Source organism: Pseudomonas sp. p50(2008), assembly GCF_015351605.1.
Taxonomy (GTDB): Bacteria; Pseudomonadota; Gammaproteobacteria; order Pseudomonadales; family Pseudomonadaceae; genus Aquipseudomonas.
Window position 1 is genome coordinate 169660 of record NZ_JACMYF010000006.1, and the last position, 387193, is coordinate 556852.

The window sequence follows — 387193 nt, forward strand, 5'->3', positions numbered from 1 at the left end:
GCGGTTACTACCACGCCAATGCCGACTTGATCAGCAAGGCCATGCGTCCAAGCAACACCTTCAACACCGCGATCGCTGCACTGGTGTAAGGTTGTAAAGATGCAAAAAAGCCCCGGCCCAGTGCCGGGGTCTTTGTTTGCTGGCTTCGCAATTTCCTGTAGGAGTGAGCCTGCTCGCGATAGCGGTATACCATTCAACATCTTTGGTGACTGACATTGCGCTATCGCGAGCAGGCTCACTCCTACATTTGATCGTGTTTCAACATTGGAATCCGAGGAAGCTTTATGGACTGGAAACCCCACATCACCGTCGCCACCATCGTTGAAGACAACGGCCGCTTCCTGATGGTCGAAGAGCACAAGCACGGGCGCAACGTGCTCAACCAGCCCGCCGGCCACCTCGACCCGAACGAAACCCTGATCGAAGCCGCCGTACGCGAAACGCTGGAAGAAACCGGCTGGGACGTCGAAGCCACCGGCGTGGTCGGAATTTACCTGTATACCGCACCCAGCAACGGCGTGACCTATCAACGGGTTTGCTTCACTGCAAAACCGCTTAAACACCACCCCGATTATCAACTGGACGACGGCATCGTCGGCGCCAAGTGGCTGACGCGGGACGAATTACTGGCGCAGCGCGAAAACTGGCGCAGCGAGCTGATCATCCGTTGCATCGATGATTATCTGGACGGCCAGCACTTCGGCCTCGGATTGATCCGCCCTTCTCTTTAGCCTTGTGGCCTTGAGCCTGCTAGAATCGCGTCCTTTTTCAAGACACTCATTGAATCCCTATGCGTGATCCAGCCCCTTCTGATACACAAAAGAAGCGCGTCATTGTCGGCATGTCCGGCGGCGTGGACTCTTCCGTTTCCGCCCTTCTGTTGATCGAGCAGGGTTATGAGGTGGAAGGCCTGTTCATGAAGAACTGGGAAGAAGACGATGGAACGGAATACTGCACCGCCATGGACGACCTGGCGGACGCCCAGGCCGTGTGCGACAAGATTGGCATCAAGCTGCACACCGCCAACTTTGCCGCCGAGTACTGGGACAACGTGTTCGAGCACTTCCTGGCCGAATACAAGGCCGGTCGCACCCCGAACCCGGACATCCTCTGCAACCGCGAAATCAAGTTCAAGGCGTTCCTCGACTACGCCATGATGCTGGGCGCCGACCTGATCGCCACCGGTCACTATGTGCGCCGACGTGACGTTGACGGCCGCACCGAGCTGCTCAAGGGCCTGGACCCTAACAAGGACCAGAGCTACTTCCTGCACGCCGTGGGCGGTGAACAGATCGCCAAGACCCTGTTCCCGGTCGGCGAGCTGGAAAAACCTGAAGTGCGCGCGATTGCCGAGAAACATGATTTGGCTACCGCGAAGAAAAAGGATTCCACCGGGATCTGCTTTATCGGCGAACGCCGCTTCAGTGATTTCCTCAAGCAATACCTGCCCGCCCAGCCGGGTGAGATCAAGACCACCGAAGGTGAAGTCATCGGTCGTCACCATGGCCTGATGTACCACACCATCGGCCAGCGTCAGGGCCTGGGCATCGGCGGCTTGAAAGACGCCAGTGACGAACCGTGGTACGTGCTGATCAAGGACCTGGAAAACAACGAGCTGATCGTTGGCCAGGGCAATGACCATCCGTACCTGTTCTCCCGCGCCCTGCTCGCTTCGGACATTTATTGGGTCAACCCGATCGACCTGTCCGGGCCGCGCAAACTGACCGCCAAGGTCCGTTATCGCCAGAGCGACCAGCCCTGCACCCTGGAAAAGACCGAAACCGGTTACCGTGCGACCTTCGATGACCCGCAACGCGCGGTCACCCCAGGCCAGTCCGTGGTGTTCTACGACGGTGAAATCTGCCTCGGCGGCGGCGTGATCGAAGTGGCCGAGCCGTGGACGAGCAAAGGCCAGGCTCAATGAACCCGACCCAGGAACAACTGACGGCGTTGGGCGGCGTGTTTCTCGCCGCCGTATTGGTCGACAAGATCGCCAAGACGGGGCAAACCAGCGAAGCAGGCCTGACCTGCATGCTCGGCAGCCTGTTGATTCGCGACCCGAAGGACACGCTGGAAGTGTACGGCGGCGACGACCTCAATCTGCGCGAGGGCTACCGCGCATTGATCGGCGCGCTGGAACGCGATCCGAGCACCCTGCAACGCGAGCCACTGCGTTACGCCCTGGCGATGCTCGGCCTCGAGCGTCAGCTGGCCAAGCGCGAAGACATGCTCGAAGCGATTGGCAAGCGATTGCCGCAGATCCAGTCACAGGTCGAGCACTTCGGCCCGGCGCACGAAAATGTCATCGCCGCCTGTGGCGCGCTCTACCAGGACACCCTGAGCACTCTGCGCCAGCGGATCCAGGTGCATGGCGACATGCGCAACCTGCAGCAACCGAGCAACGCTTCGAAGATCCGCGCCCTGTTGCTGGCCGGCATTCGTTCTGCGCGGCTGTGGCGGCAGTTGGGCGGCCATCGCTGGCAGCTGGTGATCAGTCGTCGCAAATTGCTTAAAGAGCTTTACCCGCTGATGCGCAGCAGCTGAACCGCGCCCGCAACATCGCTTTTTGTCTGTAACGCGTAATACGCCGGTCAGTTGGCAACGGACCGGCGGACTTTTTCATGTATGATACGCGCCCCATTTCGTTGCCCGACTGTCCGAGAACACCCCATGCAGCTTTCTTCGCTCACTGCGGTTTCCCCTGTTGACGGCCGCTACGCCGGCAAAACCCAGGCCCTGCGCCCAATTTTCAGCGAATACGGCCTGATCCGTGCTCGCGTTCTGGTGGAAGTGCGCTGGCTCCAGCGCCTGGCCGCTCACCCCGCCATCAGCGAAGTGCCGGCGTTTTCCGCCGAAGCCAACGCTGTACTGAACACCCTGGCGGAAAACTTCGCGCTCGAGCACGCCGAGCGCGTCAAAGAGATCGAACGCACCACCAACCACGACGTTAAAGCCATCGAGTACTTGCTCAAAGAGCAAGCCGCCAAGCTGCCTGAGCTCGCCGCTGTCAGCGAATTCATCCACTTTGCCTGCACCAGCGAGGACATCAACAACCTGTCCCACGCCCTGATGCTGCGCGAAGGCCGTGATGATGTAATGCTGCCACTGATGCGCCAGACCGCCGAAGCGATCCGCGAACTGGCCATCCGCTTCGCTGACGTACCGATGCTGTCGCGCACCCACGGTCAACCGGCCTCGCCGACCACACTGGGTAAAGAGTTGGCGAACGTGGTTTACCGTCTGGAGCGTCAAATCGCTCAGGTCGCTGCCGTTCCGCTGCTGGGCAAGATCAACGGCGCAGTGGGCAACTACAACGCTCACCTGTCGGCTTACCCTGAAATCGACTGGGAAGAAAATGCTCGCGCCTTCATCGAAGACGAGCTGGGCCTGGGCTTCAACCCGTACACCACCCAGATCGAGCCGCACGACTACATTGCCGAGCTGTTCGACGCGATCGCCCGCTTCAACACCATCCTGATCGATTTCGACCGCGACATCTGGGGCTACATCTCCCTCGGGTATTTCAAACAGCGCACCATCGCTGGCGAAATCGGTTCGTCGACCATGCCGCACAAGGTCAACCCGATCGACTTCGAAAACTCCGAAGGCAACCTGGGTATCGCCAACGCACTGTTCCAGCACCTGGCGAGCAAACTGCCGATTTCCCGCTGGCAGCGCGATCTGACCGACTCCACCGTGCTGCGCAACCTCGGTGTCGGCTTCGCCCACAGCGTGATCGCCTACGAAGCCAGCCTCAAAGGCATCAGCAAACTCGAGCTCAACGCGCAGAAGATTGCTGCCGACCTCGATGCCTGCTGGGAAGTGCTGGCCGAGCCGATCCAGACCGTGATGCGTCGCTACAACATCGAAAACCCGTACGAAAAGCTGAAAGAATTGACCCGTGGCAAGGGCATCAGCCCTGAAGCACTGCAAACTTTCATCGATGGCCTGGACATGCCTGCCGCCGCCAAGGCCGAGCTGAAATTGCTCACCCCGGCGAACTACATTGGCAACGCTGTAGACCAAGCCAAACGCATCTGATCGACCGCTGTACCCGTTTGAGACGCCCGGCAGCGCCGGGCGTTTTTATTCCCGTCTGAAAAGTGCTTTTTTTCAATAGGTTACACATGAATCCTGACATTCCTCTTCAACTTCTGGGCGGCATCACGGCGCGCGAATTCCTGCGTGACTACTGGCAGAAAAAACCGCTGCTGATCCGTCAGGCGATCCCTGATTTCGAAAGCCCGATCGACGCCGACGAACTGGCCGGCCTGGCGCTGGAAGAAGAAGTTGAATCGCGCCTGATCATCGAGAACGGCGAGCGCCCTTGGGAAATGCGTCGCGGCCCGTTCGCCGAAGACGAATTCAGCAAGTTGCCGGAAACCGAGTGGACTCTGCTGGTTCAAGCCGTTGACCAATTCGTGCCAGAAGTCAGCGAACTGCTGGAAAACTTCCGCTTTCTGCCAAGCTGGCGCGTCGACGACGTGATGATCAGCTTCGCCGCCCCCGGCGGCAGCGTGGGTCCGCACTTCGATAACTACGACGTGTTCCTGCTGCAAGGTCACGGCAAGCGCAACTGGAAAATCGGCCAGATGTGCGATTCCGAAAGTCCGCTGCTGCCACACGCCGACCTGCGCATCCTCGCTGACTTCGAAGCCACCGATGAGTGGGTACTGGAGCCAGGCGACATGCTTTACCTGCCACCGCGCCTGGCCCATTGCGGCGTTGCGGTTGACGATTGCATGACCTACTCGGTCGGCTTCCGCGCCCCAAGCGCCTCTGAAGTGCTGACTCACTTCACCGACTTCCTCAGCCAGTTCCTGACCGACGAAGAGCGCTACACCGATGCCGACGCGCTGCCGGCGGTCGATCCGCACCAGATTCAGCACGACGCCCTTGATCGCCTGAAAGCCTTGCTGGCCGAGCACATGAGCGATGAACGCCTGCTGCTGACCTGGTTCGGCCAGTACATGACCGAGCCGCGCTACCCGGAACTGGTGGTGGGCCCGGAAGAAATCGAAGAAGACGACCTGCTCGCCAGTCTCGAAGAAGGCGCGATCCTGATCCGCAATCCGAGCGCGCGCCTGGCCTGGTCCGAAGTAGATGACGACCTTCTGCTGTTCGCCAGCGGCCAGAGCCGTTACCTGCCGGGCAAGCTGCGCGAGTTGCTGAAGATGATTTGCGCCGCCGATGCGCTGCACGCCGAAAACCTCGGCGAGTGGCTGAGCGATGAAGACGGTCGCGGCCTGTTGTGCGAACTGATCAAGCAAGGAAGCCTGGGGTTTGCTGATGAATAAAATCCACGTTCGTGTCGCAGACTGGCAAAAGGACAACGCCGAGATCCGGCGCATTCGTGAGACGGTGTTCATTGCCGAGCAAACCGTTCCACCTGAGCTGGAATGGGACGCCGATGATGCGACTGCGGTGCATTTTCTGGCCTTCGAAGGCGACTTTCCAATTGGCACCGCCCGCCTGCTGCCCGATGGACACATCGGCCGGGTTTCGGTTCTCAAGGACTGGCGTGGTTTGAAAGTCGGCGATGCGCTGATGCAAGCAGTGATCGGTGAAGCTGAAAAGCGCGGCCTGAAGCAGCAGATGCTCAGCGCCCAGGTGCAGGCCACAGCGTTCTACGAGCGCCTGGGGTTCAGCCTGGTCAGTGAGGAGTTCCTGGAAGCAGGGATTCCGCATGTGGACATGGTGCGTCACTCGGCATAACACCTGGTGTTAGGGGATTAATCTGTGGCGAGGGGATTCATCCCCGTTCGGCTGCGCAGCAGTCGCTAAACCATTGCATGCGGTAATCCTGATGTACCGTGGTTGGAGTTTTTGGGGCCGCTTCGCGACCCAACGGGGATAAATCCCCTCGCCACAGGAACACCACAAAACGCCCCGCCATCTCCGGATGCCGGGGCGTTTTGCTGTCTGCGATTCAACTAGCGCCACTGAGGGCCGACAAACTGGCAATATCAAAGCATTCACAGTCGGAGATAACGGACATGTCCCTACGCACCCTGCTCGCCACATTGCTGGTGACTTGCAGCTTTTCAGTCATCGCCGCCACCGAGGTCGTGCCGCTGAACTACCACACCAGCGCTGACATGCTGCCAATGGCACAAGATTTTATCGGCAAGGATGGTCAGGTCAGCGCCTACGGCAACCAACTCATCGTCAATGCCGATCAGCGCAAGATCGACGAACTTAAAGCACTTATCGCTCAACTCGACACCCAGCCCAAGCGCCTGCTGATCACCGTCGACACCAGCGAAAACAACTTCCAGGGCGACCAGGGTTACTCGGTCAATGGCAACAATGCCGGCCAGACGCGAATCATCAATCGCAGCACCGACAGTCGTGACGGTGGCATCCAGCAGATCCAGGCCAGCGAAGGCGCACCGGCACTGATCCAGGTCGGCCAGAGCGTACCGCTGACCAGCACCCAGTCCGATTCCTATGGCGATCTGCGCAGCCAGACCGAGTACCGCAACGTCACCCAGGGTTTCTACGTCACCGCCAGCATCACCGGCGATATCGTGCACCTGGACATCAGCACCAACCGCGACCGCATGAGCCAGGAACGGCCCGATGTAGTGAATGTGCAAAGCACCGACACAACCGTCACGGGCCGCCTTGGCGAATGGATTACCCTCGCCGGCGTAAACCGCCAAAGCCAGGCCGACAAACAGGGCCTCACCCGCAGCTACTCGACTCAAGGCCGGGATGACATGACCCTGCGAGTGAAAGTCGAGACTTTGGACTAAACCACCGATAACTGACTGATTAGTCGTATTAGACCAAAGATGTAGTGCTTGAAAAAAAGCACTACAAAACGTTTGACGATCTAAAAAAGCAAAGGCATGATGGCCTCGCTCCCGCTAATCAGGGGCCCTGGCAAGGGCCTTCGAGGCGATGTTCGCACCTACCCCGCGAACCGCTTCGTGTCTGTACCGCCCACAAGGTGTGTTTGACGAGATTGCCGACTGGAACGAAGTTGTCCCGAGGGACGGAAGCGTAATTAGGTAACCCGGCTCCACACTGAAGTTTGCACCACGGCCCACGATGCCCGAATGCGTTCGCCAGTTCGCCCTTACCTGCTCACTTCCCCTCGAGCCCATCGTTCATCCCGTCGCCAATCCCGCCGAATCCGACTTGACCTCCTAAGCTTCTGGTCAGCGAGCGCATGAGTTTTCCACCGCAGAACAACTTTCCGTAAAAGACGCGACGAGGTTTATCTCCATGGCACTGACACGCGAACAGCAAATTGCAGCCCTCGAAAAAGATTGGGCTGAAAACCCACGCTGGAAAGGCGTGACACGCGCTTACTCCGCTGCTGACGTCGTCCGCCTGCGTGGCTCGGTTCAACCTGAGCACACCTTTGCAAAACTGGGCGCCGAGAAGCTCTGGAACCTGGTGACCCAGGGTGCCAAGCCGTCCTTCCGTCCCGAGAAAGATTTCGTCAACTGCATGGGCGCCCTGACCGGCGGCCAGGCTGTGCAACAAGTCAAAGCCGGTATCCAGGCGATCTATCTGTCTGGCTGGCAAGTCGCTGCGGACAACAACTCCGCAGAATCGATGTACCCGGACCAGTCGCTGTACCCGGTGGATTCGGTTCCAACCGTGGTCAAGCGCATCAACAACTCGTTCCGTCGTGCTGACCAGATCCAGTGGAAAGCCGGTAAAGGCCCGGGCGACGAAGGCTACATCGACTACTTCGCGCCAATCGTAGCTGACGCTGAAGCCGGTTTCGGCGGCGTACTGAACGCTTACGAGCTGATGAAGAGCATGATCGAAGCAGGCGCCGCCGGCGTTCACTTCGAAGACCAGCTGGCTTCCGTGAAAAAATGCGGCCACATGGGCGGCAAGGTACTGGTTCCTACCCAGGAAGCGGTACAGAAGCTGACCGCTGCTCGTCTGGCGGCTGACGTTGCCGGTACTCCGACCATCATCCTGGCTCGTACCGACGCTAACGCTGCTGACCTGCTGACGTCCGACTGCGACCCGTACGACCAGCCATTCGTAACTGGCGAACGTACCCAGGAAGGTTTCTACAAAGTACGCGCCGGTCTGGACCAGGCTATCGCTCGCGGCCTGGCTTACGCTCCGTACGCCGACCTGATCTGGTGCGAAACCGCCAAGCCGGACCTGGACGAGGCTCGTCGCTTCGCCGAAGCGATCAAAAAGGAATACCCGGACCAACTGCTGTCGTACAACTGCTCGCCTTCCTTCAACTGGAAGAAAAACCTGGACGACGCGACCATCGCCAAGTTCCAGCGCGAACTGTCCGCCATGGGCTACAAGCACCAGTTCATCACCCTGGCCGGCATTCACAACATGTGGCACAGCATGTTCAACCTGGCGCACGACTACGCCCGCAACGACATGACTGCCTACGTGAAACTGCAAGAGCAAGAGTTCGCTGACGCTGCCAAGGGTTACACCTTCGTGGCTCACCAGCAGGAAGTGGGCACCGGCTACTTCGACGACATGACCACCGTGATCCAGGGTGGCTCGTCTTCGGTTACCGCGCTGACCGGCTCGACTGAAGAAGAACAGTTCCACTGATACCGAGTAAACGGCCGTTGCGGACCGAGTAAGAGCTAACCGCAACGTCGCACCTCTAGACGCCCCGACTGGTTCGGGGCGTTTTTTTGCCTGTGATTTGCAGGCAATCACAGCCGTGTAGCGGCTGCCGAAGGCTGCGTTCGAGGACGAAGTCCTTGCGAAATCAACCACCGTGTTGTGCCTGTTTCACCTTGCACTCGGGTTTTACGACTGCTGCGCAGCCGGACGCAGCCTTCGGCAGCTGCTAAAGGGTTCGCGCACGCCGGCTTTTGTGCGGAAAATCATTGATCCAGAGCCGTTTTCAGATCAGAAAGCAGGTTAAAACGACCTCGCTCGCTACTTGCAGTAACCGCTATATAAGACAACTTCCTGCCCGTTCACCCGATAAACAGTTTAAAAACCACCAGCAACGATATTGATTATCATTTAGCTCAAACTATGTTCGTTACATTCCCAACAAAACAATATTGATGAAATAACCCGTAATGCCCGCAACGCATGGGCCGCCGGGGTTTTGAGGTGGGCCATGTCCTTATTCCATTCAATAATTTCGCTATCTGAATTTTACTTGCACCGTGTTGTGCCATAAAATCAGCGGGATTGATTGCTGCGACATATCGTCACTGCGTTGTTTCTTTTTCAAGCTCAGAGACCTTTGCTCTCTGTTAAGGATTTCCAGCATGCCCGAAGCGACAGGACTCATGGCCCACAACTGGGGCTTTGCCATTTTCCTTCTGGGCGTCGTCGGCCTCTGTGCCTTCATGCTTGGCGTCTCCAGCCTCCTTGGGTCAAAAGCCTGGGGCCGCAGCAAAAACGAACCGTTCGAGTCCGGCATGCTACCTACAGGTGGCGCCCGCTTGCGGCTCTCAGCCAAATTCTATCTGGTCGCGATGCTCTTCGTGATCTTCGATATCGAAGCCCTCTTTCTCTTTGCCTGGTCTGTGTCCGTCCGCGAAAGCGGCTGGACCGGATTCGTCGAAGCTCTCGTTTTCATAGCAATTCTGTTGGCAGGTCTTGTCTACCTGTTCCGAGTGGGCGCCCTTGACTGGGCTCCGGAAGCGCGGCGCAAGCGGCAGGCGAAGCTGAAACAATGAGGCTTTGGCAATGCAATACAATCTCACCAGGATCGACCCCGATGCTCCTAACGAGCAGTATCCGATCGGCGAGCGGGAAACCGTTTCCGATCCGTTAGAAGATCAAGTCCACAAAAACATCTTCATGGGCAAGCTCGAAGACGTGCTTAACGGCACGATCAACTGGGGGCGCAAGAACTCCCTGTGGCCGTATAACTTCGGTCTTTCGTGCTGCTACGTGGAAATGACCACCGCCTTCACGGCGCCCCACGACATCGCGCGCTTTGGCGCCGAGGTTATCCGGGCATCGCCGCGTCAGGCGGATTTCATGGTTATCGCCGGTACCTGCTTCATCAAGATGGCGCCGATCATTCAGCGTCTCTACGAGCAAATGCTCGAACCTAAATGGGTTATCTCCATGGGTTCGTGCGCCAACTCCGGTGGCATGTACGACATCTACTCCGTCGTTCAAGGGGTGGACAAGTTCCTGCCCGTGGACGTCTACGTGCCTGGCTGCCCGCCCCGTCCTGAAGCTTTTCTGCAAGGCTTGATGCTGTTGCAGGAATCGATTGGACAGGAGCGTCGTCCGCTTTCCTGGGTCGTCGGCGATCAAGGCGTGTATCGCGCCGAGATGCCTTCGCAAAAGGAACAGCGCCGCGAACAGCGAATCGCAGTCACCAACCTGCGCAGCCCCGACGAAGTCTGATCCAGATCTGCTTCTTTAATAGAACGAGACACTGGCTTCATTCTTTACGTTGACCGAAAGCGATAAATAACCATGACTACAGGCAGTGCTCTGTACATCCCGCCTTATAAGGCAGACGACCAGGATGTGGTCGTCGAACTGAACAACCGTTTTGGCCCCGAGGCGTTCACCGCCCAGCCTACCCGCACCGGCATGCCGGTGCTTTGGGTTGCCCGCGCCAAACTGGTCGAAGTCCTCAGCTTCCTGCGTAACCTGCCCAAGCCGTACGTCATGCTCTATGACCTGCACGGCGTGGACGAGCGTCTGCGCACCAAGCGTCAAGGGCTGCCAAGCGGCGCCGACTTCACCGTGTTCTATCACCTGATGTCGATCGAACGTAATAGTGACGTGATGATCAAGGTCGCCTTGTCCGAGAGCGACCTCAGCGTACCGACCGTCACCAGCATCTGGCCGAACGCCAACTGGTACGAGCGTGAAGTCTGGGACATGTACGGCATCGACTTCAAAGGTCATCCGCACCTGACCCGCATCATGATGCCGCCGACCTGGGAAGGTCACCCGCTGCGCAAGGACTTCCCGGCCCGTGCCACCGAATTTGACCCGTTCACCCTGACCCTGGCCAAGCAACAGCTTGAGGAAGAAGCTGCACGCTTCAAGCCTGAAGACTGGGGCATGAAGCGTTCAGGCGCGAACGAGGACTACATGTTCCTCAACCTCGGTCCGAACCACCCTTCTGCTCACGGTGCCTTCCGCATCATCCTGCAGCTGGACGGCGAAGAGATCGTCGACTGCGTGCCTGACGTCGGTTACCACCACCGTGGTGCCGAGAAAATGGCCGAGCGTCAGTCCTGGCACAGCTTCATCCCGTACACCGACCGTATCGACTACCTCGGCGGCGTGATGAACAACCTGCCGTACGTGCTCTCGGTCGAGAAGCTGGCCGGCATCAAGGTGCCCGAGAAGGTCGACGTCATCCGCATCATGATGGCCGAGTTCTTCCGTATCACCAGCCACCTGCTGTTCCTGGGGACGTATATCCAGGACGTCGGCGCCATGACCCCGGTGTTCTTCACGTTCACCGACCGTCAGAAGGCGTACACGGTGATCGAAGCCATTACCGGTTTCCGTCTGCACCCGGCCTGGTATCGCATCGGTGGCGTCGCTCACGACCTGCCACGCGGCTGGGAAAAACTGGTGAAAGACTTCGTCGAGTGGATGCCAAAGCGTCTGGACGAATACCAGAAAGCCGCCCTGGATAACAGCATCCTCAAAGGCCGGACCATCGGCGTCGCCGCCTACAACACCAAGGAAGCCTTCGAATGGGGCGTCACCGGTGCAGGCTTGCGTTCGACCGGTTGCGACTTCGACCTGCGTAAGGCTCGCCCGTACTCCGGTTACGAAAACTTCGAATTCGAAGTGCCGCTGGCCGTCAATGGCGATGCCTACGACCGCTGCATCGTGCGCGTCGAAGAAATGCGCCAGAGCATCAAGATCATCGAGCAGTGCATGCGCAACATGCCGGAAGGCCCGTACAAGGCGGATCACCCGCTGACTACGCCGCCACCGAAAGAGCGCACCCTGCAGCACATCGAGACCCTGATCACGCACTTCCTGCAAGTTTCGTGGGGCCCGGTCATGCCGGCCAACGAATCCTTCCAGATGATCGAAGCGACCAAGGGCATCAACAGTTATTACCTGACGAGCGATGGCGGCACCATGAGCTACCGCACCCGGATTCGCACCCCAAGCTTCCCGCACCTGCAGCAGATCCCTTCGGTGATCAAAGGCAGCATGGTCGCGGACTTGATTGCGTACCTGGGTAGTATCGATTTCGTTATGGCCGACGTGGACCGCTAAGCATGAACAGCACGCTTATCCAGACAGACCGTTTCGCCCTGAGCGAAACCGAGCGCTCGGCCATCGAGCACGAGTTGCATCACTACGAAGATCCGCGCGCGGCGTCGATCGAAGCACTGAAGATCGTCCAGAAGGAACGTGGCTGGGTGCCTGATGGCGCGCTCTACGCCATCGGCGAGATGCTCGGCATTCCGGCCAGCGACGTTGAAGGTGTGGCGACGTTCTATAGCCAGATCTTCCGCCAGCCCGTAGGCCGTCACATCATTCGCGTTTGCGACAGCATGGTCTGCTACATCGGCGGCCACGAGTCTGTGGTCAGCGAAATCCAGAGCAATCTGGGCATCGGCCTGGGTCAGACCACCGCCGACGGTCGTTTCACCCTGCTGCCGGTCTGCTGCCTCGGCAACTGTGACAAGGCGCCGGCGTTGATGATCGACGACGACACGTTCGGTGATGTGCAGCCAGCAGGCGTTGCCAAATTGCTCGAGGGCTACGTATGACCCTGACTTCTTTCGGCCCGGCCAACCGCATCAAGCGTTCGGCCGAGACTCACCCGCTCACCTGGCGTCTGCGTGACGACGGCGAAGCTGTCTGGCTCGACGAGTACCAGGCCAAGAACGGTTACGCCGCTGCGCGCAAAGCCTTCGCCGACATGGCCCAGGACGACATCGTCCAGACCGTGAAAGACGCCGGCCTGAAAGGTCGCGGCGGTGCAGGTTTCCCCACTGGCGTTAAGTGGGGCCTGATGCCCAAAGACGAATCCATCAACATCCGCTACCTGCTGTGCAACGCGGACGAGATGGAACCGAACACCTGGAAAGACCGCATGCTGATGGAGCAACTGCCCCATCTGCTGATCGAAGGCATGCTGATCAGTGCTCGCGCGCTGAAAACCTACCGTGGCTACATCTTCCTGCGTGGCGAATACACCACCGCCGCCAAGCACCTGAACCGTGCCGTGGAAGAAGCCAAGGCAGCGGGCCTTCTGGGCAAGAACATTCTGGGCAGCGGCTTCGATTTCGAGCTGTTTGTTCACACCGGCGCCGGGCGTTACATCTGCGGTGAAGAAACCGCACTGATCAACTCCCTCGAAGGCCGCCGCGCCAACCCGCGCTCCAAGCCACCCTTCCCTGCCGCCGTTGGCGTGTGGGGCAAGCCGACCTGCGTGAACAACGTTGAAACCCTGTGCAACGTGCCGGCGATCATTGCCGACGGCGTGGACTGGTACAAATCGTTGGCCCGTGAAGGCAGTGAAGACATGGGCACCAAGCTCATGGGCTTCTCCGGCAAGGTCAAGAACCCGGGCCTCTGGGAATTGCCATTCGGCGTCACCGGTCGCGAGTTGTTCGAAGACTACGCCGGCGGCATGCGCGATGGCTTCAAGCTCAAGGCCTGGCAGCCAGGCGGCGCCGGTACCGGTTTCCTGTTGCCGGAACACCTCGACGCACAAATGTACGCCGGCGGCATCGCCAAAGTGGGCACCCGTATGGGTACCGGCCTGGCCATGGCGGTGGACGACAGCGTCAACATGGTGTCCCTGCTGCGCAACATGGAAGAGTTTTTCTCCCGCGAGTCCTGCGGCTTCTGCACCCCGTGCCGTGACGGTCTGCCGTGGAGCGTCAAGCTGCTGCGTGCGATCGAGAACGGTGAAGGGCAAGCCGGCGACATCGAAACCCTGCTGGGTCTGGTCGGTTTCCTCGGCCCTGGCAAGACCTTTTGTGCTCACGCACCGGGCGCCGTGGAGCCGTTGGGCAGCGCAATCAAATACTTCCGCTCGGAGTTCGAAGCCGGCATCGCGCCCACCAGCGCCGCCGTCCCGCCTCTGGCAAGGCCGATCGTAGTCGGCGCATAAACGCTTAAAAAAGCGAAGGGTCCGTACCCTTCGCTTTCTCGTGTGATGACGCCTTTAACGGCTGTGTTGATTCACGCGAACAACAAGATTCCATTAGCCACGCCCGCTGACACCGGGCCAACGAAGAACTTTGAACCATGGCCACTATCCACGTAGACGGCAAAGAGCTCGAAGTCGATGGGGCAGACAACCTGTTACAGGCATGTCTGTCGCTAGGCCTCGATATCCCGTATTTCTGCTGGCACCCTGCCCTGGGCAGCGTTGGCGCTTGCCGCCAGTGCGCGGTCAAGCAGTACACCGACGAGAACGACACCCGTGGTCGCATCGTCATGTCGTGCATGACACCCGCTACCGACGGTAGCTGGATCTCCATCGAAGACGAAGAAGCGAAAGTGTTTCGCGCCAGCGTCGTCGAATGGCTCATGACCAACCACCCACACGACTGCCCGGTCTGTGAAGAAGGCGGTCATTGCCACCTGCAAGACATGACCGTGATGACCGGTCACAACGAACGCCGCTATCGCTTCACCAAGCGCACCCACCAGAACCAGCAACTGGGCCCGTTCATTTCCCACGAAATGAACCGCTGCATCGCCTGCTACCGCTGTGTGCGCTTCTATAAAGACTACGCCGGCGGCACTGACCTGGGTGTGTTCGGCGCCCACGACAACGTGTACTTCGGTCGCGTTGAAGACGGCACCCTGGAAAGCGAGTTCTCCGGCAACCTCACCGAGGTCTGCCCGACCGGTGTGTTCACCGACAAGACTCACTCCGAGCGCTACAACCGCAAGTGGGACATGCAGTTCTCGCCGAGCATCTGCCATGGCTGCTCCAGCGGTTGCAACATCTCCCCGGGTGAGCGTTACGGTGAACTGCGTCGCATCGAAAACCGTTTCAACGGTTCGGTGAACCAGTACTTCCTGTGCGACCGCGGCCGTTTCGGCTACGGCTACGTCAACCGCGAAGACCGCCCACGTCAGCCATTGCTGGCCAACGGCGCCAAGCTGAGCCTCGACGAAGCGCTGGATAAAGCCGCTGACCTGCTGCGCGGTCGCAACATCGTCGGTATCGGGTCGCCCCGCGCCAGCCTCGAAAGCAACTATGCGTTGCGCGAACTGGTGGGCGCCGAGCACTTCTACTCCGGTATCGAAGCCGCCGAGCTGGAACGCATTCGCCTGGTGATGCAGGTGTTGAAAGACAGCCCGCTGCCAATCCCGAACATGCGCGACATCGAAGACCACGATGCAATCTTCGTCCTCGGTGAAGACCTGACCCAGACCGCCGCCCGTATGGCGCTGTCCCTGCGTCAATCGGTCAAGGGCAAGGCCGAAGACATGGCCGACGCCATGCGCGTTCAGCCTTGGCTCGACGCCGCCGTGAAGAACATCGGCCAGCACGCGCTGAACCCGCTGTTCATCGCCAGCCTGGCTGAAACCAAGCTCGACGACATCGCTGAAGAATGCGTTCACGCCGCACCTGACGACCTGGCCCGCATCGGTTTCGCCGTGGCTCACGCCCTCGACGCCAGCGCGCCTGCCGTTGAAGGCCTGGACACCGAAGCACTGGACCTGGCCAAGCGCATTGCCGACGCCCTGCTCGCAGCCAAGCGTCCGCTGATCATTGCCGGTACCTCCTTGGGTTCCAAGTCGCTGATCGAAGCCGCCGCCAACATCGCCAAAGCCTTGAAGCTGCGTGAGAAGAACGGTTCCATCAGCCTGATCGTGCCAGAGGCCAACAGCCTCGGCCTGGCCATGCTCGGTGGCAACTCGGTCGACGAAGCGCTGCAAGCGGTGATCGATGGCAAAGCCGACGCCATCGTCGTGCTGGAAAACGATCTGTACACCCGTACCGACAAAGCCCGTGTCGATGCCGCCCTGAACGCCGCGAAAGTGGTGATCGTGGCAGACCATCAGAAGACCGCTACCAGCGATCGCGCGCACCTGGTTCTGCCAGCGGCCAGCTTCGCTGAAGGCGACGGTACGCTGGTCAGCCAGGAAGGCCGCGCCCAGCGCTTCTTCCAGGTGTTCGACCCGAAATATATGGACGCGAGCATCCTGGTTCACGAAGGCTGGCGCTGGCTGCACGCCCTGCGCGCAACCCTGCTGAACCAGCCGATCGACTGGACCCAACTGGACCACGTCACCGCTGCCGTAGCTTCGAGTACGCCGCAACTGGCGCGCATCGTTGACGCAGCGCCGTCCGCCGCGTTCCGCATCAAGGGCATGAAACTGGCTCGCGAACCGCTGCGTTATTCCGGTCGTACCGCCATGCGCGCTGACATCAGCGTGCACGAACCGCGTACCCCGCAAGACAACGACACAGCGTTCAACTTCTCGATGGAAGGTTACTCGGGCTCGGTAGAACCGCGTCAGCAAGTGCCATTCGCCTGGTCTCCGGGCTGGAACTCGCCGCAAGCCTGGAACAAGTTCCAGGACGAAGTCGGTGGTCACATCCGCGCTGGCGACCCGGGCACCCGCCTGATCGAAAGCACCGGTGATTCGCTGAACTGGTTCGCCTCCGTTCCACGGGCATTCAACCCGGCTCAGGGCACCTGGCAAGTCGTGCCGTTCTTCCACCTGTTCGGCAGCGAAGAGAACTCTTCGAAAGCCGCGCCGGTTCAGGAACGCATTCCAGCCGCATACGTCGCTTTGGCCAAATCCGAAGCCGACCGCCTGGGTGTCAATGAAGGCGCCTTGCTCAGCTTGAACGTGGCTGGCCAGACCCTGCGTCTGCCACTGCGTATCAACGAAGAACTGGGTGCCGGTCTGGTTGCATTGCCAGCGGGTATCGCCGGCATTCCACCGGCGATTTTCGGCAAATCCGTTGACGGTCTGCAGGAGGCAGCTCAATGACCTGGTTCACGCCTGAAGTGATTGACGTGATCATCGCGGTCCTCAAGGCCATCGTGATTCTGCTCGCCGTGGTGGTGTGCGGCGCGCTGCTGAGCTGGGTCGAGCGTCGTTTGCTCGCCCTCTGGCAGGACCGTTACGGTCCGAACCGCGTCGGCCCGTTCGGCGCGTTCCAGATCGCGGCCGACATGATCAAGATGTTCTTCAAGGAAGACTGGACGCCGCCGTTCGCCGACAAGATGATCTTCACCCTGGCACCGGTCGTGGCCATGAGCGCCCTGCTGATTGCCTTCGCGATCATCCCGATCACCCCGACCTGGGGCGTGGCGGACATCAACATCGGCATCCTGTTCTTCTTCGCCATGGCGGGCCTGTCGGTGTATGCCGTGTTGTTCGCCGGCTGGTCGAGCAACAACAAGTTCGCCCTGCTGGGCAGCTTGCGGGCCTCCGCGCAAACCGTGTCGTACGAAGTGTTCATGGGCCTGTCGTTGATGGGCATCGTGATCCAGGTCGGCTCGTTCAACATGCGCGACATCGTCGAATATCAAGCCCAGAACCTGTGGTTCATCATTCCGCAGATCTTCGGTTTCCTGACCTTCTTCATCGCTGGCGTCGCCGTGACTCACCGTCACCCGTTCGACCAGCCGGAAGCGGAACAGGAGCTGGCCGACGGTTACCACATTGAATACGCCGGCATGAAGTGGGGCATGTTCTTCGTGGGCGAGTACATCGGCATCGTGCTGATTTCGGCGCTGCTGGTGACCTTGTTCTTCGGTGGCTGGCACGGTCCGTTCGGCATTCTGCCGCAGATCCCGTTCATCTGGTTTGCACTGAAAACCGCGTTCTTCATCATGATCTTCATCCTGCTGCGCGCTTCCATTCCGCGCCCACGGTATGACCAAGTGATGGACTTCAGCTGGAAGTTCTGCCTGCCGCTGACCCTCGTCAACATGCTGGTGACCGCTGCGATCGTGTTGCTTAACACGCCCGCCGTCGCGGCTCAGTGAGGATAGAGAATCATGAAGTACATTTTTGACATCGTGCATGGCTTCTTCACCCAGCTTCGCAGCCTGGTGATGATCTTCGGCCATGCCTTCCGCAAGCGTGACACGCTGCAGTACCCGGAAGAGCAGGTCTACCTGCCGCCGCGCTACCGTGGCCGTATCGTGCTGACCCGTGACCCTGATGGCGAAGAGCGTTGCGTTGCCTGCAACCTGTGCGCTGTGGCTTGCCCAGTGGGTTGCATCTCGCTGCAGAAAGCTGAAACCGATGACGGTCGCTGGTACCCGGAGTTCTTCCGCATCAACTTCTCGCGCTGCATTTTCTGCGGCCTCTGCGAGGAAGCCTGCCCGACCACCGCGATCCAGCTGACACCGGATTTCGAGATGGCCGAGTTCAAACGTCAGGACCTGGTTTACGAGAAAGAAGATCTGCTGATCTCCGGCCCCGGCAAAAACCCTGATTACAACTTCTATCGTGTTGCAGGTATGGCGATTGCCGGTAAGCCAAAAGGCGCCGCGCAAAATGAAGCCGAACCGATCAACGTGAAGAGCTTGCTGCCTTAAGGAAGAAAGATGGAATTCGCTTTCTATTTCGCATCGGGTATCGCAGTGGTGTCCACGCTTCGCGTGATCACCCACACTAACCCTGTGCACGCCCTGCTCTACCTGATCATTTCGCTGATCGCCGTGGCCATGACGTTCTTCGCCCTCGGCGCACCGTTTGCCGGTGTCCTGGAAGTGATCGCCTACGCTGGCGCCATCATGGTGCTGTTCGTGTTCGTGGTGATGATGCTGAACCTGGGCCCGGCCTCGGTTCAGCAAGAGCGCGTCTGGCTCAAGCCCGGCATCTGGATCGGACCGGTCATTCTCGGCACCCTCCTGCTGATCGAACTGCTGTATGTGCTGTTCGCCCACCAGAGCGGCCAGGCCATCGGCCATACCACCGTAGACGCCAAGGCCGTGGGCATCAGCCTGTTCGGTCCTTATCTGCTGGTGGTCGAACTCGCCTCGATGCTGCTGCTCGCTGCAGCCGTGACGGCGTTCCACTTGGGCCGTAACGAAGCCAAGGAGCAATGACGATGCCTGCTATCCCTCTGGAGCATGGTCTGGCGGTCGCCGGCATCCTGTTCTGCCTCGGTCTGGTCGGCCTGATGGTCCGCCGCAACATACTCTTCGTGCTGATGAGCCTGGAGGTCATGATGAATGCCTCCGCGTTGGCCTTCATCGTCGCCGGTAGCCGCTGGGGTCAGCCGGATGGACAGATCATGTTCATCCTGGTGATCAGCCTGGCAGCCGCCGAGGCCAGTATTGGCCTGGCGATTCTGTTGCAGCTGTATCGCCGCTTCCACACTCTCGATATCGACGCTGCCAGCGAGATGCGCGGATGAATCTTCTCTATCTGACTTTCGTATTCCCTCTCATCGGTTTCCTGCTGCTGTCGTTCTCTCGGGGACGCTTTTCGGAAAACCTGTCGGCGCTGATCGGCGTCGGTTCCATCGGCCTGTCTGCCATCGTCACCGCTTACGTGATCTGGCAATTCAACGTCGCGCCCCCTGAAGGCGGTCACTACACCCAGGTGTTGTGGCAGTGGATGGCGGTAGAAGGCTTCACGCCGAACTTCGCGCTGTACCTGGATGGTCTGTCCGTGACCATGCTAGGTGTGGTGGTTGGCGTCGGCTTCCTGATTCACCTGTTCGCGTCCTGGTACATGCGCGGTGAAGACGGTTACTCGCGCTTCTTCGCGTACACCAACCTGTTTATTGCCAGCATGCTGTTCCTCATCCTGGGCGATAACCTGTTGTTCCTGTACTTCGGCTGGGAAGGCGTTGGCCTGTGCTCGTACCTGTTGATCGGTTTCTACTACAGCAACCGCAACAACGGTAACGCAGCACTCAAAGCCTTCATCGTGACCCGCATCGGTGACGTGTTCATGGCCATCGGCCTGTTCATCCTGTTCCAGCAACTGGGCACGCTGAACGTCCAGGAACTGCTGGTACTGGCACCGCAGAAGTTCCAGGTCGGCGACTTCTGGATCGTCCTGGCGACCCTGATGCTGTTGGGTGGTGCTGTCGGTAAGTCCGCGCAACTGCCGCTGCAAACCTGGCTGGCGGATGCGATGGCCGGTCCTACCCCGGTTTCGGCACTGATCCACGCCGCGACCATGGTGACCGCAGGTGTCTACCTGATTGCCCGTACCCATGGCCTGTTTGCGTTGGCGCCGGACGTCCTGCAACTGGTCGGCATCGTTGGTGGTGTGACCCTGGTGCTGGCCGGTTTTGCCGCACTGGTGCAGACCGACATCAAACGTATCCTCGCCTACTCGACCATGAGCCAGATCGGCTACATGTTCCTGGCGCTGGGCGTTGGCGCATGGGATGGCGCAATCTTCCACCTGATGACCCACGCCTTCTTCAAGGCGCTGCTGTTCCTTGCTTCCGGTGCGGTAATCGTTGCCTGCCACCACGAGCAGAACATCTTCAAGATGGGCGGCCTGTGGAAGAAACTGCCACTGGCCTACGCCAGCTTCATCGTCGGCGGCGCGGCCTTGTCTGCCCTGCCTCTGGTGACCGCAGGCTTCTACTCCAAGGACGAGATCCTCTGGGAAGCGTTCGCCAGCGGCAACCATGGCCTGCTGTACGCCGGTCTGGTGGGTGCGTTCATGACCTCGCTGTACACCTTCCGCCTGATCTTCATCGCGTTCCACGGTGAAGCGAAGACCGAAGCACACGCCGGTCACGGCATCGCTCACTGGCTGCCTCTGTCGGTGCTGATCGTATTGTCCACCGCCATTGGCGCGATGATCGTTCCGCCACTGCACGGTGTGCTGCCGCAAAGCGTTGGCCATGCCGGCGGCGAAGCCAAGCACAGTCTGGAAATCGCGTCGGGCGCCATTGCCCTGGCCGGTATCCTGCTGGCCGCGCTGCTGTTCCTCGGCAAGCGTCGTCTCGTTACTGCAATCGCCAACAGCGGCATCGGCCGCTTCCTTTCGGCCTGGTGGTTCGCTGCCTGGGGCTTCGACTGGATCTACGACAAACTGTTCGTCAAGCCATACCTTGCGATCAGCCACGTACTGCGCAAAGACCCGCTGGACCAGACCATCGGCCTGATCCCGCGTATGGCCAAAGGCGGCCACACCGCCCTGAGCCGTACCGAAACCGGTCAACTGCGTTGGTACGCGGCATCGATGGCAGCCGGCTCCGTGCTGGTCATCGGCGCCATCGTGCTGGTAGCGGTCTGAATATGAACCTTGCGAACTTGCGAAAGGAATTGAGCCCGTCATGATTCTGCCTTGGCTAATCCTGATCCCCTTCATCGGCGGCCTGCTGTGCTGGATGGGTGAGCGCTTCGGCGCTACCCTCCCCCGCTGGATTGCGCTGTTGACCATGACCCTGGAACTCGCTCTCGGCCTCTGGCTGTGGGCCCACGGTGATTATTCATTTGCACCGGCGCCTGGCGCCGATCCGACCTGGGCGCTTGAGTTCAAGCACACCTGGATCCAGCGCTTCGGCATCAGTGTGCACCTGGCCCTCGACGGCCTGTCGCTGCTGATGATCCTGCTGACCGGTCTGCTGGGTATCCTCTCGGTACTGTGCTCGTGGAAAGAGATCCAGCGTCACGTTGGCTTCTTCCACCTGAACCTGATGTGGATCCTGGGCGGTGTCGTCGGCGTGTTCCTCGCCCTCGACCTGTTCATGTTCTTCTTCTTCTGGGAAATGATGCTGGTGCCGATGTATTTCCTCATCGCGCTCTGGGGTCACAGTTCTTCGGACGGCAAGAAGACCCGGATCTACGCAGCGACCAAGTTCTTCATCTTCACTCAGGCTTCCGGCCTGATCATGCTGGTGGCGATCCTGGGCCTGGTACTGGTCAACTTCAACAGCACCGGCGTGATCACGTTCAACTACGCCGACCTGTTGAAAACCAAGATGTCGCTCACCACCGAGTACATCCTGATGCTCGGCTTCTTCATCGCCTTCGCGGTGAAGCTGCCGGTCGTACCGTTCCACTCCTGGTTGCCTGATGCTCACGCCCAGGCGCCGACCGCAGGTTCTGTGGACCTGGCCGGTATCCTGTTGAAGACGGCTGCTTACGGCCTGCTGCGTTTCGCCCTGCCGCTGTTCCCGAATGCCTCGGCCGAGTTCGCGCCGATTGCCATGACCCTGGGTCTGATCGGGATCTTCTACGGTGCGTTCCTCGCCTTCGCTCAAACCGACATCAAGCGTCTGATCGCCTTCTCTTCCGTTTCCCACATGGGTTTCGTGTTGATCGGCATCTACTCCGGCAGCCAACTGGCGCTGCAGGGCGCAGTGATGCAGATGCTGGCGCACGGTGTTTCGGCGGCCGCACTCTTTATCCTGAGTGGTCAACTGTACGAGCGCACCCACACCCGTGACATGCGTCAGATGGGTGGCCTGTGGTCGAAGATCGCTTACCTGCCGGCCATCAGCCTGTTCTTCGCGGCGGCGTCGCTGGGCTTGCCGGGTACCGGTAACTTTGTGGGTGAGTTCCTGATCCTGATCGGCACGTTCGCGGCCGCTCCTTGGATCACGGCGATTGCGACGTCCGGCCTGGTGTTCGGTTCGGTCTACTCGCTGATCATGATTCACCGTGCCTACTTCGGCCCGTCCAAGTCGGACGCGGTACTGCACGGCATGGATGCTCGCGAACTGATCATGGTGGTCGGTCTGGCGGTGCTGCTGATTTACCTCGGCGTGTACCCGCAACCGTTCCTCGATACCTCTGCCGCTACGATGCATGGCGTGCAGCAATGGCTCGGCACCGCCTTCACTCAACTCGCTTCGGCCCGGTAAGAGCGCTATGGAATTCACGACTCAACACTTTATCGCGCTAGCGCCGATATTGATCACCACCATCACGATCATCGTGGTGATGTTGGCCATCGCCTGGCGTCGCAACCACTCGCAGACCTTCCTGATTTCCGTGGCGGGCCTGAACCTGGCGTTGCTGTCGATCCTGCCAGCCTTGAAAGTCGCGCCTCTGGCCGTGACCCCTCTGCTGCAAATCGATAGCTTCGCGTGCCTGTACATGGCGCTGATCCTGGTCGCCACCCTTGCTTGTGTAACCCTCGCCCACGCCTACCTCGGCGATGGCGGCTCGGGCTACCCCGGCAACCGTGAAGAACTGTACCTGCTGATCCTGATGTCCGCCCTCGGCGGGCTGGTGCTGGTCAGCGCGCAGCACCTGGCCGGCTTGTTCATCGGTCTGGAACTGCTCTCGGTACCGGTCTACGGTCTGGTGGCGTATGCCTTCTTCAACAAGCGTTCGCTGGAAGCCGGCATCAAGTACATGGTGCTGTCGGCCGCCGGTTCCGCGTTCCTGTTGTTCGGTATGGCCCTGCTCTACGCCGACTCCGGCAGCCTGAGCTTCGTCGGTATCGGCCAGGCCCTCGCGGCCACCGGCCTGCCGAGCTCGCTGGCGCAACTGGGTCTGGGCATGATGCTGGTCGGTCTGGCCTTCAAGCTGTCGCTGGTACCGTTCCACCTCTGGACCCCGGACGTTTACGAAGGTGCTCCGGCACCGGTGGCCGCGTTCCTGGCCACCGCGTCGAAAGTCGCTGTGTTTGCGGTGATGGTGCGTCTGTTCCAGATCTCGCCAGCCGCCAGCAGCGGTGTGCTGAGTGATGTGCTGACCATCATCGCCATTGCGTCGATCCTGTTCGGCAACCTGCTGGCACTGACCCAGAACAACCTCAAGCGTCTACTGGGTTACTCGTCCATCGCCCACTTCGGCTACCTGCTGATCGCCCTCGTGGCGAGCAAAGGCCTGGCGGTGGAAGCCATCGGCGTGTACCTGGTCACCTACGTCATCACCAGCCTCGGCGCGTTCGGCGTGATCACGCTGATGTCCTCGCCGTACAACGGCCGTGACGCGGATGCCCTGTACGAATACCGTGGCCTGTTCTGGCGCCGTCCGTACCTGACTGCCGTCCTGACCGTAATGATGTTGTCCCTGGCCGGTATTCCGCTGACCGCGGGCTTCATCGGCAAGTTCTACATCATCGCGACCGGCGTCGAGTCGCACCAATGGTGGCTGGTCGGTTCCCTGGTACTGGGCAGCGCCATCGGCGTTTTCTACTACCTGCGTGTGATGGTTACTTTGTACCTGATCGAACCGAACCTGCGTCGTCACGATGCACAACTGCACTGGGAACAACGCGCAGGCGGCGTGATGCTGCTGGCCATCGCAGTGGTTGCGTTCTTCCTCGGCGTTTACCCACAACCATTGCTGACACTGGTTCAGCAGGCTGTGCTGGCGGGTTGATCGCTTGAGCGGTAATCGGTAGAAAACAGAAACGGCACCTTCGGGTGCCGTTTTTGCGTTTGAGTGATCGTCCGACGTGAAGGTGATCGCGGCCTGTCTGCCAACCTGATCCTACGAATGCCCCCGATGCTGTGGGAGCTGAGCTTGCTCGCGATGACGGCCGGACAGCCAACCCATATCTCCCTGATGCACCCGGATCAAACTGCAGGAGCGAGCCTGCTCGCGATAGCGCCCTGACAGCCGATGAGTATTTCCCTGATGCCCCCGGATCAAACTGTAGGAGCCGAGCTTGCTCGCGATGGCGGACTGATTGGCGGTGAGATTGTTGCTGGTGTACATATCCATTCCTGCGGTAACGGCTTCTATTGGTTTCGCCCTTACGGCGAGTCACTTGGAAAAGCGCCAAGTAACCAAACGCTCTTGCCCCTTTCGTCCGGTGCCTCGCTGGGGCTCGGCATACCCTCGCTCCGGTCCTCCTCCGTGGGCCCGCCGCGATCGGCCATCCATGGCCGTGCGCGGCTAACCCGGCATCCATGCCGGGTTGCCCACTGCGCAGAACCTGCGCTCGGCCTTACGAGGGGGCAAGAAGATCAAAAGCCAAAGCAAAGCAAAGCAAAGCAACAACGCGTTTTTTTCAATTCGACACTTCGCGCCATCGCAAACAGCTACCCTTCTTAGCGCCATCCAAGACGCTTCATACAGCTACCGGTATTGCACTTGTAGGATTTTTTACCTCCCATCTCCACTTCTCCCACCATCTCCGAAAGCTCTCCCTGTGTTACCGGCTCTGTCCTACATCCAGTCATTATCGATTGGCATATCTTGAACAATAACTGAAGGACGTCTTCGAGAAGGGAGCAGCAATGAACCGTGAGATTTTTTCCGAACTAATGGAAAGCTTTGACAAACGGGCTATCGAACGCCGAACCATCGCTTTAATTAACCAGAACCTGAGGTTCGCCGAACCAGCGCCTGGAGCCTTTCAGGAACCGAGTGGTTTTGCCGCGCACACATATTTTGGCTATATTTGTCCAGAATATGGAGGAGACATGATGATCGTCGTCCCTTTGGCCGAAGCAAAAAACAACCTGTCCAAGCTCGTCGATGATGCCGCAGCGGGGCAAATCATCACGATTGCCAAGCACGGTCGTGCCCTTGCGCGCCTCGTTCCCGTAGGCAAAGCCTGCGGTAAACGTATCGGGGCAATGAAAGGCAAACTAGTTCTACCCGACGACTTCGACGCACCACTTCCAGACGAGATGCTCGATGCCTTCGAAGGCGCTAAAGAATGAGGCTCCTGCTCGATACACATATTTTGCTATGGACGCTCACCGATGACCCAAAGCTGTCCGCAAAAGCCAGAAAGCACATTGAGAGTGCTGCGGATGTATACATTAGCGCAGCAACTTTCTGGGAGATGGCGATCAAGGTGGGTCTTGGAAAGCTGGAGGTTGATCTGGAGGAGATCCGCCATTATTGCCTCGAAAGCGGTTTCATCGAACTGCCTGTGACATCAGAACACGCCATTGCAGTAAAGGATCTCGAACATCATCACCGGGTCCCGTTCGACCGCCTCATTGTCGCTACCGCCATGACGGAGCCAATGAAACTTTTAACTGTTGATCCAATAGTTGCCAAATACACCGACCTGGCTATTTTGGTTTAGTCAGCACCCTCCTTCAGTCTCGTTTTTTCCATCGTTTTAGTGCCGCAAGTCACTAACGATCCACCTTTGCACGTCTTCTCCAGTTCGACTCGTCTTCCTATCGCAAACAAAGATCTGTCCTAACGTCATCCAAGACGCTTCCTACAGCCACGATTTGCCACGTTCGTTAACGTCGCGCAGCCCTTAACGGGGCCGTCGATGGACGTACTCACAAGGACAATCAGTGGCTGGCAAACCGGGCATTCCCCAGATTCAGAACCCGTCGTCCGGCGACGGGCATCACATTTCTTATCGCGACATGACCGCTGCCGAATTGGCAGCGCGGGACGCCAGGCAAAAAGCTTATGACGACATGCTCGCGAGGCAAAGAGCGTATGAGGACAGGCTTCCCGTTCCCATGGAAAAGCAGGAAGTCATTCGCACTGGCTGCGTCTTCGCCAAGTCCTGCAATTTGCCGGACGCCATCATCGACTACTCGTATCCATCGGGCATGGTGCCGGTCGATAGCCTCAAGGATTATGGAGAAATCGCCTGGCTTGGGGGTCGCGAAGCGGACGATGCCGGCCTGCTGGATCTGCAAACAATCAGCGGCAACGTCACAGCACTCGGCATCGGCCGACTTGCACTTCGTGCGCCGACGATCGCCCCTTCTACCCTAAGCGTCGGGGCCGCACTCGGTGCAGCTGGCGCGGCCGCGCTGGCCGGCGTAGTGGCCGTGTTCTGGACGCCAAGCCTCGGCGACAGCGCGCTCTATTCCGAAGAACAGCTACGCGCCCTCAAACACGCCCGTACGCGCGTTCGGCTGAACATCGAACAGCAGGCCGACGGCAGTCTCAAGGGTTACGGTTTTTACACGGGCAAGAACCGCGATTGGGAAATGGTCGATGTCGTGCAGTTCACCTTGCGCGGCACCCAGCAAGTGGCGGAACTGGGGGATGGTGTCGAGCTAATCTGGACTCCGGCTGAGGACGGGTCCGACATTCTTGGTATTCCGGCACTGCAAGCTGCGCCGCAAGCACCGCACATATGGGTTTATCCACCGACGAAACTGGCTGACAGCATCATCGTCAACCCGATTCACCCGCCTGAGTACAAGGATTTCATTCTTGTGTTTCCGGTGGGGTCGGGTGTTAGGCCGGTTTATGTTGTTGTTAGCATGCCCGGGGATCATAAGTACTACGATGTTCCGGAAACACTTCCCGCCTATCCAGACACGTATAGTGTTAAATCAAAGGCTTCGGTTCAGGGTGGTGGGAAAAAGCGCGCGCGATGGTTAGATCGCAAGGGCCGGATTTATGAGTGGGACTCGAAGAGCAACGCTGTAGAGCGATATGACAAATTAGGGAAACATCTGGGAGAGTTCAATCACATTACAGGCGAACAAACAAAACCGGCAAAGCCGGGTAGAACTACTCCAAGATGACTGAAGAGAGAAAAACATGCGCTATCTGTCCATCACCGGTTTCCATCCAGACGACAAAAATGACGACTCATTACAGTTTGAATTGACAATAAAAGATCTCGAATTAAATCAAGCACTTGCTCAACTGACGGAGTCAAAATCTTTAGAAGAAATAGAACCTGGCGAGCTTGAGCTGACTAACAGCCAAGTGGCGCAAATTTCAATGCTCCTCAAAGTGGAGTTCCCCGAAGGACTGGAGTACTTCATCGGGGCTCGCGCGCCAACCTGAATACCCCAAGACACAAATAGGCATAGGGCGCAGCTTATGGGCCGTCCCCTGCCATACACACCTTCATGCGAGGCCGCGACGGATCATCACCGAAGCCCTCATGCGCCCTTGTAACACTTTCGCGAATATTCTTCGCACCGAAGCAACAGCCCCGGCCAAGAAGAATCGCAGCATTAAAAAATACTTGTGAGAGCGATATGGGATTAAGAATCAGATTGGAATGGTACGACAAAGAATCCGAGCTGGGCGTTGGGGAGGAGATGTCAAAAGATTTTGGCCAGGACCCCGTTGTGTTGGATGCGCTAGGCATCCCCATTGAGAACAACATAAACAATGGCGGTTTCAACGTGCTAGAAAGTTGGGTCGCTCATCTTCAACCTCATTTTCAGCATGCTATCGATCTGTCCGCCTACGACTATCAGGTGGCGTTTGACTATCGCGATGTCTGGTAACTCGAGATGGGAATAAAAGTCAGATTGAACTGGTACGACAAAGAAACGGAAATAGGAGTTGGCAAGGAATACTCCGTGGACCTCGGCGATGATGGTTCGGTAATCGAAGCATTGGGGCTCATGGCGGAACCTGAGATATACGACGGAGGGTTTGACGTCTTAGCCGCGTGGATTCCTGATCTTCAATCTTTGTTTAAGCACCAAATTGAACCTGCCGTTTTTGATTACCAAGTTTCATTTAGGTATCGGCACGTATGGTAGTAAACCGTAGTGCTATGTAGATCAAAAGATCGCAGCCTGCGGCAGCTCCTACAGGGGCCACACCGAATATCCGGGTCAATTGTCTGACAGCGTTGGCTGACGGCATGAGTGAGAGATAAAGAAGAAAATGCGCTATCTATCCATCACCGGTTTTTACCCGGACGAAAAGCTGGATGATTCATTGCAGTTTGAGCTGACGATAAAGGAGCAGGCGTTAAACCAGGCGCTTGCTCAGCTGACTGAATCAAAATCTCTGGAAGAAATAGAGCCTGGCGAGCTAGAGCTGACGGGCAGCCAGGTGGCTCAAATTTCAAGACTTCTCAAAGTGGATTTCCCCGAAGGCCTGGAATACTTCATCGGTGCTTGCGCGCCATACTGAATGCCTCAGCTTCAAATCGCCTTATCCCCGGTTAGTCAACCTGAAGACCTTGTTTGGCTGATGAAATTTGGCGACTGAACTGGCCTCATCGCGAGCAGGCTCGCTCCTACAGTGGATCTGCAGTGCACACAAACTCTGCGCATGACATAGCCCCCCGTGTGGGAGCTGGCTTGCCAGCGATTGCGGTGGAACAGACACCAACAAAAAACGGCACCTCTCGGTGCCGTTCGCCTTTCAACAAACAATCAACCTACTTACGCGCATCCGCCCAGGATTTCAGCAGTTCGGTGTAGCTCACGGTTTCGCCTTTAGGCTTTTCGTTCGCCAGTTTCGGTTTCGGTGCGCCTGGCTGATCGAACCAGTATTGCGCATCCCGTTCCGGGTTCATTTTCGGTCCGCACACCGTTTGCACCTTGGAGCGTTCAAGCCGCGTCATGATGGCGTCCTGGTCCTTGGCCAGGCCGTCGAGCGCCTGTTGTGGGGTTTTTTCGCCGCTGGCCGCTTCGGCGATGTGGCTCCACCACAGTTGGGCCAAGCGCGGATAGTCCGGCACGTTGGTCCCGGTCGGGGTCCATTGCACGCGGGCGGGGCTGCGGTAGAACTCCACCAGGCCACCGAGTTTCGGCGCCAGGTCGGTCATGGCTTGGGAGTTGATGTCGGACTCACGAATCGGCGTCAGGCCGACGATGGTTTTCTTCAGCGAGACGGTTTTCGAGGTCACGAACTGCGCGTACAGCCACGCGGCGAGTTTCTGTTTCTCCGGTGTGGATTTGAGGAAGGTCCAGGAGCCTACGTCCTGATACCCCAGCTTCATCCCCTCTTCCCAGTACGGACCGCGTGGCGAAGGGGCCATCCGCCATTTCGGTGTGCCGTCGGCGTTCATCACCGGCAGCCCTGGCTTGGTCATGTCGGCAGTAAAGGCGGTGTACCAGAAGATCTGCTGGGCGATGTTGCCTTGGGACGGTACCGGGCCGGATTCGGAGAAAGTCATGCCCGCCGCTTCCGGTGGCGCGTAGGCCTTGAGCCAGTCGACGTATTTCTGCGTCGCGAAGACCGCAGCCGGGCCGTTGGTGTCGCCGCCTCGGGTCACGCTGGAGCCGACCGGATGGCAGTCCTCGACGCGGATGCCCCACTCGTCCACCGGTAAACCGTTGGGAATGCCTTTGTCGCCGCCACCGGCCATGGAGAACCAGGCATCGGTGAAACGCCAGCCCAGGGACGGGTCTTTCTTGCCGTAGTCCATGTGCCCGTAGATACGCTTGCCGTCGATTTCCTTGACGTCTTCGCTGAAGAATTTGGCGATGTCTTCATAGGCTGACCAGTTAACCGGCACACCCAGTTCGTACCCGTACTTTTCCTTGAATTTGGCTTTCAGGTCAGGCCGCTCGAACCAGTCGGCGCGAAACCAGTAAAGGTTGGCGAATTGCTGGTCGGGCAGTTGATAGATCTTGCCGTCCGGCGCGGTGGTGAAGGAAATGCCGATGAAGTCTTTGATGTCCAGGGTTGGCGAGGTGAAATCCTTGCCTTCGTTGGCCATCAGGTCGGTGATCGATTCGGTCTTGCCGTAGCGGAAGTGTGTACCGATCAGGTCGGAGTCGTTGACCCAACCGTCATAGATGCTCTTGTCCGACTGCATCACGGTCTGCAGCTTTTCCACCACGTCGCCTTCTTGCAGCAGGTCGTGGGTCAGCTTGATCCCGGTGATCTCGGTAAAGGCCTTGGCCAGCACCTTGGACTCATATTCGTGAGTGGTCAGGGTCTCAGAAACAACCTTGATGTTCATCCCGCGAAACGGTTCGGCCGCCTTGATGAACCACTTCAGTTCCTCGAGCTGCTGCTCTGGCGTGAGGGTGGACGGTTTGAATTCGCTGCCTATCCATTTTTTCGCGGCATCTTCATAAGCATCGGCCCAAGCCGCAGCGCTCAACCCGCTGAGTGCCAGCATGGCTGCCAATGAAACGCTATGTCGCAGCTTATTGTTTTTGTCGAACATAGAGACCTCCTGTTTGATTTTCGGAGCAACATTGCCGATCGATTCGACTAGCCCCAGCGCATCACAGCCAACAGCCACACCAGGGACAACGCGGACGCCACCCAGATGCTCCAGTCGGTGACGCCGATTACCAGCAGATGCAGGTAGGCGCTGCCGAGAAGACCGATAAACAGCCGATCGCCACGGGTGGTGGCAATCGGTAGAAAACCTCGCCGCAGAACGCTCGGCGAACGCAATTCCCAGGTCGTCATGCCTACCAGAATCAGGCCAATGACGATGAAGAACGCCGCGGTGGGGACCGTCCAACTCATCCATTCCATCATCAGTTCCTCATACCCGGCCCAAGGCAAAGCCCTTGGCCACGTGGTTGCGAACAAACCAGATCACCAGCATGCCGGGCAGGATGGTCAGCACCCCCGCCGCTGCCAGCACGCCCCAGTCAATTCCGGACGCCGAGACCGTTCGGGTCATCACCGCCGCAATGGGTTTGGCATTCACCGACGTCAGCGTGCGCGCCAGCAGCAGTTCGACCCAGGAAAACATGAAGCAGAAAAACGCTGTCACCCCGATGCCGGAACCAATCAGCGGGATGAAAATCTTCACGAAGAACTTGGGAAAACTATAGCCATCGATGTAGGCCGTTTCGTCGATCTCCTTCGGAACACCGGACATGAACCCTTCAAGAATCCACACCGCCAACGGCACGTTAAACAGGCAGTGAGCCAAGGCCACCGCAATGTGGGTGTCAAACAGGCCAATCGACGAATACAGCTGGAAAAACGGCAGCAGGAACACCGCAGGCGGCGCCATGCGATTGGTCAGCAGCCAGAAAAACAGGTGCTTGTCGCCGAGAAAACGATAGCGCGAGAACGCATAAGCTGCCGGCAACGCGACGCTCAGGGAAATCACCGTGTTGAGGCTGACGTAATACAGCGAATTGAGGTAACCGGTGTACCAGGCCGGATCGGTAAAGATCACCTTGTAATTGGCAAGGGTGAATTCCTGCGGAAACAGCGTCAGGCCGCCGAGGATTTCGGTATTGCTCTTGAACGACATGTTCAGCAGCCAGTAGATCGGTACCAGCAGGAACAGGATGTAGATGAGCAGCGGGATCAGCTTTCTTTTGCTCATGGCAGACCTCAGCGGTTGGCGTCAGAGTGAGTCATGGCGGTGTAGAACAGCCAGGACACCAACAGGATGATCAGGAAATACACCAGCGAGAAAGCCGCGGCCGGACCGAGGTCGAACTGCCCGATGGCCATTTGGGTCAGGGTCTGGCTGAGGAAGGTCGTGGCATTCCCCGGGCCGCCACCGGTCAGCACGAACGGCTCGGTGTAGATCATGAAACTGTCCATGAACCGCAGCATCACCGCGATCAACAACACGCTCTTGAGCTTGGGCAACTGGATGTGCCGGAAGACCGCCCACGCCGACGCCCGATCAATCCGCGCCGCCTGGTAATACACATCCGGAATGGCGCGCAGGCCGGAGAAGCACAACAGCGCCACCAGGGACGTCCAGTGCCAGACGTCCATCACCAGCACCGTGACCCAGGCGTCCATGGTGTTCGCCGCATAGTTGTAGTTGATGCCCATGGCGTTGAGGCTGGAGCCCAGCAAGCCAATGTCGGCGCGGCCGAAGATCTGCCAGATGGTGCCGACCACGTTCCACGGAATCAGCAGCGGAATCGCCAGGATGATCAGCACCAGCGAGGACCAGCGGCCCTTGGTCGGCATGGTCAGGGCAATGGCAATGCCCAGCGGGATTTCGATCAGCAGCACGCAACCGGAATAGATGAACTGGCGCAGCAGCGAGTCATGCAGACGCGGATCGAGCAGTACCTGCTTGTACCAGTCGGCGCCAACGAAGTAGCGGCTGGACTGGTCAAATATGTCCTGCACCGAATAGTTGACCACGGTCATCATCGGGATCACCGCGCTAAAGGCCACCAGCAAAAACACCGGCAAGACCAGCCACCACGCCTTGTTGTTCTGCACCTTGTTCATGGCTGCTCCCTGTTGTTGGCTTGCGCTGGCAACAAATAATCATCGGCATAAACCATCAACCATTGCGCCGGAAAACTGATGTACGCCGTACCTTCCGGCACCGGTTTGTCTTCGGCGAGGCGTACTTTCAACGGGGCACCGTCGAGGTTGAGCGTCATGATCTTGTAGGTGCCGAGGTCTTCGACGTGTACGACGTCGGCCCGCATGGCGTCATCAAAGGGCTCCTCCCACACATGGATAAACTCCGGGCGGATGCCGACTTTCAAAGTGTGCCATTCGGACTCGGCGATGCGCTGCAGTTGAGCGTCGGACAACGGTAGATGGGTCGACGCGAAACCCACGCCCCCCGGCTGCGGCTGCACTTCAATCAGGTTCATCCCGGGGCTGCCAATGAAGTAACCGACAAAGGTGTGGCTCGGCCGCTCGAACAATTCCCGTGGCGTACCGAACTGCACGATCTGCCCGCCATACATCACCGCGATCTTGTCGGCGAAGGTCGAGGCCTCCAGTTGATCGTGGGTGACGTAGACCATGGTGATGTTGAACTGCTCGTGGATCTGCTTGAGCTTGCGCCGCAGCTTCCATTTAAGGTGCGGGTCGATCACCGTCAGCGGCTCATCGAAGAGGATCGCGGAGACGTCATCGCGCACCAGTCCGCGCCCCATGGAGACTTTCTGTTTTTCGTCAGCGGTGAGGTTGCGCGCCTTCTTGTTCAGCAGCGCCTGCAGGTCGAGAACCTCGGCGATTTCCTGAACCTTGCTGTGGACTTTCGCCTCGCCCATGCCCTGATTACGCAGCGGGAAGGCGAGATTGTCGAACACGGTCATGGTGTCGTAGACCACAGGAAACTGGAAAACCTGGGCGATGTTGCGCTTCTCAGGCGTCAGGTCGTTGACCACTTTGTTGTCGAACAGCACCTGGCCCTGGGAAGGACTCAGCAGACCGGAAATGATGTTGAGCAAGGTCGATTTGCCGCAGCCCGAAGGTCCAAGCAGTGCGTAGGCGCCACCCTGTTCCCAGATGTGGTCCATTTCGCGAATCGCGTAATCCTCCGGACCGGTCGGCGTGCGGGTGTAACTGTGGGCGAGGTTCTGCAAACGGATTTCGGCCATCAGGCAACCCTCGCGATACGGCGACCGGGCGCCTGGACCAGCCGCCCCTGCGCATCGAACACGAACAATTTATGGGTCGGGATATAGATGCGAATCGGCGCATCCACGTCGTATTCATGAACGCCGGGCAGGTGCAGCACCAACAGGAAATGTTCGTTGCGCACGTGCAGGAAGGTTTCCGAACCACTGATCTCGGCCACCTCGACGGTCACCGCCAGTTCCAGGTCATCGTCGTTGCTCGGCACCAGCGAGATATGGCTGGGCCGCACGCCAAAGCGGAACTCGCCCTCGCCCACCGGGCGCAGGTCGACGTTCAGCGGAAAGTGCACAAAGTTGGCGAAGCTGACTTCGTTGCCAGCGATGCGCCCCGGCATCAGGTTGATTGGGGGCTCGGAGAACAGCTCCGCCGCCAACACGGTTTGTGGCTGGTGATAGACCTCGGAAGACTTGCCGCTCTGGATCACCCGCCCCTCGTGAAGAATGGTCGTGGTGCCGCCCAGGGCCAGGGCTTCGTTAGGTTCGGTGGTGGCGTAGATGGCAATGGTGTGCCGCGCCTTGAACAGCTCGCGCATTTCCTGGCGCAGCTCTTCGCGAAGCTTGTAGTCGAGGTTGACCAGCGGCTCGTCGAACAGGATCAGCTCCGCATCCTTCACCAGTGCGCGTGCCATGGCGGTGCGCTGTTGTTGGCCGCCGGAAAGTTCGAGGGGATGGCGCTGGAGGAATTTCTCGATGCGCAGCATCTTCGCGGTTTCGAGCACTTTGCTCTGGATCATTTCGTTGGAAACACCGCCCTGGCGCAACGGCGAGGCGATGTTCTCGAACACGGTCATGGTCGGGTAGTTGATGAACTGCTGATAGACCATCGACACGTTGCGCAGGCGCACCGGGCGCTGGGTGACGTCGACACCATTCATCAGGATGCGGCCACTGTCGGGCTTGTCCAGACCGGCCATCAGGCGCATGAGGCTGGTTTTGCCGGAAAGGGTGCGACCGAGCAAAACGTTGAAGGAACCAGGTTCGAAACTCAAGCTGGCGTCGTCGATCCAGAGTTGGCCCTCGACGGTGCGGCTGACGTGTTCCAGGGTTAATGACATGGCTCGGCCTTTTTATTATTGGAGTCAAGCGACCGGAGCTACAGAGCGACATTCGTGCCAGAAATTGCAAGTGATTGATCCGCTTCAGAATCCTCTGAGACGGTGTTGATATTGCTTTCGATGCTGAACAGAAATGAACAATCGCACCTGAACAATTGAACACTTCGACCGTTGACAATGAACAATAGTGAACAACACTCTACACACCGTTTTACTGCGAAGAATGTCGAGATACACACCCTGTGCAGCAGCTGCCGAAGGCTGCGTCCGGCGGCGAAGCCGTCGCGAAATCAGGCGGCGCGGAGTGTCAGGAAAATCGCATAAACCGTTTTACGACGACTGCGTCGCCGGACGCAGCCTTCGGCAGCTGCTACATGAATCGCGTTACTTACAACAAAAATAATAATGCTCAGAGATCGACTGCCATGGCCGCACCTGTCCAGCCGCTGTCCCACGACGCCATCATTCAGGATTCATGGTCCCGATGCCGCGCGTTTGGTCTCAATCATCAAAGCGCCCCGAAATTCGACCAACTGCCCGCCGAGGGCATTGCGCAGTTGCTCGAGAGCCAGCACTCGCTGGTGCAGACCACTCACCAGGAAGTGCTGCCGTATTACGAGAACATCCTCAGCAATTCCAACTGCCTGATCATGCTCGCCGACAATCAGGGCCAGGTGCTCACGTCCTGGGGAACTCAGCGGTTTATCGAACCGAAGCTGACCCATGGCTTCAGTGCCGGCGCGAGCTGGATGGAGCGTAGCAGCGGCACCAATGCCATCGGCACCGCACTGGCGTGTGAGCAGGCAGTGCACATCGAGCACGATGAACATTTCCTCAAGGCCAACCGTTTCATGACCGGTTCCGCCGCGCCTATTTTCGATGCCGAGCGCAAGGTCATCGCAGTGCTGGACGTATCCAGCGACAGCTACCTGCCGCCCTCCCACACCCTGGGTATGGTCAAGATGATGAGCCAGACCGTGGAGAACCGGTTGATCCTTAACCTGTTCCATGGCCAGCATTTTCAACTGACCTTCAACACCGGGTTGAACAATCTGGACAGCCAATGGGCCGGGCTGTTGATTTTCGATGAGACCGGTCAGGTGCTGTCAGCCAATCGACGCGCCGACAATTTGCTGGGCATCAGCCTGTCGCGGGTCAGCGTTGAAAGCCTGTTCAAGGTCTCGCTGCTGGAGCTGCTGAATCAGCCGGACGGTCTGCCGTTCGCCCTGCAGACGTCGGGGCGCAACCGCTTTCAGTGCCTGTTGAAACGACCTAAACAAGTGCCGATCCAGGCACGGCTTTTTTCCGAAGCGAAAAGCGCTGAACCCGCCGTGGCCGCACCGGCAGCGATCAGCCTGAACACCCTGCACTTCGGTGACAGCCGCGTGGAAAAGGCCGTGCGGCAGGCCGAGCGCTTGCTGGAAAAAGACATTCCACTGCTCATCCACGGTGAAACCGGGGTCGGCAAGGAAGTGTTCGTCAAAGCCCTGCACCAGGCCAGCTCTCGCAGCAAACAGGCGTTTATTGCCGTGAACTGTGCAGCGATCCCCGCCGAACTGGTGGAATCGGAGTTGTTTGGCTATGAGAAAGGAGCGTTTACGGGTGCCAACCAGAAAGGCAGCATCGGGCTAATCCGCAAGGCCGACAAGGGCACCCTCTTCCTTGATGAAATCGGCGACATGCCGTTGCCGACACAGGCTCGTTTGTTAAGGGTTTTGCAGGAACGTTGCGTGCAACCAGTGGGCAGCAGCGAGCTGTTCCCGGTGGATATACGGATTATTTCGGCGACCAACCGTTCGTTGCGCGAGCAGGTGCAATTGGGGCGGTTTCGTGAAGATCTGTATTACCGCATTGGCGGTTTGACCCTGGAATTGCCGCCACTGCGCGAACGCAGCGACAAGCAGGCGCTGTTCACGCGGCTGTGGGAACAGCATCGCGAGACGTCGCAATGGGCAGGATTGAGTCGTGAGGTGATGGAGTTGTTCAGTCGTCATCCGTGGCCTGGGAATTTGCGCCAAGTCAGCAGCGTGATGCAGGTGGCGCTGGCCATGGCCGAGGAACAACCGGTGCGGCCGGAGCATTTGCCGGATGATTTTTTTGTGGACCTGGAGATGGAGCCGGTGGATTTGCCGGAGTCGCTGACGGTGGATTTGAATGATGCCGAGGATTTGAATCGGCAGTTGGCGGCGGCTGGGGGGAATATTTCGTACCTGGCGCGAAGACTTGGGGTTAGTCGTAATACCCTTTACAAGCGGTTGCGCCAGTCGGAATGACAATTTAGCCGCACTGGCAGTGGCAGCCTTGAGACCATCGCGAGCAGGCTCGCTCCCACAAGGGATCTGCGTCGAACCCAAGATTCAAACATGACGAAAATTAAATGTGGGAGCTAGCCTGCTGGCGATGGCGTCAGGCCTGCCAACCAAGAATCCCTGGATAACCCAAAAAACAAAAACCCGCACAAGGCGGGTTTTGTTTTGCAGCGGATAACGCTATCAGTCAGCCAGACGCCAGGTCGTGCCGCCCTTGCCGTCTTCCAGCACGACGCCCATGGCGGTGAGCTGGTCGCGGATGCGGTCGGATTCGGCCCAGTCTTTGCCGGCACGCGCCGCCAGACGCGCGGCGATCAGTGCATCGACCTCAGCCGCATCAACCCGCCCTTCAGCACCTGCCTGAAGGAAGTCGTCCGCTTCAAGCTGCAACACACCCAGCACGCTGGCCAGCTCTTTCAAGCGAGCCGCCAGACCTGCCGCTGCATCGATATCGCTCTCGCGCAGGCGGTTGATCTCGCGCACCATCTCGAACAGCACCGCGCAGGCTTCCGGCGTACCGAAGTCGTCGTTCATCACCTGGGTGAATCGCTCCACGAAGGCTTCACCGCCAGCCGGCGCCACGCTCGGCAGGCCTTTCAGCGCGTGGTAGAAACGCTCGAGTGCGCCCTTGGCGTCCTTGAGGTTGTCTTCCGAATAGTTGATCGCGCTGCGGTAATGGCTCGACACCAACAGGTAACGCACGACTTCCGGGTGGTACTTTTCCAGCACATCGCGAATGGTGAAGAAGTTGTTCAAGGACTTGGACATCTTCTCGCCATTGATGCGAATCATGCCGCAATGCATCCACGCGTTGGCGTAGGTCTTGCCAGTGGCCGCTTCGCTCTGGGCGATTTCGTTTTCGTGGTGCGGAAATTCAAGGTCGCTACCGCCGCCATGAATGTCGAAGGTCTCGCCCAGGCAGCACGTCGACATCACCGAGCACTCGATGTGCCAGCCCGGACGGCCGTCGCCCCACGGCGAAGGCCAGCTTGGCTCGCCCGGTTTAGTGGCTTTCCACAGCACGAAGTCCAGTGGGTCCTGCTTGGACTCGTCGACTTCGATACGCGCGCCGATGCGCAGGTCTTCGATCTTCTTGCGCGACAGCTTGCCGTAGCCCATGAACTTGGCGACACGGTAATACACGTCGCCATTGCCCGGTGCGTAGGCATAACCCTTTTCGATCAGGGTCTGGATCATGCTCAGCATGCCCGGAATATGATCCGTGGCGCGCGGCTCCATGTCCGGCTTGAGGATGTTGAGGCGCGCTTCATCCTCGTGCATCGCAGTGATCATGCGCTCGGTCAACGCGTCGAACGGCTCGCCATTCTCCTTCGCCCGATTGATGATCTTGTCTTCGATGTCGGTGATGTTGCGCACGTAGGTCAGGTTGTAACCGCTGAACCGCAACCAGCGGGCAACCAGGTCGAACGCGACCATGCTGCGGCCATGGCCAATGTGGCAGTAGTCGTACACGGTCATCCCGCAGACGTACATGCGCACATTGTTGCCATCCAGCGGCTTGAAGACTTCTTTGCTCTTGGTGAGCGTGTTGTAGATCGATAGCACTTTAGTCGTTTCCTAGAATCACTGGCCCCACGAATCACGCAAGGTCACGGTACGGTTGAATACCGGATGACCTGGTTTCGAGTCCTTGATATCCGCGCAGAAGTAACCTTCGCGCTCGAACTGGAAACGGTCTTCCGGCTGTGCATTGCCCAGCGAGGGTTCAGCACGACAACCGGTGAGCACTTGCAGCGATTCAGGGTTGATGTTGTCCAGGAAACTGGCGCTGTCTTCGGCCTTTTCAGGGTTCGGCGAGCGGAACAGGCGATCGTACAGACGCACTTCGCACTCGACGCTGGCAGCGGCCGGCACCCAGTGCACCACGCCTTTGACCTTGCGGCCTTCAGGGTTCTTGCCCAGTGTTTCCGGATCGTAGGAGCAACGCAGTTCGACGATGTTGCCATCGGCGTCCTTGATCGCTTCGTCGGCGCGAATTACGTAGCTGCCGCGCAGGCGCACTTCGCCGTTCGGTTCCAGGCGCTTGTAGCCTTTTGGCGGCTCTTCCATGAAATCTTCACGGTCGATGTAGATTTCACGGGCGAATGGCAGCTTGCGCACGCCCAGTTCTTCTTTCTGCGGATGACGCGGCAGTTCGAGGTTCTCGACCTGGTCTTCCGGGTAGTTGGTGATCACGACCTTCAACGGATGCAGCACGCACATGGCGCGCGGCGCGTTCTGGTCGAGGTCCTGACGGATGCTGAATTCCAGCATGCCGAAATCGACCACGCCGTCGGAACGGTTGGTGCCGACCATGTCGCAGAAATTGCGGATCGACGCCGGCGTGTAGCCGCGACGGCGGAAGCCCGACAGCGTGGACATGCGCGGATCGTCCCAACCGTGAACGTGCTTCTCATCGACCAGCTGCTTGAGCTTGCGCTTGCTGGTAATGGTGTAGTTCAGGTTCAGGCGGCTGAATTCGTACTGGCGCGGGTGCGCCGGTACTGGCAGAGCATCGAGGAACCAGTCGTACAGCGGACGATGACTTTCGAACTCCAGGGTGCAGATCGAGTGGGTGATGCCTTCGATGGCGTCCGACTGACCGTGGGTGAAGTCGTAGTTCGGGTAAATGCACCACTTGTCACCCGTCTGGTGGTGGTGCGCATGGCGGATGCGATACATGATCGGGTCGCGCAGGTTCATGTTCGGCGAGGCCATGTCGATCTTCGCCCGCAGCACGCGTGCGCCGTCCTGGAATTCGCCGGCCTTCATGCGGGCGAACCAGTCGAGGTTTTCTTCGACGCTGCGATCACGGAACGGGCTGTTCTTGCCCGGCTCGGTCAGGGTGCCACGGTATTCCTTGGCCTGTTCCGGGCTCAGGTCATCGACGTAGGCCTTGCCGGCTTTGATCAGCTCGACGGCCCAGTCGTGCAACTGGTCGAAATACTGCGACGCGTAACGCACTTCACCGGACCATTCGAAGCCCAGCCATTTGATGTCGCTTTCGATCGCGTCGATGTATTCCTGGTCTTCCTTGGCCGGGTTGGTGTCGTCGAAACGCAGGTGCGTGACGCCGCCAAACTCCTGGGCCAATCCGAAGTTCACGCAAATCGACTTGGCGTGGCCGATGTGCAGGTAACCGTTGGGCTCAGGCGGGAAACGAGTAACGATCTGCGTGTGCTTACCCGAGTCCAGGTCCGCCTGGATAATCGGGCGCAGGAAATTGACCGGCACGGCAGGGCCAGTCTTGGAATTCGAAACAGGTTCGACAGTGGGCTTGCTCATAGGATCCTTGAACGTACAAGTGCGCGGCCGCAGACGGGGCCTGACAAAACAAAGCCGCTATCATAGCCGAAGCTGTCAAGTGGCTGACAGAGCAGGCCCGAAAACGGCTGCATTTAATCGGATGCAAATGAAAAACAGCCTCGAAATTCACGCCTGTCGCGCTAAACTGCGCTACTTGGCCATTGCTGGCCAAACCGGTTGGGGGCTTCAAAGCCCCAAAAACCACGAATTCCCAGAAAACGCATTCTCAAAAAGAGTCTCCGATCATGACCCAAGTCAAACTGACCACCAACCATGGCGACATCGTCCTGGAACTGAACGCTGAAAAGGCACCGCTGACCGTTGCCAACTTCATCGAATACGTCAAGGCCGGCCACTACGAGAACACCGTGTTCCACCGCGTCATCGGTAACTTCATGATCCAGGGCGGCGGTTTCGAGCCAGGCATGAAAGAAAAGAAAGACAAGCGCCCAAGCATCCAGAACGAAGCCGACAACGGTCTGCCAAACGTGAAGTACAGCGTTGCCATGGCCCGCACCATGGAGCCGCATTCGGCTTCCGCCCAGTTCTTCATCAACGTGGCTGACAACAGCTTCCTGAACCACAGCGCCAAGACCACTCAGGGCTGGGGTTACGCCGTATTCGCCAAAGTTGTTGCCGGCGAAGAAGTGGTCGACAAGATCAAAGGTGTGTCCACCACCATGAAATCCGGCCATCAGGATGTACCGGCAGACGACGTGATCATCGAGAAAGCCGAGATCATTGAGTGATACTGCTGATTTCAGACTTACATCTGGAAGAGGAGCGCCCGGACATTACCCGGGCGTTTCTGGATTTGCTCGCCGGACGCGCCCGCTCGGCGAGTGCGTTGTACATTCTGGGCGACTTTTTCGAAGCGTGGATTGGCGACGATGCCATGACCCCGTTCCAGCGCTCCATCTGCCAGGCCCTGCGCGATCTCAGCGACAGCGGCACGGCCATTTTTCTGATGCACGGTAATCGCGACTTCATGCTGGGCCAGGCCTTTTGCAAACAGGCCGGCTGCACGTTGTTAAAAGACCCGAGCGTCGTGCAGTTTTACGGCGAGCCGGTGCTGTTGATGCACGGCGACAGCCTCTGCACCCGCGACGTCGGCTATATGAAGCTGCGTCGTTACCTGCGCAACCCCATCACCCTGTTTATCCTGCGGCACTTGCCCCTGAGCACTCGCCATAAGCTCGCGCGCAAGCTGCGCAGTGAAAGCACGGCCCAGGTGCGGATGAAGGCCAATGACATCGTTGATGTCACGCCTGAAGAAGTACCGCGGGTGATGCAGGCGTTTGGAGTGAAGACCTTGATTCACGGGCATACCCATCGCCCTGCCCTTCACAAGTTGCAGATTGGCGAGCAGGCGGCCAGGCGCATTGTGCTGGGGGACTGGGACCGTCAGGGCTGGGCGTTGCAGGTGGATGAGAACGGAATGGCGCTGGCGCCGTTCGACTTCGCCCCCCCGCCGCAATTGGCAGGCCCTTCTGCCTGATCATTCCCACGCTCTGCGTGGGAATGCAGCCCGGGGCGCTCCGTGTTCCTTCCAAAGCCGAACGCTGAGCGTCCGTTGAGGCGTTCCCACGCAGAGCATGGGAACGATCATCGGCGGCGGGCTAGTGACCGCTGGCAGCAGGCCCCGCCTTCGCTGCGAAGGGTGGTTTCGCCAGCCACACCAGCAGTATCAATCCCATGAACCCCCACCCCAGCAATGTGAAGTAATCCACGGTCGAGAGCATGTACGCCTGACTGGTCAGCACATGATCGAGTTGCGCATAGGCCGGATTACCTGCCCCGCCCAGTGCGCTCAACGCATCCCGGGTCGCCGGCTCATAGGTGGAAATGCTTTCGCTCAGGTATGCATGATGCTGGTCGGCCCGGCGAATCCAGATCCAGGTGGTCAGCGACGCCGCAAAACTACCGCCCAGGGTCCGCAGGAATGTCGCCAAACCGGCGCCATCGGCGATCTGGCTCGGCGGCAGGTCCGACATCAAAATGCTCAAGGTCGGCATGAAGAACAGCGCCACCCCGATCCCCATGAACAGTTGCACCAGCGCGATGTGCTGGAAGTCCACTTCGTTGGTGAACCCGGCACGCATGAAGCAACTCAGACCGATCGCCAGGAACGCCAGTCCTGCCAACAGCCGCAGGTCGAATTTGTGCGCATATTTGCCGACAAACGGCGACATCAGCACCGGCAGAATGCCGATTGGCGCTACCGCCAGACCGGCCCAGGTGGCGGTGTAGCCCATCTGGGTCTGCAGCCATTGCGGCAGGATCAGGTTGATCCCGAAAAACCCGGCGTACCCCAGCACCAGCACAATGGTGCCGATACGGAAATTGCGATGGGCGAACAGCCGCAGGTTGACCACCGGGTGCTTGTCCGTCATTTCCCAGATGATGAACACCGCCAGCGCAATCACCGAGATCGCGGCGCCGATGATGATGAAGTTCGATTCGAACCAATCCAGGTCATTGCCCTTGTCGAGGATCACCTGCAAGGCGCCCACACCAATGATCAACGTGATCAAACCGACGTAATCCATCGGTTGACGACTGGTTTCCACCGGGCGCGCCTTGAGCTGCTGGCGCACGACCATCACCGCGAAAATCCCGATCGGCACGTTGATGAAGAAGATCCACGGCCAGCTATAGCTGTCGGTAATCCAGCCGCCGAGGATCGGGCCGGCAATCGGCGCTACCACCGTGACCATCGCCAGTAACGCCAGGGCCATGCCTCGCCTCGCGGGGGGATAGACCGCAATCAACAGCGTCTGCGTCATGGGATACAGCGGTCCGGCGACCAGCCCCTGAACGACCCGGAACAGAATCAGTTCCGGCATCGAGGTGGAGATGCCGCACAGGAACGAGGCGATGACGAAGAGAATGGTCGCCCAGAGAAACAGCTTCACTTCGCCGAAACGCCGACTGAGCCAGCCGGTCAACGGCAGCGCGATGGCGTTGCTCACCGCGAAGGAGGTGATAACCCAGGTGCCCTGCTCCGAACTCACGCCCAGGTTGCCGGAAATCGTCGGCAACGCCACGTTGGCGATGGTCGTATCGAGCACCTGCATGAAGGTCGCCAGCGACAGGCCGATGGTGCTGAGCAGCAGGCTGGGTGGCGTGAAAGACGCTTTATTGCTCATCGCAGATCCTTTGAAACATGGCGGGCGCTGCGCCTGTTACAGACGCAGCTGACCTTATGGGAGCCGGCTTTGGTGGTGAGGGGATTTACTGTGGTGAGGGGATTATTGTGGTGAGGGGATTTATCCCCGTTGGACTGCGCAGCAGGCCCGTCTTTTCTGCATCAAAAGAGGGGCCGCTTCGCGACCCAACGGGGCGGTGCGACGTTTCGCTAAATCCCCTCGCCACATGGGGAGTTGAAATCCCCTCAAACCAACACTCCCTCCCACAGGGTCTTCGTGATGGCAACTCAGCGCTGCGCGGTTTTGCTGACCGCAGCGCTGTTGTCGTGGATCAGTTGAGCGATCATCGCGTCGGCTTCGGCCAATTGACGGTCGTACACATTGGTGCTGAACGAGGCCTTCTGCGGCGGCTGTTGCGCCAATACCGGACCGCTCTGGTCACGCAGGTTCACATCGACCTGAGTCGACAGACCCACACGCAATGGATGCTTGGCCAGTTCTTCGGCATTGATGTGAATACGCACCGGCACACGCTGGACAATCTTGATCCAGTTACCGGTGGCGTTCTGTGCCGGCAACAGGGCAAACGCGCTGCCGGTACCGGCGCCGAGGCTGTCGATGGTGCCGCTGTATTTGACGTCGCTGCCGTACAGGTCGGCTTCGATGTCCACCGGCTGGCCGATGCGCATGTCACGCAGCTGGGTCTCCTTGAAGTTGGCGTCGATCCACAGTTGGTCCAGTGGAATGACCGCCATCAGCGCCGTGCCCGGCTGCACCCGTTGACCCAACTGCACGGTGCGTTTGGCCACGTACCCGGTGACCGGCGCGATCAAGGTGCTGCGTGCATTGGTCAGGTAGGCCTGACGCAGTTGGGCGGCGGCGGACATCACGTCCGGGTGCGACGACACCACGGTGTCATCCACCAGCGCGCTAGTGGTCTTGAGTTGTTGCCGGGCGTTGGCCAAGGCGTTTTGCGCCGAGGTCAGGTCGTCGCGAGCATGGGACAGTTCCTCTTGGGAAATCGCCCCGCCAGCCGCCAGATTCTTCCGGCGATTGAAGTTGTCCTGCGCTTTTTGCACTTCGGCCTGTTGCGCGTTGACCTGGGCTTTCATGCCGTCGACGTTGCTGTACAGACCGCGCACCTGGCGCACGGTACGCGCCAGATTGGCCTGGGCGCTTTGCAGGCCGACTTCGGCGTCGTTCGGGTCGAAGTTGATGAGCACCTGGCCTTCATGCACCAGGTCGCCATCGTCCGCGCCGATGCTGACCACGGTGCCTGTGACCAGCGGGGTGATTTCCACCACGTTGCCGTTCACATAGGCATCGTCGGTGCTTTCGTTCCAGCGTCCGTAGAATTCGTGATAGCCCCACACGCCGAGTCCGCCGAGGATGACCACAATCGCCAGCACCACCAGCATGATTTTGCGTTTGCGTGGATTGCTGGTGTCCTGAGCGTTGTCGGGTGCTTTATCAGTGGGAGTCGCGGTGTTTTCGGCAGTGGCCATGACAAATACCTTGAATTAGTTGTTCTGCGTGGCGGGGGCCGGATTGGCTGCGGTCAGGGTTTCACCCTGGAAGCCGCCGCCCAGCGCCTGCATCAGTTGGATCGACAGGTCGATTTGCTCGGCATTCAGGTTGGCCAGCTGACGCTGGGCCTGGAGCAGTTGCTGCTCGATGCTGAGCACGTCCAGGTAGTTGCCGATGCCGGAACCGTACCGCTGGACCACGGTGTTGTAAGAATCCTGGGCAATGTCGGTGGCGTGTTGCTGCGCCCCGATCTGCCGCCCGATGTCGTGCAGCTGGTTGATGGTGTCGCTGACATCACCGAGCGCTTTCACCAGGCTTTTGTTGTACTGCGCCACGGCGAGGTCGTAGTCGGCATCGCGTGAATCGAGGTCGGCACGCAGGCGCCCGCCGTCGAAAATCGGCACCGAAATCGTTGGCCCGACATTGAAGAAACGACTGGCCGAACCGAACATCGCATCGCCCAGCAACGACTCGACACCCGCCGCAGCACTCAGGTTGAGGTTGGGGTAGAACCGGGTCTTGCCGGCGTCGATGTTCTTGCTTGCCGCTTCGACGCGCCAGCGCGCCGCGACCAGGTCCGGACGGCGGCCGAGCAATTCAGCGGGCAGAACGGACGGCAAGGCCACAGCGCTGGCCTGGAGGATTTTCGGCCGGGCGATTTCATTGCCGCGATCCGGCCCTTTGCCGAGCAAGACCGCCAAGGCGATTTTGGCGCTTTTCAGGCGTTTCTCGGCGTCGATCAGGCTGGCCTGAGAACTGGCTTCTAGGCTTTCGGTTTGCTGGAACTGGTATTGGCTGTCGATGCCCGAGCTCAGACGACGCTGACTCAGGTCGAGCATTTGCCGGGTGCGTTTGAGGTCTTCGCTGGCCAGGTCATAAACGATGTGCGCCTGACCCAGGTCGCTGTAGGCGCGGGCGACTTCGGCGGACAAGGTCAACTGCGCGGCTTGTTGATCGACCTCGGCGGCACGGGCTTCGCCGAGCGCGGCTTCCCAGGCGTCACGCTGACCGCCCCAGAGGTCGAAGTTGTAATTGAACGTGGCACCGAGATTACGCAGGGTCGAGTACGTGCCGCCCTGCCCGCTCGGGTCCTGATCCCGGGCCAGACGCGAACGGCTGACGCCGGCACTGGCATCCAGGGTCGGCATACGCTCGGCGTCGGCGGCATAAGCGGCGGCGCTGGCCTGGTGGGCGCGGGCGTCGGCGATCTGCATGTCGGGGCTGTCCTGCAACGCTTCACGGATCAGGCCGTCGAGCTGAGGATCACCCAGGCTTTTCCACCAGTCGCTTTTCGGCCAGGCCGCCGGTGTCAGGGTAACGCCGCTCAGGGATTGGCCAGCCTTGAGGGTTTTCGCATCAAGGCTTTTGCCCTCGGTGGTCAGGCCGCTGTAGCTGGCGCAACCGGCCAGAGTCATGGCGGCGAGCACTAAACCCAGATGCAGGCCCAGACCGGTACGCAAGGTTTTGCTGCTCATTTGTCACCAACCCGCAGCAAGGTGATCGAGTCACCAGCTGCCACCAGGATTTTCTTCAGGATCTGCTCCAGGGTGGCCAGCTCGTCCGGCGTAATAGCGCCGGCCAGCTCGTTCATGGCTTCAGCGCCGATATGTGGCAGGCGGTCGGCAAGGTGCTGGCCTTCTTCGGTCAACACCAATTGCACCTGGCGGCGATCCGCTTCTGAACGATGGCGAGCGAGGAAACCTTTCTGTTCCAGACGATCGAGCATGCGCGTCATCGAACCGCTGTCCAGGGACAGGTGGCGGCACAGCTCGGCCGGGGTATCGACGCCGAACTGGGCCATGATGATCAGTACCTTGAACTGCGCGGCAGTGATGCCGTGAGGTTCCATGTGGGTGTCGATAATCCGGTCCTTGAGCAGCGCGGCGCGCCCGAGCAGGAGCCCGAGGTGGCAATTCTTGAAGTCGTCCGGGGTGAAATGTTTCATCTGTCCACCAATTAGCTGCCTAGGCAGAGAATGTATGTCGAGATGTTACTGCCTAGGCAGCGAATGTCAACGTAATAGTTAGGATGCTTGGTATTAGGTTGATAAACGGTGCCTGATTTTGCGCTGAGCGGCCTGACGCCATCGCGGGCAAGCCCGCTCCCACAGGAATTACCTTGGCCTGTGGGAGCGGGCTTGCCCGCGATGGGGACGACGCGATTTTCGAATGGAAAGCAGGCCTAGAAATCCCGCTTGTAGAAGATATCCAGCGAACTGGCAACGCCGCCCGCGGCTTCCAGATACACCTTCTTGCTCAGCTTGTAGCGCAGCGCAATGGTGTTGGCCGGCTCGAACACCCCCACCCCATAACGCAAGCTGAGTTTTTCCGAGATGTTGCCGCTGGCCACCACGGAGGTTTCATTGCCGCTGCCCTCGGTGTCGAGCTGGAAATCCTGGATGCCCAGATTCTTCGCCAACCCGCTGGTCACACCCGAACTACCCATCAACCCCAAACCGAGGGCGGCCTGGGCGAGCATGTTGTTGTCTTCGCCGTTGGTGCTCAACGGACGGCCCAGCACCAGATAGGACAACGCCTGTTCCTGGCTCATGGCCGGTTCGGAGAAGATTTGCGTGGTCGGCTGCTCGGCGCTGCCGCTCAGGCGAATCCCGGCGATGATGTCATCGGTCTGGCGAATCGCTTCGATGTCCAGGTACGGTTGATCGATAGGACCGGCAAACAGCAAGCGCGCCCGGCGCACCGTCAAACGCTGACCGTAGGCACGGTAACGGCCGTCGTTGAGCCAGAGTTCGCCACGGGTGTCCATGTTGTCGCCGATGTGCACATGGCCTTGCAGGTTGGCGGTCAGTCCAAATCCGGCAAAACTCAGTTTGTCCTCACCCACGACTACGTCGATGTCCATTTTCATGGCAATCGGCGGTTTCCCTTCTTCGGTTTGCTGCCCGACGATGACCGTGTCGTTGGAGACCTTGACCGTCGATGGCGGCAGTTCGCGCACGGTGATGTCGCCTTTGGGCACCAGTACCTTGCCGGCAATCGCCAGTTCATCGTCCTTCATCGAGATCTTCAGGTCCGGCGCCACTTCCAGCTTGGCGTAGGGTTCAACGGTCACCGGCAGTTGAGAGCCTTTGAGTGCCAGGTCCACCACCAGCGCCTGGCCCCACGCGATGTTGCCGTTCAGGCTGCCCTGCCCGGCCTTGCCGCTTTTCCAGCCACCGTTCACTTGCACGGTTTCGCCGGCGATGACGGCTTGCAGCTGCAACGCCTGAATCTCCATCGGCAGTTCCGGCCCGGACACTTCGCCATTGCTCAGCAGCAGATTGCCGTTGACCAGTGGCGCCATCAGCGTGCCTGCGATGGTCCCGCTACCATTCAGACGCCCCGTGAGTTTCTCGACCATGGGCAAAAACGGTCGAGCCACGGACAAATCCAGACCATTAAGGCGGAAGTTGCCACTGAGCGGTTTGTTCGCCGGAATTGGATTGATCTGCGCCTGTACCCGCAATTCACCCAGCTTCTGACCGACGAAGTTGAGGTCGGTGTCGATGCGTTTTGGCGTGAGTTTGCTGGTGAGCAGCAAGGTCTGGTACGGGAAGTCCAGCCACTGGTCCTTCTCGCGCACACGCAGCGTGCCGCCGCTGGCATCAAGGGTGATCTGACCGTTCGGGCCGCTGGCAGGCAGGTCCAGTTGCAGGTCGGCGTTGAGCCGGCCTTTCCACGCAAAATCTTTCGGCAACCATTGAGCCAGGCTGTCGATCGGGAATTGCTTGAGGTGGTATCGCAGCTTCGGTTCCGGCATCAAGCGCTGGTCTTCACCGCACAAGCTGGCTTGGCCTGACATCCAGCAATGGGCGCCGAAATTGATTTTGCCATCGGCCAATCGCTCAAGCTTTGCCGGACCTTGCAGCTTCCAGTCCTGTCCGCCGGCCTGAATGTCCCCCCTCGCCAGGCGTCCACGCCAATTGCCTTTGCCCAGCGCCCCGTCGAGGCCGAGCGCGAGTTTGAGCTGCGGCCCTTGCAAATCGAGGCTGAGCTTCTGGTTTTTGATATCGCCCTGGCCGCTGGCAGTCAACGTGCCCAACGAGGTATCGCCGGCTTGTATGCCACTGCCCTTCAGGTCGATTTTCGCCCGCTGTGCGCTGTCCAGCGTTGCGTCCAGATTGAGGCTTTGCAGGCGATTGTCCTGGAATGCCAGTTGGGTGCCTTGCAATCCGAGCTTGCCCTGGGGCGCCTTGAGCGTGCCGGCAACGTCGACCCGGCCATTGAGCTGGCCACGCAGTTGCGGCCACAGCTGGGCAAGACGCGGCATCTTGATATCGATCTGGCCGGCGAGTTTCTGATGCAGGCTGCCCTTGCCGTTGATGCTGTTGTCACCCAGGCGCACTTGCAGCGCGTTGAGGTTCCATTGCTCACCGCCGCCATCGGCCTTGGCCTGGATCACCGCCGGTTGCCCACGCAGTTTGCCCTTGAGGTCGAGATCCGCGTTCAGGCTGAGCTTTTCATTTTTCATTTCACCGGTGCTGCGCAACGGGCCGGCCAGGGTGCCTGGCAACTCCGCGACCCAATACGCCGGGTTGATCGCCGACAGGTCCAGCGCCGTGTCCCAGGCGATGCCATCGGCGAATTGCAGGTTCAGGTGACCTTCGGCCTTGCCCTGCCCGGCTTCGAGTTGAATCTGCTGCAGGTAGATTTTCGTCAGGTCGCCTGCGAACGGACTGCTCAGGCTGAATGCGCCTGCCGGACCATCCAGTGCGGCCTTGAAGTGGCCCAGGTATTTACCGTCGGTATAGGACACTTCGCCAGTGAAGCTGCGCAATGCGACTTCCGGCTCATCGATCAGCGGATAGAGACGATGCCAGGGGAAATCCACCCAGTCGACGGTCGCTTCGGCGCTCAGGCCTTTGCTCCAGTCGAGGTTGCCGGTGAGCTTGAGGCTTTGCTTGTCATTGGCGGTCAGATCCAGGCCAGCGATCTGCGCGCCATTCGCGTCGACCTTGCCCTGGAGCAACAACGCGACCGGGCCTTTCTCGGCCGGCAGGTTGGCTTTACCGAGCAACTGGTAACCGTTTTTCAAGTCGCCGGTGCCCGTGAGCTCCAATTGATTGAGTTGCAGGGTATCCGGCAGATCGGCACTGGGTTTGAAGCCGTCCGCGGTGATCCGAACCTTCGCGGGCAGGTTTTCCACCAACGGCTGCAACTCGCCGGTCAACTGCCCGTTGAGGTAACCGCTGCTGTCGGCCTTGAGGTTCAGGGTCTTCAGCAAATCGCCGTCGACGTTCAGGGCCAGCGCCCAAGGCCCGGTGCCGGGTGCTGGCAGTGTCAGCGTGCCTTCGGCCTTGAGCGGCCAGTTGCCCGTCGGTTGCAGCAGGCCGGACAGGTTCAGGCTGAGCTCGTCGCGCTGCAACTTCACCGAATCGATCTGCAGCCCTTGCGCGGTCCAGTGCGCCGCCAGTTGCAAGCCCTTGAGCTCTTCGCTGCCATTGAACAGCAGGCTGCCGACCTTTACGTCACCCAGTTCGATGGCCAACGGCAGGCTCAAATCCGGAAGACTGATCGGCCCGTTGCTGGCTTCATCGGTGCCGGGTGGAAATTGCAGGCTGACCTGATCGGCTTGCAACTGGTCAATGCACAGGGTTCGGCGCAACAGGCATGAGGGCGACCAGGCGAAAATCGCTTTGCTCAACTCGACCCGACTGGTGTCCTGCTGCCAAACGAGATGGTCGGCGCTCCACTGCCCGCCCAGGCGACCCTGGAAATTGTCCACGGTCAGGCCCGGTACGAAACCCAGCGCCCAACGACTGCCCGCCGCCGTACCGAGCACCGTGGCCAGCGCCAGAACGACCAGCATCAGCAGGGTCAGAATGGCGAGCAGCGTTATTTTCAAACCACGATTCAAAGCTCAGGCCCCATGGAAAAGTGCAGTCGGATGCCGCCGGGGTTGTCCAGCGCGTGGGCCAGGTCGAGGCGGATCGGCCCTACCGGCGAGACCCAGCGCACGCCGATACCGACGCCGGTCTTGAGGCTCGGCAGTTCAAGGTTGTTGAAAGAGTTGCCCTGGTCGACGAAGGTCGCGACCCGCCATTTTTCGGCGACGGAATATTGGTATTCGGCGCTGGCACTGACCATGTAACGGCCACCGATGCGATCGCCTTCGGAGTTTTCCGGGGACAGACTCTGATAGTCGTAACCGCGCACGCTCTGATCGCCACCGGCGAAAAAGCGCAGTGACGGCGGAATCGATTTATAGCCATTGGTGGCGCTGCCGCCGACTTGCACCCGGCCGAGGAACCGGTGTTTGTCGAATACGGTGGTCAGGCCTTTGACCAGCGCGGTGCCATACAGCAGGTTGTTGTCGGACCCCAACCCTTCCTTGGCCACTTTGCTCTCGAACTGCAGGCGATAACCATTGTGCGGATCGATGCGGTTGTCGCTTTTCAGGTACGAGTAACTGATGCCGGGCATGAGCAAGGTGCTGAGTCCCGAGTCATCGCCCAGACGGTATTCCTCGCGTTGCCACTTGAGCGACACCACCCGCTGCCAACCGCTGGGCAACTTGCTGTGCCACTCAGGACCAATTGTCAGGAGTTTGCTCAGGGAGTCCTTGTCGGCAATTTCTTCGCTCTGGTAGCCACCGGCGAAGCGCAGTTTGTCGGTGAGCGGAGGGTCCAGGGGAATGTCGTAGAAGATCCCGACGTTCTGCCGGGGCGCCGAGATTTCGGTCTCCCAGCCATAGCTATGCCCTTGGGGATTGACCCAGTGGCGGGTCCAGTTGGCCTTGACCCGTGGACCGACGTCAGTGGAGTAGCCGAGGCCCAGGCCCATGGTCCGCGGCTTGCGAGTGTCGAGTTTGACGTCCACCGGGATCACATTGTTCTTGGATGCGGTCGGTGCCGCATCGACCCGGACGCTTTCGAAATAGCCGCTCGACTGCATGGCCTGGTTGAGTTCGGCGATCAGCTCGGAGTCGTAAGGCGCGCCTTCCTTGAACGGCACCATGCGCTTGAGCAGGTCTTCATCGAACGGCGTGTCGCCCTCGAAACTGACCTTGCCCAGCGAATAACGCGGGCCGCTTTCGTAGACCAGATCGATGTCTGCCACCCCGGCTCGCGGGTCGACCGATAACGTCTGGTGCGAGAAGTGACCACTGAAAAAACCGTAGCGCGAAGCTTGGTTCTGAATCAGTCGTTTGGCGTCTTCGTAGTGCCCATGATTGAGCACCGCGCCGGTTTTCAGCGCAGCACTCTTGGGCACCCGAAAGGATTTGAGCGAAGCGGCAGGCCCCTCGACACGCACCGTGACGTTGCGCAGATGGATCGGCTCGCCGGGGTCGATCGTGAGAATCAGGCGCGGCGACTTGCCGCCCTGCACGTCCGATTCGATCTGGGGCTGGTAATAACCCAAGGCCTGGGCAGCCTTGCGCGCCTGTTCCTCGGCACCGCGACTGAAGCGCAGCAAGGCTTCCTCGTCGCGATCGCCGAGGCTGCCGATATAGCCCTCTATATTGGCCTTCAGTTCATCGTTGGACGGTTTGATCCGCACATCCAATTCACTTTGCGCCAGCGCCGCGCAGCTGGATAACAGCATCAGCACGCCGCTGGTAATTCTTCCTGGAAACTTCATAGGCGCGGATGCTATCACGAGCTTGGGAGCGTGATAGAGCCTTGGGTGCGCGGAAAGTTCGACCTTTATGCGGTGGCGGTTTGCAGCACCTGCGGATTGGCGTGAAAAAACACGTGTTCGCGTACCGGCCCTACGGCCACTTCGCCGATTTCTTCATAACCCTGGCGCTTGTAGAACTCAAGGTAACGAGGATTGCCGGTGTCGAGGACCACACCCTGGGAATGCTCATCGACCGCGCACCAGTTGTGCACCGCTTGCAACAGCTGTTCGCCGAAGTGCTTGCCTTGAAACTGCGGATGAATCCCCAGCAACGGCAGCAGGTGAACCGAGTCGGACGGCACGCAGGCCATGACCGCATCGTGGTATTCCAGATAACGACGGGTACAGCGGAAACCGGTGCTGAGCACCATGCGCAGACGCCAGGCCCAGCTCTCCGTGATGCCCAGGCGACGTTGCGGCGGCGCGATCAGGGCAATGCCGATCAACCGGTCATTGACCAACAGGCCGATGGCCGGCAGGTCCTGAAGGAAATGCTGCTTGACCAGCTCACGCACCGTGGCGCGCACGCGCTGCTCATAGCCGGGACGCTCCGCTTCGAACAGATAGCTGAACGTTGGCTCATGTCGATAGGCCTGGTACAGCAACGAACGGGCTTCACGGGAATAGCCACTGTCGAGCATGTGGATATCGGCAATGGCGGTCGAGGTTTCGGGCATAACGGTCAATCTCCCCAGGGCGCCGCTCAAAATGGTGGCGCTCTTGTTCTTACGAGCCTACATGGGTTGGCACAGTTCCTTGCTGACTGAAATCAGTGTCGACACGGGGCTGACATCGCTAGTAGTTATAGTCCAGGTTCTGGCGCGGTACTCAGAACCTGTAGACCTCTGTAGGAGCAAAGCTTGTTTCGGGCAGCGTTCCGACGATAGCGCTGGGTCAGCGGCATCAACGGGATCTGACACACCGCGATCGTCGGAACGCCGCCCGGAACAAGCTTTGCTCCTACGGGCGGAAGTCGGCTAGCATCGCCCTTTTTGCCAGGACTGCCGACCATGAAGATCGTCTCCTTCAACATCAACGGGCTGCGTGCTCGCCCGCATCAGCTGGCGGCGCTGATAGAAAAGCATCAGCCCGATGTGATCGGACTGCAGGAAACCAAGGTGCACGACGACCAGTTCCCGCTGGCCGAGGTTCAAGCGCTGGGCTACCACGTGTATTTCCACGGTCAAAAAGGTCATTACGGCGTTGCCCTGCTCTCGCGCAAGGAACCCCTGGAACTGCACAAAGGTTTCACGACCGATGACGAAGACGCACAGCGTCGCTTCATCTGGGGCAAGTTCGCCGACGAAAATGGCGTACCGGTGACCATCATGAACGGTTACTTTCCACAGGGCGAAAGCCGCGATCACCCGACCAAATTCCCGGCCAAGGAACGCTTCTACAGCGACTTGCAGCAATTGCTGGAAAGCCAGTTCAGCAACGACCAGCCAGTCGTGGTGATGGGCGACGTCAATATTTCTCCGGAAGATTGCGACATCGGCATCGGCCCGGACAACATGAAGCGCTGGCTGAAAACCGGCAAATGCAGCTTCCTGCCCGAAGAGCGCGAGTGGATGGCGCGCCTGAAGAACTGGGGTCTGGTGGACAGCTTCCGGCACCTGAACCCGGACGTGGCTGACCGTTTCAGCTGGTTCGACTACCGCAGTCGCGGGTTTGAAGACGAGCCCAAGCGCGGGCTGCGTATCGACTTGATCATGGCGTCCCATGGTTTGCTGCCACGGGTCAAGGATGCGGGCGTGGATTACGAACTGCGCGGGATGGAGAAACCCTCGGACCATGCGCCGATCTGGCTTGAATTGAGCTGATTGCTGTTTGAAGTCGACGAAAGAAATCAAGTGCGGCAGTCTGTGTTGGGGGATTCTGTGGCGAGGGGATTTATCCCCGTTGGACTGCGCAGCAGGCCTGTCTTTTCTGAATCAAAAGAGGGGCCGCTTCGCGCCCCAGTGAGCCGGTGCGACGTTTCGCTAAATCCCCTCGCCACAGAGGGTCGCTCCCTCAAGGGGTTGTTGTCATCTTTGTGAAACCCTACTGACTTAATCTCCCGGCACCTCCTTTGGCTTATTAGGGTGCCGGCATGATGCTGCGCGTTTTGTACCTGTGGATACTGGGCGCCCTGGCGCCTGCGTCGGTGTTCGCCGCAGCGTTGCCGACACCTGAACACGGCCCGGCTTTGCGCATTCAGGGTTCCAACACCATTGGCGCAGCGCTGGGCCCGGCGCTGGTCGAAGGGCTCATGCGCGAACAGGGCCTGATCAAGGTTCATCGCGAAATACCTGGCACCACCAATGAACTGCGCATCGCGGGCGAGACGGCCCAGGGGCGCCGGGTCGTGGTGGACATCGCCGCCCACGGTTCCAGCACCGGCTTCACCGCCTTGCAAGCCGGGACTGCCGACCTCGCCGCGTCCTCCCGTCCGATCAAGGACGGCGAGGTGTCCAACCTCCGCTCCCTGGGCGATTTGAAAAGCCCCGTCGCCGAGCAGGTCATTGCCATCGACGGCCTGGCGATCATCCTTCATCCGCACAACCCCCTGACCCAACTCAATACCGATCAACTGGCGCGGATCTTCAGCGGTGAAGCAAAAAGCTGGGAAGACGTCGGCGGTGTAGGCGGCACCATTCATCTTTATGCGCGGGATGATCAGTCGGGCACTTACGACACGTTCAAGGAGCTGGTCCTCAGTGGCCGTGGGAAAGCCCTTAGCGCCACCGCGAAACGCTTTGAATCCAGCGAACAGTTGTCCGACGCCGTCAGTCAGGACCCGCAAGCCATCGGTTTCATCGGCCTGCCCTACGTCCGAGAAGCGAAAGCCGTAGCCATTGCCGACGGCCCCTCCCAGGCCATGTTGCCGCTCAACAGCCTGATCGCCACCGAAGACTATCCGCTGTCTCGTCGATTGTTCTTTTACCTGCCACCCAACGGTAAAAATCCCTGGGCCGATGCACTGGTGGCCTACGCCCAAAGCAGCCAGGGTCAGGCAATTGTCGCTGCCAACGGTTTTATCGCCCAGACCGTCCAGGCGATGGCCGTCACGCCCAACGCGCTGATGCCCGAGGGTTACCAGGCGCTGAGCCGGCATGCTCAGCGCCTGACGGTGAATTTCCGTTTTGAAGAAGGCAGCGCAACGCTGGATAACAAGGCTCGGCAGGACCTGTCACGGGTGCTCGACTATATAAAGCAACGGGACAAAACCAATCGGCAGGTCACGCTGGTGGGGTTTGGCGATGCCAAGACTGATCCGGCACGTGCCGATCTGTTGTCGAAACTGCGGGCCATGGCGGTACGGCGGGAGTTGGTGAAGCGTGGCGTGGTGTTTCGCGAGATTCGCGGTTTTGGCGCCGAAATGCCGGTGGCGGCGAACAGCGCGGATGAGGGACGGATCAAGAATCGGCGGGTTGAGGTCTGGGTGTATTAACCACCAATAGCCGCTGCCGAACGTGCTTGGCAACTGCTACTGCTGGCCAATCACAGATATCACGACGGCTTCGCCGTCGAACGCAGCCTCGCAGGCTCGGCAGCTGCTACATACAGCGGGGCATATGCAGCTGCTACAGGCCTGCGGGTCAGCCCAACAACTTCTCAAGCTGTGCGGTGGTGTCGACTGCGCCCATGGTCCTGGCAGCGTCCAGCGCGCAAACGCCATTGGCATCCTTGGCTTTCGGATCGGCACCTTTGCTGATCAGGTAGTCGACGATTTCCACGCGGTTGAACATCGCAGCCATCATCAGTGCCGTACGACCGTCGAAGGACGACCCTTCGACCTGTGCACCACTTTCTACCAACGCCTTGACCACCGGCAGGTCGCCCTTGAACGCAGCACCAGCGATCGGGCTCTGGCCGTTGTCGTTGCGGATTTCCGGGTCAGCCTTGTGCTCGAGCAACACTTTTACCGTCTCCAGATGACCGTGGTACGCCGCCAGCATCAGCAAGGTATCGCCCTTGTGATTGCGCAGGTTCGGTGGCAGGCCTTTGGACAGCAGCGCAGCCATCATGGCCGCATCACCCTCACGTGCCTTGTTGAATACCTGCTCGGCAAATTCAGCGGCTTCTTCCGGGGTCATCTGACGGCTTTGGTCTGTCATGGGAAACTCCACTTCTGTGTCATCGCAAAAGGGCGACAGTTTCCGGAGCAGGCTGGAAACTGTCACTTCTTTTTTCTCATCAAGGGTCATAGCCACATTCAATAACGGTATTTACCGTCATGAATCTCGGCCAGCACCTCTTCAGTCACTTGCACGTAGGTGTGAGTTCCCGGCAACCAGGCATAAATGGGATCGTCGCCGGTTTTGCCAGGATCAAATCCTTCGTCCTTGAGTCGCGTCTTCTGGTACTTGAAGGTGCCGGTGGTCTCCATCTTCACTTTCACTCGCAGAAACAACGGCACCGCGTACGCCGGCATTTGCTCGCGGGCAAAGGTCAGCAGTTCGCTGAAATCCAGGGTGGCCAACGACTCGGCCGGGGTAATCGCCGCCATACCGGCGCGACCGTTGGTGTTGCGCACTTCCACTCCGTAGGCCACGGCCTCAGAAATATTCGGGTGCTGTAGCAGGATGTTTTCGACTTCAGTGGTCGAGACGTTTTCGCCCTTCCAGCGGTACGTGTCGCCCAACCGATCGACAAACTGCGCATGACCAAAGCCGATGTTGCGCAGCAAGTCACCGGTATTGAAGTAACGGTCACCCTTCTCGAACACGTCGTGCAACACGACCTTCTCGGTTTTCTGCGGATCGGTGTAGCCGTCCAGTGGTGCTTTTTCATCAATCTTCGCCAACAGCAACCCCTGCTCACCTTTGCCAACTTTGCGCATGAACCCCTTGGCATCGCGAATCGGTTGTCCGCTGTCATGGTCGTACGCCGCCAACTCCCACGACATCAGGGAAAAACCGACGGTGTTGTCGAAGTTGAGAATATTGGTGAAGCCGATGTTGCCGTCGCTGGCGGCATATAGCTCGCAGATGTGATCCACCGCAAAGCGGGTTTTGAAGGCGGCCCACGCGCCAGGTCGCAGGCCGTTGCCGATCATCTTCGTAACCCGGTGCTGGTTGTCCTCGGCACTCGGTGGCTGGTCCACAAGGTAGCGGCACAGCTCGCCGACATATCCGAGCGTGGTTGCGCGGTACTTGCGCACATCGTTCCAGAACTGACTGGCGCTGAACTTGCGGCGGATGGCGAACCCCGAGGCGCCGCTGATGGCCGAACCCCAGCACACGCACAGCCCCGTGGCGTGATACAGCGGCAGGGTGCAATAGACGACATCCTCCGGCCCCATGTTCAGGGCGATCATGCCGAAGCTGGCCGAACTGCGCATCCAGCGCCCGTGCTTGAACACCCCGGCCTTGGGCAATCCCGTGGTGCCTGAGGTGTAGATGTAGAAACAAGGGTCGTCGAAAAATATCTGCTGACTGCTGGCGGGATTGCCATCCGGGCTGTCGGCTGTGGCGGTCATCAAGTTGATGAAACCCTCGGGGGCATCGCCGGGATGGCCGATGGCGTCTCGTTCGGCAACGAACCAGGTGCGGCTCGCCTCTATCGCCACACGCTCGCGAACAGCGGAGAACGCCGGGACCAACTCTTGACCGACAATGATTGCCGCCGGCGAAACCAGGTTCAGGCTGTGGGCCAGGGTGTCGCGGGTTTGCGAGGTGTTGAGCAATGCACTGATGGCACCGGTCTTGGCCACCGCCAGGATGGTGACCAGCAGTTCCGGGCGGTTTTCGATGAACACCGCCACCACGTCGCCCTTGCGGATGCCTTGTGCCGTCAGGTGATGGGCGATTCGATTGGCCCACTGGTTGACTTGCGCGTAGCTCAACACCACATCGTCCTGCAACAATGCCGGGCCGTCGGGGTTACGCAGGGTTGCCTGTTCAAAACTCCAGCCCAGACCGCACGATTGGGTCGGGTCCGTGACGTTGGCAGCTTTCATGCCCTTGACCACGCGAGGAATGGCTCTGGCGATGGAGGGCAGCTTGCGGAGCATCATGCTCCAGGTAATCGTGTCGTTCTGCGTGCGGCTCATAGTTGCTCCCGTTCGATCTTTTTATTGTCGGGTGGCGATGTCTGAGGCCGAAAGTACGTCAGCCGTTCCTGAGCTGTACACGCGGTTTTTGAAATGTTTTGTATCCGCGAAAACCAGGGGTGGAAACGAGAGCACGGGTTTCGCGAATGGTTCCGTAGAAACCTCGCCAACCACGCAAAATGCAGGATGCACGATGGCCATTCATGCACATTGCACGAAAGCAAAAAACGCTTAAAAATGTATGCTGTTGATTTATATAGTTTTTTTATTTTTGAAATGCTGGCACAAAGGCTGCAACTACCTCTCCATGCTTGCCAACCAAGTGCTAACGGAGCTGATAGACATGAGCCTGATCCAAGAAAAATTTACCTCCCTGTTCTCCAACTTCGAAGTCAACACCCAGCCTCGTCCTGACGGTGGCATCCTGCTGACGCTGCGCAGTCAGGAAGGCAAAGTCTTCAAGCGTTCGATTTCCTACCAGCAGTTGCACGCTGGCGATCAGTTGTCGTGGGTAATCAGTGCCATTCGCCGCGACCTGGCTGAACAAGCCAGCGAGCTGCCACAGATTTCCATGCTGCAAAGCCAACAACGGTTCGCTCTGCCGACTTATCACTCGGCGTAAATCGCTGCAGGGCTACAAACAAACAGGCCGTGAGAGCTTTCGCTTCACGGCCTGAATTGTTTCTGGGGTGGGTCCTCGATCGCCCGATCCCCTGCCTATCTTGTGTGGGGCCGAGCTTGCTCGCGATAGCGGTCTGTCAGTCAATACTGATTTGTCTGCCAGGCCGCATCGGCTCAGTCATCAAGACCCGGGAATCGGCTGGCGATGTCTTCGCCAGTAAACTTCGCGGGCGAGCCGTCAGAACGACTGATCATTCGGATCGTTATGAAATGCGGATGCTCGCCCATGTCGAACCAGTGCCGGGTGCCGGCGGGCACTGTGATCAGATCGTTCTTTTCGCAGAGCACTGCATAGACGTAATCGTCGATATGCAGGTTGAACAAGCCGCGTCCCGCCACGAATAACCGGACTTGCTCCTCGTCGTTACAGCGCTCGTCGAGCAGTTCTGCGCGCAGCTCGGCTTTTTGCGGGTGGTCGCCGTTCAAGCTGATGACATCGACGGTGACGTACCCGCGTTCGGTCATTAACTGGTCGATCTGTTCCTGGTAGGCGCCGACCAGGTCTTCCTGACTGGCACCGGGCTGGATTTTTGCCGCTGCGTGCCAGCGGTCAAATCGCACGCCCTGTTCGGCCAGGGTCGAGGCAATGTCTTCTAAATGGGTCAGCACCTTGTTGGGAATGTCAGGGCTTGAGACGTGGTAGACGGACAGGCTGCTCATCAGGCAACTCCTTAACGGTTCATTCTTTACAGGTTCGAGCGCGAGCGCGGCGTCATCTCGCATTCGAACAAAAATTCAGCGGCGTCGGACTGCGCTCATGGCCGGTCCTCTTGCATGCGAACGGCAATGATAACGGCAGCCGCGAGGGCCGCGATGCTTGCAATACTAAAGGTCAACTGTGATCCAAGGGCGTTCCAGCTGTAGCCAGAATACAGGGCGCCCAATGCGCCACCCGTGCCGGCCAACGCGGCGTACAACGCCTGGCCCTGCCCTTGCTGGCGTGCACCGAAGCTACGTTGTACGAACTGGATGGCCGCCGCGTGAAAGCTGCCGAAAGTGGCCGCGTGCAGTACCTGGGCAAACAGCAGCACCCAGAGGTATTCGGCAAAGATGCCGAGCAACAACCAGCGCAGCGCGGCCAGGAGGAAACTCGCCATCAGTACCCGGCGCACCGAGAACCGCGCAAGAATCCTGCTCATGGCCAGGAACATCAAAACTTCGGCGACGACGCCCACGGCCCAGAGCATACCGATCAGGCCACGGGTGTAGCCGAGGCGTTCCAGGTGCAGTGTCAGAAAGGTGTAATACGGGCCGTGGCTCATCTGCATCAGCGCCACGCAACCGTAGAAAGCCAGCACGCCTGGACTGCGAAGTTGCCTCAGAAAGCCGTCCCCGGCGATCCGCTCAGTCTGCACCGGCTGGGCGTTTGGCACCCACAGGCTGCTGACGACGATGCCGGCCATGATCAGAACCAGCGCCGCCGGGTAGATGTCCAGGCTCAGCCATTCAAACAGCCGGCCCAGCGCGACGACTGTAATGATGAAACCGATGGAGCCCCACAAGCGGATCTGACTGTAGCGCGACGTCTGCCCTTTCAAATGCGCCAGGGTAATGACTTCGAACTGCGGCAACACGGCGTGCCAGAAGAACGCATGCAAGGCCATGACCATCGCCAGCCAGGCGTAGGTCTTGCTGACGAAAATCAGCGAAAAGGTGAGCAGCGTGCAGACCGCTCCGAAACGCACGATGGCCAGCCGGCGGCCGGTGTAATCACCGAGCCAGCCCCAGATATTCGGCGCCACGCAGCGCATCAGCATCGGTATCGCTACCAGTTCACCGATGCGCGCGCTGGAAAAACCCAGGTGATCGAAGTACAGCGCCAGAAACGGCGCCGTCGAACCGAGCAAGGCGAAATAGAACAGATAGAAACTGGAGAGCCGCCAGTACGGGAGCGTCGCCACGGTCGTCAGACCGCAGCGACCGAGAGGTCAGCCATTAAAGCTGACCCAGCACCGGCGTGCTCACGCGCACATCGGCATTCTGCCCACGATGACGCAGCAGGTGATCCATCAGCACGATGGCCATCATCGCTTCGGCGATGGGCGTGGCGCGGATGCCGACACACGGGTCGTGGCGGCCCTTGGTGATGACGTCAACCGGATTGCCATGCACGTCGATCGAACGGCCCGGCGTGGTGATACTGGATGTAGGTTTGAGCGCCAGGTGCGCGATGATTGGCTGACCGGACGAGATGCCGCCCAGAATGCCGCCCGCGTTGTTGCTGAGGAAGCCTTGCGGGGTCATCTCATCGCGGTGTTCGGTGCCGCGTTGAGCGACGCTGGCGAAACCGGCGCCGATTTCCACGCCTTTGACCGCGTTGATGCTCATCAGCGCATGGGCCAGCTCGGCGTCGAGACGGTCGAAGATCGGCTCGCCAAGACCCGGCATGACGCCTTCAGCAACCACGGTGATCTTCGCACCGACCGAATCCTGATCCCGGCGCAACTGGTCCATGTACGCCTCGAGCTCCGGGACCTTGTCCGGATCGGGGCTGAAGAACGCGTTCTCTTCCACGCAATCCCAGGTCTTGAACGGGATTTCAATCGGGCCGAGCTGGCTCATGTAGCCACGAATGACAATGCCCTGGGTGGCCAGGTACTTCTTGGCAATCGCGCCGGCCGCAACACGCATGGCGGTTTCCCGCGCCGAACTGCGACCGCCGCCGCGGTAATCGCGCTCGCCGTATTTGTGGTGGTAGGTGTAATCAGCGTGAGCCGGGCGGAACAGGTCCTTGATCGCCGAGTAGTCCTTGGACTTCTGGTCGGTGTTGCGGATCAACAGGCCAATGGCGCACCCGGTGGTGCGACCCTCGAACACGCCGGAGAGGATTTCGACTTCGTCGGCTTCCTGGCGCTGGGTGGTGTGGCGGCTGGTGCCGGGTTTGCGGCGATCGAGGTCGCGCTGCAAATCCTCGAGGGAAATCTCCAGACCCGGCGGGCAGCCGTCGACAATGGCGACCAACGCCGGACCATGGCTTTCGCCAGCGGTGGTGACAGTGAACAGCTTGCCGTAGGTATTGCCGGACATGCAGGACGCTCCGTGAAATGAACCTGAATACGTAATGCGCGCCAGTATACGCAGGCTACCCAAGTAGTTCATCCTCGAACCTTATGGGTGCCCGCGAGTCCAACCGGCATCTTCGTGAATGATGGCGTGATGATGCTGCGAGTTCTAGCCTTGAGTCTTACCTTGTTTACCGGCTTTGCCCAGGCCACTGTCCTGCAACGCCCGATCACTCTCGACACCGGCCACGGCGAGCTTTTCGGCTCGCTGCTGCTGCCCAAATCCGACACGCCCGTGCCCGTCGTCCTGATTATTTCCGGCTCCGGTCCGACGGATCGCGACGGCAATAATCCCGACGGTGGGCGCAACGACAGCCTCAAACGCCTGGCCTGGGTGCTTGCCAAGCACAACATTGCCAGCGTGCGTTACGACAAGCGCGGCGTGGCAGCGAGCCTGGCCGCTGCCCCGGACGAGCGTAATCTGTCGGTGGAAGGCTATGTGTCCGACGCACAAGCGTGGGGCCAGAAACTTAAAGCCGATCCTCGATTCGGCCAGTTGATCCTGCTGGGGCACAGCGAAGGTGCGTTGATCGCCACCCTCGCCGCGCCGAGCGTTGATGCGGCAGCGGTAATTTCCATGTCCGGCAGCGCTCGCCCGATTGACCAGGTATTGCGCCAGCAACTGAGCAATCGCCTGCCGCCACCGTTGATGCTGCGCGCCAATGAATTGCTCGACAGCCTCAAGGCCGGCCAGACCGACGACAACGTGCCGCCGCAACTGCAGGTGATTTTCCGCCCGAGCGTCCAGCCGTATCTGATTTCGCTGTTCCGCCAGGACCCGGCAGCGGCTTTCGCCAAACTCAAAATGCCGGCGTTGATCATTCAGGGCAGCAACGACATTCAAGTGGGTGTCGGCGACGCCAGGCTGCTCAAGGCGGCCAAACCGGACGCTGAACTGGCGTTGATTGAAGGCATGAACCACGTGATGCGCATCGTGCCCAACGATGTAAAACGGCAGTTGGCCTCTTACAAAGACCCGCAGTTGCCGTTGGCCGCCGAACTGGGCGCACGAATCCTCGGGTTTATTGACGGACTTCGCACCAGTTAAGCTCTTTTTGTCCTCCAGTCCTGACAAAAACGGCCGATAAGCCTTTGTCGCCAGCGCCAAGACTGGCGACAAGCAGAGCTTGGACAGGATCTCGCCGTTATGACCGACAACCCGACTTTACCCGACACCCCTGCTGAACAAGAGGCACCGCCGGCGGTTGAGCTGCCGTGGGCGGATGTGCACGTCGAGCACCAGAAAATGCTCCGCCTGGCGCCGTTGCAGACCGATCGCAACACCGGTGGACGCCCGCTGCGCTTTGTCGAATTCGGTTACGCCGAACGCCACGACAAGGAGCGCAGCCTGATGCGCATGACCATCACCCTGCCCGGTCAGCGCGTGCGCAAGGAACAGAATCATCTGGATGTGTGGGTCGATCACGTCGACAAAACCGTGGGTTTCGGGCCGGACAGCGGCTTGCAGATTGAACCGATGAACCGTGGCATCGGCCGTTTCATGGCCGCCCACGCAATTAACTGGGCCAAAAAACGCTGGTCTGGCTACACCGTCGAAGGCTCGGACCTGAACAACAAGGACGCGCTGAACGAAGACACTCGCTTGCGTCGCGACCACTTTCTGAAGAGCCACGGTTTTGAAGTGGTGTACGCCGATGCCCAGCATCTAAAGGGCAGCGTCAAAGACGTGCGGGTCGGTGACCTGAAAGCAGACTGGAACCGCGAAAAGCTTCAGGTGGTGGAAATTATCGAAGCGGCGCACATGCTTCAGCAAGCCGAGCACAACCTGGCCGAGCAGGAAGTGAAACTCAAGAAACACGAAGAAAAAGTCAGCAAGTACATGCGTGAAGACGCGGCGCTGCGGTTCACCATTACGTGTTTGGTGGCATTTGCGATGTTTCAGGCAGGGTTGTTGATCTGGATTGCTACGCAGCGGTGATGAATTTTTTGGCGTGCAGGTTTTTTGTGGCACGTGGGTTCTGTGGCAAGTGGATTTCGTGGCGAGGGGATTTCGTGGCGAGGGGATTTATCCCCGTTGGGTCGCGTAGCGGCCCCCTTATCCCTGAAGGGACTGCTTCGCAGTCCAACGGGGATAAATCCCCTCGCCACGAAACCTACTCGCCACAAAACCTACTCGCCACGAAACCTGCTCACCACAAAACCTGCTCACCCATTAATCAAAGTCAGACGCGGGAGGCGAACACTGCCTGATGATTGCGGCACTGCTCTGCCGTCAGCATGAACACCCCATGCCCACCGCGCTCGAAATCAAGCCAGGCAAAATCGACTTCCGGGTACAACGCCTCGACGTGAACCTGGCTGTTACCCACCTCGACAATCAGCAAACCCTTCTCGGTCAGATGATCCGCGGCTTCGGCGAGCATGCGGCGTACCAGGTTCAAACCATCATCACCGCAGGCCAGGCCCAGTTCCGGTTCGTGCTGGTACTCGTCCGGCATGTCGGCAAAATCCTCCGCATCGACGTAAGGCGGGTTTGACACGATCAGGTCGAAACGCTGACCCGGCAACCCGTCAAAGCCATCGCCCTGCACGGTGTACACACGTTCATCGACGCCATGGCGCTCGATGTTTTGGTTAGCCACTTCAAGCGCTTCGAAAGACAGATCGGCCAACACCACTTCGGCGTTCTGGAATTCATACGCACAGGCGATGCCAATGCAGCCAGAACCGGTGCACAGGTCCAGAATGCGCGCGGGCTCGGCGGCCAGCCAGGGTTCGAAACGTTTTTCGATCAGCTCGCCAATCGGCGAACGGGGGATCAACACGCGTTCGTCGACGATGAACGACATGCCGCAGAACCAGGCCTCGCCCAGCAGGTAGGCGGTCGGTATGCGCTCTTCGATACGACGCTTGAGTAAACGCTGCAGGTTGACCAACTCATCGTCTTCCAGCGCGCAATCAAGGTAGCTATCAGCCATTTCCCACGGCAAGTGCAAGGCACCCAACACCAGTTGACGGGCTTCGTCCCAGGCGTTGTCGGTCCCATGGCCGAAAAAAAGATCCTCCCCATGGAAGCGGCTGACGGCCCAACGAATATGGTCTCGCAGGGTACGAAGTCGGGAAGTGATCACGGGGGCAAACTCCAGAAAAAACGACTGGCGATTCTACCAGCCAAAACGCATCACGACGACGCCGTAAAAATACAGGGGCAGTTGTAGGATATTTCTGTTTTTCTGGTCTGCTATTGAACAATACGAGCCACTTGACAAGGCTGCGAGCCAATAACGACGGCCTCTACGATGGTAGCGATTCACAGAAGCGCTCAGCCAGAGGACAATGTCGCAAAAGCCCCACCCGAAGGAGCCCCAGAATGTCCGTTCCAAAAACGATGTTTCAACTCAGCGGCCGCGGTTATGCAGCAGCCAATCTGAGTCATGCGACGCTTGTGATCATCGATGCCCAGAAAGAATACCTCAGCGGCCCGTTGGCCCTGGTCGGCATGGATGCTGCCGTCGCGAACATCAAGCAACTGGTCGCCGCTGCCCGTGCAGCCGGTCGGCCGATCGTGCATGTCCGCCATCTCGGCACTGTCGGTGGGTTGTTCGACCCGCAGGGCGAGCGCGGCGAGTTCATCCCCGGGCTGGAGCCACAGGCCGACGAAACGATCATCGGCAAATTGCTGCCAAGTGCCTTCCATGGTACGGAACTGCTGGATCGCCTGCAGAACCTGGGGTCGCTGGACCTGATCGTCTGCGGCTTCATGAGTCACTCGAGTGTGAGCACTACCGTACGTGCGGCGAAAAACCTGGGCTTTCGTTGTACCCTCGTTGAAGACGCCTGCGCCACCCGTGATCTACCCTACAAGGGAGGAGTGCTCAGCGCCGAACATGTGCAGCAGACCGAGATGGCGATCATGGCGGACAACTTCGCCACCCTCGCGCTGACGCACGAACTGATTTGATCCACGCTCGATGAGCGGCCAACATCGCCGCTCATCCGCAAAAGCCTCTCATTACCTGTAATTGTCTTAGCCTCAGGAACATCCCGGACAACTCCCGGTCGAAGGGCCGATACCCATTGAGGAAGGTCGGAATGAAGTTATCCGATGGTTTTGACGCTCGCCGCTTGCGGCCCAAAGGCCAAAGCAACTGGCGTTTTCGATTCGGCGCAGCGTTTGCGGCGTTGCTTGCCATGTGCGGCGTGCTACTCGCCATGGCCGGTGCAGCGAGCCTGCTCGGCCGTCCGCCGGCACTCGGCGAACTGAATGCAAGTCCGCTGGGGTCGGCAATCATCCTGGCGGTTGGCCTGTTCGTGCTGTACATCGGTGTCTGGCTGTGGCGCCGATGCCGGCGTCGTTCTCGGCAATCCCGTGAACTCAACATGTCTCCGCACTTGATGAAAAAACACGATTGAATTGAAGGCCCGACCTTGCGGCGGGCCTTCATTTGTATGGCTGAAGCCTGGACTTGGGTAAACTGGCCGCCCTTCGCGGAGGCTGACATGCAAGACGACGATTTTTCCCTGTTCAAAAGTGCGATCCAAGGCGTCAAGCCGATCAAGCACGATCGCGCCGAAACCGGCAAACCCAAAGCCGACCGCGCGCAAATTGCCAAACTGCGTCAGGCCGCCACCGTGCGCACCGATGCCACTACCGTTGACGGGCTCTCTGATCAGTTCGTGATCGACGTCGGACCTGAAGACGAGCTGATGTGGGCACGCGACGGCGTGCAGGAAAGCCAGATGCGCAAGCTCAAGATCGGACAGATTCCGTTCGAAGGCAGCCTCGACCTGCACGGCATGAACGTGGAAAAAGCCCGGGAAACGCTCTGGGCCTTTCTGGCAGAAGCCACCAAATTCGAAATCCGCTGCGTGCGCGTCACCCATGGCAAAGCCGTGCGTCTGGACGGCAAGCGCCCGATGATCAAAAGTCACGTCAACACATGGCTGCGTCAGCATTCACAGGTCCTCGGCTTCACCTCGTGCCAGGCCAGACATGGCGGCGCCGGGGCGGTTTACGTGATGCTTAAACGAACCATGATGGAAGGTCGCGACGAGTAGCGCTGTCGCTTCACGCGCGTTTCTGGCTGTTGTTGTCTTTCGTCAACGTGATGAGTAGGCTTTGAAACCTCAATATTGCTTGAGCTCAACAGCCATGAAGGAAAAAGTCACCGACCATCAAAATCTAAGCGTGGGCCAAGTCGCAAAACGCAGTGGCTTGTCTGTTTCCACGCTGCATTTTTATGAGTCCAAAGGCTTGTTAGGGTCTAAGCGCACAGCCGGCAATCATCGGGTCTACGCTCGCGGCACGCTTCGTCGGATCGCAATTATTCGAATAGCGCAAGCCAGCGGGATTTCACTGGCGGAGATCAAGACAGCGCTTGAACCCATTCCCCATGATCGCAAAGCTTCAGCCAAGGAATGGGAAACGGTATCGAAAGCGTGGGCTTCCTCTCTGAAACGACGGATCGAGCAACTGACCAGGCTGTCCACCAGCCTTGAAGGTTGCATCGGTTGCGGCTGCCTGACCATGGGCGCATGCCCGTTGCTCAATCCACAGGATTTGCTGGGCGAAACCGACTCGGGCCCGGTGATTTTTGACCAGGCACTTGAGAAAACACTGGAAACTTGATCAGCGCCCCTCCCCGTCATGAGGCCAGCACACCTGCAAACCCTTCATGACGGCAGTGCTCGCTCTGAACATCAGAGCCAGACGGCAATACAACTGCCGGCACACTTACGCTACCATGTGCCCAATGACAGGCATGAACCTCGGGTTCATTGCGAATCAGCTCGGCCACGGCGTGCAAATGCTGCTGACGACTTATAACCGGCGGTCGACTCCAGACAAGACTGAAGCGGAGCCGGGAAGCTGGAGCAACGCCTGATTGGTACAAAATTGGTACAGACAGAAACCGTACCCCTCTAGAACCTATACGGAATAAAGCTCTGTGACATTGGAACAGAATTACACCGCGATTCTCGGCCAATTGGGCGAGGACGTCTCCCGCGAGGGCCTGCTCGACACGCCAAAGCGTGCCGCCAAAGCCATGCAGTACCTCTGCCGCGGCTATGAACAAACGCTGGAAGAAGTCACCAACGGTGCCTTGTTCAGCTCCGATAACAGCGAAATGGTGCTGGTGAAGGACATCGAGCTCTACTCGTTGTGCGAACACCACCTGCTGCCGTTTATCGGCAAGGCCCACGTCGCCTACATCCCGAGCGGCAAAGTACTGGGGCTCTCGAAAGTCGCGCGGATTGTTGATATGTACGCCCGTCGCCTGCAGATCCAGGAAAACCTCAGCCGTCAGATCGCTGATGCCGTGCAGGAAGTCACCGGCGCCCTGGGCGTTGCCGTGGTGATCGAAGCCAAGCACATGTGCATGATGATGCGCGGTGTGGAGAAACAGAATTCGTCGATGATCACTTCGGTGATGTTGGGTGAGTTCCGCGAAAACGCGGCGACCCGCAGCGAGTTTCTCAGCTTGATCAAGTAATTCGCGGCACGAAAAAAACCGGCATTTATCGCCGGTTTTTTTTCGCCTGTGAAAAATCAGGTAAGCTGCGCGCCTTCCGCTTGCCCCTGTGAGGCTTATACCGTGTTCGTAAAAGCGCTTCGTGTCGGCCTAGGCCAACTGATCATCTTCATCGACTTCATCACTCGCCCCGGCAAAAAACAGCGCCCGGCCGAAGTTCAGGCTCAGGTCAACACCGCAGCCAAGGGCCTGACCCTGTATCAATTCCACGCGTGCCCGTTCTGCGTAAAAACCCGCCGCACCTTGCGCCGCCTGAATGTTCCGGTCGCATTGCGCGATGCAAAGAACAACGAACAGGATCGCCAGACGCTGCTGGAACAGGGCGGCAAGGTCAAAGTGCCGTGCCTGCGCATTGAAGAGAATGGCCAGACCACCTGGATGTATGAGTCCAAAGTGATCATTGATTATCTGGATAAGCGGTTTGCGGCGGCTTGATGGTTTTGCAGGGTGATTGATGGCCTCATCGCGGGCAAGCCCGCTCCCACAGGTTATGTGAGCGCCTCAGATCACTGTGGAAGCGGGCTTGCCCGCGATGAGGCAGGCAAAAACACCACAAATCCCGAACAAACAAACCGGCCCATCTGGCCGGTTTTTTTTCATCTACGCTCAAGCCGCTTCTTGCGCTAGCGCGTCCCTTATTACCCCCGCCAAACGCTTGAGCCCTTCATCGAGCCGTGCCGGATCTATATGGCTGAAGTTCAGCCGCAAATGCCCCGGATGATTATCCGGTTCAGGGAAAAACGGCTCCCCCGGCATGAACGCCACATCAGCCGCCAGCGCGTTCTTGAGCAACGTGCGGGTGTCCAGCGGTTGCTTGAGCGTCAGCCAGAAAAACAACCCGCCCTGCGGCACATTCCAGTCTGCCAGATCGGAAAAATGGGTTTCCAGAGCCAACTGAAAAGCATCCCTTCGAACCCGATAGAAGTCCCGCAGCTCGTTCAAATGGTGCTGGAATTTCTCGGTGCCGATCCATTGCAATGCCTGCCACTGCCCTACCCGATTGGTGTGCAGGTCAGCCGATTGCTTGAGTTTCAACAAGTGCGGGAACAGATCCTGGCTGGCAATCAGGTAACCGACACGCAACCCCGGCAGAAGGGTTTTCGACACGGTACCGGTATAGATCCAGCTGCTTTTCTTCAAACGACTGACAATCGGTGTGGCGCTACCACCATCGAAAGTCAGCTCACGGTACGGCTCGTCTTCAATTAGCGTGACGGCGAATTCATCGAGCAACGCCGCCACGGCATCACGCTTGGCTTCGCTGTAGCGAACCGCTGAAGGATTCTGGAACGTCGGGATCAGGTAGATGAAAGCCGGACGGTGTTTTTCCAGACGGCTGCGCAATGTCGCCAGGTTGGGACCATCGGCTTCCAGCGGAACCGTGATGCAGTCTGCCCCGAACAGCTGAAAGATCTGCAGTGCGGCCAGGTAGGTCGGCGCTTCTAGCAGGATTTCAGTGCCTTGGTCGATATACAGCTTGGCTGCGAGGTCCAGGGTCTGTTGCGAACCGCTGACCACTAATACCTGACTCGCTTCACACGGTACGCCCAAGGCGCGTGCTTGCGCAGCCAATACTTCACGCAATGCTGGCTCACCCTCGCTCATGCCGTACTGCCCTATGGCCACCGGCATGTCGGCCCAATCGACTTTCGGCAGCATCGCCTCGGCCGGCAAGCCGCCCGCGAACGACATCACTTCGGGGCGCTGGGCAGCAGCAAGGATTTCACGGATCAAAGAACTTTTAAGGCGCGAGACACGTTCGGAAAAAGCCATGGGGATCACCGGTAGCGAGGCCTGAGGAAAATAAGTCAAACTGGTTGACCGAAATTACGACACCCCGAACGGATACGTCAATATGCTTGACCTTAAAAATCCATCGACTCAGCAACAGGCCATGGAAGCGTTTTTCTTCGGCTATCAGGCATTCACCGCCAAGGCTGACGAAATGCTTGAGCGGCGCGGCTTGAGTCGAGTCCATCAACGCATCGTATTTTTCATCGCCCGTTATCCGAACCTGAGCGTCAAGGAACTGCTGGAACTGTTGGGTGTAACCAAACAAGCGTTGAACATGCCGCTGCGTCAATTGGTGGAAATGCACCTGGTCGACAGCGTCGCGTCCGAGACAGACAAGCGTAAGCGGTTGCTGGAATTGACCGAGGATGGCGCGCGTTTCGAGCAGTCACTGCGGCGTGAGCAAGTGAAGTTGCTGGAGCGGGTGTTCGCCGAGGCTGGAGAGGCGGCGGTGGATGGGTGGTTGGCGGTGAATCTGGCGCTTGGGAAAAGTCAGACGGTTGATTGACTGTTCTGGCCCCATCGCCAGCCTGCTGGCGATGGGCCCTCGAAGGCCATATATCCCTATCACCAAACTTTTCGTCTACAAAATCAAAAACAATATTTGCTTTATTTGTACACAAAAGCATAATCCACTTCGTGCGAGTTCCTGACCAAGCGGTCAACAAATTCGCAAGTGCCTCAAAGGACCGCTGCCGCCCTCATGGGTCCGGTCCTGGAAATAACAATAAAACTCTTGAGGAGTACTCGCTGTGGAAAGCCGCAAATCCGAAGCATCGACGCTGGATCTCTCGCCGCCTGTACCTAACGGCTGGCTGGAGCGCATCTTTAAACTCACCTTGCATGGCACCACGGTGAAGACCGAACTGATTGCCGGTCTGACAACCTTCATCACCATGGCTTACATCATCTTCGTCAACCCCAACATCATGGCCGATGCGGGGATTGATCACGGCGCCGCGTTCGTGGCCACCTGCATCGCTGCTGCGCTGGGCTGCCTGCTGATGGGCCTTTACGCCAACTGGCCAGTGGGCCTGGCACCGGGCATGGGCCTGAACGCTTTCTTCACCTACACCGTGGTCGGCACCATGGGCTACAACTGGGAAACCGCACTGGGCGCGGTGTTCGTGTCCGGTGTGCTGTTCATGATCCTGACCTTTTCCCGAATCCGCGAATGGCTGCTCAACAGCATCCCCGTGAGTTTGCGCTACGCCATGGGCGCCGGCGTGGGCTTGTTTCTTGGGCTGATCGGTCTGAAAACCGCCGGCATCGTCGTCGATAGCCCAGCTACATTGATCAAACTCGGCTCCCTGCGCGAGCCTGGTCCACTGCTCGCCGCCATCTGCTTCCTGATGATCGCCGTGCTCAGCTATCACAAAGTGTTCGGCGCGATCCTCATCAGCATCATTACCGTGACCCTGGCCGGTTGGGGCCTGGGCCTGGTGCACTACGAGGGCATCATGTCGGCCCCGCCGAGCCTGGCACCGACCTGGATGGCGATGAACGTCGCCGGCGTCTTCAACATCAGCATGATCAGCGTGGTACTGGCTTTCCTCTTCGTGCACATGTTCGACACCGCCGGCACCCTGATGGGCGTTGCCCAGCGCGCCAATCTGGTGAACGCGGACGGGCGGATTGAAAACCTCTCGCGCGCAATGAAAGCCGACAGTGCTTCCAGCGTGTTCGGCGCGGTAGTCGGTGTGCCCCCGGTCACCAGTTATGTGGAAAGCGCCGCGGGGGTTGCCGCAGGTGGTCGGACTGGTCTTACCGCGGTGACGGTAGGTGTGCTATTTATTGCCGCGATGTTCTTCGCACCGCTGGCCGGCATGATCCCCGCCTACGCCACTGCGGGCGCGCTGATTTATGTCGCGATGCTGATGATGGGCGGCATGAAGCACATCGAATGGGACGAAGCCACTGACAGCATCCCGGCAATCGTCACCGCGATCATGATGCCCCTGACCTTCTCGGTCGCTGATGGCATCGCGCTCGGCTTTATCACTTACGTGGTACTGAAGGCTTTCACTGGCAAGCACAAGGAAATCTCCGTCAGCCTGTGGGTGCTCTGCGCGATCTTCATCGCCAAGTTTGTTTTCTTGTAAACGTTACGCATAACGCGTTTCGAATCAGCCTCACCCCGTCGGGTGGGGCTTTTGCACAAATGGAGGAAAGTGATGAGTCTGGAAACCTGGCTGCTGTTCAGCGGCGCTGCGCTGGTAGTGATCCTGATCCCGGGGCCACTGTCTTTGCTGATGATCAGCAACAGTCTGAATTACGGTTTGCGTCGTTCGTACCCGGCGTTCCTGGGCGGCGTGATTGCGTCGATTTGTTTGTTGAGTGCTTCGGCATTGGGGTTGGGCGCGTTGTTGCTGGCCTCGGAACAGCTGTTCAGCGCGCTGAAGATTGTCGGCGCGCTGTACCTGTTCTACCTCGCCTGGCAGAGCTGGCAGCAATCGCGTCAGCCTTCGGTGGGCGCTGAAGTGCCCCAGGCGGCGGCTGTTCCGCGCTTTCGCGCATTGTTCGGGCGCGCGTTTGTGTTGGGAGCCAGCAACCCGAAAGATATTCTGTTCTTCGCCGCGTTCCTGCCGCAGTTTCTGAGTGCCGAGCAACCGTTCCTGCCGCAGTTGCTGGTGATGATCGCGACGTGGACGGTGCTGGATCTGCTGTGCAAGCTGGCTTATGGGCTGGGAGCCCACGGTGCCGCGCGTTATCTGCGCAGCGGCAAGGGGCAGAGTTGGTTTAACCGGGTGAGTGCCGGCCTGTTCAGTGGGGCGGGTGCGGCGTCGCTGTTGAGCCGTTAAAAGGCATCGCGGGCAAGCCCTCCCCCACAAGGTTCTGTGAGCGCCATCACCTTGTGGGAGCGGGCTTGCCCGCGATGGCGTCGGCGCTGACAACCCATTTCTCGAAGCAAAAAAAAGCCCGCAGTGTGAGCGGGCGAAAGACCAAAGAAGCTATATGCGCAGTCGCTTCCAGGTTGAGGCAGCTGCTTGGGGGATCAGCTGCCGCGGTACGTGGAATAGCTGTACGGCGAAATCAGCAGCGGTACGTGGTAGTGATCCTGCTCCGCAGAGATGCCAAACCGCAGCACCACCACATCCAGAAAAGCCGGCTCCGGCAACTGAACACCACGGGCGCGATAGTAATCGCCCGCATGGAACTGAACCTGATAAACCCCGGTACGGTAATCATCACCTTGCAGCAGCGGTGCATCGACACGGCCGTCGCTGTTGGTTATCGCGCTGGCGACCAATTCCAGCTGCGAGCCTTCAACGCGGTACAACTCGACTTTGATCGAGCTGCCCGGGCAACCGTGTGCAGCGTCCAAAACGTGTGTAGTCAAACGTCCCATTGATTCTGCGCGCCTGCCTGCCAAGAGCAGTCAGGCCTCGCGCCTCCCGAAGTCAGTTGTAAAGGAGACCGCACCGATTCGGAGCACGAAACGCTGCGGCGAGCGATTGATTAAGACACTTTTCAAAAAAATTGTACACAATAAAAACGACATTTTTCCATCCGACAACGCCATTGCAAATTTTGTGGTGCATAGACAGCCAAACCATAGGATCAGCGGACCTTCCATCCATTAGCTGACCGGTCAGGCAGGTTTCTTGCAGTACCATCCTTTCATGACAGTCAATGAAAAATGCGAAAATTCAGGCTTACAAAGTGGATATAAAGTTGTATACAATCAGCCCATCGCTGTGACGCCAGCCTGTAATTCGTTATCAGGCACGCCACACTTACCTGACATTGATATGCCACGAACAAGAAGGAAGACTGCAGTGAGCGCTGACTACCCACGCGACCTGGTCGGTTACGGCAGTAACCCTCCGCACCCACACTGGCCGGGCAATGCCCGCATCGCCTTGTCCTTCGTACTCAATTACGAAGAAGGTGGCGAGCGCAACATTCTGCACGGCGATAAAGAATCTGAAGCCTTCCTGTCGGAAATGGTCTCGGCGCAGCCTTTGCAGGGCGAGCGCAACATGAGCATGGAATCGCTCTACGAGTATGGCAGCCGTGTCGGCGTCTGGCGGATCCTGAAACTGTTCAAGGAATTCGACATTCCGCTGACCGTCTTTGCCGTGGCCATGGCCGCACAACGCCACCCGGACGTGATCCGCGCAATGGTCGATGCCGGCCACGAGATCTGCAGCCACGGCTATCGCTGGATCGACTACCAGTACATGGACGAGGCCCAGGAACGCGAGCACATGCTCGAAGCGATCCGCATCCTCACCGAAATCACCGGCGAACGCCCGCTGGGCTGGTACACCGGCCGCACCGGCCCGAACACCCGTCGCCTGGTGATGGAAGAAGGTGGTTTCCTCTACGACTGCGACACCTACGACGATGACCTGCCCTACTGGGAACCCAACAACCCGACTGGCAAGCCGCACCTGGTGATTCCGTACACGCTGGACACCAACGACATGCGCTTCACCCAGGTCCAGGGTTTCAACAAGGGCGACGATTTCTTCGAATACCTCAAGGACGCGTTCGACGTGCTGTACGCCGAAGGCGCAGAAGCCCCAAAGATGCTGTCGATCGGTCTGCACTGCCGCCTGATCGGCCGTCCGGCGCGCCTGGCCTCGCTCAAGCGCTTTATCGAATACGCTAAAAGTCATGAACAGGTGTGGTTCAGCCGCCGCGTCGACATTGCGCGCCACTGGCAAGAAACCCACCCGTACCAAGGGGCTGCCAAATGAGCACCTTCAAACCCCTGAAGCCATCGACCCTGAGCCGCGACGCGTTCGTCGCTGCCTTCGCCGACATCTACGAACATTCGCCATGGGTGGCCGAAAAGGCTTTCGACCTGGGTCAGGACCCTTCGATCGACGAGATCGAAACCCTGCACCAGCGCATGAGCGACATCCTGTTGAGTGCTGATCACGAAAGCCAGCTGGCCCTGATCAACGCTCACCCGGACCTGGCCGGCAAAGCTGCGGTCCAGGGGCAACTGACCGAAGCCAGCACCAATGAACAAGCTGGCGCCGGTATTCACCAATGCACGGCCGAAGAGTTTCAGCGCTTCACCGAGCTGAACGACGCCTACAAGGCCAAGTTCAAGTTTCCCTTCATCATGGCGGTAAAAGGCAGCAACCGGCATCAGATCCTCGCGGCGTTCGAAACGCGCATTCACAACTCGGCAGACACCGAATTCAAATGCGCGCTGGCGGAGATCAACAAGATCGCCCTGTTCCGATTACTGACCCTATAGCGAGCCTTGCCCTGGTGTTCCAAACGCGAAAACACTCAGGGCACTGCAAGCATCCCAAGCCAACTTATTAAAGGCAGACAAGAAGAATGAAAGCTTACGCCGTACCTTTCGAGAAGTTCGTCAACCTGGCCGACGCCCGCCTGGGCACCAAAATCATCTCGGTCACCGATGACTGGTTTGCAGACGCCAACCGTCTGTTTCAGCCGACCCCGGCCGTATGGAAGGAGGGCGTGTTCGATGACAACGGCAAGTGGATGGACGGCTGGGAGTCGCGCCGCAAGCGCTTTGAAGGCTACGACAGCGCGGTGATCCGCCTGGGCGTTCCGGGCTCGATCAAAGGCGTGGACATCGACACTTCATTCTTCACCGGCAACTTCCCGCCATCGGCCTCCCTGGAAGCCTGCTTCCTGGCCTCGGGCGAGCCGGACGAAAACACCCAGTGGACTGAAGTGCTGTCGGCCGTCGAGCTGCAGGGCAACAGCCACCACTACCACGAGATCAACAACGACCAGTCGTTCAGCCACCTGCGCTTCAACATCTACCCGGATGGTGGCGTGGCTCGTCTGCGCGTTTACGGCATTCCGTTCCGCGACTGGTCGGCCGTCGGCGACAACGAGCAAGTGGACCTGGCTGCAGCCCTCAACGGTGGCCGCGCCCTCGCCTGCTCCGACGAACACTTCGGTCGCATGAGCAACATCCTTAACCCGGGTCGTGGCATCAACATGGGCGATGGCTGGGAAACCGCACGTCGTCGCACACCTGGCAATGACTGGGTGATCGTCGCACTGGGTCATGCCGGCGAGATCGAGAAAGTCGTCGTCGACACCCTGCACTTCAAAGGCAACTACCCGGACACCTGCTCGATCCAGGGCGCGTTCGTGAAGGGCGGTACCGACAGCCAGATCGAAACCCAATCGCTGTTCTGGCGTGAGCTGTTGCCCGCACAGAAACTGGAAATGCACGCCGAACACACCTTCGCCGAGCAGATCAAGGCCCTGGGCCCGATCACCCACATCCGCCTGAACGTGTTCCCGGATGGTGGTGTAAGCCGTCTGCGCGTACTGGGCAAGGTCGCTAAATAAGGTTGAACCCAATCGCTGGCAAGCCAGCTCCCACAGGTTTTGTAAACGCCACAGTCCATTGTGGGAGCGGGCTTGCCCGCGATGGCGATAGTTCTAACAACACAGAATTCGGAAAAGAACAGCATGCGCACATTGACGATTGAACCGCTGACTAAAGAAGCCTTCGCCCCTTTCGGTGACGTGATCGAAACCGATGGCAGCGATCACTTCATGATCAACAACGGTTCGACCATGCGCTTCCATAAACTGGCGACGGTGGAAACCGCCAAGCCAGAAGACAACGCGATCATCAGCATCTTCCGCGCCGACGCGCAGGACATGCCGCTGACCGTTTGCATGCTGGAGCGTCACCCGTTGGGCAGCCAGGCTTTCATTCCGCTGCTCGGCAACCCCTTTCTGATCGTGGTCGCGCCAGTTGGCGATGAACCTGTATCAGGCTTGGTCCGCGCCTTCGTCACCAACGGCAGGCAGGGCATTAATTACCATCGCGGCGTTTGGCACCATCCGGTGCTGACGATCGAAAAGCGGGATGACTTCCTGGTGGTTGATCGCAGTGGCACAGGCAATAACTGCGATGAGCATTTTTTCAAAGAGGATGAGCGTTTGATCCTCGCCCCCCACCAATAAGAGAAGGTCTGATCACTCGACGACAGAGTGACAGGCGAGAGGTAAAGACTGTGGAAGCACATCTGTTTGAATGGCTGAACCTGAGCGTGCGCTGGGTTCATATGATTACTGGCGTGGCCTGGATCGGCGCGTCGTTCTATTTCGTCTGGCTGGAAAACAACCTCAATCGGGTCAACCCGAAAAGTGGTCTGGCGGGCGATTTGTGGGCGATCCACGGCGGCGGTATCTACCACCTGGAAAAATACAAACTGGCCCCACCGACCATGCCGGACAACTTGCACTGGTTCAAATGGGAAGCCTACTTCACCTGGCTGTCGGGGATCGCGCTGCTGTGCGTGGTGTTCTACTCCAACCCGACGCTCTACCTGCTGGCTCCGGGCAGCACCCTGAGCGGTCCTGAAGGCGTGGCCATCGGTATCGGCTCGCTGTTCATCGGCTGGTTCATCTACTCCTTCCTCTGCGACTCGGCCTTGGGCAAACGCCCTGCCCTGCTCGGTTTCATCCTGTTCGTCCTGATCATCGGCGCGGCTTACGGCTTCAGCAAAGTGTTCAGCGGTCGTGGTGCGTACCTGCACGTCGGCGCGATCATCGGCACCATCATGGTCGGCAACGTGTTCCGCATCATCATGCCGGCGCAACGTGCACTGGTGGCGGCGATTGCCGAGAACCGCACGCCCGATCCGGCACTGCCGGCCAAAGGCTTGCTGCGTTCGCGTCACAACAACTACTTCACCTTGCCGGTGCTGTTCATCATGATCAGCAACCACTTCCCGAGCACCTACGGCAGCCAATACAACTGGCTGATCCTGGCCGGGATCGCGGTGTTGGCGGTGTTGGTCCGTCACTACTTCAACACCCGTCACGACAGCCACAAGTTCGCCTGGACCCTCCCGGTTGCCGCCGTCGGCATGATCAGCCTGGCCTACGTAACGGGTCCTGCGCAGATGCCGAGTGCACCTGAAGTCGCCAAGGCTGCTGGCACCATCGAGTACCAGCCATTGCCGGAAACAGCAGTGGGCGGTGGTTTGAAACCGGCTGAAGCAAAACCTGCCGAGGCCCCTGCTACCGCACCGGCCCAAGCGTCCAATGCGGGCCCTGGTTTCGACAAGGTGCACAGCGTGATTCAGGAACGTTGCGCGGTGTGCCACTCGGCCAAACCAACCAGCCCGCTGTTCAGTGCAGCACCCGGTGGCGTGATGTTCGATACCCCCGAACAGATCCGCCAGAACGCCCCGCGCATTCAGGCACAAGCCGTCACCAGCCAGATCATGCCACTGGGCAACATCACGCAGATGACCCAGCAGGAACGTGACCTGATCGGTGCCTGGATTGTGCAGGGAGCGTCGACCAACTAAGCAACACAAAAGCCTGCGCCGAGCGGGCTTTTGAGGTGAATGGATTTACCTGGTTTGAGGATTTACCTGTGGTGAGGGGATTTAGCGAAACGTCGCACCGCCCCGATCGGCGGCGCAGCCGTCGCAAAGCCTGCAATTGCCATCTGCCTGATGGACGCGGTTGCAGGATTTGGGGCTACTACGTAGCCCATCGGGGATAAATCCCCTCGCCACAAAACACCTCTAGCCACACATATCAATGATGCAAAGAAACAGCTGTGAGCAACCCGGCAGCTGTTCAATCACAAGAATAAAAAAGATCCGAGGTGTTGCATGTCCGAGCTATCCCAAGCGCGCATCCCCGACGCACCCGCTATTCAGCGTTTGCCCCTTTTGCAATTGATTCTGGTCGGGCTGCAACACGTTCTGCTGATGTACGGCGGAGCCATTGCGGTGCCGCTGATCATCGGACAGGCCGCTGGCCTGAGTCGTGAAGAAATCGCCTTCCTGATCAACGCCGACCTGCTGGTCGCCGGGATCGCCACCATCGTGCAATCCATGGGCATCGGCCCCGTGGGAATAAGAATGCCGGTGATGATGGGCGCCAGTTTCGCCGCCGTCGGCAGCATGGTCGCCATGGCCGGCATGCCCGGTATCGGTCTGCAAGGGATCTTCGGCGCGACCATCGCCGCCGGGTTCTTCGGCATGATCATCGCGCCGTTCATGTCCAAAGTCGTTCGCTTCTTCCCGCCTCTGGTGACCGGCACGGTCATCACCTCGATCGGTTTATCGCTGTTCCCCGTGGCCGTTAACTGGGCCGGCGGCGGTGCTGGCGCCACTCAATTCGGTTCCCCCATCTACCTGACCATCGCCGCACTGGTGCTGGGCACGATTCTGTTGGTGCATCGCTTCATGCGCGGTTTCTGGGTGAACATTTCCGTGCTGATCGGCATGTGCCTGGGCTACGTGCTCTGTGGCGTGCTGGGCATGGTCGACCTCAGCGGCATGGCCCAGGCGCCCTGGTTGCAGTTCGTCACCCCGCTGCATTTCGGCATGCCGAAATTCGAACTCGCGCCGATCCTCTCCATGTGCCTGGTGGTGGTGATCATCTTCGTCGAGTCCACCGGGATGTTCCTTGCACTGGGCAAGATTACCGACCAGGAAGTCTGCCCGCGCATGCTGCGTCGCGGCTTGCTCTGCGATGCCGGAGCCTCGTTCTTTGCCGGTTTCTTCAACACCTTCACCCACTCCTCTTTCGCCCAGAACATCGGCCTGGTGCAGATGACCGGCGTGCGCTGCCGCTCGGTCACCATCGTCGCCGGCGGTTTGCTGATCGTCTTGAGCCTGCTGCCGAAGGCCGCGTTTCTGGTGGCCTCGATTCCGCCTGCGGTACTGGGCGGCGCCGCGATCGCGATGTTCGGCATGGTCGCCGCGACCGGGATCAAGATTCTCCAGGAAGCCGATATCGGTGATCGCCGCAACCAGTTGCTGGTGGCGGTGAGCATCGGGATGGGACTGATCCCGGTGGTGCGTCCGGAGTTTTTCGCCCACCTGCCGATGTGGATGAGCCCGATCACCCACAGCGGGATCGCCATGGCGACCCTCAGTGCGCTGACGCTGAACCTGCTGTTCAACATCCTTGGCGGCGCGGAACGCGCGGCCATCAATGACTGCCACGCACACCAGCAATAACAGAGACGCCATGAACCTTGCAGGAGCGAGCCTGCTCGCGATGACGGTATGACATTCAACACCTGAGTTGACTGATTCAACGCTATCGCGAGCAGGCTCGCTCCTACAGGGTCAAGGGCTGTCTGCGCCTCAAACAATAAAAACAAGAGGGAGCAACAGATGATTCGGACACAGACACACATGCTGTTGGGCGGCGGTCTTCTGGCCGCCAGTCAGGCCATGGCCGGCGATTTATTGCTGTGGCAGACCAACAGCTTGAGCTACCTGTACGGCAAGGATTTTGCGGTCAACCCGTCGATCCAGCAGACAGTGACCTTCGAGCATGCCGACAAATGGAAGTACGGCGACAATTTCCTGTTCGTCGACAGCACGTATTACAACGGCGAAAAAGACCGCAACAAAGGCTCTCACGCCTATTACGGCGAGTTCAGCCCACGCCTCTCCTTCGGCAAAATCCTCGACCGCCGTCTAGAGTTCGGCCCGATCAAGGACGTGCTGCTGGCCATGACCTACGAGAACGGCGAAGACGACACCGAGGCCTACCTTATCGGCCCAGGTTTCGACCTCGCCGTACCGGGCTTCAACTACTTCACCTTGAACTTCTATCGTCGCCAGACCGAAGGCAGCCGCCCCGGCGATGACGTCTGGCAAATCACACCAGCCTGGTCCTACACCCTTCCATTGGGTAACTCGACCGTGTTGATCGACGGTTACATCGACTGGGTCGTGGATAACGACCAGAACGCACGCGGTACCTATCACGCCAACGTGCACGTCAACCCGCAGGTGAAATACGACCTGGGCAAAGCCATGGGCTGGCGTGAGAAACAGGTGTATGTCGGCGCCGAGTACAGCTACTGGAAAGACAAATACGGCATCGAGAACACGTCCAGCTTCGACACCAATGAAAACACCACCAGCCTGCTGGTGAAGGTGCATTTCTAAGATGACCCGCAACCGTGCGCCAAACCTGTCGTCGGTGCTCTGTTGCGGGGCACTTGAGACCTGGTCAAGGAGTCAGTATTCTCCGCGGCCGCCTGAATCCGCTTTAAAAAAAAGTCCGGATTTAAATCCTGACCAGAAAGCCAACTTATCCCGGCCCCGGTCAGCATCAAGGCATTCCAAAACCCCTCTCAATCGACCGCTTTCGAGCAGCCGAGCGGGAGTTTTTGTGCTTTTTGAAAGCCTTGGCTCAGCTCTTGCTAACAGCACTAAAGCTGACCGAATGGATGACTTTTGCAGCGATGGAAAAGGCGCCACACCAGAGCGCCAATCTTAGAAAAAAAACGTGGAACACCAACTTTTTGGGAGCAACCGAATGAAACGTACGTGCACTAGCCTGATGCTTGCCACGACCTTGCTGGCGGGGGGCCAAGCGATGGCCGGCGACTTGTTGCAATGGCAGAACAACAGCCTGAGCTACCTGTATGGCAAGGACTTCAAGGTCAATCCGGCCATTCAGCAAACCGTCACCTTCGAACACGCCGACGGGTGGAAATACGGGGATAACTTCTTCTTCCTCGACAAGATCTTCTACAACGGTGGCAAAGACTTCAACAACGGTCCGAACACCTATTACGGCGAATTCCAGCCGCGCATTTCCCTGGGCAAGGTGCTGGACCAGAAGATCGAGTTCGGCCCGATCAAGGACGTGCTGCTGGCGATGACCTACGAGTTCGGCGAGGGTGATACCGAGTCCTACCTGATCGGTCCGGGTTTCGACCTGGCGATCCCTGGTTTCGACTACTTCCAGCTGAACTTCTACCAGCGCCACACCGAAGGTTCGCGTGCGGGTGACAACGTCTGGCAGGTCACGCCTGTGTGGTCCTACACCATTCCGGTCGGCGACTCGAACATCCTGATCGATGGTTACATGGATTGGGTGATGGACAACGACTCGAACTCCAAAGGCGACTACCACGCCAACCTGCACTTCAACCCACAGGTCAAATACGACCTGGGCAAGGCGCTGAATTTCGGCGAGAAGCAGTTGTATGTGGGTGTGGAGTACGACTACTGGAAGGACAAGTACGGGATCGACGACACCCGTGCGTTTACGACCAATCAGAACGTGACGAGCTTCCTGGTGAAGTTCCACTTCTGACCGTAAAAAGCATCGCTGGCAAGCCAGGCTCCGACAGGGTTGTGTGTCGTTCACGTCATCAGCGAACGACACAATCTCTGTGAGAACCTGGCTTGCCAGCGATGGCCGCACCGCCAATCTCAGGCCGGGATAACAGAATCCGCCAACCCCAAAAACCGGCAAAGCTCCCCCCGCTTGGCCAACGCATCCCGCCGTCCCAGATCAATCAATTCGCTGCAATACCCCGCCTCGAACAGCAGATAGCTCAGCACCCCTGCCCCGCTGGTTTTCGTGGCTCCCGGCCCGCGCAGGAACAGCCGCAGCGCCGCCGGTAATTCCTGGCGATGCCGCGCCGCAATTTCATCAATTGGCTGACTCGGTGAAATCACCAGCACTTCCACCGGAGCCACGCCCAACGCACGGGTCGGCGTGCCATCGGGCATCAGGTGGCTGAACTGGTTCAGACGCTGCAGCAGCTCGATGTCGCTTTCCAGGCTGTCGATGAACGTACTGTTGAGCATGTGCCCACCGATCTGCGCCAGGGTCGGCTGCTGGCCTGTGTAGGCGCGTTGCAGCGGCTGCTCCGGGTCGACCCCTCGCGGATTGCCACTGACACCCACCACCAGCACACGGCTCGCGCCCAGGTGCAGGGCCGGGCTGATCGGTGCGGATTGGCGGACAGCGCCGTCGCCGAAATACTCCTCGCCGATTTTTACCGGTGCAAACAGCAGCGGAATGGCGGAGCTGGCGAGCAAGTGTTCAACCGACAATTGAGTCGGCACGCCGATACGCCGATGGCGCAACCAGGCGTCAATGGTGCCGCCGCCCTGATAGAACGTGACGGCCTGGCCGGATTCGTAGCCGAAGGCGGTCACCGCCACGGCCTGCAATTGTTTTTGCGCGATGGCCTCAGCGATGCCGTTCATTTGCAGTTTGTCGTTGAGCAATCCGCGCAGCGGCGAACTGTTGAGCAAGGCCACCGGTACCTGCGCACCGATGCCCAGCAAGCTGTGACCGACAAAGCGGCTGGCCTGATGGATCACCCCCGGCCAATCGCTGCGCAGCACCAGATGGCTGCGAAAGCCCTGCCAGAAGGTCGTCAGACGTTCGATAGCGCCACGAAAGTCCATCGCCCCGCTGGCGAGGCTCACCGCATTGATTGCTCCGGCCGAGGTGCCGACGATCACCGGGAACGGATTGTCCGCACCCTCGGGCAGCAACTCGGCAATCGCCGCCAGCACCCCCACCTGATAGGCCGCCCGAGCCCCGCCGCCGGATAGAATCAAACCTGTAACCGGTTCAGCAGGACTCATCGCAACACTCCCTGGTGCTTGTGGGTTTTAACCGCGTTTGGCGTAAAGCTTGGGCTCGCCGGGTGGACGGCTCTTGAAGCGGCGATGGGCCCAGAGGTATTGCTCGGGGCATTCGCGCAAGACGCCTTCGACCCATTGATTGATGCGAATGCAATCGGCCTCTTCGCTTTCGCCCGGGAAACCATCGAGCGGGGCATGAATCACCAGTCGGTACCCGCTGCCGTCTGCCAGACGCTCCTGGGTGAACGGCACCACCAGCGCCTTGCCCAGGCGCGCAAACTTGCTGGTGGCAGTGACCGTGGCCGCCTGGATACCGAACAACGGCACGAAGATACTTTGCTTGGCGCCGTAGTCCTGATCCGGCGCATACCAGATCGCCCGGCCGGCACGCAGCAGTTTGAGCATGCCACGCACGTCGTCACGCTCCACGGCCAGCGAGTCGAGGTTGTGCCGCTCGCGGCCACGGCGCTGGATGTAATCGAACAGCGGATTTTTGTGCTCGCGGTACATGCCATCGATGGTGTGCTGCTGGCCGAGCAATGCCGCGCCAATTTCCAGCGTGGTGAAATGCACCGCCATCAGGATCACGCCTTTGCCTTCGCGCTGGGCTTTTTGCAAATGCTCCAGGCCTTCGACATGGGCCAGTTTCGCCAGACGCTCGCGCGACCACCACCAGCTCATGGCCATTTCAAAGAAGGCAATGCCGGTAGACGCGAAGTTTTCCTTGAGCAGGCGTTTGCGCTCGGCGGCGGTTTTTTCAGGAAAACACAGTTCGAGATTGCGCTTGGCGATGCGCCGTCTGTCGCCGGCCAGCCGATACATCAATGCACCGAGCAAGCGACCGATAAACAGCAACGCGCGATAAGGCAGCTGAACAATCAGCCACAACAGCCCCAAGCCACACCACAGCGGCCAGAAACGCGGAGAAAGAAAGGCTGTTCGAAAACGCGGGCGATCCATTAAAGCTTCCGTCAAGACAATGGCCGCGCATTCTACATCGTTCGACCCGGCTTGCGGCTCGCGGGCGTTCTCGTTATAAGTCTCGGCACTTTTAGTGACAAGTCGTTGTATGCCGACCATGAGCCAAACCGAACCGCTAGACAAAGATCCCGTGTTCCAGTTGAAGGGCAGCATGCTCGCCATTACGGTGCTGGAACTGGCCCGTAACGACCTCGAGAACCTCGATCGACAACTGGCCGCCAAGGTCGCCCAGGCGCCCAACTTCTTCAGCAACGCCCCGCTGGTGCTGGCCCTGGACAAACTTCCACCCAGCGAAGGCGCCGTGGATTTGCCCGGCCTGATGCGCGTGTGTCGCCAACATGGCCTGCGCACGCTGGCGATCCGTGCCAGCCGCATCGAAGACATCGCTGCCGCCATTGCCGTGGATTTGCCGGTGCTCCCGCCGTCCGGTGCCAGGGAACGTCCACTGGACCCGAATGAAGGCGTCGTGGTGAAAAAACCGGAAAAACCACCGGAGCCGACGATCAAGCCAACGAAAATCATCACCTCACCGGTACGCGGCGGTCAGCAGATTTATGCCCAGGGCTGTGATCTGGTGGTGATCTCCTCGGTGAGCCCGGGGGCGGAACTTCTGGCCGATGGCAACATCCATGTATACGGCCCGATGCGTGGTCGCGTTCTGGCCGGGGTCAAGGGCGACACGAAAGCCAGGATTTTCTGTCAGCAAATGAGCGCTGAACTGGTCTCCATCGCGGGCCATTACAAGGTTTCGGAGGATCTGCGCCGCGACCCTTTATGGGGTTCGGGCGTACAGGTCAGCCTGTCGGGCGATGTGTTGAACATCATTCGGCTTTAACGGATACTGCCGCATTTTCCAAGCATCTCTAAAACGTAGCGAAAACGGCTTGAACGAAGTCGGAAAATGGCCAAAAGCAGTGTTTACCGAAGGTAATCGCCGTTCAGGGCCGGATTCCAGCCAAGGCTGTCCGACTGCAGTAGTTTTCTAGAGATGTTTTTCAGGGGCTAAATGTCCTTTTTCCTTAGGGGTGAAACACCTTGGCCAAGATTCTCGTGGTTACATCCGGCAAGGGTGGTGTGGGTAAGACCACCACCAGTGCCGCTATCGGTACCGGCCTCGCACTGCGCGGTCACAAAACAGTTATCGTCGACTTCGACGTGGGCCTGCGTAACCTCGACCTGATCATGGGTTGCGAACGTCGCGTGGTGTATGACTTCGTCAACGTCGTCAACGGCGAAGCGAACCTGCAACAGGCCCTGATCAAAGACAAGCGCCTGGAAAACCTTTACGTCCTCGCTGCCAGCCAGACCCGCGACAAAGACGCGCTGACCGTCGAAGGCGTGGAAAAAGTCCTGATGGCGTTGAAAGAAGACTTCGAATTCGTGGTCTGCGACTCCCCGGCGGGCATCGAGAAAGGCGCCCACCTGGCCATGTACTTCGCTGATGAAGCGATCATCGTGACCAACCCGGAAGTGTCCTCGGTACGTGACTCGGACCGTATGCTCGGCCTGCTGGCCAGCAAATCCCGCCGCGCTGAAAAGGGCGAGGATCCGATCAAGGAACACTTGCTGCTGACCCGCTACAACCCGCAACGCGTGAATGACGGTGAAATGCTCGGCGTCGAAGACGTCAAGGAAATCCTGTCCGTCACCCTGCTGGGTGTCATTCCCGAATCCCAGGCAGTGCTCAAGGCTTCCAACTCGGGTGTACCGGTGATTCTCGACGACCAGAGCGATGCCGGCCAGGCATACAGCGATGCCGTTGATCGTCTGCTGGGCAAAACCGTAGAGCATCGTTTTCTCGATGTCACGAAGAAGGGATTCTTCGAGCGCCTGTTTGGAGGTAGGTAATGAACCTTTTTGACTTCTTTCGTGCCAACAAGAAGACAAGCACAGCCTCGGTAGCGAAAGAGCGTCTACAGATCATCGTGGCGCATGAACGCGGCCAACGCAGTACACCGGACTACCTGCCAGCCTTGCAGAAGGAACTGGTCGAGGTGATTCGCAAATACGTCAATATCGGGTCCGATGACGTGCATGTCGCTCTGGAAAACCAGGGCAGCTGCTCGATTCTGGAACTCAATATCACCCTGCCTGACCGCTAGTCGATCAGACAGGAGCCACGGCGGCTCAGGCTTACGCCCCTGTGGGAGCAAAGCTTGCTCACGATAGCATCCATCCGGTTCGGACCGGGTTGCCTGCATCGCGAGCAAGCTTTGCTCCCACGGATTTGCGAAAGCCTGAGCCGCCGTTGGCATTTGTTACGAGGCTGTTTTAATGCCGCTGTCCAACGTCCACATCATTTATCAGGACGCCGCCGTATTGGTGGTGAACAAGCCTACGTTGCTGCTTTCCGTCCCTGGCCGGGCTGATGACAACAAGGACTGCCTGATTACCCGCCTGCAAGAAAACGGCTACCCGGAAGCGCGAATCGTCCACCGACTGGACTGGGAAACCTCCGGCATCATTCTGTTGGCGCGTGACCCGGATACTCATCGCGAGCTGTCCCGGCAATTTCACGACCGCGAAACCGAAAAAGCCTACACCGCACTGTGCTGGGGTCAGCCTGAACTCGATAGCGGCAGCATCGATTTGCCGTTGCGCTACGATCCGCCGACCAAACCACGTCATGTGGTTGACCATGAATTCGGTAAGCACGCCCTGACCTTCTGGCGCGTGCTGGAGCGATGCGGCGACTGGTGCCGGGTCGAACTGACGCCAATCACTGGCCGCTCCCATCAACTGCGCGTGCACATGCTGTCCATTGGTCATCCACTGCTGGGTGACGGGCTGTACGCCCACGAACAGGCGCTGGCTGCCTGGCCACGACTGTGTCTGCACGCGAGCATGCTGAGCTTCACCCATCCGCAAACCGGTGAACGCCTGCGCTTCGAGTGTCCGGCACCGTTCTAAAGCAAAAGCAAAACCCTGTAGGAGCGAGCCTGCTCGCGAAAAACCCAAGGACGCCGCAGCGCATTTGGTTTTCCGCGTAATCGCTCACGACCTTCGCGAGCAAGCTCGCTCCTATAGGGATCTCCTGCGGACCCGATACCGTGGACCGCCTAACCAGCACTCCCCCGCCAATTCTTTGATCAATACGTTAAACTGGCGCCATTGCTGTCTGGAGCTACTTATGCGCGAAGAGTTGAACCAAGGCCTGATCGACTTCCTCAAGGCCTCCCCTACCCCGTTTCATGCCACTGCCAGCCTTGTACAGCGCCTGGAAGCGGCGGGCTTTCAGCGCCTTGATGAGCGCGAGCCCTGGACCACCGAAGCCAACGGCCGATACTACGTCACCCGTAACGACTCCTCGATCGTCGCCATCAAGATGGGCCGTCACTCACCGCTGCATGGCGGTATTCGCCTGGTGGGCGCCCATACCGACAGCCCGTGCCTGCGCGTCAAGCCGCAACCTGAACTGCAACGCCAGGGTTTCTGGCAGCTGGGTGTCGAAGTGTACGGTGGTGCGCTGCTGGCACCCTGGTTTGACCGAGATCTGTCCCTGGCTGGCCGTGTCACCTTTCGTCGTGACGGCAAGGTCGAGAGCCAGCTGATCGATTTCAAGGCGCCCATCGCGACCATTCCCAACCTGGCGATTCACCTCAATCGTGAAGCCAACATGGGCTGGGCGATCAATGCGCAGACTGAACTTCCACCGATCCTCGCGCAATTTGCCGGCGACGAGCGCGTCGACTTCCGCGCAGTGCTCACCAATCAACTGGCACTGGAACATGGTCTGAACGCCGACGTGGTGCTCGACTACGAGCTGAGCTTCTACGACACCCAAAGCGCGGCGGTTATTGGCCTGCACGGCGACTTCATCGCGGGCGCGCGCCTGGACAACCTGCTGTCGTGCTACGCCGGCCTGCAAGCATTGCTGACGGCCGAGACCGACGAAACTTGCGTGCTGGTGGCCAACGACCACGAAGAAGTCGGCTCCTGCTCGGCGTGCGGCGCCGATGGCCCGATGCTTGAGCAAACCTTGCGCCGCCTGCTGCCCGAGGGTGACGAGTTCGTACGGACCATCCAGAAGTCCCTGCTGGTGTCGGCCGACAACGCCCATGGCGTGCATCCCAACTACGCCGACAAGCACGACGCCAACCACGGCCCGAAACTCAACGCCGGTCCGGTCATCAAGGTCAACAGCAACCAGCGCTACGCCACCAACAGCGAAACCGCCGGGTTCTTCCGTCATCTGTGCATGGCCGAAGAAGTACCGGTGCAGAGCTTCGTGGTGCGCAGCGACATGGGTTGCGGCTCGACCATCGGCCCGATTACCGCCAGTCATCTGGGCGTGCGCACCGTGGACATCGGCCTGCCGACATTCGCCATGCATTCGATCCGTGAACTGTGCGGCAGCCATGACCTGGCCCACCTGGTGAAAGTGCTGAGCGCTTTTTACGCCTGCCAGGAATTGCCTTAATCGTCAAAAAGCTTCGCGAGCAAGCCCGCCACCCACAAGGGAACCCATTTCACGATGTGGGAGCGGGCTTTCTCGCGAAAGCGTCGTTAGGGACGACACTTTCATGCGGCGGATGCCTCATTTTTGATACGCCTCAACACCGCGCGGCTAAAAGCCACCTAAACTTAAATCATCCCAAGACAAGGCAGTCGCTCCATGATCTCCATGCAGTCCTTCCACGCCATGCTGATTCCGATCCTGTCCGGGATGATCCTGCTCGCCATCGGCTTCAATTTCCGTGACAAGAATGCCGGCGTGTTCGCCATGTGGATCGGCATGCTGACGATCCTCGCCACCGTGGTGTTCAAGATCCTCGCCAAACTTAACGAATAAATCCGCTCCCCGGCTCGCATTGATTTTAGCGGGCTCGTACACTCGGTCGATCTGCTCATTCCAAGGTTGACCGCCTAGTGTTCGCTCGTCTTTTCGCCCTGCCGTATCTCCTCCTCGTCTGCCTCATGACGCTCTTGCCAATGGCGCCAGCCCAGGCCGTCGGCCTGCCGAGCCTGCTCAACGGTTCGGCGAAAGCCCAGCCAGAAGCCCAGGAACCGCTGGGGCAATCCCTTGACGAAGTCATCAAGTCGCTGGAGAACGATCAGCAGCGGACCAAATTGCTCGCCGACTTGAAGAAGTTGCGCGATGCCACCAAAAAGGCCCAGCCCGCCGCCGAACAGGGCGTACTCGGATTGATCGGCGGGACACTGGCAAGTCTCGAGAAGCAGTTTTCCGGCGCCGACAGTCCACTCACGCGCTGGTCCGAAGAGTACGAACTGACCAAGGAAGAATTGAAAGCCTTGATCGTTCCGGCCAATGAATGGCTGCCGATCATCTTTGCCTTTGCCATGATCCTGATGGTCTGGAGTTTGCTCGCCGCCGTGCTGATCTGGCTCAGTCACCGGGTGCGCATGCGCTTCGGCCTGACCGAAGAATTGCCGCAACATCCCAGCGCCCTGGACATGTTGCGTTTCGCCTTGCGCAAGCTCGGGCCGTGGCTGATTGCACTGGTGATGACGGTCTACATGACCTACGCCCTGCCCTCGTCATTGGGCAAAAGCCTGGCCATGGTGTTGGCGTATGCGCTGGTGGTGGGCACCTGCTTTTCGGCGATCTGCGTCATCGCCTTCTCCCTGCTTGACGGCCCACACCGTCACCGTGCCCTGTACATCCTGCGGCATCAGGCCTTTCGGCCGTTGTGGCTGATCGGCAGCTTCGCCGCATTCGGCGAAGCCTTGAGTGATCCGCGGCTGGTTGAAAGCCTCGGCACCCACCTGGCGCACACCGCCGCAACGATCGCCAATGTCCTGGCCGCACTGTCCACCGGACTGTTTATCCTGCGCTTCCGCCGTCCAATTGCGCACTTGATCCGCAACCAGCCACTCTCACGGCGCCTGACCCGCCGCGCACTCAGCGACACCATCGATATCCTCGGAACCTTCTGGTACATACCCGCCCTGGTACTGGTGGGCATTTCGTTGTTTGCCACTTTCGTGTCAGCTGGCGACACCAGCACTGCGTTGCGTCAGTCGCTTATCTGCACGGTGCTGTTGGTGCTGTGCATGGTTATCAATGGACTGGTGCGCCGCCACTCGCTCAAACCACAGCGAGGCGTGAAGCGGCATGCGTTGTATTCGGATCGACTGAAAAACTTTTTCTACACCCTCGCCCACCTGCTGGTGTGGCTGGCGTTCATTGAACTTGGCCTGCGCGTCTGGGGCATGTCACTGATTACCTTCACCGAAGGCGAAGGTCATGAAGTCAGCGTCAAACTGTTCAGCCTGGCGGGAACGCTTATTTTTGCCTGGCTGATCTGGATTCTCAGTGACACCGCAGTGCACCATGCCCTCACCCGCTCGCGCAAAGGCCTGGCAAATGCCCGCGCGCAGACGATGATGCCGCTGATCCGCAACGTGTTGTTCGTGGCGATTTTCATCGTTGCGCTGATCGTTGCGCTGGCGAACATGGGCATGAACGTCACGCCACTGCTGGCCGGTGCCGGCGTGATCGGTCTGGCCATTGGTTTCGGTGCCCAGTCGCTGGTTGCCGACCTGATTACAGGGCTGTTCATCATCATTGAGGATTCCCTGGCCATCGACGATTACGTGGACGTTGGCGGCCACCTGGGCACGGTTGAAGGCCTGACGATTCGCACCGTGCGCCTGCGAGATATCGACGGCATCGTCCACACCATCCCGTTCAGCGAAATCAAAAGCATCAAGAACTATTCCAGGGAATTCGGTTACGCGATTTTCAGGGTGGCCATCCCTTCCGCCATGAACATCGATGACGCGATCAAGTTGATGCGCGATGTGGGGCAGAAGATGCGGACGGACCCACTGCAACGGCGCAACATCTGGTCGCCACTGGAGATTCAGGGCGTCGAGAGTTTCGAGTCGGGCAACGCAATACTTCGCGCCCGATTCAAGACCGCTCCGATCAAGCAGTGGGAAGTCTCCCGTGCGTTCAACCTGTTACTCAAGCGGCAACTGGATGAAGCAGGGCTCGATCTGGCGACACCGCGCATGAGTGTGCAAGTGATCACGGCGGGTGGCGGACCGGCAACGGACTAACCTTGTAGCCGCTTTGTGGCATTTGGAACAGCTGCAATGTGGCGAGGGGATTTATCCCCGTTCGGCTGCGAAGCAGTCGTGAATTCGGGCAGCGCGGTGCATCAGATAGATCTTGCGTTCAGGTTTTACGACTGCTGCGCAGCCGAACGGGGATAAATCCCCTCGCCACAACGCAGGCATAAAAAAATCCCCGAACCAGTCGGGGATTTTTTATGTTTGATCAATCAGCTCGAGAGCGGATCAATCTTCGCGGTAGCGACGCAGCTTCAACTGCTTACCGGCAACGCGAGTGTCCTTCAGCTTGGTCAGCAAACGCTCCAGACCATCTTCCGGCAGCTCAACGAGGCTGAAGCTGTCACGCACCTGGATGCGACCGATCGCTTCACGAGCCAGGCCGCCTTCGTTCAGGATGGCGCCCAGCAGGTTCTTGGCGGCGATACCATCACGCGCGCCCAGCGCGGTACGGCAACGAGCACGGCCTTCAGCCAATGGAACCGGAGCACGACGCTCGCGATCACCACGGTCCGGACGATCACCGGTACGCTCAGGACGATCGCCACGCGGTGCATTGTTCGGCACCAGTGGACGTTCTTTCTCGATCGCAGCCAGGGTCAGTGCTTGACCGTTTGTAGCCTTGCGCAGCAGGGCCGCGGCCAGGGCACGCGGGCTGCAACCGATGTCGGCAGTCAGACGATCCAGCAGATCACCGTGAGTCGATTCAGCATCAGCAACCAGCGGCGACAGGCTGTTGGTCAGTTTCTTGATGCGGGCATCGAGAACGGCCTGAGCATCCGGCAGGCGGACTTCAGCCACTTTCTGACCGGTTACACGCTCGATCACTTGCAGCATGCGGCGCTCCCGCGGAGTCACCAGCAACAGCGCACGACCTTCGCGACCAGCACGGCCAGTACGGCCGATACGGTGAACGTAGGACTCTGGATCGTACGGCATATCAACGTTGAACACGTGAGTGATGCGCGGAACGTCCAGGCCACGAGCAGCAACGTCGGTCGCCACAACGATGTCCAGACGGCCATCCTTGAGGGAGTCGATCACGCGCTCACGCTGATTCTGGGCAATGTCACCGTTCAGCGCAGCGGCTTTGTAGCCTTTGGCTTCCAGGGCACTGGCCAGGTCCAGGGTCGCTTGCTTGGTGCGCACGAACATGATCAGGGCGTCGAAGTCTTCGACTTCCAGCAGGCTCAATACAGCCGAGGTCTTCTGGTCAGCGTGAACCAACAGGTGAGCCTGTTCGATCGCGGTAACGGTCTGGGTCTTGGTCTGGATCTTCACGTGCTGCGGGTCACGCAGGTGACGTTCGGCAATGGCACGGATCGACTGTGGCAGGGTCGCCGAGAACAGTACGGTCTGACGGGTCGCTGGCAGAGCCTTGAAGATGACTTCCAGGTCGTCCATGAAGCCCAGCTTGAGCATTTCGTCAGCTTCGTCGAGAACCAGGTGGTTCACGGTCGACAGGACTTTCTCGTCGCGACGCAGGTGGTCGCACAGGCGGCCCGGGGTAGCGACAACGATCTGTGCGCCGTTACGGATTGCTTTCAGTTGTGGGCCCATAGGCGCGCCGCCGTAAACGGCCACAACGGTAACGCCCGGCATTTGCTTGGCGTAGGTTTCGAAAGCGGTTGCTACTTGCAGCGCCAACTCACGGGTTGGCGCCAGGATCAGGGCTTGCGGCTCGCGCTTGGCAGGATCGATACAATGCAGGATCGGCAGGGCGAAAGCGGCGGTTTTACCCGTACCGGTTTGCGCTTGGCCAATCATGTCGTGGCCGGCCATGATGATCGGGATCGATTGCTGCTGAATAGCCGAAGGCTCTTCGTAGCCAGTCGCAATGACGGCTGCAAGAATATTCGGATTAAGATTAAAAGCGGCGAAGCCGCCGGTTTCCTGGGTCATGGGTCTGCCTCTAAGTGCATCCGCAAAGACCCATGCTCCAAAGCTGCGCATGCCGTGTAAGACTCAAGAGTCGCCCTGGCTGCTTTGTCGGCGGGGATTTGCGAAAACGAATGAATGAAAAAGATTCGTCAAGGGAGAGTCCGGTGTGCGGACGTGCAGCCGAAGCTGACTTCGGGGAATTGCGCTACCTAAACGCGGCCCGGTTAAAGGCCGGCGCGCACTATACCGGAATTCGCCCGAAAAGGGAGCATTATTTGTCGGAAAACTGACGGATACACCGTTATGTCACAGGCTTTGCGCATAATCGCGCAACGGTCTATTTTTCAAAGGCCCAGCCCTGCTGGGGATGGCGCTAAAACGGTTCACCCTGACGACAAAAACTTGCGGTCTCACTGACGCCTTCCCACCTCTTCCCGCCCGAGGAAATGTTCCATGGATCAGCCCAGCTGCAGTCGAGTCAGCCGCGAACGGCGCGGTCATGTCCTGTTAATCGGTCTGGACCGGGTGGCCAAGCGCAACGCCTTCGATCTGCAACTGCTCAACGAACTCAGCCTGGCCTATGGCGAGCTCGAAGCGGACAGCGACGCGCGGGTGGCCGTGGTGTTCGGCCATGGGGAGCATTTTACCGCCGGGCTCGACCTGGTCAGTGCCAGTGCGTCCCTGGCTGAAGGTTGGCAGGCGCCTCCGGGCGGCTGCGATCCCTGGGGTGTATTTGCCGGGCCAAGGGTGAGTAAACCGGTGATTGTCGCTGCACAAGGTTACTGCCTGACCATCGGCATCGAGCTGATGCTGGCCGCTGACATCAACCTGTGCGCCAGCAACACCCGTTTTGCCCAGAAAGAAGTGCAACGGGGGATATTCCCGTTTGGCGGGGCCACGCTGCGCCTGCATCAGGTCGCGGGCTGGGGCAATGCCATGCGCTGGTTGCTGACCGGCGATGAATTCGATGCCCACGAGGCGTTGCACCTGGGGTTGGTGCAGGAAGTCATGGCCAGCGAGGATTTGTTGCCACGGGCGATTGAGCTGGCCGAACGGATTGCCCGGCAGGCGCCGCTTGGGGTTCAGGCGACATTGATGTCGGCTCGCCAGGCACGGTATGAAGGGGAAACTGCAGCGGCGCAGGCGTTGCCGCCGCTGGTGAAGAAGTTGATGGCGAGTGAGGATGCCAAGGAAGGGGTGCGGTCGATGGTCGAGAAGCGGCCAGGGGTTTTCAAAGGCTGCTGAAGGCAGCACCACAGCTCCCCTGCAGGAGCCTCAACAACCTCAAGTAGCCGGGCGAATCGCCTTGATCAACGGCTGCAACGAATACCCCAGCTGCGGCGCCAGTCCTGCAGCCCGCGCGATCAGCCCATCCATGTCCAGTTCCTGATCCAGCTCCGAAGGCACGATCAAAATCACGTTGCCCTCCTTCACCGGCAACTCCCAGTAATGGCGGTGGTACAAACCGCGTAGCAGCGCCGCGCCCAAGGGTTTTCCATCATCGGTGGCCCATTGGTTGATCACCAGCCAGCCGCCTGGATTCAGGCGCTTCTGACAATTTTCCAAAAAGCTCCAGGCCAGATGCCCGACACCCGGACCGACATCGGTATAGAGGTCGACGAAAATCAGGTCGGCAGGCTCGGCGGTGTCGAGCAGTTCCAGCGCATCGCCCACACGGATATACAGCCGCGGGTCATCATCCAGCCCAAGGAACTCAATGGCGAGGCGCGGTACATCGGGACGCAGCTCGATAGCCTCGACGTCTTCCAGCGGCAGAAACTTCAGGCATGCCTGGGTCAAGGTGCCTGCCCCGAGCCCCAGAAACAGCGCACTCTCCGGCTGATCGTGGCACAACGCGCCGATCAACATCGCGCGGGTGTAGTCGTATTCGAGCCAGCTGGGATCGGCAGTAAATACGCAACTCTGTTCGATGGCATCACCGAATTCCAGAAAACGGTAATCGGCCACTTCCAGCACGCGTATCACGCCGAACTCATCCTGTACCTCGGCGAGCAGATGCTCGACGCGCTCCTCAGTCATTTCGTCTCCAGATCATTACCGGGCCTGCCGCAGCTTGAAGCGGCAAAGGCGCGATTGTCCGCGAAGCAACGGGAACAGGTCACGCATTAATTGCTGATAACATGACGGTCCGAGCGTAAACCAACCGAGACCATGATGAGCCAACCCTGGAGTCCTGACAGCTGGCGCGCCTTGCCGATCCAGCAACAACCCCACTACCCCGACGCGGCGCATTTGCTGCACGTCGAGCAAACGCTGGCCAGCTATCCGCCGCTGGTGTTTGCCGGTGAAGCCCGGGAGTTGCGCCGTCAGTTTGCCGAGGTGACCCAGGGCCGCGCGTTTCTGTTGCAGGGCGGCGACTGCGCCGAGAGCTTCGCCGAGTTCTCCGCCGCGAAGATTCGCGACACGTTCAAAGTGCTGCTGCAAATGGCGATCGTCATGACGTTTGCTGCCGGATGCCCGGTGGTCAAAGTTGGACGCATGGCCGGGCAATTCGCCAAGCCACGATCAGCCAACGACGAAACCATCGACGGCGTGACCTTGCCGGCGTACCGCGGTGACATCGTCAACGGCATCGGTTTCGACGAGAAAAGCCGTGTGCCGGACCCGGAGCGCTTGCTCCAGTCCTATCACCAGTCCACGGCGACCTTGAACCTGCTTCGGGCCTTTGCCCAAGGCGGTTTTGCCGACCTGCACCAGGTGCATAAGTGGAACCTGGATTTCATCGCCAACTCGGCACTGGCTGAAAAATACAGCCACCTGGCCGATCGCATCGATGAAACACTGGCCTTCATGCGGGCCTGTGGCATGGACAGTTCGCCACAGCTGCGCGAAACCAGTTTTTTCACCGCTCACGAAGCGCTGCTGCTGAACTACGAAGAAGCCTTCGTGCGTCGCGACAGCCTGACCAACGATTACTACGACTGCTCGGCGCACATGTTGTGGATCGGCGACCGCACCCGTCAGCTCGACGGCGCTCATGTCGAGTTCCTGCGGGGCGTGAACAACCCGATCGGCGTCAAGGTCGGGCCAAGCATGAACCCCGACGATCTGATTCGTCTGATCGACGTGCTAAACCCGGACAACGACCCAGGTCGTCTGAACCTGATTGCCCGGATGGGCGCGAACAAGGTGGGTGATCATCTGCCCGCGTTGATCCGCGCCGTGCAGCGCGAGGGCAAGCAGGTGCTCTGGAGCTCCGATCCGATGCATGGCAATACCATCAAGGCCAGCAGCGGCTACAAGACTCGCGACTTTGCTCAGATTCTTGGAGAAGTGAAGCAGTTCTTTCAGGTTCACGAAGCGGAAGGCACTTACGCCGGTGGCATCCACATCGAGATGACCGGGCAGAACGTGACCGAGTGCATCGGTGGCGCGCGACCTATTACCGAAGATGGATTGTCGGACCGGTATCACACCCATTGCGATCCGCGGATGAATGCCGATCAGTCGCTGGAATTGGCGTTTCTGATTGCCGAGACGTTGAAACAAGTCCGGCGGTGAGTCAATGAGGCGTTAATCGCCTGAGCCGACGCCATCGCGGGCAAGCCCGCTCCCACAGGTTTTTCGGGTGTACGCAAGGTTTGTGTTTAACCCAAAACTCTGTGGGAGCGGGCTCGCCCGCGATGGCGTCAGCTCAGTCATCGCCAATACCAGCCAATGCTACCCGCAACCTGGCCGCACTCACCCGCTGACAATTCAACTGCACCCGCGTCAGCCCCAGCCAATCCGCCATCCGCCGCAAATTCATCGCCAACGCCAGCATTCCCTCGTCATCCAGCCCCGGCTCTTCCTCGTGTACCGCATGCACCGCCAACCTCCCCTGGGCCCTTTCCGCACGCAGGTCCACCCGTGCCGCGATTCTTTCATGGTGCAAGAACGGCAGCACGTAATAGCCGAACACCCGCTTGTCCTGCGGGGTGTAAATCTCCAGCCGATAACGAAAATCGAACAATCGCTCGGTGCGGCTACGCTCCCAGATCAGTGAATCGAAGGGTGAAAGCAACGCACTGGCCTCGACCTTGCGCGGCACTTTGGGCTCGGGCAGACAATAGGCCGGTTGCCGCCAACCCTGCACATCGCAGGTCAGTAATGCCCCCTCCTCAACCAGCTCGGGAAGACGCGGGCGAGCATCACCCGGGTTAAGCCGGAAGTAATCGCGCAGATCCTTTTCCGTCGCCACGCCCAAGGCAGTCGCGGCATGCAGCAACAGCCCCCGCTGGGCCGCCGCCTCATCAAGGACAGGTTGCTGGAGAATCGCCGAAGGGATCACTCTTTCCGGCAGATCATAAAGCCGCTCGAATCCACGCCGCCCCGCCACGGTCACTTCACCTGCAGCGAACAACCATTCCAGCGCGTGCTTTTCAGCGCTCCAGTCCCACCAGGGCCCGGCCCTTTCTTCGCGAGTCGACAGGCTGCCGGCCCCCAGCGCCCCGAGCTCCTCAACCGAAGCCAGCACCCGGCGAATCGTGTCCTGTTGCTCACGACCAAACCGCGCCAGTTGTTGATAGATGTCCTCGCCACGGGTCGCGCGCAGCATTCGCCAACGCATCAACGGATACATCGACAAGGGCAACAGCGAGGCTTCATGGCCCCAGTATTCGAACAGCGTGCGTCGCCGGCCCTGACTCCAGGCAGCCTGGTCGAGCAAGTCGGAGGAGTAGTTGCCGAGGCGGGAAAACAACGGAAGGTAGTGCGAACGCACCAGCGCATTGACCGAATCGATTTGCAGAATGCCCAGACGTTCGATCAGGCGATTGAGCTGCGCCGCCTTGATCGTCGCTGACGGCTGGCGCCCGTTGAATCCCTGGGCAGCCAGCGCCAGACGCCGAGCCTGTTTGATGGAGAAGGACAGTGTTGCGGGCATGAGCATCTCCTTGTCTGCTCGCAACCTACCTCACCGGAAGAGGTTTTGTGTAGGTGTGAATGACTCATTTGTGCATCGGGTCATCCCAGAATGGACGGACCACTTCGTGCTCGACATCTGCACGACTCAGGCCGATGTCCTTCAACGCCTCGTCGCTCATACCGGCCAACAGTTCGCGTTCACGGTGCAATTCGTACCAGCGAGTCAACTTGTGCAGCAAATCAGATACGACATGGATGGAATGTTTTTCTGCGGCTAAGACTTCGTTTTGACCTTTCATCTTGTTGCCCTCCGTTTGGGATGGCTCAAGTGTCGCGCTGGCGCTAAGATCAATCCAACGAATGTTTCTTATGCAACACATCTCGGAGATTGATGTATGTCAGCCTTCCCAAGTATCGACACCGAAGTTCTGCGCACCTTCGTCGCCATTGCCGACCAAGGTGGTTTTACCCGTGCAGGGGAGCTGGTCAACCGCACGCAATCTGCCGTGAGCATGCAGATGAAGCGGCTTGAAGAGGATGTGTTGCAGCGCCAGCTGTTTCAGCGCGACGGTCGCCAGGTGCGGCTGACGGCTGAAGGCCAGGTATTGCTGGGTTATGCCAGGCGCATCCTCAAGTTGCACAGCGAGGTGTTCAACACGCTGCGTGAACCGCACATGGTCGGCATGGTGCGTATCGGCACGCCCGACGATTATGTGATGCGGTTTCTGCCGGGGATTCTGCGGCGGTTTGCACAGTCTTACCCGCTGATCCAGATCGAGGTCCATTGCGAATCATCAAAACAATTGCTGCTGCGCCAAGACCTTGACTTGTCCATCGTCACCCGCGAGCCGGGCAACGAGATCGGCCAGTTGTTGCGCAAGGAGCGTTTCGTCTGGGCCGAAGCGCAATGTTTCAGCGCCCATGAGCAAACGCCGTTGCCCTTGGCGATGTTCAACAGTGATTGCTTCTGCCGGTTGTGGGCCTGCAATGCGCTGGACGCCATGGGCCGGGATTATCGGGTGGCGTACAACAGTTCCAGCCTGTCGGCGATCATGGCGGTGGTCAGCGCCGGCCTGGCCGTCACCGCACAACTGGAAAGCCTGATCACGCCGGACATGCGCATTCTGGGTGAAGCCGAGGGCCTGCCGGAGTTGCCCGAGGCGAGCATCATGCTGGTGCGCAACCTGCACAATCCGTCGCCGATCACCGAGTGCCTGGCCGAACACATCGTCGAAGGCTTCAAACTTTAAAGGCGAGCATCACCGCGCACAGCACCAGAAAGGCGCAAAACAGCCCGCGTAGCAGCCGCTCCGGCATGGCGTGGGCGATCTTCACGCCCCAGCTGATGCTCATCAGGCCACCGACGGCCAGCGGCACGCCGATCATCCAGTCGACTTGATGGTGCACGGCGTACGTGACCAACGTGACGCCAGTACTTGGCAACGCCAGTGCCAGCGATAAACCCTGGGCAACCACCTGACTTGTACCAAACAGACTGGTCAACACCGGAGTTGCCACGACCGCCCCGCCGACGCCAAACAACCCACCCATGGAACCGGACGCAGCGCCAAGGACACCCAGCCACGGCCAGGAATAACGCATCTGCGACGACGCGGGTGCGTTAGCGGTGAACATGCGCACCAGGTTGTACGCCGACAGGGCAATCAGGAAGGCGACGAAGCCGACGCGCATGGTTTGCGCATCAATGCCCACTGCCCAGATCGAACCGAGCCAGGCGAAGCAGAATCCCATCGACGCCAGCGGCAACGCGTGGCGCAGTTCGATCCGGTTGCGCTGGTGATAACGCCACAGTGCCAGCATCACGTTCGGCACGACCATGACCAGCGCGGTGCCCTGAGCAATCTGCTGATCGAGACCGAACAGCACGCCCAGCAGGGGAATCGCGATCAAGCCGCCGCCAATACCGAACAAACCACCCAGCGTACCGAGGGCAGCGCCAAACACCAGGTACATCAAAAACTCGATCACGGCCAATTTCCCTTCCTGTCAGAAGGCTCATCCTACGCAGTCACTGCTGGCAGTGAAACGCACAGCAACGCACAATGGCTGTGCCCACTTCGCATAAGCAACGCTCATGAACCCCAATCAATTGACCGAACAGCTCGGGTTGTTTCTTGATGTGCTGGAAACCGGCAGCTTTTCCGCCGCCTCCCGCCGTTATCCGCTGACGCCCTCCGCAGTGGCAAGGCGCATCGACAGCCTGGAACACGCCGTCGGCAGCCAATTGTTCATCCGCAGCACCCACGCTGTGCGTGCAACACCGGCCGGCCTGGCTTTTGCCGAACGTGCACGGCGGATCGTGGCGGAGTTACGCCTCGCCAGGGCGGAAGCGGTTTCCCTGAGCAGTGCGCCGGAAGGATTGATCCGGATTGATGCGCCCGCCGCGTTCGGGCGTCGGCACCTTGCACCGGTGATTGCCGACTTTCTGATGCTCTACCCCGGCCTCGATGTGCAATTGCACCTGATCGACAGCTTTGTGGACATGCAGGGGTTGAACCTGGGCAAAGTCGACCTGGTACTGCGCGCAGGGCAAATGGCCGATACGCGTTTGGTGGCCACGCCATTGGCGAGCATGGTACGCATCGCCTGCGCCAGCCCCGATTACCTGAAGCGCCGGGGTGTACCGAGCGAGCCGGCGCAACTGGTTGAACATGACGGTCTCGACTGGGAAGGTCTGGCGCCGCTGTTCGCCTGGCGATTTGAACGCAACGGCCAGCTGCAAGTGCATCGCCCCGCGCGTATCCGTATGAGCGCAAACAATGCCGAAGCATTGGTCTGCGGCGCACTGGCCGGGCTCGGCGTTGCGCACTTGCCTACCTGGCTGGCCAGCGAATACCTCGTGCGCGGCGAGTTGCTGCCCTTGTTCTGCGACAACGGTTTGCCCGAGCCGGAAAGCACCGGGATTTATGCGTTACGCCTGGAGCAACAACCCAATCCACGCAGCCGACTGCTGCTGGAATATCTCAAGAGCCGGTTCAGTCCAATCCCGCCATGGGATCTGGCGCTTCAGAAAAACCTGGAACGGCACTAGCCGAGAATTATCTGGCGCATCAAAGATTAGCCCGCTAGATTCATGACGATCATTGATCAAGGCTTCGACATGACCAAAAAGCACACCTCTCCCGATAACTGTGACCACCTGCTGCTGGATAATCAGGTCTGCTTCGCCCTGCATTCCACGTCGTTGATGATGACCAAGGTCTACAAGCCGCTGCTGCAAGCCTTGGGGCTGACCTATCCGCAGTACCTGGCGATGATGGTGTTGTGGGAACGTGACGGGCTGACTGTCGGTGAAATCAGCACGCGCCTGCTGACCGATCCTGGCTCGTTGACGCCTCTGCTCAAACGCCTGGAAGTCGAGGGTTTACTGAGTCGTACGCGCAGTCGTGAGGATGAACGGGTGGTGATTGTCGAACTGACGGAGCAAGGTCGTGCATTGCGGGACAAGGCACGTGATATTCCGCAATGCATCCTCGGTGCCAGTGGGCAGACGCTGGAGCAATTGCAGAAGCTGCAGGCGGATTTGCAGGCATTGCGTCGGCATTTGCAGGACAGTCTCTAAACCTCGCCCCACCTTGTCCCCTGGGGGGCGAGCCTGCTCGCGATAGCGGTGAGTCAGTCAACACATCATGTGCCTGTCATACCGCCATCGCGAGCAGGCTCTCTCCCACATTTTTTTGCGCTGCTCTTGGCATTTAAACCGCTCTATTCCGCTGCTCTGCGTCACACGGCTTCATCGAAGGGAAATTTTTTCAAAAATTTATCTTGCGCGCTAAATATTAGCGAGATACATTTATCTCGCACTTACTTAGCGCGCAAACATTTAGCGCAGACAGTCAATCCAGATCGAGGCTCTCACCATGCAAACTCTCTACACTGCAATTGCTACCTCCACTGGCGGCCGTGACGGTCGTGCGGTGTCCAGCGACAACATTCTCGATGTCAAACTGGCCACCCCGAAAGAACTCGGCGGTGCGGGCGGCGCGGCGACCAACCCTGAGCAACTGTTTGCTGCCGGGTACTCCGCCTGCTTCATCGGCGCACTGAAGTTTGTGGCCAGCCAGACCAAACGCACCATTCCAAACGACGCCTCGATCACCGCCCATGTGGGCATCGGCCAGATTCCTGGTGGTTTCGGTCTGGACATCGACTTGCACATCAGCCTGCCAGGCCTGGAACAAGCCGATGCGCAATCGCTGGTTGAAGCGGCGCACCAAGTCTGCCCTTACTCCAATGCGACCCGTGGCAACGTCGACGTGCGTTTGCATGTAACGGTTTAAGCGCGATCTGTTGATCTTGCAGGCACAAAAAAGCCCGACTCAATGGTCGGGCTTTTTCATTCCTGAAGCTGTGCTTATTTAGCACGGCCTTTGTAGGAACCGCCATCGCGGGTATCGATTTCGATCTTGTCACCGATTTCGATGAAGTCAGCAACTTGCAGCTCAGTACCGTTGCTCAGCTTGGCAGGCTTCATCACCTTGCCGGAAGTGTCGCCACGAGCCGAACCTTCGGTGTAGTCAACGACGCGCACGATAGTGGTCGGCAGCTCTACGGATACCAGACGCTCTTCGAAGAAGATCGCTTCGCAAACATCGGTCATGCCTTCTTCAACGAAAGGCAGAACGGCTTCGATGTCTTCAGCGTTCAGCTCGTACATGGTGTAGTCAGTGGTGTCCATGAACGTGTAGGTGTCGCCGCTGATGAAGGACAGGGTCGCTTCTTTGCGGTCGAGGATCACGTCGTCCAGCTTGTCGTCAGCGCTGTAAACGATCTCGGTCTTGTAACCGGTCAGCAGGTTTTTCAGCTTGGTCTTCATGATCGCGCTGTTACGACCAGACTTGGTGAATTCAGCTTTCTGAACCAACCATGGATCGTTTTCGAGACGGATCACGGTACCGGGTTTCAGTTCTTTACCAGTTTTCATTGCGAATATCCGAATTTGGATGGGATTTACAAAAATCTAGGCCGCGTATCATATCCAATTTACATAAAACTGTACCAGCGCTGCGGCAAGATCATCCTGCAAGGCCTGTTCCAGACACCACGCTTGCGCATGTTTTTCCAGCTCCGGCCCGTGTTTACGGGTGGATTGCCAGTGGTCGGTCATTTTTTCACCGGCATTCCAGGCGCGCCAAAGGCCGCTGATCGCGTCGCTGGCAGGTGCCGACAGGCCCTTTGTGTACAACGTGAGGAACGCTTCGAGCTTGTCGAGGTGAATATCCTCGTCTTGCCGGTAGATGTGCCAGAGCAATGGCCGCCCCGCCCACTGGGCGCGGACGAACGAATCCTCGCCCCGCACGGCATTGAAGTCGCAGCACCACAGCAACAGGTCGTATTGATCCTGCCGGACGAATGGCAGCACTTGCACCGTCAACGCATCGCGCACGTGCACGGCACCGGCCATCAACCCCTCGACACCGAGCCAGCGCTCCACATCACCGAGAATCCGCCCTTCAGGTACCAGCAGATGCGTGGGCATCGGATCGGTCGCCATGGCGTCGAGCCAACTTGCGAGCCCGGTATTTTCGTAGGCGAACAACGAGATCAACTGCGCTCCCGGCAAGCGATCAATCCCCAAGCCCTGCAGAAAGGTTCGCTGTGCTTCAGCATTCTGTTGAAACTGCTGACGCCGCTCCAGCAAACCGCTTTCACGCAGCAAACCGCCGGTCCCCTTGCGGAACCCCGGAAAGAAAAAGAACTTCTGCACGTTCTTGTATTTGACCGACGGCAAGCCGTGACAACCAACGACCCAGTCTTCAGCACTCAGATAATCAAGGTTCAACCACAGCGGCGGTTGTCCCCGAGCGGCCATGGCATCCATGTAAGGGCTCGGCAATTGGCAGGCAAAAGCGGCAATGACCACATCGGCGGATTCGGCAGGTTGCCAGTCGACGGGCCAATGTCTGACCTCGACACCTTGTTGCCATTGTTGCGAACGCGTGATGTCGATGTCAGGACACAGGCGTTCGAAGGCGCGCAGATCATCAACCCATAAACGCACAGCCACATCGTGCTCGGCCACCAGCTGTCGAGCCAGGCGCCAGGTCACACCGATGTCGCCAAAGTTATCGACCACGGTGCAAAAAATATCCCAGCGGGTTTTCATTTCAGGCATTCCAGGCTCCCGTTGGCAAAGGCGGCGATTGTCCGCATAAATGACTCCGTGCAGAAGAGCCGACGCCGATTAATCTTCATGCGACAATCGCCGCTCGCCCGCCATCATCGCCAGGAGGCAGCCATGCCCTACCGTCCCGCCACCCGCCGCCCGATTTCGATACAGCTCAACATGCTGAAACTGAGCGGCAGTATCGCCCTGGGATTATGGTTGGGATTTATCGCCATAGCGCTGACCTGCTGGCTTGCCTCGCGCCTGTTTTTTCCGGAGCAACTGACGCCTGTCACCTCCGCTGTCGAGCACTGGGTCAAACCGCCCGTGCCAGAGCATGTGGAACTGCAGCCACGGCCGGACATTCCTCCACAGAGCCCACTGTTCGAACAGTACGAAGAAAACCTGCGCAAAAACGAGCAGCAGCAACGGCTCGATCAGGCGCGTGGCAGCAGCCGTAACCTGGCCAATCCGAAATGCCAGTTCTGGCTGCAACAAGATCAGAACGCGCCCAGCGAAAAAAGCCGCGCCAACGTCCAGCAATTTTGCGATTGAACATGAACAAGAAGATCGTCCACCAACTGATTCTCGACAAGCTGCGCGTCGACCTCGACATCGCCGAGCGTGCCGCGCAAACCGCCTACGAAACTGCGACTCACGAAGAAAACATTGCTGAAAACAAGTACGACACGCTGGGCCTGGAAGCGTCTTATCTTGCTGCGGGCCAAGCGAAGCGCGTTGAGGAAATCAGGCATTCACTGACGCTGTGCCAGAACCTGGCGTTGCGCCCCTATGACGATCAACGGGGCATTGAAGTCGGTGCGCTGCTGGGACTGGAAGACGAGAAAGGTCGTGAGCAGTGGTTGTTTCTGGCGCCCGACGCAGCTGGATTGAAAGTCGATCTTGTGGGGCAACTGATCACGGTTATCACCCCTCGCTCGCCCTTGGGCAAAAGCCTGCTGGGCAAGTTCGAAGGCGATGATGTGGAGATTCTGGTGGCGGGTGCTCGGCAACAGTTTTCTGTTACCGAGGTGGTGTAGGCAGCAAAACCCTATTAATGAACCGGCAGTTCGACGCCGTCGAACAGCTCTTCCAGTTCCTGCTTGTTGTGGCACTGAATGGCTTTGGCCATGACTTCGCGCGTCAGGTGCGGGGCGAATTTCTCGATGAAGTCGCACATGAAGCCGCGCAGGAACGTGCCACGACGGAAACCGATCTTGGTAATGCTGGATTCGAAAAGGTCGCTGGCATCAAGCATCACCAGATCGCTGTCGAGTTTGGCGTCGACCGCCATTTTCGCCACGATGCCGACACCCAGGCCCAAGCGCACGTAAGTCTTGATGACGTCGGCGTCAGCGGCGGTGAACACCACTTTTGGCGTCAGGCCACGATGGCTGAAGGCTTCATCGAGCTTCGAGCGGCCGGTGAAACCGAACACGTAGGTGACGATCGGGTACTCGGCCAACGCTTCAAGCGTAAGTTTCGATACTTTGGTCAGCGGATGCCCCTGAGGCACGACGACGCAGCGATTCCAGCGGTAACACGGCATCATCACCAAATCACCGAACAACTCCAGGGCCTCGGTGGCGATGGCGAAATCCACGGTACCGTCAGCGGCCATTTCGGCGATCTGCATCGGCGAACCCTGGTGCATGTGCAGGGCCACATCTGGGTATTGTTTGATGAAATTGCTGATCACCGGCGGCAGTGCATAACGCGCCTGGGTGTGAGTGGTGGCGATCGACAGGGTGCCTTTCTTCTCGTTGGAGAATTCCTGGGCAATCTGCTTGATGCTTTCAACTTTGCGAAGGATCTCGCCAGCGGTGGTGATAATGCGTTCGCCGGCCGGGGTGACGCGGGTCAGGTGCTTGCCACTGCGGGCGAAAACTTCGACGCCCAGTTCATCTTCCAGCAGTCGGATCTGTTTACTGATGCCCGGTTGCGAGGTGTAAAGGCTTTGGGCTGTAGCGGAAACGTTGAGGTCGTGGTGCGCCACTTCCCAGATGTAGCGCAGTTGTTGAAGCTTCATATGTATCCCTCAAAGCAGGTAGACGCCACGGGCATCAGCGACGGTATATAACTATATTAATGGTTTGAAGAATAAATCTAGAACTTTTTCATCAAAATGCCAGTATTCCTGTACTAGCGATCCCCGTGACGACGACGCTCAACCAGCGGCACCAGATAGACGGGTACCCTCGCCAGCTGTAATACGCGTGCAGCGGTCCTGCCCAGAGGTGTCTCCGCGCCGGCGCCATGGCTATGGCTACCTACGATCAGCAAATCCACAGAGAGTTTCTGTGCCTGGTCGAGAATCACTTGGGAAGGATCCCCCTGTATCACCCGTACCGCTTTGATTCGCGCCAGGTCCTGATCCCCCTCATCCCCCAATTCTTCGCGAAAGCTGTCCAGCACCCGCTGCTCGATATTGGCGATCACCGTGTTCAGGCCCTGACTGTGAAAATCGCTTAATGCCTGTTCATCAAGGTAGCTTTGCAGCACCGACTCGGCGAACAATCCCATCGGCTCTACCGCATGCACCACATACAGGTCAGCATCGAATGTGCGCGCCATCGCCAAGGCATGGTGCATCACCAACGGTGCGTACAGGCCGAGGTCAGTGGCATACAGCATCGACCGAATCATATGACCTCCTCGAGTGCCAACATGGCGGAGATTGATTCAGCTTAGCAGTGCCTTGGCGAGTACGACGTCCGGTGTAACGCGTTGAACCGTGGGCTTAAACCTTTTGCTCGTTGCTTATGCCGTGAGGCACGTGACCGGTGGCGACCACTTCACGGGCCAACTTGCAGTGGCCGGCCTGATCGTCGAAAAACACGTCAGCGGCAAACGCTTCGAGAAACGCCGACTTGGTCAGCCCACCGAGGAACAGTGATTCGTCGAGACGGATATCCCACTCACGCAGCGTGCGGATCACCCTTTCATGGGCCGGAGCCGAGCGCGCCGTGACCAGCGCCGTGCGGATCGGGCAAGCATCGTCCGGGAACTCGCGCTGTAACAGGTTCAGGGCCGCCAGGAAGCCTTTGAACGGCCCACCGCGCAAGGGCTCGCGGGCCGATTCGCGCTCGCTGGCCTGAAAGGCTTCAAGGCCACCGGATTGATAGACACGTTCCGATTCATCGGAAAACAGCACCGCATCACCGTCGAAGGCGATGCGCAGTTCGTCGCTGGCCGCTCGGCTGGCACCGCCCGACAGAATCGTCGCCGCCGCAAAACCGGCGTCCAGCGCACTGCGCACATCTTCGGCATGGGTCGACAGAAACAGGTCACACCCAAAGGCTTTGAGATACGGATAGGGACTGCGCCCGCCGACAAACGCCGCACGGGAAATCGCCAGGCCGTAGTGGTGGATCGAGTTGAACACTCTTAATCCGGTATCGGCACTGTTGCGCGACACCAGAATCACTTCGACCCGGGCGCGACCAAGATGGGTGTTGAGGTTGAGGAGTTTTTGCACCAGCGGGAATGCATCACCGGGCTCGAGAATCTCGTCTTCGTGCTCGATCTGATATTGCCGGTAGGCTTCGACGCCGCTGGACAGATAGACCTTGTGGCTTTCGCTCAGGTCGAACAGCGCCCGCGAAGAAATCGCCAGCACCAGTTTATCGTCGATAGTTTTCGCCATGCCCTTCCCCTCTGGTAGATCGACTCAACGGTTACGTCTATCGATGAAGCTCAAACTCTGGAACAAGGCTTCGATGCGTGGCATCTCGCAACCGGCCGCCTTCGCTGCCGCCAAGGGCCGGGCATAGATTGCGGCCAACTCCAGCGGTCGTTTATGCACAAAGTCGTGGTACATGCTCGGCCAGTAGTCGGGCATCTTTTCGGTCATCATGAACAGGTGTTCGGCATAGCCTTGCGGTACCTGGTGGCCACAGGCGATAGCGCCCTGAACCACTTCGGCCATCAGCGCCTTGATCAGCTCGCGGCTATCGGTATCGGCCATCAGAGGCGTCGTGCCTGCCCCGAGCAGGACCGACAGACCGTTATAGGGAATGTTCCAGACGAGCTTCTGCCAACGGGCCTGGTGCAGATTCGGCATTGGCTGGGAGGCGATGCCGGCGGCGCGGAACAGGTCGGCGCCCTCCTCCGAGATCGCCGAACGCGACTGCTCCGAGGTGGCAGGGCCACTGTGATAGCCAATGTGCACGGCGCCAAGCGCCTGATGAGTGATTACACCTGGGCTCTCACGATGGACGCAGATGTAACACAGCCCGCCGAGTACGTGCAGCGAGTCGGGGAGGCATTCGCGCAGGCTGTCTTCCACATCAAGGCCGTTTTGCAACACCAGCACCTTGGCATTCGGCGCTGCGGCCTGAATGATTGCTGGCGCCAGATCGGCGTTGCTGGTGGTTTTGGCGCCCACCAGTAACCAGTCGCAGGGTGGCAGATCGGCGGCTGAGGAGTAGGCCTGAACCGGATTGAGCGTCAGCGCGCCATGTTGCGCGCTGTTGACCTGCAACCCGCGTTCCGTCACGGCGGAAAACTCACTGCGTAACAGAAAGTGCACATCGAAACCGGCACGGGCCAGCATCACTCCGTAAAACCCGCCGATCGCACCGGTACCGATAATGCCGATTGTCGGTTTGGCAACTGCCCCCATCATGGCAACTCCTCTGCTGTTCTCGTCAGCGCCTGAGCCACGGCGTCGTTCAGCTCAGTGGTCGTCAGGCGCGATTGCAATGCACCGAAAAACTCACCGTCGCGCACCACAAACAGCGACGGTAAATGAAAGACCTGATAACGCTCCACCAAGCCGCCATTGTTGCCGGCATCAATCCAGCACAGTCGATCGACCGCCAGATCCAGTTTCGGCAATTGCGCTCGGGCGAAACGACAGCTGGCGCAGCCCACACTGGTAAAAATCACCAGCGAAACTCCGCTCATCGCCAGCAGCCGTTGGTCAGCATCGAAATCGGTCAGTTCCGATTCGACCACTATACTGGGGGAAACAATGTCAGCTGGCCGACACATGGAGTCCGTGTTCATGGGACGTTTTCTTCCTCACCCTGACGATGTGCCCGTCGAATTAACGTTGCTCAAGCATGAATGTATATCGCGGCAACGGCTGCACACTATCAGCCTCGGGGGCATGGCTTGCAATTACCACCGTGCATGGCGCCACGGCACGGCGCTCGAGGTGCGCATGCCGACCCTGAACCCCGACCTGCGCTATCTGGGTTACGTCGCCTGGTGCCTGCGACGCAAGCGCGGCTATCTGGTGGGGATTGCCTTTGTCGATGAGCAGATGCTGTTCAGCGCCCGGATGGGTGAGCAGGTGTGTCAGATCGAGCGATATTGCCGCCTGCATGACGCCCAAAGTGGCCTGCAGGAATCGCAAGCCCTGGCCCTCGAATGGGTCCAGCAGCACGCTGACGAGTTTTCCCACGACACCGTTCGCAAGGCATTCGCCCAGGCTGTAGTGGATTAGCGGACATTATCAATTAGTGGAGAATGCCCCTAAAACCGGCGTATGCCCATTGTCGAGCCACGGTGTAACGCGCTAAGGTTCCGCTCCCCGACGCGCTTAATTTGCTGTGCTCCGCCGCGCGGGTTCGCTGGCGGCCGGCACCCGTGACCTGACGAGTAAACGATGGCTGATTTACCGATCAACGACCTAAACGTCGCTTCCAACGAGACGCTGATCACTCCTGATCAGCTCAAGCGTGATATCCCCCTGAGCGACGCTGCCCTGCGCACCGTCACCAAGGGTCGCGAAGTCATTCGCAACATTCTTGACGGCACCGATCACCGCCTGTTTGTTGTCATCGGGCCTTGCTCGATCCACGACATCAAGGCTGCCCACGAATACGCCGAGCGCCTGAAGGTCCTCGCCGCTGAAGTGTCGGATACCTTGTATCTGGTCATGCGCGTGTATTTCGAGAAGCCACGCACCACCGTCGGCTGGAAAGGTTTGATCAACGACCCGTACCTCGACGACTCTTTCAAGATCCAGGATGGCCTGCACATCGGCCGTCAGCTGTTACTGGACCTGGCGGAAATGGGCCTGCCTACCGCGACTGAAGCCCTCGACCCGATTTCCCCGCAGTACTTGCAGGACCTGATCAGCTGGTCGGCCATCGGCGCGCGCACCACCGAATCCCAGACTCACCGTGAAATGGCTTCCGGCCTGTCCTCGGCGGTCGGCTTCAAGAATGGTACCGATGGCGGCCTGACCGTAGCGATCAACGCGCTGCAGTCGGTTTCCAGCCCGCACCGTTTCCTGGGTATCAACCAGGAAGGTGGCGTATCGATCGTGACCACCAAGGGCAATGCCTACGGCCACGTCGTGCTGCGCGGTGGCAATGGCAAGCCGAACTACGATTCGGTCAGCGTCGCGCTCTGCGAGCAAGCGCTGAACAAAGCGAAGATCAAGCCGAACATCATGGTCGATTGCAGCCACGCCAACTCCAACAAGGACCCGGCCCTGCAACCGCTGGTGATGGAAAACGTCGCCAACCAGATCCTCGAAGGCAACCAGTCGATCATCGGTCTGATGGTTGAAAGTCATCTGAACTGGGGTTGCCAGGCGATTCCCAAAGACCTCGCCGACCTGCAATACGGTGTGTCGATCACCGATGCCTGCATCGACTGGTCCGCCACCGAAACCACCTTGCGCAGCATGCATGCCAAGCTCAAGGATGTACTGCCGAAACGCGATCGCGGTTGATCGCCACTTCTGCACGCAAAAAACGCAGACAAAAAAACGCCGGGCTAAACCCGGCGTTTTTTTATGCGTTCGATTCTTGAAACGTCATTGACTCAGCTTGGCCGCATGCCGCTGGTGACGCTCCATGTAGCGCTCCACGTAGGAGCACGACGGAATGACGGTGTAGCCCATTTCCTCGGCGTACTGCAGCGCCTGCTCGGTCAATGCCGCAGCAATGCCACGACCCCGTAGCGCGTTCGGCACAAAGGTACGATAAATATCCAGGGTCTGTTTTCCCAGATCCATATAGGTCAGGTAGGCACGATGACCGTCCACAGTGGTCTCGAACTGATGACCAGCCTGGTCATGGTGGATGGACAACGCCTCGCTCATCACTACTCCTCGCGGGTCTTTAATTCTGACCCCTACCTTACCGATGTTTTTCCGGCGAAGGAACATCTACGCCACCCCGTGCCGAATGGACACCGAGAAGAGCTGCACCAATCTCGCGCAACCGGGCACGTCTAAATAGTAGGCACCAATGGCAAAAATGCTCAAGGTGCGCTCGTCATCACGCAGGTTGGCGGGTGCGGCTCCGGGTGGTGCAGCGACTTCTCGAAACCACAGATTTTGCAGGATCGATGGCCTGAACATTGCCGGATGTTGAGACTTAAGACGAGCGCCCCTTCTTAAAGTCACCTGAACTAGCAGAAAGAGTTGAGAAGCGCTGCTCAATTCGCGAACAAAAGTGTAGACGAAATGATATAGACAGACTTTACCCAAGACCGAAAACAGGTTTCGCGAACGGGAACTTTTTTTGGGCGGATCGCTCAGATCGGGGCTTGCAGCTGGATATTTTTTAAACAGCGCAGTTAAAAGTTGCTCGAAAAAGAATCAACGCCTACAATTTTTCTGCTTCTTGCTTCACGTCAGTTTACTTACTACAAGTAATGGGTAGTATGTACGCCGGCTATTTCCTCACTCTGAGGAGACAGCTACTTAATAGAAAGTCCTTGAAGGGGAACACGATGAACAACGTTCTGAAATTCTCTGCTCTGGCCTTGGCCGCAGTTCTGGCTACCGGTTGCAGCAGCGCATCGAAAGAAACCGAAGCACGTCTGACTGCAACTGAAGACGCAGCAGCTCGCTCCCAGGCTCGTGCAGACGAAGCTTACCGTAAAGCTGATGAAGCTCTGGCTGCTGCTCAAAAAGCACAACAGACTGCTGACGAAGCTAACGAGCGCGCTCTGCGCATGCTCGACAAAGCTAGCCGCAAGTAATAGTCCTTCGGGATTGTTATCAAGCCGACCCATTTATGGGTCGGCTTTTTTATTGCCCGCAGTTTTCTACGGGCAATAAAAAACCCGCCAACGTGGCTAACGTCGGCGGGTCCTTTTAGCCGTTACTGCTGCAAATCAACCGGTGTACTTGTCACCATTGGCGCAGCACCATTGGGCACAGCGATTTCCACTGGCAAGCCATCTTCAGCGGCGACCACATCACGTACCACATCCCAGTTCATGCGCAGGTTGTTGGTGATGTCCTCACGCTTGAGCATCGCGTTGATCACGGCCGTGTGCTTGTCGACGACCGACGGGTTGCCGTTATCGTCCAGCGGCGTGTGCGCCTCAAGGTAGACCTTGCCGCCGCTTACACCGAACTTGTACGGATCATTGATGATGCGTACCGACGTACCCACCGGCACCATGCCCGCCATTTCCAGCACATTGTTGTTAAACATGCGGAAGCAACCGTGACTGGTACGCATGCCGATACCAAACTTCTTGTTCGAACCATGGATCAGGTAACCAGGCGTGCCCAGATTGAATTTGAACGGCCCCAGGGGGTTGTCCGGGCCTGCCGGCACCACGTTAGGCAACGGATCACCGTCTGCCAGGTGTTCGGCCTTGATCGACGCTGGAGGGGTCCATGTCGGGTTAGGCGTCTTGGCGGTGATGGTCGTGTGAGCGATAGGCGAGCCCCAGCCCTCACGACCGATCCCCAGCGGGAAGGTGTAAACCACGTCCCGGCCTTTCGGGTAGTAGTAAAGACGGTATTCAGCCAGGTTGATCACGATGCCCTCACGAGGTCCTGGTGGCAGGATGAAACGTGTTGGCAAAATGATTTCGGTACCGGCACCCGGCAACCAGGCGTCGACACCCGGGTTGGCCGCGACCATTTCCGAATAGCCCAGATCGTAGGTGGTACCAAGGTCGGCGAAGGTGTCTTCGTACTTGGCCTTGATCACTTGCACCTGGCCGATGATGTCTTCACCAGGTGGTGGGAGAGGCAACTCCAATGCTGCAACGGGACCCGCCGCACACAGAGCGGCTAGAGTCAGGCAGCGGGTGACGGCGGGAAAGCGCGGCAACATCCGGAAAATCCTTCGCATGATCGACATGGGTATAAAAACGGGATTGTACACCGGCGTTTCGGTATTCGGGGAGACGCGCCGATAGAGCGCGTCAATGCTGGAAACTTTATGGATTGCAGGACGTTTCGAACGTGTACCGCTTTCAGCGGGAGTCTGCCTTCCCCTGCAAGGAAACTGATCGACGGCTGGCTGGAGATTAAAGCTCGAACCGCAATTCCGGCCAGATCGGCGAGGTACCGCGTTTTTGCGACTCAAGAATGGCGCGACACAGCGAGCACAGGCGCTGATCCTGAAACACCCGGCGGTCAACACTCGACCAGCGAGGCTGGGCCGGCAACAGACTGCCGCATAACGTTCGGTCTGCGGAACCGCCCAACTCCAGCTGCCGGGTCACCAGATGTACGCGTACTTCCTGGCAGGCGAACAGATCCAGCTGTTCGTCAGGCTCGATCAGTTGATAGGCGAAAAGTGACCAGGCGGGACGCGGCATCGGGGGCTCCAAATAGGGGGCGCCACCTTAGCCGAAACATCGCGACTAGAAAAGCGTCAAAGCAGCGGTTTCAGTGCCGGCCAGACATTTTCCAGTAACTTGTCCTGCGCCCCTGCCGCCGGGTGCAGACCATCGGCTTGCATCAGGTCCGGATGACCGCCTACGCCATCAAGAAAAAACGGTACCAAGGGGATTTTTTTCTCGGTGGCCACATTGCCGTAGACCTCGGCAAATGCCTTGGTGTAACGAGCACCATAATTGGGCGGCAACTGCATGCCGAGCAGCAACACTTTCGCTCCACTGGCGCGGGAGCTGTCGATCATCGACGCAAGATTTTGTTGCAATTGCGTTGGCAGCATCCCGCGCAAGCCGTCATTGCCCCCCAACTCGAGGATCACCAGTTCGGGTTTATGCTCTGCAAGCAGCGCTGGCAGGCGTGCCTGGCCTCCGGCACTGGTGTCGCCACTGATGGACGCATTGACCACCTTATCGTCGAAACCTTCGCGCTTGAGCCGCTGCTCAAGCAACGACACCCACCCCAACCGGGTATCCAGGCCGAAACCGGCGCTGATACTATCGCCAACGATCAGGACTGTACCCGCCGCTGCGTTCTGGGCCATGCACATCAAGGCCAGGCCAGCACTCAAAAACCACACTCGCATCGGATTCTCCATGGGCGCAAGCATTCTCACCGCGAAGAACCTCAGCAAAGTGGTACCCAGCGCGGAAGGTGAACTGACTATCCTGCACGAACTCAGCCTGGAACTGAACAAGGGCGATAGCCTGGCTATCGTCGGCGCCTCGGGTTCCGGCAAATCCACCCTCCTCGGCTTGCTCGCGGGCCTCGATCTGCCGAGCAGCGGCGAAGTCACGCTCGCGGGCCAGGCCCTGAGCGATCTCGATGAAGACCAGCGCGCACGTATCCGCGCCGAACATGTGGGCTTTGTCTTTCAATCATTCCAGCTGCTCGATAGCCTCAACGCCCTGGAAAACGTCATGCTGCCGCTGGAGCTCGACGGCCGTAAAGACGCCCGCGAGCGTGCCACGGAACTGCTGCAACGGGTCGGCCTGGGCCAACGTTTGACCCATTCCCCAAGACAACTCTCCGGAGGCGAGCAGCAGAGAGTGGCCATTGCCCGCGCGTTTGCCGCCGAACCCGATGTGTTGTTCGCCGACGAACCCACGGGCAACCTCGACAGCCATACGGGCGAGCGGATCAGCGATCTGTTGTTCGAACTCAACAAGGAACGCGGCACGACCCTGGTGCTGGTGACGCACGACGAACGCCTGGCACATCGCTGCCGGCGCCTGATCCGACTTGAAGCCGGCCTGCTGGTCGCCCCTCTGGAGCCTTGATGGCACGCCTGCCGTTTTTGCGTTTGTTCAGCCTCGCCATTCGCCAACTGCTGCGCGACGCCCGCGCCGGTGAGTTGCGCGTGTTGTTCTTTGCCTTGCTGGTGGCAGTGGCGGCGAGTACCGCCATCGGTTACTTCGGTGCCCGTCTCAACGGCGCCATGATGCTGCGCGCCACGGAATTCCTCGGTGCCGACCTGCTGCTCGAAGGCAGTTCACCGGCAAGACCCGAACAAATCAAAAGCGGTAAGGAGCTGGGGCTCGAACACGCTCAGGTCGTCGAGTTCTCCAGCGTCATTGCCACTGACAACGGCATTCAACTGTCGAGCATCAAAGCCGCCGATGACGCCTACCCCCTGCGCGGAGAACTGAAAAGCGCCCCTGCGCCTTTCGCCCTGGAAGAATCCGGTGGCGGGCCTGAATCCGGGGAAGCCTGGGTCGAAGCACGGCTGTTGACGGCGCTGGACCTCAAGATCGGTGACAGCATCGACGTCGGCATGAAAACCCTGAAACTGGCGCGAGTACTGACTTACGAGCCCGATCGGGCCGGCAACTTCTATAGCCTCACGCCACGGGTGATGATCAACCTCAGCGACCTCGCGGCGACCGGGGTGGTGCAACCCGGTAGCCGGGTCAGCTACCGGGAACTCTGGCGTGGCAAAGCCGAAGCGCTGGAAACCTATCGTCAACTGATCAAACCCGGGTTGGCCGCAAACCAGCGACTGCAGGATGCCCGCGATGGCAACCGGCAGATCGGCGGCGCGCTGGGCAAGGCCGAGCGTTACCTGAACATGGCCAGTCTCGTGGCGGTGCTGCTATCCGGTGTGGCGGTCGCCTTGTCGGCGACTCGTTTTGCTACTCGCCGTTTCGACGCCAGTGCGTTGCTGCGCTGCCTCGGTCTGTCTCGCCGGGAAACCATGGTGCTGTTCAGTTTGCAGCTGACGGTGCTGGGACTGCTCGCGAGCATCAGCGGTGCCGTTATCGGCTGGCTGGCGCAACTCGGACTCTTTGCGCTGTTGCATGATCTGTTGCCGAGCGATGTGCCACCGGGCGGCCTGTTTCCAGCCATCGCCGGTATCGGCACCGGGCTGGTGGCACTGGCCGGTTTTGCCCTGCCACCCTTGGCCGCCCTCGGCCGTGTCCCGCCATTGCGGGTCCTGCGTCGGGACATGCTGCCCATTCCGTCCAGCACCTGGATGGTTTACGGCGCAGCCCTGGGTGCACTGGGATTGATCATGTGGCGACTGAGCCTGGATCTGGTGCTGACCTTTGCCCTCCTCGGTGGCGGCGTCATTGCCGCCGTGGTCCTGGGCGGATTGCTGTTACTGCTGCTCAAAAGCCTGCGCCGCATGCTTGCCCGCGCGTCGTTGCCGTGGCGCCTGGGGTTGGGGCAATTGCTGCGCCATCCACTCGCGGCTGCGGGACAATCCCTGGCCTTCGGCCTGATCCTGCTGTCCATGGCATTGATCGCATTGCTGCGCGGTGAACTGCTCGACACCTGGCAGAACCAGCTGCCCAAAAACGCTCCCAACTATTTTGCGCTGAACATCCTGCCGGCGGACAAGCAGGCATTTACGGATCGCCTGATCGAACTGTCCGCGCAAGCGGCGCCGCTATACCCCGTGGTGCCGGGGCGACTGATCAGCATCAATGGCGAGCCGGTCCAGGAAATCGTCAGCAAGGACTCTGCCGGTGACCGGGCGATCCAGCGGGATCTGAGCCTGACGTGGGCAGCGGATCTGCCCCCAGGCAACACACTCACGGCGGGCAATTGGTGGACAGAACAGGCTCCCGACGAAATCCCCGGCGTGTCTGTTGAAGGCAAGGTTGCCGAAAGTCTGAAGCTCAAGCTGGGCGATCATCTGGTCTTTACCGTCGGCGGGGTCAATCGCGAAGCGAAAGTCACCAGTTTGCGGGACATCAACTGGGACAATTTCCAGCCCAACTTCTTCATGATCTTCCAGCCCGGCACATTGAAAGATTTACCGGCGACCTACCTGACCAGCTTCTATCTGGCAGCCGGTCATGATCAGCAAATCGTGGACCTCTCCCGCAGCTTTCCCGCGGTGACCATCCTGCAAGTCGAAGCCCTGCTGGAACAACTGCGCAGCATCCTCGCCCAGGTCACCCTGGCGGTGGAGTATGTCCTGTTGTTCGTATTGGCGGCGGGCATGGCGGTGCTGTTTTCCGGGTTGCAAGCCACTCTGGATGAACGTATTCGCCAAGGCGCCTTGTTGCGCGCGCTGGGGGCGGAGCGCAAATTGCTGGTCAAGGCCCGAAGGATCGAGTTCGGTCTGCTGGGTGCCGTCAGTGGATTACTGGCGGCGCTGGGATCGGAACTCGTTAGCCTGGTGCTGTACCGCTACGCATTCGACCTGCCTTGGCATCCGCACCCGTGGTTGCTGATCCTGCCATTGATCGGTGCCGTGCTGATCGGCGGTGCCGGGGTTTTCGGCACACGTCGAGCCTTGAACGCGAGCCCACTGACCGTACTGCGCGAGGGATGATGTAATTCACCTCGCGTCACCTCATGAACCCTGACACCGCGCGATCACTTCTGGAAAGTGAAGCGCGACCAGGTTTGGTGATTAACTGCGGCTACTGCGGATAAGAAACCTGGTTGATCCACCACAACATTTCACCGTTCGGCGTCTGCACAACGGCCTCATCGCCCACTTCCTTCTTCAATAACGCACGCGCCATCGGAGAGTCGATCGAGATGTAATCGTTGCGACCGTAGATTTCGTCATAGCCGACGACCCGAAATTTCTTGATGTCCCCCGCTTCGTTTTCAATCTCGACCCAAGCCCCGAAAAAAACTCTTCCTTCCTGCTCAGGCGAGTACTCGACCACCCGCACATCTTCAAGCCGCTTGCGAAGGTATCTGACCCTGCGATCAATTTCCCGCAGCAGCTTCTTGTTGTACTGATAGTCGGCATTTTCACTGCGATCACCCAGTGACGCTGCCCAGGTCACCTTGCGAGTGGTGTCCGGACGCTTTTCTCGCCAAAGAAAATCGAGCTCCTTTTTCAGGGCCTCATGACCTTCCTTTGTGATGATGTTGGTACTCAAGTCGGACGTCTCCTGGGGCGATCACGAACTGGCGGAGAGTAGCGCCAGGCTTTCCACTAACCTCAAAGGTAGCGGGCACTGAAACATTCTAACTTCCGTGCAGCAGGCCAAGAAGGAATCGTTTACGACTCAACCAGATAGCTCAGGAAACTCAATCGATTCTATTTTTTGGTACAAAGTATCGGTGGTTTTATGACGCTTTTCCGAGCAAACAAAATTTAACTAGCTAACATCTTGTTACAAAGGACAAAAAATTGGCATTTGATCGTCATACATATTGCCTTTTCCATCCGGATATTTTTTGTGGAGGACGCCATGATCGTGCAGCAGCTGCTTCAGAAAAGCCAAACGAAGATTCGTAAGAACGGGTTATCCAGCGCGATTCACCAGCTGTTGTTGAAGACGGTCAACGCCTTCATGCTGTTCAAGATACTGCGCGGCGTGACGCTGCAAAAAGTCGACAGTAAATTCCTCGACTACCCCTCGAACTTCAAGCCGATGTTTCTCAGTGAACAGATGATGCGCCACTACGCGCGCGATCCAGTAAACGAGATGCCCGAGAGCTTCATTGAAGAGTCCATAGCCAAGGGCGATCAGTGCTTTGGCATCTTCGATGGCGCGGTACTGGCCTCCTACGGCTGGTACTCGCGGCAACCCACGCATATCGATCCGCCAGAGCTGTTCCTGCACTTCGACTCGTCCTTCGTGTACATGTACAAGGGCTTCACCCATCATGACTATCGCGGTCAGCGCCTGCATGCGATCGGTATGAATCTTGCGCTCAAGCACTACCTTGAGGAAGGTCACAAGGGCCTGGTCTCCTATGTCGAGTCGAGCAATTTCGATTCGTTGAAGTCCATCTACCGCTTGGGCTACATGAACGTTGGCTCGATCTATCTGATCCGCCTGTTCGGCCGTTACCGGAGCTTCACCAGCAAAGGCTGCGAGCCCTACGATCTGGCCTTGAAAGGGCTTGTCTGATCAGTCGAGCGAACGAAACCTGTCTACGATGCCGGCGCCAGCCGGCACGCTCGCTATCGGTCTGCGCTGAGATTCAGCGACGGGTGATGAGCCCCTGGCGAGCCACACGGGTCAGCTGCTTGATAACTTCCACTGCATCCTCAAGGCTTGGCGACTGAATCACCGCCAGGTCGAAGCTGTCAGTGGCGAATCGAGCAAGTGATTCACCGTCTTCGACAAACTGGATCAGGAAAGCAGCTGGACCGCCGGTGCGGCGAGGCCATCCATCGAGATAACGCAAAAGCGTCGGTTGATGTTTTCCGCCAAGCAGGATTTTTGGATTGCGCTGGGTGAGATGTGCCGTGATCGGCGCGGGACGTATAACGGGGTTTAGTGCATTCATCTGTCGTGTCTCTGCCTCAAAAGTCTGCATGGCAGGTGAGAGGCAACACCGAACCAGCGCTTTAGCGGTATTTCGAAGCCTGTTTCAAGCTTCTATCGGCAACTGAATGAGTCACCTGGCGCCCCGCAAGTAGCTGTTTAAATCGGCGCATGAGCAGCATCCTAGAGAAGCCGACGCAGGAGTGTCAAGAATATCGAGCAACAAAAAGGCCTGCGCAATGCAGGCCTTTTCATTGAACCAGAGCGGTCAGCCCGCGATGGCGCGGTCCACCGACAGCTTGCCGGCACCTTCGATCAGTACCGCGATGCTGCCACCCAACAAGGCCAGGGCAAATTCATAACCGTTATTGGCCATGAACAGACCGTGGCTGATATGCACGGTAAAGATTGCCACCAGCGAAAGAAACGCCAACCCCAGTGCCGCAGGGCGAACCAACAGCCCGATGATCAGGGCAAGACCGGCGAAAAACTCGGTACCGCCGGCCAGTGTCGCCATCACGTAGCCCGGAGTCAGGCCGAGGCTTTCCATGTATTGCGCAGTGCCGGCCAACCCGTACCCACCAAACGCGCCGAACAGTTTCTGGGAGCCGTGTGCGGCAAAGATAATGCCGACGAAGATCCGCAGGACCGTCAGGCCGTAGCCGGCGCGGGTAAACAGTACCTTGTTGATCAGTGTGCTCATGCTGTGTCATCCATTTTTTGGTTTGTGTGTTGGTTGGCCGTTATCTTAATCGGAAAAATTAATGTTAAAAGCGCAAATACTCCACCATAACAATCAGTTTAGTCGATCATTTACGTGAGGCAACTTTTTGCCCCGGAGGCTCCAACGATTCCCGCTCCCGATCGAACGCCAGGTAATACTTGTTCACGCTATTAACATAGCTGACAGGGCCCATTCCCACCTGCTCCATGGCAATGCGCTCAACCTGGAAGAACCACTGATTGGGGTTCAAGCCGCGTCGTCGTGCTTCAGCGCGCATGCCTTGAACCCGTTCCGGTCCAATGTTGTAAGCCGCCAGCACGAACGCCATGCGCTCACGCTCATTGAGTTTGGGACTGGAGAAGAACTTGCGACGAATCATCGCCAGGTACTTCGCCCCAGCCTGCACGTTGGCGTCGAGCTCCTGGATATTATTGACGCCCACCCGCTGGGCTGCGGAGGGTGTGATCTGCATCAGACCGGTAGGGCCGCTGCCACTGCGAGCGTTGGGTTGCAACGCGGATTCCTTGAACGCCAGCGCCGCCAGATTGAGCCAGTCCATGCCTTGGGCATCGGCATGTTTCTGCAGCACCGGTCGTAGCTTCTCCAGCCGATGGCGATTGGCCTTGGCGAGCGGATAGTGCACCTGATAGAGGCGTCGATAGATACGCAGGAAAGCCACATCCTGATCCGAAGGTTTCCTGTAGGTCAGCAGAAAGCGATCAATGCTCGCCCGCAACATCGACGCATCGCGGCGCACGAACCAGAACTCCTCGCCCGGGTCGCTGATCAGAACCTGCCGGTCAAATCGCAGTTTCGGCAAGATCTTGCCCCACCGCTCAGCGATAGGTTGCTCGACGATGGTCAGGTGAAAAATTCCGCCCTGAACCATTTCCAGCACGTCCTCGACCGCCAGGCTGGGATCGACCCACTCGATCTTCACCGGTGGCAGTTTGTGCAGGGCGAGTTTCTGGTTGATCTGACTGACCGCGTCCCCGGCAGCGCTGCCTGTGGGCAGCGCCAGGGTTTTACCGGACAGTTGCTCAAGGCGGGTGTAACGGCGCTCACCTTTGATACCGACCAACACCAGCGGAACATTGCTGGCAATCGGCTCACTGGTACTGACGGCATGACCGGGTTGCAGATCAAGGAGCTCACCTGGCGCCACCAGATCACCCTCTCCGCGCTGTAAGGCACCGATCAGTTGATCTTTGCCTTTGGGGATAATCTTGAAAGTGATTTCCTGGCCGTCACGGGCGTGACCGTTGAGGTATTGCTCGAAGGCGCGCAGGCGATGGTATTCGACACCGATGGGCTGGCCCTGGACTTCGCCGGAGCTGTTACGGCTTTGATTGACCAGCACCCGAAGTACGCGACTGCTGCGAATTTCCGCCAAATCACGCACTTTGGCCGACGGCACCACTTGCGAAGGTCCGGCCAGACGCGCATCCGCCGGCATCGGCAGCAGCAAAGCACCACACAGCAGTAACAAAACCGAGGGACGTATCATCCACTCTCCGAAAAGAATACTGGCCGATTTCAAGATTTCGCGAAATCGAACGACAGAAACAGAGCTGACAAGCGCGTGAAACTGGCGTCGCGGTGGCAACCTCACCAGCCCGACGTGCCGCGCGGCATCAAAAGACAGCTTCAACTCGTTGTAGTTCTTGGCTTTTCTTATAAATCTACAGCTCTGATATGCTTTCCGGCCTTTGGTCCGAGGTAGCACCATGCAACTCATCGATATCGGCGTCAACCTGACCAACCCCAGTTTTGCCGGCAAACACCAGGCGGTACTCGACCGCGCGTACGCCGCTGGCGTGTGCCAACTGGTACTGACCGGGACCAGCGTAGAAGGTAGCGAACAGGCGCTGGAGCTGTGCCAGCAACTGGATGAGAGCACTCAACGGCTGTTTGCCACCGCCGGCATTCACCCTCACTCCGCCAGCGACTGGAACGCCGACAGCGCCCAGCGTCTGCGCAGTCTGCTCAGGGAACCCAACGTTGTGGCCGTGGGCGAATGCGGGCTGGATTTCAATCGCGATTTCTCCCCCCGCCCACAACAGGAAAAAGTCCTGGAAGAACATCTGGCGATGGCGGTCGAGCTGCAATTACCGGTGTTCCTCCACGAACGTGATGCGAGTCAGCGCTTGCTGGAAATCCTGCGTGACTACCGCGATCAGTTGCCTGCCGCCGTTGTGCATTGCTTCACCGGAGAAAAGAAAGCGCTGTTCAGTTACCTCGACCTGGATTTGCACATCGGCATTACGGGATGGATTTGCGACGAGCGCCGTGGCACTCACCTTCATCCGCTGGTCAAGGAGATCAAACGCGGGCGGCTGATGCTGGAAAGTGATGCACCGTATCTGTTGCCGCGCACTTTGCGACCCAAGCCAAAAAATGGCCGAAACGAACCGGCTTACCTGACCGAAGTGTTGCGCGAAGTGGCATTGCATCGAGGGGAAAGTGAGGAAGACCTGGCGGCCCACAGCACCGCATGCGCGCGTGCCTTCTATGGACTTCCGACGGTCGACTGACAATATACAAACCTGTGGGAGCATAGCTTGTTCGCGAAAGCTGTCATGGCGAATGACACGGCCGCATCGCGAGCAAGCTTTGCTCCCACAGCGAAGATCCAGTGTGAGAGCCTGCTCCCACTCTGATCCTCATTGCGCTAAAACAGAAATCAGTGACTGCTACGCATCATTTCTTTCGGTACGTATTTACCGATCTCGAACTTGCCGATCGCGGCACGGTGCACTTCGTCCGGGCCATCAGCCAGTCGCAAGGTGCGCTGCATCGCATACATGTAGGCCAGCGGGAAATCGTTGGACACCCCTGCCCCGCCATGAATCTGGATCGCCCGGTCGATCACCCGCAACGCTACGTTGGGGGCGACAACCTTGATTTGCGCAATCTCGCTCTTCGCCACCTTGTTACCGACGGTGTCCATCATGTACGCCGCTTTCAACGTCAGTAGGCGCGCCATGTCGATTTCCATCCGCGAGTCGGCAATCTTGTCGATGTTGCCACCCAGACGCGCCAGTGGTTTGCCGAACGCGGTACGGCTCACCGAGCGTTTGCACATCAGTTCCAGCGCCCGCTCTGCCATGCCGATCGAACGCATGCAGTGGTGAATTCGGCCAGGGCCGAGACGGCCTTGTGCGATTTCGAAACCCCGACCTTCGCCCAGCAGGACGTTCTCGTAAGGCACCCGGACATTCTCGAACAGGACTTCTGCGTGACCATGCGGTGCATCGTCATAGCCGAATACCGGCAGCGGACGCACAATCTTCACGCCGGGAGCGTCCACCGGCACGAGAATCATCGAGTGCTGGGCATGACGCGGCGCATCGGGATTGCTCAAGCCCATGAAGATCAGGATTTTGCAGCGTGGATCGCAGGCACCTGAGGTCCACCATTTCTTGCCATTGATGACCCACTCGTCTCCATCACGCACAGCACGAGCGGCCATGTTGGTGGCGTCAGAGGAAGCCACGTCCGGTTCGGTCATGGCGAACGCCGAGCGGATTTCACCGCGTAGCAGGGGTTCGAGCCAGCGTTGTTTCTGCTCTTCGTTGGCGTAACGCACCAGCACTTCCATGTTTCCCGTGTCGGGTGCCGAGCAGTTGAAGGGCTCAGGGCCGAGCAGCGAGCGACCCATGATTTCTGCCAGTGGTGCGTATTCCAGGTTGGTCAGGCCGGCGCCGAGCTCGGACTCAGGCAGAAACAAATTCCACAGGCCTTCGGCCTTGGCCTTGAGTTTGAGTTCTTCCATGATCGCCGTCGGCTGCCAGCGATCGCCCTCGGCGACCTGGCGTTCGAACACAGCTTCAGCAGGATAAACGTAGGTATCCATGAACGCGGTCACGCGCTCACGCAGTTCTTGCACCTTGGGCGAATAAGCGAAATCCATGGGCAGCTCTACCTTTTAACGGGGGTTTCGAGGAGTTGTTCAGGTCATGCAATCGATGCTAGAACAGCTACGAATATTTACCTAGCCTATTCTCGGCGTGTATTAACATTCATCACCGATATATGATCGACTGATCGAGCCACCCTTTCTATAACAAGAGCAGAGAGCCCAGCGCCATGAATTTGAGCAAGGTCGACCTCAACCTTTTCATCGTCTTCGACGCGATCTACACCGAAGCTAACCTGACCCGCGCGGGGCAAATCGTCGGCATTACTCAACCTGCTGTTTCCAACGCCCTCGCCCGCCTGCGCGAAACCTTCAACGATCCGTTGTTCGTGCGCACCGCCCAGGGCATGGTGCCGACCCCCATGGCACAGAACATCATCGGCCCCGTGCGCAATGCGCTTTCCCTGCTGAGGGTCTCGGTGCAGGAAAGCCGCATTTTCAACCCGCTGCAGGCGGCCAAGACCTATCGAATCAGCATGACCGACCTCACCGAGGCGGTGATTCTGCCTCCGCTTTTCCAGCGCCTGCGTCGCCTGGCCCCGACGGTAATCATCGAGAGCTTTTTGTCCAAGCGTCGCGAGACCACCAAGGAGCTGGCGGCCGGTCGTCTGGACTTCGCCGTCGACGCTCCGCTCAATACCGACCCGCAGGTACGTCACGTCAAGCTGATGGAAGACCGGTACGTGTGCGCCATGCGCAAGGGCCATCCCTTGGTGGGGAAGGAAAAATTCACCCTGGATGATTACCTGTCCCAGACCCACATCCATATTTCCAGCCGCCGCAGTGGACTGGGGCATGTCGACCTGGCGCTGGGCAAAATGGGGATCCAGCGCAAGATCGCCCTGCGCTCCCAGCATTACCTGATGGCTTCACAAGTCTTGCAACAGACTGACATGGTGATGACCGTGCCGGAGCGCTTCGCCCGCCGCAATGACTTGCACGCCTTCACGTTGCCGGTGAACGACGTACCCCCGGTGGAAACCCATCTGTACTGGCATGAAAGCACCGACCAGGATCCAGCCAACCGCTGGATGCGCGAGCAGATGATCGAGTTGTGCCAGCAGGTGACGGCGCATGAGAAGAAGCTGGACAAGGCATAGGCCGTTGTACCGTAGCAGCCTCATTGCTGAAATACGGAAAGTGCGTTCGCCATAGAGACGGACGCGCCTGCTCGCGATGAGGCCTGCAAGGTCATCCAGAATTCACGCCCCTTGACGTAAACGTCAACCTGACATTAGCTTAGCGCAATGACCTTTTTTCGAGCGCGCCCATGAGCAGCCAGACCTACAGCATTTCCGACCTTGCCCGCGAACTGGACATCACCACCCGGGCCATTCGCTTTTATGAAGAGCAAGGCTTGCTGAGCCCCGAGCGGCGCGGGCAGGAACGTATTTATTCGCCCCGGGACAAAGTCAGCCTGAAGCTGATCCTGCGGGGCAAGCGCATTGGCTTTTCGTTGGCAGAATGCCGCGAGTTGATCGAACTTTACGACCCCACCGGCGGCAATCAGAAGCAGCTGCAAACCATGTTGAACAAGATTGCCGAACGCCGCGACCAGCTGGAACAGCAGATGCTCGACATTGAGCAGATGAAGCTGGAGCTGGATACAGCGCAAGAGCGTTGTGTGCAGGCGCTGGAGCAGACGATGAAGAGCCAGGAAGCGGTCCAATAACCACACCCATCCACACCGTGGGAGCAAAGCTTGCTCGCGATGAGGGTATGACCTTCAACCTTGATGTCGACTGACAGGCCGCCATCGCGAGCAAGCGTTGCTCCCACGGGGTCATTCGAAAATTCAGACACCACAGGTCGATTCCCATGTCCCTTCCCACCCATGTACGCCTGGTCGAAGTCGGCCCTCGCGATGGTCTGCAAAACGAAGCCCGACCGATCAGCGTCGCCGACAAGGTGCAACTGGTCGATGCACTGACCGCCGCAGGTCTGGGCTATATAGAAGTCGGCAGCTTCGTGTCGCCCAAATGGGTGCCGCAGATGGCCGGTTCCGCTGACGTGTTCGCGCAAATCCAGCGCAAGCCCGGTGTTACCTACGGTGCATTGGCCCCCAACCTCAGAGGGTTTGAAGACGCGATTGCCGCCGGGGTAAAGGAAGTGGCTGTATTCGCAGCAGCGTCCGAGGCGTTTTCCCAGCGCAACATCAACTGCTCGATCAGTGAAAGCCTGGAGCGCTTTGTGCCGATCATGGACGCCGCCCGGCAACACGGCGTGAGCGTGCGAGGTTACGTTTCTTGCGTGTTGGGCTGCCCATACGAAGGCAACGTTGAACCGGCACAAGTGGCCCGTGTAGCCAGGGAGCTCTACGCCATGGGCTGCTACGAAGTGTCCCTGGGCGACACCATCGGTACCGGAACCGCTGGCGCGACCCGCAAGATGTTCGAGGTGGTGTCGGCTGACGTGCCACGAGAAAAACTCGCTGGGCATTTCCACGACACTTATGGCCAGGCCATGGCCAATATCTACGCCAGCCTGCTGGAAGGCATCGCGGTGTTCGACAGTTCCATCGCAGGGCTCGGTGGCTGTCCATATGCCAAAGGCGCCAGCGGTAACGTGGCGACTGAAGATGTGGTTTACCTGCTCAATGGCCTTGGCATCGAGACGGGCATCGCCCTGGACGCATTGATTCTGGCTGGGCAACAGATCAGTGCGGTGCTTGGGCGTCCATCCGGCTCACGCGTGGCAAAGGCTCGTAGCGCGCAGTGAGTCCTGGGTGTGTCCGGGTGTTACCGGTGCTTCGAAAATGTGGGCGGAAACGAGTAACACGGAAACAAAATGTCTGGCTTGAGCTAAGTTAAAAATTCGGCAAATCTTCAAGACTTTGATTTTAAAGGATTTTTAAAAGTTGGCACGCCTCCTGCTATCTCTATGGCATAACAAGAATAAAAAGCGGCAAACCAATAAAAATAAGATGAAACGTATCTGACATAACAAGAACAACACGGCAGAAACGTAGCTAACAGATTTTTTTGGAGAAGGTGTGCTTTTCAGGGTGCTTTTCGGAGTAACCCGCAACCGGGCAGAGAACAATAAAACTACCTTCAGGTAGCTCCCGAACTGGTTGGATTGCTTGGCGAAAAAGCAGATCAGCGCTCAAAAAAATACGTTTGCTCTTGATCCCGGATGGGGATCGAAAAAAACAGCGGTAAAGGGTCACGGTTTCCAAAAACAATAAATGACCGCCCCTCAATAATAAAAAAAGAGCACACGCAACGACAAATTAAAGGGGAGCTTAGGCTCCCCTTTGTGCTTTCTGGCATTTGGATTTCTGCTCAACATCGCCCTCTGACACAACACAAATTCCCCGTAGGAGCTGGCGCAGCCTGCGATCTTTTGATCTTCAAAAAAGCAAGACCAAAAGATCGCAGGCTGCGCCAGCTCCTACGGTAGCGCTTTGAGCTCCTCGATACTGATCTCACGCATCCGAAACTTCTGGATTTTCCCGGTCACCGTCATCGGAAACTCTTCCACGAACTTGAAGTACCGCGGTGTCTTGAAGTGCGCGATGCGCTCCTTGCACCACACTTGCAGCTCCTGCTCGGTAGCGCTGTGGCCCGGATGAAATTTGATCCAGGCAACAATCTCCTCACCGTACCGCGAGCATGGAATCCCGATCACTTGCACATCGGCCACCGCCGGATGGGTGAAGAAGAACTCCTCCAGCTCGCGCGGGTAAACATTCTCGCCCCCACGGATGATCATGTCCTTGTTACGCCCGGCAATGCAGACGTAGCCCTCCTCGTTCATGCTCGCCAGGTCCCCGGTATGCATCCAGCCAGCCTGATCAATGGCCTCGGCGGTGCCTTGCGGATTGTTCCAATAGCCGAGCATCACGCTGTAACCGCGAGTGCATAGCTCGCCAATGGTGCCTCGCGGGACCAGGTTACCGGCCTCGTCGATAATTTTGCTTTCCAGTTGCGGCTGGGTACGGCCGACTGTGGTGACGCGCAATTCGAGTTCGTCCGACGGACCGGTCTGCAAGGACACCGGACTTGTTTCCGTCATGCCATAGGCAATCTGCACTTCGCTCATGTGCATTTCGCTGATGACCCGGCGCATCACCTCAATGGGGCAGGTCGCCCCGGCCATGATCCCGGTACGCAGACTCGACAGATCGAATTCGGCGCGCTGCGGCTGATCAAGCATGGCAATGAACATGGTGGGCACGCCATACAGCGCGGTGGCTTTTTCTTCGGCGACCGTACTCAGCGTCAACAGCGGATCAAATGCATCGCTGGGGTAGATCATGGTGCTGCCGTGAGTGATGCAACCGAGGTTGCCCATCACCATGCCAAAGCAATGGTAGAGCGGCACCGGAATCACCAGTCGATCATCAGCGGTCAGGCCAAGGCTTTCACCGACCATGTAGCCGTTGTTGAGAATGTTGTAATGACTGAGGGTCGCGCCCTTGGGGAAGCCCGTGGTGCCGGAGGTGTACTGGATGTTGACGGCCTGGTCGAAATGCAGGCTTTCCTGGCGTTCGTGCAGCTGCTGCACCAATACGCTTGCGGCCAGATCCGCCAGTTGCGACCAAGGCAGAAAGCCGGAAGGCGGCTGTGCATCGAGGCTGATGACGCCGCGTAATTCAGGGAGGCGTTCGCTCTGCAATTTCCCGATGGATTGCTCTGCCAGTTCAGGCACCAGGCCCTGAAGCATGGCGTGGTAATCAGAGGTTTTGAACGCACCCGCGCAGACCAGCCACTGGCAACCCGACTGCTTGAGCACGTACTCGAGTTCAGAGCTGCGATACGCGGGATTGATATTCACCAGGATCACACCAATTTTCGCGCTGGCAAACTGGCTGATGCACCACTGCGCACAGTTCGGCGCCCAGATGCCGAGACGGTCACCTGCCTGCAATCCTAGCGCCAGAAGCGCCCTGGCGTGCAGGTCGACGGCTTCGGACAATTGCTGCCATGTGTAGCGCAACTTCTGATGGCGCACGACCAACGCTTCCCCATTCGGGTACTTCGCGACGGTGCTGTCAAACGCCTGACCTATGGTCATCGCCAGCAAGGCTTTGTCCTGAGAACCGCAGGTATAGCTGCGCTGCGGGCTTGCACTGGGTTGATCCATGACGACCCCTATTGTCTTTATTAATGGGCGTTACGGCGGCCACGATGAGAGGTCCGCTGTTCTATCTTGAACTGGCTCTACTCTCGCTCAAGTTGACGTTAACGTAAAGGGTGATTGACAGCCATTCGTCACAGGCTTACGTTAACGTAAAGGTGAGAGCTGATTCGGCGCCCTCCCAGCCCTACAAAAAAGCCAAAAGGTGACCCATGAGCTACCCATCCCTGAACTTTGCCCTCGGTGAGACCATCGACATGCTGCGCGATCAGGTCCAGTCCTTCGTCGCCAAAGAGATCGCCCCGCGCGCTGCTCAGATCGACATCGACAACCTGTTCCCTGCCGACCTGTGGCGCAAATTTGGCGACATGGGCCTGCTCGGCGTGACTGTGCCGGAAGAGTACGGCGGTGCTGGCCTGGGTTACCTGGCTCATGTGGTGATCATGGAAGAAATCAGCCGGGGTTCGGCTTCGGTGGCGCTCTCCTACGGCGCGCACTCCAACCTCTGCGTCAACCAGATCAACCGCAACGGCACTCACGAACAGAAAACCAAATACCTGCCGAAGCTGATCAGCGGCGAGCACATCGGCGCCCTGGCCATGAGCGAACCGAATGCCGGTTCCGACGTGGTCTCTATGAAACTGCGTGCCGACAAACGCGGTGATCACTACGTGCTCAATGGCAGCAAAACCTGGATCACCAACGGCCCAGACGCCAACACTTACGTGATCTACGCCAAGACCGACCTGGAAAAAGGCCCTCACGGCATTACCGCATTCATCGTCGAACGCGACTCGAAAGGCTTCAGCCGCAGCAACAAATTCGACAAGCTCGGCATGCGCGGCTCGAACACCTGCGAGCTGTTCTTCGATGACGTCGAAGTGCCGGAAGAAAACATCCTCGGCGTGCTCAACGGCGGCGTGAAAGTGCTGATGAGTGGCCTCGACTACGAACGCGTTGTGCTCTCCGGTGGCCCGACCGGGATCATGCAATCCTGCATGGACCTGATCGTTCCTTATATCCACGACCGTAAACAGTTTGGCCAGAGCATCGGCGAATTCCAGCTGATCCAGGGCAAAGTCGCCGACATGTACACCCAACTCAACGCTAGCCGCGCCTACCTGTACGCCGTGGCCCAGGCCTGCGAGCGCGGGGAAACCACCCGTAAAGACGCCGCGGGCGTGATCCTCTACAGCGCCGAACGCGCCACGCAAATGGCCCTCGACGCGATCCAGATTCTCGGTGGCAACGGTTACATCAACGAATTCCCGGCCGGTCGCCTGTTGCGTGACGCCAAGCTGTACGAAATCGGCGCCGGTACCAGTGAGATCCGTCGCATGTTGATCGGTCGTGAACTGTTTAACGAAACCCGCTAACCGGAGCTGCCCATGGCTATCCTGCATACCCAGCTCAACCCCCGTTCAGCGGAGTTCGCGGCCAACAGCGCGGCGATGCTCAAACAGGTCGACGCCTTGCACACCCTGCTCGCTCAAGTGCAGCAAGGGGGCGGCACCAAGGCTCAAGAACGCCACACCTCGCGGGGCAAATTGCTGCCCCGTGAACGCATCAACCGGCTGCTCGATCCGGGCTCACCATTTCTCGAAATCAGCCAACTGGCGGCCTACGAGGTTTACGGCGAAGACGTTCCCGCCGCTGGCGTGATTGCCGGGATCGGCCGGGTGGAAGGCGTCGAATGCATGATTGTCGCGAACGACGCCACCGTTAAAGGTGGCTCGTATTACCCGCTGACCGTGAAAAAACACCTGCGCGCCCAGACCATTGCCCAGCAGAATCGCCTGCCGTGCATCTACCTGGTGGACTCGGGCGGCGCGAACTTGCCGCGTCAGGATGAAGTGTTTCCCGATCGCGAACACTTCGGTCGCATCTTCTTCAACCAGGCCAACATGAGCGCCATGGGCATTCCGCAGATCGCGGTGGTCATGGGTTCCTGCACTGCAGGCGGCGCTTATGTGCCGGCGATGGCCGATGAAGCAATCATGGTGCGCAACCAGGCCACTATCTTCCTCGCCGGCCCGCCGCTGGTGAAGGCGGCGACGGGTGAAGTGGTCAGCGCCGAGGATCTGGGTGGCGCCGATGTGCACTGCAAGATTTCCGGGGTGGCCGACCACTATGCCGAGAGCGATGAACACGCCCTGGCCATTGCCCGGCGCAGCATCGCCAACCTCAACTGGCGCAAGCTGGGCGAAGTGCAACAACGTACCCCGATCGCCCCGCTCTACAACAGTGACGAGCTGTACGGTGTGGTCTCGGCGGATGCCAAACAGCCCTTCGATGTGCGCGAGGTGATCGCACGGTTGGTGGACGGTTCGGTGTTCGACGAATTCAAGGCGTTGTTCGGGACGACCCTGGTGTGCGGTTTTGCCTACCTGCACGGTTATCCGATCGCCATTCTCGCCAACAACGGCATCCTCTTCGCCGAGGCCGCACAGAAAGGCGCGCACTTTATCGAACTGGCCTGCCAGCGCGGCATTCCACTGTTGTTCCTGCAGAACATCACCGGTTTCATGGTCGGTCAGAAATACGAGGCCGGCGGCATCGCCAAGCACGGCGCCAAACTGGTGACCGCCGTGGCCTGCGCCAAAGTGCCGAAATTCACCGTGATCATCGGCGGCAGCTTTGGCGCCGGTAACTACGGCATGTGCGGACGCGCCTACGACCCACGCTTCCTGTGGATGTGGCCGAATGCGCGCATTGGCGTAATGGGTGCCGAACAGGCCGCGGGTGTGCTGGTGCAGGTCAAGCGCGAGCAGGCTGAACGCAGCGGCCAGGCGTTCAGCGCCGAGCAGGAAGCCGAGATCAAGCAACCCATCCTTGATCAGTACGAAGAACAGGGGCACCCCTATTACTCCAGCGCCCGGCTGTGGGACGACGGTGTCATCGACCCGGCCCAGACCCGTAACGTATTGGCCCTGGCCTTGTCCGCATCGTTGAACGCACCCATCGAACCGAGCCGCTTCGGCGTGTTCCGGATGTGATTTTCTGTGGGAGCGGGTTTGTGTGGCGAGGGGATTTAACCCCGTTCGATTGCGCAGCAATCGTAGACCGCAGACAAATCCGCTCCCGCAAGGACCGTGGAGACGGACCCCTATGAACGACTTCAATACCCTGGAACTGCAAACCGATCCTCGGGGTTTCGCCACCTTGTGGCTCAACCGTGAAGAAAAGAACAACGCGTTCAATGCCGAGATGATCCGCGAATTGATCCTCGCGCTGGACACCGTGTCGAGCGATACCAGCCTGCGATTTTTACTGCTGCGCGGACGCGGCAAGCATTTCAGCGCCGGTGCTGATCTGGCGTGGATGCAGCAATCGGCCGAACTCGACTACCACACCAACCTCGACGACGCCCGGGAACTGGCAGAGTTGATGTACAACCTCGGCAAACTGAAAATCCCGACACTGGCAGTGGTGCAAGGCGCTGCATTCGGCGGCGCCCTGGGCCTGATCAGTTGCTGCGACATGGCGATTGGCGCCGATGACGCGCAATTCTGCCTGTCGGAAGTACGCATCGGCCTGGCACCAGCCGTGATCAGTCCGTTCGTGGTGCAAGCCATCGGCGAACGGGCGGCACGTCGCTATGCCCTGACCGCCGAACGTTTTGGCGGCCAACGGGCACGGGAAATCGGTTTGTTGTCGGAGAGTTATCCGCTGGCAGACCTGGAGCAGAAAGTCGAACAGTGGATCGACAACATGCTCCTCAATAGCCCGGCCGCCATGCGCGTCAGCAAAGACTTGCTGCGTGAAGTCGGCAACGGTGCACTGACCCCGGCGCTGCGTCGCTATACAGAAAACGCCATCGCCCGCATCCGCGTCAGCCCCGAAGGCCAGGAAGGTCTGCGGGCTTTCTTGCAAAAACGTCCGCCGAGCTGGCAAGCCGCAATCACCCCCAAGGAGCCACGCTGATGAGCACACCTGTTATCACCACCGTGCTGGTCGCCAACCGCGGTGAAATCGCCTGCCGGGTGATGCGTACTGCCAAGGCGCTGGGCCTGACCACCGTGGCTGTGCACAGCGCTATCGACCGCGAAGCCCGACACAGCCGCGAAGCGGACATCCGCATCGACCTGGGTGGGAGCAAAGCCGCCGACAGCTACCTGCAAATCGACAAGCTGATCGCAGCCGCCAAGGCCAGCGGCGCCCAGGCGATTCACCCCGGTTATGGCTTTCTCTCGGAAAATGCCGGCTTCGCTCGCGCTATCGAAAGCGCCGGTCTGGTCTTCCTCGGCCCACCCGCCTCGGCGATTGACGCCATGGGGAGCAAGTCCGCTGCCAAAGCCCTGATGGAAACCGCTGGCGTTCCACTGGTGCCCGGTTATCACGGCGAAGCACAGGACCTGGATACTTTTCGCGATGCCTGTGAGCGAATCGGCTACCCGGTGTTGCTCAAGGCGACGGCGGGTGGTGGCGGCAAAGGCATGAAAGTGGTCGAGGACGTCAGCCAACTGGCGGAAGCCCTCGCCTCGGCCCAACGTGAAGCCCAATCCTCGTTTGGCGACTCGCGCATGCTGGTCGAAAAGTACCTGCTCAAACCGCGCCATGTGGAAATCCAGGTCTTCGCCGACCAGCACGGCAACTGCCTGTACCTCAACGAGCGCGACTGCTCGATTCAGCGTCGGCATCAAAAAGTCGTTGAAGAAGCACCCGCTCCCGGCCTGAGCCCGGAACTGCGTCGCGCCATGGGCGAAGCGGCTGTGCGTTCCGCCCAGGCAATCGGATACGTCGGCGCCGGTACCGTGGAATTCCTGCTGGATGCGCGCGGTGAGTTCTTCTTCATGGAGATGAACACGCGCCTGCAAGTGGAACACCCGGTGACCGAGGCCATCACCGGCCTCGACCTGGTGGCCTGGCAGATTCGAGTGGCGCGGGGTGAAGCGCTGCCGATGACTCAAGAGCAGGTTCCACTGATCGGCCACGCGATTGAGGTGCGGCTGTACGCAGAAGACCCGGGCAATGATTTTCTACCCGCCACCGGGCGTCTGGAGTTGTATCGCGAATCTGCCGAAGGTCCCGGTCGTCGTGTCGACAGTGGCGTGGAAGAAGGCGACGAGATCTCGCCCTTCTACGATCCGATGCTCGGCAAATTGATTGCCTGGGGTGAAGACCGGGAGCAGGCGCGGTTGCGCTTGCTGAGCATGCTCGATGAGTTTGCGATCGGTGGTCTCAAGACCAACATCAATTTTCTGCGCCGCATCATCGGCCATCCCGCCTTTGCAGCGGCAGAACTGGATACCGGGTTTATCCCGCGCTATCAGGAACAGCTGCTGCCGGCACCCGCCAGTCTCAGTGATGAGTTCTGGCAAGCGGCCGGGCAAGCATTTGCCCAAAGCCTGAGACCTTCTACGCGCACTGATGACCCGAGTTCGCCATGGAGCAGCAGCACAGGCCTGCGTTGCGGATTGCCGAAAGAGATTACTTTGCACCTGAGCTGTGAAGGACAGGACCGGGCGCTGACGTTAGGCGATACGCGCTCGGCGCAGCTTCGGGGCGAGCACCTGCTGACCGAGCACGACGGCATGCGCCTGCAGCATCGGGCGATCCGCCGGGACGGCATCGTCTACTTGCAATGGGAGGGTGAATTGCGTCGCATCGAGTCCTACGACCCGATCAGTGCCGTCGAGGCCAGCCACAGCCATCAGGGCGGGCTCACCGCGCCCATGAACGGCAGCATCGTGCGGGTCCTGGTGGAAGCCGGGCAAACGGTGGAAGCCGGCGCGCAACTGGTGGTGCTTGAAGCCATGAAGATGGAACACAGCATCCGTGCCCCCCACGCGGGCGTGATCAAGGCGCTTTATTGCCAGGAAGGCGAGATGGTCAGCGAAGGCAGTGCATTGGTCGAGCTGGAAGACGCGTGAAATGAAGATCGGTCCTACGCAATGCCAGGACCGATCCGATTAGAATTTGAAAGTTGCCTGTACGACCACGCCGATCATTCGGCAGTCATCGGTAAACAGCATTTTCGGGTACGTGGGATTGAGCGGGACCAGGTAACGCTGACCGCCCTCTTCAACCAGCTTGCGAAAGGTCGCGCTGGCGCTGCTCGGCCACCGGGCGATCACCAGTTTGCCGGGGATCGCTTCGACGTTAGGGTCCACCAGAATCAACATGTCCTCGCCGATACTGAGACCGCTGGGTGCTGTCATGGCGTCGCCCTCGACCCTCAGCCAGAACGCCCCCTCTCGAGCATGGTAATCGGACAGCTCGAAACGCCTCTCGCCGTACACCGGCAACTCACCATCACGCACGTGTCCCGTTTCCCGCCAGTCACTGACCGGGTAGCGGAAGTAAGGGTTATATTTCTGCGTCAGAGACAGCTCGTCATCTTCTGAAGCCTCGGTTTCTCTGATGACCATCGCCACCTCGAGAAACTCCAACCCCAGTGCCTGCAAGACCCGATTCATGTCTTCAATGCTGGGCTGGCGGCGTTTTTTCAGCCAGTGCCCCACTCCACCCTGGGACATCCCGAGACGTTCAGCGAGTATCTCTTGAGTGATGTTGAGGTCACTCATCTTGGCCTTGACCAATTCAATCCATTTATCCATGTTCGGCACGATACGGCGGCTCCTGCCTGGCTGCAAAACACAACTTGTATTATTTCAGTTCTTGTAACAAATACATAACGTATTAGGATTTATTCAGGGATCTGAACCTACTACGGAGTCTACAAACACCATGACCTTACCCGGCATCGAAGCCCCCGGCATGCTCGACACAACCCTGAACTCTCCGCAAGGCAGCGCCGCTGCGCAGCGGGCACTGGACTATTACTTGAAACCCGCTGTTCTGGATGAGGTGACTGAAGAACGCTTTTTCGATGTAAACCGCAGCATCAGCGGCGAAGAAGCGCTGGTCCACGCTTCGGACTTGATGCGGTGTGCGGCTGCGATTGCCTACGAATCCGCCAGCAATCTGCAAGGCGCCAGCCGCGATCTTGCGTTCTCGACGGTCCACATGATCGACATGGCAAGGGCCATGGTTGACCGTGCACTCAAGTCTGATCAGATCAAATAAAAAGGAAAGACACGGACGACGACGGGAAAGAATATTCCCATCGGGCAGGTAAAATCATTTGACTTGCAAACGAGAATGATTATTATTGCATCAGCTGATCGCGAGATCAGTCGATGGACCAAGAGGCCTTAGGTCGGTCTCCTGGACTATCTCCTCATCAGGCTAATCACGGTTTTTGACCCGGCTTTTTGCCGGGTCTTTTTTTTGCCGGTTAAACCGGCTTATGGCTTCAGGCTAATGAAGTCTTTACGTGTTACAAATTCGATGGCGCGGATGATATCAAAAGAATATCCGTTGGCAAGAGAAGCCCGGCTACATTGGCCCAAACTAATGAAAATTAGCACTTGAGAATCAATCGCACAGTCTCTAAGCTGCGTCGGCGTCAAGGAAGACGCCCCCCGTTTCACCCCTCTCCAGCAGCAACAAAACCGCTTACGTTCACAGGCTCATAAGCCGCTGTTTTACCTGCGATTCCCACGCGCACCTCAAAATACCTCATCAAAAACTGTTTCTATTGGCCCAACAACCGATAGACAGTTTGACGCGTGCGGCCAATGATGAAAGCGACAGGCCTCTTATAAAAACAAAGGAGTGTCGTGAACCGCCTATGAACATCCTCTACGACGAACGCGTCGACGGTGTCCTGCCCGACGTTGATAAAAGCGCGCTGTTGCACGCACTGCAAACGCGACTGCCGAATCTGGAGATCCTGCATCAGCAGGAAGAACTCAAACCTTACGAGTGCGACGGGCTGTCAGCCTATCGCACCACGCCTTTACTGGTCGTTCTGCCGCGTCACCTGGACGAAGTACAAGCTGTACTTCAGGTCTGCCATGAACGACGCGTGTCGGTCGTCGCCCGTGGCGCCGGAACCGGTTTGTCCGGAGGTGCATTGCCCCTGGAAAAAGGCGTATTGCTGGTGATGGCGCGCTTCAACAACATTCTGCAGATCGACCCTGCCGCCCGCACCGCACGGGTTCAACCGGGTGTGCGCAATCTGGCCATCTCCCAGGCCGCTGCCCCTTATGGACTTTATTACGCGCCGGACCCGTCCTCACAGATCGCCTGTTCCATCGGCGGCAACGTTGCGGAAAACGCCGGTGGCGTGCATTGCCTGAAGTACGGTTTAACTGTGCACAACGTGCTCAAGGTCGAGATCCTGACGGTCGACGGTGAACACCTGACGCTGGGCTCGAATGCACTCGACTCCCCGGGTTTCGATCTGCTGGCGTTATTCACCGGTTCCGAAGGCATGCTCGGGGTCATCACCGAAGTCACGGTCAAATTGCTGCCCAAGCCGCAGACGGCCAAAGTGCTGCTGGCGGCGTTCGACTCCGTCGAGAAAGCCGGTCGCGCGGTCGCAGACATCATCGCCGCGGGCATCATTCCCGGCGGACTGGAGATGATGGATAACCTGGCGATTCGTGCCGCCGAAGATTTCATTCACGCCGGTTATCCAGTCGATGCCCAGGCCATTCTTCTGTGTGAACTCGACGGCGTTGAAGCGGACGTGCACGAGGATTGCGACCGCGTGCGCCAGGTGCTGGAACAGGCCGGGGCCACCGAAGTGAGGCTCGCCAAAGACGAGGCCGAACGGGTGCGCTTCTGGGCCGGACGCAAGAATGCGTTCCCGGCGGTGGGTCGACTGTCTCCGGACTACTACTGCATGGACGGCACCATTCCCCGCCGTGAGTTGCCGGGCGTGCTGCAGGCGATTGCAGCGTTATCGGCCGAATACGATCTGCGCGTGGCCAACGTGTTCCATGCCGGTGACGGCAACATGCACCCGCTGATCCTGTTCGATGCCAATCAACCGGGCGAGCTTGATCGCGCCGAAGCCCTGGGCGGCAAGATCCTGGAGTTGTGCGTGAAAGTCGGTGGGAGCATTACCGGCGAGCATGGCGTGGGTCGGGAGAAAATCAATCAGATGTGCGCGCAGTTCAACAGCGATGAATTGACCGTGTTCCATGCCGTCAAGGCCGCGTTCGATCCGAGCGGTTTGCTCAATCCTGGCAAGAACATTCCAACCCTGCACCGCTGCGCCGAGTTCGGCGCCATGCACGTTCACATGGGGCAGTTGCCCTTCCCCGAACTGGAGCGATTCTGATGCGCAGCGAACAGGATTTCGATGACAGCCGCGCGCTGCTGGAACAGGTCAATCAGGCGCTGCAGAACGCCACACCATTGCGCATTCAAGGCTCAAACAGCAAAGCGTTCCTGGGGCGCATCGTCGCCGGTGAAGTCCTCGACACGCGCACCCACCGGGGCATTGTCAGCTATGACCCGACTGAACTGGTCATCACCGCACGGTGCGGCACGCCTTTGTCGCAGCTCACTGAAGCATTGGACGCCGCGCAACAGATGCTGCCCTGCGAACCGCCTTCCTTTGGCGAAGGCGCGACGGTGGGCGGCATGATCGCCAGCGGGTTGTCGGGACCAAGGCGGCCATGGTCAGGCTCGGTCAGGGATTTTGTCCTGGGCACTCGCGTCATCACCGGCCATGGCAAGCATTTGCGCTTTGGTGGCGAGGTGATGAAGAACGTGGCCGGTTACGACCTGTCGCGGCTGATGGCCGGCAGCTTTGGCGCCCTTGGGGTGATCAGCGAAGTCTCGCTCAAAGTCCTGCCGAAACCGCGCCAATGCTTGAGCATCAGCCTGGAAATGGACAGCGACCGCGCCTTGCTGCGCCTGGCGGAATGGGGCCAACAACCCTTGCCGATCAGCGCCGCGTGCCACGACGGTCAGCGTCTGCACTTGCGCCTGGAGGGCGGCGAAGGTTCGGTGACGGCGGCGCATGACCGCTTGGGCGGTGAGCCGCTGGATTCTTCCTATTGGGCGGATCTCAATGAACAGCGCTTGAGCTTTTTCGATGAAGTCCAGCCGCTCTGGCGACTGTCCGTCCCCCACAACACGCCCCGGCTTTCCCTGCCGGGCACGCAAATCATCGACTGGGGCGGTGCGCAACGCTGGCTCAAATCCGACGGCGACGCGGCGTTCATTCGCCAGGTTGTCGAGGAAGTCGGCGGGCATGTGACCTGCTACAGCCATGGCCTGATCGACAGCCCGTTCCAACCGTTGACGGCGTCATTGATGCGTTACCACCGGAATCTCAAGCAACAACTCGACCCTCGGGGAATCTTCAACCCCGCACGCCTGTATGCGGAGCTTTGAGCCATGCAGACCACCTTGAGCGAACACGCCCGCCAGCTACCCCGTGCCGAAGAAGCAGAAAGTATCCTGCGCTCATGCGTGCACTGCGGTTTCTGCAATGCCACCTGCCCGACGTATCAATTGCTCGGCGATGAACTGGATGGACCCCGGGGCCGCATCTACCTGATCAAGCAAGTGCTGGAAGGTAACGAGGTCACGCAGAAAACCCAACAGCACCTTGATCGCTGCCTGTCCTGCCGCAACTGCGAAACCACCTGCCCGTCCGGCGTCGACTATCACAACCTGCTGGATATCGGCCGTGCGGTGGTCGATGCAGCGGTGCCGCGCCCACTCGGCCAACGGCTGCTGCGCGAGGGACTGCGTGGTGTCGTGCCCAATCCGGGTCTGTTCAAGGGGCTGGTCAACAGTGGTCAGGTGTTCCGCGCCCTGCTGCCCGACAGCCTGCGAGTCAAATTGCCGCGCAACATGGCACCCGCCAAACCACGTCCGACTACGCGCCACGCTCGGCAGGTTCTGATACTCGAAGGCTGCGTTCAGCCCGGCCTGTCGCCCAATACCAATGCGGCGACATCGCGGGTCCTGGATCGATTGGGCATCAGCATCACGCCAGCGCGGGAGGCCGGATGCTGCGGTGCGGTGGACTATCACCTGGATGCTCAGTCCGCGGGGCTGGACCGCGCCCGACGAAACATCGATGCCTGGTGGCCGAGCATCGAAAACGGCGCCGAAGCCATCGTGCAAACCGCCAGCGGTTGTGGTGCCTTCATCAAGGACTACGGGCATTTGCTCGAAAACGATCCGGCGTATGCCGACAAGGCGAAAAAAGTCAGTGCCCTGGCCAAGGATCTGGTTGAAGTACTACGCGATGAGCCGCTGGAAAAACTCGCTGTACACAGTGAACAACGCCTGGCTTTCCATTGCCCCTGCACGTTGCAGCACGCACAAAAACTCGGCGGCGCCGTTGAAGCGGTCCTGCTTCGACTAGGCTTCAACCTTACCGCCGTGCCCGACAGCCATTTGTGCTGCGGTTCGGCGGGCACGTATTCGATCACCCAACCTGAACTGTCCAGACAATTGCGCGATAACAAACTCAATGCCCTGGAGAGCGGCCACCCTGACGTCATCGTCACGGCCAATATCGGCTGTCAGTCCCACCTGGATGGTGCAGGTCGAACCCCCGTTCGGCACTGGATCGAACTGGTCGAAGCCGCGTTGCCTTGACCGACCACTGGAGATTCACATGAAAAGCAAAGCCGTGTTGAGCCAGACCGAAGTCAGCCAGATCCTCACCGCCGCCCGCACTGAAGCCCAGAACAATCAATGGGCCGTGACCATTGTCGTCGTCGACGACGGCGGTCATCCCCTGGCGCTCGAACGCCTCGACGGGTGCGCCCCGATAGGCGCCTACATCGCCACCCAAAAGGCTCGCACCTCCGCTCTGGGCCGACGCGAATCAACCGACTATGAGGAGATGGTCAACGGTGGGCGCTTTGCGTTTTTGTCCGCCCCCCTGCTCACTTCACTGGAGGGCGGCGTGCCGATCATTGTCGATGGCCAGGTCATCGGCGCGGTGGGGGTGTCCGGCGTGAAAGCCGAACATGATGCACAAGTGGCCAGAGCGGGCGCCCACTGCATCAGATGATCGGGGGGATTTTTTCTACCCGCCTGAGCGCTTCCCAGCGTGTAAAGTACCTGCCATAAAAATCATATTCAGGAATCGACGATGGCCGTGGCTAAATCCTCTTTTGACATCAGCGCAAACTTCGACAGCGGCAACATTGAAGTGCTGGATATCAGCAATCCGCTTCACGCGCTCCTGGCCATCAGGCCCGACACGCGCAGCCCGCATTTCCAGTGGTTCCACTTCAAGGCCAGTGGCCTGCACGTCGGTCAGGAGCACTGGTTTCGCCTGAGCAATGCCAGCAAATCTTCCTACAACAAAGCCTGGGATGGTTACCAGGCCGTCGCCTCCTACGACCACGTCAACTGGTTCCGGGTGCCGACCATTTTCGAAGGCGACTGCCTGCGCTTCAGCCTCGAAACCACCGCCACCCATGCCTGGTTCGCTTACTTCGAACCCTACAGCCGTGGCCGCCATGACTGGTTGATAGAGCAGGCGCTGAGCAAGGCCGGCACCGAACTGCTGGCCACCGGCAAGAGCGTCGAAGGCCGGGACATTCAGCTGCTGCGCAAAGGCACCGGTGCCGAGGGCCGGCGCAAGGTCTGGATGATTGCCCAGCAACACCCGGGCGAGCACATGGCCGAATGGTTCATGGAAGGCGTGATCGAGCGTCTGGAGCATCACGACGATCCCGTGTTGAACAAACTGCTGGCCAGCGCCGACCTTTATCTGGTCCCGAACATGAACCCGGACGGCGCCTTCCATGGCCACCTGCGCACCAATGCAATGGGCCAGGACCTGAACCGCGCGTGGCAGAGCGCCAGTCAGGAGATGAGCCCGGAAGTGCTGTTCGTTCAGCAGCAGATGGAAAAACATGGCGTCGACCTGTTCCTCGACATCCATGGTGATGAAGAAATCCCTTACGTGTTCACCGCCGGTTGCGAAGGCAATCCCGGTTATACGCCAAGGATCGAGCAGCTCGAAACCCGCTTCCGCGATCATCTGAAGCATTTGACCAAAGACTTCCAGACCAAACACGGCTACACCCGGGACAAGCCGGGCGAGGCCAACATGACCCTGGCGTGCAACAGCGTCGGCGAAAAATTCGACTGCCTGTCGCTGACCCTGGAAATGCCCTTCAAGGACAACAATGATGCGCCTAACCCGATTACGGGTTGGTCGGGGAAACGTTCGAAGCAGTTGGGCAAGGATGTGTTGACCACCGTGGCGGACATGGTCGATACCCTGCGCTGATCCTGTTTACACATTGAAAGATCAAAAGATCGCAGGCTGCGATCTTTTGCCGTTCAATCGGCAGCGATTCGCACACAATCCTCCGGCCCCAGCAACCGCCCATCCTCGGCACGCAGCTCCAGAGGCCGCAGCGGCAGACCGTGTTCGCGGTCAACCAGCCGCGAATGCGCCTCCCCTTCCTCAAAGAAAAACGCCTCCCCCCACTGCCGCAATCCGATGATCAGCGGGAATAAGCCCTTGCCCTTCTCAGTCAGCACATATTCCTGATAAGCGCTGCCATCCGAGGCCGGCACCAGATCGAAAATTCCGTGGGCCACCAGTGCGCGCAAGCGCACCGACAGAATGTTCTTGGCCATGCCCAAACTGCGCTGGAACTCACCGAACCGGCAAATGCCGTCAAAGGCATCGCGCACGATCAGCAACGACCAGCCATCGCCGATGGCTTCCACGGATCGTGCGACCGGGCATTCGGCGTCTTCCTCGCTTATACGTCTAACCATGTCCGAATCCACTGAAACAAATGTGGTTGCAATATAAAACCAGATTCCCTACCGTACAACTGGTTTTAAATTGAAACCACATTGGGAGTTCGGCATGAAGCCTGATCATCATGTACTCAGCAGCGCCGTGGTGCTGCTGTTCGCTGTCGCCTGCGGACTGGCAGTCGGTAACGTTTACTTCGCACAACCCCTGCTCGATGCCATGGCCGCCGCGTTTGCGATGGACCCGGCAACCATCGGCATCGTCGTCACACTGACCCAGGTCGGGTACGGCGCGGGTCTGTTGCTGTTGGTACCACTCGGGGATCTGCTCAATCGCAGACGGCTGATCCTCACGCAAACACTGCTGTCGGCCCTGGCCTTGTTGATGATTGCGTGCGCGTCGAACAGCACCTGGCTGTTGATCGGGATGACGTTGACCGGGTTACTGGCGGTGGTGACGCAGGTCCTGGTGGCTTACGCCGCGACATTGGCACTCCCGGCGCAGCGAGGGCGCGTGGTGGGCGTGGTCACCAGCGGCATCGTCGTCGGCATCTTGCTGGCCCGTACAGTGGCCGGCGGCATGGCGGATCTGGCGGGGTGGCGCTCGGTGTATCTGTTGTCGGCAGGCTTGACCCTGGCCATGGCGCTGCTGTTGTTTCGCGTGCTGCCCAAGCACGAGGACAGGCAGCCCGACAGTTCTTACGGCGCGCTGCTCGGCTCGGTTTTCACCTTGTTCAAGGAAGAGCCCGTACTTCGTCAACGGGCGATTCTAGCGCTGCTGACCTTCGCCAGCGCCATGGTGTTATGGACGCCGATGGTGCTACCGCTAAGCGCCCCGCCGCTGTCGCTGTCCCATACTCATATCGGATTGTTTGGCCTGGCGGGTGCCGCCGGTGCGCTGGCAGCCGCTCGCGCCGGGCACCTGGCTGATCGGGGTTGGGGCCAATGGACCAGCGGCTGTTCCCTGTTGTTGATGTTGGCTTCCTGGCTGCCGATTGCCTTTACTCAATCTTCGTTATGGGCTTTGTTGCTGGGCGTAATCACGCTGGACCTGGGTTTACAGGCCGTGCACGTCACCAGCCAGAGCATGATCTACAGCGTGCGCCCCGAAGCCCAAAGCCGACTCACCGCCGCTTACATGCTGTTCTATTCGATAGGCAGCGCCTTGGGCTCGATCGGCTCGACGGCGATGTATGCCTGGGGTGGCTGGCTCGGAGTGTGTTTGCTGGGTGCAGGGATCAACGCTGTGGCGTTGATCTATTGGTGGAGCACGCTCGCCCCCAGAAGCAAACGTGCAGAAGTGGCGTTACCCTAACCATGCAGGAGCTGCCGCAGGCTGCGATCTTTTGATTTTGATCTCATAACAAGATCAAAAGATCGCAGCCTGCGGCAGCTCCTGCAAAAGTGTGTATCTCCTCAGATTCGACGTGGCTAAGAAATCAAACGCGATCCTTGCCCCGCAGCATGCTGTCCAGCACATCGTCGCGGCGCACCCAACCGTGGAACAACGCTGCCGCCAAATGCAGCAGTACGGTCAGAAACAGCAGGTACGCCAGGTAACCGTGTGCCTTGCGCAAGATCGCAAACACCTGGGCGTTGGCCGGCACGATCGACGGCAATTGCAACGAGCTGCTGAGCATCACCGGGTCACCCGCCGCCGAGATCATGGCCCAGCCCAGCAACGGCAAGATCAGCATCAAGGCGTACAGCAACACATGAGATGCCTTGGCCGCCAACACCTGCCATCCCGGCAAATCCGCGGGCAATGGCGGCTGCCGGGTGGAAAACCGCACCACCAGGCGCACGATGACCAGCAGCAGAATGGCGATGCCCAGGGGTTTGTGCAGATGGATCAGCCACTCATGACGCTCTGACACCGAGGCGACCATGCCCGCGCCAATAAACAGCATGGCGATGACCATCAGTGCCATCAGCCAATGCAGCAGCCGCGCCAACGGTGCGAAATGGTTCGGTTGAGTGCTCATTGTTGAGCCTCCTGTTTGGCGGCGGGCAACTGGCTGACTTCGCTGGTGCGTCGCAGATAGGAACTGGCGTACCCGGCGGAACGAGCGGCGAGCAATGGATCGTCCGAACCTTCGATGCCGGCAGGCAATACGAGCGGGTCATAGTTGATGTCGCGGCATTCGCCATTGAGCTGCGGCTGGGTGCTTTCGAGCACCAGCGTGCCCGCGTTCAGCACTTTGCGCCCGTCAGGCCAGGGCTTGCTGGCATCGTTCACCGGGTCACCCGGGTCAGCCAGCGTGATGTTCAGCTGCCAGCGCAACGGTCCTGCGGCGATTCGCTGGACCAGGTCTTTCTCCAGGAAATCCCCACCCGCCGGTGCCGTCGCACCCGCTGCATCCTGCGCCAACGGCACCATGCTCCAGCGCACGGCCTGACGTTGCCCGGCGGCATTGACCAGGTAGAACGCATTGACGCTGTTATAGGTTTCCGTCACGTAGCTGGCGGAAGGCTTGGCCGTTTTAACCCATGTCAGGAAAGGTATGGCTTCCGGGTGTGAAGCGAAAAACGCCGGGACTGCCGCCGGGTCCGGTTTGCCGGTGGCCGGGACGGGAGACTGGGCTTGTTGAAATTGGTAGAACGCTTCAGGGGTGCCCACCGGGAACACCGGCATGCTGTTCATCCCGGTGCGCCACTGCTGGCCGTTGGCCTGGGTGAAGCGCAGGGCCATGCTGCGGATCGGCACGCTGTTGTCCGGGGCATACGGGTTGCCGGCCGGCAAGGCAAAACGACCCACCACAGGTGTGCGCTCTTCATTGAACACCTGCGCAGTGGAGTAATTGCGCGCCTCGCTGCTGCTCTCGAAATGGCCGATCACACACACGCCTTTGGAATGGTTTCGCCGGAACCCCGGATGCACGCCGTTGTTGGTTTCCAGAACATTGATCAACTTTTTCGGCGTCAGCCGTTGTGGGTCAAACGTGCCGTTGACGTAGGCAAAAGCCCCGGCCACGACCGCGACGACCACGGCGATACCGGCCAGACGAAACACCAGGCTTGCAGCACTCAGCGGTGGTCGAGTGGGCGGTGTTGAGCGATCTACCATGAATGACTCCAGGGCCATCGGCCACAAGTGAGAAGAATCAAGCAGACGAACGCCCAGGCGGTTTATTCCATTGCCCGGTATTTATTTGTTCAGGCGTGGAATAACCTCCAATGCCGGACGTCTCCCATTCACAGAGCGTAGTGACTGGTTAGAAATTCATGAGCGATATCGACGAACAACTGAGTGAAATCATTCCCAGACTGCGGCGGTTTGCGCTTTCGCTCACGCGCAACCCCAGCAGCGCCGATGACCTGGTGCAGGCCAGCCTGGAGCGGGCGTTGTCGCGCTGGAACGACAAACGCCCCGAAGGTGATCTGCGCGCCTGGTTGTTTTCGATTCTGTATCGACAGTTTCTCGATGCGCATCGGCGCACCCGGCGATACGCGCGAATGCTCGAATTCTTTACCGGTCGTGATGACTCGCAGCCATCGGCGGAACGCACCGTGATCGCCCAATCCACCCTCCAGGCCTTCGACCAACTCGCCACTGAACAGCGCGCGCTGCTGCTTTGGGTGTCGGTAGAAGGCCTGAGCTATAAAGAGGTCGCCGAAATTCTCGGCGTGCCCATTGGCACCGTGATGTCCCGTCTGTCCCGCGCCCGCCAAGCGTTGCGCCACCTCAGCGAGGGTGAAATCATCCGCCCTGCTTTGCGGAGACTTAAATGATTAGCATGCCCCCAAGCGAGCGTGACCTGCACGCTTACATCGACCACCAGCTCAGCGACGATGACCGTCGTCTGGTGGAGACTTTTCTGGCAAGCAATGCCGAAGTGGCAGCCACTGTGCGTGCCTGGCAGCGGGACGCTCAGCAACTGCGGGCAGGTTTGAGCGGCTTGTTGCAGCAACCGGTCAATCCGCAACTCACACCCTCAATGATTCGCCAGCGAGTCAAACGACAATCGCGCCGTCATCTGGCGAGCGCCGCTGTGCTGCTGATTGCCGTCAGTGTCGGCGGGTTCAGTGGCTGGCAGGCCCGCGAGATGACCCTAGTCAGTGCCCAGGCACCCATGACCGATGCCCTGCAGGCGTACCGTCTGTTTGCGCAGCAAGGCATTTTGCCGGCGGATTTCAAGGTCAGCGACGATGGCGATGTACAAGGTTGGCTTGACCGCTATTTCACCCGGGCCAACCGCCTGCCGAACCTTGCGAGCGCAGGGTTCAAACCGGTCAGCGGACGGTTGCTCAGCACCGAACAGGGACCCGCGGCGATGGTGGTCTACGAAAACCCCGAGGGGCAGAAAATCAGCTTTTACGTACGCCCACCTGGCCCCAAAAACCTCTTCCTGCCCAGGGGCAGTCGCCACGACGGCGAGCTGCAGGCCGAGTACTGGTCGGGCGCCGGTTACAACTATGCAATGGTCAGCCCGAGCGACACCTCGGCGGCGCAAATGCTCAAGCAGACTGTACAGTTCTGAACCCGCCCCAACCGACAGGGTCGCGAGCGTGGTGTGCATCCGCATATTTCTGTCCAATGGCTCGCGGCAAGGCTCGGAGTGACTGGAAGGAAAAATCTCTATTTGGTTAAACTGTGCCGCCGCCGCTTGGGACGACGGCCTGACCATCACAGAGTGCTATCACAGTGGCCGTTCGACCACCTAACCGTCCGCGACTCACATCACGCTGGCCTGTGCTGCGCCGCTTGCTGGGCAAAGCCTCGAATGCTTCCACCAGCAACGCCAGCGGTCGGCTTGTTCATGACTACTTCCGCCACAAGGCGCACGCCCAGGGTTACACCCTCAGCCACAGTCAGCAGCGCGTGATCGACTGCATGGCACAGCACGCCGCGGCGTTGCTGGGCGCCTTGGCGAAACCCCTTCCCGGACTTTACCTGCATGGCGCTGTGGGACGAGGCAAAAGCTGGCTACTCGACGGATTTTTCCAGGCCATCCCGATCGCGGAAAAACGCCGGCTGCACTTCCATGAGTTCTTCGCTCAGTTGCATCAGGGCCTGTTCAGTCATCGTGATCGGCCCGACGCCCTGGAACTCACCCTCGATGAACTGCTGAGCGATTGCCGGATGCTGTGTTTCGACGAATTTCACGTCCATGACATCGGCGATGCGATGCTCATCACGCGACTGTTCAAAGCGCTTTTCCAGCGGGGCATCCTGCTGCTGGTCACCTCCAATTACCCTCCGGAAGGTTTGCTGCCGAACCCGCTTTACCACGCGCGGTTCAAACCGGTGATCGACCTGATCAACGCGCGCATGCAGGTCATGGAAGTCGGTGGGCCGCACGATTACCGCAGCCAGGCAAGAACCCACGCTCAACAGCTTTTCACTCAAGGTCAGTACCTTTGGCCAGACACGACACGGCAGCGTCAGGCACTGAACCTGCCCGATAGTGATACGCCGCCGATCAAGCTGCCCGTCGGAACCCGACACCTTCAAGCCCGATACTGCGAAGGGCGCACGGTCGGTTTTACCTTTGCCGATCTGTGTGACCAGCCTACGGCGGTGATGGACTATCTGGAGCTGTGCCGACGGTTTGATCACTGGATCATCGTCGCGCTGCCCAGCCTGGCCGATGCGTCCATTGCGGCGCAGCAGCGGTTCATCAATCTGGTTGACGTTTTGTACGATCAGGACAAGCACCTGACCTTGCTTGGCCAGCGGTCGTTGCGTGAAAGCCTGGACGGAGAGGCGATTGATCTGGCACGGACGCGTAGTCGGTTGGGGCAGTTGGTGGAGATAAAGGGTATGGTTTGATCTGTATTCTTTGGTGTCGCTAATGGCCTCATCGCGGGCAAGCCCGCTCCCACAGTTGATCGAGTTATCTGAAAGGACACGGTCAACTGTCGGAGCGGGCTTGCCCGCGATGACGGCCTGACAGGCGCCACATCTTTCCCGCTATCATGTCGCCCATCTTCAGGCCTCTACGCCCTACCCTCGATCAATAGCGAACCCCGTTCATGGACACCCTTGCCCAACTGCGCGCCGGAACACTGGCAGGCGCTACCCGACTGGACCTCGCCTGCGGCCTGACGGAGTTCCCCCGGGAAATCTTCGACCTGGCGGATACCCTGGAGGTGCTCAACCTCAGCGGCAATGCCCTGAGCCAACTGCCGGATGATCTGCACCGCCTGACACGTTTGCGCGTGCTGTTCTGCTCGGACAATGCGTTCACGGAACTGCCCGCCTGCGTGGGCCGTTGCGACGCGCTGACCATGGTCGGTTTCAAGGCCAACCACATTGAACAGGTGCCGGGCGCCGCATTGCCACCGTTGTTGCGCTGGCTGATCCTGACCGACAACTGCATCAGCGAATTACCGACCGAGCTGGGTGAACGCCCATACCTGCAAAAACTCATGCTGGCGGGTAACCGCTTGCAGCACTTGCCCGAAAGCCTGCGCCAGTGCCGTCGACTCGAACTGATCCGCATCGCTGCCAACCAGCTCGAGGTGCTTCCCGACTGGCTGCTCACGCTGCCCCGCCTGACGTGGCTGGCCTTCGCCGGCAACCCGCTGGAGACCGAAGCCGACGCGGCGGCCCTTGAAGCAACCCCGAGCATCCCCTGGTCATCGCTGCGCCTGGAGCAGCAGCTTGGCGAAGGGGCTTCGGGGGTGATTCACCGAGCCACGCTGCAGCCTGCGAACACATCTGCCACCCAGGTCGCGGTCAAGCTCTACAAGGGCGAGATGACCAGCGATGGCTCGCCCTTGCACGAAATGAATGCCTGCATCACCGCTGGAGTTCATCCGAACCTGATCCGGGTCGAAGGACGAATCACCGGGCATCCACAGGCGCAAGCCGGGTTGGTGATGGAGCTGATCGAGCCGAGTTTCCGCAATCTCGCCGGGCTGCCGAGCCTTGAGTCCTGCACCCGTGATGTGTATGCCGACGATGCCCGTTTCAGCGCGGACGTTGCCTTGCGTATCGCCAAGGGCGTTGCGTCGGTGGCCGAACACCTGCATCGACACGGCATCACCCACGGCGACCTCTATGGCCACAATATTCTTTGCAATGATCAAGGTGATTGTCTGCTGGGAGACTTTGGTGCAGCGTCTTTTCACGCGACCACGGACAGTCCCGATAGCCGGGCATTGCAACGGATTGAAGTGCGCGCGTTCGGGGTTCTGCTAGGGGAGTTGCTGGAGCGGATCGACTCAGGATTGAGCGATGAAAGCCGTGGGCAGCTGGAGGATTTACAGCAGCGTTGCTGTCAGCCGGACGTGCTGGCTCGACCTGGGTTCAGTGACGTTGTACGGGAGTTAAGGTGACCCCATAACCTGTGGCGAGGGAGCAAGTTCCCCCGCCACATTTGTCATTGCATACAGCTCAAATCAACCCGCCAACCCGACAAACATGTCCTGCACGTCATCATGGTTATCCAGGCCTTCGAGGAAGGCTTCGACTTCGGCCATTTGCTCGTCGCTCAAACCGCTGACCGGGTTCTTCGGCTGATAGCCCAGTTTTGCCGACAACACCGTGAAGCCCTGCTCCGGCAACGCTTTCTGCACCGCATCAAGGTCCGCCGGCTCGGTCAGGAACAAGGTGGTCCCCTCTTCTTCGCCTGGCTCGAAATCCTGGGCACCCGCTTCAATAGCGGCCATTTCCGGATCGGCGTCAGGGCTGTCCGGGGACGCCTCGATCATGCCGACATGGTTGAAGTCCCAGGACACCGAACCCGAAGCGCCCAGTTGGCCCTTGCGGAACGCAACGCGGATTTCAGCGACCGTGCGGTTGATGTTATCGGTCACGCATTCAACGATCAGGGGCACTTGATGCGGCGCGAACCCTTCATACGTTACGCGATGGTACTGCACCGTCTCGCCGAGCTGGCCCGAACCTTTCTTGATCGCCCGCTCCAGGGTTTCACGGGGCATCGAAGCTTTTTTGGCCTGTTCAACCACCAGGCGCAAGTGCGCGTTGGTTGTCACATCGGCACCGTTACGCGCAGCGATGGTGATTTCTTTCACCAGTTTGCCGAAGATCTTCCCTTTGGCGTTAGATGCCGCTTCTTTGTGTTTAACCTTCCACTGTGCGCCCATTACTCACTCTCTTATCTGTGGCGCCGAGACATCTATTGGCCGACGCTTTGCGCAAGTTTATACGGCCTAAAGTTGGCAATCGACCAAAAATTCCACCTTCACCGACAGACAGATCGGCTTCTTCACCGAGGGTTGTAGGGCGATTCTGAAAAGTCGATTGCCGCATCCCTAATCTGCTGCGGTTTCGTACCCTCTGCATCCGTACTCACAGCAGAAGCGCGCCCTATGCATAACGACAAGGAAAGCCCCTTCACGCTCACTCTCCTGGAGGGCGATCTGACGCTTCAGGCAGTGCGGTTCAGGGGTTCTGAAGGACTCAACCAGCTCTATCGTTTCGAGATTGAGGTGATTGCCATGGCACCGGCCATGGACTTCGGCAGGCTGCTGCGAAAGCCGGTTTTTCTCGATCTGGGGAACGGCGACGGGATTCATGGCAGTGTCCACAGCGCCACACGCGAGCATCATGGATCGCTTCAGATCGGCTACACGCTGACAGTAGTTCCCTACCTTCAAAGGCTGGAATCAGACACCTGCCGCCGGGTGTTTCATCACCTCGACGTGCCGACCATCCTGCGTCAACTACTGGAGCAAAATGAACTGCCCGAAGAGAGCTATCGCATCGAGCTGAACGGCCTGTACCCACCCCGACCTTTTTGCATTCAGTACGAGGAAAGTGATCTGGCCCTGTTGAAGCGACTGTGCGAAGAAGAAGGCATCCACTTTCACTTCGAACATCACCGGAAAGGTCACGTGCTGGTGCTGGCCGATGACAGCCTGAGCTTCCCTCAGGACCCGCGACTGGCGCCTTTCCAACAGGAGGGAGATGACTTCAACAGGACGTCGGCGATTACGCGGTTGTATCAGCGCCACGATGCCCTGCACACGCACGCACAACGGCAGGCGAAAAATCGCGGTATACCCGACACGCTCGGCGATGCCGCCAACCACGCCTTCGCCAAGGCATCGCGAACTGCCGTTCTGTCCACTCCCGAGCAGGTTCATCACCAGCAATGCAGCCAACGGAAACTGGAGCGCCTGCGCTGCACACCGCAGCAAATCCATGGTGAAAGCACACAGCCTGCATTGCGCAGCGCACGGATTGTCCAGGTCTCAGAGCATCCCATCATGAGCTTCAACGATCAGTGGCTGCTCACCGAGGTCCGGCACCACGGGCAGCATCCCTCGATTCTGGCCCAGGACAGCATTGCCGCGAGTTACCACAATCAATTCACCGCCATTCCCTGGTCAACGGTTTTCCGGCCGCCAGTCACGCGCACTAAAACCCGCATTCCCGGGTATCAGCCCGCGCGCGTACTTGGCTGTCCAGGACAACCCGCCACACGGGATGATCAAGGTCGCGTTCAGGTCAGGTTGTGGCCAACGTCCGAACCCGACCCGGAAGAGCCCGACGGCATGTGGGTGCCCATCGTCTGCGCGACACCGGACGCTCACTCGAACCTTGTCGGACTGCCGAAAGCCGGTACTGACGTATTCGTCAGTTTTCTCGACAGCGACCCGGATCGCCCGGTGATGTGGGCTGGCAGCAGACAATCCCGACAGAGCAAGCCCGAGCCGCAACACGGCGGCAATACCGGCCTGTTGTTTGATTGGTTGATCAATCGTTGAGTCAAACATTGCATCTGGATGGTACAGGGATGGCGGTCAACTCATCCCGGGCGCCAACTCGAAAAACGCCTGTATCAACCGCAAATTGCGACGCCGCTCCATGCACCCGATCAGGTGCCGGTTAGCCAGCCCGTCACCGATAATCGTGACCGCCACCACCCTCGGGTCGTGGCTTACCTCTACCGAAGACACCACGCCAACCCCCAACTCCGCAGCCACCGCTTCCGTTACCGCCTCACGGCTGTCCAGCTCCAGCAGTACGCGCGGATTAACCTTCGCTTGAGCACAGGCGTCATCAAACGTGCTCCGGGTCACCGAGCCCGGCTCACGCAACACCATGATCACCTGATCCAATTCCTTGATGTGCACGGCCTTGGAACGCTGCGCCCATGGATGCCCCGCCGGCACCAGCGCGCAGATTCGCGATTCGCTCAACGCCTGCAAGTGCAGCCCCTTGCGCGGCTCAACCTCGGTCAGCACGGCCACGTCGGCATGCTCTGACAACAGCGCCGTCAGCGTTTCCTGAGCATTACCCAAGCGCAGGTTCACCGTGACGCCCGGATACCTCGCACGCAAGCTGGCCAGCATCGGCATGACCAGGTGCGGCCCGTCCGCGGCCACCTCCAGACGCCCGGTCAGCAGTTGTCGATTTGCCTCCAGCATCACCTGCGCCTCTTCAGCAAGACCAAACATCGCCCGGGTGATGGCGGCGAGCTTTATCCCCTCCTCCGTCAGCTCCACCCGTCGCGCCGTGCGCCGCAACAAAGTGATCTGGTAATGCTCTTCCAGCGCCTTGATGTGCCCGGTGACCGCAGGCTGGCTGATGAACAACCGCGCAGCAGCCCGGGTAAAACTGCCTTCGCGGGCCACGGCATCGAACGCGCGGAGCTGGAACAAGTTCATGAATAACTCTCACTGATGGTTGGCATAACAATAAACAATTTGATTGATAGCACGGCAAATTGCAATTTAAGCCCCGTAGCTTTACCCCATTGATTACGAGGACACGAGATTGAGTACTGCCGAACCCATCCTGCTCACCCCTGGCCCACTGACCACGTCGGCCCGCACTCGCCAGGCCATGATGGTCGATTGGGGTTCATGGGATGACCGGTTCAATCAACTAACCGCCAGCGTGTGCGAGCAACTGCTCACCATCATCAATGGCGCCGAAAGCCATCACTGTGTGCCTCTGCAAGGCAGCGGGACCTTCGCGGTCGAAGCGGCGATCGGCACCCTGGTGCCCCGTGACGGCAAGGTCCTGGTGCTGATCAACGGTGCCTACGGCAAACGCCTGGCGAAAATCTGTGAAGTGCTGGGTCGCTCGTTCAGCACCTTCGAAACCGCCGAAGACGAACCGACCACCGCCGCCGACGTGGATCGCCTGCTTCACGCCGATTCCAGCATTACTCACATCGCGCTGATCCACTGCGAAACCAGCACCGGCATCCTCAACCCGCTGCCAGACATCGCCCAGGTCGTTGCGCAGCACGGCAAACGCCTGATCATCGACGCCATGAGCTCCTTCGCAGGCCTGCCGATCGATGCGCAGCAGGTGCCGTTTGACGCGTTGATCGCCGCCTCGGGCAAATGCCTCGAGGGCGTACCGGGTATGGGGTTCGTGTTCGCTCGCAAAGAATCCCTGGCAAATGCCGCCGGTAATTCCCACTCCCTGGCGATGGACCTGTACGACCAGCACGCCTACATGGCCAAGACCGGCCAATGGCGCTTCACTCCGCCGACTCACGTGGTCGCCGCGCTGCACGAAGCCCTCTTGCAATACAACGAAGAAGGCGGCTTGCCGGCCCGGCATCAACGCTATGCGAACAATTGCCAGGTGCTGCTGGATGACATGGCCCGTCTGGGCTTGCGCAGCTTCCTGCCTGCCGCGATCCAGGCGCCGATCATCGTGACGTTCCACGCGCCAAACGATCCGCGCTACCAGTTCAAGGAGTTCTACGAGCGCGTGAAAGCCAAGGGTTTCATTCTTTATCCCGGAAAGCTGACCCAGGTTGAAACGTTCCGCGTCGGTTGCATTGGCCACGTTAATCAGGCCGAGATGCACGCGGCCGTGGCGGCGGTCGGTGAAGTGTTGCGTGAGATGGAAGTTTTAGAAATTTGACTCCCGACCCTCTGTAGCAGTTGCCGAGCCTGCGAGGCTGCCGCTACAGGGATTATCATTTTTCCAACGACAGGATTTGATTACCATGAACTACGCAAACCCAACCAAACTCCAGGCCGCGATCCTCGACTGGGCCGGCACCGTGGTCGATTTCGGTTCCTTCGCGCCGACGCAGATTTTTGTCGAGGCCTTCGCCGAGTTCGACGTCCAGGTGTCGATCGAAGAAGCCCGCGGTCCGATGGGCATGGGCAAGTGGGATCACATCCGCACCCTGTGCAACCAGCCGCAAGTGGCAGAGCGTTATCGCGCGGTGTTCGGCCGCACGCCAACCGACGATGACGTCACCGCCATCTACAAACGCTTCATGCCTTTGCAGATTGAAAAGATCGCGGAGCACTCGGCATTGATTCCGGGCGCGCTGGACACCATCGCCCTCCTGCGCCAACAAGGGATCAAGATCGGTTCCTGCTCCGGTTACCCGAAACAGGTCATGGACAAAGTGGTCGAACTGGCGGCCACCAACGGCTACATCGCCGACCACGTGGTGGCCACCGATGAAGTTCCGAACGGTCGTCCATGGCCGGCACAGGCACTGGCCAATGTCATCGCCCTGGGGATCGACGATGTCGCGGCCTGCGTGAAAATCGATGACACGGTGCCGGGCATTCTCGAAGGTCGTCGCGCCGGCATGTGGACCGTGGCACTGATCTGCTCGGGCAACGCATTGGGCCTGGATTATGAAGGTTTTCGCGCCCTCGGCAGCGACCAGCTGGACAGCGAGCGCACGCGTATCCACGGGATGTTCGAAGGCTCTCGCCCTCACTACATGATCGATACCATTGCCGATTTGCCGGAGGTGATCGCCGATATCAACAAGCGCCTGGCGAACGGTGAAATGCCACAAAGCAGCTGATCAACTCGAACGGGGGATTTCAAAGCGCCAGTTCTTTAGCGGAACTGGCGCTTTTTTGTGGTCAATCTGTTGAGCCAGAGCATTGAAAGGTCAATAGCCTCAGGCAAACCTGATGAAACAGGCTTACAGTTAAAGCACGCCGTCGGATGAGAACGGTGACGCTGGAACCGACCTGTGAGGAACACCCGTATGCCCTGGACGAACTCCGAATCACGCTACAGCACCGTATCGATCACGTTGCATTGGTTGATGCTGGTGTTGTTGGCACTGGTGTATGCCTGCATTGAATTTCGCGGGATCTTTCCCAAGGGCAGTGGCGGCCGGACGCTGATCACTGAATCGCATTTCCTGCTTGGCCTGACGGTATTTGTGTTGGTCTGGCTACGCCTGTTCGCGCGCAGCCTCGGCCCGGCGCCAAAAATCTTCCCGGCATCGCCTCAGTGGCAGACGGTATTGGCCAGACTGATGCACTGGGCGCTGTATATTTTCATGATTGCCATGCCGATTCTGGGATGGCTGGTGACCAGCGCCAAAGGCCATCAGGTGATGTTTTATGGCGTCGACCTGCCAATGCTGTTGTCGGAAGACAAGGCGCTGGCGAAACAGATCGAAGGCTGGCACGTGCTGGGCGGAACGATCGGCTACTGGCTGATCGGCCTGCATGCGTTGGCGGGGATTTATCACCATTACGTGGTGCGCGATAACACCCTTCTGCGGATGATGCCCAAACGGGTGAGCCGCGATATCTGACACCAGCAAGAACCGGCCCCCTGTGGGAGTGAGCCTGCTCGCGATGGCGGAGTGTCAGATAACATTGATGCCGATTGACACTCCGCTATCGCGAGCAGGCTCACTCCTGCAATGGTTTGCAGCGCCATCAGAATTGCGAGATGAATCCTCGGCGCCCCTGCAAGCCGCCGGTGTGGACGAAGATCAAGCGCGTACCTTTCTTGAACCGTCCGGCTGCCACCTGCTGCTTGAGCGCCAGCAGTGCCTTGCCGGTGTACAGCGGTTCGAGGGGAACACCGCAGGCCTGTTCAGCCTGTCCGATGAATTCGAGCAACAGCGGATCGACTTTGGCAAAGCCGCCACGGCTCGCATCGAGCAGTTCGTACAGGGGCTGTCGCAAGCCCGCTTCTTGCACAATTGATTGGACCTGCTGCGCCACGCCATGATCATCAGGCACCGCCAGTGCGCCATACACCGGATGCTCTCCCGCTTCCGCCAATACCAATCCGGCCAAGGTGGTTCCGGTACCGCAGGCCAGCCACCAACCGTCGTAATCACGCCATCCCACACTGCGCAATTGATCGTGGACGGCAGCCTTGAGCTGCATGCAACCTCGCGCGCCCAGAAGCCCACCGCCGCCTTCGGGAACCGCTTGAAAATCCGCATACTGCGCCTGCCAGGGCAACCAGAAACCCGGCGTGTTCCGCGCTCGATAACCGCCATAACCCAGCCAATGCAATTGCATGCCGAACGCGTGAAGGTCTTCGACCGTAGGAGTTTCCTGAGGGTGACCGCGCAACAGGCCGACAGTGGGAAACCCAAAGCGCTTACCAGCGGCGGCGAGCGCGTGCAGGTGGTTGGAATGCGCACCACCGAGACTGATGATGCCTTTGGCTGCGCACTGGTCGGCCGCCTTCAGATGCTCGATAAGCTTGAACCACTTGTTGCCGCTGATCAGCGGATCTATCTGGTCAAGACGCAGAATCGCCAATTCGATACCGGCGTGGGTAAGCCAGTCGAAATTCACGAGTTCAAGGGGAATCGGGGGAAGCCAGCTGGACGAGGGAAAAAGCATTGGCTGTGCGCGATCTGGAAAAGAATCGAGTCTAACAGTCACCGCAGGCCTTGTAGCAGCTGGCGCAGGCTGCGCCAGCTGCTACAAGGATTTTCGAAAGTTACAACTCGGCAGCCAACCGCGAACCCTGATTGATCGCGCGCTTGGCATCGAGCTCTGCCGCCACGTCCGCACCACCGATCAAATGCACATTCTGACCCGCGGCAGTCAAGCCGTCCTGCAACTCGCGCAATGGATCCTGACCGGCACAGATCACGATATTGTCCACGGCCAGCACCTGCGGCTCACCGGTTTCACCAATGCGGATATGCAAGCCTTCATCGTCGATCTTCAGGTATTCGACGCTGTTGAGCATTTGCACCTGTTTGTTTTTAAGACCTGTACGGTGAATCCAGCCAGTGGTTTTACCCAGGCCGTCGCCCACCTTGGATTTCTTGCGTTGCAGCAGGAACACTTCGCGGGCCGGAGCATGTGGCTCGGCCTTGATGCCGGCGACGCCGCCGCGTGCTTCCAGATGGGTGTCGATGCCCCATTCTTTCCAGAATGCTTCACGATCAAGGCTGGTGGACACGCCCTGATGCACGAGGAATTCCGACACGTCAAAACCAATACCACCCGCGCCGATGACGGCGACACGTTTGCCCACCGGTTTGCGCTCCAGGATCACGTCCAGGTAGCTCAACACCTTGGCATTCTCGACACCGGGAATGGCCGGCGTTCTTGGGGCGATACCCGTGGCGAGGATGATCTCGTCGTAACCGCCTGCCACCAGTGTGGCCACATCGACACGTGTGTTCAGGCACACCTCGACGTGGGTGGTCTGCAATTTGCGGCCGAAATAACGCAAGGTTTCGAAAAACTCTTCCTTACCCGGTACGCGCTTGGCGATGTTGAACTGACCACCGATTTCGCTGGCCGAATCGAACAACGTCACCTGATGGCCACGCTCAGCCGCCACGGTCGCTGCCGACAAACCTGCAGGACCGGCACCGACTACCGCGATTTTCTTGATCTGCTTCACTGGCAGGTAGTTGAGCTCGGTTTCATGACAGGCCCGAGGGTTCACCAGGCAACTGGTCAACTTGCCACCGAACGTGTGGTCCAGGCAGGCCTGGTTGCAACCGATGCACGTGTTGATTTCATCGCCACGGCCGGCGGCGGCCTTGTTGACGAAATCCGGGTCGGCGAGGAACGGCCGTGCCATGGACACCATGTCGGCGTCACCTTCGGCCAGAATCTGCTCGGCGACTTCCGGCGTGTTGATACGGTTGGTGGTGATCAATGGAATGCTCACCGAACCCCGCAGCTTGGCCGTGACTTTGCTGAATGCCGCGCGTGGAACCTTGGTGGCAATGGTCGGAATCCGCGCTTCGTGCCAGCCGATGCCAGTGTTGATGATCGTTGCCCCGGCCTGTTCGATGGCCTTGGCCAGGGTCACGATTTCTTCCCAGGTGCTGCCGCCTTCCACCAGGTCGAGCATCGACAGGCGGAAAATAATGATGAAATTCGGGCCAACGGCTTCGCGCACCCGGCGCACGATCTCTACTGGCAGGCGCATGCGGTTTTCGTAGCTGCCACCCCAACGGTCGGTGCGGTGGTTGGTGTGAGCGGCGAGGAACTGGTTAATGAAATAACCTTCCGAGCCCATGATTTCGACACCGTCGTACTCGGCTTTTTGCGCCAGGGTCGAGCAGGTCACGAAATCGCTGATCTGTTTCTCGATACCTTCCTCGTCCAGCTCTTTAGGCTTGAACGGGTTGATCGGCGCCTGAATCGCACTCGGCGCGACTTGTTTCGGGCTGTAGGCATAGCGCCCGGCGTGGAGGATCTGCATGCAGATCTTGCCGCCCGCCTCGTGCACCGCACGGGTGACGATCTGGTGCTTGAGCGCTTCTTCCTCGGTGGTGAGCTTGGCCGCACCGGAGTACACGCCACCCTCGTCGTTCGGGCCAATGCCGCCGGTCACCATCAAGCCAACGCCGCCAAGGGCACGTTCGGCAAAGTACGCCGCCATGCGCTCGAAACCACCCGGTTTCTCTTCGAGCCCCGTGTGCATCGAGCCCATCAGGGTGCGGTTACGCAACGTGGTAAAACCCAGGTCCAGCGGGGCCAACAGGTGCGGGTAATGAGCGGCGGCCATCGGTAACTCCACAACGAGCGATCACGGAAAAAATGCGGGAGCTCTGCGGCCCCCATCAGTCATGTTCGACAGACTAAGAGCCGCGACGCTGTCGCTCAATGACCGTAACTGACAACTTATTGATCCAAATGCGCAGCGCCCCTTGGCAAGCGGCGACATGGGCCCTACCCTAGTCGCGAATCCTGCACACGGCCGTTGACTGTTTTCCCATGCGCAAACTTCTGTACCTGACCTTTTCCATGGCATTGATTGCCGCCCTGACGACCTACGCAATGTGGGCCGCGGACAGACCGGTGGGGCATTACCTGTCAGACCTGCGTATCGATCTCGCTGTCGACCAGGGGACGCCCGCGGATCATGGCAACCTGCTGGGCATCCAGCCCGAGCTGTTTCCCACCGACTACCAAAGCTCCGAGCGCTTGCACCGCAAGCTCGCCGCGTATCTGCAGAAGGCTCAGGAGCAAGGCCTGCTCAACGAAAAAACCATCGTCGTACTGCCTGAACACATCGGCACCTGGCTGATGGTCAGTGGCGAGAAGGATGAGCTGTACCAGGCCAACACCTTGAAAGACGCCATGAACTGGCTGGCGGTGAGCAATCCATTGAAGTTCGCCCGCGCGCTGATCGCCGCCAAAGGTGAGAACCGCGTGGATGATGCGCACTTGCGTATGAAAGCCAAAGGCATGGCAAAGGATTACCAGGCGTTGTTTGGTGGCCTGGCGAAAGAATTCCGCGTGACCCTGGTCGCGGGTTCCATCGTGCTGCCCGAGCCGAGCGTCATCGACGGTACGCTGAAAATCGGTCGTGGCGCGCTGTTCAACAGCTCCGTCGTGTTCGATCGCGACGGACTGCCCATTGGTCAGCCGCAACGTCAAATGCACCCGATCTTCGATCAAAGTGATGTCATCGCGGCGAACGGTGAGCATGACCTGAATGTCGTTGACACCCCTGCCGGACGTCTGGGTGTGTTGATCGGCAGCGACAGCTGGTATCCGGACAACTACCGCAAGCTCGACAGTCAGGGCGCCCAACTGATCGCCGTGCCGGCGTATGTCGCCGGTCGCGGAGCCTGGGACAAGCCGTGGCGCGGTTACAAAGGGTTGACGACACCGAGCTCAATCAGCCTCAAGGCCGGCGAGCTCAGTGAAGGCCAGGCCTGGCAACGCCTGACACTGACGGCCCAGCCGCCCAGCAGCCAGGCCATCGCCGGCATGAGCGTGTTCCTGCGTGGCCAGTTCTGGGATAAAGGCAGTGCCGGTCAAAGTTTTCTCAGCAGCAACGGGCAGCATTTCGCCGACGGCAACGCCCATGGTGCACGTTTGCTGAACCTGTGGTTGTAAGTCATGAAACCACTGCCGATGCGCCTTGGGGATCTGTCGGTAGGCTTCGTTCATAGCCTGGCGGACGCCGTGCGCAGTTACGCTCTGGACCCGCAGCCGTTGCTGGAGCAATACGGCCTCGATGCTGCGCGCTTGAGCGAAGCAGGCGCCCGACTCTCGATTCCGCGCTATATGCGCCTGGGTCACAGCGCCATTCAGCTGACCGGCGACCCGGCACTGGGTTTACGCATGGGCCAACTCAGTCGCCTGAGTCAGGCAGGCCTGGCCGGGGTGACCGCCGCCCAGGCACCGACGGTGCGCGAGGCGGCGCGGTGCCTGATTCGCTTCGAAGCACTGTACGGTTCCAACTATCGTGGTCAATCGAGCTTCCATGAAGATGCCCAAGGCGCGTGGCTGCGGTTCTATTCCATCAGCCCTTACAACGCCTATAACCGCTTTGTGGTGGACTCGATCATCTCCGGCTGGCAGCAGCAATTGTCCAGCATCAGCCCTGCCCCACTGCGTGTCGAACGCATCGAAATCGAGTTCGAGGCACCCACTTATATCAATGCGTATGCAGTGCTGGGTGAGTGCCCGATCCTGTTTGGCTGCGAACATAATCAGCTGCGTTTGAGCCTGGCCAGCCTCGCCCTGCGCAACCCGGAACACTGCCCGAGTACCTGGCGACACCTGCTGCAGTTATGTGAACGGGAATTGGAACAATTGACCCGCACGCGCAGCTTGCGTGAACGCATCACTCAGCTGCTTGGGCCGTTGCTCAATGGTGGCCAGGAACCTGACCTGGAAGAAGTGGCGGCACGTTTGAAGCTGCCCACCTGGACCTTGCGCCGCAAACTTGCCGAAGAAGGTACGCAATTTCGCGCGATTCTCAACGACACTCGCCGCGACCTGGCGATGACCTACATCCGTGATACCGAACTGGCGTTCGGTGAAATCGCCTACCTGCTGGGCTTTGCATCAGCCGAGGCGTTTCAACGGGCTTTCAAACGCTGGAACGGTCAGACGCCCGGCGAATTTCGCCGAAGTCATCGCCAATCCGCCTGATGTTTACAGTTCTGTAGCGTCCTCTGCTGGTTCCAGCGGATCCAGTTCGAATGCCTGATACTCGAGCAGCTCTTCTTGATAATCGTCCATTTTGACTCCCCCACCACTCGTTTAAAAAATGCCTGAATAAATGACCCACGCCTTGAGCATAAAGTGCCCACGTGAAAGAAAAATGACGCACTTACGTACGACGTTCAGCAGCTACTAATAAAACGTAGCAGGCGTCCAAGGATTTATCACAGGATTTTTTCGAACAGGCCGTATGACTACGGCCTGGGTTGACGACGGTCAATTTAAACGGGGTTTACTGGCCTGAAGGAATGGGCTCGCTCGGTGGCGGCAGGCTCGATTCCTGAGGTGGGGTTACCGTTTCCGTTGATGGTGCGGGCTCAACGGTATCGACCGGAGTGATCGGCGCCGATTCAGCCGGTGGCGCTACGGGCTCGGAGGCTGCGGGTGCGGCTTCAACGGGTGCTGGCGCAGGTTCGGCTGCCGGAGCCGGCGCGGGGGCCGCTGGGACAGGAGCTGGCGTGGCAGGGGCTGGCGTGGGTGCCAACGGCGCCGGTGCAGCCTTCACTTCAGGTACACCCAGATCGGTTTTCGGCTTCTCGACGATGTGCGCAGCCTTTTTCGCTTCAGGCGGCAGGAAGAGTTCGACCAAGGCGAAGAATCGCTCGTAGAACTTGGCGGACGACACGGTCTCGCTCGCGACCTTGACCATCGAGTCATCGGACGAACCAATCGGCATCGACACCGAACCCAGCACACCCACACCGAGACTGGCGGAGTTATTGGTCTTCTTCAGCGCATAGCGGTCCTGCAAGGCGTTGGCGAACATGGTGGCGTGATGCCCTTCGCTACCATCATCGGCACAGACCACGCTGAAGCTGATCTCCATGTGGGTCTCGCCGGTTTGCTGGAAGCTCTTGTGCCCGCTCACCAGTTTCGGATCGCTGCTGGTGATGATGTAGCCCTGACTGAGCAAGGCCCTGCGAGCGGCTTCGCACGTTTGCGCATCTGTCACCGGGTAATTGCGAGAAAACGTTCCGGAATCATCGAAATTCTCATGCTCATAGATCGCGGATTTTTTTGACGAACAGCCGGCAGCAGCCGCCAGTACCAACGCCAGTCCAACAACCCGCATGGGAAATGATTTAAACATTGAACATCCTGAGGAAAACGATTCGGGGCGTATTGTGCAACAGATCGATGATTAGCGTGACATCGATTGTGTCTTGAATCAGTTACAGAGGTACTGACCATCGATTATTTTATTTGTGCCCATAAAAAACCCCAGCTGGTCGGCTGGGGTCTTTTTATTACGCGGATAACTCAGTCAGGCATCAGAAACGCTTGATGTCTGCGGAGCTCTCCAGCTGCTTGCGATAGGCCGCAAAGTCTTGCTGGCCGATGCGCGAGGCGAGGAAGCGACGGTATTGGGCCTTCTCTTCTTCGGTCGGTGCAGCGGCTTCGTTGACGCCGTTCAAGCGCACGATCACCAGGCTACCATCCGCCAGGGTCACGCTATTGAAAGTCGGCTTGTCCTTGGCAGCGGGCTTCGGCATACGGAACAGCGCTTGCAGCACGGTAGGGTCGATCCCTTCCTGACCGCGAGTCGCCGCCTCGGTGACTTTCCAGTTTTGGCCCTCAACAGCCTTGTCCAGAGGAGTCTTGCCATCACGCAGGCTGGCGATCAGCTCATCAGCCTTGGTTTTCGCAGCAGCGCTGGCGTGTTCCATGGCCAATTGCTGGCGAATGCTGGCATTCACGCTTTCCAGCGGCAATTGTGCAGGCTTCAAGTGTTCCTTGGCACGCAGCACGATCACAGTTTCAGGATCCAGTTCGATGGCAGTGCTGTTGGCACCTTCATCCAGAACTTCCGGGCTGAACGCTGCAGCGATCACGGCACGGTTGGCTGCAACACCCTCGCCACCTTCACGGCCAAATGGCTTGGAGGTGTGAACGGTCAACTTCAGGTCTTGAGCCGGCTGAGCCAGATCGGAAGCTTCAAACGACGAATCTTCCAATTGCTTGGTCGCCTCGACGAAACGCTGTTCAACCTGCTGGGTTTTCGCCTCGCGGGTCAGCTTGTCTTTCAGGCTGGCAAACGTCGGCACTTCAGGCGCTTCAACACCCAACAGCTTGATCAGGTGAAAACCGAAGTCCGTACGAACCGGTGCGGAAACCTGGTCCTTGTTCAGCGCATACAACGCTGTCTCGAACGCCGGATCGTAAACACCTGGACCTGCGTAGCCGAGGTCACCACCGTTGTTGGCCGAACCCGGATCCTGGGAGAATTCCTTGGCCAACGCCTCGAATTTCTCGCCTTTGGCCAGACGGGCCTGGATGTCTTCGATCTTGGCCTTGGCTTGCGCCTCGGTCATTTTATCGTTCACTTCGATCAGAATGTGCGCAGCCCGGCGTTGCTCGGCCAGGTTCGCGATTTCTTTCTGATACGCCGCTTGCAGGTCTTCGTCATTCACGCTGACCTGATCAAAGAAGGAGGACTTCTTCAATTCGAGGTAGTCAATGACCACCTGATCCGGCGTCATGAATTCCTTGGCGTGTTCGTCGTAGTAAGCCTTGACCTCATCGTCGGTCAGCTTCACCGCAGCAGGGTCGGCCTTGACGTTCAAGGTGGCGAAATCGCGGGTCTGTTTTTCCAGACGGGCGAATGCCAGTACCTGAGCATCGGTGACAAAGCCGCTGCCCGCCAAACCGGCGCGCAACTGACCAATCAGCATTTCCTGAGCCAGCATCTGGCGGAACTGCATCCGGCTGTAGCCCAGTTGACGAATAACCTGATCGAAACGCTCGGCACTGAACTTGCCATCCACCTGGAATTCAGGCGTTTGCAGGATCACCTGGTCCAAAGCGGCTTCGGAAAAAGCGAATTTCGAGTCTTCTGCGCCTTGCAGCAGCAGCTTGCGATCGATCAGGCCCTTGAGAGCCGATTCGCGCAGCATTTTTTCGTCGAGCAAGGAAGCGTCGAAATCTTTACCCAGCTGTTGCATGAGTTGACGGCGTTGCATATCAACCGCCTGGCTCAGCTCGTTCTGGCTGATTTCTTCACCGTTGACCTTGGCCGCGTCCTGGCTGTTGCTCGTTGCCTGAAATATGGCTTCGACACCGGTGAACGCCATCAGTACAACGATGATCCCGATAATGGTTTTGGCAATCCAGCCTTGTGAATTGTCCCTGATATTCTGCAGCATGCGTCCCCCAGAAACGGTTGAACTTCAAATTTAGGCAACCGTGGAGCGTGGGTAGAATCCGGATAGAAGAAAGGCGCATCCGAGGATGCGCCTTCTCGTAACTGGCGGAGCGGACCGATGGGTTCGAACATGCGACCCTCGGTGTCTCGGACCGGCAATGTGCCGACTGGACTACCGCTCCGCTGCCAGGTCAGGTATGACCCCGACCCGGATAGGCAAAAACCTGAATCGTACTTAGTTGACAGCTTCTTTCAGCGCTTTACCGGCTTTGAAACCTGGCTTTTTAGCGGCTGCGATTTCCAGCGTCTTACCGGTCTGTGGGTTACGACCGATGCGAGCTGGACGATCAGTCACGGAGAAAGTACCGAAACCAACCAGAACAACAGAGTCGCCAGCCTTGAGAGCGCCAGTGACGGATTCGATTACAGCGTCCAGCGCACGGCCAGCAGCAGCTTTCGGGATATCAGCGGATGCAGCGATAGCATCAATCAGTTCCGACTTGTTCACTCTAAGTCCCCTTATATCTATTTGAGTATGATTCTAAGTTTTTTGGTGAAAGCAAAAACGAGTGCTGAATGGCCTACAGACACTATAAGAGCCGCTTTATAACAAGGGCTCTAAAAAGCTGTCAAGGAAGCCCCCCAGGCAAATGCGTACTAATGCGTGCTAATTCTTTCCTTAGAGTCAGACTCGCGTTTTTCATCCTTCGCAACTATCTCGGGAGCCACATCAGGCAAGGGCTCCGGCGCGTATTGCAGCGCAATTTGCAGGACCTCGTCAATCCATTTAACTGGTTTAATCTGCAGATCTTGCTTGATATTGTCAGGAATTTCCTTCAGATCGCGTACGTTCTCTTCAGGAATGATCACCGTCTTGATCCCACCGCGGTGAGCCGCGAGCAGTTTTTCTTTCAAGCCACCAATCGCCAGCACCTGCCCACGCAGGGTGATTTCACCCGTCATGGCGACATCAGCGCGAACCGGAATCCCGGTCAATGCCGACACCAGGGCCGTGCACATGCCCACACCAGCGCTAGGACCGTCTTTCGGGGTCGCCCCCTCTGGCATGTGGATATGCGTATCGCGCTTCTCGTGGAAGTCCAGGGGAATCCCCAGGCTCTTCGCACGACTGCGCACTACGGTAAGAGCTGCAGTGATCGATTCGACCATCACATCACCCAACGAACCGGTCTTGATCAACTGGCCTTTGCCAGGCACAACAGCTGCTTCAATGGTCAGCAGTTCGCCGCCCACTTGAGTCCAGGCCAGCCCGGTCACCTGACCGATTTGATCCTGCGATTCAGCCAGGCCGTAGCGGAATTTACGCACGCCGAGGAAGTGCTCCAGCATGTCCGCCGTGACGGTCACCGAGAAGCGTTTTTCCAGGGCATGCTCTTTGACCGTTTTGCGGCAAACCTTGGCAATCTGACGCTCAAGCCCGCGTACGCCGGCCTCGCGGGTGTAGTAGCGAATGATGTCGCGGATCGCTTCGGATTCGAATTCCAGCTCGCCTTTCTTCAAGCCGTTAGCCGTAATCTGCTTGGGCGTGAGGTACTTGACGGCAATGTTGATCTTTTCGTCTTCGGTGTAGCCCGGCAGACGAATCACTTCCATCCGGTCCAGCAGCGCCGGCGGAATGTTCATGGAGTTGGAGGTGCAAAGGAACATCACATCGGACAGGTCGTAGTCGACTTCGAGGTAATGATCGTTGAAGTTGTGGTTCTGCTCGGGATCGAGCACTTCCAGCAACGCCGACGCCGGATCGCCCCGCATATCGCTGCCCATTTTGTCGATTTCATCGAGCAGGAACAGCGGGTTGCGAACGCCCACTTTTGTCATCTTTTGAATCAATCTTCCTGGCATCGAACCGATGTAAGTACGGCGATGACCACGAATTTCCGCTTCATCACGTACGCCGCCGAGTGCCATGCGCACGAATTTACGGTTGGTGGCGTGAGCGATCGACTCGGCCAGGGAAGTTTTACCCACACCCGGAGGTCCGACCAGGCACAACACCGGTCCGCGAATTTTCTTCACGCGTTTTTGCACGGCGAGGTATTCGAGGATGCGTTCTTTGACTTCTTCCAGACCGTAGTGGTCGGCGTCGAGAATGTCTTCGGCACGAGCAAGATCCAGGCGGACTTTGCTCTGAGCCTTCCACGGCACCTGGACCAGCCAGTCGATGTACGACCGCACCACGGTGGCTTCCGCGGACATCGGCGACATTTGCTTGAGCTTGTTCAGTTCACCCTGGGCTTTGGCCAGGGCATCTTTTGGCAGGCCAGCGGCATCGATGCGCTTTTTCAGCTCTTCGATTTCGTTGTGGCCCTCGTCGCTGTCGCCGAGTTCTTTCTGAATGGCCTTCATCTGCTCATTCAGGTAGTACTCGCGCTGACTGCGCTCCATTTGCTTTTTGACGCGACCGCGAATGCGCTTCTCGACTTGCAGCAAGTCGATCTCGGCGTCCAGCAACGCCAGCACGTGCTCAACACGAGCTGACAAATCGATAATTTCGAGAATTTCCTGCTTCTGCTCGATTTTCAGGGCCATGTGCGCGGCCATGGTGTCGACCAGACGCCCTGGCTCGTCGATGCTGTTCAGCGACGACAGGACTTCCGCAGGGACCTTCTTGCCCAGCTGAACATACTGCTCAAACTGCGCCAGCAAGCTACGAACGAATACTTCGGACTCGCGCTCGGGTGCGTCGACTTCGTCGATCAGGGAGACTTCGGCACGGCAGTGGCCGTCCACTTCGCTGAAGCGCTCCACAGCGCCCCGCTGCTCACCTTCGACCAGAACCTTGACCGTGCCATCAGGCAGCTTGAGCAGCTGCAGAACGGTCGCAATGGTACCTACGCGATAAAGTGCTTCTTCACCGGGATCGTCGTCAGCAGGGTTTCTCTGAGCCAGCAGAAGGATCTGCTTGTCGCCCGTCATCGCTGCCTCGAGGGCTTCGATGGATTTCTCGCGCCCCACGAACAGCGGGATAACCATGTGCGGATAAACCACAACATCACGCAATGGCAGGAGAGGCAATTCGATGGTTGTCTTCATGATTTCGCCTCTACGGCGGCCATATGGCCGTAAACAGATGGAAGTAAGCTTGAAACCAAGATGGGGGCTGCCCTTGAAAAAAACAAGCACAAAGACAGCGTTAAAACGCGCAAAAAGAAAAGGGGCCCGAAGGCCCCTTCTTTATTCCAGCTGCGTGACGCTTAGGCGTCTGGCGCGGCCTTGGCAGCCGGCTCACTGTTTTCGTAGATATACAGTGGCTTGGACTTGCCTTCTATAACGCTTTCATCGATCACTACTTTACTCACCTCGGACTGCGAGGGGATTTCGTACATAGTGTCGAGCAATACACCTTCGAGAATCGATCGCAGGCCACGGGCACCGGTCTTGCGTTCCAGTGCACGTTTGGCGACGGATTTCAGCGCATCGGCCCGGAATTCCAGGTCCACACCTTCCATCTCGAACAGCTTGGCATACTGCTTGGTCAGAGCATTTTTCGGCTCGGTGAGAATCTGCATCAACGCAGCCTCATCAAGCTCGTCCAGCGTGGCAAGAACTGGCAGACGGCCGACGAATTCCGGGATCAGACCGAACTTGACCAGATCGTCAGGTTCGACTTCACGCAGGGACTCGCCTACTTTCTTGCCTTCTTCCTTGCTGCGCACTTCGGCGTTGAAACCGATGCCGCCTTTGGTGGAACGGTTCTGGATAACTTTTTCCAGACCGGAGAATGCACCACCGCAGATGAACAGGATGTTACGGGTATCAACCTGAAGGAATTCCTGCTGCGGATGCTTGCGACCACCTTGTGGTGGAACGGAAGCGACCGTGCCTTCGATCAATTTAAGCAAGGCCTGCTGCACGCCTTCACCGGAAACGTCCCGGGTGATCGACGGGTTGTCAGACTTGCGCGAAATCTTGTCGATTTCATCGATGTAGACGATGCCCATCTGAGCCTTTTCTACGTCGTAATCGCACTTCTGAAGCAGCTTCTGAATAATGTTCTCGACATCTTCACCTACGTAGCCAGCCTCGGTGAGGGTGGTCGCGTCGGCGATGGTGAACGGAACGTTCAGCAAACGAGCCAGTGTTTCGGCAAGCAGGGTTTTACCCGAGCCTGTCGGGCCGATCAGCAAGATGTTGCTCTTGCCGAGTTCGACGTCGTCATTCTTTTTGTCACGCTGGTTCAGACGTTTGTAGTGGTTGTACACCGCTACGGCCAAAACCTTTTTTGCACGCTCCTGACCAATCACATACTGATCAAGGATGCCGCTGATTTCTTTAGGCGAAGGCAATTTATGCGCGCTGCTTTCGGCCTGGGCTTCCTGCACCTCCTCTCGGATGATGTCATTGCACAGGTCGACGCACTCGTCGCAGATAAAGACCGAGGGGCCGGCAATCAACTTGCGTACTTCATGCTGGCTTTTGCCACAGAAGGAGCAATAGAGCAGCTTGCCGTTGTCCTCGCCGTTGCGGGTGTCAGTCATTCGTTCGATCCAAATCCGATAGGCTTGCAACACAAGATGAAGGCTATTGCGGGCTTTTTCAAGCCCGCCGATGATCAGACCAGCCGACCAACCCTAAATTGAGCTGCTTATTTTTACGCTGGGCGCTGGGCGATCACTTCGTCGATCAACCCGTAGTCACGCGCGGCCTCTGCGCTCATGAAGTTATCGCGGTTGGTATCACGCTCGATTTCTTCAAGAGTGTGCCCGCTGTGCTTGGCCATCAGCGTGTTGAGCCGCTCACGAATGAAGAGGATTTCCTTGGCATGGATTTCGATATCCGATGCCTGGCCCTGGAAACCGCCCAGTGGCTGGTGAATCATCACACGCGAGTTCGGCAGGCAGTAGCGCTTGCCAGGAGCACCGGCCGTCAGCAGGAAAGCACCCATGCTGCATGCTTGACCGATACAGGTGGTCGATACGTTGGGTTTGATGAACTGCATGGTGTCGTAGATCGACATGCCCGCCGTCACCGAACCGCCCGGGGAGTTGATATAGAGATGGATGTCCTTGTCCGGGTTTTCCGCTTCAAGGAACAGCAGTTGCGCACAGATCAGGTTGGCCATGTAGTCCTCTACCGGACCCACCAGAAAGATCACTCGCTCTTTGAGAAGACGCGAGTAAATGTCGTAGGCGCGCTCGCCACGAGCGGACTGCTCGACAACCATCGGGACCAGGCCGCCAGCGGCCTGGATATCAGAGTTCTGCTGAATATACGAATTACGGAACATGCTCTGCAGTCACTCCCAAATAGTTATGTCTTGAATACGCATAAGCCAGCACGAAGGCTGGCTTATGGTGTGTACTTCTTAGCGCAAAAACGATCAGTCGGCTTGTGGAGCTTCTACCGGCTTGACTGCTTCTTCGTAAGAGACCGATTTGTCGGTCACGTTAGCCTTCTGCAGAACAGTATCCACAACTTGTTCTTCAAGCACAACCGAACGAACTTCGTTCAGCTGCTGGTCGTTCTTGTAGTACCAAGACACAACTTGCTCAGGCTCTTGGTAGGCCGAAGCCATTTCCTGAATCATTTCGCGAACGCGGGTTTCGTCAGGCTTGAGGTCGAATTGCTTGACCACTTCAGCCACGATCAGACCCAGTACAACGCGGCGCTTGGCTTGTTCTTCGAACAGCTCGGCCGGCAGTTGGTCAGGCTTGATGTTGCCGCCGAATTGCTGAACAGCCTGCACGCGCAGACGGTCAACTTCGTTGGACAGCAGAGCCTTAGGCACTTCGATCGGGTTGGTGGCCAGCAGACCGTCCATTACCTGATTCTTGACCTTGGATTTGATCGCCTGACGCAGCTCGCGCTCCATGTTCTTGCGAACTTCGGTGCGGAAGCCTTCCAGACCGGTTTCCTTGATGCCGAATTGAGCGAAGAATTCTTCGTTCAGCTCTGGCAGTTTTGGCTCGGAAACAGTGTTCACGGTAACGGTGAACTCAGCGGTTTTGCCAGCCAGGTCGAGGTTCTGATAGTCCTCTGGGAAGGTTAGGTTCAGAACGCGCTCTTCGCCGGCTTTAGCGCCAACCAGACCGTCTTCGAAACCAGGGATCATGCGGCCGGAACCCAGAACCAGCTGAGTACCTTTGGCGGAACCACCCGCGAACACTTCACCGTCAACCTTGCCAACGAAATCGATGTTCAGCTGGTCTTCGTTCTGGGCAGCGCGATCGGCCACTTCAAAACGGGTGTTCTGCTTGCGCAGCACGTCCAGCATCTTGTCCAGATCGGCGTCGGTCACTTCAGCGCTCAGGCGCTCAACAGCGATACCGTCGAAACCAGCTACGGTGAACTCAGGGAACACTTCGAAAATGGCTACGTATTCCAGATCTTTGCCCGCTTCAAGCGATTTCGGCTCGATCGAAGGCGCGCCAGCCGGGTTCAGCTTCTGCTCAACAACAGCTTCGTAGAAAGAGGACTGGATAACGTCGCCAACAGCTTCCTGACGCGCATCAGCACCAAAACGGCGCTTGATTTCGCTCATCGGCACTTTGCCTGGACGGAAGCCAGCAATCTTGGCCTTTTGGGCAGTCTGCTGCAGACGCTTGTTGACCTGAGTCTCGATGCGCTCAGCCGGCACGGTGATGCTCATGCGGCGCTCAAGAGCAGAAGTATTTTCAACAGAAACTTGCATGGATATTCCTCGTTGCACAGACGTTGGCCGGCCGTTTCCGACCCCAGAATCAAGGGCATGCATTCTAGTAGGTCAAACTCAAGAAGTCACCCTACTGAAAACGGGTAAAAACGCAGCAGGCAATTTATAGGTGCGAATGCACGAATGCATCTCGCCCTGGTAGCAAATAAAGCCAATCACGCCGAGGCTCTGCGCCAACCCTTCTATATATAGAAGCAGTTGCCAGTCATTGCCCTGGCAGCCGACCGTGCGAGCATGGTCGGCGGGCAGTGCGGCATCATCGAGAAACATAAATACGACGAAACGCCCTGCTCATACGACCCAGAACCTGCGGCCGGTGAATACTCAGAAACAAAAAAGGCGCCAGACTGTTAAATCTGGCGCCTTTCGAAATATGGGGTGGACGAAGGGGATCGAACCCTCGACAACGGGAGTCACAATCCCGTGCTCTACCAACTGAGCTACGCCCACCATCTTGCATAACAAAGAAGCCAAACAACTTCTTCGTTGAACTCCCACCAGGCCAATCGGCATGAGAGAAGTTTTAATTGGTGCGGATGAAGAGACTCGAACTCTTACGCCTCGCGGCGCTGGAACCTAAATCCAGTGTGTCTACCAATTCCACCACATCCGCGGATTGAAGCTGTTAAAGCAAAGGCGCCAGACTGTTAATCTGGCGCCTTTCGAAATATGGGGTGGACGAAGGGGATCGAACCCTCGACAACGGGAGTCACAATCCCGTGCTCTACCAACTGAGCTACGCCCACCATATCGCGTTACTTGTGCCAAAGCTGCCTAAATGGCGCACCCGGCAGGACTCGAACCTGCGACCATCCGCTTAGAAGGCGGATGCTCTATCCAGCTGAGCTACGGGCGCCTTGTTAATCTGTACTCTTGGACGACTACAAACTAAGTGCTTTCCAGCCTTGCAGAACCGTAACTCTGCTAGACCTTCTTAACCAGTGCTAGGCTGTGCCCGACAAGTGCGACGAATAGTATAGACCCCCCTAGGGGTCGTCAAATCCTTTTTAAAAAAAATTCATTTAATTAAAGGGGTTAGGGGAATTTGCAGACCAAGCGCCTTTGCCCTCACCTCATGACATGCGAGAATGCGTTCTCTTTTTTTCCCCTCTCGATGGTTAATCACGCGCAATGACTGCACAACTAATCGACGGCAAATCGATCGCCGCCAGCCTGCGCCAGCAGATCGCCAAACGCGTTACCGAGCGTCGCCAGCAAGGCCTGCGCACGCCCGGTCTCGCGGTGATCCTGGTCGGCAGCGATCCTGCCTCTCAGGTTTATGTCTCGCACAAGCGTAAAGACTGTGAAGAGGTCGGCTTCCTTTCCCAAGCCTACGACCTGCCTTCCGAAACCACTCAGGAAGCACTCACCGATCTGATCGATCGACTGAACGAAGACCCGGCAATCGATGGTGTTCTGCTTCAGCTTCCCCTGCCGGAACACCTGGACGCCTCGAAATTGCTCGAGCGCATTCGCCCGGACAAAGACGTTGACGGCTTCCACCCATACAACGTCGGCCGTCTGGCCCAGCGTATTCCGCTGCTGCGTCCGTGCACACCTAAAGGCATCATGACCTTGCTGGAAAGCACCGGTGTCGACCTGTACGGCATGGATGCAGTCGTTGTCGGAGCTTCCAATATTGTTGGACGCCCGATGGCGATGGAGTTGCTGTTGGCGGGTTGCACCGTCACCGTCACCCACCGCTTCACCAAGGACCTCGCCGGCCATGTCGGCCGTGCCGATCTGGTGGTGGTTGCCGCCGGCAAGCCGGGCCTGGTCAAGGGGGAATGGATCAAGGAAGGCGCGATCGTGATCGACGTCGGCATCAACCGCCAGGACGACGGCAAGCTGGTTGGTGACGTCATCTACGAAACCGCCCTGCCCCGTGCTGGCTGGATCACTCCGGTTCCTGGCGGCGTCGGCCCGATGACCCGAGCCTGCCTGCTGGAAAACACGCTGTATGCGGCGGAAACGCTGCACAGCTGAGTTCACGTAGCGACATGAACGTGAAAAAAGGACCCCGCCAATGGCGGGGTTCTTTTTGCCCGCAGAAAAAAGCCTACCGCTCGCCGGAAACCTGCTGTTTTGTACGGCTTTTCAAGGACTTTCACCCGTTATTTCATCAACCATCGACAGTTCTTCAGCCATACTCCTAAAATGCGTCGGTTTTAAGAAACAGCCCGTTACAAAACGGCTTATCCACCTCTTATGAGTTTGCCAGCGTGAAAATCCGTCTTTCCATCCTGAGCCTAGTGTTTGCAGTTACAGGGACTCTCATCACGCCAGCGGTCAACGCCGCAGAAACAACCGCGGCGCCTCGGGACACATCGCAGCTGAAGATCGCCTCAGGCAGCGCACTGCTGATGGACATGCAGACGAACAAAGTCATCTACGCCAGCAACCCGGACGTGGTGGTACCGATCGCCTCTGTCAGCAAATTGATGACCGGCCTGGTCATTGTTGAAGCCCGGCAGAACATGGATGAGTACATCAACATCAACATCAGCGACACGCCTGAAATGAAAGGCGTCTTCTCCCGGGTCAAGCTCAATAGCGAAATGCCTCGCCGGGAGATGCTGCTGATTGCCTTGATGTCCTCGGAAAACCGCGCTGCCGCCAGCCTCGCCCACCACTACCCGGGCGGCTACGTCGCATTCATTGCCGCGATGAACGCCAAGGCAAAGGCACTGGGCATGACCAGCACCCACTTCGTCGAACCTACCGGCCTGTCCCCGCGCAACGTCTCCACGGCCCGCGACCTGAGTAAATTGCTGGTAGCCGCGCACAAGTACCCGCTGCTCACTGAACTGAGCACCACCAAGGAAAAAACCGTTTCGTTTCGCAAGCCCAACTACAGCTTGGGTTTCCGCAACACCGATCACCTGGTCAACAAACCGAACTGGGACATTCGCTTGACCAAGACGGGCTTCACCAATCAGGCCGGCCACTGCCTGGTGCTCGTGACGACCATGGGAAATCGCCAGGTGGCGTTAGTGATCCTTGATGCTTTCGGCAAGTACACACACTTTGCCGATGCCAGTCGTATTCGCAGCTGGGTTGAAACCGGCAAGGGCGCGAACGTACCGTCGGTGGCACTTCAATACAAATCAGAGAAGAACCTCAAGAACCGCCAGAGCGGCGTGGTCGAAGCGTCGAAGTAAGCCGCCTCCAACCAAAAGTAAGCCCCGATTCTTCGGTAATGATGTTCACTTAAGTGATGGACATACATTCGTGGCGAGGGGATTTATCCCCGTCCGGCTGCGAAGCAGCCGTAAAACCCGCCTACGCGGTATACCTGATACACCTCAAATTGCGGCTTTTGGGGCTGCTTCGCAGCCCTACGGGGATAAATCCCCTCGCCACAATATTCCGATCGCCTGAAACTTTTCTTAAGTAAACAGCATTACGATTCTTCGGGGCTTTTTTCATCCTGCTGAGTCAATCGTTGGGCAACGGCATCTGATCGTCATCGGGAATGCCGTCTCCGGCACTGGGATCTTTGGTGTGCTCGGTTGGCACCACCAGCGGCCTCGCCATGGGGTCCCTCATGGGGCTGTCCGGGTCCATGACCGGGTCGATCTCATCTGCGGGCGTGGTTGGAACACTGTCCGGGCGTTTGTCGTTGAAACTCGAATCGGTAGACATAGGCACCTCACGAGACATCAGGGTTTGAGATCAGCAAGCGGGTCGTAGGGCTTCGCCGGAGCCTTGTCATCGTCACCCGGCTTCACATCCCGGGGGGCTTTGGCGGGCCCGATAGGATCCACCTGAGGGTCAGCGACGTCAGGCGAATCGGGGTCGAAACCCAGCTCATCGCCGGATGAGTGTTCCGACGAATGCGGGCCTGCGGGAGTATTGGACTGTGCCATGGGGCGCCTCCTTGGTCTGGCCCGGAAAATCCGGGCCTTATCCGTTAAGAGGTCAACGTCGCGCGTCGGTGCCCGGCAGATGACGAACGGACTTACTGTGCGCCAAGTGCCTTCTTCGCACGGGCGGCGGCTTGCTCCTGACCCGCCTGAGCCAGCTCGTTAGCGGCTTTCAACCAGCGAGATTGATCGACATTGGCCGGAATCTGATTCGGCTTTTGAATCAAAACCGCCCAGCCACCCGCGTCCTTGAACGACGACTCGAATGAGCTGAAGCTCATTAGTGCCCGGCGATTCATCCCCGCACGCAGCAGCACGGTCTGCTTCTGAGTGTTGTAGCCGGCGAGGATGGCGTAGCGCGGTTCAGCCCAGAAAGCCGAGCCTTCGGTGAACCGCACCATGACCGGGTACCCCGCCGCCACTTGCGCCAGCAACGCCGGTAGATTGCTGTCCAGCGGATAGACAACCATGCCGTATTCCCGGGCAAGGTTCAGCATGTTCTGCTGCAACCGGGCTTCGTCCCCCGGCAAGTGCAGCGGCTTCTCGAGCAAGCCCGGTGTGATGACCACACCCTGTTGCGACAGCAGGCTGGCCAGCACCTGAGGGCCACTTTGATTGTCCTGCCCACGATAGAACGTACCGCTGAGTTCGACCCGCTGCGGCAGACGCTTGATCTCGGGCGAAACGCTCCCCGCACAACCCGTCAGGCCAGCAACAACGCCTGCCAGCAGCACCATAGAAACAATTCGAGAAAATACCCGCACCATCATCACTCTCTGTTCAGACGCCGGGCCATCGCGTTCCCGGCTTGGCCGTCGATCATAGGACGCGGCGCGGCAGCGGTATAGCCTTATAGGTCAGACGTGCGCATTCGATAGAGCGAACTGGTTGGTGACAGGCGACCTTTGGTCAATAGCCTGAAACATGGCAGCGACTAGACTGTCACTTGGAAAGAGTGTGTGCCCGATGCAGGGCAAAGAGGAGGCACTGATGAGCCTGGCAATGACCATAGTAATGCTGATTTCGGGCTGGCTGGCTGTCGCCGCCGCCATGTTGTGGGGTGTGCTGCGTATTGCTCGCCGGCACCATCATCCACCTGTTCAATCGGCACCCGCACCAAAAAACGCAAAGGTCGCGACCGCTCACTGACCGTCGCGTTTAAACCGTTCAAACGAAAACGGCCGCCTGCGCTCTTTCGAGTACAGGCGGCCGTTTTGTTTAACGCGGCTTAAGCTTCAGCGGCGATACGCTTCTGCCTGGCCTTGCGCGACATCATGTTCAAGCATTCGATCGTTGCCGAGAACGCCATGGCTGCATACACATAGCCTTTCGGTACATGGGCGCCGAAGCCTTCGGCGATCAGCGTCATGCCAATCATGATCAGGAAGCCCAGCGCCAACATCACCACCGTCGGGTTGTCGTTGATGAACTTGGCCAATGGATCAGCTGCCAGCAACATCACCAACACCGACACCACCACCGCGATGATCATGATCGGCAAATGCTCGGTCATGCCGACGGCAGTAATGATGCTGTCGATGGAAAACACCATGTCCAGCATCAGGATCTGACCGATCGCGGCGGCAAAGCCCAGGGTCACAGTCGAGGTGGCGGACTTCGGATCTTCAGGCGCAGGGTCCATGCTGTGATGGATCTCGGTGGTCGCCTTCCACAACAGGAACAGACCACCGGCGATCAGAATCATGTCCTTCCAGGAGAACGCGTGACCGAGAATCTCGATCACCGGCGCCGTCAACTGGACGATGAACGCGATGGTGCTCAGCAGCGCCAGACGCAGAATCAACGCCATGCCGATACCAATGCGCCGCGCTTTCTGCCGGTGTTCCATTGGCAGCTTGTTGGTCAGGATCGAAATAAAGATCAGGTTATCGATGCCGAGCACGATTTCCATCACCACCAACGTGGCCAAGGCGACCCAGGCGGTGGGGCTTGCAGCAAGTTCTAAAAGGTATTCCATGGGTCAGTCCTGACTCGTTTAAGGCGGTTTAGATTTCCTGGGACGAAGATTCTTTTTTCTCGTTATCTTCGTCCGATGATTCTTTCTGGCTGATCAACCCGCCCGTGGCGTCGCTAATCGCCTGTTCGGCAGCTTTGTGAGTATCGTCGATAGCCTGCTTGGCCGTTTCGGCAGCCTTGCCCATCAGTTGCTGAGCGCTTTTCTCAGCCTGATCGCAGCCGGCCAATAGCAGTAAAGACGCGATCAACACTGCTGTGGTTTTAAGCTTCATGTCGCTTTCCTCGATAGAACAAACAGAGCCAATACAGTGGCCCGTTGATAGCGACGCATTCTAGGGAGACAAACACTTCAGTAAAATTCGTATTTTTAGCGGTTATACTTCGGTTTTTACGAACTGTAGAACGACATGCTCAACTACCGTCAACTGCACTACTTCTGGGTCGTCGCCAAAACCGGCAGCATCGTGCGTGCCTGCGAGCAATTGAATCTGACGCCGCAAACCATCAGCGGGCAGATCTCCTTGCTTGAACAAACCTATGGCATTGAATTGTTTCGGCGAGTAGGTCGACAGCTGGAACTCACCGAAGCCGGGCGGCAGACCCTCACCTACGCCGAGCAAATGTTTCAGTTGGGGGGAGAGCTGGAGTTGATGCTGCGGGCGCAACCCAATGAGCAACAGATTCTGTTTCGGGTGGGCGTCGCGGACGTGGTGCCCAAATCCATCGTCTATCGCCTGATCGCGCCCACCATGGAATTGAGCGAGCCGCTGCGCATTACCTGTCGCGAGGACAAGCTCGAACGTCTGCTGGCCGACCTGGCGATCCAGCGCCTGGACCTGGTGATTTCCGACAGCCCGATGCCCTCTCATCTCGACATCAAAGGCTACAGCCAGAAACTCGGCGAATGCGGTATCAGCTTTTTCGCCACCGCCACCCTGGCCGCGCAATATGGCCAGGATTTTCCTCGCAGCCTCAACGGTGCGCCGTTGCTGATTCCCGGGCCGGAAACCGTCGTTCGCAGTCGCTTGCAACGCTGGTTCGCCGAGCAGCAGATCCAGCCGCGCATCGTTGGCGAGTTCGATGACAGCGCCCTGATGCAAGCGTTTGGCCAGTCCGGCAGCGGGATTTTCATCGGGCCAAGCGTGATCGCCGATGAAGTGAAACGCCAATATGGCGTGGAGCTGATTGGCCAGACCGACGCCGTGACCGAGTCGTTCTACGCCATTTCAGTAGAGCGTAAGGTCAAGCACCCCGGCATCGTTGCGATTACCGAAGGTGCCCGACGCGAGCTGTTTACGGCGGTTTAGACACTCAGGCGCAGAGTTCACGCGGTTTGAAGGTCATCAAGGCGATCGACAGCAAAATCGACGCCAGGATAAACGCCGCTGCCGCAAAACCGAGGCCTTGCAAACCGACGCTGTCGATCACCCGCCCGCCGACCATAGCCCCCAGGCCGATGCCAAGGTTGGCGCCGGCAATGTTCAGCGAGGCGGCAAAGGCTGGCGCCTCCGGGGCGGCTTTCATCAGCCGTACATGGCTGACCAGGAACAACGCAGCCTGCGTCACGCCCCAGATGCCCATCGCGGCTGCCAGTCCAACCGGCGAATGAATGTTCGGCACCAACGCCACCATGCCGGCGATCATGAACGCGCAGAACATCATCGAAGCGATCAGTGGGTGACGGTCCACCGCTCGGCCCCCCAGCGAGTTGCCAATCAGCCCTACCGCGCCGAAGCCCATCAGGCACCAGCCAACCACGGTGCCGTTGAAACCGGCCAGTCGTTCGAGGATGTCCGCCAGATAGGTATAAGCGGTGAACATGCCGCTGAACACCAGGACCGACAGCACCACGTGGCCGATCATCAACGGGCTGCGAAGGATCTTGAACTGCGAACGGAAACTCACCTGATGCTGATGCAAATCGGTTTGAGGCAGGTAGATGAACAGCAGCAGCGCCTTGGCAAACGCAATCACCGCCAAAATACCGAAGGCACTGCGCCAGCCAAACGCATCGGAAATCAACGTACCGACCGGAATGCCGAACACGGTGGCGCAGACGATGCCGAAACCGATCTTGGCAATGGCCCGTCCGGCGTAATCCGGCCCGACAATGTCCACTGCCGTCTCACTGGCCAACGCCCAGAACACCGGCAGCCCGAGCGCCGGAATCAGCCGCGCAACGGCCATCACCCAAATGTTCGGCGCGAAGGCGGCCAGCGTGTTGGCGAGACCGAACATGATCAGCACCGAAATAAACAACTTGCGGCGCTCGAACCGGGCGAAGTACGCCGTGAGGAACGGCCCGAATGCGGCGACGGTGAAGGCGAACAGCGTCACCAGCAACCCCGCTTGCGGGATGCTGACCTCCAGATCACGGGCGATGGCCGGCAACAGGCCGACGATGACGAATTCCGTGGTCAGCACCGTGAAACCGGCGGCCGACAACAGAAGGATGGGCAACAGCATGCAGAACTCCAGAAAACGACGACACCAGCGATAGCCCGAGGGCCCACTGGCAGAACATGAAAATGAGGATGCGCAATCTTAACAGAGTGTTTCCAGACGCGGTTGCACAAACCTGCCTATTGCGTTGAATGCCCCGGCGGCAGTTCGTCACAGGTCTGAAAGATACGGCCTACGCTGTGATAAAGTCCGCGCCCTGAAAAACGTATGCCCTGTGTTCATCGACCGTCATAGCGTCGATGTCGCGACACTTTTCGGTTTCCTGCCTGTGGCCTGCCTGATTGTTGCCACAGGAATGGCGAAGCCTCGCACTTATAAAAAATCAGAGATGCCGTTTTATGACTGCTTCATCCCCTTCTCTATTGCAACGCCTGACACGCTTGAGCCTGGTTACGCAAATCGTGATCGGCCTGCTTGCCGGTATCGCCCTGGCCCTGCTTGCACCTGACGTGGCGAAGTCCACGGCGTTCATCGGCAAAGTGTTCGTCTCCGCGCTAAAAGCCGTCGCACCGATTCTGGTGTTTGTGCTGGTGATGGCATCGATTGCCAACCACAAGCACGGCCAGGAAACCCATATCCGGCCGATTCTGTTTTTGTACCTGCTGGGCACCTTCGCCGCCGCTGTGGTCGCGGTCGTCGCCAGCATGATGTTTCCATCGAACCTGGTGCTGTCGACCCAGGATGTTGCGGTGACTGCGCCGGGCGGCATTGGTGAAGTCCTGCAAAGCCTGCTGCTGAGCGTGGTCGACAACCCGGTCAGCGCCCTGATGAACGCCAACTTCATCGGCATCCTGGCCTGGGCAATCGGCATGGGCATTGCCATTCGCCATGCCGGCGACACCACCCGTGAAGTGCTGGGCGACCTGTCTAACGGCGTAACCGTGATTGTGCGCCTGGTGATCCGCTTTGCGCCCTTGGGCATCTTCGGCCTGGTGGCCTCGACCCTGGCCACCTCCGGTTTCGGCGCCCTGATCGGCTACGCGCATCTGCTGGCCGTGTTGCTGGGCTGCATGCTCTTCGTGGCACTGGTGATGAACCCGCTCATCGTGTTCTGGAAGCTGCGTCGCAATCCTTATCCACTGGTGCTGACGTGCCTGCGCGAGAGCGGCATTACAGCCTTCTTCACCCGCAGCTCGGCGGCGAACATTCCGGTCAACCTGGAATTGAGCAAACGCCTGGGCCTGCACGAAGACACCTACTCGGTCTCGATCCCGCTGGGTGCGACCATCAACATGGCCGGCGCGGCGATCACCATCACCGTGCTGACGCTGGCTGCCGTGCATACGCTGGGTATCGCCGTGGACATCCCGACGGCCATCCTGCTGAGCGTCGTGGCAGCGATCTGTGCCTGCGGCGCCTCGGGTGTGGCCGGCGGCTCGTTGCTGCTGATTCCACTTGCGTGCAGCCTGTTCGGCATCCCGAGCGAAATCGCCATGCAAGTGGTCGCGGTCGGCTTCATCATCGGCGTGTTGCAGGACTCGGCAGAGACGGCGCTGAATTCGTCGACCGATGTGCTGTTCACCGCGGCGGCTTGCCTGGGTGAAGAAGAGAAAGCCCAACGAATGGCGTAAACATAAGCCGGGCTCCCACAGAAAAACAAAAAAGCCCGCCAAGGCTTACACCTGGGCGGGCTTTTTTGTGGCTGGGCGGTTTAGAACGCGCCCATGTAATCACGCTTGCCCACTTCCACACCGTTGTGACGCAGCAAGGCGTAGGTGGTGGTGACGTGGAAGAAGAACTGCGGCAGGCCGTAGCTCAGCAGGTAAGCCTGGCCACTGAAGCGCTTCTCTTTTGGCGTGCCAGGACGGGTAACGATCTCGATGCCTTCCTTGCCATTGATCTGCTCGGGCTTGATCTCGCCGATGTAGGCCAGGACCTTGGTGATCAGCGCTTGCAGCTCGGCGAAGGTGGTTTCGGTGTCTTCGTACTTCGGCACTTCAACTTCAGCCAGACGCGAGGAAACGCCCTTGGCGAAATCAACGGCGATCTGCACCTGGCGTACCAACGGGAACATGTCCGGGTACAGGCGAGCCTGCAGGAAGGCATTTGGATCGATGTTCTTGGCAGTGGCGTGGGCTTCAGCCTTGTTCAGCACATCGCTCAGGGCGTTGAGCATTTGCTTGAAAACAGGAACGGAAGCGTCATACAGGGAAATGGTCATGGCAGTCTCATGGGGTGACAGGAGGAAAAACGTGGAGGCGATTATAGCCTTGGAAACGGATGGCACGTTGGTGTCGATGCGCTGCAATCAGTTACCGATGAACACGCCAGTCCATTCGCCACAGTGAGGAATTAGGGATAATCTCTGATCAAATTCCTTTCCGTCCCAGGCAAAATGACCCACGCAGATTTCACTCCCGACGTTGAAGCCATCCGCAGCATCGATGCGGTGCCGGTGATTCTGAGCATGGTCAAGCACCTCACCGGGATGCGCTTCGCTGCCGTGGCACGAGTGACCGAGCAAAAGTGGGTCGCCTGCGCGGTCGATGACTCCATTGATTTCGGGCTCAAACCCGGCGGAGAACTGGTCCTGGAGTCGACCATCTGCCACGAGATCCGCCAGCACCGCACGCCGGTGATTTTCGGTCATGCCAGCCATCATCCGATCTTCTCGCAGCATCACACCCCCAGGACTTATGGCCTGGAGAGTTACATCTCGATTCCCATCGTCAAGGCCAATGGCGACTTCTTCGGCACCCTGTGTGCCATCGACTCGGTACCGGCGAACCTTGACGAGCCTGCCATCGTCAAGACCCTCACCCTCTTTGCGCAACTGATCGCAATGAATCTCGACAGCCAAAACCACCTGGAAGCCACGAAAGAGGCACTGGTCGTTGCCAATGAACATGGCCGGCTGCGCGAGCAGTTCGTCGCGGTGCTCGGGCATGACCTGCGAACGCCGTTGAGCGCCATTCGCATGAGCGCTGATCTGCTGGATATCAAGACCGAGGACAAACGCTCCCTGAGCCTGATTTCAGCCATCCGCAACAGCTCGACACGCATGGGTGTGCTGATCGAAAACGTCCTGGATTTCGCCCGAGGGCGCATGGGTGGCGGGATCCCGGTCAAGCGCCAGCTGGTCGATGACTTGCGTCATACGCTCAAGCAGACCCTGGACGAAGTACAGGCATCGCACCCAAAGGCGCAGTTGATTCACTCGCTGGATGTACCAAGCGGTGTCCATTGTGATGCGCTGCGTATCAGCCAGTTGTTATCGAACCTCCTCGGAAACGCCGTCACTCACGGCTCGACCGCAGCGCCCATCAGCGTGCAGGCCTTTGCCGAGGGGGATGAGGTTGTGATCACCGTGACCAATCAGGGCTCACCGATCCCTCCCGCCTTGATGCCCTTGCTGTTCGAGCCCTTTACCCGCTCGGAAGCCGGGCAACGGGGCGAAGGCCTGGGGTTGGGGCTTTACATCGCCTCGCAAATTGCCACCGCACACAACGGAACGTTGAGCGTCACCTCGACGCTGGAATCGGGAACCTGCTTTAGCGCAAGATTCCCGGCTCGATTCAAATGGGTATGAGTTGAGGTTTGCCAGACCCGACTGCCAATTAGGGATAGAAAAAATGAGCACCGAGCAAGAAACCACCTTCGACGAGCCACGGCTCAACAGCACGGAAATCCGCATCCTTGGCTCGCTGATCGAAAAGCAGGCCACCAGCCCGGAAACCTACCCGCTGACCCTCAATGCACTGGTGATTGCCTGCAATCAGAAAACCAGCCGTGAACCGGTGATGAACCTCACCCAGGGTCAGGTCGGTCAAAGCCTGCGTGCCCTTGAAGGACGCGGGTTTACCAAACTGGTAATGGGCAGCCGCGCCGACCGCTGGGAGCATAAAGTCGACAAGGCCCTGGAATTGGTGCCGGCGCAGGTCATCCTGGCCGGTTTGTTGTTTCTGCGCGGTCCGCAAACGGTCAATGAACTGCTGACCCGCAGCGGCCGCATGCATGACTTCGAAGATGCAGAACAGGTGGTGCATCAACTGGAGCGCCTGATTGCTCGCGGTCTTGCACTGTTGATCCCGCGTCAGGCGGGCCAGCGTGAGGACCGTTACATGCACGCCCTGGGTGATCCGGCGGACATCGAGGTGATCCTCGCCGCTCGGCAGAACCCTGCGGAAAGAGGCTCGGGGAGCGGTGTTTCGCTGGAGCGCATCGAAGAGCTGGAAGCGCGGATTGCCGCGCTGGAAGAGCGCCTTTCCCGCCTGGAATAAACCCGGGAAATGCGTTTCGCGATGACGTCCCCCCGGCGCGGAGACGTCAGCTGCGTGCAAACTCTACGGCCTTGCGAAACTGCTCATCCGACGGGCGCACGCCGGTGTACAACACAAATTGCTCCAGCGCCTGGATGGCGATGACTTCAAGCCCGGTGATCACCCGCTTGCCTTCCGCACGACCTCGCACGATCAGTGGCGTTTCCGAAGGGATCGCCACCACATCGAACACAGTCTCGGCCTGTTCGATCGCTTCAGCATCAAACGCGAGTTGATCCGCTTCCGGTCCGCCAGACATTCCGACAGGGGTGACATTGATCAGCATTTGCGGGCGCAAGTCCGCCAGTTCAGCTCGCCATTCATAGCCCAGTGACTCTGCCAAGGCGCGACCGGTGCGCTCATTGCGCGCGACGATCTGGCCGTTTTTGTACCCGCCATCGCGCAAGGCACTTGCCACAGCTTTAGCCATGCCACCGCTGCCGCGCAGGGCAAACGTCGATTCCTTGGGGACTTGATGGGTTTCCAGCAATTGGGCAATCGCAATGTAGTCGGTGTTGTAAGCCTTCAAATGGCCATTCGTGTTGACGATGGTGTTGATCGACTGGATGGCCGCAGCGGAAGGGTCCAGCTCATCAACCAGGGCAATACACGCCTCCTTGAACGGCATCGAAACGCCACAACCGCGTATGCCCAAGGCACGAATGCCACCCACTGCGCCGGGCAAGTCCTGGCTGCTGAAGGCCTTGTAGTAGAAATTCAGCCCCAACTGCTCGTAAAGGTGGTTGTGGAAGCGCAGGCCAAAGTTCCCGGGGCGCGCGGAAAGCGACATGCACAATTGGGTATCGCGGTTGGGGTTCATCTGCATGAAACTTCTCCTTCAAATGCACTTTCAGATGGACGGGATTAGCCAGTCCATCGTGTTCTGTTCGATCATAAAGGCCTGTGTTCACTGGGGAACGCGACCGTAAGGAAGCCGGTACAGACCTTACACAAAATTTACCTTGAGGCCGTGCTGAATTTCGAAAAAGCGCTGTCTTAGAAGTATCCCCGCGACAATCCTTGGGTCTATTGCAGACACAAGCGCCGGGTCGAAGAACCGAGGAATTATCATGATCCGTAAACTCCCCACAGTTGCCTTGCTGATTGGCGCCCTCGCTATCGCAGGACAGGCTCAAGCCCATGGCGGTGGCGGTAACCACTGGCAAGGCCCAGCGGTGTTTGGTGCGATTGTCGGCTCGGCCATTGTCGGTTCGGCCCTGATTAACGCCAACCGGCCGGTGTATGTACAACAACCGGTCTATGCGCAACCGCAGCCCGTGTATGTTCAACAACCGCCGCCACCGGTCTACTACCAGCCGGCACCGGTCTATGTGCAACAACCGGTTTATTATCAACCGGCGCCCGTGTATTACGGACCACCCCGCGGCTACTACGGTCCTCCCCGTTATTACGGCCCGCCTCGCGGCTACTACGGTGGCCGGCACTACTGACAGCGTTGCAGCCACTCACGCGGCACATTATCCATCAGGCCCCGCCTCATCAGCGGGGCCTTTTTTGTGCCCGCGCATCGGTACAGTGTCTGGATAACTTCCATCAAGGTCGCTGTCGGGACAGTCTCGATGCCCAAAAAAGGCAAGATTAAGCTGAACAGCCTTACCTCGCCTTGGGGAAAACGGTCATATTTATGTCATGACGGGTCCGCACAGTTGGCTCTGTCCGCTCCCTAACAGGTCAATAACAACAAGGACGACCTCATGCCCACGCAGAACCCGCACCGAAATGTCGGCTTGTGCACCTCCAGCAAGGTGTACAACACGCTCACCGAACTCAAGCACCTGGAAGGCCATCGCAGCGCCAAGTTTCTTTCGCTGCTGGCGGAAAACCTGGTGCGCAAGGGCCTGCTCAACGAGCAGGAAGTGGTGCACATGCTGGACCTGGTTGTCGACTGATCCAACACTCACTGGCGTCAATGACCACTATCGAAAGCGTTGATTGTCCGTCTTGACGCCAGATCCGTAAGGTAACTCCATCAAGCGATGGAGGTATGTATGTCCCAGGTCCAGATCATGTCCGTAATCGGTAGCGCCGTTCCCGCCCCTTTGAGAGAGCTGGGATTACTCGCCTGCTGGTATCTGATGCAGGACGGCGAGCCCATCAGTGGCCCGCTTACCTCGCTGCCAGCGGCAAAAGCGCTGTCACAACGCATCGACTCGGGTCGACTCAGCGCCTAAGGCAGCTGCACCCGCGGTTTGGTTTCGCTGAAGATCGCCCAGCTCGACATGAAGAGCGCGGCGATCAGCGGCCCGATCACAAAGCCGTTGAGTCCAAACACTGCCATGCCACCCAGGGTTGAAATCAGAATCATGTAATCCGGCATTTTGGTGTCCTTGCCCACCAGAATCGGGCGCAGCACGTTATCCACCAGCCCGATCACGAACACCCCAAACGATGCCAGCACCACGCCTTGCCAGATCGCACCGGTCAGCAGGAAGTAAGCCGCCACCGGCCCCCAGACAATCCCCGCCCCCACCGCTGGCAACAGCGACAGAAACGCCATCAGCACGGCCCACAGCAACGCGCTGGGGATATCCAGAAACCAGAAAATGAAACCGCCCAAGGCACCTTGCGTGACCGCCACCAGCAGGTTGCCTTTCACGGTGGCGCGCACCACACGATTGAATTTGAGCTGCAAGCGACGCTTCTGGTGTTCCTGCAACGGCACCGCCGCCCGGACCTTGCGCGCCAGCTCGGGACCGTCGCGCAAAAAGAAAAACAGCAGGTACAGCATGATGAAAAAACTGACGATGAACTCAAAGGTCCCCTGGCCGAAACTGAACGCCTGGGACGCCAGGACCTGGCCACCGGTCATGGCGCTCTTGACCAGCTTCTCGCGCAACCCGTTCAACTCGCCCATGCCGAACCGGTCGAGCAAGTGCTGGAAGTACATCGGCAAGCTGTGTTTGAACTGCGCGACATAGGCCGCGATATCCAGCTCGCCGCTTTCCACGCTCTTGTAGAACACGGCTCCCTCTTGAACCAGCAAGGCGCTGATGATGATCACCGGCAAAATAGCGATCACCAGGCACACGCCCAAGGTGCACAGCGATGTGACGTTACGCTGCCAGGCAAACTTCATTTGCAGGCGTCTTTGCAACGGCGCAAAGACGATTCCGAGAATCACCGCCCAGAACACGGCCCCGTAAAAGGGCAGCAAGATCCAGATAAAGGCGGCGGTGACCACAAACAGCAGTATCACCAGTGATTTGTTCTGTAATGTCTTTTCGTTCATGTCCGATCCATGTCAGTCCGCAGGGGGCACGCTCTTGTCGTTAAGAGCGGTCCTGATGCTTAGTCCGCCACGGTTCGCGCGAGTGCCATCCGTCTGTTCATCAAGCATAGATCCAGATCAATAAACCCTCGGCTCAAGCCGCTTACTCTGCGCGGCTTTTGCGACCACCTACCCATGACCCTTTCATCCCCAGAGCTGCTCGCCCCTGCCGGCACCTTGAAAAACATGCGTTATGCCTTCGCCTACGGCGCCGATGCGGTTTATGCCGGACAGCCGCGTTACAGCTTGCGAGTGCGCAATAACGAGTTCGATCACGCCCATCTCGCGGTCGGCATTCGCGAAGCCCAGGACCTGGGCAAGCGCTTCTATGTCGTGGTGAACATTGCCCCGCACAACGCCAAGCTGAAAACCTTTCTCAAGGACCTCGAACCGATCATTGCCATGGGCCCGGACGCGCTGATCATGTCCGATCCGGGACTGATCATGCTGGTGCGCCGGCACTTCCCGCTGATGCCGATCCACCTGTCGGTGCAGGCCAACACAGTGAACTGGGCGAGCGTGGAGTTCTGGCAACAGCAAGGCCTGAGCCGGATCATCCTGTCGCGGGAACTGTCCCTGGAGGAAATTGCCGAAATCCGCCAGCAAGTGCCGGGCATGGAGCTTGAGGTGTTTGTCCACGGCGCGCTGTGCATGGCTTATTCCGGCCGCTGTTTGCTGTCGGGGTACATGAACAAGCGCGATGCCAATCAGGGCAGTTGCACCAACGCCTGCCGCTGGAAGTATTCGGCCCAGGAAGCCACGCAAAATCAGCTTGGCGACATCGTCCAGAGCTTCCAGCCAGAGCCGACCCTGGGTATCGGCGCGCCGACCGACCGGGTGTTCCTGTTGCAGGAAGCCAATCGCCCAGGCGAACTGATGCCGGCGTTCGAGGATGAACACGGCACCTACATCATGAACGCCAAGGACCTGCGCGCCGTGCAACACGTCGAGCGTTTGACGCAGATGGGCGTGCACTCACTGAAAATCGAAGGTCGTACCAAATCCCACTTCTATTGCGCGCGAACCACTCAGGTGTATCGCCAGGCCATCGACGACGCAGTGGCCGGACGTGATTTCGACCGCAGCCTGATGACCGACCTGGAATCATTGGCCCAGCGCGGTTACACAGAGGGATTCCTGCGCCGTCACGTGCACGACGAATACCAGAACTACCAGAACGGCAGCTCGGTCTCGGAGCGCCAGCAGTTCGTCGGCGAACTGACCGGCGAGCGTCTGGGCCGACTGGCCGAGGTCAAGGTCAAGAACCGCTTCGGTGTGGGCGATCACATGGAATTGATGACGCCCAAGGGCAACTTTCATTTCGATCTGCATCAACTGCAAAACGCCAAAGGCGAAGCTATTGCAGTGGCACCGGGGGATGGGCACACGGTGTACCTGCCGATACCGGAGGCGGTGGAATTGAAGTTTGGGTTGTTGATGCGCGATGTCGGCGCAGACTAAGTCACCTGGTCAATCCAATTCACCTGATGCACCCGACACCTGATCCGCCTGACTTGCTTGATTGACTGTATGAGCTGTCGAGTGAAACGAGGCTGCGATCTTTTGATCTGGCCTTGAAAACAAAGATCAAAAGATCGCAGCCTCGTTTCACTCGATAGCTCCTACGGTCCTACGGGTCCTTCTGAAACTCCTCCCGCAACATCCCCACAAAAGCCTCTCGCGCCGGGTGAACGCCGGCGTTTTCATGCCAGTAAAACAGGTTTTCGATCGCCGTCAGTTCAGCAAACTCATACCCCACACAGCCCGCGCCCTTGGCGTATTGATCGAACACCCCTTTGGGCACCAGTGCCACCCCTGCCCCTGCGCTGACACAGCCGACAATGGCACCGTAACTGGCCAGGCTGACAATCGGCAGCGCCTGCCCCTGGCGCAGCAACCAGTGCTCAAGCGCCGCCCGATAAGGACAACCCTGAGGCCACATGAACACCGTCTTGTCGTGCAGATCCGAGATATCACGCACAGGCCCCAGAGACGTCGAGGCAATCAGCAACAGATCTTCGCGATACATCGGCGTGCGCTTGAGTTGCGCGCGCTCGACATCTACCGCGACGATCGCACCGTCGAGCCGGTGATTGAGCGTGTCATCCAGCAGCTGGCTCCAGGTCCCGGTGGTCAATTCCAGCGCAACAGCGGGATAGCGCTTGTGGAACCGGGCCAACAAACGTGGCAATCGCCCCGTCGCTGAGGACTCGATGGCCCCTATGCGCAATGGCCCGGACGGCTCGGCAGAAGGATCCACCGCACGCTTCGCTTCCACGGTCAGCGCCAGGATTTTCGACGCATACACCAGAAACGTCTGCCCCGCAGGACTGATTCTCAGCCCGCGCCCCTCGCGCAGAAACAGCGCCACCCCCAATTCCGCCTCCAGTGCCTTGATCCGCGCCGTGATGTTCGACGGCACGCAATGCAAAAGCTCGGCCGCCCGGGCGATGCTACCGACGTCGGCAACGGTTTTGAACATGCGAATCTGCGCCAGCTCCATACATCACCAAAAATGAACATTTCACGCAGTATAAGTCAGTTGTGGAGAGTGATCAGGATTCCGATACTCATTGCATTCCCCCACCGGTCAACGCCCATGAAACCCCCGCGCCCCCTGCAAATCGTGCTGTCGATGGCTTTTGTTGTCGCCTGCTGGGCTTACTCCCCCACGGGCATTCACATCGGCTTGCAAGCCTATGACCCGGGCCACCTCGCGTTAGTGCGCTTCTTGGTGGCTTCGGCATTCATGGCCGTCGTCGCAGCGTTCAAAGGCATCCACCTGCCGCGCATCCGCGACGTGCCCCTGCTGTTCGGGCTCGGCTTTTTCGCTGTAAGCCTGCATCACGTCGCGATCAATTTTGGCCAGCAAGGTGTCAGCGCCGGCGCCTCCAGTGTGCTGGCGCAGACCACTCCGCTGTTCAGCACGCTGCTGGCGCGTTTTGTTTTCAAGGACCGGGTGAGTGTGTGGCGCTGGGGGTGTGTTTTCCTGGGATTGATCGGCGTCGTCACGGTGGTGGCTGGGGATCGCGGCTTCGGCAGCATCGACGCTCACGGCCTGTTGATCCTCCTGTCGGCGGTGTCCTGGAGTTTCTACTTTGCGCTGCAAAAGCATCACACCGGACGCTACGACGGCCTGACCCTCGTTTGCTACACCGTGTGGGCGGGGACGGCCTTGCTGTTGGTTTATCTGCCTGGCCTGGCCGCGCAGGTGGTCAGCGCACCGGTTAATGTGCAGTTGGCAGTAATGGCGCTGGGCGTGTTTCCGAGCGCACTCGCCTACCTGGCATGGGCGTATGTGCTGGCTCACGTTGATCTGAGCCGGGCGACCATGACGCTGTACCTGGTGCCGCCAACGGCCATGGCGATCGCTTCGTTTGCACTGGGGGAACGTCCGACGATGATGATTGTTGTAGGCGCAGTAGTGGTGTTGGTCAGTGTGCTGGCATTGAATCTGGAGCGCAGGCCGGTAGCGATTTCCGCCAGTGTCTGATTCCTGTGGGAGCATGGCTTGCCCGCGATGACGGTGGCACAGCCGACAATTGTGTTGCCTGAGCGTCCGCTATCGCCAGCAGGCTGGCTCCCACAATGGATCTCCAGTGCTCATGCGATCAGTGTGGGAGCTAGCCTGCTGGCGATGAACGATGACGCGGTCAACCGGGCGCACACAAAAAACCCGGCACACAGGCCGGGTTCTGTTTATCGCCTGTCATCGGACAGCGGGGTAGGTTCATCCGCAGGCGGCATGTCTTCATCTGCCGTCGGATCCTTCCAGTCTTCGGGTCGATCCGCATCGGCTTCCGCCGGATCCCGGGAAGGGTCCATGCCTGGAGGTGCGTCGTGATCCATCGTCGGCTCGTCGGTGCCGGGGATGGGCTTGGTTGGGTCGGTGTTGGGTGTTCCACCCTGGAACGTTGATTCGTTAGCCATGACGCACCTCATTGATGAGGTCCAGCAAATCTGGGCCGTACTCGTTTGAAACGAACGCGCAGAGGGCGTGCTATCGAGTTGACGAACGGCGGCGGCGCGCAACTTCAAGCAACCACTCCTTGAACGCGCCATCGAAACAGCGGGCAGTCCAGACGCCAAAACGAATGGCATAATCGAGCCATCGACCGCCAGATCGACCCGGATGTTATGGGTCGGCAGGCGCAAACGGCACTCCTGGACAATCGCCCGGAGAGCAGCGATTCATGTTCACCAGACTTATGGAACGTCCCTTCGATATGGCTATAAAGATCAAATCCTGCAGCACTTTCGCACTTCTACTCGTCGCCGGTCACTGCATGGCGGACGAACGTCTGGACAACGCTGTGCAGGCGGCTGTCACGCCGATCATGCAGCAACAGCAGATTCCCGGCATGGCGATCGCAATCACCGTCAACGGCCAGCCCCATTACTTCAATTACGGCCTCGCCTCGAAGGAAACCGGCCAGTCGGTCACTCAGGACACCTTGTTCGAGATCGGCTCAGTCAGCAAGACCTTCACCGCCACCCTCGCGGCCTATGCCAACGCGACCGGCAAATTCTCCCTCTCGGAGAACGCCAGCCAAGTGCTCCCGGCATTGCGAGGCAGCGCATTAGACAACATCACCGTGCTGCAACTGGGCACTTACACCGCCGGTGGCCTGCCGTTGCAATTCCCCGCGGAATTCGACACGCCGGACACAATGCTCGGCTACTTCAAGCAGTGGAAGCCGACCTATGGTGCTGGCACCCACCGCCAGTATTCCAACCCGAGCATCGGGCTGTTCGGCTACCTGGCGGCCCAACGCATGGGAGCGCCGTTTGATGAAGTGATGGAAAAAACCTTACTGCCAAAATTAGGGTTGTCGCACACCTGGCTCAAGGTTCCGCAGGCCGAAATGGGCGTGTATGCCCAGGGTTACGATAAGGAAAACAAACCGGTCAGGGTCGGCCCGGGAGCGCTGGACTCAGAAGCCTACGGCGTGAAAACCAGCGCCACGGACATGCTTCGGTTCGTTGAGGCGAACCTGAAACCGTCGAACCTTGAACAGCCATTGCAACAGGCCATCGCCACGACTCACACCGGTTACTACACCGTCGGCGGCATGACCCAAGGGCTGGGTTGGGAGCGCTACACCTACCCCATCACCCTGGAAAAACTGCTGGCAGGCAATTCCACGGAAATGGCCATGCAAGCGCACAAGGTCGAATGGTTGACCCCACCTGAGCCTCAACCCGACAACGTGCTGATCAACAAAACCGGCTCCACCGGTGGCTTTGGCACCTACGTGCTTTTCGTGCCATCCAAAGACATCGGCATCGTGATCCTGGCCAACAAAAACTTCCCGATCCCGGAGCGGGTCAAAATTGCTCACACGATACTGAGCGTCCTGACCGAATGACGCACTACCTGCAGCAATTGCCGCAGGATCGTAATAGCAAGTAACACACAGCAAAAGATCGCAGCCTCGTTTCACTCGACAGCTCCTACAGGTGTACGCAAAACCCTTGTAGGAGCTGTCGAGTGAAACGAGGCTGCGATCTTTTGGTCTTTTGGTCTTTTGATTTAAAACGACGAAATTTCAATCATCCGGCATTTCCGGCGGCTTCGTCGGTTTCGCAGGCTTCACCGGTTTTGCACCCTTCGCGCCTTTAGCCGCCGGCTCTGCTTCAGCCGCCGGCGCTACCGTCGGTGCCGCGGCTTCTTTCTCAGCCATTGGCATTGCGTCAATGGCCGCGAAAATCTCCTTCAGCTCGACTTTCCCCGTCTGCTCAAGCTTCTTCTCGCCATCCTTGCCCACCAGAATGACCTTGGTTTGCGCACCAGCGCCCAGTTTGAGCGCCCGGATCAGCGCCATCGTGGTTTGCGGATCGAGGTCCTTGCCCTCACGCTGGCCCATCGTATTGATCACCGAATACAGCACCATGTTTCGCTCGGTGAAACCCTGTTTGTTGGCTGGCTCTTCCAGGGACTTTTTCAGGCCGACCCACGTCGGATCCACCGAGCTGGGAGCGATGACAATCAGCGGACGGGACCTGCCCTTGTCCATGTCCAGCGGTGAGTCGCCATCAGCGGCGAACAAAGGGCCGGCAAGAACCAGCAAGGTAGTCAGGGTCAATGACCTGATGAGCATGCGCATCTCCTTTTGATATCCACGCTCTAATGATTGCGCATCGCGGCGATTGTTCCGGGTGACGCACCACGATTGTGTTTCGCCTTGCCCAAAGCTTAGGTCAGGGCGGTCATTGCGCAACCGGTCAAACCGGTTGCAGCGCGGAATTTGATTACCCGTGGTGATCGTTTTATTGTCCCTTTCACGAATGACGAACGACTCGTCATCCCCAGGAAAAGGAGTTCGACTGCCATGCAAATCGTCTATCTCTGCGACCATCCGGCGCTGATTCCGGAACTGGCCGAGCTGAACTTCAAGGAATGGGGTCACTTCAAGCCCCACGACACCCTCGAAGCCAGAACCGAACGCATGCGGCAAGCCTGCGGTAAAGGCGCTGTGCCCACCGTAGTGGTCGCCATTGAAGATTCACAGCTGCTCGGCGGCGCCCTGCTGATCGACAGCGACCTGGCGTCGCGACCTGACCTCACACCCTGGCTGGCGGGGGTTTACGTGAAGGCCGAACACCGTGGTCGGGGCGTTGCATCGGCGCTGGTCACGCGAATCGTCGAGGAAGCCGCAGTACTCGGCATTCCCGAACTTTACCTTTACACCGATACATCCCAGTCGCTCTACGGCAGGCTGGGCTGGGAAGTCGTCGAAGACACGCTGGATGATGAGGGCCTGGCGATCACCGTCATGAAGCGCGATACCTCGAAGGCCTGACGCAATCCTGCTTAACTCATGGGAGTGAACCCTGGAGGCTTATCCCATGAGCGCTCAGTTAAATCACACCATCGTCTGGTGCCGAAACAAGCAGGTCTCGGCGACGTTCCTCGTCGAAATCCTTGGTTTGTCGGCCGCAGAGCCTTTCGGCCCGATGCTGATCGTCAAGTTGGACAACGGCGTGTCGCTGGACTTCTACGACAACGATCCGCCGATTGCCTCTCAACACTATGCCTTCCTGATCGGCGACGACGATTTCGATGCCGCCTTTGCGCGCCTGCAGGCACGCCAGCTGCGGTGGTGGGCCGATCCCGGCAAACTACAGCCCGGCGAGATCAATGACTATGGCGGTGGACGGCGGGTGTACTTCGATGACCCGGATGGCCATCTGCTGGAAATCATGACGCGCGTTTAAGGGACTGTCAGAACGCCAGTTTGTAACCGATCAAAACCAGCATGGTGGCCAGGCACGGACGCAAGACTTCATCGGAGATGCGCCCGGTCAAATGACTGCCCAGCCAGATGCCAGGCAACGAACCGATCAGCAGGTAGCCCAGCACGTGCCAGTCCATGTTGCCCATGCTGGCGTGACCGAGACCTGCAACCAGGGTCAACGGCACAGCGTGAGCGATTTCGGTACCGACGAGACGGCGGGTTGGAAGCAGCGGATAGAGGATGAACAGCGCCACCGTACCGAGTGCGCCGGCACCGATAGAGGTCAAGGCGACCATGGTGCCGAGGACCAGGCCAGTGATCACGGTCATGACATTCAGGCGCGGGCCGCTGGGGTTGTAGTTGCCGCCCGCGCGTTTGTGGGCGAAATCCAGCAAACGCTTCTTGAAGAAAATCGCCAGGGCGGTAGCAAACAGTACAAAGCCCAGGGCCTGCTTGATGACGGCGTTCATGGCATCGGGCGACGTGTGCAGCGTGCTCAGGAACCAGAGCGTCATCGCCACTGCCGGCACACTGCCAAGGGTCAGCCAACCGGTGATGGCCCAGTCGATGTTCTTGTTCTTTCGGTGAACCAGCACGCCACTGGATTTGGTGATGGCCGCGTACAGCAGGTCGGTGCCGACTGCCGTGGCCGGGTTGATACCGAACCACAGCAGGATCGGCGTCATCAACGAACCACCGCCGACGCCAGTCATGCCAACGATAAAACCCACCACCAGTCCGGCGACGATTAACCCGAAGTTCACAAATTCCATTAAACCGTCCACAGACCGCAGGAAAAACTGGACCGCAGCATAGCGATTTTTCTTATAACCACTTATATCGTTGCGGACTATCGTTATATCCAACTTATTTTCAGATGCCCCCGAGTTCAGCTGTAGAAGCTGTCGAGTGAAACGAGGTTGCGATCTTTTGACCTTGCCGCTGCGTGACCTGACGCTTGAGCCTACGCATTTCCCTGTGGGAGCCGAGCTTGCTCGCGATGACAGGCTCACAGCCGACCCTTTTCTTCGGATGTACCCGGATCAAACGGTGGGAGCTGGCTTGCCGGCGATGGCGGCCTGACGGCCGATGAGTATTTCCCTGATGCACCCGGATCTAACTGTAGGAGCGAGCCTGCTCGCGATAGCGGTCTGATCGGCGGGGAGTATCTTGCTGATGTACATATCCATTCCTGTGGTTACGGCTTCTATTGGTTTCGCCCTTACGGCGAGTCACTTGGAAGAGCGCCAAGTAACCAAACGCTCTTGCCCCTTTCGTCCGGTGCCTCGCCAGGGCTCGGCATACCCTCACTCCGGTCCTGCTCCGTGGGCCCGCCGCGATCGGCCATCCATGGCCGTGCGCGGCTAACCCGGCATCCATGCCGGGTTGCCCACTGCGCAGAACCTCCACTCGGCCTTCCGAGGGGGCAAGAAGATCAAGATCAAGATCAACGGCAACTGCAACTGCAACTGCAACAGCAAAACCGCGGCAACCTTCAAGGCGACCTGAGGCTCGAAGCCTGCGCATTTCCCTGTGGGAGCTGAGCTTGCTTGCGATGGACGTTAACGATGACGCCATGTCATTGGAAAAACACAGCGCCTGTGCGTCCATCGTCAGAAGGTTGTTTAAGAACGGTATCCGCGCGAGACCAGTTGCCGGTACAACAGCAGGATCAAAAGATCGCAGCCTCGTTTCACTCGACAGCTCCAGTCGTAACGTTGAGCGGGACACGCCCGCAAAGTCAGGTCGGCTGTCAGGCCGCCTCGCTTTGCTTCTGATCTGCTTTTGATTTTGATCTTCTTGCCTCTTGGGAAGGCCGAACGCAGGTGCTGCGCAGTGGGCAACCCGGCATGGATGCCGGGTTAGCCGCGCACGGCCATGGATGGCCGATCGCGGCGGGCCCACGGAGCGGGACCGGAGTGAGGGTATGCCGAGCCTAGGCGAGGCACCGGACGAAAGGGCAAGAGCGTTTGGTTACTTTGCGCTTTTCAAAGTGACTCGCTGTAAGAGCGAAACCAATTGCAGCCATGACCGTAGAAATGGATATGTACACCCGCAGGAATCTCACCGCCGATCAGACCGCTATCGCGAGCAGGCTCGCTCCTACAGTTTGATCTGGGGGCATCCGAGAGAAAGTTGTCGGCTGGCAGGCCGCCATCGCCGGCAAGCCAGCTCCCACATTTTGATCCGGGTACTTCAGAGGAATACCCATCGTCTATCAGGCCGTCATCGTCGGAACGCCGCCCGGACCAAGCTCGGCTCCCACAGGTGAACGCGTGAACTTCGAAAGTCAGGTCGGCTGTCAGGCCGCCTCGCTTTGGCTTCTGATCTGCTTTTGATTTTGATCTTCTTGCCCCTTGGGAAGGCCGAGCGCAGGTTCTGCGCAGCGGGCAACCCGGCATGGATGCCGGGTTAGCCGCGCACGGCCATGGATGGCCGATCGCGGCGGGCCCACGGAGCAGGACCGGAGCGAGGGTATGCCGAGCCCCGGCGAGGCACCGTACGAAAGGGGCAAGAGCGTTTGGTTACTTGGCGCTTTTCAAAGTGACTCGCTGTCAAAGCGAAACCAATAGCCGCCGTGACCGAAGAAACGGATATGTACACCCGCAAGAATCTCACCGCCGATCAGACCGCTATCGCGAGCAGGCTCACTCCTACAGTTTGATCTGGGGGCATCCGAAAGAAAGTTGTCGGCTGTCAGGCCGCCATCGCCGGCAAGCCAACTCCCACATTTGATCCGGGTACATCCGGGAGAAACGAGGTTGGCTGACAGGTAACCCTATCGCGAGCAAACTGTGCGTCTACACATGAACCCGCCGCCCCGGCCTGAAGCTGTAATGCCGATTGATCCACACCGTAGCAAACGCAATCAGCGACAAAATCAACAACGCCCACGGAAACGACATCGCCCCCGCCCGGTCCAGCAGCAAACCACCCAACAACCCACCGCCCGCAATCGCCACATTCCAGGACGTGGTGAGCATCGCTTGCACAACATCCACATTGTCACCCGCCGAATCAGCCGCTGCCGTCAGCACCAATGTGGCCGAGCCCCCGAATGAAAGCCCCCACACCGCCATGCAGCCATAAATCACCCAAGGCGACGAATTTGCCATCGCCAGCACCAGTGCCGTCAACGCAAACACGGCCAGGCTGATCAACGTCAAACGGCGCAGCCAGCGGTCGACCAGCAGGCCGATAATCCAGATCCCCACCAAGGAGCTGATGCCGAAGACCAGGAGCACCAGGTCCACCCGCTCACCCAACCCGGCTTGCTTCAGAAAGGGCGCGATATAGGTGTAAAGGATGTTGTGCCCAAGCATCCACGTCAGGACCACAAACAGCACCGGTCGTACGCCAGGCGTGCGAAATACCTTTGCCAGCGGCAGGCGTTGGGTGTCGGCCTGTCCCGGCCGGTCCGGTACCGAAATCATGATCCATGCCGCCAACACCAGCGCCAGTGCCGACATGATGCCGAACGAGGCGCGCCAACCGATCATGTTTCCCAGCCACGTACCCGCTGGCGTACCCAACGACAGCGCAACCGGTGTGCCGAGCATGGCGATCGCCAATGCCCGACCCTGCAGGTGCACCGGCACAAGGCCCCGCGCGTAACCGGCCATGATGCCCCAGGACAATCCCGCCGCCATGCCCGCCAGAAACCGCGAGACCAGGGTCAGGCCGTAATGAGTGGAAAACGTGGTGACGGTGTGGAACAGCAGAAATCCGCAGACCGTCATCATCAACACCCGACGCCTGCGCCAGCCGCGAGTGGCGACGGTCAGGGGGATAGCCGCCACGATTGACCCCAGTGCATAGAGTGTCACCAGTTGCCCGGCCCATACCTCGCTCACGTTCAGCCCCGCGCCGATCTGTGTCAGCAACCCGGCGGGCAGGGTTTCGGTGAGGATGGCGATGAAACCTGTCATGGCGAATGCCAATAACGCGGCGTAAGGCAGTTTCTCGGTTCGGGTCGAGTGATCGATCAGCCCGCGTTCGACAGTGGCATGGTCAGTCATGACGTGTGCAGCTCCCTTTCAATCAATGCAGGCGAAGATTGTATACAACTTTGCACTCTACCTGACTCAATTCACTGCACCGGCAAAAAATTCAAAAACAGCAGACTTTGCGCGTAATTCAGGCCGATTCGGCGATACCGTTCGTCGAGCATCTGAGTGAGCAAGTCCAGCCGCGCGACGATCTTGCCGAATTCCACGGCGAAACTCAGGTTGCTGCCCTCCTCCGAGATTTCGTTGGAAAACAGCAACGGCCCGCCCTGAGGGTTCTGCCGCTGACTGAGGATCCAGGTGGCTTTCTCGATGTTGCGCGCGGCGTTGCTGACGAACGTCGGGTTGATCGCGTCCGTCATGTAGAACTCCATGCGATTGCCGTGCGCGGTCACCAGCATGCTGCCGATGGCGTAAATGAACGCGCCGACCCGGTCACCCAGAAACTCCGGGCTCATGGCGTAGCTCAACGCGGCCAGGTCTTTTTTACCGCCCAGGGTCGGCAGCGGCTGCTGCTGTTCGATGGCCATGCGCACCTGCTTTTCCGCGGTGCGCGCGTCAAGGAAGCCGGACTTTTTCAACTCGTCCGGGTTGCGCAGGTAGAGCTTGGTCATCAGCAAGTAAAGGCTGTCGAGGTTGTCACGCATGGCCAAGGTGGCCATGCGGTCGACGCTGGTCTGGAGGAATTCCTGGGGTTTGCCTTCGCGGAACTGGTCGACGATGTCCTGCCCCTGCTGCCGGCTGCAACCACTGACGAAGAGCATCGCCAGCGCGCTGAACAGCAGGCAATAACATCGGATTTGCAGAGTAATGAGGGGGAACACTCGAGCCATGGATTCGGAGACTTGGGCATTGGCCGGCGGTGGGGATCGCCGCGGGCTGGCCAAGGATAGAGCCGCGAATACTGAAAAAGTGCAGTGCCGACGGTCTGTAAACGTCCGTCGGTACATCGACTCCCGGTTCTGTGTACCCTAGCCGCCGACAAGGAACGTCATCCGGCGAGCTGTTTGAAAAGAAGGGAATTCATGGGTAGCGATCATTCAGGTTTCAGGCTGATCCCCGGCATCAACCGGCAACTGCTGAAGGTGCAGTTCAGTTTTTTCCTCATGGTGCTGGGAGGTCGGTGCAACCAGTTGGCCGTGGCCTGGTGGACGTTGCAGGAAACCGGCTCGGCCGTGTATTTCGCCAACATGATCGCCTGTTCGATTGCGGCAGAAGTGCTCGCCAGGCCTTTGTTTGGATGGCTCGGCGACCGGTACAACAAGATCCTCATCCTCAAAATCGTATCGATGCTGAGCGCCCTGACCGCGCTGGTGATGGTGCTGCTGTCCGTCACAGGCGCCTTCAATCCCTGGACACTGGGCGCGCTGATGATGATTGGCAGCGCGGTGGTCGGCGTGCGCGATCCGCTCCAGGCGTCGATCATTCCGCTGTTCGCAGACGACGATAAAGTCTCCCTGGCGTTCCGCAGTAAAAGCGTCATGTACTCGTTTTCGACCCTGCTGGGGCCCGTGCTGGCCAGCGGGCTGATTTATGGGTTCGGCATTGCGTTCGCGTTGGCCGCCGATTTCTTCGCGATCCTTGTTGCCGGGGCCTTGATCGCCACGGTGCCGACGCACACAGGTGCCACGGATACGGACGCAAAAACGCGGGTAACCAGCGGTTTCAGGATGATCTGTTCAGGCTTCAAAGTCGTTTACGGCGTGAAGGTCGAGTTTTTCCTGGCGATGATTGCCATGCTGGTCAACTTTGCCCTTTTCCCCTTTTTTACTATTCTGATTCCCCTGTACGTCAAAGACGTCATCCAGTACCCCGTTACTTACATCGGCCTACTGGACTCGTGTTTCGGGCTGGGTATTCTGGCCGGCAGCTACAAGGTCATCGGCTGGCTCGGCGAGCGCCTACCGCGTGACCTGTGTGTGTCGGCGGGCTTTGCATTATTGGGGGGTAATTTGTTGGTCGTTGGCACCGTGTCCTCGTCGGTCATCGTTCCCCTCGCATTTTTCTGCGGCGGCATCGGCCTGATGCTGATCAACATTCCGACCTCGGCGGTGAGGTTGCTGGCGACGCCCAAGGATCACCGCAACCGGATTTTCGCCACCGTGTCGTTTCTATCTGCGGCGGCCAGCCCTTTGGGCAGTTTCGCGATGAACGGCATGATCACCACAATGGGCGTCGCGCTGACGATCACGTTGCTGGGTGCCATGGTGCTGCTGTTGTCATTGCTGGTCTTTCTGGTGCCTGATTTCAAGACGTTCATGCGCACACACGACACGCAACTCGCTGATGCGTATAGGGTCCGGTACCCCAGCGCCTTCGCTCACTGAACCTCACGACGTTAATGCTGCCGAAGAGAAATACCCCACAGTGTCAGGAGGTTTGAATGCGCACTTTGCAATTGGCCGGCGTGGATGTACCGGTCATCGGCCAGGGTACCTGGCGCATGGGCGAGGACCGATCGCAGCACGCCCAGGAAGTCGCGGCCCTGCGCCTGGGCATTGAGCTGGGCATGACCCTGATCGATACCGCAGAAATGTATGCCGAAGGGGGCGCCGAAGAAGTCGTAGGCGAGGCCATCGCCGGGCTGCGCGACAAGGTGTTTCTGGTCAGCAAAGTGTATCCGCACAACGCTGGCCGCAAAGGCATTCCCCAGGCGTGCGAGCGCAGTCTGAAGCGGCTGGGCACTGATTACATTGATCTGTATTTGCTGCACTGGCGCGGTCAATACCCCCTTGAAGAAACGATAGAAGCGTTCGAACGCCTGCGCGAAGCGGGCAAGATCGGTCGTTGGGGTGTGTCCAACTTCGATGTGGACGACCTGCAGGAGCTGAATTCACCTGCCTGCGCCACCAATCAGGTGCTTTACAACCTGGAAGAACGGGGCATCGAATTTGACCTGTTGCCGTGGTGCCAGGCACACCAGCTGCCAATAATGGCGTACTGTCCCATTGGTCAGGGTGGGCAAATGCTGACCCATACGACGTTAAAGCAGGTGGCTGCCCATCACGGCGTGACACCATCACAGGTTGCGTTAGCATGGATTCTGCGTCAGAAAACCGTGATCGCCATCCCCAAAGCGGTCCGGCCCGAACACGTGAAACTCAATGCTCAAGCCGCCGATCTGCAGCTTGAAACCGGGGATCTGGAAGCGCTGGACCAAGCGTTTCTCGTGCCACACCGTAAACAGCGATTGGCCATGGTCTAGGCCTTCGCTGTTTCATCAGAGGGCTTCTATATGAGAAGCACTGATCCGCTGGATTCTTTCAACCTGCAACGCTTCATCCAGGCGCAAGCGCCGGTGTTCGACCACGTCCAGGAGGAACTCATCGCCGGGCGCAAACGCCGGCACTGGATGTGGTTCATCTTTCCGCAGATCGCCGGGCTTGGCGGCAGTGAGATGTCCCGGTATTTCGCCATTCAGTCCGCCGCCGAGTCAGCGGCCTACCTGAATGATCCTCTGCTGGGCTCACGCCTGCGCACCTGTACCCAATTGGTTCTGAACATCAGACAACGCTCGATTGCCGAGATTTTCGGACACCCTGACGACCTGAAGTTTCACTCATCCATGACCCTGTTTGCGCAGATCGGCCCCCCTGACAATCTGTTCAATCAGGCACTGGATCAGTATTTCCATGGCATTCCCGATGACTGGACGCTGTCGCTGCTGGACTCAAAACAAGCCCAATTGCCCACCAATCAGGGTTGAAAAGTCATCGTCAACGAACGGCAGGATCGCGTCCGCGATCGGTTGCAGTTGGCGCGTGACGTAATGGTCGTAGTCGATGGGCGCGCTACGGATTTCCAGCGGTTCGGGGCCGGCAACAGTGATCACATAACTGATCCAGCCGCCATTCTGATACTGCCGCGGGCGGCCTTGCTGGTCGTTGTAGTCATCGGCAGTGCGCGCTGCCCGCACGTGGGGCGGCACGTTGCGTTGATAGTCGTCGAGGGTGCGGCGCAGGCGTTTACGGTAGACCAGGCGATCGTCGAACTCACCGGCCAGGGTCTTGCTGACGTAATCGCGCACATAATCCTGATAAGGCTTGCGGTGGAAAATCAGCGAATACAGCTCCTGCTGGAACTGTCGCGCCAGCAACGACCAGTCGGTGCGTACCGCTTCCAACCCCTTGTAGACCATTTCGTCGGTGCCATCAGCCCGCGCCACCAACCCGGCATAACGCTTTTTGCTGCCCTCCTCGGCCCCCCGAATGGTGGGCATCAGGAAGCGCTTGTAGTGGGTTTCGTATTGCAGCTCCAGCACGCTGTGCAAGCCATATTCCTGCTGGACATGTTCACGCCACCATTGATTGACGTGGTCCACGAGGGAGCGGCCGATCTGCGCGGCTTGTTCCTGGCCGTGGGCTCGGCGTAACCAGACAAACGTCGAATCGGTGTCACCGTAAATCACCGTGTGCCCCTGCGCTTCGATCAACTGGCGGGTGCGCAGCATGATCTCGTGGCCGCGCAAGGTGATGGACGACGCCAGCCGCGTGTCGAAAAAACGGCAGCCACTGGACCCGAGCACCCCGTAGAACGCGTTCATGATGATCTTCAGTGCCTGGGACAGCGGCGCGTTGTGTTCACGCTTGGCGGTCTCGCGACCTTCGGCAACCCGAGACACGATGGCGGGCAGGCAATGCCGGGTTCTGGAAAACCGCGCTCCACGGAATCCCGGCACCGAGTCCTGGTCGTCCGGATGCTTGAGGCCTTCGATCAGCCCCACGGGGTCGATCAGGAAGGTGCGGATGATCGAGGGGTAAAGGCTTTTGTAGTCCAATACCAGCACCGACTCGTAAAGCCCCGGTTGCGAGTCCATCACGAAACCACCAGGGCTGGCCTCTGGCGGCCGGCCTCCGAGGTTCGGCGCGACGAAGCCCTGACGGTGCATCAACGGCATGTAGAGATGGGTGAACGCCGCCACCGAGCCACCGCTGCGGTCCGCCGGCAACCCGGTGACGCTGGCGCGCTCCAGCAGGAAGGTCAGCAGCTGGGTCTTGGCGAAAATCCTCGTGACCAGTTCGCAGTCCTTGAGGTTGTACTTGGCCAGGGCTGGCTTGTCCTCGGCGAACATGCGGTTGATTTCGTCCATGCGCTGGTACGGCGTGCTGATCGCCTTGCCTTCACCGAGCAGGGTTTGCGCGACGTTTTCCAGGCTGAACGACGGAAAACTCCAGGTCGCCGAACGCAGGGATTCGATGCCATCGATGATCAGCCGACCGGCCGCTGCGGCGAAATAGTGGTTGCGGCTGCCATGCTCGCGCCACTGCATTTCTTCACCGCCACGCCCCAATTTCAACGGCACCCCCAGGCGCCGGGCATGCTCGTGGAGTACGCGTAAATCAAACTGCACGACGTTCCAGCCGATGATGGCGTCCGGGTCAAAGCGCTCGAACCATTCGTTGAGCTTCTTCAACAGCAGGGTTCGGCTGTCACAGTATTCGAGCCGGAAATCCACCTCGCTGTCGTCCCCGTTGGGAGGACCGAGCATGTACACCTGACGCTCGCCGCAGCCCTCCAGGGCAATGGAATACAACTCGCCTTGCGCGGTGGTTTCGATGTCCAGGGACACCAGCCTGAGTGCGGGCCGGTAGTCGGAATGGGGTTTCATCTGCGCATCAAGCAACAGGCCGTCGGCAGTTGCGGTGCCGCCGAAGATGACCGGCGCAGTGATGAAGCGTTCCATCATGTAGCGTTCCGGCGGGCGGACATCGGCTTCGAACATCTCGACACCGGCCTTGCGCAGCGCGGTTTCCAGGCGCATCAACTGCCCGTGCTGCTGGCAATACACACCAAGCACCGGCCGATGTTCGAAGTCCAGCAATGCCAATGGCCGCAGTTCGACGTTTTTCTCGTCCAAAAGCACCCGTTCAGCCTGCTCGCGCTGCTGCTCTGGAATGAACGCCACCGACGGTTGATAAGGCAGGCGAATGCGCCGGGGACCGTTGTCGGTCGCCAGCCAGAACTCGACTTCCGTGCCGGCCGGAGTATCGCGCCAATGCCGGGTCAGGACGAAGCCCTGCTGTAAATCCACCTGTGCAACCTCGATATTGATTCAGGGCGGTGATTCTACGCGTCATCGACGGGGTAGAGCTTGTGCATCGCGCATGAAGAGAGCATTGGAAAATCAGGTTACGCACCACAAATCGATAGAGCTGCGCCGTCCTTTGTAGCAGCTGCCGAGCCTGCGAGGCTGCGTCCGGCTGCGCAGCAGTCGTAAACCAGATACTTCGGTGGGTCAGATGACACTCGTGCAAGGATTTGCGACTGCTGCGCAGCCGGACGCAGCCTCGCAGGCTCGGCAGCTGCTACAGGGATCGGGGGTGAGGTGTGAAAACGCGTTGCGTGTCCGAGAGTTGTATAGGGGGAATTTCCGTAAAAAACCGGCCCAATGACGTTTTTTGCACGTTATCTGCCGCTTTCGGTCTTGCCCTCGACGTCCGGGTCTATGATTCTTCTAGAACAACGACAACACCAGAGTAACCACCATGAAAACCGTCGCCCAACTGCTCAAGTTGAAAGATCAGAAGAATCAGGAAGTGCACCAGATCAAACCCGACCATATGGTGCTCGAAGCGCTGATGAAGATGGCCGAGAAGAACGTCGGCGCTTTGCTGGTGGTGGAGAATGACGAGGTGCTGGGCATCATCAGTGAACGGGACTACGCGCGCAAACTGGTGCTGCATGGTCGTTCTTCGGTCGGCACACCGGTTCGCGACATCATGGTGTCGCCGGTCATTACGGTGGACACCCATCAAACCGTCGACACCTGCCTGGGCATCATGTCGGACAAGCGTCTGCGGCACTTGCCGGTGGTCGAGAACGGCAAATTGATCGGTTTGCTGTCGATCGGCGACCTGGTCAAGGAAGCCATTGCCGAACAGGCTGAGTTGATTCGGCAGCTGGAGCAATACATTCGCGGCGAGTAATCAAACAAGCCAGATCAAAAGATCGCAGCCTGCGGCAGCTCCTACAGGGTGTACCCATTCCCCCGTAGGAGCTGCCGCAGGCTGCGATCTTTTGATCTTCAGTTCGGCCAATGCCGGGCAAACACTGGCGCCAGTGTCGGGTGCCGGTCGATGCGTTCAAGCCACGCATAAAACCCGGGTCGGGCACTACGCAGATGCTCGCGACTGCCGGCCCAACGCGTCACTACCGCTGCCAGCACGTCCAGCGCCCCCGGTGTTTCATCGCCCAGGTACAGCTCGCCGGAGAACTGGTCCGCGAACACCTCCCAACTCCAGTGCAATCGCCGCCGCGCACCGGCCATCAGGTTCTGCCGGGACGTCTCATCCGCCTCCACCAGCCAGCGCTCGGGGTAATCGATGATGCCAATAGCCGCGTAGCAATTGCTGACGATGTAGGCCAATCCGCGAATGACCTGATCCCGCTCGGCGACATTGCCGGGCAGCAAATCCGAGGAAGGGAACGTCAGCCCCAGATGAATGAGGATCGCAGCACTCTCGGTGAGAATGCTGCCGTCGGGCAGTTGCAGCGTGGGGATCTGCTTGAGCGGGTTGAGTTTCTCCAGGGCCTTGGCCGCCTCCGGAGTGGCTTCGACGTCGATGAAGCGATAAGGAATCTCACACAATTCCAGCGCCGCTTCTATCGCCGCAGCGCCGGAGTTCTTGTGTCCGTAGAGCTGATACATACACACCTCCTTTGCGGTTATCTCTTTGTAGCAGCTGACTCTGGTGGCGCGGGAAAATTTCTTTTTTCAGCGCTGCATCCAAATCGCTGCGTGGCGGGTAGTACCTGTAGCAGCCGTAGATGCTGCCCAGCGGATTACTCATTTTCGGAGAGATACTGATGAACGCCAAACAGCTGATTTGCCTTGCCGGTTTGTTCGCCGCCGTTCCTGCAGCCTTCGCCCAGACGGCCCTGCCCGACAGCATCAAGGTTCCTGACGGCCACAAGGTCGCCATGGAAACCACCGGGGTCGGCGAGATCACTTACGAATGCCGCGACAAGGCGGGTGCGGCCGGGATGACGGAATGGGTGTTTGTCGGGCCCAAGGCCGTGCTCAATGACCGCAGCGGCAAACAGGTCGGCACCTACTTCGGGCCGCCGGCGACCTGGCAGGCCAAAGATGGCTCGAAAGTCACCGGCACCCAGCTCGCCGTTGCTCCGTCGAGCCCGGGTAACCTGCCCTATCAGTTGGTCAAGGCCAATCCTGCCGAGGGCAAAGGCGCGATGAGCGGCGTCAGTTACATCCAGCGCGTGGCCCTCAAGGGCGGCGTGGCACCCGGCACCGAATGCACCACCGCCAACAAGGGCAAGCAGGAAGTGGTGAAGTACCAGGCAGACTATATTTTCTGGGCCGCCCTGTAGGCAGTCAGGCAATGCATCTGCTCGCGATAACGGACCGTCAGTCGTCCACTGTCGGATCTTGATCCGCTATCGCGAGCAGGCTCGCTCCCACAGGTATCCGTTTTGTTTGCTAGATTGCATTCACGACCCGCTAACGGCTGAGCACAGTGTCCTTGCCCGAACCTCTTTTTGATTACGAAGCCCACCTGGCCGCCTGCGGTCGCGGCGAGCGTCAGGCCTTGCGGGATTTGTACGTGCAGGAGAGTCCGCGCCTGCTCGGCGTTGCCAAGCGTCTGGTGCGCGACACGGCACTGGCGGAGGACATCGTTCACGATGCGTTCCTCAAGATATGGACCGGCGCCGCCCGCTTCGATCCGGCACGAGGGTCGGCGCGGGGCTGGATGTACAGCGTGACCCGGCACCTGGCGCTCAATTTCATTCGTGATCACAGCCGCGAAACCCAAGGTGAACCGGACGTGCCGATCATTACCGAAGCCTTTGATGCGCATCTGCACTCGGGGCGCATTCATCATTGCCTGGAGCAACTGGACCCGGACCGGCGCAGTTGCATCGTACATGCCTACGTTGACGGGTACTCCCACGCACAGATATCACACAAACTCGGCACCCCTCTGGGTACCGTCAAAGCCTGGATCAGGCGGAGCCTGACGGCATTGCGCGAGTGCATGGGATGATCACCGGACCTGCTGACGAAACCCCGGAAGAACGCGACGAGCTGGCCAGCGAGTATGTGCTGGGCACGTTGTCGGCCGAGCGGCGAAGCGAGGTTCAACAACGCCTGCGCGACGATGCCGAGCTGCGCACGGCGGTCGACACTTGGGAGCGCCGCTTGCTGGGGTTGACCGATCTTGTCGAACCCACGACACCGACGGCTCACCTGTGGCCGCGTATCGAGCGCAGCGTGGCAGCCCTGCAGCCGCGCCCTCCGCTGCCAGTGGCGCAATCCCCCTCCTGGTGGAACCTGCTGCCCTTGTGGCGCGCACTGGCCGGCGTCGGGCTGACGGCCACGTTACTGCTCGGGGCGTTGCTGCTGACGCAGACCACCGTCAAACCCACGTATCTGGTGGTGCTGGTGGGCCCTCAGGACAAGGCACCTGGCTGGGTGATCCAGGCCAGCAACCCGAGGGAAATCCAGCTGATCCCGCTGGGCGTAGTGGAAGTTCCGGCCGACAAGGCGCTGGAGTTCTGGACCAAGGCCGAGGGCTGGCAAGGGCCGGTGTCGCTGGGGCTGGTCAAGCCGGGGCAGACGTTGTCGGTGCCGCTGGACAAACTGCCGCCGCTGGTTCCCGACCAGCTGTTCGAACTGACACTGGAAAACCCCACTGGCTCGCCGATCGGCAAACCCACCGGGCCGATCCAATTCATCGGGCGAGCAGTGAAGGTGATCTGACCGCGATCGAATCATCACGACCGAATGAGGTACGGCGCGCGACCTATCATTGCCATTGATATCCACCATCATGGCAATGAAGTTCTCATAAAAAATCCACGGCGTAACATCAGCTCCATACCAACCAATAACACCCCGGAGCACACTCTCATGAAACGCCAACTCTTCCTCAGCATCGCTTTCTCGGTTTTCGCAGTTAACGCTTTCGCCGCTACTTCTGCTCACCAGACTGTCGCTGAAGGCGGCTCGGATCGCCTGATTGAAAGTCGTGTGGCTGAAGGTGGTTCCGATCGTCTGATCGAACGCCGCGTCGCTGAAGGTGGTGCCGATCGTCTGATCGAACGCCGCGTCGCTGAAGGTGGTGCCGATCGTCTGATCGAACGCCGCGTCGCTGAAGGTGGTTCCGACCGTCTGATCGATCGCCGCGTCGCTGAAGGTGGTGCCGATCGTCTGATCGAACGCCGCGTCGCCGAAGGTGGTTCAGATCGTTTACTGGAACGTCGCGTTGCCGAAGGTGGTTCCGATCGCCTGATCCAGAATCGCACCGTATGATCGAAGCATTACTCAGCACTCTTCGACGAAGAACCCGGCCTCAACAACCGGGTTTTTTTATGCCGGTATTTTGTGTGTCTATTCAACGCGCCCGCGCCATGCACCGCTGATAACGCTCATCGACTCGCTTGGCGAACCACGCCGTGGTGAGTTTGCGGGTGATCTTCGGACTCTGCAGCACGATCCCCGGCAACACCGCACGGGGCAGCGACCGGCCTTCGGCTTGCTCGGCCAACTCGAACACCTGCTCATAGAGTGTTGTTTCCTCGAATTCGAGGCTCTTTCCCTTTTCCAATTGATCCCTGATCGTCGGGTTGCGCATATCCAGTCGCTTCCCGAGGGTGCGCACCGCCAATTCAGTGGTGCCAGGCATGATCGAGTCATAGCGGACCAGATCCCCATCCAGCGCCAGGGGAATACCCGAAGCACGGCTCACCGCGTTCTGGAACGCCGCATTGCGGCTGGCGTACCAACCGGCATTGAAGTCGGCAAAACGATACAGCGGCTGCTGATAGCTCACCGGATAGCCAAGCAAGTGGGCAATCCCGAAATACATTCCCCCACGTCGGCTGAACACTTCACGCCGAATCGAGCCCTCCACCGGGTACGGATAATTGCGCGCCTGCTGCTCGGCGAATTCGATGCTGACTTGCATCGGTCCACCGGTGTGCACCGGGTTGAAACCACCGAACAGCGTCCGCCCCATAGGCACCATGCCGATGAAATCATCGAAAATCGCACTGAGCTCCTTCTCGCTGCGCGCAGCATTGAGACGGTCGCTGTAGCTTTTGCCGTTGGGTGAGCGCACCTGCAGCGCGCCGCTGATCAAAAGGCCGGGAATATGGGCTTTGGCCGCACGACGGTCGATCTCGTCACGGGCAATCTTGCCCAAGCCGGGGACCGGTGGGTCGACCTGGAAGGTAGATTCCTGCTCGGTGACGGCGAGCACCGAACATAGGTTTTGCGTGGTCGCAGGGATGGCCTGGGCTGCAAACGCCGCATAAATATCCGTGGCCCAGCCCTGGCGATCAACCGTCTTGGCCGGCAGCAAGCGCATCAGTTCCGCCTTGACCTCATTGGGTGTTCGCGCAGGCGGTTCCTGGGTGCGCTGGGTGCCGCATCCGGCCAGTACCAGCAGCGCCGCGACGCTCGTGATCAATCGATTGGCTTGCATGGAGCTCCATCAAATCCTTAGAGACGGGTTAACCATACGACCAATGGCATGGCGCAGGCTATGACCCTCACCAACCTCCACTGTTCCCTGTAGCAGCCGTCGAGCCTGCTACGCATGTCTGTAGCAGCTGCCGAGCCTGCGAGGCTGCGTTCGGCTGCGAAGCAGTCGTGAAATCAGACACTGCGGTGTGTCAGATACACAGCACCGCTCACTGGCGACTGCTTCGCAGCCGAACGCAGCCTCGCAAGCTCGGCAGCTGCTACACAGATGCGTTACATCCTCACGGGCTCCATCGCTACAGAAAGCTCACAACCCCGCAGAAGATTATCTACACACCGTAATAACAAACCCATTGCAAGACGTTACTGAGAAAATCTATCATTCGCGCCTGGAGTCGCATTTGCGCAAGGAGTTCCCGCGCCGTCAATTTTTACCTCATCGGCGACGCACCGCCAGGAACGAACCATGACCTCTCCAACCCGACTCGGCGCGCCTTTGCGACCGACGCTTATTGCTCTGTTTTGCTCCCTTTCCATCACCGCCTACGCCGCTGAACCCGCCGAAAACAACGGCAAGGCGTTGGTGCTGGACGACGTCAACGTCAACGCTCAAGCGCCTTCGCCTTCCGCCCTGCCCCCGGTATTTGCCGGTGGTCAGGTGGCGCGTGGTGGACAACTCGGTGTGTTGGGTAATCAGGACATCATGGACGTACCGTTCAGTGTGTCGTCGTACACCGAACAACTGATCCAGGATCAGCAGGCCGAAGACGTGGCCGACGTGTTGTTGAACGACGCCTCGGTGCGCCAGGCCAGCGGATTTTCCAACCAGTCGCAGATTTTCATGATCCGTGGCTTACCACTTACCGGTGACGACATTTCCTACAACGGCCTGTACGGCGTGCTGCCCCGGCAGATCATCTCCACCGATGCACTGGAACGTGTGGAGGTCTTCAAAGGCCCGAACGCGTTCATCAACGGCGTGACGCCGACGGGTTCGGGCATCGGCGGGGGTGTCAACTTGCAACCCAAACGCGCCAGCGATGTGCCGTTGCGTCGATTCACCACCGACATCAATGACGAAGGCCGGATCGGCCAGCATCTGGACCTCGGCCAACGGTTCGGCGAGGACAACCGTTTCGGCGCACGGGTCAACCTGGCTCAGCGCGAAGGTGACACCGGCATCGATCACGAAAACCAGCGCTCCAAGCTGTTCGCGATCGGCCTGGACTACCGCGGTGACGCCCTGCGTGTTTCTGGCGACTTCGCCTACCAGAAACAAAGGGTCAATGGTGGCCGCAACTCGGTGAACCTCGGCAACACCACACACATTCCGGACGCGCCTTCTGCCGACACCAACTACGCGCAGAAGTGGGGTTTCACCGAAATCGAAGACACCTTCGGCATGCTGCGCGCCGAATACGACCTGAACGACAACTGGACCGCCTATGCCGCTGGTGGTGCCAAGCACACCCGCGAAGTCGGACGCTACAACTCCACCACCCTGGTCGGCAACGACGGCAGCGCCTTTACCACCGGCTCGTTCATCCCGCACGACGAGGACAACAAAAGCGTCATGGGCGGCCTTAATGGCCGATTTGACACGGGCCCGGTCAGCCACAAGCTCAACTTCGGCCTCGCTGGCATCTGGACCGAGCAGCGCAGTGCCTATGATTTCGACCTGCGCCGAAACCCCAACAACATCTATCACCCGGTCGAAACGCCGTCGCCGGTTGGCAATTTTTCCGCTGGCGACCTCAACGATCCGGGCATCACCGGCAAAACCTTCGTGCGCAGCGGCGCCGCCTCCGACACCCTGGGCTTCTTCGATGATCGCCTGCTGGTGACCGTCGGCGTGCGTCGTCAGCAGTTGGTGGTCCAGGGCTTCGCCTACGGCAGCGGCACGCGAACCTCCAAGTACGACGAGTCGATCACCACGCCGGTCTACGGCATCGTGTTCAAACCGTGGGAACACGTGTCCTTCTACGCCAACCGAATCGAAGGCCTGGCCGAAGGTCCGACCTCTCCCGTTACCTCCGGCAACCTGATCGTCACCAATGGCAATCAGGCGTTCGCGCCGGCTCGCTCGAAACAGATCGAAGCCGGGGTCAAAGTCGACATGGGCACCTACGGCGCCAGCCTCGGTGTGTACCGCATCGAACAACCGGGAGACGGCTATTCCGTTGCGACCAGCGCGACCACGGCGGAATTTATTCGTGAAGGCAAACAGATCAACAAAGGCGTCGAGCTGAACGTCTTCGGCGAGCCTATCGAAGGCCTGCGCCTGATCAGCGGGCTGACCTTGATGGACACCGAGCTGAAAGACACCCAGAACGGCGCAAACGACGGTAATCGCGCTATCGGCGTGCCGAACTTTCAGTTCAATGCCGGTGTGGATTGGGACGTGCCGGGCCTGCAAGGTGTAGCGCTGAATGCGCGGATGTTGCGCACTGGCGGCCAATACGCCGATGCGGCGAACAACCTCAGCCTGCCGACCTGGAACCGCTTCGATGCCGGTGCGCGGTATGGCTTCAAAGTGGAGCAGAAAGACGTGACCCTGCGTTTCGGAATCGAAAACCTGGCAAACGAGAAATACTGGGAATCGGCTCAGGGCGGCTACCTGACCCAGGGCGAGCCACGGGTCGCGAAGTTGTCGGGCACCATCGACTTCTGATCCCCCGACGCCTCAAAAAAAGGCCCCGCAGCGTCACCGTTGCGGGGCCTTTTTCCGTCTGGCGGCGCGTCTGGACTCACCCTCGAACTGGACCATACTAGAGCTCACACTCTAAAGAGGACGGGCGCATGAACCGAAGCGACGTGCTGATCGTCGGCGCTGGACCGACCGGTTTGGTCCTGGCGCTGTGGTTGAGCAAACTGGACGTGCGCGTGCGGATCATCGACAGAACGTCGGCACCCGGCACGACCTCCCGAGCGCTGGCGGTGCAGGCTCGTACGCTGGAGCTGTACCGCCAACTCGATCTCGCCGACGCCGTGGTGCAGAACGGCCATCGTGTCGCGGCGGCTAATTTCTGGGTCAAGGGCGGACCGGTCGCGCGCCTGCCCCTGACCCGTATTGGCGAAGGCCTGACGCCCTACTCGTTCCTGAAAATATTTCCTCAGGATCAACACGAGCGCCTGCTTATCGACCGCCTGCAAACGTTCGGTATTGAAGTCGAGCGCGATACCGAACTGGAAAGCTTCGAGGAAACCGGTGACGGCATCAGCGCCAGGTTGCGCAGGCCCGACGGCCAGCAGGAAACCTGTCAGGCCTGTTACCTGGCCGGTTGCGACGGGGCCAAATCGATCGTGCGCAAGACCCTGGACACCGGTTTTCCAGGGGGGACCTACCAGCAGATTTTCTACGTCGCGGATGTGCAGGCCAGTGGCGAGGCCATCAACGGCGAGCTGCACGTGGACCTGGATGAAGCGGACTTCCTCGCCGTGTTTCCCATGGCGGCAGAAGGCCGCGCCCGGTTGATCGGCACGGTTCGAGATGAGCGTGCCGAGCATCCGGAGAACCTGCGGTTCGAGGACGTCAGCAGTCACGCGATCAATAATATGAAGGTGCAAATCGATCAGGTGAACTGGTTTTCCACCTACCGCGTGCATCACCGCGTGGCGGACCACTTCCGCACCGGGCGTGCGTTCCTGCTGGGGGACGCGGCCCACGTCCACAGCCCCGCAGGCGGTCAGGGCATGAACACCGGGATCGGCGACGCCATCAACCTGGCCTGGAAACTCGCTGCAGTCTTGAGCGGCGCCGCCGAGGCCCGGCTGCTCGACAGCTACGAACCCGAACGTATCGCGTTTGCCCGCAAACTGGTGGCCACCACGGACCGGGTGTTCAGCTTCGCCACCGCCCAAGGCCCCTTGGCCGATCTGTTGCGTACGCGTCTGGCCCCGTTCGTGATCCCGAAAATGGCCTCGTTCGAGACCTCCCGCGAGTTTTTGTTTCGCACGGTCTCGCAGATCACCGTCAATTATCGCGGGATGCCACTCAGCACCGGCGTTGCCGGGCACGTGCATGGTGGGGATCGATTGCCCTGGGCTCACGATGGCGAAGGCGACAACTTCGAATCGCTCAAGCAACCGGTCTGGCAGGTGCATGTGTATGGCGACACCAGCGACGAAATGATCGCCTGGTGCACGGAACACCATCTGCCGCTGCAGGTATTTGACTGGCGCCCGGCGTTCGAAACCGCGGGCCTGGGGCGTAACGGGTTTTACCTGTTACGGCCGGACACCTACGTGGCGATTGCCGAAACGTGCTCCGATCCGAAAGTGATCGAACGGTACTTCCAGGAACACGGGATCCGGCCTTTCTTTGGTGTTGCCTGATTCGATGCAAGCCAAAAAAGTGGGATAACTTGCCCGCGATGGTCGGTGGAAATCACCCATTCTGTGCCAGACGAAGAGTTATTGTGGGAGCCGAGCTTGCTCGCGATGGCGGCGGCACATCCAGCATCTCTGCCGCCTGACACGGCCCCATCGCGAGCAGGCTCGCTCCTACATTTTATCGGCGGCGTACTCGAGTTCTGGACCTGACAAAATCCCACTGTAGGAGCAAGCCCGCTCCCACAGGGATCATGCGGTGGGCTTTAGATCCCGGCCAGCGCCAGGTCCATCGCAAAGTAGGTGAAGATCAGATCCGCGCCCGCGCGTTTGATCGCCCCAAGGCTTTCGCGGACCACCCGATCCTCATCGATCGCACCGGCCTGAGCGCCGAATTTGATCATCGCGTATTCACCACTGACCTGATACGCCGCCAACGGCAGACGGGACACTTCTCGAATGTCGCGGATGATGTCCAGGTAGGCGCCCGCCGGTTTGACCATCAGCGCGTCGGCGCCTTCCTGCTCGTCCATCAATGATTCACGTACCGCTTCGCGGCGGTTCATCGGGTTCATCTGGTAGCTTTTGCGGTCGCCCTTGAGCGCGCTGCCGCCAGCTTCACGGAACGGACCGTAGAGCGCGGAAGCGAATTTGGTCGAGTAAGCCATGATAGGAATCTGGGTGAAACCAGCCTCATCCAGCGCCCGGCGAATCGCCCGGACCTGGCCGTCCATTGCCGCCGACGGGGCAATGACATCGGCTCCGGCGTGGGCTGCTGCCACGGCCTGGCGACCCAGGTTGATCAAGGTCTGATCGTTGTCGACTTCATGGTGGTGCATCACACCGCAGTGGCCATGATCGGTGTATTCGCAGAAGCAGGTGTCCGACATCACGATCATGTCCGGCACAGCATCCTTGGCAATGCGCGACATGCGCGAGACCAGGCCATCCTCTCTCCAGGTGTCACTGCCGGTGCTGTCCAGGTGGTGGGACACGCCGAAGGTCATCACCGACTTGATACCGGCACGGGCGTAACGCTCGATCTCGCCAGCCAGTTTCGACTCGGGGATACGCATCACGCCGGGCATGCTCTTGATCGGCACAAAGTCGTCAATTTCTTCTTCGACGAAGATCGGCAGCACCAGATCGCTCAAGCTGAATTCGGTTTCCTGGAACAGGCTGCGCAGGCTCGCATTGCGGCGCAGACGGCGTGGACGTGCTTCGGGGAACTGGCTGGACATGGGGGTTCCTGAAAATCGATGAACAAGACGAAAGTCGCAGGGGGCGAAAGCTTATGCCTTCTGCGGCACCCTGCACAAACGCCGGATGACGAAGAGTCCGTTACCGGACTGACAATAATCGCGGCCTGCCCAACCAGACCAAGGGGTGCAGCGAGTGGTCGCGACCAAAGCGCGCAGGTTCGATTTGCACCGTCATTAGCGGCTTCACCCTATTGCAGGCGCGGTCAGTGTTCACTCAACCGCGCCCGTCAGCGTTACAGGTTCAGGGTGCCGCTGATGCAGGTCACCACCGCGCCGCCGATCCAGATCTCGTCGCCCAATTGTTCGACCTGGATGCGACCGGCGCGGCCCATGGTCAACCCTTGGCTCACCACGTAGGACGACGGCGCCAACCCTTCCTTGAGCAACCATTGGGCAACACCGGCGTTCAGGCTGCCGGTGGCTGGATCTTCGGGCATGCCGTCGCCGCTGATGAACGCCCGCACCTCGAAGTGCGCATCATCGCCATCCCGCTCAGGGTTCCAGGGCGCAATCACACCGACCGCCAGGCCAGGCATTTGCCCATGATCCGGCTTCAGGTCAAGCACCTGCTGGCGATTGTCGAGCATCACCGCCAGCCAACCGGCCCCGTTATCGACCCACTGGGCCCGAACAATCGCGCCCTGCTCAAGTCCCAGCCCCAGTCGCACCCGCTCCACCAGGTCGGCCTCCACCGGCCCGGTCCGGAGCAGGGGCGGTGCAAGAAAAGCCAGCTCCGCGCCCTGACGACGGACCCGCACCAACCCGACGCCACACTCCTGAATAATCTCCTCTCCCTTGGGCACGCCACCCGCTTCGAGCCAGGCGTGACACGTCCCCAAGGTCGGATGACCGGCAAACGGCAACTCCTTTGCGGTGGTGAAAATCCTGACCCGGTAATCGGCCCGAGGGTCTTGTGGTTCGAGGATGAACGTCGTTTCACTGAGGTTGGTCCAGGTCGCAAACGCCGCCATACGCTCATCACTGAGTTCATCGGCCGCGAACACCACGGCCAATGGATTGCCCTTGAGCGCGACGCGGCTGAATACGTCTACCTGTTTGAAATCGAATGAATGCATGGGTCTTCCCTGAGGGTGAGATGGATGGACTTAAATCGCCGACTTCGGAATTTCCAGCCCGCGCATCACCGCCGGGCGTGCCAGAAAACGCTCCAGGACCCGCGTGATGTTCTTGAAGTCGTTGATGCCCACCAGATCGCCCGCTTCATAGAAGCCGATCAGATTGCGTATCCAGGGGAACGTGGCGATGTCGGCGATGGTGTAGCGCTCGCCCATGATCCAGTCCCGCCCTTCAAGCCGACCATCGAGCACGTTCAGCAGGCGCTTGCTTTCTTCGACGTAGCGTCCCAGTGGACGTTTGTCCTCGTAGTCCTTGCCGCCAAATTTATTGAAAAAGCCGACCTGGCCAAACATCGGACCGATGCCGCCCATCTGAAACATCAACCACTGGATCGTCTCGTAGCGAGCGGCCGATTCCTGGGCCAGCAACTGCCCGCTTTTGTCAGCGAGGTAGATCAGAATCGCCCCGGACTCGAACAGCGCCAACGGTTGATCCCCCGGACCGTGAGGATCAAGGATCGCCGGAATCTTGTTGTTGGGGTTCAGCGACAAAAACTCGGGGGACAACTGGTCGTTCGTGTCGAAGCCCACACGATGGGGTTCATAGGGCAGCCCGATCTCTTCGAGCATGATCGACACCTTGACGCCGTTGGGGGTGGGCAAGGAGTACAGCTGGAGCCACTCCGGGTACTGGGCAGGCCACTTTTGCGTGATGGGGAACGCGGACAGATCGGTCATGAGGGTATCCACCGGGAAATGTACGCCGATCATAATCCACGGGATCCAAAGGCGTTATCAATGTCGCTGATTATCAAGATCGAACAATTGACGCTTTCGACATCGCCATAACCTGTAGGGTGGCCATAATTTCGCAACATCCTGTCGATAACCTTCGCTGCAACCCATGAAAGGTTATCGATACATTGCTGCGCCCCCGGCCGGTATCGAACCAAATGGGCCTCAGAGGACTCTGAGGATTGCCCTTTCGGAAACGGACCGGCTTATCGACATGGAAATCACCCGACGCTGGACGCTCGCGGTGTAAAGGTTTGTCAGCCTTAACCGAATGCGCTGAAGAACCCTTTATTCGATGAAGAACCTTTCGAAATTTGCCACTCGTTTCAAGCATCGCGCCTACCTGTTCCTGCCCGCATTGCTGGCCACCAGCGCGGTGTTCCTGTCGCTGGAATCCAGCGAGAGCCGTGCCCAGCCGGCTGACGGCACCCAGACCCTGGTATTCCTGCGCCACGCGGAAAAACCTGAAGGCGGTCTCGGCCAGCTGAACTGCCAGGGCTTGAACCGCGCCATCGACCTGGCCACCTTGCTGCCGGAAAAATTCGGCAAGGCCAACTACGTGTTTGCCGCCAACCCGACGCGCAATGTCGAAGAAGGCGAGCTGGATAACTCCTACAGTTATATTCGTCCGCTGATGACCATCAGCCCCAGCGCGATCAAGCTCGGGTTGCCGGTGAACATCAACTTTTCGGCCAATGACACCAGCGACCTGGCCGATGAACTGCTTCACGACAAGTACCACAACTCGGTCATCTATACCGCCTGGTCCCACGGCTACCTGCCGGAGCTGATCAACACGGTCGCGGGCGAAGCCGTTGGCAAGAAACAGACGATCACAGAAGACTGGGAGTCCAGCGATTACGATTCGCTGTTCGTCCTGACGCTGACCTGGCACAACGGCAAGGCGAGCGTCGCGAGCCACAGTTACAAGCAAGGTCTGGATAACGGTGCCGAGACCTGCCCGACATAAACAGGGTTTTCTGGGGCCGCTGCGCGGCCCGGCGCGAGCAGGCTCGCTCGCCGCAGAAGCTCACTGAACCCGACTGATCATCATTGGCCACACTCCGCGAAAGGCAAGGTCTGGGCTATCATCCGTCCATCGTCCTCTCGTCCGGAACCTCACCATGTCACTGTCTTCTGTTGCCGCCCCCACTCGGGGCTGGTCGTTCTGGTGGAAACCAGCCCTCTTCGTCCTCGTCGCCTGCATCGGTCTCTATTACGTCAAATGGTCGCCCTACTACGCCAAAGCCTTCCTGGCCGCTGACAACCACAGCATCGGCGCGTCTATTCTCAACGACGCACAAACCTCCCCGCTCATCGCCGCGCTGACCTATGCCAAGGTGTATTTCCTGGCGATCTGGAAGGCCGCCGTGCTGGCCGTCATCCTCGGCTCGCTCCTGCAGGTGCTGATCCCGCGAGACTGGCTGCTGCGCCTGTTTGGCCGCGCCGGTTTTGCCTCGACCGTGCGCGGTGGCTTGTTTGCGTTGCCGGGGATGATGTGCTCGTGCTGCGCCGCTCCAGTGGCGGCGAGCATGCGGCGGTCGAATGTCTCGGTCGGCGCGGCGCTGGCCTTCTGGATCGGCAACCCGGTGCTGAACCCGGCCACGCTGGTGTTCATGGGATTCGTGCTGGGCTGGGGATTCACGGCGCTGAGACTGGTGGCGGGTATTGTGCTGGTGTTCGGTGTGTCGCTGGTTGCACAGCGGATTTCCGGCCCGGAAGTACTGCCCGAAGCGGCTGTCGAAGCGGTGTCGGCGGCCAGTGAACCGGACTCGCAACCGTTCCTGGTTCGCTGGGGCCGCACCATCTGGCAGTTGTTCTGGAGCACGATTCCGATCTACATCCTGGCGGTGTTGGTCCTGGGGGCCGTGCGGGTCTGGGTGTTCCCTCACATTGACGGCGCCATGGCCAACGGTTTGCTGTGGCTGATACCCCTGGCGATCATCGGCACCCTGTTCGTGATCCCCACGGCGGCGGAAATCCCGATCGTGCAAACCATGATGACCCTGGGGATGGGCACCGCTCCGGCGGTCGCTTTGTTGATGACCTTGCCGAGCATCAGCCTGCCGTCGCTGCTGATGCTGCGTAAGGATTTCGACGCACGGGTACTGGTGAGCGTGGCGCTGATGACCATGGGGATCGGAGTGATCACCGGGTTGATCGGCGCGGCTGTCCTTTAAAACAGGTAGCGCCTGACACGACCCCATCGCGAGCAAGCTTTGCTTCTACAGATCAGGCACCGTCCACGCGGTAACGGTCAGGCGCAAATCCTGTGGGAGCAAAACTTGCTCGCGATGAGGCCGGCAAAAACACCCTCAATCCTGTTGTTTTTGCCGCGCTTTCAAATACTCCAGAACCGCCGCTTGCTCCCCCGCAAACTCGATCCGCCCACCCTTCTTCTCCCGCTGGAACGCATACATCGGGTCGTAATACTCGCTCAACAACCCTTCGATCCAGTCCCGGTGCAGATCCACCGCGCCACTGCGCGCCTGCTCCGCCAATGCCGCTTCCATCAATATCAACATCCGCCGATGGCGTTCTCCGCCCAGGCGTTTCTGCACATTGTTCAGGCTTTCCAGCAACCGCTCGGAAAACAGCGCAAACCCTTCATCGCCATGCACGCGGATGAACTCGGCGCATAAATCCACCACGTAATCGCGCAGGATTCGCTCGACCCGCCCTGACAGGCTGTCTTCCAGCCAGACCATCGAAAACTGCTGCATGCCCTGGAACAACGGCAACGGCAACGCACAACTGCCGACCATGCGGCTCTCGTCTTCCAGCACGAATTGCTCGATGCCAGCGGCGCGCTTTTTCAACACGTCCACCGCCAGGCGATTTTCGAAGTCGATGTTGGACGGCTGGCCAGTGGCACGTTTGCCGAAACTGGAACCGCGATGGTTGGCGTGACCTTCGAGGTCCAGCCCGTTACGCAACTGCGTCAGCACCTCGGTCTTGCCGGTGCCGGTCATGCCGCCCAGCAGGACGAAATCACACTGGGCAATCGCCTGGTCGACCGTCTCCAGCAAGAAGGTACGCATGGCCTTGTAACCGCCACCGACGCGCGGATAGTCGATGCCCGCCTCGTCCTTGAGCCATTGCTGGACGATCTGCGAACGCAACCCGCCGCGAAAACAGTAAAGGTAGCCATCAGGATGCGCCCGGGCGAAATCGGCCCAGGCCTGGATGCGTTCGGCCTTGATGTCACCCGACACCAGTTGATGCCCCAGGATGATCGCCGATTGCTGCCCCTGCTGCTTGTAGCAAGTGCCGATGCGTTGGCGCTCGTGGTCGTTCATCAGCGGCAGATTGATTACGCCGGGGAATGAACCCTTGGCGTACTCGACCGGCGCGCGGGTGTCCATCATTGGCCGGTCGTTGAGAAAGATGTCGCGGTAATCGGTGAAGTCGGTCGACATCAGAACACCTCAACCGCGTGTGTCTGTCGCTCAACCAGCTCACCGATGGGCTCAAGGTTCAGGCCCAGTTCGGCGGCCACAGCGAGGAAGCCGGTGTTGCCTTGCGGGGTGACGGCGACCAGCAGGCCACCGCTGGTTTGCGGGTCGCACAGAACGAGTTTATGCAGCTCCTGAAGGCGACCGAGCTTGCTGGCATAGCTGTCGAAATTGCGCAGTGTGCCGCCGGGCACGCAGCCCTGTTCGAGGTAATACTCAACACCGGGCAGACGTGGAACGCGGTCATATTGAATGCGCGCGGTGAGTTGGCTGCCGTCGGCCATTTCCACCAGATGCCCCAACAGGCCAAACCCGGTGACGTCCGTCATCGCGGTCACGCCGTCGAGTTTGCCGAAGCGGCTGCCGGGTTTGTTCAGGGTGCACATCCAGTCGCGGGCCAGCCCAATGTCGGCGTTGCGCAGCTTGCCCTTCTTCTCGGCGGTGGTGAGGATGCCAATGCCCAGCGGCTTGGTGAGGTACAGCAGGCAACCGGCGGTGGCGGTGTCGTTGCGCTTCATGTGGCGCTTTTCCACGAGCCCGGTGACTGCCAGGCCGAAGATCGGTTCGGGCGCATCAATGGAGTGACCGCCGGCCAGTGGAATGCCCGCTTCGTCGCAGACCGAGCGCCCGCCACGGATCACTTCACGGGCGATCTCCGGCGCCAGCACGTTGACCGGCCAGCCGAGAATCGCGATCGCCATCAACGGGTCGCCGCCCATGGCATAGATATCGCTGATGGCATTGGTGGCAGCGATACGACCGAAATCGTACGGATCATCGACAATCGGCATGAAGAAATCCGTGGTCGAGACCACCCCGCGTTCTTCATCGATGGCGTATACCGCCGCATCATCGCGCGAGGCATTGCCCACCCACAGCTTGGGATCTAGGTTCTGCGCCCCGCTGCCGGCCAGAATCACCTCCAGCACCTGGGGGGAAATCTTGCAGCCACACCCTGCACCGTGGCTGTACTGGGTTAGACGAATCGGCTCGCTCATAGGGGTGTACCTCGTGAAGTCAGGCCAATAATCCTACAGCAACATACCGTTTGATTCGTGGCCGCCAGATCAAAAGATCGCAGCCTGCGGCAGCTACAAGGGGCGAGTAATCGGCATGAATTTGATCTTCTTGAAACAATTGGTATGGCTTGTGCAAACGTTTGCGAACCGCTGATAGGCGCGGTTTCGATACATAACGGCTCAAGCCCGAAGAAACGGGCCCCGCTCCAAACGAAAAGGGACTTTTAATGCTTTGCACTTCCCGTCGCGTGACACGTTCGCGCACATTGGCTGTTTCCCTGCTGCTCGCCAGCGTTACAGGACTACTCAGCTGCAACACCTTGGCGCAACCCGCCACGCCCGACGAATCCGCCCAGGGCGAAGCCCTCAGCCCCGAAGCCAGCCCGCCGAAAAAAGGCGCGTACCTCTCGGACTGGTTCAACCAGGACCTGACAGTCATTGGCAGCAAAGACATCAGCTTCGGCCCGCAACCGGCGGATGATATCTATCTGGAATACGAGTATTTCGGGCGCAAGGGGCCGTTCGAGTTGTACGGTTACATCGACATCCCGAAGATTTTCAACATCGGCAACAGCCACGACAAAGGCGTCTGGGACCATGGCTCGCCGGTGTTCATGGAGCACGAACCGCGGATCTCGATCGACTACCTGGCGGGCCGCAGCCTGGCCATCGGTCCGTTCAAGGAATGGTATGTGGCGTTTGACTGGATCTACGATCACGGCAGCAATAGCGCCAACCGCGCGAATACGCTGTACAGCGGGTTGGGCACGGACATCGACACGCACTCGCGGGTCAATCTGTCGGCCAACTTCTACGGTCGTTATCAGTGGGAAAACTACGGGGCCAGCAACGAGTATTCCTGGGACGGCTATCGTGCCCAACTCAAGTACATCGTTCCGATCAGCAGCTTCAGCAATGGCGCGTCGCTGACGTATATCGGCTTCACCAATTTCGACTTTGGTTCGGACCTGCACAAGGACAACCCGGCGCGCACGGCTAACGCGACGGTGGCGACCAATGTGTTGCTGTACGCCTTTACGCATCTGCGTTTTACGTTGGTGGGTCGGTACTTTCACAACGGGGGTAACTGGGAGGATGGCAGTGAGTTGAATTTCGGCGACGGCGACTTCCGTGCCCGGTCGGATGGTTGGGGGTATTACGCGGGGGTTGGGTATCAGTTCTGACTGCGGGAGCTGGCTTGCCGGCGATGGCGGCTTGCCAGCCGACAACGTTCTCTCGGATGCCCCCAGATCAGACTGTAGGAGTGAGCCTGCTCGCGATGGCGGCGTGACAGCCGACGCATCTTTCCCTGTTGCCCCCGGATCAAACTGTGGGAGCTGGCTTGCCGGCGATGGCGGCTTGCCAGCCGACAACTTTCTCTCGGATGCCCCCAGATCAAGCTGTAGGAGTGAGCCTGCTCGCGATAGCGGTCTGATCGGCGGTGAGATTCTTGCGGGTGTACATATCCGTTTCTTCGGTCACGGCTGCTATTGGTTTCGCCCTTACGGCGAGTCACTTGGAAGAGCGCCAAGTAACCAAACGCTCTTGCCCCTTTCGTACGGTGCCTCGCCTGGCTCGGCATTCCCTCGCTCCGGTCCTGCTCCGTGGGCCCGCCGCGATCGGCCATCCATGGCCGTGCGCGGCTAACCCGGCATCCATGCCGGGTTGCCCACTGCGCAGAACCTGCGCTCGGCCTTCCGAGGGGACAAGAAGATCAAAAGCAGATCAAAAGCAGATCAAAAGCAGATCAAAAGCAGATCAAAAGCCATCGCCAGCAAGCTTTGTTCCTGCAGATACATCTCTAGCTCACGGCACAAAAATCACTTTATCCGCACTTCCACGATCCACTTCCGCATACCGCTCCACACCTTCCGACAACGGCGATTCGAACAACCCTTGCGGCAACGGCAGCAAGTCCTGATCGAAGAACTGGCCGAACTGGTCAAGCATGGCGGCGCAGGCCTGGACGCCGTAAAGCAGGGAGTTGATGCCTACCACCGAGCCACCTTTGCGGTACAAGCCCAACGCTGGCAACTGGACCAGCCCATCCACCGGCGCAGCGATGATTGCGATTCGTCCGAAGGTTGCCAATGCTGTCACCGAAGCCGGTAGCCAGAAGCCTGTGGTGTCGAAGATCACGTCCGCACCACCGGCATACACGGCATTCACTTGCTCGCCCAACATTTCGGGCTTGTCCAGCTGCAGCGTCGGATAACCCTGCGCCTGCAATGCCTTGACCTGTTCGGGCCGACGCGCCGCCGCCAGTACCTGGGCGCCGCGTACTTTGGCCAGCGCCAACGCCGCACTGCCCACCGCGCCGCCGCCGATCACCAACAATCGCGAATCGGCCGTCACCAGACTGCGCTCCAGCGCATCCCACGCCGTGGTGTACGGCACGCCGAGGCTGGCGGCCTGGGCGAAGGACAGGTGGGTCGGTTTGCGTGCGACGCCATTGGCCGGCAGTTTCACGAATTGCGCATGAGAGCCATCGGCGAAAAAACCCAACTCACGCCCCGTGCCCCAGACCTCCTGGCCTATCAGTGCCTGCGGACCTTGCACAACGATGCCGGCGAAGTCGCGGCCGGGAATGCGCGGCAGCGTGGTGTAGGGAAAACGCCCCAGCACATTCTTCACATCGCTGGGGTTCAGGCCGGCGGCTTTGATTTCGACCAGCACCTCATCAGCGCCGGCAACAGGGGCGGGAATCTCAACATAGCGAAGGGCCGAAAGGTCGCCCGTTTTGTCGAACTGCAGTGCATTCATGGAAGGTGTCCAATTTTGAAGGAACAGAATTCAAGAGATCCAGCCAGCGATCAGTTGCCGCCCCAGCGGCCACAACTGCTCTCCGGCGAGCATGCCGAGCAGGCCTAACAGCGCAATCGCGGGCGGTGCTGGCGAACGAAAATCCAGCGCGCCGTACAGCAGGCCGACGCCCAGACCGATCACAATCGAGATGAGGTAATTCATGGCAGCATCCAGGCGTTTAGATAAGCCTGAAGTCTATAAGCGGGTCACGTGGCGTATCGGCCAAGCGCTTCTGAATCTCGGCCAAACGATCAATCCGGACGCTGGCTTGCGCAAAACTGTGAGGGGGCGACACCCAGCTCCCGACGGAACATGTCGCTGAAGCTGCTCGGCGAATAGCCCAGCTCCCGTGCAATCGCGCTGACCGGTACACCCTGAATCAATTCCGCCACCGCCGTCGCCAGTTGGACCTGCCGCCGCCACTCGGCGAAGCCCATGCCCAGGCCGTCCTTGAATAATCGCGCCAGAGTGCGCACGCTGGCACCGACGTTTTCCGCGTACTGTTCGAAGGGAACGTCCAGCGAGGGATTGGCCATGACGGCCTGGCACAAGCTCATCAGGCGCCGGTCGGAATCGTCCGGCAGCGGTATTTTCAGCAGGGATCGCCCGGCTCGCCTAAGCTCCAACAACGCCAGGTTCACCAGCGCCTCGTAATACTCGGGGGCGCCGTCCTCACCCTGCTCCACCAGCCTGACAATCAACTCACGCAGCAACCCACCCACTTCGATCACCTGGACCGTGTCGTCCAGCGTCGCCGCCAATGAAGGGCGCAGGTAGATATTGCGCATCTGCAAGTCCGAGACCACACGAATGCCATGGGGCACGCCCGGCGGCAGCCAGACCGCGCGCTGCGGCGGAACCACCAGCGCCTCATGCGGCGTTTCGACCCACATGACCCCACTCATCGCATACAACAACTGGCCCCAGACATGGTCGTGGGGCTCGATGAATAGCTCGCGCGGATAGGTGCGCGCGAGCGGTTGCACGGGCACATCGGTATCACTCAGATCTGGGGGCGCGGCGAGGGCCATGGGCAATGATCATTGGGGTTTTCAGGAGATGCATGTTAACGAGCGAACAGTCATGCCGCCACTGGTCACAGCCGTCTGACAATCCGACTGAATTTTCCGCGACGCCCACGATCCTTTTAATACCACAGGGAGGAATACGGGCTTTATGAACAACGCAAAACTATTCGTCATTGAATACACCCTTCATGGCGCCCCCAAGTCTTTCATTATCCGTCTGGACAAGATGGACAACGCAGAGGCTTGGCATTGGGCAAGCTGTGACGCCGGCGTGGGTCGGATCCCGCGCTTTGGCCGAGAGAAGGTGCAGAAAACCAGCAAACCGATGGCGGAGAAATTCGGGGTCGAGAATGTGACCTGGCGACCCGCAGGCTAAGTATCAACAGGGGGGAAAATTCAAACGACAGTGGAGCCAGGAAGGCTCCACTTTCTTTGGGCGACTGATCAGCTTTTGGCGCACTTGCAGCCTTTGGACGAGCATTCTTCGCCATGCTCATGATGCTTGGCACAGGCCTCGCAGCAGTAGTGCTTGCCGTGTCGCGCGATCGGATGTTCACCCAGCTTGCACTCGCATTTCGGGCAGTCGCAGGTATCGGTTTTGGTCACTGTCATGGTTTGACTCCATTGTTATGGTCGTCCGGATGCGGCGGATGCGCACTCGTCACTGACAGTGTAGGAGCTGTGAACATCCCTGTAGCAGCTGCCGAGCCTGCGAGGCTGCGTTCGAGGACGAAGTCCTCGCAGGACTTCCGAAACAAACGCAGCCTCGCAGGCTCGGCAGCAGCTACAGGAATAGTGGTGACCGGTATCAGGCGCTGCGGGTATTGCTGCGGTACATGAACAGCAACGCCAAGGCGAGGCACACCATCGCCAGGATACGGCTGCTGGACAACTCGATCGCCGGATTACCCAGCCAGCCGAAATTGTCGATCAACATGCCCATGCCCAGTTGCCCCACGATCACTGCCACCGTCGCCACTGCCGTACCCACCCGTGGCACCGCGCCGACCATGACCATCATGTAGACCACGCCGAACAACGCGCCACTGAGCTGCCATTTCGGCACGTCCAGCAGGCTCACCGCATGGGCCGGTTCGAAAAACAGAATCAGCAATCCTGTCACCACCGCACCCACCACGAAGGTCAACAGGCTGCTGCGCAACACACCGACCGTTTCACCCAGACGCCCGTTGATCGCCGCCTGCACGCTCAACACCGCACCGGCAGCCACGACCACCGCCAACAAAATAATCAGACTCATCATTAACCCCTTGCGATCAGAACAAGTGCCGCAACAATCAGCAGCAAGGCCAGCCAACGTTCACCGTTGACCTTTTTACGCGCGGCGCCGAACCAGCCAAAATGGTCGATCAACACACTCTTGCCGACCTGCCCGGAAAGGATCGCGATCATGGTCATGGCAATGCCGATATGGGGTGTGGCCAGGGTCAGCACGATGACGTACATCGGCCCCAGAAAACCCCCGATCAATTGCCAGCGCGGCAAGGTGTTCAAGGCCGGTCCTTGTTGCGGGCCGCTGAACAACAGCAGCAAAAACAGAATCGCCGAACCGACACCGAAGATGCTCAAGGTTGCCCACAGGTGCCCGACCTGAACCCCCAGCGGCCCGAGCAACCCGGCCTCCACGGAAAGGCCCATTCCGGCCAGAATCACCAGCGGCAACAGCAGCAGCCGAAGTCCTGGTTTGGTTGCAGGCGCTGGAACAACGCCGGCTTGTTCGATTGAAGAAGATTGCATAAGCAGTACCCGTGATCAGTTGGCCCAACCCGTGAGTGCGAGTCTGCTCGCTCCCACTGGGTGGAATAGGCGCGCATTATCGTCTGGCGATCCTTTGCGATAAATGGGAGCATCCGGACAACACTTTTGCGCAAACCGCACAGCAGGACATTCCCATGCAGGGCCTCAACGAGTTTGGTTTCAAGGCACTTCGACTTTTTGTCGCGGTGCTCGACCACGGCAGTTTTTCCGAAGTCGCCCGTCGCGAAGGCCTGGCGCCCTCTTCGATCTCCCGGCAAATCCAGCTAATGGAGCAGGCCCTGAACCAGCAATTGCTCTATCGCCACACCCGCGCCGTCACGCCGACCGAAGCCGGGCGCATGCTCGGGCATCACGCGCGGCTGGTGCTGGTGCAACTGGAAGAAGCCGAACAGGCGTTGCAGGAACAGCAAAGCGAGCCCAGCGGACTGGTGCGGATCAATGCGCCGGTGGTGTTCGGGCAGCGTCACCTGACGCCGTGGCTGGGGCAGTTATGCGAGCGCTATCCGAAGCTGCAACTGGATATCCAGCAGACCGACACTTACGTCGACCCGCTGCAGGAAGGCGCAGACCTGTTGTTTCGCATCGGCCCGCTGCACGATTCCAGCATGCAGGCGCGCATCCTGGCGCCCCATCGCTTTCAGGTGGCGGCAAGCCCGGCGTACCTGAAACGCCATGGCTCGCCGAAACACCCCAATGAGCTGGCTGCGCATCAGTGCCTTGCCTACAAAGGGGTCACGGGCCAGCAGCGCTGGTTCTTTCGCAAGGATCAACAGGACTGGACGCCCTACCCGGTCACCGGCCCCATCACAGGCAATCACGCCGACACCCTCACCCAGGCTGCCGAACAGGGACTGGGGCTGGTGATGTTTCCGTCGTGGCTGATTGGCGAAGCCGTGCGCAACGGCACGCTGGTGCCAGTGCTGGGGGACTATCAGGTGTCCAACAGCCTCGAGCCCCAACAGATCGCGGTGCTATGGCCTGGCAGCCGACGGTTGTCGGTGAAGGTCAGGACGGTGATTGATTTTTACGTGGAGTGTTTTGGCGTGGTGCCGTATTGGGACAGGCCGTAACAGTTGCCTCCAGCCTCCGGCCCCCCGGAAGACCTGTAGCAGCTGGCGAAGCCTGCGTTGGGTCGCGAAGCGCCCCCCCCCCCGATTTTCAAGCGGACATCATAGGGTCCGGACAGCGCCCGTTTCGGTCGAGCGCGACCCCGGGTCAACGCAGCCTTCGGCAGCTGCTACAGGTGTGTGTCTGTGTGTCTGTGTGTGTGTGTTCCAAGGACATCCTTGGGTCAGATACGAAACTGTCCGACCAGCTTGCCCAACCGCTGTCCCAGGTCCGCAAGGCTGCGGGTGGTCTGCGCGCCGAGCTGGGTTTCGTCGGCGACGCTGTCCACGGCCACCGCGATCTGATGCACGCTGCGGTTGATCTCTTCGGCCACAGCCGTTTGCTCCTCGGCGGCGCTGGCGATCTGCGCGTTCATCGCGTTGATGGTGGCGATCAGTTGCGCCATGGTGTCCAGCGACGCACCCGCTTCATTGGCCTGAGCGCTGGTGCCGTCGCCGGCTTCGCTGGAGCGGCGCATGGCGTCCACGGCTGACTGGGTTCCGGCCTGCAAGCGGTCGATCATGCTCTGGATTTCCTGAGTGCTGATTTGCGTGCGACTGGCCAACGCCCGCACCTCGTCCGCCACCACTGCAAACCCTCGGCCCGCTTCGCCAGCGCGAGCCGCTTCGATGGCAGCGTTCAGCGCCAGCAAGTTGGTCTGATCGGCAATCGAACGGATCACACCGAGCACACTGACAATCGATGACACGTCTTTCTGCAAGCTATCGAGGGACACGCCGCTGCTGCGAATATCGTCCACCAACGCATGAATCTTGACGATGCTGCCAGCCACCACGCGCTTGGCCGCCTGGCCTTCTTCGTCGGTCTGCTGGGCTGCCACCGCCGCGTTCTGCGCGCTTTTCGCCACTTCCTGGGCCGCCGCCGACATCTCGTTGATCGCCGTGGCCACCTGGTCCGTCTCGTGGCGCTGACGTTCCATGGCCTTGTCCGAACGCTGGGCCTGATCGGACACCTGATTCACCAACCCGGTCAGTTGCGAAGTCATTTCGGTGATCTGCCGCACCAGCCCATGGATCTTGTCGACGAAGCGGTTGAACGAGCCGGCCAGTTCACCGAGTTCATCTTTGCTGGTGACGGTCAGACGGCGGGTCAGGTCGCCCTCGCCCGCCGCAATGTCGTCCAGGTTGGCTTTCATCAGGGTCAGCGGACGCAAGATGGTGTTGGCCAGCAACAGACCGGCGACGGCGATCACCAGCAACACCAGCAGCGCAATGCCGACAATGCTCAGCACTACGCCTTCCATCCGCTCGTGCACCTTGGCTTCGACCAGTGCAACTTGCGCTTCGATGCCATCGAGATTGACCGACGTGCCGACCGCCATGTCCCACTTCGGCAGGAATTCGGTATAGCCGAGTTTGGGCACCAGCACCTGACTGTTACCCGGCAATGGCGAGCTGTATTGCAGATAGTGGGTGCCATCCTTCGCGACCTTCACCAGGTCGCGGTTGACGTAGACGCCATTCGGATCGCGGTTGTCCTTGAAGCTCTGGCCGACGCCTTCCGGGCTGTTGGCCTTGAACAGGCGCACGGTGTTGGAGTCGTAGCCGAAGAAGTAGCCATCCTTGCCGTAGCTGATGCTCGACAGCAGCTTGACCGCCTGGGCCCGTGCCGCGTCATCGCCAGGGGCAGCAGCGTCGTAAAGCGGTTTGATCGCGGTCATGGCCACGGCGACGTAGCTTTGCAGGGTCGTCTTGGCGTCGCTGAGCAGACGCTGACGCGTTTCCTCGACTTCGTTGCGGGCCTGTTGCTGGAGAATGAACAAGGTGGTCAGGCTGATGACCAGCGCAAAGAGCAATACCGGGAGGACGGCAAGGGACAGGACTTTAGCCTTCAAGCTCATGCGCATGACGTTCACTCTTTTGATGTTATTGGCGTGGTTAAAGCTTTAACGGCACGCCAGGTCAAAAGTTGAATGCGGTCATTGTGGGAGTGTGGCTGTGTGGCTGTGTGGCGAGGGGATTTAGCGAGACGTCGCACCGCCCCGTTGGACTGCGCAGCTGTCCCATTTTGGGGCCGCTGCGCAGCCCAACGGGGATAAATCCCCTCGCCACACAGCCCCTGCATTGTAAGTCAGAGCACCATCGCCGCCACCCAGCCAAACGCCAGTAACGGCAGGTTGTAGTGCAGGAACGTTGGCACCACGGTGTCCCAGATATGGTGATGCTGGCCGTCGATGTTCAAACCGGAGGTCGGGCCCAGGGTCGAGTCCGAAGCAGGCGAGCCCGCGTCACCCAAGGCACCGGCCGTACCGACGATGCTGATGATCGCCAGCGGACTGAACCCCAGCTGCACGCACAACGGCACGAAAATCACCGCCAGGATCGGCACGGTGGAAAACGATGAGCCGATGCCCATGGTCACCAACAGGCCGACCAGCAACATCAGCAAGGCGCCAATGGCTTTGCTGTGGCCGATCCATGACGCCGAGGTTTCGACCAGCGATTGCACGTCCCCGGTAGCTTTGATCACTTCGCCAAAGCCGGACGCGGCGATCATGATGAAGCCGATCATGGCCATCATCTTCATGCCTTCGGTGAACAGGTCATCGGTGTCACGCCACTTGACGATGCCCGACACCGAGAAGATCAGAAACCCAGCCAGCGCACCGATGATCATCGAATCCAGCAGCAGCTGAATGACGAACGCGGCAACGATGGCCAGTCCCGCCACCATCAGGCTCAGCGGGTTGTATTGCACGGCCACCTGCTCGACCTGCTCGATCTTCCCCAGGTCGTAGACGCGTTTCTTGCGGTAGCTGAAGAACGCTACGGCGAGCCCGAACACCATGCCCAGCGCCGGAATACCCATGGCATGGGTAACGTTGATGCCGCTGATGTCCACACCACTGCGGGCGACGTTGGCCAGCAGGATTTCATTGAGAAAGATGTTGCCGAAGCCCACCGGCAGGAACATGTACGGCGTGATCAGGCCGAATGTCATGACACAGGCGATCAGCCGCCGGTCCAGTTGCAGCTTGGTCAGCACGTATAAAAGCGGCGGAACCAGCAAGGGAATGAAGGCGATATGTATCGGCAAAATGTTCTGCGAGGCAATGGCCACCACCCACAGCAAGCCGATCAGCAGCCACTTGACCCGGCCGCCCCCACTGGCGTGCTGGCGATCGACCATCGCCAGGGCCTTGTCAGCCAGCGCATGGGCCATGCCGGATTTGGCGATCGCCACGGCAAAAGCCCCCAGCAACGCATAGGACAACGCCACCGTCGCCCCGCCGCCGAGGCCGCTATTGAAGGCTTTCAGGGTGGCGTCGATGCCAAGGCCACCGGTCAAACCACCGACCAGGGCACCCACGATCAGTGCGATCACGACATGCACGCGGGACAGGCTGAGTATCAGCATGACGCCGACCGCGGCAATTACAGCATTAATCATCGTTACCTCAAGACAAGCGCAATGAGTTCAGCCGGCAGTCTGCAAAGAGCCGCCAGCGGATCATGAAATGGGTTTTATTAGAGGGCGCGCACTGTGCCGGACCGATGCCACCTTGTCAAAGCCAACACGACCGGCCTGGTCGCTGTAATGCCTGCCCGCCCTTTGTAGCAGGCTAAACGTGTACGTCTCTTGTAGCAGCTGGCGAAGCCTGCGTTCGGCTGCGAAGCAGTCGTAAATCCGGCTTGCATGGACTTCCTGATACACCGTGAGTTCTGATTTTACGACTGCTGCGCAGCCGAACGGTGCGGTGCGACGTTTCGATAAATCCCCTCACCACAGGCTTCGCCAGCTGCTACAGGGTTTGGTGTCGCTTCTTATTTATCTGAATGGATCAAGAATCCAAAATCACTGCCGTTATAGAGCAATGCCGCAGATATTTATCGAATAAGGACGTCTCCATGTCACTCAGACAACTTTCCATTCAATGGAAAATCACCCTGTTGGCCGGGCTTTGCCTGGCGGGCATCGTGACCCTGCTGGTGGGTCTTTCGCTGTATCGCATGGAGCACAGCTCCGCGTTGGTGAAAGCCTCGAGCATGGAGATGCTCAACGAAAGCGCCCAGGCACGGATCGAATCCCAGGGCGAAAACCAGGCGCTGGAGATTCGCCAGCAGTTCATGGACGCCTATCAATACGGTCACGGCTTTTCGCGTCAGGTGCTGTTTCTGCGCGACCAGGCCGAAAAACGCTTCCTCGACGCGTTCGATTTGCGTGAAGACCTGACCCGACAGGTCAAGTCGGCGCTGCAGGCCAACCCGGAGCTGCTCGGTCTGTCGCTGGTGTTCGAAGCCAACGCACTGGACGGCAAGGACGAACTCTTCGCCGGTCAGGCCGAATTGGGCAGCAACGACAAGGGCCGGTTCGCCCTGTACTGGTCGCAACCGACACCGGGCAAGGTCACGTCCATGGCGCTGCCGGAAAGCGACATGGCCGACACCAGTGCCGGCCCCAGCGGCGAGCCGGCCAACGCCTGGTTCACCTGCCCGCGCACCTCGCTCAATCCCTGCGTGATCGAACCGTATTTCTACAAGATCGACGGCCAGAACGTGCTGATGACCAGCATCGTTTTCCCTCTGATGGTCAACGGCAAGGTCATCGCCTCGCTGTCGGTGGACATCAACCTCAACAGCCTGCAAGCGATCAGTCAGGCCGCGAGCAAGAAGCTCTATGACGGCCAGACGAACGTCAGCATCATCAGCCCGGTCGGTTTGCTGGCCGGTTACAGCCCGGACGCCAGCAAACTCAGCCAGCGCCTGGACACGGTGGATACAACCAGCGGCGCAGAGCTGATCCGCAGGCTGGCCGGCAGCAGCAAGACCGAAAGCCTGCACAGCAACCAGCAATTGAAGGTTCTGGCACCGTTCCAGCCGATTCCCGGTGGAAAATCCTGGGGCGTACTGCTGCAAGTACCGGAAAAAGTCCTGGTCGGCCCGGCTGAAGCTTTGGAAAAACAACTCGACGACAGCAACACCACCGGCACACTGCTGGAGCTTGGCCTGGGTGTTGTCGCCGCGTTGATCGGCCTGTTGCTGGTGTGGCTGATGGCGCGCAGCGTGACCAAACCGATTCTGGGTGTGGCGCGCATGCTCGAAGACATCGCCAGCGGCGAAGGCGACCTGACCCGCCGCCTGGCCTACGACAAGCAGGACGAGCTGGGCCAGTTGGCCGGTTGGTTCAACCGCTTCCTCGACAAGCTGCAACCGATCATTGCCGAGGTCAAACGCTCGGTGCAGGACGCGCGCAGCACGGCCGACCAGTCATCCGCGATTGCGACACAAACCAGCGCCGGCATGGAGCAGCAGTACCGTCAGGTGGATCAAGTTGCCACCGCATCTCACGAAATGAGCGCCACGGCTCAGGACGTCGCCCGCAGCGCAGCGCAAGCCGCTCAGGCCGCGCGGGACGCCGATCATGCCACCCGCCGCGGCCTGACCGTGATCGACCAGACCACCACCAGCATCGACAACCTCGCGGCCGATATGAGCGCAGCGATGGTGCAAGTCGAAGGCCTGGCGGCCAACAGCGAGAAAATCGGATCGGTATTGGAAGTGATCCGTGCCATCGCCGAACAGACCAACCTGCTGGCGCTCAACGCCGCGATCGAAGCCGCCCGTGCCGGTGAAGCCGGACGCGGGTTTGCCGTGGTGGCCGATGAAGTGCGCAACCTGGCACGTCGCACCCAGGAGTCGGTGGAAGAAACCCGCCTGGTGATCGAACAGCTGCAAAGCGGCACACAGGATGTGGTGGGCTCGATGAACAACAGCCATCGCCAGGCTCAGGGCAGCGTCGAGCAAGTCGGCCAGGCCGTGACCGCATTGCGCCAGATTGGCGACGCGGTCACGGTGATCAGCGACATGAACCTGCAGATCGCCAGCGCGGCCGAAGAGCAAAGCGCCGTGGCGGAAGAGATCAACAACAACGTGGCGACAATCAGGGACGTGACGGAGTCGCTGTCGGGGCAGGCCAATGAATCAGCGCGGGTGAGCCAGTCCCTCAACAGCCTGGCGAATCAGCAGCAGGCCTTGATGGACCAGTTCCGGGTGTAACGCTCATTCCGGACTCACTGCAGTTCCCCATGTGGGAGTGAGCCTGCTCGCGATAGCGGAGTGTCAGATGGCAGAATTGTTACCTGACACTCCGCTATCGCGAGCAGGCTCACTCCTACAGGTTCTTCATCTCCTCGCAGATCAATGTCAGCGCTTGGGCAACTGAATCACCACCTTCAACCCGCCCCACTCGCTCTCCTCCAACCGCATCACCCCACCCCACGTATCCACGATGTCTCGCACGATCCCCAATCCCAGCCCATGCCCATCGGTCTGTTCGTCCAGTCGCGTGCCGCGGCTGAACACTTGAGCCCGCTGATCCTCGGGAATGCCCGGACCATCGTCTTCAACGCTCAACACAAATTCTGCCGCCGTCTCGACCACACTCAACCGCACCTCGGCATCTGCCCACTTACAGGCGTTATCCAGCAGATTACCCAGCAGCTCCAGCAGGTCTTCCCGATCCCAGGGCAACTGCAGCCCCTTGGGCGCGACATAGCTCAGGTCCAGGTGTTCACCGTGAATCATGTTGAGCGTGGCCAGCAATCCCGGCAATTCGGCATCGCAATCGAACAACGCCCCCGGCAGCGCGTCGCCGGACAATCGGGCGCGATTGAGTTCGCGGTTGAGACGTAGACGGACTTGTTCCAGTTGCTCCTGGAGTACTTTGCGCAATTGCGGGTGCGCATCGAGCTTTTCGCTCGATGCCAGGCTCAACAACACCGCCAACGGCGTTTTCAACGCATGGCCAAGGTTGCCCAGGGCATTGCGCGAACGCTTGAGGCTGTCTTCGGTATGAGCGAGCAAATGGTTGATCTGCGCCACCAGCGGCTCCAGTTCAACCGGCACCTGATCGTCCAGTTGCGAACGCTGACCCTGTTGCAACTGAGCGATCTGCTCGCGGGCTTTTTCCAGCGGGCGCAAGGCGCGGCGCACGGTGACCCGTTGCAACAGCAGAATCAGCAACAACCCCGCCAGACCGAGGCCCAAGCCCACTTGCTGCATGCGCAAAAAGCTGTCGCGCACCGGGGTGTAATCCTGGGCCACGCTGATGGAAATCGACTGCCCGAGCCGGCGATAGTCCGAGCGCAACACCAGCAACTGCTGCCCCTCCGGCCCCAATTGCAAATTGCTTTGCAGACCGGGCTGCTCAAGCCGCGGAAACTCCTGATCCCACAGCGAACGGGAGCGCCAATGGTTGTCGGCGAAGTCGATGCGAAAGTAATGCCCGGAATACGGCCGCTGATAAGCCGGCGACAAGTGTCGCTCATCCAGCTGCAAACCCTGAGGGCCACGCACCAGCGCTACCAGCAGGCTCTCGCTGTCGTTGCGCAGCCCGGCTTCGAGGTAGCGCTGCAAACCCATTTCGAACAGCCACAAACTGGTCTGCGCCAGCACCAGGCCGACGATCACCATCACGCTGATCAGTCCCAGGCTCAAGCGGCGCTGGATCGACCTCACTTGGCTTGCCCGCCGAACAGGTAACCCTGGCCACGGCGGGTTTCGATCACCGTGCGCCCGAGCTTGCGGCGCAGGTGGTTGACGTGGACTTCCAGCACGTTGGAGTCACGCTCGGTTTCACCGTCGTAGAGGTGTTCGGCGAGGTGGCTTTTGGAGAGGATCTGTTCGGGGTGCAGCATGAAATAACGCAACAGGCGAAATTCCGCAGCGGTGAGCTGGATGTCTGCACCGTCACGGGTCACGCATTGGCGACCTTCATCCAGATGCAGGCCTGCCGCCTTGAGCGTCGGCTGGTTGGCCTGGCCGTGGGACCGACGCAGCAGCGCCTGAATCCGCAAGTGCAGTTCTTCTGGATGAAACGGTTTGGTCAGGTAATCGTCGGCGCCGGCCTTCAGGCCTTCGATGCGTTCGGACCAGGACCCGCGCGCTGTCAGGATCAGCACGGGCGTCGCCAAACCGCCTGCGCGCCATTGCGCGAGCACGTCCAGCCCCGGCAAACCCGGCAGGCCGAGGTCGAGGATAATCAAGTCATAGGGTTCGCTGCTGCCCTGATACACCGCATCGCGACCGTCCGCCAGCCAGTCCACGGCATAGCCCTGGCGATTCAGTCCGGCCATCAGTTCATCGGCCAGGGGCACGTGGTCTTCCACGAGGAGCAAACGCATCGATCAATCTTCCTTGTCTTTCAGTAACTGGCCAGTACGGGCATCGAGGTCCAGTTCACGCACCACGCCTTCGGTGGTCAACAGTTCGACTTCATAAATGTAGACGTCGTGTTTTTCTTCAAGCTCCGCTTCCAGCAGTTTGGCGCCCGGATAGCGGTCCAGCGCCTGCTGCAAGAGCTGCTCAAGCGGCAGGATCACGCCTTGCTGGCGCAGGCGCAGGGCTTCGTCCTGATCCAGGTCGCGAGCCATGACCACCGAACACAAAACCAGAAGCGCCAGGCCTGCCCGGCTGGCGCTTCGACTGGAAAACAAATGCACCTTCATTACGTATCCTGATGATCCTTGAGAACCTGCCCGCTGACAGCGTCCAATTCCAGGTCCCAATCGAGACCTTGCGGGTCGCGCAGCTCAACCTGGTAGATGTACTTGCCGTACTCTTCTTCCAGCTCGGTCTCGGTGATGCTGGAGCCTGGGTGTTTGGTCAGCGCGGTGGCATTGAGCTTCTCGAAAGACACAATGGTACCAGCGTCACGCAGCCGCAGGGCTTCGTCGGGCCCCAGGTCGCGAGCGTGGGCGATGCTGGCCGTCATGCCGATAATGGATGCGGTGATCAGGGCCGTCAGGTTTTTCATGGGTGTCTCCGTGTTTTTTCGTGTATTGCCAACAGGGAGCCACCTTAGCGAGGTGAACTTAATTGAAACTGAATGGCCATCATCTCCTTCAGGGGAGCCCAACGAAATCTTCTATAATCCCGCCCGCCTGCCACGCACCGAGACCCGTATGACCGCCATCCACATCAAGTTCCCCTCCCTGACCCTCAAAGCCGGCCCGCGAGCCTTTGCGCGCATCCGGGAAAACGGTCTGAACGCCGCCGACGTGGGGACGCTGCCCGGTGCCGCCGGTGGCCCGAAGGCGTTGGGGATTCAAGGTCTGGACCTGGCGTTGTTCGGTGAATGGCTGCCCGTTGCGCCACGGGAGCGCTCGCTGATCGGCGCTTCGGTGGGTTCCTGGCGCTTCGCCAGCGCCTGCCTGCCAGACGCGGCCGAAGGCATCCGCCGCCTCGGCCATCTGTACACCGAGCAGAATTTCGACAAGGGCGTCACGTTGGCGCAGATCAGCCAGAGCTCGCGGCGCATGCTCGATGAACTGCTCGACGGCCGCGACGCTTCGATACTCGACAACGCGCACTACCGGCTGAACATCATGGTAGTCAAAAGCCATGGCCGACTGGCCGATGATCATCGCGGGCGACTGGGACTGGGCCTGTCGTCTGTGATTGCCGACAACCTGCGAGGTCGTTCGCGGCTTGCGCGACACTTCGAACGCCTGATCCTCCATGACCCGCGCCTGGCGCCTCCCGTGAATGCGCTGAACGATTTCCCCTCACGCTTTATCGCCCTGAATGCCGGCAATTTGCGCCAGGCCTTGCTCGCCTCAGGATCGATTCCGATGGTGATGGAAGGTGTGCGTGATCTGCCAGGCGCCGGCGCCGGAACCTTTCGTGACGGCGGGCTGCTCGACTATCACCTTGACCTGCCCTACAGCGGCAACGACATCGTGCTTTACCCGCATTTCACCGACCGCATCATTCCCGGCTGGTTCGACAAGACCCTGCCCTGGCGCCGGGCCTGCCCCAAGCGCCTGCAGGATGTGCTGCTGCTGGCGCCCTCGAAGGAGTACCTGGCACGCCTGCCTTACGGCAAACTGCCCGACCGCAACGACTTCAAGCGCTTCATGGGCGATGCCCCGAGCCGGCAGAAGTACTGGCGCGCGGCGATGGATGAAAGCCGGCGACTGGGTGACGAATTCCTCGAACTGACCGCCAACGGTCGCCTCGGCGAGCGCTTGCTGACCCTTTAGTCAGGACAAACTGATAAACTCGCCGCCTGCCCACATCGCCGCGGCGATCGCCACCTGACAGAGCTCAAAACACTGTGGAAATTTTCAAGGAATTTACGTTCGAATCCGCCCACCGCCTGCCCCACGTGCCGGAAGGCCACAAGTGCGGTCGCCTGCACGGTCACTCGTTCAAAGTGGCCATTCATTTGAGTGGCGATCTGGATCCGCACACCGGCTGGATTCGCGATTTCTCGGAGATCAAGGCGATCTTCAAGCCGCTGTACGAGCGTCTGGACCATAACTACCTGAACGATATCCCTGGCCTGGAAAACCCGACCAGTGAAGTACTGGCGAAGTGGATCTGGAACGAGTTGAAGCCATTGCTGCCGGAACTCAGCGCGATCCGCATCCACGAAACCTGCACCAGTGGCTGCATTTATCACGGCGAGTAAGCGTTCGAAAAAAAAGCGACCTGAATGCCAACACGTTAACTACGAAGATGCTGCAAGCATCTAAAAAAAACGCCCCGACTGTTCGGGGCGTTTTTGTCTGGATCTGTCGCGGTTATTTTGCCGCGATGCACTCCAGCTCCAGTCGTGCACCATAAACAAGCTGGGTGCCACCGAACGCACTGCGAGCGGGATAAGGTTTACTGAAGTAAGTTTTGTACACCTCGTTGAAGGCGGGCCATTCTGCTATATCGGCCAGCATCACTGTGCACTTGACCACGTCCGTCATTTCATAACCGTTGGATTCCAGAGCCGTTTTAATATTGTCCAATGCCTGACGTGACTCCGGTTCAATGCCACCTTTTACCAACTGGTCAGATCCTGGCTCGGCACCGATTGTGCCCGACATGAATAACAACTTCGTAGCGCTCACCTGGACGGCATCAGAGAATGGCAAGTTATACCGACCGGAATCGATAAACTCGACAGGCTTTGCGTCCTTGGCGCCATTGGGCCGATCGCCAACGTTCGCACATCCCGCCAGCAAGATGCTCATTGTTAAAATACTGCCAGTCATCCATGAAATCTTTTTCAAAGTTACGTGCTCCTAAACTCATTGGTGTCGGCGGAGTATGCCGACCGCTTCAATGAGAAATCAGGCCCTGGCAACACGTTGTGAAAGAAGTCCCCTGCAATCCTGAATATAGGAAAAAACGCCTCGCAAACCTGGACCTTTCCTACACCTTTGCCGACTTGAATTTCACGGGATAAAAAACGTCCGAAGCAGGCGGTTTTTTGCCTATGCTTTTGCTTCTCCCCCGCCAAGAGGACACGCGTATGGCTGACTGGCCGCTGCCTCAAACCTATCGCTTCAACGGACATTCCATCCGCTTCGCCGTGCGCGGCGACGGACCGCCCCTGGTGTTCGTGCATGGCACGCCGTTCTCTTCTTACGTCTGGCACCGTATCGCGCCGCACTTCATCGCTTCCCATCGGGTGCATTACTTCGACCTGCTGGGTTACGGGCAATCCGAGAAAATCGACGGCGATGTTTCCCTGGGTGTGCAGAACGACCTGTTGGCCCAACTGCTCGACCACTGGGGCCTGGCGTGCCCGGATGTGGTGGCCCACGATTTCGGCGGTGCCACTGCGTTGCGGGCGCATCTGCTCAATGGCAAGGATTACCGCAGCCTGACCCTTATCGATCCGGTAGCGCTGACGCCCTGGGGTTCGCCGTTCGTGCAGCATGTGCGCCAGCATGAAGCGGCGTTCAGCGGTGTGCCGGACTACATTCAGCGCGCCATCGTGCCGGCCTACATTCGCGGGGCGATCAAGCGCGAGATCACGGACGACGAACTCGCCCCCTACGTAAAGCCCTGGCTGGGGGATGAAGGGCAAGCGGCGTTCTATCGGCAGATCGCCCAGATGGACACGCGCTATACCCGCGAAGCTGAAACGCTCTACCCAACGATCCGCTGTCCGGTGCAGATCCTGTGGGGTGAAGACGATGAGTGGATTCCCATCGAGCGTGGGCGAGCGCTGCAACAGATGATTCCCGGTGCCCAGTTGCATGCCATCCCCAATGCCGGGCACCTGGTGCAAGAGGACGCGCCGGAGGCCATTGTTGCGGCGCTGCTCAGATTCCTGCCACTCCAGACTTCCCCCTGAACAAACTCAATCCTTTGTAGGAGCAAAGCTTGCTCCTACAAAGGATACGGAGTGTTCGAGTGCACCGCTTTTGTGCCCTCTGCCGCGCCAAATGACCAGCCTCGGCTATACATAACCAGACCAACGCCATTGGCACGACCACTGCAACACCCTCCGCGTCTTCCCCTCCAGCAAGGAACGCCCCATGACGCAGAACGCACCCGGCAACGACTATCCCCTCAGCGAAGTCCCGATGCATGCCCGTAAAGGCCTGGCCTCAACGGCCATGGTGTTGCTCGGCTTCACGTTTTTCACCGCCACCATGTTTGCCGGCGGCAAGCTCGGTGTGGCGTTCAGTTTCGGCGAAATGATGATGGTGATCATCGTCGGCAATCTGCTGCTGGGACTGTATGCCGCGGGACTGGGCTACATCGCCTTCAAAAGCGGGCTCAATTCGGTGTTGATGGGCCGGTTCTGCTTCGGCGAGGTGGGCAGCAAGCTCAGCGATCTGATCCTCGGTTTTACCCAGATCGGCTGGTACGCCTGGGGCACGGCCACGGCGGCCGTCGTACTGGGCAAGTATTTCGAGTTGAGCGACGGGACCGTGCTGGGTCTGATGGTGCTGTTCGGCCTGGGCTTCTGCGCCACCGCTTATGTCGGGTATCGCGGTCTGGAAATCCTGTCCTGGATCGCCGTGCCCGCGATGATGTTGCTGCTGATGCTGTCCATGTGGGTCGCCACGGTAAAAGTCGGCGGGCTCGACGGTTTGCTGGCCGTGGTGCCGACAGGCACGCTGGATTGGTCGACCGCGATTACCCTGGTGTTCGGCACCTTCGTCAGCGGCGCCACGCAAGCCACCAACTGGACGCGTTTTTCGCGCTCGGCCAGGGTTGCGGTACTGGCGAGTCTGATCGGTTTCTTCATCGGCAACGGCCTGATGGTGTTGATCGGCGCCTACGGGGCGATCGTCTATCAGCAACCGGACGTGGTTGAAGTGCTGTTGCTGCAAGGTTTTGCCATGGCAGCGATGGCCATGCTGCTGCTCAACATCTGGAGCACCCAGGACAACACCATCTACAACTTCGCCGTCGCCGGTTGCAACCTGCTGCGCACCGACCGACGCAAGACCGTGACCCTGGTCGGCGCGGTGATTGGCACCGCATTGGCGCTGCTGGGTATGTACGACCTGCTGGTGCCGTATCTGATTCTGCTGGGCACGGTGATTCCGCCGATAGGCGGCGTGATCATGGCGGATTTCTTCTTCCGCTACCGTGGTCAATATCCACGTCTGGCCGACACGCGTTTACCGGCGTTCAACTGGCCCGGCTTGAGCGCTTATGCGGTCGGCACGGTGGCCGCTTTCAGTTCGCCGTGGGTCGCACCGCTGGTAGGGATTGCCGCTGCCGCGCTAACGTATGTGCTACTGACCGGCGTTTTTGGTGCTCGAGTCGCCAACGCACCCTTACAAGATCTCTGAAAAAGGATTCGCCTGATGCACATCATCAACGCCCGCCTGCGCAACCAAGAAGGCCTGCATGAATTGCACCTGGAGAACGGCCTGATCAGCAGCATCGCGCGTCAGACCGAGGCGCCCACCCTGGGCCCCGACGATCTGGATGCCGGCGGCAATCTGGTGATTCCACCGTTCGTTGAGCCGCACATCCACCTCGACGCGACGCTCACCGCCGGTGAGCCGCGCTGGAACATGAGTGGCACGCTGTTCGAAGGCATCGAGTGCTGGAGCGAGCGCAAGGTCACGATCACCGAGGAAGACACCAAGACCCGCACGCGCAAAACCCTCCAGGCCCTGGCCGCCCACGGCATCCAGCACGTGCGCACCCACGTCGACGTCACCGACCCGCAACTCACGGCACTTAAGGCGATGCTCGAAGTGCGCGAGGAAAGCCGCCACCTGGTCGACATGCAGATCGTGGCGTTCCCGCAAGAAGGCATCGAGTCTTACCGCAATGGTCGCGAGCTGATGGAAGAAGCGATTCGCATGGGCGCCGATGTGGTAGGCGGGATTCCGCATTTCGAGTACACCCGCGATCAGGGCGTCAGTTCAGTGAAGTTCCTGATGGACCTGGCCGAACGCACCGGTTGCCTGGTGGACGTGCACTGCGACGAAACCGACGACCCGCACTCGCGCTTCCTGGAAGTGTTGGCCGAAGAGGCCCGCAGCCGCGACATGGGCTCGCGGGTCACCGCCAGCCACACCACGGCGATGGGTTCCTACGACAACGCGTACTGCGCAAAGCTGTTTCGTCTGCTCGGGCACTCGGGGATCAGTTTTGTCTCCTGCCCGACCGAAAGCATTCACCTGCAAGGGCGTTACGACAACTTCCCGAAACGCCGCGGCGTGACCCGGGTCAACGAGCTGCTCGAAGCGGGCATGAACGTGTGCTTCGGCCAGGATTCGATCGTCGACCCGTGGTACCCGCTGGGCAACGGCAACATCCTGCGGGTGCTCGAAGCCGGCCTGCACATCTGCCACATGCTCGGGTACCGCAACCTGCAAAGCGCGCTGGACCTGGTCACCGACAACAGCGCCAGGGCCATGGCATTGGGTGATCGTTACGGCCTGGAGCGCGGGCGGCCGGCGAATTTGCTGATCCTGTCGGCGGACAGTGATTACGAGGTCATTCGCAGCCAGGGGTTGCCGCTGTATTCGATTCGGGACGGGAAGGTGTTGGTGAAGCGGACAATGCCGGAGGTGGAATTTTTTGGTGGTCAGCTCTGAGATTTCCGTTGACCCGGCTGGCCCCATCGCGAGCAGGCTCACCCCCACACTGGATCTTCAGTGGACACAGGATTTGTGTACGCAAGCGATCCACTGTGGGAGTGAGCCTGCTCGCGATGGCAATCTCACCGTCAACCCATCAACTTCGCCGTACCAAACAACCTGACCCCGCTCAGCTCCCCACCAGACTCTTCAAGCAAAATCGGCGCCGTACCGCCCGGCATCACCACCTTCACTTCGCCAGCTGCCACCCAGCCCACCCGCCAGGCCGCACAGGCCACCGCACTGGCGCTGGTGCCCGACGACGCCGTCGGCCCTTCCCCACGCTCAAACACCCGCGCAACGATCCGCCCTTCGGCCTCCCGCATTGCCCATTGCAGATTGATCCCCGCCGGACAAGGCTCACCGGCACCGGTTGGCATGCCATAGGCGATGCGGGTCAGGCCATCGGACAACGGCGTTTCACGCATCTGCTCATTGCTCGGCAGAGCCCTAGCATCGTCAACGAGGGTCACGCAATGCGGATTGCCCACTCGCACGAACTGGCTGCGGGACCATGCCGGATCAAGCGCCGACAGCGGTTGCACATGATTGAGTTCACGGCCGTTGAACATCACCTCGCCTGCCCCGTGAGCACTCACCGCCCCCGGCCCGAAGGACGGTTTGCCCAGGTCCAGCCAGAAGCCCTGAACGCCGGCGACCTGTGCGATGCTCACCGACGTTTCACCCGGCGAAACCGTATCGGCCTTGTCGTGATGAACCCTGAGTAAACACGCCTCGTGTGCTGGAAAAAGCCCTTGATCGCTCAACGCCTGGGAAAAAATCGTCAACCCATTGCCACTGCGCTCGGCCAGCGTGCCGTCGGTGTTGACGATCAGCACATCGAAGGGTGGAACCGATTGAAACGGGCCGACCAGCAACCCGTCACAACGATGGTCCTTGCTGCCGGGCGGTTGCGTGCCCGGGGCCCAACCGCAGAATGCCTCGATGGCCGACAACGCCCAGTCCTCGCGACCGTGCGCGGCCTGCCCCGCATCGGCTGGCAAGTCGATGCCCTGCAGCCGAACGGCTTGCGGTGCCACCACCCCGTAGATATTGCCTCGTGCGTCGTAAAACGGCGTCATTGCGCTCCCCTGTATCCATCGTCGATGACCTCAACATATCGCGAAACAGGTGCGGGCTGTGCAAGGATGTCGTCCTGCCTGATCACACCCCTGGCGGACGCTCGCCGAACCCAACGGTCGAGTGACTGTCCCTTGGGGACGCAATGTTTTTTCCAAGGATTGATATGAGCAACCTCAACACCCCAGCCACCTTCGTTCCCGGACGCCTGGAACAAATGTCCACGCGCGTCGCTTTCTTCATCGCAGGTTTCGGCATCGCCGCCTGGGCGCCGTTGGTGCCGTACGCCAAGGCTCGCGCCGGGCTGGATGAAGGCACGCTCGGCCTGCTGCTGTTATGCCTGGGCGTGGGCTCGATTCTGGCGATGCCGCTGGCCGGGGTTCTGGCTTCGCGCTTCGGCTGTCGGCGAGTGACCATCGGCGGGACATTGTTGATCTGTGCGGCCCTGCCACTGCTGGCGACCGTGTCGTCGATACCGGGGCTGATCGCGGTGCTGTTCATGTTCGGTGCGGGCCTGGGCACGGTGGATTCGACCGTCAACCTGCAAGCGGTGATCGTCGAGCGGGCCAGTGGCAAAACCATGATGTCGGGTTTCCACGGGATGTTCAGCCTCGGCGGAATCGTCGGTGCGGCGGGTGTCAGCGCCTTGCTCGGCTTCGGGTTTTCGCCATTGACGGCGATGCTGGTGGTGGCTGTATTACTGCTGGTCGCGCTGTGCAAGGCCGCGCCGCACATGCTGTCTTACGGCAGTGAACGCTCGGGGCCGGCGTTCGCCATTCCCCACGGTATCGTGCTGTTCATCGGCGGGATGTGCTTCATCGTGTTCCTCGCCGAAGGCGCGGCGCTGGACTGGAGCGCGGTGTTCCTGGTGCAGGAACGCGGCATCGATACGGCGTATGCGGGGTTGGGTTACGCCGCATTTGCATTGACCATGACCGTGGGGCGTCTGACAGGCGACCGGATTGTCCGTCGTCTCGGCGCGACACGGGTGATGGTATTGGGAGGGCTGACGGCCGCCGCGGGCCTGTTTTTGGCCACGTTTGCGCCGAACTGGGAATTTGCTCTGGTGGGCTATGTGCTGCTGGGGGCCGGCTGTTCGAACATCGTGCCGGTGCTGTTTACCGCGGTGGGCAAACAGACGGTCATGCCCGAAAGCGTCGCCATACCCGCCATTACCACCCTGGGTTACGCGGGAATTCTCGCGGGACCTGCGGTCATCGGCTTCATCGCCCATGCCAGCAGCTTGAGTTTTGCCTTTGGTTTGATGGCGGTGCTGCTGGTGGCGGTGGCCATTGGTGGCAAGGTGTTGAAGGTTTAAAAGCATCGCGAGCAGGCTCACTCCTACAAGGAGTCTTCAGTGATCACAACATGTGTGAATAACAAAGATCCCCTGTGGGAGTGAGCCTGCTCGCGATAGCGGTGTGTCGAACACCACGATAGATCAGAACCCCACACTGGCCTGCAAAAAGAACGTCCGCGGCGCCCCCACATACATCCCCGCATTGTTATCGCTGGAGCGAGTGAAGTACTGCTTGTCGAAGATGTTCTTCACCCCGGCACCGACTTTCAGGTTCGACAGCGTCGCCCCAAAGTCATAACCGCCGCGCACGTTCCAGGTGACGTAGCCCGGAATGTCACCGTACTGACCGTCCGCCGTGCCTTCGGTGATGTAGTTGCCGCTGAAGCTGCCATCCGCGTTCACCGCAGTGCCCGGTGAGCGCTGTTTGGATTGGGCGAAGGCATCGACGTTCCAGGTCCAGCGATCGACGTCATAGCGCAGGCCGGCGGTCGCCACCTGGCGCGAATAGAACGGCAAGTCACGGCCCTTGAAGCCCGGGATTTCCCCTTCGTACACGGCGCGGGTATAGGTGAATCCGGCGTTGGCGCTCAGGCCTTCGAGCCGGGGATCCAGGGCAGCCATGTCGTAGTGCACCGAGGCCTCGAGGCCCTGGTGGGTCGTCGCCCCCAGGTTGGTCCAGCCCGCGTCATTGCTGATGTACTGCAGTTCCTTATCGAAGTCGATGTAGAACAGCGTCACCTCCCCGCCCCACACATCATCGTTGTAACGCGTGCCCACCTCGTAGGTCTTGGCCTTTTCCGGGTTCAGGCCGTTGGCCGTGTCGTCACCCGAACCGCCCTGGCCGAGCTGGAAATATTGCAGGCTGCCAAACGAGGTTTCGTAGTTGGCGAACAGCTTCCAGGCGTCGGACAGGTGATACATCACGCTCAAGGCTGGCAGAGGCTCGTTGCTTTCGATGCTGCGATTCTTCTCGGTCACCGGTCTGCCTGCGGTATCGAGCACCGGCCGATCATGCCAGTCAGTGCTGATGTGCTCGAAGCGAATGCCCGGCGTCACGGTCCAGTTGCCGACGTCGATCTTGTTATCGACGTACACGGAGTTGGCTTCAGTGCCGCCCGTACGGTCCTGATAGACGTGCCCGTCGGCACCCGGACGCACCACCGGCTCATTGCTGCCGTTAAGCCCCAGACGACTCGCCGTCTCGTGCATGCCTTCCTTCAGGTAGCGATAACCGACACTGACTTCCTGAGTGGTCGGGCCGACGTCAAACACGCGGGACACGCGCGGCTCGATGCCGAAGGTGTAGTACGTGCGCGGGAACGAGCCGAGGGTCTGCTGATCGCGAGCGGCAATGTTGCTGCCCCGGAAGCTGTCGGAGTAATAGGTCAGCACTTCGGCCTGGGTGCGGTCGTCGATCTGCCGGGCCCATTTGAACGAGACGTCCTTGCGGCGCCCGCTGAAGTTGTCGTTGTTGCGGTCGGACTGAAACGGATCGGCGTCGTACTGCGCCTGGGTCAAGCCACCGGGCATGTCGGCGCTGGCGTCGTAGTAGTGAAAGTTGAGGCTGAAATCATCGACATCGGTGGGCGCCCAATGGGTCTTGAGGATCACGTCGTCGATGTCGTTACCGTTGTTGCGCTCGCGGTACCCGTTACCGTTGACGCCCGAATACAACAGCGCCACGCCGATGCCGTTGTCTGCCGTGCCGCCGACAAACGCCGTATCGATGTGCTTCCAGCCACCGTGCCGGGAGGTTTCCAGGGTGGTGCCGATTTCAGCGGAGGCTTTTTCCGGGATGGCGCGGGTCACGAAGTTGATCACGCCGCCCACGTTCTGCGGTCCATAACGCACGGAGCCCGCACCGCGCACCACATCGATGCTGTCGAGGTTACCGGAGGAAATAGGGGCCATGGACAATTGCGGCTGACCGTAGGGCGCAAACGCGGCAGGCACGCCATCAATCAGCACGGTGGAGCGAGGCGACAGCCGCGATGTCAGGCCGCGCACGCCGACGTTCAGGGAAATATCGCTGCCGCCCGTGCCATTGGCGTCTTGCACTTGCACACCCGGCACACGCTTCAACACGTCGCCGACGGTCATCGCACCTTGCTCGACCATCGCTTCGCGGCGAATCACCGTCCGCGCACCCGGGTGGTTTTGCACCACGGCGGCATCGGCGTCACCGAGCCAGTCACCGACCACCTTGATGTCGGTTACGCCCAGCTCCAGCGGACCGTTGGCGGCGGAAGTCGGTGCCGGCGTCAGGGTCACCGAACCTTCATCGATCTGATACTCAAGGCCACTGCCCTGCAGCAACTGACGCAAGGCCTGCTCCGGCGAGAAGTTACCGTCCACGGCCGGCGCCTGTTTGCCGGCCACCAGTTCAGGACTGAAAAAAACCTGCAGCGACGTTTGCTGACCCAACTGACTCAAGGCCTGGCCCAAAGGCTGCGCCTGGATGTGAATAGCGTCGGCGGCGAATGCCTGGGGCAACGCCGAGCTGATGGCCAACGCGAGCGCAAGCCGCAGCCAGGAAGTTTTGTTGTTGTTAGCGATGGTTTTTTTCACGTCGAACGTTGTCCTGTGGATCGCAAGAGTGTGCGTTTGTTAATGCAAACCAGTTGCAGTTGGACAAGAAGACGAAGAACTCAAAAAAAACCTGAATCTATTTTGAAATTATTTCCTGACTGCCGTCATCGAGGGTGCGCACAGCCACCGGCAAAATGTTCGGCAAGGCTTTTAGCAAGGCGTCGGTGTTGTCGGATTTGAACACGCTGGTCAGGCGCAGATTGCCGACTTTTTCATTGCCGACCCTGAGGGGTTTCTCCCGGTAACGGGACACTTCGGCAGCGACTTCGCTCAGGCTCGCGTTGTTGAACACCAGCTTGCCGCTGCGCCAGGCAGTAAGCTCCGCGGGATTGACCGCATACGCCGCTGTGACAAAACCCTTGGCATTCACACGCGTCCCGGTCCCGGCAGTGAGGCTGACAAATTCGTTGTCGGCTGCATCCCGCCCCTGGACCTTGACCGTGCCCTGCTCTACCACGACCCGGGTTTCAGCAGGGTCACGACGCACATCGAAACGGGTTCCGGTGACGGTGATTTTTCCGCTTCCAGACGCCACGACAAAAGGTCGGCGGGTGTCGTGTTCAACACTGAACATCGCCTCGCCCTCGCTCAGTTCGATGTGACGAAGGTCCTGTTCATAACGCACCTGAACCCGGCTGCGGCTGTTCAAGTCGATTACCGAGCCATCGGGCAATGCCACCTGCCGACGCTCACCCAGCGCCGTGGAGAACTCGGCGGTGTAGGGGCCCGGGGATTTCAAGCCACTGAACAAACCAAGCCCCAGCGCCACGGCCAACACACTGGCGGCCACGGCATAGCGCATCAAAGGACGACGCTTGCTGCGCGCTGGCGGGGCTTCGCACAAGGCCTGCAATCGCGCCGCCGGCACCAGGTCAGCGGCAGACCACAATCCCTGAAGCACCTGAAACTCGTCGCGATGCTGCGGATGTTCCCCTAGCCAGACTTCAAAACGCTGACGCTCTGCCACGTCCACGACCGGTTCCTGCAAACGCACAAACCACCGCGCCGCCTCATCGCGAACAGCTGTTTGCCCGCACGCGCAATCACGAGTATCCATCATGGAAGTTCCTGTCTGGCCGGGAATGGAAAGAGGCGACCGATCATGATTGCAACCCGTCCAGCCGATCGCGCAGATGCCGCAGGGTGCGGATCATATACTTTTCCACCATGTTCTTGGACAGGCCCAGGCGTTCGGCGATTTCGGCCTGGGTCAGGCCCTCGATCTTCTGCCAGACGAACACCTTGCGGCAATTGACTGGCAGTTCGGCGAGCGCCCGCTCGATGGAGTCAGCCAACTGGATCGCCTGCATGAAATGCTCCGGGTCGCCGGACGACGACACACTGTGATCGATCGCCTCCGACTCCATGGCGCACCGCCGATCCTCACGCCGATATCCATCCACCGCGATGTTGCGCGCGGTCTGGTGCAAGTACGCCCGAGGCTGCTCCACCGCCGCCGAATCGGACTCAAGCACCCGCACAAAGGTGTCGTGGGCAAGGTCCTCGGCCTGCTGACGATTTCTCAGGCGACGGGTCCAGGTGCCAACCAACTCTTCGTAATGCTCGAAAAAGCCATGTTTGCGAGGCAGCTTGGGGGTCATTGCGGCGCGCTGTGGAGAGGGGCGCGAATAGTAATGCTTCCTATTAAGACGAAGCAATGGATTCCAGACCGGCGCTACCGAGCCTGCCTCAGCTCGATCCATACGTGAAAAGTTGATTTAGGCACGCAGCCAAAGGATTCTGGCAGGCATCCCAAACAAGCTCTGCACGGGCTGTAGCAAAGTGCACGTGTGCCTGTCACTTGGCTTGCCCATAGGAACCCCGCAAATGTTCACCACCGTCGCAGCACCCAACAGAAAACCGCGCACCCGGCTCGCGCTGGCCATTGCCTTGAGCCTGCTCGGCCTGCCCGGCTGGAACACTCAGGCCAATGCTCACGGCGGTCATGCCGAAATGGTGCCGCTGCAAGCAGGCCTTGAGGCATTCGGCGCGACGGTCAAATGGGATGATTACGCCAACCTGTTCGTGATCGCCAAGGACGGCGTCTACCTCAAGGTCAAGCCGGACAGCAAAGTGGCGATGCTCAACGGCAAGCGCATGGAATTGACCGTGCCGGTGGTGTTCAAGGACCAGACCGCCTACATGTCCAAGGACTTCATCAACCAGGTGTTCCAGTCCGGCCTGGACAAGACATTTGTGGTCGAGACCCGGCCTAACCCGCTCAACCCGTTAAGCGCCGACGAAATCAACCGTGCGGTGGACATCGTCAAACGCTCCGATCATTACAAAACCGGGTTTCGCTTCACCGAAGTGTCGATCCATGAGCCGCCCAAGGATCAGGTGTGGACGTTTGCCCTCACCGGCCAAACCGTCGCCCAGCCCCGTCAGGCCAACATCGTGGTGCTCGACGGCAAGCACGTGATCGAAGCGCTGATCGATCTCGACAGTCAGTCCATCCTGTCCTGGAAGCCGATCGAAGGCGCCCACGGCATGGTCTTGCTGGACGACTTCGGCACTGTGCAATCGGCCATCGAGGCCAGCCCGGAGTACGCCCAGGCGCTGGCCAAGCGCGGTATATCCGATGTGAAAAAGGTCGTGGCAACGCCCTTGACGGTCGGGTATTTCGACGGCAAGGACGGCTTGGCGCAGGACAAACGGTTGCTGAAAATCGTCAGCTACCTGAACACCGGTGATGGCAACTATTGGGCCCATCCGATCGAAGGGCTGGTGGCCATAGTCGACCTTGAACAGAAAAAACTGATCAAGATCGAAGACGGTGGCGTCATCCCTGTGCCGATGAAACCAACGCCTTATGACGGTCGCGGACGCAAGGGGGTTGCCGTCAAGCCGCTGGAAATCACCGAGCCGGAAGGCAAGAACTACACGATCACTGGCAACAGCATTCACTGGCAAAACTGGGACTTCCACGTTCGCCTCGATTCGCGGGTCGGCCCGATCCTGTCCACCGTGACCTATGACGACAAGGGCAAGAAACGCAAGGTCATGTACGAAGGTTCGCTGGGCGGCATGATCGTGCCCTACGGCGATCCCGACGGCGGCTGGTATTTCAAGGCTTACCTGGATTCAGGCGATTACGGCATGGGCACCCTGACCTCGCCTATCGCCCGGGGCAAGGATGCACCGGCAAACGCCGTGCTGCTGGACGCTACCATCGCTGACTACACCGGCGCGCCGACCGCGATTCCCCGCGCCATGGCGGTGTTCGAGCGCTACGCGGGCCCCGAGTACAAACACCAGGAAATGGGCCAGCCCAACCTCAGCACCGAACGGCGTGAACTGGTGGTGCGCTGGATCAGCACCGTCGGCAACTATGACTACATTTTCGATTGGGTTTTCCAGCAGAACGGCACCATCGGAATCGATGCCGGCGCCACCGGGATCGAAGCGGTCAAGGGCGTGAAATCCAGCACCATGCGCGACGCGACCGCCAAGGAAGACACGCGCTACGGCACCCTGCTGGACCACAACATTGTCGGCACCACCCACCAGCACATCTACAACTTCCGCCTGGACATGGACGTGGACGGCGAGAACAACTCGCTGGTGGAAGTGAACCCGGTGGTTGCCCCCAACGAACGCGGCGGACCGCGGACCAGTACGATGCAGACAGAACAACAGGTGGTCGGCACCGAACAGCAGGCGGCGCAGAAATTCGACCCCTCGACCGTTCGCCTGCTGACCAACTTCAGCAAGGAAAACAAGGTCGGCAATCCGGTGTCCTACCAGTTGATTCCCTATGCCGGTGGTACGCACCCGGTGGCCAAGGGCGCCAACTTCGGCAAGGACGAATGGCTCTATCACCGCTTGAGTTTCATGGACAAACAACTGTGGGTGACACGCTACAACCCGGATGAGAAATACCCGGAAGGCAAGTACCCCAACCGCTCGGACAAAGACTCCGGCCTCGGCCAGTTCACCGACGATAACCAGCCCATCGAAAACACCGATAACGTGGTGTGGCTGACCACCGGCACCACCCACATCGCCAGGGCGGAAGAGTGGCCGATCATGCCGACGGAATGGGTGCACGTCCTGCTCAAGCCGTGGAATTTCTTCGATGAAACGCCGACGCTGAATCTGAACGTCCCTCAATAATCAACGCAAATCCCTGTAGGAGTGAGCCTGCTCGCGATAGCAATGTGTCAGTCACCAGTGATGTTGACTGACACTCCGTCATCGCGAGCAGGCTCACTCCTACAGGGGACCGTATTTCAAGCGTGCTTCTTGCGGTACTCGCCCGGTGAGATACCGAAGCGTGATTTGAATGCAGTCGAGAAATAGCTCGAATCCGAAAAACCCCACGAATACCCCAACACCGACAACTTCTGCTCGGTCCGCGCCTGCCGCAAAGACTCGGCACACAAATCCAGACGCCGGTTCTTGATGTAACGCGCGACCACCAGGCCCTTCTTGGCAAACATTCGATACAGCCCGCGCGTGGACATGCCGACTTCCCGCGCCAGCCACTCGGGGCAGAGCTCTTCCGAGCGAATGTGCTGATCGATAAAACTCAGGGTCCTGCGAAAGGTGCGCTCGTGCGCGTCGCTGCCGTCATCTGACTGACTGATCGCCGGGCGCAGCAGGCTGACAATGGCCTCCAGCGTCGCTTCACTTTCCTGGCGGCTCAGGCATTTTTGCCGCGTGGCGTCGAGTATCAAGCGCTGGGACAGCATGGCGATGGGCGATGTCGCCGCGATCCGGTGACCGCATCGCACCTGATTGAAACGCAGCGTCTGCTCCACCAGTTGCGAGGGCAGGATCAGCGACAACTGACGGGAGTTTTCACTGTAGGTGAAGTCGCTGGGGCGCGACGCGTCGATCAGGGTGATGTCACCCGCCGAAAGCAACACCTTGTTGTCGCCTTGAGCCATGCCCGCCGAGCCGTCGAGCTGGAACACCGCAAAGTATTTGCCACCCTCGCCCGCCGCGACCTCCAGCGGCGTGCGATACAGCCGCGCCTGGCAGGCGTCGACAAAACTGAGCTTCAACGCGCCGTCCTGATGTTCCAGGATCTGGCCGGCAAACGCCTCGCCCAGGGGTTGAGCATTAAAGGCGCCACAGATCTGGTTGATCTGATGAATCCACTGATCAAATCCATCACGGCGCTGTGCAATTGAAGAAATCATGTCGGGCCTCACGCAGGCTTGTTTTTATTATCTACGCCAATCCCCTGGTCCTCCCTGACCGCAATGCGCTCGGGTAAAAACGAACTATTTCAGCCCGCCAAACCGTCGGTAGAAACTTTCACCCACATCGGGCAACGGCCCGTCAGCGGTTTCCAGCGCACTGTTCAGCCACTCCTCGGCCTTGGCGTAAATCAATCGATAAATGTTGCGGCACAACTGGCGGGCAGCGCGTCCTTCCCAGTCGCCGGGCAGCAATTCGTCCGGCAGCTGCGGGTCGCGCAACAGCAATTTGCGGTACTCGTGAATAAGCAGGACCCGTGCCAGGAAACAGTCGGCCGGTTGCAGGTTCTCCTGCTCGCGAAGCGCTTGCCAGAGCGGTCGGAACAGCTGGATGAACTCGCTGTAATGGGTCGCCAGTTCCTCGATGTTCCAGCTCTCGCGCACCTGCAAACGCAAGGCTTTGGAGGCCAGCACATCCTGGGCGGTCGTTTCGAAAACGATGGTCTCTTCCTGTGCGCCGAGTTCAAGCAGCGTTGCATTGAGGTCGGCCCGGTCACTGCGCGGGCAGGCCAGTACCGCTGGCGAGATCGCACCAAAACCTTGCCACTCCAGTTCTTCGCGCACTTGTTTGCGCTTGTCCTGGGTCAGTTGCGTGAGCATCACCAGGCTCCACGAACCGTCCCAGGCGGGCACGGTGGAGCTGTAAACCCGCTTGAACGCCTTGTCGAAACGCCGGCGACCGGCGCCGGTGAGGCTGTAGTAGCTGCGACGTCCGACTTTCTCGGCGGTCAGCCAGCCTTCTTTGGTCAGACGGAAAATAGAGGTGCGGATCAGCCGCTCGTTGATACCGATCGGTTCGAGCAACTGGATCAGGCTACCCAGCCAGACGGTCCCGCCATGGGGCTCGATGGCATCTCCGTACAACGTGATGATCAAGGAACTGGCGCGAATGGGCGTCTGTTCCTGGAAGCGGGTAATCAGGTGGTTCAAAGGTGTCAGGGACGACATGGGCGTACCGAGCTGAAAAAAGAAAAGGAATATACCGAATGTCTACCGGTTAATCGCGGATCCCTGCAGGAGCTACCGTGGCGAGGGGATTTATCCCCGTTGGACTGCGCAGCGGTCCCATTTTTGGGGCTGCTCCGCAACCCAACGGGGATAAATCCCCTCGCCAGAGTGATCACGAAAGGCCGCTACCCTTGGGCCGCAGGCCACTGTCACTGATACGCGGGCGATCGGGCTCCGGCTCGGTCAAGGGTTCGCACACTTGCATCTGCTCAAGGCAACGCTGGGCCAGTTGCTGATACGCACGGGTACCGGCTTGTTTCCACGCCACTTCCTCATCGCTGAGACTGCGCTTGACGCTGGCCGGCGCGCCCATCACCAGTGATTGCTCCGGGCATTCGAACCCCGCTTTGACAAAGGCCGCCGCCGATACAAACGACCGCGCACCGATGCGCGCGTTGTCCATCACCACCGCATTCATGCCCACCAGTGCATCCGCACCAATCCGGCAACCATGCAGCACGGCGCCGTGACCGATATGACCATTGCGCTCGACCACCGTGTCACTGTCCGGAAAACCGTGCATCACGCAGGTGTCCTGCAGGTTGGCGCCCTCTTCCAGCACGATCCGGCCAAAGTCGCCCCGAAGGCTGGCCAGCGGTCCGACGTAGCAATGCGCACCGATGATCACGTCGCCAATCAGAACGGCCGACGGATGAACGTAGGCCGTGGGGTCAACCACCGGAGTCAAACCATCAAGGCTGTAGCAGGTCATGGGATTTCCTAATAAGCGAAAGCGATGCCGAAGTTGATTGATTTTGTATCACATCGCTTTTGACATCACAAAGACAAATAACCGTATCACTTAATGAGTCCGCAAGAGCCGCGGTGTATTACAGACGAAAAACAGGTCTTTACGTCAATAAAACAGGGGAAAAACCCGCAACAAGCTTCTCATCAAACATCCGTTTCAAAAACCTGAACACAACCAATAAGACACATTAATCAGTTTTTTAAGTTGCATTTACGTATCACGTTGTAGGTATACTCCGGCAAAACCGGCCTCGCGCCGATCCAATAATGAGCCGGCATCACCGCCGAGCGTGCACCGTGAGGGCATCTGCCATGCCTCTAACACTTGCTGTCGAGTTCATCGAGCCGGGCGTTCGCCTGATCACCCTGCAGCGTCCGCAAGCGCTGAACGCCCTGACCACCGAATTGCTCGGTGAGCTGGCCGGCGAACTGGATGCCGCCCAGGCCGACGCCGACACCCGCGTCGTGGTCCTGACCGGCAGCCGCAAAGCCTTCGCGGCCGGCGCCGACATCAAGGAAATGGCCGAACGCAATCTGGTCGGCATCCTCGACGACCCGCGCCAGGCTTCGTGGCAGACCATCACCCGCTTCAACAAACCCTTGATCGCCGCCGTCAACGGCTTCGCCCTGGGCGGCGGCTGCGAACTGGCGATGCACGCGGACATCATTGTTGCCGGGGAAGACGCCCGCTTCGGCCAGCCGGAAATCAATCTCGGGATCATGCCCGGCGCCGGTGGCACCCAACGCTTGCTGCGCGCGGTCGGCAAATCCATGGCGATGCAAATGGTCCTGACCGGCGAGGCGATCGACGCTCGCCAGGCCCAGCGCGCCGGCCTGGTGAGTGAAGTGACTCAACCGGAATTCACCGTCGAACGCGCCCTGCAGATTGCCCGCAGCATTGCAGGCAAGGCTCCGCTGGCGGTGCGCCTGGCCAAGGAATCCTTGCTCAAGGCCATGGACACCGACCTGGCCAGCGGCCTGCGCTTCGAACGCCATGCGTTCACCGTTCTGGCCGGCACCCGCGACCGTGACGAAGGCATTCGGGCGTTCCAGGAAAAGCGCACGCCGACCTTCACCGGCGAATAACCCGCCGCCCCCTCACCACCTTAAAAAGCAGCGAACGACTTCTCAGAGAGCGCCATGACCATGAACTTCGAACACATTCTGTTTTCCATCGAGGCCGGTGTCGCCCTGCTCAGCCTCAATCGGCCGGACCAGCTCAACAGCTTCAACACGCAGATGCATGGCGAGGTCAAGGAAGCGCTGAAACAGGTGCGGCAGAACCCGGACGTGCGCGTCCTGCTGCTCACCGGTGAAGGCCGCGGCTTCTGTGCCGGGCAAGACCTCAGCGACCGAAACGTCGCGCCGGGCAGTGCCGTGCCGGATCTGGGCGAGTCCATCGAGAAGTTCTACAACCCGCTGATCCGCCAATTGCGCGACTTGCCGCTGCCGGTCATCTGCGCGGTCAATGGCGTTGCCGCCGGTGCCGGCGCCAACATCCCGCTGGCGTGCGATCTGGTGTTGGCGGCGCGTTCGGCAAGCTTCATTCAAGCCTTCTGCAAGATCGGTTTGATTCCGGATTCCGGCGGCACCTGGACCTTGCCGCGTCTGGTCGGCATGGCCCGCGCCAAGGCCCTGGCCTTGCTGGGCAATCGCCTGAGCGCCGAACAGGCCGAGCAATGGGGGCTGATCTACCGGGTGGTGGACGACGCCGAACTGCGCGCCGAAGCCCTGACCCTCGCCCGCCATCTGGCCACGCAACCAACCTATGGCCTGGCACTGATCAAACGCAGCTTGAATGCGAGCCTGAGCAACACCTTCGACGAACAGCTCGAACTCGAAAAGGACCTGCAGCGCCTGGCCGGGCGCAGCGAGGACTACCGTGAAGGCGTCGGCGCCTTCATGGAAAAACGCAGCCCAAGTTTCAAGGGGCGCTGAGTCATGACGGCACTGAACACAAACGCACTTATTGCAGTGATCGGCGCCGGGGCCATGGGCGCCGGCATCGCCCAGGTCGCCGCACAGGCCGGCCATCCGGTGTTGCTGCTGGACAACCGTCCGGGCGCCGCCGCACAGGCCATCGAAGGCATCGACCGGCAGCTGGGCAAGCGCGTCGAAAAGGGCAAGCTTTCAAGCGAGGCACGGACAGCAACCATCGCCCGCCTGCACGCCGTGGAAGCCATCGAAGCGCTGTCCGATTGCGAGTTGGTCATCGAAGCCATCGTCGAGAACCTTGAGGTCAAACGCGCCCTCTTCCGCCAACTGGAAAGTGTCTGCGGCGAACGGTGCATCCTCGCCAGCAACACCTCGTCGCTGTCGATCACCAGCATCGCCGCGCAGCTGAATCATCCTCAACGCCTGCTCGGCCTGCACTTCTTCAATCCGGCACCGATCATGGCGCTGGTGGAAATCGTCTCGGGTCTGGCCAGCGATCCGGCGCTCGCCGAATGCCTGTACGACACCGCCAAAGCCTGGGGTAAAAAACCGGTGCACACCCGCTCGACGCCGGGCTTCATCGTCAACCGTGTCGCGCGCCCGTTCTACGCCGAAAGCTTGCGCCTGCTGCAGGAAGGCGCCGCCGACTGTCCGACGCTGGATGCGTTGATGCGCGATGCCGGTGGCTTTGCGATGGGCGCGTTCGAGCTGACCGATCTGATCGGCCATGACGTCAACTACGCCGTGACCTGTTCGGTGTTCGATGCCTACTACGGCGACACACGCTTCCTGCCTTCGTTGATCCAGAAAGAACTGGTCGAGGCTGGCCGCCTGGGGCGTAAAAGCGGCCAGGGGTTTTACAGCTATGCAGAAGGTGCTTCCCGCCCTCATCCGATCGAAATCAACAGCAGTGCCGCCGTTGAAACCGCTGTGGTGGAAGGTGATCTCGGCATCGCCAACGCACTGATCCCGCGCTTGCGTGACCATGGCATCGGCGTTATCCAGCGCGACGGCCAAGGCCTGTTGCGGGTCGGCGATGCGGTGCTGGCCTTGAGTGACGGGCGCATGGCCTGCCAGCGCGCTGCGGAAGACGGCTTGCGCAACCTGATCCTGCTTGATCTGGCGTCCGACTACGGTCAGGCCAAACGGATTGCCATCAGTTGCTCAGCCGATATCACCGACTCCGCGCTGGACCAGGGCATCGCCCTGCTGCAACGCGCTGGATTCACTGTCAGCCGACTCAGCGACAGCCCGGCCCTGGCCGTGTTGCGCACGGTCGCGATGCTCGCCAACGAAGCCGCCGACGCCGTGTTGCAGGGCGTCGCCTCGGCCGCCGACGTCGATCTGGCCATGCGCGCCGGGGTCAATTATCCCCAGGGCCCGCTGGCGTGGGCCGATGCCATCGGGCTTTCACACGTGCTGACCGTACTGGAAAACCTGCACGCCGGTTACGGCGAAGAACGCTATCGCCCGTCGCTGCTGCTGCGTCGCCGGGTCGCTGAAGGGAGAACGTTCCATGACTAACCACGAAGCCATGAACCTGGCCAGCCAGTGCGCCCAAACCATGCTCAAGCGCGACGCCGCCAGCCAGGCCATGGGCATGCGCCTGCTCTCCGCCGCGCCGGGTTGTGCCCGGGTCGGCATGAGCGTGCGCGCCGACATGATTCAAGGTCACGGCACCTGCCACGGCGGCTACCTGTTCGCCCTCGCCGACTCGGCATTCGCCTTCGCCTGCAACAGCTACAACGACGCCACGGTGGCCATCGGTTGCAGCATCGACTACATCGCCCCGGCACATCAGGGCGACACACTGACCGCCGATTGCATCGAGCAAAGCCGCTCCGGCCGCACCGGCAACTACGACGTACGCATAGAAAACCAACAGGGCCAGCTGATCGCGCTGTTCCATGGCAAATCCTACAAAGTGCGCGGGACAGTGCTCGCGCAGGAGACCCCGAATGAATGACGCCTTGATCATCGACGCGGTGCGGACCCCGATCGGCCGCTACGCCGGCGCCTTGAGCAGCGTGCGCGCCGACGACCTCGGCGCCGTGCCGCTGCGTGAACTGCTGCGCCGTCATCCGCAGGTCGACTGGAACACGGTGGACGACGTGATCTACGGCTGCGCGAACCAGGCCGGCGAAGACAACCGCAACGTGGCGCGCATGTCGGCGCTGTTGGCCGGGTTGCCAGTCAGCGTGCCGGGCACCACCCTCAACCGTCTGTGCGGTTCCGGGCTGGACGCCATCGGCACCGCAGCCCGGGCGATTCGCTGTGGTGAAGCCGGGTTGATGCTGGTGGGTGGCGTCGAATCGATGTCCCGTGCACCGTTGGTGATGGGCAAAGCCGAGCAGGCGTTTTCCCGCGACGCGCAGATGTACGACACCACCATCGGTTGGCGTTTCGTGAATCCGCTGATGAAAAAAGCGTTCGGCATCGACTCCATGCCGGAGACCGCCGAGAACGTCGCCGAGCAGTTCAACATCTCCCGCGCAGACCAGGACGCCTTCGCGCTACGCAGCCAGCAACGGGCCGCCGCCGCGCAGGCCAGCGGGCGCCTGGCGAAGGAAATCGTCGCGGTAGAGATCCCGCAACGCAAAGGTCCGGCCAAGGTCGTCGAGCATGACGAGCATCCCCGTGGCGACACCACCCTCGAGCAGCTGCAGAAACTCGGCACGCCGTTTCGCGAAGGCGGCAGCATCACCGCCGGCAACGCCTCCGGGGTCAACGACGGTGCCTGTGCCCTGTTGCTCGCCAGCCCGGAAATCGCCAAGCGTCATGGCCTCAAAGCCCGAGGTCGCGTGGTGGCCATGGCCACGGCGGGTGTCGAGCCGCGCATCATGGGCATCGGCCCGGTACCCGCGACGCGCAAGGTGCTGGAACTGGCCAACCTGAGCCTGGCCGACATGGACGTGATCGAACTCAACGAAGCCTTTGCCGCGCAGGGTCTGGCGGTGCTGCGCGAACTCGGCTTGAGCGACACCGATCCGCGGGTCAATCCCAACGGCGGCGCCATTGCCCTCGGCCATCCACTGGGCATGAGCGGTGCGCGGCTGGTGACGACCGCCCTGCACGAGCTGGAAGAACGTAACGGTCGCTATGCCTTGTGCACCATGTGCATCGGCGTCGGCCAGGGCATCGCGCTGATCATCGAGCGTTTGTCCGACTAAAGAACCGCGATTCCCGAGGAGCCGAGAGGTATCCTTGGGGCATGCACTCAAAGCCCTTCTGCGAAAGGGCTGAAACACAAAAACAATTCGAGTGAAATCATGAACATGCCAATTGCCAAAGCCGTGCTTGATCCACAGCTGGACCCGCTGGAAACCGCCAGCGTCGACGAACTGCGTCACCATCAGCTGGATCGCCTGCGCTGGAGCCTGAACCACGCCTACAACAATGTGCCGCTGTACCGTCAGCGTTTCGATGCCCTGGGCGTTCATCCCGACGACATCAAATCCCTGGAAGACCTGGCGAAGTTTCCGTTCACCACCAAGACCGACCTGCGCGATAATTACCCGTACGGCATGTTTGCAGTACCGATGCACGACGTCGTCCGCCTGCACGCATCGAGTGGCACCACCGGCAAACCGACGGTTGTGGGTTACACCCAGAACGACATCGATACCTGGGCCAACGTCGTCGCCCGCTCGATCCGCGCAGCCGGTGGCCGACGCGGCGACAAGGTACATATTTCCTATGGCTATGGCCTGTTCACCGGCGGTCTGGGCGCCCACTACGGCGCCGAACGCCTGGGTTGCACGGTCATCCCGATGTCCGGCGGCCAGACCGAGAAACAGGTGCAACTGATCAAGGATTTCCAGCCGGACATCATCATGGTCACGCCGTCCTACATGCTCAACATCGCCGATGAAATCGAGCGCCAGGGCATCGACCCGCACAAACTGGCCCTGCGCCTCGGCATCTTCGGCGCCGAGCCCTGGACCGGCGAACTGCGCAGCGCCATCGAGAACCGTCTGGGCATCACTGCGCTGGACATCTACGGCCTGTCGGAAATCATGGGGCCGGGCGTCGCCATGGAATGCGCGGAAACCAAGGACGGGCCGACGATCTGGGAAGACCACTTCTACCCGGAAATCATCGATCCGATCACCGGTGAAGTGCTGCCTGACGGACAAATGGGCGAGCTGGTGTTCACCTCCCTCAGCAAAGAAGCCCTGCCGATGATCCGCTACCGCACCCGCGACCTCACGCGCCTGCTGCCGGGGACGGCACGACCGATGCGCCGAATCGACAAGATCACCGGGCGTAGCGATGACATGCTGATCATTCGCGGAGTTAACGTGTTTCCAACGCAGATCGAAGAACAGGTGCTGAAAATCAAACAGCTTTCAGAGTGTTATGAGATTCATCTGTATCGCAACGGCAACCTGGACAGCGTTGATGTGCATGTGGAGTTGAAGGCTGAGCACCAGCATTTGAGTGACGATCAGCAGAAGGCCGTCTGTGGCGAGCTGAGTCGGCATATCAAGACGTACATCGGGATCAGTTCGCGGATCGTCTTGCAGCCTCTGCATTCGATCAAGCGCTCCGAGGGCAAAGCGTGCCACGTGATGGACAAACGCCCTAAAGCATGACTGCTGCACCCTTTATGGCCCCGCTTTTGCGGGGCTTTTTTTGGCGTGCGTGACGGCTATCGGCTCGGTCCTTATACCGAATGATTTCCCTGTGGAGCTGGCCTGCCGGCGATGACGGCCTCACAGCCAAGCGATATTTTCCTGATGCACCCGAATCAAACTGTAGGAGTGAGCCTGCTCGCGATGGCGGCCTCATAGCCAACGAGTATTCCCCTGATGCACCCGGATCAAACTGTAGGAGTGAGCCTGCTCGCGATGGCGGCCTCATAGCCAACGAGTATTCCCCTGATGCACCCGAATCAAACTGTAGGAGTGAGCCTGCTCGCGATGGCGGCCTCATAGCCAACGAGTATTCCCCTGATGCACCTGGATCAAACTGTGGGAGCTGGCTTGCCAGCGATGGCGGCATGATCGGCGGTGAGATTCTTGTCGGTGTACATATCCATTCCTGCGGTTACGGCTTCTATGGGTTTCGCTTTTACAGCGAGTCACTTTCGAAGAGCCGGAATGCCGGCCCAGTCAAAAGTAACCAAAGCGCTCTTGCCCCACCACTTGGCACCTCGCCAGGGCTCGGTGTGCCCTCACTCCGGCATTGCTCCGCGGGTCGCCGCGATGGGCCATCCCTGGCCCAGCGCGGCTAAACCGGCATCCTTGCCGGTTTACCCGCTGCGCAATACCTGCGTTCGGCCAGCGTGGTTTAACGGGGCGCCTGAGATCAAAATCAAAAGCAAAGCGAGGCGGCCCGAGAGCCGACCTGATAGGTGAGGCCCGCGCATTTCCTTGTGGGAGCTGAGCTTGCTCGCGATGGACGTAAACGATGACGGGATATCATTGGAAAAACGCCGCCATGTAGGAGCTGCCGAGTGAAACGAGGCTGCGATCTTTTGATCTTGCCTTTTAAAACCAGAATCAACGCTAAGCGGCGGAACGCCTGAACGTCAGGTCGGCTGTCAGGCCGCCTCGCTTTGTTTTTGATCTGCTTTTGATTTTGATTTTCTTGCCCCATGGGAAGGCCGAACGCAGGTGCTGCGCAGTGGGCAACCCGGCATGGATGCCGGGTTAGCCGCGCACGGCCATGGATGGCCGATCGCGGCGGGCCCACGGAGCAGGACCGGAGTGAGGGTATGCCGAGCCCAGGCGAGGCACCGGACGAAAGGGGCAAGAGCCTTTGGTTACTTGGGGCTTTTCCAAGTGACTCGCTGTAAAAGCGAAACCAATAGAAGCCGTGACCGCAGGAATGGATATGTACACCAACAAGAATCTCACCGCCAATCAGGCCGCCATCGCCGGCAAGCCAGCTCCCACAGTTTGATCCAGGTGCATCAGGGAAATACTCATCGGCTATGAGGCCGCCATCGCGAGCAGGCTCACTCCTACAGTTTGATCCGGGTGCATCAGGAAGACATCGATCGGCTGTGAGGCCGTTATCGCGAGCAAGCTCGGCTCCCCAGGTGAATGCGTGAGCTTCGAAAGTCAGGTCGGCTATCAGGCCGCCTCGCTTTGTTTTTGATCTGCTTTTGATTTTGATTTTCTTGCCCCATGGGAAGGCCGAACGCAGGTTCTGCGCAGTGGGCAACCCGGCATGGATGCCGGGTTAGCCGCGCACGGCCATGAATGGCCGATCGCGGCGGGCCCACGGAGCAGGACCGGAGTGAGGGTATGCCGAGCCCTGGCGAGGCACCGTACGAAAGGGGCAAGAGCCTTTGGTTACTTGGCGCTTTTCCAAGTGACTCGCTGTAAAAGCGAAACCCATAGAAGCCGTGACCGCAGGAATGGATATGTACACCCGCAAGAATCTCACCGCCAATCAGACCGCCATCGCCGGCAAGCCAGCTCCCACAGTTTGATCCAGGTGCATCAGGGAAATACTCATCGGCTATGAGGCCGCCATCGCGAGCAGGCTCACTCCTACAGTTGATCTGCGTATATCCGAACAGCATCGGTCTTTAATCAGGCCGCTATGCGAGCAAGGTTCTGCCCCAAAAAAACCACTCCCCCCCCAAAGCGATACAAAAAACAAACACGACACGTTATTTTCTGTTTGATATTAATTTCTGTATCGCTTATAAAGTTCTCCATGCCAACAAACAGATTCACGGCGGGAGACCCCCCATGTACGCACAGCTCGTAGAAACAGGCGTCAAGCGCATCAAGGACCTGTCGGAAATGTCCGAACAGGAACGCGCTTTCCAGGAAAAAATCGATTCAGAAATCAAGATCGAAGCAAAAAACTGGATGCCCGATGCCTATCGCCAGACCCTGATCCGGCAGATTTCCCAACACGCTCACTCCGAAATCGTCGGCATGCTGCCCGAAGGCAACTGGGTCACCCGTGCCCCTACGCTCAAACGCAAACTGCAGCTGATGGCCAAGATTCAGGACGAAGCCGGTCACGGCCTCTACCTCTACAGCGCCATGGAAACCCTCGGCGCTGACCGCGACGAAGAAATCGCCAAGCTGCACAGCGGCAAGGCCAAGTACTCCAGCATCTTCAATTACCCGACGCTGAACTGGGCCGACATGGGCGCCGTGGGCTGGTTGGTGGATGGCGCCGCGATCGTCAATCAGGTGGTGTTGCAACGCACGTCCTACGGCCCTTACTCCCGGGCCATGGTGCGCATCTGCAAGGAAGAAAGCTTTCACCAGCGCCAGGGCTACGAAATCCTCCTGACCATGATGCGTCACGGTAATCAGGCGCAAAAAGACATGGTCCAGGACGCGATCAACCGCCTGTGGTGGCCGTCGCTGATGATGTTCGGTCCAAGCGACGAGCACTCGCCCAACAGCGCCCAATCCATGGCCTGGAAAATCAAGCGCCAGAGCAACGACGAACTGCGCCAGCGCTTTATCGACCAGACCATCCCGCAGCTGGAACTGCTGGGCTGCACCTGCCCCGACCCGGACCTGAAGTGGAACGCCGAGCGCGGCCACTACGACTTCGGCGAGATCCAGTGGAGCGAGTTCTACGAAGTGCTCAAGGGCAACGGCCCGTGCAACCAGGAGCGCGTGTCCACCCGCCGCAAAGCCATCGAAGACGGCGCCTGGGTTCGTGAAGCAGCTGTCGCCCACGCTCGCAAAAAACAAAACAAGAACGCCGCCTGATTCGGCCACCTGATCTGGAGACACCGTCATGTCCGAATGGACCCTTTTTGAAGTCTTCGTGCGCAGCAAGCACGGCCTCAACCACAAGCATGTCGGCAGCGTGCATGCCGCCGACACCACCATGGCCATCGAAAACGCGCGGGAGTTGTACACCCGTCGCAGCGAAGGCGTGAGCCTGTGGGTCGTGCCGTCGGCGCTTATTACCGCGTCCTCGCCGGATGAAAAAGACCCGCTGTTCGACCCGGCGGACGACAAGGTCTATCGCCACGCCAGCTTCTACGAGTTGCCGGCCGAAGTCGGGCACATGTGAGGTCGACCATGAATAACCAGACTGATCTGATCGAATACCTGCTGCGCCTCGGCGACAGCGCCCTGATCCAGGGCCAGCGCCTGTGCCAATGGTGCGGCAAGGCCCCGGCGCTGGAAGAGGAACTGGCGTTGATGAATGTCGGCCTCGACCTCGTCGGCCAGGCCCGCAACTGGCTGGAATACGCCGCCGAATTGCTGAACGACGGTCGCGATGCCGATCACCTGGCGTTCCGTCGAGACGAGCGCGCGTACCGCAACCTGTTGCTGGTGGAGCAACCCAACGGCGACTACGCCGTCACGATCCTCAAGCAATTCCTTTACGACGCATGGCACCTGCAAGTGCTCACCGGCCTTGCCCTGTCCAGCGACGAACGCATTGCCGGGATCGCCGCCAAAGCCGTGAAGGAAGTGACCTATCACTTGCGTCGCTCCGGTGAGTGGGTCGAGCGCCTGGGTGACGGCACCGAAGAGAGCCACGCGCGCATGCTCGCGGCCATCCCCGAGGTGTGGCGCTTCACGGTCGAGCTGACCAGCGCCGACGACAGCGAACACCGCCTGTGCGAAGCCGGCATCATCCCGGCCACCGCAGAAGTCGCCGCCGCCTGGCAAAAAACCGTCAGCGAAACCTTTGCCCGCGCCACCCTGCCCGTGCCCCCGGCGCCCAGCTATTTCTATCTGGATGCACGCAAGGGTCTGCACTCCGAACACCTCGGCATCCTGCTGGCCGAGATGCAGTTCCTGCCACGAGCGTACCCCGATGCAACCTGGTGAGCTGATCGCCAGCGACCAGGGCGCCCGGCCGGCTCAGCCGAGTGACCTGGCCGCTGCGTGGGCGACATTGGCCCAGGTCATGGACCCGGAAGTGCCGGTGGTCAGCGTGGTCGACCTGGGGATAGTCCGCGATCTCGACTGGCAGGCCGGGCACTTGCACGTGGTGGTCACGCCGACCTACTCCGGTTGCCCCGCCACCGAAGTGATCGAAAGCGACATCCGCGACGCGCTGGAACTGGCCGGCTTCAAGGCGCCGCTGCTGGAGCGAAAATTGACGCCGGCGTGGACCACCGACTGGATCACCCACAGCGGTCGTGAACGCCTGCGCGCCTACGGCATCGCGCCGCCCGAAGGCAGCACAAGCAAACGCAGTCTGCTCGGCGACAGCCCGGTGATCGCCTGCCCGCAATGCGGTAGCACGCACACCGAAGTGCTCAGTGAATTCGGTTCCACCGCGTGCAAGGCGTTGTACCGCTGCCGCGATTGCCTGGAACCGTTCGACTATTTCAAGTGCATCTGAGCGGCGATCGGCCGTCCCAGCTGGAGAACAATAATGAGTAAATTTCACAGTCTGACCATCAAGGACGTGCGCAACGAGACCCGTGACGCGGTGTCCATCGCCTTCGAGATTCCGCAGCACCTGCAGGACAGTTTTCATTTCACCCAGGGCCAGCACCTGGTGATGCGCACCCAGATGGATGGCGAAGAAGTACGCCGCTCCTACTCGATCTGCACGGGTGTCAATGACGGTGAACTGCGCATTGCCATCAAGCGTGTGGTCGGCGGGCGCTTCTCGGCATTTGCCAACGAACACCTCAAAGCCGGGCACTGCCTGGAAGTGATGCCACCGGCCGGACACTTCCACGTCGAACTCGACCCGACGCGCCATGGCAACTACCTGGCTGTCGCCGCCGGCAGTGGCATCACGCCGATTCTGTCGATCATCAAGACCACCCTGCAGACCGAACCGCACAGCCGAGTGACCTTGCTGTACGGCAACCGTTCCAGCTCCGGCGCCTTGTTTCGTGAACAGCTCGAAGACCTGAAAAACCGTTACCTGCAACGCTTGAACCTGATCTTCGTGTTCAGCCGCGAGCAGCAGGATGTCGACCTGTACAACGGCCGGATCAACGCCGAGAAATGCGAGCAACTGTTCTCCCGCTGGCTCGACGTTAAAGCCCTGGATGCCGCCTTTATTTGCGGTCCGCAGGAAATGACCGAGACCGTACGCGACAACCTCAAAGCCAAAGGCATGGCGCCGGAGCGTATCCACTTCGAATTGTTCGCCGCCGCTGGCAGCCAGCAAAAACGCGAAGCCCGGGAGGCATCGCATCAGGTGGACGCCGCAGTCAGCCAGATCACGGTGATCAGCGACGGTCGCGCCCTGGCCTTCGACCTCCCGCGCAACAGCCAAAGCATTCTCGATGCCGGCAACGCCCAAGGTGCCGAACTGCCCTACTCCTGCAAGGCCGGCGTGTGCTCGACCTGCAAGTGCAAGGTCATCGAAGGCGAGGTGGAAATGGACAGCAACCACGCCCTGGAAGACTACGAAGTAGCGGCCGGTTATGTCCTGTCGTGCCAGGCCTTTCCGATCAGCGACAAAGTGGTGCTGGATTTCGATCAGCTTTGATTTCAGCCCTACGCCGTGGAGCGGCTGCATTCGGACCTGTAGCAGCTGCCGAGCCTGCGAGGCTGCGTTCGGCTGCGTAGCAGTCGTAAAACCTGAATGTGCGGTCTTCCAGACAAACCGCGTCGCTTGATTCACGACTGCTGCGCAGCCGAACGCAGCCTCGCAAGCTCGGCAGCTGCTACATACAGAGTTCGTTTCACCCGTAAAGACAGAAACGTTTCACCCCACAACAAAAACAACAACAGAGAGCGCGCCATGACTCCACAAGACGTAGAACTCATTCGCCAGCACCCCGACTTCATCCAGCTGGTCCGACGAAAACAGAACCTGTATTGGTCGCTGTCGCTGATCATGCTGGTGATTTATTTCGGCTTTGTCCTGTTGGTGGCTTTCTCCCCCGCCACCCTCGGCCAATCCCTGAGCGGCGGGGTGACCACCGTCGGCATGCTGGTGGGCGTGGTCATCGTTCTGATGGCGTTCGCCCTGACCGGTTTCTACGTCTATCGCGCCAACAACGTCATCGACCCGCTCAACGAAAAGCTCAAGCAGGAGTGCGCGCAATGAGCCGTCTTATGGCCTTGTTCCTTCTGCCATTGGCAGTGGTCACCGACCTGGCGGTTGCCGCTGACGGCGCGTCCCGCCCGTTGAACTGGAACGCCATCGGCATGTTCCTGGTGTTCGTGCTGTTCACCCTCGGCGTGACGCGCTGGGCAGCGTTGCGCACCCGTTCCGCCAGCGATTTCTACACCGCGGGCGGTGGCATGACCGGGTTCCAGAACGGATTGGCCATTGCCGGCGACATGATCTCGGCAGCGTCCTTCCTGGGCATTTCCGCCATGATGTTTCTCAACGGCTACGACGGTTTGCTCTACGCCCTCGGCGTATTGGCGGGCTGGCCGATCATTCTTTTCCTGATCGCCGAACGCCTGCGCAACCTTGGCAAATACACCTTCGCCGACGTGGTCTCCTATCGCCTGGAACAAACCCCGGTGCGCCTGACGTCAGCTTTCGGCACCCTCACCGTGGCCCTGATGTACCTGGTGGCGCAGATGGTCGGCGCCGGCAAGTTGATCGAACTGCTGTTCGGCATCGACTACCTCTACGCGGTCATGCTGGTCGGTGTATTGATGGTGTTCTACGTGACCTTCGGCGGCATGCTCGCCACCACCTGGGTACAGATCATCAAGGCCGTGATGCTGTTGTTCGGCACCACGTTCATGGCCTTCATGGTGCTCAAGCATTTCGGTTTCAGTACCGAGGCGATGTTCGCCAGCGCCACTGCCGTGCACGCCAAAGGCACCGCGATCATGGCGCCGGGCGGGTTGCTGTCGAACCCGATCGATGCGATCTCGCTGGGGTTGGGCATGATGTTCGGCACCGCCGGCCTGCCGCATATCCTGATGCGATTCTTTACCGTCAGCGACGCCAAGGAAGCGCGCAAAAGCGTGTTCTATGCCACCGGTTTCATCGGCTACTTCTACCTGCTGCTGATCATCGTCGGCTTCGGCGCGATCGTCATGGTCGGCACCGATCCGACGTTCCGTGATGCCAACGGCGCGATCATCGGCGGCGGCAACATGATCGCCGTGCACCTGGCGCAAGCCGTCGGCGGCAACCTGTTCCTGGGCTTCATTTCTGCGGTCGCGTTCGCCACCATTCTGGCGGTGGTTGCCGGGTTGGCCTTGTCCGGCGCGTCGGCGGTGTCCCACGACCTGTATGCCTGCGTGATCCGCAAGGGCCAGGCCACCGAGCAGCAGGAAATCCGCGTTTCGCGCATCGCCACCCTGTGCATCGGCGTTCTGGCAATCATCCTTGGCCTGCTGTTCGAGTCGCAAAACATCGCGTTCCTGTCCGGCCTGGTGCTGGCCATTGCCGCCTCGGTGAATTTCCCGGTGCTGTTCCTTTCGATGTACTGGAAAGGCCTGACCACTCGCGGCGCGGTGACCGGCAGCCTGGCAGGGCTGATCTCGGCCATTGTCCTGTTGGTGCTGAGCCCGGCAGTGTGGGTCAACGTCCTGCACTACGAAAAAGCCCTGTTCCCGTACTCCAACCCGGCCCTGTTCTCCATGAGCCTGGCCTTCCTGAGCGCCTGGCTGTTTTCCGTCACCGACACCTCACCCCGTGCAGCCCTTGAACGCGGCCGTTACCTGGCGCAGTTCATTCGCTCCATGACCGGGATCGGTGCCTCCGGCGCCAGCAAGCACTAATAACGACGATTGACGGCAGGGAATAAAAACAATGAAGCCCGCACGTACTGCTCCTTATGAATCACTGTTTTCGTTAGCCGCTGCATTGAGTCTGCCCATGGTCGCACCGAGCGCCATGGCCGACTTCGTCAGCGACAGCAAGGCCCGTATCGAGATGCGCAACCACTACATCAACCGCGATTTCCGTCAGGAGAATGCGCCCCAATCCAAGGCTGAAGAATGGGCGCAGGGATTCACTGCGCGCATCGAGTCCGGGTTCACCGATGGGACCTTGGGGTTCGGTCTCGATGCGTTGGGGGAGTTGGGGCTGAAACTCGACTCCAGCCCGGATCGACGGGGCACCGGCCTGCTGCCATTTGGCCCGAACAGCCATGAACCTGCGGACGAGTTCAGCGAGCTGGGCCTGACCGGCAAAGTGCGCGTGTCCAAGAGCGTATTGAAGCTCGGCACCCTGCAACCCTTGCTGCCGGTGGCGACTTACAACGACACCCGCCTGTTGGGTTCGACCTTTGAAGGCGGCTTGCTGACCAGCCAGGAAATCAGTGGCCTGACGGTGAATGCCGGGCGCCTGACCAAGGCCAACCTGCGCGATTCCTCCAGCAACGATGACATCGGTTATGGCGCCGCCAGCAGCGATCACTTCGACTTCGCGGGCGGCACTTACGCCTTCAGCCCGCAACTGAATCTGAGTTACTACTACGGCAAGCTCGAACAGATCTATCGCCAGCAATTCGTCGGACTGGTGCACACCCAGCCGCTGGGCAACGGTTTCAGTCTGCGCAGCGACGTGCGCTATTTCGACAGCCGCGGCGACGGTGCCGAGCGGGCCGGGCGCATCGATAACCGCAACTTCAACAGCATGTTCACCGTGTCCCACGGTGCCCACAAAGTCAGTGCGACCTACCAGCAGTTGTCCGGCGACAGTGCGTTCCCGTTCCTCAACGGCGGCGACCCGTACGTGGTCAACCTGGTGACCTACAACACCTACACCCGCGCCGACGAAGACTCCTGGCAGCTGCGTTACGACTATGACTTCGCCGCCCAGGGCATCCCCGGCCTGACCTTCATGACCCGCTACACCGATGGTCGCAACGTCAAGGCAGGCACCGTCGACAACGGCCGCGAATGGGAGCGCGACACCGACATCAGTTACGTCATCCAGAGCGGCATGTTCAAGGACGTCAGCCTGCGCTGGCGCAACGTGACCTTCCGTTCCGGCAATGGCTTGACCACCGCCCTCGATGAGAACCGGCTGATCGTCGGTTACACCGTGGCGCTCTGGTAATCCCTGAAAGGCGCGGCTGCGGCTGCGCCAGACCTTTTAATCATCATCTGGAGCAATCGTGATGTCCTCTTCACCTACACCGCACGCCCCTACCCTGCAAAGTTTCATCGCCGGTCGCTGGATCGGCCAACACGGTGCCCAGGTGCTGCGCAGTGCCATCGATGGCCACGAAATCGCACGCACCCACGAAGAGCGTCCGGACTTCGCCGAAGCCATCGAGCACGGCCGTCGCCAGGGCGTCAGCGGTCTGATGGCGCTGGATTTCCAACAGCGGGCCCAGCGTCTCAAGGCACTGGCCTTGTACCTGAGCGAGCGCAAGGAACAGCTCTACGCGATCTCCCATCACAGCGGTGCTACCCGCGCTGACAGCTGGATCGATATCGAAGGCGGCAACAGCACGCTGTTCACCTACGCCAGCCTTGGCTCCCGGGAATTGCCCTCGGGCAACATCGTCCACGAAGGCCCGGCGCTGCAACTGAGCAAACTGGGCACCTTCGCCGGCACCCACATTCTGGTGCCCCGTGGCGGCCTGGCGGTGCACATCAATGCCTTCAACTTCCCGATCTGGGGCATGCTGGAAAAGTTCGCCCCGAGTTTCCTTGCCGGCATGCCGTGCATCGTCAAACCGGCCAGCGCCACCAGCTACCTGACCGAAGCCGTGGTGCGCCTGATGGACGAATCCGGCCTGCTTCCGGCCGGCAGCCTGCAACTGATCATCGGCGGCACGGGGGACTTGCTCGATCGCCTGCAAGGCCAGGACGTGGTGACCTTCACCGGTTCCGCCAACACTGCCGCCAAGCTGCGGGTCAACCCGAACCTGATCCGCAACTCGGTACCGTTCAACGCCGAAGCCGACTCGCTGAACTGCGCGATCCTCGCCCCGGACGTGACCCCGGATGACGAAGAGTTCGAGCTGTTCATCAAGGAAGTCGCCCGGGAGATGACCACCAAGGCCGGGCAGAAATGCACCGCCATTCGCCGCGCCATCGTGCCGGCCAAACACATCGATGCGGTCGCGACCCGTTTGCGCGATCGCCTGAAGAAAGTCGTGGTCGGCGACCCGTCGGTGGAAGGCGTGCGCATGGGTGCACTGGCTTCCCACGATCAACAGAAAGACGTCGCTGAGCGCCTGGAAAGCCTGCTGCAAAGCAGCGACATGCTGTTCGGCGCCCGCGACGGGTTTGAACCCCGGGGTGAGAACGTCAACCAAGGCGCATTCTTCGCGCCGACATTGCTGCAGGCCCGCGACCCGCACGCCGAAGGTGGCGCCCACGACATCGAAGCATTCGGTCCCGTCAGCACGCTGATGGCCTATGACGATCTGGATGAAGCGCTGGTGCTGGCGGCTCGCGGCAAAGGCAGCCTGGTGGCCAGTTTGATCACCAAGGACCCACAGATTGCCGCCAAGGCCATCCCCGTCGCTGCGGCGTGGCACGGTCGCTTGCTGGTGCTCGACCGCGAGTCCGCCGCCGAATCCACCGGCCACGGCTCGCCGCTGCCACAGCTCAAGCATGGCGGTCCGGGTCGTGCCGGTGGCGGTGAAGAGCTGGGTGGTCTGCGCGCGGTGAAGCACTACCTGCAACGTGCAGCCGTGCAAGGTTCGCCCACCATGCTGGCGGCTGTGACCGGTGAATACGTGCGTGGCGCCAAGGTCATCGAAACCGAAGTGCATCCGTTCCGTCGGCACTTCCAGGACCTGCAGATTGGCGAGTCGCTGCTGACCCATCGTCGCACCGTGACCGAAGCCGATCTGGTGAACTTCGGCTGCCTGTCCGGTGATCACTTCTACATGCACTTCGACGATATCGCGGCGAAAGAATCGCAATTCGGCAAACGCATCGCCCACGGTTACTTCGTGCTGTCGGCGGCAGCGGGCCTGTTCGTATCCCCTGGCGTCGGACCGGTGCTGGCCAACTACGGGCTGGACACGTTGCGCTTCATCAACCCGGTGGGGATCGGCGACACGATCCAGGCGCGCCTGACCTGCAAACGCAAGATCGACCAGGGCAAGAAGAGCCCGCAGGGTATCCCGCAAGGGGTGGTGGCCTGGGATGTCGAGGTGACCAATCAGTTGGGTGAGCTGGTGGCCAGTTATGACATTTTGACGTTGGTGGTTAAGCGCGAGGATTGATCAGCGCTTCTGGTTGACCATAGATGTTGTGGTCAACCGCAGATCAAATGTGGGAGTGAGCCTGCTCGCGAGGGTGTGTCAGTCGACATCAAGGTAGCTGACACACCGCCATCGCGAGCAGGCTCACTCCTACATTGGGCTGTGCTCGACCACCCTTCTCAATGCTTACGCAACCACTCGATAAACAACGCAAACAACTCCGACTGCGAACCCACCTCCAGCTTCAGGTACAGGTTCTTGCGGTGCATGCGTACGGTTTCCGGTGATATGCCCAACTGGCTGGCGGTGGATTTCACCGAGTGCCCCCTGAGCACCATGTGCGCGACTTCCCGCTCGCGGTCGGTCAGCAAATCGCTGCCGAAATGCTCGAAAGCCCACTGCACCCGTTGCTTGAGATCATCCCCTTCACCCACCGCTTGAACGCACTGAATCTCGGCAATGCGCTGCATGCCGCGCTGGCTGAATGCGCCGATGAATTCGCTTACCAGGGGTTCGACGGCGCGCAGCAGGTTCAGTTGATCGACCCGCAGGCTTTCATTGCTGAAACCTTGAAACAGGCTCACCGAAATCTTCGTCTCGTTGCCCGTGTTGACGATGTAATAGCTGTCCTCCGAACACCCCGCCTTCAAGTAATAGGTGCGGTAGTACTCGCTGTCGAAGAAGTCGTCCGGGGCGATTTCCTCCAGGTGGTAAAAGCCTTGGGCCAAATCCTGTTCCACCGCCAGGCAGAACGGATCAAGCAGATACCCCCCGGAAAAATAGCGCTCGATGATCGACACCTGATACTGCTCGGCAATGCCGCGTTGATACAGCAACTGGGGTGGGCGGTCCTTGTGTTCCAGGCTGATCATCACCGATTCGATGCCGACCAGGTGCCCGAACGCTGACGCCAGGTAGTGCAGCGCGTCGGGCTCATCGACACGGGCAAATGCCTCGCGCATTTGCCCGTGCCATTTATGCAGTGCCCCGAAGGGCAAGGCGATCAACGTATCGTCGTTTGGTTTGCTCATACCCCGCAGTCTAGCGGGTGAGCCGGCCCCCGGTAAAAGCCTGGCTGACGAAGTCATTGGCCCTGGTACTGGCCGCTTTCCTGAAGTTCGGCGGCCACTTCAAGAATGCACACGCGCAGGGTCTCGACGATCTCATCGACCTGGGCGCACGTCAGGATCAGCGGCGGCGACATCACGTTGAGGTGCATGATCGGCCGCACCAGCAACCCTTTGGCCTGTGCCCGGGAGTGAATCCGCTCGCCGATGTTGATCTCGTCGGCAAACAACGCCTTGGTGCGTTTGTCGGCGACAAATTCCACGCAGGCCATGAATTTCTGGCAGCGTACATCGCCCACCAACGGCAAATCGCTGAGTGTCGCCAGGCGTTCCTCCAGATAAGCGCCGACCACATCGACGTGTTCCAGCAGCTGTTCGCGCTCGATGATTTCGATGTTTTTCAGCGCCGCCGTGCAGCACACCGGGTGCCCGCTGTAGGTGAAGCCGTGGCTGAAGCAGCGGCCCTTGCCCGGTTCGGCGATGACCTTCCAGATGCGATCGGAAAAGATGCAGGCGCCCAGCGGCAGATAGGCGGACGTCAGGCCTTTGGCCGTGGTGATGATGTCCGGCTGCACATCGAACAGGTCGTAGGACGCAAAGAATTTGCCCAGTCGCCCGAAGGAAGTGACCACCTCATCGGCGACGAACAGGATGTCGTAGCGCTGGCAGACTTCCCACATGCGTTTCAGGTAGCCCTTGGGCGGAATGATCACCCCGCCCGACCCCATGATCGGCTCGGCAAAAAAACCCGCGACCTTGTCCGCGCCAATGGCCAGGATCTTGTCTTCGAACTCCTTGACCAGAAACTCCAGGAACTGCGCCTCGTCCATGCCGTCCGGTGCGCGGTATGGATTGGGGTTGGAGACATGGTGGATACGGTCGTGGGCGTAGTCGAACTCCGGGACACGGTCGGCGGCCTTGTTGCCGATCGACATCGTCAGCGTTGTCGAGCCGTGATAGGCGTTGTAACGGGCAATGATGTGCTTCTTTTCCGGCTTGCCGCGGCAGTTCTGATAGTACTGAATCAGCCGGTAGGCAGTGTCCACCGCCGTCGAGCCGCCGGTGGTCAGGAATACGTGATCGAGGTCACCGGGCGCCAGGCTGGCGAGTTTTTCGCAAAGTTGAATGGCCACGCTGTTGGACATGTCGCAGAACGGATTCGAATAGGCGAGCTGGCGGACCTGATCGGCAATGGCCAGGGCCATTTCTTCACGCCCCAAACCGATATTGGTGCACCACATACCGCCTACGGCGTCGAGAAAACGATTGCCCTGGGTGTCGAAAATGTAGGCGCCGTCGCCGGAAACAATGTTCAGCGACCCCTGCTCGGCGTGCTCGTCGAACATGTGATAGCCGTGCATGTAATGAGCCTTGTCTGCCTTGACCAGGCGGGCCTCTTCGGCGGCGGACAAAATGTGCTGGGTTGGAGTGGCCATACGAAAACCTCAAGCTGAATAATTGAACGATCAGATCCCGCTTTTTACCGTGCTCCAGACCCGCGTCATGGCGCGCATGGCTTTGGCGTCCTGGGTCTTCTGTGGAAACAGGCGCTCACGGGTGGCGTCATCGGGATAAATCGCCAGGTTGTTGCGCACCTCGGCATTCACCAGGGGCGTGGCGGCCGCGTTGCTGTTGGCGTAATGGATGTAATCAGTGACGTCGGCGATCACTTGCGGCTGCATCAAGTAGTCGAGGAACTTGTGGGCGTTGGCGACATGCGGGGCATCCGCCGGGATGTACATGTTGTCGAACCAGATCAGCGAACCTTCCTTGGGAATGAAATAGGACAGCTTGATGTTGAGCTTGGCTTCTTCGGCGCGGGCCATGGCTGTGGCGTAGTCGCCGGACCAGGTCATGGCCATGCACACATCGCCATTGGGCAGGCTGGTCAGGTAATTCACCGAGTCGAACTTGCGGATGTAGGGGCGTACGGACAACAGCAGCTCCTGCGCGGCTTTCAGGTCTGCCGGCGCGGCGCTTCGCGGGTCTCGTCCCAGGTACTTCAGGGCCAGCGGAATGACCTCGGTGGGCGCATCGACCAGGGTCACGCCGCAATCGGCGAAACGCGAGACGATCTTCGGATCGAAGATCATCGCCAGCGAACCGATCGGCGCATCCGGCATGCGTTCTTTGATCTTGTCGACGTTGTAAGTGATGCCGTTACTGCCCCAGGTATAAGGCGCGGAGTACTGCGTGCCGGCATCGAAACCCTGCAAGTCCTGCAAGACTTTCGGATCAAGATTGGCCCAACTTGGCAGCAGGTTTTTATCCAGCGGCTGGAAGACCTTGGCCGTGATCAAGGGGGGCGCGAGGGACGCATTCAGCACCACCAGGTCATACCCGGAATGACCGGTGAGCAACTTTGCCTGGACCGTTTCGTAGGCATCGAAGGTGTCGTAGATCACTCGGATGCCGGTGGCTTTTTCGAAATTCGAAATGGTTTTCTCGCCAATGTAATCCGCCCAGTTGTACAGCCGCAGGGTATTGGCTTCATTGACGTCGGCGCCGTGGACGCTGAGTGACAAAGGAACGAGGAACACACTGAAAATCAACTTGAATGCCTTACGCATAGCAAATTCACCTTACCAGGCAGGTTCCGTTCTGAATGACCGGATGAGTCCACTATCGAGCGATTCAGCGCACTGCACCATACCCCGAATGGGTGTGTGAACCGGATCGCGGCGATGCAACATGGCAAAAAGAAGCAGATTCGTTGAACGGTTTTGTCATAGATCCGGCACAGCCCCACGCTTAGAGTGACCGATGCACCGATCAACCAGAGCCGCTCATGAACGATCTGATCAAACAGGAACACAGTGCCGGCGTACTGACGCTCACTTTTGACCGCCTCGACAAGCTGAACGCGCTGAACAATGCGATGTACACGCAACTGGCCGACTGCTTGTTGGCCGCGGATGAAGACGAGAGTGTCGGCGCCATCATTCTTACCGGTGGTGCGACGTGTTTTACCGCCGGGAATGACCTGGCGGACTTCCTGCAGCATCCCCCGACTCATCTCGACAGCCCGGCTTTCCGCCTGATGAAAGTTGTCACGCACCTGCAAACGCCATTGATCGCGGCGGTGTGCGGAGCGGCCATCGGTATCGGCACCACCCTGCTGCTGCATTGCGATCAGGTGCTGGTCAGCCGCAATGCCCGGCTGCGTGTGCCGTTCGTCAACCTGGGCCTGTGCCCTGAGTTCGGTGCGAGCCTGCTGCTGCCACGTCAACTCGGCCATGCCCGCGCTGCGCGCTTGCTCCTGCTGGGAGAAACCCTCGACGGTGCCAGTGCCGTCGCGTGGGGCCTGGCCAACGAACTGTTCGACGATGGCCCGCAGTGCCTCGCTGCCGCACAGCAAATGGCCCAGCGCCTGCTCGCCTTGCCACAAGGTGCCTTGCGCCAGACCCGGCAATTGCTCAAGCAAGCGTCGATGGCCGAACTGCAAGCCACGATTCGCCAGGAAAACCTGATGTTCATCGAGCGCCTGAACACTCAGGAAGCGCAAACGGCGCTGAACGCCCTCCTCAATCGCAGTACCGAAAAGAACCCGTCTAAAGGAACACCGTCATGAACACCCCAGAAGTTTTTGTAGTCAGCGCCGCTCGTACCGCCATCGGCACCTTTGGTGGCGCCCTCAAGGACGTCCCGCCGGCCGATCTGGCAACCACCGCGGTCAAGGCGGCGCTGGAACGCTCTGGCGTGGACCCGGCGCAAGTCGGCCACCTGGTGATGGGCAGCGTGATCCCCACCGAGACCCGTGACGCCTACATTTCCCGGGTTGCCGCGATGAACGCCGGCATCCCGAAAGAGACACCGGCCTACAACGTCAACCGCCTGTGCGGTTCCGGCCTGCAAGCCATCATCAGTGCGGCCCAGACCCTGTTGCTCGGCGACGCCGACATCGCCATTGGCGCCGGCGCCGAGTCCATGAGCCGCGGACCGTACCTGCTGCCATCCGCCCGCTGGGGCTCGCGCATGGGCAACGTCCAGGCAATCGACTACATGCTGGGCATCCTGCATGACCCGTTCCACGGCATTCACATGGGCATCACCGCCGAGAACGTGGCCGCACGCAACGGCATCACCCGCGAAATGCAGGACGCCCTCGCCTTTGAAGATCAGAAGCGCGCGGCGTTTGCCATCGCCAACGGGTACTTCAGCGAGCAAATCGCCGCCGTGGAAATCCAGACGCGCAAGGAAACGACGCTGTTCAACGTCGATGAACACCCTCGCGCCACTTCGCTGGAACAGCTGGCGCAAATGAAGCCGGCGTTCAAGAAAGACGGCTCGGTGACGGCGGGCAATGCTTCAGGCCTGAACGACGGTGCAGCGGCGCTGGTCATGGCCACGGGCGATGCGGTCAAGCGCGGCAATTTGCGCCCCCTGGCCCGACTGGTCAGCTATGCCCACGCCGGTGTAGAGCCAGAACTGATGGGCCTGGGCCCCATCCCCGCCACACGCCTGGCCCTCAAACGCGCCGGACTGACCGTGCAGGATATGGATGTCGTTGAAGCCAACATCGCCTTTGCGGCCCAAGCGTGCGCAGTGAGCCAGGAGCTGGACCTGGACCCGGCCAAGGTCAACCCGAACGGCTCGGGCATTGCCCTGGGTCACCCGGTGGGCGCGACCGGGGCGATCATTGCAACCAAGGCGATTCATGAACTGCACCGTACCAACGGGCGGTATGCGTTGGTGACGATGTGCATTGGTGGCGGTCAGGGGATTGCGGCGATTTTTGAGCGGGTTTGATGGTTGGCCGGGCACGGGATCAAGGTAACCACCCGATTGATTCCGTGCCTGGCACCGTTATATATGCCGCCGATTACCTGTCACAGCTGGCGAAACTTGTGGTGAGGGGATTTATCCCCGCTGGGTTGCGCAGCGACCCCGAAATCTTTACGACTGCTACGCAGCCGAACGGGGATAAATCCCCTCACCACAAGTTTCGTCAGCTGCTACAGATTGTTTGATGGCCTGACTGCCTCAAATTTCCCTGAAAGCCACTTTTCTTTCCAAGATCAAACCCGCCCCTGCAATCGTCGCCCGACGACATCCATCAAATCACAACCATCGCGAAGCGAAGTCACTAACACCCGCGCCAGCTCACTGTGAACACCCTCGCCGAAGGCAAAACTCTCAAGAAGCTGCGTGGCCGTACGAATGCGATAAGCCGCCGTTTCGTGCAACACCTCAAGTGGTGCCTCAGTGTCGATCAGCAAAGATGGAACGCTGCAGTCAATGCCGGTGACGGGCATGTATCGATCCATGACGTAGAACCTCCATTGGTTAAAAGAGCACACCGCTTTTAGCGTTGACGATTGGACGACGCGTCTGCCGAATCCCGGGGTAGTTCCAGGTTGTCCAGCGCACGATTGACCAGCAGTTCGCTCAGCGCAGCCAGTTGTTGGATGGCCAAAATCACCTGACGGCGCGGGCCTTCCAGTTCACGGGCCAGGTCGGCGGACATCACGCTGAGAGAGGACAAGGTTTCAGAGGCGTGACACAGCATGGCTTCGATGTCGACATCGGGCACCACCGCGAAGAAACAGTTGGAGGTTTCGGGAGTGACTTGATGGCGTAGGGGAATGCTGATGCGACGTTCTGAGGGTTTGGGGCGGGTGGGTGAAACGGGGGCGGATTGAATGTCTGACGCTGGGGTTGTGGTGGGGGTGGTTTTTTTCATTTCGGAGCTCCTTGCAATACTGAGAGACGCCAGTTTGTTGCCATCAACCAAAATGAGTTGATGTGCGCATATGGCGGACCGGTAGATTTATTACCAGAAAATTCGTTTTTATTAATCAATTAAATGAACATCTGTGTAATTAAATGATTCTCGCCTAAGCAATCATTAGACCATCCACCTCTGATTGCAAAAATTTTGTTTTTGCTCAATAGCCACGCACTTCATTGTTACTGTAAGACATTTCTTTAAATCAAGTAGGCAACGTCTTACAGGCGAAAGAATTACACTCTCGCGCTATCGAGAGAATTTCAGGGTTGCATGACATCCTTGAAAAATTAGTTTTTCCGTTCCTGTATCAAATGTGTAGGATGCCGCCAACAAAGGTGACTGCCTGCGTACGCAGGGCTTATTGCAACAACAAAACAGCGGCAGATATAAAATGCATAAAAAAGACAAGACAGAAAAACTAAAAAACAACATCAAGTATTTGATAAAGAGTCGCGGGGAGACTCGACTTTCATTGTGCAACGCCAGTGGATTGACCAGAACAACTATCTATAACATCTTGGAAGGAAGGGTCGTAAACGTACAACAGTCGACCATTCGAAAAATATCCGATTTTTTTGGTGTTTCTTACAAAGAGATAGAAGCGGTTAATTTTGAAGAGAGGGAAATCATAGAAAGCTGTGCCTCGCCAAACGGAAACATGAATCCAGCAGCGGTGCCGATAATTCGAGAAAGCGTTCTTATTCAGAGCCTTGACAAAAGAATTGGTGAGTTGGCAGCCACTCACCCGCTGACGTATTACTTCGGAACGGCTTGCAATCTGATCGGAGTGCTTCTTGAAAATGATATTAACGGGATAAATGAGGCAGGCGACCTTCTAATAGTGAAAAAAGGATTATCGAATGGCGATGGCGACAAATTGGTGTACGACCTGATAACAGAGAGATTTGCGATCACCAGTAACGACCCTGGCAACGACACCACACAAATAATTGGAGTTGTGATCGAGGAAAGATTCTATGGAAAATAACAAAACACCAGACAACAGCAAATACAAACTACTAGGATTTGAGAAAAAACATAATCTCGTTGTTATTATGGTGATCTCTACCGGAAAAATAGTAAAAATAAAGATAAGCGAGATTCTAAAAAACGAAATAATCGACGACCTGAGCAAGTCGGAAATTAAAGACATATACCGGAAACACTATTCCGGTGGATCCGCGCCCACTACCTACGAGATGAATGACCGTCATGAGCGATCATGGTTAACTTACGTCGCCCTCAACCTGCTTCTTTTTGCACTTTATATTTTTACAAACGTCGCCGCGACGAAGCTCGTATACATAGAACTATTTGATATTGTTGTGACTCCCGGTGTTTTTCTTTACCCGCTGACTTTCCTGATAGTAGATATACTGAACGAATCTTACGGCCTTAAACTCGCTAGACGGGCTATATTATTCGCCTTCGCAAGCAATGCTTTTATTATAATTTTGCTTAGTTCCACCAGCTACCTCCCAGGCTTGGAAGGCTGGAAACTCGATGCACCTTACACAGAAGTAATGACGCATGTTTCATCTGTATTAGTGGCATCCTGCATTTCGTTTCTTTTTTCCGAATACGCAAACTCGTATTTGCTGTGCAAAATAAAAGAACTAACATACTCCAGATTTCTATTTTTACGCGTTTTCTTCAGCACTTTCTTCGCAGTGATCATAGACAGCTTTCTGTTTTGCTTCATTGCCTTTTATGGAACAATGCAAAACAGCGACATTCTCCATATTGTTTACGTTCAAATAGCGATAAAAATGTGCTTTGCTGTTTTCAATATCCTGCCTGCCTATGGGGCTAGGTCGTTATTCAAAAAATACATAGCAGGAAGCCAAACCGCGTAGTAATTGGGGATTTCGCTTTGATAGATATCTCCCCAGCATTCTATGGCAGCCATCGGATTTGATCCGGGTACATCAGAAATGTAGGGGTTGGCTTTCGGGGCGCTATCGCCGGCAAGCCAGTTCCCACATTTGATCAGGGTGCATCAGGAAGATATTGGTCGGCTGTGACGCCGTCATCGCGAGCAAGCTCAGCTCCCACAGAGAACGCGAAGGTCTCAAGCGTCAGGTCGGCTGCCAGGCCGCCTCGCTTTGGCTTTTGATCTGCTTTTGATTTTGATCTTCTTGCCCCATCGGCAGGCCGAGCGCAGGTGCTGCGCAGTGGGCAACCCGGCATGGATGCCGGGTTAGCCGCGCACGGCCAAGGATGGCCGATCGCGGCGGGCCCACGGAGCAGGACCGGAGCGAGGGTATGCCGAGCCTGGGCGAGGCACCGGACGAAAGGGGCAAGAGCGTTTGGTTACTTTGCGCTTTTCAAAGTGACTCGCCGTAAGGGCGAAACCAATAGAAGCCGTAACCACAGGAATGGATATGTACATCAGCAAGATACTCCCCGCCGATCAGACCGCTATCGCGAGCAGGCTCGCTCCTACAGTTTGAACCGGGTGCATCAGGGAAATACTCATAGGCTGTCAAACCGCCATCGCCGGCAGGCCAGCTCCCACAGTTCGATTCGGGTGCATCAGGAAGATATAGATCGGCTATGAGGCCGCTATCGCGAGCAGGCTCGCTCCTACAGTTTGATCCGGGTACATCAGGGAATACTTATTTGGCTGTCAGGGCGACATCGCTGGCAAGCCAGCTCCCACAATTTGATCCTGGTAATTCCGAGCAATTCATCGGTTATGAGACCGCCATCGCGAACACGCTTCGCTCTTCACTTACAGCGCAATGCACGCCTCCCAACCCCACCTGACGACCGGCATCAAAAACCAATTGCCACAAAATATTACATACGTCATATTACATCCGTAATAAATACCGCCCTCCACAGGTAAACCCACCATGACCAGCATGCCCAGCCTTGAACCCGAGCTCGCCGTCCCGGTGAAATCCAGGCCTCCCCTGCTCAAACGCCTGCTCCTGCTGATCGCCCTCATCGCCGCGCTGATATTCGCCGGCCTCTATGCAACCCACTGGTGGACTGCCGGCCGCTTTATCGAAACCACCGACGACGCCTACATCGGCGGTGACGTAACGGTGATCGGGCCGAAAGTCGCGGGCTATATCGACGACGTGCTGGTCACCGACAACCAGAAGGTCAAGGCCGGCGACGTGCTGATCCGCCTCGACTCCCGCGATTACCGCGCCAACCTGGCCAAAGCCGAAGGCGCGGTCGCCGCCGAAGAAGCGCTGCTCGCCAACCTCGATGCCACCGAACAACTGCAACACGCGGTCATCGGCCAGGCCCGCGCCGGTATCGACGCCGCCAACGCCGAAGCCTCCCGCTCAAGGGATGACAACGTGCGCTACAAACGGCTGGTCGGCAGCAACGCGGTCTCGGTAGAAAGCGCCCAACGCGTGGACGCCACGTTCAAAACCGCGCAAGCACTCAGTGCCCGGGCTCAGGCGGAACTGCTGGCCGCACAACGTCAGTTGAACGTGATCGAAACCCAGAAACAGCAAGCCCGTGCTGCCTTGATGCAGGCCCGTGCCGAGCGTGATCTCGCGCAATTAAACGTGGGCTACACCGAGTTGAAAGCGCCGGTGGACGGCGTTGTCGGCAATCGTCGGGCGCGGGTTGGCGCTTACGCTCAGGCCGGTTCGCAACTGTTGTCGGTGGTGCCGTCGAGCGGGCTGTGGGTAGATGCCAATTTCAAAGAAGACCAGCTCGCGCACATGACGTCGGGTCAGCGCGTGATCATCCATGCGGACGTGCTCTCGGGGCGCGAATTCCATGGGCATCTGGACAGCCTGGCACCGGCCAGTGGTTCGCAGTTCAGCGTGCTGCCACCAGAAAACGCCACCGGTAACTTCACCAAGATCGTGCAACGGGTGCCTGTGCGCATCCTGCTGGATCCCGCGGATGGCGTACTGGGTCACCTGCGTCCCGGCCTGTCGGTCACGGCAGAAGTGGACACTCGCGAGGAGACCAAAACCCCAGTCGTAGCCAGCGCACCATGAGCCGCGCCCTCGCCGCCCCGGCGCAGCCGTTCAATGCCGCCGACATGGCCACGGCGACCAAGGTCTTCGCCTTCGCCAGCATGTGCATCGGCATGTTCATTGCGCTGCTGGATATCCAGATCGTCTCCGCTTCGTTGCGTGACATTGGCGGCGGGCTCTCGGCCGGCACCGACGAAACGGCCTGGGTGCAGACCAGCTATTTGATCGCCGAGATCATCGTGATACCGCTGTCCGGCTGGCTATCCCGAGTGTTTTCGACCCGCTGGTTGTTCTGCGCATCGGCGGTGGGTTTTACCCTGGCCAGTCTGCTGTGCGGCGCGGCGTGGAATATCCAGAGCATGATCGCGTTCCGTGCCCTGCAAGGGTTTCTCGGCGGCTCGATGATCCCTTTGGTGTTCACCACCGCGTTCTTTTTCTTCACCGGCAAACAACGGGTGATCGCGGCGGCAACGATTGGTGCGGTGGCTTCACTGGCACCCACCCTCGGCCCCGTGATCGGTGGATTTATCACTGACATTTCATCCTGGCACTGGCTGTTCTATATCAACCTGGTGCCGGGCATTTTCGTCGCCGTGGCCGTGCCGATGCTGGTGAAGATCGACCAGCCGGAACTGTCGCTGCTCAAGGGCGCCGACTACCTGAGCATGGTGTTCCTGGCGCTGTTTCTCGGCTGCCTGGAATACACCCTTGAAGAAGGTCCGCGCTGGAACTGGTTCAGCGACAGCACCATCCTCACCACGGCCTGGATCAGCGGCCTGGCCGGCCTGGCGTTCATCGGCCGCACCTTGCACGTGGCTAATCCTATCGTCGATCTGCGTGCACTCAAGGACCGCAACTTTGCCCTCGGTTGCTTCTTTTCGTTCGTTACCGGCATCGGCCTGTTCGCCACCATCTACCTGACACCGCTGTTCCTCGGCCGAGTGCGTGGTTACGGTGCGCTGGACATTGGTCTGGCGGTTTTCTCCACCGGGGTGTTCCAGATCATGGCGATTCCGCTGTACGCCTTTCTGGCCAACCGCGTCGACTTGCGCTGGATCATGATGACCGGCCTCGGGCTGTTCGCGTTGTCGATGTGGGATTTCAGCCCGATCACCCATGACTGGGGAGGCAAGGAATTGATGTTGCCGCAAGCTCTGCGCGGGATCGCCCAGCAACTGGCCGTACCGCCGGCCGTCACGCTGACCCTCGGTGGACTGGCACCGGCGCGGCTCAAACATGCATCCGGCTTGTTCAATCTGATGCGAAATCTGGGTGGCGCCATTGGTATTGCCGCTTGCGCGACCATCCTCAACGATCGCACCAACCTTCACTTCACGCGGTTGGCGGAAAATCTCAACAGCACCAACGAAGCGCTAAATCAGTGGCTGTCCCAGGTCGGCAACAACTTCGCCACCCTGGGCCAGAGCGGCGACACCCGTGTGACGGCCGGCCTGCACCAGCTGTGGCTGCTGACCTATCGCGAAGCGCAGACGCAAACCTATGGCGATGCGTTTCTGATGATCATGGTCTGCTTCATCATTGCCACGGCGATGGTGCCCTTGATGCGCAAGGTGCAACCACCGGCCGCGCCGTCAGCGGATGCTCACTGATCAGTCTTGAGGCATTTTGCGGAAGCCGACCGCCAGGCGATTCCAGCTGTTGATGGTGGTGATCGCCACGGTCAGGTCGACCATTTCCTTGGGGCTGAATTCGGCCGCCAGTTGTTCGTAATCCTCATCCGGCGCGTGAGTCTGGCTCAGCAGGGTCAGGGACTCGGTCCAGGCCAGGGCCGCGCGTTCACGGGAGGTAAAGAACGGCGTTTCGCGCCAGGCCGACAAGGTGTATAGACGACGCTCGGCCTCACCGCCCTTGCGGGCATCGGCGCTGTGCATATCAAGGCAGAAGGCGCAGCCGTTGATTTGTGAAGTGCGCAGCTTGACCAGTTCGATCAGGTTTTTTTCCAGCGGCAGTTTGGAGACGGCGGTTTCCAGCGCGATCATGGCTTTGAGCGCGTCAGGGGAAGCGGTGTAGAAGTCGATGCGAGGTTTCATGTCAGGCTCCGGGTGCAAGTGGGTGTGGAGCTAAAATAATCCCGTCGGTGGCGCTGACAAATAGCCAATATTTCAGAAGTTGGGTAGGCCACTGGGTGGGGATAGCAACTCAGCATTCTCAATTCAAGGGCTGAGGTGACTTTGCTGGCCTCATCGCGAGCAGGCTCACTCCTACAGTTGACCGAGTACTCTTATGGGAATGCGGTTAGAAAGGTGGGAGTGAGCCTGCTCGCGATGGGGCCGGCAAAGCCAACGCAATCTCCCTACCCCTGGCCACGCCCCCGCAACCATTGCAAAAACCCTTTCTTTGGCACCACCTTCGGCGCTTCCTGGGTCAGGGTTTGTGCTTTGTTCAAACGGAAATCCAGCAATGTCTTCATCGCTTCGCCGATGTCATGCCGTGCGTCCAGGCAAGGTTTCAGGTAGTCCTTTTCGATCCGGTACAAACTGCAGGAAGTCTTGGCGCTGAAGTCCGCCGGCAACGCCGTATCCGACAGGATCCCGCCCTCGCCGATCACCTCGCCCGGCCCCATGCGCCCGGACTCGAACTTGACACCGCCGCGACTCAATTCCACCGACACCACACCGGACTCAATGATGAACAAATGATCGCTGACCTCCCCCGCAGGCAGGATCATTTCACCGGCGCGGAAGCTTTGCAGGGTCATGTGCTGGCTGAACGTCTCTTTCTCTTCCTGGCGCAGGGTGGAGAAGATGGTCGAGCTGTCCAGCAGCGCCAGTGGCCGTGACAGGCCGGCGGGCGCATTGGATTCGACGTTCGACAACAGACTCACACCGCACGCCTGCAAGTGCCGGAACGCCAGGTCAAACAACTGATTGCGCACCATGCGTTTCTGATCCATCGACGCTACGAACCCGCTGATTTCGTACTCCACGCCGGTGGCGCTGGAGCCTTTCAAGGCCACACAGGGCGCCGGTTTGATCAACAGATAGCGGCAACCCTGCATCGCCCTCTCCAGTGCATCGATCACTGTTTGCGGCCGCGCGTGGGGGCTCAGTTGCAGGCTGATGGAGACGCCGAAAATGTCGCTCGGTCGGCTGAAGTTGATGATCTTGGCTTTAGCCGCCAGCGAGTTGGGAATCACCGCCATGCTGCCCTGGGCCGTTTGCAGGCGCGTGGCGCGCCAGTCGATGTCGGTGACCCGACCTTCGGTGCCGTCGATGGAGATCCAGTCATCCAGTTGATAGGGTTTGGTCGTATTCAGGACGATCCCGGAGAACACATCGCTCAAGGTGCTTTGCAGCGCCAGGCCGACGATGATCGCCAGCGCGCCGGAGGTCGCCAGCACGCCCTTGACCGGCAGGTCGAGCACGTAAGCCAGGGCGGCAATAATGGCGATGAGGAAGATGACTGCGCCCAACAGGTCTTGCAGCAACCGTCCGGTATGCCCGACCCGCTGCATCATCACCGCGCCAATCAGCACCGTCAGGGTCCGCGCGCCGAACAGCCACCAGCCGATTTGCAAACCGGTCGCGGCCAGGTGCAGCGGCACATCGTCGGCCCACGGCGCCGGTTCCAGCGGGTTCAATCCCTCGTTGAACAGCAGAAAGCTGAACAGCGAAAAAATCACCAGTCGCACCACCAGCTTCCAGTTACTGCCGTTGGCACTGATCAAGCGCCAAAGCCCCAGATCGATGAGGATCAGGACCAGCGCGCAGAGCAACGGATGATCGGCGAGCAATGACGGCATCTAGCGGCTCCAGCAATGTACGGATGGGCACAGTGTAGGAGCAATTGGGAATGTCAGAACAACACAAAACCCTGTGGGAGCGAGCCTGCTCGCGATAGCGGTGTAACAGTCAACATAGCCGTTGAATGTTATCCAGCCATCGCGAGCAGGCTCGCTCCCACAGGGTCACTGCATCAGCCTGAATTACTTGCCTTCAGTCAGCGCGTTGTAGCTGGTGAACAGGTTGCGGTAGTCCGGGATGTGGTTGGAGAACAGAGTACCCAGGCCTTCCACATCGTTGCGCCAGTCGCGATGCAGTTCACAAGCCAGGCCGAACCAGGTCATCAACTGTGCGCCAGAAGACGACATGCGGTCCCAGGCGGATTGACGGGTCAATTCGTTGAACGTGCCGGAGGCATCGGTCACCACGAACACATCGAAACCTTCAGCCAGGGCCGACAGTGCCGGGAAGGCCACGCAGACTTCTGTCACGACGCCCGCGATGATCAGCTGTTTCTTGCCGGTGGCCTTGATGGCCTTGACGAAATCTTCGTTATCCCAGGCGTTGATCTGGCCAGGACGGGCAATGTACGGCGCATCGGGAAACAGGGCCTTGAGCTCAGGCACCAGCGGGCCGTTCGGGCCGGTTTCGAAGCTGGTGGTCAGGATGGTTGGCAGCTTGAAGTACTTGGCCAGATCGGCCAACGCCAGCACGTTGTTCTTGAAACGATCCGGTTCGATGTCGCGCACCAGCGACAGCAGGCCCGCCTGGTGATCTACCAACAGAACGGCGGCGTTATCCTTGTCGAGACGTTTGTAAGAAGTAGTCATGGGGTAATCCTCGCTATTTTATCGATGCCGACCAGGCCGGCGGTAAGGTTTTCGTTTTCTCGTTTAATCGGGGCCTGACAAGCGTAGTTATCCAGGCCCGGTACACCACTGCGTTACTGCAATCCATTCAACCGCTCATCCGGCCAAAACGACCCGACTGAAAGTCGGTGAACGCCTGCTGGATCTCTTGCTCGCTGTTCATCACGAACGGGCCGTGGCCGACGATCGGTTCGTCGATCGGCTCGCCGCTGAGCAGCAACACCATGGCGTCGTTGTTGGCTTCCAGGGTGAGCTGATGGCCATTACGTTCGAACAACGCCAGTTGCCCTTCGCGGACCAGTTCCAGGCCGTTGACCTGCACCGTGCCACGCAAGACTACGAGCGCAGTGTTACGGCCTTCGTGCAGATCCAGCGTCAACAGCTTGCCGCCGTTGAGTCGCAGGTCCCAGACGTCAATCGGGGTGAACGTACGCGAAGGACCGGTGTGACCGTCGAATTCGCCGGCGATCAAGCGCAGGCTGCCGGCGTTGTCCTTGAGCGGGATGCTCGGGATGTCACCGTCGAGAATCGTCTGGTAACCGGCGTCGGTCATTTTGTCCTTGGCCGGGAGGTTGACCCACAGCTGCACCATTTCCAGGGTGCCGCCGCTTTTGGCGAAGGCTTCAGAGTGAAACTCTTCGTGCAGGATTCCCGAGGCTGCAGTCATCCATTGCACGTCACCCGGACCAATCTTGCCGCCGCTGCCGGTGGAGTCGCGGTGCTCCACTTCGCCCTTGTAAACGATAGTCACTGTTTCGAACCCGCGGTGCGGATGCTCACCAACGCCGCGACGTGCCGTGGTCGGAGTGAATTCAGCAGGACCGGCGTGATCGAGCAGCAGAAACGGGCTGATGTGTTTGCCCAGGTTGTCGTAGGAAAACAGCGTCCGAACCGGAAAGCCGTCGCCAACCCAGTGGCTGCGTGGACTGGTGTAGATACCAATGATGTTTTTCATGGTGCCTCCGAAAATGGGGTTTGAAGCGATGGACAAAGCTTAAAACTGAACCCTTTGATGCGCTAGACTGCAAAAATCACTCATAGCGTTCTATTTGGAGAACGATGGTGGAAGACCTCAACACCCTCTATTACTTCACCCAGGTGGTCGAACACGGTGGTTTCGCCGCGGCCGGACGCGCGCTGGACATGCCCAAATCCAAGCTCAGCCGACGCATTGCCGAGCTGGAGGAACGCCTGGGCGTACGCCTGCTCCATCGCACCAGCCGCCAGTGTTCGCTGACCGAGATCGGCCAGGCCTATTACCAGCGTTGCCTGGCCATGCGGGTCGAAGCGGAAAGCGCCGCGGAACTGATCGAGCGCAATCGCTCCGAACCCCAAGGCCTGGTGCGCATCAGCTGCCCGACTGCGCTGCTCAATTCCTGGGTCGGACCGATGCTGAGCCGGTACATGCTCAAGTACCCGCTGGTGGAGTTGTTCATCGAGAGCACCAACCGCCGGGTCGACCTGATTCATGAAGGGTTCGACATCGCCCTGCGTGTGCGTTTTCCGCCGCTGGAAAACACCGACATGGTCATGAAGGTGCTGGCCAACAGCACCCAATGCCTGGTGGGTAGCCCGGCGTTTGTCGAACGCCTGTCGACGCCAGCCTCCCCGGCCGACCTCAGCGGTCTGCCCAGCCTGCATTGGGGCGCGGCGCAACGGGAATATCAGTGGGAGCTTTTGGGTGCAGACGGCGCCAGCGCGGTGATCCGTCATTCGCCGCGCATGGTGACCGATGACCTGTTGGCCCTGCGCCACGCGGTGCTTGAGGGGATCGGCATCGCGCATCTGCCGACCGTGGTGGTGCGTGAGGACATCGCCGCCGGCCGATTGGTGGAGTTGGTGCCGGGATGGGCGCCGAAATGCGGAATCGTCCATGCGATCTTCCCCTCACGTCGCGGACTGTTGCCCTCGGTGCGAGCGTTGATCGACTTTTTGGGTGAGGAATTCAGTCACGCCGACATTGCCTAGATGTTGTTTCGGACTGGGTGGGTAGTTGTTGAAGATCAAAAGATCGCAGCCTCGTTTCACTCGTCAGTTCCTACACCGTACCTACGCTGCTTTTTTCACAGCTTGTTTTGGGATTCATGACTTGCAGTCAACACTGCTTTGTCCCACCAGCGGTTTTTCCCAGGGATGCACACGCGGATACTGATGCCCATACCCACTGCAACCCTGGAGTCATTTGATGTCTATTCCCGCATTCGGTCTTGGTACGTTTCGCCTGCAAGGTCAGGTGGTCATCAACTCTGTGAGCACTGGTCTGGAACTGGGTTATCGGGCAATCGATACTGCGCAAATCTACGAAAATGAAGCCGAAGTCGGCGAGGCCATCGCGGCCAGCGGCATTGCCCGTGACGAGCTGTTCATTACCAGCAAGATCTGGGTCGCAAACTTTGCCAAAGACCGTCTGATCGACAGCCTCAAAGAGAGCCTGAGCAAACTGCAGACCGACTATCTGGACCTGACTCTGATCCATTGGCCGTCGCCTGAAGATCAGGTGCCTGTGGAAGAATTCATGAGCGCTTTGCTGGAAGCCAAACACCTTGGCCTCACCCGACAGATCGGCGTTTCCAACTTCACCGTCGACCTGATGAAACAGGCCATTGCCGCAATCGGTGCCGAACACATCGCCACCAACCAGATCGAACTCCACCCATACCTGCAAAACCGCGCCGTTGCCGGGTTCGCGAAAAGTCAGGGGATCGGGATTACTTCGTACATGACCCTGGCCTACGGGGAAGTGCTCAAGGACCCGGTGATCCAGCAGATCGCCGAACGCCTGCAGGCCACGCCGGCACAAGTCACCCTGGCCTGGGCGATGCAGCTGGGTTACGCGGTCATTCCCTCGTCGACTCAGCGCGCCAACCTGGAAAGCAACCTGAAGACCTGCAACCTGACCCTGAGCGACACCGACATGGCCTTGATTGCCGGTCTGGATCGTGGTCACCGGCTGACCAGTCCCAAGGGCATTGCGCCGCAGTGGGACTAAGCGTCAATCCTGCTCAAGGCTAAGCTCCAGTCGCGCCATGGCCTGTTGCAACTGATCGACGGATGCGTCGATCAGTGCCTTGTCGCCCTCGCCGCAGGCTCGTTCAAGACGTTCGCAACACTCCACCAGACTGCCCGCCCGGACCATCAACGCCCCGCCCTTGATCCGGTGCGACAGCACTTTCAAGGCGTGATGATCGCCACGGGCATGGGCCTGGAGCAGTTCTGCCCGATCGCTGCGATTGGTCACGGCCACATCGCGCAGCAACTGATCGATCAACTCGCGGTCCGCCCCCACAAACTGCTCCAGTCCACTCAAGTCGATTTCTGTATTGGCGGGCGCGTCGCTGTCGGCAACCGCTGCACTGAACTTCAATGCCAGCCATTGGTTCAAGTCTGCCAACCGAATGGGCTTGAACAGGCAGTCATCCATACCGGCTTCCAGACAACGCACCTTTTCCTCGGGCTGCGCATTGGCGGTGAACCCAAGAATCAGGGTGGGCTGCAAACCATTGGCACGCTCTTCATCACGTATCGCCCCTGCCAGTTCGTAACCACTGAGCACCGGCATGTTGCAGTCAGTAATCAGCACATCGAATTCGTGTTCACGCCATTGCAGTAATCCTTGTGCGCCATCCTCGGCCACCCGCACGTGATGCCCCAGAAAGCTTAATTGCCGCGAAAGCAGCAGGCGATTGGCCGGGTAATCGTCGACCACCAGAATCGTCAGCGAGCGCACGTTTAACGGGGCAACGTCAGCCACGTCGACCTCACTTGACGACAACGGTGGCAATACCATCAGATCAAGCTGAACGTCGATCTTCGTGCCCTGCCCCAGGGCGCTGTCGAGCTGCAATCGCCCGCCCATCATCTCGCACAAGGTACGGCTGATCACCAGCCCCAACCCGGAACCCTGACGCCCCGACTGCGGGTTATTGCCGGCCTGTACGAACGGACTGAACAGACGCTTCTGATCGAACTCGCTGATGCCAATACCGTTGTCGTTTATCAGCACACTCACCGCCAGATGACTGGCCCGTTTCGGCTCAACCCGCAACGTCAGGCTGACTTCCCCGACCTCGGTGAACTTCACGGCGTTGCTCAGCAGATTGGACAGCACCTGCTTGAACCGCGTGGGATCGATCATCACATCGCAATCGCTTTGTGCATCCAGGTCCACGCGCCAATAGAGATTTTTCTGGCGTGCCAACCCTTCGAAAATCCGGCAGACCGACTCCACCAACTTGCGCAGATTCGCCCGCTCGGGTGCCAGCGACAGATGCCCGGACTCGATGCGCGCGATGTCCAGGATGTCGCCGATCAGCGCCAGAAGTTGCTGTGCCGAACTGGAAGCCACCTCGATCGCCGAGTGGTCTGGAATGCCCTGCTCAGCCTGCTTGAGCGCCAGTTCGAGCATGCCGATCATGGCGTTCATCGGCGTGCGGATTTCATGGCTCATGGTCGCCAGAAAGGTTGTTTTCGCGCGATTGGCATCGTCGGCGGCGTCCTTGGCTTCCTGCAATTGCTGCAGCAGCACCTGGCGCTGACGGATCTGGCGACGCTGCCAGACGATCCACGCCAGGGCAAGCAACAACAGCGCCCCGGCGGCGGCAAAGGCCCGGAGAATGTCTTGTCGATGCCGCAGCCAATAGCTGGGTTCGACCATCAGGTCGTTGCGCCAGTATTGGGTCATTTCATCGATTTCTTCGGGTGAAATACTCAGCAGTGCCTTGTCGAGTATCGAATGCAGCTCCGGTGAACCCAGACCTGTCGCCAGGGTGCTACGGGCCGGGTCTGTGCCCACGGTGCTGGTGACTTTCAGACGTCCCTGGAACTGGCGGGGAATCATGTAGCGAGCGCCGATCAACGAATTGATGGCTCCCTGCGCCTCGCCCCGGTCGACCATTTCCATGGCCTGTGCCGTCAACGGCGCGGCGATCAGCTTGATCTGCGGGTGATGCTGGCGAAGGTATTGCGCCGTACTATTGCCTTGGGTCACGGCCAGGGTTTTTCCAGCCATTTCGTCCAGGGTCGAGGGGCTCTGAGGGGCTGCTCGAACGACCAGCACGTTGGGGCTGGTCAGGAAAGGCCGGGTGAACAGCAGATCGGCTTCGCGCTCAGTGCTGGGGCTCATGCCCGCAATCAGGTCGACCTGTCCGGACTTGATCTGGTCGATCATTTCGACCACCGACTTCAAGGGCTTGACGTCGAACTTGAGCCCGGTGCGAACACTGATTTTTGCGAGTACATCCGCACTGATACCCCGGAACGTTCCTTCGCCGTCGATGAAGGATATCGGCATGATGTTTTCGTTGATCGCTACGTTCAAGCGCGGATGTTCATCGAGCCAGCGCTGTTCCGCCACGCTGAAATTGAGCGGTAGATTTCCCGCAATGCTCGGTCCGCCAGCGCCCCAGCGACGCAGGATATTCAAGCGCTCATCAATCGGAATCACCGCCAGCGCCCGATTGACGATGCGCTGTAATTGCCCGTTATCGCTGCTCATCGCAAACGCAAAACGACCGGACTCCATCCGCGAAAAATCCGCCAGTTGTACATTGTTGATGTAGTTTTTGCTGATCAGATAATGGGTACTGATGGCATCGCCCAGATACACATCTGCCTGACGAAACGCCACGGCCCCCACGCCTCCCAACGTCGAAGGGAATAACTCGACCCGCGCTTGTGGATAGAAAGACTCTACCTCCTGCCGCGGCAAATAGTGATAGAGCATCGCCAGCCGTTTGCCGGCCAGTTCAGGGTCCAGCGGCTGCGACGAACCGGCCTGCGTCACCAGTACCGGTTGATCGACGGCATAGGCACTGGACATCAGTAACTGCGGGTCCTGGGCTTCAAAACGATTGGATGTTCCCAGCAAGTCCGCCGTGCCTTGCTTGATGGCGGCCAGCGCTTCTTCGCGGGAAGGGTAACGTTGAACCTCGATCTCCACGTTCAACAGTTGCTTGAGCAACCCGGCATAGTCTGCCGTCAGGCCCTCGAATGCCGTACCGGTGGTGGTGATATCGAAAGGCGGGTAATCCGGCGCCGAAACGGCGAGCACCAGACGGCCTTTTTTTCCCAGCCATTGAGCATCTCTTGCCAACAGCATCGCACTATAGCCAGCGACGCTTGATCGGCACAGCAAGGTCAGTGCTTGTGGCTGCGCCTGGGCGACCGTGATCCAGAGGCACTGGCCCAGCAGCAGTAACGCGGTCAGGCAGCGGCTCAGGAAGGTCTTCATTCAGATCAGATGATTGCGCTGGGCGAAATCCCTCAGGTGGACCAGCGAATCCACATTGAGTTTTTCAATCAAACGCGTTTTGTAGGTGCTGACGGTCTTGTGGCTCAGGTGCATTGCCTCGGCAATCGCCTTGTTGGTAATCCCTCGGGCCAGGTGCAGGAAAATCGTCATCTCACGATCCGAGAGCTGATCGATGCGCTCCTTTTCACTGCGTTGCAACGCGCTCAACGCCACCGTATTGGACGGCAACTGGGCGAAATAGCTGTAGCCGGCCATCACCGCGTGCACGGCTTTGTGCAAATGCTGCAAGTCGTTTGACTTGGCAACGTACGCCGAAGCACCGGCGCGAATGCAGCGGTCCTGAAAAAACGCCGGTTCCTGGGACGTAAAGACCAGCACCCGGCATCGCTCCGCACCGTCATGGATGCGCCGCAGTACTTCCAGACCATCGAGCGAAGGCATTGAAAGATCCAGCACCACCAGCTCCGGTTGGTGTTCACGGATCATCGGCATGACTTCGTTACCGCTGCTTGCCTCGTGGATGCTTTGAAAGCCCTCCTGGCGAAGCACAAGTTTGACTGCGGCGCGAACCACCGGATGATCGTCCACAATCAGCACTGACTTCATGGCGTCTCCCTGTAATAAATGACGATGTGCAATGAATGTCCACGAAGCAGGTCCCGGATCAACGCAACAGCTGCGCGAAAATTCTGGCATGTGCAAGGCAACGAAACTACCTGACAGAAATGACAGTTCCGACGGACGGTAAGCGTGGATCTACGAGTGCCATGCATCGCTGGATCGACGAAAGATCAGGCAATACCGCCAGGCTAACCTGGATTTTTTGTTGATCGCGCGCCGGGATCGGCGGCAATGCCGCATGCTGGCCGTCATAGATGAAGGCGTGACGAACCTGAGGGTTGTCGCGGAAGAAATCGAGCAGATTCAGCGCGCCATTGGCCAGTGAGGCATTGATCACGACCAGATCGAAAGGCTCGCAGCCGTATTCGATCAGCGTCAGCAATTCCTCGAGGTCATGCACCGGCGCGATGCAGTAGTAATTGAGTTGATTTAACAGCCGCTCGATTCTCATCCGCTGAAAATGCTGCGCGTCGGCAATCAGGATACGTAAGGCTTTGTTGGACAACGTGGGCCCCCAGCAGGGTGTCAGATTCGAGATGGCGCAAGGCTACGCATGAGCGCAAGTCCTTGATGTAGGATTTTTCCTAAATGGCCCCTCCATTTATCCGGCCATAGGTAGGAGATCAACGACGCATCGGTGATTCGCCGTGCAACTGCAGCCATCCAAGCAACGCTTCGCCACTCATCGGCTTTGCGTACCAGTAGCCTTGTCCTTGGGTGCATCCCAACGACATCAATTGCAGGCGTTGCGCGTCGGTCTCGATGCCCTCGATCACCACCGACATGCCCAGGGTTTCCCCCAGGGCCAGGGTGCTGCTGATGACCGCCCGGCATCGGGGTTCCAGGTCCAGCGTGCGGACGAACTCGGCATCGAGCTTGATCTCGCTGAAGGGCAGCTGACACAGCCGTTGCAACGAGGAAAACCCGGCGCCGAAGTCGTCAATGGACAAACGACAGCCCATCATGCGCAGCCGTACCAGATTTTCCATGCTGATAGCGGGCGCCGCCAGCAGACCGCTCTCGGTCAGTTCGAAGGTCAGTCCGGAGCCAAACGCCGAATGCCTGGCCAGAATCTCGCGAATGCTGGCGGTCAGCTCGCTGCGGGCCAGTTGTGCGGCCTGAAGATTGAAGGCCATGTTCAAACAGAAGCCCCGACTTGCCGCTTCTTTCTGAAGGCTCAGCGCCTGGTCCAGTTGGGTAAACAGCAGCGAATCCATCAGCCCCTGGCCCTCCAGAATCGGCAAAAACACTGCCGGTGACAGCACACCGCGAACCGGATGCAACCATCGACTCAGCACCTCAACGCCACACACCTGCCCCGTGTGCAGATTGAATTTTGGCTGGTACCAGGACTGAATCTGACCCTCCGCAAGCGCGGCGCACACCTCCTCTTCGCTGGCCGATTGCACAAGACTTACCGGGACTGGCTCGACCATCGGGCTCCCCAGGTGCTTGTTCAGCAACTGCTCCAACAAGTGCGGATGCAGGGGTTTGCCAACGTCCCCGAGCAGTTTCAAACCCAGGAGGGAAACGATCTGGTGCACGGCACGGCGCAAGTCTGCCGACAGCGAACTGCTGATGATGATCGACTTGACCTGTCCCGACGCCCCCAGCCGCCGAAAGAACTCCAAACCGTCCATGCCCTCCATCTGCAGATCGCACAGGGCAATGTCCACTGGGCCGACGTCCTTTAAAACAGCCAGCGCCTGGACTCCATCGCTGGCCTCGAAGACCTCGCGACAGCCAGCTTGCTTGAGCATGTTCACCGCCACGGAGCGCTGAAAGCTATGGTCTTCGAGTACCAGAACACGGAGGGGCAGGCGGGTCATGACATCTCGGCTCGTCTTGGGAGGGAGCGACGATTATCCGGAAATGAACGAAGGCGTTATTTAGGAAATATCCCAAATCGTGTAGGAAATTTCCCAAATTACAGGAGTGAACATTCTTCAAATGCCTTGCGATCACGCCAGGCGCTGGGCCAATCGGTCCATCGCCTGATGCAACGCGTCAACCGCTTCGGTCAATTGCCCGGGGTTCACCCCTTCGCAAGCGGCCTCCAGGGATTCGCAGGCGTCAATCAAGGCATGAGCCTTGATGATCCGCGCCCCGCCTTTGACCCGATGGGCCAGATTCGCCAGACCCGGCACGTCGTGCTGGGTGAATAGCCGCATCAACCGCGCCATGTCCTCGTCGTTGCTGGCAGACAAGTCATCCAGCAGGCGCTTGATCGACGCATCGTCACCCCGGGTCAGCTGATGAAGACCACTCAGGTCGATTTCGTCCGACAGCTCGCAGGACGCGGTCCCGATGGACGCACCGGTATTGATCGGGATCAGGCTGGCCAGCCGATCCCTGAGGTCTTCCAGACTGATTGGCTTGAACAGGCAGTCATCCATTCCCGCCAATTGGCAGCGCTGCTTTTCCTCGGGTTGCGCATTGGCGGTAAAGCCGAGAATCAAACCCGGCGGCAGGCCGCGTGCAACTTCTTCGGCACGGATTGTCCGGGTCAGCTCATACCCGCTCATGATCGGCATGTTGCAATCGGTGATGACCACGTCGAAGGATTCACTGCGCCAGGCGCGCAATCCCTGGACACCGTCTTCGGCGTCCCTGACCCGATGGCCGAGGTAACTCAATTGCTGGGACAGCACCAACCGATTGGCCGGGTAATCGTCGACCACCAGGATGTGCAGCGCACGGCTGGAAGTTGCGGGCTCGACCGGCGCCGTCGCGGGCTCATTCGAGGGCATCAGCATCGGTACGTCGAGCACAATGTCGACCTGCGTACCCTGCCCCACCACGCTCGACAGGGTCAATTGGCCACCCATCATCTCGCACAGCGTGCGACTGATGACCAGTCCCAGTCCGGAGCCGCTGCGGGCCGATTGAGGATTGTTGCTGGCCTGGGTGAACGGGCTGAACAAGCGTTGCTGATCGTCGCCGGAAATGCCGATACCGGTGTCGGCGACTTGCAGGCACACGGTCAGGCGCTGCGCGTCCGCCCCGGTTTGAACCTTGACCCGCAGCCGGACCTCGCCTCGCTCGGTAAACTTGATGGCGTTGCTTAACAGGTTGGAGACAATCTGCTTGAACCGCAGCGGATCGATCAGTACATCGCGATGGGCCCCGAGGTCCAGTTCAAGTATCAGACGCAACTGTTTTTGCCGCGCCAGTCCTTCGAAAATACGCGCCACCGATGTCACCAGCTCACCCAGGTTGGCGCGCTCGGGTGTCAGGGACAGATGGCCGGACTCGATGCGCGACACGTCAAGAATATCGCCAATCAGATCGAGCAAACTCCGCGCCGCGCCAGACGCGACTTCAATTGCAAAGCGGTCCGTCACACCTTCGTCAGCCTTTTTCATCGCCAGCTCAAGCATGCCGATCACTGCATTCATCGGCGTGCGGATTTCATGGCTCATGGTCGCCAGGAACGTGGTCTTCGCGCGATTGGCATCATCGGCCTCATCCTTGGCTTCATGCAGCGCCTGCACCAGGCGCTGACGTTCACTGATGTCAATCCAGCCGCCGATCAACCCGCTCACTTCGCCATTGCTGGCGCGATACGGCAGCATCCAGTGGTAGATGGTCAGCACGTTTGCGCCCAAGGTCAGTTGGCGGTCCTGTACCCGAGGCAGGCCGTCCTTCATGACCTGCAGATAGTCCTCGTGATAAACCGCAGCCTCTTGCACGCTTTTGAACATGCCCTCGATAACGGTCTTGCCAACGACGACATCCCGCTCGATCCCGAACACCTCCAGATAGCCCGTATTGCAGATCAACAACCGACCTTCACGATCCCGCACATAAATCGGATGGGGCGTACCGTCGATCAGGACGCGCATGAATTCCAGCTGATCGCTGAGTGCGACTTCTGCCTGTCGACGCTTGGCGATCAGCTGTCGCAGGTAAGCAATCCAGCCCAGCGCCAACAACAGCAACACGGCCGCCAACGCAAAGCCCTGAATGATTGCTGCGCGGTGACGCAGCCAATAACTGTCATCGACCACCACCTCGCTGCGCCAGCGATTGGACAGCTCGTCCAGCTCCTCCGGGGGAATGCTCAGCAGCGTCTTGTCGAGAATCGAGTACAGCTCAGGGGCATTGCGGGCCATGGCGAAACCGATGCGGGCCGAACCGGTGCCGACCGTGCTGGTGACGTGCAGCCGATCGCGAAACTGCCGGGAAATCATGTAGCGCGCGGTGATCAGCGCATTGACCGCTCCATCCGCCTTATCGTTGGCGACCATGGTCATGGCCTGCTCGGCGTTGTCGGCATCGATCAACTGGATCGCCGGATACTGCTCCATCAACAGGCTTCGTACCGGTGTGCCGCGAATCACCGCCAGGCGTTTGCCGTTCATCTCGTCCAGGGTCGCGGGACTGCCAGTGCCCATGCGGGTGACCAACACATAGGGCGTGCTGAGGTAGGGGCGAGTAAACCGCAGCGATTTCTCGCGCTCGGCACTGGGAGTCAGGCTGATCAACACGTCGGCCTGGCCAGTCTCGACCTGCTTGATCAGCTCAGGGACCGTGTGCAGACGCTGGATATCGAATTTCAACCCGGTGCGCAGCGCCACCTTCGCCAGGACATCGGCGCCGAGACCGCGAAACTTGCCATCCTGGCCGTAGAACGACAGGGGCAGGAAACTTTCATCGATGGCCACTCTGATGCGCGGATGCTGGTCCATCCAGCGCTGTTCGGCGGTACTGAATTTCAACGCATGGAGGCCAGTCATGTCCGCACCGCCAGCGCTCCAGCGACGCAGGATGGTCAAGTGTTCACTGGCCGGAATAACCGCCAGGGCGGCATTGACGATCCGCAGCAGACGCTGGTTGTCCCGGTGCATGGAGAAAGCGAAATCGTGCACCTGCGTATCGAGAAAGCCCGCCAGTTGGACGTTGTTCAGGTAGTTTTTGTTGATCAGGTAGTTGGCACTGATGGAGTCGCCCAGATAGACATCGGCCGTGCCGAAGGCCACGGCGCCAATCGCGCTCAAGGTCGAGGGGTACAGTTGCAAACGGGCATGGGGGAAGTGCGCCTTGACGGCTTCCGGCGGCAGGTAGTGATACAGCATCGCCACCTGCTTGCCAGCCAGGTCAGGTGTCAGCGTCTGGTTGTCCTCCGTCCGGGTCACCAGCGTCGGCTGGTCGTCGGCGTAGGCGCTGGACATCATCAGCTCAGGGTCGGCCGCCTCGAAATCGTTGGACGTGCCGAGCAAGTCCACTTCACCGAGCTTGGTTGCACGAACCACATCAGCGCGCGAATCGTAGCGACGGACCTCGACGCGTACCTGCAGTAACCCGGCCAGCAACGCGGCGTAATCGGCGGTCAGGCCTTCATAGTCCCGCCCGGTGCCCGTGATGCCAAACGGCGGATAATCCGGCGCCGACGCGCCCAACAGCAACGTGCCCTTGGCGCGCAACCACTCCCTGTCGCCCTCGTCGAGCACCACGCTGTAACCATCGACCTGCGACCGCCCCAGTACCTGCAACGTTTGCGCTGGCATGGTCGCGTTCGCCACCGCGTTCAACGCGCCAGACAGCAGAAGCACGACCAGCCATTTTCCAAAGGTCATGTGCATTCAGATCAACTGGTTGCGTTTGGCAAAATCGGCGAGGTAGACCACGGACTTCACGTTGAGTTTTTCGATCAGGCGCGTCTTGTAGGTGCTGATGGTTTTAGTGCTCAGGAACATGGCCTCGCTGATTTCCTTGTTACTCATGCCGTTGGACAGTTGCTGCAAGATCATCAGCTCCCGGTCGGACAGGCTCTGGATCAGTTCCACATCCGTGGCCCGGGCATCGCTGCTGCGCACGGAACTGGCTGGCAGGTAGGGAAAAAAGGTATAGCCGGTCATCACGGCCTTGATCGCCTTGACCAGTTCGTTGAGGTCATCGGTTTTGGAGACATAGCTGGCGGCTCCGGCTTTCATGCAGCGCATGGCGTAGAAAATCGCCGGCTGCGAGGTGAGTACGATGATCCTGGTGTGCTTTTTCAGTGTCATGATCCGGCTGATGACTTCGAGCCCGTCAAGCCTGGGCATGGCGATGTCCAGCATGATCAAGTCCGGTGTGTGTTCACGCGCCATTTGCACAGCATCGGCACCATTGTCCGCTTCGGCGACAACTTCGATGTTTTCCTGTTGCAGGAGCATCCTGACCGATGCCCGAATGAACGGGTGATCGTCTACCACCATCGCTTTGACCATAGGAACCTCTGCAAGACATGGCGGGCATTGTAGCAAGGGCGACTTCTTGCCGGCGCGTGGCGTTCTTGGGCTGTGACGCGATGATGGGTGGGGAGGCCTCAGATCAATTGCAAGAGCAACGCTTGCTCGCGATGGCGCCCTGACAGTCGATGAGTATTTCCCTGATGCAACCGGATCAAACTGTGGGAGCTGGCTTGCCGGCGATGGCGCCCTGACAGCCGACGAGTATTTCCCTGATGCCCCCAGAGCAAACTGTAGGAGTGAGCCTGCTCGCGATGGCGCCCTGACAGCCGATGAGTATTTCCCTGATCTACTCGGATCAAACTGTGGGAGCGGGCTTGCTCGCGATGGCTGCTTCATTGGCGGTGAGACTGTTGCTGGTGTACATATCCATACCTGCGGTCATGGCCGCTAATGGTTTCGCTTTTACAGCGAGTCACTTGGAAGAGCGCCAAGTAACCAAACGCTCTTGCCCCTTTCGTCCGGTGCCTCGCCTGGGCTCGGCATTCCCTCGCTCCGAGGGGGCAAGAAGATCAAAATCAAAATCAAAAGCCACAGCCATAGCCATAGCCATAGCCATAGCCATAGCCATAGCGAGGCGGCCTGACAGCTGACCTGACACTTGAGGCCTGCGCATTTCCCTGTGGGAGCTGAGCTTGCTCGCGATGACGGGCTCACAGCCGACTCCTATCTCCCGGATATACCCGGATCAAACTGTAGGAGTGAGCCTGCTCGCGATGGACGTAAACGATGACGCGATTTCATTGGGAAAACTCTTCGCCTGCAAGTCCACCGTAGGAAACGTTGTTCACATCCGTATCCGCATGAGGACCGCCGCCGAAGCAACGGCAAGATTAAAAGATCGCAGCCTCGTTGCACTCGACAGCTCCTACAAGCGGCCACGCCTGAAGAGTCGGAAACCAATAGCAGCCGTAAGCGCAGTAATGGATATGTACACCAGCAAGACACTCCCCGCCGATCACGCCGCGATCGCGAGCAGGCTCACTCCTACAGTTTGATCCGGGTATATCTGGGAGATAGGAGTCGGCAGTGGCCCGTCATCGCGAGCAAGCTCAGCTCCCACAGGTGAACGCGTGAGCCGCGAAAGTCAGGTCGGCTGTCAGGCCGCCTCGCTGTGGCTTTTGATTTTGATCTTCTTGCCCCCTCGGCAGGCCGAGCGCAGGTTCTCTGCAGTGGGTAACCCGGCAAGGATGCCGGGTTAGCCGCGCACGGCCAGGGATGGCCGATCGCGGCGGGCCCACGGAGCAGGAGAAACCACGAGCCTCACTGCCACCCAAACCGCCGAACATAAAACCCCTTCACCGCCTGCGTCAGCCCCATATAAGCCAACAAAATCACCGGCAAAAACACAAAGTACAATGACGGCAACGCCTGCAATTTGAAGTAATGCGCAAGCGGCCCCATCGGCAGAAAAATCCCGACAGCCATGATAATCCCGGTCATCACCATCAACGGCATCGCCGCGCGACTTTGCAGGAAAGGGATCTTCGGCGTACGAATCATATGTACGATCAGCGTCTGGGTCAGCAACCCGACTACAAACCAGCCCGACTGAAACAACGTTTGGTGATCTGGCGTATTGGCATCGAACACGTACCACATCAACGCAAAGGTGGTGATGTCGAAAATCGAACTGATCGGGCCGAAGAACAGCATGAAACGCCCGACATCAGCCGGCTGCCAACGCTGGGGTTGCTTGAGCATCTCTTCATCGACGTTATCGAACGGAATGGCGATCTGCGAAATGTCGTAGAGCAGATTCTGCACCAGGAGGTGCATCGGCAACATCGGGAGGAACGGGATGAACGCGCTCGCGACCAACACCGAGAACACGTTGCCGAAGTTCGAGCTGGCGGTCATTTTGATGTACTTGAGCATGTTGGCGAAGGTCCGACGGCCTTCCAGAACCCCCTCTTCCAAAACCATCAGGCTTTTCTCGAGGAGGATAATGTCAGCCGCTTCCTTGGCAATGTCCACGGCGCTGTCCACCGAAATACCGATGTCCGCCGTGCGCAAGGCTGGTGCGTCATTGATGCCGTCGCCCATGAAACCCACCACATGCCCGTTGCTTTTTAGCAGGCGAACGATGCGTTCCTTGTGCGAGGGCGTGAGTTTGGTGAAGACGTTGGTTGTCTCGACTGCCACCGCCAGCTCGGCGTCGGTCATGCGCTCAATGTCATTGCCCATCAGCAGGCCTTGTTGCTCCAGCCCCACCTCGCGGCAGATCTTGGCCGTCACCAGCTCGTTGTCGCCGGTCAACACTTTTACCGCTACGCCGTGGGCGGCCAGGGCTTTCAGGGCGGGCGCGGTGCTTTCCTTCGGCGGGTCGAGAAAGGCCACATAGCCAATCAGCGTCAATGCCTGTTCATCCGCCAGGCTGTACGTATCGCGCCCCTCGCTCATCGGCCGCGCCGCCACGGCCACCACCCGCAGTCCTTCGGCGTTGAACGCTGCAGTGACCTGACGAATCCGCGTCAGCAGTTCCTCGGTCAACGCTTCGTCGATAACACCGTGACGCACCCGCGAGCACACCGCCAGCACCTCCTCCACGGCGCCTTTGCAGATCAACAGATGGGAATGATCACGCTCGGCCACCACCACCGACATGCGCCGACGGGTGAAGTCGAAGGGAATCTCGTCGACCTTGCGAAACGCCGTGCCGACTTTCAGTTCGCGGTGAATGTCGACGTGTTCGAGCACGGCTACGTCCAGCAGGTTTTTCAGCCCGGTCTGGTAGTAGCTGTTGAGGTAGGCCATTTCCAGCACATCATCAGAGTCGTTGCCCCAGACATCGACGTTGCGCGCCAGGAAAATCCGGTCCTGAGTCAGGGTGCCCGTCTTGTCGGTGCACAGCACGTCCATCGCGCCGAAGTTCTGGATCGCGTCGAGGCGTTTGACGATGACTTTTTTGCGCGACAAAAATACCGCGCCCTTCGCCAACGTCGAGGTGACGATCATCGGCAACATTTCCGGGGTCAGGCCGACGGCAATCGACAATGCGAACAGCAACGCTTCGGTCCAGTCGCCCTTGGTGAAACCGTTGATGAATAGCACCAGCGGCGCCATGACGAACATGAAGCGGATCAGCAACCAGCTGACTTTATTGACCCCGGTCTGAAACGAGGTGGGCGCGCGATCGGTGGCGCCGACCCGTTGTGCCAACGCACCGAAATACGTGCTGTTGCCGGTGGTCAGCACCACCGCCGTCGCGGTGCCGGACACCACGTTGGTGCCCATGAACAGGATGTTGTCGAGGTCCAGCGGGTTGTCGGTATCGTCGTCCTGCTGCCGAGGAAATTTTTCCACGGGCATCGATTCGCCGGTCATCGCAGCCTGGCTGACGAACAGGTCCTTGGCCCCGAGCACCCGGCAATCGGCAGGAATCATGTCGCCCGCCGACAACACGATCAGGTCCCCCGGCACCAGTTGCTTGATCGGCAATTCGATCCGCTGTTCATCGCGGCGCAACACCGTGGCCGTGTTGCTGACCATCGCCTTGAGCGCGTCCGCAGCCTGGTTGGATTTGGTTTCCTGCCAGAAGCGCAGCAAGGTCGAGAGCACCACCATCGAGAAAATCACGATCGCGGCTTTCAGGTCTTCGGTCAGCCAGGAAATGACCGCCAACAATGTAAGCAGCAAGTTGAACGGATTTTTGTAGCAGTGCCACAGGTGAGTCCACCAAGACAACGGCTGCTCATGCTCGACTTCATTGAGCCCGAAGCGTTCGCGCAGGACGTCGGCTTCAAGGTCACTGAGCCCGTGGGTGTGGCTGCCGAGACTGTTGAGCAGTTGACCAGCGTCGCTGTTAGCGGCGCTGATCAGAGTTTGTGCCAGCGTCGGCGGCACTGCGCGGCTGACGGTGGTGTCGGTGAAGTTTTCCAGCAGCGCCAGTCGACGAAAATGCCGGGCGATGTGGCGAGTGCGCAGGAATCCGACGAAGAATTCTTTGAGCAGGGTCAGGTTCATGGCAGTTCCCCCAGGGTCAGCCGGGAAATCTTCGAGCAGGCGTGTCGAGACGCCGCGATGACGACGGGGGGTCGACCATCACGCACGGTTCAGCGTCGTAGAGAGGGCATCGAAAATCGCACCGGTAGTGGCTGCGATCGGAAAGCCGCTGCTCGCGTAAAGGCGAGACAACGGCACAAAAAAAAGCTGCGCGTTATCTTGCCGAGAATGTGCCGGTTTTCAGGACCGGCCGACGTCTGTCACTCGAACAAGTACCCACTGTGGGTCTCCGCTATTGATTGAAAACACGCGAAGCTTGCGCCGCTGTTTAAGTAAAGTAAACGCGGTGTTTGGGGTGCACGGGGGGAATTTCGGGGTTCTTCAGGAAGGGTTCAGGATTGAGAATTTTTGGTGACGGTAGGGACGCCATCGCGAGCAGGCTCACTCCTACATGGGTCCTGTGTATACAGATCCAATGTAGGAGCGAGCCTGCTCGCGATGGCGATCAAAGGGAATACCTGCGCGCGGGGCATCAAACGACCTCCCTAATTGCGCATGTCAGATACCACTCCCAGAATTCACGCCGTGAATCAGAATTCCCATTTTCATCCAAACCTCCTGCGAATGCCGAGGCAATCAAATAACTCGGTTCGAACGCTTCCGGATCCAGATCTCGATCACCCCGAAGATCGGAGGGATCATAGGTGAAATCGGTTGTTGCGGTAGCGATCGTATTGGCAGCAGCATGCCCGACAAACATTGTCGGATACTCTTCTGCTTCGTAATCCTGATCTTCCACGACTTCGACATAAAACTCATCACGTTTGTTTAATGCTTGTGCCTTCGCGATAGTTCCATTCGCCGCAGCGAGTGCTATTGATAACATCTTGGAGATGCCCTGAATATCTTTGAATTTTTTCGACCATATGAATGAAGCATGTTTTACACAGAGAATATCCAACTTCGTGCGCAACAACCTTTTAGTCGATTCCGGCTCGCCTTCCGCAATAGCGTTCCACAACAATTTTCTTGAAGGGAGGGCAAAATCACCTAAAGGTGACTGCGCGACCTGATTTAGAAGCTTATTTATAAACATCTTATTAGGCATAACACTCATCACACTTACTTCGCTACGGGTTCCGCAAGACTCGCACTCACTGCAACACAATGTTTTCTCTATACTGTTTATCCGTCCTTTACCCGCCTATCCACCGTACACTTCCATATCGGCGTTCTGCATCTTGAATTTAAAAAAAGCACACCTGGCCCTTTCAGAAATAACGAGCCTATAATCACCGGCAATTCCAAAATCAGAGAACCCGGCTTTGCCATCAACCTTCAGCCAAAAAAAAGCAGGTAAAATAGTTTTTGGTTCAACATCCTCAAACTTCGCACTTGCTGTAATTTTTACAGTGGCTAACAAAAAACCCGTGAGCCCCAACTTCGTGATTTCTGAAGCTACAGCCTCCGTCACAATGAAACAAGGAAACGTCTCTAATAGCTCATCACCCAACCAACCTTCGAACTGATACTCCAATTGCGAGACCACAGGCGGATGGAACGCGGGGTCCATTAAAGTGGATGCCCCAAACCCACCAGCAACTTCAGGTTCCACGTAATAAAACATATCACCCCAAATACTCTCTGCTCGATGAATTGACATGTACTAATTACTCAGACTCCTCTCGATCTAGAAGATAATTAAAAAAACTCGCATAGCAGTCCCAGCGATCCGGCTCATTTTCAAAGGCTTTTGAATTGATATTTTCTGCATCATTTGCGTCGCACCAAAGAACACCAGAAACAACATTCATCACAATCAAACTGCCAGGCGGCTCAGCCAAAACGACGTAATCCTTATTTATCCCGACTGCCTTTCTTAATCTTAAAGTCTCTTGGAGAATAGCTGACGCACCTTCCGCAGAGGCGATTTCGTAATGACTAATTCCGCCTAACAAACCACCGCTATAAAAATTTGCTATTTCCTTGAAGTCAGTAGGAAGTTTTGTTTCCAGAACCTTTTCTATTTCCCTCAAAACCTTTACCGAACACCCCTCAACCCCGTAGATGTTTTTATACCTTTCTTTTAAATCATCTATATTTATCATACATAGCCTCTTTAATTATTTGCTCGCCACTGCCAATACTCACGAGTATCAACATCGAATTTTTTCCTGTCCGGCTGTAGTTCCGGATGTGGTTTATTTCGACCATACTGACTGTGCAAGGCTCCTTGCCCGGGTTTACCTACACCATGGTACCGCGTGCTGCCTTCAACCAACGGCCCAGGAGATTTTTGACCCATGTGATGCAGTGTCGCGAAATTACCATCCGCCAGTTGAGGAGACAATCCTTTTGACGCTGCTTCAAGATTGGTTTTACCTACGAAGCGTTTATCACCAGCGTTTCTAATTTTGCTCCAATCGATATCTTTCCTCTGGTAAATTTTATAATTAAGCTTCGTTCCGGATGGCCGACTTGCGCTCCACTGTATGGGATCCTTGTAAAAATACTTTGTATTTCGACCATATCCCAGTGGATTTAAATCAGCAGACTTGCCAGTGACAGTTTTAGGAACGACTTTTACGTTCGCAAGGTTTGACCCAACACCTTGCACCTTGAATTCATACCGCGCATCAAACCACTTGCCACCTTTCGCCCCTAACCCACCACCCAGCAACGCCCCGCCAAAAGCCATCAATTTTTGCTCATCGGAGCCTTCACCAAACAATTCCCCTCCAGCCCAGTTTCCCGCAAACCCGCCAGCCACGCCTCCGGCAAAACCCGCAATGACAAGCACCGGGCTCGCCAGCACGAACGCACTTGCCAGTCCAACGACAAGCACTGCTCGCTCAAGCCATGCAGGCACTTCGGGATTTATCGGGTCGGTGGTATCGGTGCCTCCACCAATGAAAACGTTGCCAGATCCGGAACTGATTTTCGCGTCGCACACTGTGTGATCGCCGACACGGGCGGCTGGCTGACCGTTGATGTGTACGGTGCTGCTTCCTTGCGCCAGGATTTGCGGTGCAGAACCATGTTCACTGCAATCCGCTTTGTCCAAGTGAGCTCTGGCTGCGGGTTTGCCATTGACGTGGACATTGCCGGAGCCACTGACTATCTGGCCGACTGCGTGGTTGAAATACGAGAAGCTACCGATCAACTGCCCGATGCCCGCTCCCGCCGCAGCAGTGGCGCCCACGATTGCAACGGCTGCCAATCCCCCCGTTCCTACAATAAGGGCAGCCCCAATTGCTCCGACGGCCAGCCCTGCGAGCAACCCCGTAAGTGACCCCGTGTGTTCGATTGGATCATCCAGTCGCGCAGCCGCACTCATGCCGGGGTCACCGGCTTTTCGGTATCCGTAACTGGACGTAGTTCAAGGGTTTTGAGTAACTCGTAAAACGCACTTCTTTCGTCCGGCGTTATGCCTTTCGGGTTGTTGCTCGTTGCGGTGATCTGCATTAAAAGCGGATGCTGGTGTTCGTCGTGATGGAGAAAAATCAACTGGAGTTGGTGCACCGGTTGGCCTTGCTGCCTCCATTTGAATTCGGCACGTCGTGCATCAACCCCAGCAACTTCCGCCGGGCTCAAATGCTCGACCCATTCCAGATGTGAGAGCGCCTGCTTCAAGTCGGTTAAAAGCTGCTGCGCCATGGTTTCAAGGTCTTGGTCTACACCGATGGGTGTTCGACCTATCACCACGGACAAGGGGCTCGGCCCGATATCCGTCAGCGTGAAGACATGAAAGGTCTTGTCTTTGAAACTGCCCGGTCGAACGAAACTCAGTTCGTTGGTATGAAATCGCTTGGGAGGCGGAGGAAGTGCCTCTCGTTTCAAACGCTCTTCTTCGAGCCGTTTTTCCTCACGAATTCGTTTCTCTGAAATACGATCGTAAATACAGGTTCGCATGCGGCGTCCTTTTTCCGTCAGCTTGTTTTGTTCAGATTGATGAGGGTTGTTCCTTCCACATCGACCACGATGCCGGTCAAGTTAATAGTCCCGTCCTGGTGCATAACCAGCTTGCTGGCGCCGACTTCCAGGGTGATGGAAGTCGCTGCCTTGATCTTTACTTCGCTTTTATCAACGGTGACGTAGTACGCCCCCTCTTCAACAGCGATACTGGTTTCGTGCTTGATCGTTTCGGAATGCTTTCCGCTTACGTTGATCTGGCGGTTACCACCCACCTTGAGGGTTTCATCTGCCTCTATTTCGGTGTCCATGTTTCGCTCGGCATGAACAATCACCTGCTCCGCACCGGCCTTGTCTTCAAAGCGGAAAAAGTTCGCGTTACTGCCTTTTCCTTTCATCGATCGTGTCAAGAAGCCACTCTGTGTCTTGTTCGCGGGCAACGACCATGGCGGCGTGTTCTGACTGTTGTAGAGGCTGCCCATGATTAGCGGGCGGTCCGGGTTACCGTCGAGAAAAACAACAACGACTTCATCGCCGACACGAGGGATCAGGATGCTGCCGAAGCCGCCACTTGCACCGGATTGGGCGACGCGGACCCAGCAGGAACTTTTGTCGTTGAAGTCGCCGTAGCGGTCCCAGTGGAATTGCACTTTTACCCGGCCAAGTTCGTCGGTATAGATCTCTTCCCCTGACGGACCAACAATGATGGCGGTTTGAGGTCCGGTGATAACGGGAGTCAGAGTTTCCAACTGCGGGCGAAATTTGATTTTTTTGCGCACGCAGTAAAATTTGTTGGCATAACCCGCCTGGTCGCCGGACAAGTAGTTGTTACTGCCCCCATGCTCAATGCTCATCAAAAGAAACTGTCGGTTTTCGGGAGCGCCTTCATCGTGTTCATAGTGCTGGGTGAGTTCAAATGAATAACCCGGGCGCATCGCTCGGCAATTACTCAGGCCCATGAATTCTTTGCCTCTGAGTTCCAGCGCTTCAATTCTGTTTCTGACCAGTACCTCGCCATCGTCGTAGGTGCCATGGGTGTATTGGCCCATGAAATCGTAAATCTCGTTTGCCGGAACATCGCCCTGTTGATTGATGCTTTTCATGCTGACTGGAAGCCGGTTTCCAGGTTGGCGGTAATCAAAGGTCTGGACAGAAATCTTGCTGGACTGCAATTGCCGCTCGGCGCTCCAGTGGGTGATCGAATCGGCTGTTTCAGTCACTGAGGCAGTGTGAAAACGTACTTGAGGTTGTTCTGGCAGTGAAGGTAATAGGGTTGAGTCATCCATGATGATCATGGTGTGACTATCAGCGGTGTGCTCGAAATAAAAGAAAAGTCCCTCCCCCTCCAGCAGCCGCATCACGAAATGCCGATCGCTTTCCCGATACTGAGTGATATAGCTGTGTTTTTTTAAGGGGCGTTCGACGCGAAACTGGAATTTGGCAAGCCCTTCATAGCGGCCAAATACCTCTGAGACGACTTCTTCGACCGTTTGATCCTGATAAATCCGAGCGTCATACCGCTGCTCTAACAAGCTGAGCCAGGAACCAATCACCGCCGAATAACGGCACATTCCACCGTCACTACCCACTTTACCGAAACGCACCACATGGCCATTGATGTAGCGCCTATCCCCTGTCGCCAATTCGATTTCGATCGTCGCGGACTGGCCCATCGCCGTTTTCAGTTTTACGCTGGCATCGTCGGACAACAGATTCAATTGAAAACCAAAATCTGTCGATAAACCTTCATGTCCTGTAAAGGACTCGAGCAATAACGCTTGCCCGCCTTTGAGTGCCGTTGTCAGTTTGAATAAACGGCGGTTTTGCGCCGTGAACAGTGATGAAAAATCCATTGTCATGCGTAACTCCTTGTTATTTTTTCAAAGCGGCCAGACCACTTCGTTTTTGGTTATTTAAACGGGCGACTTGTGCAGCGAAGCAATCCATTTAAATAGTCTACCCATCCACCATCGCCTACGGGCCTCTCTGATTTTTTCTATTTGCATAAAGGTATACGGAGTTGACGTGGACTGTTCCTGAATATGTAGCGTGCGCAAGCCTCGAATGGTATGTCGAAAATAAAAAACAATGGCTGTACATCCAAGTGTCGCGGCAACGGTAACTACCAACCCACTATAGAAAGGACCTATCGCCTTCAATAATCCACCGCTTAGCAATGTGAGGATTGCGATTACGAGTCCAAGATATTTACTGCCCTCCCGTTTATGAGTACGATTCGCGACTTTATTACCAACAATATCAAATTTAAATATTTTGCTTTTACTTGCCATCGCACTGACGACCATTGTAGAAACAAGTAACATCGGAGATAGAGCAACAACCAATGCTTTTAGCCCACTCCCAAAAATATTCGACACGAAAAAATACAACATGCTACTCAAGAAAAAACAGAGCACGCCAAACACGCTTAAAAACATCGCAACCACAAACACCAAATAACTTTCGCACCCCCCCACCAAAAAAATTACAGCCCCAAAACACAGCCCCAAAACAACAAAATATCCGAACCAGTAGTATGGTATTTCAGTTGGTCCAAACATCCCAAAAAATAGAACCATAGAAAATATAAGCCATGGTCCTTTTTTTACTGTGTCAACATCAGGATCAAAGATCATAGTTTTCACTTCGTCAGATTATTGCCAATCATTTTATCCAAGCCCGAGCCTTGCATATAATGCTGCATTGCTAGACTCACCCCCCACCCAACAACTAAAACCAACACTAAAGGAGCCCCAAACAACGATGCCAGCGCAACTGATACCAATGCGCCACTTGCAAATGACAGGACATTTATAGGCTGACTATAAGCAGAACTCTTATAAAACTCTTCTATCGTCGTGGAACTGCTGTAGTCAACATAAGCCTGTGGCAATACAGCTAATGCAACGCCCACAGGAGCCCCCGTCATTAACTTGAGACCACGAGTCGCACCATGACCATGAAGCATCGCCCGATTATTAAGTACAGCCCTGGTCCCATACGCTGGAATATGAGCAACCTGGCTCCCCACCTGACCTAACACCCTATAACTTTGCGCCTGAGCCGTAACAGGCACTTCAAAATGCAATTGCCCCCCGACGCGTATCAATTTGATCTTGCCTTTAAAAGCTTTCGTCGCCGATGTGGAGCTTGCCTTCCCACGTTCACTTGCCCATTGAATCAACTTCTTTTTGTCCGCAGGTGACAAATCCAGTAGATCAACCACGGACTTAGACTTTGACATTGCGGCTGCCATGTTGCCGACGGTCACCAACGTGCCAGGCATACTGGTCGAAGAAAACAGCAATGACCCAATGTCGGGAATATCCCCCGCCATTTTCTGCAGTTTCTTGAGCGCCTCAGCGGATGTGTTTTTTGCGGCATGCACACGCTGAATTAATGTCCGCAATAACTGCACCGATTCCTGCGCTTCTTCGGGCGTCATGACCGCTTCGGGCGAAGCCAGTTCATGAGCCAGAAACATCGCAGCGTTGTAATCATTGGTGGCGTAGTAACCAGCAAAATTCGGCGAAGCGGGGAAATTGCGAGATGCAATCTCGCTTGGGAAGGGAAGATTACCTCCTCCAACCAACCCTGCTTGCCTGCGCAATCCACGGGGATTTGCAACCGTGCAGGGCAATAGCGTTCCGTCCATGTGCTTTCTCCTTTTTCACAGGATTTCAAGCCGGCATGTTTCGCCTGCATTTACGTTCATCCCGTGGTAGTCGTTAATAGTTCTACGGGTTCAACGTAACTAGGCGACACAAAACTTGATGTAGGAAGCTTCCCTGAATCCTGTACGACGCCTCCGTGTTTCAAATTATTGCGCCAGCTACCACAATGTTTTCGTCGATGCTGCCCGCGAGGATTCATGGCCCATGACAGATTTTCAGGCGTTCACCGGGGACACGATTGAGAACGCGTGACGGTGCATCGCAAAAACCACACAAGGGTCATCACGAATGGTTCGGTGTTGTAGAGGGGAGTAGAAGAGTCGGTTCTGGATCAACTGCTATTAGTCGGAAGCAGGGAGCGTAAACGAGACAGCATTTCGCGTTGCACGGGGGGAATTTCGGGGTTCTTCAGGAAGGGTTTAGGAATCGTGAATACCTCTGAGATGACTTCTTCGACCGTTTGATCCTGATAAATCCGAGCGTCATACCGCTGCTCTAACAAGCTGAGCCAGGAACCAATCACCGCCGAATAACGGCACATTCCACCGTCACTACCCACTTTACCGAAACGCACCACATGGCCATTGATGTAGCGCCTATCCCCTGTCGCCAATTCGATTTCGATCGTCGCGGACTGGCCCATCGCCGTTTTCAGTTTTACGCTGGCATGGTCGGACAACAGGTCCAATTGAAAACCAAAATCTGTCGATAAACCCTCATGTCCTGTAAAGGACTCGAGCAATAACGCTTGTCCGCCTTTGAGTGCCATTGTCAGTTTGAATAATCGACGGTTCTGCGCCGTGAACAGTGATGAAAAATCCATTGTCATACATAACTCCTTGTAGTTATTTGAACGCAAAGCCTGCTGCTGCTTTGAAAGAGTTTTATTTAGGTACTGGAGAGTCGAACAAAGAATTTATCCATTTAAAAAACCTGCCGAGCCACCACCGACTGCGGGCTTCTCGAATTTCGTCTATAACCATGAAAGTGTACGGAATCGGCATGAGCCGTTCTTGAATACGAAGGGTACGCAGACCGCGAATTGAGTGACGCAGAAAAAACAGCATCACTATTGAAACGCCTGTACCACCAGCAATTGAAATAACAGCACTTGTAATTTCGTCGACGGATCTAATAAATAAACCACCTGTCAATGTCGACACACCTGCGACAAACCCTACATTGTAATTTTTCCTACTCTGCTCTTTCTTTTTTGAAGTCACTCTATTACCGATAACTTCAAACGGAAAAAACGAGGATTTACTTCTGAACACAACCACAAACACTATACAAACAAATACCGAAGGACTCATACCTCCAACGATAGTTAACACATTGGATTTACCAAACACGGCAGACATCGAAACGTATGCCAAGCTACTTGCCGAATATGCAAATATGCAAATCACAGCTGTTAAAAAAGTAGCCATGTAAACAATGTATCGCTCACACACGTAAATCAGATACAACGTCCAAATCAAACTTCCTAAAAATAGCACCAAATATAAACACCAAAAATAATCCAGATTAGACGGTCCAAAAAGGCCAAAAAAAACAATCGCGAAAAACATGACCCAACACTCTTTTTTAAAATTTTTCACATCAATCATTATGAAATACTCACTTTACAAAAAAATCGCCGACCACTCGATCTACGCCTAAGTGCATAATTAACGACTGAATTCCAAAGGCGCCAAGCCACCCTACCGCTAAAACAACTACTAATGGAGCACCACCTAATCCTACCGCGACAAAAACAATCCCTGTTAATGCACCACTCGCTACTCCACCGGCAAACGCCGCGACATTAACAGGCTGACTATAAACCGACTTCTTATAAAACTCTTCTATCGTCGTGGAACTGCTGTAGTCAACATAAGCCTGTGGCAATACAGCTAATGCAACGCCCACAGGAGCCCCCGTCATTAACTTGAGACCACGAGTCGCACCATTAGCATGAAGCATCGCCCGATTATTAAGTGCAGCCCTGGTTCCATACGCTGGAATATGAGCAACCTGGCTCCCCACCTGACCTAACACCCTATAACTTTGCGCCTGAGCCGTAACAGGCACTTCAAAATGCAATTGCCCCCCGACGCGTATCAGTTTGATCTTGCCTTTAAAAGCTTTCTTCGCCGATGTGGAACTTGCCTTCCCACGTTCACTTGCCCATTGAATCAACTTCTTTTTGTCCGCAGGTGACAAATCCAGCAGATCAACCACGGACTTGGACTTTGACATCGCGGCTGCCATGTTGCCGACGGTAATTAACGTGCCAGGCATACTGGTCGAAGAAAACAGCAATGAGCCAATGTCGGGAATATCCCCCGCCATTTTCTGCAGCTTCTTGAGCGCTTCAGCGGATGTGTTTTTAGCCGCACTCAATCGCTGAATTAATGTCCGCAATAACTGCACCGACTCCTGCGCTTCTACGGGCGTCATGACCGCTTCGGGCGAAGCCAGTTCATGAGCCAGAAACATCGCTGCGTTGTAATCATTGGTGGCGTAGTAACCAGCAAAATTCGGCGAAGCGGGGAAATTGCGAGATGCAATCTCGCTTGGAAAGGGAAGATTGCCTACTCCAACCAACCCTGCTTGCCTGCGCAATCCGCGGGGATTTGCAACCGTGCAGGGCAATAGCGTTCCGTCCATGTGCTTTCTCCTTTTTCACGGGATTTCAAGCCGGCATGTGTCGCCTGCACTTACTTTCATCCCGTGGTAGTCGTTAATAGTTCCACGGGTTCAACGTAACTAGGCGACACAAAACTTGATGTAGGAAGCTTCCCTGAATCCTGTACGACGCCTCCGTGTTTCAAATTATTGCGCCAGCTACCACAGTGTTTTCGTCGATTCTGGCTGCGAGGATCCATGGCCCATGACAGATTTTCAGGCGTTCACCGGGGGACACGATTGAGCACGCGTGATGGTGCATCGCGAAAACCACACAAGGGTCATCACGAATGGTTCGGTGTTGTAGAGGGGAGTAGGAGAATCGGTTCGGGATCAACTGCTATTAGTCGGCAGCAGTGGGCGTAAACGAGAGAGCATTACGCGTTGGAGGGAGGGAGTTTCGGGGTTCGTCAGGAGGGGTTCAGGAATCGTGAATTCGTGGTGCCTGCAGGGACGCTATCGCGAGCAGGCTCACTCCTACATGGGTCCTGTGTATACAGATCCAATGTAGGAGTGAGCTTGCTCTGGGCGGCATTCCGACGATGGCGGTTTCACTGTCGCAGAAAATCTCAGCTAGCTGTCGCCAACAACAGATCCACCATCGACCGGCTATGCCCACGGTTCTCGCCATGTTCATACAACGACCCGGCAATCTCATCCGCACGGATCGGCAGGATCGACAGCAAGGTGTCGCTCAAACCATGACTCGCCTGGCAGAAGCCTTGCATATAGATGCCGGCCTTGCAGCGGTCGTCGGTGATCAGTTTGTAATTGCGGTCCACCTCGAAATCACCCAGGTACTGCTCCAGCGGTGCCAGCAGTTTGCGGTGCATCTGGCGCTCGTAACCGGTGGCCAAGACCACGGCGTCGTAGTGACGCACCGTGACTTCACCGGTCGCGTTGTTACGCATCGTCAGTTCGATGCCGTGCTCGGTGGCGGTGGCTTTTGAGAGCGTGGTCAGGGTGCGGAACGCATGACGGGCGATGCCCGAGACTTTCTGGCGATAGAAGATGCCGTAGATGCGTTCGATCAGATCGATGTCCACCACCGAATAATTGGTGTTGTGGTACTCGTTGACCAAACGCTCGCGCTCGCTGCTGGCTTGCTGGAACACCAGGTCGGTGAACTCCGGCGAGAACACTTCGTTGACGAAGGGGCTGTCATCGGCGGGTTTCAGGGCTGAGCCGCGCAGGATCATGTCCACCTGCACCGATGGGAAGCTGTCGTTCAAATCGATAAACGCTTCCGCGGCACTCTGCCCGCCCCCGATGATCGCGATGCTCATCGGCTGGTTGTTCACGCATGGCTGCTTGGCCATCTGTGCCAGGTACTGGGAATGGTGGAACACACGGTTGTCTCCTTTAAGCGCTTTAAACGCTTCCGGGATGCGCGGTGTGCCGCCGGCGCTGACCACCACCGAACGCGTGGTGCGAACGTGCTGCTGACCTTGGGCGTCTTTGGAAATTACCCGCAGCGCTTCGACCTGCTGGTTGTGCAGCACCGGCTCGATGGTCAGCACTTCTTCACCGTAGCGGCTCTGGGTGTCGAACTGCGCGGCAACCCAGCGCAGGTAGTCGTTGTACTCCATACGGCACGGGTAAAAAGTGCCCAGGTTGATGAAGTCCACCAGACGACCGTGGTGCTTCAGGTAATTGACGAAAGAGTAAGGGCTGGTGGGGTTGCGCAGGGTCACCAGGTCTTTGAGGAAGGAGATCTGCAATTCGCTCTGGGTCACCAGGGTGTTGCCGTGCCAGCGGTAGTCGGCCTGCTTGTCGAGAAACAGTACATCCAGTTCACCCTGGCTCGATCCGCGTTCTTGCAGAGCGATGGCCAACGCCAGGTTCGAAGGGCCGAAACCGACGCCGATCAGGTCGTGAACGATGGGCGATGCAATTGCCTGTGTCATTTCCAGTGTCCTCTGGATGAACCCCCGAGCAGCGGGGAGGAAAAGCTGAGTGACCTGACCGGCCCTGGGGCAGGACAGCAGGTCGTCTGTTGAGTAAGGACGAGGACAATGAAACAAAATTTAACACGATGAGATCAGTGGGCATCCCACTGCAGCATCCGTACCCGGCAATGCTTCATCGCGTTGACGATGTGCTTTTCCACCAGCGCCCGGGAGATCCCCAGGCGTTCGGCGATCTCGGGGTGGGAAAGGCCTTCGATCTTGCGCAGCAGAAAACTTTCGCGGCACAACGGCGGCAATTCAGACAAGGCACGCTGGAGCATTTCCAGGCGTTGGCCGTGGTCGAGGCTGTTGTGCGGGGACGGGGTGAAATAGCGCTCTTCGTTATCGAGCACTTCCAGCGACTCGACCTGACGCAGGGCGTTGCGCCGATGGTCGTCGATCACCAGATTGAGCGCGGTGCGGTACAAAAACGCCCGGGGCTGCTCGATCGGCGTGGTGCTGGAGCGTTCCAAAACCCGTAGATAAGCGTCATGCACCACATCTTCGGCCACCTGACGGTTGCCTAGCTTGGCGTTCAGGAAACACACCAGCTCACGATAGTAGTTTTCCAACATGACTCCCGTCCGCACGGGTGCGGATTCATTCCTTGAGCCACTCTGTCGACCGCCAAAATGGGCAGTGGCAAGATAGTGGCAGAGCGAGGCGCGTAATTTATAGTAATTCTCATATAGATTTAAAGTATTGCTTCATCTTGCCCGACAAATAGTCATGGTCTATATGTGTGCCCCCACGTGACCGCGCCTAAATTCGACGCGGCTTTTCTCGTATTAAGGACAGCTCCCCGTCTCTGTCGGTCTGCCGACAGCGTTCACTGATTGCCGGACTTTTCTTGCAAAACGAACGACGGGTCGATTTCCATTGACTGGAACCCTGCATGAAACGTCCCCGTCACGCCCGACGCGCCCTGCTTGTAGCACTGTGTCTGATCCCCGTTATCGCCGTCGCCGCCTGGCAGTTCATCCCCCCCGGTCGGGACAAGTTCGCCACTGTTCAGGTCACCCGTGGCGACATCGAAACCAGTGTCACGGCATTGGGCACGTTGCAACCCCGGCGGTATGTCGACGTCGGTGCCCAGGCGTCCGGGCAAATCCACAAGATCCATGTGGAAGTCGGCGACGTGGTCAAGGAAGGCCAGTTGCTGGTGGAAATCGACCCGTCCACGCAACAGGCCAAACTCGACGCCGGACGCTTCTCCATCGAGAACCTCAAGTTTCAGCTCGAGGAACAACGGGCACAGCACGAGCTGGCCCGGCAGAAATTCCAGCGCCAACAGAACCTCAAGGCCGGCGGTGCCACCCGTGAGGAAGACGTGCAGACGGCCCAGGCAGAACTGCGCGCCACCCAGGCGCGCATCGACATGTTCCAGGCGCAGATCCGCCAGGCCCAGGCCAGCCTGCGCAGCGACCAGGCCGAGCTCGGTTACACGCGCATTTACGCACCGATGGCCGGCACCGTCGTCGCCCTTGATGCCCGTGAAGGCCAGACGCTCAATGCCCAGCAGCAAACGCCGTTGATTTTGCGCATCGCCAAATTGTCGCCGATGACCGTCTGGGCCGAGGTCTCTGAAGCGGACATCGGTCACGTCAAACCCGGCATGCAGGCCTGGTTCACCACCCTCAGCGGTGGCACTCGACGCTGGAGCAGCACCGTGCGCCAGATTCTTCCGGTGCCGCCAAAACCCCTCGATCAAACCAGTCAAGGCGGCGGCAGTCCGGCCAGTTCGAGTAAAAGCGGCAGCGCGCGCGTGGTGCTGTACACCGTGTTGCTCGACGTCGATAACGCCGATAACGCGCTGATGGCAGAGATGACCACCCAGGTGTTTTTCGTGTCCGACCAGGCGAAAAACGTCCTGACCGCGCCCATTGCTGCCCTGCAATCCGGTACAAAAGCGGACATCCAGACCGCCCAGGTAGTCGCCGAGAACGGCAGTCTGCAGCAGCGCGATGTCCGTACCGGCATCAGCGATCGTCTGCGGGTACAGATTCTCGACGGCTTGCAGGAAGGCGATCACCTGTTGATCGGACCGGTCGACGGGAGTGGCGGCTGAATGCTGACGCCCCTGATCGACCTGCAGGACATCCGCAAATCCTACGGCGGTGGCGACGCGCCTGAAGTTCAGGTGTTGCGCGGCATCGACCTGTCGATCCACGCGGGTGAATTCGTCGCCATCGTCGGCGCCTCGGGCTCCGGCAAATCGACCTTGATGAACATCCTCGGCTGCCTCGACCGCCCGACGTCGGGCGAGTATCGCTTCGCCGGGGAAAACGTCGCCGGCCTCGACAGCGATGAACTGGCCTGGCTACGCCGCGAGGCATTCGGCTTTGTGTTCCAGGGGTACCACCTGATCCCGTCCGGCTCTGCCCAGGAAAACGTCGAGATGCCGGCGATCTACGCCGGCACCCCGGCCGCCGAACGTCATGCCCGCGCCGCCGCCCTCCTCGACCGGCTCGGCCTGGCGTCACGCACCGGCAACCGCCCGCATCAGCTTTCCGGCGGCCAGCAGCAACGGGTGTCGATCGCCCGCGCCTTGATGAACGGCGGCCACATCATTCTGGCCGACGAACCCACTGGCGCCCTGGACAGCCACAGTGGCGCCGAGGTCATGACCCTGCTCGACGAACTGGCGAGCCAGGGCCACGTGGTGATCCTCATTACCCACGACCGCGAAGTCGCGGCACGGGCCAAGCGCATCATCGAAATTCGCGACGGGCTGATCATCAGCGACAGCGCCCGTGACCATCCCGAGGTCCAGACCTCGGCCAATCCCGGCGCCTTGCAAGCGGTGGATTTGCGCAAGCGTCTGACCGAAGGCGCCGAAGCCACGGGCGCCTGGAAAGGTGAGCTGGTGGACGCGGTGCAAGCGGCGTGGCGGGTGATGTGGATCAACAAGTTCCGCACCGCGCTGACGCTGCTGGGCATCATCATCGGCGTTGCGTCGGTGGTGGTGATGCTGGCCGTCGGTGAAGGCAGCAAACGCCAGGTGATGGCGCAGATGGGCGCATTTGGCTCCAACATCATTTACCTCAGCGGCTCCTCGCCGAACCCGCGAACCCCGCTGGGCATCGTGACGCTGGACGAGGTCAAGGCGGTGGCGAGCCTGCCGCAGGTGATGCGCATCATGCCGGTCAACGGTCAGGAGGCCGGGGTGCGCTTCGGCAATCTTGATCACATGAGCTACGTCGGCGGCAACGACACCAACTTTCCGGCGATCTTCAACTGGCCCGTGGTCGAGGGCAGTTACTTCACCGAGGCCGATGAACAGAACGCCGCCGCCGTGGCGGTGATCGGTCACAAGGTGCGGCAGAAACTGTTGAAGAACGTCGCCAACCCGATCGGCCAGTACATCCTGATCGAAAACGTGCCGTTCCAGGTGGTCGGCGTGCTTGCCGAAAAAGGCGCCAGCTCTGGCGACTCCGACAGCGACGACCGCATCGCCATCCCCTACTCGGCGGCCAGCGTGCGGTTATTCGGCACCCATAATCCGGAATACATCGCCATCGCCGCTGCCGATGCGCGCAAGGTCAAGGAAGCGGAACAGGCCATCGAGCAGTTGATGCTGCGCCTGCACAATGGCAAGAAAGATTTCGAACTGACCAACAACGCCGCGATGATCCAGGCCGAGGCGCGCACACAAAATACCCTGTCGCTGATGCTTGGTTCGATTGCCGCGATTTCGCTGTTGGTCGGCGGGATCGGCGTGATGAACATCATGCTCATGACGGTGCGTGAACGAACCCGGGAGATTGGCATCCGCATGGCCACCGGTGCACGCCAGCGCGACATTCTGCGCCAGTTTCTGACCGAGGCGGTGATGCTCTCGGTGGTGGGCGGACTCGCTGGTATTGCACTCGCCCTGATCGTCGGCGGCGTGTTGGTCCTCAGCGAAGTGGCGGTCGCCTTTTCCTTGATAGCGTTGCTTGGTGCCTTTGGCTGCGCCTTGGTCACCGGTGTTGTCTTCGGCTTCATGCCGGCCCGCAAAGCTGCCCGACTCGACCCGGTCACGGCCCTTACCAGTGAATGATCGATTTATGAAGCCGCAACTCAGTCTGTTGACCCTCTGCGTGTTGCTCGGCGCGTGCGGCAGTCCCGCTCAGCGTCCGGACAGTGGTATTGCCCCTCCCGCCGCCTGGCAGTCGCCCCACAGCGAGAGCGCGACTCGCAGCAATGTGCAGTGGTGGTCGCAGTTCGGCAGCCCGCAGCTGGATCGCCTGGTCGAGCAGGCCAGGGTCGGCAGTTTCGACCTGTCCGCCGCCATGGCCCGGGTGCGCCAGGCGCAGGCGGAAACGGTGGTTGCCGGTGGCTCGCAACTGCCGGAGGTCAAGGCCGGCCTGAATGCCAATCGCCAGAAACTGTTGCGCGGCAATGGCTACAGCCAGCTGGATGCCGACAGCAGCAACAAGGCGGTGGACTACTTCGACGCCAACCTCAGCGCCAGCTACGAAATCGATTTCTGGGGCGGCCAACGGGCGTCTCGCGACAGTGCACAGTTCGCTTTGCAGGCCAGCGAATTCGATCAGGCAACCGTGGAGTTGACCCTGCTCAGCAGCGTCGCCAACGGCTACGCGCAAACCCTGTCACTGCAGGAGCAACAACGCATCGCCGAGCTCAACCTGGCCAACGCACAGAGCGTGCTGAAACTGGTTCAGACGCGCTTTGACTCGGGCTCGGCGACAGCACTGGAGCTGGCGCAACAGAAGAGCCTGGTGGCCGCGCAACAACGGCAATTGCCACTGGTGCAGCAACAGACGCAGGAGGCGCAGATCAGCCTCGCCGCCCTGCTTGGCCGGCCGGTGCAACAGCTGTCCCTGGGGCAGGAACGTTTCGATCAACTGACCTGGCCGACGATCGCGGCCGGGTTGCCCAGCGAGCTGATCAGCCGTCGTCCGGACATTGCCCGCGCCGAAGCGCAACTGGCCGCCGCACAAGCCGACGTCACCATTGCGCGCGCCGCCATGCTGCCTACCGTCACCCTGAGTGCCGAACTGGGCTCGGGTGCGGATCGCGCGGCGGATATCCTGCGCAGCCCGTTTTACAACCTCACCGCCGGGCTGCTTGCGCCGGTGTTCAACAATGGTCGCCTGGGTGCCGAGCGTGACAAGGCTACGGCCCGTCAGGAGGAGCTGCTGGAAGCGTATCGCGGGGCAATCATCAATGGCTTCGCCGACGTGGAAAAAGCCCTCAACAGCATTCGCGGGCTGGATGAGCAGCGGCAGTGGCAAGGGGAAGAACTGAATCAGGCGCAGACAGCCTTCAACATTGCCCAGAGTCGCTATCAGGCCGGGGCCGAGGATTTGCTGACAGTGCTGGAAACACAGCGAACGCTGTATGCGGCGCAGGATTTGAATGTGCAACTGCGGCTGGCGCGGATGCAGGCGAGTATTGCGCTGTACAAGGCGTTGGGTGGGGGGTGGCAGGTTTTGTGATTTTGGGTGTCTGTGAGGGCCCAATCGCGAGCAGCCTCGCTCCCACACTGATCTCCAGTGAACACGGAATCTGTGTTCAACAATGATCACCTGAGGGAGCGGGCTTACCCGCGATGAGGCCGGGACATCCAACATCACTGCCACCTGCCAAACCGCCATCGCGGGCAAGCCCGCTCCCACAGGTTTATGAGTCGTACATGGAATTTGCGGCTTACATCAATCCTGTGGGAGCAAAGCTTGCTCGCGATGAACGATAACGCGGTCTCAAGCCTGGCTTTATTTGGCCTTCAAATGCCGTGCATACCAAGGTCGTTGCGGTACTTTGCGCAACAGGTCCGCGAGTTTCTTCTCGTCCTCGCCGAAGGTAATGCGCAACGCCAGCTTCATGGTTTCCGGGTCCATTTCCACCGACTTGCCCGGCTGCAAACCCGGCGTGGTGCTGCAGCCATGGGTGCCCGGCCCCAGCCAGGGATCATCAATTTCAACCCAACGCCCCGGCGCGAACCACGCCACGCCGTTGACCTCCAACCGATTCACCTCGCCCGGATGAAACCGCTCATGAGCCCGGAACCAATCTTCCAGGCGATCATCGATCCAGCCGTGAAAATGCCAGAACACCGGGTTCACGTGGGACGAAAACGGGTCGCCGAGAAAGTCGTTTTCCGCAGCGAACCAGCGCGCGGAAAAGTCCGACGGATCCCGCGCAAACGGCACCGGCTGGCCGTTGGACGGGTCCCGCGGCACCGAGGCCCAGCGCATGTGCAGCCAATCGTGCAGGCCTAATTCGACCTCCGAGCCGAACTGGCCCAGGGTCAGCTTCGACAGATAACGCGGATCGCGATAGCGCGACTCCCACACCTGAAAATTGCTGTGGTAGGTCTCGGCGGTTTTGATGTCGGCGACCCACTGCGAGTACTCGGCGTCGTCGTCCGCCAACCAGGTCGGTGGCAACGCTGTGCCGTCGTGATTATCGAAATACGCCGCGAAGCCCACACGATCGCGGACCAGTTCCGGTTGCGGCAACGGGAAGTGCGGCCACGAGGGTAGATCCTGCATCGAACGCGCCGTACCGAGCATGTGCCGGTGCATGAAGAAAAAGTCCACGCCGGACCCATTGCGATCCTTGCGCGCGCCACGGGCATCGCGCTCCTTATCGCGCGGGCCGGGCTGCCAGCCAATGCCGCGCAAAGCATTGCGCTTGTCTTCGGGCAGCGTGTGCCACTTGTCCCGGGAGGCGTGCCAGAGCTGGTGAAACAGGCGGTGTTCCGGGGAAATCAGCCAGGCCAACAGCGGCGCATTAAGGCCCGTGCGCTCCCGGGCTTCGGGAAAGGTGCGTTTGACGGCGATGAACCGATTGTCCTGGGCGGTCAGCATCAGCGGCCGATCCAGGTTGAGCACCCGACCACTGAGCGTGCCGCTGCCGGCATTGCCAAACCCGGCCCACACCTCGTCCAGGGACATGCTGAACTCGTAATCCGGCGTGTCGTGCAGCGCATTGGCGCTAATCAGTCGCCAGCTCAGTTCGGCAGGTTTGGCATCTGCCAGATCGCCCAATACCCGGTAGCGCGGCGCCTCGCTAGCCCGCAACCGCTCGGCGGTGTCGAGAAACCCGATCAAACCGCGACCCTTGTGACCGACGTCGAGGAACACTTCCAGACCGTCCCGAGGCAAGCCTTCGAGACCGCCGTCCTGCCCCTCGAAACGAATCTGCCAGACGCCACGCAAGGTGTTCGCCAGATGCTGGCCGGCGACATCCGCCACGTCGAACGAGGCTTCCCCGGGGGTGATCGTCGGATCCGGTTTGCTCCATTCGCGATGCCCATAAAAAGCCGCGGGCACGGCGGCACCGGTCAGCGCCAGGCCTGCCATGAACCATCGTCGAGAAATCGTCATTGCCCTACCTGTGTCAGCCATGAAGCAGGCTTTATCCAGCTAGAACGTTTGTTGCTGCCGTAAATTTAAGAGCATCGCGAGCAAGCTTTGCTCCCACAGGATCGTGGGAGAACTGCAGTCCCTGTAGAAGCAAAGCTTGCTCGCGATGAGGCCCGCAAATTCAATTAAATTTCCAACCTGCAAACTCGTTCTTCCCAGATAGCAAAGGCCCCTGCGCCCGCATCGGGGTGGCGAACCTGACTGAGATGGCAATGACAAAACCACGTTCGAAAAAGGCTCTTTACCTCGGCCTGCCGCTGGCGCTGGCCATCACCGCCGGAGCCGGCTATGCGGCCTGGGATTACTGGTTCAAGGACAATCCTGGTTACCCGGTGAAGGTGATGAAGCAAGCCGATGAGCTGCAAGAGCGCATCCTTTCCTTCGACAGCCACGTCACCGTCCCGCTGGACTTCGGCACCGCCGGCAACGAAGCCGACAAGGACGGCACCGGCCAGTTCGACCTGGTCAAGACCGGGCGCGGTCGTCTGTCCGGCGCAGCCCTGACCATCTTCGGCTGGCCGGAAATCTGGAACGGCGAAAACGCACCCCACCGCCCCACCGCCGGGTTCGTCGACGAGGCGCGGTTCGAGCAGGAAACCCGCTACAAGATCATCAGCACGATGGTGCGCGACTTCCCCAACCAGGTCGCCATCGCCTACACCCCCGACGATTTCCGGCGCCTGCATGGCGAAGGCAAGTTCGCGATTTTCCTCAGCATGCTCAACGCCTACCCGCTGGGCAACGACCTGAACGCCCTGGACACCTGGGCGGCACGGGGCATGCGCATGTTCGGCTTCAGTTACGTGGGCAACAACGCCTGGGCCGACTCCTCCCGCCCGCTGCCGTTTTTCAATGATTCCCGTGACGCCCTTGGCGGCTTGTCGGAGATCGGCCAGCAGGCCGTGCATCGTCTCAATGACCTCGGGGTGATCATCGATGTCTCGCAAATGTCGACCAAGGCACTGGAACAAGTCGCGCAACTGAGTCGCACGCCGATAGTGGCCTCGCATTCGGCGCCGCGGGCGCTGGTGGACATCCCGCGTAACCTCAGCGACCAGGAAATGCAACTGATCAAGAACAGTGGCGGCGTGGTGCAGATCGTTGGTTTCCCGACCTACATCCGCCCGCTCAGCCAGGCCACTCAGGACAAGCTCAACGCCCTGCGTGCGCGCTTCGATCTGCAGCCCTTGCAAGGCCTGGAAATGGCCTTGATGCCGGGTGATCCGATCATCACCGTCTGGTCCGAGCAGCGCTTCGGCGAGTACGCCAGCCAGCTCTACGCGATTGTCGATGAAGAGCCCAAAGCCACACTCAAGGACTATGGCGACGCGATTGACTATGCGGTGAAGAAAATCGGTATCGACCATGTCGGCATCAGTTCCGACTTCAACGACGGCGGCGGTCTCGATGGCTGGAAAGACGTCAGCGAAGCCCGCAACGTGACGGCCGAACTGATCAGCCGCGGCTACAGCGACGCCGACATCGCCAAGCTCTGGGGCGGTAATTTCCTGCGGGTCTGGGACCAGGTGCAGCAGTCGTCGAAACCTGTGGCGAACCACTGATTTTTCTCTTTTGCAAAAGCGAACCGATCTTATGACCAACCGTCGTTCATTCCTCAAGCAGGCCGGCCTTCTTGCCGCGGGCCTGCCCTTGGGTGCCGCTGTGAACCTGCCGGCATTGGCCGCCAATCCAGCGCCGTTGCCGAAGGACAAATGGACGCAGTTGCGTCAGCTGTTCAATCAGGATCCGGACTACCTGCACTTCGCCAACTTCCTGGTGACGTCGCACCCGAGGCCCGTGCGCGAAGCCATCGACAGGCACCGCGCCAACCTCGACCGCAACCCCGGCCGAGCCATGGACTGGGACCTGGGGGAAACCGAGAAACGCGAACAGGAAGTTCGCGCGTGGGCTGCTCGTTACCTCAAGGCCACCCCTGAACAGATCGCCCTCACCGGCAGCACCACCGAGGGTTTGTCGCTGATCTACGGCGGCATCCATGTGCGCCCGGACCAGGAAATCCTCACCACCGAACACGAGCACTACGCGACCAATTACACGCTGGATTACCGCCAGCAGAAGGACGGGGTGAAGATCCGCAAGCTCAAGCTGTTCGAAAGCAGTCGCGACATTTCCGAGGACGAAGTGCTGGCGTCGATCGCCCAGGGCATTCGCCCGAACACCCGTGTGCTGGGCATGACCTGGGTGCAGTCGGGCAGCGGCGTGAAACTGCCCATCGGCGAAATCGGCAAGCTGGTGGAAGAGCTGAACCGCAACCGCGACGAAAAAGACCGCATTCTGTACGTGGTCGACGGCGTGCATGGCTTCGGTGTCGAGAACCTCGATTTTCCTGACATGCATTGCGACTTCTTCATCGCCGGCACGCATAAATGGATGTTCGGTCCACGGGGCACCGGAATCATTTGCGCCCGCTCCGCCGAGCTCAAAGACGTGACGCCAACCATCCCGACCTTCTCCGAGGCAACGTCCTTCTCGACCATCATGACCCCCGGCGGCTATCACAGCTTCGAGCATCGCTGGGCCCTGGATGAGGCGTTCAAGCTGCACCTGCAATTGGGCAAGGCCGAGGTGCAGACACGCATTCATGCGCTGAACACCTATGCGAAAAATCGCCTGCTGGAACAGTCGCAGATCGAACTGGTGACGCCGCAAAGCCCGGCGCTGTCGGCTGGCTTCACCTTCTTCCGGATCAAGGACCGCGACTGCGAAAAAGTCGCTGCGCAGTTGATGGCAAACCGCGTTGTCTGCGATTCCGTGGAACGCGATGTTGGTCCGGTGATTCGCATTGCCCCGGGGTTGCTCAACACTGAACACGAGATCGACCGATTTATGGCCCTGCTGAGCAAGACAACCTGACGATGCACACCTGCGCACAGGATCAAAGGCATACAGGCTCATGTGGCGAGGGAGTTCACGCCCGCTGGGCTGCGCAGCAGGCCTCTGCTTTTGAGGTAAAGAGCGGGGTTGCTTTGCAACCCAACGGGGATGAATCCCCTCGCCACAATGATTTGTTGCTCATACCTCCGTTTTTCTTTACTCGAGATGACTCATGAATCGAGATCTGCCGACACTGCCACTCAAGGCGCTTGCCCTCACTGCACTCATGGCCGCTCTTGCACCTGCCACCGCCGTGGCCGCCACGCCGCCACAGCCGGGCAAGGTGTTCAAGGACTGCCGGGACTGCCCGGAAATGGTGGTGCTGCCCGCTGGCACGTTCACCATGGGCACGCCGGATGATGAAGTCGGGCGCGAGCCCGATGAAAGTCCGATGCATGCGGTGACCTTCGCCAAGCCCTTCGCCATGAGCCGCTTTCAGGTCACCGCCGGTGAGTGGGACAGCTACGTGCGCGACAGTGGCGTGACCATCGCCAATGGCGACACAAGGCCCGGTCGTGAGTGCGTCGCCAGCAAACCGCGTTACCCCCAGGGCCCGCGCCAGCCTGCGGTGTGCATGAACTTTGACGACGTGAAAAACTACGTCGACTGGCTTTCGAAAAAGACCGGGCAGACGTACCGCATGGTCAGCGAAGCCCAACGCGAATACGCGGCGCGTGGCGGTACCAAGGGACCGTTTCCCTTCCCGTTCGACGAGGGCAAGGAATACAGCATCGCCAAACACGCCAACACCTACGGCCCGGCGGACGGCTATAGCTACAGCTCGCCGGTGGGCAGTTATGCACCGAACGCGTTCGGCATGTACGACATGCATGGCAACGTCTACGAATGGGTCGAAGACTGCGAGCATCCGAACTACGTCGGCGCCCCCACCGACGGCAGCGCATGGGTCGAAGCCAAGTGCGAAGCGGTGCGAATTCGCGGCAACGACTGGGGTGAGGCTCCGGTGTTTTCCCGTTCGGGCAATCGCAACAGCCAATACCCGCAGGAGCGTGGGGACTGGATAGGGTTCCGGATTGTGCGCGAGCTATAAACAACACCCTTACCCTGTGGGAGCGAGCTTGCTCGCGATGACTGCGTCTCAGTCGATAGGTATGTCGGCTGATAGTCCGCTATTGCGAGCAAGCTCGCTCCCACAGGGTCATGTGTTTGAGTCGCGATACCCGCCAGTCGGCGCCCCTCTAAATTAAGCCTGCGACCAGACGTTCTACTGGGTATCTGCCTTTACACCCAAGGAACTGTCTTCCATGACCCAGCCTCCCCGTGGCGCCATCGGCGAGTTGTTCGCCTTGCTGAAACCGTTTCGACTCATCGTCGCTGCGTCCATTTTCCTGGGCATGGTCGGCGGTCTGAGCGTCACGGTCTTGCTGGCGACCATCAACAACGCCCTGCATTCGGACACCGGCCTGACCCAAGGCGTGGTCGCGTTGTTCGCGGGGCTGTGCCTGTTGGCGTTGGCCAGCTCGATCTGCTCGGACATCGGCACCAATTACGTCGGCCAGCACATCATCGCCAAGCTGCGTAAACAGTTGGGTGAAAAGGTCCTGTCGGCGCCCATTGAACAGATCGAGCGCTATCGCAGCCACCGCCTGATTCCGGTGCTGACTCACGACGTCGACACCATCAGCGACTTCGCGTTTGCCTTCGCGCCACTGGCGATTTCCGTCACGGTGACCTTGGGTTGCATGGGTTATCTGGCGATGCTGTCGTGGCCGATGTTCCTGATCATGGTCGCTGCGATCCTGATCGGCACAGCCATCCAGGCCTACGCTCAAAGCAAGGGTGTGCAAGGTTTCATGGCCGCCCGCGATGCCGAAGATGAGCTGCAAAAGCACTACAACGCGATTGCCGAAGGTGCCAAGGAACTGCGTATTCATCGCCCACGCCGCCAACGCATGTTCGTCTCGGGGATCAAGTCCACGGCCGAATTCATCTGCAACACCCAGGTGCGCTCGATCAACACCTTTGTCATCGCCAAAACCTTTGGTTCCATGCTGTTCTTCGTGGTGATCGGCCTGGCACTGGCACTGCAAACCTACTGGCCGAGCGCTGATAAAACCGTGATGAGCGGCTTTGTGCTGGTGCTGCTGTACATGAAAGGTCCGCTGGAACATTTGATCAGCACCCTGCCGATTGTCAGCCGCGCGCAAATTGCCTTCCGCCGGATCGCCGAACTGTCGGAGCAATTTTCCACCCCCGAACCGCATCTGCTCCTGAGCGATCAGGGGCAGGTCAAACAAGCGGTGCACGAACTGAAACTCGCCGATGTGCGTTTCGCCTTCCCTGCCGCCGAAGGTGCTGCGCCCTTCCAGCTGGGGCCGGTGAACCTGACGATCAAGCAAGGCGACATCACCTTTATCGTCGGCGAAAACGGCTGCGGCAAGACCACGCTGATCAAGCTGCTGCTGGGGCTGTACACGCCGCAGCAAGGGGAAATCTGCGTCAATGGCGAGGCGATCGACGCACAGAACCGCGACGACTACCGCCAGTTGTTCACCACGATCTTTGCTGACTACTACTTGTTCGATGATGTGGTTCAGGGCGACCAACACATTCCCGAAGATGCCAACAAGTACCTGCAACGGCTGGAGATTTCGCACAAGGTCAGCGTCAAGGACGGCAGCTTCACCACCACCGACCTGTCCACCGGCCAGCGCAAACGCCTGGCCTTGGTGAATGCCTGGCTCGAGGAACGTCCGGTGCTGGTGTTTGACGAATGGGCGGCGGATCAGGACCCGACCTTCCGGCGAATCTTCTACACCGAGCTGCTGCCCGACCTGAAGCGCCTGGGCAAGACCATCATCGTGATCTCCCACGATGACCGGTATTTCGATGTAGCGGATCAGTTGGTGCGGATGGAAAGCGGACGGGTCATCACCGAACTCGCCCCGGCCTGATACCCGTGCCGGACTGAACATTGATTGATGGTGATGGATTACCTGTGGCGAGGGGATTCATCCCCGTTGGGCTGCGAAGCAGTCCTTTTTTTGGGGCTGCTGCGCAGCCCAACGGGGCGGTGCGACGTTTCGCTAAATCCCCTCGCCACAATGACTTCACCTCAGGTAAGCGTCTTGCCACAGAACCGGCTCATGTCTTCATTTCAAAATTATTTCCAGTTTTTTTTCCGGTTTCCTGTCTGCGCCCCGTCTTAATAATCATTCTTATTAACAAAAAACGCTGCACAACACTTTTTCAGGAGCTCAGGTACGTAATGCGACCTCTCACACGCCGCACACCTCTCGCGCTGGCCGTAAAGCGCCCGACTTTGCATCGCACCCTGTTCACCAGCGTATTGCTGAGCGCCACCTTGCTGGGGAGCTCGATGGCCAATGCTGCACCTGTAAAAGTGAGTATTGCGGTACAGCCACTGTCCAGCGCACTCACCGAGCTGGGCATGCAGACCAATCTGCAGATTCTGTACAGCCCGGACCAGGTCGCAGGGATCAAATCCCGCGCTGTGTCCGGTTCGCTGGAGCCGTCGCAAGCCCTGTCGGAACTGCTCAAGGGCACCGGCATCTCGTTCCAGATCAACGGCAACACCGTGACCCTGATGTCCGGTGGCGGCGCGAGCCTGCAACTGGGCGCAACCACCATTTCCGGCCAGGCCCTGGGCCTGACCACTGAAGACACCGGCTCCTACACCACCGGTGCGACGACTACGGCGACCAAGCTGCCGTTGACCCTGCGTGAAACGCCGCAATCGGTGACCGTGGTGACGCGTCAGCAGATGGACGATCGCGGTGCCCAGAGCATCGCTGACGTACTGCGCAACACACCCGGCATCTCGGTTCAGCAATATGACAGCGACCGTACCGAGTACTCGGCCCGCGGTTTTGCCATCACCAACTTCCAGTACGACGGCGTCAACACCATCTACGACGGCGTGTACGACGAAGGTGCAACGCACGTCGACATGGCGACTTATGACCGTGTCGAAGTCATCAAGGGCGCCACTGGCCTGATGACCGGTTCGGGCGACCCTTCGGCAACGGTCAATCTGGTGCGCAAAAAACCGACCAAGGAATTCAAGGCATCGATAACCGGCACTGCAGGCTCGTGGGATAACTACCGTACCGAAGGCGACATCTCCGGTCCGCTGAACGATACCGGCACCGTGCGTGGGCGCTTCGTCGGCGCCTATCAGGACAAAGATTCCTACATCGATCACTACAGCCAGAAGAAGGACGTGTACTACGGCATCCTCGAAGCCGATCTCACGGACGACACCCTGCTGACCTTCGGCATCGACAATCAAAGCGTGACCCCACGCGGTTCTTCCTGGACCGGTAACCCGGTGTACTTCTCCGATGGCGGTCGCACCGACTTCTCTCGCAGCTTCAACCCGGGCGCCGACTGGAGCCGTCGTGACTTCGACACCACCACCTACTTCGCGTCCCTCGAACAGGCGCTGGCCAACGACTGGAAACTCAAGCTCAGCCTCAACCAGAAAACCACCGATCACGATACCCAACTGGCCTCGGCCAGCGGCGGCAACCCTGATCGCGCCACCGGCGAAGGCATGTTTCTCTACTGGGGTCGCTGGGAAGGCCATCGCGTTCAGGACACGGCAGACGTGAACGTGTCCGGACCGTTTACCCTCGGCGGTCGCGAGCACGAACTGGTCGCCGGGTTCATGGCATCGCATTCGCGCCAGACCGGCGCGACGTTCGATACCAGTGCATTCGAAATGGTCCCGGGCAGCATCTATGACTGGAACGGTACCCTGCCCAAGCAGGAGTTTCCGAAAAACGGCAAATACGAACGTACTCAGAGCCAGAACGGCATCTACCTCGCCACTCGCCTGCGTCCGACCGACGACCTATCGTTCATCCTCGGCAGCCGTCTGAGCACCTTCAAGTACAACGAAGATTATTCCTATAACCCGGGTGCGGGTCTGGACGACACCCACGCCAGCTACAAGGAACACGGCGTCGTCACGCCCTATGCCGGTGTGGTCTATGACCTGAACGACACGTACTCGGTGTATGGCAGCTACACCAGCATTTACCAGCCGCAGATCTACAAGGACGTCAACGGTTCGACCCTGGCGCCGGTGGAAGGCAATGCTTATGAAACCGGTCTGAAAGCGGCCTACTTCGAAGGCAAGCTGAACGCCAGCCTGGCGTTCTTCCGTATCGAGCAGGACAACGTCGCTGAATCGATCGGCACCAACCCGGTCACCAACGAAGGCATCTACAAGGCCATCGACGGCGCCACCACCAACGGTGTCGAACTGGAACTGGCTGGCGAAGTGGCCCCAGACTGGAACGTGTCTGCCGGCTACACCTATGCACGTACTCGTGACCAGGACGAGCAGCGCATCTTCGGCTACCCGCTGTCCACGTCCAAGCCTGAACACGTTGTTCGCACGTTCACTACCTATCGCCTGCCTGGCGCGCTGAACCAGGTGACCATCGGTGGCGGCGTGAGCTGGCAGAGTGCGTTCTACGGCAAGATCTACAGCGCACCTGCTGGCGACTACACGCAGATCAAGCAAGCCGGCTACACCCTCGTGGACCTGATGACCCGCTACGCGTACGACGATCACCTGAGCTTCACCGTCAATGCCAACAACGTCTTCGACAAGAAATACCTGACGGGCCTGGGTAACTTCGACACCACCTTCTACGGCGAACCGCGCAACCTGCAGCTGACCGCGAAGTATGATTTCTGAACGATAAGCTGAAATGAGAAATGCCCGCTTCGTGAGAGGCGGGCATTTTTTTGGGTGATGGTTTAGTGCTGAATGTGATGCCGTCTTCGCGAGCAAGCCCGCTCCCACAGTGAGCGGTGGTGTGGCTGGATCTTGTGATCAGCACCAAACCCTGTAGGAGTGAGCCTGCTCGCGATAGCGGACCAACAGTCACTCAAAGGTGCCTGTCATGTCGCTATCGCGAGCAGGCTCACTCCTACATTTGATCTTCAGTGAACACACAGGTCGTGCAGATCCGGGATCACATGTGGGCCGGCGGTTTGGTTTTTCGTCTCACAAACGTGCACGCACCCACTCTGCCACTTGCGCATGAATCCCCTCCACTTCGCTCAACAACCCGCCCATGCGCATGAAGTCGTGGGTCATGCCTGGCTGTTCCAGCAGCGTCACTTCGTTCCCCGTTTCTCGCAGTCGCTCAGCGTAGGCCAGCCCTTCGTCGTGCAAGGGGTCATGTCCGGCGAGGTAGACCAGGGCGGGGGCGATGCCTGACAGGTCAGGCGCCAGCAATGGTGAGCAGCGCCAGTCGGCGAGGTCTGCGGGTGTGCGGCTGTAGTGGGCGTAGAACCAGTCCAGGGTCGGGGTTTCGAGCAGGTAGCCTTCGGCGAAATCCCGATGAGACGCGCGTTGGGTGGTGGCATCGGTGACCGGGTACACCAGCACCTGGGCCCTGGGGTTCAGTGTGAGTTCGGCCGGTTCACGCACGGCCATGATCGACAGGACCGTGGCCAACGTGGCACCGACGCTGTCGCCGGCCAACGCCACGCGTGTGGCATCGAGGCCGTGTCGCGCACCTTCGCGCACCAGCCAGTTGCCGGCATCGCAAGCGTCCTGCACCGGGGTCGGGAAACGCCATTGCGGGGCCAGACGATAATCCACCGTCAACAGGGCGAACCCGCCTTGCGCGGTCAGGCGTCGGCACAGCGCATCGTGAGAGTCGAGGCTGCCGACCACGTAGCCACCGCCGTGAAAATACAGCACCACGGGTTGCAAGCCGTCGCCTCCCTGGCCGTCACGATACAACCGCGCCGGCAGGCTGAAGCCGTCTCGCGCGGTGATCGTGAGTGACTGGCAGGACACCGATTCCAGCGGTGTATCGAGGAAGCCCGAGGAGGCTTCGAAATCGATCCGTGCCTGCTCCGGGGTGAGTTCGTGCATGGCGCGGCTCTTGCCGGTCATGCGGCCGAACTCGGCGAGTTCGAGGAATGCTTCGAGTTCTGGCAAAACAGGCATGGGATGAATCCTTCTACACAAATAGGTCAATACAGAATTTTGAAATCAGCGACAACCCTGTGGTGAGGGGAGTCAGCGAACCCCATTAACAAACGTTATTCGTCCCGTCTTCCGAGCCGCGCTTTCAAGCAATCGCCAAACGCTGTTCGAGCAAATCCTCCAGCTCATCAAGCAGTTCATCACTGCGCAGCAGTTCGTAGTGCCCGCCGGCCAACAGACGATCAACGCCATGGCTGCCGACCTGGGCTTCGAACACCCGACGTTCATCGTCACGCTCAGCCACCCACCAGCGATGCGCCGCGGCGTTGATCGCCGGCAGTTGCCGGTGCGCGAGTGCCAGTTGCTTCAACCGTGAGCCGGTGACGAAAATCTGTGTAAGCTCCCCCGCCCCCAGCGCAGCTTGCTCGTTGGAGCCGTGCAAGGCGGCTTCGATCACGGCAGTAGCGCCCTCTCGCTCGTTCAAATCAGCTGCCTTAAACACGATCAATGCCTGAGCCTCTTCAGCCGGCAGCCCCAGCACGAACCTGAGGAAATCCCCCAGGTCCTCGCGCCAGTCACCCGCTTCGGCGGTACCGGCGATGTAGCTGTCGACCAGTCCGGCAAAGGTCACCTGCTCACCTTGAGATTCCAGCTCCCGGGCGACCAATTGCGTCAGCGCGCCACCCAACGACCAGCCCAGCAAGTAGTACGGCCCCTTGGCCTGCTGAGCACGAATACGTTGCGCATAGGCCTGAGCCATGGTCAGCAATGAATCGTCCTGCCAGTTCGGATCGAGCAACATGCGGCATTGCAGGCCATACACCGTGCGCCGCCCTTCCAGACGCCGCGCCAGTGGTTCGTAGTCGAACACCGTGCCGAAACCGGCATGCAGGCAGAACAGCGCCGGCACGTTGGGGATCCGCGCGTTCAACGCCAGCAACGGGTCCGGCGCCGACGTCACGGGCTCGGCTGCCTGGTAACCACTGAGTTCAGCGATGCAGGGTTTCTGCATCAAATCCCGCAGTTTCAATTCGAAGCCCAATTGCGGCTGACTGCGCACCCGTGAGATGACTTTGAGCACCTGCAACGAATCGCCGCCCAATTCGAAGAAGTTGTCGTCGATGCCCACCTGCGGCACGCCGAGCACGTCTTGCCAGATCGCGGTCAACGCCGTTTCCAATGGGTTACGCGGCGCGCGATAGCCGCCGAGCGCCCATTCAGGCACCGGCAATGCACGACGATCGAGTTTGCCGTTGGCCGACAGCGCGAAGCGCTCCAGCACCAGGATGCGCGCCGGCACCATGTAGTCCGGCAGTTGCGCTTGCAGTTCGGCTTTCAGGCGTCGATCCAGCCCGACCGCCCCGCCCGCCACCACGTAACCCACCAACTGCTTGCCGGTCGGCGTGTCGTGCACCACCACGGCGGCATCCTGCACACCGGCACACTCACGCAGACGCGCTTCGATTTCCCCCAGTTCGATGCGGAAACCACGGATTTTCACCTGCTGGTCAAGACGCCCCAGATAATCGATCAGCCCGCACTCGCGCTGGCGCACCAGGTCGCCAGTGCGATACATGCGGCCACCGGCCTCGAACGGGTCGGGGATGAACCGCTCGGCGCTCATGCCCGGGCGCAGGTGATAACCCCGCGCCAGGCATTCACCGCCCAGGTACAGCTCGCCGCTGACACCGACCGGCAACGGGTTGAGGTCGGCATCCAGCACGTACAGGCCACGCCCGGCCACACCACGCCCGATCGGCGCATAGGCGGCGTCGCAGGTTTCGCTGGCCTCGGCACGCCACAGCAATGGCGTGACCACGGTTTCGGTCGGGCCATAGCCGTTGACCAGACGTTGCGGACGCAAGGCGCGTTTGACCTGTTCGAAACTCGCTTCCGGTACCGCGTCCCCACCAAAGCAATACACCTCGACCGCCGGTGGATTGCCGAGATGTTCGGCGACTTCGGCCATCTGTTGCAGGTACGCTGGCGGGAAGCAGGCCACGGTGACGCCATGACGGTGCAGCACCTCCAGGGTCTGCTCCGGGGTCCACAAACTGTCGTCGCGGATCACCAGACTGCCACCGGCCAACAGCACACTCAGCCACCGCTCCTGCGCACCGTCGAACGCGAACGACATGAAGTGCAGTTCACGACTGCGCGGGGCCAGTTCATAGAGGTCGATGATGCCGCGGCAATGCCGGGCAATAGGACCGCGCGCCACGGCCACGCCTTTCGGTTGGCCAGTGGAACCGGAGGTATAAATCAGGTACGCCAGGTGCTCCGCCAGCGGCGTCGACGATGGGCACTGGACGTTGCCGGCAATGCTCAACTGATCAAGCAACAGCCGTGGCGGGCTGTCCGCCAGCGGCAAGCGTTCACTCAGGTCGCTGTCGCACAGCAACAGGCTCGCCGCCGAATCATTGAGCATGTAAGCCAGGCGCTCGGCCGGGTACGCCAGGTCCAACGGCAAGTAGGCGGCCCCGGCTTTCAGCACCGCCAGGAACGCAACGAGGGTGCGCTCGGAACGTGGCAGCGCCAGCGCCACCATCTGTTCCGGACCGATACCGAGATCGATCAGGTGCTGCGCCAGCCCATTGGCCTGAGCGTCAAGGTCGGCATAACTGACTTCACGATCTTCACAGAACAGGGCGATTTTCTGCGGTTGCTTGTGAACATGCTGATTGAACCCGTGCAGCAGGTCAGCGTGGTTGTCCGACGCCTGTGGCTGGCTGATTAACGCGTGGGGCAAACCGATGTTGCCGAGCAAACAGGTCGCATCTTCAGGCAACGCCCGCAACAATCCCTCAAGCTGCGCACGAATGCGCTGCACTTCCACGTCACTGAAGCGATCACGCAGGTACAGGTATTCGACTTCCAGGCCTTCCTCGTTGGCGCTGACCATCAAGTCCATCGGGAAGTTGGTGACCCCGCCACTGCCGACCTCGGCAAAGCGCAACTCACCTTCCTCGCCCCCTTTCAACGCACGGTCCACCGGATGGTTTTCAAACACGATGATGCTGTCGAACAGACCTTGCCCACCCTGCCCGGCCCAGCGCTGGATGTCCGACAACGGCGTGTGCTCGTAGTCGCGCACCATCAGGTTGTAGTCCTGCAAGGCGCGCAACCACTCGCCCAGCGGCTGTTGCGGGTCGAGGGTCTGGATCACCGGCAAGGTGTTGATGAACAGACCGAGCATGTCCTGGGCACCGGCGAGACCGGTCGGACGCCCCGCCACCGTGGCGCCGAACGCCACGCTGCGCTGGCCACTGTGGCGTTGCAACAGCAACAGCCAGGCGCCTTGCACCAGGGTGTTCAACGTCACGCGCTGACGCTTGGCGAAGGTGTGCAGCTTGCGCGTCGCGTCGGCGTCGAGGTTGCTGTACATCACGCCATGCCCGGCCCCTGCGGCGCCCGACGCCTTGGCCAGAATAGTCGGCGATTCAAGCAGCGCCAGACGCTCGCGCCAGAAGCCTTCCGCCTGCGCACCGTCCTGGCATTGCAGCCAGGCGATGTAGTCGGCGTAACGACCGGTCAGGGCCGGCAGGCTGTCGTGGTGGTACAGGCGCAACATGTCGCCCAGCAACCGCGAAGCACTCCAGCCGTCCAGCAGCAAGTGGTGGTAGATCCAGATCATCTGGTGCCGGTCGTCACCCAGGCGCACCAGGATAAATCGCATCAACGGCGGGCAGCTCAGGTCGAAGCCTTTGGCTTGTTCGGCAGTCGCCAGTTCGCCCAAAGCTTGCTCGGTGTCGTTACGGTCGCGCCAGTCGAGTTCTTCGATCGGCAACTCGACGTCGGCGAACACCGCTTGCAGTGGATCCGCCAGGCCATCGCGCCAGCGGAATGCCGCGCGCAGCACTTCATGACGCTCGACCAATGCCTGCCACGCCGCGCGGAATCGCGGCACCTGCAAGCCGTCCACGGCCACGCTCAACTGGTTGACGTACGGATTCAGTTCCGGCGAATCAAGGCAGTGGAACAGCATGCCCTGCTGCATCGGCGACAGCGGATACAGGTCTTGCAAGCCTTCGCGAGCGGCGATATCGATGTGCGGCACCAGTGAGAACGCTTCGACTTTCGCCGCTTCAATCAGTGCTGCTTCACGGCGGGTCGCCACCGCAGCGAGCGCACGAATGGTCTGCTGTTCGAACAGTTGCTTGGGACTGAACACCAGACCGCGCTGCCCGGCACGACTCACGGCTTGCAGCGAGATGATCGAGTCGCCGCCGAGTTCGAAGAAGTTCTCGGTGACGCCCACCGAATCCAGCCCCAGCAGTTCTTGCCAGATCGTCACCAGCATCGCCTCGGCCGGTGACGCCGCGGCCACGTGTTCGAAGTTCTGGCGTGACGCTTCAGGCGCGGGCAGGCCTTGGCGATCGAGTTTACCGTTGGGTGTCAGCGGCAAGGCAGCCAGGCACATCAAATGCGCGGGCAGCATGTGCGCCGGCAGGCGACTGCGCAAATGTACGGTCAGCGCTTCACGCAAATCCTGCTCGTCGGCCAGCGGGTCACGCGGCACCACATAACCGACCAGCTGGCGACTCACGGGGCCGTCGCGGTCGATCACGAACGCTTCGCGCACGCCTTCGTGTTCCAGCAGGCAGGCTTCGATTTCGCCAAGCTCGATGCGGAACCCGCGAATTTTCACTTGCTGGTCGATGCGTCCCAGGTACTCAACGACGCCATCGGCACGGAACCGCGCGAGGTCACCACTGCGGTACAACCGCGCGCCAGGCACGAACGGGTCCGGCACAAAACGTTCAGCGGTCAGGTCCGGACGTTGATGGTAACCACGCGCCACGCCCTCCCCGCCCAGGTACAACTCGCCCGCGACGCCCACCGGCAACGGCTGCAAGCCACCGTCCAGAATGTAGGCGCTGCGGTTGCCGACCGGACGACCGATCGGCATGAAGGCCGAGTCGAATTCAGTGTCGGGATACGCCAGCCAGATCAGCGGCGTAATCACCGTTTCGGTCGGGCCGTAGCCGTTGATCAGGCGCTTGGGTTTCAGGACTTGCTGCACCTCATCGAACGCGTGCTTGGCCATGCCTTCACCGCACGGTGTGTAGGAACGGATCGGCAGATCGCGCCCCGCTACGCCCATGAAATCGGCGATCTGCGACAGGTAGGTCGGGGTGAAACAGGCGATGGTGATGCCGTGTTTTTCGATTTCGGCGCAGGTGCGCTCCACGCTCCACAACTCGTCATCGCGGGGCATCACTGCCGAGCCGAACACCAGCGGCGTCAACCAGCGCTCGTGGGCGCCGTCGAAGCTGATCGAGGCGAATTGAAGCTCGCGATCATCCGGGGTCATGCCGTACAGCTCGCCAATCGACAGGCAATGCATGGCCAGCGGACCGTGCGCCACGCTGACGCCTTTCGGCCGGCCGGTGGAGCCCGAGGTGTAGATCAGGTAGGCAAGGTTTTCGCCGCAAGTGAGGTTGACCGGGTTGGAGTCCGCCATCAGGTCCAGCGGCTCGCGATCGATTTCCAGCACCGACAGATTTTCTGGCAACGGCAGTTTTTCCCGCAGCCACGATTGGCTGATCAGCAGCGAAATCCCACTGTCTTCCATCAGATAGCGCAGGCGTTCGGCGGGGTATGCCGGGTCAAGCGGCACGTAGGCACCGCCGGCCTTGAGGATCGCCAGCAGGCCGATGATCATCTCCGGCGAGCGTTGCATCGCCAGGCCGACACGCACTTCCGGGCCAATGCCCAGAGCGCGCAGGCGATGGGCCAACTGATTGGCGCGGCGGTTGAGTTGGTCGAAGGTCAATTCCAGATCATTGAAGATCAGTGCCGTGGCATCGGGTCGAGCGACAGCCTGGGCCTCGATCAACTGATGCACGCAAAGCGGATGTTCCGCGACGGTGAACGCCGGGTTCCACTCGAGCAACTGCTGCGTCCGCTCAGGCGCGGTCAGCAGGTCCAGTTCGCTCAACGCCACCTGCGGCGCCGCAACCATGGCCGTCAGCAGCGTCGCCAAATGCTCGCTCATGCGCGCAATCGCCTCACTGCTGAAATGGCTGCACTGGTAGCTCCAGTTCAGGCTGAGCTGGCTTTCGGCGGTCGCCGCCAAGGTCAGCGGGAAGTTGGTGCGTTCATGGTTGTGCGGGATCGAGAAACTCAGACCGGCCGGTGCGCCCTGTTGCAACGCTTCGGCCACCGGGAAGTTTTCGAACACCAGCAGACTGTCGAACAGCGGCTCACCGGCACGCCCGGCCCAGCGCTGAATATCGCCTAACGCGGTGAACTCGTGTTCGCGCAGTTCCAGGTTCTGGGCCTGCAAACGGGTCAGCCATTGCGCGACGCTTTCCACTGCGTCCGGACTGCTGATCACCGGCAAGGTATTGATGAACAGGCCGAGCTGGGTTTCGGCACCCGGCAAATCGACCGGACGCCCCGCCACCGTGGCACCGAACGCCACGCTGCGCTGGCCGCTGTAGCGTTGCAGCAAGATCGCCCACGCACCTTGAACCAGGGTGTTGAGGGTGACTTTCTGCTGACGGGCAAACTCGCCGAAGCGTTTGCTGGTGGCCACGTCGAAGGTCTGGCGATGGTCGGCGAACTCGACGCTCGACGTACGCTTGGGCCCGACCGTCGCCAGGCTCTGAGCCAGCAAGGTCGGGTTGTCGAGGCTCGCCAGTTGCGCGCGCCAGAACAGCTCGTCGGCCTGGGCATCCTGACGTTGCAGCCAACCGATGTAGTCGGCGAATCGCCCTGTGGATACCTGCACGTCCTGCCCGGCATAACGCTGCAGGACTTCGCTCAACAGCAGCGAGTTGCTCCAGCCATCGAGCAGCAGGTGATGGTGGGTGTAGATCAGTTGCTGGCGCTCGTCGTCCAGGCGCACCAGGGTCAAGCGCATCAAGGGGGCGCGAGTCGAATCCAGTTGCAGGCGTTCACTGTCGATCAACAGCGCCAGCGCTTCGGCCTGATCGTTGCGGGTGCTCCAGTCGAGGCAGGTCAGCGGCAATTGCAGATGACGATGGACCAGTTGCACCGGTGCTTCGAAACCGTCAGGAAAATGGAAGCTGCTGCGCAGGATCGGATGGGTGTCGAGCACCGCTTGCCACGCGCGCGCCAACCGTTCGGCATCGAGTCCACGGGCCTCGACGCTGAGCTGATTGACGTAGGCGCCGGAGTCGCTTTCGTACAGGCTGTGGAACAACAAACCGGCTTGCATCGGCGACAGCGGGTACAGGTCCTCGATCTGCGCGGGCGGCACCGGCAGTTCATCGAGTTGGGCCTGGGTCAGGCGCGCCAACGGGAAGTCCGCCGGGGTCACGCCGCCCGCGCCATCGCTCAGGCAGTGAGCGATCAGTGCCAGTAACTCGCGCTGGTAATCGGCGGCCAGCGCTTCGATTTCCCGTTGGTCGAAGCATTCTCGGCTGAACGTCCAGTCGAGTTTCAGTTCGCCGCCATACACCTGGCCGTCCACCGACAGCCAGTTCGGCAGCGGCGCCTGGGATGATTGCGCGGCACCGCTGGATTCCCGGGCTGGGGTGAACAATGCGTCCTCGGCGAAGCTCTGGTCGAACTGACCGAGGTAGTTGAAGGTGACCCGTGCTTGCGGCAGCGCGGCCAGTGCCGCCTGGGACTCGGCATCGCCCATATACCGAAGCAGCCCGAAGCCCATGCCTTTGCCGGGGATTTCACGCAGCTGCTGCTTGATGGCCTTGATCGAACCTGCAAGGTCAGTGGTGGGTGTCAGGCGCACCGGGAACAGGCTGGAGAACCAGCCGACGGTGCGGGTCAGGTCGATGTCGTCGAACAGTTCTTCGCGGCCATGGCCTTCCAGTTGAATCAATGCCGAGCCGTGGCCGGTCCAGCGGCTGAGGGTTCGGGCCAGTGCGGTCAGCAACAGGTCGTTGACCTGGGTGCGGTAGATCGCTGGCGCCTGTTGCAGCAACTGGCGGGTTTGTTCACGGTCCAGGCCAATGCTGACGCCCTGGCGCAGATGCCCGGCCTGGCGGGCCTGAGGGTTGGCGGCCGGCAGCGAGTCGCTTGCATCCGCCAGTTGCCCTTGCCACCAGCCCAGTTCACGGGCGGCAACGTCGGACTGTGCATACGCCTCAAGTTTGTCCGCCCAGGTCTGGAACGCGCTGGTCTTGGGTGGCAGGTCCTGGCCCTGGTAAGCCGCCTGCAAATCTTCCAGCAATACCCGCCACGAAACGCCGTCCACCGCCAAATGGTGAACCACCAACAGCAAGCGTTGCGTGCCATCCGCCTGGGCAATCAAGGCCACACGTAGCAGGGGCCCGTCCTGCAGACTGAGGCTGCGCTGGGCTTCGTCGCACACCGATTCCAGCGAGGCATCATTGGCCACGCTGGCGGTCCAGAGCATATCGATGACATCGGCGCTGTCGGCCCCGACGTAGCGCGCCGACCACTTTGTAGGAGTGAGCCTGCTCGCGATGAGGTCATCACCGTCACCCTTAACGTTGCCTGCACTAACGCCATCGCGAGCAGGCTCATTCCCACAGGGTTCCTGCGGTGTTCCGTCGACCTGGCTGAAGCGCAAACGCAGGGCATCGTGCTGTTTCAGAACCCGTTGCAGCGCCGCTTGCAGGCGGGGTAATTCGAGGGTTTCGCGGGGTGTTAGTAGCACGGCCTGGTTCCAGTGCGCGCGCTGCGGGATCGGTTCGTCGAAGAACCAGCGTTGAATCGGCGTGAGCGTTTGCACCCCGTCCACCGGTCCTTGGTGCGCCAGCGGCGCGGCCTGTTCTTTGACCACAGCGGCCAGTGCTTGCAAGGTTTGCTGCTGGAACAGGTCGCGCGGTTGCAGGCTCAGGCCGGCACGACGGGCACGGCTGACCACCTGGATCGAAATGATCGAGTCACCGCCCAGTTCGAAGAAGTTGTCCTGACGCCCGACCTGCTCGACACCCAGGACGTCCTGCCAGATCTGCGCCAGCACCTGCTCGTGTTCGCTGCGCGGCGCTTCGAAGGCGCGCTGACTGACGTGTGCGGTCGGCGCAGGCAGGCGTTTGCGGTCGAGTTTGCCGTTGGGGCTCAGGGGCATTTGTTCGATCAACACGGTCTGCGCCGGCACCATGTAATCCGGCAGGCTGGCGAGCAGATGGCTTTTCAGGGTTTCACGCCAGGCGCCTTGTTGCTCGGCATCAGCGCCCACCCGTGTGCGATCCTGCGGCACGACGTAGGCGACCAACTGCTGACCGCTCGGGCCGTCGAGTGCCAGGACCACGGCTTCCTGCACGTCGGCGTGTTCTTGCAGGCGCGCTTCGATTTCCCCCAGCTCGATACGCAAACCGCGAATCTTCACTTGATGGTCGATACGGCCGCAGTAATCGATGGCGCCATCAGCGCGATAACGCGCCAGGTCGCCGGTGCGATACAGGCGCTCGCCACTGCCGAACGGGTCGACCACGAAACGCTCGGCGGTCAGCGCGCCACGGCGGTGGTAGCCGCGCGCCAGGCCGACGCCGCCCAGGTACAACTCGCCCACCGCGCCCAGCGGCAAGGGTTGCAGTTCACTGTCGAGGATGCAGGTGCGAAGGTTGGCAATCGGACGGCCGATCGGCACGCTGTCGCGGCCTTCTTCCACGCACGTCCAGTGGGTGACATCGATGGCCGCTTCGGTCGGGCCATACAGGTTGTAGAGATGGGTGTGCGGCAGTGCGCGCAATGTCTGGCGTTGCAGTTCCATCGGCAGCGCTTCACCGCTGCAAATGATCCGAGTCAGCGAAGTGCAGGCCAGTGCCTCGTCGGCAGCGATGAAGGCCGAGAGCATCGAGGGCACGAAGTGCAGCGTGGTGATCGCCTGCTCGACAATCAGTGCCGCCAGGCGTTGCGGATCACGATGCTCGCCGGGCGCGGCGAGGACCAGGGTGGCGCCCTTCATCAACGGCCAGAAAAACTCCCACACCGACACGTCGAAACTGAACGGCGTTTTTTGCAGTACGCGGTCCGTTGGCAACAGGTTGTAGGCCTCCTGCATCCACTCCAGACGGTTGTGCAGGGCCACATGACGGTTGCCCGCGCCTTTGGGTTTGCCAGTGGAACCGGAGGTGTAAATCACATAGGCGAGGTTTTCGGCGACCGCGAGGTTGTTCAGGTCGGTGCCCGGCAGATCCTTCAGCCAATCGGCTTCGGCGTGCAGGCACAAGGTGCGCACGGTGTCCGGGGTCGGCAATTGTTCCAGCAGATGCGCCTGGGTCAGCAGCAGCGAAATGCCGCTGTCGTCGATCATGTAGCTCAGGCGATCCAGCGGGTATTCCGGGTCGAGCGGCACGTAAGCGCCGCCAGCTTTAAGAATCGCCAGCAGGCCGACGACCATTTCGAACGAGCGGTCGCAGGCGATCCCTACCAGCACTTCCGGGCCGACGCCCTGGGCGCGCAAGTGGTGAGCCAGACGGTTGGCACGCAGGTTCAGCTCGGCGTAAGACAGTTTTTGACCCTGGAACACCAGCGCCGTCGCATCGCCGTGTTCAGCCACGCGCTCTTCGAAATGACGCTGCACACAGACTTCGCCCGGGTAGCTTCTGGCGGTGTCATTAAGGTCGTCGAGCATGCGCAGACGCTCGTCGGCCTCCAGCAAAGGCAGCTCCGCGAGCGGGCATTGCGGGTTTGCCAACAGGCCGGCCAGCAGGTTTTTCCAATGACGCGCCAAATGCTGGATGCGCTCGGCGTCGAACAAATCAGTGGCGTAGGTCAGGCTGGCGAACAGCTGGTCGCCCTCCTCCTGTGTGTCCAATTGCAGGTCGAACTGGGTGGTGTGCGCCGTCGCGTTCAGCGCTTCGACTCGCAGCCCGGCGAGCAAGCCACTGACGGCCGCCGGCTTCGCCTGCTGATGGTTGAACATCACCTGGAACAGCGGGCTGTGGCTCAGGCTGCGCTCACCTTGCAGCGCCTGGACAAGACGTTCGAACGGCACGTCCTGATAGTCCTGGGCGTCCAGCGATGCGGCGCGGGTCTGGTCGAGCAACTGGCTGAACGGCAGGCGCCCGTCCAGTTCGGCGCGCATCACCTGGGTGTTGACGAAGAAGCCGATCAAGCCTCGGGTTTCCGCACGATGACGGTTGGCAATCGGTACGCCAATGCGCAGATCGGACTGGCCGCTGCAGCGATAGAGCAGTGCCTGAAAACTCGCGAGCAACAGCATGAACGGTGTGACGCCGCGCTGTTTGGCCAAGGCCATCAGCCCTTTGGCCAAGTTTGTATCGAGGGCGAAATCCAGACGCGCACCGCGCTGGCTCGGTTGTGCCGGGCGCGCACGGTCGGTGGGCAATTCGAGCAGCGGTTGTTCACTGCCCAGGGTGTCACGCCACCAGTTGAGCTGACGCTCCAGCTCGCCGGCGTCCATCCAGCGGCGTTGCCACAGGGCGTAGTCCGAGTACTGGATCGGCAACGGGTCCAACGCAGCGCTCTGCCCTTGGCAATGGGCGGCGTAGAGTCGGGAAAACTCTTCGATCAGCACGCCCATCGACCAGCCATCCGTGACGATGTGGTGCAGGGTCAGCAACAGGACATGGTCCTGGTCATCGAGCTGCAACAGGCTGACTCGCAGCAGCGGACCCTGCTGCAGATCGAACGGCCGGGCGATGTCCTGCTCGACGCGGTTCATGGCGCAGGCGAGGCGTTGCTCCTCGGGTTCACGGCGCAAGTCGATCATTTCGATGGGCAGCGAGGTGAATTCGGCCAGCGTCTGCATGACCTGCCCGTCGTCCTCGACGAAGCGGCTGCGCAGGCTCTGATGCCGCTCCAGCAGCACGTCGAAACTCTGCTGCAACGCTTCAACATTCAGCGGCCCGTGCAAGCGCAACGCCGCGGGAATGTTGTAGGCCGAACTCTGTGGATCAAGCTGCCAGAGGAACCATTGGCGTTGCTGGGCATAGGACAGTTCGAAGCTTTCCTGCAGCTCGACGGCTGGCGGAATCGGCAGCTGGCCGAAGCTCACGCCCTGCTCTTGCATGCGTGTCAGAAACTCGCGGCGCTTGTCGGCTGGCAGGCCTGCGAAACGGCTGGCGATGCGCTGGGCAGTGGTGTGTTCCATCAGTTGATCTCCATCTCGTCGAGAAGCGACTCAAGCGCATTCAGACGTGCATCGTTGTCAGTCGGGGCGTGTTGCCCGGCCATGGCGGCGTAAGCCTGAAGGTCGGCGGATTCGAACAGCGCACGCAGCGGCAGCTCGATACCCAGTTCCAGTTCCACGCGGGCACTGGCCTGGGCGGCGAGTAGCGAATGCCCGCCCAATTCGAAGAAGTTGTCGCGGCGGCCAATCTGCGCCACACCGAGCACGCTGGCCCAGACGCCGGCGAGGTGCCGTTCAAGATCGCCTTCCGGGGCTTCGAACGGTCGTTGCCAGTCTTGCGCGTCCGGCACTGGCAAGGCCTTGCGGTCGAGCTTGCCGTTGCCGGTCAGCGGCAAGGCATCTAGCAGCAGCCAGTGGCTCGGCACCATGTACTCCGGCAGATCGACCTTGAGCGCGGCGCGCAAGTTGTCGCGCCAGGCAATCGGATCGTGGGGCGTCTGCTCGGCCACGACGTAGGCGCAGAGCTGCGGTCCGCCGTCGCTCGGGTGAACGCTCAGTACCGCCTGACGCACACCCGGTTGGGCCAGCAGCGCCGCTTCGATTTCGCCGAGTTCGATGCGGAATCCGCGAATCTTCACTTGCTGGTCGATTCGCCCCAGGTAATCGATGCTGCCGTCAGCACGCTGACGCGCCAGGTCGCCGCTGCGATAAAGACGCTGCGCCACCTCGAACGGGCTCGGCACGAATCGCTCGGCGGTCAGGTCGAAACGCCCGTGATAACCCCGCGCCAGACCCGCACCGGCAATGTACAACTCACCCGCCACACCGACCGGCACCGGTTGCAACTGGCTGTCGAGCAAGTACCAGCGCAGGTCGCGAATCGGCAGGCCGATAGGGCTCTGGGCCTTGCCGTCGAGGTCGGCCAGGCGGATGGCGCGGTAAGTCACGTGCACCGTGGTTTCGGTGATGCCGTACATGTTGACCAGGGTGGGTTGCTGGTCGCCGAAGCGTTCGAACCATGGACGCAGGCTCGCGACTTCGAGGGCTTCACCGCCGAAAATCACCTGGCGCAGGGCCAGATTGCGTTCGCTGGCGCAGGCAATTGGCAACAGTTGACGGAATGCGGTGGGCGTCTGGTTCAACACCGTCACGCCTTCATCACAGAGCAGGCGGTGGAATGCCTGCGGCTCGCGGCTGATGTAGTACGGCACGATCACCAAACGGCCACCGGTGCACAGCGAACCAAACAGCTCCCACACCGAGAAATCGAACGCGTAGGAATGGAACAGCGTCCAGACGTCATGCGGACCGAAATTGAACTCGGCGGCGGTGGCGCTCAGCAGACGCCCGACGTTGCCATGGCTGAGCAAGGCGCCTTTGGGACGACCAGTGGAGCCGGAGGTGTAGATGATGTAGGCGAGGTTTTCCGGAGTCGTCAGCACGGGCAGGTTGTCAGCGCCGTAGGCGTCCAGTTGCAACGATTCCAGGCTCAGCACCTGCACACCGTCGCGCGAGGGCAAGCCATCGATCAGGTGCTGCTGGGTCAACAGCAAGGTGATGTCGCTGTCTTCGATCATGTAGCTCAGGCGCTCGGCCGGGTACTGCGGATCGAGTGGCACGTAGGCGCCGCCGGCCTTGAGGATCGCCAGCAGCCCGACCACCAGCGGCATGGCCCGCTCAGTGGCGATGCCGACCCGCGCTTCCGGGCCGACGCCCTGTTCGCGCAGTTTGCGCGCCAGTTGGTTGGCCTGGGCATTGAGCGCGGCGTAGGTCAGGTGCTCGCCTTCGTAGACCAGTGCGATGGCGTCGGGCCGCAGGGCCGCCTGGGTTTCAAACAACTGATGCAACGTAGGTGACTGCGGTTGAGCGTGGAATGTCGGGTTCCAGTGCTGGACCAGGGCATCGCGTTGCAGCTGATCGAGGATCGGCAAATCGGCCACTCGCTGCTGCGGGTCTTCGACCACGGCGCGCAACAGGTTCAACCACTGCTCGGCGAGGCGCTGCATGGACACTTCGTCGTACAGGTCCGTGGCATAGGTGAGACTGGCATCCAGGGTGTCGCCCTGCTCCTGGGTGTCGAGCACCAGGTCGAATTGCGTGGTGTATTGCTGCCAGTGCAGACGCTCGACTTGCAGGCCGCCAACGCTGCGCTCGACGCTCGCGCCCAGTTGCTGCTGATGGTTGTAGAGCACCTGGAACAATGGGCTGTGATTGAGCGTGCGGTCAGGTTGCAAGGCGTCGACCAATTGCTCGAACGGCACGTCCTGATGGGCCTGCGCGTCCAGCGCGGTGTGCTTGACCTGTTGCAGCAAGGCATTGAAAGGCAACTGCCCGTCGATCTCGGCGCGCAGCACCTGGGTGTTGATGAAGAAGCCGATCAGGCCTTCGGTTTCCAGGCGCGAACGACCGGCGCTCGGCACGCCGACACTGATGCTCGACTGCCCGCTCTGGCGATGCAGCAGGGCCTGGAAACTCGCCAGCAACAGCATGAACAGCGTCACCTGCTGCGCCTGTGCACGCTGGCGCAGACCGGCGAGCAACTCGCGATCAACGTTGAGTGCAAGGCTCGCGCCGCGCTCGCTGCGACGGGCCGGGCGGGTCAATTCGCTGGGCAGTTCAAGCGGTGCCTGGGTGCCCGCCAGTTGTTCGCACCACCAGTCCAGCTGACGAGCGCCCTCACCCGCCTCCAGCCACTGTCGCTGCCAATGGGCGTAATCGCTGTAGCTCACCGGCAGGCTGGCGAGGTCGGCGGATTGACCGTCGACAGCGGCCTGATACAGCGCGCTGAACTCATCGACCATCACCTGCATCGACCAGCCATCGGCGGCGATGTGGTGCACGGTGAGGACCAGAACATGCTCGTCCGTGTTCACCTGCAGCAGCAATGCACGCCACAGCGGACCGTTGCGCAGATCGAACGGCTGGGCGATTGCTTCGGCCACGGCGCGTTCAACCGACGCTTGCTCCAGCGTACGTTCGACCCATTGCAGCGCGAGGTTTTCATGCAGCACCGGACGCGCCTGTTGGCCGTCCTGTTCAAAGGTTGTGCGCAGGGTGTGGTGACGAGCCTGGAGTTGTTCGAAGGCTTTTTGCAGGGCCGGACGGTTCAACGCCCCCTTGAGGCGCAATGCCGCCGGGATGTTGTAGGCCGCGCTGCGCGGGTCCAGTTGCCAGAGAATCCATTGACGCTGCTGGGCGTAGGACAGGATCGTTGGCTGATCGACCGCCAAGGCTTGCAGGACAGGTTGATTGCCGATGTTCGCCAACGCGGCTCGTTCGGCAAATTCCGCCAGGTTCGCCGCCGAGAACAGGCTGCTGACGGACAGCTCGAGCTGCAATTGCTGACGCACCCGGGAGATTACCTGAAGCACCAGCAACGAGTGCCCGCCCAGTTCGAAGAAGTTGTCGTCGCGCCCCACCTGTTTGACCTGCAGCACGGCTTTCCAGATCTCTGCCAGCCGGGTTTCAAGCCCGGCGAGCGGCGCCACGAAAGCGCGTTGAGCCATGTCGGCGTCGACCCGCGGCAGGGTTTTGCGGTCGAGTTTGCCGTTGTTATTGAGGGGCAGCCGGGCCAGGAGGATGAAGTGATTGGGCACCATGTACTCGGGCAGCGACTGGCGCAGTGCCGCTTTAAGACTGTGCAGGTACTCGGACTCGGAAGTGACTGCGCCACTCGCCACGACATAGGCCACCAGCTGCGTGCCGTCCTGGGCAATAACAGCGGCGTCGCGCACGTCTTCCCGTGCTTGCAGGCAGGCTTCGATCTCGCCCATCTCGATGCGCAAACCACGGATTTTCACTTGGTGGTCGATGCGTCCGACGTATTCCAGATGGCCCTCGGCGTTGTACCGCGCCAGGTCGCCGCTGCGGTACAGGCGAGTGCCCGGTTCAGGGGCGAACGGGTCCGGCAGGAAACGCTCGGCGGTCAGTGCCGGACGGTCGAAGTAGCTCTGAGCAAGGCTGGTCGGGGCGCCGATGCACAATTCGCCGACACCACCACGAGGCAGCAGTTGACCCGCCGCGTCCAGCACGTAGAGCGCGCGCCCGGCGATGGCGCGTCCGATGGGAATGCCAAACGCATCGCTGGCATCCTCCAGACGACATTCGTGAATGCTGGACACCACCGTCGCCTCGGTCGGACCGTAGGTGTTGAGCAACCGCACATGCGTCAGACCGGCCTGATGCCACAGGCGCAGACCTTCGACCGACATCGCCTCACCGCCCACGTGAACCTGGCGCAAATCGCCAAGATGACGCACCACGCCGCTTGCGCATTCCCGGGCCAGCAAGTGCCAATAGGCGGCGGGCAAGTCCGCCACGGTAATGCCCTGCTGGACGATTTCGGCGGCGAGGCGGCCGGCATCCCACAGGTCATCGCCACGCATGATCAACGCTGCGCCGACGCACAGGGCCGGGAAGCATTGTTCGACGAAGCCATCGAAACTGAAGGTGGCGAACTGCAGCACGCGGTCTGCTGGCGACAGCTTCGAATAGTCGGCGGCGGTTTGGCAGAACTCGCGCAAAGCGCCGTGGGTGATGGCGACGCCTTTGGGTTGGCCGGTGGAGCCGGAGGTGTAGATGATGTAGGCGAGGTCTTCAGTGGCCGGGCTGACGCTATCGCGAGCAAGCTTTGCTCCTAGAGATGGCTTTGCTCCTGCAGGCGCTGTATCGGTGCTGTTTTCGAGGGTGAGACGGGGGACGTTTTTTACGTCTTCCAGCAGACTGGATTCGCACAGCAGCAGGTCGAGGCGGCTGTCGTGGATCATGTAGGTCAGGCGTTCGGCCGGGTATTTCGGGTCGAGCGGGACGTAGGCGGCGCCGGTTTTGAGCACGGCCAACAGGCTGACGATCAGTTGCGGGCCGCGATGCAGGGCGAGACCGACACGCTTGCCGCGCCCTGCGCCGTTGGTGATCAGTCGATGGGCCAGGTCGTTGGCCTGGGCGTTCAGCTCGCCGTAGCTCAAGGATTGACCGTCGACCCGCACCGCCAGCGCATGTGGCGTTGCGTCGGCTTGAGCGGCGATCTGTTCGTGTGCCAACAGGGTTGTGGATAACTCGACGGCAGCGGATTGGCTGACCGTGAGCACGGTGTTTTTCCCCTCCTCATCGAGCAATTCCAGCGCGCCCAACGCGGCATTCGGCGACGCTACCAGTTGCGCCAGCAGGTGCTGCAGATTGGCCGACAGTTCGGCGATTTGCGCGGCACTGAAGCGGGCGGTGTCGTAGCTGAACTCCAGGTTCAGGCCTTCGCCCAGCTCGACGCCGAGGGTCAGTGGGTAATGCGTGCGCTCGTGATTGTGCAGGTTGCCGAACGACAACCCGGCCGGCGCGCCTTGCTTCAGGGCTTCGGCCACCGGGAAGTTTTCGAACACCAACAGGCTGTCGAACAGCGCCGAACCCTGCTGCCCTGCCCATCCCTGAATGTCATACAGCGGCACATGCTCGAACTCGCGCATGGCCAGGTTCAATGCCTGCAGCGCGTTCAACCATTGGCTGACGGTCTGATCGGGCTTGATGGCGCACACCAGCGGCAGCGTGTTGATAAACAGCCCGAGCTGCTCTTCGATGCCCGGCAAAGGAGCCGATCGGCCGGCCACCGTGGCGCCGAAGGCCACGCAATCCTGACCGGTATAACGATGCAGCAACAGGCTCCACGCCGCCTGGAGCACGGTGTTGAGGGTGACTTTTTGCTGACTGGCGAATTCGGCCAGATGCTGGGTGGCGCGGCGGTCGAGAGCCACGCGGTGTTCCTCGCTGCCTGTGATTCCAACCGGTGGACGCAAGGCTTCGGCCAGCAATGTCGGGGCTTCGAGGGGTGCCAGTGCGGCTGTCCAGAATGCCTCGCCGGCGCTGGCCGATTGCTGCTGCAACCAGCCCAGGTAATCGCGGTACTGCCCGGCCGGCGCAGGCAGTGAATGGCCGGCGGCGTAGTGCTGGATCACTTCGGCGAGCAACTGCGCGTTGCTCCAGCCGTCCATCAAGATGTGGTGGCTGGTGTAGATCAGGTGCCAGGCGTCAGTGCCGGTGCTGATTAATTTCAATCGAAACAACGGCGCAGCATTCAGTGCGAAACCCTGGTTGCGTTCCGCATCGGCCAGCGCATCGGTGTCGGTCGCCTCAAGCACTTGGAGCGGCAAGAGCACCTGGCGGCTGATCGCCTGATGGGCGGTGTCGAGACCTTGCCAGTGAAAGCAGCTGCGCAGAATGTCGTGTCGCTCCAGTGCCGCTTGCCAGGCATCGGCGAAGCGCTGTGGATCGAGGCCTTGAATGTCCAGGCGCAACTGGCTGATGTAGGCGCCGACTTGCGGTTCATACAGCGTGTGAAAGAGCATGCCCTGCTGCATCGGTGACAGCGGATAGAGGTCCTCCAGCGTCGCGACCGGCAATGTGTCGAGTTGCGCCTGGCTGATGCGCGCCAACGGAAAGTCCGACGGCGTGGCTTGCTGTTCTTCGAGTGTGCAGCAGTGATCGATCAGGGCCGCGAGCTCTTGCGCGCAGGTATCTACCAGCGCCTGAACGGTCGCGGTGTCGAACATCTCACGGCTAAAGCCCCAGCTCAGGGCCAGTTCGCCGCCGTACACCTGGCCTTCGACGGTCAGCCAGTTACCCAGCGGGGCCGAGGGATCCTGCGCGGCGCCATTGCCTTCGGTGGATGGCACAAACAGCGCGGTGTCGTCGAACTGACGGTCGAACTGCCCCAGGTAGTTGAAGGTGATACGCGGTTGCGGCAACGCGGCCAGCCCGGCACGAATCGCCGGGTTGCCCAGGTAGCGCAACGCGCCATAACTCAGGCCTTTGTCGGGGATGGCGCGCAGCTGTTCCTTGATGGTTTTGATTGACGCGCAGAGGTCATTGCAAGGGCTCAGATTGACCGGGAACAGGCTGGTGAACCAGCCGACGGTGCGGGTCAGATCGATGTCATCGAACAGGTCCTCGCGGCCATGGCCTTCGAGCTGAATCAACGTGCTGCCCTGCCCGCTCCAGCGGCAAACAGCACGGGCCAGAGCGGTCAGCAGCAGGTCGTTGACGTGGGTGCGATAGGCCGCGGGGGCTTGTTGCAGCAGCTTGCGGGTCTGTTCGGTGTCGAGTTTGAGTTCGAGTTTTTCCTCGAAGCGATTTTCCAGTGCGCCGTCTGGACGGTCGCAAGGCAGTTCGCCTGACGCTGCCCCCAAGTGGGTCTGCCAGTGTTCCAGGCGTTGTTCAAAGACCGGGAGGTGGGCTTGCAGGCGCGCCACCCAGTGCTGATAGCTGCTGGTTTTTGGCGTTGTCGAGGCGACGCCGCTATAGAACTGCTGAAGGTCTTCCAGCAGAACGCGCCAGGACACGCCGTCCACCGCCAAGTGGTGAACCACCAGCAGCAAGCGCTGGGAGTCGTCGGCCATTGTCACCAGCAATGCGCGCAGCAGCGGACCGTTTTGCAGGTCGAGACTGCGTTGGGCTTCGTCGCACAAGGCGTTGAGTTGATCCGTCGTCTGCGCCTGACGTTGCCACAGCACCGACTCGGTGGTCGGTACGGCGTAGGCTTGTTGCCAGCCGTTTTCGGTGTGTTGGTAGCGCAGGCGCAAGCTGTCGTGATGGGTCAACAGGTGCTCCAGCGCGCGGGCGAGCGCATCGACGTTCAACGCCTTGCGCGGAACCAGCAGCAGCGACTGGTTCCAGTGCTGACGCTCGGGAATGGCTTGCTCGAAGAACCACTGCTGCACGGGCGCCAGCGCCACGGCACCACTAGCCGGTCCCTGATCGATAGAGACTTGCTCACCGCTGCGGGCAGCCTGGGCGAGGCTGCGAATGGTCTGGTGCTGGAACAGGTCCTTGGGGCTCAACAGAATGCCCGCCTGACGCGCGCGGCTGACCACTTGCATGGACACAATGGAATCGCCGCCCAGTTCGAAGAAGTTGTCTTCGAGACCGACGGTGTCGATGGCCAGCACGTCCTGCCAAATGGCGGCGAGGGACTTTTCCAGCGCGCTGCGTGGCGCGATGTGTTCGCGTTGCTGCTGGCTGCCGTCCACCGCAGGCAGCGCCTTGCGGTCGAGCTTGCCGTTGGGGGTCAGTGGCAGATGGTCGAGGAACAGCAGGAACGACGGGATCATGTAATCCGGCAGGTGCTGGCGCAGTCCGGTTTTGAGGACTTCACGCAGGTTCGACTGGGCCTCGACATCGCCGGTCAAGACGTCGGCATGGGTGGGCACGATATAGGCCACCAGTTGCTGGACGTTGGTACCGTCCTGCGCCAGCACCGCCAATTCGCGCACGGCGTCCTGTTGCAACAGCCGCGCTTCGATTTCCCCCAGTTCGATGCGGAAGCCGCGCACCTTGACCTGATGGTCGATGCGTCCGACGTATTGCAACGTGCCATCGGCCTGATAACGGGTCAGGTCGCCGGTGCGGTACAGACGTTCGCCGTTGCTGGCGAAGGGATTTGGTACATACTTTTCGGCGGTCATTGCGGGCCGGCCGAGGTAACCGCGAGTGATGCCCGCGCCCGCCAGGTATAGCTCCGCCGCTATGCCTTGGGGCACCGGTTGCAGTTCGGCGTCCAGCAAATAGCTGGCGGTGTGCTTGAGCGGTCGGCCGATGTTGGCGCGGCCATCGGCCTCGCGACGTGTCCAGGTCGAGTAGGTGGTGTCTTCCGACGGGCCGTACAAATCAAAGACGTGCTCGACGGTCGATTGCTGGTACAGCACGTCCACCAGGCTCTGCTTCAACGGTTCGCCGGCAAGGTTGATGATGCGCACGCTTGGCGGAATCTGCCCGTCGCGTTGCAACGCGTTGATCGCCGACGGCACGGTATTGATCAGACGCACCTGATCCCGCGCCGGCAACTGCGGCAACTCCAGGGCATTGCGGGCGATGATTACCGAACCGCCGTTGGCCAGAGTCACAAACAGCTCCCACACCGAGAGGTCGAAGCACACCGAGGTGGAGGCCAGGACGCCCTGGATGTCCTCGCGGCGGTAGACCGATTTCGACCAGTCGATCAGCGCCAGCACGTTGCGATGGGCGATGGCCACGCCTTTGGGTTTGCCGGTGGAACCGGAGGTGTAGATGACGTAGGCGAGGTTGTCCGCCGTGGCACGGCTGAGTGGTGCGCTGGCGGGGTACGCCGCGAGTGTCGAGGCGACTTGGTCGAGCAGCACCACGTGGGTGTCGGCGGGGACGATCAGCGTCGCGGCAACCGACTGCTCGGTCAGCAACACCAGGGCGCGGCTGTCTTCAAGCATGTAGGCCACGCGTTCGGCCGGGTAATCCGGGTCGAGCGGCACGTACGCGCCGCCGGCCTTGAGCACGGCGAGCAAGGCGACCAGCAGCTGCTCGGTACGCGGCATCGCCACGCCGACGCGGATCTCCGGGCCGACGCCCAGTTCGATCAGTTTGTGCGACAGGCGATTGGCCTGAGTGTCGATCTCGGCATACGTCAGCTGTTGCGTGCCGAAGGTCACCGCCAATGCATCCGGGGTCGCGGCGGCTTGCTGGCTGATCAGTTCGTGGATGCAGCGGTCTGCGGCGAAGGGTTCGTCGACACGATTCCAGTCATGCACGATGCGCTGGTATTCGGCGCTTTCCAGCAGCGGCAAATCGCTGATGCGCTGCTGTGAGTCGCTGACCATGCCGCGCAGCAGATGCGTCCAGTGGTGCGCCATGCGCGTGATGGTTTCGGGGTCGAACAGGTCGTTGGCGTAGGTCAGTGCGGCGTGCAGTTTTCCTCCCTTTTCAAATGTATCGAGGGTCAGGTCGAACTGCGTGGTGCGCCCTTCCCACTCGATCATGCCCAGCGCCAGGCCGGACGCGGTACTGACGGTGGAGATGTCGGCGACGTGCGGCTGGTGGTTGTACATCACCTGGAACAGCGGCGTGTGGCTGAGGCTGCGTTCCAGTTTGAGCGCTTCGACAAGACGCTCGAACGGCAGGTCCTGATGGGCCTGAGCACCGAGGGCGATTTCCTTGACCGCGAGCAGCAAGTCGGCGACCCGGGTCTGGCCGTCGAGCTGAGTGCGCAGGACCTGGGTGTTGACGAAGAAGCCGATCAGGCCTTCGATGTCGGCGCGGTTGCGGTTGGCAATTGGCACGCCGACGCGGATGTCGGTCTGACCGGTGTAGCGATGCAGCAGTGCGTTGAACGCGCCCAGTAGCAGCATGAACAGGGTGATGTTGTGCTTCTGCGCGGTGACTCGCAGTTGTTCGGCCAGTGGTGCGTCGATGGCAAATTCGCAGCGGGTGCCGCGATAGCTCGGCATGGCCGGGCGTGGGTGATCGGTGGGAAGTTCCAGGACCGGGTGCTCATCGCCCAGTCGGGCCTGCCAGTAATCGAGTTGACGCGCCTGCTCGCCCGCCTCCAGCCAGCGACGCTGCCACAACGCGTAGTCGCTGTACTGGATCGGCAAGGGTGCGAGTTGAGGTTGAGCGCCGGCTTCGAAGGCGTCGTAGCAGCGGATGAATTCGTCGATCAGGACGTTCATCGACCAGCCATCGGAAACGATGTGGTGCAGGGTCAGCAGCAGGACGTGTTCCTGCTCGGTGAGTTTGAGCAAGGTGACGCGCAGCAAGGGGCCGACTGCCAGATCGAAGGGCTGTACCGATTGCTGTTCAGCGGCGTGTGCCACGGCGGCTTCACGTTCCGTGGCGGGCAGGTGACTGAAGTTTTTCTGCTCGATCACCAGCGGCGCACGGGTCGGTACTTGCAGCAAGCTGTCGTCGGCCTGGTGCTGGAACACGGTGCGCAGGGTTTCGTGACGCGCCACCAGGCTGGCGAAAGATTGTTCCAGCGCTGGAACGTTTAACTGGCCGGTGAGACGTACCGCGCCCGGCAGGTTGTACGCGCCACTGTGCGGGTCGAGCTGCCAGAGAAACCACATACGTTGCTGGGCGTACGACAACGCCTGGCGATCCTCGGCATCGACGTCGGCAGGAATGGGGAAACGGGCGAAATCAACGCCTTCCTTGTGCAAGGCCGCAAGGAACATCTGGCGCTTTTCCAGGGGCAACCCGATAAACCGGCGAGCAAGTTTCAAGGAGTCTTCAGCGTTCATTTCTGGGTATCCGGATCAGTGGCGGGAAGCACAAAGGCACGTCGTCCCTATAAAACGAATGCAGACCGGAAAAATTAGCGAATGAGAACAAGTATCAGAAACGAGGTGGAATGCGATGGGCAGCGCAGAGCCCTGTAGGAGCAAGCTTTGCTCCTGCAGGTTTGGTGGTATGCCGCGATCAGTGCAGGAGTGAGCCTGCTCGCGATGGCGGTGGGTCAGTCAATATATGTGTTGGATGACACACCGTAATCGCGAGCAGGCTCACTCCTACACGGGATTTTGGTGATGTTGGAAGGTGGGTCAGGCGGTGGCGGTCATGGCGTGGCGCCGGTGGTGGATGTCGAGCTGGTCCTTGATCAGCCGCAACACCTTGGCTTCGTGTTCATGGATGAAGAAGTGACCGCCGGCGAGCATGTCCACTGAAAAACTGCCGTGGGTTTCCTTGCTCCAGCCGATCAGTTGCGAGGGGGTGGCGCGGTCGGTCTTGCCGCCGAGCACGTGCACCGGGCACTTGAGCAGTGGGCGCTGGAGCGGTTCGAAACGTCCGCACAGTTGAAAGTCGGCACGCAGGATTGGCAGCGTCAGGCTCATCAGCTCTTCATTGGCCAGCACTTCTTCGCTGGTGCCATTGAGGGTGCGCAGTTGTTCGATCAGCTCGGCATCGGTTTTCGGTTCGGCGAACCCCCGGTCGTAGTCGGCGCGCATCGTCGGAGCGGCGGTACCCGAGGCGAACAGTGCCACCGGTTCAGGGCCGCCCAATGAGCGCAAGGCGTGGGCCATTTCACAGGCCAGTAATGCGCCCAGGCTGTGGCCGAACAAGGCATACGGTGGTTTGAGGGTAGCGAGTTGCTCACGAGCCAGTTGCAGCGCCAGGCGCCGCATGTCGGTGTGCAGCGGTTCGCCATAGCGCGCGCCACGCCCCGGCAGCTCCACCGGTTGCAGCTTGATCCATTCCGGCAGCTTGCGCCGCCAGCGGCTGTAGACCATGGCGCTCGCGCCTGAATAGGGCAGGCACAGCAATGTCAGCTGGGTCACCGGGCTTACCTCGAAAGTTGTCTGATTAGAGAACGGATGAGGGGCGCGTGGAATTAGTAGGCGGACACAGAACCTGTGGCGAGGGAGCTCGCTCCCGCTGGGTTGTGCAGCAACCCCAACATTTCTACGACTGCTGCGCAGCCGAGCGGGACGGTGCGACGATTCGACAAGCTCCCTCGCCGCAGATTGTGTGTTTGCTGAGGTTTGATATTTGCCTGTCTCAGGGGGCTGGCTTATTTCAGGTGGCGGAAGCTTTGGATGGCCGAGCCGAGGACCACGGCGCCGGCGGCGATGGCCACCCAGAATCCGCTGGGGGCACCGAACGCGTCTACCAGCCAGCCTGAACTGGCGGCGCCGATCGCCACGCCGATGCTCAAGCCGGTGACCAGCCAGGTGAGGCCTTCGGTGAGTTTGGCCGGTGGGACGATTTGTTCAACCAGGGCCATGGCGACAATCAAGGTCGGTGCGAAGAACAGTCCGGCGATGAACACTGCCAGTGACAGCCCGAAAATGTTCGTCGCCAGCAACAGTGGCAAGGTCGTCACCGCCGTCGCTATGCCGCCGTACAGGAACAGTCGCGGCAGCGGCACATTCGAGCGTAAAGCACCGAACGCCAACCCGGCCATGCACGAACCGATGGCGTACACCGACAGCACGATACTGGCGGCGGCCGGCTGGCCCTGATGCTGGGCGAACGCCACGCTGACGACATCGATGACGCCGACAATGGTGCCCATGGCGACCATCAGCAGCACCAGCAACCGAAGCTCACCGGAACGAATGATCGACCCCTGATGGTGCGCGTCATGGGGATGAATGGCGGGTTCGGTATCCCGTTGCAGCACGAATGCCGTGACCCCGATCGCCAGCATCAGCAACGCGGCCAACGGTCCGGCTTCGGGGAACACCACCACGCACAATCCTACGGACAGCGGCGGTCCGACGATGAAACAGACTTCGTCGAGTACCGACTCCAGGGCATAGGCGGTTTGCAGCTCGGGCTGGCCGCGATACAACTCGGTCCAGCGTGCACGCACCATGGCCGACATGCTGGGCATGCAACCGGCCAGAGCGGCGAACACAAACAGCGTCCAGTGTGGTGCCTGCAAACGGGTGCAGAGCAACACCATCAACAGCGCCCCGCCACCGATCAGCGCCGCGACCGGCAAGATCCGGCGCTGGCCGAAACGGTCCACCAGTCGCGAGACTTGCGGCGCGCAAAAAGCCGTGGCCAAGGCGAACGTCGCGGCGACGGCGCCGGCCAATCCGTAGCCGCCCTGCAATTGCGAGAGCATGGTGATCAGGCCGATACCGGTCATGGAGATCGGCATGCGCGCGATCATGCCGGCCAGCACGAAGGCTTTGCTGCCAGGGGCTTTGAACAGGTCGCGGTAGGGGTTGGCCATGGAGTGGACGTCTCGACAAAGGCCTGCAAGGTGCCACAAAGGCAGAGCGGTGCGAAAGTGCGCAATTGTTGGTTGAATGTGAACACCACAGGGTGCGACGCCGGACACCCGCGCGTCGATGCGTGGCCGCGCAAAAACTGTACAAATCACATAATCCTGTAGATGGGAATTACAGCTGCGGCTAACACCTAAAGAATCTAAGTAGGGGCTTGTAACGTCACGCCCTGCCAACTAGTTTAAAAACGAAAACACACGTCTGATTTTTCCTACGTCGTCCGGTCAGTAGTAACGCCAAGTAGCGAAGACGCAATGGAGTCGAGCTATGGAAGAGTTACTCATCCTCGTCAATGCCCATGACCGAAAACACGGTACCGCCCCCAAGCTACAGGCTCATCAACAAGGCCTGCTGCATCGTGCTTTCTCGATTTTCATATTCGATAGCCGTGGGCGTGTCCTGCTGCAACAACGCGCTTTTGGCAAATACCATTCCCAAGGGCTTTGGACGAATACCTGTTGCGGCCATCCCCGCCCAGGCGAACGGACGATTGCAGCCGCGAAACGTCGGTTGCACGAAGAGATGGGCATCACCTGTTCACTGAGCAAAGTCGCCACATTGCTGTACCACGAGCAGGTTTCAAATCAACTCATCGAGCATGAGTTCGATCATGTCTTCGCCGGCATCAGTCATCAAGATCCGGTCGCCAATTCTGAAGAAGCCCATAGCTGGCAGTGGGTAGAGCCTTCGCAAATTCCCGTTCTCATTGCAGCGGCCCCCGACATGTTCAGTGTCTGGTTTCGCCGGATATTTGAAACCAATGGACCAGAAGACTTGAACATCTGGAAAAAATGGCAGAGGCAGGAGAACGTCATGACTGACCGATTATCCCTTGGGACAAGTGTTCCCGAGCAGCCCCTTGCACCTTTCGCAGTGCGCCCACTCCGCTGTCCGGCGCCACTAAGAATCGACGAAGCGCTCGGAAGAGAGGTCAATAACCGGTTGATGATGTGGGTCAAGGAAATCGGAATCTTCGCCGGCAAGCTTGAAAAGATTCGGGATTCGGATTTCGGTCGCTACGCGATGCTGTGTCACGCGGATACGCAGGACCCTGATCGTCTCCTGCTACAGGGGCAATGCCTGGCGGCCCTGTTCGCCGTAGATGACCATTTTTGCGATGACCGCTCACTTGGCTGTAGCCCCAAAACGGTCGCCCCTCGCCTGTCGTTTGCCATCGCTGCCATGGACCCGGTCTACCTGCCCCGGCCATTCGACATTGAACTGGAGCGCCAACTCGACAGCGACCCGGTTCTGGTGGGGCTGCGCGCTTACATGAAGCGGGTTGAACAGTTTTGCACCCCATCGCAAGTTGCCAGAGTTCGCCAGATAAGCATCGCCATGTTTGTGACCATGGCCGCCGAAGGCTCATGGCGCATGCACGGCACCAAACCCACTATTGCGCAATACCTGGCAAGCAGGCAGGTAAACAGCTTCTGGCCGTGCCTGGTACTGATCGATCCGGTGGGTGGTTACGAGGTACCCGCGAACCTGTATTCAAAGCCTGAGGTCCATCGCATCACCGCACTCGCGTCCCTCGCAACGACGCTGGTCAACGATCTCTATTCTGCCTACAAGGAGCACATCAACGAAGTCGGAGCATTCAAACTGCCTTATCTACTTGCCAATGAACACCAATGCACCCTGCAACAGGCGATCGATCGAATTGCTGATATTCATGATGACGTAATGGCCGATTACGAAGCAGCCGAGCACTCCCTGCTGGCTGACGCGTCACCGTTGCTCAAGCGTTACCTCACAGGCCTGAAGGCGTGGATCGCTGGAAACCTGGAGTGGCATAAACATAGCGCGCGATACCATGTCTGACCGATGTGAACCAGGGCGGCTACTGCTCCACACTTGAACGTCGGTGGCTATTGGGTGGAGCCGAAAACAGGGTTAACAATGGCCGGGATCAACCGGACTGTGAAGGTCTTTTCATTTTTCGACGTGAACTCTGGAGGGAGAGCGCCAGTCAGCTAGTTAAGCCCTCACCTCAAGGCGCTAACGTTCATGTTGATAACGCTCGACCAACAAGTCGCCCTCGTCACCGGCGCCAGTTCCGGCATTGGTGCCGGTGCCGCCAAAGCATTAGCGGCTGCCGGTGCCGCCGTGGTGCTCAACTACAATTCCCAGGCCGCCCCCGCCGAGGAACTGGCCCGGCAGATCATCGCTGAAGGCGGTCGCGCCATGGCCATTGGCGCTGACGTTTCCAACGAAGAAGACGTTGAACGCTTGTTCACCCAGACCCTCGAAGCGTTTGGCTCGCTGGACATTCTGGTGGCCAATTCAGGCATGCAGAAGGACGCTCCGGCGGTGGACATGAGCCTTGCCGACTGGAACCAGGTGATTGGCGTCAACCTCACCGGCCAGTTTCTCTGCGCTCGCGCTGCCCTGCGCATTTTCAATCGACAAGGCGTTCGCGAGGGCGTGTCCCGCGCGGCCGGCAAGATCATTCACATGAGCTCGGTGCACCAACGCATTCCCTGGGCCGGCCATGTGAATTACGCCGCGTCCAAAGGCGGGATCGACATGCTGATGCAGACCCTCGCCCAGGAAGTCAGCCACCAGCGCATCCGCATCAACGGCATCGCGCCGGGGGCGATCCGCACGGCGATCAATCGCGCCGCCACCGAAGACGACGCCGCGCCGGAACTGCTCAAACTCATTCCCTATGGCCGCATTGGTGACGTCGAGGACATCGCCAATGCGGTGGTATTTCTTGCCTCCGATGCGTCCGACTACATCGTCGGCACCACCCTTTTTATCGATGGCGGCATGAGCCTCTATCCGGAGTTTCGCGGCAATGGCTGATCATCATCCCGAACGACAAAGCGCCATCGACGCCCACGGCATCATCGGCGACATGCGCAGCGCGGCACTGGTCAATGACAAAGGCAGCGTGGATTTTTTCTGCTGGCCGGAATTCGACAGTCCGTCGATTTTCTGTTCATTGCTGGACACACCCGAGGCCGGCATTTTTCAACTGGCACCGGACCTGCCTGACGCTCGCCGTGAACAGATTTATCTGCCGGACACCAACGTCCTGCAAACCCGCTGGCTCAGCGACCGCGCAGTGGTCGAGGTCACCGACCTGTTGCCCATCGGCGACAGTGAGGACGATCTGCCGGTGTTGATGCGCCGGGTTCGGGTGGTCAGTGGACAAGCGACATTCCACATGCGCTGCGCCGTGCGGCACGACTATGCGCGTGCCGATACCCGTGCGCGCATGGAGGAAAAAGACGTGGCATTCGAAGCCGCCGGTCAGCCCTCCCTGCGCTTGTCGTCGGACCAGGTGCTGCGCGTTGAGGACGGTGCGGCGGTGGCGCAGTTCACCCTTGAACAGGACCAGAGCGCGCAATTTCTGCTCGGTGGCCTGGACGACCCGCGCTTCAAGGAGGGTGGCGCTGAGATGTGCATGGAACGCACCCTGAAGTTCTGGCGCGACTGGAGCGCCCAGTCCAATTACCGAGGGCGCTGGCGGGAAATGGTCAACCGCTCGGCCCTTGCGCTGAAGTTGCTGACGTCGCGCAAACATGGCGCCATCCTCGCCGCCGCGACCTTCGGCCTGCCGGAAACCCCCGGTGGCGAGCGCAACTGGGACTATCGCTACACCTGGATCCGTGATGCCTCTTTTACGGTGTATGCCTTTATGCGCCTGGGTTTCGTCGAGGAAGCCAACGCTTACATGGGCTGGCTGCGTGGGCGGGTGAGCGATTGCCAGGGTAAACCCATGAAACTCAACATCCTCTACGCCGTCGATGGTCGTCAGGAACTGCCGGAAACCGAACTCTCGCACTTGACCGGTCACGGGGATGCGAAGCCGGTGCGGATCGGCAATCAGGCCTACGATCAGGTTCAGCTCGACATCTTCGGCGAGCTGATGGACGCGGTGTACCTGGTCAATAAATACGGCGACGCTATTTCCCACGAAGGCTGGAAGCACGCCGTGAAAGTCGTCGATCAGGTGTGTGAAACCTGGCAGCAAAAAGACGTCGGCATCTGGGAAATGCGCGGCGAGCAACACCATTTCCTGCACTCGCGACTGATGTGTTGGGTGGCGCTGGACCGGGCCATTCGTCTGGCGTCGAAACGCTCGCTGCCTGCGCCTTTCGCCCGTTGGGATGAGACACGCCAGGCGATCTACGCGGATATCTGGGAAAACTTCTGGAACGAAGAACGCGGGCATTTCGTCCAGCATATTGGCGGCACCGCGCTGGATGGTTCGATGCTGTTGATGCCACTGGTACGCTTCGTCAGCGCCAAGGACCCACGCTGGCTTTCGACGCTGGAAGCGATTGAAAAGACCCTGGTGCGTGACGGGATGGTTTACCGCTATCGCAACGACGACGCCCGCATTGATGGTCTCGAAGGGACCGAGGGCGCGTTTGCGGCGTGCTCGTTTTGGTACGTTGAATGCCTGGCGCGGGCGGGCCAGGTGGAAAAGGCGCATCTGGAGTTCGAGCAGTTGCTGAGGTACGCCAATCCATTGGGGTTGTATGCCGAGGAGTTTGATAGCCGCGGGCGACATCTGGGCAATACGCCTCAAGCGCTGACGCATCTGGCGCTGATCAGCGCGGCGAGTTTTCTGGATCGGCGGTTGAGTGGCGAGAAGACCAGTTGGCAGCCGTAGATTTGGGTTGCTGTTGTAGCCTGCCCTACAAGTTGATTGTGAGAGCCGGGTTTGCTCGCGATGGCGAACTGTCATTCGCGATTGATATCGACTGAAACGACGCTTTCGCGAGCTAGCTTTGCTCCTACAACGGCTAAACGACATCCGCGAATTGATCGTTCTATGCAGCGCAGATAGCAGGTTGCCAGCGCCCAAAACCCCACCTAACATCCACGCTCAACGGGCACAGCGGAGCTGTCCAACACCACCCGATTCAAGGAACCCGAATGAGCCAACACATTCAGCGCAGCATCGACTCTCCACTACGAACGGGTCTGAACCGCGAGCAATTGTGGGAAGACCACGACAAAGGCCTGATCAAATGCTGGGAGGTCGGCCGCCAACGCGCGGCGCGCTTTCCCGAACTCGCCAACCAGTGCCTCGCCGGTGAACTGCCGGTGCTGGGCTGGAAAGGTGGCGTCAGTCGCAGTTTGAAGAAGCTCGAAAAATACGGATCTCTCAAATACCTGGCCCAATGGCAGGGATTGCGCGGGGAAGATTTGAATATCGATCTGAGTGAAGAGCGGGAACTGACTTGTTCGCGGACCGCCATGGTGGTGACGTTCACGCCGGACCGGTCGAAGTATTTTAATCAGGTGGCGGAAGCCTGAGAAGGCTTGGAAAAATTGCGGAGGCTGGCATGAGTGGAACTCCCATCAAGATCATCCAAACATCGATGCTCTCGCTCGCCTACGAAGAGCACGGCTCCGCTAGTGGTGACCCGGTCATTCTTCTCCACGGTTTCCCCTATTCGCCTCGTGCCTATGACGAAATCGCCCCGGTCCTTGCCACAAAAGGCTACCGCGTCATCGTCCCCTACTTGCGCGGCTATGGTCCTACTCGTTTCAACAGGCCCGACACTTTGCGCTCCGGCCAGCAAGCCGCACTTGCTCAGGATCTGCTGGACCTGATGGACGCCCTGGCCATTCAACAGGCGGCACTGTGCGGCTACGATTGGGGTGGACGCGCGGCATGTATCGTGGCGGCGCTGTGGCCGGAGCGGGTTCGTTGCCTGGTGACCGGCGACGGTTACAACCTCCAGGACATTCCGAACTCGACCCGGCCAATGGATCCGGTACAGGAACATCGGCTCTGGTATCAGTACTACTTCCATACTCCGCGAGGTGCCGAAGGCTTGGCGCGGAACCGTCGGGCGCTGTGTGAACTGCTTTGGCGCTTGTGGTCACCAAGCTGGACAGTTGGCCCGGCGCTGTTTGTTAACAGTGCGCCAGCCTTTGATAATCCGGATTTTGTCGACGTGGTCATTCATTCCTACCGGCATCGTTTCATGTATACAGACGGCGATCCGGCGCTGGAGTGGATGGAGCAAGCGCTGACTCATCAGCCGGTCATCAGCGTACCGACGATTTCCCTGTGCGGCGCCGACGACGGCGTTGGTCCGCCGCCGGAAGTCGACGAGGACATTGAGCACTTCAGCGGTCCCTATGAGCGGCGAATTCTAGCGGGGGTTGGACACAACATTCCCGAGGAAGCGCCCGAGGTAACGCTCAAGGCGTTACTGGATCTGCTGCAGCGCTGACGCAGAACCGCTCCCGATAGGCTTGCGGCGTGACGCCCATTGATCGCAGGAAGCTGCGCCTCAGGGTTTCTTCGCTGCCAAATCCGCATTGGACTGCCACACGTTTGATGGGCAGGCCGGTGTCGCTGAGCAGTCTGCGGGCGGTTTCGACGCGGATCAGTTCGATGGCCCGTGCGGGCGTCTGGCCGGTGTCGGCGCGGTAGTGACGGACGAAGCTGCGTTCGCTCATGCCGGCCTTCATGGCCAGTGTCGGGATGCCGAGGTCGAGGGTGAGGTTTTCGCTGATCCAGGCGTGAAGCTCGTCGAATCGGCTGTCTTCCTTTTGCAAGGACAGGGTCACGCTGAACTGCGATTGACCGCCGGGGCGCTTGAGGAACACCACCAGTTGCCGGGCGACCTCCATGGCCATGGCGCGGCCGAGGTCTTCCTCGACCATGGCCAGCGCCAGGTCGATGCCTGCGGTGACACCTGCGGACGTCCAGACCGGGCCGTCATTGATGAAGATCGGGTTGGGCTCCACGTGCAGGCGGGGATGCGTCTGCGCCAGTTGCTCGCAACGGGTCCAGTGAGTGACCACGCGACGCCCGTCGAGCCAACCGCTGGCCGCGAGCAGGAACGCGCCGGTGCACACGGAGGCCACCCGACGGCATCCAACGCCCTGCGCACGCACCCAGGCGACCAGCGCTTCATCTTCTGCCGCGGCGTAGACACCCCAGCCACCCGCGATGACCAATGTATCGCTGGCCTGTTCGGGCAACGGTTCAGCTAACAGCGCCAATCCCGCGGACGACATGACCGCCCCGCCACCGCTGGCAATCACCGTCGGTGCGTAGGGCGGCGGCGAACCCTGCTGGCGCGCAATGTCGTTGGCTGAGGCGAACACTTGCAACGGCCCGGTGACGTCGAGCAGTTGCACATTGGCGAACGCGAGCACATGAATGGTCTTGGGCATATTGGCGTAATTCGTGGGGTTATTGGCGTATACGCCAGATCCTACGAGTCTACTATCAAGCCGTCCACCCCACTGCGTGAGAAAAACACCATGACGTTGCAGATCGGTTTTCTGTTGTTTCCCCAGGTTCAACAACTGGACCTGACGGGGCCCTATGACGTGTTGGCTTCGTTGCCTGATGTGAAGGTGCATCTGGTCTGGAAGGATCTGGCGCCGGTCACTGCAAGTACCGGACTGGTGCTGAATCCGACCACCACGTTTGACGATTGCCCGGCGCTGGATGTGATTTGTATTCCCGGCGGCAGTGGTGTCGGGCCGTTGATGGAAGATGAAGTGACGCTGGCGTTCATCAAGGCTCAAGCGGCGAATGCGCGTTATGTGACGTCCGTGTGCACCGGAGCGCTTGTGTTGGGCGCGGCGGGGTTGCTCAAGGGCAAACGCGCTACGACTCACTGGGCTTACCACGAACTGTTGAAGCCTTTGGGGGCGATTGCGGTAAACGACCGGGTGGTACGCGATGGCAATTTGCTGACCGGTGGCGGGATTACGGCCGGGATCGACTTTGCCCTGACACTGGCGGCGGAATTGTTTGATCAGGACACGGCGCAGTTGGTGCAATTGCAGCTGGAGTATGCGCCGGCGCCACCGTTTGCTTCAGGCAGCCCGCAAACTGCGCCTGCTGCTGTGTTGGCGGAGGCTCATCGGCGTGCGGCGCAATCGCTGGAGCAACGGACATTGATTACTGAGCGGGTGGCGGCCAGTTTGTGAGCCGCTGACCTGGTAGCAGCTGCCGAAGGCTGCGTCCGACTGCGCAGCAGTCGCGCTTGGGTTGAGTGCGACCTATCTGGAAGACAGTGTTGATTGATCGAGCGACTGCTTCGCAGTCGGACGCAGCCTTCGGCAGCTGCTAAAAGTGGTCTTTCGCAGGTGTGAGCGAGTGGACTTTCCTGCAGACGAAAAAAAACCCGCCGAAGCGGGTTTTCCCAAGACCATGTCGACTCCCTGTCGGTAGCGTTCCTTGCTGATGGTCGATCATCCATGATCCCGAGGCACTTCCTGTGCCTCGGTTGATGGGGTCAGAATACGCATCGGATCCAATTTGTAACAGACGATATCACTACCATCGCGTGTAAGACATTCGCTATAACCCTGCTTCCGAACCCCCTTAATGGCCTTATGCCTCAAGTGCACAAGACGCCAATTTCGCGACCTGTAGCTGAGCTTCTGCACTCACGGTGTCGTTGTCTTCGAGAAACCAGGCGGCCGACAGTCCGGCAAACGCCAACACCCATTGCAGCAATCGATGGCGTTCGAGGCCGGCGGCGTCTGCCACAACGTCTATCTGTCGATGAAAGCGGCGAGGATCAGCGGCCGTCGGCAGGTCGGGGTTACAGATGAGGTTGGCGTAATCGAATCCGCGCTCACCGATCACGCGCTTGGGATCAATGGCCAACCAACCCCGCGGACCGAAATCCAGGACGTTGTCGTGATGCATGTCCCCGTGCAGTACCACCACATCCTGCGGGTCGGCCAGCAACGCTTCGGCGGTGGCGAGGCACAAGGCGTACGGGCCACCCTGCAGATCAGCCGCCCGGCGCAGCGACTTGAACCAAAGCGCCAGGGGCACCAGCGGCGGCGCAGGCAAGGATCGGGGTGTATGCAGCCGGGACAGCGCCACGCACAGGATCTGGCTGGCTTCGTCGTCCTGATTTTCGAGCGCCATGCGCATCAGTGAACGCGAGCCCATCGCCCGCTCCATGACCAACGCTTGCTCGTGATGGGCGAAAACCGGTGCGGCGCCCTCGCCGTCCCACCAGGTCATCAACTGGTTGCCGACCTGTTCGTCGGCATCCATCGCAATCTTCAACATCGCCGGTGCAGAGCCCATCCGCACCGGTAACAAGCGGCTGCCAGGCGTGATGATCGGCTCTCCGTCCGGCACCAGCGCCCAGCGTTTCAACCAGGGTTCAAACATGCAGCCTTTACTCTTCCTGACGGGCGTGGAGTTTGGCGTTGGTCTTCAAAAACTCTTCGATATTGCTCATCTGCTCATCCCAGCCACGGCTGTCCATACGGAACGCCTTGAGCCGACGGGCTTGGGGAATATGATCGAAACCCGATTCGGTGACCTTGAGCAGCGTGCCTTCATCCATGTCTTCAAGCTCGAACAACACAAGCGTGGTGGGCTCCTGGGAATAGTCGACATCGGGCTCCACCGCGTAGGGATGCCAGCGAAACGAAAACACCCGTTCCGGCTCGACCCGCTCCACCAGCACGTTCCACAGCAGGTGCTCATAGCCGGGGTAGGTAATCTGCCCTTGGGTCCATTCACCGGCGACAAAGCGCTTGCCCTCCAGTGACACGCCAAACCACTGCCCGAATGCCTCAGCATGGGCGATCACCCGCCAAACGTGCGAACGCGGCACTTTGAGCAGGATTTTCCTTTCGATGCGATCTGATGCTGGGTTCATATGCCACCTCCTGTAATGAACAGTAGGCCTGTAAGACCACAAGACCCACCCTAAAGTTGTACCAACAGGCCGTTGCAATCAACCCTGTATGAAATGCTCAGCTGTGATTTCAGGGTAAGTTCCGGATTTACTTGGAAAAGTACCGCCTCGCCCGTCGGCATGAATCCGCAACCCCGTGAGAACGGGTCTAGACTCGAAACGTTCGCCTCAACGCTAAACCCAAGCTCGGGACGCCAATAATGCCGCTGACTCGAATCCTTACCTGCTTATCAATCGTGTGCCTCACCGCCTGCACCACGTCCGTCAATCACTGGAGCAGGCCGGGCGCGACTCAGGCGGATGTTGATAAGGATAAATTCCAGTGCGAGTACCAGGCCAAGGCCGCGACGGCCAGTTACAGCAGCACGCCTTCGGACAAGAGTATGTCTGCAGCCGTGGGGGCCGGGGTGGGTGACGGGATTGTGGTGGCCGAGAAGCAGATCGACCTGGTTAACGATTGCATGCGTTTGCGCGGCTATACCGGCAACTGACCGTGCAAGCGTTCGTTACACTGCCTTCCACTTTTTGATGTCACAGCGAGAATCCCCATGACCCCACGCTTTCTCCTGGCGCTGACGCCTTTGCTGTTCACTCACGCGGCCTTTGCCGTGGATTGCGACAACGCCACTGACCAGGCCACGATGAATCAGTGCGCAGCGCAGCAGAACAAGGCGGCGGACAAGGAACTGAATACGCTGTATCAGCAGATCACCACGCGCTTGAAGAGCAACCCGGACGGCAAGAAGTTACTGATCGGTGCTCAGCGTTCGTGGATTGCGTTTCGAGATGCGGAGTGCAAGTTTTCGGCGTCCTCAGTTGAGGGCGGGAGTGTGTACCCGTTGATCTACAGCAATTGCGTTACCGGGTTAACCAAGGCGCGGGTGGAGACGTTCAAGAATTATTTGAAGTGCCAGGAGGGGGATATGAGTTGTCCGGTGCCGGGGGTTTGATCCAGGCCCCCTTCGCTAGCAGGCTAGCTCCCACAGTGGGTCTTCAGTGTGATCACAATTTTGTGAACATCATTGATCACCGTGGGAGCACCGCTTGCTCCGGGCGGCGTTCCGACGATAGCGTCGGATCAGACGCCGTCGTTAACGAGTAAACACTTGCGCCGTGGTGATCGCCATGTCCCCACCCGGCAGCTTGATACTGCCGATCTGTTTCATGGTCTCCGGGTCAAAGATCGCCACATCGTTGAACGTTCCGGACAGGTAGATCTTGCTGCCCTCCTTGTTGAAGGAAATGCAGTAGTAGGAATGATCAAGCGTCGCCGCCTGGAGCATTTTCTTCTCCTTGATATCGTACTTGGCCAGTCGGTTGAGCACGCCGAACATCAGGTTGGGATCCTTCGGCGAGCGCATGCCGCTGAAGTAGATTTCTGTCAGCGGGCCGAAATCGGTGGTTTCCGTCTTGCCTGTTTTCAGGTCGATGCTGAACAGTCCGTACAGGTAGTCGGCAGTGGCCGGGTCCTGCTTTTTATCCTTGAACTTCGCGGCGGTGTAGAGCAGCGAAAAGTCATGGCGATACGTCTGCTGGTTCCATACGTACAGCACATCCGGCGCGCTGTAGTTCGCACGCTTCCAGTGCCGGCTGGGAATCAGCACATCGAACTTGCCGGTTTTCACATCAACCTTGTAGACGTCCGCACCTGCCACATACAACGTGCCGTCATCGCCACTCTGCATGATGGTCAACTGCCGCGGCGCCGGAAAACTGCGCACGGGTTTTGCGTCCATTCCGGCATCGGTGGCGTACACATCGAGCCGTGGCTGCTGCACTTCGTAGCGGTCGTTGAGCATCAAGGTGGGGTTGGCGATGGCGAACAATTCCTTGCCGTCATGGCTCAGGGTGAAGGCGAACATGGACTTCGCCTTTTCGCCCGGCTTCTGGGTGATGCTGGCGTGGAACACCTGTTTGCAGCTGTCCAGCTCGACCCCGTAGACGTCCGCGTAGTGATTGTTCAGCACATAGGCAGTCTTGCGGTCCGGCGATAGCTGCACGGTGCCTGGACCGAAGGCATCGGGCATCTTGCAGGTCTTCAACAGGGTATCGGTGGCCAGGTCGATGACGTGCAGGTTGTTCGGGTAGTTGGTGGTCACCATGTATTCGTGACCGGTTTCGAGCGCGGTGTTCTCATCGGCCATGACAGTGAGCGAACAGGCACTCAGGACGGCAAATGCGGCCAGGCCGCAGGCATTGATGCGAGGCATGCTGAAATCCTTCTGTTGACCGATCACTTGTCTTTTGGAAAGACAGTCCCGAGGTTGCGCCAGTTATCGTTGGACGCCTGGGCATCCTTGTTCCAGTCCGGGTAGGTGCTCATCATGTCGGGCACCTGGGCCGGCCACCAGCAAGGGTCGGAACACCCATAAAGATCGGCTTCCATCGGCTGACACAGCGAGGACACGCCGCCAAACGCATCGATTTCCCAACCGGGGTCGGTGGTCGAGGCGCAGCCGGCGATGGAACTCATCGCCACCACTTCTTCGATACGGTTTTCGGCCGCGGCCAGATCCATTTTCAACGCTTTATTGTTGATTGCCTTGAGATGTTTCATATCAGTGAGCCTTGCGCGGAGTGATGTAGCTGCTGATAAACGCAGGGTTGTGGGCCATGATCCGGGTGTAGACCTCGATGCCGAAATCGACCCAGTCACGCATCAGTTCGCAGTAGTGGTAGGTCGGGTGGGTCGGGTCGCCGTAACGGGCGTAGCTTTCGTGGTAGCAGCCGCCGGAACAGAGGTTACGGATCTGACAGTCCTCGCAACCGGTGTTGGTACGGTCCAGACGCTGGGACAGGAAGTCGTTCAATTCCACCTGTTTGACGCCGCTGTGGACGTTGCCGAAGGTCGGTAATGACGAACCGGTAAAACGGTGGCACAGGTTCAGTTCGCCCTTGTGATCCACCGCCAGCATCTTCAGGCCCGCGCCGCATGGCAGGGCTTTTTTATGGCCTTCGTGGATGTCGGTGATCAGCTGGTGCAGGTTGGAGAACCCGATGTTGCGGTGCTCCAGCGCTGCTTCCAGATAGCGTCGGCCGAGTTTCTTCATGTTGGCGAAGACTTCGATCAGCTCGTCGCTGGACAGGTTGAACGTGCTGATGTCACCGGAAGTCACCGGCGCGAAACCGACCTCGGCAAACCCCAGTTCGTTGAACAGGTGATCCCAGATGGTTTCGACGTCGGTGACGCCGGTGGTCAGGGTGACGCGTGCGCCGACCGGACGGCTGTTGTAGCGCGACAGCAGCATTTCAGCCTTGCGCCGAACGACCTCATAGGTGCCCTGCCCGCCGACGGTGATGCGGTTGCGGTCGTGCACGGTTTTGGGTCCGTCGATACTCACCGAGAGCCCGAAACGGTGGGCATTGAGGTAGTCCACGGTGTCTTCGGTCAGCAGCGTCGCGTTGGTGGTCATGACGAATTCGACGAACTTGCCCGCCTCCGAAAAGCGCTTTTCGCAGTAGTCGACCATGTACTCGATCAGCTTGCGATTGCTCAAAGGCTCGCCGCCGAAAAACACCACGGTAAAACGCTCTTCGTCCGGGGATTCGCGCAGCAGCATTTCCACCGACGCGATGGCGGTTTCCACATCCATTTTTTTGCCCGCGGACGGCTTGTCGAGGTCTTCCTTGTAGCAGTAGGTGCAGCTCAGGTTGCAGCCGGTGTTGACGTTGAGCACCACGGTGTTGATCGCGGTGCGTTCGACCCGTTTGGTGCCGATGTCCGGGGTCAGCGGTGAACCGTCGCTGACCAGTTCCAGGGACATCAACTCGCGCAGGGTCTCGGTAATTTCTTCGCCGTTGAAGCGCGCCGCCAGACGCTCGATCAGGTCTTCCGACGAGCAGCCGGGACCGCGCAAGGTGTCGATGATGGTGCCGGTGAGTTCGTCACTGGCGAACAGCGAACTGCTGGGAATGTGAAACAGCATGCGGTCGGCATCGACGTGCACTTCATGCAGATTTCGCTCAACCAGATTCAAGATAGCGCCCATTGCAAACCTCCTGTGCAACCCCCGCTTCCGGGGGCTGCGGTCATTCCGAAAAAGTGTCTAAAACCGTTTGGGTCAGCCAACTCATGGAATGGGTGGATTGTTCCAGCGTTGCACGGTGACGATCATGTGGCCCTCGCCGGTCAGGGATTTTCCTGCGTCGTCGACGGCGGCGATCACCTTGAGGTTGCCGGCATTATTGGTGGACATTTTGCGCTGCGGGTTCGGCCCGGCATCGCCTGGGGTGAACACGCCCGCGTCGGCCTGCATGGTGCCGGCGAACTTGACGTCTTCGTCTTCCCTGGCGCGGTCGTCGAAGGCTTCGACTTTCCACTGTGCCGGGAATACACCGATGCGGTACGGCTTGCCGTCGGCACCCTTACCCCAGGCTTCAGCGTCAAAACGGCCCTGGACTTTCGGCGTCGATCCGCCGCCCTCGCCGATCCGTGCAACCGAGAATTCAGGCACGACCTTGACTGCATCGATCTTGCTGTACACCGACAGGCTCGGGCCTTTCAGCGTGCCAACCGTGACTGCGCGCACGCCTGGTTGGGCGTTGGCGGCGGCCTTGAGTCTGACTCTGATTCGCTCGGGGCTTTGCTCCAGCACTTCGACCACTTCAACACCTTTGCCGAAGCTCGGTTTGCCGCTGAGACCGCTGCCGATCACGGTGACTTCGCTTTCGCTGCCAGCCTTCAGATAACCCGGTTGCACCGCGAGCAAACGATTGGAGCCTTGCCTGGCGGCGACGAAATCCAGGCCGCGTTCATCATGCTCTGCCTCGAACATCCGGCCTTGCATGGCGTTGCCTTGGGCGGCGAACACCTGGCGCATGGTTACGCCGTCGATGGTCACGTTGCCGCGCCATTCATAGCCGGTGTAGAGAATTGCGCTGCCGTCGCCATTGAACGGGCTGCCATCGGCGTATTGGCCTTTGACGCTGACCTTGAAGGTGTCGTTGCCATCCGCCGTCACGCTCATGATCCCGGCCAGTTCGCCTTTGCCGGGCAAGTGGCCGCTGAAGCTCCAGTCGCCGACAAGCGCCTCGGCTTTTGGCGCCGTCGTCAGCCACTTTTTCCAGGCCGGGTTGTCCAGCGGGTAACGCTTGGCAAGCAGCGGCACCATTTCCTTGCGGGCCAGATCAAACCAGTCACGGTCCCGGGCCAGGGCCTGGTACTCGAGGGACGGCCATTGGCCGAGATGGAAGTTCACCAGACGCTCCCATTCCTGGGCCGGACGCCGTTGCAGGGCAACCCGCGCGCCGGAGTGGCAGCGACCGCACATCTGGCTGGTCTGGTCGTCGAATTTCTCGACGGTATTGAGCCGACGTTCCAGTGCGTAGCGCACGCCATCGGTTTCGCTTGGCGCCAGGCCCTGGGTGTCTGCCAGGTACTTGACCAGAGTGCGGCGGTCGTCATCGCTGATCTGCAGGCCATGCATGGTCTGCATCCGGGCGATGCTCATCAGCCAGCCTTCCGGCGTTTTGCGCTGGTGGCTGATGCGGCTCAGCGCGTTATCGGCTTCAGGGGTATGACAGCCCTGGCAAGTTTCCTTGAGAATGGTCTGGGCATCGCGAGCTGCCAGGCTGTAAGGCGAATGCAGCGCGATACAGGTGGCCACGGCCAGCAGGCTGGCACTCAGGCCTGATCGGAGTTTTCTCTTCATCAACGTCGAACCTCGCACGGTGCTTTCTTATTTTTGTGGCTTATCGTTTTTATGGTTTCTGCCGCCGGCGGTGAACGCTGACGGAGGCAAGAGAAACGTCTGCGATGAGCAATACACGGAGCGTGCCAGCTTATGAATAGTGTTGTTTATCAGTTGGTTGTGGAATTTTTGTAGTGCTATCAGCGGGTGGCAGATGGCGTGTTGCGTTTAATATCGCGACATCTGTTGCACTCTGAGACAAGCATAGGATCAAGATCAAAAGATCGCAGCCTGCGGGGGCTCCTACAGGGGGGCGATGCGGTAGCGGCCAGAGGCGGTTTTTTTTGATCCTGTTTGTCTCATCGCGTCGCAATTTGCGACGGCCGTTGCTCCTCCGGGTCTGTGCAGACCGCCCGCCTCCCCCGCTAAAACCAGGCATGTAGGCCCAATAAACACAACTGGCACAACCGTTGCGAATGACCTCGTCACACGAACAAGACGAGGTTTCATCATGTCGCTTCCTGCTCTGCTTCCTGCCACTTCGGCGTTCATCCAGCGTGCGCCGCGCATGCTTATTGGCGGCGAATGGGTCGAGGCCGCTGACGGCCAGACCATGCCCCTGCACAACCCGGCCACAGGAGAGGTGTTGTGCGTGGTGCCACGTGCCACGCCGGAAGATGTCGACCGCGCGGTGCTTGCTGCCCGCCATGCGTTCGATGATTCGACCTGGACCCGCACTCGCCCCCGTGAGCGGCAGAACCTGTTATGGAAACTCGCCGACCTGATGCAGCGGGACGCCGAACTGCTGGCGCAACTGGAGTGCCTGAACAACGGCAAGAGCGCTGCGGTTGCGCAGGTGATGGACGTGCAACTGGCCATCGATTTCTTGCGCTATATGGCGGGTTGGGCGACCAAGATCGAAGGCTCCAGCGTTGAAGTGTCGTTGCCGTTGATGCCGAACGATCAGTTCCACAGTTTCATTCGTCGCGAAGCCGTCGGCGTGGTGGGTGCCATCGTCGCCTGGAACTTCCCGTTGCTCCTGGCCTGCTGGAAGCTCGGTCCCGCGCTGGCGACCGGTTGCACCGTGGTGCTCAAGCCCGCCGATGAAACGCCGCTGACCGCGCTGAAACTCGCTGAGCTGGTGCTGGAAGCCGGCTATCCCGAAGGCGTATTCAACGTGGTCACCGGCACCGGCATTACGGCTGGCTCTGCGCTGACCCACAACCCATTGGTGGACAAACTGACCTTCACGGGCTCCACCGCCGTGGGCAAACAGATCGGCAAGATTGCCATGGACTCGATGACCCGGGTCACGCTGGAACTGGGCGGTAAATCACCGACCATCGTGATGGGCGATGCCGATCTGAAGAGTGCCGCAGCGGGTGCCGCCAGCGCGATTTTCTTCAATCAGGGCCAGGTGTGCTGCGCCGGTTCCAGGCTGTATGTGCAACGCAAGCATTTCGACAATGTGGTGGCGGACATCGCTGACATTGCCAATGCCATGAAGTTGGGTAACGGACTTGATCCGAGCGTCGAGATGGGCCCACTGATCTCTGCGCGTCAGCAGGAGCGGGTGTATGGCTACATCGAGAAAGGGCGCGAAAGCGGCGCGACGATTGCCTGCGGTGGCGAGCAGTTCGGACCGGGGTTTTTCGTCAAGCCAACGGTGATCGTTGATGTCGATCAGAAGCACTCGCTGGTGCAGGAGGAGATTTTCGGTCCGGTGCTGGTAGCGATTCCCTTCGATGATGAAGCCGATGCATTGCGCATGGCCAATGACAGCCCGTATGGGCTGGGCGCGAGTATCTGGTCGAATGATCTGGCGGCGGTGCACCGAATGATTCCGCGGATCAAATCGGGGTCGGTGTGGGTTAACTGTCACAGCGCGCTGGACCCGGCACTGCCGTTTGGCGGTTACAAGATGTCGGGGGTCGGGAGGGAGATGGGGTATGCGGCGATTGAGCATTACACGGAGTTGAAGTCGGTGTTGATCAAGCTTTGATGGGTGGCGGGCTGTAAGCCGCTTTCGTCAAAGCGCCGCCCGGAGCAGGCCCGCATGGGTTCCAACGACGCAGAACCCATGTGGGAGCTAGCCTGCTAGCGGTAAGGCCAGGCAGGACAACTTGAATTTCAGAGTTTAAACCCCTGAGCCAATAACCAGCCGCGAATCATCCGCCCCTGCTCCACAGTCAATCCTGCCAACGCCTGCTCAGCCGGCTCGGTCTTCAACCGCCGCACTAATGGCGCGAGCTCAACTCCTTGAACGTGCCAGATGCCCAGGGGTTGATCAGCGGTGATGACCACCTCGGCCTCGTCGACAAAACCATCCTTGAGCACCGGCGCGGTTGCGATTTTCAGCGAACTGAAATCCACCTCGGCATGCGCGACTTCGGCATCCGGCCACTGCCGCCGAGCCTGCCAGAATGGCCGGTCCTGCCAGCGTTGCTCATCGGCATAGAAATCCCGACCGATCCGCGCGAATCGCAAGAACAGCTGCTCCACTCGCTGCTGATGAAACTGACGCGCCAACGCGGCCCGTTCGGGTTTACGCAGCAGCGTGTTGATCACGGTCGGCGCCTGCAACGCTGATGACAACGATTGAAAAATCCCGTTGCCCGACAGCGGATCTACCGCCATCGCTGCGTCGCCAATTCGAATCCAGTGATCACCGCAGACCTGCGGGTTGAGAATCGCGGTGCTGCTGCGAGCATGCAGTTGCAGGTCGTTTTCCAGCCCATCGGCAAAAAACGCTCGAGCCACTGACGAATTCGAACGTCGCTGACGGCAGTAATCGAGTAACTGCGCTTTGCCCGGCAGATCGGCACTGGCCACGTCCACCGTCCATTGCCAGTAACACTGTCCGTCGGCCCGTCGTGCCATCCAGGCCCAGCCGTCCTCCAGGCTTTCCACAGCGCTGGCGGTATCGCCTGGAGGGCCTTGCCAGCGATTGAGCAGACTGACCGTCTCCGGCCCGCGCAGGCCTTTGCCCAGCGCAGGTGCTTGACGACCGCGGGCTTCCACCAGGAAATCGGCGTTCAGTGCCTCATGTCCTTCAATTTCTATGCGATGACCTGCGGTTGAGGTCTGAACGGTCAACACCCGTCCCTCGATCAGGTCTACGCCGGCAAGACGCAGGTCTTCACGCAGACCGCGGTCAAAACCCGGACGGTCCAACAGGAACTCGATATTTTGCGCATGCTGCTGGCCGTTCCACGACACCTGCCGTTGGGAAGGTAACGCCGCGTCTGCCAACGCCTGATTAAGCCCTGCACTTCGCAAGGCCTCCAGCACCCTGACGGACACCCCTTCAAGGGCTGCGAAGCGGCGCCATTCACTGATGAGCGCGACTGCGTAACCGAGTCGTCGCAGCCCCAAGGCCACTGCGGCGCCTGCCGGCCCGGCGCCGAGTACGACAATCCTGGTCATGCTCCGAAGCGCCTTTCAGGGCCACGGTAGTGGGCATTTTCACGCAGCCACTGGATTACCTGCTCATTACTCGCCGCCGGCTGCTCGACCAGGAAGCTCGCGATGTGCCCGCTCAACGCCGCGCACCCCAAACTCGCACCAGACTGCCCCGGATAGGTGCCATGCACACACGCGGCGAAATCCGCCTGTGCGCTGTTGAGCCACGACCATTCCTGCTCGGCGCAACGGGCATCGCCGGTCACCCGCAGCACCTGTGGATAATTCGCCGGGAAGACTCCTTCGCCCTGGGCCGGGCTCGAAGCGCAGAGCAAAACGCCCTGCGCCACCGCCGCCGCGCAAGCTTCGCGCAACAGGCTGCGATCCTGGCGCAGGCCCAGGCTCAGATTGATCAGGCGCACGTTCTGCGTGACCAGCCAATCAATGGCCGTGGCAATTTGCAACGCACTGGTGACACCACGCTGGTCGAACACCTGACCGACGCAAAATACCGCCGCGGGAGCCCGTCGGCCGATCGCTTCGATCACCGCGCTACCGTGCCCCAGCGGATCGTCGCGCAACTCGCTTTCGACCAGCCCATCGTTCAACAGCGAGAAGCGTCGTCCGGCGATGACCTGCACCCTTTGCGCCGCCGAATGGCCGCTGTCCACCACACCGATTCGCAGTTCAGGCTTCATGCAGCACCGTCTTGGAGGTGAGTACTCCATCGAGCAATTCAAAGCGCAGATCGGCATCGGCCAGGGTTGAAGGACGGTGGCTGATGAGGATTCGTGTGCGTCCCGCAAACAGGTGGTCGATGGCTTCTATGACTTCACGCTCGGTGGCCTCATCCACCGCTGACGTCGCTTCGTCCAGCACCAGGATCAGCGGGTCCTGCAGCAGCGCCCGGGCAATGGCGATGCGCTGCTTTTGTCCGCCAGACAACTGTTGGCCACGCTCGCCCAACGGGCTGTCGAGACCTTCGGGCAAAGACGCGATGAGGCTGTCGAGCTGGGCCAGGCGGGCGACTTCAGCAATGGCTTCGCGGTTGGCGTCGGGCACGGCGTAAGCCAGGTTGTCAGCGAGACTGCCGCGAAACAGCACGATGTCCTGACTGACCACCGCAATCCGCCGACGCAGCTGGAACAGGTCCAGTTCGCGCAAATCGACGTCACCCAGCAGCACGCGGCCAGACTGTGGATCGTGATGCCGTTGCAGCAGGTCGATGAGCGTTGATTTGCCGACGCCCGAACCACCGCTCAGGGCCACTTTCAGGCCATAGGGAATTCGCGCTTCGATGCCGCGCAAAGTGGTGGGCCGGCCGGGATGGCTGAAGTGCACATTGTCGAATCGCAACTCGCCCGAGGCAGGCATCGGCTTAGGCGAGTGAGGGGTGAGCACAGTCGGTTCTTCACCACGCAACTCCATCACCCGACCAAGGCTGACGGTCATCCGCTGAATGGCGACATAGAGCCCGAGCAGGCTCTGAACAGGTCCAACGGCCATACCGAGGTAGGTGGAAAACGCGATCAATGCACCCAACTGCCAGGTGCCCTGCACCACCCAGTAACCGCCAATCAGAAATGCACAGGCGCGGGACAATGACGTCAGTGTGCCGGGCACGGCCTGGGTGAAAAATTCGGTGACCTGCAGGCGCAGCAACTGGCTCATGTAGCCCTGCCCCAGGGTTTCCAGGCGCCGCGATTCTCGCTGTTGCTGACCGGCGGACTGGATGAACTTCATCACGGGCAGTGTCTCGACCATGAACGAGGACATGTCCGCCGAACGCTCGCGCAACTGCCGCACATCCCGCTCGACCTTGCGCCGCATCCATCGCAGCCACAGCACGTCGAGGGGAATCAGTATTAGTGCCAGCAAGGACAACTTCCACGACAGGGTCAATAACATGGCCACGGCGCACACCAGTCCGATCACGCTCGATACCGCCGAAAACAAGGAATCCACGGCGAAACGCTGGATCTCGGCGACATCACCGTCCAGGCGCGACATCAAATCGCCGATGCGCCGCTGACCGTAAAAACTCGGCGACAGGGTTTGCAAATGCCGGTAGAGGTCATCGCGCAGGGCAAACAGAATCCGCCCGGACAGTCGCGTGTGCAGGTATCGATTGATACCCGACAACGCTGTGCCCAGAAGGCCGGCGACAATCATCAAGCCGGCGATCAGCACCAGCATCGAGAAGTCGCGCGCGAGCAGGCCATCGTCGATGAGCAGCTTGGTCAGCCAGGGTTGCACCAATACCAGGAGCGAGGCGCAGACCGACAAACCGAGCAAACCGGCGATGGCCAAACGGTGCGGACGCACGAAACTGTAGAGCCAGCGAAGTGCCGCTTGCAGGGCTTCGGGGTTCTGGCTGTCGATCAGCCGGACGATCAGGCGCTGCATCACGAACGTAACTGTTTGAGCTTGCGATACAGGGTCGCGCGACTGATACCGAGGGCGTCGGCCGCGGCCGAGACGTTGCCTTGATGACTGTCCAGGGACTGACGAATCATTTCCAACTCGTTTTCGCGAATGCTGCCCGATTGCGGACGCTCGCTGGCGTTCAACTCGTCGAGCATGCTGTCGGGCAGGTGGTCGAGGGTGAGTACGGTGTCACCCGGTTCGCGCATTGCCAGGGCGGTGCGCAGAACCATCTCCAGTTGGCGGATGTTGCCAGGCCAGTGATAGCCGCTGAGCAAACGGTTCAGGTCGTCATGCAGGAGGACGGTCGGTGCCTCCAGACGGGTGAGCAAGCGCGATACCAGCCCGTCGAAATCGTCACGTTCACGCAGCGCCGGAAGCATCACGCTGATGCCGTTGACCCGATAGAAGAGGTCTTCGCGAAAGTGTTTTTCTTCCACGAGACGCTTGAGGTCACGGTGGGTCGCACAGATTAGTGCGACGTCGATGTCCTGCTCCTCGCCCGCCCCCAGTGGCGCGACTTTTCGGTCCTGCAACACTCGCAACAGGCGGGCTTGCAGGGCCAGAGGCATGTCGCCGATTTCGTCGAGAAACAAGGTGCCGCCGTGGGCCTGCTGTAGACGCCCGATCATGCCGCCGCGACGAGAACCGGTGAAGGCGCCTTCACGGTAACCGAACAACTCCGACTCGATCAGGCCTTCGGGGATTGCGGCGCAGTTCACCGCGACGAAGGGCTTGTCGCAGCGAGTGCCGGCCATGTGCAGGGCACGGGCGATGACCTCCTTGCCGGTGCCGGTTTCGCCGAGCAGCAATACAGGGAGTTCATTGGCCAAACCTTGTCTGGCCATGCGCAACGCCTTGGCGTAACGGACATTGCTGCCGGCCAGGGACTCCAGATCTGGAGTGGGTTTGGCGGTTTTCGAGGCGCTGCGCGAGGGCGTGCTGACCCCGATCGAACGCTGTGGTGCGCGCAGGGTTTTGTAGAAGAATTCGCCTTTGGCAGTCTGCAGACTGCCGATGCCGCCCTGATACAACCGCGACAGCAGTTGCAAGCCATCGACGCCGAGAAACTCTTCACAACGACGACCGACCAGCGCCGAACGCTCGGCGTGCAGCAACTGGCAAGCCTGGGCACTGACGGCGAGAATCTGTCCGCCGAGGCTCACCGCCAACAGGCCTTGCCAGGGAGATTCGAGGTACTGCCGACGACTGTGGAAAGCCAGGACAATTTCGTCTGGATAGCTGGCATTGAACACGCGGCTTTCAATCTGGCTTACCGCCATCGCCAGCAGCGCAGTGCTGTCATGGACACGGCCGAGCGGACCTTCGCGAGTCAGGTCGAGCACGCCGAGGATGTCGCCTTGCGGACAATGAATGGGGACCGATGTACAGGAAAAGTCGGTGAGACGATCGAGGTAATGTTCGCCGCAATCGATCATCGTCGGGCGGGCTTCGACCAGTGCAGTGCCCAACGCATTAGTGCCGCGAGCGGCTTCGCTCCAGCAGGCACCCAGGGTAATGTCTTGCAACCCACTGCCTTTGAGGCGATCAGCGCGACCTTCGACGGCAAGGATGGTGGCGTCGGAATTGGCCAGGATAATCAGGCCTTCCTTGCCTTGGCGTTCAGCGAGGTAGTCGATGGCGGGCAATGCAGCGTCAATCAGCAGTCGATTACTGGCCAGCAGGACTTCCAGACTGGCGCTCGATTCCAGCGCGAGCTCGTGCTTGCCATTGAAATGCACGCCATGGCCGAGGCTGCGGCGCCACGACGCGTCGATTTCCGCGCGCAATACGCCGTCGGGGACTTCGCCCTCCAGATGAAGTTTTTCCCGGGCCAGCCGGGCTTCGTGGTGCAGCTTGGGGGATGTGGTTTTTATTAGCGTCATCAGCGCTCCGGATCGGTCCGCTTTGCGCTTATTTTAGTTCAGCGCCCTGCCGCAATCTTTACGTTAACGTCAGGGGGATGGCAAGTGCCTTATGGCACTTGCGTTGAACTTGGTAGATCGGGAGATCGTTCTTCGTCGGATCGCTGCATTGACTGATCAGACGTGAGGGTCGCCCGGGACTTTGCTCGGTGTGGCGTACTGCGGTTTCAGGTGACCGTCTTGATCGAGTAGCCAGGCATCCATGATCTGGCGCACCACGGGACCGGCAACGCGACCGCCCGCCTCACCGTTTTCGATCATCACCGAAATGACAATCTTCGGGTGTTCAGCCGGGGCAAAACCTACGAACAATGCGTTATCGCGGTTGCGTTCCAGGGTTTTCGCCCGGTTGTAGCGTTCGCCCTGTTTGATCGCGACCACTTGGGCCGTACCGCTCTTGCCGGCGATGCGGTATTGGGCACCCGCCGCTGCGGCTCGAGCAATGCCGCGAGCGTCGTGCATCACCATCTGCATACCGTGATTGACCTGTTCCCAATCACGCGGATCCTTGAGCAGAATATTCGGCATTGGGTGTTCGTCCACGGGGGCAACACCGTCCACGGTCTTCGCCAGATGCGGTCGGTTCCACACGCCTTTGTTAGCGATCAGCGCCGTGGCCTGAGCCAGTTGCAGGGGTGTGACTTGCATGTAGCCTTGACCAATGCCGAGGATCACCGTCTCCCCCGGGAACCATGGCTGGCGGCGCGTCGCGCGTTTCCAGGCCTGGGAGGGCATCAGGCCGGCGGATTCTTCGAACATGTCCAGAGAGACTTTCTCGCCGAGTCCGAACATCGCCATGTAGTCATGCAGGCGGTCGATACCCAGTTTGTGGGCCAGATCGTAGAAGTAAGTGTCGTTGGAACGCATGATCGCTGCGTCCATGTCCACCCAACCGTCGCCGCTGTGGTTCCAATTACGGTACTTGTGATCGAAATCCGGGAGCTGGTAGTAGCCCGGATCGAAGACACGGGTCTGTGGAGTTACTACACCTGCGTCAAGACCAGCGATGGCCACTTCCGGCTTGATGGTTGATCCGGGCGCGTAGAGCCCCCGCAGGACGCGGTTGAAGAGCGGTCGATCGATGGAATCGTGCAGCGCTGCGTATTCTTTGAAGCTGATACCGGTGACGAACAGGTTAGGGTCGAAGCTCGGCTTGCTGACCATCGCCAGCACTTCACCGGTGGATGGATCCAGCGCGACGACGGAACCTCGACGATCACCCAGCGCTTCCTCGGCGGCCTCCTGAAGTTTGACGTCGAGGCTCAGAACGATGTTTTTGCCGGGAATTGGATCAGTGTGCTTGAGCACTCGCAGCACTCGACCTTGCGCATTGGTTTCGACTTCCTCGTAACCTACGTGGCCATGCAGTTCCGATTCGTAGAACTTCTCGATGCCGGTCTTGCCGATCGATTGGCTGCCGCGGTACTCCACCGTATCCAGGGCTTTGGATTCTTTCTCGTTGATCCGGCCGACATAGCCGATTGAATGCGCGAAGTGTGCGCCCATGGGGTAGTGGCGAACGAATTGCGGTTCTACATCGATACCCGGCAGACGAAACTCGTTGACCGCCAGCACTGCGATTTGCTCTTCACTGAGTTCATAGAACAGGGTCACGGGCACGAATGGGTGCCGGGCTTGCTTCATCGCCTTGTCGAACAATGTGCGATCGTCTGCAGGCAGGTGCAGTAGGTTTACGACCTCATCCAGCTCTTCCTTGATATCAGAGGCGCGCTCGCGAGTGATGGTCAGGTTGAAGCTGGGTCGATTGTCCGCCAGAACTACACCATTGCGATCGTAGATCAGCCCTCTTGTCGGGGTGATCGGCAATACATGCACGCGGTTATTTTCAGAAATCGTGGAGTGGTAGTCAAACTCGACTACTTGCAGGACATACATGCGCACAACCAGTGCGCAGGTAATTGCGACCACGAACAAGGCGCAGGCCATGAGTCGCTTGTTGACGAGGCGCGTCTCTTTTTCGTGGTCTTTGATGGGTATCGGTTCAGGCATTTCTGCAGCGGCTCTTTGACTTTGAAAGGAAGCCTGGTCCGCTGGCTTTGGAAATCAGTCCATTAAAAAACGAGCTGCACCATACCAAAAACTGCGCGCGTGATTTAGTTCGATTTCCTCTAACGGCCGGCCCTGTAGGCCAAAATGAAGGTCGGGCCACTTTCCTGCGGACAAAACAAAACCCCTGTTCGCGTTAGCAAACAGGGGTTTCGGAATTTAATCTTGACGATGACCTACTCTCACATGGGGAAACCCCACACTACCATCGGCGATGCATCGTT

Annotated in this window: 330 protein-coding genes, 4 tRNA genes and 2 pseudogenes (1 of these 336 cut by a window edge); 178 read left to right on the forward strand and 158 right to left on the reverse strand. The window is 59.3% G+C overall.

What is annotated here, in order from left to right:
- The 29 genes from H7698_RS18040 to H7698_RS18180 form a co-directional block, all read left to right on the forward strand.
- On the forward strand, nt 1–89 hold the 3' end of the coding sequence (locus H7698_RS18040) for an NADP-dependent isocitrate dehydrogenase (protein ID WP_162438551.1). 2137 nt of this gene lie to the left of the window's left edge; 89 of the gene's 2226 nt are visible here — the last part of the coding sequence; its start codon lies beyond the left edge, outside the window; its stop codon occupies nt 87–89.
- A 195-nt stretch (nt 90–284) separates the two neighbouring features.
- Nucleotides 285–731, forward strand: a complete 447-nt coding sequence (locus H7698_RS18045; RefSeq protein ID WP_194692350.1) for an NUDIX hydrolase — start codon at nt 285–287, stop codon at nt 729–731.
- Nucleotides 732–790: 59 nt separating this feature from the next.
- Nucleotides 791–1924 (forward strand): tRNA 2-thiouridine(34) synthase MnmA, encoded by a 1134-nt coding sequence (gene mnmA, locus H7698_RS18050; protein WP_162438553.1) that lies wholly within the window; start codon nt 791–793, stop codon nt 1922–1924.
- On the forward strand, nt 1921–2544 hold the full coding sequence (hflD, locus tag H7698_RS18055; RefSeq protein ID WP_162438554.1) for a high frequency lysogenization protein HflD: 624 nt from the start codon (nt 1921–1923) through the stop codon (nt 2542–2544). The genes mnmA and hflD overlap by 4 nt, the downstream gene beginning before the upstream one ends.
- Nucleotides 2545–2670: 126 nt before the next feature.
- A complete protein-coding gene (gene purB, locus H7698_RS18060; protein WP_162438555.1) occupies nt 2671–4041 on the forward strand; it encodes an adenylosuccinate lyase in 1371 nt (456 codons plus the stop codon).
- An 86-nt stretch (nt 4042–4127) separates the two neighbouring features.
- A complete protein-coding gene (locus H7698_RS18065) occupies nt 4128–5297 on the forward strand; it encodes a ribosomal protein uL16 3-hydroxylase (RefSeq protein ID WP_194692351.1) in 1170 nt (389 codons plus the stop codon).
- Nucleotides 5290–5715 (forward strand): GNAT family N-acetyltransferase, encoded by a 426-nt coding sequence (locus H7698_RS18070; protein ID WP_162438557.1) that lies wholly within the window; start codon nt 5290–5292, stop codon nt 5713–5715. Before H7698_RS18065 ends, H7698_RS18070 begins: the two co-directional genes overlap by 8 nt.
- A gap of 281 nt (nt 5716–5996) precedes the next feature.
- Nucleotides 5997–6758 carry a secretin N-terminal domain-containing protein gene (locus tag H7698_RS18075; protein WP_194692352.1) on the forward strand — a complete coding sequence of 254 codons (762 nt, stop codon included), beginning with the start codon at nt 5997–5999 and terminating at the stop codon, nt 6756–6758.
- Between the two features lie 475 nt (nt 6759–7233).
- A complete protein-coding gene (gene aceA / locus H7698_RS18080) occupies nt 7234–8559 on the forward strand; it encodes an isocitrate lyase (protein WP_008032724.1) in 1326 nt (441 codons plus the stop codon).
- 680 nt (nt 8560–9239) lie between these two features.
- Nucleotides 9240–9653: an NADH-quinone oxidoreductase subunit A gene (locus H7698_RS18085; RefSeq protein ID WP_003223812.1), complete on the forward strand. Its 414-nt coding sequence runs from the start codon at nt 9240–9242 to the stop codon at nt 9651–9653.
- 10 nt (nt 9654–9663) lie between these two features.
- Nucleotides 9664–10338 (forward strand): NuoB/complex I 20 kDa subunit family protein, encoded by a 675-nt coding sequence (locus H7698_RS18090; RefSeq protein WP_008146035.1) that lies wholly within the window; start codon nt 9664–9666, stop codon nt 10336–10338.
- A 72-nt stretch (nt 10339–10410) separates the two neighbouring features.
- On the forward strand, nt 10411–12195 hold the full coding sequence (gene nuoC / locus H7698_RS18095; protein ID WP_162438559.1) for an NADH-quinone oxidoreductase subunit C/D: 1785 nt from the start codon (nt 10411–10413) through the stop codon (nt 12193–12195).
- Between the two features lie 2 nt (nt 12196–12197).
- The gene (gene nuoE, locus H7698_RS18100) at nt 12198–12695 is read left to right on the forward strand and encodes an NADH-quinone oxidoreductase subunit NuoE (protein ID WP_162438560.1); all 498 of its coding nucleotides are present in this window, start codon (nt 12198–12200) and stop codon (nt 12693–12695) included.
- A complete protein-coding gene (nuoF, locus tag H7698_RS18105; protein WP_162438561.1) occupies nt 12692–14047 on the forward strand; it encodes an NADH-quinone oxidoreductase subunit NuoF in 1356 nt (451 codons plus the stop codon). Before nuoE ends, nuoF begins: the two co-directional genes overlap by 4 nt.
- 137 nt (nt 14048–14184) lie before the next feature.
- Nucleotides 14185–16899, forward strand: coding sequence for an NADH-quinone oxidoreductase subunit NuoG (nuoG, locus tag H7698_RS18110; RefSeq protein WP_194692353.1), 2715 nt, complete (start codon nt 14185–14187; stop codon nt 16897–16899).
- A complete protein-coding gene (gene nuoH / locus H7698_RS18115) occupies nt 16896–17903 on the forward strand; it encodes an NADH-quinone oxidoreductase subunit NuoH (protein ID WP_028623953.1) in 1008 nt (335 codons plus the stop codon). Before nuoG ends, nuoH begins: the two co-directional genes overlap by 4 nt.
- 12 nt (nt 17904–17915) lie before the next feature.
- Entirely contained in the window at nt 17916–18461 is a 546-nt protein-coding gene (gene nuoI, locus H7698_RS18120) for an NADH-quinone oxidoreductase subunit NuoI (protein ID WP_205892400.1), read from the forward strand.
- Nucleotides 18462–18470: 9 nt separating this feature from the next.
- On the forward strand, nt 18471–18974 hold the full coding sequence (gene nuoJ / locus H7698_RS18125; RefSeq protein WP_162438563.1) for an NADH-quinone oxidoreductase subunit J: 504 nt from the start codon (nt 18471–18473) through the stop codon (nt 18972–18974).
- 2 nt (nt 18975–18976) lie between these two features.
- Nucleotides 18977–19285, forward strand: coding sequence for an NADH-quinone oxidoreductase subunit NuoK (nuoK, locus tag H7698_RS18130; RefSeq protein WP_007905077.1), 309 nt, complete (start codon nt 18977–18979; stop codon nt 19283–19285).
- Nucleotides 19282–21135, forward strand: coding sequence for an NADH-quinone oxidoreductase subunit L (nuoL, locus tag H7698_RS18135; RefSeq protein WP_162438564.1), 1854 nt, complete (start codon nt 19282–19284; stop codon nt 21133–21135). Before nuoK ends, nuoL begins: the two co-directional genes overlap by 4 nt.
- A 40-nt stretch (nt 21136–21175) precedes the next feature.
- Nucleotides 21176–22708, forward strand: coding sequence for an NADH-quinone oxidoreductase subunit M (nuoM, locus tag H7698_RS18140; RefSeq protein WP_162438565.1), 1533 nt, complete (start codon nt 21176–21178; stop codon nt 22706–22708).
- A gap of 7 nt (nt 22709–22715) precedes the next feature.
- A complete protein-coding gene (nuoN, locus tag H7698_RS18145) occupies nt 22716–24179 on the forward strand; it encodes an NADH-quinone oxidoreductase subunit NuoN (RefSeq protein WP_194692354.1) in 1464 nt (487 codons plus the stop codon).
- Nucleotides 24180–25042: 863 nt separating this feature from the next.
- Complete coding sequence (locus H7698_RS31370) at nt 25043–25471, forward strand: type II toxin-antitoxin system Phd/YefM family antitoxin (protein WP_235992901.1); 429 nt, start codon at nt 25043–25045, stop codon at nt 25469–25471.
- On the forward strand, nt 25468–25845 hold the full coding sequence (locus tag H7698_RS18155; RefSeq protein WP_194692355.1) for a type II toxin-antitoxin system VapC family toxin: 378 nt from the start codon (nt 25468–25470) through the stop codon (nt 25843–25845). The genes H7698_RS31370 and H7698_RS18155 overlap by 4 nt, the downstream gene beginning before the upstream one ends.
- Nucleotides 25846–26068: 223 nt before the next feature.
- Nucleotides 26069–27268: an S-type pyocin domain-containing protein gene (locus tag H7698_RS18160; RefSeq protein WP_194692356.1), complete on the forward strand. Its 1200-nt coding sequence runs from the start codon at nt 26069–26071 to the stop codon at nt 27266–27268.
- A 16-nt stretch (nt 27269–27284) separates the two neighbouring features.
- Entirely contained in the window at nt 27285–27536 is a 252-nt protein-coding gene (locus tag H7698_RS18165) for a pyocin S6 family toxin immunity protein (RefSeq protein ID WP_194692357.1), read from the forward strand.
- A gap of 197 nt (nt 27537–27733) precedes the next feature.
- The gene (locus tag H7698_RS18170; RefSeq protein ID WP_194692358.1) at nt 27734–27988 is read left to right on the forward strand and encodes a colicin E3-like toxin immunity protein; all 255 of its coding nucleotides are present in this window, start codon (nt 27734–27736) and stop codon (nt 27986–27988) included.
- Between the two features lie 6 nt (nt 27989–27994).
- On the forward strand, nt 27995–28249 hold the full coding sequence (locus H7698_RS18175; RefSeq protein WP_162440753.1) for a colicin E3-like toxin immunity protein: 255 nt from the start codon (nt 27995–27997) through the stop codon (nt 28247–28249).
- A 127-nt stretch (nt 28250–28376) separates the two neighbouring features.
- Entirely contained in the window at nt 28377–28628 is a 252-nt protein-coding gene (locus tag H7698_RS18180) for a pyocin S6 family toxin immunity protein (RefSeq protein WP_194692359.1), read from the forward strand.
- Between the two features lie 250 nt (nt 28629–28878).
- Here the strand turns inward: H7698_RS18180 and H7698_RS18185 are convergent, their stop codons facing one another.
- From H7698_RS18185 to H7698_RS18210, 6 genes are read right to left on the reverse strand one after another with little or no spacing between them, the layout of a single operon-like run.
- Nucleotides 28879–30621, reverse strand: a complete 1743-nt coding sequence (locus tag H7698_RS18185) for an ABC transporter substrate-binding protein (RefSeq protein ID WP_194692360.1) — start codon at nt 30619–30621, stop codon at nt 28879–28881.
- Between the two features lie 47 nt (nt 30622–30668).
- The gene (locus tag H7698_RS18190) at nt 30669–30941 is read right to left on the reverse strand and encodes a DUF2160 domain-containing protein (RefSeq protein ID WP_162440756.1); all 273 of its coding nucleotides are present in this window, start codon (nt 30939–30941) and stop codon (nt 30669–30671) included.
- Nucleotides 30942–30951: 10 nt separating this feature from the next.
- The gene (locus tag H7698_RS18195) at nt 30952–31752 is read right to left on the reverse strand and encodes a carbohydrate ABC transporter permease (RefSeq protein ID WP_194692361.1); all 801 of its coding nucleotides are present in this window, start codon (nt 31750–31752) and stop codon (nt 30952–30954) included.
- An 8-nt stretch (nt 31753–31760) separates the two neighbouring features.
- Nucleotides 31761–32627 carry a carbohydrate ABC transporter permease gene (locus tag H7698_RS18200; protein WP_008032762.1) on the reverse strand — a complete coding sequence of 289 codons (867 nt, stop codon included), beginning with the start codon at nt 32625–32627 and terminating at the stop codon, nt 31761–31763.
- Complete coding sequence (locus tag H7698_RS18205) at nt 32624–33739, reverse strand: ABC transporter ATP-binding protein (RefSeq protein ID WP_162440758.1); 1116 nt, start codon at nt 33737–33739, stop codon at nt 32624–32626. The genes H7698_RS18200 and H7698_RS18205 overlap by 4 nt, the downstream gene beginning before the upstream one ends.
- Nucleotides 33739–34833, reverse strand: a complete 1095-nt coding sequence (locus H7698_RS18210) for an ABC transporter ATP-binding protein (protein ID WP_162440759.1) — start codon at nt 34831–34833, stop codon at nt 33739–33741. The genes H7698_RS18205 and H7698_RS18210 overlap by 1 nt, the downstream gene beginning before the upstream one ends.
- A 425-nt stretch (nt 34834–35258) precedes the next feature.
- Between H7698_RS18210 and H7698_RS18215 the strand changes: the two genes are divergently transcribed.
- A complete protein-coding gene (locus tag H7698_RS18215) occupies nt 35259–37106 on the forward strand; it encodes a sigma-54-dependent Fis family transcriptional regulator (RefSeq protein WP_194692362.1) in 1848 nt (615 codons plus the stop codon).
- 219 nt (nt 37107–37325) lie between these two features.
- On the opposite strand, the gene cysS is transcribed toward H7698_RS18215, so the two are convergent.
- Both cysS and H7698_RS18225 read right to left on the reverse strand, forming a co-directional pair.
- Complete coding sequence (gene cysS, locus H7698_RS18220) at nt 37326–38708, reverse strand: cysteine--tRNA ligase (protein ID WP_194692363.1); 1383 nt, start codon at nt 38706–38708, stop codon at nt 37326–37328.
- A gap of 18 nt (nt 38709–38726) precedes the next feature.
- The gene (locus H7698_RS18225; protein ID WP_194692364.1) at nt 38727–40427 is read right to left on the reverse strand and encodes a glutamine--tRNA ligase/YqeY domain fusion protein; all 1701 of its coding nucleotides are present in this window, start codon (nt 40425–40427) and stop codon (nt 38727–38729) included.
- Between the two features lie 266 nt (nt 40428–40693).
- Between H7698_RS18225 and H7698_RS18230 the strand changes: the two genes are divergently transcribed.
- Both H7698_RS18230 and lpxH read left to right on the forward strand, forming a co-directional pair.
- Nucleotides 40694–41197 (forward strand): peptidylprolyl isomerase, encoded by a 504-nt coding sequence (locus H7698_RS18230; protein WP_162440763.1) that lies wholly within the window; start codon nt 40694–40696, stop codon nt 41195–41197.
- Nucleotides 41194–41946, forward strand: coding sequence for a UDP-2,3-diacylglucosamine diphosphatase (lpxH, locus tag H7698_RS18235; protein ID WP_162440764.1), 753 nt, complete (start codon nt 41194–41196; stop codon nt 41944–41946). Before H7698_RS18230 ends, lpxH begins: the two co-directional genes overlap by 4 nt.
- Nucleotides 41947–42067: 121 nt before the next feature.
- Here the strand turns inward: lpxH and H7698_RS18240 are convergent, their stop codons facing one another.
- From H7698_RS18240 to H7698_RS18270, 7 genes are all read right to left on the reverse strand, one after another.
- Entirely contained in the window at nt 42068–43597 is a 1530-nt protein-coding gene (locus H7698_RS18240; protein WP_194692365.1) for a DHA2 family efflux MFS transporter permease subunit, read from the reverse strand.
- Nucleotides 43598–43884: 287 nt separating this feature from the next.
- Complete coding sequence (locus H7698_RS18245) at nt 43885–45102, reverse strand: efflux RND transporter periplasmic adaptor subunit (RefSeq protein WP_194692366.1); 1218 nt, start codon at nt 45100–45102, stop codon at nt 43885–43887.
- Between the two features lie 15 nt (nt 45103–45117).
- On the reverse strand, nt 45118–46599 hold the full coding sequence (locus tag H7698_RS18250; protein WP_194692367.1) for an efflux transporter outer membrane subunit: 1482 nt from the start codon (nt 46597–46599) through the stop codon (nt 45118–45120).
- Nucleotides 46596–47069, reverse strand: a complete 474-nt coding sequence (locus H7698_RS18255) for a MarR family winged helix-turn-helix transcriptional regulator (protein ID WP_194692368.1) — start codon at nt 47067–47069, stop codon at nt 46596–46598. Before H7698_RS18255 ends, H7698_RS18250 begins: the two co-directional genes overlap by 4 nt.
- Nucleotides 47070–47305: 236 nt before the next feature.
- Nucleotides 47306–50980: a translocation/assembly module TamB domain-containing protein gene (locus H7698_RS18260; protein WP_194692369.1), complete on the reverse strand. Its 3675-nt coding sequence runs from the start codon at nt 50978–50980 to the stop codon at nt 47306–47308.
- Nucleotides 50977–52704, reverse strand: coding sequence for an autotransporter assembly complex protein TamA (locus tag H7698_RS18265; RefSeq protein WP_194692370.1), 1728 nt, complete (start codon nt 52702–52704; stop codon nt 50977–50979). Before H7698_RS18265 ends, H7698_RS18260 begins: the two co-directional genes overlap by 4 nt.
- A gap of 65 nt (nt 52705–52769) precedes the next feature.
- On the reverse strand, nt 52770–53420 hold the full coding sequence (locus H7698_RS18270; RefSeq protein ID WP_162437469.1) for a GNAT family N-acetyltransferase: 651 nt from the start codon (nt 53418–53420) through the stop codon (nt 52770–52772).
- A gap of 333 nt (nt 53421–53753) precedes the next feature.
- On the opposite strand from H7698_RS18270, the gene xthA reads away from it, so the two are divergent.
- Both xthA and H7698_RS18280 read left to right on the forward strand, forming a co-directional pair.
- Nucleotides 53754–54566, forward strand: coding sequence for an exodeoxyribonuclease III (xthA, locus tag H7698_RS18275; RefSeq protein WP_194692371.1), 813 nt, complete (start codon nt 53754–53756; stop codon nt 54564–54566).
- A gap of 269 nt (nt 54567–54835) precedes the next feature.
- Nucleotides 54836–56176 carry a substrate-binding domain-containing protein gene (locus tag H7698_RS18280; RefSeq protein ID WP_194692372.1) on the forward strand — a complete coding sequence of 447 codons (1341 nt, stop codon included), beginning with the start codon at nt 54836–54838 and terminating at the stop codon, nt 56174–56176.
- A 148-nt stretch (nt 56177–56324) separates the two neighbouring features.
- Here H7698_RS18280 and H7698_RS18285 read toward each other — a convergent pair whose 3' ends face one another.
- Both H7698_RS18285 and H7698_RS18290 read right to left on the reverse strand, forming a co-directional pair.
- On the reverse strand, nt 56325–56843 hold the full coding sequence (locus H7698_RS18285) for an ankyrin repeat domain-containing protein (protein ID WP_194692373.1): 519 nt from the start codon (nt 56841–56843) through the stop codon (nt 56325–56327).
- Nucleotides 56844–56941: 98 nt separating this feature from the next.
- On the reverse strand, nt 56942–58780 hold the full coding sequence (locus H7698_RS18290; RefSeq protein WP_194692374.1) for a long-chain-acyl-CoA synthetase: 1839 nt from the start codon (nt 58778–58780) through the stop codon (nt 56942–56944).
- Nucleotides 58781–59123: 343 nt separating this feature from the next.
- Here H7698_RS18290 and H7698_RS18295 point away from each other — a divergent pair, with 343 nt between their 5' ends.
- Nucleotides 59124–59402 carry a DUF3509 domain-containing protein gene (locus tag H7698_RS18295; protein ID WP_045059161.1) on the forward strand — a complete coding sequence of 93 codons (279 nt, stop codon included), beginning with the start codon at nt 59124–59126 and terminating at the stop codon, nt 59400–59402.
- A 173-nt stretch (nt 59403–59575) separates the two neighbouring features.
- Here H7698_RS18295 and H7698_RS18300 read toward each other — a convergent pair whose 3' ends face one another.
- The 3 genes from H7698_RS18300 to aroC form a co-directional block, all read right to left on the reverse strand.
- Nucleotides 59576–60121: a 1,2-dihydroxy-3-keto-5-methylthiopentene dioxygenase gene (locus H7698_RS18300; RefSeq protein ID WP_194692375.1), complete on the reverse strand. Its 546-nt coding sequence runs from the start codon at nt 60119–60121 to the stop codon at nt 59576–59578.
- Nucleotides 60122–60216: 95 nt separating this feature from the next.
- Nucleotides 60217–61362 (reverse strand): MFS transporter, encoded by a 1146-nt coding sequence (locus H7698_RS18305; protein WP_194692376.1) that lies wholly within the window; start codon nt 61360–61362, stop codon nt 60217–60219.
- Between the two features lie 34 nt (nt 61363–61396).
- A complete protein-coding gene (gene aroC / locus H7698_RS18310) occupies nt 61397–62488 on the reverse strand; it encodes a chorismate synthase (RefSeq protein ID WP_162437476.1) in 1092 nt (363 codons plus the stop codon).
- Nucleotides 62489–62617: 129 nt separating this feature from the next.
- Here aroC and H7698_RS18315 point away from each other — a divergent pair, with 129 nt between their 5' ends.
- Nucleotides 62618–63571, forward strand: coding sequence for an alpha/beta hydrolase (locus tag H7698_RS18315; RefSeq protein ID WP_162437569.1), 954 nt, complete (start codon nt 62618–62620; stop codon nt 63569–63571).
- A gap of 99 nt (nt 63572–63670) precedes the next feature.
- Nucleotides 63671–64462 carry a hypothetical protein gene (locus H7698_RS18320; RefSeq protein ID WP_194692377.1) on the forward strand — a complete coding sequence of 264 codons (792 nt, stop codon included), beginning with the start codon at nt 63671–63673 and terminating at the stop codon, nt 64460–64462.
- Between the two features lie 244 nt (nt 64463–64706).
- Here H7698_RS18320 and prmB read toward each other — a convergent pair whose 3' ends face one another.
- Nucleotides 64707–65615, reverse strand: a complete 909-nt coding sequence (gene prmB, locus H7698_RS18325; RefSeq protein ID WP_194692378.1) for a 50S ribosomal protein L3 N(5)-glutamine methyltransferase — start codon at nt 65613–65615, stop codon at nt 64707–64709.
- 239 nt (nt 65616–65854) lie between these two features.
- Here prmB and H7698_RS18330 point away from each other — a divergent pair, with 239 nt between their 5' ends.
- The 6 genes from H7698_RS18330 (at nt 65855) to H7698_RS18355 (ending at nt 69452) form a co-directional block, all read left to right on the forward strand.
- On the forward strand, nt 65855–66445 hold the full coding sequence (locus tag H7698_RS18330) for a cysteine hydrolase family protein (protein WP_162437479.1): 591 nt from the start codon (nt 65855–65857) through the stop codon (nt 66443–66445).
- A 131-nt stretch (nt 66446–66576) separates the two neighbouring features.
- A complete protein-coding gene (locus H7698_RS18335; protein WP_162437480.1) occupies nt 66577–66897 on the forward strand; it encodes a hypothetical protein in 321 nt (106 codons plus the stop codon).
- 87 nt (nt 66898–66984) lie between these two features.
- Nucleotides 66985–67542 carry a Smr/MutS family protein gene (locus tag H7698_RS18340; RefSeq protein ID WP_059404684.1) on the forward strand — a complete coding sequence of 186 codons (558 nt, stop codon included), beginning with the start codon at nt 66985–66987 and terminating at the stop codon, nt 67540–67542.
- A 94-nt stretch (nt 67543–67636) separates the two neighbouring features.
- A complete protein-coding gene (gene soxR / locus H7698_RS18345) occupies nt 67637–68113 on the forward strand; it encodes a redox-sensitive transcriptional activator SoxR (protein WP_194692379.1) in 477 nt (158 codons plus the stop codon).
- 319 nt (nt 68114–68432) lie between these two features.
- Complete coding sequence (gene folE, locus H7698_RS18350) at nt 68433–68978, forward strand: GTP cyclohydrolase I FolE (RefSeq protein ID WP_162437483.1); 546 nt, start codon at nt 68433–68435, stop codon at nt 68976–68978.
- A gap of 102 nt (nt 68979–69080) precedes the next feature.
- A complete protein-coding gene (locus H7698_RS18355) occupies nt 69081–69452 on the forward strand; it encodes a glutathione S-transferase N-terminal domain-containing protein (RefSeq protein WP_162437484.1) in 372 nt (123 codons plus the stop codon).
- 171 nt (nt 69453–69623) lie between these two features.
- Here H7698_RS18355 and H7698_RS18360 read toward each other — a convergent pair whose 3' ends face one another.
- A complete protein-coding gene (locus tag H7698_RS18360; protein WP_194692380.1) occupies nt 69624–70790 on the reverse strand; it encodes an aminotransferase-like domain-containing protein in 1167 nt (388 codons plus the stop codon).
- A gap of 82 nt (nt 70791–70872) precedes the next feature.
- Here H7698_RS18360 and H7698_RS18365 point away from each other — a divergent pair, with 82 nt between their 5' ends.
- The 3 genes from H7698_RS18365 (at nt 70873) to H7698_RS18375 (ending at nt 73609) form a co-directional block, all read left to right on the forward strand.
- Nucleotides 70873–71316, forward strand: coding sequence for a MarR family winged helix-turn-helix transcriptional regulator (locus H7698_RS18365; RefSeq protein WP_162437486.1), 444 nt, complete (start codon nt 70873–70875; stop codon nt 71314–71316).
- Nucleotides 71317–71560: 244 nt separating this feature from the next.
- Nucleotides 71561–72910: an NCS2 family permease gene (locus H7698_RS18370; RefSeq protein ID WP_162437487.1), complete on the forward strand. Its 1350-nt coding sequence runs from the start codon at nt 71561–71563 to the stop codon at nt 72908–72910.
- 72 nt (nt 72911–72982) lie between these two features.
- Complete coding sequence (locus H7698_RS18375) at nt 72983–73609, forward strand: LysE family translocator (RefSeq protein ID WP_162437488.1); 627 nt, start codon at nt 72983–72985, stop codon at nt 73607–73609.
- A gap of 194 nt (nt 73610–73803) precedes the next feature.
- Here the strand turns inward: H7698_RS18375 and uraH are convergent, their stop codons facing one another.
- Nucleotides 73804–74157 carry a hydroxyisourate hydrolase gene (gene uraH, locus H7698_RS18380; RefSeq protein WP_008031462.1) on the reverse strand — a complete coding sequence of 118 codons (354 nt, stop codon included), beginning with the start codon at nt 74155–74157 and terminating at the stop codon, nt 73804–73806.
- 430 nt (nt 74158–74587) lie between these two features.
- Here uraH and puuE point away from each other — a divergent pair, with 430 nt between their 5' ends.
- From puuE to H7698_RS18420, 8 genes are all read left to right on the forward strand, one after another.
- Entirely contained in the window at nt 74588–75514 is a 927-nt protein-coding gene (gene puuE / locus H7698_RS18385) for an allantoinase PuuE (RefSeq protein WP_162437489.1), read from the forward strand.
- Nucleotides 75511–76026, forward strand: a complete 516-nt coding sequence (uraD, locus tag H7698_RS18390) for a 2-oxo-4-hydroxy-4-carboxy-5-ureidoimidazoline decarboxylase (RefSeq protein ID WP_194692381.1) — start codon at nt 75511–75513, stop codon at nt 76024–76026. Before puuE ends, uraD begins: the two co-directional genes overlap by 4 nt.
- Nucleotides 76027–76112: 86 nt before the next feature.
- Complete coding sequence (gene alc / locus H7698_RS18395; protein ID WP_162437491.1) at nt 76113–77108, forward strand: allantoicase; 996 nt, start codon at nt 76113–76115, stop codon at nt 77106–77108.
- A gap of 123 nt (nt 77109–77231) precedes the next feature.
- The gene (locus H7698_RS18400; protein WP_162437492.1) at nt 77232–77735 is read left to right on the forward strand and encodes an ureidoglycolate lyase; all 504 of its coding nucleotides are present in this window, start codon (nt 77232–77234) and stop codon (nt 77733–77735) included.
- 50 nt (nt 77736–77785) lie between these two features.
- Complete coding sequence (locus H7698_RS18405) at nt 77786–79090, forward strand: urate hydroxylase PuuD (RefSeq protein WP_194692382.1); 1305 nt, start codon at nt 77786–77788, stop codon at nt 79088–79090.
- A 312-nt stretch (nt 79091–79402) separates the two neighbouring features.
- Nucleotides 79403–80761, forward strand: a complete 1359-nt coding sequence (locus H7698_RS18410; protein WP_162437494.1) for a nucleobase:cation symporter-2 family protein — start codon at nt 79403–79405, stop codon at nt 80759–80761.
- Between the two features lie 159 nt (nt 80762–80920).
- Nucleotides 80921–81706 (forward strand): outer membrane protein OmpK, encoded by a 786-nt coding sequence (locus H7698_RS18415; RefSeq protein ID WP_194692383.1) that lies wholly within the window; start codon nt 80921–80923, stop codon nt 81704–81706.
- A gap of 373 nt (nt 81707–82079) precedes the next feature.
- Nucleotides 82080–82865, forward strand: a complete 786-nt coding sequence (locus H7698_RS18420; RefSeq protein WP_194692384.1) for an outer membrane protein OmpK — start codon at nt 82080–82082, stop codon at nt 82863–82865.
- A 119-nt stretch (nt 82866–82984) separates the two neighbouring features.
- Here the strand turns inward: H7698_RS18420 and H7698_RS18425 are convergent, their stop codons facing one another.
- Both H7698_RS18425 and H7698_RS18430 read right to left on the reverse strand, forming a co-directional pair.
- Nucleotides 82985–84157, reverse strand: coding sequence for a patatin-like phospholipase family protein (locus H7698_RS18425; RefSeq protein WP_162437497.1), 1173 nt, complete (start codon nt 84155–84157; stop codon nt 82985–82987).
- Between the two features lie 27 nt (nt 84158–84184).
- Nucleotides 84185–85117, reverse strand: coding sequence for a lipid A biosynthesis lauroyl acyltransferase (locus H7698_RS18430; RefSeq protein WP_194692385.1), 933 nt, complete (start codon nt 85115–85117; stop codon nt 84185–84187).
- Between the two features lie 118 nt (nt 85118–85235).
- On the opposite strand from H7698_RS18430, the gene minC reads away from it, so the two are divergent.
- The 7 genes from minC to H7698_RS18465 all read left to right on the forward strand — a co-directional run bounded on the left by minC (nt 85236) and on the right by H7698_RS18465 (nt 92164).
- A complete protein-coding gene (minC, locus tag H7698_RS18435; protein WP_162437499.1) occupies nt 85236–85973 on the forward strand; it encodes a septum site-determining protein MinC in 738 nt (245 codons plus the stop codon).
- A gap of 200 nt (nt 85974–86173) precedes the next feature.
- Entirely contained in the window at nt 86174–86986 is an 813-nt protein-coding gene (minD, locus tag H7698_RS18440; RefSeq protein ID WP_045060222.1) for a septum site-determining protein MinD, read from the forward strand.
- The gene (gene minE, locus H7698_RS18445; protein ID WP_162437501.1) at nt 86986–87240 is read left to right on the forward strand and encodes a cell division topological specificity factor MinE; all 255 of its coding nucleotides are present in this window, start codon (nt 86986–86988) and stop codon (nt 87238–87240) included. The genes minD and minE overlap by 1 nt, the downstream gene beginning before the upstream one ends.
- Nucleotides 87241–87412: 172 nt before the next feature.
- A complete protein-coding gene (locus H7698_RS18450) occupies nt 87413–88048 on the forward strand; it encodes an RluA family pseudouridine synthase (protein ID WP_162437502.1) in 636 nt (211 codons plus the stop codon).
- Between the two features lie 220 nt (nt 88049–88268).
- On the forward strand, nt 88269–89558 hold the full coding sequence (locus H7698_RS18455) for a M18 family aminopeptidase (protein ID WP_162437503.1): 1290 nt from the start codon (nt 88269–88271) through the stop codon (nt 89556–89558).
- Between the two features lie 195 nt (nt 89559–89753).
- On the forward strand, nt 89754–89930 hold the full coding sequence (locus H7698_RS18460) for a hypothetical protein (protein ID WP_178114294.1): 177 nt from the start codon (nt 89754–89756) through the stop codon (nt 89928–89930).
- 77 nt (nt 89931–90007) lie between these two features.
- Nucleotides 90008–92164 carry a mechanosensitive ion channel family protein gene (locus H7698_RS18465; RefSeq protein WP_194692386.1) on the forward strand — a complete coding sequence of 719 codons (2157 nt, stop codon included), beginning with the start codon at nt 90008–90010 and terminating at the stop codon, nt 92162–92164.
- Nucleotides 92165–92404: 240 nt separating this feature from the next.
- On the opposite strand, the gene H7698_RS18470 is transcribed toward H7698_RS18465, so the two are convergent.
- Nucleotides 92405–94078, reverse strand: a complete 1674-nt coding sequence (locus tag H7698_RS18470) for a DEAD/DEAH box helicase (RefSeq protein ID WP_162437505.1) — start codon at nt 94076–94078, stop codon at nt 92405–92407.
- A 432-nt stretch (nt 94079–94510) separates the two neighbouring features.
- On the opposite strand from H7698_RS18470, the gene H7698_RS18475 reads away from it, so the two are divergent.
- Nucleotides 94511–95302: a crotonase/enoyl-CoA hydratase family protein gene (locus H7698_RS18475; protein ID WP_162437506.1), complete on the forward strand. Its 792-nt coding sequence runs from the start codon at nt 94511–94513 to the stop codon at nt 95300–95302.
- Between the two features lie 39 nt (nt 95303–95341).
- On the opposite strand, the gene H7698_RS18480 is transcribed toward H7698_RS18475, so the two are convergent.
- Entirely contained in the window at nt 95342–96097 is a 756-nt protein-coding gene (locus H7698_RS18480; protein ID WP_194692387.1) for a spermidine synthase, read from the reverse strand.
- Nucleotides 96098–96232: 135 nt separating this feature from the next.
- On the opposite strand from H7698_RS18480, the gene H7698_RS18485 reads away from it, so the two are divergent.
- Entirely contained in the window at nt 96233–97579 is a 1347-nt protein-coding gene (locus tag H7698_RS18485) for a class II 3-deoxy-7-phosphoheptulonate synthase (protein WP_162437508.1), read from the forward strand.
- 133 nt (nt 97580–97712) lie between these two features.
- On the opposite strand, the gene H7698_RS18490 is transcribed toward H7698_RS18485, so the two are convergent.
- Both H7698_RS18490 and H7698_RS18495 read right to left on the reverse strand, forming a co-directional pair.
- The gene (locus tag H7698_RS18490) at nt 97713–98942 is read right to left on the reverse strand and encodes a winged helix-turn-helix domain-containing protein (protein ID WP_194692388.1); all 1230 of its coding nucleotides are present in this window, start codon (nt 98940–98942) and stop codon (nt 97713–97715) included.
- A 64-nt stretch (nt 98943–99006) separates the two neighbouring features.
- Entirely contained in the window at nt 99007–99222 is a 216-nt protein-coding gene (locus H7698_RS18495; RefSeq protein WP_194692389.1) for a DUF1127 domain-containing protein, read from the reverse strand.
- Nucleotides 99223–99318: 96 nt separating this feature from the next.
- Here H7698_RS18495 and H7698_RS18500 point away from each other — a divergent pair, with 96 nt between their 5' ends.
- Entirely contained in the window at nt 99319–100173 is an 855-nt protein-coding gene (locus H7698_RS18500; protein WP_194692390.1) for a LysR substrate-binding domain-containing protein, read from the forward strand.
- Here H7698_RS18500 and H7698_RS18505 read toward each other — a convergent pair.
- Nucleotides 100163–100912, reverse strand: coding sequence for a sulfite exporter TauE/SafE family protein (locus H7698_RS18505; RefSeq protein WP_162437512.1), 750 nt, complete (start codon nt 100910–100912; stop codon nt 100163–100165). The two genes, H7698_RS18500 and H7698_RS18505, sit on opposite strands and share 11 nt — an antisense overlap.
- A 106-nt stretch (nt 100913–101018) precedes the next feature.
- Between H7698_RS18505 and H7698_RS18510 the strand changes: the two genes are divergently transcribed.
- The 3 genes from H7698_RS18510 to H7698_RS18520 all read left to right on the forward strand — a co-directional run bounded on the left by H7698_RS18510 (nt 101019) and on the right by H7698_RS18520 (nt 103224).
- Nucleotides 101019–101975 carry a LysR family transcriptional regulator gene (locus tag H7698_RS18510; protein WP_194692391.1) on the forward strand — a complete coding sequence of 319 codons (957 nt, stop codon included), beginning with the start codon at nt 101019–101021 and terminating at the stop codon, nt 101973–101975.
- A 42-nt stretch (nt 101976–102017) separates the two neighbouring features.
- Entirely contained in the window at nt 102018–102506 is a 489-nt protein-coding gene (locus tag H7698_RS18515; protein WP_442966302.1) for a MarR family winged helix-turn-helix transcriptional regulator, read from the forward strand.
- Nucleotides 102507–102804: 298 nt separating this feature from the next.
- A complete protein-coding gene (locus tag H7698_RS18520) occupies nt 102805–103224 on the forward strand; it encodes an organic hydroperoxide resistance protein (protein WP_123406683.1) in 420 nt (139 codons plus the stop codon).
- Between the two features lie 74 nt (nt 103225–103298).
- Here the strand turns inward: H7698_RS18520 and H7698_RS18525 are convergent, their stop codons facing one another.
- Both H7698_RS18525 and earP read right to left on the reverse strand, forming a co-directional pair.
- Nucleotides 103299–103868 carry an elongation factor P gene (locus tag H7698_RS18525; RefSeq protein ID WP_162437515.1) on the reverse strand — a complete coding sequence of 190 codons (570 nt, stop codon included), beginning with the start codon at nt 103866–103868 and terminating at the stop codon, nt 103299–103301.
- A 48-nt stretch (nt 103869–103916) separates the two neighbouring features.
- Nucleotides 103917–105059: an elongation factor P maturation arginine rhamnosyltransferase EarP gene (gene earP, locus H7698_RS18530; protein ID WP_194692392.1), complete on the reverse strand. Its 1143-nt coding sequence runs from the start codon at nt 105057–105059 to the stop codon at nt 103917–103919.
- Between the two features lie 123 nt (nt 105060–105182).
- Between earP and H7698_RS18535 the strand changes: the two genes are divergently transcribed.
- Both H7698_RS18535 and H7698_RS18540 read left to right on the forward strand, forming a co-directional pair.
- Complete coding sequence (locus tag H7698_RS18535; protein ID WP_194692393.1) at nt 105183–105605, forward strand: hypothetical protein; 423 nt, start codon at nt 105183–105185, stop codon at nt 105603–105605.
- A 2-nt stretch (nt 105606–105607) separates the two neighbouring features.
- Nucleotides 105608–106090 (forward strand): GreA/GreB family elongation factor, encoded by a 483-nt coding sequence (locus tag H7698_RS18540; protein ID WP_162437518.1) that lies wholly within the window; start codon nt 105608–105610, stop codon nt 106088–106090.
- Between the two features lie 14 nt (nt 106091–106104).
- Here H7698_RS18540 and cysB read toward each other — a convergent pair whose 3' ends face one another.
- The 5 genes from cysB to H7698_RS18565 form a co-directional block, all read right to left on the reverse strand.
- Complete coding sequence (gene cysB, locus H7698_RS18545) at nt 106105–107079, reverse strand: HTH-type transcriptional regulator CysB (protein ID WP_010461327.1); 975 nt, start codon at nt 107077–107079, stop codon at nt 106105–106107.
- Between the two features lie 113 nt (nt 107080–107192).
- Nucleotides 107193–107696, reverse strand: a complete 504-nt coding sequence (locus H7698_RS18550; protein WP_194692394.1) for a universal stress protein — start codon at nt 107694–107696, stop codon at nt 107193–107195.
- 94 nt (nt 107697–107790) lie between these two features.
- Entirely contained in the window at nt 107791–108696 is a 906-nt protein-coding gene (locus tag H7698_RS18555) for a 5'-nucleotidase (protein ID WP_194692395.1), read from the reverse strand.
- A gap of 24 nt (nt 108697–108720) precedes the next feature.
- The gene (locus H7698_RS18560; RefSeq protein WP_194692396.1) at nt 108721–109677 is read right to left on the reverse strand and encodes a putative 2-dehydropantoate 2-reductase; all 957 of its coding nucleotides are present in this window, start codon (nt 109675–109677) and stop codon (nt 108721–108723) included.
- Nucleotides 109674–110060: a thioredoxin family protein gene (locus H7698_RS18565; protein WP_194692397.1), complete on the reverse strand. Its 387-nt coding sequence runs from the start codon at nt 110058–110060 to the stop codon at nt 109674–109676. The genes H7698_RS18560 and H7698_RS18565 overlap by 4 nt, the downstream gene beginning before the upstream one ends.
- Here H7698_RS18565 and H7698_RS18570 point away from each other — a divergent pair.
- Both H7698_RS18570 and H7698_RS18575 read left to right on the forward strand, forming a co-directional pair.
- A complete protein-coding gene (locus H7698_RS18570) occupies nt 110059–110502 on the forward strand; it encodes a PilZ domain-containing protein (protein ID WP_194692398.1) in 444 nt (147 codons plus the stop codon). The two genes, H7698_RS18565 and H7698_RS18570, sit on opposite strands and share 2 nt — an antisense overlap.
- A gap of 162 nt (nt 110503–110664) precedes the next feature.
- Complete coding sequence (locus H7698_RS18575; protein ID WP_162437524.1) at nt 110665–111741, forward strand: 3-deoxy-7-phosphoheptulonate synthase; 1077 nt, start codon at nt 110665–110667, stop codon at nt 111739–111741.
- 84 nt (nt 111742–111825) lie between these two features.
- On the opposite strand, the gene H7698_RS18580 is transcribed toward H7698_RS18575, so the two are convergent.
- On the reverse strand, nt 111826–112113 hold the full coding sequence (locus H7698_RS18580) for a GNAT family N-acetyltransferase (protein WP_162437525.1): 288 nt from the start codon (nt 112111–112113) through the stop codon (nt 111826–111828).
- 635 nt (nt 112114–112748) lie between these two features.
- Between H7698_RS18580 and oprI the strand changes: the two genes are divergently transcribed.
- Complete coding sequence (oprI, locus tag H7698_RS18585; RefSeq protein ID WP_003199355.1) at nt 112749–113000, forward strand: outer membrane lipoprotei OprI; 252 nt, start codon at nt 112749–112751, stop codon at nt 112998–113000.
- 122 nt (nt 113001–113122) lie between these two features.
- On the opposite strand, the gene H7698_RS18590 is transcribed toward oprI, so the two are convergent.
- The 3 genes from H7698_RS18590 to H7698_RS18600 form a co-directional block, all read right to left on the reverse strand.
- A complete protein-coding gene (locus H7698_RS18590; protein ID WP_194692399.1) occupies nt 113123–114094 on the reverse strand; it encodes a L,D-transpeptidase family protein in 972 nt (323 codons plus the stop codon).
- Nucleotides 114095–114290: 196 nt separating this feature from the next.
- The gene (locus tag H7698_RS18595) at nt 114291–114584 is read right to left on the reverse strand and encodes a hypothetical protein (protein ID WP_003226812.1); all 294 of its coding nucleotides are present in this window, start codon (nt 114582–114584) and stop codon (nt 114291–114293) included.
- Between the two features lie 56 nt (nt 114585–114640).
- Nucleotides 114641–115246 carry an arylesterase gene (locus H7698_RS18600; protein ID WP_194692400.1) on the reverse strand — a complete coding sequence of 202 codons (606 nt, stop codon included), beginning with the start codon at nt 115244–115246 and terminating at the stop codon, nt 114641–114643.
- 10 nt (nt 115247–115256) lie between these two features.
- Here H7698_RS18600 and H7698_RS18605 point away from each other — a divergent pair, with 10 nt between their 5' ends.
- A complete protein-coding gene (locus tag H7698_RS18605) occupies nt 115257–115940 on the forward strand; it encodes an ABC transporter ATP-binding protein (RefSeq protein ID WP_162437528.1) in 684 nt (227 codons plus the stop codon).
- The gene (locus tag H7698_RS18610; RefSeq protein ID WP_194692401.1) at nt 115940–118444 is read left to right on the forward strand and encodes an ABC transporter permease; all 2505 of its coding nucleotides are present in this window, start codon (nt 115940–115942) and stop codon (nt 118442–118444) included. The genes H7698_RS18605 and H7698_RS18610 overlap by 1 nt, the downstream gene beginning before the upstream one ends.
- 91 nt (nt 118445–118535) lie before the next feature.
- On the opposite strand, the gene greB is transcribed toward H7698_RS18610, so the two are convergent.
- Nucleotides 118536–119009 (reverse strand): transcription elongation factor GreB, encoded by a 474-nt coding sequence (gene greB / locus H7698_RS18615; protein WP_162437530.1) that lies wholly within the window; start codon nt 119007–119009, stop codon nt 118536–118538.
- Nucleotides 119010–119324: 315 nt separating this feature from the next.
- Between greB and H7698_RS18620 the strand changes: the two genes are divergently transcribed.
- Nucleotides 119325–119990 carry a GNAT family N-acetyltransferase gene (locus H7698_RS18620; protein ID WP_194692402.1) on the forward strand — a complete coding sequence of 222 codons (666 nt, stop codon included), beginning with the start codon at nt 119325–119327 and terminating at the stop codon, nt 119988–119990.
- Nucleotides 119991–120063: 73 nt separating this feature from the next.
- Here the strand turns inward: H7698_RS18620 and H7698_RS18625 are convergent, their stop codons facing one another.
- From H7698_RS18625 to H7698_RS18635, 3 genes are all read right to left on the reverse strand, one after another.
- Complete coding sequence (locus H7698_RS18625; protein WP_162437532.1) at nt 120064–120372, reverse strand: class I SAM-dependent methyltransferase; 309 nt, start codon at nt 120370–120372, stop codon at nt 120064–120066.
- A gap of 246 nt (nt 120373–120618) precedes the next feature.
- Nucleotides 120619–121053 carry a DoxX family protein gene (locus H7698_RS18630; protein ID WP_150712628.1) on the reverse strand — a complete coding sequence of 145 codons (435 nt, stop codon included), beginning with the start codon at nt 121051–121053 and terminating at the stop codon, nt 120619–120621.
- A gap of 106 nt (nt 121054–121159) precedes the next feature.
- Entirely contained in the window at nt 121160–122581 is a 1422-nt protein-coding gene (locus H7698_RS18635) for a transglycosylase SLT domain-containing protein (RefSeq protein ID WP_194692403.1), read from the reverse strand.
- Nucleotides 122582–122801: 220 nt separating this feature from the next.
- On the opposite strand from H7698_RS18635, the gene H7698_RS18640 reads away from it, so the two are divergent.
- Nucleotides 122802–123608, forward strand: coding sequence for a TatD family hydrolase (locus H7698_RS18640; RefSeq protein WP_162437534.1), 807 nt, complete (start codon nt 122802–122804; stop codon nt 123606–123608).
- A 149-nt stretch (nt 123609–123757) separates the two neighbouring features.
- Here H7698_RS18640 and H7698_RS18645 read toward each other — a convergent pair whose 3' ends face one another.
- Nucleotides 123758–124987 carry an acyl-CoA dehydrogenase gene (locus H7698_RS18645; RefSeq protein WP_162437535.1) on the reverse strand — a complete coding sequence of 410 codons (1230 nt, stop codon included), beginning with the start codon at nt 124985–124987 and terminating at the stop codon, nt 123758–123760.
- Nucleotides 124988–125163: 176 nt separating this feature from the next.
- On the opposite strand from H7698_RS18645, the gene H7698_RS18650 reads away from it, so the two are divergent.
- The 3 genes from H7698_RS18650 (at nt 125164) to H7698_RS18660 (ending at nt 127711) form a co-directional block, all read left to right on the forward strand.
- Nucleotides 125164–126093: a LysR family transcriptional regulator gene (locus tag H7698_RS18650; protein ID WP_162437536.1), complete on the forward strand. Its 930-nt coding sequence runs from the start codon at nt 125164–125166 to the stop codon at nt 126091–126093.
- 170 nt (nt 126094–126263) lie between these two features.
- Nucleotides 126264–126665: a MerR family transcriptional regulator gene (locus tag H7698_RS18655; protein ID WP_194692404.1), complete on the forward strand. Its 402-nt coding sequence runs from the start codon at nt 126264–126266 to the stop codon at nt 126663–126665.
- A 146-nt stretch (nt 126666–126811) separates the two neighbouring features.
- Nucleotides 126812–127711, forward strand: a complete 900-nt coding sequence (locus H7698_RS18660) for a hydroxymethylglutaryl-CoA lyase (protein WP_194692405.1) — start codon at nt 126812–126814, stop codon at nt 127709–127711.
- A 675-nt stretch (nt 127712–128386) separates the two neighbouring features.
- On the opposite strand, the gene H7698_RS18665 is transcribed toward H7698_RS18660, so the two are convergent.
- Nucleotides 128387–130081 (reverse strand): AMP-binding protein, encoded by a 1695-nt coding sequence (locus tag H7698_RS18665; RefSeq protein ID WP_194692406.1) that lies wholly within the window; start codon nt 130079–130081, stop codon nt 128387–128389.
- A 206-nt stretch (nt 130082–130287) separates the two neighbouring features.
- Between H7698_RS18665 and H7698_RS18670 the strand changes: the two genes are divergently transcribed.
- The 4 genes from H7698_RS18670 (at nt 130288) to H7698_RS18685 (ending at nt 135948) form a co-directional block, all read left to right on the forward strand.
- Nucleotides 130288–131451, forward strand: coding sequence for an isovaleryl-CoA dehydrogenase (locus H7698_RS18670; protein WP_194692407.1), 1164 nt, complete (start codon nt 130288–130290; stop codon nt 131449–131451).
- A gap of 12 nt (nt 131452–131463) precedes the next feature.
- Nucleotides 131464–133071 (forward strand): carboxyl transferase domain-containing protein, encoded by a 1608-nt coding sequence (locus tag H7698_RS18675; RefSeq protein WP_162437541.1) that lies wholly within the window; start codon nt 131464–131466, stop codon nt 133069–133071.
- A gap of 112 nt (nt 133072–133183) precedes the next feature.
- On the forward strand, nt 133184–133999 hold the full coding sequence (locus H7698_RS18680; protein ID WP_194692408.1) for a gamma-carboxygeranoyl-CoA hydratase: 816 nt from the start codon (nt 133184–133186) through the stop codon (nt 133997–133999).
- Nucleotides 133999–135948 (forward strand): acetyl/propionyl/methylcrotonyl-CoA carboxylase subunit alpha, encoded by a 1950-nt coding sequence (locus tag H7698_RS18685; protein WP_194692409.1) that lies wholly within the window; start codon nt 133999–134001, stop codon nt 135946–135948. Before H7698_RS18680 ends, H7698_RS18685 begins: the two co-directional genes overlap by 1 nt.
- Before the next feature lie 39 nt (nt 135949–135987).
- Here the strand turns inward: H7698_RS18685 and H7698_RS18690 are convergent, their stop codons facing one another.
- Complete coding sequence (locus H7698_RS18690) at nt 135988–136635, reverse strand: LexA family protein (RefSeq protein WP_194692410.1); 648 nt, start codon at nt 136633–136635, stop codon at nt 135988–135990.
- Between the two features lie 130 nt (nt 136636–136765).
- On the opposite strand from H7698_RS18690, the gene H7698_RS18695 reads away from it, so the two are divergent.
- The 6 genes from H7698_RS18695 to H7698_RS18720 all read left to right on the forward strand — a co-directional run bounded on the left by H7698_RS18695 (nt 136766) and on the right by H7698_RS18720 (nt 143150).
- On the forward strand, nt 136766–137104 hold the full coding sequence (locus tag H7698_RS18695) for a DUF6124 family protein (RefSeq protein ID WP_162437545.1): 339 nt from the start codon (nt 136766–136768) through the stop codon (nt 137102–137104).
- Nucleotides 137105–137711: 607 nt separating this feature from the next.
- Nucleotides 137712–139211, forward strand: a complete 1500-nt coding sequence (glcD, locus tag H7698_RS18700; RefSeq protein ID WP_162437546.1) for a glycolate oxidase subunit GlcD — start codon at nt 137712–137714, stop codon at nt 139209–139211.
- A complete protein-coding gene (glcE, locus tag H7698_RS18705) occupies nt 139211–140275 on the forward strand; it encodes a glycolate oxidase subunit GlcE (RefSeq protein WP_194692411.1) in 1065 nt (354 codons plus the stop codon). The genes glcD and glcE overlap by 1 nt, the downstream gene beginning before the upstream one ends.
- A 3-nt stretch (nt 140276–140278) precedes the next feature.
- Nucleotides 140279–141496, forward strand: a complete 1218-nt coding sequence (gene glcF / locus H7698_RS18710) for a glycolate oxidase subunit GlcF (protein WP_194692412.1) — start codon at nt 140279–140281, stop codon at nt 141494–141496.
- A 19-nt stretch (nt 141497–141515) separates the two neighbouring features.
- Nucleotides 141516–141917: a heme-binding protein gene (locus tag H7698_RS18715; protein ID WP_162437549.1), complete on the forward strand. Its 402-nt coding sequence runs from the start codon at nt 141516–141518 to the stop codon at nt 141915–141917.
- Nucleotides 141918–141998: 81 nt separating this feature from the next.
- A complete protein-coding gene (locus H7698_RS18720; protein WP_194692413.1) occupies nt 141999–143150 on the forward strand; it encodes a M14 family metallopeptidase in 1152 nt (383 codons plus the stop codon).
- 53 nt (nt 143151–143203) lie between these two features.
- On the opposite strand, the gene H7698_RS18725 is transcribed toward H7698_RS18720, so the two are convergent.
- Nucleotides 143204–143650, reverse strand: coding sequence for a winged helix-turn-helix transcriptional regulator (locus H7698_RS18725; RefSeq protein WP_162437551.1), 447 nt, complete (start codon nt 143648–143650; stop codon nt 143204–143206).
- A 94-nt stretch (nt 143651–143744) separates the two neighbouring features.
- On the opposite strand from H7698_RS18725, the gene H7698_RS18730 reads away from it, so the two are divergent.
- Entirely contained in the window at nt 143745–144947 is a 1203-nt protein-coding gene (locus H7698_RS18730; protein WP_194692414.1) for an MFS transporter, read from the forward strand.
- Nucleotides 144948–145071: 124 nt separating this feature from the next.
- On the opposite strand, the gene H7698_RS18735 is transcribed toward H7698_RS18730, so the two are convergent.
- Together H7698_RS18735 and H7698_RS18740 are read right to left on the reverse strand one after the other, a co-directional pair.
- Nucleotides 145072–145617: a cytochrome b gene (locus H7698_RS18735; RefSeq protein WP_162437553.1), complete on the reverse strand. Its 546-nt coding sequence runs from the start codon at nt 145615–145617 to the stop codon at nt 145072–145074.
- On the reverse strand, nt 145614–146699 hold the full coding sequence (locus H7698_RS18740) for a catalase family peroxidase (protein WP_194692415.1): 1086 nt from the start codon (nt 146697–146699) through the stop codon (nt 145614–145616). The genes H7698_RS18735 and H7698_RS18740 overlap by 4 nt, the downstream gene beginning before the upstream one ends.
- A gap of 158 nt (nt 146700–146857) precedes the next feature.
- On the opposite strand from H7698_RS18740, the gene H7698_RS18745 reads away from it, so the two are divergent.
- The 4 genes from H7698_RS18745 (at nt 146858) to H7698_RS18760 (ending at nt 150916) form a co-directional block, all read left to right on the forward strand.
- Nucleotides 146858–147364: a sigma-70 family RNA polymerase sigma factor gene (locus H7698_RS18745; RefSeq protein ID WP_194692416.1), complete on the forward strand. Its 507-nt coding sequence runs from the start codon at nt 146858–146860 to the stop codon at nt 147362–147364.
- Nucleotides 147361–148113 (forward strand): anti-sigma factor family protein, encoded by a 753-nt coding sequence (locus H7698_RS18750; protein ID WP_162437556.1) that lies wholly within the window; start codon nt 147361–147363, stop codon nt 148111–148113. Before H7698_RS18745 ends, H7698_RS18750 begins: the two co-directional genes overlap by 4 nt.
- Before the next feature lie 164 nt (nt 148114–148277).
- Nucleotides 148278–149405: a cell division protein ZapE gene (zapE, locus tag H7698_RS18755; RefSeq protein WP_194692417.1), complete on the forward strand. Its 1128-nt coding sequence runs from the start codon at nt 148278–148280 to the stop codon at nt 149403–149405.
- A 203-nt stretch (nt 149406–149608) separates the two neighbouring features.
- Nucleotides 149609–150916 carry a leucine-rich repeat-containing protein kinase family protein gene (locus H7698_RS18760; protein WP_194692418.1) on the forward strand — a complete coding sequence of 436 codons (1308 nt, stop codon included), beginning with the start codon at nt 149609–149611 and terminating at the stop codon, nt 150914–150916.
- 63 nt (nt 150917–150979) lie between these two features.
- On the opposite strand, the gene H7698_RS18765 is transcribed toward H7698_RS18760, so the two are convergent.
- On the reverse strand, nt 150980–151687 hold the full coding sequence (locus H7698_RS18765; protein ID WP_194692419.1) for a YebC/PmpR family DNA-binding transcriptional regulator: 708 nt from the start codon (nt 151685–151687) through the stop codon (nt 150980–150982).
- Nucleotides 151688–151912: 225 nt separating this feature from the next.
- Here H7698_RS18765 and H7698_RS18770 point away from each other — a divergent pair, with 225 nt between their 5' ends.
- On the forward strand, nt 151913–153313 hold the full coding sequence (locus H7698_RS18770) for a type VI secretion system Vgr family protein (RefSeq protein ID WP_194692420.1): 1401 nt from the start codon (nt 151913–151915) through the stop codon (nt 153311–153313).
- A 36-nt stretch (nt 153314–153349) separates the two neighbouring features.
- Here the strand turns inward: H7698_RS18770 and H7698_RS18775 are convergent, their stop codons facing one another.
- Nucleotides 153350–154216 carry a LysR substrate-binding domain-containing protein gene (locus tag H7698_RS18775; protein ID WP_194692421.1) on the reverse strand — a complete coding sequence of 289 codons (867 nt, stop codon included), beginning with the start codon at nt 154214–154216 and terminating at the stop codon, nt 153350–153352.
- A 109-nt stretch (nt 154217–154325) separates the two neighbouring features.
- Between H7698_RS18775 and H7698_RS18780 the strand changes: the two genes are divergently transcribed.
- The 3 genes from H7698_RS18780 to H7698_RS18790 all read left to right on the forward strand — a co-directional run bounded on the left by H7698_RS18780 (nt 154326) and on the right by H7698_RS18790 (nt 157098).
- Nucleotides 154326–155435 carry a 2-aminoethylphosphonate--pyruvate transaminase gene (locus H7698_RS18780; RefSeq protein WP_194692422.1) on the forward strand — a complete coding sequence of 370 codons (1110 nt, stop codon included), beginning with the start codon at nt 154326–154328 and terminating at the stop codon, nt 155433–155435.
- An 85-nt stretch (nt 155436–155520) separates the two neighbouring features.
- The gene (gene phnX / locus H7698_RS18785) at nt 155521–156348 is read left to right on the forward strand and encodes a phosphonoacetaldehyde hydrolase (protein WP_162437563.1); all 828 of its coding nucleotides are present in this window, start codon (nt 155521–155523) and stop codon (nt 156346–156348) included.
- Nucleotides 156349–156537: 189 nt separating this feature from the next.
- Entirely contained in the window at nt 156538–157098 is a 561-nt protein-coding gene (locus H7698_RS18790) for a cytochrome b (RefSeq protein ID WP_194692423.1), read from the forward strand.
- A gap of 127 nt (nt 157099–157225) precedes the next feature.
- On the opposite strand, the gene H7698_RS18795 is transcribed toward H7698_RS18790, so the two are convergent.
- Nucleotides 157226–158152 (reverse strand): 1-aminocyclopropane-1-carboxylate deaminase/D-cysteine desulfhydrase, encoded by a 927-nt coding sequence (locus tag H7698_RS18795; protein WP_194692424.1) that lies wholly within the window; start codon nt 158150–158152, stop codon nt 157226–157228.
- 100 nt (nt 158153–158252) lie between these two features.
- Nucleotides 158253–160292 (reverse strand): NADPH-dependent 2,4-dienoyl-CoA reductase, encoded by a 2040-nt coding sequence (locus H7698_RS18800; RefSeq protein WP_162437566.1) that lies wholly within the window; start codon nt 160290–160292, stop codon nt 158253–158255.
- Between the two features lie 209 nt (nt 160293–160501).
- On the opposite strand from H7698_RS18800, the gene H7698_RS18805 reads away from it, so the two are divergent.
- Nucleotides 160502–161632 (forward strand): carbon-nitrogen hydrolase family protein, encoded by a 1131-nt coding sequence (locus H7698_RS18805; protein WP_194692425.1) that lies wholly within the window; start codon nt 160502–160504, stop codon nt 161630–161632.
- A gap of 3 nt (nt 161633–161635) precedes the next feature.
- The gene (locus tag H7698_RS18810; RefSeq protein WP_194692426.1) at nt 161636–162676 is read left to right on the forward strand and encodes an AraC family transcriptional regulator; all 1041 of its coding nucleotides are present in this window, start codon (nt 161636–161638) and stop codon (nt 162674–162676) included.
- 304 nt (nt 162677–162980) lie between these two features.
- Here the strand turns inward: H7698_RS18810 and H7698_RS18815 are convergent, their stop codons facing one another.
- The 12 genes from H7698_RS18815 to H7698_RS18870 all read right to left on the reverse strand — a co-directional run bounded on the left by H7698_RS18815 (nt 162981) and on the right by H7698_RS18870 (nt 173419).
- Nucleotides 162981–163838, reverse strand: coding sequence for a DUF2242 domain-containing protein (locus tag H7698_RS18815; RefSeq protein WP_194692427.1), 858 nt, complete (start codon nt 163836–163838; stop codon nt 162981–162983).
- Between the two features lie 181 nt (nt 163839–164019).
- Nucleotides 164020–165891, reverse strand: a complete 1872-nt coding sequence (locus tag H7698_RS18820) for a SurA N-terminal domain-containing protein (protein ID WP_194692428.1) — start codon at nt 165889–165891, stop codon at nt 164020–164022.
- A gap of 234 nt (nt 165892–166125) precedes the next feature.
- Nucleotides 166126–166398, reverse strand: coding sequence for an HU family DNA-binding protein (locus H7698_RS18825; protein WP_002552737.1), 273 nt, complete (start codon nt 166396–166398; stop codon nt 166126–166128).
- A gap of 149 nt (nt 166399–166547) precedes the next feature.
- Nucleotides 166548–168944, reverse strand: a complete 2397-nt coding sequence (gene lon, locus H7698_RS18830; protein WP_162440174.1) for an endopeptidase La — start codon at nt 168942–168944, stop codon at nt 166548–166550.
- A gap of 161 nt (nt 168945–169105) precedes the next feature.
- On the reverse strand, nt 169106–170389 hold the full coding sequence (clpX, locus tag H7698_RS18835; RefSeq protein ID WP_007946893.1) for an ATP-dependent Clp protease ATP-binding subunit ClpX: 1284 nt from the start codon (nt 170387–170389) through the stop codon (nt 169106–169108).
- Nucleotides 170390–170502: 113 nt separating this feature from the next.
- A complete protein-coding gene (gene clpP, locus H7698_RS18840) occupies nt 170503–171138 on the reverse strand; it encodes an ATP-dependent Clp endopeptidase proteolytic subunit ClpP (protein ID WP_162440173.1) in 636 nt (211 codons plus the stop codon).
- Between the two features lie 93 nt (nt 171139–171231).
- Complete coding sequence (gene tig / locus H7698_RS18845; RefSeq protein WP_162440172.1) at nt 171232–172542, reverse strand: trigger factor; 1311 nt, start codon at nt 172540–172542, stop codon at nt 171232–171234.
- Nucleotides 172543–172620: 78 nt separating this feature from the next.
- Entirely contained in the window at nt 172621–172833 is a 213-nt protein-coding gene (locus tag H7698_RS18850) for a hypothetical protein (RefSeq protein ID WP_162440171.1), read from the reverse strand.
- A 104-nt stretch (nt 172834–172937) separates the two neighbouring features.
- Nucleotides 172938–173013 (reverse strand) — tRNA-His (locus tag H7698_RS18855).
- A 78-nt stretch (nt 173014–173091) separates the two neighbouring features.
- Nucleotides 173092–173176, reverse strand: a tRNA-Leu gene (locus tag H7698_RS18860).
- Between the two features lie 57 nt (nt 173177–173233).
- A tRNA-His gene (locus H7698_RS18865) sits at nt 173234–173309 on the reverse strand.
- 33 nt (nt 173310–173342) lie between these two features.
- Nucleotides 173343–173419 (reverse strand) — tRNA-Arg (locus tag H7698_RS18870).
- Nucleotides 173420–173694: 275 nt separating this feature from the next.
- On the opposite strand from H7698_RS18870, the gene folD reads away from it, so the two are divergent.
- The gene (folD, locus tag H7698_RS18875) at nt 173695–174549 is read left to right on the forward strand and encodes a bifunctional methylenetetrahydrofolate dehydrogenase/methenyltetrahydrofolate cyclohydrolase FolD (protein WP_162440170.1); all 855 of its coding nucleotides are present in this window, start codon (nt 173695–173697) and stop codon (nt 174547–174549) included.
- 236 nt (nt 174550–174785) lie between these two features.
- Nucleotides 174786–175724, forward strand: coding sequence for a D-alanyl-D-alanine endopeptidase (gene pbpG, locus H7698_RS18880; RefSeq protein WP_162440169.1), 939 nt, complete (start codon nt 174786–174788; stop codon nt 175722–175724).
- A gap of 277 nt (nt 175725–176001) precedes the next feature.
- Here the strand turns inward: pbpG and H7698_RS18885 are convergent, their stop codons facing one another.
- The 3 genes and pseudogenes from H7698_RS18885 to H7698_RS18895 form a co-directional block, all read right to left on the reverse strand.
- Nucleotides 176002–176208, reverse strand: a complete 207-nt coding sequence (locus tag H7698_RS18885) for a hypothetical protein (protein ID WP_194692429.1) — start codon at nt 176206–176208, stop codon at nt 176002–176004.
- 17 nt (nt 176209–176225) lie between these two features.
- On the reverse strand, nt 176226–176432 hold the full coding sequence (locus H7698_RS18890; RefSeq protein WP_162440167.1) for a DUF6021 family protein: 207 nt from the start codon (nt 176430–176432) through the stop codon (nt 176226–176228).
- Nucleotides 176433–176524: 92 nt separating this feature from the next.
- Nucleotides 176525–177252: pseudogene (locus H7698_RS18895) on the reverse strand (peptidase C39 family protein).
- Between the two features lie 143 nt (nt 177253–177395).
- On the opposite strand from H7698_RS18895, the gene H7698_RS18900 reads away from it, so the two are divergent.
- On the forward strand, nt 177396–177578 hold the full coding sequence (locus tag H7698_RS18900; protein ID WP_162440165.1) for a hypothetical protein: 183 nt from the start codon (nt 177396–177398) through the stop codon (nt 177576–177578).
- 79 nt (nt 177579–177657) lie between these two features.
- Here the strand turns inward: H7698_RS18900 and H7698_RS18905 are convergent, their stop codons facing one another.
- Both H7698_RS18905 and H7698_RS18910 read right to left on the reverse strand, forming a co-directional pair.
- Nucleotides 177658–178407 carry a TerC family protein gene (locus tag H7698_RS18905; RefSeq protein ID WP_162440164.1) on the reverse strand — a complete coding sequence of 250 codons (750 nt, stop codon included), beginning with the start codon at nt 178405–178407 and terminating at the stop codon, nt 177658–177660.
- Between the two features lie 28 nt (nt 178408–178435).
- Nucleotides 178436–178678, reverse strand: coding sequence for a hypothetical protein (locus H7698_RS18910; protein WP_194692431.1), 243 nt, complete (start codon nt 178676–178678; stop codon nt 178436–178438).
- A 135-nt stretch (nt 178679–178813) separates the two neighbouring features.
- Here H7698_RS18910 and nhaR point away from each other — a divergent pair, with 135 nt between their 5' ends.
- Entirely contained in the window at nt 178814–179713 is a 900-nt protein-coding gene (nhaR, locus tag H7698_RS18915) for a transcriptional activator NhaR (protein ID WP_162440162.1), read from the forward strand.
- A gap of 4 nt (nt 179714–179717) precedes the next feature.
- On the opposite strand, the gene H7698_RS18920 is transcribed toward nhaR, so the two are convergent.
- Entirely contained in the window at nt 179718–180872 is a 1155-nt protein-coding gene (locus H7698_RS18920; RefSeq protein WP_162440161.1) for an MFS transporter, read from the reverse strand.
- A gap of 335 nt (nt 180873–181207) precedes the next feature.
- Between H7698_RS18920 and sstT the strand changes: the two genes are divergently transcribed.
- Nucleotides 181208–182440, forward strand: a complete 1233-nt coding sequence (sstT, locus tag H7698_RS18925) for a serine/threonine transporter SstT (protein ID WP_194692432.1) — start codon at nt 181208–181210, stop codon at nt 182438–182440.
- A gap of 80 nt (nt 182441–182520) precedes the next feature.
- On the opposite strand, the gene H7698_RS18930 is transcribed toward sstT, so the two are convergent.
- Nucleotides 182521–183030 carry a DUF1993 domain-containing protein gene (locus tag H7698_RS18930; RefSeq protein ID WP_162440159.1) on the reverse strand — a complete coding sequence of 170 codons (510 nt, stop codon included), beginning with the start codon at nt 183028–183030 and terminating at the stop codon, nt 182521–182523.
- A 174-nt stretch (nt 183031–183204) separates the two neighbouring features.
- Here H7698_RS18930 and H7698_RS18935 point away from each other — a divergent pair, with 174 nt between their 5' ends.
- Complete coding sequence (locus H7698_RS18935) at nt 183205–184398, forward strand: GAF domain-containing sensor histidine kinase (protein ID WP_194692433.1); 1194 nt, start codon at nt 183205–183207, stop codon at nt 184396–184398.
- A gap of 43 nt (nt 184399–184441) precedes the next feature.
- Nucleotides 184442–185089 (forward strand): YceH family protein, encoded by a 648-nt coding sequence (locus H7698_RS18940; RefSeq protein WP_194692434.1) that lies wholly within the window; start codon nt 184442–184444, stop codon nt 185087–185089.
- Nucleotides 185090–185135: 46 nt separating this feature from the next.
- Here H7698_RS18940 and H7698_RS18945 read toward each other — a convergent pair whose 3' ends face one another.
- Nucleotides 185136–185954, reverse strand: coding sequence for a shikimate 5-dehydrogenase (locus tag H7698_RS18945; RefSeq protein ID WP_194692435.1), 819 nt, complete (start codon nt 185952–185954; stop codon nt 185136–185138).
- A gap of 244 nt (nt 185955–186198) precedes the next feature.
- On the opposite strand from H7698_RS18945, the gene H7698_RS18950 reads away from it, so the two are divergent.
- The 3 genes from H7698_RS18950 (at nt 186199) to H7698_RS18960 (ending at nt 187320) form a co-directional block, all read left to right on the forward strand.
- Nucleotides 186199–186579 carry a hypothetical protein gene (locus tag H7698_RS18950; protein ID WP_194692436.1) on the forward strand — a complete coding sequence of 127 codons (381 nt, stop codon included), beginning with the start codon at nt 186199–186201 and terminating at the stop codon, nt 186577–186579.
- Nucleotides 186580–186843: 264 nt separating this feature from the next.
- The gene (locus tag H7698_RS18955; protein WP_054053875.1) at nt 186844–187038 is read left to right on the forward strand and encodes a hypothetical protein; all 195 of its coding nucleotides are present in this window, start codon (nt 186844–186846) and stop codon (nt 187036–187038) included.
- A gap of 99 nt (nt 187039–187137) precedes the next feature.
- Nucleotides 187138–187320 carry a hypothetical protein gene (locus tag H7698_RS18960; protein WP_162440154.1) on the forward strand — a complete coding sequence of 61 codons (183 nt, stop codon included), beginning with the start codon at nt 187138–187140 and terminating at the stop codon, nt 187318–187320.
- Here H7698_RS18960 and H7698_RS18965 read toward each other — a convergent pair.
- Entirely contained in the window at nt 187317–188378 is a 1062-nt protein-coding gene (locus H7698_RS18965; protein ID WP_194692437.1) for an AI-2E family transporter, read from the reverse strand. The genes H7698_RS18960 and H7698_RS18965 overlap by 4 nt on opposite strands.
- Before the next feature lie 174 nt (nt 188379–188552).
- Here H7698_RS18965 and trhP point away from each other — a divergent pair, with 174 nt between their 5' ends.
- On the forward strand, nt 188553–189878 hold the full coding sequence (trhP, locus tag H7698_RS18970; RefSeq protein ID WP_194692438.1) for a prephenate-dependent tRNA uridine(34) hydroxylase TrhP: 1326 nt from the start codon (nt 188553–188555) through the stop codon (nt 189876–189878).
- Between the two features lie 169 nt (nt 189879–190047).
- Here the strand turns inward: trhP and H7698_RS18975 are convergent, their stop codons facing one another.
- Nucleotides 190048–190920: a LysR family transcriptional regulator gene (locus H7698_RS18975; protein ID WP_194692439.1), complete on the reverse strand. Its 873-nt coding sequence runs from the start codon at nt 190918–190920 to the stop codon at nt 190048–190050.
- A 96-nt stretch (nt 190921–191016) separates the two neighbouring features.
- Between H7698_RS18975 and H7698_RS18980 the strand changes: the two genes are divergently transcribed.
- Complete coding sequence (locus H7698_RS18980) at nt 191017–191910, forward strand: DMT family transporter (RefSeq protein WP_194692440.1); 894 nt, start codon at nt 191017–191019, stop codon at nt 191908–191910.
- A gap of 206 nt (nt 191911–192116) precedes the next feature.
- On the opposite strand, the gene H7698_RS18985 is transcribed toward H7698_RS18980, so the two are convergent.
- Nucleotides 192117–192347: a hypothetical protein gene (locus H7698_RS18985; RefSeq protein ID WP_194692441.1), complete on the reverse strand. Its 231-nt coding sequence runs from the start codon at nt 192345–192347 to the stop codon at nt 192117–192119.
- A 278-nt stretch (nt 192348–192625) separates the two neighbouring features.
- On the opposite strand from H7698_RS18985, the gene ampC reads away from it, so the two are divergent.
- A complete protein-coding gene (ampC, locus tag H7698_RS18990) occupies nt 192626–193786 on the forward strand; it encodes a class C beta-lactamase (RefSeq protein ID WP_194692558.1) in 1161 nt (386 codons plus the stop codon).
- Between the two features lie 180 nt (nt 193787–193966).
- Here ampC and H7698_RS18995 read toward each other — a convergent pair whose 3' ends face one another.
- The gene (locus H7698_RS18995; protein WP_194692442.1) at nt 193967–194518 is read right to left on the reverse strand and encodes a DUF4174 domain-containing protein; all 552 of its coding nucleotides are present in this window, start codon (nt 194516–194518) and stop codon (nt 193967–193969) included.
- 231 nt (nt 194519–194749) lie between these two features.
- Between H7698_RS18995 and H7698_RS19000 the strand changes: the two genes are divergently transcribed.
- Both H7698_RS19000 and H7698_RS19005 read left to right on the forward strand, forming a co-directional pair.
- Nucleotides 194750–195220: a GNAT family N-acetyltransferase gene (locus H7698_RS19000; protein WP_194692443.1), complete on the forward strand. Its 471-nt coding sequence runs from the start codon at nt 194750–194752 to the stop codon at nt 195218–195220.
- 46 nt (nt 195221–195266) lie between these two features.
- Nucleotides 195267–195635, forward strand: a complete 369-nt coding sequence (locus tag H7698_RS19005; protein WP_194692444.1) for a VOC family protein — start codon at nt 195267–195269, stop codon at nt 195633–195635.
- 7 nt (nt 195636–195642) lie between these two features.
- On the opposite strand, the gene H7698_RS19010 is transcribed toward H7698_RS19005, so the two are convergent.
- From H7698_RS19010 to H7698_RS19020, 3 genes are all read right to left on the reverse strand, one after another.
- Nucleotides 195643–196428, reverse strand: a complete 786-nt coding sequence (locus tag H7698_RS19010) for a sulfite exporter TauE/SafE family protein (RefSeq protein ID WP_194692445.1) — start codon at nt 196426–196428, stop codon at nt 195643–195645.
- Between the two features lie 2028 nt (nt 196429–198456).
- Entirely contained in the window at nt 198457–199674 is a 1218-nt protein-coding gene (locus H7698_RS19015) for an MFS transporter (protein WP_194692446.1), read from the reverse strand.
- Between the two features lie 71 nt (nt 199675–199745).
- A complete protein-coding gene (locus H7698_RS19020) occupies nt 199746–200495 on the reverse strand; it encodes a hypothetical protein (RefSeq protein WP_194692447.1) in 750 nt (249 codons plus the stop codon).
- Between the two features lie 192 nt (nt 200496–200687).
- On the opposite strand from H7698_RS19020, the gene H7698_RS19025 reads away from it, so the two are divergent.
- Genes H7698_RS19025 through H7698_RS19035 form a run of 3 tightly spaced genes read left to right on the forward strand, consistent with a single transcriptional unit; the run spans nt 200688 to nt 203368 of the window.
- Nucleotides 200688–201989, forward strand: coding sequence for an MFS transporter (locus H7698_RS19025; RefSeq protein WP_194692448.1), 1302 nt, complete (start codon nt 200688–200690; stop codon nt 201987–201989).
- Between the two features lie 56 nt (nt 201990–202045).
- The gene (locus H7698_RS19030; protein ID WP_194692449.1) at nt 202046–202867 is read left to right on the forward strand and encodes an aldo/keto reductase; all 822 of its coding nucleotides are present in this window, start codon (nt 202046–202048) and stop codon (nt 202865–202867) included.
- A 30-nt stretch (nt 202868–202897) separates the two neighbouring features.
- Nucleotides 202898–203368, forward strand: coding sequence for a DUF1810 domain-containing protein (locus tag H7698_RS19035; RefSeq protein WP_194692450.1), 471 nt, complete (start codon nt 202898–202900; stop codon nt 203366–203368).
- On the opposite strand, the gene H7698_RS19040 is transcribed toward H7698_RS19035, so the two are convergent.
- Entirely contained in the window at nt 203333–205693 is a 2361-nt protein-coding gene (locus H7698_RS19040; protein ID WP_194692451.1) for a DNA polymerase II, read from the reverse strand. The two genes, H7698_RS19035 and H7698_RS19040, sit on opposite strands and share 36 nt — an antisense overlap.
- 454 nt (nt 205694–206147) lie before the next feature.
- Here H7698_RS19040 and H7698_RS19045 point away from each other — a divergent pair, with 454 nt between their 5' ends.
- A complete protein-coding gene (locus H7698_RS19045) occupies nt 206148–206588 on the forward strand; it encodes a CBS domain-containing protein (RefSeq protein WP_162441009.1) in 441 nt (146 codons plus the stop codon).
- A 98-nt stretch (nt 206589–206686) separates the two neighbouring features.
- On the opposite strand, the gene H7698_RS19050 is transcribed toward H7698_RS19045, so the two are convergent.
- A complete protein-coding gene (locus H7698_RS19050) occupies nt 206687–207310 on the reverse strand; it encodes a glutathione S-transferase (RefSeq protein WP_162441010.1) in 624 nt (207 codons plus the stop codon).
- Between the two features lie 158 nt (nt 207311–207468).
- Here H7698_RS19050 and H7698_RS19055 point away from each other — a divergent pair, with 158 nt between their 5' ends.
- The 4 genes from H7698_RS19055 to H7698_RS19070 all read left to right on the forward strand — a co-directional run bounded on the left by H7698_RS19055 (nt 207469) and on the right by H7698_RS19070 (nt 209932).
- Nucleotides 207469–207990: a DUF3455 domain-containing protein gene (locus H7698_RS19055; RefSeq protein ID WP_162441011.1), complete on the forward strand. Its 522-nt coding sequence runs from the start codon at nt 207469–207471 to the stop codon at nt 207988–207990.
- 146 nt (nt 207991–208136) lie between these two features.
- Nucleotides 208137–208664, forward strand: a complete 528-nt coding sequence (locus H7698_RS19060; protein ID WP_194692452.1) for a sigma-70 family RNA polymerase sigma factor — start codon at nt 208137–208139, stop codon at nt 208662–208664.
- Nucleotides 208661–209380, forward strand: coding sequence for an anti-sigma factor (locus H7698_RS19065; protein WP_194692453.1), 720 nt, complete (start codon nt 208661–208663; stop codon nt 209378–209380). The genes H7698_RS19060 and H7698_RS19065 overlap by 4 nt, the downstream gene beginning before the upstream one ends.
- Nucleotides 209381–209530: 150 nt before the next feature.
- Nucleotides 209531–209932, forward strand: a complete 402-nt coding sequence (locus H7698_RS19070; RefSeq protein ID WP_194692454.1) for a hypothetical protein — start codon at nt 209531–209533, stop codon at nt 209930–209932.
- An 82-nt stretch (nt 209933–210014) separates the two neighbouring features.
- Here H7698_RS19070 and H7698_RS19075 read toward each other — a convergent pair whose 3' ends face one another.
- Complete coding sequence (locus H7698_RS19075) at nt 210015–211106, reverse strand: DUF1615 domain-containing protein (protein ID WP_194692455.1); 1092 nt, start codon at nt 211104–211106, stop codon at nt 210015–210017.
- Nucleotides 211107–211571: 465 nt separating this feature from the next.
- Between H7698_RS19075 and H7698_RS19080 the strand changes: the two genes are divergently transcribed.
- Nucleotides 211572–213776: a TonB-dependent receptor gene (locus H7698_RS19080; protein ID WP_194692456.1), complete on the forward strand. Its 2205-nt coding sequence runs from the start codon at nt 211572–211574 to the stop codon at nt 213774–213776.
- 128 nt (nt 213777–213904) lie between these two features.
- Nucleotides 213905–215440 carry an FAD-dependent monooxygenase gene (locus H7698_RS19085; RefSeq protein ID WP_194692457.1) on the forward strand — a complete coding sequence of 512 codons (1536 nt, stop codon included), beginning with the start codon at nt 213905–213907 and terminating at the stop codon, nt 215438–215440.
- Between the two features lie 260 nt (nt 215441–215700).
- Here the strand turns inward: H7698_RS19085 and hemB are convergent, their stop codons facing one another.
- The 3 genes from hemB to H7698_RS19100 form a co-directional block, all read right to left on the reverse strand.
- Entirely contained in the window at nt 215701–216675 is a 975-nt protein-coding gene (gene hemB, locus H7698_RS19090) for a porphobilinogen synthase (protein ID WP_162440848.1), read from the reverse strand.
- Between the two features lie 254 nt (nt 216676–216929).
- Nucleotides 216930–217772 carry a PhzF family phenazine biosynthesis protein gene (locus tag H7698_RS19095; RefSeq protein WP_194692458.1) on the reverse strand — a complete coding sequence of 281 codons (843 nt, stop codon included), beginning with the start codon at nt 217770–217772 and terminating at the stop codon, nt 216930–216932.
- A 30-nt stretch (nt 217773–217802) separates the two neighbouring features.
- Entirely contained in the window at nt 217803–218510 is a 708-nt protein-coding gene (locus H7698_RS19100; RefSeq protein WP_194692459.1) for a glutathione binding-like protein, read from the reverse strand.
- 352 nt (nt 218511–218862) lie between these two features.
- On the opposite strand from H7698_RS19100, the gene H7698_RS19105 reads away from it, so the two are divergent.
- Nucleotides 218863–219537, forward strand: coding sequence for a histidine phosphatase family protein (locus H7698_RS19105; protein WP_162440845.1), 675 nt, complete (start codon nt 218863–218865; stop codon nt 219535–219537).
- 154 nt (nt 219538–219691) lie between these two features.
- The gene (locus H7698_RS19110) at nt 219692–220747 is read left to right on the forward strand and encodes a permease (protein ID WP_162440844.1); all 1056 of its coding nucleotides are present in this window, start codon (nt 219692–219694) and stop codon (nt 220745–220747) included.
- A 135-nt stretch (nt 220748–220882) separates the two neighbouring features.
- Here H7698_RS19110 and mnmH read toward each other — a convergent pair whose 3' ends face one another.
- Nucleotides 220883–221986 (reverse strand): tRNA 2-selenouridine(34) synthase MnmH, encoded by a 1104-nt coding sequence (gene mnmH, locus H7698_RS19115; RefSeq protein ID WP_194692460.1) that lies wholly within the window; start codon nt 221984–221986, stop codon nt 220883–220885.
- Nucleotides 221986–223020, reverse strand: a complete 1035-nt coding sequence (gene selD, locus H7698_RS19120; protein ID WP_194692461.1) for a selenide, water dikinase SelD — start codon at nt 223018–223020, stop codon at nt 221986–221988. Before selD ends, mnmH begins: the two co-directional genes overlap by 1 nt.
- 248 nt (nt 223021–223268) lie before the next feature.
- Here selD and H7698_RS19125 point away from each other — a divergent pair, with 248 nt between their 5' ends.
- The gene (locus H7698_RS19125) at nt 223269–224225 is read left to right on the forward strand and encodes a nucleoside-specific channel-forming protein Tsx (protein ID WP_194692462.1); all 957 of its coding nucleotides are present in this window, start codon (nt 223269–223271) and stop codon (nt 224223–224225) included.
- 622 nt (nt 224226–224847) lie between these two features.
- Here H7698_RS19125 and H7698_RS19130 read toward each other — a convergent pair.
- From H7698_RS19130 to H7698_RS19140, 3 genes are all read right to left on the reverse strand, one after another.
- Complete coding sequence (locus tag H7698_RS19130) at nt 224848–225804, reverse strand: quinone oxidoreductase family protein (protein ID WP_194692463.1); 957 nt, start codon at nt 225802–225804, stop codon at nt 224848–224850.
- A gap of 30 nt (nt 225805–225834) precedes the next feature.
- A complete protein-coding gene (locus H7698_RS19135) occupies nt 225835–226008 on the reverse strand; it encodes a DUF1427 family protein (protein WP_162440733.1) in 174 nt (57 codons plus the stop codon).
- An 89-nt stretch (nt 226009–226097) separates the two neighbouring features.
- Nucleotides 226098–226877 (reverse strand): AraC family transcriptional regulator, encoded by a 780-nt coding sequence (locus H7698_RS19140; protein ID WP_194692464.1) that lies wholly within the window; start codon nt 226875–226877, stop codon nt 226098–226100.
- 145 nt (nt 226878–227022) lie between these two features.
- On the opposite strand from H7698_RS19140, the gene H7698_RS19145 reads away from it, so the two are divergent.
- Nucleotides 227023–227250: a DUF6555 family protein gene (locus H7698_RS19145; RefSeq protein WP_045060943.1), complete on the forward strand. Its 228-nt coding sequence runs from the start codon at nt 227023–227025 to the stop codon at nt 227248–227250.
- A gap of 68 nt (nt 227251–227318) precedes the next feature.
- Here H7698_RS19145 and H7698_RS19150 read toward each other — a convergent pair whose 3' ends face one another.
- From H7698_RS19150 to H7698_RS19160, 3 genes are all read right to left on the reverse strand, one after another.
- Nucleotides 227319–227486, reverse strand: coding sequence for a metallothionein (locus H7698_RS19150; RefSeq protein ID WP_162440735.1), 168 nt, complete (start codon nt 227484–227486; stop codon nt 227319–227321).
- 196 nt (nt 227487–227682) lie between these two features.
- The gene (locus H7698_RS19155; protein ID WP_194692465.1) at nt 227683–228138 is read right to left on the reverse strand and encodes a DMT family transporter; all 456 of its coding nucleotides are present in this window, start codon (nt 228136–228138) and stop codon (nt 227683–227685) included.
- Nucleotides 228138–228632 carry a DMT family transporter gene (locus H7698_RS19160; RefSeq protein WP_162440737.1) on the reverse strand — a complete coding sequence of 165 codons (495 nt, stop codon included), beginning with the start codon at nt 228630–228632 and terminating at the stop codon, nt 228138–228140. The genes H7698_RS19155 and H7698_RS19160 overlap by 1 nt, the downstream gene beginning before the upstream one ends.
- 155 nt (nt 228633–228787) lie before the next feature.
- On the opposite strand from H7698_RS19160, the gene H7698_RS19165 reads away from it, so the two are divergent.
- Nucleotides 228788–229723, forward strand: a complete 936-nt coding sequence (locus H7698_RS19165; protein ID WP_194692466.1) for a LysR family transcriptional regulator — start codon at nt 228788–228790, stop codon at nt 229721–229723.
- A 221-nt stretch (nt 229724–229944) separates the two neighbouring features.
- On the opposite strand, the gene H7698_RS31915 is transcribed toward H7698_RS19165, so the two are convergent.
- From H7698_RS31915 to H7698_RS19175, 3 genes and pseudogenes are all read right to left on the reverse strand, one after another.
- Nucleotides 229945–230766: a methyl-accepting chemotaxis protein gene (locus tag H7698_RS31915; RefSeq protein WP_442966308.1), complete on the reverse strand. Its 822-nt coding sequence runs from the start codon at nt 230764–230766 to the stop codon at nt 229945–229947.
- A gap of 36 nt (nt 230767–230802) precedes the next feature.
- Nucleotides 230803–231627: pseudogene (locus H7698_RS31920) on the reverse strand (cache domain-containing protein); the annotation flags it as partial.
- 224 nt (nt 231628–231851) lie between these two features.
- Entirely contained in the window at nt 231852–233168 is a 1317-nt protein-coding gene (locus H7698_RS19175) for a Na+/H+ antiporter family protein (protein ID WP_162440750.1), read from the reverse strand.
- 461 nt (nt 233169–233629) lie between these two features.
- On the opposite strand from H7698_RS19175, the gene H7698_RS19180 reads away from it, so the two are divergent.
- Nucleotides 233630–235777: a methyl-accepting chemotaxis protein gene (locus H7698_RS19180; protein WP_194692467.1), complete on the forward strand. Its 2148-nt coding sequence runs from the start codon at nt 233630–233632 to the stop codon at nt 235775–235777.
- Between the two features lie 147 nt (nt 235778–235924).
- On the opposite strand, the gene H7698_RS19185 is transcribed toward H7698_RS19180, so the two are convergent.
- From H7698_RS19185 to H7698_RS19200, 4 genes are all read right to left on the reverse strand, one after another.
- Nucleotides 235925–237238: a sensor histidine kinase gene (locus tag H7698_RS19185; RefSeq protein WP_162440741.1), complete on the reverse strand. Its 1314-nt coding sequence runs from the start codon at nt 237236–237238 to the stop codon at nt 235925–235927.
- On the reverse strand, nt 237235–237903 hold the full coding sequence (locus tag H7698_RS19190; RefSeq protein ID WP_194692468.1) for a response regulator transcription factor: 669 nt from the start codon (nt 237901–237903) through the stop codon (nt 237235–237237). The genes H7698_RS19185 and H7698_RS19190 overlap by 4 nt, the downstream gene beginning before the upstream one ends.
- Nucleotides 237904–237906: 3 nt before the next feature.
- Nucleotides 237907–238152 (reverse strand): PepSY domain-containing protein, encoded by a 246-nt coding sequence (locus tag H7698_RS19195; RefSeq protein WP_442966309.1) that lies wholly within the window; start codon nt 238150–238152, stop codon nt 237907–237909.
- Nucleotides 238153–238226: 74 nt separating this feature from the next.
- A complete protein-coding gene (locus tag H7698_RS19200; RefSeq protein WP_162440744.1) occupies nt 238227–238535 on the reverse strand; it encodes a PepSY domain-containing protein in 309 nt (102 codons plus the stop codon).
- A gap of 148 nt (nt 238536–238683) precedes the next feature.
- On the opposite strand from H7698_RS19200, the gene H7698_RS19205 reads away from it, so the two are divergent.
- Nucleotides 238684–239763, forward strand: a complete 1080-nt coding sequence (locus tag H7698_RS19205; protein ID WP_194692469.1) for a patatin-like phospholipase family protein — start codon at nt 238684–238686, stop codon at nt 239761–239763.
- 74 nt (nt 239764–239837) lie between these two features.
- Nucleotides 239838–240194, forward strand: a complete 357-nt coding sequence (gene queD, locus H7698_RS19210; protein ID WP_019692825.1) for a 6-carboxytetrahydropterin synthase QueD — start codon at nt 239838–239840, stop codon at nt 240192–240194.
- A gap of 112 nt (nt 240195–240306) precedes the next feature.
- Here the strand turns inward: queD and H7698_RS19215 are convergent, their stop codons facing one another.
- Nucleotides 240307–240786, reverse strand: coding sequence for a RidA family protein (locus H7698_RS19215; protein ID WP_208525761.1), 480 nt, complete (start codon nt 240784–240786; stop codon nt 240307–240309).
- A gap of 242 nt (nt 240787–241028) precedes the next feature.
- Here H7698_RS19215 and H7698_RS19220 point away from each other — a divergent pair, with 242 nt between their 5' ends.
- The 3 genes from H7698_RS19220 (at nt 241029) to codA (ending at nt 244578) form a co-directional block, all read left to right on the forward strand.
- Nucleotides 241029–241859, forward strand: coding sequence for an alpha/beta fold hydrolase (locus H7698_RS19220; protein WP_194692470.1), 831 nt, complete (start codon nt 241029–241031; stop codon nt 241857–241859).
- A 184-nt stretch (nt 241860–242043) separates the two neighbouring features.
- A complete protein-coding gene (codB, locus tag H7698_RS19225; protein ID WP_194692471.1) occupies nt 242044–243315 on the forward strand; it encodes a cytosine permease in 1272 nt (423 codons plus the stop codon).
- A gap of 15 nt (nt 243316–243330) precedes the next feature.
- Nucleotides 243331–244578, forward strand: a complete 1248-nt coding sequence (gene codA / locus H7698_RS19230; RefSeq protein WP_194692472.1) for a cytosine deaminase — start codon at nt 243331–243333, stop codon at nt 244576–244578.
- 131 nt (nt 244579–244709) lie between these two features.
- Here codA and H7698_RS19235 read toward each other — a convergent pair whose 3' ends face one another.
- A complete protein-coding gene (locus H7698_RS19235; protein ID WP_194692473.1) occupies nt 244710–245702 on the reverse strand; it encodes a diaminopimelate epimerase in 993 nt (330 codons plus the stop codon).
- Nucleotides 245703–245866: 164 nt separating this feature from the next.
- On the opposite strand from H7698_RS19235, the gene H7698_RS19240 reads away from it, so the two are divergent.
- On the forward strand, nt 245867–247018 hold the full coding sequence (locus H7698_RS19240; protein ID WP_194692474.1) for an MFS transporter: 1152 nt from the start codon (nt 245867–245869) through the stop codon (nt 247016–247018).
- Between the two features lie 123 nt (nt 247019–247141).
- Here H7698_RS19240 and H7698_RS19245 read toward each other — a convergent pair whose 3' ends face one another.
- From H7698_RS19245 to H7698_RS19255, 3 genes are all read right to left on the reverse strand, one after another.
- Nucleotides 247142–249568: a TonB-dependent siderophore receptor gene (locus H7698_RS19245; RefSeq protein WP_194692475.1), complete on the reverse strand. Its 2427-nt coding sequence runs from the start codon at nt 249566–249568 to the stop codon at nt 247142–247144.
- Nucleotides 249569–249665: 97 nt separating this feature from the next.
- The gene (locus tag H7698_RS19250; RefSeq protein ID WP_194692476.1) at nt 249666–250649 is read right to left on the reverse strand and encodes a FecR family protein; all 984 of its coding nucleotides are present in this window, start codon (nt 250647–250649) and stop codon (nt 249666–249668) included.
- A 40-nt stretch (nt 250650–250689) separates the two neighbouring features.
- The gene (locus tag H7698_RS19255; RefSeq protein ID WP_162440929.1) at nt 250690–251190 is read right to left on the reverse strand and encodes a sigma-70 family RNA polymerase sigma factor; all 501 of its coding nucleotides are present in this window, start codon (nt 251188–251190) and stop codon (nt 250690–250692) included.
- 226 nt (nt 251191–251416) lie between these two features.
- Here H7698_RS19255 and tynA point away from each other — a divergent pair, with 226 nt between their 5' ends.
- On the forward strand, nt 251417–253705 hold the full coding sequence (tynA, locus tag H7698_RS19260) for a primary-amine oxidase (RefSeq protein WP_194692477.1): 2289 nt from the start codon (nt 251417–251419) through the stop codon (nt 253703–253705).
- Nucleotides 253706–253821: 116 nt separating this feature from the next.
- Here tynA and feaR read toward each other — a convergent pair whose 3' ends face one another.
- From feaR to paaY, 3 genes are all read right to left on the reverse strand, one after another.
- Nucleotides 253822–254736, reverse strand: coding sequence for a transcriptional regulator FeaR (gene feaR, locus H7698_RS19265; protein WP_194692478.1), 915 nt, complete (start codon nt 254734–254736; stop codon nt 253822–253824).
- A gap of 84 nt (nt 254737–254820) precedes the next feature.
- On the reverse strand, nt 254821–255744 hold the full coding sequence (paaX, locus tag H7698_RS19270) for a phenylacetic acid degradation operon negative regulatory protein PaaX (RefSeq protein WP_162440932.1): 924 nt from the start codon (nt 255742–255744) through the stop codon (nt 254821–254823).
- Between the two features lie 172 nt (nt 255745–255916).
- Nucleotides 255917–256516 carry a phenylacetic acid degradation protein PaaY gene (paaY, locus tag H7698_RS19275; protein ID WP_194692479.1) on the reverse strand — a complete coding sequence of 200 codons (600 nt, stop codon included), beginning with the start codon at nt 256514–256516 and terminating at the stop codon, nt 255917–255919.
- Between the two features lie 350 nt (nt 256517–256866).
- On the opposite strand from paaY, the gene paaF reads away from it, so the two are divergent.
- From paaF to paaZ, 15 genes are all read left to right on the forward strand, one after another.
- Nucleotides 256867–257640 carry a 2,3-dehydroadipyl-CoA hydratase PaaF gene (gene paaF, locus H7698_RS19280; protein WP_194692480.1) on the forward strand — a complete coding sequence of 258 codons (774 nt, stop codon included), beginning with the start codon at nt 256867–256869 and terminating at the stop codon, nt 257638–257640.
- A 60-nt stretch (nt 257641–257700) separates the two neighbouring features.
- Nucleotides 257701–258492 (forward strand): 2-(1,2-epoxy-1,2-dihydrophenyl)acetyl-CoA isomerase PaaG, encoded by a 792-nt coding sequence (paaG, locus tag H7698_RS19285; RefSeq protein WP_194692560.1) that lies wholly within the window; start codon nt 257701–257703, stop codon nt 258490–258492.
- Between the two features lie 3 nt (nt 258493–258495).
- The gene (gene paaH / locus H7698_RS19290) at nt 258496–260013 is read left to right on the forward strand and encodes a 3-hydroxyacyl-CoA dehydrogenase PaaH (RefSeq protein ID WP_194692481.1); all 1518 of its coding nucleotides are present in this window, start codon (nt 258496–258498) and stop codon (nt 260011–260013) included.
- On the forward strand, nt 260006–260455 hold the full coding sequence (gene paaI / locus H7698_RS19295) for a hydroxyphenylacetyl-CoA thioesterase PaaI (protein ID WP_162441232.1): 450 nt from the start codon (nt 260006–260008) through the stop codon (nt 260453–260455). Before paaH ends, paaI begins: the two co-directional genes overlap by 8 nt.
- Nucleotides 260448–261659, forward strand: coding sequence for a 3-oxoadipyl-CoA thiolase (gene pcaF, locus H7698_RS19300; protein ID WP_194692482.1), 1212 nt, complete (start codon nt 260448–260450; stop codon nt 261657–261659). The genes paaI and pcaF overlap by 8 nt, the downstream gene beginning before the upstream one ends.
- A gap of 99 nt (nt 261660–261758) precedes the next feature.
- Nucleotides 261759–263084, forward strand: a complete 1326-nt coding sequence (gene paaK / locus H7698_RS19305; RefSeq protein WP_194692483.1) for a phenylacetate--CoA ligase PaaK — start codon at nt 261759–261761, stop codon at nt 263082–263084.
- Between the two features lie 2112 nt (nt 263085–265196).
- On the forward strand, nt 265197–266186 hold the full coding sequence (paaA, locus tag H7698_RS19310) for a 1,2-phenylacetyl-CoA epoxidase subunit PaaA (RefSeq protein WP_162440992.1): 990 nt from the start codon (nt 265197–265199) through the stop codon (nt 266184–266186).
- 28 nt (nt 266187–266214) lie between these two features.
- Entirely contained in the window at nt 266215–266496 is a 282-nt protein-coding gene (paaB, locus tag H7698_RS19315; RefSeq protein ID WP_003208899.1) for a 1,2-phenylacetyl-CoA epoxidase subunit PaaB, read from the forward strand.
- An 8-nt stretch (nt 266497–266504) separates the two neighbouring features.
- Complete coding sequence (gene paaC / locus H7698_RS19320) at nt 266505–267266, forward strand: 1,2-phenylacetyl-CoA epoxidase subunit PaaC (protein ID WP_162440991.1); 762 nt, start codon at nt 266505–266507, stop codon at nt 267264–267266.
- Nucleotides 267253–267786, forward strand: coding sequence for a 1,2-phenylacetyl-CoA epoxidase subunit PaaD (paaD, locus tag H7698_RS19325; protein ID WP_194692484.1), 534 nt, complete (start codon nt 267253–267255; stop codon nt 267784–267786). The genes paaC and paaD overlap by 14 nt, the downstream gene beginning before the upstream one ends.
- Nucleotides 267787–267819: 33 nt before the next feature.
- The gene (gene paaE, locus H7698_RS19330; RefSeq protein ID WP_194692485.1) at nt 267820–268896 is read left to right on the forward strand and encodes a 1,2-phenylacetyl-CoA epoxidase subunit PaaE; all 1077 of its coding nucleotides are present in this window, start codon (nt 267820–267822) and stop codon (nt 268894–268896) included.
- A gap of 255 nt (nt 268897–269151) precedes the next feature.
- Entirely contained in the window at nt 269152–269460 is a 309-nt protein-coding gene (locus H7698_RS19335; RefSeq protein WP_162440988.1) for a DUF485 domain-containing protein, read from the forward strand.
- Nucleotides 269457–271103 carry a cation acetate symporter gene (locus H7698_RS19340; protein ID WP_162440987.1) on the forward strand — a complete coding sequence of 549 codons (1647 nt, stop codon included), beginning with the start codon at nt 269457–269459 and terminating at the stop codon, nt 271101–271103. The genes H7698_RS19335 and H7698_RS19340 overlap by 4 nt, the downstream gene beginning before the upstream one ends.
- A gap of 31 nt (nt 271104–271134) precedes the next feature.
- Nucleotides 271135–272388: an OprD family porin gene (locus H7698_RS19345; protein WP_194692486.1), complete on the forward strand. Its 1254-nt coding sequence runs from the start codon at nt 271135–271137 to the stop codon at nt 272386–272388.
- A 61-nt stretch (nt 272389–272449) separates the two neighbouring features.
- Nucleotides 272450–274519: a phenylacetic acid degradation bifunctional protein PaaZ gene (gene paaZ / locus H7698_RS19350; protein WP_194692487.1), complete on the forward strand. Its 2070-nt coding sequence runs from the start codon at nt 272450–272452 to the stop codon at nt 274517–274519.
- Nucleotides 274520–274677: 158 nt separating this feature from the next.
- Here paaZ and H7698_RS19355 read toward each other — a convergent pair whose 3' ends face one another.
- The 3 genes from H7698_RS19355 to H7698_RS19365 are packed head-to-tail and all read right to left on the reverse strand — an operon-like array spanning nt 274678 to nt 278135.
- Complete coding sequence (locus H7698_RS19355) at nt 274678–275586, reverse strand: helix-turn-helix transcriptional regulator (protein ID WP_194692488.1); 909 nt, start codon at nt 275584–275586, stop codon at nt 274678–274680.
- The gene (locus tag H7698_RS19360; protein ID WP_162440391.1) at nt 275583–277001 is read right to left on the reverse strand and encodes an aminotransferase; all 1419 of its coding nucleotides are present in this window, start codon (nt 276999–277001) and stop codon (nt 275583–275585) included. The genes H7698_RS19355 and H7698_RS19360 overlap by 4 nt, the downstream gene beginning before the upstream one ends.
- Before the next feature lie 30 nt (nt 277002–277031).
- Nucleotides 277032–278135 carry a polyamine ABC transporter substrate-binding protein gene (locus tag H7698_RS19365; RefSeq protein WP_162440392.1) on the reverse strand — a complete coding sequence of 368 codons (1104 nt, stop codon included), beginning with the start codon at nt 278133–278135 and terminating at the stop codon, nt 277032–277034.
- A 218-nt stretch (nt 278136–278353) separates the two neighbouring features.
- Here H7698_RS19365 and H7698_RS19370 point away from each other — a divergent pair, with 218 nt between their 5' ends.
- Both H7698_RS19370 and H7698_RS19375 read left to right on the forward strand, forming a co-directional pair.
- Complete coding sequence (locus H7698_RS19370; protein ID WP_162440393.1) at nt 278354–279136, forward strand: enoyl-CoA hydratase; 783 nt, start codon at nt 278354–278356, stop codon at nt 279134–279136.
- A complete protein-coding gene (locus H7698_RS19375) occupies nt 279133–280314 on the forward strand; it encodes an acetyl-CoA C-acyltransferase family protein (RefSeq protein ID WP_194692489.1) in 1182 nt (393 codons plus the stop codon). Before H7698_RS19370 ends, H7698_RS19375 begins: the two co-directional genes overlap by 4 nt.
- Before the next feature lie 269 nt (nt 280315–280583).
- Here H7698_RS19375 and H7698_RS19380 read toward each other — a convergent pair whose 3' ends face one another.
- Nucleotides 280584–280832, reverse strand: coding sequence for a hypothetical protein (locus tag H7698_RS19380; RefSeq protein ID WP_194692490.1), 249 nt, complete (start codon nt 280830–280832; stop codon nt 280584–280586).
- 38 nt (nt 280833–280870) lie between these two features.
- Nucleotides 280871–281248, reverse strand: coding sequence for a DUF6124 family protein (locus tag H7698_RS19385; RefSeq protein WP_194692491.1), 378 nt, complete (start codon nt 281246–281248; stop codon nt 280871–280873).
- A gap of 439 nt (nt 281249–281687) precedes the next feature.
- Here H7698_RS19385 and H7698_RS19390 point away from each other — a divergent pair, with 439 nt between their 5' ends.
- The 4 genes from H7698_RS19390 (at nt 281688) to H7698_RS19405 (ending at nt 286862) form a co-directional block, all read left to right on the forward strand.
- Nucleotides 281688–282284 (forward strand): helix-turn-helix transcriptional regulator, encoded by a 597-nt coding sequence (locus tag H7698_RS19390; protein ID WP_194692492.1) that lies wholly within the window; start codon nt 281688–281690, stop codon nt 282282–282284.
- Entirely contained in the window at nt 282274–283152 is an 879-nt protein-coding gene (locus H7698_RS19395) for a queuosine precursor transporter (protein WP_194692493.1), read from the forward strand. Before H7698_RS19390 ends, H7698_RS19395 begins: the two co-directional genes overlap by 11 nt.
- Before the next feature lie 1002 nt (nt 283153–284154).
- Nucleotides 284155–285273: an HlyD family secretion protein gene (locus tag H7698_RS19400; RefSeq protein ID WP_194692494.1), complete on the forward strand. Its 1119-nt coding sequence runs from the start codon at nt 284155–284157 to the stop codon at nt 285271–285273.
- Nucleotides 285270–286862 carry a DHA2 family efflux MFS transporter permease subunit gene (locus tag H7698_RS19405; RefSeq protein WP_194692495.1) on the forward strand — a complete coding sequence of 531 codons (1593 nt, stop codon included), beginning with the start codon at nt 285270–285272 and terminating at the stop codon, nt 286860–286862. Before H7698_RS19400 ends, H7698_RS19405 begins: the two co-directional genes overlap by 4 nt.
- On the opposite strand, the gene H7698_RS19410 is transcribed toward H7698_RS19405, so the two are convergent.
- From H7698_RS19410 to H7698_RS19425, 4 genes are all read right to left on the reverse strand, one after another.
- Nucleotides 286863–287303: a carboxymuconolactone decarboxylase family protein gene (locus H7698_RS19410; RefSeq protein ID WP_194692496.1), complete on the reverse strand. Its 441-nt coding sequence runs from the start codon at nt 287301–287303 to the stop codon at nt 286863–286865.
- Nucleotides 287304–287566: 263 nt separating this feature from the next.
- On the reverse strand, nt 287567–289015 hold the full coding sequence (locus H7698_RS19415; RefSeq protein ID WP_194692497.1) for a mechanosensitive ion channel domain-containing protein: 1449 nt from the start codon (nt 289013–289015) through the stop codon (nt 287567–287569).
- A gap of 183 nt (nt 289016–289198) precedes the next feature.
- Nucleotides 289199–289825 carry an isochorismate family cysteine hydrolase YcaC gene (gene ycaC / locus H7698_RS19420; RefSeq protein WP_162440403.1) on the reverse strand — a complete coding sequence of 209 codons (627 nt, stop codon included), beginning with the start codon at nt 289823–289825 and terminating at the stop codon, nt 289199–289201.
- Nucleotides 289826–289952: 127 nt separating this feature from the next.
- Nucleotides 289953–290819, reverse strand: coding sequence for a pirin family protein (locus H7698_RS19425; RefSeq protein WP_194692498.1), 867 nt, complete (start codon nt 290817–290819; stop codon nt 289953–289955).
- Between the two features lie 104 nt (nt 290820–290923).
- Here H7698_RS19425 and H7698_RS19430 point away from each other — a divergent pair, with 104 nt between their 5' ends.
- Nucleotides 290924–291832, forward strand: coding sequence for a LysR family transcriptional regulator (locus H7698_RS19430; protein WP_194692499.1), 909 nt, complete (start codon nt 290924–290926; stop codon nt 291830–291832).
- A 217-nt stretch (nt 291833–292049) separates the two neighbouring features.
- The gene (gene dkgB / locus H7698_RS19435) at nt 292050–292853 is read left to right on the forward strand and encodes a 2,5-didehydrogluconate reductase DkgB (RefSeq protein ID WP_194692500.1); all 804 of its coding nucleotides are present in this window, start codon (nt 292050–292052) and stop codon (nt 292851–292853) included.
- A gap of 3 nt (nt 292854–292856) precedes the next feature.
- On the opposite strand, the gene H7698_RS19440 is transcribed toward dkgB, so the two are convergent.
- The 20 genes from H7698_RS19440 to H7698_RS19535 form a co-directional block, all read right to left on the reverse strand.
- Entirely contained in the window at nt 292857–296093 is a 3237-nt protein-coding gene (locus H7698_RS19440; RefSeq protein ID WP_194692501.1) for a transporter substrate-binding domain-containing protein, read from the reverse strand.
- The gene (locus H7698_RS19445; RefSeq protein WP_194692502.1) at nt 296094–296720 is read right to left on the reverse strand and encodes a response regulator transcription factor; all 627 of its coding nucleotides are present in this window, start codon (nt 296718–296720) and stop codon (nt 296094–296096) included. It lies immediately after the preceding gene.
- 106 nt (nt 296721–296826) lie between these two features.
- Entirely contained in the window at nt 296827–297240 is a 414-nt protein-coding gene (locus tag H7698_RS19450; protein WP_194692503.1) for a response regulator, read from the reverse strand.
- Nucleotides 297241–297358: 118 nt separating this feature from the next.
- Nucleotides 297359–298564: an EAL domain-containing response regulator gene (locus H7698_RS19455; RefSeq protein WP_194692504.1), complete on the reverse strand. Its 1206-nt coding sequence runs from the start codon at nt 298562–298564 to the stop codon at nt 297359–297361.
- A gap of 132 nt (nt 298565–298696) precedes the next feature.
- Entirely contained in the window at nt 298697–302314 is a 3618-nt protein-coding gene (locus H7698_RS19460) for a transporter substrate-binding domain-containing protein (RefSeq protein WP_235992904.1), read from the reverse strand.
- Nucleotides 302315–302320: 6 nt separating this feature from the next.
- Nucleotides 302321–302947 carry a response regulator transcription factor gene (locus H7698_RS19465; protein ID WP_194692506.1) on the reverse strand — a complete coding sequence of 209 codons (627 nt, stop codon included), beginning with the start codon at nt 302945–302947 and terminating at the stop codon, nt 302321–302323.
- 1284 nt (nt 302948–304231) lie between these two features.
- Nucleotides 304232–306934, reverse strand: a complete 2703-nt coding sequence (mgtA, locus tag H7698_RS19470; protein WP_194692507.1) for a magnesium-translocating P-type ATPase — start codon at nt 306932–306934, stop codon at nt 304232–304234.
- A 511-nt stretch (nt 306935–307445) separates the two neighbouring features.
- On the reverse strand, nt 307446–308030 hold the full coding sequence (locus H7698_RS19475) for an Imm5 family immunity protein (protein ID WP_235992905.1): 585 nt from the start codon (nt 308028–308030) through the stop codon (nt 307446–307448).
- Between the two features lie 87 nt (nt 308031–308117).
- Nucleotides 308118–308576 (reverse strand): hypothetical protein, encoded by a 459-nt coding sequence (locus tag H7698_RS19480; RefSeq protein ID WP_208525762.1) that lies wholly within the window; start codon nt 308574–308576, stop codon nt 308118–308120.
- A gap of 7 nt (nt 308577–308583) precedes the next feature.
- Nucleotides 308584–309021, reverse strand: coding sequence for an SMI1/KNR4 family protein (locus H7698_RS19485; RefSeq protein WP_194692508.1), 438 nt, complete (start codon nt 309019–309021; stop codon nt 308584–308586).
- 11 nt (nt 309022–309032) lie between these two features.
- Nucleotides 309033–310250, reverse strand: coding sequence for a PAAR domain-containing protein (locus H7698_RS19490; RefSeq protein WP_194692509.1), 1218 nt, complete (start codon nt 310248–310250; stop codon nt 309033–309035).
- The gene (locus H7698_RS19495) at nt 310247–310825 is read right to left on the reverse strand and encodes a DcrB-related protein (protein ID WP_194692510.1); all 579 of its coding nucleotides are present in this window, start codon (nt 310823–310825) and stop codon (nt 310247–310249) included. Before H7698_RS19495 ends, H7698_RS19490 begins: the two co-directional genes overlap by 4 nt.
- A 17-nt stretch (nt 310826–310842) precedes the next feature.
- Nucleotides 310843–312684: a type VI secretion system tip protein TssI/VgrG gene (gene tssI / locus H7698_RS19500; RefSeq protein ID WP_194692511.1), complete on the reverse strand. Its 1842-nt coding sequence runs from the start codon at nt 312682–312684 to the stop codon at nt 310843–310845.
- Nucleotides 312685–312738: 54 nt separating this feature from the next.
- On the reverse strand, nt 312739–313461 hold the full coding sequence (locus H7698_RS19505) for a hypothetical protein (RefSeq protein WP_194692512.1): 723 nt from the start codon (nt 313459–313461) through the stop codon (nt 312739–312741).
- Between the two features lie 5 nt (nt 313462–313466).
- Entirely contained in the window at nt 313467–314480 is a 1014-nt protein-coding gene (locus tag H7698_RS19510) for a hypothetical protein (protein ID WP_194692513.1), read from the reverse strand.
- A 350-nt stretch (nt 314481–314830) separates the two neighbouring features.
- Entirely contained in the window at nt 314831–315328 is a 498-nt protein-coding gene (locus H7698_RS19515; protein ID WP_235992906.1) for a contractile injection system protein, VgrG/Pvc8 family, read from the reverse strand.
- Nucleotides 315329–315383: 55 nt separating this feature from the next.
- A complete protein-coding gene (locus H7698_RS19520) occupies nt 315384–316070 on the reverse strand; it encodes a hypothetical protein (RefSeq protein WP_194692514.1) in 687 nt (228 codons plus the stop codon).
- 49 nt (nt 316071–316119) lie between these two features.
- Nucleotides 316120–317151, reverse strand: a complete 1032-nt coding sequence (locus H7698_RS19525; RefSeq protein WP_194692515.1) for a hypothetical protein — start codon at nt 317149–317151, stop codon at nt 316120–316122.
- A gap of 587 nt (nt 317152–317738) precedes the next feature.
- Entirely contained in the window at nt 317739–319076 is a 1338-nt protein-coding gene (locus tag H7698_RS19530; RefSeq protein WP_194692516.1) for a lysine N(6)-hydroxylase/L-ornithine N(5)-oxygenase family protein, read from the reverse strand.
- A gap of 134 nt (nt 319077–319210) precedes the next feature.
- The gene (locus H7698_RS19535; protein ID WP_162441101.1) at nt 319211–319693 is read right to left on the reverse strand and encodes a sigma-70 family RNA polymerase sigma factor; all 483 of its coding nucleotides are present in this window, start codon (nt 319691–319693) and stop codon (nt 319211–319213) included.
- A 320-nt stretch (nt 319694–320013) separates the two neighbouring features.
- Here H7698_RS19535 and H7698_RS19540 point away from each other — a divergent pair, with 320 nt between their 5' ends.
- From H7698_RS19540 to H7698_RS19550, 3 genes are read left to right on the forward strand one after another with little or no spacing between them, the layout of a single operon-like run.
- Nucleotides 320014–321186, forward strand: a complete 1173-nt coding sequence (locus tag H7698_RS19540; RefSeq protein WP_194692517.1) for an efflux RND transporter periplasmic adaptor subunit — start codon at nt 320014–320016, stop codon at nt 321184–321186.
- Nucleotides 321187–323160: a MacB family efflux pump subunit gene (locus H7698_RS19545; protein WP_194692518.1), complete on the forward strand. Its 1974-nt coding sequence runs from the start codon at nt 321187–321189 to the stop codon at nt 323158–323160.
- A gap of 7 nt (nt 323161–323167) precedes the next feature.
- Nucleotides 323168–324562: an efflux transporter outer membrane subunit gene (locus tag H7698_RS19550; protein WP_194692519.1), complete on the forward strand. Its 1395-nt coding sequence runs from the start codon at nt 323168–323170 to the stop codon at nt 324560–324562.
- Nucleotides 324563–324838: 276 nt separating this feature from the next.
- Here H7698_RS19550 and pvdP read toward each other — a convergent pair whose 3' ends face one another.
- On the reverse strand, nt 324839–326455 hold the full coding sequence (gene pvdP / locus H7698_RS19555) for a pyoverdine maturation tyrosinase PvdP (protein ID WP_194692520.1): 1617 nt from the start codon (nt 326453–326455) through the stop codon (nt 324839–324841).
- Nucleotides 326456–326706: 251 nt separating this feature from the next.
- Here pvdP and pvdM point away from each other — a divergent pair, with 251 nt between their 5' ends.
- The 5 genes from pvdM to H7698_RS19580 all read left to right on the forward strand — a co-directional run bounded on the left by pvdM (nt 326707) and on the right by H7698_RS19580 (nt 335081).
- Nucleotides 326707–328056: a pyoverdine-tailoring dipeptidase-like protein PvdM gene (gene pvdM, locus H7698_RS19560; protein ID WP_194692521.1), complete on the forward strand. Its 1350-nt coding sequence runs from the start codon at nt 326707–326709 to the stop codon at nt 328054–328056.
- Nucleotides 328057–328087: 31 nt separating this feature from the next.
- Nucleotides 328088–329368 carry a pyoverdine-tailoring periplasmic protein PvdN gene (gene pvdN / locus H7698_RS19565; RefSeq protein ID WP_194692522.1) on the forward strand — a complete coding sequence of 427 codons (1281 nt, stop codon included), beginning with the start codon at nt 328088–328090 and terminating at the stop codon, nt 329366–329368.
- A 193-nt stretch (nt 329369–329561) separates the two neighbouring features.
- Entirely contained in the window at nt 329562–330440 is an 879-nt protein-coding gene (gene pvdO, locus H7698_RS19570; RefSeq protein WP_194692523.1) for a dihydropyoverdine dehydrogenase, read from the forward strand.
- Between the two features lie 214 nt (nt 330441–330654).
- The gene (locus tag H7698_RS19575) at nt 330655–332304 is read left to right on the forward strand and encodes a cyclic peptide export ABC transporter (RefSeq protein ID WP_194692524.1); all 1650 of its coding nucleotides are present in this window, start codon (nt 330655–330657) and stop codon (nt 332302–332304) included.
- Nucleotides 332305–332618: 314 nt separating this feature from the next.
- Entirely contained in the window at nt 332619–335081 is a 2463-nt protein-coding gene (locus H7698_RS19580) for a TonB-dependent siderophore receptor (RefSeq protein WP_194692525.1), read from the forward strand.
- 312 nt (nt 335082–335393) lie between these two features.
- Here the strand turns inward: H7698_RS19580 and H7698_RS19585 are convergent, their stop codons facing one another.
- The 5 genes from H7698_RS19585 to H7698_RS19605 all read right to left on the reverse strand — a co-directional run bounded on the left by H7698_RS19585 (nt 335394) and on the right by H7698_RS19605 (nt 361795).
- On the reverse strand, nt 335394–336350 hold the full coding sequence (locus H7698_RS19585; RefSeq protein ID WP_194692526.1) for an alpha/beta hydrolase: 957 nt from the start codon (nt 336348–336350) through the stop codon (nt 335394–335396).
- A 124-nt stretch (nt 336351–336474) separates the two neighbouring features.
- On the reverse strand, nt 336475–348345 hold the full coding sequence (locus tag H7698_RS19590; protein ID WP_194692527.1) for a non-ribosomal peptide synthase/polyketide synthase: 11871 nt from the start codon (nt 348343–348345) through the stop codon (nt 336475–336477).
- Nucleotides 348345–359354, reverse strand: a complete 11010-nt coding sequence (locus H7698_RS19595; protein WP_194692528.1) for a non-ribosomal peptide synthetase — start codon at nt 359352–359354, stop codon at nt 348345–348347. The genes H7698_RS19590 and H7698_RS19595 overlap by 1 nt, the downstream gene beginning before the upstream one ends.
- 300 nt (nt 359355–359654) lie before the next feature.
- Nucleotides 359655–360389 (reverse strand): thioesterase II family protein, encoded by a 735-nt coding sequence (locus tag H7698_RS19600; protein ID WP_194692529.1) that lies wholly within the window; start codon nt 360387–360389, stop codon nt 359655–359657.
- Between the two features lie 233 nt (nt 360390–360622).
- Complete coding sequence (locus H7698_RS19605; RefSeq protein ID WP_194692530.1) at nt 360623–361795, reverse strand: MFS transporter; 1173 nt, start codon at nt 361793–361795, stop codon at nt 360623–360625.
- 322 nt (nt 361796–362117) lie between these two features.
- Here H7698_RS19605 and idi point away from each other — a divergent pair, with 322 nt between their 5' ends.
- The 5 genes from idi (at nt 362118) to H7698_RS19630 (ending at nt 368059) form a co-directional block, all read left to right on the forward strand.
- Nucleotides 362118–363674 (forward strand): isopentenyl-diphosphate Delta-isomerase, encoded by a 1557-nt coding sequence (gene idi, locus H7698_RS19610; RefSeq protein ID WP_194692531.1) that lies wholly within the window; start codon nt 362118–362120, stop codon nt 363672–363674.
- A gap of 186 nt (nt 363675–363860) precedes the next feature.
- Nucleotides 363861–364661, forward strand: a complete 801-nt coding sequence (locus tag H7698_RS19615; protein WP_194692532.1) for a glucose 1-dehydrogenase — start codon at nt 363861–363863, stop codon at nt 364659–364661.
- On the forward strand, nt 364654–366480 hold the full coding sequence (locus H7698_RS19620; protein WP_194692533.1) for a glycoside hydrolase family 15 protein: 1827 nt from the start codon (nt 364654–364656) through the stop codon (nt 366478–366480). Before H7698_RS19615 ends, H7698_RS19620 begins: the two co-directional genes overlap by 8 nt.
- A gap of 266 nt (nt 366481–366746) precedes the next feature.
- Nucleotides 366747–367130 (forward strand): hypothetical protein, encoded by a 384-nt coding sequence (locus H7698_RS19625; RefSeq protein ID WP_194692534.1) that lies wholly within the window; start codon nt 366747–366749, stop codon nt 367128–367130.
- 29 nt (nt 367131–367159) lie between these two features.
- Nucleotides 367160–368059, forward strand: a complete 900-nt coding sequence (locus H7698_RS19630) for an alpha/beta fold hydrolase (protein ID WP_194692535.1) — start codon at nt 367160–367162, stop codon at nt 368057–368059.
- On the opposite strand, the gene H7698_RS19635 is transcribed toward H7698_RS19630, so the two are convergent.
- A complete protein-coding gene (locus tag H7698_RS19635) occupies nt 368028–369011 on the reverse strand; it encodes a GlxA family transcriptional regulator (protein WP_194692536.1) in 984 nt (327 codons plus the stop codon). The two genes, H7698_RS19630 and H7698_RS19635, sit on opposite strands and share 32 nt — an antisense overlap.
- A gap of 90 nt (nt 369012–369101) precedes the next feature.
- On the opposite strand from H7698_RS19635, the gene inhA reads away from it, so the two are divergent.
- Entirely contained in the window at nt 369102–369779 is a 678-nt protein-coding gene (inhA, locus tag H7698_RS19640; protein WP_194692537.1) for an isonitrile hydratase, read from the forward strand.
- A 406-nt stretch (nt 369780–370185) separates the two neighbouring features.
- Here inhA and H7698_RS19645 read toward each other — a convergent pair whose 3' ends face one another.
- Both H7698_RS19645 and H7698_RS19650 read right to left on the reverse strand, forming a co-directional pair.
- Nucleotides 370186–370986: an aminoglycoside phosphotransferase family protein gene (locus H7698_RS19645; RefSeq protein WP_194692538.1), complete on the reverse strand. Its 801-nt coding sequence runs from the start codon at nt 370984–370986 to the stop codon at nt 370186–370188.
- A 7-nt stretch (nt 370987–370993) separates the two neighbouring features.
- Nucleotides 370994–371482, reverse strand: a complete 489-nt coding sequence (locus tag H7698_RS19650) for an SRPBCC family protein (RefSeq protein ID WP_162440824.1) — start codon at nt 371480–371482, stop codon at nt 370994–370996.
- A 239-nt stretch (nt 371483–371721) separates the two neighbouring features.
- On the opposite strand from H7698_RS19650, the gene H7698_RS19655 reads away from it, so the two are divergent.
- A complete protein-coding gene (locus H7698_RS19655) occupies nt 371722–372012 on the forward strand; it encodes a hypothetical protein (protein WP_194692539.1) in 291 nt (96 codons plus the stop codon).
- A 57-nt stretch (nt 372013–372069) separates the two neighbouring features.
- The gene (locus tag H7698_RS19660) at nt 372070–372471 is read left to right on the forward strand and encodes a lysozyme inhibitor LprI family protein (protein WP_194692540.1); all 402 of its coding nucleotides are present in this window, start codon (nt 372070–372072) and stop codon (nt 372469–372471) included.
- 141 nt (nt 372472–372612) lie between these two features.
- On the opposite strand, the gene peaD is transcribed toward H7698_RS19660, so the two are convergent.
- The 4 genes from peaD to peaA form a co-directional block, all read right to left on the reverse strand.
- On the reverse strand, nt 372613–373731 hold the full coding sequence (gene peaD / locus H7698_RS19665) for a quinohemoprotein amine dehydrogenase subunit beta (protein ID WP_162440821.1): 1119 nt from the start codon (nt 373729–373731) through the stop codon (nt 372613–372615).
- A gap of 23 nt (nt 373732–373754) precedes the next feature.
- Nucleotides 373755–374078: a quinohemoprotein amine dehydrogenase subunit gamma gene (gene qhpC, locus H7698_RS19670; RefSeq protein ID WP_162440820.1), complete on the reverse strand. Its 324-nt coding sequence runs from the start codon at nt 374076–374078 to the stop codon at nt 373755–373757.
- Nucleotide 374079: 1 nt separating this feature from the next.
- A complete protein-coding gene (gene peaB / locus H7698_RS19675; RefSeq protein ID WP_194692541.1) occupies nt 374080–375510 on the reverse strand; it encodes a quinohemoprotein amine dehydrogenase maturation protein in 1431 nt (476 codons plus the stop codon).
- Nucleotides 375511–375591: 81 nt separating this feature from the next.
- A complete protein-coding gene (gene peaA, locus H7698_RS19680) occupies nt 375592–377172 on the reverse strand; it encodes a quinohemoprotein amine dehydrogenase subunit alpha (RefSeq protein WP_194692542.1) in 1581 nt (526 codons plus the stop codon).
- A gap of 490 nt (nt 377173–377662) precedes the next feature.
- Here peaA and H7698_RS19685 point away from each other — a divergent pair, with 490 nt between their 5' ends.
- Entirely contained in the window at nt 377663–379153 is a 1491-nt protein-coding gene (locus H7698_RS19685; RefSeq protein WP_162440817.1) for an aldehyde dehydrogenase family protein, read from the forward strand.
- Nucleotides 379154–379281: 128 nt separating this feature from the next.
- Here the strand turns inward: H7698_RS19685 and qhpG are convergent, their stop codons facing one another.
- The 5 genes from qhpG to mrdA all read right to left on the reverse strand — a co-directional run bounded on the left by qhpG (nt 379282) and on the right by mrdA (nt 386912).
- On the reverse strand, nt 379282–380577 hold the full coding sequence (gene qhpG / locus H7698_RS19690; RefSeq protein ID WP_194692543.1) for a flavin-dependent monooxygenase QhpG: 1296 nt from the start codon (nt 380575–380577) through the stop codon (nt 379282–379284).
- Entirely contained in the window at nt 380574–381251 is a 678-nt protein-coding gene (qhpE, locus tag H7698_RS19695; RefSeq protein ID WP_162440815.1) for a subtilisin-like serine protease QhpE, read from the reverse strand. Before qhpE ends, qhpG begins: the two co-directional genes overlap by 4 nt.
- Nucleotides 381241–382959, reverse strand: coding sequence for an ABC transporter ATP-binding protein (locus H7698_RS19700; RefSeq protein WP_162440814.1), 1719 nt, complete (start codon nt 382957–382959; stop codon nt 381241–381243). The genes qhpE and H7698_RS19700 overlap by 11 nt, the downstream gene beginning before the upstream one ends.
- A complete protein-coding gene (locus tag H7698_RS19705; RefSeq protein WP_194692544.1) occupies nt 382959–384863 on the reverse strand; it encodes a sigma-54-dependent Fis family transcriptional regulator in 1905 nt (634 codons plus the stop codon). Before H7698_RS19705 ends, H7698_RS19700 begins: the two co-directional genes overlap by 1 nt.
- Nucleotides 384864–385019: 156 nt before the next feature.
- On the reverse strand, nt 385020–386912 hold the full coding sequence (gene mrdA, locus H7698_RS19710) for a penicillin-binding protein 2 (protein WP_194692545.1): 1893 nt from the start codon (nt 386910–386912) through the stop codon (nt 385020–385022).
- Nucleotides 386913–387193 lie beyond the last annotated feature (281 nt).

Coding starts and splice junctions, on each gene's coding strand:
- purB (WP_162438555.1), top strand. CDS start 2,671: ATGCAGCTTTCTTCGCTCACTGCGGTTTCCCCTGTTGACGGCCGCTAC.
- H7698_RS19615 (WP_194692532.1), top strand. CDS start 363,861: ATGTTGATAACGCTCGACCAACAAGTCGCCCTCGTCACCGGCGCCAGT.
- nuoM (WP_162438565.1), top strand. CDS start 21,176: ATGATTCTGCCTTGGCTAATCCTGATCCCCTTCATCGGCGGCCTGCTG.
- H7698_RS19050 (WP_162441010.1), bottom strand. CDS start 207,310: ATGTATCAGCTCTACGGACACAAGAACTCCGGCGCTGCGGCGATAGAA.
- H7698_RS18240 (WP_194692365.1), bottom strand. CDS start 43,597: ATGAGCAATAAAGCGTCTTTCACGCCACCCAGCCTGCTGCTCAGCACC.
- H7698_RS19410 (WP_194692496.1), bottom strand. CDS start 287,303: ATGAAACCTCGCATCGACTTCTACACCGCTTCCCCTGACGCGCTCAAA.
- H7698_RS18190 (WP_162440756.1), bottom strand. CDS start 30,941: ATGGAATGGATGAGTTGGACGGTCCCCACCGCGGCGTTCTTCATCGTC.
- H7698_RS18500 (WP_194692390.1), top strand. CDS start 99,319: ATGTCAGCCTTCCCAAGTATCGACACCGAAGTTCTGCGCACCTTCGTC.
- H7698_RS18550 (WP_194692394.1), bottom strand. CDS start 107,696: ATGATTCGGTCGATGCTGTATGCCACTGACCTCGGCCTGTACGCACCG.
- H7698_RS18330 (WP_162437479.1), top strand. CDS start 65,855: ATGTCCGTTCCAAAAACGATGTTTCAACTCAGCGGCCGCGGTTATGCA.
- H7698_RS18735 (WP_162437553.1), bottom strand. CDS start 145,617: ATGAGCACTCAACCGAACCATTTCGCACCGTTGGCGCGGCTGCTGCAT.
- H7698_RS18665 (WP_194692406.1), bottom strand. CDS start 130,081: ATGGATCAACCCAGTGCAAGCCCGCAGCGCAGCTATACCTGCGGTTCT.
- hflD (WP_162438554.1), top strand. CDS start 1,921: ATGAACCCGACCCAGGAACAACTGACGGCGTTGGGCGGCGTGTTTCTC.
- mgtA (WP_194692507.1), bottom strand. CDS start 306,934: ATGAACCTGACCCTGCTCAAAGAATTCTTCGTCGGATTCCTGCGCACT.
- paaC (WP_162440991.1), top strand. CDS start 266,505: ATGAATAACCAGACTGATCTGATCGAATACCTGCTGCGCCTCGGCGAC.
- codA (WP_194692472.1), top strand. CDS start 243,331: ATGCACATCATCAACGCCCGCCTGCGCAACCAAGAAGGCCTGCATGAA.
- H7698_RS18600 (WP_194692400.1), bottom strand. CDS start 115,246: ATGCGAGTGTGGTTTTTGAGTGCTGGCCTGGCCTTGATGTGCATGGCC.
- H7698_RS19645 (WP_194692538.1), bottom strand. CDS start 370,986: ATGTTTGAACCCTGGTTGAAACGCTGGGCGCTGGTGCCGGACGGAGAG.
- H7698_RS18255 (WP_194692368.1), bottom strand. CDS start 47,069: ATGAAACATTTCACCCCGGACGACTTCAAGAATTGCCACCTCGGGCTC.
- H7698_RS19585 (WP_194692526.1), bottom strand. CDS start 336,350: ATGCCTGTTTTGCCAGAACTCGAAGCATTCCTCGAACTCGCCGAGTTC.
- idi (WP_194692531.1), top strand. CDS start 362,118: ATGGAAGAGTTACTCATCCTCGTCAATGCCCATGACCGAAAACACGGT.
- H7698_RS19135 (WP_162440733.1), bottom strand. CDS start 226,008: ATGAATTACCTCATCTCGATTGTGATCGGTCTGGGCGTCGGCCTGCTG.
- H7698_RS19340 (WP_162440987.1), top strand. CDS start 269,457: ATGAGCCGTCTTATGGCCTTGTTCCTTCTGCCATTGGCAGTGGTCACC.
- uraD (WP_194692381.1), top strand. CDS start 75,511: ATGAGCACCTTCAAACCCCTGAAGCCATCGACCCTGAGCCGCGACGCG.
- H7698_RS18680 (WP_194692408.1), top strand. CDS start 133,184: ATGAACGACTTCAATACCCTGGAACTGCAAACCGATCCTCGGGGTTTC.
- clpX (WP_007946893.1), bottom strand. CDS start 170,389: ATGACTGACACCCGCAACGGCGAGGACAACGGCAAGCTGCTCTATTGC.
- H7698_RS19510 (WP_194692513.1), bottom strand. CDS start 314,480: ATGGACGGAACGCTATTGCCCTGCACGGTTGCAAATCCCCGTGGATTG.
- tig (WP_162440172.1), bottom strand. CDS start 172,542: ATGCAAGTTTCTGTTGAAAATACTTCTGCTCTTGAGCGCCGCATGAGC.
- H7698_RS19020 (WP_194692447.1), bottom strand. CDS start 200,495: ATGGCTCGAGTGTTCCCCCTCATTACTCTGCAAATCCGATGTTATTGC.
- H7698_RS19015 (WP_194692446.1), bottom strand. CDS start 199,674: ATGACTGACCATGCCACTGTCGAACGCGGGCTGATCGATCACTCGACC.
- H7698_RS19035 (WP_194692450.1), top strand. CDS start 202,898: ATGAGAAGCACTGATCCGCTGGATTCTTTCAACCTGCAACGCTTCATC.
- xthA (WP_194692371.1), top strand. CDS start 53,754: ATGAAGATCGTCTCCTTCAACATCAACGGGCTGCGTGCTCGCCCGCAT.
- H7698_RS19540 (WP_194692517.1), top strand. CDS start 320,014: ATGAAACGTCCCCGTCACGCCCGACGCGCCCTGCTTGTAGCACTGTGT.
- paaZ (WP_194692487.1), top strand. CDS start 272,450: ATGTCCTCTTCACCTACACCGCACGCCCCTACCCTGCAAAGTTTCATC.
- H7698_RS18890 (WP_162440167.1), bottom strand. CDS start 176,432: ATGGCACAGTCCAATACTCCCGCAGGCCCGCATTCGTCGGAACACTCA.
- paaY (WP_194692479.1), bottom strand. CDS start 256,516: ATGACCTGCTACAGCCTTGATGGTTTGACTCCGGTGGTTGACCCCACG.
- H7698_RS19200 (WP_162440744.1), bottom strand. CDS start 238,535: ATGAAAAACCTGACGGCCCTGATCACCGCATCCATTATCGGCATGACG.
- H7698_RS18335 (WP_162437480.1), top strand. CDS start 66,577: ATGAAGTTATCCGATGGTTTTGACGCTCGCCGCTTGCGGCCCAAAGGC.
- H7698_RS18295 (WP_045059161.1), top strand. CDS start 59,124: ATGAGCCTGATCCAAGAAAAATTTACCTCCCTGTTCTCCAACTTCGAA.
- H7698_RS18730 (WP_194692414.1), top strand. CDS start 143,745: ATGAAGCCTGATCATCATGTACTCAGCAGCGCCGTGGTGCTGCTGTTC.
- H7698_RS18065 (WP_194692351.1), top strand. CDS start 4,128: ATGAATCCTGACATTCCTCTTCAACTTCTGGGCGGCATCACGGCGCGC.
- H7698_RS19430 (WP_194692499.1), top strand. CDS start 290,924: ATGGTGGAAGACCTCAACACCCTCTATTACTTCACCCAGGTGGTCGAA.
- H7698_RS19195 (WP_442966309.1), bottom strand. CDS start 238,152: ATGGCTCGCGACCTGGATCAGGACGAAGCCCTGCGCCTGCGCCAGCAA.
- H7698_RS18770 (WP_194692420.1), top strand. CDS start 151,913: ATGCATAACGACAAGGAAAGCCCCTTCACGCTCACTCTCCTGGAGGGC.
- H7698_RS18230 (WP_162440763.1), top strand. CDS start 40,694: ATGACCCAAGTCAAACTGACCACCAACCATGGCGACATCGTCCTGGAA.
- paaF (WP_194692480.1), top strand. CDS start 256,867: ATGCCTCTAACACTTGCTGTCGAGTTCATCGAGCCGGGCGTTCGCCTG.
- qhpE (WP_162440815.1), bottom strand. CDS start 381,251: ATGAAGCCTGAACTGCGAATCGGTGTGGTGGACAGCGGCCATTCGGCG.
- H7698_RS19370 (WP_162440393.1), top strand. CDS start 278,354: ATGAACGATCTGATCAAACAGGAACACAGTGCCGGCGTACTGACGCTC.
- H7698_RS19490 (WP_194692509.1), bottom strand. CDS start 310,250: ATGAGTGCGGCTGCGCGACTGGATGATCCAATCGAACACACGGGGTCA.
- pvdP (WP_194692520.1), bottom strand. CDS start 326,455: ATGACGATTTCTCGACGATGGTTCATGGCAGGCCTGGCGCTGACCGGT.
- H7698_RS19495 (WP_194692510.1), bottom strand. CDS start 310,825: ATGCGAACCTGTATTTACGATCGTATTTCAGAGAAACGAATTCGTGAG.
- feaR (WP_194692478.1), bottom strand. CDS start 254,736: ATGATTTCTTCAATTGCACAGCGCCGTGATGGATTTGATCAGTGGATT.
- H7698_RS19390 (WP_194692492.1), top strand. CDS start 281,688: ATGCATAAAAAAGACAAGACAGAAAAACTAAAAAACAACATCAAGTAT.
- H7698_RS18670 (WP_194692407.1), top strand. CDS start 130,288: ATGAGCTACCCATCCCTGAACTTTGCCCTCGGTGAGACCATCGACATG.
- H7698_RS19025 (WP_194692448.1), top strand. CDS start 200,688: ATGGGTAGCGATCATTCAGGTTTCAGGCTGATCCCCGGCATCAACCGG.
- H7698_RS19190 (WP_194692468.1), bottom strand. CDS start 237,903: ATGCGTTTGCTCCTCGTGGAAGACCACGTGCCCCTGGCCGATGAACTG.
- H7698_RS18985 (WP_194692441.1), bottom strand. CDS start 192,347: ATGGCTAACGAATCAACGTTCCAGGGTGGAACACCCAACACCGACCCA.
- dkgB (WP_194692500.1), top strand. CDS start 292,050: ATGTCTATTCCCGCATTCGGTCTTGGTACGTTTCGCCTGCAAGGTCAG.
- H7698_RS19360 (WP_162440391.1), bottom strand. CDS start 277,001: ATGGCCACTCCAACCCAGCACATTTTGTCCGCCGCCGAAGAGGCCCGC.
- paaA (WP_162440992.1), top strand. CDS start 265,197: ATGTACGCACAGCTCGTAGAAACAGGCGTCAAGCGCATCAAGGACCTG.
- H7698_RS18900 (WP_162440165.1), top strand. CDS start 177,396: ATGCAGGGCAAAGAGGAGGCACTGATGAGCCTGGCAATGACCATAGTA.
- H7698_RS18820 (WP_194692428.1), bottom strand. CDS start 165,891: ATGCTGCAGAATATCAGGGACAATTCACAAGGCTGGATTGCCAAAACC.
- H7698_RS18800 (WP_162437566.1), bottom strand. CDS start 160,292: ATGGCCGCCGCTCATTACCCGCACCTGTTGGCCCCGCTGGACCTGGGT.
- H7698_RS18850 (WP_162440171.1), bottom strand. CDS start 172,833: ATGTTTCTCGATGATGCCGCACTGCCCGCCGACCATGCTCGCACGGTC.
- H7698_RS18590 (WP_194692399.1), bottom strand. CDS start 114,094: ATGTTGCCGCGCTTTCCCGCCGTCACCCGCTGCCTGACTCTAGCCGCT.
- H7698_RS18170 (WP_194692358.1), top strand. CDS start 27,734: ATGGGATTAAGAATCAGATTGGAATGGTACGACAAAGAATCCGAGCTG.
- H7698_RS19055 (WP_162441011.1), top strand. CDS start 207,469: ATGAACGCCAAACAGCTGATTTGCCTTGCCGGTTTGTTCGCCGCCGTT.
- H7698_RS18605 (WP_162437528.1), top strand. CDS start 115,257: ATGGGCGCAAGCATTCTCACCGCGAAGAACCTCAGCAAAGTGGTACCC.
- peaA (WP_194692542.1), bottom strand. CDS start 377,172: ATGAAGAGAAAACTCCGATCAGGCCTGAGTGCCAGCCTGCTGGCCGTG.
- mnmA (WP_162438553.1), top strand. CDS start 791: ATGCGTGATCCAGCCCCTTCTGATACACAAAAGAAGCGCGTCATTGTC.
- H7698_RS19605 (WP_194692530.1), bottom strand. CDS start 361,795: ATGGCCAACCCCTACCGCGACCTGTTCAAAGCCCCTGGCAGCAAAGCC.
- nuoE (WP_162438560.1), top strand. CDS start 12,198: ATGAACAGCACGCTTATCCAGACAGACCGTTTCGCCCTGAGCGAAACC.
- H7698_RS19100 (WP_194692459.1), bottom strand. CDS start 218,510: ATGACCGATCTGTCCGCGTTCCCCATCACGCAAAAGTGGCCTGCCCAG.
- H7698_RS18980 (WP_194692440.1), top strand. CDS start 191,017: ATGAAACCCCCGCGCCCCCTGCAAATCGTGCTGTCGATGGCTTTTGTT.
- H7698_RS19165 (WP_194692466.1), top strand. CDS start 228,788: ATGCAGGGCCTCAACGAGTTTGGTTTCAAGGCACTTCGACTTTTTGTC.
- H7698_RS18805 (WP_194692425.1), top strand. CDS start 160,502: ATGCGCAAACTTCTGTACCTGACCTTTTCCATGGCATTGATTGCCGCC.
- H7698_RS19105 (WP_162440845.1), top strand. CDS start 218,863: ATGAAGAACCTTTCGAAATTTGCCACTCGTTTCAAGCATCGCGCCTAC.
- H7698_RS18610 (WP_194692401.1), top strand. CDS start 115,940: ATGGCACGCCTGCCGTTTTTGCGTTTGTTCAGCCTCGCCATTCGCCAA.
- H7698_RS18775 (WP_194692421.1), bottom strand. CDS start 154,216: ATGAACTTGTTCCAGCTCCGCGCGTTCGATGCCGTGGCCCGCGAAGGC.
- H7698_RS19575 (WP_194692524.1), top strand. CDS start 330,655: ATGACCCAGCCTCCCCGTGGCGCCATCGGCGAGTTGTTCGCCTTGCTG.
- H7698_RS18695 (WP_162437545.1), top strand. CDS start 136,766: ATGACCTTACCCGGCATCGAAGCCCCCGGCATGCTCGACACAACCCTG.
- H7698_RS19625 (WP_194692534.1), top strand. CDS start 366,747: ATGAGCCAACACATTCAGCGCAGCATCGACTCTCCACTACGAACGGGT.
- H7698_RS19220 (WP_194692470.1), top strand. CDS start 241,029: ATGGCTGACTGGCCGCTGCCTCAAACCTATCGCTTCAACGGACATTCC.
- H7698_RS19400 (WP_194692494.1), top strand. CDS start 284,155: ATGACCAGCATGCCCAGCCTTGAACCCGAGCTCGCCGTCCCGGTGAAA.
- H7698_RS19705 (WP_194692544.1), bottom strand. CDS start 384,863: ATGACGCTAATAAAAACCACATCCCCCAAGCTGCACCACGAAGCCCGG.
- H7698_RS18415 (WP_194692383.1), top strand. CDS start 80,921: ATGATTCGGACACAGACACACATGCTGTTGGGCGGCGGTCTTCTGGCC.
- H7698_RS19130 (WP_194692463.1), bottom strand. CDS start 225,804: ATGAATGCACTGCAGTTCGACAAAACGGGCGACCTTTCGGCCCTTCGC.
- H7698_RS19075 (WP_194692455.1), bottom strand. CDS start 211,106: ATGCAAGCCAATCGATTGATCACGAGCGTCGCGGCGCTGCTGGTACTG.
- peaD (WP_162440821.1), bottom strand. CDS start 373,731: ATGCCTCGCATCAATGCCTGCGGCCTGGCCGCATTTGCCGTCCTGAGT.
- H7698_RS19545 (WP_194692518.1), top strand. CDS start 321,187: ATGCTGACGCCCCTGATCGACCTGCAGGACATCCGCAAATCCTACGGC.
- H7698_RS19365 (WP_162440392.1), bottom strand. CDS start 278,135: ATGCGTAAGGCATTCAAGTTGATTTTCAGTGTGTTCCTCGTTCCTTTG.
- H7698_RS18950 (WP_194692436.1), top strand. CDS start 186,199: ATGATCCGTAAACTCCCCACAGTTGCCTTGCTGATTGGCGCCCTCGCT.
- H7698_RS19010 (WP_194692445.1), bottom strand. CDS start 196,428: ATGGAATTTGTGAACTTCGGGTTAATCGTCGCCGGACTGGTGGTGGGT.
- H7698_RS19525 (WP_194692515.1), bottom strand. CDS start 317,151: ATGGACGGAACGCTATTGCCCTGCACGGTTGCAAATCCCCGCGGATTG.
- alc (WP_162437491.1), top strand. CDS start 76,113: ATGAAAGCTTACGCCGTACCTTTCGAGAAGTTCGTCAACCTGGCCGAC.
- ampC (WP_194692558.1), top strand. CDS start 192,626: ATGGAACGTCCCTTCGATATGGCTATAAAGATCAAATCCTGCAGCACT.
- H7698_RS19455 (WP_194692504.1), bottom strand. CDS start 298,564: ATGACCCGCCTGCCCCTCCGTGTTCTGGTACTCGAAGACCATAGCTTT.
- H7698_RS18285 (WP_194692373.1), bottom strand. CDS start 56,843: ATGACAGACCAAAGCCGTCAGATGACCCCGGAAGAAGCCGCTGAATTT.
- H7698_RS18075 (WP_194692352.1), top strand. CDS start 5,997: ATGTCCCTACGCACCCTGCTCGCCACATTGCTGGTGACTTGCAGCTTT.
- qhpG (WP_194692543.1), bottom strand. CDS start 380,577: ATGACCAGGATTGTCGTACTCGGCGCCGGGCCGGCAGGCGCCGCAGTG.
- H7698_RS18685 (WP_194692409.1), top strand. CDS start 133,999: ATGAGCACACCTGTTATCACCACCGTGCTGGTCGCCAACCGCGGTGAA.
- H7698_RS19235 (WP_194692473.1), bottom strand. CDS start 245,702: ATGACGCCGTTTTACGACGCACGAGGCAATATCTACGGGGTGGTGGCA.
- H7698_RS19160 (WP_162440737.1), bottom strand. CDS start 228,632: ATGCAATCTTCTTCAATCGAACAAGCCGGCGTTGTTCCAGCGCCTGCA.
- H7698_RS18565 (WP_194692397.1), bottom strand. CDS start 110,060: ATGAACACGGACTCCATGTGTCGGCCAGCTGACATTGTTTCCCCCAGT.
- H7698_RS18960 (WP_162440154.1), top strand. CDS start 187,138: ATGTCCCAGGTCCAGATCATGTCCGTAATCGGTAGCGCCGTTCCCGCC.
- minC (WP_162437499.1), top strand. CDS start 85,236: ATGAGCCAAACCGAACCGCTAGACAAAGATCCCGTGTTCCAGTTGAAG.
- H7698_RS18215 (WP_194692362.1), top strand. CDS start 35,259: ATGGCCGCACCTGTCCAGCCGCTGTCCCACGACGCCATCATTCAGGAT.
- H7698_RS18315 (WP_162437569.1), top strand. CDS start 62,618: ATGATGCTGCGAGTTCTAGCCTTGAGTCTTACCTTGTTTACCGGCTTT.
- H7698_RS18675 (WP_162437541.1), top strand. CDS start 131,464: ATGGCTATCCTGCATACCCAGCTCAACCCCCGTTCAGCGGAGTTCGCG.
- H7698_RS18280 (WP_194692372.1), top strand. CDS start 54,836: ATGATGCTGCGCGTTTTGTACCTGTGGATACTGGGCGCCCTGGCGCCT.
- H7698_RS19685 (WP_162440817.1), top strand. CDS start 377,663: ATGTCGCTTCCTGCTCTGCTTCCTGCCACTTCGGCGTTCATCCAGCGT.
- nuoG (WP_194692353.1), top strand. CDS start 14,185: ATGGCCACTATCCACGTAGACGGCAAAGAGCTCGAAGTCGATGGGGCA.
- H7698_RS19415 (WP_194692497.1), bottom strand. CDS start 289,015: ATGCCGTCATTGCTCGCCGATCATCCGTTGCTCTGCGCGCTGGTCCTG.
- uraH (WP_008031462.1), bottom strand. CDS start 74,157: ATGGGACGTTTGACTACACACGTTTTGGACGCTGCACACGGTTGCCCG.
- H7698_RS19380 (WP_194692490.1), bottom strand. CDS start 280,832: ATGGATCGATACATGCCCGTCACCGGCATTGACTGCAGCGTTCCATCT.
- H7698_RS19140 (WP_194692464.1), bottom strand. CDS start 226,877: ATGGCCCTCGCCGCGCCCCCAGATCTGAGTGATACCGATGTGCCCGTG.
- H7698_RS19475 (WP_235992905.1), bottom strand. CDS start 308,030: ATGAGTGTTATGCCTAATAAGATGTTTATAAATAAGCTTCTAAATCAG.
- H7698_RS19620 (WP_194692533.1), top strand. CDS start 364,654: ATGGCTGATCATCATCCCGAACGACAAAGCGCCATCGACGCCCACGGC.
- H7698_RS18595 (WP_003226812.1), bottom strand. CDS start 114,584: ATGCCGCGTCCCGCCTGGTCACTTTTCGCCTATCAACTGATCGAGCCT.
- H7698_RS19005 (WP_194692444.1), top strand. CDS start 195,267: ATGAGCGCTCAGTTAAATCACACCATCGTCTGGTGCCGAAACAAGCAG.
- H7698_RS18650 (WP_162437536.1), top strand. CDS start 125,164: ATGAATTTGAGCAAGGTCGACCTCAACCTTTTCATCGTCTTCGACGCG.
- H7698_RS18715 (WP_162437549.1), top strand. CDS start 141,516: ATGAAAAGCAAAGCCGTGTTGAGCCAGACCGAAGTCAGCCAGATCCTC.
- H7698_RS18490 (WP_194692388.1), bottom strand. CDS start 98,942: ATGCCCGCAACACTGTCCTTCTCCATCAAACAGGCTCGGCGTCTGGCG.
- H7698_RS18745 (WP_194692416.1), top strand. CDS start 146,858: ATGAGCGATATCGACGAACAACTGAGTGAAATCATTCCCAGACTGCGG.
- H7698_RS18290 (WP_194692374.1), bottom strand. CDS start 58,780: ATGAGCCGCACGCAGAACGACACGATTACCTGGAGCATGATGCTCCGC.
- H7698_RS19335 (WP_162440988.1), top strand. CDS start 269,152: ATGACTCCACAAGACGTAGAACTCATTCGCCAGCACCCCGACTTCATC.
- H7698_RS18420 (WP_194692384.1), top strand. CDS start 82,080: ATGAAACGTACGTGCACTAGCCTGATGCTTGCCACGACCTTGCTGGCG.
- H7698_RS19635 (WP_194692536.1), bottom strand. CDS start 369,011: ATGCCCAAGACCATTCATGTGCTCGCGTTCGCCAATGTGCAACTGCTC.
- H7698_RS18245 (WP_194692366.1), bottom strand. CDS start 45,102: ATGGCCACTGCCGAAAACACCGCGACTCCCACTGATAAAGCACCCGAC.
- minE (WP_162437501.1), top strand. CDS start 86,986: ATGAACCTTTTTGACTTCTTTCGTGCCAACAAGAAGACAAGCACAGCC.
- H7698_RS18425 (WP_162437497.1), bottom strand. CDS start 84,157: ATGAGTCCTGCTGAACCGGTTACAGGTTTGATTCTATCCGGCGGCGGG.
- H7698_RS19650 (WP_162440824.1), bottom strand. CDS start 371,482: ATGAACCCAGCATCAGATCGCATCGAAAGGAAAATCCTGCTCAAAGTG.
- pvdO (WP_194692523.1), top strand. CDS start 329,562: ATGAATCGAGATCTGCCGACACTGCCACTCAAGGCGCTTGCCCTCACT.
- H7698_RS18635 (WP_194692403.1), bottom strand. CDS start 122,581: ATGATACGTCCCTCGGTTTTGTTACTGCTGTGTGGTGCTTTGCTGCTG.
- H7698_RS18945 (WP_194692435.1), bottom strand. CDS start 185,954: ATGCAGATGAACCCCAACCGCGATACCCAATTGTGCATGTCGCTTTCC.
- H7698_RS19485 (WP_194692508.1), bottom strand. CDS start 309,021: ATGATAAATATAGATGATTTAAAAGAAAGGTATAAAAACATCTACGGG.
- H7698_RS18300 (WP_194692375.1), bottom strand. CDS start 60,121: ATGAGCAGCCTGTCCGTCTACCACGTCTCAAGCCCTGACATTCCCAAC.
- H7698_RS18940 (WP_194692434.1), top strand. CDS start 184,442: ATGAGCACCGAGCAAGAAACCACCTTCGACGAGCCACGGCTCAACAGC.
- H7698_RS18790 (WP_194692423.1), top strand. CDS start 156,538: ATGCCCTGGACGAACTCCGAATCACGCTACAGCACCGTATCGATCACG.
- H7698_RS18995 (WP_194692442.1), bottom strand. CDS start 194,518: ATGCTCATCAGGTCATTGACCCTGACTACCTTGCTGGTTCTTGCCGGC.
- earP (WP_194692392.1), bottom strand. CDS start 105,059: ATGCCTGAAATGAAAACCCGCTGGGATATTTTTTGCACCGTGGTCGAT.
- H7698_RS19590 (WP_194692527.1), bottom strand. CDS start 348,345: ATGGAACACACCACTGCCCAGCGCATCGCCAGCCGTTTCGCAGGCCTG.
- cysB (WP_010461327.1), bottom strand. CDS start 107,079: ATGAAGCTTCAACAACTGCGCTACATCTGGGAAGTGGCGCACCACGAC.
- paaE (WP_194692485.1), top strand. CDS start 267,820: ATGAGTAAATTTCACAGTCTGACCATCAAGGACGTGCGCAACGAGACC.
- H7698_RS19065 (WP_194692453.1), top strand. CDS start 208,661: ATGATCACCGGACCTGCTGACGAAACCCCGGAAGAACGCGACGAGCTG.
- H7698_RS18485 (WP_162437508.1), top strand. CDS start 96,233: ATGAGCCAACCCTGGAGTCCTGACAGCTGGCGCGCCTTGCCGATCCAG.
- aceA (WP_008032724.1), top strand. CDS start 7,234: ATGGCACTGACACGCGAACAGCAAATTGCAGCCCTCGAAAAAGATTGG.
- H7698_RS31915 (WP_442966308.1), bottom strand. CDS start 230,766: ATGACTTCGCAACTGACCGGGTTGGTGAATCAGGTGTCCGATCAGGCC.
- pcaF (WP_194692482.1), top strand. CDS start 260,448: ATGAATGACGCCTTGATCATCGACGCGGTGCGGACCCCGATCGGCCGC.
- H7698_RS18200 (WP_008032762.1), bottom strand. CDS start 32,627: ATGAACAAGGTGCAGAACAACAAGGCGTGGTGGCTGGTCTTGCCGGTG.
- H7698_RS18920 (WP_162440161.1), bottom strand. CDS start 180,872: ATGCTGTTGCCCATCCTTCTGTTGTCGGCCGCCGGTTTCACGGTGCTG.
- H7698_RS19125 (WP_194692462.1), top strand. CDS start 223,269: ATGCTTTGCACTTCCCGTCGCGTGACACGTTCGCGCACATTGGCTGTT.
- H7698_RS18340 (WP_059404684.1), top strand. CDS start 66,985: ATGCAAGACGACGATTTTTCCCTGTTCAAAAGTGCGATCCAAGGCGTC.
- H7698_RS18460 (WP_178114294.1), top strand. CDS start 89,754: ATGATCTCCATGCAGTCCTTCCACGCCATGCTGATTCCGATCCTGTCC.
- glcF (WP_194692412.1), top strand. CDS start 140,279: ATGCAGACCACCTTGAGCGAACACGCCCGCCAGCTACCCCGTGCCGAA.
- H7698_RS19405 (WP_194692495.1), top strand. CDS start 285,270: ATGAGCCGCGCCCTCGCCGCCCCGGCGCAGCCGTTCAATGCCGCCGAC.
- H7698_RS18560 (WP_194692396.1), bottom strand. CDS start 109,677: ATGATGGGGGCAGTTGCCAAACCGACAATCGGCATTATCGGTACCGGT.
- H7698_RS18885 (WP_194692429.1), bottom strand. CDS start 176,208: ATGTCTACCGATTCGAGTTTCAACGACAAACGCCCGGACAGTGTTCCA.
- ycaC (WP_162440403.1), bottom strand. CDS start 289,825: ATGACTACTTCTTACAAACGTCTCGACAAGGATAACGCCGCCGTTCTG.
- paaG (WP_194692560.1), top strand. CDS start 257,701: ATGAACTTCGAACACATTCTGTTTTCCATCGAGGCCGGTGTCGCCCTG.
- H7698_RS18750 (WP_162437556.1), top strand. CDS start 147,361: ATGATTAGCATGCCCCCAAGCGAGCGTGACCTGCACGCTTACATCGAC.
- H7698_RS18935 (WP_194692433.1), top strand. CDS start 183,205: ATGACCCACGCAGATTTCACTCCCGACGTTGAAGCCATCCGCAGCATC.
- H7698_RS19515 (WP_235992906.1), bottom strand. CDS start 315,328: ATGACAATGGATTTTTCATCACTGTTCACGGCGCAGAACCGTCGATTA.
- paaH (WP_194692481.1), top strand. CDS start 258,496: ATGACGGCACTGAACACAAACGCACTTATTGCAGTGATCGGCGCCGGG.
- H7698_RS18690 (WP_194692410.1), bottom strand. CDS start 136,635: ATGGATAAATGGATTGAATTGGTCAAGGCCAAGATGAGTGACCTCAAC.
- H7698_RS18470 (WP_162437505.1), bottom strand. CDS start 94,078: ATGACCCAGGAAACCGGCGGCTTCGCCGCTTTTAATCTTAATCCGAAT.
- mnmH (WP_194692460.1), bottom strand. CDS start 221,986: ATGTCGACCGACTTCACCGATTACCGCGACATCTTTCTCAACGACCGG.
- H7698_RS18630 (WP_150712628.1), bottom strand. CDS start 121,053: ATGAGCACACTGATCAACAAGGTACTGTTTACCCGCGCCGGCTACGGC.
- folD (WP_162440170.1), top strand. CDS start 173,695: ATGACTGCACAACTAATCGACGGCAAATCGATCGCCGCCAGCCTGCGC.
- H7698_RS18535 (WP_194692393.1), top strand. CDS start 105,183: ATGCCCTACCGTCCCGCCACCCGCCGCCCGATTTCGATACAGCTCAAC.
- tynA (WP_194692477.1), top strand. CDS start 251,417: ATGTTCACCACCGTCGCAGCACCCAACAGAAAACCGCGCACCCGGCTC.
- H7698_RS19550 (WP_194692519.1), top strand. CDS start 323,168: ATGAAGCCGCAACTCAGTCTGTTGACCCTCTGCGTGTTGCTCGGCGCG.
- H7698_RS19250 (WP_194692476.1), bottom strand. CDS start 250,649: ATGATGGATACTCGTGATTGCGCGTGCGGGCAAACAGCTGTTCGCGAT.
- H7698_RS18045 (WP_194692350.1), top strand. CDS start 285: ATGGACTGGAAACCCCACATCACCGTCGCCACCATCGTTGAAGACAAC.
- H7698_RS18660 (WP_194692405.1), top strand. CDS start 126,812: ATGTCCCTTCCCACCCATGTACGCCTGGTCGAAGTCGGCCCTCGCGAT.
- hemB (WP_162440848.1), bottom strand. CDS start 216,675: ATGTCCAGCCAGTTCCCCGAAGCACGTCCACGCCGTCTGCGCCGCAAT.
- H7698_RS18180 (WP_194692359.1), top strand. CDS start 28,377: ATGCGCTATCTATCCATCACCGGTTTTTACCCGGACGAAAAGCTGGAT.
- H7698_RS19000 (WP_194692443.1), top strand. CDS start 194,750: ATGCAAATCGTCTATCTCTGCGACCATCCGGCGCTGATTCCGGAACTG.
- paaB (WP_003208899.1), top strand. CDS start 266,215: ATGTCCGAATGGACCCTTTTTGAAGTCTTCGTGCGCAGCAAGCACGGC.
- H7698_RS18250 (WP_194692367.1), bottom strand. CDS start 46,599: ATGAGCAGCAAAACCTTGCGTACCGGTCTGGGCCTGCATCTGGGTTTA.
- nuoL (WP_162438564.1), top strand. CDS start 19,282: ATGAATCTTCTCTATCTGACTTTCGTATTCCCTCTCATCGGTTTCCTG.
- H7698_RS18640 (WP_162437534.1), top strand. CDS start 122,802: ATGCAACTCATCGATATCGGCGTCAACCTGACCAACCCCAGTTTTGCC.
- H7698_RS18495 (WP_194692389.1), bottom strand. CDS start 99,222: ATGAAAGGTCAAAACGAAGTCTTAGCCGCAGAAAAACATTCCATCCAT.
- H7698_RS19110 (WP_162440844.1), top strand. CDS start 219,692: ATGTCACTGTCTTCTGTTGCCGCCCCCACTCGGGGCTGGTCGTTCTGG.
- H7698_RS18520 (WP_123406683.1), top strand. CDS start 102,805: ATGCAAACTCTCTACACTGCAATTGCTACCTCCACTGGCGGCCGTGAC.
- H7698_RS18965 (WP_194692437.1), bottom strand. CDS start 188,378: ATGAACGAAAAGACATTACAGAACAAATCACTGGTGATACTGCTGTTT.
- H7698_RS18625 (WP_162437532.1), bottom strand. CDS start 120,372: ATGAATGCACTAAACCCCGTTATACGTCCCGCGCCGATCACGGCACAT.
- H7698_RS18575 (WP_162437524.1), top strand. CDS start 110,665: ATGGCTGATTTACCGATCAACGACCTAAACGTCGCTTCCAACGAGACG.
- H7698_RS19385 (WP_194692491.1), bottom strand. CDS start 281,248: ATGAAAAAAACCACCCCCACCACAACCCCAGCGTCAGACATTCAATCC.
- H7698_RS19630 (WP_194692535.1), top strand. CDS start 367,160: ATGAGTGGAACTCCCATCAAGATCATCCAAACATCGATGCTCTCGCTC.
- H7698_RS19660 (WP_194692540.1), top strand. CDS start 372,070: ATGACCCCACGCTTTCTCCTGGCGCTGACGCCTTTGCTGTTCACTCAC.
- H7698_RS19595 (WP_194692528.1), bottom strand. CDS start 359,354: ATGAACGCTGAAGACTCCTTGAAACTTGCTCGCCGGTTTATCGGGTTG.
- H7698_RS18515 (WP_442966302.1), top strand. CDS start 102,018: ATGACGATCATTGATCAAGGCTTCGACATGACCAAAAAGCACACCTCT.
- aroC (WP_162437476.1), bottom strand. CDS start 62,488: ATGTCCGGCAATACCTACGGCAAGCTGTTCACTGTCACCACCGCTGGC.
- nhaR (WP_162440162.1), top strand. CDS start 178,814: ATGCTCAACTACCGTCAACTGCACTACTTCTGGGTCGTCGCCAAAACC.
- clpP (WP_162440173.1), bottom strand. CDS start 171,138: ATGTTCCGTAATTCGTATATTCAGCAGAACTCTGATATCCAGGCCGCT.
- H7698_RS18740 (WP_194692415.1), bottom strand. CDS start 146,699: ATGGTAGATCGCTCAACACCGCCCACTCGACCACCGCTGAGTGCTGCA.
- paaD (WP_194692484.1), top strand. CDS start 267,253: ATGCAACCTGGTGAGCTGATCGCCAGCGACCAGGGCGCCCGGCCGGCT.
- H7698_RS19355 (WP_194692488.1), bottom strand. CDS start 275,586: ATGACTTCGTCAGCCAGGCTTTTACCGGGGGCCGGCTCACCCGCTAGA.
- sstT (WP_194692432.1), top strand. CDS start 181,208: ATGACTGCTTCATCCCCTTCTCTATTGCAACGCCTGACACGCTTGAGC.
- H7698_RS19030 (WP_194692449.1), top strand. CDS start 202,046: ATGCGCACTTTGCAATTGGCCGGCGTGGATGTACCGGTCATCGGCCAG.
- H7698_RS18475 (WP_162437506.1), top strand. CDS start 94,511: ATGGATCAGCCCAGCTGCAGTCGAGTCAGCCGCGAACGGCGCGGTCAT.
- H7698_RS19425 (WP_194692498.1), bottom strand. CDS start 290,819: ATGAAAAACATCATTGGTATCTACACCAGTCCACGCAGCCACTGGGTT.
- H7698_RS19460 (WP_235992904.1), bottom strand. CDS start 302,314: ATGACCTTTGGAAAATGGCTGGTCGTGCTTCTGCTGTCTGGCGCGTTG.
- H7698_RS19085 (WP_194692457.1), top strand. CDS start 213,905: ATGAACCGAAGCGACGTGCTGATCGTCGGCGCTGGACCGACCGGTTTG.
- H7698_RS18525 (WP_162437515.1), bottom strand. CDS start 103,868: ATGAAAACTGGTAAAGAACTGAAACCCGGTACCGTGATCCGTCTCGAA.
- tssI (WP_194692511.1), bottom strand. CDS start 312,684: ATGACAATGGATTTTTCATCACTGTTCACGGCGCAAAACCGCCGTTTA.
- H7698_RS18205 (WP_162440758.1), bottom strand. CDS start 33,739: ATGGCCGAAATCCGTTTGCAGAACCTCGCCCACAGTTACACCCGCACG.
- H7698_RS18155 (WP_194692355.1), top strand. CDS start 25,468: ATGAGGCTCCTGCTCGATACACATATTTTGCTATGGACGCTCACCGAT.
- H7698_RS18620 (WP_194692402.1), top strand. CDS start 119,325: ATGATCGTGCAGCAGCTGCTTCAGAAAAGCCAAACGAAGATTCGTAAG.
- H7698_RS19530 (WP_194692516.1), bottom strand. CDS start 319,076: ATGACACAGGCAATTGCATCGCCCATCGTTCACGACCTGATCGGCGTC.
- nuoC (WP_162438559.1), top strand. CDS start 10,411: ATGACTACAGGCAGTGCTCTGTACATCCCGCCTTATAAGGCAGACGAC.
- H7698_RS19520 (WP_194692514.1), bottom strand. CDS start 316,070: ATGTTTTTCGCGATTGTTTTTTTTGGCCTTTTTGGACCGTCTAATCTG.
- H7698_RS19080 (WP_194692456.1), top strand. CDS start 211,572: ATGACCTCTCCAACCCGACTCGGCGCGCCTTTGCGACCGACGCTTATT.
- H7698_RS18655 (WP_194692404.1), top strand. CDS start 126,264: ATGAGCAGCCAGACCTACAGCATTTCCGACCTTGCCCGCGAACTGGAC.
- H7698_RS19655 (WP_194692539.1), top strand. CDS start 371,722: ATGCCGCTGACTCGAATCCTTACCTGCTTATCAATCGTGTGCCTCACC.
- pvdN (WP_194692522.1), top strand. CDS start 328,088: ATGACCAACCGTCGTTCATTCCTCAAGCAGGCCGGCCTTCTTGCCGCG.
- H7698_RS18360 (WP_194692380.1), bottom strand. CDS start 70,790: ATGGCTTTTTCCGAACGTGTCTCGCGCCTTAAAAGTTCTTTGATCCGT.
- H7698_RS19070 (WP_194692454.1), top strand. CDS start 209,531: ATGAAACGCCAACTCTTCCTCAGCATCGCTTTCTCGGTTTTCGCAGTT.
- H7698_RS18955 (WP_054053875.1), top strand. CDS start 186,844: ATGCCCACGCAGAACCCGCACCGAAATGTCGGCTTGTGCACCTCCAGC.
- H7698_RS19155 (WP_194692465.1), bottom strand. CDS start 228,138: ATGATGAGTCTGATTATTTTGTTGGCGGTGGTCGTGGCTGCCGGTGCG.
- H7698_RS18725 (WP_162437551.1), bottom strand. CDS start 143,650: ATGGTTAGACGTATAAGCGAGGAAGACGCCGAATGCCCGGTCGCACGA.
- H7698_RS18455 (WP_162437503.1), top strand. CDS start 88,269: ATGCGCGAAGAGTTGAACCAAGGCCTGATCGACTTCCTCAAGGCCTCC.
- H7698_RS18795 (WP_194692424.1), bottom strand. CDS start 158,152: ATGCTTTTTCCCTCGTCCAGCTGGCTTCCCCCGATTCCCCTTGAACTC.
- H7698_RS18400 (WP_162437492.1), top strand. CDS start 77,232: ATGCGCACATTGACGATTGAACCGCTGACTAAAGAAGCCTTCGCCCCT.
- H7698_RS19440 (WP_194692501.1), bottom strand. CDS start 296,093: ATGAAGACCTTCCTGAGCCGCTGCCTGACCGCGTTACTGCTGCTGGGC.
- H7698_RS19465 (WP_194692506.1), bottom strand. CDS start 302,947: ATGGTCAAAGCGATGGTGGTAGACGATCACCCGTTCATTCGGGCATCG.
- H7698_RS18320 (WP_194692377.1), top strand. CDS start 63,671: ATGACCGACAACCCGACTTTACCCGACACCCCTGCTGAACAAGAGGCA.
- H7698_RS19145 (WP_045060943.1), top strand. CDS start 227,023: ATGAACAACGCAAAACTATTCGTCATTGAATACACCCTTCATGGCGCC.
- H7698_RS18540 (WP_162437518.1), top strand. CDS start 105,608: ATGAACAAGAAGATCGTCCACCAACTGATTCTCGACAAGCTGCGCGTC.
- H7698_RS18555 (WP_194692395.1), bottom strand. CDS start 108,696: ATGGCGAAAACTATCGACGATAAACTGGTGCTGGCGATTTCTTCGCGG.
- qhpC (WP_162440820.1), bottom strand. CDS start 374,078: ATGAAACATCTCAAGGCAATCAACAATAAAGCGTTGAAAATGGATCTG.
- H7698_RS18070 (WP_162438557.1), top strand. CDS start 5,290: ATGAATAAAATCCACGTTCGTGTCGCAGACTGGCAAAAGGACAACGCC.
- H7698_RS19255 (WP_162440929.1), bottom strand. CDS start 251,190: ATGACCCCCAAGCTGCCTCGCAAACATGGCTTTTTCGAGCATTACGAA.
- mrdA (WP_194692545.1), bottom strand. CDS start 386,912: ATGCCTGAACCGATACCCATCAAAGACCACGAAAAAGAGACGCGCCTC.
- H7698_RS18085 (WP_003223812.1), top strand. CDS start 9,240: ATGCCCGAAGCGACAGGACTCATGGCCCACAACTGGGGCTTTGCCATT.
- H7698_RS19580 (WP_194692525.1), top strand. CDS start 332,619: ATGCGACCTCTCACACGCCGCACACCTCTCGCGCTGGCCGTAAAGCGC.
- nuoF (WP_162438561.1), top strand. CDS start 12,692: ATGACCCTGACTTCTTTCGGCCCGGCCAACCGCATCAAGCGTTCGGCC.
- peaB (WP_194692541.1), bottom strand. CDS start 375,510: ATGGGCGCTATCTTGAATCTGGTTGAGCGAAATCTGCATGAAGTGCAC.
- H7698_RS18375 (WP_162437488.1), top strand. CDS start 72,983: ATGAGTCTGGAAACCTGGCTGCTGTTCAGCGGCGCTGCGCTGGTAGTG.
- H7698_RS19045 (WP_162441009.1), top strand. CDS start 206,148: ATGAAAACCGTCGCCCAACTGCTCAAGTTGAAAGATCAGAAGAATCAG.
- nuoN (WP_194692354.1), top strand. CDS start 22,716: ATGGAATTCACGACTCAACACTTTATCGCGCTAGCGCCGATATTGATC.
- lon (WP_162440174.1), bottom strand. CDS start 168,944: ATGAAGACAACCATCGAATTGCCTCTCCTGCCATTGCGTGATGTTGTG.
- codB (WP_194692471.1), top strand. CDS start 242,044: ATGACGCAGAACGCACCCGGCAACGACTATCCCCTCAGCGAAGTCCCG.
- H7698_RS19535 (WP_162441101.1), bottom strand. CDS start 319,693: ATGTTGGAAAACTACTATCGTGAGCTGGTGTGTTTCCTGAACGCCAAG.
- H7698_RS19375 (WP_194692489.1), top strand. CDS start 279,133: ATGAACACCCCAGAAGTTTTTGTAGTCAGCGCCGCTCGTACCGCCATC.
- soxR (WP_194692379.1), top strand. CDS start 67,637: ATGAAGGAAAAAGTCACCGACCATCAAAATCTAAGCGTGGGCCAAGTC.
- H7698_RS18905 (WP_162440164.1), bottom strand. CDS start 178,407: ATGGAATACCTTTTAGAACTTGCTGCAAGCCCCACCGCCTGGGTCGCC.
- H7698_RS18910 (WP_194692431.1), bottom strand. CDS start 178,678: ATGAAGCTTAAAACCACAGCAGTGTTGATCGCGTCTTTACTGCTATTG.
- nuoI (WP_205892400.1), top strand. CDS start 17,916: ATGAAGTACATTTTTGACATCGTGCATGGCTTCTTCACCCAGCTTCGC.
- selD (WP_194692461.1), bottom strand. CDS start 223,020: ATGAGCGAGCCGATTCGTCTAACCCAGTACAGCCACGGTGCAGGGTGT.
- H7698_RS19180 (WP_194692467.1), top strand. CDS start 233,630: ATGTCACTCAGACAACTTTCCATTCAATGGAAAATCACCCTGTTGGCC.
- H7698_RS18975 (WP_194692439.1), bottom strand. CDS start 190,920: ATGGAGCTGGCGCAGATTCGCATGTTCAAAACCGTTGCCGACGTCGGT.
- H7698_RS18930 (WP_162440159.1), bottom strand. CDS start 183,030: ATGACCATTTCCCTGTATGACGCTTCCGTTCCTGTTTTCAAGCAAATG.
- trhP (WP_194692438.1), top strand. CDS start 188,553: ATGACCCTTTCATCCCCAGAGCTGCTCGCCCCTGCCGGCACCTTGAAA.
- H7698_RS18810 (WP_194692426.1), top strand. CDS start 161,636: ATGAAACCACTGCCGATGCGCCTTGGGGATCTGTCGGTAGGCTTCGTT.
- phnX (WP_162437563.1), top strand. CDS start 155,521: ATGAACTACGCAAACCCAACCAAACTCCAGGCCGCGATCCTCGACTGG.
- H7698_RS18225 (WP_194692364.1), bottom strand. CDS start 40,427: ATGAGCAAGCCCACTGTCGAACCTGTTTCGAATTCCAAGACTGGCCCT.
- H7698_RS18175 (WP_162440753.1), top strand. CDS start 27,995: ATGGGAATAAAAGTCAGATTGAACTGGTACGACAAAGAAACGGAAATA.
- H7698_RS19395 (WP_194692493.1), top strand. CDS start 282,274: ATGGAAAATAACAAAACACCAGACAACAGCAAATACAAACTACTAGGA.
- H7698_RS18430 (WP_194692385.1), bottom strand. CDS start 85,117: ATGGATCGCCCGCGTTTTCGAACAGCCTTTCTTTCTCCGCGTTTCTGG.
- H7698_RS19240 (WP_194692474.1), top strand. CDS start 245,867: ATGAGCAACCTCAACACCCCAGCCACCTTCGTTCCCGGACGCCTGGAA.
- glcE (WP_194692411.1), top strand. CDS start 139,211: ATGCGCAGCGAACAGGATTTCGATGACAGCCGCGCGCTGCTGGAACAG.
- H7698_RS18270 (WP_162437469.1), bottom strand. CDS start 53,420: ATGCCCGAAACCTCGACCGCCATTGCCGATATCCACATGCTCGACAGT.
- H7698_RS18510 (WP_194692391.1), top strand. CDS start 101,019: ATGAACCCCAATCAATTGACCGAACAGCTCGGGTTGTTTCTTGATGTG.
- paaI (WP_162441232.1), top strand. CDS start 260,006: ATGACTAACCACGAAGCCATGAACCTGGCCAGCCAGTGCGCCCAAACC.
- H7698_RS19095 (WP_194692458.1), bottom strand. CDS start 217,772: ATGCATTCATTCGATTTCAAACAGGTAGACGTATTCAGCCGCGTCGCG.
- H7698_RS18265 (WP_194692370.1), bottom strand. CDS start 52,704: ATGAAGTTTCCAGGAAGAATTACCAGCGGCGTGCTGATGCTGTTATCC.
- H7698_RS18185 (WP_194692360.1), bottom strand. CDS start 30,621: ATGTTCGACAAAAACAATAAGCTGCGACATAGCGTTTCATTGGCAGCC.
- H7698_RS18760 (WP_194692418.1), top strand. CDS start 149,609: ATGGACACCCTTGCCCAACTGCGCGCCGGAACACTGGCAGGCGCTACC.
- H7698_RS19445 (WP_194692502.1), bottom strand. CDS start 296,720: ATGAAGTCAGTGCTGATTGTGGACGATCATCCGGTGGTTCGCGCCGCA.
- H7698_RS19150 (WP_162440735.1), bottom strand. CDS start 227,486: ATGACAGTGACCAAAACCGATACCTGCGACTGCCCGAAATGCGAGTGC.
- pvdM (WP_194692521.1), top strand. CDS start 326,707: ATGACAAAACCACGTTCGAAAAAGGCTCTTTACCTCGGCCTGCCGCTG.
- H7698_RS18195 (WP_194692361.1), bottom strand. CDS start 31,752: ATGAGCAAAAGAAAGCTGATCCCGCTGCTCATCTACATCCTGTTCCTG.
- H7698_RS18815 (WP_194692427.1), bottom strand. CDS start 163,838: ATGTTTAAATCATTTCCCATGCGGGTTGTTGGACTGGCGTTGGTACTG.
- glcD (WP_162437546.1), top strand. CDS start 137,712: ATGAACATCCTCTACGACGAACGCGTCGACGGTGTCCTGCCCGACGTT.
- nuoH (WP_028623953.1), top strand. CDS start 16,896: ATGACCTGGTTCACGCCTGAAGTGATTGACGTGATCATCGCGGTCCTC.
- inhA (WP_194692537.1), top strand. CDS start 369,102: ATGACGTTGCAGATCGGTTTTCTGTTGTTTCCCCAGGTTCAACAACTG.
- H7698_RS18090 (WP_008146035.1), top strand. CDS start 9,664: ATGCAATACAATCTCACCAGGATCGACCCCGATGCTCCTAACGAGCAG.
- H7698_RS18450 (WP_162437502.1), top strand. CDS start 87,413: ATGCCGCTGTCCAACGTCCACATCATTTATCAGGACGCCGCCGTATTG.
- H7698_RS18570 (WP_194692398.1), top strand. CDS start 110,059: ATGGGACGTTTTCTTCCTCACCCTGACGATGTGCCCGTCGAATTAACG.
- H7698_RS18580 (WP_162437525.1), bottom strand. CDS start 112,113: ATGAGCGAGGCGTTGTCCATCCACCATGACCAGGCTGGTCATCAGTTC.
- oprI (WP_003199355.1), top strand. CDS start 112,749: ATGAACAACGTTCTGAAATTCTCTGCTCTGGCCTTGGCCGCAGTTCTG.
- H7698_RS19480 (WP_208525762.1), bottom strand. CDS start 308,576: ATGTCAATTCATCGAGCAGAGAGTATTTGGGGTGATATGTTTTATTAC.
- H7698_RS31370 (WP_235992901.1), top strand. CDS start 25,043: ATGAACCGTGAGATTTTTTCCGAACTAATGGAAAGCTTTGACAAACGG.
- H7698_RS19345 (WP_194692486.1), top strand. CDS start 271,135: ATGAAGCCCGCACGTACTGCTCCTTATGAATCACTGTTTTCGTTAGCC.
- paaK (WP_194692483.1), top strand. CDS start 261,759: ATGAACATGCCAATTGCCAAAGCCGTGCTTGATCCACAGCTGGACCCG.
- H7698_RS18365 (WP_162437486.1), top strand. CDS start 70,873: ATGCTTGACCTTAAAAATCCATCGACTCAGCAACAGGCCATGGAAGCG.
- H7698_RS18645 (WP_162437535.1), bottom strand. CDS start 124,987: ATGGATTTCGCTTATTCGCCCAAGGTGCAAGAACTGCGTGAGCGCGTG.
- H7698_RS18480 (WP_194692387.1), bottom strand. CDS start 96,097: ATGACTGAGGAGCGCGTCGAGCATCTGCTCGCCGAGGTACAGGATGAG.
- H7698_RS18720 (WP_194692413.1), top strand. CDS start 141,999: ATGGCCGTGGCTAAATCCTCTTTTGACATCAGCGCAAACTTCGACAGC.
- H7698_RS19505 (WP_194692512.1), bottom strand. CDS start 313,461: ATGATCTTTGATCCTGATGTTGACACAGTAAAAAAAGGACCATGGCTT.
- H7698_RS18165 (WP_194692357.1), top strand. CDS start 27,285: ATGCGCTATCTGTCCATCACCGGTTTCCATCCAGACGACAAAAATGAC.
- H7698_RS19700 (WP_162440814.1), bottom strand. CDS start 382,959: ATGCAGCGCCTGATCGTCCGGCTGATCGACAGCCAGAACCCCGAAGCC.
- H7698_RS18410 (WP_162437494.1), top strand. CDS start 79,403: ATGTCCGAGCTATCCCAAGCGCGCATCCCCGACGCACCCGCTATTCAG.
- H7698_RS18765 (WP_194692419.1), bottom strand. CDS start 151,687: ATGGGCGCACAGTGGAAGGTTAAACACAAAGAAGCGGCATCTAACGCC.
- H7698_RS19205 (WP_194692469.1), top strand. CDS start 238,684: ATGACCGCCATCCACATCAAGTTCCCCTCCCTGACCCTCAAAGCCGGC.
- nuoJ (WP_162438563.1), top strand. CDS start 18,471: ATGGAATTCGCTTTCTATTTCGCATCGGGTATCGCAGTGGTGTCCACG.
- paaX (WP_162440932.1), bottom strand. CDS start 255,744: ATGTCGTCCCTGACACCTTTGAACCACCTGATTACCCGCTTCCAGGAA.
- H7698_RS18210 (WP_162440759.1), bottom strand. CDS start 34,833: ATGTCATTAACCCTGGAACACGTCAGCCGCACCGTCGAGGGCCAACTC.
- nuoK (WP_007905077.1), top strand. CDS start 18,977: ATGCCTGCTATCCCTCTGGAGCATGGTCTGGCGGTCGCCGGCATCCTG.